Origin of the sequence: Bacillus sp. FSL R10-2201 (assembly GCF_038008665.1) — a bacterium.
GTDB classification, from domain to species: domain Bacteria; phylum Bacillota; class Bacilli; order Bacillales; family Bacillaceae_G; genus Bacillus_A; species Bacillus_A mycoides.
Map to the genome: position 1 here is coordinate 3,795,053 of NZ_JBBOZP010000001.1, position 461,373 is coordinate 4,256,425.

Genomic DNA, 461,373 nt, shown 5'->3' on the forward strand with positions numbered 1-461,373 from the left:
CATGCATATATACCTCTGTGTGAGGAGCATTCATACCACTTTCAAATGGAGCATAGTATTTTCGTACATCTTCCCAATAATGAGATAGTTTTTCTAATGAGTCTATATTAACATCTGGTTGTCTTTCGTTTCCACCTAACGCATAGTATAATGTATTCGCACTCGGCTGTGACGTTTGACCAGCCATAGAACTCACCGCTACATCGACAATATCAACACCTGCTTCAATCGCCTTCGTATACGTTAAAATACCATTTCCGCTCGTATCGTGTGTATGCAGGTGAATTGGAATCGACACCGTCTCTTTTAGTGCTGAAACTAAATCATATGCTGCGTTTGGCTTTAGTAAGCCCGCCATATCTTTAATTCCTAAAATGTGAGCTCCTGATGCTTCCAACTCTTTTGCTAAATTTTTATAATAATTTAAATCATATTTACTGCGTAACGGATCATGAATGTCTCCTGTGTAACACATTGTTGCTTCTGCAATCTTACCAGTATCTCGTACAGCATCAATTGCAACTCTCATGCCTTCTACCCAGTTTAAGCTATCAAAAATACGGAACACATCAATTCCGGCTTGCGCGGAACATTCTACAAATTTTTGAATTAAATTATCTGGATAGTTTTTGTATCCAACTGCGTTTGAAGAACGAAGTAACATTTGGAATAAAACGTTTGGCATTTTTTCACGAAGATCTAGTAATCGTTCCCATGGATCTTCTTTCAAGAAACGATATGCAACATCAAACGTTGCACCGCCCCACATTTCTGCTGAGAATAAGTTTGGTAACATTCTCGCTGTCGGCTCTGCAATGTGATGTAAATCTTTTGTACGAACACGAGTTGCAAGTAATGACTGATGTGCATCACGGAATGTTGTATCAGTTAAAAGTACACGCTTTTGATCTTGTACCCACTTTACTAATCCATCCGCTCCACGCTCATCCAAAATTTGTTTCGTTCCATTTTGCATTGGCTCTGAGTGTATCACATTTGGTATACGAGCATCTGGGAAAATTGGTTTCTCTTTTTTCCCTACTCCCGGGAAGCCATTTACTGTTACTGTACCAATATAATTTAACATTTTTGTTCCGCGGTCTTTACGTTTCGGGAACAAGAATAGTTCAGGTGACGCGTCAATAAATGAAGTGTCATATTCTCCTGATAAGAAGTTTTTATGTTTTACTACATTCTCTAGGAATGGAATATTTGTTTTAATACCACGAATACGGAATTCTTTTAAGTTACGTTCCATTTTTGCAGCGGCTTGTTCAAAAGTAAGTGCCCAAGTAGTAACTTTTACAAGTAAAGAATCGTAGTACGGTGTAATAACTGCACCTTGGAAACTATTACCTGTATCAAGACGAACACCAAAACCACCACCTGATCGGTACGCCATAATCTTTCCTGTATCAGGCATAAAGTTATTAAGTGGGTCTTCTGTTGTTACACGAGATTGGATTGCAAATCCATGCACAACCACTTCCTCTTGCTTAGGAACACCTACCATTTCGCTATGTAATGCATGTCCATCAGCTATTAAAATTTGCGATTGAACGATATCCACTCCTGTAATCATCTCTGTAATCGTATGTTCAACTTGAACACGTGGGTTTACTTCAATGAAGTAAAACTCATCACCTTTTACAAGGAATTCTACCGTTCCAGCATTTAAATAATTTACATTTTTCGTTAACTTTACTGCAGCATCACAAATACGCTGACGCAAATCATCTGAAAGCGACACGCTCGGTGCAATTTCAACTACTTTTTGATGGCGTCGTTGTACAGAGCAATCACGCTCATACAAATGAACAACATTACCTTCTTCATCTGCTAAAATTTGTACTTCTATATGTTTAGGTTTTTCAACGAATTTTTCAACGTACACTTCATCATTACCAAAGGCTGCTTTTGCTTCTGATTTCGCGCGATTATACGATTCTCTTAATTCTTCACTAGCACGTACAATACGCATACCGCGACCGCCGCCACCAAGGGATGCTTTAATAATAATCGGGTAATCATACTTTTCAGCAAATTCTTCAACTTCTTCTATTGAATTTACTGGACCATCACTACCAGGAATAATTGGAATTTGTGCTAGCTGCGCTTGTGTTCTTGCTTTAACTTTATCTCCAAACATGTCTAAATGCTTACTTTTTGGACCGATAAAGATAATCCCTTCTTCTTCACAACGTTTTGCAAATTGAATATTTTCTGACAAGAAACCATATCCAGGGTGGATTGCATCTACATGATTACTTTTCGCAATCTCAATAATGCCTTCAATATCTAGATAAGCATCAATTGGCTTTTTCCCTTCCCCAACTAAATAGGACTCATCGGCTTTATAGCGATGATAAGAACCGCTATCCTCTTTAGAATAGATCGCAACTGTGTTTAATCCAAGTTCTGAACATGCTCGGAACACACGAATTGCTATCTCTCCACGGTTAGCTACCAATACTTTTTGAATACGTTGCAGCTTTGTCATGATTTTCCCCCTCTATTTTCCTACCACTCTAGAGATAAAATACATACACACTCTAAAGAGCGTGAAGTTCTTCACTTTCTACATTATATTATACTTAGAAAGCTTCACTTTATTTTTATCCATCATACCTTATTTTTCAACAAATGATAAGTTTTCTGATCAATTTGTTTCACAAAAATAGTATAGCATACCTCTTCCTTTTCTAACAACAATATTGTATATCACATTAACTTAAATGTAATATACTTTTCATTTTAAAACAATCAATATTGTATCACATTTAAAATCTAACAAAATAAAAAACACATTGAACTCTAGAGCTCAATGTGTTTTTTATTTTACAACAACAAGATGCGGTCCACCTTGTTCTATTTCGTTAGTCAATTTGTTTTGTTGTTTCTCTTGTCGTTTTACATAACTAGCAATATTTAACAGTATACCCATTGCAAGCAGATTAGCTAACAAAGAACTCCCACCATAACTAACAAATGGTAATGGCACCCCTGTAAGCGGTATTAACCCAGACATACCACCGACATTAACAAAAGTTTGAACTCCAAACAAACTTGCAATTCCAATTGCTATTAAACTTCCAAATGGATCTTTACACTTTTGTGCAATTCTAAATGCCCGAATAATAATAAGTAATAAACAAATTAAAATGACAGCTACACCTATAAAACCAAGCTCTTCAGATATAATTGCCATAATAAAATCTGTTTGCGGTTCCGGTAAGTATCCATATTTTTGCACACTGTTCCCTAATCCTCGACCATTTAGCCCTCCTGAAGCAATTCCAATAAAAGAATTTATTAATTGGAATCCATCATTCTGAGGATCATTAAATGGATCAAGAAAAACGGAAAAACGTGCCTTTTGATACTTGCTTAATGCATAATTCCCGAGAAAATATAGTGCCGGAATCCACACTATGGCAGTTAAAACGATTCGTTTTATCCATAAATTAATCCGTACCCCCGAGCAAAGAAACATAATTCCAACCGTTCCCGCAATTAATAAATCGGTACCTAAGTCATTTTGCTTTAAAATTAAAAACATTGCCAATCCAACAAAACCAAGCGTAAGTCCCGATCCTTTAAAAACAGGAGTATCTGTCTCTTGTCTTCTCGCAAAAAAACGAGCTAATATAATAATAATCGATATTTTAACAAATTCAGCGGGCTGTATACCTAATATCCACCCTTTTGCACCGTTTACTTCCTTACCGAAAAACAAGGCTGCTGCTAATAAACCAACACTACCTATTCCCATTGCTATTAAAACTATTCGCTTCCTCCAAAGTTTATAAGGAATAGCAATGATAATCGCTAACATTATCGCTCCAACAGCTAGAATTAATACTTGCCTATTAAAAAAGAAATCCGCTGGTTTCCCATGCTTCGAAATCGCAACAATGGAACTAGAACTATATACCATTATTACTCCCAGCACACATAAGATAACAAGAGGAAGTAATAAGGAATAATCCATCGATTTCCATACTTTTTTCATTTCATTTCCTCTTTCTGTTTCAATTTAATTATTGTTGTATTCCATATGTATATAGGTTCTTCCTTCTTTATTATACAAATAAAAAGCCCAAACTATTTCAGTTTGAGCCCCCTTATTTGAACCCGTTATTGTTGTTTGTTTGTAAATGCTTCATGAAGTGCAGACAACTCACGTTCGAGCTCTCCTAACATTGCTTTCCCTTGTTCTTCTGCAATAAGACCAAGGCGAACCGCAAAATCGACCTCGCGGGATAGTCCAAACATTTGTGTGTCTAAAACTTCTTCATATAATGGACATTGCGGCATTGTAAGATTGTCCATTTGTACCTTAATAAGTCTTAAAATCTTCTCTGCATCCGCTTGTAGAAGGGCTAGTGCCTTTTCCTGATGATTTGATACTGTCTCAGACGCCAAATTGATTCCCTCCGTTTCCGTCCTACTCTCTCATATCTATTAATATTAGCGATAGTTTTAATAAATTGCAATAGAAACATTTTTTGTGACAACAGTGTCTAATACTATTATACTGAAAAGTGGGAGTATAACACAAATGGGGGAACAACAATGAGCGAAATTTTATTTATTAATGGAAAAGTTCGTTTTCCAATCACTATCGATCCAACTGTATGGATTTTCGATGATCGAAAAATAGATTTGACAACCTACTTTGATGAAACTAGAGAAGAATCATCCGAATTAGAAACATACTTAAAACATACTTCAGAGCATTGGGATCGCGAAATCCGTGATGGTGCTGCCTTCCCGCCAATACAACAAAGTGTAAAGAAATATAAAAAAGAACAGCTTATTAACGGGACCTTTGGCATACCACTTCATCCATTTCTAAAAAATGCTGAAATTTTAGAAGATGCTACTCATGTCGAAATTGAAACCACAGACAATACAATTACACTTCCGTTAGAAACAGCTCATAAAGCTATTCTCGGTTTTTCAAAAGAAGGTAAACCATTACGAGAAGACGGGCCTGTTCATCTATATTTCCATGATGGATCTAATAGACAAAATCCGATTCGTAACATCCGTAAATTTACAATCATTTAAATTGTATAATTAAAAGGCAAAAAAGGAGTGAGCTTAAGCTCACTCCTTTTTATAATAAATCCGCTGCTAGTTGTGCTAAATTAGAACGCTCTCCTTTAACAAACTTTACATGACCACTAATACGTTGTTCTTTAAACTTCTCTACAACATATGTTAAACCGTTATTATATTCATCTAAATACGGGTGATCAATTTGCTGAGGATCCCCCATTAATACAATCTTACTTTTTTCGCCTACCCTTGTTAGTATCGTCTTTACTTCATGCTTCGTTAAATTTTGTGCCTCGTCAATTATAATGAACTGGTCTGGAATACTTCTCCCGCGTATATAGGTAAGCGCTTCTACTTCAATCGAACCCATTCCAGCTAAAATAGCATCTAGCTCCCCAGGCTTTTTCGTATTGAATAAATACTCTAGATTATCAAAAATCGGCTGCATCCACGGTCTTAATTTTTCCTCTTTCTCTCCTGGTAAATAGCCTATATCTTTCCCTACCGGTACAATTGGTCTCGCGACAAGTAGTTTTTTATATAACCCTAAATCTTCCGTTTGCATTAGTCCCGAAGCTAATGCAAGTAACGTTTTTCCTGTACCGGCTTTCCCTGTTAACGTTACAAGTGGAATATCTTCCCGAAGTAGCAATTCTAATCCCATAATTTGCTGCACGTTTCGTGGGCGTATCCCCCACACTTGTTCATTGTGAAAAATAAGTTTTTTTACCTTCTTACCTAAATGATCCACAATCCCAAGTGCAGAACTAGAACCCCCTAGTGCATCTTTCATTACAACAAACTGATTTGGATAAAAAGGATGATTTGCGATTTCAGATAAAGGTAGTTCACCTTTTTCATAAAAATAATCTAACTGTTCTTTTGATATATACCCTTCTAAAAATCCTGAATATATATTTTCCACTTCGATTACTCGGTCACTTAAATAATCTTCGGCCTGCAATCCGATTGCATCAGCTTTTACCCTTACGAGTACATCTTTACTTACTAAAATAACTGATTTCCCGTCCTCTTTTTCTTGTTCTTCTAAAGAGAGGTTTTTCGCTACCGCTAAAATTCGATTATCATTTGTTTTTTCTACAAAAATATCTTGCAGTTGAACAAATGAGCGATGATTTAATTCAATACGAAATGTACCGCCGTTTTCTAACGGAATACTTTCATGCAGCTTTCCTATTTCGCGAAATTTGTCGATTAACTTAGATACATAGCGAGCATTTCGTCCTACTTCATCCATATAACGTTTTTTCGAATCAACCTCTTCTAATACAACTGCTGGAATCACTACTTCATTTGTTGCAAATGAAAAAATAGATAAAGGATCCTGCAAAAGTACATTCGTATCTAACACATAAATTTTATCCAACCTGTTACCCCCTGACTCCACTTTTAAATTTGTAGAACAAGGGTTTCATCCATAAAATATGGACGAACCATTGTTATAATTATATGTACCGTAAAAACGAGGTAGAATCGAAATTCATAGAAATTAAACCTTTTCTTTATTTTTTATTCATTTCTATTCAATATATTACTTTTTATTATAATTTTTCACATTAAATCACAATACTCACTTGTAAAAGTTTATGAACGATGTTCCTATTCATCTTCTTTATAATTCTTTCATTCCTACTAATACTTGGTTATCAAGCTTTTTAGCTGCTCGAAGATCATATGTTTTTTCATATGTTGGTTCAGTAGCAAGTTTCGCACCATAAAACATAACATCACGAACTTCTTGTACATTCACTTCTACTACCGTTAATTTTAGAGGAATCCCTTCCATTCTATCTGTTAAAATTTCACTTTCACCACTTATGGAAAATACGGATTCATTCGCCATTATAGTCAATACAACCCCTGCACTATGCCGTATATTCCCCACAATACGTGAGCGTTGATCTACCGCAAATCGAATACTAGTTTCACTCACTGCATATACCCAAGAAATAGCACTTACGTTAGGAATTTGTTTTTCGAAATCTGTTGTTGCTATCATAACGATACACTCTTTACGCAAAGATTGTACTAAATCACCTGTCAATGTAGGCTCAACTACATTCGCCATATTTCCACCTCCAAATATTATTTATATATCCTTATCATAACCTATTTTTCGAATTGCGAAAATATTATTTTTTCCCGCTATTATTCAAAAACATTATGCTTCCATGATATACTTATACTGATAGAATTCGTATTGAGGTGACGAAATGAGAGTCAGATGTATGATTTGTGATAAAAAAGATATGTTAGATGACGAAAATCCTATGGCAAAAAAACTGCGTAATCGCCCTATTCATACATATATGTGCATGGAATGTACGGAACGAATTGCAGAGCGTACTATGGAACGCCATGCGAGTGGTAATTTCCGATTATATCGTGATAAAAAAGTAGAAGACGATTGGTAAACCGGAAATAAGTCCTTAATCATATAGATAAGGACTTATTTGTATTTTTCTGGTTCACGATTCATCTGATCCAAAAAACAATCAATGGCTTCTACCGGAAATCTTGCACACCTTATTTCTCCATCAATTTCATATGTAATCAAATACATTTCCTCGTTCTTTTCAACTTCTACATTTCGTAATTTATGCTCTTCATATATCATATTTTGAAATAATACATACGTTTCTTGTGCAGCTCTATCATCTGGACGTGCTTCCGCAACCGTTTTAATTGTTAACCAATTATATAATGCATCTTGTACTGAGCGCATGAAAGCCCCTCCTTTTTTCACCCTGTTTTTTGTTGTTTAGCTTGACGTAAACGCAGTCTATAAATTCCAAGTACAATTGCCGCTACAACGAGCCCCTCTCCAACGGGTAAAAAAACTGCAAAAAAAGTTAATACCGTGCATCCAATTGCTAAAGAAATATATATCACTATATTTTTTAGTACCGATAGCTTCCTTGCAAATCCTAAATTATATACAAGTGCACTTAATAAAATTATTGTTCCATAAAGTAACCACATCCCTAACTCTGGATTTTCATCAACTTTACAAAGTTTCGCGAAAAATGACATTCTTTCTAACACTATCTTTCACCCCTTCTCATGAAACAAATTCTCTTTATGTACTTAATACAAGAGTAACTCGCAAAAAAAATACTGTCTACAAAAAAGAGTAAATATTCTAAAAAAATAAACATAAAACAAAAAAACAGCTACCTTTATAAAAGGTAGCTGTTCTATTATTTTATGCTTCAACAGATTTCTTTTTCTTAGCAGCTCTTTCGCGCTCACTCTTATCAAGAATCTTTTTACGTAGACGAATTGATTCTGGAGTTACTTCACAGAACTCGTCATCGTTTAAGTACTCTAATGACTCTTCTAAAGTCATTAAGCGTGGTTTTTTCATTGTTGAAGTTTGATCTTTCGTCGCAGAACGAATGTTAGTTTGTTGTTTCATTTTTACAACGTTAACTGTTAAATCATTCTCACGTGTATGTTCTCCAACGATCATACCAGCATATACTTCTGTACCTGGTTCAACGAAGATTACACCACGGTCTTCAACTTGCATAATACCGTATTGTGATGCTTTTCCTGCTTCAAGTGAAACTAGAACACCTTGACGACGTCCACCCACTTGTCCAGCATGTACTGGTTGGTAGCAATCAAATGTGTGGTTTAAAATACCATAACCACGAGTTAATGTTAGGAATTCTGTTGTGTAACCAATTAACCCACGTGCTGGAACCATGAAAGTAAGGCGAACTTGACCGTTTCCGTTATTCACCATATCTAACATTTCACCTTTACGTGCGCCCATTGATTCCATAATAGAACCAGTGTATTCTTCAGGAACATCGATTTGTACGCGCTCTACAGGCTCACTTCTTACGCCATCGACATCTTTAATAATTACTTCAGGCTTAGATACTTGTAGTTCATAACCTTCACGACGCATGTTTTCAATTAAGATTGATAAATGTAACTCTCCGCGTCCAGATACGATCCATGCATCAGGAGAATCTGTATTATCTACACGTAAACTTACATCTGTCTCTAATTGTGAACGAAGACGCTCTTCAATTTTACGAGAAGTAATGAATTTACCTTCACGACCTGCAAATGGGCTGTTATTTACAAGGAATGTCATTTGTAATGTTGGCTCATCAATACGTAATAATGGTAAAGCCTCTTCATGCTCAACCGGACATACCGTTTCACCTACGTTAATGTCTTCCATACCTGAAACAGCTACTAAATCTCCAGCTTTTGCTTCTTCAATTTCTTGACGTTTTAATCCAATGTAACCAAATAATTTAGTTACACGGAATTGTTTTACACTTCCGTCAACTTTCATTAATGCAACTTGTTGTCCTACTTTCATTGTACCGCGGAATACGCGTCCAACCCCAATACGACCAACATAGTCATTGTAATCAAGAAGTGCTACTTGGAATTGAAGTGGCTCTTCGCTGTTATCAATTGGTGCTGGAATATGTTCAATGATTGTGTCAAACAATGATTTCATATTCTCTTCTTGATTTGCTGGATTTGAATCTAAGCTTGCTGTTCCGTTCATTGCTGATGCAAATACAACTGGGAACTCTAATTGATCTTCGTTTGCACCAAGTTCGATGAATAAGTCAACTACTTCATCAACTACTTCATCAGGGCGAGCGAAGTCACGGTCAATTTTGTTTACAACAACGATTGGAGTTAAGTTTTGCTCAAGAGCTTTCTTTAAAACAAATCGTGTTTGTGGCATACAACCTTCATATGCATCAACTACAAGTAGAACACCATCAACCATTTTCATGATACGTTCTACTTCTCCACCGAAGTCAGCGTGACCAGGTGTATCTAAAATGTTAATTCTTTTATCTTCATAGTGAATCGCAGTATTCTTCGCTAAAATTGTAATACCACGTTCTCTTTCTAGATCATTTGAGTCCATTGCGCGTTCTTCAATATGTTCATTCGCACGGAACGTCCCCGCTTGACGTAATAACTGGTCAACAAGTGTTGTTTTACCATGGTCAACGTGGGCAATAATTGCTATATTTCGTAAATCTTGTCGTTTTTTCAACATGTCCAACTCCTAATGTCTTTTTAATCCTTCTCTATTATAAGAGCGAAGGGGATACAATGGCAATCAAAATAAAATCAAGAATGAAAATATAGTTGTATTCTTACTTTTGTGAAAGTAAAATAAGATTGGAGGGTGAAGAAATGGAACACATTCAATATCGCTTTTTATTAACAGCAATTATCGGTGTTATCTTCTTAATTGGTATCGGAATTATGATTGCTGAAAATAGTCCCATCGGCATTATTATTTGCATTATCGGCACATTTGTTACAGTTGGATACGGTTTTGTAACAAAAAGAAAAATGCGTAAATCGCAATAACATTAAAAAGTAAGAAGCTTCTTTATGCCTCTTACTTTTTTCATTATTGCGATACAAATGGTAATAATTCTTCGTATACTCCTGGTTTTGCAACTAACACACTGCTTTTCTCTACAATAGAAAGAGGCGTTCCCAAGAACGTTGTCACTTTACCGCCAACTTCCTCTACAATAATCTGTCCCCCGCCAAAGTCCCATGGCGATAAGCGCGGTGTTACATATGCGTCTAATCTTCCCGTGGCAACATATACCATTTCTAACGCTGCACAACCATATGACCTCGTACCTCTCGCCTTCTTAACGAGCATCATCATTTTTTCCATATTAAGCAATGGATTATCAGTAAGCCATATCGCATTCAAAGCTATAACTCCATGCTCTACCGTTCCTTTTTCCAACATGGGAATAGCTAAATCATTGCAAAAAGCCCCTTCTCCCTTTACCGCATGATATAGTTCGTCATGAACTGGATCATAAATAAGACCAATCTTTCCGATACCGTTCTCATAAATCCCGATTGAGATTGCGAAATTTCTTTTTTGATGAACAAAGTTCATCGTGCCATCAATTGGATCAATTAACCAAACAACCCCATTAGAAGAGGTAATCTCATCTCCATAGCCTTCTTCTCCTAAAATGTTATGAGCCGGGAATGTTTCTTTAATTTTCCCAATTAAAAACTGCTCCGTTTCTCGGTCCATATTTGTTACTAGATCAGCTGCATTTGACTTTGTTTCTATAATAAGTGTTTTTTTCAGTGACGCCATTAATTGTTCTCCGGCTTCTCGAATCCACTGTTTCGCGTGTGTATCGATGTCTTTCCATACTTCTTGCATGTTTAAACACTCCGATCTATACTGTTCACAGAAAAAACGAACCCTTTATAAGGTTCGCACCAACTAATTATTTATACATATACTATTATTACGCTTCTAAACGGATCATTTCAAGTCTTAACACTTCTAATTTTTGTACGCACTCTTCTTTTTTCTGTTTGTCGTTATCCATCATCGCATCATATAAAGTTGCTAATTCATAATCTAGCTCCAAACGTAGCACCGGAATTCTCTTTTCAGCATCTGTTCTCTTTAACGCATTAATCACCTGTCTCATTTTTTTGCCTCCTCCCAATATTCGTCTGCCCTCGGACTAGAATTGATTCAATTTTCTGATTTTTTGTTTTATACTATACTATGTTGGATAAATCATCTATGCAACAAAATTATATTTTTTTATTTAAATTTTTTTGTGCTGTTTTTTTTATGAATAGTACAAGCTATGCTAAAATTAAAACAAAATAGGAGTTGGAGGAACAATCATGACACTACAAACATTCACATCAACTGATTTTGAAGTCTTTACTGTTGATGGTCTTGAAGAACGAATGAGCGCAATTAAAACGAATATTCATCCTAAGCTAGACGCTTTAGGGGAACAGTTTGCAGCATATTTATCACAACAAACTGACGAAAACTTTTTCTACCATGTAGCAAAACATGCACGCCGCAAAGTCAATCCACCAAACGATACTTGGGTTGCTTTTTCAACAAATAAACGTGGATATAAAATGTTACCACACTTCCAAATTGGTTTATGGGGTACTCATGCCTTCATATACTTTGGTTTAATCTATGAGTGTCCACAAAAAGTGGAGACGGCTCACGCCTTCTTAGAACATTTAAATGATTTAAAAACAAATATTCCAAATGACTTCGTTTGGTCCATTGACCATACTAAACCAGGTGTAAAATTACATGAAACGCTTGAAACGGAAGACTTACAAAAGATGATTGAACGTTTAGCTACTGTGAAAAAAGCAGAATTATTAGTCGGTATTCATATATCACCAGAGGAGTTTTCAGCAATGACCAACGAACAATTCCTTGCTAAGATTGAATCTACGATGCAACCACTCCTTCCTTTATATGCACTTTGTAATCGATAGTAGAAAACGGACAATTTATATTGTCCGTTTTTAGTTGTTATCACATTATAGCACTTTGTATTTTAATTTTCAAAATCTTTTTACATTTTTACAATCTTTTTTTCTGCTACTTCTTTTGCTCTTTGAATCGTACGATATATAGAATATCCACTTACTTCTTGAAATTCTTTATCAATTTTTTTCTCCGCTGCCTTCGATGGCACAATCTCTTTAAAACGACGATATAATTCCATCAAATCTTCTCTCAAAACTCCTTTTTCATATACCTTTTCAATCGCTTCATAAAACTTTACAACTGCTACCATTTCTTCATTTGACCAATTGTAATCAAGTGGATATTGATATTCCATTTTTGCACCTCATTCAGTATTCTTTCTTTTTCCATTATGCTACCTTTAAGACAAACTTTTATTCTTCACTATAGCCACTCTGCATTATACACCATTTATCCATTTCAATGGAATTGTCTTCCTCTTTGCAGCATTTAAAATATAACTATTAAACATACTCACCTTGAAAATGAGATTTTTCTATACATCTATAATTATTGGTGATATAATGCTTTTGTTTTATAGAGAATAAAGTGAGACTACCATCCCCAAAAAGGCTTTTGCGAATGGCAGAAAAACAAGTCAAGTTCTAAAAGTTTGTCATCTTAATTTCCTTTTAGAATGAGATGAAATCATATAAAACAAACTCTAATAAATATTACGAAGAAGAAGGGGTGTATAGATTGTCCCAATACGAAACACCATTGTTTACCGCTTTAGTTGAGCACAGTAAGCGAAATCCAGTTCAATTCCATATTCCTGGTCATAAAAAAGGACAGGGCATGGATCCTACATTTCGCGAATTTATTGGGCATAATGCATTAGCAATTGATTTAATTAATATTGCGCCGCTCGATGATTTACATCATCCAAAAGGTATGATTAAAGAAGCACAGGATTTAGCAGCCGCTGCTTTCGGTGCAGATCATACGTTCTTTTCTATTCAAGGTACAAGTGGTGCAATTATGACAATGGTGATGAGCGTGTGCGGTCCTGGGGATAAAATCCTCGTGCCACGGAATGTGCATAAATCAGTAATGTCAGCTATTATTTTCTCAGGTGCAAAACCAATTTTCATGCATCCTGAGATTGATCCGAAGCTCGGTATTTCACATGGGATCACAATTCAATCTGTCAAAAAGGCTCTTGAAGAGCACTCAGATGCGAAAGGCTTACTTGTTATAAATCCAACATATTTTGGGTTTGCTGCAGATTTAGAGCAGATTGTAGAATTAGCTCATTCTTACGATATTCCTGTACTTGTTGATGAGGCTCACGGTGTTCATATCCATTTTCATGATGAACTACCAATATCAGCTATGCAAGCAGGTGCAGATATGGCAGCAACAAGTGTTCACAAATTAGGTGGGTCTTTAACCCAAAGCTCTATTCTTAATGTAAAAGAAGGTCTTGTGAACGTAAAGCATGTCCAATCCATTATTAGCATGCTTACGACTACATCAACTTCTTACATTTTGTTAGCATCCCTTGATGTTGCTAGAAAACGTCTTGCTACAGAAGGAACAGCTCTCATAGAACAAACAATACAATTAGCTGAGCATGTTCGTGATGCTATTAATGCTATTGAGCATCTTTATTGTCCCGGAAAAGAAATGCTAGGAACAGATGCTACTTTTAACTATGATCCTACAAAGATAATTGTATCTGTAAAAGATTTAGGTATTACAGGCCATCAGGCTGAAGTATGGCTTAGAGAACATTACAACATTGAAGTAGAACTCTCTGATTTATATAACATACTTTGTCTTATCACATTTGGAGATACAGAAAGTGAAACAGATACACTTATTACAGCATTACAAGATTTAGCAGCAACATATAGAAATAGAGCAGACAAAGGTGTTCAAGTACAAGTAGAAATACCAGAAATACCTGTGCTAGCACTTTCTCCTAGAGATGCTTTTTATTCAGAAACAGAAGTCATTCCATTTGAAAACGCAGCAGGTCGTATTATAGCTGATTTTGTTATGGTTTATCCGCCAGGGATTCCAATCTTTACTCCGGGGGAAATTATTACACAAGATAACTTAGAGTATATTCTTAAAAATTTAGAAGCTGGGTTACCTGTACAAGGTCCTGAAGATATGACATTACAAACATTACGTGTTATTAAAGAGTACAAGCCTATCAGTTGATAGGCTTTTCTTTCACCTTTTTTCTCTTTTTTTCATACGATACTAAAGAATTTGACATTCCCACCCTAATGGGGCAAGCTGACTAACATCAGTGGGATTCTTGCTACCTAAGGCGAAGTCCATTTCTGGTATCGCTGACGTGCAAGATTGCGGTGTGCCATCACCACTCTCACAACAAATCGTATAGGTTCGTGAGCTACGGTACTTATACCATACCGTACAGATTCGTGTTCAGGTGTTTTAGCGTCTTGTTCTTGACGACACATATCATTTTACCGATAGCTTGAATTCGGCTATCGAACTCCCTATGCTATCTTTTTTCAAAGAACACATTGGCGTTTTAAAGACTTGTACTTGTCTGTAGTTAAAGTCTACCAAAATATAAAGTGAAACTTTAATCAGTGGGGTTTTGTTCATCCCCACTGATTATTAGCCTTCACCAATCGGGCGTTTACGGGCAGCAGGGCTCCAGCCGAATTTTGAGGTGGAATTCTTACTGCCCGCAAATAGCGGGATAAATGTTTTTCTATGAAAAAGCGATACTTTCATCCTATGTCTAAAGTCCAATATAGGCTTTCCCGTATCGCGAAATCTGTAACGTATAGGTGGGGATACCATTATGATTGTGATAGGCCGTTCTATTGTACACCCTTATATCACAAATGAATATGAGCCATTTGCAGCTGAAAAACAACAGATTTTATCCATAATGGCGGGAAATCAAGAAGTTTATTCCTTCCGAACAGCCGATGAACTCAGCTTTGATCTTAATTTACGAGTTAATATTATTACTTCCGCGCTAGAACTTTTTCAAAGTGGATTTCAGTTTCGTACGTTTCAACAATCTTTTTGCAATCCTCAGTTTTGGGAAAGAACATCACTTGGCGGATTTCAACTACTTCCAAACATAGCCCCTTCCATTGCCATCCAAGATATTTTTAAAAACGGAAAACTATATGGAACTGAATGTGCCACCGCAATGATTATCATTTTTTACAAAGCATTACTATCATTATATGAGGAAAAAACTTTCAACCGTCTATTCGCAAACCTCTTACTTTATACATGGGACTACGATCGCGACTTAAAGCTCATAACAAAAACGAGTGGCGATATCGTTCCAGGTGACCTCGTTTACTTTAAAAACCCACAAGTTAATCCAGCTACGATTGAGTGGCAAGGAGAAAATACAATCTATCTAGGAAACTTCTTTTTTTACGGACATGGCGTAGGCGTAAAAACGAAAGAGGAAATTATTTATTCATTAAATGAACGAAGGATCCCTTATGCTTTTATTTCAGCTTATTTAACCGATTTTATTACTCGTATTGATAGCCGTATGATGAGTCAATATGCCCCTCCTAACACGCCACAAACATCAATTGGATTTATTCCTATTAGAGATGATGCAATTGTTGCAACAGTCGGACATACAACTACAATCTATTAAAAAAACGCCTACATGTGTAGGCGTTTTTTCTTAATTATTAAGCTTTTGTATGTTCTTTATGGTCACATTCGCAATGAGATCCACATTTCCCATAAAGTACTGTTGATTTTTCATCTTCAAAATGTGCGATTGTTCCTTCACAAACTTGGCATACGATTGTTCCCATCTTCATTTCCCCCTGATTTTTAAGAATAATCTACTTATATATGATTAAGCTTTCGCATTGTCTCTACTAGCACAGTCACAATTGGAACCACATTTCCCATAAAGTACTGTCGTTTTCTCATCCTCAAAATGTCCGATTGTTCCTTCGCAAACTTGACATACGATTGTTCCCATTTTTCATTTCCCCCTAAGTTTATGGTCCTAAAAACTTTTAGCTGTCAATTTCCTATCAATTATTGGGCTTTTGTATGTTCTGTGTGATCACATCCGCAAGATCCACATTTCCCGTAAAGTACCGTTACTTTCTCATCCTCGAAGTGTGCAATTGTACCTTCACAATCTTGACATACGATTGTTCCCATTTTTCATTTCCCCCTAAGTTTATAATCCCAAAAACTTTTGTAACCGCTTAACTTTCTGTCTTTATTTTAATATGTTATACTTTTTACGTCAATAGGTTTTTAGTATAACACATTAAATATTTTAAAATTAAATTAGTATGCGATATTAACACAAAAAAACAGCCATATCTCATACGTACGACTGTTTCTTGTTAATTATTCTTCATACTCCGCATGCAAAGAAGTAGACGGAACAAGAAATTTAAAAAATTGAGCTAACTCCTCCGCCTCCTCTTCCGATCCTAACTTAAAAGTTTCCTGTATATATGGAACATTTTCTACATCATCTCTCCCAAGCAAAGTAGATCTCCCTGTTTGCATACAAACAATAAGTGGCTTTCCAAAAAACATATTTGTATAAATAACTCCAAAATCATAACGTGTATCATGCGTCATAAATCCTAAAAATCGTACCTTCACACTTTCATGCTCATCATACAATTTTTCAAACATGAGTTTCCACCTTTCTAAATAACACTTCCTACTCATTAATATATTAAACAAAAAAAGTAATACTCCTTTTAATTGTCAAAAAATTCAGTAGGATGTAGAATGATATTATTCTACTAAGCTAAGGGGGAATTTGTATGCAACACGCCTTTATCACACTTGTACCTAAATCCAATCAACAATCTGTTTCAATAGAAGATGTTAAACACCTTTTTCATAACTATAAAACCGTTACTTCCAAGACTGGTAATCAAATTAATTATGCTTATACAAATACAGCTTTTCCTTATGAAATATTAGATACATCAGCAACAACATTAAAACTCCAATCGAGTCACGATCGATATGATTCTATTTATGTTGGGATTGGAATAGAAAAGGAACAATCTTTTATTCAGGTTTCTTTGCCTACTACAGCAACATTTGGTGATAAAGGAAAAGCAAATGAATTTAGCCGTTTTCTAGCGAAGAAATTAGAAGGAGAGTTACAACTATTTAATGGAAGAACAATGTATTTCTATAAACGTTAATTTAAAAAATAGAGAATATGATTAAAAAAAGTATGCAATTTGAACACGTAAGGAATAATGCCTGCTTTCTTACGTGTAATACAAAACATGCAATCACATATGCCAAATAAAGAAATACGAAAAAGAGAATTACTTTATAATGAAACTTATCACCATTCGATAATGTTAATACAATGGAAAAACCACTCCATAATAGAAAATGATAAAATATAACATGTAATATTCTCATGGAACCTTCTCCTTTGACATGCTCTATTTTATTAATATATGGGATTAAGTTTGAATCAATTACATATTATATAACGGCATATATGCTAACGGTTCATTTAAAGTATTATATATTCATTCGACAAGTACATATAAAGACCTTGCAAGTCATTTTATGAAAATAAAAATACCCCATCTCTTTAAATAAGAGATGGGGTATTTACATTACTTAAATTATTTTACAATGTGAATTGGCATTCCAAGAGCAACTTCAGCTGCTTCCATTGTGATTTCACCTAATGTTGGGTGAGCATGGATTGTTTGAGCGATATCTTCAGCTGTCATTCCAGCTTCGATAGCTAAACCAATCTCAGAGATAATATCAGAAGCACCTGCACCTGCAACTTGCGCGCCTACAAGAAGACCATCTTCTTTACGCGTTACAAGTTGTAAGAAACCGTCAGTGCTGTTTAATGATAACGCACGACCGTTTGCAGCGAATGGGAACTTAGATACAGCTACTGTCATTCCTGCTTCTTCAGCTTGTTTCTTAGTGTAACCAACAGATGCTAATTCTGGATCAGTGAAGCATACTGCAGGAATTCCGATGTAATCGATTGCTGATGCATGGCCACTAATTACTTCAACAGCTACTTTACCTTCGTAAGAAGCTTTGTGAGCTAATGGTGGTCCAGGAACGATATCACCGATTGCATAGATGTTTGAAATATTTGTACGGCATTGCTCATCAATTTCGATAATGCCACGGTCAGTCATTTTAATTCCAACTTGCTCAAGACCGATTTCTTGAGTGTTTGGACGACGACCTACAGTTACTAATACGTAATCTGCTTCTACAGTTTGGATTTCACCGTTAACTTCAAAGCTAACTTTTACGCCAGTTTCTGTTTCTTCAACGCCTTTAGCCATAGCTTTTGTATGGATATTTACGTTACCTTTTTTCTGTAGAGCACGTTTAACAACAGAGCTCATAGCTTTTTCGAAACCAGCTAAGATTTCGTCGCCAGCTTCTACTACAGTAACTTCTGTACCGAAGTTAGCATATGCAGTACCTAATTCCATACCGATGTAACCGCCGCCGATTACAACAAGTTTTTTAGGAATTTCAGGTAAGCTTAAAGCGCCTGTAGAGTTGATAACACGTTTAGAGTATTTGAATCCTGGAATTTCGATTGGTGTAGAACCAGTTGCAAGAACAGCATTTTTAAACGTATAAGTTTGTGCTGCATCTTCAGTCATTACGCGTAATGTGTTAGCATCTACGAAGTAAGCTTCACCGCGAATGATTTCAACTTTGTTACCTTTAAGAAGGCCTTCAACACCGCCAGTTAATTTCTTAACTACGCCGTTTTTCCATTCTTGAACTTTTGTAAAGTCAACTTTTACGTTCTCTGCAGTGATACCCATGTCATCAGAATGCATTGCATTCTCATAACGATGACCTGCATTGATTAACGCTTTTGAAGGAATACATCCAACGTTTAAGCATACGCCACCAAGGTTAGATTTTTCAATAATCGCTACCTTTTGACCTAATTGTGCTGCACGAATTGCCGCAACGTATCCACCAGGACCTGCACCAACAACGACTGTATCTAATTCAATTGGGAAATCTCCTACTACCATTGTTATTACGCCTCCATTACTAATAATTGTGGGTCATTCAATAGACGTTTAATTTGGTTTAATGCTTTTTGAGCAGTTGCGCCGTCAATTAAACGATGGTCAAAGCTTAGAGATAATGCTAATACTGGAGCTGCAACGATTTCACCGTTTTTCACAACTGGTTTCTCAGCGATACGGCCGATACCAAGGATTGCTACTTCTGGGTGATTGATAACTGGAGTGAACCATTGTCCACCTGCAGAACCAATGTTTGTAATTGTGCAAGAAGCACCTTTCATTTCAGTTGGAGCTAAACGACCATCACGTGCTTTACCAGCAAGTTCATTGATCTCGTTAGAAATAGTAAAGATAGATTTACGATCTGTATCTTTAACAACTGGTACTAATAGACCTTTGTCTGTATCAGCTGCGATACCGATGTTGAAGTAATGTTTATGAACGATTTCTTGAGAAGCATCGTCTAAAGCAGTATTCAACATTGGGAATTCACGTAATGCAGATGTTAAAGCTTTTACAACGTATGGAAGGTAAGTTAATTTAATACCTTTGTCAGCTGCAACAGCTTTGAACTTCTTACGGTGAGCAACAAGTTCTGTTACATCTACTTCATCCATTAATGTTACGTGAGGAGCTGTATGCTTAGAGTTAACCATTGCTTTCGCAATCGCTTTACGGATACCACTCATTTTCTCACGAGTTTCTGGATATTCACCAGCTGGGATTGGTTGTGCTTTTGGTGCTTCTTCTTTCGCTGCTGCTGCTGGAGTAGCTTCTACTGCTGCTGGAGCCTCAGTTGCTGCTACAGTTTGTCCACCATTTGCAAATGCATCGATGTCAGTTTTCACAACACGGCCGTTCTTACCAGAACCAGCTACTTTATGAATATCTACACCTTTTTCACGAGCATATTTACGAACAGATGGCATAGCGATTACACGCTCATTTACTACTTCTGCAGTTGCTGCTGGAGTAGTTTCCGCTGCTGGCGCTTCTACTGCTGCTTCTTCAGCTTTTGGAGCTTCATCATGATCGTCACCTTTAAATTTAAGGTTTTCGTATCCAGGAGCATCAAATTTAATTAATGTATCTCCTACAATTGCAACTGTTCCTTCTTCTACAAGTACTTCAAGTACTTTACCTTTAACAGGAGAAGGGATTTCTACTACTGCTTTATCATTTTGTACTTCAAGAAGTACATCATCTTCATTTACTTCATCGCCTGGTTTAATAAACCATTTTACGATTTCACCTTCGTGGATACCTTCACCGATATCTGGTAGTTTAAATTCAAATGCCACGGAATTCAGCCCCCTGATTCATTTCATTATTATGGAATATGTACAAAAGAAACCAGCATGTGCTGATTTCTTTTGCACATGAAAAACTAAAAATTAGAAGTTCATTACTTTGTTAACAGCTTCAACAATATCTTTATGGTTTGGTAACCATACGCTCTCAGCTTGAGAGAATGGGAATACTGTATCAGCAGCTGCAACACGTACAACTGGAGCTTCTAAGTTTAAGATTGCACGGTCGTTAATTTCCGCTACAACGTTAGCTGCAATACCAGCTTGTTTTTGAGCTTCTTGAACTACAACTACGCGGCCTGTTTTTTCAACAGAAGCGATGATTGTTTCGATATCTAATGGTTGAACTGTACGTAAGTCAACAACCTCTAAAGAGATACCTTCTTTTTCAAGTTCTTCAGCAGCTTTTAATGCAGCATGAACCATAGCACCATAAGCGATAACAGATACATCTGTACCTTCACGTTTGATGTCAGCTTTGCCTAAATCAATTGTGTAATCACCTTCTGGTACATCTTGACGGAATGAACGGTACAATTTCATATGCTCTAAGTAGATAACTGGATCGTTGTCACGAATCGCAGAGATTAAAAGACCTTTTGCATCGTATGGAGTAGATGGAATAACAACTTTTAGACCAGGTTGTTGTGCCACTAATCCTTCTAAGCTATCAGCATGTAGTTCAGGAGTATGAACACCACCACCGAATGGAGAACGAATTGTTACTGGAGCAGTCCAACGTCCACCAGAACGGTAACGCATACGAGCTAATTGACCAGAAACTGAATCCATTACTTCATAAATGAAACCGAAGAATTGGATTTCTGGAACTGGACGGAAGCCTTCAAGTGCAAGTCCAACTGCAAGTCCACCAATACCAGACTCTGCAAGTGGAGTATCCATTACACGATCTTCACCGAATTCAGCTTGTAAACCTTCAGTAGCACGGAATACTCCGCCGTTTACACCAACGTCTTCACCAAACACAAGTACGTTAGGATCATTTTTCATTTCAACGCGTAAAGCATCAGTGATTGCTTGAATCATTGTCATTTGAGCCATGGCTTACTTCGACTCCTTTTCTTTGTAAATTTCATATTGTTCAGCTAAGTTGTAAGGCATTTTTTCGTACATGATTTCCATTAAATCAGTAACTTTTTGTTTTGGAGCTTGGTCAGCCTTAGCAATTGCTTGTTTGATATCTTCTTTTGCTTCTTCGATAACTTTCTCTTCAACTTCTTGAGACCATAGGCCTTTGTTTTCTAAGAATGCACGGAAGCGTACGATTGGATCTTTTTGTTCCCATTCGTTTTCGATATCTTTTGTACGGTAACGAGTTGGGTCATCACCAGCCATTGTATGTGGACCATAACGGAATGTTAAAGTCTCGATTAAAGTAGGACCTTCGCCATTTACTGCGCGCTCACGAGCGAAAGCAGTTGCTGCGTATACAGCTAATGGATCCATACCGTCTACTTGAATTCCGTAAATACCTGCTGCTACTGCTTTTTGTGCTACAGTTTTAGCTGCAGATTGCTTTTCTACTGGAGTAGAGATTGCATAACGGTTGTTTTGTACAACGAAGATTGCTGGAGCTTTGAATGCACCCGCAAAGTTCATACCTTCGTAGAAGTCACCTTGTGAAGCACCACCGTCACCAGTGTAAGTAATTGCAACAGATTTTTTACCACGTAATTTCATACCTAACGCAACACCAGCAGTTTGGATGATTTGCGCACCGATAATGATTTGTGGAGCAAGTGCATTTACATTCTCAGGCATTTGGTTACCCATGAAATGTCCACGAGAGAATAAGAATGCTTGGTATAATGGTAGACCGTGCCACACTAATTGTGGAACGTCACGATATCCTGGTAAGATGAAATCTTCTGCTTCAAGTGCGAAATGACTTGCTAATTGAGAAGCCTCTTGTCCAGCAGTTGGTGCGTAGAAACCTAAACGTCCTTGACGGTTTAAAGAAATAGAACGTTGATCTAGTACGCGAGTATACACCATACGGCGCATTAATTCTTTTAATTGATCATCAGATAATTCAGGCATAGCTGCTTCATTCACAACTTCGCCTTTTTCATTTAAAATTTGTAATGTTTCAAATTGAGCTGCGATAGCTTTCATTTGCTCATCAACATTAAATAGGGTCTTTTTTGTTTTAGTACCCATTCCGTTCACCTCTTCCTCTCTTGAACCATATTCTGAAACGCTTTCACTATCTATTAGCTAGACTGAAAGCGCAACAATGTAAACCAACAAATTTGTTTGTCGGTTGAGAATAATTTTGTGTACCTAACAATCTGTACTAATGTTTTTTCAAAAACATATTAATACAATCTTGATCACGTTTTTTAGTTTACAACTATTCTAATTACGATGTCAATTACTTTGAATACGTTTTTTTATAAATAATATGCCGGTTTCCTCTACACAAACGTGTTTTTATTTTTCACATCTGTATTAGTAAGCAATAACCTGCTGTTATATTATTCCCTTTTTAACTTATTTTTTCTCTTAGAATAATATGTAAACGATTTAATTCTCCTTAGTTTTTCTCTCTTCTCAAGAAAATTATACAAACACTTCTTCCTTTTATAGGTAAATACCTATACATTTCTGATCATTCCTCCATACATTATAGTAACCGCAGTATTAGCGGGAAATGATAAAGGAGGTCATCTCATGTACGGATACTCATATTGCTATCCAACAACTTGTTCATATCCTTCCTACGGTTATGGCGGTTCTTGTGGCGGATCTGGAAGCGGCTTCGCCTTAATCGTTGTGTTGTTTATCCTTTTAATTATCGTTGGTGCTGCTTGCATTCGCTAATTAATGTAAAATGAAACAACTATGGAAAGAAACAGACGGCTTTGCCGTCTTTTCTTTTTATTACATAACTTATCTGTAGAAGATTTGTTTCCAAGTAGCTCTTCCTTACTTGCCGATGACTTTTTTTATCTCTTTTGGTAGACTAAAGGAGAAAGGAGAGATTACATATGCTTACAATGAATGAGGTAATTCGTGAAGGAAATCCTATTTTGCGCGACGTCGCAGAAGAGGTCTCCTTACCTGCTAGCGAGGAAGATACAAATACTCTTAAAGAAATGATTGAATTTGTAATAAATAGCCAGGACCCTGAAATGGCTGAAAAATATAATTTACGCCCCGGAATCGGATTAGCGGCTCCGCAAATCGGTATTTCAAAGAAAATGATTGCGGTTCATGTAACTGATACGAATGATACGTTATATAGCTACGCATTATTTAACCCAAAAATCATTAGTCATTCTGTTGAACGTACATATTTACAAAATGGTGAAGGCTGTCTATCTGTAGACCGTGAAGTACCTGGTTATGTCCCTCGTTACACGAGAATTACAGTAAAGGCAACAACGATTAACGGTGAAGACGTAAAACTGCGATTAAAAGGTTTACCAGCAATTGTATTCCAACATGAAATCGACCATTTAAACGGTGTTATGTTCTATGACCATATTAATAAAGACAATCCATTTGTGGCTCCCGATGATTCAAAACCTCTCGAGCGATAATAGTAAAAAGGCGGAAGTTAATCTTCCGCCTTTTTATTATGTGAAATGGGTTCCACACTTACTTATAACAAGCCAGCCCACTTTAATCCGTGATAAATACCGTCTTCATTAACATCTTTTGTCACATAATTAGCAAGTTTTTTCAAATCCTCATGACCATTCCCCATCACAATGCCCGTTCCTACTGCTTCAATCATTTCTAAATCATTTAATCCGTCCCCAAATGCATATACTTGTTCACGATTAAATCCTATTTTCTCAATAAACTTCTCAATCCCTTTTGCCTTAGAACCACCATTAGGGATAATATCCATTGAATATGCATGCCAGCGTATAAAATGAAAATCTGGATAATGATGAATAAACTTTTCTTCTTCGTTTACTTCACAAAAAAGAAGCGTTTGATAAATATCGCGTTTCTCATAAAAATCAGGTTCATATGCCGGATGCTCGAATTGTAAGCTTCCAAAACCTTCTTTTACATAATCATGATATTCCACTGACGCTCTCATTTCTTGATGGTCAAGATATACAAGTGGATATCCTTCTTGTTTTGCAAACTGAGTAAACTTATGTAGAGCATCAGGATGTAATGGATTATTAAATAATACCTCATCCTCAAATACAACATACTGCCCGTTAAAACTAACATAATTATGTATATTGAGTTCCTCACGAATATCTTCAAACATAAATGGCGCACGCCCTGTTGCAATCGCTACATGCACACCTTTTTCTTGTAAATCTCTTACTGCATCTCTTGTAGATTGCGGAATTTTCTTATCATGATCTAATAATGTTCCATCAATATCAAAAAAGACAATTTTATCATTCATTTGTCAAAATCCTTTCTGGCACTCTATATTCCTATTTTGATTATCACTTTTCAAATTTCAAAAAAAAGTATAACATATTAAACATCTGTGAAGAAAGCGTTCACTTTCTGACCTTATTTATGAAATGTGCATATACTATTAGTGAAAAAATGTGGATACTTGTTCGGATGAATTTTCTTTTCTATTCTTCCTCATACTATATCTATAACTAACGGCTACTAATCGTTACTACAAGATAACTTACACTATACTAAAAAGAACAAGATTCACTATTCACTTCTAATCTTCTTTCTTGTATGGGAGACAGAGTTATCATTAGTAATATGCATGTTTTAAATAAGGAAAGGAAGGAGTAATCATGCTGAAGAAGCTGAAGAAAAAGCTCAAGCGTTATTTAAACGATTTAGTCCGTAAGAAGACAATCGCTTAAATTGTGCCCATTTCGGGCTTTTTCTTCATTCTCATTCGAAAAAACATGAAAATCGTGACTGTTTGCTTTATAATAAGTAACAGATAATGCAAAACATAGACAAGGAGAGGTTTTCCCAATGATTTTTAAAGTATTTTATCAAGAAAAATTAACTGAGGTCCCAGTACGTGAAAATACAAAAGTTTTATATTTAGAGGCTACGTCTCAAAAGGATGTTCGTAAAAAATTAAATAAGTTCGCATATAATATCGAGTTCGTTCAGTCTGTTACTGGTGCTCATCTTGAATATGAAAAACAAAACGCTGATTTAATATTAGCGGAGATCGTATAGTCATATGAAATTCCTAAAAAATGATCAAGCTGCCGTTTTTGCACTCGGTGGTCTTGGTGAAATCGGTAAAAATACATATGCTGTTCAATTTCAAGATGAAATTATTATAATTGATGCTGGAATTAAATTTCCAGAAGACGAACTCCTCGGGATCGATTATGTAATACCAGATTACACTTATTTTGTGCGAAACGAAGATAAAATTAAAGGGTTATTCATTACACATGGTCACGAAGATCATATCGGTGGAATTCCTTATCTATTACGTCAAGTAAACATTCCAATTTACGGTGGAAAATTAGCAATTGCCCTAATAAAAAACAAATTAGAAGAGCACGGATTACTTCGTAAAGCAAAACTTTATGAAATTCAAGAAGATGATGTTATTAAATTTAAAAAGACATCTGTTTCCTTCTTCCGTACAACTCACAGTATTCCGGATTCATACGGAGTTGTTGTGAAAACACCTCAAGGACAAGTCGTTCATACAGGTGATTTCAAATTTGATTTCACACCAGTAGGTGAGCCAGCAGATTTAACAAAAATGGCCGAAATCGGAAAAGACGGTGTACTTTGTCTCTTATCTGATAGTACAAACAGTGAAGTGCCAAACTTTACGATGTCTGAGCGCCGCGTTGGTGATAGTATTCAAGATATATTCCGCAAAGTAGACGGTCGTATTATATTCGCAACCTTTGCATCGAATATCCATCGCTTACAACAAGTTGTTGAGGCTGCTGTTGAAAACAATCGTAAAGTAGCTGTATTCGGTCGAAGTATGGAAGCGGCTATTGAAATCGGACAAAACCTTGGTTATATCCGGTGTCCAAAGGATACATTCATAGACACAGCTCAGCTAAACCGCCTACCAGCTAATAAAGTTGTTATGTTATGTACAGGTAGTCAAGGGGAACCGATGGCAGCACTTTCACGTATTGCCAATGGTACACATCGTCAAATTCAAATTATCCCTGGCGATACAGTTGTTTTCTCTTCTTCACCAATCCCAGGCAATACAATTAGTGTAAGTCGTACAATTAACATGTTGTACCGCGCTGGTGCTGATGTAATCCATGGTAAACTCTCAAATATTCATACGAGTGGACACGGTGGACAAGAAGAACAAAAGTTAATGCTACGTCTTATTAAGCCGAAATATTTCATGCCAATTCATGGTGAATACCGTATGCAACGTATGCATATGAAATTAGCGAATGATTGTGGTATTCCAGAAGAAAATTGTTTCATTATGGATAATGGAGATGTTCTTGCTTTACGTTCTGATGAAGCAAGCGTAGCTGGGAAAATCCCATCTGGCTCTGTCTATATCGATGGAAATGGTATTGGAGATATCGGTAATATCGTATTACGTGATCGTCGCATTCTTTCTGAAGAAGGACTTGTTATTGTAGTTGTAAGCATTGATATGAAAGAATTTAAAGTTGCAGCAGGACCTGATATCATCTCGCGTGGTTTCGTTTATATGCGTGAAAGCAGCGATTTAATCAACGATGCTCAAACATTAATTACAACACATTTAGAAAAAGTAATGGAGCGAAAAACAACACAATGGTCTGAAATTAAAAATGAGATTACAGACACATTAGCACCATTCCTATACGAAAAAACGAAACGTCGTCCAATGATTTTACCAATCATTATGGAAATATAAGAAAAAGGACAATGCCTCCTCGGCATTGTCCTTTTCTCTTATCTTAAAAAATGCTTAAAACGATCTACTTCATCGTCATGACCAATTACAATTAATATATCTCCCGCCTGAACATTTTCTGTAGCTCGAGGAGATACGATAACTTCTTTTCCACGTTTAATTGCTACAATGTTCAAACCAAACTTCGCACGAATATCTAATTCAATTAAAGAGTGCCCATCAATTTTTTTATTTGCGATAATCTCTACAATACTATGCTCATCTGAAAGCTCTAGATAATCTAACACATTACTTGATGCGATATTATTAGCAATCCTTTTTCCCATATCTCGTTCTGGATGCACAATATGATCTGCCCCTATTTTACTTAACACTTTTTCATGATAGTCATTTTGAGCTTTTACAGTAATATTTTTCACACCTAATTCTTTCAAAATTAACGTTGTTAAAATACTTGAATTCAAATTATCTCCAATAGCAACGACTACATGATCAAAATTACGAATACCAAGACTTTTTAATACCATCTCATCTGTTGAATCTGCAATTACAGCATGCGAAGCTATATTTGCAAACTCATTAATTTTATCCTCATCTGAGTCAATTGCCATTACTTCCATACCTAATTGAGCTAATTCACGGCAAATACTTCCACCAAAACGGCCAAGCCCAATAACAGCAAATTCTTTCTCTTTTTCGCCCACATGAATTCCTCCAATAACATCAAATACTATGTACTTTTATTGTAACATACTTTAAATTCGCTACAAAAACCTGTATATACTTCTTATTTTTGTTTTTGCATATAAAAATACTGTTGTAAATAAAACGCGATACCGAAAATTAACATACCAAATACAAATATATTTCCAAATGAACTAAATGTTTCAAAAACGAACAATAGCGTTTCTTGTCCGAAAAAAGCAAATAAAAGTTGTGTAAATGCGAATAACAGTGCCAATATGTAATGATGTTGATGGAATAAATAATGTGTTGCGCCTAAAAAAGCTACAAGCGAAACAATGAAGATCCACCAAGTTTCTAAAAACAATTGCCAATTAGTAAATTGATATCCATTTACTAATATCGCAATAATTCCTATAACTGCCATCGTCGGCACACTCCATAATAATGCACGCCCTCTAAAGAAGTGCGCACCTTTTGCATCTCCTTTTTCATTTGCGATGTATGTTAGCACGACAGTACTTATATACAAAACAGAGAGGATTGTTAAAACAATGATAAGCCAAAAATGTAATTGATAATATTCATGTTCTATATTCGTCACAATTGCAGCTAACATACATGGAATAAACATCCCTGTCCAACCATCTATTTTCCTTTCGTTCCAAAACACCGTATTACCAATCCGAATTCCTAATAGCATAAAAATAATGATACCTAGTACAAATAACGTAGTCTTATTCCCTACTAAACTCGTTGAGAAAGCAATTAATCCAATAAATAAAAAAAGAACAAATCCATTCATAATTTCTAGTACAGGTGACAAATATCTTTTCACCCATTTGTATGTTTCTTCATATTCACTATTATTTGCTAAACGATAGGCGTAAAAACTTATCCCAAAATAAACCGCCGCAATAATAACATATGCATATAAGACGAAACATAAAATCGCACTGCTAATTTGCACGTAATTCCCCACCCTTTTTTCTATGTATCACATTGATTTTACACACTTTTCATACTAAAAGTAAACATATATAGGGTAGTTAAATAATTATCTTCCCTATTAGCAATAATTAATAATGAGCAGTGGCTAAAAACCCCCTGCTCATTATTAAGACGTCAAATTTAACTTTACTCATTTGTATGAAGATGTCTAACACTAACGAATACGAAAGATGTTTTCGTCTCTGAACTAAGAAGTCCCCACTCTAAACTATTGCACAATTAGCGAGTAAGTTCACTTTCTATTTCCCTTCCACTTCACATATTGATTTAAAAATACAATTGCTTTCTCAATAACCTCTTCGTCTGGTTTTAATTTCGCATGATGTAAACCATATTCTGAATTTACTCCAAGCCAAAACATAAATCCAGGTATCTCTCGAAGCATATAACCAAAGTCTTCACCTGTCATTGCCTCCGTACACGTAATTACGTCCATAGTCGTTTGTTCACGTGTAAATTGCATAAACTCTCTCGTTAGCTCCTCATGGTTATACACTTGATGATACATCGCTCCGTAGTCAATAACAGCTTCACATTGAAAAGAAGCTTCTATTCCCGCAACAATTGCCTCAATTCGGCTTTTAACACGTTTCATTGATTCCACTGATAGCGTTCGAATTGTTCCTTCTAAACGAGACTTTTCTGCGATAATGTTTTGAACTGTACCACCTGTAATTTTCCCAATTGTAATTACCGCACTGTCAAGAGGGTTCACATTACGACTAATAACTGATTGAAGTTGTGTAACGAGATGACTCGCTGCAACAATCATATCATTTGCTGTATGCGGATATGCAGCATGTCCACCTTTTCCTTTTAAATCAACGTATAGCTCTGATGTATTCGCAAATAATAAACCTTCTTTTGTCGCGATTGTTCCCACAGAGTATTCAGGCGCAATATGAAGTCCAAGAATCATATTAGGCTTCCATTCTTTTAACTCATCGCTTTCTAACATAGGAAGTGCACCACCTGGACCTTCTTCAGCTGGTTGGAATATAAACACAAGATCATCATCTATTCTTTCGCTTACAGCCGCTGTTAGAAGTCCTAAACCGATTGTTGCATGCAAATCATGTCCACATGCATGCATCATTCCTTCATGGACAGAAGAGAATTCATATCCAGTTTCCTCTGTAATTGGTAGACCGTCTATATCTGCACGATAACCTATTATTTTTTCTGGATTTTTTCCATTTACTTTAACAATTACACCTGTTTTCCATGTTTTCACTTCCAAATATTCATTAGGAAGCGTTCCTATATAATCTAAAATATACTGTTGTGTTTTCCACTCTTTAAATCCAATCTCCGGAATTTTATGTAAATCTCTACGAACTTGGACAAATTTGCTTACTGTCATTTTTGCACCTCTATCTATAAAAAGCGTAAGAGCACATTCATGCTCTTACGCTTTTTATTTTTTATTTCTCTGGGTTTAATTGACGAAGCTCTTGTTTAATTTCAGTTTTTGCTTTTGTCTTCTCATCAATTTCTTTAATTACACGTGCCGGAGTTCCCGCAACAACTGTATATGGAGGCACATCTTCTGTTACAACAGCTCCTGCTGCTACAACTGCACCTTTACCTACTGTAACGCCTTCTAGAACAACTACATTTGCACCAATTACAACATCATCTTCAACAATAACTGGTTTTGCAGAAGGTGGCTCAATAACACCGGCAAGTACAGCACCTGCACCTACGTGACAGTTCTTACCAACTGTTGCACGTCCACCAAGCACTGCGTTCATGTCGATCATAGTACCTTCACCAATTACAGCACCGATGTTAATTGTTGCATTCATCATGATAACAGCGTTGTCACCAATTTCTACATGGTCACGAATAATCGCGCCTGGCTCAATACGAGCTTTAATACCTTTTAAATCAAGCATTGGAATTGCAGAATTACGACGGTCATTCTCAACTACATAGTCAACAATGTGCTTGCTATTTTCATCAAGAATTGTCTTAATTTCAGACCATTCTCCGAATAATACACCAGATTTTTTATTTACAAATGCTTGTACTGTTTCAGGGAATGTTACCTCTTTTAAATCCCCTTTTATGTATACCTTTACAGGAGTTTTCTTTTCACTGTTTTGAATAAACGAAATAATTTCGTTAGCGTCCATCATTTTCATTCTTGTTGCCTCCTAAATCCATTTATAATGTTACTCTACCAAACGATAGAGCGAGTAGCAAGACAATAATCTTATTTTCCCATTTGAATTTCTTCTATAATTTCTAAAAATGCTTGTACTTGCTTCAACTGCCTTGCCGAGTCACTCGTCAATAACCATGTTTCTCTCGTTAATTGAACAGGTGTTTTATACATATTTTCCTGCACTTCTTTTAAAACAGTCGAAGGTAAAAGAGCATAACCTATTCCATTTAAAACAAGCTGTTTGCACGTTTCAATTTGGTCAACTACAATCGTTCGCTTAGGTGGATTTGAAAATAATCCATACCACCAATTTTGTATTTGTCCATAGTAGGTCGAATCACTTTTAAATTGAATAAATGGTCTATTTGTCTCTTTTAACATCGAAATATCTTTTATTTCTTTATCAACTAAATATAATTCATCTTCAAATAATTGTTGTTTCTGCCCTTTGTATTCTTGTGATCCTCTCAGTATAGCAACATGAACGTCTCCTTCATAAAATTGCTTTTGCACTTCACTACTCCAGCCAGTAAACAGAGATATCTTCACAGAAGGATACTTATGCACAAATTTTTTCAAAACAGGTGGAAGCCAATATTGCCCAATGACTGATGCAACAGCTATTTTTAACGTACCGTATGTTTCGGTTCTAAAAAGAGCCAGTTCACTTTTAATACCCTCTTCCCGTTGTAACATTTCTTTTGCATAATTTGCAACTTTTTCCCCTTCAGGTGTAATTGTTAATCCTTTTTGTGAACGAATAAAAAATTTCATTCCCCATTGTTTCTCCATAGATTGTAATCGTTGACTAAGCGCAGGTTGGGAAACAAATAAACGTTCCGCCGCTTTTCTCATATTTGATTCCTGAGCTAACACAACCATCATTTGAAAATCATCAATTTGCAACTTTCTCCCTCTTTCCTTAGCTTCCATACACCTAATTTTAATAAGTATTTCATCCTTAATTTAATTGCATACTTTTATACATTAGAACGGTTTGTTAGTTCAAACTTTTCTTATGCTTTATGTCTTTTTAAATATAATACATACACAACTGATATGCACGAAAAAAAGTGACTTCGCCTTTTCTGTGAAGTCACTTTCCCTACGTTATCGATTATGCTGTCTCACTTTTTTATTCAACAATTTTAAAATAGCCCGCCGTGTTAAAATACCCTCGAAGTAACCTTCTTCATTGACAGCGCAAATAAAAGGATGATCAATTGTCATTTCTAAAGCTTTTGCAAAAGAATCTTCTAACATAAGAACTGGAATCTCTTCCTTCATCACTTGTTCCACTTTCATATTCTCAAGTCTTTCAAACTCAATGCGCTCTAATCCTAAAATACCATCTAAAATCATAGCAGTACTAATTAACCCATGTAATTTATACATAGGGTCTAAAACAGGAATCGCCGAATATCCAGATTTCACAAGAACGAGTAAAGCATGTTCTAGACCATTCCCTATTTGTACATGTGCTACTTTATCTGATGAAATCATTAAATCCTTCACAAGAATTTGTTGAAACTCGTCTTTCGGAATACTAATCATGTTACATCCCCCATTTTCCCTTTTTCCTGCTAATATTCTCCGGTCCTATTCACATTTTATGATAGCGTTTTCATATTATTATTTTGTCCTGACATTCTTCTAATAAAAATACATAACTATTTTAGCATATAACATAAAAAAAAGACTACCATTCCGGTAGTGCTTAATACCCTTTATTTTTTAATCGGTAAAACAATCTTGTGATTTTTTTATATTGCGTCACATCTATCTGTTTTAAACCATTCTCAATGTCTGTAAGCTCCACCGCTAAAATTTCGCTCGCGTAATTTTGCTGAAACAGAATATCCAACAATAAATTTTCTTCTTCTCTTGTTAAAACAAATTCCTTTTCCATATGCTCCTCTCCTTGCACTCGCATCATCACTCTCATTATATAAATTTTTCAGTCTATTTAACAGATGTAATATTCAGTTTTTGTTAGAAATACTTAACGACTGCGAATATATAGACATCATTTCACATTATTTTGTATATCTGTTTGCGTAACTAAATGCCGCATAAGCATCTGGTTTAATTTTTGCTGTTAATCCCATTGCTTGAATTTTCATCGTCATATCTAAAATAAATTCTTTTGTTAAACCATCATTCCCGATATCTAAATGAATCTCCATTATGAATCCTGCTCCATCTTGAGCGTATGGGTGCAATAAATCCCATATCGCTTGTATATGATTGGGAGTAAATAGATAGGCGATTTCTTGACTAAACTGTGTTTCTAAATATATTTTCTCTCGCAACGTTGCTGGCTTATTTTTCACTGATTTATGATGCAAACATCCCCATGCTCCTTTTCCAACACGATGAATATGTATCGCTGTAATAAACCTCGTATCCTTTTGATGCGCTTGTGAGTCTGTCCCAATAGATAATCGATATAAATTTCGCGGATCCTTTTCAATGAAACTACAAATACGGTTAAATACCATATCAAAATTCAAATGTCTCTCTGAAACATTATAAAATGTATGCTCACCGTCCACATAGTCACGTCCTTTCAATTAGACAGACTTTTCGTATTCTCATTGTATGGGACAAAAACAAAAATTATAACTTACTACCCTTTATTCGTTTCAATATTTCGAATTACATAATTACAAAACCTACATGTATATATTACATTTTGATTAGATTGGGCGGTTAATACGTGATTAATTTCAGCATGACTGTGACAATTAGGACAAATAACAATCGGTAAGCGTTCCATCCTTTGCACCTCCTATTAATATTTACTATCATTGTAGGAAAAATGAAAAATTCCTATACATATACATTTATAAAAACTCTTTTATTTAATCGCGACTTAAATTGAAACTTCTACTACCTATATAGCCCATTAATTAATATAACTAAAAAAGGTACCGCCATTTGGCAGTACCTTTTTTATATGTATCAAGAAATGATATCGTAAATCTCAATTGCAACCATATCGATGTTATCGAATTGATACACTTGAGGTTTTTCACCTTGTTGATACACTTCTAACTCATACATTTCACTTTTATCGAAAAATTTCACGCTACATTTGCGCTCACCGTTCACTTCAAAATAGCGTTGTGCTACTTCACCGCTTTCAGCTTGTTCTTGTAGACTAACAAGTCGAGTTAAAATTCCTTGGAGTAGAGACATGAAATCTCTCCTTTCTCTGATCTTCCTACCAATAGGTTTTACAGCTATACTCATTCTATCCGTCATAACAGAAAAAACGTTCCACAATCTAGGATAAAGGTTCTTGGCAAGAAACTCAACTAAAATTTGTCGAAATAAGAAGTAAAAAGATGAAAGAGCATCTTTTTACTTCTTTATTGCGCTTTTTATACTGGCAGAATATAATAAACAACAGAAAAAGGGAGGAATTACAATGAAAAAAATTGAGGTTTATACACAACCTGATTGTCCGCCTTGTACCATTGTAAAAGAATTTTTAAAACATAATAACGTTGTATATGAAGAATTTGACATAAAAAAAGACGCTGCTGCACGCAATCGTCTTTTATATGACTATGAATCCTATTCAACTCCAACAGTTGTAATTGATGAAGAAGTTGTGGCAGGTTTTCAAATTGAAAAATTACAACAGCTACTCGGTATAGAATAGGAATAGGCGACACCTATTCCTATTCTCATAATTGTTGTAACCTTTTTATTTCAGTCAACAGTTCCTGACTTTCATGATACCCTGCTAATTTCCATTTTCCATTATCCTTTTGCAATGTCACAATTTGATATTGTCCACTCTTTGTCCGCTCATAGACATATAAATTTTTATGTTCTTCATCATAAGACATTTTTGTTTCTGAATTAAAAGAAAATGGAGCTTCTTTTGCTGGAAGTAAATATTCACCACTTTGTTTTTCATTTCTACTGTTTTCATCTGTAAAAACTTGAAGGAAATTATTTGTAAAATATGGTGATAACGTCTCTATCATCTTATTCGTAGGCATTTGCTTCCCGCGGATTGAAAATTGCGTCTCATAACCTTTTTGTATCGTTGTAAACACTTCTTTCCGATCCACTTTCACTTCTTCTTTTCCTAAAACAGTTGTGACACTATAGCCAACTAGAAAGGCAACACATATAAATAGAACAAACCATATTCCATATTTCTTCATTTTTTCACCTTCCTTTTAAAAGAGCTTGTCTTTGTAGTATTCATTGTAACAATGATTATGCAAAGAAAGGGATGATTTCGTTCGTAAAATCTTTACAACGATAGACAGCATTTTCATCATCATTTTCACTATTACCAATTTATGATAAAAACAAACAAAAAAATACACGAATTTCTTCGTGCATTAAAATAAAACATCTTCTTCATATAAATATTCGTACGATAAATCTATAAATAAAAAGTTTTCATCATCAATCGGGAATGAAAATGTTCGTACCATTTCACCAGTTTCGATATCAGCATATAAATCTGAAAGTCTTGCCTTATTCTCAAAACGCATTTTCATTATATTTTCTAGAAAATACGGGCGCCAGCTCCAGTTCTTCATATAATACTCTGGCATAATGATCCATCCACCATCTTTTTTCATAATATTACCCGATTGTTGAAAACCATCTTCATTACAAATAAATATCCGAAAACTATATTGTGATATGCTTTGGCTAAATTGTAATAACCAATCATTTATATCTTCATTCTTTTTTTGTTTTGACAGAACATCACCAATTCGATCACGTAACATCTCTGTTAAATTATAAATTTTTTGCAACTTCTTCTTCTCATGCAGAATAAATTGATGACATTCATTACCAAGTCGCTCTTTTAAAACATTCGTTTCAATAAAATCAGGTAAACATTCTTTCAAATAATTACCTTGATAATATCTACCACCGTTTTTCCAAGCATATTGTAGTTGATAAAAAGCATCAATTTCTTCATATAACAATGTCGCACCAATTCTTCTAGCAAGTAAAGATAAGGAATATAAAATATCTTGATAAGATTGTAAAAGTGCAGTTTGCCTTAAATTTGTTAAATCTACTTTTAAAATATCCGGTGCTAACACGCTAATACGCTCTAAATTACTTGTACCCGTTCCGACTTTATTAATCGAAATTTGAATACCATATGTACGATAATACATGAGTAAATGATTAAATTGTTCTATATCTTCTTTACATTCATGTTCTGTTATTTCCAGAACAATGCGTTGTAAGTTCAAACCTTGTTCTTCATACATCAGCAAAAGTTGAAGTAAACTTTCATCTTCATCATTCATTAATACATTAGCATTCCGATGTATAAATAATAATAATTTTTGATCCGTTTCTAAATACCTATTTAACGCTTTTTCTACGATGATGTTATCCGCTTCAAGTTGGAACTCACTCGGAATAGAATCATCATGGAAGAAAGATGCTAAACTTTGTATGCCCTCTTCTGTTTGAATACGTCCTACAACTTCATATCCAATTACTGTATGCTCATCAGCACTAAAAATAGCTTGATAATAAGGAAGGACTTTATCCAAGTTACTCATTACATCTAATGCATCTATCAACGTGCTTCCCTCCCTTTACTTTTCAAAAATTATAACACGATATTTACGGAAAAATAATAAAAAATCCCTTCAGTTTTCCTGAAGGGATTAGAGGGGTAAAATGCTAAGGGGAATTAGCAATTCTACTATGAAGAAAAAAGAGGTCTTAAATATAACCTATATATTCCCCTTTGTAAACACATTTCTCTCACGTGTCACAACTTCGTCACATTTCACCAAAGAAAAATTAATGAATCATTCATTTTTCTTTCCTTTTAAAATGGATATTGATGCAAATGCTGGCCACCATCCATTGTCATACAAGTTCCATTTATGTATGCAGCTTCATCTGAACATAAATAATAAGCTAGACCCGCAATTTCTTCTGGTGTACCCATTCTACCAAGTGGAACACTTTGCAATGTACGCTTAGCCATTTCTTCTGAAATCCATAATTTATCGGCACCACCTGTACGCTCAATTGGTCCTGGTGCGATAGCGTTAACTCGTATTCCATATTTACGTCCCCACTCAACAGCAAGAGTTTTTGTCATCGCTAGTACACCAGCTTTAGCTGCTGCCGAATGGATAACCCCTGGGCCTGCATCCCATGCATATGTTGCCACCATGTTAATAATATTTCCTTTTATACCTTTTTCAATCCAATATTTCCCAATAGCCTGACTGCAATAAAATGTACCATTTAATACAATATTAATTACCGAATTCCAGCCATTCACAGATAAGTCCTCTGCTGGACAAATAAAGTTTCCAGCTGCATTATTTATTAAAATATCAATTCGTCCAAACTTCTCATCAATATGTTCAATCATTTTTTGAATATCATCAGTATTTCGTACATCCATTTGTACAGATAATACTTGCCCTGGAAACTGTTCAATTTCTAACTTTGCTTCTTCTAGCTTTTCTTTTGTACGCCCTGTAATAACAACACGTGCCCCTTCTTTCGCAAAACGTATCGCCATCCCTTTTCCCATTCCACTTGATCCACCTGTTATAATAACTACCTTCTCTTTCACATACATCCCCTCCAAAAAATGAATACATATTCATTTTATCACTTTATTTGATAGAAATCTTTATATTTTTCAATTTTTCTGATATTTTAACGTAAAGAGGTTTCTTTTCGTTCATTTTTTTCGTAATCTATACTACTTTTTTAGTATTTAAAATATATTTTTAAAAAACTGAAGGGAGGTTCGAGTAACCTGTATATGAAGAAAATTACAAGAAGAAATTTTTTAAAATCTGGAATACGCACTTGTCTATATTCATTTATAACCGCAAGCATCGGCTATTATTATGCTAAATATATAGAGCCCTATTTGCTTTCTTTTACGCAACACACACTTAAATCACCGCTCATACCAAAAGGTTTTCATGGTATGAAGATCCTTCAATTTAGCGATTTACATCTAGGATACTATTTCTCTCTCCAACATTTATCTCAAATCGTTTCCAAGATTAATGCTGAAAAGCCAGATATTGTCCTTTTTACTGGTGACCTCATTGATGATTACCAAACATATACCGAGGCTTCTTTTGTTGCATCCATTTTAAAGAATATACAGGCACCCTTCGGTAAATTTTCTATTTATGGTAACCACGACCATGGCGGATATGGAACTGAATACTATGATCACATCATGCGCGAATCTGGATTTGAACTTTTGCAAAATAGCGAAAAGCGAATTCGTTTACTGGATAATAGTGAAATTTCTATTTTCGGACTCGATGATATGCTACTGGGTAAACCAAAAATAGCGGAAACTTTACAACATGCAAAACAAAATATTTATACAATTGTTCTCGTTCACGAACCAGATATCGCGCCACAAATCGCTACATATCCAATCAATCTTCAACTTTCTGGTCATAGCCATGGGGGACAAGTACAAATTCCTTTTTTAGGTGCTATTATTACCCCGTCGCTTGCAAAAGAATATATTGAAGGTTTCTATAACATTCAAGGTTTGACTCTCTATGTCAATCGAGGTATTGGAAGAACACGTGTCCCATTCCGCTTTATGTCAAAACCTGAAATTACACTCTTCATCCTACAACATTCGTAACAATTCGCCTATTTCCTTACATATCCTTCCTTGTACGCGCTCATCCACGCTTGGTCCACCATATGATAAAAATGAGTCCAGTAAAGGAGGTTTGTTCATGTATCCATATTATCAACCAATCCCAGTTCGTTCAGCACCTTTTGGCCCAGCAGGCGACTCACGCTTCTTTCCATTTTTCGGTGTTCCATTTCTAGCTGGAATTGCTGGAGGATTGCTCGGTGGAGCATTAGCTTTCGGGCCTAGACCGTTTTATCCGCCTTATCCACCGCCTTTCCCACCACCAGCACCTTTTCCTTGTTACGGAGGGCCTTGTCAACAACCATACTATTATTAATTTAAACCAACCATTCTTCTAATGTTTTTCTCTCAACGAACCGACTCATCACACGCCTATAATAAAAACTATTCTCTCTACTCATCCTTCCATTTTGAGAATATATGAGTAGAGAAAAAAAGTAAAAACCTCTTAAATTCAATAAGAGGTTTTTACTTTTTTCACACTATTCAGCGTCTGTATTTTGATACGCCATCTTAAATAAATTCACTTGGCTATCAATTTCTTCTATACTACTATTAATTATATAATAATAGTCACCATCTTTATTTTGTTCACGTGTTTTCACATTATCAGCTAAAACCAGCTGTAAAATTGCCTTTATTCTCGCTTTCATTTCAATATCTAAAATTGGGAAGGATATTTCTACTCGTTTTTCCATATTCCGCGTCATCAAATCAGCTGAAGATAAATATATTTTTTCATCTCCATTATGATGGAAATAATAAATACGACTATGTTCTAAATATCTTCCAACAACACTAACTACACGAATATTTTCACTTACATTCGGAATCCCAGGTCTTAAACAACATGTCCCTCTAACGATGAGCTCTACCCTTACCCCAGCTTGTGATGCTTCATACATTTTTTTTATTAACGGTTTATCTGTTAACGAATTCATTTTAGCGATAATATATCCATTTCCATATTGTCTATGATAACGGATTTCCTCATCTATTAACTCCATAAACTGCTCTCTTATATCAAACGGGGCAACAGATAAATGATGAAAATGCGGTTTTTTTGTATAACCACTCAAATAATTAAAGAAATTTGTTGCATCTACACCAAAGTCTTTTCGCGATGTAATATATCCAAAATCGGTATACAACTTCGCTGTTGCATCATTATAATTTCCGGTTCCAAGATGTACAAACCTTTCAATTTTTCCGTTTCTTCTTCTTACAACTAACGTAATTTTACTATGCGTTTTCAAGTGACTTACTCCGTAAATAACGTGACATCCGGCCTGTTCCAATTCTTTAGCCCAATGAACATTATTCTCTTCATCAAACCTTGCCTTTAACTCAACCAATACCGTCACTTGTTTTCCTTTTTCAGCTGCTACCTTCAGCGCCTGAATTATTGGAGAATCTCCACTTACACGATATAATGTTTGTTTGATCGCAAGTACATTCGAGTCATCTGCCGCATCACGGACAAAATCAACGACTGGCTGAAACGACTCAAAGGGATGGTGTAATAAAATATCATGTTCTATCGCTTTTTCAAATACATCTTCCTCATCACCTAAATCTTGAGGAGGTTGAGGAATAAGAGCCGGATATACTAGATGTTCATATAAAGGCGCTAATTTTTTATATAAGGAGAATAAACATGTTAAATCTAACGGTCCATCCATCATGTACACATCTTCATCTTTTACTTCTAACACATCATACAATAACGCTAACACTCTTTCATCAATGTGTTCTTTACCAACTTCTAAACGAACGGCAGCTCCCCACTTACGCTTTTTCAATTCTTTTTCAATTACTTTTAATAAATCGCGTGCACCTTCTTCATGGATCGTTAAATCCGCATTACGTGTAATACGGAAACGAGTAACAGGTGATACGTTATATCCTGTGAATAGTTTATGAGTAAAACCACTAATTACATCTTCTAATAAAATAAATTTATGTTTTTGCCCTTCACTCGGTAAAAATATGAAACGCTCCAGTAATGAAGGCACTTGTACAATTCCTAACTTCGTACGATTTTCTTCCTCAGCCTGTTGCTCATCATATAAAATAGTAGCTAAATTCAAACTTTTATTTAATAACATTGGAAATGGACGATACGCATCAATAGATACAGGGGTTAAAACCGGAAATATTTGTTCATCAAAATACTCCTCGATAAATTCCCTTTGCTCTTTCGTCAAATCATGAAATGTTAAACGCTCAATCCCCTCTAGTTCAAGCGCTGGCAATACATAATTTTTAAACGTTTCATACTGCACAGTCATTAACTCATGCGATTTTATCGCAATCTTATTTAACTGTTTCTTTGGTGTTAAACCTGCTTTATTTTCTGGCTGATTAAATCCCGCACTTACTTGATCTTTCAAACCTGCTACGCGCACCATAAAAAATTCATCTAAATTCGAACTAAAAATACTAATAAACTTTAGTCTTTCTAATAGTGGATTATTTTCATCTTGCGCTTCTTGTAATACACGTTCATTAAATGCTAGCCAGCTTAATTCACGATTATTATAATACGCTGTATCATTTAAATTTACTAAATTCCCCTTTAGCAATTCCATTCTCTTCACACTTCCCTTTGAAACTTTTTCACTATAATTTAGTTACTTTCATTTTATCAAATTACAATATTCCAAAGTGTTAATTTTCTGTAAAGACATCCGTACAACTTAACGTTTTGATTCGAATGATAAGTGAATATTTGTTTTCAATACTCTTTCTAGCTGCTTTTTTTGTTTTTCAGCTTGTACTTTTTCTGCTAATGCCGATTGCTCACATAAAATTCTAAACGTTAATCCTTCTTTATTTTCTGTTATGGATATCGTATCAACAAGCGATCTTTGTCTTACATTTAAAGCAGCTGAAAATTGTAAAACAGCGCCTAATAGGCGGATTTTTTTTTGTTCGCTTTTATCAAACCAACCTTCAAATGGAGATAAATGTTGTTTAAATAGCATTTTTGATTTATAAGATGCAATAAGCGCTAACCTCACTCGATCTTTATGCATCATGCCGTCAATTGTTTTATTTGCCAATAAATAAAACGTGTGTAAACGACTCGCTTCTTCGTCTATATATTTTCCAATATTAAATACTTTCGCTGCTTGATGGAATGCTTCCCAGTCTTTTATTGAAACAGAAATCAGTCCCATTTCTTCGAGTTGTTTACAAATCAATCTTCCATGTTTAATAAGTTGAATGACAAATTCCATATCCATTTCATATTCGTGTGATAACAAATGTAAGCTTTCTTCAACTACATTCGGATAATATGAAATCCCTAAATCTTTCGTCAACTCTTCATAGAAAACACCTTCTCTTAATCCTTTTTTGCTTAATACAAATGCCGTTGCTTCTGTAATATTTACAAGTTTATGAAATACTTCAACCGCTGGAATAATTGTATCAGCTCGATCTTTTGCCAATCCTTCCATTTTCTGAAGTTCGATAAACGATTGTTTCTCCAATGCACCTTTTACATTTTCAATATCTTCTTCTTTCATTTTGTATAAATGTACTCCCGCTATAGGATAGTTTGTTAAATTTTGGTGGATTTTCGCTAAGTTTCTCGCACTACCACCAATTGCAATAAGAGGCAATTTCTTATCAATTAACCATGGTAACGTTCGAAATTGACACTCTAAATACTCTCGAATTTCCTCTAATTCATCTTTAGTAGGAATATCACCTTTAATAAATAGATGTTTTAAAGAAAGCGCACCAAAAGGAAAACTATGGTACTCTAAAATCTCTCTATTTTTAATATATGTAACTTCCGTACTTCCGCCACCAATATCTACTGTTATTCCTTCCAAAAACGAAGTAGAATTCATAACTGCTAAATAGCCGTAACGTGCTTCCTCATATTCTGATAATACTCTAAGAGTAAAGTCTGTTTGTCCTTCAACAAGTTTTTTAATCTCCTCTTGATTCTCAGCCTGTCTAATTGTTGCCGTTGCAACACAAAGTACATGATGCAACTGATGGAATTTTGTACTTTCTTGAAATTGAAATAATGTTTGTAACAATACTTCTTTACCTTCTTCATTCAAAACACCATCGATTAAATAATTTCTTAACCGAGCAACCACTTTCGTATTTTCAATTTCTTTATAAAAACCTCCATTTTGCTTTTCATAAATAACTAAACGCATTGTATTAGATCCAATATCTATAATGGCATATTGTAATTTTAATATTTCTTTCAAACTTCTCACTCTTTCATTATCAAATTTCTGAAACATATTCTATCACTATTATACAAAATAGTTGTTTTTTGTAACAATATTGCTTTAATATTGAAAATATATACAATTACTTTTTGCATATAATAAAAACCCATTTTATTTATGCTATAATAAGGAAAAATTGAAAGGAGAGTCAATATGAAACCTTCACAACCACAATCTCCATTGCATAATCAACATTCTATTAATAGACTAGCTCAATCTATTTTCGTTGTGAATCGTCATGCTAAAGCTGCAACTAACCCTAAGTACTTATATTGGTTAAAAAAGACTGCTTTAGAACGCTTAATTACTGAAAAAAAGGCTATCAAAGAAGGATTACATTTTTCTAGAAATCCACGTTTTAGTCAACAACAATCCGATGTTCTTATACGTTTAGGTGATTATTTTTTCCATATCCCTCCTACGAAAGATGATTTTCGCACCCTACCGCATCTTGGTCACCTTGAATCCTCCTATCGAAATCCGAAAACAACCTTATCTTTAACAATAGCAAAAAAAACACTTCAAGATTATATTGGTCCTGAAGCATTAAAACAGGAAAAAAAATTAAGCGAACCAGTTCCATGGTATAGCCGTACCTATACAAAAAAATAAAACAGTTTGGCCTAATATTAGGCCAAACTGTTTTATTTTTTATCTTCCTTAATTTTAATATTAGCTTGTTTATAGAATGCAACTTTTTCTGTATTATATGATTTCGTATATTCATTAAACTTATCTTTTTCTGTCTCAATATCTTTATATGCTTGGTTTACTACCTTTACTTTCTCGCTAATATCTTTTAATTTTGTACCTTTATCTTGTAGCATTGTATATAATTCTTTTTCTTGCTTTAAAGATTTATTATAGCTATCGTACATCTTTTGGAATGAATCATGTCGTTTCTCATAAGTACTCTTTACTTTATCAGCCTGTTCTTTTAATTTATTATCTTCAATTTTCTTCACATGCTTATCAGCTGACTTCACTTCTTCTTGCGCTTTATTTAACGCCTCTTTTTCTTTAATAAGAACTTTTTCTCGTTCAGCTGTATTTTTCACCGCTTGATCAAGCTTATCCTTAACAGCCTGATTATTATCTTTTCCTTCTTGGACAATTTGATTATATAATACTTGACCCTCTTTCTCTAATGACTCTAATTTTTTCGCATCTTCAAACATTGTTTTTTCTTGCTTGGCAGCATTTTCAAATGCAACATATAGCTCCTCTTCTGGTTTTGGGCCAAAACAACCAGCTAGTAAAGTCATTGATAATGCAGTTACAATTGCTAATTTATTATATTTCAACATCTTTTCCCCCTATTAATAAACGACCATCGTGCCAAAAATCCCATGAAAAACATGTAACTTCGTTAGCTATTTCACGCTCGCATCTTTTTACGAAGATCATCAATAATTATTTATACTGCTTGTACAATTTTCGTACTTAAAATTATGTAATGTCTTAAAACATAAAGGTATTTTCCTTAATCTTACCTACTGCAAGAAACACTATAATGTTTCACCTGATAAAAGATGATCGTTGACCTCTCACGTCTATCATTCCCTTTCTCACTTTCTATCAAATAACCTCTTTGTCCATTTTACATAGTGCAAAGGGGACCTCGCAACTCTTACAAAGATTCTTTTAATTTCTTAAAAAGGAAAAGTGTAGAGCATGTTTTCCTCTACACTTTTAAACTGAAAACATTGTGCAAAATGCATTGACACATCCACACACAATTATATGCTGATTTCATATATTTTTAAAGACTTTTGTTACAAAAAAAAGTTTTCTTGTAACAAAAGATAAAAAAATGTTACAAAAAATCTTTATATCATACTTCTTTAAATCAAAGTTTCATTCATGACTTTGCAAGTTTCTATAATTATACAATTGATTTTGTGCCTTTCTAAACAAATCTTCAAAAGTTTTCCCTTCTATAGGATAACTTGCAGCCCCAAATAATAGTGTGACACTTAATAAATCATTCGCTATTTCATTTTGAATATTTTTGATTAATCTACTTGTTATTGTTGACTTTTCATAGCCATTATCAACAGCTACGATAACATATTTATTTTCATCCCACCTCGTAACTACATCGCCTTTTCGAACTGTCTTTACAATTGTACGTTCTACTCTTTGGACTAGCTCATCTAACTTTTTTTCTTGCACTGTGTCTTTTAATACATCCCATTCTTTTACGGAAAGAATATACACTGTAATATTACGAGAATCTCTTTCTGATAAAGCAGCTACTTTTCCAAAAAAATCAACGACAAAATCGTTATTCGTCATTCCTCCTACTTCAATATTTACACGCGTATTCGTTCTTTTATCGTACCAATGTCCAAAATAATAGCTTAGTATCATTTGCAATATATAAATAATAAAGACGGTTAAAAATGATCTCGAATCTAGCTCAGCAATTACATCCTGAAGTGCAATCCATTCTGTAACCGCAACTGTGTTCCCAAGTAATAACCCACTAATTTTCCCTTTATGTTTCATACTCTCCCCCTTTTATACCAATATATGTTTCTATAACAATAATGTTTTTCTATAAAATAAAAAATGTACATATTTAATGTACATTTCTACTTAAGCTTGTATACCTTTTCTATTTTATTTCATATATATACTATATATCGTTTTTAGGAAGGAGTGACCTATATGCCTCAAAAAGAAAATCTATTAGATATTATGCGCTTACTAGCTGGCTTTTTGTTATCATTAAAATTACTATTTAACTCTTTCGGAATAAACTTCATTACAAACGATCAAATTGACGCTATAGTAAATGTTATTTCATTTCTATTCATTCTATATTTTGGATACAAAAATAACTATATTGGAAAAAAGGGAGTGGAACAAAAGAAATTACTCAAGAAGCACAATCTTCATTAAAGAAGGAACCTTTCGCACAGGTTCCTTCTTATCATTTTCTGACAACCACTTCATTTGTTTGTAGCGGTCCATATGATACACCTTTATATTGAAATGTATATGTAGCCTGAAATAATGAATTGGGAGGAGCTTTATCTTTATTTGCTTTTATTTGACAAATTAATTCTACCTTTTCATTCGGTGATAAATTATCGATTCGCCACCTTACAAGCTGAAATAAAAACTCACTTATTCCCTTATCTGCTTTTAAAGAGTTTGGGATATACGCGAAATAATCACGAATCATATGACTTACAACTACTCGCGAAATCATTTCAACGCCTTTATTTTCAACTTCAAGTCGAATAATTAGTATGTCATTAACATCATAGATCATCTCATACGAAAATTTTTCTTTATACATACTACGGATTTGCAATGTGACTGCTACATCGGATGCTTCCGTGTCCTTTTTAGAACCATCAATCCACAAAACCGGCTGTAACGGTATAGAATACCTTCCTTGATCCGAAATTCGTTTCCATATTTTCATAATATATTCACCTCATTCCAGATATATCATCTATACAACTGTATTCTGCCTCTCGATGCAATGAACTACACTTAGAAAAAATATTTAGCTTGTTACAAATCATATTAAATTTTTCTTTTCCTTTTATCCTATTCGACAATATAAAGAAAAAACCATTTTTAATAGGTTGACACAGGTTATACTTTATTAAATATTTTTTTACAATTTCCTTCCTTGACTACATAACAAAATAAATTCTTACTCTCTTTTGGTCAATATAATAAAGTGAAACTTTAATCAGTGGGGGTTTTGTCCATCCCCCACTGATTATTAGCTTTTACCAATCGGGCTTTAACGGGCAGTTAAAGCGGGATAAAATAATTTGGCGGTAGAAAACATTTGCCTTTTAGTCAAATTTGACTATAATATAATTTATGATTTCCATCCTTTATATCATGTCAGTGCAATTTTTTATAAAATGAAGAGGAACTATACAAACTGTACATAAAGTTTTTTTATGCATTGCACTAAAAAACTTAAGTTAGTTTAATTTTTATTAAAGGAGGGCTACTTTTGGAAGCACAACTATCAAAAAACGATTCAAGTAAAACAAAATTTGTTGTTGCTGGTTTACTACTTGGTATTCTAATGGCAGCAATGGATAACACAATCGTCGCAACTGCGATGGCAACGATTGTCGGAGACTTAGGAGGGTTCGACAAATTCGTTTGGGTCACATCCGCCTACATGGTAGCAACAATGGCCGGAATGCCTATTTTCGGTAAGCTGTCTGATATGTACGGACGGAAACGCTTTTTTATTGGCGGATTAATTCTCTTCTTATTTGGTTCTGCACTTTGCGGGACAGCATCAAGTATTGAACAACTAAGTATTTATAGAGCCATTCAAGGAATTGGTGGCGGCGCTCTTATGCCTATCGCATTTACAATTATGTATGATATATTCCCGCCTGAAAAACGAGGAAAAATGACCGGACTATTTGGTGCTGTTTTCGGAACATCTAGTGTTTTCGGACCTTTATTAGGTGCTTACATTACAGATTATATAAGTTGGCACTGGGTCTTCTATATTAATATTCCGTTAGGACTTATTTCCTTCTTCTTCATTACTAAATACTATAGCGAGTCTCTAGAATATCGAAAACAAAAAATTGACTGGGCTGGTGCTATTACGCTTGTCATTAGTATCGTTTGCTTAATGTTTGCTTTAGAACTTGGTGGTAAAGAATATGCATGGGACTCTAATGTGATTATTGGTTTATTTTCAACTGTTGTTATTCTGCTTATTATTTTCTTCTTCGTAGAAAGAAACGCAACCGAGCCTATTATTTCTTTCCATTTATTTAAAAAACCTTTATTTGCAGCTAGCCAAGGTGTTGCCTTTTTCTATGGCGCAGCTTTTATCATCTGTACAGTTTATATTCCAATCTTCGTTCAAGGTGTTCTCGGTGGTTCAGCCTCAAATGCTGGGTTAATTTTGACACCTATGATGGTAGGATCTGTAATCGGAAGTCAAACTGGTGGACAATTAGCTTCACGAACAAGTTATCGTAACATCATGACAGTATCTGGAGTTTTCTTCGTTCTTGGTATTTATTTACTAAGTACTTTAACTATGGAAACACCTCGTACACTCGTAACAATGTTTATGGTGCTTGCTGGACTTGGAGTTGGATTCTCCTTCTCAGTTTTAAGTATGGCATCTATCCACAAATTAGAAATGAGAGATCGCGGTTCTGCTACATCCACGAACTCATTCTTCCGTTCACTTGGAATGACCCTTGGCGTCACGATTTTCGGTACGATTCAAAATCATGTTTTCACTGATAAATTAAAAGCAGTCTTCCCTCCTGAACTAGAAAAAATGGCTCCTAAAGGTGGAGACACAAGCTTTTTATTATCACCAAATGCTACTGAAAAGCTACCTCCTGAAGTACTGAGCGGAATTAAAGAGGCTCTTGCAACATCTATTGCTAATACATTTTTCTGGGCACTTATCCCAGCTACGCTAAGTATAATTTGTATTTTACTTATGGGAAATGAACGTCTTTTAACAGGACCAAAAACAAAGCAAAAACAAAAACAAGTAAGCTAATATAGAAAAACGAAACGGTATATCCCTTTATGAAAGAGGATATACCGTTTATAATATATATAAAGTTTCTATATACAGGAGTTGAGACAGCATGAGCATGAAGTTAGTCATTCTCGGCTTGTTACTCGAAGGAGATAAACATCCCTATGAAGTGCAGCACATAATGAAAGAAAGACAAATGGATTGTTATATTAAATATGCCAAGGGATCGCTATACTACGCCTTCGAGCAATTAGAAAAACAAGGTGCGATTAGCATTACCAATATTGTTAGAGATACGAATAGACCAGATAAAACAATCTTCCATATAACAGAGGAAGGAAAAGCCCTTTTCCACACCTTATTATTAAAACAATTTGAAGCGAAAAACCAAATATATAAACCTATTTATTCAGCGCTCTCTTTCGCTCACTTTAGCGACGAACAAGCTCTAGTTCCTATTTTGAAAAAAAAGAGAGATGATACAATGCTCTATTTACATACAATGCAAACGATATACGATCATAATAAACAACTAGTTCCTCGTGCTCAACTATATATTCTACAAAGCGTCATTGAGCATATTAATGTTGAATTACGTTGGCTAAACACGCTCTTACAAGATGCAACTGCAGGTCGTCTTTCAGAAATAGGTGTAGATAATGATTAAGTTTTTCTAAAAGAGGTGCCTCCTCTTCTAGAAAAACTTAACACTATAATTATTCCTCGCAACTCAAAACACCCTCATTTTAATAATAAATAAACATTAAAAAACTTAATTTTCCGAATAAAAAGAAATGAAAAACTTTAGAATTTTCTTATTTTAAAACAGTGGACAAAATTCCGAAAATTGTGTTAGAATTTGTTTCAATATCATATCGCTTGTTAAATTCCTTTCAAAAGGAAAATAGGTACACGAATATTTCACTTCGTGTTTAAAAGGGAAGTTTGGTGAAACTCCAACACGGTCCCGCCACTGTAAATGCTGAGATTTCTTTTTTGTGCCACTGTGAAAACGGGAAGGTGAAAGAAATTATATGAAGCATAAGTCAGGATACCTGCCTATTTTAACAACACTGATAGACTCACGGATGATGATGAGGTGTTAAGAACAAAAAGGAAGGCTTATTTTTCTATGCCTTTATGCTTTTTGTTATAGGTATTTCCGAGTAAACGGAAATGCTTACTTTCAATTAGGGAGGAATTTAAAATGGCAATTCAAACAAGTAACTTAGGTTATCCACGTATCGGACTACAACGAGAGTGGAAAAAAACATTGGAAGCTTTTTGGTCCAATAAAATTGATGAAGAACAATTTTTAACGACAATGAAAGAAATTCGCCTTCAACACGTCAAAGTACAGCAAGAAAAGGGAATTGAATTAATTCCAGTTGGCGATTTTACATATTATGACCACGTTCTGGATACGGCCTACATGTTAGGATTCATCCCGTCACGTTTTTCAGAGTTTACCTCTTACCTTGATGTATATTTTGCAATGGCACGCGGCTCTAAAGATCACGTTGCTTCTGAAATGACAAAATGGTTTAACACAAACTATCATTACATTGTTCCTGAATATGAAGAAGGATTACAAATCTCTTTAAAAGACAATCGTCCTCTTCGTTTATATGAAGAAGCGAAAAAAGAGTTAGGCGTTGATGGAAAACCAGTTATTTTAGGCCCTTATACATTCCTAAAACTAGCAAAAGGTTATAACGAAGAGCAATTTGCCACTATTTTAAAAGAGCTAGTTGCACCTTATGTACAATTATTCTCTGAATTACACGCAGCTGGAGCACAAATTATTCAAGTTGACGAACCAATCTTCGCCTCTTTAACAAAAGATGAAATTAATCAAGCGAAAGAGCTTTACGAAGCTATTCATAAAGAGGTTCCAAATGCTAATCTTCTTCTACAAACATATTTTGACAGTGTAGAAGAGAACTATGAAGAAATTATTGCATTCCCTGTTTCTGGTATTGGATTAGACTTTGTTCATGGCAAAGAAGGTAATGTAAATGCTATTTCAAAATACGGATTCCCAGCTGATAAAATTTTAGCTATCGGTTGTATAGATGGCCGTAACATTTGGAGAGCTGATCTTGATGATGTACTTTCTTTATTTACAACATTACAAAATCAAATCACAGCAAAAGGTTTAATTGTTCAACCTTCTTGTAGCTTATTGCATACTCCAATTGATAAAACGGAAGAAACGCACTTAACAAGTGAATTATTTGATGCACTTGCATTTGCTAATCAAAAATTAGAAGAACTAGTCCTTATCCATTCTGCTCTTACTAAAGGTGTAGAAAGCATCAGTAGCGATTTAACAACATATCGTAATGCACATCATGCAATCCGCTCATCAGCTGCACGTAATCGTGAAGATGTAAAAGTGGCACGTACATCACTTAAAGAAGATGATTTCTCACGTCCTCTTCCATTTGAAAAACGATATGAACTACAGCAAGTAGCTTTACAATTACCGTTGTTACCAACAACAACTATTGGTAGCTTCCCGCAAACATCTGAAGTTCGTCAAACACGTAAACAGTGGCGTAACGGCGATATTACAAATGAACAATATAATCAATTCATTGAAAAAGAAACTGCAAAGTGGATTCGTTACCAAGAAGATATTGGTCTTGATGTACTAGTACATGGTGAATTCGAAAGAACTGACATGGTGGAATATTTTGGAGAAAGACTTGCTGGTTTCTCCTTTACTAAAAACGGATGGGTACAATCATACGGTTCTCGTTGCGTAAAACCACCTGTTATTTATGGTGATGTTGCCTTTATAAGTGGAATGACTATTAAAGAAACTGTATATGCACAAAGCTTAACAGAGAAAGTAGTAAAAGGTATGCTAACTGGACCTGTCACTATTTTAAATTGGTCATTCGTTCGAAATGATATTTCAAGAAAAGAAGTTTCATATCAAATTGCATTAGCACTTCGTCATGAAATTGAGTTACTTGAATCTTCCGGAATTAGAGTAATCCAAGTCGATGAACCTGCACTTCGTGAAGGTATGCCGTTAAAAGAAAAAGATTGGGATGCATACATTACATGGGCAGTTCAATCATTCCTTTTAGCAACATCTTCTGTAGAAAATGAAACACAAATTCATACTCATATGTGTTATAGTAACTTCGAAGATATTGTAGATGCAATTCGAGCGTTAGACGCAGATGTTATTTCTATCGAAACATCAAGAAGTCATGGAGAATTTATTAATACATTAAAGCATACAACATATGAAAAAGGAATTGGTCTAGGGGTATATGATATTCATAGCCCACGTGTCCCAAGTAAAGATGAAATGTTCACAATCGTAGAACAATCTTTACAAGTATGTGACCCTAAATATTTCTGGATTAATCCAGACTGTGGTTTAAAAACACGAAGAACTGAGGAAGTTATACCTGCTTTAGAGCACATGGTTCAGGCAGCAAAAGACGCTCGTTCTCTCCTAAAAACAAACGCATAATAAAAAAACGTGTTATCCTTCAAAAAGGATAACACGTTTTTTTATTCTACACTCTCAAAATAGAAGTCGTATTGTACTTTATACAATTCATCGTCTGATGGCTCTTCAAGAGGAGTTGCCTGCAAGACTATCATATATTCCCCGTTCGGAATAGGAATATGATATTTATTAGAAAGAATACTTGTTATATATACTTCTTCATTCTTCACTGTGAAAGGAACTGATATCGTTCTAACCACTTCTTCTTTCTCAATATGATTTCCACAAGTAACTTCCACTTCACAAGTATAGTCAGAGATTGCTTCAAAAATAATAGCTCCATCCACCTCAGCATAGCCTCTTTCAAAATCTTCAGGAGTCCAATCTACATAAGGCTGCTGACCATCATAGTTCATTATCATTAATTGCGAATATGAAATTGTTAATTCCATAACTATCCCTCTCTCCACTATGAAATGTATGCCAATTACTATTTCACTTCAAATTTCACACGCGTACCATCTGGATATTTGTCTAGCTTATTCCCTACCCAAGAACCTGCACCGCGGTTATCTGCTGGACTTATATATTCAATATGAGCTCCTTTTCCGCCTTCCTTACACATCGCCATCGGCCATTCATCACGATCATAACCTTTCTTCGTCGGATATGGCGCTAACGATACTTTCCTTCTATCCGCTGCACCATTACGATCAATTGTACACATTTCCGAATGTCCTTCTTTTATAGCATCCGTTATATGTTTCCCGGTCTCTGGATATCGTTCTTTCGGGAACTCTAGAATTTGATCATACGTAGTTGTTTTTTTAGTACTTGTCTCCTCTGGCACAAGTACTTCATATACCGCTACCAAAAGAGAAAGAATTGCAATAATTGAAATGATAATACCTTTAAATTGCTTCATGTGTACCTCCGTGTTCCTACCAATTTCTTTTCCTCAGTTATTATAACAAACTTCTTCTATGTATGTTTTCAGACATTATTTTAGCTCTTCCTCTCCATTCCGCCAAAAACATTCATTTTTCTTCATCTTTTCACTAATGCTGTAGAAAACTAATAACCTTCCGACATTCTTTTTCAAAGGAAGTCCACATAAAAGGTTGAAATGATATATACGATACTTTTTGGGGAGGAACTATCATGGAAGCTATTTATAAAACGAAAGATGTTACAAATAAAACAGGTATCCCAAAACATATAGTCCGAAAATATAGCCAACTCTTAGAGGAACACGGTTATATCATTTCAAAAACAGCTGATGCTCGTATTTATAAATTGGATGATTTAAAACTATTGAAATCTATACATGAAAGAGCTGCTACATTACAAGAGGACATTTCAGAAACAATACCTATTATTTTAAAAGAAAAAGAGGCCCCACCTGTACCTGTTATTCAAGATAAGCAAGAAGTGCAACCAAAAGAAGATGGGCGTAACTTTGAGGAGTTCATGCTAAAACTTGAAATGCTTGCTCAATTAAATGAAGCAATTATTCATCAAAACTCTACTCTCATTACACAAAATCGTTTAAAAGACGAGAAATTAGATGAACTAATGCAACAAGTTTATGTAAAAGAAGGCTCACAAGAAAAAATGTTACAAGATCTAGTTGTTCACGCCGCTCAAACAGATGCACTCCAAAAAGAAAAGATGGACTTATTAATGAATCATATGTATAAGCGAGAATCCAAACAAGAAGAAAAAATGAATAAACTTGTCAATCAAATTTACAATAAAGATAGCAACCGTGATACACAACTTATGCAAGTTATTCGCGAAATTCAAGAAACAAAAAGATTAGTCGCCGCCTCAAAAGAGCAAAGCTTCTTTCAATCATTTAAAAGTTTATTCGTTCGAACAAAACAAGAAAAAATAAATGAATGAAATTTTGTATCTTTTTCTAATGCACGATAAAATAAAAAGTTACCTTCTATCGGTAACTTTTATTCCTTATATCGTACAGCTGGCAATATAATAATAGCTTCAGTTCCTTTTCCGCTTTCACTTTTATATTCCAATGTGCCATTATGCGCTTGTAAAATACTAAATGTTACCATAAGGCCTAATCCTGTTCCTTTTTCTTTTAAAGAATAATACGGTTGTCCAAGCCTTACTAACTGTTCTTTTGTCATTCCAACACCACTATCTTTAACTCTTATTATTATCAATTCATCTTTTTGAATAGCTGTTACTTTTAAATACCCTTTGTTTCCTTGAATTGCTTCAATACCGTTTTTAACAACATTCATAATAGCTTGCTTCAATTTCGTCTTATCGCCGATAGTATAAAGGCTCTCAGAAATCTCAACTTGCAAATAAACGCCCTGCATCGCTGCAAATGATGACATAAGAGTTGTCATTTCAATTAATTGTGCTGATAAACAAATATGTTCTTTTTTTTCAATTTGAGGCCTTGCTAAATTTAAATAATCTGAAATAATCTGTTCAGCACGATCCAGTTCAGCTAATACGAGACGCATATAATCTTTGTTTTTTACGTCTTCCGTACTCTCTAGCAATTGAATAAACCCTCGTACAACAGTGAGAGGGTTTCGAACTTCATGTGCAACACTTGCAGCTAACTCACTTACAATATTAAGTTTTTCTGATTTTTGCATTTCTGTACGCAATAATGCATTTTCGTTTAAATACTCAGTCAAATACACTTGAAATACCATTGTCATAACCATAATAAGTGATGCAAATATATACCCACTATATAGATTAGATATGTACGGTGTAAAACCTGTTTCTAAAAGGACATTCAACATCCCGACTACTAATGAAACAAGAACATAAAATGATGCAATCATAAAAGCTAATATTAGCTTCTTATCTCTTGAAAAAAGAGACCATTTCTTTGACAAAAATAATGGAATTATCGAAAGAAATATAACTTCTACCATAGGCAACCAACTAAGCCCCTTAAAAATCCATTCATATGCAACATAAATAATGGCAGGGATGAGCCCAACAATCCCACCATATAAAAAACCACTAACAATTGGGACTGGATGAAAATTGTATCCGCAAACGGTACCAAAACAAATAGAGTATGTCATGGAGAGAACGAGTGTAACGCTAGATAAAAACATAATAAAGTAGCGATTAGGCTTCGGAAGCATTCCTTGATAACGATTTAAACGAATCGCTTCATATAAAAATAGTGGTAAAATAATGATGGCAATTTGGATCATTAAATCACGAATCAGCTCCATAGCCTCTCATCCCCTATATGTATTTTGATATGATTATATCATTTTATAAGTCTATTTGTTTCAAAATTTTGATTTTTCTTAACATCTTTGTTAATTATTTGTTAACAACTAATAATAAATGTTACAAATTTCCGAAATGATTGTAAACCCTGTACCAAATTTCCTTCGTGCAGTATACAATGAATACGGATTACAAAGAAAATAAAAAACACTTCACTAGACGGACAACTATCGCAAAATACAGCATATAATCCATACTATCTATGTTTACAAATAAGTGATCATTACTTTAGTAGGAGGAAGATAAATATGGCGGGTACTACGCTTGTTTTAAAAGAAGAAAATTTGGTTGTGCTAGAAAACGTTGAAAAATCAGTATACGAAGAATTGCAACATAAAGCAGGGGACGAAGACTGTACATGTGCTGTAAATGAATCCGTTGTCCATCTTGGCAAAGTATCTTCCGTACTTTGGAACGAAGATGAAATAGATTGGGAATACGGTTATTAAAAAGTCGCTTGCAGCGGCTTTTTTTGTGTTTATGCTTAAGTGAAACTTTAATTAACTCACACAGCTTATACTCTTATAGATATTTGAACCCTCACATAATTTCTTACTTCCACTGAATTTTAAGATACGATTCTTATCTTTCACAAATAGCGGGGGAAATTTTATAAACAAAGCGTAATAGTTGAAAATATGATAAAATGAACTTAATTTTCAAACGGAAGAAAGGGAGATACAATGGAACAATTCATTAATCCTAGAGTGAAGGACATCCAAATTTCTGGAATCCGTCAGTTCTCTAATATGATTCAAAACTATGATAATCTTATCTCTTTAACAATTGGGCAACCCGATTTCCCTACACCTTCTCTAGTAAAAGAAGCAGCTAAACGGGCCATTACAGAAAATTATACAAGCTATACACATAACGCTGGTTTACTAGAATTACGCAAGGCAGCTTGTAACTTTGTAAAGGACAACTACAATTTACATTATTCACCTGAAAACGAAACCATTGTTACAATCGGTGCTAGTGAAGCGATCGATGTTGCATTCCGAACTATTTTAGAACCAGGAACGGAAGTAATTTTACCTGCTCCTATTTACCCTGGTTACGAGCCGATTATTCGACTATGTGGTGCAACTCCTATTTTTATAGATGTTCGCGAAACTGGATTTCGTTTAACAGCTGAAGCATTGCAACATGCAATTACAGAACGAACAAGATGCGTCGTTTTACCGTATCCTTCTAATCCAACTGGTGTTACCTTATCAAAAGAAGAATTAGAAGATATTGTATCTGTCTTAAAAGATAAAAATATTTTCGTTCTTTCTGATGAAATTTATAGTGAACTTGTATATGAAGAAAAACACACATCTATCGCTCATTTCCCAGAAATGCGTGATAAGACGATTGTCATTAACGGCTTATCAAAATCACATTCTATGACCGGCTGGCGTATCGGACTTTTATTTGCTCCAGAATATTTAGCAAAACACATATTAAAAGTTCATCAATACAATGTTACATGCGCTACTTCAATCGCTCAGTATGCTGCAATCGAAGCTTTAACAGCTGCTAAAGATGCCCCGAAGATGATGCGCTATCAATACAAAAAACGCTGTGATTACGTATATAATAGACTCATTCAAATGGGTTTAACGGTTGAGAAGCCAACAGGTGCATTTTATTTATTCCCATATGTTGGACATTTAACATCTTCATCATTTGATTTTGCACTTGATCTTGTAAAAGAGGCTGGGCTAGCCGTTGTTCCTGGAACCGCATTTTCCGAATACGGTGAAGGCTACCTTCGCCTTTCCTATGCTTACAGTATTGAAACTTTAAAAGAAGGCTGTGACCGTTTAGAAGCCTTTCTAAAGAAAAAAGCTAAGAGTTAAACTCTTAGCTTTTTGTTGCATAATGATCACAAGTTTGACGCTTCAATAATTTATGCGGAATAATAATGCATTTTGAAGTAGATTCAGAATGCTCCACCTTATCAACTAAAGCTTTTGCCGCTTCATACCCTAATTGATAAATATTCACATCAACTGTCGAAAGTGGTGGACTAGCAATTTCTGATAATAAAGCATTGTTAAAGCTTACAATCGAAACATCTTTCGGTACAACAAATCCTTTTTTAGAAAGCGCACTTAACACGCCAAGTCCAATTAAATCATCCGTTGCCATAATTGCCGTCGGTGGTTGCTTTAGTCCCATTAATTCCTCAACAGCCTGTTGACCACTCTCTCTTGAAAAATCAAAGTGTAAAATATACTCTTTCGGCAATAGAATATCTGCTAGTTTCAAAGCATCACTCATCCCCGCCAAACGATCTCTCGTTACAAGTAAATCTGATCCACCGCCGATGAATGCGATTTGTTTATGGCCTAATGAAATCAAATATTCCGCTACTTCTCTTGCAGCTGTATAATTGTCATTATCTACATATGTAATTTCATCTTTTCGATCATATGGTTTTCCAATTAAAACAAACGGGAAGTTTTGGTCATGCAAGTATTGAATAATCCGATCGTTCTCTCTTGAATATAAAAGAATAATACCACCGATTTGACGCCCTTGTACCATTTTTACAACACCATTAAAAATTTCATCTTCCGTTTCACCAGTCGACATATAAAGCGCATACCCTTCCACATGTGCAAATGAACTAATTCCTCTTATAACTTCTGGGAAAAATGGATTTTGAAAAGCTTTACTTGCAGAACTCGGCATAACAAGACCAAGTGTCTTCGTCGTTTGGTTCGCAAGGTTTCTTGCATTTAAATTTGGATGATACCCTAATTCACTCATTACTTTTCGAACACGGCGCTTTGTCTTTTCACTTATACTTGGATTATCAGCAATTACACGAGAAACAGTTGATGGTGCTACGTTCGCCTTCTTCGCCACATCTTTAATTGTAACTGTCATAAAAATCCCCTCCTTTCACTTCTCTGCCATTTTCATATATTTTATCTTGCACCCGTTGCAAGTCATAGGAGAAGTCATAAACTGTCATTTATTTATTCTATCTTGCAAAACTTATCATATTCTCCCTCTCCATGTATTGTAAGGGATATAGCTCTTTTTTCCTATACTATAATATACTATTTATTTCACTTCTTTTCATATGCGATGTCAAATCTCTTTTCATCTCTCTATAATTTTTTTATAGAGAGATGAAAAGAAAAATGGGACATAATGTCCCATTTCTCATCCTTTCGTACCTCCAGCTGTTAAACCAGAAATAAAGTATTTTTGTAATGATAAGAATAAAATCGAAATCGGGATTGCAATTAATACGGAACCAGCCGCAAACGTCGTAAATTCATTACCAAATTTCTTCGCTACCATTTCATAGAGTCCAACTGCTAAAGTGTAATTTTCCGGCGTGCGTAAAATAATACTTGCTAAAATGAAATCTGTAAATGGACCGATGAAAGTGAATAATGCTACAACCGCTACGATTGGCTTTGCAAGCGGCATAATGATTTGCCAAAAAATACGGAAGTGTCCTGCTCCATCCATGCGGGCTGACTCATCCAACTCTTTCGGAATCGTATCAAAATACCCTTTCATAAGCCAAGTATTCATTGGAATTGCTCCACCTACATAAATTAAAATTAATGCAAGATGTGTATCAATTAATCCTGTTAACTGCGCTAATACATATAGTGCGATTAACGCTGCAAAGTTCGGAATCATTTGTAGAATTAAAAATGTTAATAAACCATTTTTTCTTCCGACAAAACGATATCTCGAAAATGCATAAGCAGTAAAGCTAATTGCTAACACCGAAAAAATCATCGTCATAACACTAACTTTTAACGTATTTTTATACCAAAGTAAGTAATTACTTGAATCAAGATCAAGTAGCTTACGATAATGATCTAACGTAGCATTTTTTGGAATAATGCTAGAACCAGACAAACTATCTCCTGGATTAAACGATGAACCAATAATCCATAGTAATGGATAGAAAATAATCGCACACATTATGAAGATAACCAAATAACTTAATGAAAGACGTAACATCTTTTGTCGTTTAATATTCATTTACATCATATCCTCTTCTTGGAATGATTTTGTTCTCTTAAATTGCCATAACGCAACTGTAATAACGATTAACGATAAAATCATTGTAAGAGCTGCTGCTTTTCCGTACTGCGCTGAAGTCATCGTTAACTTATAAATCCATGAAATTAAAATATCCGTTCCACCTGCATCTTGCCCCGCTACAGCAGGACCTCCGCCGTTAAATAGATAAATGATACTAAAGTTATTAAAGTTAAACGTATATTGTGTAATTAAAATTGGTGCTGTTGCGTATAAAACAAGTGGCAATGTAATTTTGCGGAACTGTTGCCAAGCAGTTGCTCCATCTACTGTAGCCGCTTCATATAATTCTCCTGGAATCGATTGCAATATACCTGTTGTCATTGCAAATACGAATGGGAAACCGAGCCACGTTTGGATCATAATTAAAGCAATCTTCGCCCAAAACGGATCTGTCATCCAAGCAATCTTTTCAATCCCGAATAAAGCTAATACTTGATTATTAATTGCTCCAAATGTTTCATTAAACATACCCGAGAAGACAAGAATAGATACGAATGCTGGAACAGCCCACGGTAAAATGAAGATTGTTCGAATAATTGCCTTACCTTTAATACCAGGCTGATTTACGATAATCGCTAAGAAAATACCAAGTGCAACTTGTAATGTTGTTGCAACAAATGTCCAAATGACAGTCCAAGAAAATACACTTAAAAATGTCTCTCTCCACATTGGTAATGTGAAAATATCAATAAAGTTTTTAAAGCCCACCCAATCTACTAATTTAGCTGGAGGAGAGTGATATAAGTCATAGTTCGTAAATCCAATTAAGATTACAAAAATGATTGGAAATACAACTACAAAGATTAGTAATAGAAATCCTGGTGAAACCATTAAATATGGAAAACCTTGATCTAATAAGTTACGGTATTGCTCTTTTACTGAGTTTAATGGTGTTCCTATATCACGTTTCTTCCCATTTTGGTATGCATCATATAAGTTAAATCCATATATTCCGAGTCCAAACACTATGACAATAAGTGCCAAAATCCCTTCTACTAATAGAAAGACAGAATGGTCACGTGGAACTTCTGTACCGAGCGTTACAATTCCCCATAATCCCATATTTAACAAATCAGCAAATGCTACAATAAATGAACCTGTTAATACTAGAAAAATAAGACCTTTTACAAATTGTTTATTATATATTTGGCCCATGCCTGGAATAATAGATAACATGGTCGCCATTTTCCTATGTTTCGAACCATTCATATCTTTCATTGGTTCCATAGATGTTTGCATGTTCCTTCCCCCTTTTTTCTTCCTACTTGGAAGGGAGAGAATTCGTGCCTCTCCTATTAGAGGCACGAATTTCACCTTATTTTTTCTTACTATGATTTGCCTCAATATTTCCTTTAATTTGTTTCACTGCACTATCAAGCGCGGATTTTGGTGCCTCTTTTTCTGTAACAACTAACTGAAGAGCGTCTCCAGCTGGTTTCCATACTTCTTGCATTTCTGGAATATTCGGCATTGGAATTCCATTTTCTGATTGAGTTGCAACTGCTTTTGCAGCTTCATTATCTTTAATAATTGGATCTTCCATTACTGATTTTACTGGAGGAATCTCTTTTGTCTTCTCAAATCGAATTTTTGCATTTTCTTCATTTGTTACCCACTCAGTGAACTTTGTAGCTAAATCATTTTGTTTAGAGAAGCTTGTTACATGCCATCCTTTTACCCCAACAAATGTTTTCATCGGTTGACCATTTGGTAATTTCGGCATTGGAGCAACACCATAATCAATTCCGTTCTTTTCCATCGCTTGGAACGCCCACGGTCCATTCATAATAGATGCTGCTTTTCCTTCATTGAATAATCCGTCAGCAGCAGGTCCACCAGATTCACCGATAATACCTTTCGGGAATAACTTTTCTTTGTACCATTTTTGAAGATATTCAGCACCTTGTACTGCTCCGCTATTATTTAATCCAACATCACTTGCATTTGGCTTTCCGTCTTTCTCACCAAATACATATCCGCCCATACCTGCCATAAACGCGTTAGCAAAGTAGAAGTTATCTCCTAATGTTAAAAATCCGTACTTGCCATCCTTCGTAAAGTCTTTTGAGAAGTTAAATAGCTCGTCCATCGTTTCTGGAGCTTTTTGCATTAATTTTTTATTGTAAATAAAAATTGGTGTTTCAATTGCTTTTGGTAAACCATATAATTTCCCGTTGTATGTTTGTGCCTTTATTGATAAGTCAGTAAATTTACTCTTCACAGCATCATCTGCTTTTACTTCAGAAATTAAGCCTTCTGTTACTGCATTTCCGATTTGATCGTGTGGCAATGTTACAACATCTGGTCCCGTCCCCGCTGGTCCATCAAGACGTAACTTTTTCACTTGATCTGTCATTTGCATTTCAACAACTTTTACTTTTACTTTATATTTTTCCTCAAAGCTTTTCACTGCTGGTTCTAAACCAACACCTTTTTTATCATCTTCCCAAACGAGAAGATCATAGTCTTTCTTCGCTTTACTTTCCTCTTTTTTTCCTGAATCTTTCGGTCCACATGCAGATAACATGCCAATTGACAATGCTGAAATCGTTAATAGTGATAATGCTTTCTTCATCCCAAAAACCTCCCTAAATTGTCTATGTACCTCTTTAATTGAAAACGTTTGCATTTGATTGTTTAATAGAAGCGCAAACAATATCTAAATCTATGAAAACGTTTGCGCTATTTGTCTATCATTATACATCCTTTTATTCATTTTGCAAATATTAATTTTCAAAATAATCTTATCATACTCTTTATTCATTGACTTTACATAAAATGAATACTACTCTTATAAGCAATATTAAAGTTATGTGGAAGGCAATCGTTTGCAACATAATCTTTATTATTTCGTTTAAGGGAACTATATGTATAGAGATATTAAAGGGGGATTTTCTATATGCTTAAAGAAGCGATCTATCATAGGCCAAAAGATAATTATGCATACGCTTACGACGAAAAAACAATTCACATCCGAATACACACAAAAAGAGATGATGTTCACAACGCCGCTCTCATCTACGGTGACCCGTACGAATGGCAGGACGGGAAATGGATTACAGCGAGTACACCGATGAAAAAAACTGGATCTACTGAGTTATTTGATTATTGGTCCGTTTCAATCAAACCAAAATTTAAACGCTTACGTTATGGATTCGAATTAAAAAACGACGTAGAAACTTTTATTTATACAGAACGAGGCTTTTTTTCTAATATCCCAAATGACGATGTCGGTAACTTTTTCTGCTTTCCATTTGTTCATGCAAAAGACGTTTTCAGGGCACCATCCTGGATTAAAGACACAGTATGGTATCAAATTTTCCCGGAACGATTCGCTAACGGGGATAACACATTAAATCCAGCAAACACCCTCCCTTGGGGAAGTACCGAACCAACTCCAACTAATTTTTTCGGCGGAGATTTTGCTGGTATTATTCAAAACCTTGATTACCTTGTGAAGCTTGGAATTTCCGGAATATATTTCACTCCTATTTTCAAAGCTCATTCGAATCATAAATATGACACAATTGATTACATGGAAATCGATCCACAATTTGGGACGAAAGAAACTTTCAAAGAACTCGTTCAGGAGTGTCATAAACATGGTATAAAAGTAATGCTCGACGCTGTTTTTAATCATAGCGGGTACTTCTTTGATAAATTTCAAGACGTGCTGGAACAAGGTGAAAATTCCGCCTATAAAGATTGGTTCCATATTCATGAATTTCCAATTATAACCGAGCCACTTCCCAATTATGATACTTTCGCATTTACACCGTATATGCCTAAATTAAATACAGCACACCCAGATGTAAAAGAATATTTACTTGAAGTAGGGCGTTATTGGGTAAGAGAATTCAATATAGACGGTTGGCGCCTTGATGTAGCAAATGAAGTCGATCACAGTTTTTGGAGAGAATTCCGAAGTGAAATAAAAGCATTAAATCCTGAAGTATATATTTTAGGTGAAATTTGGCACGATGCACTCCCATGGCTACAAGGTGACCAATTTGATGCTGTAATGAGCTATCCTGTTACAAACGCTCTACTTTCTTACTTTGCTAACGAATCCATTCATGCAAGTGAATTTATGAAACAAATTACCGATTCTCTACATTCCTACTCTATGAATGTAAATGAAGCGGCATTTCATTTATTAGACAGTCATGACACACCTAGAATTTTAGCAACATGTAACGGGGATAAAAATAAGTTAAAGTTACTCTATGTATTTCACCTTTCTTTCATCGGTTCTCCTTGTATTTATTACGGCGATGAAATCGGTATGGATGGTGGAATGGATCCTGACTGCCGCAAATGTATGATATGGGATGAAAAAGAACAAGATACTCTTTTATTTACACATATACAAACATTAATTTCATTACGGAAACAACATAAAGCATTTGGAGGAAATGGTACTTTTCAATTCATTGAGGCAAATGATGAACATAATTATATTTCTTATACAAAAACATATGAAGATGAAACTATCTTTTTCGTTTTAAATCCTACTAACAGTGAAGTTACAACTTCACTCCCTCTTCATATTACCAGGAAGAAAATAATTAACATTTATACAAACGAAGAATTTTCAGCGGAAGCAAGTGTATTACAAGTTACACTTCCACCGTATGGATTCTCTATTTTAAAATGGTAATAGTAAAAGCCTTATGCCAGGGTGGCATAAGGCTTTTCTTATTTCAATTTAAATACCATTGCTTCATACGGTCGTAATGTAATGTTTTCTATCAATACATTTTCTACATCATAATTGTGTATTAATAACTCTGCTTCACTATAAATAATGTCCTCAGGCAATTCAAATACACATTCATCTGCAGTAAAGTTTGCAATCACCAGAAGCTTTTCTTCTCCATATGTTCTTACATAAGCAAAAATAGAAGGGTTATTTTCTAATATTAAATCATATGTTCCATACACAACTATTTCATTGTTTTTACGTAATTCAATCAATTTTTTATAGTAATAAAAAATTGATTCTTCATCTTGGATTGCCTGTTTCACATTAATCTCTTTGTAGTTAGGATTTACCGCAATCCAAGGCTCACCCGTTGTGAATCCAGCATGTTCTCTATCATCCCACTGCATCGGAGTTCTAGCATTATCTCGGCCCTTTATATATATAGACTGCATCACTTTATCTATATCTTCGCCGCGCTCTATAACTTTTTCTTTATACATATTTAGTGTTTCAATATCTCGGTATTCATCAATTGATTCAAATCGAACATTGGTCATTCCGATTTCTTCTCCTTGATAAATATATGGTGTCCCTTTCATCATATGAAGTACTGTCGCTAACATTTTTGCTGATTCAGTATGATAAGCTCCATCATTACCAAAACGAGATACAACGCGAGGCTGGTCATGGTTATTCCAATAAAGGCTATTCCATCCTGTTTGTTCTAATGCTTTTTGCCACTTTGTTAAATTTTGTTTCAAAGTAAGAAGTGAGCATGGTTTTACATCCCATTTCCCGCCTTCTCCGGAATCTAAATCCATATGTTCAAATTGGAATACCATTTGCAGTTCTTTTCTAGCTTCCCCTGTATACAATTTAGCCTCTTCTGTCGTTACACCAGGCATTTCCCCAACCGTCATAATGTCATACTGAGACAATACGTCTTCATTCATTTCATGCAAATACTTATGAATATTCGGACCGTTCATAAAATGTTTATGCCCTGAAACATATCCTTCTTCATCCGTTTCAACAGATGGTAAGCCATCTTCTTTAGAAATAAAATTAATAACATCCATACGGAACCCATCAATTCCTTTTTCTAACCAAAACTTCATCATGTCATAAACATCTTGTCTTACCTTTTCATTATCCCAGTTTAAATCTGGCTGTTTTTTAGAAAACAGATGCAAATAATATTCATCTGTCATTTCATCATATTGCCATGCAGATCCACTAAATGCTGCTCCCCAGTTATTCGGCTCTTTCCCTTCTTTTCCAGGGCGCCATATATAATAGTCTCTATATTTATTATCTTTCGATTTACATGATTCAATAAACCAATTATGTTCATCTGAAGTATGATTAACAACTAAGTCCATCATAAGTTTCATATTACGTTTATGCATTTCATGTAATAGTTCATCCCAATCTTCCATTGTTCCGAACTCGTTCATAATTTTACAATAATCACTTATATCGTAACCATTATCATCGTTTGGAGATTCATAGACTGGTGATAACCAAATTACATCAATACCTAATTCTTTTAAGTAGTCTAGCTTCGCAAGAATACCACGAAGATCACCTATACCATCACCATTACTATCCATAAAACTACGAGGATAAATTTGATATACTACACTTTCTTTCCACCATTGTTTTCCCATTATGCTACCCCATTTCATCTATACTATTGATTCTTTTTTCTTTTTTTCAAGGCGCAAACGTTTTCATTACTGAATGATAACAGATTCTATCCAAATTTAAAATAGCGCTTACAATATTTATTTTCTTTTTCTAATAAAACATGTGGAACTTATTATATATTCATAGGGATAATGAAAACGTTTTATTTTTTTATAGTGTTTTTATTTCTTTTTTGAATCTATTCGTTTATAATAAATTCAAAGAAAACGTTTGCATAAACTTTCTAGGGGGAAATATCATGGCAGAACTTAAATTAGAAAATATTTATAAAATATATGATAATAACGTAACAGCCGTAACAGATTTTAACTTACACATTCAAGATAAAGAATTTATCGTATTCGTTGGTCCTTCTGGATGCGGAAAATCTACAACACTACGAATGGTAGCTGGACTTGAAGATATTTCAAAAGGAGAATTTTCAATTGATGGTAAGCTAATGAACGATGTTCCTCCAAAAGATCGAGATATCGCAATGGTCTTCCAAAACTACGCTCTTTATCCACATATGAGTGTGTATGATAATATGGCATTTGGATTAAAACTTCGAAAAATACCGAAAGATGAAATCGACCGTCGAGTGAAACATGCAGCTCAAATTTTAGGGCTTGAACAATATTTAGATAGAAAACCGAAAGCTTTATCAGGTGGACAACGTCAACGTGTTGCATTAGGTAGAGCAATTGTTCGAGACGCAAAAGTCTTCTTAATGGATGAACCATTATCAAACTTAGACGCTAAACTACGTGTTGCAATGCGATCAGAAATTTCTAAATTACACCACCGCCTTGGCACAACGACAATTTATGTAACACATGATCAAACTGAGGCAATGACAATGGCTTCACGCCTTGTTGTTATGAAAGACGGCAAAATCCAACAAATTGGAACTCCAAAAGAAGTATATGAAACACCTGAAAATATTTTCGTTGGTGGTTTTATCGGTTCACCCGCAATGAATTTCTTCCGTGGAAAATTAACTGAAACCGATTTCGTTATAGACAGTTCACTAAAGTTTAAAGTATCTGAAGGAAAAATGAAGTTATTACGCGAACAAGGCTATGTAAATAAAGAAATTGTTTTAGGTATTCGTCCAGAAGATATTCATGATGAACTATTATTTTTAGAAGCTTCACAATCTACTACTTTCACAACAAAAATTGAAGTTGCAGAGTTGTTAGGGGCTGAATCCATTTTATATATGAAACTTGGAAATCAAGATTTTGCAGCACGTGTTGATGCAAGACATACTTTTTCACCTGGTGACCAAATTAAACTTGCTTTTGATATGAATAAAGCACATTTCTTTGATAGCCAAACCGAACAACGTATTCGTTAAAAAATAAAGTTCTATAATAGAACATACAAAAAAACCGTCCACATATATACTGGGGGCGGTTTTCCATTATTATACTAGGGCTTCTATTGTATGAAATGATTGTCCTCTCGTGCTAATAATACCAAAAACAGGTAAATCACTAAGCACCACTTCTTCTTGCTGTTTCATAAAAGATGACGTTAATTGTTTTATCTCTATCCAAACGTCATTAATACAAAGTACATTGGAATCGTTCTCTTGTTGGCGAGAAAAAATAGAATCTATTTTATATAGACCAGCATTTTGAAAAAGCATATCAATACGACTGTATGCCTCCATAGCAAAACTAATAACACGTTGCCAATCTCCTTGTTTCCCCATATCGTAGGATACAAAAAGTGCTTCTCCGCCTAAATCCGTAATTTCCTCAGCTGTTGCTTGTCCACTTTCTTGATCAATGTCCGTCACAATTACTTTTGCGCCTTGCTTAGCCAACAAAAGAGCTGTACTACGTCCAATACCGATGCCACCACCAGTTACAATGGCAACCTTTCCTGCAAGCTTCATTTTCATTACCCCTTCTATAAGTCTTACCGTCATTCAGTATACTCCTTTATTAGATTAGTCTGCAAGCAGGAAAAGTTCACTCTACAGCTTGTAAGCGATTACTTTTTTGTTTCTTTTTTTTTCTTACTATTATATTGATCGAAGGTTAAACCAATAAAAATAAGAATTCCCCAAAATATTAAGCTACCTCCAGTCATTCCAAATCCCCCTTTGTTATATAACGATATTATTTATACCCATTATAACATTCTCTTAATTTTCAATCTATTTAAAACGAAAATAGGATGTTTGAATTAGCTACCGCTTCTTTAAACATCCATCAATAATATGGAGGGTATTATATAGGAAATATCCGCCCTATATCAATTCCATTTATGGAATTTTTCATGAAATTAAAAATAAGACTTTTTATATACAAACAATAAAAAGTCTTATTTCATTAGTAGCACGTATACTCTAAATATTAATTATACAAGACTCATCACTTTTGTCTTTGCAATTAAATCATGGAAGCCACAATTATCTTTGCGGAATAACATCATATATACATTGCATATTAATGGAACTCCAAGTAATAATATGCTTGGTAATAATACTACCAAAAATCGTATTATTAATGTTTGTAACGTTAGTTTTTCACTTGTTAACGAGATTATTTTTGTTCTTGTTACCTTTTTACCAAGTGTAGAACCGTTCCAAAGAAAAGGTAACAGAATAAAATTTATAGCCATTAATACGAAAACAAGTGTAAGGTCATATCTATAGTCACCTAAACTTATATTAAAACGATTAAAAATAGCACTATAGTTTCCTGTAATAATAGCTACTACTGCACCGTACGTAACCGAGATTAAAAACATGTCAATAAGGGAAGCACCTATGCGATTCATTACAAGCGCTGGACGATGCATCTTTAACTTCATTTTGTGTCGACTCCTTCATATCCTTCTTTACCCGTTTCATCGTACCACTTCTAAAAAACATTGTAAACTGGCGTTTCGCTTACTTTTCTTGTACAATGTGTTACAACAGCATTATAAAGGAGGTTCCCATATTGAAAAGATGGATAATCCTATTTGCCGCACTCTTATTAACAGGTTGCACAGGCAATACAAACCATTTAACCTATACAATTAACGATGAATATGAACTCATACATACTTCTGGAGATGCATTTGAACTTTTCCCATCGCAGGATGCTGTATATGCTACACAATACATCCCTGCAAAAATTACAGAAATTGCTTGGGACGATAAATACATTATCACAAAGCAAATTGAGGAAAAATCAGATCCAAACAATCCTGACGCAGCAATTACAAATAAAAAAATTGAACATTATTGGATTATCGATGTAAAGCATAATAAACGATTTGGTCCTTATAATGAAAAACAATTTAACGAGCAAAAAGATGCTTTTAAAATTACAGTGCCTTTTCAAAGTGTAGATTCATATGTGAAAGAGCTAAAAAAACAGTCAGCATAACTTTTTATGCTGACTGTTTTTGCTTAAATTATTATAAAGACACTTTATTTAGAGAGTGAAATATTAAAAGTTTGCGGTTCTTTAACAGCTTCATTTGTGTCTCCTGCTGCTAAATCATCTGTCGTAAACTTAATATCCTTTACTTTTTCTTTTCCATCATCAAGTATTAAACCGATAATTCCTTCTCGTGTCTCACCAGGCCTATAATCTTCCCTTGAAACACTCTTTGTACCAACGAGCGTATCTTCATCATATAAAAAGTTTTGAGTCGCTACATTAAAATGTTGTTTGTCATTTATAGCAACACCATTCATAGAGAAAAATTGCATGTTCTTATCTCCACTATTCTCTACCTTATATGTAATTTCAACATACCGAATCGTATCGCTAATCTCTGTTCCACTTAACGATGCATATAATTCAGCATCTTCTTGACTCACTTTATCTCCCAATCTACGCTTTACTTCTTCAGGAGTTAATGCAGTATACACTTTCAATGTATTTTTTGCCTCTTTGCTCATTTGTGATAATGAGATAACTTTAACATCTTGTACGTGAATTTTCATTGGGGCTACTTCAAATGTCTGATTCACAGAATGAATCTGTTCTAATTCAAATGTCCCCCACCCTTTTTCTTTCACTTTTTGTCCTACTTTTTTAAGCTCACGCCCACCATACTCTTTTGTTTCTGGAATAGATTCTTTCTTTTTAGGTTCTGCCTTCTTTTCTTCTTGCTGGAAGCAACCACTTAACATAAGAAGAAAACTGCATAAAACAAAAATACTTTTCCATGCTTTCATCATTTAATTTCTCCTAACACTATCATTCATTAATATAAATTAGTCCCTTGATTTGTAAACTATAGAAACAATAAGAAGTCCACAAAACGAACTTGTCAGTCCAGATACTATTATACCTCCTATTTGGAAAATATGAAAATAGGGGTCTAATAACGCGTGAACGATAAATATAATGGCCGCCACAACGATAGATGAAGCCCAATATTTCTTTTTTTCCGCAGTTAAACTAGTATCTTGATCAGTTTCCCTCCTATATTTCCATAGTACATATATTAGTAATAGTAGACCAAAACATGTACTCCCATGCTGTAAAAATTTATAAATTGGAATACTATATACTTCTTGCTGTAACAGCGGCATTTCCATAACAAAATAGCCTGTCTTATGAGTAAAAGCATCCCAAACGACATGCGTCACCATACCGAATAAAGCAGAATAGCAAAATACAAAAAAATTCTTCCAAGTATACAGCCCCCACTTCGCATCTACTACATATTTATAGTAACTAGCAAAAGGCTTAGGTAAATGTGTTATAAACGGTCCTTTTAAAATACGATGATATGCATATGCTAATAAAAAAACGAGTGGTAAATTCAAATAGAAGAAACCAACCCATGTATGGCCAATAATACCGTATGGCCTAAAATATAAAAAATATTCAAAATCAGGTGCCATACTACCCAATATAAGAGCCGTCACCGAAATATAACTAGAATGTTTCTTAGCAAAAGGGAGAACAGCTGCTGGATGTGCGAATGTAAACGGCATATTAATACTCCTCTTCATATTTCCAATAGAATACATACTATCATAACGACATGAATAATCTCTATGCAATATTTATTTTCACATTGGAATATGATAGTTTAAATGTTATAATTCACATAAAATATTCAGAAAATAAGGGGGATCACGTGTCGTTAACACTTGTATTTTTTCTTGTTCTGTCTACCTTGTTTTTAAGTACATACATTGGCTTCTTTCTATGGAAGCACTTGAAAATCATAAAATATATGCCTGCTCTCTTTGGCTTTATGAGCGTTCTTTTCATTTTCATATGGAAGAGAATGCCTTTCGGCTGGGAAGGGCTCGGTTTTGGCGCACTTCAATATACAATATTACTAGCAAGTTGTATTACACTTGTATTCGCTGCTTTTTTAGAAACAAAATCCCTTATGAATTGAGGTTTATATATTGATTGAAACACCCTTTTTAAAAAGCGTCTCATTACAAAAAGAAAATATCCCTAGCTTTTCCGCATATCCATACTGCTTACCGGCTATACGAACATTACAATCACTCCTTTTCCATCCGAATGTAACATTCATTATTGGAGAAAACGGAACGGGTAAATCAACACTACTCGAAGCGATTGCAGTTGCTTTAGGTTTTAATGCAGAAGGTGGAACGAAGAACTTCCGTTTTAACACGTACGATTCACATTCATCTTTACATGAATACATTCGAATTTCAAAAAGTTTCAATACACCAAAAGACGGTTTCTTTCTTCGCGCTGAATCATTTTATAACGTTGCTTCTTATATCGATGAAATAGATGCTGTAAAATCTTATGGCGGCGTTTCACTTCACGAACAATCACACGGCGAATCCTTCTTCTCATTATTTATGAATCGTTTTTCAGGACAAGGTTTATACATTTTAGATGAGCCTGAGGCAGCTTTATCCCCAATGAGACAACTTTCAATGCTCATTCGCATGCACGAACTAGCTGAACAAGGTTCACAATTTGTTATCGCAACGCATTCTCCCATTTTAATGGCTTATCCTGAATCTACTATATACTCTTTAACTCAAGAAGGGATTCACGAATCGACATTAGAAGAAACGGAGCATTACCAAACGACGAAACTTTTCTTTGAAAATCGCGATCGATTATTTCATCACTTATTTGAGTCATAAAAAAAGAGGCAGCAATCGCTGCCTCTTTTTTATAATGCTTCTATAAATAAAGCTACTCCAATACCGCCTCCAACGCATAGAGAGGCAATACCTTTCTCTAATCCACGTCTTTTTAATTCGTGAATTAAACTTACCGTAATACGAGCTCCTGTACAACCAATTGGATGTCCAAGTCCTACACCACTACCGTTTACATTCACTTTCTCACGGTCTAACCCTAACTCTTTCTCTACAGCTAAATATTGTGCAGCGAAAGCTTCATTAATTTCAAGTAAATCTGCATCTTCTAATGACCAATCTACTTTTTCTAATCCTTTACGAATTGCTGGTGCTGGTCCAATACCCATAATTTTCGGATCTACACCCGCTACTGAGTATCCAACAATTCGAGCTAACGGTTGTAAGCCTTTTTCTTTTGCTTTTTCTTCGCTCATTAATACTAGAACTGCACTTCCGTCATTAAGACCAGATGAATTCCCTGCAGTTACTGATCCGTCTTTACGGAAAGCTGGTTTTAATCCTGCTAATTTTTCAGCTGTAATATCTGCACGTGGATGTTCATCCTTCGCAAATACAACTTCTTTTCTACGTTCTTTTATTGTAATAGGAACAATTTGATCGTCAAAGTATCCAGACTCCATCGCTTGCAACGCTAATGTATGACTACGAAGCGCAACTTCATCTTGTTCCTCTCTTGTAATTTCATATTGTTCAACTAAATTTTCCGCTGTTTCACCCATCATAATATGGTGAATCGGATCTTCTAAAACTTCCCACACCGTATCACGAATTTCTCCGTGCTGTAGACGTTGTCCCCAGCGGTGTTGTTTTAATGCATAAGGGCTCGAGCTCATTGCTTCTACTCCACCTGCAACAACAATATCACTTACACCTAATTGGATTTGCATTGCAGCAGACATAATTGCTTGCATACCTGAAGAACATTGACGTTGAATTGTATAACCAGTAACTGTGTCAGGAAATCCTGCCGCTAATGCAGCTGTTCTTGCCGTATTTGCTTCATCAGTTCTTTGAATACAATGACCTAAAATTACTTCATCAACTTCATGTGGCTCTACTCCGCCTCTTTTTACAGCTTCCTGAAGTACAGGAACAGCTAATTCTACTGGTGTTATATTTTTTAGTGCTCCTCCGAAAGTTCCAATTGGTGAACGAACTGCAGCTGTAATGACAACATTATGCATTTTGTACTTGCCCCTCTCTTATGTACCCTAGTAAGTTTGTAGGTGAAATTCCATAAGTTGTATGTCTAAAATTATCATACTATAAACATACCAAAAAATCAAAATATTTAATATAATAAAAATAGAAGGAATTAACCTTCTATTCTGTCAATGCGTATAAGAATTTTTGTAATATCTTCTCTGTCGTTTCATTCAATTTTGGTAACTTATCTACTGGAAAATATTGAAGTTCTAACCCTTCATGATCGAGCTTTAATTCTCCGCTTACATGATGTGCCTGATACAGATGAATCACATTAAAAATTTCATCTCCATTTGGATAACGGAAATAAACTTCCTTTCCTGAAAGAACGCCAAGAAATTGCATAATTTTCGCGTTTAGTCCCGTCTCCTCGAATAATTCTCTACGAGCAGTTTCTTCTGTCGTTTCTCCCAGTTCCATTGCCCCACCAGGTACGCCCCAATCATATGTATCTGAACGATATTGAAGCAATACTTCTTGATTATCATTTAATATAATAATTGCTGATCCTACTAAAATAAGTGGTCTCGTACCAACTACTTTGCGTAACTCTTCAATATACCCCAATATGTAAACTCCCCTTTCCTCACCCTTCCTTATCATAACAAAATTCTCTTTCTTTTGTTGCTGTAATTTTCAATAAAAAAGGAAGCTTCCACTTCCTTTTTTTACCGTTATCCTGCTATTTGCGGGCGGTAAGACCCCTACCTCAAAATTCAGCGAAAGTAAAGAAGTTAGGTGGGGATCGGGCTGCCCATAAAAGCCCTATTGGTGAGGGCTGATAATCAGTGGGCGATGAACAAAGCCCCCACTGATTAAAGTTTCACTTTATTTCTTAAAGCTTTCGTATTTTACAACTTCAAAAGCTTCTTCAATTTCCTCATTATGATAATGGACATATGTAAAACGCCCTAATTCTACTAACCTAGCTATTTCTTGCAATGCTTTATGCTGATCATATGTTTCTTCAATTGTAATATGTACATAAAACTTCATTAATGGATGTTCATATAAAGGTTCTCCCACCTCCACATATACATCTTCAACCCCTTGCACAACTCTTACATAGCTCGCAAATTGATACAGAGCTTCTCTGTCTGAAACGATTTTTAATGTATACATATATTCTCCCCCTTTTCTTTACTATATCAAAAAGCAGACCATACTACGTTATAGAACTATGAAATTTTTTCGACTTATAGTCTATATATTCGTGTAATAAACAAGGCGTTTATCCATACATAGGACCTTTCCCCCACATATATTATAGAAAGAATTTTTTCATTTGAGGTGTTCCTTATGAATTCATACGTTAATATATGTGTTTGCATTACTCCAGGCGCCGATATTTCTGACGACCGTATTGCAAAAGATTTAGCAGTTGCAGAATCAATTTGGCATCCCATTACATTTAAAATTAAAGAAGTAATTGTACTAAACGACCTTTTCCGTTTTTCTAATCGGGAAATTAGTTATAAAAACTCCATTCAAAGTCAGGAAAAATTATCATCTTTTTTTCAAACTTGTGTTAACGAAGCTCCTGAATGCGACCTTTATATTTGTTATATTGGTAGTGATTATTTCAAAGAAACCGCAGTAATCGCTTGCGCTTACTCTCTAGCGAAACAACAACAACTTACTGGTTACATCGTTTTAACAAACTCAGCTGCTCCAATGAAAAATATATACACCCTCGCTCACGAAATTGGTCATATTTTATTTACAAGACGAATTCATGGAAAACTTACGCACGCAGATCCCCACTCTCCAACCGGTTCTGAACATCACCATTCACCATCGAACCTTATGTACCCTATAGTCCCTAGCCCTAATAACGTTCACATCAATTCATTATTAACAAATGAACAAAAAGCGCTCTCTTTACAAAGTCCTTTATTACAAAGAAAAAAACAGTAACGATATTGTTACTGTTTAAAACAATATATTCAAATCAACAAACCAGATTTCGGCTGCAAAGGATACACTATACACCTAAGCATAATCCTTCTAAAAATCAAAATATAGTATTTCTTTGGAAATAATTTTTTGTATATCCAGAGCAGCCACTTTCCTATTAAACTGAAGAATAAAATATATCGTGATGTTTAAAATATTCATTATGCTCTTTTGGTGAAGGCAGTATAAATTCCTAAAGTCATTAATCCTAGAAACATAATAGTTAATATACATATAAGTATGATTTACATATATGCTCATCCTCTTCTTTTATTTCTAGAGCTTCTCATTAGAAAAACACTCTTACTAGTTGTTCAACCATCACTATCATAAAAATTGGAATTCCTAACACAAACAAACCACTCCAACCAAGAGACCGAACATTCACAATCGTTGTTATCACTAGCATAACCCCTCCAATTAAATATCTTCCTAATTGAGGGACTTCATAGGAAGGAAAACTATACCAATCTTTTAAAAACATTATTAATACTGGTAAATAAGTAAGTATTACTGCTCCAAATAGCAGTAAACCCTTTTTCAACATACTCCTTTGAAAACTAGCACCTCTTAAAAATAAAATTCCTCCCACAATCATTAACACTAAGATAATCGGATATCCAATCAACCCTATTAAAGAAATGGTATAAGGCTCATTTAAATTTCGAAATAAAAGATCTGGAACAGCCCAATAGCATAATATGCTCATAATAGCTGTAGCTAGCCATCCTAAATTCCGTTTATAATCAACTTGCATTTCTTTTACAAGTTGATTTGCATATTCCTTTGGTGAATCACCAAATATATCCTCTACACTCTTGCCCCTTTTTTCACCTTCAGTTAAATGCAATTCTGCATCTTCTAAAAAGGATTCAATATCTTTTTCACTTATCCCTTTTGCTGTTAAATAAGTACTTGTATTTGCCAGAAAATCTCGTGACTCTTGAGAAAGCATCCCATTCCCCCCTCCCTTATTTAACCGTTTCTTTTCTATTCGCCTTCATCATAATTTCAAGGAAGATTAAAATAAACAAACTTCCGTATAAACATATAATTTGAAATAACATTGGCACGAGATCTTCCGATGTGAACGTTTTAAAAACTAACATAATAGAAAGCGGAATAATTAAATATAAATTTTTAAACCATCCTTCAAAATATATATTTATAGCTACCGTGAGGATAAAGATCCCTCCAGCTAATATATAACTTTGGACTAGAGTCAACGTAAACATCGTTGTAGGATATATCATATCTAATATCGGAACTGCTCCTAATAAAAACATTGGCGCAATCATGACTAAAAACCACATGGAAAACCACGTTTTTGTAAAACTTGTTACAAATGTCATTTTACGAAGCAGAAAATTTGGACCCATTACAGCTACGATCAATGTAAAGCTATAGCCAATGCACTGAATAAGTGAAATCTGTAGAATTCCGTTATTCACTATTAAGATAGAAGTAATAAACCAAAACGATACGATATTCATTACCGTAAAACCAATTTGCTTCCAATTTTCCTTTCTATCCCTTTCCATCACTTTTACAAGTTCATTCGCATATTCTTTCGGTGAACTTCCGAAAATATCTTCTACACTTTTCCCTTCACCCTCACCTTCTATTAAATGCAACTCTGCATCTTCTAAAAAGCTTTCAATATCGCTTTCTTTCACACTCTTTGCAGTTAAAAATAATCTCATATCTAATAAAAAATTTCGCGCTTCATTTGATAACATTATTTTTTTCTCCCCTTCCCTTCAAGTAGACGCTCTACACTACTTTGCATCGCTTCCCAGCGATCCATAAATTCATCCAGTGCTTCCTCGCCTTTTTCTGTTAATGTATAATATTTTCGCTTTGGGCCAGATGGAGATTCCTTCATTACACTTGTTATTAACCCTTCCTTTTGCATTCGTATTAATAACGGATAAATACTTCCCTCACTCGCCATTGTAAAACCATACTTCGCTAATCTTTCACTCATTTCATAACCGTATATTTCACCTTCAGAAATAATAGCAAGTAAGCATCCTTCTAAAATCCCTTTCAGCATTTGACTTGTCGACATAATTGAAATCCTCCTGCTATCTTGTTTTACAAGATAGATAAGCGTAAGTACCTTGCTTTACAAAATAGTATAGCAGAGACTATTTTGCAAAACAAGATAGCTAAAGATATTTTTCCAAATGTTTGCAGGGATTTTATTATCACCTCTCTAAATAGAGCAATAAGAGAACTTTTATTATGAAGGAGTGTTTTTCATCATGGTTACAAATCGAGTTGTCTTTTTAACAGGTGCTGCGAGCGGTATTGGTTATGAAATGGGAAGTGCTTTCGCAAAAGAAGGTGCGAAAGTTGTCATTAGTGATCGCCTTGAAGATCGTGCAAAAGAAGCTGCTGAACAATTGCAAAAAGAAGGCTATCAAGCCATTGGTTTAAAATGTGACGTTACATCTGAAGAAGAAATTACAGCAGCACTTTCTCAAACAGTTCGTCATTTCGGTTCATTAGATGTATTAATTAACAACGCAGGAATGCAACATGTTTCACCGATTGAAGATTTTCCAACTGATAAATTCGAGCTTCTTATTAAAATTATGCAAATCGCTCCATTTATCGCCATCAAACATGCCTTTCCGATTATGAAAAAGCAAAAATATGGTCGTATTATTAATGTTGCTTCGATTAACGGACTTGTTGGATTCGCTGGAAAAGCTGCCTATAATAGTGCGAAACATGGTGTAATTGGATTAACAAAAGTTGCTGCTTTAGAGGGAGCAACTCATGGAATTACTGTAAATGCTCTTTGTCCCGGATATGTTGATACCCCTCTTGTACGAAATCAACTACAAGACTTAGCAACTACGCGAAATGTACCACTTGAAAATGTTTTAGAAGATGTCATTTATCCTCTTGTACCACAGAAGCGTTTGCTACAAGTACAAGAAATTGCTGATTATGCTATGTTTTTAGCGAGTGAAAAAGCAAAAGGTATAACTGGTCAAGCTGTCGTTATCGATGGTGGTTATACTGCTCAATAAAGTGAAACTTTAATCAGTGGGGGTTTTGTTCATCCCCACTAATTATTAGCCTTCACCAATCGGGCTTTTACTGCCCGTTAATGCGGGATAAAAAATAAAGTTTGCTCTTCGCGAGCAAACTTTATTTTACTTTCTATCGCGAGGATCTTCCTACTTTAGTAATTGTTTAGGGAGCTTCTCAATTGCTACAATCACTCCGTCTAATTTACTTTCAATGCGATGTAGTAAATATAGCGTTACAACAATTGGAAAGCCCACATTACCTATCATCCCGATCCACTCTTCCATCTTTCTCTCCTCCCTTCATTACATAAATAAGAGGAAACGAAGACTTAAGGCATAAAAAACAAGCTATTTTTTATTAGCTTGTTTTTTAACTACTCAGCCATACATTTCATTTTTCAGCATATAGATTGCTACCATGAAGATACAAATGGTCCTACACCTTGCTACCTTTCTTTGTTTTAAAACGTTGCGCGTGGTAGGAACAGGCACTTACCGCTCCTATACATAGCCAGTCCCTCTCGACCATTTAAAAACATGCTTTTCTACCGTTTTTTTATATAGCGACTGAGCAGTTAGCTTATTTTTTCAAATAATGATGTAATTTTTTGCTTATAATCTCCACGTAAAATACCTTTCTCAGTAATAATCCCCGTAATTAATTCATGCGGTGTTACATCAAATGCAGGGTTAAATACAGGCGTTCCAAGTGGCGCCACTTGTTTCCCAAAAATTTTCGTAACTTCTGTTTCATCTCTTTCTTCAATGACAATTTCAGCACCTGTTTGTTTCGTAGTATCAAATGTAGATAACGGTGCTGCAACGTAAAATGGGATACCGAAATACTTTGCTAATATAGCTAAATTTAATGTTCCTATTTTATTAGCAGTATCACCGTTTTCAACGATTCGATCTGCCCCTACGATAATCGCATTAATTTCTTTCGTTCGAATTGCATGTGCTGCAGTATTATCCGTAATAAGCGTTACATCAATGTCTGCTTGTTTCAATTCCCATGTCGTTAAACGGCCACCTTGTAAAACCGGCCTCGTTTCACACGTATACGCATGTAAACGCACACCCTTCTCTTTCCCAATATAAAATGGGGCTAATGCTGTTCCATATCTAGCAGTTGCAATACTTCCAGCGTTACAAATTGTTAAAATTTTATCACCGTCTTTAAAACATGTTAAAGCATGTTCTCCAATACTTCGGCACACTATTTCATCCTCTTGCTGAATATGAAGCGCTTCTTCTTCTAATATTTTTTGAGCTTCTTTTATTGTAGTAATCTCTCGAATAGATTCTCTCATACGATCGATTGCCCAAAATAAATTGACTGCTGTCGGGCGTGATGTTCCTAAATAGTTACAATCTCTATTAAACTTCTTCTGAAACTCATAGATATTTATAGCATCGTATTTCTTTGCCGCAAGCGCCAAACCAAACGCAGCTACAATTCCAATTGCAGGCGCTCCTCGTACTTCTAACATAATGATACTTTTCCATACATCTTCAATATTCGTTAATGTTTTGTATTCAGTGACATGCGGCAACTTTGTTTGATTTAATACTGCAATTGCATCGCCTTTCCAACTTACAGATCTCGGAATAGTAATAATTGTACTCATGCTTTTACGCCTCCAACTGTCTGTTGAAATAATGTTCGAAACAGTTGAATATCAGCACCCTTGGCTTCATATTTTATTAGTTCTCTACCTAAGGATAACGCTTGTTTTTTAGCTTGAATTCTATTTTCTTTATTTGCTATCCCATCTAAATCCGCTACATGAGCTAAGCCAATTGTTCTACGAATCAGTTCACATCCGGCAAATCCGACGGCATCAGTAAAGATATTTTGCAAAATAATTGGTAACCATTGTTTTTCTTTCGTATATGCTTCTACACCTTCTCCAATCCATAACTTCGTAAAGTTTTCTACAAAATAACTCCATGTCTTTTCTATATGGAAAAATAGTACACTTCTCTTTTCTTCTTCTCTAGATAAAGCATTTAATAATAGATTTGCAATAAATTGACCGATATCAAACCCAAATGGACCGTACGTTGCAAATTCTGGATCGATCACTTTCGTTTCAGAAGGTGATGAAAAAATACTACCAGTATGTAAATCACCATGAATAAGCGCTTCTTTTCTCGTTAAAAACTTATATTTATATTGTGCTACTTTTAGTTTTAAAGTTTTGTCACTCCAAAGTTCATCAATCACTGACTGTAAATCTGACTCATAATCATTCGTATCATAATGTCCAAATGGATCCGTAAAAACTAAATCTTCTGTAATTTTACTAAGGTCTGGATTTACAAATGTACCTTCTAGTACCCTTTTCTCTTCTGACTGTAAACCGAAATCTGAAGTATAAAACAAAACATGTGCTAGAAAACGACCGATATGCTGGGATAAAAGTGGATATCCTTCTCCATCTATTAATCCTTTTCTTGTAATTGTTAGTCTTGATAAGTCTTCTATTACTGTAACTGCTAACTCTTCATCATGACTGTACACTACCGGAACATAATCTGGCACATACTTCGCAAAAATTTGTAATGCTTTACTTTCAATCGTCGCTCTTTTTATAGACAGTGGCCAGCTCTCACCAACTACTTTCGCATATGGCAGTGCTTGTTTTATTATAATAGACTTCTCTCCATCATCTAATTTGAACACGTAATTTAAATTTCCATCTCCAATTTCATGACAAACTACATTTGCTTTCTTTTCAAAATAACCGTGTTCTTTCGCATATTGTATAGCTGTTGTTTCAGTTAATGAATAATATCCCATCGTCTTCTCCTCCTTTTCATTCAGAGGTTTTTCTAAAATAGAAAAACCCCTTTCCACAAAGAAAGAGGTTTGAAGTTTATCTTCTCCCCTCTTATCTGCCAGAAAGTTTACTTTCTGCTGGAATTAGCACCGTGCCTTTTGGCGTCATAAACGCCCCATTTCACAATGGTATTACGGTCGGTTGCTGGGCTTCATCGGGCCAAATCCCTCCACCTGCTCTTGATAAGAGTTTTATAATTTTTAGAATTTTTAACTTTATGATGAAGACTATACCAAGAATAAAAATCACTTGTCAACATTTTATTTGTATAATTCTGGACGACGATCTGCAAAAACTGGAATTCCTTTACGTACCTCTTTAATTTTCTCGAATTTAAGTTCTCCAAATAAAATTGATTCCTCTTCATTTGCCTCTACCACAACTTCACCCCAAGGATCCACAATTAGAGAATGACCTGCAAACTCATTATTCGGATCCTTTCCTGCTCTATTGCACGCAACAACATAACACTGATTTTCAACTGCTCTCGCCTGTAAAAGCAAACGCCAATGTGCTAAACGTACTAATGGCCATTCTGCTACAACAAATAAAACTTTTGCACCTTTAGCAGTATGAACGCGCATCCACTCTGGAAAACGAATATCATAACAAATTGTACCAGCACACTCTACATCATCTAACTTAAATTCACCTGTCTCATTACCAGCAACTAAATATTTATGTTCATCCATCAGCTGAAATAAATGTACTTTACTATATTCATTGACTAGATTCCCTTCATTGTTTACAACATACATTGTATTTGTAACCCCTTGCTCTGTTTGCTTTGCTATGGAACCACCAACAATATGTACACCATATTGCTTCGACCATTCTTTCAACTTTTCTTTCGTTTCTAATCCATCCGTATCTGCAATTTCAGAAAGTCTCGTTAAATCATATCCTGTTGTCCATAGTTCTGGTAAGACGATAACATCTGGTCTTTCTTTCATCGCTTCACTTATTTTTTTTTTAGCGTTCTCAATATTTTTTTCTACATCTCCAAAGACAATATCCATTTGAATACATGCGACTTTCATTTTTTCAGCCCCATTCTCATTTTTTTCTTTACAAAATACTGGAAAGATTATATCATTTGTCACTAGAATTGTAACAACTTTCAAAAGAGGTGGAAAGTATGAAATTATTTCAACCTTCTGAGATAGTAACATCATTGCCAACACAATTTTTCGCTTCACTTGTTGCAAAAGTTAACAAAGTCGTTGCAGCTGGTCACGATGTTATTAATCTAGGTCAAGGTAATCCAGATCAACCAACACCGCAGCATATCGTTAAAGCTTTACAAGATGCTGCTGAAAAGACCATTCATCATAAATATCCGCCATTTCGCGGACACGAAAGCTTAAAAGAAGCCGTGGCAACATTCTATCAACGTGAATATGATGTAGTAGTAAATCCAAAAACTGAAGTTGCTATTTTGTTTGGCGGAAAGGCTGGATTAGTAGAATTACCAGTTTGTTTTACAAACCCTGGTGATACTATTCTCGTTCCAGATCCAGGCTATCCAGATTATTTATCAGGAGTTGCTTTAGCAAAAGCACAATTTGAAACAATGCCGCTTATTGCAGAAAATAATTTTTTACCGGATTATACAAAAATTGATGACTCTGTTGCGGAGCGAGCAAAGTTAATGTTTTTAAACTATCCAAATAACCCTACCGGCGCTACTGCATCAAAAGATTTTTTTGATGCAACCATTCATTTTGCTAATAAACATAATATATTAGTTGTTCACGATTTTGCTTACGGTGCTATCGGATTCGATGGTCAAAAGCCTGTTAGTTTCTTGCAAGCAGACGGCGCTAAAGATACAGGTATTGAGATTTACACTTTATCGAAAACTTTCAATATGGCTGGATGGCGTATTGCTTTTGCAGTAGGAAATGAAAGTGTCATCGAAACTATTAACCTATTGCAAGATCATATGTATGTTAGTATTTTTGGTGCAGTTCAAGATGCTGCCCGCGAAGCACTATTAGGCTCGCAGTCTTGTGTGGTAGATCTTGTTAATAGTTATGAATCTCGGAGAAATGCTCTTATTTCAGCTTGTCACTCAATTGGTTGGAAAGTAAACATTCCAACAGGATCATTCTTTGCATGGCTTCCTGTTCCAAAAGGATATACATCTGAGCAATTTTCTGACATTTTACTAGAAAAAGCACACGTTGCAGTTGCTCCTGGTGTTGGATTTGGTGAGCACGGCGAAGGGTATGTCCGTGTTGGTCTCTTGCATACAGAAGATAGATTACGAGAAGCAATTAATCGAATTGATAAATTAAATTTTTTCAAAAAGTCATTGACAACATAAAAAATATCTGACAAAATTCAGTTATCTTAAAAATTTAAACATTTCTAAATACTTCTTATCAAGAGCAGGTGGAGGGACGAGCCCGACGAAACCCGGCAACCGATCTACAATTGTAGACACGGTGCTAATTCTCGCAGCGTTACGCTGACAGATAAGGAGCTGGTTGTAAAAAAACCTCTCCTTAGCTGAGAGGTTTTTTTATTTAACTAGGAGGGTATAACAATGAGCGGAATTATAGCGACATATTTAATCCACGATGATTCTCACAACTTAGAAAAGAAAGCAGAACAAATTGCAATCGGTTTAACAATTGGTTCATGGACTCATTTACCACACTTATTACAAGAACAATTAAAACAACATAAAGGCAATGTCATTCATATTGAAGCGTTAGACGAACAAGAACATATTAACTCTTACCTTGGCAAAAAAGTATCACGTGGACTCATTAAAATTCATTATCCATCGCTGAACTTTAGCCCTGACTTACCAGCCATTTTGACAACAACATTTGGAAAACTTTCGTTAGATGGAGAAATTAAACTAATTGATTTAACATTCTCAGACGAATTAAAGAAACAGTTCCCTGGACCAAAATTTGGAATTGAAGGCATCCGAAACCTTTTACAAGTTCAAGATCGACCTCTTCTAATGAGTATTTTCAAAGGGATGATAGGACGGAATATTGGATATTTAAAAACTCAACTACGCGATCAGGCAATTGGAGGCGTAGATATTGTAAAAGATGATGAAATTTTATTCGAAAACTCATTAACACCACTTATAAAAAGAATTGAATCTGGGAAAGAAGTTTTACAATCTGTATACGAAACTTACGGGCATAAAACTTTATACGCAGTAAATTTAACAGGTCGAACTTATGATTTAAAAGAAAACGCGAAACGTGCGGTGGTAGCTGGAGCAGACATTCTTTTATTTAATGTATTTTCTTATGGATTAGATGTACTGCAAGCACTTGTAGAAGACGATGAAATTCCAATTCCTATTATGGCACACCCTGCTGTAAGTGGCGCATATTCATCATCGAAACTATACGGTTTCTCTTCTCCATTACTACTTGGAAAATTACTACGTTACGCTGGTGCTGATTTCTCTTTATTCCCATCACCATACGGCAACGTTGCATTAGAAAAAGAGGAAGCTCTTCTCATTACAGAAGCATTAACTGAGGAAGACCACTATTTCAAGAAAAGTTTTTCTGTTCCATCTGCTGGAATTCATCCTGGTTTCGTTCCCTTTATTTTACGAGATTTTGGTAAGGATGTTGTTATTAATGCCGGCGGCGGGATTCATGGGCATCCAAATGGAGCTCAAGGTGGTGGCAAAGCTTTCCGTGCTGCAATTGAGGCTACTTTACAAGGTAAACCACTCCATGAAGTGGATGAAATAAATTTGCATAGCGCACTACAAATATGGGGAAATCCTTCTCATGAGGTGAAATTATGAGTATTCAAGTATTTTGTGATTTCGATGGTACGATTACAAATAACGATAATATCATGTCCATTATGGAAAAATTCGCACCACCAGAAGCAGAGGAAATAAAGCAAAAAATTTTATCGCAAGAACTTTCTATTCAAGAAGGTGTTTCTCAATTATTTCGATTAATACCTATTAATCTACACGATGATATTATTCAGTTTTTACAAGAAACTGCTGAAATCCGTACAGGTTTTCATGAATTCATACAATTCATTAATGAAAATAACATTTCCTTTTACGTTATATCAGGTGGAATGGATTTCTTCGTCTATCCACTCTTACAAGAAATAATCCCTAAAGAACAAATTTATTGTAATGCAACTGACTTTTCAGGAGAATTTGTTGAAGTGAAATGGCCGCACCCTTGTGACGAGCAATGTCAGCATAGTTGTGGTCTCTGTAAATCATCATTAATTCGTAAACTAAGCTCTAAAGATGATTTTCATATTGTGATTGGAGATTCTATTACTGATTTACAAGCAACAAAACAAGCAGATAAAGTATTCGCCCGTGACTTCCTTATTACAAAGTGTGAAGAAAATCGTATTGCTTATACACCGTTTGAAACATTTCACGATGTTCTAGCTGAACTAAAACATTTGTTGGAGGTGAAATTATGAAACAACTTTTTCGTCAATGGTATGACTTAAGTGAAATTAAAAAAGAATTAACAACTCGGAATTGGTTTCCAGCAACGAGTGGAAATATTTCTATAAAAGTCAGTCATGATCCCCTTACTTTTCTTATTACAGCAAGTGGCAAAGATAAAACCAAAACCACTCCAGATGATTTTTTATTAGTAAATCATCAAGGAGTTCCCGTTTTAGAAACTGAGTTACGCCCTTCGGCAGAAACAATATTGCATACACATATTTATAACAATACGAACGCCGGGTGCGTACTTCATGTTCATACAACTGATAACAATGTCATCACAAATTTGTATAGTGATGCAGTCACCCTTCAAAATCAAGAGATTATTAAAGCTCTTGATATTTGGGAAGAAGGTGCAACGATTAACATTCCTATTATCGAAAATGATGCTCATATCCCGACGCTTGGAGAGAAATTCCGAAAGCATATACAAGGAGATTCAGGAGCAGTATTAATTCGAAACCATGGCATTACCGTATGGGGCCGTGATAGCTTTGATGCAAAAAAAAGATTAGAAGCTTATGAGTTTTTATTCCAATTTCATATAAAATTATTATCAATTCAAGGAGGCGTTTCTAATGGCGCAAATTCGTATTCATGAGGAAAATACTCGTATTGAAAATGAAGTAGCAGTATCAAACTTTCTACAAGGAGAAGATGTTTTATATGAGAAATGGAATATTTCTAAACTTCCTACTCATTTAAAAGAAAATTACTCCTTAACAGATGAAAACAAAGCTGAAATATTAACGTTGTTTTCAAAAGAAATTGCTGATGTTTCAGAGCGCAGAGGTTATAAAGCATATGATGTGATTTCACTTTCAAATAGCACACCTAACCTTGACGAGTTATTAATTAATTTCCAAAAAGAACACCATCATACTGACGATGAAGTTCGCTTTATTGTCAGCGGTCATGGCATCTTCGCTATTGAAGGAAAAGATGGTCGATTCTTTGACGTTGAACTCGAGCCTGGTGATCTTATATCTGTGCCTGAAAATGCAAGACACTATTTCACCTTACAAGATGATCGCCAAGTTGTAGCTATTCGTATTTTTGTTACAACAGAAGGTTGGGTTCCAATTTATTAAGGTAGCTAGTTGAATAAAAGAACTTGGAACCCCTTTTCCAACCTTTTATTCACTCTACATATATACATCCTCCTATGGACCAGGCTTATTTCATAACATTGAAGTAAGCCTGATTTTTTATTTACTAAAATGATTTTTCCCTTTCGTTTGTTTAAATCAAATATCTCGAATCACAATTCCACTTTATCAAGTATATTTCGGAATTTTTTTTGAACATTTATTGAACTTTTTTTGAAATTTTTCTGAAAATTCTGTTTTACGTATGATATACTACAACTAATAAGAAGGAAAAGAATATTGCAAACAGAGGGGGATAATCATGAGTTTACTTATCGCACTTATACTAGGAGTTACATGCGGAGCTATTCCTGTCATTTTAGGAGCTATTATGGAAGAATTAGAAGTTGGTGTTTTAGGTTTTGTTGCATCATGTGTAAGCGCTTTATTTTTCGGTTTATATGGTGCTATTCCTGTTTCTATTCTGTGCGCATTTTATATACTACGCCATGCTCGCGCGAAACAGCTCGGCCCTAATCACATTGCCCAAGTTATTCCATTCCCAATTGAACGATGCCGCCGCGCTTCCAGCCTATAAAGTGAAACTTTAATCAGTGGGAGTTTTACTGCCCACAAATAGCGGGATAAATTATCCAACTTAAATATTATGCCTGCCTAAATAAATAAAAAGTCCTCAAATGAGGACTTTTTATTTATTTTCTTCTAGAAATTGAAACAATTCTTGCAAATGAAGTGCATCTTCACTGTAGCTAACGGATACATGACATGTCCCTTCAATCTCAGCATGCATATAAAGGACAATTCCATCTCGATCATATTTCAATGCCAAATAAAACTCCATTTCCTCTAACATCTTTTTCGAGCTTCGGATAACATAATGCCCTTTCTCATCTCTTCCATATTCAAAATCTGGTCCAAAATCGTATTTTTGTTTAAAAGCTTCTTTTTGCTTATCATTAATCTGTACACAAGTTGCTCGCTGCACAGCATCAATCATCTCGTCAAACTTTTGGAGATCCATTCCATTTACCCCCTTATATACTTTTTGTATAATACTTGTGTTCCGCTATTCTCTTTTCCATCTGCGATTAGCTCTTCATACAATTCCTTCGCTAGGGTTAAACCCGGTACTGGTAATTGTAATTTTTCAGCTTCATCTAAAGCAATCTTCATATCTTTCATAAAATGCTTTACATAAAAGCCAGGTTCAAAATCTCCTTTTAACATTCGAGGAGCTAAATTACTTAATGACCAGCTACCTGCTGCTCCTGTCGAAATACTCTCTAATACTTTATCTGCATTAAGTCCAGCCTTTTTCGCATATGCTACCGCTTCACATACTCCTATCATGTTAGAAGCAATTGCTATTTGATTGCACATTTTTGTATGTTGTCCACTCCCAGCGGGGCCTTGCAACTGAATATTTGTTCCTAGTTTTTCAAATAGAGGTAAGCAAATATCATATATTCTGTTCTCTCCACCGACCATAATTGCTAGTCTTGCTTCTTTAGCCCCAATGTCCCCGCCAGATACTGGTGCATCTAATGTATATATATTCTTGCTTTTCGCAACTTCATTAATACGTTTTGCCAATGTTGGTGTAGATGTTGTAAAGTCAATTGCTATCGTACCTTCATTTGCATGTTCTAAAATTCCATCAATCCCAAAGTACACTTCTTCTACATCATGAGGATAACCAACCATCGTCATAACAACATCAACTTGCTTTACTAACGCTTTCGGTGTATCACACCAAGTCGCACCCTCTTGCACTAAAGAAGCTGCCTTCGCTTTCGTTCTATTATATACATATACTTTATGACCGCCTTGCATTAAATGATGTACCATACTTTTTCCCATTACACCAATACCAATGAAACCTATTGATAAATTTTTATTTTCCATCTTCTCATCCCCTTTGTTCTAATAAATCATTTACCATCTTTCGGAACTCTTTATTAAAATCATCATCCATACTATTTTTCACATTTGAAAATAAAATAACAAAAGTTCCTTTTTCTTTATTAAAATTATTGAAAGTGTTCCAACCAGATAGTACACCATGGTTATGGAAATAATCTGGATATATGTAAAAGCTAAATGCATATTTTCTTTCTTGTGAAGGTGTAAACATCGCTTGTATACTTTGTTCAGAAAGAAGCTTTCCATTTATAATCGCTTCATCTAATTTTTTCATATCCCCTACTGTCGTATACATCTCACCCGATCCATATAACCAGTCCATCCCTAATTTTTGTGCTAGTACAAGCTCTTGATCTTTCTTCACATACCCCTTCGTGAAGTTTTTATCTCCAGGCACCATATTTCCCATACCTGATTCATGCATCTCGGCCTTTGTAAATATATTTTCTTTTACATAGTCTCCTAAAGGCTTTTTCGTTATATTTTCTATAATATAAGCGAGCACCATATAATTATAATCCGTATACTTCCAACCTGTTCCTGGTGGAAACTCTAATTTTTGACTTCCAATCCAAGTTACTAAATTTATACGTGAAGCTACATTAACCTTCCCTTCCCCATTTTCCGGTAAACCAGATGTATGCGTTAATAAGTGATATAACGTGATGTGTTTATCTGCTGGAAATGAAGGAATGTATTTATTTACATTATCTTGGATATTTAACTTCCCTTGTTCTTGTAACTGTAGAATGGATGTAGCAACAACTGTTTTCGTAATAGAACCGATACGATATTTTGTTTGAGGCGTATTTTCTATTTTATTTTGAACATCAGCATATCCATATCCTTTATTCAATATAACATGCTCTTTATCTGTCACCAAAACTGTCCCATTAAATTGCTTTCCTACTAAATACTGATCTAACTTTTGAGATATACTAGCATAATCAATTTTTTGTACTTCTTCTATATTATCCTGTACCTCTGACTCAATAGCAGGAGTTACCTTTGTTGTTAATACTGCTTGTTCCTTTGGATCGGGACTATAGAGAAAATAGTATACTCCGCCGCAAACTACAGCAGACAGTGAAGCCATAACCGTTATTTTTTTTATCATATTGTTCCTCCGTAATTACTTCATGTGAACTACCCACCACTTAGTCTCTCTTGCGAGCTTACTTGAAGTGGGAGCTTCTCGGTTAAAATGGTCCCCCATATTCTATTATCAAGTAATAAAAAAAAATCGCAACAATTTGTTGCGAAAAATCACATTTTTTCTTTTCTATATATACATACTTGATTTTTCCCATTTTTTTTCGCTTCATATAACGCAATATCCGCTCTTTGCATTAACTCTTCTCTTGTAATCCCTTGCTCATATAACGCAACTCCAAAACTCGCTGTTAATTTCGAAATTCCAGAGAAATGCTTTGTTTCAATGAAAAATCGCAATGATTCCGCAACTTGAAACGCTTCTTTTTCTACCGTATTTGTCACTAATATTATAAATTCCTCTCCTCCCCATCTTGCAAATACATGTTGATCTTCAACTTTAGATTTCATAAGATCTGCAAGTTGTACTAATGCTAAATCGCCAAAATCATGACCATATGTGTCATTTACTGATTTAAAATTATCTATATCAAACAAAATAAGTGCAACTTTTTCATCATTACGTAATACATTCTCCCACTCTGTCTCCAATATTTGTTGGAATTTCAAGCGATTATATATTTCTGTCAATGAATCTATCATAGCCAATCTTTCTTGCTCTTGATAGATTTCATCTAATTCTGTAATCTCTGTGCATTTTACTATAAATCGCGATAAGTCTTCTGGTAATGGTGTCGCACGTAATAGAAAAGTAAATGCTTCTCCTTCATAATTGTACATTTTAATTCTTCTTCCATTTGATAAAGTATCATCCAGCCATGTTATATCGTGAGTCGTCGAATAATATCCGTTCTCTCTAATAAGATGTTCTGCAAACACTAAATGTTGTTCACGATACGTAAATAAATTATCATGTCCGAAGAATTGTAAAAAATTCGTATTACAATCAACAATCTCATCATCTTCTACTATAAATAATAAATCATTTTGAAAATCAAACATCGTTTGAAGCAATTCTTGTTGTAAACCTACTTGCCGCACTAAAGAAAGTTGATATAAACTCTTATTCACTTCCTCTAGTACCACTTGTGGAGTTACTGGTGCTATAACAATATTACGTATTCCTAACAGTAGTAAATCTGCAAACTGATTATCTATCTGTTGATCCCAAATGATAATGAATGTGCTCTGTGAATTATATATATTCTTTATATATTTTATTTGAGCAAAATCTGTTACGTACATAATTACAATATGTGGTCTAGTTCTATGAAACAATATTTCTCCTTCTTCAAAACTATTTGCTATAAACATACATTTTGGATGGACGTTTTCTATCGTTTGTTGATGTGTACATCCATCTTCTATATAAAGGACATTCAACTGAAGATCTTGTAATACATTTTGGAAAACAGTATTCTCTAATAAAAAATGTAGTATGTTCATCACTAGTCTTCACTCACTTCATATATCTTGTTTTACTGAATTCCTCACAATCATTTTATAAAGAATTGTGAGGAACTCATATTAACAAGCTAATTGAGAATGTTATCTTCGCTTATCTGCTCTGGAAATTCCTTTTTTAGTGTATGATTATATGAATTGTATCGTTTGTATGAATGCCCTGCCTTACTATTTAAAACTTGACAATTAAAATAAAGGTATTATATTCTTAAATTCAATAACTTACAAAATGTAAGTAGAGTATATTACATTTATTTTATATTAAGTTGATATGTAATTTGGAGGATATATAATGACAAACAATGACTTTTTTAACGTTTTATATGAACGCACATCTACACGTGCATTCAACCCTGAAAAAGAAATTTCATCTACAGAGTTACATGAAATTTTAAAAGCAGCTGCGCAAGCACCTTCTGCTTGGAACTTGCAACACTGGAAATTCCTTGTTTTCCAAGGCGAAGATGTACAAAAACGATTACACCCAATTGCTTATAACCAACAACAAATTCTTGATGCTTCTGCCGTAGTCGCTATTTTAGGTGATTTAGAGGCATATAAAAATGTTGAACCTGTTTACGGTCCAATTGTAGAACAAGGATTTATGAAAGCAGACGCAAAAGAGCGCTTAGCTAAAAATATTGAATCTGCATATACTCGTGAGCAATACCCACGAGATGCTGCCTTTTCAAATGCTGCTTTAGCAGCAATGCAACTTATGCTTGCTGCTAAAGCAACTGGCTGGGATACTTGCGCAATTGGTGGTTTCAACCCACAAGCACTAATGGAAGAATTTAATGTTTCATCTCGTTACGTACCAATTATGCTTATTACAATTGGTGAATCCACTTTAAAAGGTCACCCTGCACCGCGCATGAGCGTAGAACAAGTAAGTGAATGGGCGAAATAATAAAAACGAAGGTAATTTCATTACCTTCGTTTTTTTATATTCTGTCACACATCCGTAATATTACAATGTATTATTCGACATCTACACATAGAGAAATTGTAATTTTTACGCTATCACTATAAACAAATATGGCGTTTTGTGTCGAAATTTGTTAAAGCATTGAAATATAACCGTGTATTTTTGTTACAATTGTGATACAATGATAACAAATAGATAACAAGAGAGGGATTTTCATTGAGTTCATACGGAAGCTTTATCGCACTTTTAAGTTACATAGTAACTGTACTACTGCTATATTTTATTGGCGATGCTGCAAACATATCAGTGTTACAATTCCCAAAAGAAGAAGCGTTACAATTAGAAGCAGAAAAACACACTGCACGATCCATTGCACCACTACTCCTAGCTCTTCCTGTATATATCATCGTTTTATATAAAAGCAAAAAAGTGTAAAGGCTACCTAATTTATTTCATTGAGGTGGTCTTTACATTTTTTTGTGATATTTCCCCTATTTTAAACATCATTCCATACTAAATACCCATCTAGTCATTTAAAATGAGAAAATCCCCTAGAAAAATTTTCATTATCTGTCCAGTCACCGACTACCGAACTTACATAGATTATAAGTGTGAAGGGGGTGATGAGGATTATGTTTGGATCATTTGGATGCTGTGATAACTTTAGAGACTGTCATCATCGTGAAAGAGAGTGTGACCATCGCGAACATCGCGAGAAAGAGAGAGAAGAAGTTAGACCACAACGAGCTGCTGTATGTAACGTACTTGCACATCTTTCTATAGGCACTGAGATTTCGCTTCTTAAACTAAAAGGAAATGGAACATTCCGCAATTTAGTTTTTGAGGGGTTCTGTAACGGTATTGCTCTATTCTCTGCATTAAGAAGAGATGACGACAAAGACAACAACAAAGATGATAAGAATGGAAACAATCGTAATGACGATAGATTTGAAGGGATTTTACGTGTTTGCCCAGAAGATGTTATCGCAATTGCTCTTTAAGATAAGTTTAAACAATAAAATCACCTAAGGTATATGTAGCAAAAAAACCTGAGACCGATTTCAAATCGACTCAGGTTTTTTTACTATTATATGCTTTTAACTAATTCAACAACTTCTTCAGCAGTTGACATTGTTAATGCTTTTTCTGCTAATGTTTCCATTTCTGCTTTTGACAACTTGCTTAGTTGTGTTCTTGCAGGAAGGATAGATGTTGCACTCATACTGAACTCATCTAAGCCTAATCCTAATAATAATGGGATAGCAAGTGAATCTCCCGCCATCTCACCACACATACCAGCCCATTTGCCCTCTTTATGAGCAGCATCGATAACCATTTTTACAAGACGTAAAATAGATGGGTTATATGGTTGGTATAAGTAAGCTACTTGTTCGTTCATACGGTCTGCAGCCATTGTGTATTGGATTAAGTCATTTGTTCCAATAGAGAAGAAATCAACTTCTTTTGCGAACTGATCAGCTAATACTGCTGAAGCTGGAATTTCAACCATCATACCAACTTCAATAGAATCAGAAACAGTTGTACCCGCTTTAACAAGTCTTTCTTTCTCTTCTAATAAGATTGCTTTCGCTTGACGGAACTCATCAAGAGTTGCAATCATTGGGAACATAATTTTCAAGTTACCGTATACGCTAGCACGAAGTAATGCACGAAGTTGTGTACGGAACACATCTTGCTCATCAAGACATAAGCGAATTGCACGGTATCCTAAGAATGGGTTCATTTCTTTTGGTAAATGTAAGTATGGAAGTTCTTTATCTCCACCGATGTCAAGTGTACGAACAACGACTGGTTGATCTTCTTTTACACCTTCAAGAACTGCTTTATACGCTTCGAACTGCTCTTCTTCTGTTGGAAGATTGTCACGGCCCATGTATAAGAATTCTGTGCGGTATAAACCAACGCCTTCTCCGCCATTATCGATAATACCTTGTACATCATTTGGTGTTCCGATATTAGCAACAAGCTCAACGTGATGTCCATCACTTGTTACAGTTGCTTGGTCTTTTAATTTTGCCCATACAACTTTTTGCTCTTCAAATTTCGCTTTCTTTTCTTCAAAAGAACGAAGAGTTTCTTCAGATGGGTTTACAATTACTTCTCCATCTAAACCGTCAATGATTACGATATCGCCGTTTTGGATTTTCTCCATAACAACTTTCGTACCAACAACAGCTGGAATTTCCATAGAACGAGCCATAATTGCAGAGTGAGATGTACGTCCACCGATATCAGTTGTGAAACCTTTTGCATACTTACGATTTAACTGAGCTGTATCAGATGGTGTTAAATCTTCAGCAATGATGATTACTTCTTCAGAAATTGTACCAGGGTTTGAGAAGTTAATTCCTAGTAAATGTGCAAGAACACGTTTTGTTACGTCGCGAATATCCGCAGCACGTTCTTTCATGTATTCGTTATCCATGTTTTCAAACATAGAAATAAACATTGATGCAACTTCATCCATTGCAAATTCAGCATTTACTTTTTCGCCATTTACTTTATCTTTTACTGGATTTACTAATTCCGGATCATTTAATACTAATAAATGTGCTTCAAAGATAGCAGCTTTATCAGCACCTAGCTCAGCAAAAGCATGGTCCTTAATAGCTTCTAGTTCAGATTTTGCTTTCTCAAGCGCAGCGTCTAAGCGTGCAATTTCAGCAGCTTCGTCTGTAATTGATTTCTTTTCAATGTTAAATTCAGGATTCTCAAGTCTGAAAGCCTTTGCAATAGCAATCCCACTTGATGCAGCGATCCCTTGAATGTTAAGAGTCATTATTCTCCTAATCCTTCGTTTTTCATAGTTTCTTCGATAGCTGCTAGTGCTTGAGCTGCATCATCACCATTTGCAGTGACCTTAATTTCCGCGCCTTGTTGAATTCCTAAAGACATAACACCCATGATTGATTTTAAGTTAACGTTTTTTCCGTTATACTCTAAGTTGATGTCAGAACCAAATTTGCTTGCAGTGTTTACAAGTAGAGTTGCTGGACGAGCATGAATTCCTGAGTCGCTAGTTACTTTAAAGATTTTTTCCATGATAATTTATCTCCTTCAAATACAGTATTTTTTTAGTTGTATAGACGTGAGTACTACATCATCTATTGTATATAATAGGCGATGTTCGGTCAACCACATCGCCTATTATAATTATAAACATTTTGCGTCAAATTCCTACTGAATGTCAATAATAGCGTTTTCGCCCTTCTTAACATTTCCATCTTTTTTCAATTCGACTTGTTGCCCTTGTTGTAAATTCGTAAAGACGATTGGTGTAATAATAGATGGTGCATTTTCTTTTACAAATGCAAGATCTACTTTTAATAATGGTTGTCCTTGCTTCACTTTATCACCTTGTGCTACAAGCGCTTCAAAGCCTTCACCATTTAATTTTACAGTATCAATACCGAAGTGGATTAAAATTTCTTTTCCGCCTTCAGACTGAATACCAATCGCATGTTTTGTAGGGAATACATTTACAATCTCACCATTAACCGGAGAAACTACTGTTCCTTCTGTTGGCTCAATCGCAAATCCATCTCCCATCATTTTCCCTGAGAATACTTGGTCAGGTACTTCTGTAATCGGTAAGATTTTCCCTTCAATTGGTGAAACGATTGTTTCATTTTCATCAACCTGTTGAGGAGCTTCTTCCACTTTTACAGGCGCTTCTTTTTCCACATGAGGTGTACGACCCGACATAATATCATGAATTTGTGATTTTAACGTGTCAGATTTCGGTCCGAAAATAGCTTGAATGTTATTTCCAACTTCAAGTACACCGGCTGCTCCAAGCTCTTTTAAACGGTCTTTATTTACATTTTTTTGTTCGTTAACTTGAACGCGTAAACGAGTAATACAAGCATCTAACGAAGCAATGTTTTCTTTACCACCAAGTGCTACTAATACTTCACGTGGAAGTTCTCCTGCTTCTGTTTTCCCTGCGCCTTCATTAGCATTCGCTACTTCACGACCAGGTGTTTTTAAGTTCCATTTACGGATTGCGAAACGGAATCCGAAGTAGTAAATAACTGCTAGTACAAGACCAACAATAATTACCCACCACCATGCCGTACGACCTGGTAGTACACCGAATAATATGAAGTCAATTAAACCACCAGAGAATGTCATACCAATTTTAACACCTAAAATTTGCATTGTCATAAATGATAGACCAGCGAATACTGCATGAATTCCGAATAATACTGGTGCTACGAATAAGAATGAAAATTCAAGCGGTTCTGTAATACCTGTTAAGAAAGATGTTAATGCAGCAGATCCTAAAATACCAGCTGCTAATTTTTTATTTTCCGGACGTGCTTCATGGTACATTGCTAAAGCTGCTGCTGGAAGACCGAACATCATGAACGGATACTTACCAGTTGTAAATGTACCTGCTGTTAATTCTACGCCGTCTTTTAACTGTGCCATAAAGATTTTTTGGTCACCACGGATTAATTCGCCAGCTGCATTTGTATACTGACCGAATTCGAACCAGAACGGTGAATAGAAAATATGATGTAATCCAAATGGAATTAATGAACGTTCGATTAAACCGAATATAAATGCTGCTATCGTTCTATTTGCATCAATCATTTGATGTGAGAACGTATTTAAGCCACCCTGAATGTATGGCCAAATGAAGCACATGATAATACCTACCACTAAAGAGAATGTTGCAGTTGCGATTGGTACGAAACGCTTACCTGCAAAGAAACCTAAGTATGATGGTAATTCAATGTTGAAGTATTTATTATAACAATATGCCGCTACTATCCCGACGATAATACCACCAAACACTCCTGTTTGCAGCGTTGGAATTCCTAATACGTTTGCATATGCTGGATCTGAAAATCCAATTTTTACTGGATCTGTTCCAGTGCTTGTTACTTTCACTAGTTTATCTACTTCTAAGAATACACTCATCGTTTTGTTCATAATTAAGTATCCGACGAACGCTGCTAAACCAGCTACTCCGTCTCCACCAGCTAAACCGATCGCTACCCCAACTGCGAATAATAGCGCAAGGTTAGCGAAAATAATATCGCCAGATTGTTCCATAATTTTTGCAACCATTACGAACCAATCTGCTTTTAAAGCAGGGATAACATTTGTTAGTTGTGGATTTTGAAATGCATTACCAAATCCAAGTAAAATACCTGCTGCCGGTAAAATCGCTACTGGAAGCATAAGCGCTTTTCCGACTTTTTGAAGAACACCAAAGATCTTCTTAAACATGGAAACCCTTCCTCTCTTATCTATATTGATACTTTTCGACAAACGCCAAAAAGGCATGAGGAAAAAAAAGATAGAACGATAGCTATACAAAGGGTAGTATGTCCCTTTCTTTAGCTTACATTCCCAACTTTTCTCCACTCATGCCTGATCGAATCAGTAACACGTGTCAAAAATAGGATTACGTATAAGTTCACTATAATTAAAGCAAACGTTTTCGTTATTTACCTTAATGTGTTTGTCGAATTTTGTATAACTTTGCAATAGTTATTATACATAACTATTGTAAGCGATTCAATCATTTTTTTTAACGTTTTCATTTTAGACAAAAATATATGTCTTTTTACACATGTTCTGCTTTCACTAATCGTTGTAAATGCATCGTTAAATAAATACTCTCCGCTTCATAAACAGGAAGTTGTAATTCGTTCTGCATTACTTTGACTAGCTTCCACGCCAAATTGTAACAAACTGGATATTCTAATTTTAATAAATCAGCAAAACTTTGTGCTTCTTCTACTTTTTCTCCTTTTTTCACCCGTTCAATAGCATATTGTAAATGGCGAATAAGGCGTAAATAATGAATGCTTTCTTGGTCTAATGTAATTTGTAGGTTTGTCTCAATTAAAGACACAAGTTGTGCAATAAGACGAGAATTTTGATTAACAGAAGATAAATCAGAGTTTGTAAGCGAGCTATAAATATGGAGTGCGATAAAGCCAACTTCTCCTTCTGGTAATGTAATTTGCAAACGAGAATTTAAAAGTTTCACAACTCCTTCAGCAATTTCATATTCCTCTGGATATAGCATTTTCGTTTCAACTAAAAAAGGATTATCTATTGTAAGTCCTTGTTTCAGCCTTTTAATTGCAAAAGAAATATGATCTGTTAAAGCGATATGAATATGTTCATTTAATGGAGACTCCGCTTTTTCTTGAATGTATAACATAATATCATTCATCAATTCAATTAGCTTTTCACTCACATGCGGCACTAAAAGTTTGTATTGTTCTCGATCACGTTCATTTTTTAAAACAAACATTTTCTCAATTTGTTCTTGCTCCAACACATCTTCAGCCTTTTTTCCAAATCCAATTCCTTTACCGATCACTACTACTTCCTCGTGTTCAGGATGGCTAGCAATGATGACATTATTATTTAAAACTTTTTTAATTTCTAGATAATTACTCATATAACACCACCCTCGTACTTAAATAGCCTACTTTTATGTTACAGAACATTCTTCTTTGTCGTCAATGTAAAACATCTACCATTTGATAAAAATTCATTTTTTAGACATGTTTGTATATGATGCGTATAATGTAAGAGCAACTGTACATAGAAAGGAGATAGCAACATGATTAAAATGTTTGTAAGTGATATTGACGGTACAATGATGCAGCATGGAGGTCTGATTGATGAACAGGATGTTGCGGCACTTCGCAGTCTTGCTGAGCAAAATGTTATTCTTTGCTTCGCTTCTGGACGACTTGATAATGAAATCGCAGACTTAATGAAAGCTGTAAATACAAATTTCCATCGTATTAGTGTAAATGGTGTGTTTGTATACACTAATGAAAATAAGCAACTATTATCCGCAAATTTTGATTCCAGCATTCTTCCTGATTTACTAGCTATGACAAATCAAGACCCTTATTTCCGTTATGTAAGTGATGAGCATAATTACTATATTGAAGAAAAGACACCTTTTATTCATGAACTCGAAAAACAAGTAGCAATGACTTCTGTTGAAGAACCAAATTTATTACAGAAAATCGATGATACAATTTTTCCAAATAAAATTTCTATCGGTGGAACAAAAGAAAACTTACAACTCCTTCAAAAAAAGATCGATGAAAAATTCCATGGAAAAGTTAGTACTTTCATTTCAGCTGAACAATGTTTAGATGTAATGCCACCAAATATTAGTAAAGGTTCTGCTATTTCTGTTTTATTACAAGAGTTTCAAATACAACCAGAGGAGGTTGCATGCATAGGGGATTCTTACAATGATATTCCAATGTTTTCCTTAACTCCTCATAGTTTTGCTATGTCTCAAGCTGATGATGCGGTAAAAGAGCACGCTCACTATGTAGTAGATGCTGTCAAAGATGCCGTTAACCAAGTACTTGTTTATAATGAAGAAGCAAATAAAAATACGACTCGATCCTTATAAGGATGAGTCGTATTTTTATTTCTTTACATGTTGAAAACATCAAAGTTCACTGTACTTCACAAACTGAAATATATTACTTGTTACGTGCGATGTTCGTAATAAACTTGTAACGATCCCCACGATAAATACATTTCACATACTCTAACGGTAACTCACCTTCTGAATATGACCATTGACGCATTACAAGTACAGGCGCCTTTTTAGGAATATGCAGATGTTCAGCTTCATTATCCGTTGCAATTGAAGCTTCAATTGATTGAGTAGCGCGAACAAGCTTAAAGCCCAGTTTTTTCTCTAAATGTTCATATAAAGATTGTTGTAATATTTCTTCGTTAATATCTTTCACAAGAGTTGGCGACAAATATGTCGTCTCAAATGCAATCGGTTCGTCATCAGCTAAGCGCGTACGCCTCACTTCATAAACCGATTCTCCCTCTTGTATTCTCAGCCGGTCTGCTATTTTAGCAGTAGCTGGAACTAGGCGGAAACTTAATAACTGGCTGCTCGGTTTCATACCACGAGATATCATATCTTCTGTGAATCCCGTCATTCCTTGCAACTTTTGCTCCACTTTCGGAAGTTGGACGAACGTTCCAATCCCACGTTTCCGGTATAAATAACCTTGTTCCACTAAGTTATTAATCGCCTGTCTGATTGTCATACGACTCACTTCGAACTTATCACAAAGTTCATTCTCAGACGGAATTTTATCTCCCGGCTTCCATTCGCCTTCCTCAATTAGCTGTTTCACCCACTCTTGAATCTGATAATAAATCGGAAATGGTGAATACTTGTCGATGTTCATCAGCAATCGCCTCACTGCATAAAGATAGAGCTTCTGGATCTGCGATTACGGTTACATTCGGATGACGTTGTAAAACTGTAGCAGGACACGCCTCACTATATTCACCTTGCAATAATTCTTTAATAGCTTCTGCCTTTTTAGATCCCATAGCAACAAGTAGAATTTGTTTCGCTTTCATAATACTTCCAATTCCCATTGTAATCGCATGAGTCGGCACATCTTCTTCATTTTCAAAGAAGCGAAGGTTTGCTTGGCGTGTAGATTCTGTTAATTCTACAATGTTAGTTGGAGAATTAAATGGTGTTCCTGGCTCATTAAATCCGATGTGACCGTTTTCACCGATTCCAAGAATCTGTAAGTCAACTGGGTTAGCTACTAGAATGCCTTCATAACGCTTGCACTCTTCCTCTAAATCACTTGCCATCCCATTCGGTACATAAGTTTGTTTAAATGGAAGATGATCAAACAACTGTTCTTGCATGAAATAGTGATAGCTGTTTTTATCTTCGTGTGGTAAATTTACGTACTCATCTAAGTTTACAGTGGTTGCATGACTTGTATCAAGTTTATTTTTTCGCATTTCTGCATAAATACCTAATGGAGAGCTTCCTGTAGCCATTCCTAAAGTTGGATTTTCTTTTGATTTTACAATCTCTTTAATTAACTTATAACCTGCTCCTGCTAATTCTTCTGGAGTTTTTACAACTAGAATATTCATCTAATTACTTCCCTTCCTTCATATGAATTCCTAAACGAACCGTATCATATACATGTAATTCTTCAGTCATAACAACAAAGTCTGCATCTTTACCTACCGCTAACGCGCCTTTATTATTTAATCCAAATTCTTCTGCTTGGTTAACTGATGTCATTAACACTGCCTCCTCGATTGAACATCCTGTAAATTCAATTACATTTCGGAAAGCTTGATCCATTTTTAAAATACTACCAGCTAACGTTCCATCTTCTAATCGGGCACTGCCATCTTTTACATGTACTGGCTGTCCGCCAAGCTCATATAATCCTTCTTCAAGACCTTTTGCACGCATTGCATCTGTAATGACACTTACTTTTTTCGGTCCTTTTAATTTATATGCTAATTTCACCATATCAGGGTGAATGTGAATACCATCTGTAATTACTTCAACCATTACATCTGGATTTAATAACACATGACCAACAACTCCTGGTTCACGATGATGTAATCCACGCATTTGATTGTATAAATGTGTTGCATGTGTAATTTTTCTATTTTTCAGTTGTGCATCAATTGCATCTGTATGCCCCATTGTGCCAACAACACCTGTTTCAGCAAGATACTGTTCAAACTCTAACGCACCTTCTTCTTCCGGTGCATATGTTACTAATTTAATTAAATTACCGCTTGCTTCCTGCCATTGTTTAAATTGCTCGATACTCGCAGGAACAATATGTTCAAGTGGTTGTGCACCCGCACGTTTTTTTGAAACATATGGTCCTTCTAAGTGAATATATTCGAAATGTGCTCCTTTGTCTTTCGCTTCCTTCGCAGCACTTAGCGCCGCTTCAATCGCTTCTGGAGCTTGTGTCATTGTTGTTGGGAAGTAAGTTGTAACTCCTTCTTTTAACATTTCTTTACCAAGAGTTACTAATCCATCGCTATTTGCATCCATCGCATCAATATCGTATCCACCATGAATATGAACATCAATCATACCTGGAATCACAATCTTTCCTGCCACATCTAACACAGTTTCATTTTCTTGTGATACATATTGAGCCATCAAACCAATTTCTTTAACTGTTTCTGTGTAACGAATAAATCCGTTTTCCACTACTTCTTTACCTGTATAAATTTCGGCATTGATGACAACTTGCGTTTTCATTTTCATCGACCCTTTCCCATGAAATACCTACTTATTATTATTACCTTATTCGCCTAATTCCATCTTAATATACACACAAGTAGTTGTCTATACATTCTAATGAAATTTCCTCTTCGTTCAGCGAAAAAAGGAAATTGATTTCTTTTTCATTCTAATATATATTATCCATTTTTACCAAAATGGATAATAACCTCTTATATAATTAGTTACTTAAGTAATGGCATAAGACCGCTTGCCCCCATAGTAATATGTTCACCATCTGTTTCTATTTCCACAGTTCGCTTGTTTGTTCCATATATCATTATACCACGCTGTTTTAATCGTCTTACTACACTCTGATGAGGATGCCCATATGGATTTCTACTCCCGTACGAAAGAATAGCGAATTGTGGATCTACTTTTTTTAAGAATGTTTCACTCGTTGAAGTATACGAGCCATGATGCCCAACTTTTAATACATCTGCATGTACATCAAATTGCTTTAATATTTCATTTTCCGTCCGTATATCAGCATCACCCATTAATAAAAAGTCCGCTTTACCATATCGAATCTTTAACACAATTGAGGACTCGTTATTCTCGTCTTTCGATTTACCATTGTTTAATACTTGTATAGAAACATGTGGATCTAGCGGTATGTATTGTCCTTCCTTCACTGAAATGAAAGGAATGCCCCTTTTTTTAATGTTATTTCGATACGTATGATAAGTAAATGAACTATATGTTTTCCCGCTATCTAATACGAGGGAAACTGGCATTTGCTCTACAATTGGAATAAGTCCTCCTATATGGTCCATATCAGGATGAGTACTTACAATCACATCTAAATGATTAATTCTTTTTTCAATTAGTTTTTGAATAATGACCTCTCCCGCTTCATAAGGACCCCCATCTATTAACATCGTTTGACCATTTGGCAATGTAATAAGTGTCGCATCACCTTGTCCAACTTTTAAAAAACTCACTTTCATTTTACCGAAATGTTGCCGCTGCATATGTATAGAAGACGCAGTATGAATAGACATCATATATCTTTTAGCCGATGCGCTGTTTAACGAAAAACATAATAAAACAGAAACCAACAATAGAATACTCCGTACACCTTTCATAACTCGTCTCCTTTTTTCATTTAGTATGGCACGCTCTGTAATTGATATACAAAAAAAGCTTAGCAAAATGCTAAGCTTTTATTTTGATAATTCCTGTAAAGAACCAAAGAATAAATCTGCTTCATTCATTTGTTCATTTTCTTCCGAAAGAGGTGGTAAATCATCTAATGTTTTCAATCCAAACGTATCTAGAAATTCTTTCGTCGTTCCGTATAAAATAGGGCGCCCTGGTCCTTCCGCTCTTCCCGTTTCTTTTATAAGTAAGTGTGAAACTAACGTTTGTAATGCCTTATCCGTTTTCACACCTCTAATCTCTTCCATTTCTGTCCTTGTAATCGGTTGACGGTACGCAACGATTGCCAACGTTTCAAGAGCTGCTTGAGAAAGTGAAGCCGCGGTTGGAGTATCTATTAATTTTTGATAGTACGAAGCATGTTCTTTCTTTGTTGCAAAACGATACACTTTTGCATATTGTACAATTTGCAAACCGCGATTCGATCCTTCGCATTCTTTTTGCATTTCCTCTATACTGTTTATTACTTCTTCCACTTCAACTTCCAGAACTTTAGCTATCTGTTCCGGATAAATCCCTTCGTCACCTGCAACAAATAAAAGCCCTTCAATAATCGATTTTTGTTCTTTTCTATCCATTTTACGAACTCCTTTCTCCTATTTCCCATAAAAAACACACATAAAAAAACCGAATCACAGTAAATGCGTTCGGTTCAATATTTCTTCTCTCGTTCCAAACGATACATTAAAACCTAACATGAGATAAAATATTTCTATCCCATCTTCACATCAACTCTATACGGATTTATTAGAGCTTGATACGAAAATTTCATCAAAATTATGTTCCTGCTCAATTATGATTTGTTGATTTTTCATTAGCTCAAGAACCGCTAAAAATGTTACAACCATTATTTCACGTTCTTCATCAACAAACAAATCATAAAAGCTTTGACGACCGCCTCTTACTTCTAACTGTTGTAGAATATCAGTCATTCGCTGTGCAATTGGTATTTCTTGGCGAGTAATTCGCGTTGTTACGGGGGTTTTTGCTTTTTTACGACGCATTAGCTTTTGAAATGCCGCTAACATATCATATAACGTAACATCAAGAGGTAAGCTTGTCTCCTCTTCTTGTTGAAATGATGTAAAATCAATTGGCGGACGTGTATATAGCTGTGCTCTTTCTTGTTCTCTTTCTTTTAACTCAGTAGCAACTTGCTTATATTTCTTATATTCAATTAACCTCTCCATCAATTCTTGACGAGGATCATCTATAAAGTCTTCACCGTTATCAGGTACATCTTCTTCTTGTTTCGGTAACAACATTTTACTTTTAATTTGTAATAACGTTGCAGCCATTACTAAATACTCACTGGCAACATCTAATTGTAATTCTTTCATCGTATGGACATAAGATAGATATTGCTCTGTAATTTTCGCTACAGGAATATTATATATATCAATTTCGTAACGATTTATTAAGTGTAACAATAGATCTAAAGGCCCTTCAAAAGCCTCTACTTTAAAATTATACTGCACAAAGCATCCCACCACATTTTTTCTATAACACCATAAGTATAGAGCATACTCATGTTCTATCCAACCTTTTTAAGAAATTTAATTAAAAATAGACCTATGCCCATGTCATAATGCCCACCGCTTCATATGATAACAATGTAGTAAGAACAATGTAGGAGGTCAAAAAACTATGGGTCACGTTGATTGCGGTTTTAGCGGTGGGTTCGCATTACTTGTTGTACTGTTCATTTTACTAATCATTGTAGGAGCAGCTTGCTTCTGCTAATAGGACGCAATAAAGCGACTAGGGATATTTCCCTAGTCGCTTATTGTTAATATTTCTATGATAAACTGTACATATAACCGTTAGACAGGAGCGAATAAAATGTATCCTACCGAGTACATACAATTTTTAATTCATTTTCACGGAGACTATGATTATTTTGAATGTCATGAAATATTAGAAGAGTATTGGAAATTAAAACCTAGAGGAGAACGCGACAATTACTTAGTCGGTCTCATTCAAATTGCTGTTTCCTTATACCATCACAGACGATCCAACTGGAATGGTGCAGAGAAGATGATAAAAAGCGCAATAGCACTTTTAGAAAAGAACAGTACATCTTTACATCAATTAGGAATAGATCATAAACAACTTATGTTCTTATTAAATGAAAGATTACACTATATCCACAAAAAGGAAATTTTTGCGCCGTTATTTTTACCCTTATTAGACGTATCGTTAGAAAAACAATGCATACAGTTATGTAAGAAACAAAACCTCTCTTGGAAAGATGTGAACGTCATTCCTGGTGAATACATCATAAGTAAGCACACATTGCGTGATCGAACAGAAGTCATTTCTGAGCGACACGAGCAACTACAAAAAAGAAAGCAGAGATAATAAACTACTTATCCCTGCTTTCATGAATGTATATTTTGTTCAAGCTCTTTACACTTTTTGCAAAAACTTGCTGTTTGCTCATTTCCGCAAATTGTAAACTCAAGAAATTTACTCTTAAGCTCTTGAACCATCTTCGTCCCAATCCCCATATGACGGTGAGACGGATTCACGCTCAAATGCTGAATTTCCAATACCTGATCTTCTTTTTTTATAATCCCCATTATCCCAACAAAATCTTCATTTTGTTTCCACAAATACAATTGCCAATCCTCTTTCGCTTCATATTCTTTCATTGTCAATTGTAATGTTTTTACATCTTTTTCAGTTGGCATAAATGAAAGAAGCCCCATTGCAATTTTTTCATAACTTTTTTTAAAACGAATTAACATAACCCTTATCCCTTCTTACAAAAGTTACAAACTATTTATCCCCTCAATCACTCTTTTCATATCACATTCATTCTACAATATTTTTACCAGAGTGAGAAGGGGCTGAAACAACTTGATAATCATACAAAGCGTTAAGAAGAAAGTCAAATATATGTTTCCACGCTATTTCTTTCTATTACACCGCTCAAAAAAGAGACAATACTATATAGGAACTAAAAGGAAAATCCCTTTCTCATCACATTTCACTTATTAACCACTTTTGAACAAAGTAGTTCTACCAAAAGCAATATGTTAAGAGAAATACATTTATTGAAGCATATAATTCGTACTCCATCCTATGTATTTTGTTAAAAGTTTGTTCTCATGAACAATATAATTTAACGTTAGTAGCCGCCCTATTTGTGTCATATACTTTAAAATATATACCAATCCCTGTTTATAGGAAATAAAAAAAGAGAGCAAAATCGCTCTCCTTTTCTCGTAACTTATTCTTCCCAAACTTTAACTTCTTTCATTACATCGCCTTGACGCATGTTTAATACTGTTTCAATACCGCTTGTTGCTTTACCGAATACAGTATGTACGCCATCTAAATGCGGTTGTGGCTCATGAACAACAAAGAATTGGCTACCACCTGTATTACGGCCAGCATGTGCCATAGAAAGTGAGCCAACAAGATGTCTATGAGGATTTCCATCAGTTTCACATGGGATAGAGTAACCTGGGCCACCTGCTCCTGTGCCTGTTGGGTCTCCACCTTGGCTTACGAAGCCAGGAATAACGCGGTGGAATGTCACACCATCATAAAATCCTTGCTCTGCTAATTTTTTAAAGTTTTCTACTGTTTTTGGTGCCTCTTCTGGGAAAAATTCTAAATCGATTTTTTCGCCATTTTCCATTAATATGTATCCTAAAGTTTTCATATGTATATGTCTCCTTTCAACTATCTCAGCACTATATTACCATATTCATGACGAGAAACAAAAAGAATCCGACAATCTGCATACTTCTTTTTTGAAATGTGGAAGAAGCTAGGTGACAAATAAGAAAAATATACTATAATAACTGTGTTGCCCGAAAATTTAAGAAAGAGAAAGGGAGCGATTTTTCGTGAAAACGAAATTACTAGCTCTGCTATTAGCTGTAGCCGTATTTATTATGCCAACAGCTTCATTTGCAGACATCATTGAGGGAGAATCAATTGTTACACTAGGAGAAAACTTATCTGAACAACAGAAACAAGATCTTTTGAAAGAAATGAAAGCACCAAAAGATGCACAAATTATTACTGTATCTAATGCGGAAGAACATAAATTTCTAGAGGGCATCGTTCCAAAAGCGCAAATTGGTACGAGAGCTATTTCCTCTTCTATGATTACATACACAAAACCAGGGTCAGGTCTCATTGTACGCTCAAAAAACATTAATTCGATAACAGATGCAATGTACACAAATGCACTTATTACAGCAGGTGTGAAAGATGCAGAGATTCAAATTACTGCACCATTTAAAGTTTCAGGAACTGCTGCTTTAACAGGTTTAATGAAGGCCTATGAAACAACATCAAACAAAGCCATTCCTGAAGAAGTAAAAAAAGTAGCCAATGAAGAAATGGTACAAACAGCCCAGCTTGGTGATAAAATCGGCGAAGAAAAAGCAGTTCAACTTGTTGCAAAAATTAAAGAAGAAATTGCAAAAGAACAGCCAAAAACAACTGAAGATTTACGTACATTAATTAAAAAAATTGCTGATCAACTCGGTATTACATTAACAGATGAACAGTTGGATAGCCTAGTAGCGTTATTTGATAAAATGAAAAATCTTAATATCGATTGGAACCAAGTTGGTAGCCAATTAGAGAAAGCAAAAGACCATGTGTCTGCCTTCTTAGGATCTGAAGAAGGGCAAAGTTTCCTAGATAAAGTAAAAGATTTCTTCTCTAGTATCATTGATTTCGTTAAATCTTTATTCAAGTAAAAAAGAAGCTCGCCAGTGACGAGCTTCTTTTTTATACAAGTAACGGTAATTTCATAATAGCTTCTTCAACCGAACGGACAACATAATTTGCTTTCTCCTTCACATACGGATGAGCATGATGGAGGGTGAAGGAGTGCGGGGTTACTTCAAACATAGAAATATCATTGAAAGAATCTCCAATACATGCAACTTCATTTGCTTCAATTTGTAAATGTTCCATTAATCGCTTCAGAGCGCTTCCTTTACTTACACCTCTTGGCATAATGTCAACATATCGCTTACCCGATATAAAGACTTCCGCTTCGCTATGAAATGTATCTCTCAACTCTTGATCTAATGCTACAATTTTTTCTTCTTCGCCAAAAACAAATAATTTCGCAGGATGTACAGTCTTCCCAAATTCCTCTTCTAACTCTTCGATTTCAGCAATATGCACTCCCATATACTCTTCAAAAGTATGGTGATGTTCATTCTTCCTTTTTGTATATCGCTGCTCATTTGCACAAACAATATCTGCTAGTCCCTTTTTATGTATATATCGATATATTTCCTGGGCAACCCCATCTTCAAAACTCGATTCATGAAATACTTTTCCATCCGGTAGTATCATTGTCGCTCCATTTAAACTAGTTGTGTAATACGGGAACGAAAACCTTTTTACCGCCTCATCAATTCGGTGAGTAAAACGGCCAGAGGCAAAACAAATATTTGTCCCGTTTTCAGCTAGCCAACAAAGCGCTCGTTCATCTTCTTTTTGCATATCATTCATATTGTAAACGAGTGTATCATCTAAATCACTTACAAATAGTTTAATCATGTCCTCTTCCCCTTCCATACACAATATCTACTCTAATTGTACAAAAAAAATGTTTGATTTTTGTTAAAAAAACAATAAATTTTCAATAAAAATAAGCGGAGCATAATCCCGCTTATTTTTGTCTTCGCACATTTTGAGGTCTTACAATACTTGGACGAACCTTTAAACTAGACATAGTTGGACGAAGTAAAATTTTCGTTAACGCGCCCCAATCAAACGGTAAAAACGGCCATAAATACGGTGTTTGCAAGCTTTTTATAGATGTTAAAAATAGAATCAATATCGTCATTCCAATGACAAATCCCATTTCATGAAATATGCCTGTTAAAATAATGACAAACAATTTTCCAATCTTATTCCCAAGCCCTAACTCATAACTTGGCGTAGCGTATGCTCCAATCATAGAAACTGCTACGTACAAAATAACTTCTGGTACAAACAAGCCTACATCAATTGCAATTTGACCAATTAATATGGCAGAAATTAATCCTGCTGCCGACGACAATGATGTCGGTGTATGAATGGCGGCCATTCTTAAAAATTCGAGTCCGACTTCCGCCATCAAAATTTGTAATAAAATCGGTAAATGCGTCATCTTATTTGGTCCAATGAAAGCAAGACTTTCCGGTAAAAGAGTCGGATCAAAAACAAAAACTAGCCAAAATGGCAGTAAGAATAGCGAAAATATAACACCTAAAAAACGTACCCAACGTAAAAATGTACCTACAGCTGGATTTTGTCTAAACTCTTCTGCATGCTGTAAATGGTGAAAATATGTTGTTGGAGTGATCATAGCACTTGGTGATGTATCAACGAGTACTAACACATGTCCTTCTAACAGATGATTTGCTGCTACATCTGGTCTCTCTGTGTATCGGATAAGCGGGAATGGATTATAACCTTGTTTCACTACAAATTCTTCTACCGTTTTATCCGCCATCGTAATCCCATCTACTTCAATATTATTTAATTCTTGTTTTATAATCTTCACTAAATCCGGATTTGCAACATCTTGAACGTATGTAATACAAATATCCGTTTGCGATCTATCCCCTACTCGAATCATTTCATTTCGAAGACGTGGATCGCGTATTCTTCTACGAATTAACGCTGTATTTACAACGATATTTTCAACAAAGCCATCCCTTGCACCACGCACTACCTTTTCTGTATCTGGTTCTGTCGGTGTCCGGCCCGGATAACTACGAACATCTATTGCGAACGCTTCAGTTTCACCTTCCACAAATATAACAATGAGTCCTGATAATACTTGGAGCATTACATCATCCATCGTTTTTACTTTACTTACTTGTTGATGAATTAAACGATTCTCTAAAAGCTTTACTGTATCTTCTTCTACATCCCTTATTTCATTTGTATCCACCGCTTCTTCTAAAATAGGGATAATATAATTCGTATCACAAAGTCCATTTACAAATAACACACCAATTTCTTTATTTAAAATTTGAAATTTACGAATACCAACATCGTATGTAACACCAAGTCCAACTGTTTGCTTTAAATAATTTTCATTATCACTTAAAAAAGATGAAATCGGGATATTCACTTTTTTAGGCTTCGTCATAAAACCCACTCCTTTCCAAAATTAATTGAATCGCTTTTCTAGTAATAGGTGATCCTCTCTCCCATTCATCATTTCCGCACATCTTGCCAATATCACCGACCCCCACTATGACAGGAACATTCAGACCATCTAAACAATAAATCGTATCCCCACTAATCCTGCCAATTTCACCATCTGGGAGTCCAAATTTATCAACGCCATATTCTGTCAAATTCCCATTCCGATCTACACTTACATCTACACGCGCCCATTCCCAATGATGTGTATTAGATGCTACTGCTAAAATACCGAGTACATCAACTTGTTTATGTGTTGCGACATACTTTAACGCCTTTTCACCAGATCCTTCTCCTATAAATCCGCTGTCATCAAACATGACAAATACAGGGTCATATGGCGTTTGCATAATAAGCTCAACAACTTTCTTCCCTGTCAATTTGGTCGGATTACTTTGCGATGCTGAAATACACCTCCCCCCAAATTCCTTTGTTAACAGCTCAATTGTCCGCTTTGCATATTCATCTCCATCTGTGACCAAAACAACCCTTCGTCTCATTTGATTTATCCTTTCGGTTTACATATAAGTGCAACAAAAAATGAAAATAATATCGCTGCTGAAATCCCCGCAGACGTTAAGCTAAACATACCGATTCCAATTCCTAAATATCCATGTTTTTCTGCCGCATGCATTGCCCCGTGCAATAGTGAGTGTCCAAAACTTGTAATAGGGACTGTTGCCCCAGCACCTGCAAATTTTATAAGCTTATCGTACAATCCGAATCCGTCTAAAATAGCTCCGGCGACTACAAAAGTTGCCATTAAATGTGCCGGTGTTAACTTTGCGAAATCTAGCAACACTTGTCCAATTACACAAATAGCTCCTCCTACAAGAAATGCATATATAAAATCCACAATTCACTCTCCTTTAACGCTTTCAAACACAACACCATGCGCAATCGTTGGAATCGTTTCCTTCTGTTGTATCATCATGGGGCTTAATAGAGCTCCAGTTGCAACAACAAAAATTCTTTGTAAATTCCCTTTTTGCATTTCACTCAATAAATGGCCGTATGTTACAACAGCTGAACAAGCACAACCACTGCCCCCTGCAAACACTTCTTCTTGATTTGAATTGTAAATCATTAATCCACAATCATTGTATACATTCCCCAAATCATACCCTTCCTCAAGTAAAAGTTGTTTCGCAATTGGTGTCCCAACAGCCGATAAATCACCAGTAACAATAAGATCATAATCAGCTGCACTTCTTCTCAAATCTTCAAAATGTTGTTGAATTGTATGAGCAGCAGCTGGTGCCATCGCTGATCCCATATCTAAAGGATTAGCAATTCCTAAATCTTGCACTTTACCAATTGTTGCTGCTGTTATTTTAATTGCACTCTCCTCATTGCTAATTAATATTGACCCTGCTCCGGTAACAGTTGAGTTTGCTGTCCCTGGCTTTTGTCCTCCGTATTCTGTTGGGGAACGAAATTGTCTTTCAGCCGTCGCATTATGACTACTTACTGTAGCTAAAATACGATTCGCAAATCCACCATCTATAAAAGCTGATCCAATCGCCAAAGTTTCCATTGACGTCGCACAAGCGCTGAACATCCCTAAAAAAGGAATACCATACTCACGAGCAACATAATTTGCTGTCACTGTTTGGTTTAATAAATCTCCCGCTAAAAAGAAATCAATTTGCGATTTTTTTATATTCCCTTTTTGCATCGCTTGTTGAATTGAGTCTGACATTAACCTTCGTTCAGCAAGTTCCCAGTTTTCCTCTCCGCAATGTAAGTCAGAATATGAAATATCAAAATCCTTTCCAAGAGGGCCTTCAGCTTCTTTCGGACCGACAGCAGTACCAGTTGCATTCACGAAGATATCATTTTGAAATACCCACGTTTGTTTTCCTGTCAATCTCATACCCACCCCTCCTTTAAGACATTAAAATTTGAAATGTATATCTTATTAACCCGATAATGTATGCACCGACGACTCCAAATACAATGACACTTCCTGCAAGCTTAAACATGTTAGTAGCGATTCCTAGAACAATCCCTTCACTCCTATGCTCTAGTGCGGCACTCGCCATAGAATTCGCAAATCCAGTAACTGGTACTGCTGATCCCGCTCCAGAAAACTGCCCGATTTTATCATATACACCACACCCTGTTAAAATCGCTGATAGTAAAACAAGAGTTGCAACTGTAGGGTTTCCTGCCTCTTTCTCACTAAAGTGAAAGTAATGTATATAAAATTTCATCAACACTTCTCCAACCGTACAAATGAGTCCACCAACAAGAAATGCCTTCACACAATTTATGAAATAGTTCGGTTTTGGATGGTACTCCTTCACTTTATTTATGTAATCGTCCTTCAATTTTCGCCCTGCCATATATATTGCCTCCTACTTTACGAAATAAATCCAGTGAAACAACGAGCCTATTACTTTCCCAAGTACAAGAGCAACGAGTAAAACAATAATTTTCTCCTCTACCCTTACTCGTTTCGCTAAAATAGGTAAAACGTTTAACACTTCCGTTAACGCCGCAGCGAGCATTCCAATGAATGTGCCACAAAATATCCCTAATATAACAAGCCAATATTGTGACGTTTGAAATGTAATATTTTTCAAACTACACCAAGCCCCTGTTAAAGTACCTGCAATGACCGCCCACTCAAAGTATTGAATATGCTTTCCACTTCTCGTTAATTGAGCTAAACGAGGGATTATACCAAGTACAGCTAAAAACGCGACATATCCGCTACCTACTGCAATCCCTCCAGCTAAGCCAATTAATACAACAAATGCACACTCAATCATCAGCAATCTGTTTCATATTATCCTTGTTTTCATGAACAATTACATATTGATCAAGCGACTGCTGATATTGAAACATCTCAACTTCTAACGGGCTCGGCTCTTCATTAATTCTCTTTTGAAATACATGATTAAAAAATAAGACCATACCTAATCCAAGACCTAATGAATAAGGAATTTGAAATAAAAGTGGTTGCGCCTTAAATTCTCCAGTAATCATGTAATATAACCGTTGGTGTACTTGTTGCATACTTACATCCTCATGGAAATAAATTATTGCAAGGGCCGCTCCAATGAAAAGTAACAACCATACAAGTCCGAAGAAAACCGGATGCACTTTCTTTTTTTCGTATATAATTTCAACAAGAGTTTGTCCAGAACCAAGTAAATTAATTTGTATGTGAGCCGCTTTTTGTTGAATAATCTCAATCACTTTCATAACATCAATTACAACATGTGTTTTATCATGCGCTGTTATTTTGTAGACTATTTCATTTTGTAACAACTCAACTACAAAAGAATCTCCGGCAAGTTGAGCAACATCGCTCAGCTTTACTTCATACGTAGGAGACACTTTTAAGCGATTGCGCATTTTAATATAAATCGTTTGTTCCAATTTTCATTCACCCCTTCACTCTTCCTCGTAGTTGTAGTATGGTTATTGGAATTTTTTCTAATACAATTTTTTCATAAAAAAACATCTGTACCATTTCGGGACAGATGTTTTTAGCTTATGCCTTTTTCTTAAATAAATTTGCAATACTTAATGCAAGTCCTCCCCAAATGACTACCATACCTATAACCATCATCATAATCGCTGATCCACTCATCATGAAACACCTCGGTCCTTCCATTCTTTTTCAAGCTGGACAGAGTCTGAATGTATTTGTGCATTCCATTTTTTCAGACCAATAACTAACGCGACTAGAAGGAATGCTGCCGCTATCGACCAACCATACGTTACAACAAAAAAATCGAATAGATAGCTATTCATCTATTCGATCTTTCATCTGTTTTAATATTTTCTTTTCAAGTCTTGAAACTTGTACTTGCGAAATGCCTATTCGCTCCGCTACTTCTGATTGGGTTTGGTCTTTATAATAGCGCAAATACACAATTAGCCTTTCTCGTTCATCCAATTCTCTAATTGCTTCTTTTAAAGCAATTTTATCAAACCATTTCGTTTCCGATTGATCTGCAATTTGATCTAAAATAGTAATTGGATCTCCGTCGTTTTCATACACAGTTTCATGTATCGACGAAGGAGCACGACTCGCTTCTTGCGCCAGAACAACTTCTTCCGGCGTTAGTTCAAGAGCCTGTGCTACCTCATTAATCGTTGGAGCCCTTCCAAATTCTTTCGAAAGCTCGTCTCTCATCTTTCGGACTTTGTTTCCTGTTTCTTTTAAAGATCTACTTACTTTCACTGATCCATCGTCACGTAAAAATCGTTGTATTTCACCGATAATCATTGGAACTGCATATGTTGAAAATTTCACGTCGAAAGATAAATCAAATTTATCTACCGATTTTAAGAGTCCAATACATCCAATTTGAAATAAATCGTCTGGTTCGTATCCTCGATTAAGAAATCGCTGTACAACCGACCATACGAGACGCATATTACTTTGAACGATTGTATCTCTCGCTTGTTGATCTCCATCTTGACTTTTTTGAATTAACGCTTTTAGCTCGTGGTCCTTTAACTGAGGTTTCTTCTTCTCATTTCTGACCTCTATGTCCATTGGCTATTCTCCTTAATTGCATAGAGCGTTACTATTTGATAAGTATTTTGTCAAATGGATTGTTGTCCCGAAAGATTCGTTTGAAATAACTTCTACTTCATCCATAAAATTTTCCATGATAGTAAATCCCATTCCGGAACGCTCTAATTCAGGTTTAGTTGTAAAAAGGGGTTGTCTTGCTTCATCTAAGTTAAAGATACCAATCCCTTCATCTCGAATCGTGAGTTTCACCATCGCTTCTTCCAAAATCACTGAAATATAAACAACACCTTCTGCATTTCCTTCATACCCATGAATAATTGCATTTGTAACCGCTTCTGACACAACTGTTTTAATCTCTGTTAGTTCTTCCATCGTCGGGTCTAATTGCGCAATAAAAGCAGCTACCGTAACACGAGCGAATGATTCATTCTGACTTAACGCTGAAAATTGAAGGTTCATTTCATTTCTCATCTACGCCACCCCCAACGTCGCGAGCGCATGCGCTTCACTTTCTTCTAAACGAACAATTTTGAATAGACCTGACATTTCAAATAAACGTTTAACGGGCGGTGAAATTGCACAGACAACCATCTCTCCACCTAATCCCTTTACATGTTTATATCGGCCTAATATAACGCCTAAACCAGAACTATCCATAAATGTTAAGTTCTCTAGGCTCAAAATAATATGATGAACACCATGTGTCTCAATCATATCTGTGACTTTCGTTCGCAACTCTTCAGCAGTATGATGATCTAACTCGCCCTCTAGCCTCACACATAAGACGTCACGTTTTACTTCTAAATGCATGGAAAGACTCACACGATTTCCTCCTTATGCTCAAACTTTACTCATTAACATAAGATTTTCGTGATATAAAATCAGAATCCTTCCTACTGACAAAAGAAGAACTATTTCGTCATAAAGTGAAACCTTTCAGCAATTATTTCAGTAAATACGAACAGAAAAACATCAAAATTCCCGCCGCTATTTTGATGTTGAAAACATCCCAAAACTTCTTTTAAATAACTCCCACCAGCTCGCTGCCTCAACATCTTCTTTCGCTACAATTGTTTGTTTTAATAAAACATCTTTATCTCTTTTAATAACAAGTGTGCCAAGTGCATCACCTTTTTTAATCGGTGCCTTCACTTTCTTTTCAGCAATCACTTCTTGTTTAACTTTGTCCATATTTTCGCCCTTCTTCATAAGAAGAGACACATTGTCTGACGCAACTAAATCTACTTTTTCTTCCTTACCTTTTCCTACTTGTACAGTCTTAATTTTCTCACCACGTGTATATAATTTCTTTGTCATGTATTGTCCAAATGCATAATCAAGAAGCTTCGTTACTTGATTGTTCCGCTCTTTTGATGTAGGTGCTCCCATTACAACTGAAATAACACGCATACCATTTTTCTCAGCCGATGCCGTTAAACAATATTTCGCTTCTGTCGTAAAGCCTGTTTTCACTCCATCTACTCCAGGATAAAAACGTACTAGCTTATTCGTATTAACAAGCCAAAACTTCTTATCCGTATTTTCACGTAAATAGTCTTCATATTTACCTGTGTATTTTCGAATAAGTGGATACTTCATCAACTCTTTCGCCATAATAGCCATATCATTCGCTGTAGAATAATGATCTTTCGCTGGAAGACCTGTCGGATTTTGAAAATGTGTATTTTTCAATCCTAGATCTTTCGCTTTTTTGTTCATCATATTTACGAAACCTTCTTCTGAACCAGCGATATGCTCAGCTACTGCAACCGATGCATCATTTCCAGATGCAATTGCAATGCCCTTTAACATTTCATTTACAGTCATCTCTTCCCCAGGTTCTAGAAAAATTTGTGATCCGCCCATTGAAGCTGCGTGTTCACTCGCTCTAACTTTATCGTTTAGTTTTAGTTTTCCTTTTTCAACTTGTTCCATAATTAATAGCATTGTCATAATCTTTGTCATACTAGCAGGTGGTAACTTTTCATTCGGATTTTTATCAAACAAAACTTTACCTGTATCTTGCTCAATTACGATCGCTGACGACGCTTGTTCCGCTAACTTCGGCGTGGTTTCTTCTGTTTTTTCCTGCTTCGTTTTCTCAGATTGTGCGAAACTAACTGAAGTACCAGAAAGCAATAACATGAAACAAACAAGTATTCCAAAAACTCGCTTCATGACTAACCCTCCATTCTATATCAAACTTATTTTTTCCAATTTATACATTTTTAATACCATATTTTTCTATTATTTTCAGTTGACAAATAAATTCCTTGCCTATATTGTATTAAGTGTATTACACGTAGTAGTACACTTAATACTCATCAGGAAGGAGACATTGCTCTTGCATATTCAACTTGATCCAAGAAGCAACACTCCGATATGGGAACAAATTGTTCAAAATATAAAAGAGCTCGTACTAAAAAATATGTTAGCTCCAAGTGATAAACTTCCTTCTGTACGCGAGCTTGCTTCTTTGCTCGTTATAAATCCAAATACAGTAAGTAAAGCTTATCAAGAATTAGAGCGACAAGGGATTATTGAAACATTACGAGGAAAAGGAACATTTGTAGCCCAATCGATTACCCCAACATTAGACGAAAGGAAAATCGCTATGGTTGAAAAGCAATTTCATCAATTATTACTAGAAGCCTCTTATCTTGGGATTACGAAAGATAAAATTCACGATTGGATAGATTCATACTATAAAGAGATTGGAGGAAATACAGATGTTGAAAGTGACAAACTTGAAGAAAACAATTGATAACCAAACGATTTTAGACGATGTTTCTTTCACATTACAAAAAGGTAGTATCGTCGGATTGCTCGGAAGAAACGGTGCGGGGAAAACAACTTTATTACGAACGATGGTCGGCATTTTAGACCCCGATGAAGGAACTGTTACATATGAGAATACAGATGTTCATATGCATCCTGAAATTAAACAAAAAGTTGTATACGTTCCAGACTCTACTAACATACTGAACGGATATACAGTAAAAGAAATCGTAAAGTTTTATAAAGCGGTTTATACAGCATTTGATGAACAATATTTTTATGAAATATTAGAACGTTTTAATTTACCAAACAAACGTATTCGTAGTTACTCAAAAGGAATGAAAGCACTGCTTGCGATCATTTTAGCTTTCGCTGCAAAAGCAGAATATGTCATTTTAGATGAACCGACAAACGGACTTGATCCTATCGTCAAAAGACAGATTCTACAATTTCTCGTTGAAGAAGTGGCAGAAAAAGAAATTACAATTTTCATCTCCACTCACCATTTAGATGAAGTTGAAAAAATTGCCGATACAATCATTATTTTAAAAGGACATACAGTAGATTCTATTACATCACTAGATGATGCAAAATCACGATTTGCCAAAATACAAGTTGCTTATGAACGTTCATTACCTCAAAAACTAGAAAACTTAAGCAATATTAAAATATTAAACCAAACAGGAAAAGTATATACAATCTTAATTGAGGAAAATGTGGCTACAACACTGGAGAAGTTTTATAAAGAGCAACCAATACTCATTGAAGAATTATCAATGTCACTTGAAGATGTCTTCGTTACGACACTTGAGGAGGATGGGTATGTTTCATAAGGCGTTGTGGATGTGGAATTGGAAACGCGGGAAATATACTGTACTACTGTTCTTCTTTTATACTCTTTATCTTCTATCTTTCGGATACTATAAAGCAGCTCAGCAACAACTTGCTAATTATTATAAATTACATGAAAAGGGAACGTTCTATTATGATTATGTTTTTTCGTCAAATACAGGTAATAGTTTTTCGATAACTATTCTTATTATTTCTATTGCTTGTCTATTAATAGGATGGGAACGTAGCAACCAGTCTAATGCACTACTTATGACAATGCCATTTAAAAGAAAAGATGTTTTCTTATCTAAATGGGCTTTCGGTTCATTCTGGATTGTGGGGTCTCTTCTTGTAAACTGGATTGTTATGTACTTTATTTATAGAACAACAATTCATTTGGATTATCAATCATTCGAACCATTTCATCGATACTTTCTTTATGCAATTGTTTCATATGTTGCAGTATATACAGCTGCATTATGTATTGGTGCCTTTACTGGAAGCGTTGTTTCACAAATCGTTTTTTGTATTCCTTGGTTACTAATGGGTCTTACATTTATTTCATTACTATACAATTTTACAATAAATCATTTAGATGCTCAGAATAATAGAAATTCTTCCTTATATGAAAGTCTTTCTGAAATAAATAATAAAACAAATATAGTTGCACCAATATATAATTTTTCTATTTATTACGATTATGATCCAAAATCACGTGAAAAAGAAAACGATTCAACCACTTTAAGAGATCCAGCATCTTATAGGTACTATTCGGCTAAATCCATGTTAGTCCCTATTTTCTATACAATATTTTACTTAATACTTGGCACATATTTATACAAACGTTCTCCAAATGAAAATAGTCAAAAGATATTTATTTTCCAAAAACATTTACGAATATGGATATGGGGGACAACCATTTATTTTGCATTACTAGGTGGCTATAAAATAAATCAATTTAATTTCTTACTTAACTATTACATCAGTTTGCTTCTCGCTGGAATCATTACTTATGTTGTACTATCACGTCTAACAAATTATAAAGTTTTTTAAAGGAGGGGGCCTATGTTTCAAAAAGCACTATGGCTAAGAACATATCAACAAAGTAAATATGTTGTGTGGTTGTTTTGGTTCGTTAGCTTCTATACTTTATCATATAAATACTATATGGCTTCTATTCAACAGCTATACTTTCTAAAAGAAAATAAACAGTGGAACTATGTATATCATTACCACTTTGATTTAACACTTATAGACCCTGTCATATTATTAGGTAGTGTACTTATCGTTCTAGCCTGCACATTAATCGGATGGGAAAGACAAAATAACTCTAGTGACTTGTTGTGGTCTATGCCCTTTAAACGTTCACACCTCTATATAACAAAGTGGTTGTTTGGAATCTGCAACATTGCAGCAATCATCGTATTAAACTGGGGACTATTCGCCATTATGAAAAAAACAACTTTTCATAATAAGTATCAAGTATTTTCCCCATTTCATTCTTATTTTATATACATGTTAATTGTATTAATTGCTATTTATACACTTGCTTTATGTATAGGAACAATTACTGGGAATATTCTCTCGCAGGGACTTCTCACTGCAGCTATATTCATGTTTCCATTGTTATTTCCATCCCTTATCTCAGCAGTCATCGCTGTTCACTCGAATACTGACTTTCATGAGGACAATGGCAATATGCATCGTGTTATGGAAAACATACGCATTTCAGGTCCAGCAGAAGATTTTCATATTAGATTTGATTATAATCCGCAAAATGCCTATACCGATCCTGATGGAGTGCGTCATAATGAACCAAACTTTACAAAAATTCCTTCAGTAAAAACATTGATTGGACCTATTGTAAATATAATTATTTTATTACCACTCGGTATATATTTATATGTTCGTTCAGTCAATGAGCGGAATGGTAGTTTCTTACTATATCCAAAGCTTCAAAAAACATTTATGGTCTGCGCTATTTTCTGTATTGGAATTAGCGGTGGTTTAATAATTGGTGGGACCCATTCGTTGCTTAATTTTTACATTGGTTTGTTCGGAACAAGCATAATTAGCTATTTTCTTCTATCTAAAATATTGAGATTGAAGGTCTCTTGGAATTTCAAATAAAATAACCTCCTCACTAAGAGGAGGTTATTTTACATTCTCTCTCCTATCCCCATACACCATCTCTTCTTTCATCCCAAACCCATCACCGTTTTGCACAATTTGCTCTGTCGGCGCGACTACACTTTCAGCAATTTTCCATTCGCCGCGCTCTTTCACAAATACTTGCAGAAAATAGTTCATGCCATTTAATTGATACGCATTTTCTTTTTTCACATTATAGTGCACCGCAATGTAGTGCACTTGAATATTTTCTTTCCCTGCTTTTGATACGTATTGCGATAATCTTGGAATGTACATTGATGCTTTCTTAAATGGTAATTGCTTCGCTTTAACGAGCGATGAACTTGTTACATTACGCAAAGTGTCCTGATTACGAACATTATCGCTATGATGAAATAATACTGCGTTTTGCATAGAACGAACCCATAATTTCGAATACAAGACGGTATTCTCATTCTCAATGTACTTCACTTCTTTTTGCACCACTTGGATAGGGGTATCGGCGTACATGAATGTATGAAAGCAGAAGAAACTTCCAAGTAAAATGGTAAGTGCAGCAATATATTTCATAATCTTTCCTCCGATCTGTTTAATTAAAGTATCGGAGTTTCAAAATATTTTTATTCAAAAGAAAAAGGATAGGAAAGCTCTCGCTTCCTATCCTCATTTATTATAATACGCGGCCAAATAGTTCTAAAACCATTTCTATCTCTTGGTCGCTCCAACCTTTAAATTTCTCTTTATAATATTCTTTACGCACAGCTTCAAGCTTTTCAGTTACTTCTCGTCCGTTTTCAGTAATTTCTAAGTATACGATACGACGGTCCGAATTTGAACGTTTTCTTTCAACAAACCCTTTTCGCACGAGACGATCTGTTACAGCTGTAATATGACTGGAGGTTACGTTTACTTCACTCGCAATTTGCGAAGCCATCTGTGGACTTTTTAAAAATAACGCACGTAATACAGAGAATTCATTATATGGCATATGCTCTGAAAAACGTGTATTAATATCATTTTGTAATAAACGTATCATCTTTCGAAATGATGCAGATAGATCTAAAATCAGTGTTTCTCTATTTTCGTTCACTAGCCTCGTCCCTTTTTTATCATATTTACACATATTATAATCTATAAATACCTATATTGTATATGCTTTCTTCCCTCAACATTCTCATTTATGTAACTTTTTTCATAAGATTTTCTTTTTTGTTCACACATATACATATAAAAAAGGATGGTGAGCATAAATGCAAAGTGGAATGAATCCGTATTTACATAATATCCGTACGACGAATACTGGTAAAGAAGCTACTATTACTGTACAAGGAGAAGGCATTATAAAGGCAAAACCAAATGTTGTCATATTAACACTGGGCATTCGAACAGATAGTAAAAATGTAAAACAGGCGCAAGAAGAAAATGCAGTGCAATCGAAACAATTGCTTGATGCACTCAAACAGCTAGGTATTGCCGATAAAGATATAGAAACCATTTCTTATACAATTACTCCTCAATACGAATATGTAAATGATAAAGCATTACTACAAGGCTACCGTGTGGAGCATTTGTATGAAATTACCGTTTTAAATGTGCAAAAAGCAGGGGAAGTATATGATATAGCCGTTACAAATGGTGCAAACGTAGCAAAAGGATTACGTTTTCGAATATCTCATCCAAATAAATATTATGAGCAAGCTCTCATTCAAGCTCTGCAACAAGCAGTAGACAAAGCTCGTACAATTGCGAGTACCTACAATTTAAATATTAATCCTGTTCCCCTCTCACTCGTTGAAGAATCTGCCCAATTACCACGGGAGATCTCATCATATGCTACTTTGCATGCGCAAGCAGCTCCGCCCATTCAATCAGGAGAACTAGAAATCATTTCATCTATCCGGGCAATTTTTACGTATTTATAAATAAACTCATTTATAAGTAACCGTTATCATTTTCGTTGTTGTAAAAACATGATGTTCTGATATAATAAAGGACGGTGAGCTCTTACATAAGAGATATCACGGGTGGGAGAGGGATATGAAAAAGAAGGTTTAACATGAAAGGAATACTTGAAAGAACATTTAAATTAGACTTACACCAAACATCACCAAAACAAGAAGTTTTAGCTGGAGTCACGTCATTTTTCACAATTGTTTATATTATGATTGTAAATGCGTCAATCTTATCAGATGCCGGCATTCCTCTTGAGGCAGGAATTTTGGCAACTGTTTTTAGTTCATTTGTCGGATGTCTACTCATGGCATTTTGGGCAAATGCACCTGCTATTCTTGTCCCTGGTATGGGTGTAAATGCATTCTTCACGTACACTGCTGTGCATACGCTCGGTTTAACTTGGCAAGAAGCATTGGCAGCTGTTTTTATCGCCGGTATTATTTTTGCAATTGCTGCTTTTACACCGATTGCTCGCGTGCTTTCGGTATCGATTCCAAAGTCATTAAAGGAAGCGATCACTGTCGGTATCGGGTTGTTTTTAGCTTTCATCGGCTTGCAAAAAGGTGGTTTAGTCGTTTCGCATCCTAATACTGCTGTTGCAATGGGAAAATTAAGTAGTCCTGTCGTTCTTGCCACACTACTTACTCTTATTGTCGCACTTGTACTATTTGCGCGTAACGTACGTGGAAGCTTTTTATGGACGATTGCAATTGGAACTGGTATTGCATGGCTGTTTGGTCTTGTTGATACGAGTCAAATGGGAAATAGTTCGTTTTCATTCGCTAATTATGGCGATGTGTTTGGAGCTATGTCATTTGGGAAACTTTCTTCCTTGCCATTTTGGATTGCAACATTCTCCTTAAGCATGGTGCTTATTTTTGAGAACATGGGACTTTTACATGGTTTATTAGAAGATGATCGTAAATTCCCACGTGCTTACCAAGCAAATGCAATTTCAGCAATGACATGTGGTCTATTTGGCACAAGCCCTACCGTTTCAACAGTAGAGAGTGCCGCAGGTATTACTGCAGGCGGAAAGACAGGTCTGACGTCTATCGTTACAGGGTTGTTATTCTTCGCATCACTGTTTGCGCTTCCGTTTGTCAAAATAATTCCTGACAGTGCCATTGCACCAATCTTAATTATTATTGGCGGGCTGATGATTACAAGCATTCAACAAATTCCTCTGAACGACTTTTCAGAAGGATTTCCAGCGTTTTTAATTATCGTTATGATCCCGCTCACATATAGTATCGCTGATGGCATTGCGTTCGGATTTATTGCTTATCCTATCTTGAAAGTTGCACTTGGAAAGCGTAAAGAAGTCGCACCGTCCATGTATATTATTACATGCTTATTCTTAGCCATGTTCGTATTACACGCTATTGGCTAAGAAAAAAACACCGAGGAAATCCTCGGTGTTTTTTTACTTAAACCAACCTTTTTTATAAAACCAAGCCATCATTCCGCCACCAATTAATGCCATTAAAATTAAGCAAATAAAATAACTATACTTCCCGCCAAGCTCTGGCATATGTGCGAAGTTCATGCCGTATACCCCTGCAATAAATGTTAACGGCATGAAAATAGTTGAGAAAACAGTTAATGTTTTCATAATATTGTTCATATGGTGGGAATTCAACGAAAAGTAACTATCTCGAATATCTGCTGTTAATTCACGGCTCGCTTCAATCATCTCTGTCAGTTTAAGCAAATGATCATGTATATCTTTAAAATAAATTTCATGATCGCTTATACCGTAAAAACGTGTTGAATTTAATATACGATACAATAAATCACGCATCGGAATAATCGTACGCCTTAGCTTAGATAAATCTGCACGAATATCAAATACTTCTTCTAGCACACTTCCTGCTGTCTCACCCGTTAAATTATCATCAATTGCATTTAAATGGTCTTCGATGTAATAAACAGGTGCGAAATAATCATCTACAATTTGGTCAATAATTGTATGTGCTACATGCAAAGGACTCTTCTTAATACGTTTCTTTTCACCGAGCGTTTTCCATACTCTTTCAATCGCATTATTATGAGAGAAATGGAAAGAGACTATATATCGATCACTAATAAATAAATCGATTTCATGCGGTTCTAATCCGTCTTCTCCGAATGCATGAAGAACTAAAAAGTTATATCCATCATAAAAATCTACCTTTGGTCTCTGTACATACTCTACACAATCTTCAATTGCAAGGGGATGGAACTTGAAGTGATCTTGTAAAATATATGTATACTCCTCTTTCGTTGGCTTATATAAATCAAGCCAATACCATATGATGTTCTCTTTTTTCGTTTCTTCTAGCGAAACATCATATAAAACTTCATTTTTTTTCGTTATTGCACAAATTCTAATCATAATTTCACCCATTACTATTATAAACAAAAAATAGTAAAAAAAGCCAAGGAGAAATCTCCTCAGCTTTTTTTATCCCGCTATTTGCGGGCAGTAAGACCCCTACCTCAAAATTCAGCGAAAGCAAAGAAGTTAGGTCTGGGTCGAGCTGCCCGTAAATGCCCGATTGGTGAAGGCTAATAATCAGTGGGGATAAAGCCCCCACTGATTAAAGTTTCACTTTATTACTTCGTTACAATACCGTGTACTAAAGTTGGTGCATCTACGTGATCTTTAGCGATTTTCATGTTCTCATAAATTTTCGCTTTTACGTCTTCAACATTTTCGCGGTTTGCGTAAATTGTAACAAGAGAGTCACCTTTTTTCACGCTATCGCCTACTTTTTTGCGAAGCATTAGACCAACTGCTAAATCAATTTCAGACTCTTTCGTTGCACGCCCTGCTCCTAAAAGCATTGCTGCTGTTCCGATTTCATCTGCAACGATTTCCGATACGTAACCGTCTTCTTTCGCTTCCACTTCAATTTTAAATTGTGCTTGTGGCAATTTAGAAGGATCATCAACAACAGATGCATCGCCGCCTTGCGCGGATAAGAACGTTTTAAATGATTCTAGCGCTTTACCATTGTTCATTACTTCAATTAACTTTTCACGTGCATCTTCTAAAGATGAAGCTTGTCCAGCAAGGTACACCATCTGACTTCCAAGTGTTAAACATAACTCTTCTAAATCTTTCGGTCCCTTACCTTGTAATGTATCAATTGCTTCTTGTACTTCTAATGCATTACCAATTGCTTCACCAAGCGGCTGACTCATATCAGAAATAACCGCCATCGTATTACGACCAACGTTATTACCGATGCGTACCATTGCTTCTGCTAAACGCTTTGCATCTTCATCCGTTTTCATAAACGCGCCTGCTCCAGTTTTTACATCAAGAACAATTGCATCTGCACCAGCAGCAATTTTCTTACTCATAATTGAGCTAGCGATAAGAGGAATTGAATTTACTGTTGCAGTTACATCACGAAGCGCATATAACTTTTTATCAGCAGGTGTTAAGTTTCCACTTTGACCAATAACAGCGATTTTATTTTCATTTACAAGACGCATGAATTCATCATTTTCAATTTCCACATGGAATCCTGGTACTGCTTCTAATTTATCAATTGTACCACCCGTATGTCCTAGACCTCGTCCAGACATTTTCGCAACTGGTACACCTAAAGCAGCTACTAATGGACCTAATACAAGTGTCGTTGTATCACCAACTCCACCCGTTGAATGCTTATCTACTTTTACCCCTTCAATGGCTGATAAGTCAATTGTATCACCGCTATTTACCATTGCCATCGTTAAATCTGCACGTTCTTGATCATTCATATCTTGGAAGAAAATTGCCATTGCAAGTGAACTCATTTGATAATCTGGAATACTACCATTTGTATATCCTTCAACGATAAAGTTAATTTCTTCTGTCGTTAATGCATGTCCATCACGTTTTTTTGCAATTAGGTCCACCATTCTCATTGTGAAGTCACCCCTTCATTTGTTTTACAATTGCTTTTACTAATGCTAAGAAATTAGCTTTAACACGTTCTGTCGTTTCAATTACTTCATCGTGATGAAGTGGTTGATCTAAAATACCAGCTGCCATATTTGAAATACAAGAAATACCTAGTACTTTCATACCTGCATGACGAGCTACAATTACTTCCGGTACTGTTGACATACCAACTGCATCTCCGCCAAGTGTACGAAGCATACGAATTTCAGCAGGTGTTTCATATACAGGACCTGTCATTCCAACATATACACCTTCTTGTACTTTAATATTTAAATCTGCTGCAACTTGTTTCGCCATTTCGCGAAGTTCTGGCGTATATGATGTAGACATATCAGGGAAACGTGCACCCATTTCAGAATCATTTGGTCCGATTAATGGGTTCGTACCCATGAAGTTAATATGATCTGAAATTAACATAAGATCGCCTGGTTCAAATGATGTATTTACACCACCAGCTGCGTTCGTTACAACAACTGTTTCTACACCTAGTTCTTTCATAACACGAACTGGGAATGTTACTTTTTGCATATCGTATCCTTCATAGAAATGGAAACGTCCTTGCATTGCTACTACTGTTACACCTTGAAGTGTACCGAACACAAGTTGACCTGCATGTCCTTCTACAGTTGAAACTGGGAATTCAGGGATTTCACTGTATGGTACTGTTACTGCGTTCTCGATTTCATCTGCTAATACACCTAGTCCAGATCCAAGGATTAGTCCTACTTGTGGTGTCTCTTGAAATTTCTCTTTTAAGTATGAAGCTGATTTTGTAATTAGTTCACGATTCATCTGTTTATCCCCCTATTTCTTTAGCTCGTTTAAGAAGCTTGTTCCATGTTCTGGCATTTTAACATTAAAGTTTTCTGCTACAGTTGCACCAATATCAGCAAATGTTTGACGAAGTGATAACTCTTGTCCGCCTTCTTTCATGCTTGGGCTATATGCTAATAACGGTACATATTCACGTGTATGATCAGTACCAGGATGTACTGGATCATTACCATGGTCTGCTGTAATTAATAATAGATCATCTTCTTTTAGTTTTTCGAATACTTCTGGAAGACGTGCGTCATATTCTTGCAATGCTTCTCCGTACCCTTGTGGGTCACGACGATGACCAAATAAGGCATCAAAGTCAACTAAGTTTAAGAAGCTAATACCTGTAAAGTCCATATTTAATGTATCTACAAGCTTGTCCATTCCATCCATATTTGATTTCGTACGAAGTGATTCAGTTACACCTTCTCCATCATAAATGTCAGCAATTTTACCAATAGCAATTACATCATAATCGCTATCTTTAAGTTCATTCATTACTGTGCGACCAAATGGTTTTAACGCATAGTCATGACGATTTGGTGTACGTGTGAAGTTTCCTGGCTCTCCAACGAACGGACGAGCAATAACACGCCCTACCATGTACTTCTCATCTAATGTTAATTCACGTGCGATTTTACAAATTTTATATAGCTCTTCAAGTGGTACTACTTCTTCATGAGCTGCGATCTGTAATACACTATCAGCAGAAGTGTAAACAATTAAAGAACCTGTTTCCATTTGTTCTTGACCAAGCTCAACAAGTACCTCTGTTCCAGAGGCTGGTTTATTACCGATAATTTTACGACCTGTCTTTTCTTCTAATTCATCAAGTAATTCTTTCGGGAATCCTTCAGGAAACACTTGGAATGGTGTATCAATGTAAAGGCCCATGATTTCCCAGTGACCTGTCATTGTATCTTTACCTGTAGATTTCTCTTGCATTTTTGTATAATATCCAAGCGGTTTCTCTACTTTAGAGATTCCTTTCATTTCACGAATATTACCAAGGCCTAATTTCACCATGTTTGGCATGTGTAATCCATTCATATGTTCAGCGATATGACCAATTGTATCAGAACCTAAATCACCAAACTGCTCAGCATCTGGTGCTTCACCGATTCCCACAGAGTCCATTACGACTAGGAAAATACGTTTATATTTATTCATAACTGCAACCTCCTATATGTTCAGTTCTACTTCTTGTAGTATGTTCAAAACGCTATAAAGTGAAACTGTTATCAATGGGAATTATCTTTCGTCCTCATTATCAAACAGTACTGCTTTAAACCAGTCTCTAACTTTTTCGTTTTACTTTCAAACGAATCAAAAAAATTTCTAGTTTTTTCTAAGTCAGATGTCAGACATCTGATATTGATATCATACCATGTTTACGCTTTCTTTTTAATACATTTTCGTAGAATTTCTCATTTTCTTTACCCTTCTATTGTAATCCATTCTGCAAAGAAGTGCTAATCATTTTATAACATATTTCCTAATATAAAAATAAAAAGCAGCTCTAAAGAGCTACTTTTTATTTTACTTCTACTGTTTCTTCTTTATGTTCATGTAGTTCACCTTTTCTTACATGAACTTTCACTTTATAAGCACCATTCTCTTTGAAAGTATGTTTACTTTCATACTCCCCTTTATTCCCTTCTTTCGCCGGAATAAATTCGTGTTTTTCAACGCCGTCTTTCCAAATCTCAAGTTGTACTTCAGCACCAGTTAACGCTTCTTCTTTTTGTTTTAAATGGACTTTCATTGTTGATTCAGCATTTGCTTTTATGTCACCGGCCATAAGATGAATCATTGTGTCACTTTTATGATCACCGTGTCCTGCATTATGATCACCACTTTCTTTTTTCGCATCTTCTACTTTCGCATTCCCTACAGCAACTTTGTGTTCTGGCATAACGTGTATATCACGTGCATTTGTATGAGGAATAATATGATATACTCCATCCGTTTCAAATGTTTTCTCTACTGCATAAACACCTTTTCCTTTATGCTTACCATCTAACATCTCGTGTTTCTCGTCGCCATCTTTCCAAATCTCAAACTTTACGTCATCAGCATCCGTTACTCTTTCTTTTCCTTGTGTAACAAGTGCTTGTACTTCTGTTTTTTCACCAGGTTTAATTTCTTTCGGATTCGTTTGAACCGCTACGTCTATACCTTCAAGTTTCTGTCCTTTTTTCGGTTCTTCTTTGTTTGTATTACAGCCAGCCAATGCTAGCATCGCGATAAATAATGTAATAATAAGTTTTTTCATCTTCATTTCCTCCTTCATACTTTCCTTAGTATAGAGGAAATACATTGTAATATTCTAGTCTTCTGCTGAAAACAATGTACGAAATGTTTGTGAAGTTTCTGTGAAATGGTTCACTCTTCTTAATCTATGAAAAAAGAGCATAGTGACTATGCTCTCGGGTGAAACTGTTTATATACATCTTTTAATCTAGTTTTTGAAACGTGCGTATAGATTTGCGTCGTTGAAATATCTGCATGTCCAAGCATTTCTTGTACAGCACGCAAATCTGCCCCGTTTTCTAATAGATGCGTAGCAAAAGAATGGCGTAACGTATGCGGTGTAAGCTCTTTTGCAATATTCGCTTCTTTCGCTAGCCGTTTTAAAATTTTCCAAAATCCCTGTCTCGATAATCGATTACCATGATGGTTTAAAAAGAGCGCATCTACTGCTTTTTTACCCATCAATTCTCTTCTTCCTTTTTCAATATACTTTTGAATCGCTTCTGTCGCTAAGCTTCCTAGTGGAATAATTCTTTCTTTGTTCCCTTTCCCGATACAGCGAACAAATCCCATCGTTAAGTGCACATCTTCTAAATTTAATGCAATTAATTCTGAAACACGAAGTCCTGTTGCATACAACAACTCTAACATTGCCTTATCACGAATCCCAAAAGCACTTGCCGTTTTCGGTGTTTGAAGTAATGCTTCCACTTCGTCGATTGATAATACTTTTGGTAATTTCCGTTCCCCTTGTGGCGTTTCAATATGTACCGATGGGTCATGCTCCACTGCTCGTTCACGAAGTAAAAATTGATGAAACGAACGAATCGATGCAATATGACGCGCCAATGTTTTTGAAGATTTCCCGTTTTCTTTTAAATGCTGCAAAAAGTTAACAATATGCAAGCGTGTCACTTCATGAAACGTCTTCGTTTGTTCTACATTTTGCAAATACTTCACATAGCTTTTTAAATCGCGTTCATAAGATACAACTGTATTTTTCGCTAAACCTTTTTCAACAATCATATAATGAATAAAATCTTTTAATTGATCTTCCAATCTACACTACTCCCCATTTTCATAGAAAAACATCATTCTATTTACGAAAGCATCCTTTTCCGGCTCCTCATTCCCTGATACTTTTTCTACAGTCTCTTCTTTTGGCTTTTCATAACGATGGTAACTTTCATATTCTTCATTTATCCATAGTATAGCGAAATAAAACAAAATCGTACAACTTGTAAATAATAAAAATACTTTCATCCCATCAAAAGTTAATTTTAAAGCTCGGCGCATTGTAAATTCCTCCAAAATATAAGTTATTACAACATATGCCAAGCTTTCACCAATTTATACCTTATTCAAATAAAAAACCTCTTCCTAGTTAAATAGGAAAAGGTTATTTTTCATCCGTTTCATTTTCTTGACAATTTTTACAAATCCCATGGAATGTTAAACGATGATCTTTCACCTTAAAGCTCCAGTCTCGTTCCACTTTATTCTCCACTTCACCAAGTAAATCTTCTTGTATTTCTTGTACAGCACCGCATTGTGTACAGATTAAATGATGATGGAAACGCTGTGCACCTTCTTGGCGTAAGTCATAACGCGAAACACCGTCTCCAAAGTTAATTTTATCGACAACTTTCAACTCAGACAATAACTCTAAAGTTCGATAAACGGTTGCTAATCCGATCTCTGGCGACTTTTCTTTTACAAGGAGGTATACATCTTCTGCGCTTAAATGATCTTCTTCATTTTCTAGCAGCACACGAACTGTTGCTTCACGTTGTGGTGTCAATTTATAGCTCGCTGCATGTAATTGCTTCTTAATTCGTTCAATTCTTTCTTCCATTCGGTACTACTCCCTCCTCGCCACTCTTACACCATTATATCAGAAGAAGGGCTCCTGTCAAAAGAAAAACAATAAAAACAAATTGATAATTATTCTCAAAAAGTATTTATTGTTTGTTAATAGCCTCCACAACTTCTTTCATTAAAACTGGTGATGCATACACTTCGACACTGGAAGCAATAGCTAATACCGCTCCAATCACGAGAAAAAAGCATGTATAGCGAATTAATAACGGTAATAGTGGCTCAGTTATTTTCCGAATAAATTGATGCCTAATCATGCGTAAGGAAAAGCTTGCAGCAATTGTTGTCATTACGAGAAATACAGGAATTATAATTAAATTTTGTGGCAATACAGATACAAATGCTAATAATAGTCCATTCCATCCGTGCTGACTTACTAAAAAACCTACTGTAAATCCAACAACTACCCCTTTTAAAAATAGTAAGATAAAAATGAGCGGCAACCCAATAATTGAAATCCCCAAAATCCAAATAAAGCCGATATATTTTAATTGCGAAAAGTAACTTTCTCGAAACATTTCGCCTGCGACAGCAAATTCTCCTTTAGAAACTTGTCCAAAAAAACGCTGTAAATAAAATGATAAATCTTGCTTTTGGTTTATTTGTAAACTATTCACAAGAATCGCTCCAAATATTACTCCCATCAGTAATAAAACCGCATTAAATATATATAGTGAAGAATTTTCCTGTATGTGAGACATTACACGGTCTTGCCACGTTTTTCGCCACATTTTCCTTCCCTCCGTTCACACTCTTACTAAAAATGTATGAAAGAAAGAAAAAAGTATGACGAATTAGCATTGAAATTCCGCTCTACTTTGCTAAACTAAAAAGTAGAGAATAGGAGGGATTTCTCTTGAAACCATTATTATTAGATTTTCCAACATTATTTCAAACTGAGCGCTTGCAAGTACGTAAGCCGTTTCCAGGTGATGGCACAGAAGTATATGAAGCAATCCAAGCTTCGCTAGAAGACTTATTACCATGGATGCCAATTACAGCTGAAACAGAAGAACGTGCTGAAGAAATTGTTCGCGAAGCTCACGGACAGTTTTTACTTCGTGAAACACTTGATTTCCACTTATACGATAAAGTATCTGGTACATTCATCGGAGCTATTACGCTCAAGCCTGAAAACTGGGATATTCCAAAGTTTTCACTTCACTTTTGGCTACATAGCGCTTATACAAAGCATGGCTATATGACAGAAGCCATTAAAGGTGCGATTCAATTTGCATTTGATAAACTAGGAGCTAGAAGAATTGAAATTCGTACTGATGCAACAAATATAAACGCATGTAACTTAGCAGAACGTCTAGAATTTATTTTAGAAGGTACAATGGAAAATGATTTCCTAGCACCCGATGGCAGCTTACGCGATGCACGTGTATATGCAAAAATCAACTAAAAACACTCGCCTTAGGCGAGTGTTTATTTTTGTAATTGTAAATATTGTACTGCAAACATCGTCTTAGCATCATGTATGCGAAGGTCTTTCATAAGATCAATCGCTTCTTCTAATGACACTTCCATTAATTCCACAAATTCATCTTCATCTAAAGCTGCTTTATTTTCTTTTTGTTTTAATCCTGTCGCTTTATATACATATAAAATCTCATCTGCAAAACCAGGTGATGTATAGAAAGATGTAATAAGCTCCATATTTTCACATACATATCCTGTTTCTTCTTCTAATTCACGAACTGCTGTTACCTCTGGCTTTTCCCCAGGTTCTAACTTCCCAGCAGGAATTTCCACAATTGCCTTTTCGAGAGCTTTACGATACTGCTCAACGAGTACAATTTTCCCCTCATCAGTAATAGCAATAATAGCAACTGCCCCAGGGTGATTTACGATTTCACGTTTACTCATTTCTCCATTTGGTAATACTACATCATCAACACGAACTTTTATAACTCTACCATCAAAAATCGGTTCAGTTTTTACTGTTCTTTCTGCAAGATTACTCATACTACTTCATCTCCCTGTTCTATTTCCTAATCGTTCTTCATACATTTTACCACATTGAAAGGAGCGTGATAGAAATGAAAGTTTACATTTTACCAAATCGCGTCACTTTAGTCGGCAAAGCATGGCAAATTCGTCATAAGCTAAAACAATATGGAAAAGAGTATACAACTGTACAAGAGTGGATTACAGCAAATAAAGTGAAACTTTAATCAGAGGGGGGCATCCCCTCTGATTATTAGTTGAACCAATCGGGCTTTTACGGGCAGTTAATGCGGGGCAAAAAGTAAACGTTTGTCAACCTCCTCCCCCTTTCGTACAATAAAGGTAAGGAGGTTGACCTATGAAAAAACGTCAATTAGGAAACTCAGATTTATATGTTACAGAAATTGGATTTGGCTGTATGTCTCTCGGTGCATCTGAGGCTGAAGCTATGCGTATTATCGATGAGGCAATCGATTTAGGAATTAATTTTTTTGATACAGCGGACTTATACGATTATGGATTAAATGAAGAATTTGTTGGAAAAGCTCTGAAAGGAAAACGTGACCAAATTGTTCTTACAACAAAGGTTGGAAATCGATGGACAGAAGAAAAAAACGGTTGGTCTTGGGATCCTTCTAAAGCTTATATAAAGGCCGAAGTAAAAGAGAGTTTACGTAGACTTCAAACAGATTATATTGATTTATATCAACTTCATGGCGGGACGATTGAAGATCCTATAGATGAAACAGTTGAAGCCTTTGAAGAATTAAAAAAAGAAGGGATTATTCGTCATTATGGTATCTCTTCTATACGTCCAAATGTCATTCGTGAGTATGCAAAACGATCAAATATCGTTAGCATATTAATGGAATACAGCCTTTTAAATCGTCGCCCTGAAGAATGGTTCCCGCTTCTTAATGAACAGCAAATTAGCGTTATTGCTCGCGGACCACTTGCAAAAGGGATTTTAACTAACAATAATGCAAGAAAGATAGAAAGAGTAAAAGAAAAAGATTACCTCTCTTATTCTTACGATGAGTTATATTCGACACTCGCGAGTGTAAAAGAAATAATCGGAGAAAGTTCTTTAACAGGAACGGCTATTCAATATTGCTTACATAACGAAACTGTTGCAGCTGTTATACCTGGTGCAAGCTCTATTCAACAATTGCAAGAAAATATACAAGCTAGCCAACAGTTATCTTTAACAAAAGAAGAATATGTACAACTTCAAAAGATTGTTAAGTATGATTCATATGCTTTACATCGCTAAAATATTGATACCGATAAAAGCAAAAGACTGCCCCCCAACACTAGGCGGCAGTCTTTTTTTATAACGTATCATATTTATCAGGATTCGTTCCTACATGTAAATTACGATTTAACGTATTAATTTGATCCATCTCTTCTTCAGTTAATAAGAAATCAAAAATAGTAAAGTTCTCTTTAATACGAGATGGCGTAACAGATTTAGGAATAGTCACAATCCCACTTTGAATATCCCACCTTAATATAACTTGTGCAGGTGACTTTTCATATTTTTTAGAAATAGCCTGAATAATTGGATGCTGGAATACTTCGCCGCCTCTCATTAAAGGACTCCACGCTTCCATTTGAATTTGCTCACCTTGACAGAAATCACGCAATTCAAATTGCGCTAACATCGGATGAAGTTCCACTTGGTTGACCATCGGCTTCACTTTACAATTTGGTAATAACAGTTCTAAATGATGTTTATGAAAATTAGAAACACCAATCGCGCGCACTTTACCTTCTTCATATAGCTTTTCTAAAGCACGGTACGTATCAACATACTTCCCTCTTATCGGCCAATGGATTAAATATAAATCTACATACTCCATTTGTAATTTCTTTAAACTTTTTTCAAACGCCTCGAGCGTCTCCTCGTACCCTTGATCGTCGTTCCAAACTTTTGTTGTAATAAACAAGTCTTCTCGCGGGATTCCAGATTCACGAACCGCTTCTCCGACACCGCTTTCATTTTCATATACAGTTGCTGTATCAATCGAACGGTATCCAACTTCTAACGCTGTTTTTACTGCTTGTTTAACTTCGTCGCCTTCTTTCGCTTTATAAACGCCTAGACCAATCATCGGCATTTTCACGCCATTATGAAGTGTAGTTGTTGGAATATGCACACTCGCTCTCCCTTTCAATGTTACATTTTTTATAAACCACCACTTTATTTCAACAAGATTCATCCAAAAAGTCAAAGCATACGTACAGTTTACATAATACTTTTATACACATTTAAAAAAATAAAGTGAACTCAGTCATTCACTTTATTTCCTTTCCATTCTTTCGCTTTTTCATCAACATTACGTACAAACTCATTTTTTCCTTCCGTATACATCGTGCCATCATATGTATATTTTTCCGCTAGTTCTTTCTTTAAATTTGCATATGCCTCTGCTTCTTCGCAATGAGCCATCATGTAATCACGAAACGATAAATGCCTTGTAATCTCAATATTCCCTTTTTCAAATACGTGCAAATGATACGAGCGTTTCTCCTCAGTTCCATGAATAAAAAAACGACGACCTGAAATACCATTTTCCCCTTTCACGATGTAACCAAGCTCTTTAAAACGTTCATTCCAATGATCTACTCTGTCGATACTTTCTACTTCCATGATCATATCAATAATAGGTTTAGCTGCTAGTCCTGGCACTGACGTACTTCCAATATGATGGATTTTTACCGTTTCTGGCATCGCCGATTTTAATCTTTCGGCCTCCATTTGAAATTTCTCACTCCAATGATTTTCATACGGAACGACTACAATTTTCCTCATTCTAACTCCCCTTTTCTTACAAACTCGTCAAAAAGATGATCAGTGGCATTTCACTGATCATCTTTTTATTATTTAAAGTCTTTCCAAGTAAGGCTACTTTCACTTAACAGTTCTTCAAATGATTTATTCTTTTCACGTTCTTTTTGTTCTTTACGCTTTCTTTCTTGTTCTGCTGCCTCTTTTTTCTCTTCTCTCACTTGCAACTCTTTTTTCTTATTCTTTAATTGTTGCATTAACGAATCGTTCAATTGATCACCTAGTGTAAGTGATTCTTTCTCTGGTTGATTCATTTGAGAGTGTCTTTGTGTTTGTCTTTGCTTCTTTTTCTTCATACTATTCACCTTTTACTTTTTTCTCCATTATAGAGGATACACGGCGAAATCGACAATAAAAAAGGTTCCCTACTCTATTATTTATCTTTTGTAAATATGTTAATTTTTCGAAAAAACTAAATTTTTATATAGATATAATCCTAGTAATCTATTAAAATTATGTCGTATGATGTCAGATTATAAAAAAAGGAGAAATTAATTATGTGGAAAAAAATTATTCCTGCTGTTGCTGTTTTAAGCACTATTACTTTTTCAAGCGTATTCGCCGCTCCTCCATCTCAGGCTCCTGCCGAACAAAACCGATACATAGACGTACAAATGCTTGGTATTAATGATTTCCATGGACAACTAGATACTGTAAAAAAAATTAACAATAAAGAAGCTGGTGGTGCTGATTACTTAGCTACTTATTTAAAAGAACGCAAAAAACAAAACCCTAATACACTTCTTGTACATGCTGGAGATATCGTCGGAGCTAGCCCACCAGTTTCTGCTTTATTACAGGACGAACCAACTATTGAATTTTTAAATGACTTAAAGTTTGATGTTGGTACAATTGGAAATCATGAATTTGATGAAGGCATTGATGAAATGCGACGCCTCATTTATGGTGGATATCATGAAAAAACAGGGAATTTCAAAGGAGCAAACTTCCCTTATGTCGCTGCAAACTTCTATAATAAATCAACTGGCCGCTTATTTTTACCACCATTCACTGTAAAAATGGTTGACGGAGTTCCTGTAGGGTTCATTGGAGTTGTTACAACGGATACACCGAATGTCGTTATGCCTACTATGCTTAAAAATGTAGAAATCACTGATGAAGTAGAGGCTATTAATAAATCCACACAACAATTAAAGCGTCTCGGCGTTAAATCTATCGTAGTCCTTGCACACGTTGGAGGTACAACTGATGACACTGGTGTAACAAACGGTGACCTTACTCGCATTGCAAATGAAACAGATCCCGAAGTTGATGTTATTTTCGGCGGACATAGTCATACGTACGTAAATGGTACTGTAAATAATAAACTTATCGTGCAAGCGAACTCTTACGGGATGGCTTTCTCTGATGTAGATGTAACGATTGATAGAAAAACAAAAGATATTGTGAAGAAAAAAGCTGAAGTTATTACAACGTACCATGAAGGTGTAGAGCCTGATAAACAAGTAAAACAAAAGTTAGATCAATATAAAGAAAAAATCGCACCTCTTGTAAATGAAGTAGTCGGAAAATCTACAGCACCTATCGACCGTAAACAAAACGATGCTGGTGAATCTACACTTGGAAATTTAGTTGCGGATGCCCAGCGCCAAACTATGCAAACACAAATCGCTCTTATGAATCCTGGTGGAATTCGTAATGATCTAGACGCTGGAGATATTACATGGGGCGAATTATACGGCATTCAGCCTTTCGGAAACCAATTAATTAAAGTAGATCTAACAGGTCAAGATATTCGTGATATATTAAATCAACAATGGCAAAAAGGAGCAACGAGAATGCTTCAAATTTCAGGTATTCAATACACTTGGGATGCAAACAAACCAAATAACGAAAAGGTTACGAATATCCGTTTAACAAATGGTGAAGAATTAGTTCCCTCTAAAACGTATAGCGTAGTTGCAAATGCTTTCCTAGCTTCTGGCGGTGATGGATTCGTATCCTTTAAAAATGGAAAAAATGCTGAAACTGGTCCAAACGATTTTGAAGCATTAGTCGATTATGTAAAACAAGTGAAAGAACCAATTCAGCCGATTATTGATGGACGTATTCAAAAAAACAATTAAATACTATTCAAACTAGTGCGTGACACTCGAAAGAAGAAGCTCCTTTTATATGCAAGGAGCTTCTTCTTTTAGAGTCATACGTATTGTCATTTTTCTAGTGCAGTAAAGGATACGCACATAGCCCCTTGTTTCTTCGTAGTATATAGAAAACTATAATGGGGAAATTTGTATGTATTTCTATCAAACAATGACGATACATTGTATCGACAAACACATTCGTAGTATTGAGAAAGCAATTAATGGAGAATATAGCGCCATTCATTTTTATGCTAGATTAGCTACTTTAGCTCCAGACATAAATGAACGAACTCAAATCCTTGAAATTCGGCAAGATGAGCAACGAACAGTTGATTTTTACTTAGAAATTGCTGACGAAACGACAAATCAACAAGTGAAAGAAACATTTCGGCGCGCAGCAGCTGATGAACAAAATCATGCCGTTTGGTTCCTATATTACTTTTCGAAACAAAACAAAAAATGAAATAAAAGAAAGGATACACGCTCTTATATGGAACATAGTATCCTTTCTTTTATTTCTCTGGATACGTTTCATGATTAACATCATACCGTTGCAAAAATTCCTGTAGTGCTTCTTCTACAATTTTAGACTTTTGAATCCCTTTTGATTCCGATATAACATCTAGTCTTGCTAATACTTCTATATTAATCGAAAAGGTTCGTTTCTTTTTCTCTGTGCTCTTACTTATAATTTGAACACTTACTTCTTCTCTTTTTCTTAGCAATTCATAAATGCTTTGTAATTGTTCATAAATTAGTAATTGATAGTCTGTTTTTGCATATTGAAGGGCAGTAGCTTCTTGGATTTGCAAATGACGTGGCTCTTCGCCATCACCTATAAAGATACGTTTTTTCTGCTCTCCATCATATTCATATCCAATCACCCTTAATTTCTTTGATAATGTATATGGGCTCATTTCAAGCCGTTTCGCTATAATAGCGATTGATTCGCGTCTATTTAAAGAATCAATAATTTCTCCAATCGTCACATTCTCCCTCCTCTCTTAATCGCCTAAACTTGAAATCAAACCAGTATGTTATGATACAATGATTTTCTAGTAGTATATGCAAAAGAAAGAGCCTGTGCGATTCATACCATTTAAGAAAAGGAGGTTTACATATGCTTTTTCGTAGCCATACCCCTCAGTTTTACAACGAAAAAAAGCAACTAATCCCTAACAGTATCGCTACGATAGAAAGCGTTATGATTAATGACCGGAAACAATCTCTCCTTATACGCGGTCAAAACGTGGAACAGCCTATTTTATTATGCTGTCACGGCGGCCCTGGTATGGCACAAATCGGCTTTATTCGCCATTTTCAAAAAGAGTTAGAAAAGCACTTTATCGTTATTAATTGGGATCAGCGAGGGGCAGGTAAATCCTTTTTATGGCGGGACATCCAAACAAATCTTACGATTGATCAATTTTTTTCAGATGCAAAAAAGGTTATTCAATATCTTCTCAAACGCTTTAATAAGCAAAAACTATTTCTCGCAGGTCATTCTTGGGGAAGTATTATCGGACTACAAATCGCTAATCAATGTCCCGAATATATAGAAGCATACATCGGCATCGGTCAAATCGTACATATGAAGCAAAATGAAGAATTACTATATCAACATTTAATTAGCTCTGCCAAAAAACATGACCATAAAAAGGCATTAGCTTCTCTTTTAAAATTAGGGAAACCACCCTTTTTAGATACGAGACGCCTCATTATTCAAAGAAAGTGGCTTGGTACATTCGGAGGAGCAATCCAAAATGGATCTTCCTTTTCTTTCATACGAAAAGGCTTCTTTTCTCCTGAATATACGCTATTAGATTGGTTCAAATTTCTCGCAGGAAATTTAAAATCCGGATTTTTATGGGAAGAGATGCTGACAATCGATTTCTTTTCATCTATTTCAAGTTTATCTATTCCTGTTTATTTTTGTTCTGGTCGCTATGATTATCAAACTCCTTATGCACTCGTTCAACAATATTGCGATATCATTCAAGCTCCTATTAAAAAGATGATTTGGTTTCCAAACTCGGCACATTCTCCAGATTTAGAAGAGCCTGAGTTATTCGCTAAATCTTTACAATCAATTAAACAAGAACTATCTTTTCAACATTAATAACAAAAGGCGCTTTTACATTTCATAGAAAACATTTTATAATGATATGTCGCAAGTATATGTCACTACAAACACTTGCTTGCCTTAACAGAATAAAAATTAGGGAGATTACATTTATTATGAACGCTGTACTCATCGCAGTAGCAGTCATGCTACTGCTTAGTTTGTTACGTGTCCAAGTCATTGTCGCCATTATCGTTGGAGCTTTAACAGGCGGACTTATCGGCGGACTCGGTATTTCAGAAACAATTAGTACTTTTACAGCCGGTCTTGGGAACAGTGCTCCTATCGCATTAAGCTACGCAATGCTCGGTGGATTTGCTATTTCCCTTTCAAAAACAGGACTTCCTGATGCAATGATCCAATCAGCTTTAAAATGGATCGGCAACGAACAAGACACGAAAAAACAAGTCTATTCTAAAATACTTATATTATTTATCATTTTAACAATGGCTTGTTTCTCACAAAATATTATCCCTGTTCATATCGCCTTCATCCCAATCTTAATTCCAGCACTTTTAAAAGTATTAAATGAGCTGAGGGTGGATCGTAGGCTTGTAACATGTCTTATTACATTTGGGTTAATTACCCCTTACATGTGGGTTCCAGCAGGGTTCGGAAAAATTTATCATGACGTATTGCAAACAAATGCTGCGCAAAGCGGTCTTACATTTGATGTCGCACTTATTCCAAAAGCGATGACTATTCCAGCAATCGGTATGATTATCGGATTATGTGTAGCGGTTTTCATTACATACCGAAAACCACGTACATATGAAACAGAACAAATTCATTCTGCACAGAATGAAATCGTTCCCTATACGAAAAGAAGCATTACTTTGGGTTTATTATCAATACTCGCTACATTAACTGTGCAATTAGCAACAGAATCAATGATTTTTGGTGCTTTAGCAGGTATTATCGTCTTATCAGTTAGCGGTAGCCTCCCTCTTAAAGAAGCCGATGCTATTTTAACGAGTGGAATGCGTATGATGTCCTTTATCGGATTTGTTATGATTTCTGCCGCTGGATTTGGCGCTGTTCTTCGAAAAACTGGACATGTTGAATCTCTTGTGCAAACGAGTGCACATATAATCGGAAATAATAAACCGCTTGCTGCATTTCTTATGCTCATTATTGGACTTCTCGTTACGATGGGAATTGGCTCTTCCTTTTCAACCATCCCAATCTTAACAACAATTTTCGTACCATTATGCGTACAGCTCGGATTTAGTCCCATGGCTACAATCGCAATTATCGGTACAGCTGGTGCACTTGGTGATGCAGGTTCTCCAGCATCTGATAGTACACTTGGACCAACGTCCGGTTTAAATGCTGATGGTCAGCACCATCATATATGGGATACATGTGTCCCAACATTTCTTCACTATAATATACCGTTACTTATATTCGGCTTTATTGCCGCAATTACACTATAAAAGGTGCGTTTTAAAAACGCACCTTTTATAGTGTTGTTTCTCTCTCAATGCACCTAAATTCTGTTTCCACTTCTTCTTGTCGCACTTGTTTCTTCTTTATTTTTCCTATTAACTGTTGAAAAGCTATTTCCCCATTTTCTTCGATATAACTTCCAATCGTCGTTAATGATGGACTTATCCATTCACCCTCTACACTCCCGTTAAATCCAATGATTTGTAACTTACCTGGTATATGAATATTAAGAGTTTTCGCCGCCCTGATTAGCTCAATAGCGACCTTATCACTTGAAGCTACAACCCCATCTATGTATGGATGCTTTTGTAACAATTCAAGAAACTGTTGATTCGTATACCCTTGTACAATTTCCTCTCGATAAGAAAGTCCTTCTTTCCAAGCAGTATCTAGAAATCCTGCCACATGCTCTTCCATTTCTTCACTCTCTACTCCCTCACCGATATAAGCAAGAAACTGGCAGCCTTTCTCTTTTAATAAAGAAACAGCTTTCTGTCCACTTTCATAATAGCTCATAAGAGATTGTCGTTCTTCAAGCACAGCGAAAGGAAGTGAGATTTCTCCTATACTTCGAAAAACAGATTTCGTCATTATAACGCCTGCAATGTTATTTTGCTCCAACATATCTATGTATCTATTCTTATTTTCTATATTACAAACTATTACTTGATACCCTTCTTTGTATGCTATTTCCTCAACGAAACGGAGCAAAGTGATGTATGATGGATTATGCAAATTATCTACAAGTAATGCAATCACCGTTGAAGGTTGTTTAAATAAAGGCTTTGCTGTAGCATTCGGTCTATAATGTAATTCTTCAATTGCTTTTTTTACTTGTTTCACCGTATCTTCATGGACATATCCTTTTTCGTTAATGACTCTTGAAACGGTTGCAACTGAAACACCGGCCAATTTTGCAACATCACGTATAGTTGCCACATCGTCACCCCTTAATATGGTAATAGATTACAATTTTAAATTAAACCAAAATATAACATTCGTCAAGGTTATTGTTTTATATTTCTGAAAATTGTTACACAATTTCCACTCTACTCAGAAAATATACTCCAGCTGAATTTCATGTGAAATCGCGATATTATCATAACCAATAAACGGAATTTCTTTCTTTATTTTTCGTGCTTCCTTTACCGCATCAATATACAAGTTCGTCATCATGAAGTTACGTTTTTGATAAAAACGAAGTGCGTTCATATTATCATTCGTCGTAATAAGCCACACTTTTTTACATTCGTTCTCTTTTGCCACTCGCAATACACAATCCACCAGTTTTGTACCAATCCCCTTCCCTTCCTCAAAACTATTTAACGATACAATTTCACACATGTTTTCTATCACTTTACATGTTATAATTCCCACTATTCTGTTATTTCTAAGTGCAATAAAACCAGGTAATTCTTCTAATTGATGTACTCTGCCTCGCGAGACCATCATTGAGCTTCCCCAGTTTTCACACATAAAATCCTGAATTGCTTCTTTCATTTCTGGTGTGATTTTTTGTATATGAACCATACACGATTTCTCCCCTTTTCACATCATTGTGATACAATGTTAGTGTATCACATGTAGAGGTATTTGGAGGATGAGGTAAAGTATGAAACGTTTTTTTACAGCATTGTTTACTATACTAGGTGCACTAACTGCGATTGGGATTTTCTTTACAAATAAAGTTATGTACTTGAAGAAAAAAACAGAGGAAGAAGTTTTAGAACGCGAAACGAAAAAGCATTTTCATTTGGACGATTTTAAGGCTATTCAAAAAGAAGAGGTTCACATCCCTTCTCAATTCGGATACGAACTTCACGGATATTACATGCCAGCTGGTCATTCCAATAAATTTATGATTTTTTGCCACGGTGTGACTGTAAATAAAATGAATTCCGTTAAATATGCAAACTTATTTTTAAATAGAGGATATAACGTATTTATTTATGATCATCGCCGTCATGGTAAAACCGGTGGTAAAACAACAAGTTATGGCTATTATGAAAAACATGATTTAAAGTCAGTAGTTGACTGGCTAAAAGATCGTTTCGGAACGAATATTACACTCGGAATTCATGGTGAGTCTATGGGTGCTGCAACTCTTCTTCAATATGCAGGACTTGTAGAAGATGGTGCTGATTTTTATATTGCTGATTGTCCTTTCTCTGATTTTTATGGACAGTTACAACATCGTTTGAAAGTTGAGTTTCATTTGCCAAAATGGCCTTTATTACCTTTAGCAAATGCCTTTTTAAAAGTTCGTGATGGCTATACAATTCGTGAAGTTTCACCAATTGATTGTATAAAAAATATTAACAATCCGGTTCTCTTTATTCATAGTAAAGATGATGACTATATTTTATCTGATATGACGAAATCACTTTATGAAGCGAAAGAAAATAATAAACAGCTTTATATTGCAGAACATGGTGCACACGCTTGCTCTTATAATGAAAATAAAGAAGAGTACGAAGATGCCATCGATCAATTTTTAAACACATATGTAAAAGAAACAAAAAACAGGCTTGCATAAGCCTGTTTTTTTACTGCGCTAAAACGTCTGTAACTTGTTCCATATTTTCAGAAATCCACTTTACTGCCTCGTCTAGCGTTGGGAATTCCGTCGTTTGAAAAGTTACCTCATCTTGAAGTAACCAAACATCTTTCGGTTCTTGTCCTACACCTGCGATTGACCAATGAAGTAAACTATATGGATGATTATCATTCAAAAATGATGCCCATGTGCGCTCATTTGCAATATTTTGTAGTGTGTGTAATTTTTTATCCATCTTTCGTCACCTTACTCTAGTCAGTTATAAAAACTATTATAACACTCTCTTCTCTCTCAAACAAAGTGCTCTTTTTATATTGTCAAGTACTCTCCCTAATTATATGATGAGAGTAAGCGTTTGGAAAGGAGGGATAACGTTGGCAAAAGTACAAATTAAAGTGAATGATAATGGCTCTTTTCGCGTTACAGGGGACGTGGAATTAGTTGACTCACAAGGGAATGTATTCCCAGCAAAACCAGCATTTTCTTTATGTCGTTGTGGTTTATCAAAAAACATGCCTTATTGCGATGCTTCGCATAAAGGCAAATTCGAGTCTGTTGTTAGAGCACCAGAGGCAGAATAAATATTTAAAGAGCATGCACATTTATTTGTGTATGTTTTTTCTTTTGATCAAAGCCTATACAGCCCTTCCCCTTTCAACATTTCTATTACTTTCGTCCCCATTCAAATCGGCATATATTTTCAAACAATTCTTCACATTCGAACATTTTTTACTATGCTTTTTTCTTTTTTGTGCTATAATGTGAGCAAACAACATCCTTCGGGGTCGGGTGAAATTCCCAACCGGCGGTGATGAAGCGATAGCTTCTAAGTCCGTGACCCGTTTTCAACGCGAAAACGGTGGATCTAGTGAAACTCTAGGGCCGACAGTATAGTCTGGATGGGAGAAGGATATGTTTTCTAGTAATTTTATATAGCGAATACACTTTTATTTCAGTATGCATATTTTTAAAGTTTCATTTTGAATCTTTATATATGTTTTATTTTGTATAGTTATGTTTCTATACTGAAATAAAAAGATACGACTAGCGTTGAAAGAATTTGATATTTTGCTAGGTTTTTTCCTTATGCCAAAATATCAGTCATCGTTAGGTTTCTTTCCTATACTTTCGTATTCGAACTATATTTCTAGAAATCACGTCTCCCAAACCCCAAGGATATAAAATCCTTGGGGTTTTTTGATTTTTTCAGGAGAGGTGAAAAGAATGACAGATCAAGAATATATGAGGATTGCCTTGCAGTTAGCACAAGGAACATCGGGACAAACAAGCCCAAATCCTATGGTTGGTGCCGTTGTTGTTAAAGATGGGAAAATCGTTGGAATGGGTGCCCACATGCGTGCTGGTGAAGAACATGCTGAAGTTCATGCTCTTCACATGGCTGGTGAAAGAGCAAAAGACGCTACCGTTTATGTAACACTTGAACCGTGTAGCCATTTTGGAAAAACACCCCCTTGCTGTGAATTACTCATTGAAAAAGGAGTTCAGCGTGTTGTAATTGCTACTCTTGATTGCAATCCACTCGTTTCCGGCAATGGAAAAAGAATATTGGAAGAAGCTGGAATCAAGGTAACTACTGGTGTTCTTGGGGCGGAAGCCACTTTATTAAATCGATACTTTTTTCACTATATGAAAACGAAACGTCCCTTTGTAACAATAAAAACAGCAATGAGCTTAGATGGAAAAACAGCAACTGTAACCGGTGAAAGTAAGTGGATTACAGGCGAAGAAGCACGCGCTGACGTTCACCAATATCGTCATATACATGATGCTATCCTAGTCGGTGTGAATACAGTTCTAACTGACAATCCACACTTAACAACACGAATTCCAAACGGAGGTAAACATCCTATACGCGTTATTTTAGATACCCACTTACGAACGCCGCCATCTTCTCATGTCATAACAGATGGCTTAACTCCGACATGGATTATTGTCGGTAAGGATGTAAGCAAAGAGAAAATAGCGTCTTATGAATCTAACAATATAGCTGTATTCCAAATGAAAACACAGCAAATTGAAATACAAGATGTCCTATCCCTACTCGGTGAGAAAAAAATTCTTTCTCTGTTCGTTGAAGGTGGTCAAACGGTGCATGCAAACTTCTTAAAAACAAATAGTTTTAATGAAATCGTGACCTATATAAGCCCGAAATTAATTGGTGGAAAAGATGCCCCCACCTTATTTGGCGGAGCTGGTTTTTCGAAGTTACAAGATGCACTTTCCTTAACAATTCAAGAGATGAAACAAATCGGTAATGATATAAAAATTGTTGCAACCTTAAAAAGCGAGGTGACGGAATGTTTACAGGAATCGTAGAAGAGTTAGGAACGATATCAAGCATGACTCAAAGTGGTGAAGCAATGAAGCTAACTATTAGCGCAAAGCAAATTTTATCGGATGTCAAATTGGGTGATAGTATCGCAGTTAACGGCATTTGCTTAACAGTAACTACTTTTACGACTACTTCATTCACTGTCGACGCAATGCCTGAAACAATGAAAGCAACATCACTTCGTATGCTAAAGCCAAGTGCCAAAGTGAATTTAGAACGGGCGATGGCTGCAAACGGACGATTCGGTGGACATTTCGTCACCGGACATATCGATGGCATCGGTACGATTTTAACTAAAAAACAACATTACAATGCCATCTATTACAAAATAGCAATTTCTGATGAATTACTACGCTATTGTTTGCATAAAGGATCCGTTGCTGTTGATGGCACTAGCTTAACAATATTTGATATAGACGAATCTTCAATTACAATTTCACTCATCCCCCACACAGTAAGCGAGTCTATAATCGGAGAAAAACAAGCCGGGGACATCGTAAACATTGAGTGTGACATGATTGGAAAATATATTGAACGCTTTATCTCAAAGCCCGCAAAAAGAACTGGTTCAATGACCGAAAGCTTTTTACAAGAAAACGGATTTCTATAAGGAGGAAGCACAATGTTTCATCGTATTGAAGAAGCTCTAGAAGATTTAAAACAAGGAAAAGTTGTTATCGTATGTGATGATGAAAACCGAGAAAATGAAGGCGATTTTATTGCTTTAGCAGAGTACATTACACCAGAAACGATTAATTTTATGATTACACACGGTCGTGGTCTCGTTTGTGTACCCATTACGGAGGAGTACGCAGAACGTCTACAGTTAGAACCAATGGTATCTCATAATACAGATTCACATCACACTGCGTTTACAGTGAGCATTGATCATGTTTCTACAACAACAGGGATTAGCGCTCATGAACGTGCAACTACGATACAAGAATTGTTAAACCCTGCATCAAAAGGCGCTGATTTCAATCGCCCTGGACATATCTTTCCATTAATTGCGAAAGAAGGCGGTGTACTGCGCCGTGCTGGTCATACAGAAGCCGCTGTCGATTTAGCCAAACTTTGCGGAGCAGAACCAGCTGGAGTCATTTGCGAAATTATAAATGAGGACGGTACGATGGCACGTGTACCTGATTTACTAGAGTGCGCAAAACAATTTGATATAAAAATGATTACAATAGAAGATTTAATTGCTTATCGCCGCCATCACGAAACACTTGTGACGAGAGAAGTGGAAATTACATTACCTACAGATTTCGGTACTTTCCATGCAATTGGCTATTCTAACTCATTAGATATGAAAGAACATATCGCGCTCGTAAAAGGTGATATTTCAACAGGCGAACCTGTACTTGTACGCGTTCATTCAGAATGCTTAACAGGAGATGTATTTGGTTCGTGCCGCTGTGATTGCGGACCACAGCTACATGCTGCACTTGCTCAAATTGAGCGTGAAGGAAAAGGTGTTCTTCTCTATATGAGACAAGAAGGACGAGGAATTGGCCTTCTGAATAAGCTTCGCGCTTATAAGTTACAAGAAGAAGGGTTAGATACTGTAGAAGCAAATGAAAAACTTGGGTTCCCAGCTGATCTTCGTGATTACGGTATTGGCGCTCAAATTTTAAAAGATTTAGGCTTACAAAGTTTACGATTATTAACGAATAATCCACGAAAAATTGCTGGCTTACAAGGTTACGATTTAGAAGTAACCGAGCGTGTACCGTTGCAAATGCCAACAAAAGAAGAAAATAAAACGTATTTACAAACGAAAGCAAGCAAATTAGGACATTTACTAAACTTATAATTAAGGGAGAGATACATTATGGTATTCGAAGGTCATTTAGTTGGTACAGGATTAAAAGTTGGGGTTGTTGTTGGACGTTTTAATGAGTTTATTACAAGTAAGTTACTTGGTGGAGCTTTAGATGGATTAAAGCGTCACGGTGTAGAAGAGAATGATATTGATGTTGCATGGGTTCCTGGTGCATTTGAAATTCCTTTAATCGCTAAAAAGATGGCCAATAGCGGAAAATATGATACTGTTATTACATTAGGTACAGTAATTCGCGGTGCTACAACACATTACGATTACGTTTGTAATGAAGTAGCAAAAGGTGTTGCGTCTTTATCACTACAAACGGACATTCCAGTTATTTTCGGTGTATTAACGACAGAAACAATTGAACAAGCGATTGAACGTGCAGGTACAAAAGCTGGTAATAAAGGATATGAATCGGCAGTTGCTGCGATCGAAATGGCTCATTTATCAAAACAATGGGCTTAAAAAAGAGGCTACGGCCTCTTTTTTTATTTTCTCACCTTTTTTCGTACATCTTCTATTAATTCATCCATCGTTTTTCCTTCTGTTTTTATACGAAGAGCTTGTGCTGTTCTCCACACATTTTCTCTCTTTTCCGCTTCTTCTATAATAGAAATTTCCTTCCTCACTTCTTTTAAATCTTTTCCTTCTGTTTCAAGCCCAAAATGTTCAGCTTTCGTTCGAAAATGCTGTTCAATTCTTTGTTGCATTTCTTTTTGTTCAGGATTTTCAGCCGCCTTAACTGGATCAGCACTTATCGCTTTTATTAAAATCAGACAGGTCATAATAGTTAATATGTATTTGTACATGTAAAATCCTCCAACCCGATATAAATTACATTTTTACTATGTACAATTAGGGCTTGGAAAATTCGTCCACAAAATTATTTTTCTCGTCCAAAAGTGACTACTATCAAGCGTTAATGGACTTTTATTACATTTTATTTACAAAAAAAAGCAAACCCTTTAAAGAGTTTGCTTTTCATCTATCTTATAGCGCACATTCTTCAATCTCAAACCCTAAATCTTCAATCATACCCCAGTCCGCAGTCGGCTCTTGTCCAGCTGTTGTTAAATAGTCCCCGACAAAGATAGAGTTTGCTGCAAATAAACCAAGTGGCTGTACAGAACGTAAATTAAGTTCTCGACCACCTGAAATACGAATTTCTTTTGTTGGATTTACAAAACGCATCATCGCCAGCACTTTTAAACATTCTACAGGTGTTAATTCTTTTTGTCCTTCAAGCGGAGTACCCTTTACAGCAACAAGGAAATTACATGGAATAGAATCCGCATCTAAACGTTGTAATTCAAATGCAATTTCAGCGCGCTGTTCAATCGTTTCTCCCATTCCGAAAATTGCTCCAGAGCATGGAGAAATACCGGCTTGCTTCGCTTTTTGGACTGTATCAACACGATCGTCATACGTATGCGTTGAACAAATGCTATCATAATTGTTGGCATGCGTATTTAAATTGTGATTATAACGATGCACACCAGCTTCTGCTAACTGACCTGCTTGATCTTCATTTAAAAATCCTAAACAACAGCAAATTTTTAAATCTGTCGTTTCACGAATTTCCTTAACTGCTCCAATAACGTGATTTACTTCTTTATTCGTCGGACGACGACCAGATGCAACAATACAATATGTACCTGCTTTACGACGAATTGCTTCGTGCGCTCCTTCAACAATTTTCTCTTGTGTTAACCATGCATACTTATCAATCGGTGCTTCTGAAATAATAGACTGTGAACAATACCCGCAATCTTCAGGACATAATCCAGATTTCGTATTTATAATCATGTTCAACTTTACTTTCTTACCAAAATGATGATGGCGAATGATGTAAGCTGCATTCATAATTTCTAAAACCTCTGTATCATCAGCTTCTAATATTGCAATTGCATCTTCTTTCGTAATCATTTTCTCTTCTACTACGTCGTATGCAAGTTTTTTCCAATCCCTTTTTGTTTGTACTTGTTTCATTTCATCTCTTCCCCTCTTTTGTTATATACGTAAATAAAGCATGATATGTTGCCATTATCCCTTCTTTTCCCGTGAAGTCTCTTTCGTATATACGAAGCATCGTACGAAAGAGTGAAGGGCTTTGACAGTAAGACTCTTCATTACTATTGGTTGCCCCTACTTTTCGAATAGAATGTAGAAACTCCCTAACTTCTGTAAAGCTTTCTATGTAACACGTTTCAGAAACATGTACATTTCCTAATGGATTTTTGCATATATTCACTAACTGTTCTTTCGAAACGAATCGTTGTCCTATTGAAGTACAATTGTGTATCCCCTTTTCTTTCTTAGCACGCTGAAAAGACGTATGCAATTCTTGAAAAGTCGTATTACCAAACGTGGAAAATAATAATATTCCTTCTTCAGACAAATAGTTAAATAAATTTTTCACTGTCTCTTTTAAATCATTAAGCCATTGAAATGTAGCATTTGAAATGATGACATCATATGGATTTTCTAATTTTAATTGTTCAATATCTTCACATCGAAACATCACATTTTCCAAACTTTTTCTAGTTTTCGCGACTGCAATCATCTCATCAGCAAAATCCACAGCTGTAATATGAGCTTTCGGAAATAAATTTGATAATTGCTCTGTTACATATCCTGTCCCGCATCCAAGTTCTAAAATACGTATCGATGATGTTTCACTATATCGTTCCTTCAATGTAGAAAGTAACGAATGCGCCATCTTTTTTTGTACATTTGCATATTGATCGTAGGATATAGCCGCCCCGTTAAACCGTTTTTGCAGTAACGTTTTGTTGATCATGTCGTATCCCCTCTACAAATTGAATAATTTCATTTGCGCAATATTCAAAATTCGTTACACATAATGCATGCCCAGCACCACTTACTACTTTTAGATTGGCATTCGTATTATTCGCCATACTATGGGCTGCAGACAATGGACATATTACATCCTGCTCTCCATGAAGGAGTAACAGCGGGGCTTTCATATCTATTACTTCATTTCTCATATCTGTTTCTATTAAATAATCTAAGCCTAATTGTAAAGACTGAATCGAGTCTCCTTTAAACTTCTGCGCAATCTCTTCAAAACTCGTATTCTCCCTCAGCTCACTTTTTGTAAACATATTTTCATAGAAACGCTTCAAAGTATCTTCTTTTTTTCTCGTTAAATTCTTTTTCATACGTTCTATATGCAAGGAATTCCATCCACTTGTATAGTCACTTGTATTGGTAAATTTAGCGGTACCACCAATTAGTACCATACCTTGGGCCTTAATCTTTTTATAAGCTTGTACTGCCGCTAACGCTCCTAGTGACCATCCAACTAAAATTACATTTTCATCCTGCGCTACATCTATTATTCGCCCCGCAAATTCACTTTGTTCTTTCACGTTACGCCAATCTATACATTGAACAGAATATCCTTTAAAATACGGCAGAACCAAAGTCCAAACATCTTCTTCCATTCCCCATCCTGGAATAAAAATAAGCTTTAGCTCTTTCATACTAAAAACCCCTCTTCTTTACCAATGCGTATAATATGCTGAATAGCCCATTTTAAATCGGCTATTGTATGCTGTGACGTAACTGCAAAACGGACTCGAGAACTACCAACCAGAACAGTCGGCGGACGAATTGCAATGGCTGCGATACCTACCTCTTGTAACCTTTCACTAAACCGTAAAGTATTTTCATTTGACCCAACTACAATCGGTACAATATGAGTTGAGCTATTCCCAATATCAAAACCAGCTTCTTGTAAATGCGTCCTGAAATATGCACCATTCTCTATAAGTCGCTCTCTTCTTTCGTTATCTTCTTTCACAATTTCAATTGCTTTTCGGATCGCCCCTAATGTTCCTGGTGGTAAAGCTGTAGTAAAAATCAAGCTTCTCATCATATTTTGTAAATACTCTATATAAATGGAATCGCCCGTTAAATACGCACCATAACACCCTAAAGCCTTACTAAACGTCCCCATATGTATATCAATTTTTTGAGCAATATCTTTTTCTACATGAGATAATCCGGCTCCACTGATTCCATATATTCCACTTGCATGTGCTTCATCAACTATAATGATTGCCCCGTATTTCTCTTTCAGCTGAACTAAGCCTCTCAAATATGCAATATCTCCATCCATACTAAAAATCGTATCTGTTACGATTAATTTTCTCTTTTCTGGTGACGCTATTTGCAACATCTTTTCTAAATGATCCAAATCATTATGACGATATCTTTTATGCTCTGCTCCGCTTAATATAATTCCATCAACAATACTTGCGTGATTTAATTTATCACTAAAAACCATATCGTGACGACAAGCTAAAGCAGATATAGCACCTACATTTGCTGTATACCCACTATTTACAATTAATGCTCTTTCAGTACCTTTCCAGTTGCATATAATTTTCTCAACCTCTTCATACAATGGATAATTTCCTACAACGAGACGAGATGCTGTCGCTCCAGTTCCATATTTTCTCGTGCAGGCAATAGCAGCTTCTTTCAACCTTTCATCTCCAGCTAATCCTAAATAATTATTCGATGCTAAATTTAGCATCTTTTTCTTATTTCGAATAAGCCATGTCTCTTCCGCTTTCTCTGTTACATGTAAATTACGATACTGCCCTTGCTCCTTTAATTGTTCTACTTTAGATTGAAGATGCGTGCGCCACATTTGATTCATTTTGGATGAGCTCCTCTAATTTTGAAATCATAATATGCTCTTTTGCCGCCCCTAATAATTCTTCCTTTGTAAACTCTCCTTCAAGGAATGGTAATAACCCTAAAACCGGCACGCCACTTAACTCCTCAATCATTATTTTATTTTCTTGCACTCTTTCTTTTTCATATCCTTTACATCCAGATAAAATTACACCTGCTACTTTTAATCCATGTGCTTTTGCATAAGAAATTGTTAAAATAGTATGATTAACTGTCCCAAGCGTAGGACGCGCTACTACAATAAGAGGAAGCTGTAATTCTTTTGCAAAATCAATCACTAAAGCATCTTCTGTATATGGAACTGCAAGCCCACCAGCCCCTTCTACAAATAGGCTATTAAACTTTTTTAGTAGTTCATTATAGTGAGCAGTAATTTCTTTTAACGTTACTGTCCTTCCAGCTCTTTTCATGGCAAGTCTCGGAGCAAGTGGTTCTTCAATGGAATAAGGACAAATTTCATCTTCTTCTGTCGGTACACCCGATAATGCTTTTAACCTTGCTGCATCACCCTCAGGATTTGATGCAACATGTCCACTTTGCAACGGTTTATATACACCAACATTATGTCCACGCTCTCGAAATATACCTGCCAATGCTCCTGTCACTACCGTTTTTCCAACTTCTGTATCCGTTGCTGTTATAAAGAAACCACTCATTACTCTCCCTCCGTAACATCCGAGATTGCTTTATATAAAATGCGTAACATCTCATCAATCTCAGCCACCGTAGATGCAAGAGGAGGCATAAATACAATCGTATTACCGAGTGGTCGCAAAATCATGCCCAGCTCTCTTGAACGTTTACATACTTGAACGCCGACTCTTTCTGTCCATTCAAACGATTCTTTCATTTCCTTATTCTTCACAAGTTCAATACCAACCATTAGCCCACACTGACGAATATCTCCTACGTGCTTATATTCATTAAGAGCTTCTAATTGTGCCGCTACATATTCTGCTTTATACGCAACATCTTCTATTAAATTAGTTTTTTCATATAGTTCTAAATTTGCAATTGCTACAGCACACCCTAACGGATTCCCTGTATAACTATGACCATGGAAAAACGTTTTTTGTTCTTCATAGCCTCCTAAAAAGGCATTATAAATTTCATCTGTCGTTACCGTAATTGCCACTGGTAAATAACCACCTGTTAAACCTTTTCCGGCTGTTAAAATGTCTGGCGTTACATCCTCGTGTTCACATGCAAACATTTTCCCGGTACGCCCAAATCCAGTCGCTACCTCATCTGTAATAAATAATACATTGTATTTTGTACATAAATCGCGAAGCCCTTTTAAGTATCCTTTTGGCATTGTAATCATCCCACCAGCACCTTGCATTAATGGCTCCACAATAATAGCTGCTACTTCTTCATGTTTTTCTTGTAGCATTTCTTCCATTTCTTCTAAATGTTTCTTTACAATTTGTTCCTTATTATCTCCATAAGGAGAACGATATGTATATGGATACGGCATTTTAATTGCCTCAAATAATAGTGAACTATACACTTGGTGAAACAAGTCTATTGCTCCTACTGAAACAGCACCTATCGTATCACCGTGATATGCTTCTTTTAATGTAACAAATCTTTGTTTTTTCGGTTTTCCTTTATGCTGCCAATATTGAAAGGCCATCTTAATTGCAATTTCAACGGCGCTAGAACCAGAGTCTGAATAGAATACTTTCTTCAAACCTTCTGGTACAACTTCAATTATTTTTTCTGCTAATAAAATAGATGGAACGTTAGCAAGTCCTAGCATAGTAGAATGAGCAATTTTATTTAATTGCTCGCGAATTGCCTCATCTAGTTCTGGTACTTGATGCCCATGAACATTTAACCAAATAGATGAAACACCGTCCCAATATTCATTTCCATTTACATCGTATAGCTTTCTTCCCTCTCCACGTTCAATAATGACAGGATCTTCTTCTAAATAATCTTTCATTTGTGTAAATGGGTGCCATACGTAATCTTTATTCTTCTTCGATAATTCTTCATATGTATAAGACGATTTTTCACTCGTGTTACTATTAATAGCCACAATTGTCACCCCTAATGTTAACTCATTTATAAATATAGTTAACATTAAAAACAAATGACTGTCAATTATTTTTAAATAAAATAGTTCTCAAAAAAGAACAACTTATCATACGATAAGTTGTTCTACTTTCCATGTTGTATCTTTCCAATTTCTAAAATAATCTCTTCATCTTTTTTTCCTTCTGTATCAATTCCAAGTTGCTTAGCATGCTCAATTAACAAATCATGGCGCTGCTCAAATCTAGCGGTATCTACTTCTTTTGTAACCTCTTCTTTTGTTTTCCCCTCAGTAGAAACTCCTAGTTTAGTAGCTGCTTTTTCCATCGATTTCTTCTCTTCAGTTTCTTTCACTTTCTTCACTTCTGACTGCTGTATTTGCTTTTGTTTCGACTGCTCTGATTCAGCTGCAAAAGCTGTGTAAATTCCAGCACTTCCGCCAACGACTAGTAAGGTGGTAAAAAGAATTATTTTTTTCTTCACTCTTTCCTCCCCTTTCAAATTCATTATAACGCACATTTTTACAGTATGAAAAACATTTCTCCTTTATTTCCCTAAAAAAATATCGAATGTTTTTATTGACATGTATGATGAATATATGATAAAAATTTAACTAACATCATATGAATCGGCGTTGATAGGATTTAGTAGTATTTCGTTTTCTGATTTCAGAGAGCTGGTGGTCGGTGCGAACCAGTACAGAGCGATTTATGAATTACCCCCTGGAGCTTCTTTTACGAAACGTGAGGAGTAGTGAAAGACGGTTTAGACCGTTATGTCTAAAGAGTGGTGAAATGAAACTGTTTCACAATTTAGGGTGGTACCGCGAATTTTTCGTCCCTGCATATATTGCAGGGGCGTTTTTATTTTATGAGCGCATATCATATGACCCTTTATTTTGTGATACATTCCTTTCACAAGCTAGGGTGGTACCGCGATTTCTTCGTCCCTGCATAATTATATGCAGGGGCGTTTTTTTATCCAATCATTTCCGTATCATATTGAGATGTTGACAATTACCGGTAATTTGTCACAAAATTCTAAATTTTAGAAGGAAATATACAATATTGGCTAATTTTATATAAAAAAGAGCTATTTTAGATTACTTAGGAGGGAAAAACAATGGTTTCAAAAATTGAATCTGTTCTTTTAACATTATTTATCTTTTTCTGTATTGGCTTTAGTGTTATCCAATTAGAAGTTTCACCACACATCCCAATTTTATTTGGTATCGTTCTTTTATTAGCATTTGGATTTATGAAAAAAATCTCTTGGTCTACTATGGAAAAAGGGATGATCAGTAGTATTTCAGCTGGTATTCCATCTATTTTTATTTTCTTACTTGTAGGCGTATTAATTAGTGTTTGGATCGCTGCTGGAACAATTCCAACTTTAATGGTATACGGCTTCCAGATTGTATCTCCTAAAATTTTCGTTCCAACTGTTTTTGTAGTTTGTGCAATTGTTGGAACAAGTATCGGTAGTGCCTTTACAACTGCCGCAACTGTAGGACTTGCCTTTATGGGTATGGGTAGTGCTCTCGGATACGATCCAGCTCTAATCGCTGGTGCAATTATTTCTGGCGCATTCTTTGGAGATAAAATGTCTCCTTTATCTGATACAACAAACTTAGCTCCTGCTGTAACGGGTGTAGATTTATTTGAGCATATTCGCAACATGCTTTGGACAACAGTTCCTGCTTTCATTATTGCTTTTATCGCATTTTTCATTTTAGGAAGCGGTATTAGTGGAGACGTTGACTTCACAAACTTTATTAGCACGTTAGAAAAAAACACAACGATTTCTATCGTTACACTTATTCCAATTTTATTACTGTTCCTATTCGCATTTAAAAAGGTTCCAGCAGTTCCAACATTGCTTGCAGGAATTGTTGTAGGAATTATTATTCTCTTTATTTTTAAACCTAGCACTTCTTTAGCTGATTTAATGAAAATTATGCAAGACGGCTACGTTTCTAAAACTGGTATTAAAGACATTGATAGCTTACTATCTCGCGGTGGTCTACAAAGTATGATGATGTCGATTGCTCTTATTTTCCTAGCTCTTTGTATGGGAGGATTATTACAAGGAATGGGTATTATAGCGCAGCTGATGAATATTATCTCTAGCTTTGTAAAAAATAGCACACGCTTAATTATTTCTACTGCTTCAACTGCAATTGGTGTAAACTTCTTACTTGGCGAACAATACTTATCAATCGTTTTAACAGGACAAGCATTCGCTAACAAATACGATGAAGTCGGTTTAGAACGTCGTAATTTATCACGCGTATTAGAAGATGCAGGTACAGTTATTAACCCGCTCGTACCATGGGGTGTAAGTGGCGTATTCTTAACAAACGTCCTTGGCGTTCCGACATTTGATTACGTTCCATTCGCAATCTTCTGTTTAGCTTGCCCGGTCTTAACAATTATTGTTGGTTTCACTGGATTTGGTCTTTCATGGAAGAAAGAAAAAACAGTACCAGTTTCATAATATATACGAAAAAAAGGATTACCGATTACGGTAATCCTTTTTACAATACTGTACTATCTATTCGCTTTCTTTCTTCTAAATAACAGAAGTAATCCCGCTCCAACAAACGCCAAACCTGCTCCAATTGTAGAAACAACACTTGTACCTGTTTTCGGTAAATCACGTTCTTCTTTATTTTCACTTACAGTTGTTGTTTCTTTTGAGTTTTGATTATCCGTTGTAGTTTGTCCAGATCCTGTATTATTTCCATCTTGTTTTGGTTCATTTCCATTATTGCCTTCACCTGTTGGTGGTGTCGTTGGATTTTCTCCGTTATTGCCTTCACCTGTTGGCGGTGTTGTTGGATTCTCTCCGTTATTGCCTTCACCTGTTGGTGGTGTCGTTGGATTCTCTCCGTTATTGCCTTCACCTGTTGGTGGTGTCGTTGGATTCTCTCCGTTATTGCCTTCACCTGTTGGCGGTATCGTTGGATTCTCTCCACCAGTTTCCTTATCATCATTCTTCTTCGTTATATCAATTGCATATTTAGCAAATTCATTTTCAGATGGTCCAACATATGATATCTTTCCATCTTTCTTTATATGGTTTTGTGCATTTGGTGAAGAATCAAATGTTGTATTTAATTTATCTGCAACAATCGGCTTAAATGTCCAGTTTTGATCTGCTGCTGGATCAATAATTGGTGTTTCTTGCATATATTTCACAATGATTTGACGTGTTTCATCTTGTGATTGGTATACAACTTCCCCTTTACTTACACCAGGGAACGTTTGGCTACTTCCACGATAGTTATTTGTAGCTACGATGAACTCTTGATTGTCAGCTACAGGCTTACCTTCATACGTCATATTTACAATACGATTCGTATTTCCATTTACAACTTTACCATCTTTATCGTATTTCGCTGGTTGCGTCACGTCAATTTCGTATTTTAGACCATCTAAAATATCAAAATTATATGTAGGATAACCTATATTTACTAGTGGCTGCTCTTCTGTTTTCGCTGGATCAATTTTATTAAACTGACCAGCAGACATTTCAAGCCATTCTTTTACTTGTGCCCCGTTTACTTTTACAGCATATAACGTATTTGGATATACATATAAATCCGCTACGTTTTTAATTGCTAACGTCCCTGCTGGAATATCCGTATAATATGTAGCACCGTTTCGGCCACCCGCTTTAAATGGTGCTCCTGCAGATAATACTGGAATTCCTTTATATTTACTATATTGTCCGTTTTCAGCGAATAGCTTTTCTACATACCATTTTTGTGCATTTGTCACAAGTTGTACAGAAGGATCATCTTGTACTAATGAGAAATAACTATTAATTGGCGCTGTCGTTTTTCCTACAGCTGTATTCACATAATCAATTGTCGCTTGATGATCATCCTTAATTTCATTAACTAATCTTTGATCAGATTGTACTAATGGGTTCCCTTTACTATCAGCAATCGGACGAAGTTGCGGCTTCGATTGCTCTTTTTGTACTTCCCATTTTCCGTTTACCTTTTTCAATTGCATATCAATAATACCTAAGTTACTTCCAAAAACACCAGGCATTACAACAGGAACACCATTAAATACATCCTTCACTTCAGTATGTGAATGTCCCATTAATACTGCATCTACACCAGGAACCTCTGTTAAATAATATGAAGCATTTTCCATTTTGGGGCTACGGCCGCTCTTATCGACACCTGAATGGGCTAATGCAACAATAACGTCCGCACCTTGCGCCTTCATTTCTGGAACTAACTTTTCCGCTGTATCAACAATATCTTTCGCTTTCACTTTTCCTTCTAAATTCGCTTTATCCCAGTTCATAACTTGAGGTGGAACAAATCCCATTACGCCAATTTTCACTTTTTGTTTTTGACCTGATTCATCTTCTACTTCTTTTTCAAAAACATGATATGGTTTAAAGTAGTTTTGGTCGTTCTCTTCATTATTATCTTTATCATCCTTATAGACGTTCGAGTTAATAACCGGGAACTCTGTTTTACTAATTACTTTGTTTAAATAGTCTAAACCGTAGTTAAATTCATGATTCCCAAGAGAGATGACGTCATACTTCATTAAATTCATTACACGATATAATGGATGTGTATAACTAGGATCCACAGGCTTCTTCGGATCATTTATTTTATTCGCTACATAATCTCCAAGCGGTGTCCCTTGTAATGCATCCCCATCATCAAATAAGACAGAGTTCTTCGCTTCTTCACGTGCTTTATTCACAAGTGTTGCAGTTTGCACGAGACCTACTTTATTATCTGTTTTCGTTTGATAATAATCGTAATTCATTAAGTTAACGTGAATATCTGATGTTTCTAAAATTCGTAAGTTAACTGTACTCTCCCCAGCTTTTTCCTCTGCATGAGCTGTTGTCGGCAACACTTGCGGTGCTATAACGCCAATAGCAAGTGTTGCTCCAGCTAGCATTTTTTTTGACTTTTTCACAAAAGATCCCCCTTATACAATTACCCCAAAATAATGAAATGAATCTCTATCAGTCCCTAATCACATACCTTTTTCTTCTATTAGAGCGATGATTTTCACCTTATCTGACATTATCATATCTAAAGTTCTTTCATACCGTCAATATTTTTTGACATACTTCTACAAATTTTCTGTAAAGTTATTGTGAATTTTTCATAAATATATAATATGCCCTTACATTGCTTATACTGCTGAATATGATACAATTACCAATTACAAGGAGGATGAATTTATGAAAAAAATCATCTTAACAATTGTTTGTCTCCTCCTTCTAATCATTTCTTGTTCTAATTTTGAAAAGAACGATGAGATAGAACAAAAAGAAACTGAAGGAAAAGCAGAAAAAACATCTGCTCCCAGTTGGATTTATAAGCAAACGAATGACTCTTTTTATCACCTCGTATTAGGTGATTCACTTGCAAAAGGATATGGATCTACACAAGGGGGATTTGCCGAATTAGCTTCTAGACAAATAGAAACACAAATTCACAAACCAATTACAGTAGAAAACCTTGGGATAAACGGTCTTACTACAGATCGTCTCGCAAAAAAAGTTCAATCAGAAGATGTTCAACAAAAAATTAGGGAAGCAAATATCATTACTATTAGTATTGGAGGAAATAATTTATTCCGCTTAAATCGTGATGTAGGTGTTATAGATGGTATTAAAATGTTAAATAAAGAAAAAGCCCGTTTTGAAACGGATGTAAAAAATATTGTAAAGACCGTTCGAGATCAAAATCCGAATGCTTTACTCATTCTCTCTGAACTCTATAACCCTTTACAACTAGAGGACTCCATCGCAAGTTATGCAGATATGTTTTTAGACGGTTGGAATGATTCTATTTATTCTATTTCAAAAGCACATCAACCGTCGATCGTTTTACCAATTCGCAAATTAATATCGAATGATAAAAAAGAGTTACTATTTGACCAAGTACACCCAAATGATAACGGTTATGCGATTATTGCCAATACATTTACAAAGCAAGTGTTATCCTACAAATATTAAGGCTACCATGAAACAATTCTATTTTTATACCTTGTCTTTTTTGTTACAATGATAGTGGAAGGGGGCCGTTATATGGAATCACGCGAGTGGGAACGTATTGTTGATCATCTTCTTTCGCTAGTGCCTCTTTTTTATCGCAAATTTATGCTTCCTGGAGAGTTTTCTTCTCAAAGACATATGCCGCCATCGCATACGCAAGTGTTACTGCTTTTGCATGAAAATGGTACATTAGCAGTTTCAGAAATTGGCAAGCGGCTAGCGATTTCACGGCCTAACATGACCCCTCTATTAAACAAACTTATTCAAGAAGAGCTAATAGAGCGTCATTATAGCGAAAAAGATCGAAGGGTCATTTTAATTTCCCTAACAACTGAAGGGAAAGTGTTAGTAAGTCAGTATCAGCAATTCATTTTAGGCAAACTAAAAGAAAATTTTCAAACATTATCTGAGGAAGAGCGTGAAAAGCTCATTTATTCTCTTAAAACCATTCAAAATTTAATTTTGAAAACAAACGCATAAAGCTGCTTCTAAATAGAAGCAGCTTTATGATTCGTAATAATTACCATAGTATACATTTGAATACGGCCATGTCGTTAAATATGGTTTTTGTTCTTGCGTAGGCTGTTGTTGTGGTATTTGTGGTATTTGCTGTAATTGTTGTTGTCGATATAACTCGTATTGTCTACTCATATCATAAACCGGATAATAATTTACATATGGGTATACTTGCGGTACGTAATAATAATACATTCATTCTCTCCCCCTTTTTCTTAAACATATTCAAAGGAGAAAATGAATGTGACATTCTTTATATTTGAACAAGTGGTTCTCTCACTTGTTTCTTTCTTTTCTTCAAACGTAACTTACGATTCTTTTCATATAAATAATGCACAACGAAATATGAAATTACCCCACACACAATTCCTATTATCGTCATACCAATTAATACATATACTTCACTCTGTAATAAGCTCTTTAACATCGTAAAAATATGGCTCGAAAACAAATCTGATATCGTAAATGGTTCATGATGTATTTTCTGTACATGAAATGGGTAAATCATTTTTCCTAGCGCATAAGCAAACGGAAATAAAAATACTGGGAGAAACGATATTTTCCCAATAATATTACCAATGACTGCGGCTGGAAAAGATCCCTTTGCTAACCTTACAATTGGATAAAATATTAAATATACGAGCGATGCCGTATAAATCACCAACATTTCTAAACCAAATCCAATAGCAAAACCTAGCGACACTTTCTTTGCTCCTTCTGGCGATCGAAGCAACTTAAAATATTGAAACTTTAATATTCTCCACATCCGCTGAAAAAACGAATATGTTTTCTTAGTTGTTTTCAAATTCATCATCTCTTTAACTATATTTTTTTATCTAGTATGTCCTTACATGATATGAAAAACAAATTTAGTTTGCTCTTTTTATTATAAATGATATAGAGATAATTAACTAAATATACATCCGACATTTCCATATAAAAAAACCTCCCTTTTAGGAAGGCTCTTCTATATTTTTAAATAAACTCACTAATAAAGCTTTTTGCGCGTGCAACCTGTTACCAGCTTGCTCAAAAACGATAGACTGTGGCCCATCTATAATCTCTCCAGTTACTTCTTCTTCACGATGAGCGGGCAGGCAGTGCAGGAAACGATATGTTTGCTTTGCATGTATAACAAGCTCTTTATTTACTTGGAAAGGCTGGAATAAAGTATATTTTTCTGCTTCTCCTTCTTGGCCCATACTCATCCAAACGTCAGTATAAATAAAATCTGCTCCACTTACCGCTAATTCAGGATTATGCAAAATTTCAATTTCAGCCCCTGTTTCATCAGCAATCGCTAATGCTTTTTTAACAATTTCTTCATTCGGCTCATACCCTACAGGAGTTGCAACAGTCATATTCATTCCGACTTTTGCACTCGCTAGCAATAGTGAATGACATACATTATTCCCATCACCTACATAAGCTAATTTAACTCCTTTAAACGTATGAACTTCTTCATATATCGTCATTAAATCTGCCAATGCTTGGCAAGGATGATGATCATCAGTTAAACCGTTAATAACTGGGATACTGGACTCTTTTGCAAGCTCCTCTACATCCGCATGCGAAAATGTGCGTATCATAATTCCATCAATATAATGAGATAGTACTTTCGCAGTATCTGACACCGTTTCTCCTCTGCCAATTTGCATCTCTTTTCCACTTAAAAACATTCCATGTCCTCCGAGCTGTACCATTCCTGCTTCAAAAGAAACGCGAGTACGGGTTGAATGTTTATCAAAAATGAGACCTAATATTTTCCCTTGTAATAAAGGCTCCTGCTTGTTCTTTTTTAAATATATAGCGAACTCAATTAAAGAAATGATTTCTTCTTGCGTCAATTCTTCTAACGTTAAAAGATCTTTCGTATTTAATTTCGGTACTTGTACAGTTGACATGAAATTTCCCCCTTATATTATTGATGCATTTTTTGTACAAACCACTCTTTTTATCATATATATTGCCTGTTCTAGCTCTTCATTCGTTACAATAAGTGGTGGTAGTAGTCTTATAACATTAGGCCCTGCTTGTAATACGAGAAGTCCTGCTTTTTCTAGTTGTTCTATGACATTTGCAACCTCATGCTTGCATTCGATTCCAATCATAAGTCCCTTACCACGAATATTTTGAACACATTCAACGTGTCGTAATTCTTCTTGCAATTTCTTTAATACGTACTCGCCCTTTTCCTGTACCTCTTTAAAAAACGATTGCTCCTTAATGAATTGCAATACTTCTTTCGCTGCAGTCATAGCAATATAATTCCCACCGAAAGTTGAACCGTGTGACCCGGCAGTAAAAGAAGAACCTAGTTCTTTTCGGCCAATCATCGCTCCAACTGGAATACCATTCCCAAGCGCCTTTGCGATGGTAACGATATCAGGAACTATTCCCATTTGCTCATAAGCGAATAGTGTTCCTGTTCTGCCTATTCCAGTTTGTACTTCATCTATAATAAAAAGAGCATTGTACTGATTACATAGTTTTTCAATTTCCTTCAAAAAGGATGGATCAGCTAATATTACTCCTCCTTCTCCTTGAATAACTTCTACCATTACCGCCGCAACTTCTTCATTCATTACTTCCTCTAATGCTCGTATGTCGTTAAATGGTATATGTAAAAAAGACGGAAGTAATGGACCGAATCCTTCTTTCACTTTATCTTGCCCTGTTGCACTCATCGTTCCAAATGTTCTCCCGTGGAAAGATTGCTCACATGTTACTACGAGAGATTTTCCAGTATGCTTACGTGCTAGCTTTAAAGCCGCTTCATTTGCCTCCGCCCCGCTATTACAAAAAAACACATGATCTAATGCTGTATCTTCTGTTAATAATGATGCGACCTCTTCTTGTAAGGAGTTCGTAAATAAGTTAGATATATGCCATATATTTCTAAGTTGCTTTTCTACTGCCTTTACAACCGTAGGATGACAATGTCCTAAGTTACATACTCCAATACCAGAAGTGAAATCTAAATATTGCTCACCACTTTTATCAATAACTTTAGCCCCATTGCCCTTTAGAAATTCAATTTCTCTTCTTCCATATGTTTGAAAAAGATGGTTTGTCATACGATACTCACTCCTTTTGTTACCGTAGTTCCAACACACTCTCCTGTAACCTCAGTAAAATCCTTTGTACCATTTACGATACTAGCCTTTTCCACTCCCATTTTTAACGATGTAAGTGCCGCCTGTACTTTCGGAATCATTCCACCTGTAATGACGCCTTGTTCTATAAAAGTAAGAATTTCATATTCATCCGTTTTCTTTACCAATCTTCCTTCGTGTAATACTCCATCTACGTCCGTTATAAAAATGAGTTCTTTTGCGGATAGTGCGGCTGCAATTCCAGCTGCAGCGGTATCTGCATTTATGTTATAAACCTCATTACCATTTATCCCAATAGGGGCAATGACAGGAATATAATTCATATCTATCAACCCTTTCAATAGGGCTGTTTCTACATAACTTACTTCTCCTACATATCCTATCGCTTCGCCAACAGGTTGAACTTGAAGTAAATTACCGTCACATCCTGAAAGCCCCACCGCAAGTAAATCATGTTTTTGTAAATTCATTACGAATTTTTTATTCGTACTTCCGCATAGCACCATTTGAACAACATCCATAACCTCTTTTGGTGTTACTCTTAATCCATCTTTCTTTTCTATCTCGATATTAGAGTCTTCTAACTTGGCATCAATTTCTGGGCCACCGCCATGGACAATAACAACCTTATACTTATTTTGCAATTTCTTTATACAATCAAAAAAGACACTATTTAATCGATTCAACATGCTACCGCCACATTTAACTACAATATAATCACTCATCTTCTCTCTCCTTATGTACGATAACAAGCATTTATTTTCACATATTCATAACTTAAGTCGCAGCCCCAAGCTGATCCCGTTTCATCTCCTAAATGTAAACACACATCAATTTTTATTTCATGTTCTTGTAATTTCTTTGTCATTTCCTCTTCAGAAAACATTTGAGGCTCACTATTTTTTAATACGGCGATAGATTGAAGAGTGATATCAATTGTATTTGGGTTAATAATTACTTCACTCTGTCCAGTACTACTAATAATTCGTCCCCAATTTGGGTCCTCACCGTATATCGCTGTTTTCACAAGACTGGAACCGACTATTTGTTTTGCAATTTTCTTTGCTTCTTCATTTGTTCTAGCCCCTAACACGTTTACTTCTATTAACTTCGTAGCACCTTCACCATCTTGTGCAATTTTTTTCGCTAAATCTTCACATACCTTTTGTAAAGCAACTACGAAAGTTTCCCAGTCTTCATGTTCCATATTCATCGTTTTCGTTTCTGATAATCCACTTGCCATAGCGATGACCATATCATTTGTAGAAGTATCTCCGTCCACCGTAATTTGATTAAACGTATGATTCGTAATTTGTGATAATGCTGTTTGCAATACTTCATGCTCTATATTGGCGTCTGTTGTAATAAAACTAAGCATCGTTGCCATATTCGGTTTGATCATCCCTGATCCTTTTGCGACCCCAGCAATGATCACTGCTTTCCCATCAATTATCATCTCATAGCAAGTTTCTTTCGTTATAAGATCTGTCGTTAAAATTGCTTCACAAAAAGAATAAGCTTCACTTACTTCCTTTGTTGGCACAAGAGATTCAATTCCCTTTCGAATGATATCCATCGGTAAAGGTACTCCAATTACACCTGTTGAAGCGACTGCGACGTACTTTTCTTTTATTCCAAAGTGTTCCGCTCCTAATGTTCGCATCTCATAAGCATCTTGCAATCCTTTCATCCCCGTACAAGCATTTGCATTGCCGCTATTTACAACAATTGCTTGTAATTTCCCTTCTGCTGCTATGCTATCCTTCGTTACTTGCAACGGCGCTGCTTGTATTTGATTTGTTGTATACACAGCGGCACATGATGCTGGCACCTCACAAACGATTGCACCCATATCCTTTTTCACCTTTTTCAGACCATTTGCAGTACCGATTGCCAAAAAGCCTTTTGGTGTAACAATTGAACCATTTGCTAATTTTTTAATAGACGATGCTTTAATCATAATTTCCCCCTTATGGATAAAGCGGCATATGCTGTAAACCCGTTGTCTCTTCTAGCCCCGCTAATAAATTTGCATTTTGAACTGCTTGCCCTGCCGCACCTTTCATCATATTGTCTATAACAGAAACGACCGTAACTCTTTCTGTTCTTTCATCGTAAGCTATCCCAATATCACAATAATTTGAGCCCCTTACTTCTTTCGGACTTGGAAATTCTCCTTGCGAGCGAACTCGAACGAAAGCTGAGTATTCATACGTTTCTTCATACAATTTTTGAAGTTGCTCTATTTTCATTTCCTCTTTCACTTTCGCATAAAGTGTAATCATAATCCCTCGTGATATCGGTATTAAATGTGTACTAAACGTGATTGGCTTCGTTTCATGATTCCACTCTGCAAGCATTTGCTCAATCTCAGGAACGTGCTGATGTTGATTAACTTTATAAATGTGTAAGTTATCGTATAACTCAGGAAAGTGAGTCATTGTTGTTGGCGTTTTGCCCGCTCCAGATACTCCTGATTTCGCATCAATAATAATCGAAGCTTCTTCAATTATGCCGCTACGTACTAACGGCGCTACCGCTAATAATGCAGCTGTAGCAAAACATCCTGGGTTTGCAATTAAATTTGCATTTTGGATCTCAGGCCTTTTCCATTCACTTAATCCATATACTGCTTTCCTAAGAAATTCTTCCTGTGCAGCTGGCCTTTTATACCACAATTCATATGACGAGGGATCTATCATACGAAAGTCTCCAGATAGGTCAATTACTTTTAAACCTACTGCCAATAATTTTGGTGTTAACTCTGCCGATACTCCCGCTGGAGTTGCTAAAAATACAATTTCAGCTTCCTTCTCTATTTTCTCCGCATCAATTTCTTGTAACGTATGGACAAGAACATTTCGAAAATGCGGGTATACATTTGTTATAAATTCACCAACTTGTGAAAAAGAATGGAGAGATGCTATCGAAAAATATGGATGTTGCTCTAATAACCGAATTAACTCAATACCTCCATATCCAGTTGCTCCAATAATTGCGACTTTCATAAGCTCCTCCTCATATCTATTCTTTAAATTAAGTTTGATTATAATATTGCATAATTATAAAGTCAATTAAATATTTATAATTTTAAAAAACTTCAAAATATTATTCTCGCTATAAAAACAATATACACAAGTGGATTTTTATGCAAAAATATTGCATAGTAGTATTTTCATTTCACTTCAAGTACAATAAAACAATACATGTATACATACAGGCGGGGAAAAACATGAATAAAAAATTAATTGAGAAAATGATTATAAAAAGTTTTCGGCAATATCAATGTAATCCTGTTTCAAAAGAGGATCAGGAAATGCTAATTAAACATATTCAAATGATAATTCATTCAAATACTGAAATTGATGTATACGAGGCTGTTGAGGATATCGTTTACGATTATGTGACTGGAAAATAAAAAATAGGAGATTTCCATATGGAAATCTCCTATTTTTTACTTAATGATTTGCCTGCAACGCGTTCAAATAAACCTGGGAATAATGCGTAGAGCTTTGGCCCCATTCCCATCCACTTCGGCAAGTTTACTTCACGTTTTTTCGTTTGCATCGCCTTTACGATTTGTTCTGCTACATATGTTGGTTTTAACATGTAACGTCCCATATTTTTCACATATGTACCTGATTGATCGGCTATTTCAAAAAAGTTCGTTTCTATCGGTCCTGGGTTAATTGCTGTTACATACACATTTGTGTTAGATAACTCCATACGTAAACTATTCGTAAATCCTAATACAGCGTGTTTTGTTGCTGCATAAGCACTCGACTTCGGAGTTGCAATTTTTCCAGCCAATGAAGCAATATTAATAATTTGTCCTTCGTTCCTTTTTACCATATTAGGTAATACCGCTTTCGTACAAGCTACTAATCCAAATACATTTACTTGAAACATATCCTTTACTTCATCCATTGAAGCATCTTCAAACGTTTTAAAAATACCAAACCCAGCATTATTTACCAATATATCAATACGGCCTACTTCTTGTAATACCTTTGAAAAAACAGATTGTACTTTCGTTTCTTCACTTACATCTAATACATAGTAATAGCAAGGCGTATTATAAGTTACTTTAATTTTGTCTGCTAATGCTTGTAGCTTCTCTTCTGTTCGAGCCATTAATACCGGCGTCGCCCCTTGCTCTGCAACCTGCATTGCAACTTGCTCTCCAATTCCACTAGAAGCACCTGTAATGACGATTACTTTTTCTTGTAAACGTCCCGTCATTGCTGTCACCTACTTTGCATAATAAATCAATTGTTGTGAAGATTCATCAATCATCACCTGTTGATTATATGCTAAAAAGTCTAATTGTCCAACAGTTTCTGAGATAGTAAGTGGTAATTGCTCTTTATATAATACCGGAAATAGTTTTACACACACCTCAAATGCTGTCATTGGCTTTTCCTTTAATAGTTCAAGCACTTTAAAAGCACGTGTCTCTTGCTTTTGTAATCTTGTTTCAATAAGTTGTTTCACATTCAGAACATCTTCCCCATGCCCTGATAAAATCCGTGAAATATTCATTTCACTTAAACGTTTTAACGTTTGATTGTACTGCAATAAGGGATGCGCTCTTTCTGTTTGCCCTTCATATGGTGGTTCTAATATTGGATTTGAAGAAATATGACTAATGAGAGCATCCCCACCAATTAATATTCCATCAGATTCTCTATATAATGAAATATGAGTGGAAGCATGACCCGGGGTTTCAATCACTGTAAATCCAGGTAACGAATCTATACGATCTCCCTCTCTCACGGTATGTGTTAACGATCTATTACAAGAATATTTAAGTGTCTTCGTCGTCAATAACGCCTCACCATTCAGAAATACTGCTGGAACGCCGAACTGCAAGGCTGTCTCTTTAAAAAATTCATGATACCTCTTTAAAAATTCAGCATTCTGTGTAATCCACGGTTCATTCCAAGGATGTCCGATAATCTTTACTTTTTCAGAAAATGTATTTAAAAGTCCGCAATGATCCGCATGGTGATGCGTAATCACTACCGTTTCAATATCTTCTATCTTATATCCTAATGCACCTAATTGACTTTCTAGTGCTTTCTTTGCTTCTTCTGTATTTGTCCCTGTATCAATTAACGTTAATGTTTCTCCCTCAACTAAAAACACATTCACTGTCTCAACTGCAAATGGAACAGGAATCTCCATTCGATGAATCGCCGTCATGCTTAGCCCCCCTGTCTTTTTCCGGTTCAAAAATGAATACCTCTTCAGTTTACAACTTCCCTATAAATTTGTCATTATTTTCAGATAAAAAGAGGTCTTTTCCATAAAAAAACGAATGTATGTACATTTATAAGTATTTCTAACCAAATTTAAAGGAGGCACATCATGTCTATGCAAAACATTTCCTTTCTCGGTGCAGGCTCTATTGCCGAAGCGATTATTGGTGGCTTATTAAACGCAAATGTTGTTAAGGGAGAACACGTCACTGTAAGTAATCGTTCTAACGAGACAAGATTACAGGAGTTACATAAAAAATACGGTGTCAAAGGTACACATAATAAAAAGGAATTACTTGCTGATGCAAATATTCTTTTTCTAGCTATGAAGCCAAAAGATGTCGCAGAAGCGGTTATTCCTCTTAAAGAATACATAAATAATGACTTGCTTATTATTTCGTTATTAGCAGGTGTTTCTACTCATTCAATTAGAAACCTACTTCAAAAAGACGTTCCGATTATTCGTGCAATGCCAAATACATCTGCAGCCATTTTAAAATCCGCTACCGCTATCTCACCTTCAGAACACACAACGGAGGAACATATTCGTACTGCAACATCTTTATTTGAAACGATTGGTCTCGTCTCTGTTGTAGAAGAAGAAGATATGCATGCTATCACTGCATTATCTGGAAGTGGACCAGCTTATATTTATTACGTGGTAGAGGCACTGGAAGAGGCAGCAAAAAAAATTGGTTTAAAAGAAGATGTTGCAAAATCTCTTATTCTTCAGACGATGATTGGTTCTGCTGAAATGCTAAAAGCAAGCGAAAAACACCCTTCTATTTTGCGAAAAGAAATTACTTCTCCTGGCGGAACAACTGAAGCAGGTATTGAAGTATTAAAGGAGCATAATTTTCAACAAGCATTAATCTCATGTATTACACAAGCAACGAAACGATCACACGATCTTGGAAAAACATTAGAAGAAATAGCAAAAGAAAAATAAAAAACGGAGCTCAACTTTATTTGAGCTCCGTTTTTACTTTAATCATATGATATGCTTTTAGTTATTACTCTTACCAAAAATCTCTTCTTGCAAACGACGACCTGTCGGTGTTGCTGCAAGGCCACCTTCTGCTGTTTCACGAAGTGCTACTGGCATCGTTTGTCCAATTCTAAACATCGCCTCAATGACTTCATCACATGGAATTGTACTAGTTACACCAGCTAATGATAAATCAGCTGAAATCATGGCATTCGCAGCTCCTGCTGCATTACGTTTTACACAAGGTACTTCTACAAGCCCTGCAACAGGATCACATACTAAACCAAGCATATTCTTTAATGAAATCGCCATCGCTGTAGCTGCTTGATCTTGTGTTCCACCAGCCATCTCAACTGCTGCTGCAGCTGCCATTCCACTTGCTGAACCTACTTCAGCTTGGCAACCTCCTGCCGCGCCAGAAATACAAGCATTATTCGCAACAACCATACCGAAAGCTCCTGCTGTAAATAAAAATTCAATCATTTCTTCGCGTGTCGGCTGTAATTTTTCTTGCAGTGCAAACAGTACACCTGGCACTGTTCCAGCAGATCCTGCTGTTGGTGTTGCACAAATAATTCCCATCGCCGCATTTACTTCATTTGTCGCAACAGCTTTACTCACTGCGTCCAAAATCGTATCTCCAGATAAACCTTTTCCACTCTGCATATACGCTTGGACTTTCACAGCATCCCCGCCAGTTAAACCAGTCGGTGATTTTACACCACGAATACCGCGTTCTACTGCTTGTTCCATCACGACTAAGTTCTTTTCCATTCCAGCAATTACTTCTTCACGTGAGATATTTCTTGTTTGCATTTCACATTGAATCATAATTTCTGCGATTTTTACATTTTGCTCTTTAGCTTGCGCCACTAGTTCCGCTGCGTTCCGAAACATGGTGTGTCCCCCCTGCAATTAATCCATAATAGTTACTTGACAAATATTTTGTTGCCCATTTATTTCCGCAATTACTTCATCTGCTAATAATTCATCTGTTTCAATGACCATAAGCGCTCTTCTTCCTTTTTCTTTACGAGAAACACTCATTGTACTTATGTTAATCTCATGCTTAGCAAGGATTGAAGCTACAGCTGCGATAGCACCAAAGCGATCGTTATTTACAATAAGTAGTGCTGGACTCGTGCCTGTTAATTGAAGATCGAATCCGTTTAATTCTACAACTTCAATTTTACCGCCACCAATTGAGCAAGCAACAACTTCAATTTCCTCTTCACCTTTATACAGACGAATTTTCGCTGTATTTGGATGCGGAGCATTTGCATCTTCTTCAATGAATTCCACTTCAATCCCGCGTTCTTTTGCAATATCTAACGCACTTGGAATACGTAAATCATCTGTTTCAAATCCTAGTATTCCACCGATTAGCGCTACATCCGTACCGTGACCACGGTATGTTTTTGCAAATGAACCATATAATGAAATGCTAACTCTCTCTGGTTCATGACGAAACAGCTGACGAGCAACTTGCCCCATTCTTGCCGCGCCTGCTGTATGTGAACTTGATGGACCAATCATAACCGGACCAATAATATCAAACACTGAGCGATACTTCATCATAACTCCCCCTAAACCTCTATGAAAAAATTATTTACTATTCTATTAAGCTACCGAATCGGTTGCTGTTCCAGTCGTACCACGAATTTGTTCCGCTGTAAGAATTGGATAGTTTTTGAATAACAGTGAAGCAATATATCCTGAAATAATACCAGTTATAATAATAAATAAGAAACTTAGCATTACCTGCATTTAAAAATAATATAAGATAGTCCACTATAAAGTCTGGTAGCAATCCAAAGTTTAACACAGAACCCCTTACAAGCATAGCATAAACAAGTGAAACTCCCATTGCTTTCATACCTTTTGATATTTTAAAGCTAAAAAGGAAAAAAAGACTTAGTACAAATAATAGTAATATCCTTCCTATTATAATTTCCATGTTGCTCTCTCACGATTTAGTCAACTTCACTTGTTATGACAAATGGCTAAAACGCATGTAGCCTACAATAAATTATAATCTGCCCTCATTATAGCTTGTTTTTAATAAAACGCTTACTTTTAATGAATTTTAAAAGTTCTGAATAAAAATCCATTTTCGCTACTTGTACCACTCGTATGTCGTCTGACTTATATAACAGTTTTTCTAAATAATCGGCATTATGTATTTTTATCCTATATCTTCACATCATTAAAACTTTCTGTGTCATCCTATATAAAAATAAAATGATAACAGTTTTATTTTTAATTTTTTTTAGAAATAAAAAAAATGGCAACCTATCGTCACCATTTTTTCACAACATTATTATCTTTCTACTGGAAATGATTTTAAATCCGTAGCTATTTCTGTATTAGAAAATAGCTCTCTTGCCTCTTTCAATAATTCCTTATATGTATCTCCTTGATAACGAGAACTAATATGAGTCAATATTAAGCGTTTTGCATTTGCCTGAAGTGCAATACTCGCAGCTTGCTTAGATGTGGAATGAAAATAATCATACGCTTGTTGTTCATCTTCTGCCGCAAAAGTCGCTTCATGAACAAGTACGTCAGCATCTTGCGCAAGCTCTCTACTCGATTCGCAATATCGTGTATCGCCTAAAATTGTAATAACTCTTCCTTTTTGAGGCGGGCCAATAAAATCTTTTCCATCTAACACTGTGCCATTCTCTAATTCAACTACTTCACCATCTTTTAAGCGTTTAAAAACTGGACCAGGTTTCACACCCATTCCCAGTAACTTATCCACTAAAAGAGCTCCCTGTATATCTTTCTCTACAATTCGATATCCGAAGCATTCAATTCCATGTGATAACCTTTTTGTTTCTACACAAAATTCATTATCCTCAAACACAATACCTTCTTCCGTAATCTCAACGATTTCAAGTGGATATTTAACATGTGTCGTACTTACTAATAATGCCACTTCAATAAATTGTTTAATTCCTTTTGGTCCGTACACTGTTAATTTTGTTGTTCCACCTTGAAACGAACGGCTACCCAATAAACCCGGCAATCCAAAAATATGATCGCCATGTAAATGCGTAATAAATATTTTTTCAATGCGGCGTGGACGTACAGACGTATGTAGTATTTGATGTTGCGTCGCCTCGCCACAGTCAAATAACCAAGTCTGTCCTCGTTCTTCTAACAACTGCAAAGCAATTGCTGAAACATTCCTTCCTTTTGAAGGAACACCTGCACCAGTCCCTAAAAATACAAATTCCACTTTCTTTCCTCCAGCTCTTTATATAATCTATCTTTCATCTTACGGAATGTTATTTCAAATGGCAAATTGAATTTGTATAACCAATCATCTAGACAACTATATAACACGAACATTATACTTAAAAAATTTAGCTATCGTTCGTATTTTGTGGTAAAATGATTGTACTACATTTTAAGGGAGCGTTTTATTATGAAAGAAGTATTTCGTTTACAAACTGATTTTTCATCTTCATTTGATCGCTGGGTAAGTTCTTTCGTTTCTGATCACCCAGCACAATTAGAATGGACGACTTTAAAAGAATTAATCCATGAATATACAACATCACATACAAATGAGACGTTACCAACATATATTTCTTCAGCTTTAACATATTACGCACAACGCGTTTCAACAACAAGTAACTCAGAAATTGTTATTTTTGAAAATCCTACAATCTCATAATCTATAATAAAAAGCACTGTAATCAGTGCTTTTTATTTATGTTCATTAAAGTATTTATTTTCCCGCCTTATTTCAAAAAACTCCGCTTATTTCCTACTATATAGCCATCATAAATCTATTTGATTTTTCAAAAAAAACAGATTAAAAAGATATTGACACTACGATTTTACAGTGCTAATATTCAACGTGTAATTGAATATGGTCTCTGTTAGGTGAGGCTCCTGTATAGAGAAACGCTGCTGCCCAAAAATGTCGAGAGACGCCAATGGGTCAACAGGAAAGGTCGGAATGAAGGCCTTTCTTAACGTAGCTGGTTTCAGTACCTATGCTATACAGTGCTAAAACTCAACGAGGGAGAGGTGCGTATGTTTTGTCATACACAAAAACTGTTTTTATCTATGTTTACTAACAGTCTTTGTTGTTGACTCTTTTTGACTATGAATTCAGACCTTTACTCGTTTTGAGTAAAGGTCTTTTTTATATCTTTATGCACCCTACTATGAAACAAACATAGCATATTCAGAAACTATTAAATTGTATGGAGGTGAGGAACAGTGTCAAGTGATGATTCGGCCCAGATACCCATATGTTTTACATTTATATTTCATCATGTAGGTAGGAAAGAAGCTGTTCCTCCCTGTTTAAAATAGTCGAGTAACAGATTGTTTCCTCCTTCATGAAAAGGAGGAACTACCAATGTTAAATTTACAAAAACAAGAAACGAAGCATGCTTACGATCAAGATGGCATGAAAGCAAATAACGAATTATTAGTGGAAGTTGCAACACAGGATGTAAACTCTGCGTTAAAACTCTTAGAAACAACACAAGATGGACTCTCTAAACAAGAAGCGTCTCGTAGACTTTCTTTATATGGTCCGAACGAAATCGCTCATAATAAAACATTGCCGTGGTACATTCAATTTCTGCTGGCATTTAAAAATCCATTTATTTTTGTTTTGTTAGCTCTTGGAGCACTCTCTTTTTTCACAGATGATATACAAGGAACAATTGTCGTATCTGTAATGGTACTGCTAAGTGCAACGATTCGCTTTTTACAAGAATTCCGCTCTCAGAAAGCGGCGGATAAGTTAAAGGCTATGGTTCGAACAACTGCGAGTGTCTTTAGAATAGATGGATTTGTACACGAAACAAAAAACGTAACAAATTTAAATCGAAATTACACAACAGAAATTCCAATTGAAGAACTTGTACCTGGCGATATTATTTCACTTTCAGCTGGTGATATCGTGCCAGCTGATGTGCGTATTTTATCCGCAAAAGATTTATTTGTTAATCAGTCTTCTTTAACCGGGGAAGCACTTCCTGTAGAAAAATACGAAAACTGCTACCATACGGAAAATAAACATATATTACCGAAAAACATGAAAAAAAATTACAATCCGCTCGATATGGAAAACCTTTGCTTTATGGGTACAAATATTGTTAGCGGTAGCGCAAAAGCTGTTGTTGTTTCAACTAGTACGGATACGTATTTCGGCTCTTTAGCAAAAAAGGTTATCGGAAAACGTGCAGAAACAAACTTTGATAAAGGCGTAAACAAAGTAAGTTGGCTCTTAATCACATTCATGCTTATTATGGCACCCATTGTCCTTCTCATTAATGGATTCACAAAAGGAGATTGGCAAGAAGCTTTCTTCTTTGCTATTGCTGTTGCAGTTGGCCTTACACCTGAAATGCTGCCAATGATTGTAACTGCTAATTTAGCTAAAGGCGCCGTGAACATGTCTAAACAAAAAGTAATTGTAAAACAGCTCAACTCAATTCAAAACTTAGGTGCTATGAACATTCTTTGCACAGATAAAACTGGAACTTTAACAGAAGATAAAGTTGTCCTAGTTCGTCATTTAGATCCTAACGGAAATGAATGCGATCGTGTATTACACTTTGCCTATTTAAATAGCTTCTATCAAACTGGATTGAAAAATTTAATAGATAAAGCTGTTATTGAACATACAGAGGAGAACCATAAATTTGATCCATCAGCTTTTCAAAAGCTAGATGAAATTCCATTCGATTTTGCTCGGCGTCGCATGTCTGTCATCGTGAAAAATATTTTAGGTGAACATACAATGGTTTGTAAAGGTGCCGTAGAAGAAATTTTATCAATTTGTAACTACACTGAAGTTGATGGACAAATTGTCCCTCTCACTGAAGAAATGAGAGTAAATGTAAAACATCTCAGCGAAACTTTAAATAGTGAAGGAATGCGTGTCATCGCTGTAGCATACAAGAACGATAACAAACCTTATCATAAAGCTTATGCAGTACAAGATGAATCCACTATGATCCTTACTGGATATATCGGCTTTTTAGATCCACCTAAACCATCTGCTGCTTCTGCAATTCAAGCATTGCAAAAACATGGCGTACAAGTGAAAATCTTAACAGGCGATAACGAAATTGTTACAAAAAAAGTTTGTAAAGAAGTGGGATTAAATATAGGTGAGCCTGTCCTCGGTTACGAAATTGATTCTTTACCAGATAAAACATTAGCAACACTGGCAGAAGAAACAACAGTGTTCGCAAAACTAAATCCAATGCAAAAGTCCCGCATCATTCGCGTATTGCAAGGTAATGGTCATACTGTAGGTTATATGGGGGATGGTATTAACGATGCCGTTGCACTACGTGATGCTGATGTTGGAATATCTGTTGATACTGCTACTGACATTGCAAAAGAATCTTCCGATATTATTTTACTTGAAAAAAGTTTAACTATATTAGAAGCAGGTATTTTAGAAGGACGCACTACTTTCGGCAATATTTTAAAATATATAAAAATGACAGCTAGCTCTAACTTTGGAAATGTATTTAGTGTATTAGTGGCAAGTGCTTTCATTCCATTTTTACCGATGCTTGCAATTCATCTCTTAATTCAAAACTTACTTTATGATATTTCACAGCTTTCAATTCCATGGGATAAAATGGATAAGGAATTTCTAGAGAAGCCTAGAAAATGGGATACTGCAAACTTGCGTAACTTCATTATTGGCATCGGTCCAATTAGCTCTATATTCGATATTATCACATTCGTTGTCATGTGGAATGTGTTCGGTGCAAATACACCTGGAGAACAATCGCTATTCCAATCTGGTTGGTTTGTCGTTGGGTTGCTAACTCAAACATTAATTGTCCATATGATTAGAACACAGAAAATTCCGTTCATTCAAAGTACAGCATCAATACCAGTTCTTATATTAACCGCTTGTATTATGGCAATCGGAATTTACATTCCATTCTCACCACTTGGTGCAGCAATTGGTTTACAAGCATTACCACTAAGCTACTTCCCGTGGCTCATAGGAATATTATTAGGCTATGCTTTCTTAACACAATTCCTGAAAAAGCTTTATATTAAAAAATTCCACAGCTGGTTGTAAAAATGAGAATGAGTGGGTATTTCTCACTCATTCTCAAAAAATATAACATGTACTTATATGTATGGAGGTAACCATGATGATATGGTATGACATCGTATTAAGGTTATTTATAGCAATTATTGTAGGAGCTTGCATCGGAATGGAAAGACAATGGAGACATCGAATGGCTGGACCCTCTCTTCCATCTAAAAAAGAAGGGTTTAAATCTCTAAAACCTTCTACATAAACTTATTTTCTAATTTTTGCTGAAACGACTTTTCTTGCTTACGCAATAATTGACTACCTCTCTGTAAAAGAGGTGTTCCATACTTTTCATTAATTTGATCAATAACAGCAAGTAACGGCTCTTCTTTCGCATCTTCTTCGAATGAAAACAAATCTAACTGTTTCACTGATTCTGTCTTCCACTCTAATTCAGTAGCTGTAACACCTAACAGGCGAACAGAATCACCATCCCAGTGTTGCTTCCATAAACGTGATGCTGCTTGGAAAATAACCCGTTCTTCCCATATTGCATTTTTCAATTGTTTACTCCGTGTTACCGTGCGACGATCATGGTATTTAATCATAATTTGAATGTTATAACTAACGAGAGTTCGTTTTTGTAGCCTTTTGCTTACTGATTTCGATAATCTTTCTAACATATCAAGTAATTCTTTTTCTTCGTCCATATCCTTTGAGAAAGTCATCGAATTTCCAACGCTTTTATGTTGTCCCATTTGATTCGGATCAACTTCCCTGTCATCCATACCTTTTGCACGTTTTTGTAAATCAACACCGTGCTTTCCAATTTTAGCGCGAATGATATGCTCGTCTCCTTTTGCTAACTGTTCAATTGTATGTATATGAATGTCTTTTAGTTTTTCAGCTGTTTTCTCTCCGATTCCATGCATCTCTGCAACTGATCGTGGCCAAATAATTTCTGGGATATCACGTTTTCGAAGTACTGTAATTCCAAGAGGTTTTTTCATATCTGAAGCAGTCTTTGCTAGGAAAAGGTTTGGGGCAATCCCAATGCTACATGGAAGCTGTAACTCTGTTAGTAACGCTTGTTGAATCATCTTCGCTATTTCAAGAGGCGAACCGAGCACATAGCAATCTGTAATATCTAAATACCCTTCATCTATAGAAAACGGTTGTATTTTTTCTGTAAAACGGGAAAGAATTTGAAACATTTGAAATGAAGCTTCTCGATATAATGTAAAATTAGGGTGCCTCACAACTAATTGCGGGCATAATCGCTTCGCTTCCCATAGAGGCATCGTCGTACGTATTCCATATTCTCTCGCCTCATAACTACATGTTATGATAATCCCTTTTCTCTCTTTTTCATTCCCCGCAATCGCTAATGGCTTTCCTTGTAATGATGGGTCATGAGCAATTTCGACAGATGCGAAAAAACAATTCATATCTACATGTAAAATAACACGTCCATTTTTCGGATACATTTCTCGCATACTACTCACCCCTTAAAGAACATTTGTTCCTTCATTATATCAAATTTCTTTACACGTTATAATAATTATTGGCTTTTCTCTATCTATTTTTTGCTATACTGCACGTAACAAATGGATATTATTGTAAAGGAGGTGAATCGTTATGAAACAACATAATAAACTCAATTATGTATTTATTATTATTATAGTAATCCTTGCGATTAATTATTTGTTACTTCCCCTTTTTAACATTAACATTTACGCTTTAGGAATCTTCTCTCATTTCATACGTTTTGCAACAACTTATGTACTTCCGTGGGTCTTCTTATATTGGCTTATCCGCCTTGTGAAAGCAATTGAATCAAAATAAAAAAAGACGTGTAAACCATAATTGGTTCACACGTCTTTTTGACTTTATTACTTACTTCGATACTTCTTCGATAATAGCTACAACTAATTCTGCTGTTTTCGCTAATTCTTCAACAGGAATTTTTTCATTTGTTGTATGAATTTCTTCATAACCAACTGCTAAGTTAACTGTTGGGATACCATGTCCTGCGATTACGTTCGCATCACTTCCGCCACCACTTTGGTGAAGAGAAGGCGTACGACCAATGTTTTCAGCTGCACGTTTCGCAACTTCTACAACGTGATCGCCAGCAGCAAACTTAAATCCTGGATACATAACGTTTACTTCAACGTCTGCATGACCACCCATTTCTTTTGCAGTTGTTTCAAATGCTTCTTTCATTTTTGCAACTTGTACTTCCATTTTCTCATTTATTAAAGAACGAGCTTCTGCAAAGATTTGAACATGATCGCAAACGATATTTGTTTGTGTACCACCTTCAAAACGTCCAATATTTGCAGTTGTTTCAGAATCGATACGACCAAGTGGCATCTTTGCGATTGCTTTTGCTGCGATAGTAATTGCAGATACACCTTTTTCTGGTGCTACGCCAGCATGAGCTGTTTTCCCGCGAATAATCGCATTCACTTTCGCTTGTGTTGGCGCTGCAACTACAATTTCACCAACTTTTCCATCACTATCTAATGCATAACCATATTTTGCTGTAATGCGCTCGCGATCTAACGCTTTTGCGCCAATAAGACCAGATTCTTCTCCAACTGTAATAATAAATTCAATTTTACCATGAGGAATGTTTTTCTCTTTTAAGACACGAATTGCTTCAAACATAGATGCTAATCCAGCTTTGTCATCGGCTCCTAAAATTGTAGTACCATCTGATACGATATATCCATCTTTAATAGAAGGCTTAATTCCATTACCAGGAACTACTGTATCCATATGAGAAGTGAAATAAATTGTATCAACACCGTCTTTTGTTGCTGGTAAAGTACAAATTAAGTTACCTGCACCATGACCAGTCACACCCATCGTGTCATCCTCAAATACTTCTACACCTAAAGCAGTAAATTTCTCTGTTAACACTTTGCAAATTTCTGCTTCAAATTTTGTTTCAGAATCTACTTGTACTAACTCCATAAATTCATTTACTAAACGTTCTTGATTAATCATAAGACTGCGCCTCCTGCACTACCATTATGTATGTAACAACATTAATTATAACAGAATTTCGCAAAAGTTTCGAAATACAAGACAAAAAACAGATGGTTAACACATCTAGATACCCATCTGCCTTCTATTACTCGTTTAACAATACCCAGCGCATATGATCTTCCCAGATGCCATTTACCATTAGCATTTTTCGAGATACACCTTCATATTGAAATCCTATCTTCGTCACTACTTGTATAGATGCTAAATTTCGTGGCATAATTGGTGCTTCTATACGATGTAAATGAAATTCTTCAAAGGTAACTTGAATTGCTTTTCTAAGCGCTTCTGTTGTGTAACCTTTATTCAATTCTTCCTTATCTAATTTATAACCGAGTACACAAGATTGATAAATTCCGCGAACAATTAGATTAAATGAAATACATCCAATAATTTTTGTATCATCACCCTTTTTAAAAATCCAAAGCCTGATAATCTTGCCTTCCGCGAACTCTTTTCTATCCTTTTGTAACTTTTTCTTTTGATAATCTAACGTGAAAAACCCCTCCGGTCTATACTCTTCCCACGCTTTTAAAAATTCACGATTTTTGTCGTAATATTGAAGAACTTTTTCCGCATACGACTCATCAATTTCTCTTAAATGTAAACGATCTGTCTCGTATATTTTCATCATTGTATCTCCATTCTTCAGCTTGCATAAAAAAAAATTAATAATCTATCTTTTAACATATTCTCTACGTATGCTCAAATTTCCTGTAATATTTTGCACCCCCTTCCCGAATTTTGTCCTTTCTCTCCCCTTGTCCACAATTTCATTTCTCGTTACAATGAAATTGTACTGATTTGCAAGGAGGTTTAACGATGCATAAAAAAGCTCAAAAAATTATGGTTTATATAATGCTAATTTCTATGCTTGTAACAACATTACTTACTGGCGCAAGTATGTTTTGGTAAAAAGGACGATTCACTCGTCCTTTTTTTACTGCTTACACATACAAAATAGACCATCTCGAAATCGAGATAGTCTATCTTGTAATGAACATTTTATTTTATATATATTACAATTGCTACAATGCTAAAGGAAAAGGCCATTACAAGTGCTATTACAAAACTTGTATATTGTTTCTGCTGAAATGCCCCAATAACAAAAGTAAGATTGAGTAATGCCATAAATACAATCGCTACAACGTAAGAACATATATTAAAAGTTGCCAATATGAATGTAATAACAAATAGAAAACCAACACAAAACTGCATGTAAGAAATTTTTGGATTTAAATACATATGAGCAACCCCTTTACTCAATTATCTTTATATATTCTCATTAACGCATGGTTATGTACACATGTCAAGACAACTTATAATAAAAGAAAAAGCCAACCGTTTCGTTGACTTTTCCAAATACTATGGCCCCTTTTTCCTTCGCCAATTGCTGAAATGTTTTTTTCGATTTCACAATCGATACTTTCGTTCCAATTGGAATACGATCAAACAAATATTCCACATCATGTTTCTTCATTCTTATACATCCTTGCGAAATATATTTTCCAATTGAACTAGGCTGGTTTGTCCCGTGTATCCCATACTTACTTCCATCCGTTCCTCTTGCATTAAATCCCATCCACCTCGATCCAAGTGGATTTTTTGGAGAGCCCCCAGGAATATCCTTCGCAATATAATAGGGATCCTTCGCCTTCAATACAATGTCAAAAGTTCCTTCTGGGGTTAATTCATTTGTTTTCCCTGTCGCTACTGGAAAAACCTTTTGGATCTTCCCATCATCGATGTAAGCTAGTTTATTCGTTGCTTTATTTACAATTATAAAAGGATCTCCAGCACGTGGGTTATCACCAAGAGGCCAGATCGGTGATAGAGAAAGACATAATAATAAAGAAAGAAGATACGGCATATATAGTTCCTACCTTCTAAATAAGTTCTTTTATATTATCCTTTCCCTTAAAACGACTTTTAATGAGTAAATATTGCTCCATCTCATAAACAAGTTGAACAAGTTTTGCACGTATTTCAAATTCTTCTCGCGAGACTGGTAAAGGCATTTCTCTAAATACTTCTCGCATTTCTTGAAGTTGTCTTAACGAAATGACCCCTGTACTTTCAGGTCGAATAGAATTCCCTATATTTTCAATTACGTCTGCAATCATATCAGCTTGTTCATACGTCCAAGATAGTGATGCAGCTAATGGTATCATGCGCTCCAAAATTTCAAATTGTTGCATACGCATATCAAAATACCGATAATAATAGTCATCTTCACGCATAAATTCATTCTCAAGTTTTTTAAATGATAAATCTTTCGCTTCTTTCAGCATCATTTCTGTTTCAATTAATTCGGCCCCACTCCAATTACTATCTCGATTCCGTAAATAAACGACCATTTCAAACAAAATCGTTCTGAAATGCTCTTCTATTTTTCCTTGATACTCTTTCAGTTTATTCTCACTGCTTGGCATGTACATGTTTACTAATAAAGCGACACTAATTCCAATCGTTAATATAGCAATTTCATTACCAACTATAGACCATGTAATTTGCTTTAATGAATACAGATGCATAACGATAACCGAACTCGTGACAATCCCTTCTTGAATTTTGCACATAACTGCAGTTGGAATAAAGGTAAGCAGTAATACGCTAATCGCTAGTGGTGTATAACCAATCGTTTCAAAAATACAAAACGCAAATACCATCGATAATACACAAGCTAAAAAACGGTGCAACGATACTTGAACGGATTTTCGTTTCGTATTTTGCACACATAAAATGACTAAAATACCAGCTGAACTATAAAATTCTAATCCTAATAACTGAGCAATAAAAACTGCCGCTCCCGTTCCAAGCGCTGTTTTCACTGTTCTATATCCAATTTTAAACATATCATTACTCCTATATGTATAAATGTATTTAAAAATAGTATAAAAAAAGGATGACGCAATGTCATCCTTTTCTACCTATTATTCACGTACCCTTCACATATTACAATATCTTTTGCAAAAATTCTTTTGCACGGTCACTTTTTGGTGCTGTAAAAAACTCTTCCGGATTACTATCTTCTACGAGCTTTCCACCATCTAAAAAGAGAACACGGTCTGCTACTTCTTTTGCAAATCCCATTTCATGTGTAACGATTGCCATCGTCATTCCTGTCGTAACTAATGATTTCATAACTTCTAACACTTCTTTCACCATTTCTGGATCTAGCGCAGAGGTAGGTTCATCAAATAACATAACTTCCGGTTCCATCGCTAACGCTCTTGCAATTGCTACACGTTGCTTTTGTCCTCCTGAAAGACGATTTGGATATGCATCTTTCTTATCTAATAACCCCACTTTTTCTAGAAGTTTCTCAGCTTTTTTTTCAGCTTCTTGCTTCGTTACTTCTTTTACATTGATAGGAGCATACGTAATATTTTCTAATACAGTCATATGAGGGAATAAGTGAAAATGTTGAAATACCATTCCGACATTTTCACGAACGTGCATAATATTTGTTTTCGGATTCGTTACTTCTTCCGTTCCAATCCAAATGTGACCATCTGTCGGCGCTTCTAATACATTCATACAGCGTAAAAACGTTGACTTTCCAGATCCAGACGGTCCAATAATTGCAACAACCTCTCCTTTCTCAATCGTTGTTGTAATTCCTTTTAATACTTCATTTTTCCCAAATGATTTATGAAGGTTGTCAATTTTAATCACTTTTCTTCATTCTCCCTTCAATGGCTTTCCCGACTAATGTAAGAATAATTACTAATATATAATAAATAAGTCCAACAAAAAGTAATGGCTCAAGATATTTAAATGTTTCACCACCTACAATATAAGCACGGCGCATTAAATCAGTCGCTCCTATTACGGTTACTACAGCCGACTCTTTCGTAAGTGTCGCAAACTCATTCACAAGTGCTGGTAATATATTTTTTAAAGCTTGAGGAAAAATAATATTTCTCATCATTTTACTGTACGGAATACCTAAAGCCATTGCTGCTTCTGTTTGTCCTTTATCGACTGCTTGAATGCCGGCACGAATTACTTCTGACATATATGCACCTGAATTTAAGCTAAATGCAAGTACAGCTGCTAAAAAGGCCGGTATCTCATAACCCATCATTTGCGGAACACCGAAATAAATAATCATTAATTGTAATACTAGCGGTGTGCCACGAAATATTGACGTATAAATATCTGCTGCAATATTTAATACTCGTATTCTAGCAATTTTGCAAAGTGCTAATAACGTTCCTAAAATAAATCCTACCACAGCTGATGCAGCTACAATTTTCAATGTAACTTCTAATCCCTTTAATATATATGGTATTGAAGGCGTAATTGCCGAAAAATCTAGATTCATCCTTTTCATTCCCCTCACAGAAAAGTGAAAGGCAGCTTATTTTCCGCTGCCAAACCATTTCTTCACTAATTTATCCATTTCTCCATTTTCTTGCATTTTCTTAATTACTTTATTAAATTCTTCTGTTTTATCACTATTTTTCGGAAGAGCAATTGCTGCACCTACTTCTTCTGGTGCTTCTTGAATTTCAATTCCTTGTAGCTCTTTCATTTTTTCTAAATAATTTTTTGCAACTGTGTCTTCTATAATTGCAGCGTCAAAACGACCAGCTTTAATTTCTTGTACGATTTCTGGTATACGGTCACGTCCCTCAGCTTTGAAATCGACTTGTTTCTGAAATTCTTTTGCCTTTTCTTCTTGAATTGATCCTGTTTGTACTCCTACTTTTTTCCCTTTTAAATCTTCTAACGATTTAATATTAGAGCCCTTTTTTGAAACGATCATATTTTTTGCAACAAAATATATATCTGTGAAATCAGCATTATTTTTACGCTCTGCAGTTGGCGTCATACCCGCCATAACGAAATCAACTTTTCCTGAATTAAGAGATGCTAATAATCCGCCGAAATCCATGTCTTTCACTTTCACTTCGTATCCAAGTTCTTTTCCGATATATTTGGCAATATCAACATCAAAGCCGATAATTTCATCACTTTTTGAAGCTTCTACGTATTCATACGGTTTATAGTCTGCTGACGTCCCCATAACGAGTACTTTTTTATTTTTTCCAGTAGCCTTTTCTTCCCCATTACTACAAGCACTGAATATACTTACAATTAAAATAAGTGCAAACGATATTGATAACAACTTCTTCATCTTTCTTCCCCCTAATAATGTATATTTAAAAGTTTAATAGAATATTTATTCGATGTTTGTATTGTATCAGCACTTTCATTTTTATGCAATATTTAAAATAAAAATAAATAAAAAAACAGCATTAAAGCTGTTGTTAATGCATGAAAACATGCATAAAACAACAACTTCCTGCATGTTTAATTATTTTAAAAACTAAATAAAAAAGGCGGTACATCCACTTCATTGTGGACGTACCGCCTTTTCGCTTATATTTATAGTTCTTCACAATTCTCTTCGAAATAAGATTGTAGTTTTGCAATAACTTGCATTGGTTCATGACCTTCAATTTCATGACGTTCTACCATCGTTACAATTTTTCCATCTTTTAATAAAGCGAATGATGGAGAAGAAGGTGGATATCCTTCGAAATATTCACGAGCTGTTGCTGTTGCTTCTTTATCTTGACCTGCAAACACCGTTACAAGATGGTTAGGACGTTTATCATAATGTACGGAATGCGCAGCAGCAGGACGAGCAATACCACCTGCACAACCACATACAGAGTTTACCATTACAAGTGTTGTTCCATTTCTTTTAAACGCTTCTTCTACTGCTTCCGGCGTCGTCAATTCTGTATATCCAGCAGAGACAATCTCTTCACGCGCTTGGCGGACAACATCATTCATAAAAAAGTTAAAATTAATCAATCTTTTCCCTCCTCTAAAACTATCTATTTGTATCTTACCAGTTAATGTTTATGAAATACAAGTAAGTTTACTTGTATTTAGGCATAGAAAAGGTGTTAGAGCCCTTGCTCTAACACCTTTTTTTTAATGGCCACGATGCTTTTGCTTTGCTTTTTGTACTTTAATTAAACGTCTTCTTTGTTTTTCAGCTTCTCGCTTCTCTTTAGACTGCACTTTCTTTTCTTGTTTATACAATTCATAAGATAAACTAATCGCTTCTTGTGCCTTAGTAAAACGCTTTACATTTACTTCTTTTGCCGCTTGTCGTATGATACGTTTTATATTTTTGGGACGCTGTTTTTCTTCCACTTCCACACCACATTTTGCAACATGCTGGAAATATGCTAACATTGGACCATTCACAAATATAAGTACTTCTTCGTCTGAAGGTTCCGTTCCAAAAATATACCTTGCTCCATACAACTTCCCTTTTTCTTTACATGTAATAATTCCTACAAAAAATTGACCATCGTGATATACTGTCAAATCCATTGACAGCCCCTCCTTTAAAAAAATTAGAAATACTGGACATCCCGGAGGGGAAGGTTACTGACATAAAATCATGCGTCTGGACTACCAACCAGAGCTGTGTTTTTGTATTTCTTTCACCATTATTATATCTCTTTTTCCATAATTTTCATATATTCACCAATCATTTTTTTATGCGATCCTACAATATAATCAGGTAGCTCTGTTACCGGGAAGAATTTAAGCTGAACCGCTTCTTCTTTATTCATAACAAAATTCCCTTCGTATTCATCGGTATAATAGGCTGTCGTTACGGATTGAAACTCATCACCGTTTGTTAATTTTGAAAAATAGTTCGCTCCAGAAAATACATTGATTAATCGGAGGTTCTTTACTTCTATTCCTGTCTCTTCATATACTTCACGGTAAGCTGTTTCTTCTGGTGATTCACCAAGCTCCATTAGCCCGCCAGGCAACCCCCATTTTCCGTACGGCTCTGTTCTTTGCTGTAATAATACATATCCACTTTCATTTATAACGAGTACAACAGCACCAACTAAAATTAAAGGGCGATGACCAACTATTTTTCGTAATTCTTCTACATATCCCATCGTATCGCCTCCTTTTTCGTTGTCCACACTATTGTATCATATGTATGAAACGACAAAATGCGTATATTTTTCATTTTTTTAACAAAATATTTATTTTATGTGCTTCATCTACTGTAGCTAACATAATGGATTCAATTTCTGCATTCTTCTCTAAAAACTCTTTCGCCCACTCTTCTGTTTTTCCTACTAAAGCGAGAACGTCCTGCTGAATTCTTCCATCCTTCACTAAAATAAAAGCAACTGGAGATTTTTTCCCCGCCACTTTAAGATCAAGCCGAGAAACTGCTTCATATTCTGGATACTGAAATATAGAAACAACACCACTTGCTTCCCATAATGCTAATTTAATCGTTTGAATATCGCTCACATTTCGCATGCGAAGTTCCGAAAATAAATATTCCGCCGTAATTCTCGCCTTTTTCAAATTGCTAAAATCAATGGCACCATTGTGTATAAGAATAATAGGTGCAGGCTCTAAAAAGCGTCTCCATCTATCCCATTTCAACATTAAAACAGAGCTTATAATATGAAGTACAACTAGTATAAAAGTTGTAATCATTGAACCGAGTAATCCGACCTTTTCATCAGATAGCGCATTAGAAATATTACCACCAAGTAATAACACTAATACAACATCTAAAAAGCGAAGTTGTGCGATGGATCTTTGTCCCATCGATTTCGCAACTAATATTAAAAATGTGTACGCTATAATAGCTCGAACAACCCATTCACCATTAGAAAGATGCCGTGCTCCTTCAAAAATATGCATATGCATCACTTTGCACTCCTTACATCCCAAACTGCTAGTCTGTTTTAGTTTGCAACGTTTAGGAGCATATATGTAAAAAAGCTGGTTCGTTTAAAAACGAACCAGCTTTTTTACTTAACTGAAAACATATATTTTTTATACGTTTTCCGTACCGATAATATGAGCCCCATCATAATCATATTCGAGAATAAGGAACTTCCCCCATACGATAAGAAAGGTAATGCAATCCCTTTTACAGGCATTAATCCAACGATCATACCAATATTTTGGAATATTTGAACCGTTAGTATTCCTATTGATCCAGCACATAATAATGTACCAAATAAATTATCAGCAGAATAACCGATAATAATTGTTCGATATAGTAGTAACAGGAACAAGAACACAACTAACGCCGCTACTATAAATCCACCTTCTTCGGCAATTGTAGCGAAAATAAAGTCAGTGTGTTTCTCTGGAATATAGACGTTCCCTTCACCAAATCCTTTCCCTTCCATACCTCCACTACCTACAGCTAAAATCGATTGCTGTGTTTGATAGCCTTCATTTGCATTCTCAAATGGATTTAGCCAACCTATAATACGTGATTGTTGGTGAGGTTTTAACAAAGTAACTAATTTATTAAAGAAGAAATCTGGATATTTTACAAATATAAATATTAATGTAGACAATATGGTCACCGGAATGACTGTACATAACGCAATTAATTTCTTTTGAATTCCTGACATAAATAAAATACATGCGATAGCTGCTGCATATAAGAACACCATCCCTGTATCCGGTTGGCTATATACAACGGCCATAGGCGGGAGGGATACTAGCATAATTTTACCTACTAATTGTAAATCCGTTTGGAATGTCCTTGCCATATACTGTGCATTATGTTTCACTGCTATACTTGCTACTACGAGAAGCAATGCGATTTTGAAAAACTCGGATGGCTGAATTTGTCCAAGTACTGGAAAAACGAACCACCTTTTTGCCCCTAACTTTTCAGGTGTGAAACCTGATGGTGGTAATACTTTCAAAAGAATAAGTGAAGCAAACCCAGCAATATAAAGCGGCCAAGACAATTTTTGCAACTGATCTAAGTCGATGCTAGCAACAAGAAGTAACAATACAACCCCAATTATGTAGTTAACTCCCTGCTTCATAGCAAAGTTTGCATCTCCATACTGTCCGGTTTGCTGACTGCTATATATAGCAGTTATACTTATAACACAAAATGCACACAAAATTAAAATTAATTTTACATCTAAACTTTTTAGAAACTCGGTACTTCTTTTCATGACATCCTCCTGAAACATTGTTACAGCAAAATAAAAAACCAGGAGTCAACATTCTTCATGTTTTGACGACTGATTACACATTATCTATAAAACACTTATATAGAATAACTCTCTTTTTCATACAATACAATATATTATACTACAGTTTCGTCAGTAAGATTTGCCAAAAAAATTATTCTTTTCTTATTTTATATCTATATACCATATATCAGCAATGTATTTTCGTAAATTTCTAATACATACTCGTTCATTGTAAGATTGCTGGGAAAAGTGTTGTACATATAGTAGGATGCAAATGAAGAAATAAGATGATAAAAAGCTCGCATAAGCGAGCTTTTTATTAATATACAGATGTATTATTTTCTGACGTATTTTCTAAAATTTCTTTTACACGTCCTAAGAACTTACCACAAATTAGGCCATCTAGTACACGGTGGTCAAGTGATAAACATAAGTTAACCATGTCGCGAGCACCGAACATACCGTTATCCATAATTACTGGGCGTTTTACAATTGATTCAACTTGTAAAATAGCCGCTTGTGGGTAATTAATAATACCCATAGATTGAACAGAACCGAATGATCCTGTGTTATTAATTGTAAATGTTCCGCCTTGCATTTCGTCCGCTTTTAACGATTTCGTACGTACTTTTCCTGCAAGCTCTGTAATTTCACGAGCGATACCTTTAATCGTCTTCTCATCCGCGTGTTTAATTACTGGTACAAATAGTTCGTCCTCTGTTGCAACAGCGATAGAAAGGTTAATATCTTTCTTCTGAACGATCTTATCGCCAGCCCACATTGAATTGATTTGAGGATACTCTTTTAACGCTTGCGCTACTGCTTTTACGAAGAAAGCAAAGAACGTTAAATTAAAGCCTTCGCGCTTTTTGAAATCACCTTTAATTGAATTACGGTATGACACAAGGTTTGTCACATCTACTTCAATCATCATCCAAGCATGTGGCGCTTCGTGTTTACTACGTAACATGTTCGCTGCAATTGCTTTACGCACACCTGTTACTGGAATTTCGATATCGCCAGGCATTGTTGGTACAGAAACTGGTTTTACAGCTTCTACTTTTTGTGCTACTGGCGCTGCTTTTGGTGCTTCTGGACGCGCTTCTACTACTGCTGCTACCGCTTCCTCTTTCTTCGCACCTGCTTGCGGAATATTTCCAGATTCCACCAGCTTTAAAATATCTTTACGAGTGATACGGCCATTTGCTCCCGTACCTTCTACTAAATCTAAATCAACATTATGCTCACCTGCAAGTTTTAAAACAGCTGGTGAAAAACGTGGTTTTCCATCAGTTGGTTGTTTTGCTTTCGGTGCTTTTTCAGGCGTAGCTACTTCTGCCTTTGGTTCTTCTTTTGTTTTTTCCTCAACAGCTGTCGCTGCTACTTCATCTGCGCCTTCTACTTGAATAACACAAACTACTTCACCTACAGCTAACGTCTCACCTTCACCAGCGATTAATTCTTTCACAATACCAGTGAAAGAAGATGGCACTTCAGCATTTACTTTATCAGTCATTACTTCTGCAAGCGGATCATACTTGTTTACGTGATCGCCAACATTAACGAGCCATTTACTAATTGTACCCTCTGTAACGCTCTCCCCGAGCTGAGGCATTGTGATATTTTCTACAGCCATGTATAGTCCCCCCGATTAAAATTCCGCAAGTTCACGCATTGCTTTTTCAACTTTATCTGGATTTACCATAAAGAATTTTTCCATTGTTGGTGCATATGGCATTGCTGGAACATCTGGACCTGCAAGACGTGCGATTGGCGCATCTAAATCAAACAGACAGTTTTCAGCGATAATAGCTGCCACTTCACTTATAATACTTCCTTCTTTATTGTCTTCTGTTACAAGAAGAACTTTACCTGTTTTAGAAGCCGCTTCAATAATTGCTTCTTTATCTAACGGATATACCGTTCTTAAATCAAGAATGTGTGCAGAGATTCCATCTTGTGCTAACTTTTCAGCTGCTTGAAGAGCAAAGTGAACACATAATCCGTAAGTGATAACAGTAATATCATCACCTTCGCGTTTTACATCTGCTTTTCCGATTGGTAATACATAGTCATCTTCTGGCACTTCACCTTTAATTAAGCGATATGCACGCTTATGCTCAAAGAATAATACTGGATCTTCATCACGAATTGCAGCTTTTAATAAGCCTTTTGCATCATATGGTGTAGAAGGGATAACAATTTTTAAACCTGGTTGGTTTGCAAACATCGCTTCTACAGATTGTGAATGATACAATGCACCGTGAACACCGCCGCCAAATGGCGCACGAATTGTAACTGGACAAGTCCAATCGTTATTAGAACGATAACGAATTTTTGCTGCCTCAGAAACAATTTGGTTTACTGCTGGCATGATGAAATCAGCAAACTGCATTTCAGCGATTGGACGCATACCATACATTGCCGCACCAATTGCTACCCCAGCAATTGCAGATTCTGCAAGCGGTGCATCAAGCGCACGATCTTCACCAAATTGATCATACAAACCGTGTGTCGCTTTAAACACGCCACCTTTTTTACCAACATCTTCTCCTAAAACGAATACTTTCTCATCGCGTTCCATTTCTTCGCGCATTGCTAATGTAATAGCATCAATATAAGACATTACAGCCATGAAACGTTCCCCCCTATTCTGCGTATACGTGCTTCAATGCATCTTCAGGTGCTGCATACGGAGCATTTTCTGCATATTCTGTTGCTTCATTTACGATATGCATAATTTCGTCTAACATTTGTTTTTCAAATTCCTCAGTTAACACGCCAGCTTCTTTTAAATAAGCTGCAAATGTTATAATTGAATCTTTTTTCTTTGCTTCTTCTACTTCTTCTTTATCACGATAAACACGATCATCGTCGTCACTAGAATGTGCTGTTAAACGATATGATACTGTTTCAATTAAAGTTGGGCCTTCACCACGACGGCCGCGGTTTGCTGCCTCTTTTACAGCTTTATATACTGCAAGCGGATCGTTTCCGTCTATTGTATATCCAGGCATACCGTAACCAATTGCACGGTCTGATACGTTTTTACATGCTAATTGTTTTTCAACTGGAATAGAGATTGCGTATTTATTATTTTCACACATGAAAATAACAGGCAGTTTGTGTACACCAGCAAAGTTTGCTCCTTCATGGAAGTCACCTTGGTTTGAAGAGCCTTCTCCGAATGTAACGAACGTTACTAAATCTTTCTTCTCCATTTTTCCAGCTAGTGCAATACCAACTGCATGTGGTACTTGCGTTGTTACTGGTGATGAGCCTGTAACAATACGATTTTTCTTTTGACCGAAGTGACCAGGCATTTGACGACCACCAGAGTTTGGATCTCCAGCTTTTGCGAAAGCAGACAACATAAGCTCTTTAGCTGTCATACCAAACGCTAGTACAACACCCATATCACGGTAGTATGGTAATGCATAATCTTTCTCTCTATCAAGAGCGAACGCCGCTCCAACTTGTGCAGCCTCTTGTCCTTGACAAGAAATTACGAATGGAATTTTACCTGCACGATTTAATAACCACATACGTTCGTCAATTTTACGTGCAAGTAACATCGTACGGAACATTTCTAATACTTGCTCATCACTTAAGCCAAGCTCTTCATGGCGCTTTTCTTTTACTTCTGCCATTTTTCATAACCTCCTAAATCCACATTTTTATGCGTGTAACGCTCTTCCATCTACAGCAAGTGCAGCTTCACCAATCGCCTCAGATAATGATGGATGCGGATGAATTGTATGTGCTACTTCCCAAGGTGTTGCATCAAGTACTCTTGCAAGACCAGCTTCAGAAATCATATCTGTTACATGTGGTCCGATCATATGAACACCGAGAATGTCATTTGTTTCTTCATCAACTACAAGTTTTACAAAACCGTCTGATTCTCCGTATACAAGTGCCTTTCCGATTGCACGGAATGAGAACTTACCTACTTTTAACTTATAGCCTTTTTCTTTTGCTTCTTGTTCTGTTAAGCCGACAGAAGCAACTTCTGGACTACTATATACGCATTTTGATACCATAGAATAATCAATTGGTGCAACTTCTTTACCAGCGATATGTTCTACTGCAACAATTCCTTCATGAGAAGCAACGTGAGCAAGTTGCAAGCCACCGATTACATCTCCAATTGCGTAAATATGAGATTCCTTCGTTTGATAAAACTCATTTGTTTGAATGTATCCTTTTTCCACAACAATATCTGTGTTCTCTAAGCCCATATTTTGCGTATTCGCTTGTCTTCCTACAGATACAAGCATTTTTTCTGCTTTAAATGCTTTGTTCTCACCGTTATGTTCAGCTTGAATTGTTACTCCATTATCTTTTACCAATGTTTCTGGTAATACTTTTGCACCAGTTACCACTTTAATACCTTTTTTCTTGAATAGACGTTGCATTTCTTTTGAAACGTCATTATCTTCTAGTGGTAATATGTTTTTCGCATATTCTAATACAGTAACTTCTACACCGAAGTCAGCAAGCATAGATGCCCACTCAATACCAATTACACCGCCACCAACGATAATGATTGAGCTAGGAAGCGTTTCCATTTTTAGGGCATGATCCGAAGACATTACATGCTCTCCGTCTAACTCTAATCCTGGTAATGAATTTGGACGAGAACCTGTTGCAACAAGTACATTTTTTGGAATTAACATTTCATTCTCTTCTCCACTTGCAAGTTCAACTGAAATTGTACCTGGCATTGGAGAGAAAATAGATGGGCCAAGAATACGGCCAATACCTTCAAACACATCAATTTTACCTTGTTTCATTAAATGCTGAACGCCTTTGTGAAGCTGCGTTACAATCTTCTCTTTACGCTCTTGTACTTTAGCAAAGTTTAGTTCTACATTACTTGCAATAACTCCGAACTCTTCTCCTTTTTTAGCAGTTGCGTATACTTCCGCACTACGTAAAAGAGCTTTACTAGGAATACATCCTTTGTGTAAACAAGTACCACCAAGATTTTCTTTTTCAACAAGTGCAGTTTTTAACCCTAGTTGTGATGCACGAATAGCAGCAACATATCCACCAGTACCGCCGCCAACGATGACTAAATCATATTCTCTTGCCATTATCTCAACCCCTAGCTACTGTTTGTTTTTCTCGTACAATATATTCTTTTGGAGCTTCTTCTTCACGTAATACACGAAGTGCTCCTTCTGCTAACGCTTGTAATTCATCTTCTCCTGGATGTACGATAACATCTGCAATCCAGTGAACACGTTCTTTTATTTCATCGACAAGAATTTTACTGTACGCAAGTCCACCAGTTAATACGATTGCATCGATTTTCCCGTGAAGTACAGCACTAGCTCCGCCAATCTCTTTTGCAACTTGATACGCCATTGCTTTATAAATAAGAGTTGCTTCAGGATCACCTTTTTCAACCATTTGTTCTACTTTAATTGCATCGTTTGTACCGATAAGACTTACAAGTCCACCTTGTCCGACAAGTTTTTTAACCATTTCGTCTCGGTAATACTCACCAGAAAAACACATTTCAACTAATTGTCCTACTGGTACTGTACCAGCACGCTCTGGACTAAATGGTCCTTCTCCGTTTAAGCCATTATTAACATCGATAACTTTTCCTTTTTTATGAGCACCAACTGTAATACCACCGCCCATATGTGTAACTAATAAATTTAAATCCTCATATTTGTGATTTAATTCATCTGCCACTTTACGAGCAACCGCTTTTTGGTTTAATGCATGGAAAATACTTTTACGTTCCATACCAGCAATACCGCTAATACGAGCAATCGGTTCCATTTCATCTACAACGACAGGATCCACAATGAATGCAGGAATGTTTAATCCAGAAGCGATTTCATATGCTAAAATGCCTCCAAGGTTTGAAGCGTGATGACCGCTAAACCCATTTTTTAAATCTTCTAACATCGCATCGTTTACTGTATACGTACCGCCTTCGATTGGACGAAGTAATCCACCACGCCCACAAACAGCGTTTAATTTTGAAATGTTAATACCATGAGAATGTAGAACTTCTAAAATCGTTTCTTTACGAAACTCATATTGGTCGATAATTCGCTTATATTTTCCAATCTGTTCTACGTCATGACGAATAGTTTCTTCTAGAACGGGTCTTTCATTATCAAAAACACCAATCTTTGTGGATGTACTACCTGGGTTAATAACAAGAATTCGATTTACAGACAATGTTGCTACCTCCACTAATAAATTTAAAAGGAAGTGGAAACCTCATAAGAGGTAACCACACCTTTTGTAAAAGTTATATATGAATGATTAGCGACGGCTAATAATGTCGTGACCGTTGCGTAAGTATGTGCTACGAGAGTTTTTCAAGCTTGCAATGCGCTCTTCAGCTAGACGATCTGCTGCAACATAAGTTGCTATACCATCGCGTTTTGAAATTTCGATTACTTTTGCAATTGTGTCATAAATAGACTCAACACGTTTTAATGCACGTTCTCTATTGTATCCATATAATTCGTCTGCTACGTTAATTACGCCACCTGCATTAATAACATAGTCTGGTGCGTATACAATACCCATTTCATGAATAAGGTCGCCGTGACGATCTTCTTTTAATTGGTTATTTGCAGAACCAGCGATTACTTTTGCTTTAAGTTGTGGAATAGTTTCATCATTAACTGTTGCGCCTAATGCACATGGTGCGTAAATATCACATTCAACACCGTAAATTTCATTTGGCTCAACTGCTGTTGCACCGAATTCTTCTACTGCACGTTGTACAGCTTCTTTATTAATATCTGTAACGATTAATTTTGCTCCTTCAGCGTGTAAATGTTTGCATAGGTGATACGCTACGTTACCAACACCTTGAATAGAAATTACTCTTCCTTCTAGGTTATCTGTACCAAATGCTTCTTTTGCAGCTGCTTTCATACCACGGTAAACACCGTATGCAGTTACTGGAGATGGGTTACCAGAAGAACCGAATGATGGTGAAATCCCTGTTACAAAATCAGTTTCCTCATGGATAATATCCATATCATCTACTGTTGTACCAACATCTTCAGCTGTAATGTAACGTCCGTTTAGTCCTTGAATGTAGCGTCCTAATGCACGGAACATCGCTTCGCTTTTATCTTTACGTGGATCACCGATAATTACTGTTTTTGCACCACCTAAGTTTAAACCAGCTGCTGCATTTTTGTATGTCATCCCTTTTGCAAGACGCAATGCATCTTCAATCGCCGCTTCTTCAGAATCATATGTCCACATTCTTGTTCCACCAAGAGCTGGTCCAAGTGTTGTATCATGGATTGCAATGATTGCTTTTAAACCAGATTCTTTATCTTGACAAAATACCACTTGCTCATAATCATATTTTTCTAAGTATTCGAAGATTTCTAATGTCATTGTCGTTTCCCCCTAATTGTTTTACCCTATTTGGTTTATTTTGAAGCAGTCGCAACTGCCAATGCTAATGAATATACTTTTGTTTCTGCTGAATCAGCACGTGATGTTAAAACAATCGGTGCTTTAGCGCCAGCAATCATCGCTCCTACCTTTGCATTTGCAAAATAGACGAGTGATTTATATAGCACATTTCCAGCTTCAATCGTTGGGACGAGTAAAATGTCTGCCTTACCTGCTACATCACTTACTATGCCTTTATGTTCTGCTGCAATTTGTGATACTGCATTATCTAAAGCAAGTGGTCCATCAACGACACAATTTTTAATTTGTCCGCGGCGATTCATTTGAGTTAACATCGCTGCATCAATTGTCGCTTGCATCGCAGGATTAACAACCTCTACCGCTGCAATTGGCGCTACCTTTGGCAAATCAATTCCTATTGCCTGGGCAACTTCTACAGTATTTTGTATAATAGCAGCTTTTTGTGTTACATCAGGTGCAATGTTCATCGCTGCGTCTGTAACAAAAATAAGACGATCGTAATTTGGAACTTCAAACGCTGCAACATGTGAAAGCACGCTACCCTTACGAAGTCCCCACTCTTTATTTAATACAGCTTTCAAAATATTTGCTGTTGGGATGTTCCCCTTCATTAGCACATCTGCTTCGCCATTGCTTACAGATTTAACAGAAAGTTCTGCAGCCTCAGCACTTGACGCTGCTGCAATCACTTCAATATGTTCTGAAGTTTGTAACCCATGCTCTTGTAGCATCCCTATTATTTTCTCTTGATTTCCATATAGACGAAATTGAGCTAGCTGTAACTTGATTGCTTTCGCTACAGCTTCAATTACTTCATGATCTTCAGCTACTGCTACAGCCACAGTTTTTTTAGGCTGTCCTGCTGCTTGATCAATTAAGTGTTCTAACTTCATATTTTGTAATCAACCCTTTCCGTCGTCCCTCGTCTATTCATTAAGCAAATACCGTGCCAACTTTCAAAAGTGGTCTTACCAATAATGAAAACGCATTCAAAATGCAGTAAAATCAATACTTTGAAAAACAACGAAATATTCTGTCTCGTTTTGTCGCTTTTTGTATACCACGCAATAAATTGCACGGTATGCAATTTATTGCATGCTATTTTTTGCACAGTCATACTTTTCTAGCTTGTAATATAAGTTTCGAACTGAAATTCCTAACGCTTTTGCAGTCTTCGTTTTGTTCCCATCAAATTTCTCTAAATATTCACGGATAATATTCCCCTCAAATTCTGTCACTAGGTGTTCAAGGGCCTTCTCTTCTAATTCAGGTAATAAATTATTTTGTTTCGTCTCTACTTGTTCTTCTTTATGTAAAGGCGGTAAATGATGTACATCAATATATATTTCGTTATAATTCATAAAGATAATAGCTCGTCCTAAAATATTTTCAAGTTCTCTAACATTCCCTGGCCATTCATATGATTGCAAATACGAAACGGCTGAATCGGTGAGTCCTTCTACATTACGACCATAATCTTGATTAATTTTTTGAATTAACCTTTCTGCAATCGCTGGTATATCTCCTTTACGCTGACGAAGGGAAGGAATTTGAATCGGGATTTTATTTAAACGATAATATAAGTCCTCTCTGAACTCTCCTTCTAGAATGCCCTTTTCTAAATTCACATGTGTTGCTGCAATTACCCGGACATTAATAGGTATCGCTTTCGTTCCCCCTACTTTCACAATTTCTTTTTCTTGTAGCACACGAAGGAGCTTCGCTTGCGTATTTGCAGATAACTCTCCGATTTCATCTAAAAAAACACTTCCATTATTCGCTTCTTCAAAGAATCCTCGTTTCCCGCCTCTTTTCGCTCCAGAAAACGCGCCTTCCTCATAACCGAATAATTCACTTTCTAATAAGGTCTCAGAAATAGCAGCACAGTTTACTCGTACAAACTTATTGTATTTTCGATTACTACTGTTATGAATAGCGTGTGCAAATAACTCTTTCCCCGTACCAGATTCCCCTCTAAGCAATACTGTTGCCGGTGTATTCGCTCCAAGTTTTGCTTGTTCAATAGCTGCCGTCGTTTCATCTGAATCACCAACAATATCATCAAATGAATATTTTGCTTCTAACGTTCGAATAATTTGTCTTGCCCTATTCAATTCATTTGTTAACTTTTGAATTTCTGATACATCGCGAATTACCCCGACGCTCCCTTTCAATATTCCATCGACAATAACCGGTGCTACGTTTACAATTACATCTCGCTTTTTTTGCCCAATCTTCATATGTATTCCTCGTACCGCTCGGCGCGTCCGAAGTACTTTCATATGCATACTTTCACCTTCCACAATATCAGTTGTAGCCGGCTTCCCAATAATTTCTTCTTCAGTCAAACCCGTTAACTTCGTATAAGCAGGGTTTATAACTAGTCCTCTTCCTTTCTCATCAACAACCGAAATTGCTTCCTCAGATGAGTTAATAATCGCCTCAAGTAGCGTTTGAATTTCTTTTAAGTCTGTAACTTCTTCCGCTAAATCTACAACTTCTGTAATGTCTTTAAAAATCGCAAATGCCCCTTGAACCTCTCCACCTTCTTTTAATATCGGAATACGCGTTGTAATAATCTTTTTTTCATTCTCTAACGTCAGTTCATGATTCACTTCTATTTTTTTCGTGCGTATAATACGAAGCAACTTACTCGTTGGAATAACTTCTAAAATATATTTCCCTATTGCTTCCTCTTTTTTATATCCAGTAATACGCTCTGCGCTTTTATTAAACAGACGAACTTGTCCCTCTTGGTCTATAACAATCATACCGTCATGCGTTGAATTTAAAATTAAATTCCCTTGTTGCGTCTGTTCTTCTAGCTTTCCAATTAAGCTTTCCTTCTCATGCGCTAGTCTCGTAACAATTTTTGCAATATCCCCTGGTATAAGAAGGGTGTCTTTATGCTTGCTTCCCAATAAAACTTTATGTAAATCATAATCACCTGTCATATCAAACATTACATCAATATGCATAGAAAGAAACGGAGTTACACTATCACCAATCGGAACCCCATATTCCTTTGCGATTTGTAATCCTTTCGCAATTGGATTACTATCAATAACTCCTATAATTTGAAATATATTCGAATTTTGCAACAGACTCAGCAGTGTACTCCCACCTTCACCTGCTCCAACAATTAACACATTTTGTTTCATACATTACACTTCCTCTCGAAGTATCTCTGCAAAATTTTTCACATTCTTATCTTACTCGTTCAGCAACCTCTTGACAAACCCCCATTCCATATAACATCATTAAAATACACAAAATAATCTGAAAAGGAGCGTTATGTATGCAGCGTTACCTCGCTCTATTATTAGCACTCATCCCCATTTCATTAGCCGTGCTTGGTATTAAACTAATGAGAGATACTGTATTTGGGATTTTGTTCTCCCCAATCCCTATATTATGGTTACAATTTTTAATCGGCGCTCTTTGCTTCGCACTCGGGTTTTATATCTTCGGCGGCTTCGTCTTACACAGAGATCGTAAGAGAAATAAAGTACAAGCACGCTTCAGAAGATAAAACAAAGTTTTCACATATCATAAATAAAAAATGAGACCATTATATTAGGTCTCATTTTTTTATCGGTAATAAAGTTCTTGCTGTTTCAGGATAATCAGTAATAATCGCTGATATATTCATATCAAAATATTTACGCATAAGCGTTTCTTCATTTATCGTGTAAGGACGAACCTCCACACCACTTCCCATCGTTAATTCAGCGATAGCATCTTGAAGATAACGATAATTCGGATGTACTGCAGTAGCACCCATCTTTTTTGCATATGCCCACGGGCTATGCAAACCTTCACGATACAAAATAGCTGTTTGAATATCAGGAGCCATCATATGACATCGCTTCATACTGTAGTGATTAAAAGAAGAAAACACAATCCGATCCTCTAGACTAAACTTACGTACAAGTGTTATAACCTCTTCTTCTAAACCTCTGTATGGGATTTTATTATTTTTCAGTTCAATATTGAGTAGCAATTTCGTTTTTGCGAGCCATTCTAACACCTCTTCTAGAAGAGGTATTTTGCAAAAACCTACTTTGTCACCGAATTTATAACTCGCATCCAACTTACATAAATCCTCATATAAATAATTTCGAACCGCACCTTTTCCATTTGTTGTCCGATCCACCGTTTCATCATGAATAACGACAACTTTTCCATCTTTCGTGAATTGAACATCGAGTTCAATTCCATCTGCCCCGAAAGCCTCTGCTGCTTCAAATGAAATCATTGTATTTTCCGGATACGTTCCCGCCGCACCACGATGCGCAAATATAAGAGTCATCCTCACTCCCCCAATCTTATGCTATACTATACGAAAAAGGAGGTACTTCTATGAGACCATTACAAATTTCTCCAGACACTGCAGTCCGCCTATCAAAAGCGTTAGGTGTTCCACTTGAACAACTTATGCATATGCCACAGCATATTTTAATCCAAAAGTTAGTTGAATTAGAAAAACAAAATAAAGACGAAGAATAATATAGTCCTGTTTTGCAGGGCTTTTTATTATCATCTATTATATCATGGATGACTTCCCCGCTAAAATCCTTTAACAGATGTACTACGATGCGATTTAGCCTTTACTTCATCATTTAATAATGAATTATATATCTTCTTTTTTGTTACAAGTCATAAAGAAAGCAGAATATTTATTCACAAGTCACCATTGCCCCCTTAAAGCAAGGTAATAAAAAAACTAGAAGCCCTTCATATTATTTTTTATTGAATGTGCGGAGTATCCCCTGATTCGTATAGTTCTTTCGCTTTTTCCTCCCCGAATGTAGTTAAAATATAATGTTGCTCTTCTACCGCATCCATCGCTCTAGTGGCTTTACAAACATTACCCTCTTGAGCATCCGAGAAAAAATTGTGATCTTCTACAATTTTACTAAAATCTTTTTTCGCCCATCTATCAGCAATTGCTACAAGCTCATTTTTCTTCGCAAAACTACTCTTATTTATGATTTTTTTTAATTTTTCAGCGTTATTTTGAATCATTGGGATGGATCCCGATTTTCGTTCTGCCACTACTTTTTGATGAGTCATGTGATACATCGCTGTAATGACTTCGCTTTCAGTAGAATGTTCAGTAACATACACATCAACAAAGACTCCATCTACCTCTCTACCTACTATCGTTGGGTCTTCTTTTTTATCTATTTGAGCACTCACTTCTTTATCTACTGGATTATCGGCAAGCTCTAACATTCCAAATGTAACTGCAACAGCAAGAACTCCCATAGCTGCTACTATTCCTAGCCAAGTTAATATTTTGTTTTTCATTTTCCTTCTCCCTCTGTATACCTATTTAATTACCTTAAAAAACTCACTTATATGTAATATTACTAAAAACAGGTTTTATTTTCCATAATATCAAACAACCCTTTTTATCTACCCAAATAATTTTGATAAAATCGATATCACTTCTCCCTCTTTTTCTCAACAAAATAAAAAGACCAACGAATTCTAAAATTCATTGGTCATTAAATAAAAGTTTATTGGTTTTAAAATTGATATCGAGTATAAATTTCAAGAATTATTAAGCTCTACTAAAACTTAAATCCCTTACTACTTTTCCTCTCAGCTAGCCTTATGTTCAAGTCTTAGCTTATCCGCAACCATTGCGATGAACTCAGAATTCGTAGGTTTTGCTTTTGACATGGATACAGTATAACCAAAAGCTTTAAACGTTGATATGTAGACGTTTCTAACATTTTCTTTTCGTCCAATAAATACGCTAAATTTCACGCCCTTTATTGGTTTAGTTTTTCCTAATTCATTGGTAACATTACGTTACTAATGTGTATAAGAATATGATACATAACCACAGGGGCAAACGTCAATAAAATTAAATGACATTCGTGTACTATTATTCATTTCATCAACTATCTGATACGACTTTATCTCAAAATATAAATCAATGTATAGATGATTGACGATTCTTAATCATTTCTAATGGAACTTGAACACTCCCATAAGATACGCCACAAGTGAAAATATGTCCTATCATACTCATTATAGCTTCATGTTTTTCTTTTTCAGTTTTGGACTTATTATTCAGTATCGTATCTATCATTTCTTCGCATTGTTTAGATTTCACCATTGCTTCAGCTTGAATCTGTTCAAAAATTTCTTTTTCATTTCCCTCATAATTGTTTAACATTCTTAGAATTTCTGAAACCTTTGCATCCATGTTACTAACTCCTGTCAGTTATTTTAGAATTTAACTAATCTCAGTTTATAACGCCATTCCAAACATCGACATCTTTATCATCTAAAATTGCCTTGATTTTATCTTTCTCAAAAACTACCAGATATTCATAAGGTAAGGCTAAAACTTGAATAATTGAAGGTCTAATTTTTAATAGCTGATATGCGTAAAATGCTTCTAATTCATCTTCTGTTTCTTCGACAGGACCGATATACCAACCAGAATCACCTTTTTCACAATCACTAGCCCTTTGTAAATAAACCTCATCTAGTTGCAACACGTTCTTTGCAGTCACTATTTTATCGCTAAACTTTATCATTTCACCCTCAATATTTAACTGACGTAAACAATGTACTTGTTCTAATTGCACCCATAAAGCAATTGTTAAATCTTCTGTAGTATCCTTAAAAGGATTTTTTGTATAATCTGGGACAATAATACGATACCCATCTTCACATTTGGATAGAATAAAAAGAGACCAGCCAACTTGTATAGAAAATCCATCAACTAATTTGTTATCTTCTACTTTAGTTAGCAAATATAATAATTTTTCTATTTGAGGGCTTAAATGTTCTTCTGCTGTAGCTATTATATTTTTACCACCTATATTTTTAACTATTGTTTTCAATTGACTGCAACCTCTTTTTTATTGATTTTCTCAAAGCTTTTCTAGCCGTTACTTCACGTTCTAACATTTCAAATATTTCTTTCTCGTTTCCCTCATAATTGTCTAACATTCTTAGAATTTCTGAAACCTTTGTGTCCATGTTACTAACTTCTATCAGTTATTTTAGAACTTTCTTTTACATATTTGCCTCTGAATCCCATACCTCTACAAATTCAAAACCTTCTAAATCACTCTCTAAAACTACATTTCTAAATTCGTCAGACACTAAAACAGTAGAGGAGTGTAATCTTTGATTTAAATAGGTTTTAAATATTATCTGCCCCTCAACTATATTAGGTAAAAATGCGTATTTTTCGAAACCTATTATTAATCCTGTACTTAGTTTTTCAAAAACTGCTTTATTGTAGTCAATTGCATCAATTGTATTTAAAACGTTTATTAGGTAATAAACTTCACCTGTAACATCATGGGTTAGCGGAAGGAACTCAACATTATTACAAATTAGAGGTTCTAATACCTCTTTTGCTTTTCTACTAACCATTGGCGTGCCAAGTTCCCCCCAGAACATAGGACAATCACTATGGTTATCTCCTTCTACACATTCAACAAGAATTTCTCCCCATGAATCAGATAGCTTTATTGCCAAATCAATTTTTTCATCAAAATATTTTTTACGGTCTTCTTTCAAATTTAATAGTTGAAAAGATTTATAGTTATCAAATAAACTTTTTAATTGCCAAATTTTCATACCTTTTACTCCTTTATAATTCAATTAGTAAAACAATTAAGATTATTTAGGTTGATTTAGTTTTAAACTACCGTCCAATTACTAGAAGTATAATTAAATTCATATAGATGTTCTAATTTTTCTTGCAGTTTTTTCCTCATGACAGTAAAAAGATTCGCCATAGCGTCCATACCTGGGATTGGCATAGCTTGACTGATGGCTTCCATACTTGCTTTCATTCGGTCAATTTCTCGAATTTGTTCTAATATTTCTTGTTCGATTACATCTGTGGAAGCGACTTGTGATTGAAATTGACTTGGAAAAGCATCATTCTGACGAATTAACTCTTCACACAGATAAATGATTCCTTGTGCTAAAGGACGAAAGGTTTGTACAAAAAATGATTTTGCACTGCTATACGTTTGCCCTTGTAACACAGTATCAATTGCAAAAGCGTCAATCGACTGAATGGCTTGTTCCATACCTTGAATAGTAGCAGTACATACAGCGTTCATGCTTTGAGTTTGGTTTTGTACTTCTCCCAAATACATATTTAAACTCATGCGTTATCCTCCCTTGCTAGTTGTTGCTGTGGATAGGAAAAATCATTTTTCACTCGAACCATAATACCCCTTCTTTTCCTAGTATTTCATAAGGAAATTATACCATGCTTAATTATTGCACCTTTCTAAACACTTGGCTTTTTTTAATAAAAATTTAATATGCCTCCTTTCAAAATATACCCTTCCTTAACTTCTCCTTGGCAGACTCAAGGATTCGCCTCACTTTCTCAGGGTGATTTATACCGTATAAACATCCTAAATCTCTATATGATAAATGTGGGCTTTCTAAATACGTTGTTATTAAATTTGCTTCAGTATTATCACAATACTGTTCTATAATATTGCGAAGATAATTAGCAATCGTTGTTTCACTAATGGTCTTTCCATAATCAGTTCTACGTGTTGGATAATTAATTTGTTCACTAGCTGTATTAGATGTAAATGTGTATTTACCACGTTCCCTTAAATATTTAATATACGTCCGAATATGAAGAGGTTTTACCTTATCAACATCCGTAACTTTTAATTCTCTTTCTAAATATGAAGCAAAAAGTTTTCAACATTCATCTGAAAGTTATTCATACAACAAAAAAACCGCCTAGCTATTGGGATTAAAATTTCAATCCAATAAATAGAAGGTTTTTAAATTAACCGCCAATTACCTATGTACTTTGTTGCCTACATACGTAATTCGTTGGTTATTAAATTTTGTTATGAAATACGCTTAACACCTTGATATTACAGCATTTACGAAGCCTTATGTTCAAGTCTTAGCTTATCCGCAACCATTGCGATGAACTCAGAATTCGTAGGTTTTGCTTTTGACATGGATACAGTATAACCAAATAAGGACGAAATAGAATCAATATTCCCACGGCTCCAAGCTACTTCAATTGCGTGACGGATTGCGCGCTCGACACGGCTTGCTGTTGTATTATATTTCTTTGCAATATCTGGATATAATACTTTCGTAATAGATCCTAGTAATTCGATATCATTGTACACCATAGAGATTGCTTCTCGTAAGTACATGTACCCTTTAATATGAGCGGGTACACCAATTTCATGAATGATACTTGTAATACTCGCATCTAAGTTTTTCGGTTTTCCATCGATTGTTGTTGCTGATCGGAAAGATGGTAATGGACGTTTAATAGTAGCACTTTCCTTACCACTAACTTGACGAATATGACTTGTTAAATTCTCCATATCAAATGGTTTTAATATGAAATATGATGCCCCTAAATCAACCGCTTTTTTCGTCACATCTTCTTGTCCGAATGCTGTCAACATAATAACGCTAGGTTGTCTTAACCTTTCAATATGTCGCATTTTCTCTAGCACAGCTAGACCATCTAAATGTGGCATAATAATGTCTAAAACGAGTATATCAGGCTGCTTTTCTTTCAATAAGTTTAAACATTCTTGACCATTGTAAGCAATTCCGATAACTTCCATATCATCTTGGGCAGCAACATAACTCTCTAGCATCGATACCAATTCTTTATTATCATCCACAAGACATACTTTAATTTTCTCCACAGTTTTTCCTCCCTTACCGAATCGATTCTTCCGACATGTGTAAGCTTCTAGGCTACATGAATTGTTCGACAATTGTGTGAAAATTCCCTTTAAAGTTTCTTACTTTCCGATAAAATCACAAAAAAATATGTTTATCGTTCATTTTTTTACTTTCGCAACACATTCCATCATAGAATTACAGCGAAACGTTCAACCCTTTGCTTATATCTTACAACAAAAAACAGCTCTTGCGGAGCTTTTACAAAATTTCAACGAATTTTTCAAAAGAAAAGCGAGCTAATATGTATTAGCTCGCTTTTTTCTCTTGATCATAAATATTAATTCCAGCCTCATGTAACATCCATTCAATATGAACACCGTATCCTGACGTTGGATCATTTACAAATACATGTGTAACCGCACCAATTACTTTCCCATTTTGTACAATCGGACTTCCACTCATTCCTTGTACAATACCACCCGTTTTTGCTAGTAAACGTTTATCTGTCACTTTTATAACCATACCTTTTGTAGCCGGGAACTTTTGTGGTACCGTACTAACAACTTCAATATCAAACGCTTCCACCTTATCTTGATCAATAACTGTTAATATTTTCGCTGGCCCTTCTTTTACTTGATGGGATAATGCTATAGGCATTGCTTTATCCATTATGCCGTTTGTCATATCTGTGTTTAATTTCCCAAAAATACCATACGGGCTATTTATTGTAATATTACCAATCACTTCACGATCCGGTGAAAATCTTGCTAATTTTTCTCCCGGGTTCCCGTGACTTCCTCTTTCAATAGACGTTACTGTCGAACGCATAATTTGTCCATCTTCTACTTGAATTGGCTTTTTTGTATCATTATCGGAAATCACATGACCAAGCGCTCCATATTTCATGGAATCTGGATGTACAAATGTCATCGTTCCGATACCAGCTGCTGAATCACGAATATACAGTCCAATTCGGTAAGAGGATTCACCATTGTCTTTTTGTGGTGTTAGCTTAGCACGAATATATTTTCCATCTCTTAATAAAACAAGATTAAGCGGTTCACCTGTTTCTCCACTATTATGAATAAATGGTGCTACATCACTCATTCTTTCAATTGTTTTACCATTGATTTCAGTAATCATATCTCCAATCTGTACACCAGCTGTTTCACCAGGAGATACTTTACCCTTTTCAGTTTGAATTAAATGATGGCCTACAACAAGTACACCTTTTGTGTTCAATTTTACACCAATCGATTGTCCACCTGGAATAACTTTAAAATCTTTTAATACTTTCACATTTACTTTTTTCACTGGAAAACCAGCAAGTTGAAACACCATATCAGCTTCACCATTTTGGTGAGAATTTACCATAAGTTCTTGTTCATTTGAACTTACAGTAAATACATTACGATTTGTAGATGCAGCCTTAAAAACTGGTAATGATGCTATTTCTGATTGTTGTCCTTCAAAAACAACAAGTTGCTTCGGAGATGAAATAAACGTTCGAAGCGGTTTAAAACATCCAATAAAAACTAGAGAAACAAGGAGACAAAGACCTATTATTTTTCGAAATCTTTCTAATTTCAATTTGTTCACTCTCCTCGCTCCTACCCCACATTCAGCCTCTTGGCTTCACTTTTTAATCTCTCCTTGCAGCGCTTTATTTATAACCGGAAGAATTAAGAAATCGTCATTTGAGAAAAAAAAGCTATCCATTACTGGATAGCCTCTGCTGTCTGTTTGAAATGATGCGCTTGCGTAAGTAACTCTTTCGCATGCTCTGTCGTTAAATCTGTAATTTCAACACCAGAAATCATTCGAGCAATTTCTGTTACTTTTTCATCCGTACTTAACACAGTAACCGATGTAATCGTACGATCATTCGCCACTTGTTTTCTAATAAATAAATGAGAGTCCGCCATTGAAGCTACTTGAGGTAAGTGCGTAATACAAAGTACTTGCGAGTTTACTGATACACGATAAATTTTTTCCGCAATAGCCTGTGCAACCCGACCACTCACACCCGTATCCACTTCATCAAAAATAACAGATGCAACACCTTGATGCTTAGAAAAAATGCTTTTTAAAGCTAAAATAATACGAGATAACTCTCCGCCAGAAGCGACCTTTGAAAGTGGCTTTAACGGTTCACCCGGATTCGTTGAAATATAAAATTCCACATGATCGTAGCCATCCGCCGTAAGTTTTACCGGTGTTCCTTCCACGAGAGGTTCTTCTACATTTCCTACCCTCTTCATAATTCTCACTTCAAATTTCGTTTTTTCCATATATAGTTCTTTTAATTCTTGATGAATAGCGCTTGTAAGATGATCTGCAAGCTCATGACGCATAGTACTTAACAACGTTGCTTCTTTTACAATAACACCTTCTAATTTCGTTAACTGCTTTCTCGTCGTTTCAATATGTACGTCTTTATTTTCAATCGTAAAAATTTCTTGTTCAATTTTATCAGCATACGCTAAAATCTCTTCTACAGTATTTCCATACTTTCTCTTTAACATACGGATTTCATTCAAACGTGTTTCAATTTCATCTAGACGTTTCGGATCATATTCCATCATATCTAATTTTTCTCTAAGCTGGTATGCAACTTCTTCTAATAAGTAATAACTATTTGCAATAGAATCATGATTTTCTTGATACGCTTCATCTAAGTGCGTAATACTCTCCATTTGTCCCATTGCATTTCTTACGTGATCCAATCCCTGTCCGTCTCCACTTAACGAACGATACGCATCTCCTAATGCTTTATAAATCTTTTCAAAATTGGAGATTTTTAATCGTTCCTCAGTCAATTCATATTCTTCATCCATTTTTAAATCCGCCTTACGAATTTCTTCATGTTGGAATTGAATTAAATCTAGACGATGGGCCATTTGTTGTTCATTTTCACTTAAAGATTTCAGCTGTTTTTTTAACTTCTCGTAGTCTGTATATACATTTTGATATATGCCCAATTGTTTAACAATGCGATTTCCATCAAAATGATCAAGCATAAACATATGACGCTCTTCATTCATTAAATCTTGTGTTTCATGCTGTCCATGAATATCAACTAGCGTTTTTCCAATCTCTTTTAATATGCTGAGTGTAACAAGTTTCCCATTTACACGACAGACACTTTTTCCGTTCGCAGCGATGTCACGCTTCAAAATAATCATGCCATCTTCTATTTCTATATCTAACTCTTCTGCCTTTGCGATACATGGATGTTTGTCATCTTCTACATAGAATAAGCCTTCTATCTCAGCCTTTTCTGTTCCATATCGAACAAATTCTGCTGAACCACGGCCACCAACAAGCAAACTAATTGCATCAATAATAATGGATTTTCCAGCTCCTGTTTCACCACTTAAAACGGTTAAACCTTTTTGAAAAGAAATATTTAATGCCTCAATAATAGCAAAGTTTCTGATCGATAATTCCGATAACAATGCCCCATTCACCTCGTTATAAACTAATCCCCTATTAAGGGCTTTTCTCAGTATTCTTCATTCAAATAGTTATACTATATGTTTGTATGTATAAATTACTCTTCTAACCCGCTCCATTGTACCAAACATTCGTTTTACGGGTCAATCCACCTATTTTCTAACTTCATTCAAAAAAAATAATGTATTGTATTTGAAAATCCGTATTTTTCGCCAATAAAAATATCTTGTTTACTTTCCACTTTACAGAGGAAAGTAAACAAGATTTTTCTGTTAAAGCATATTTAAGAAACGATCAGAGACAACACCTGTATCTTCAGGTGTACGGCAAATAATTAAGCAAGTATCATCACCACAAATGGTTCCGACAATCTCATCCCACTCTAAATGATCAATGAGTGCCCCAAGTGAATGAGCGTTACCAGGCAATGTTTTTAGCACAAGCATATGTCCTGCCGTGTCTAATTTTACAAATGAATCCACTAGATTTCGTTTTAATTTTTGCAACGGATTAAATCGTTGATCTGCTGGCAAGCTATATTTATAGCGGCCATCATGTAATGGCACCTTCACTAAGTGCAGTTCTTTAATATCGCGCGATACTGTTGCTTGCGTTACATTAAACCCCACATTACGTAAAATATCAACTAGTTCATCTTGTGTTTCAATTTCTTTGTTAGCAATAATTTCCCTGATTTTAATATGGCGCTGACCTTTATTCATACATTTGCACCTCACACTATCTCTTACCATAGTTTAAACATTGGTATACTTCATTTATTTATGTTACCGTATAATCCATTACTTGTACACAATTGTTTTTACAATCATTATACGATTACAACAAAAAGAGGAACAACATATGTTATTCCCCTTTCCCTTTTTGTTTTAGAACATCATGTGCTTCTGTAACAACTTGCTCAATAGAAACCGGAGAATGATTTTCGCCATTCTCACGCTCACCGTGCCACTTTAGATGAATTAAAAATTCAATATTTCCATCCCCGCCTGTAATTGGTGAGAATGTTAAACCTTCGATATTATAGCCTTCCTTAAGAGCAAAATCAACAATCATTTCCACGACAGCTTCATGTACTTTTCTATCACGAACAATGCCTTTTTTCCCGACTTGTTCTCGTCCAGCTTCAAACTGAGGTTTAATCAATGCAGCTACATCACCATTTGGCATAAGCATTGTTTTTAAAACCGGCAATATAAGCCTTAATGATATAAATGAAACATCAATACTTGCAAACTGCGGTAAACCACGCTCTAAATCTGCCGGTGTCACGTAACGGAAGTTCGTTCGTTCCATCACAACAACACGCTCATCTTGACGCAATTTCCACGCAAGTTGATTATATCCTACATCTAATGCGTAGGATAACTTCGCCCCATTTTGAAGCGCACAGTCTGTAAAACCACCAGTTGATGAACCAATATCTATCATAACCTTATCTTGTAAATCAAGTTGAAATGTTTCTAATGCCTTTTCAAGCTTATAACCACCACGGCTTACATACGGCATGACTTGCCCTTTCACCGTAATCTCCGTATCTTGTGAGATTTTCTCCCCTGGCTTATCGAGTCTCATTTCATTCGCATATACAAGACCTGCCATAACAGCACGTTTAGCCTTCTCACGCGTTTCTATAAGCCCTCGCTCTACTAATAGTACATCTACTCTTTCTTTTTTTACGCTCATTTGTTACGCCCTTTTTTGTTTTGATGGAATCATTGTATGAATACGGTCTACAACAGCATCTGTTGTTAAACCAATTTCTTCTAACAGTTTTGTTACACTACCATGCTCTATGAAGCGATCAGGAATACCCATTCGTTCAATTAAAGCACTATGGTATCCGTTCTCAGAAGCAAATTCAACTACTCCCGTTCCAAAGCCACCGATTAAACAAGCCTCTTCAATCGTTAAAATCGGTATATTTTTCCCTAAAAGCTCATGTAAATATGCTTCGTCCATCGGCTTAATAAAGCGAGCATTCACTACTTTCACTGATATTCCAGCTTGTTCAAGACGCTCAGCTGCTTCCATTGCCATCGGGATTGTCGTACCAAACGTTAAAATTGCTGCTTGTGTGCCTTCTTTTAACGTTTCCCATGTACCGATTGGAATCGCCTTTAATTCTTCATCCATTTGAACGCCAAGTCCATTTCCGCGTGCATAACGTAAAGCAATCGGCCCATCTTCGTATTGCATCGCTGTATATACTAAATGTTGACCTTCATTTTCATCTTTCGGCATCATAAGCACCATATTCGGCAAGTGACGTAAAAACGCGATGTCAAATACACCTTGATGCGTTTCACCGTCTGCTCCTACTAATCCAGAGCGATCTATTCCAATAAAAACGTTTAAATTCTGGCGACAAATATCATGAACAACTTGGTCATATGCTCTTTGTAAAAATGTTGAATAAATTGCTAAGAACGGCTTCATCCCTTGTGTTGCCATACCAGCTGCCATTGTTGTAGCATGCTGCTCTGCAATACCTACATCAATCATGCGATCCGGAAATTCTTTTTGGAATTTCTCAAGTTTCGATCCAACAGGCATTGCAGGCGTAATTGCAACGATACGTTCATCCGTTCTCGCTAGCTTAAGCACTGTTTCACTAACAACAGCACTCCATGCTGGTGCAACTTCTTTCGGTTTAACGAAGTCACCTGACTCAATTTTATACGATCCTGTTCCATGCCAAGTTCCAATAACGTCACTTTCAGCTGGTTTATAACCTTTTCCTTTTTTCGTAATAACATGAACAAGTACTGGGCCTTTTGTTTTCTTTGCATATTGCAACGTTTCGAATAACTTTTCATAATCATGCCCATCGACCGGACCTAAATATGTAAAGCCTAATTCTTCAAAAAAGACGCCTGATACTAGTAAATATTTTAGACTATCTTTTATTTTCTCTGCTGTCGCAGCAACTTTCCCGCCGACTGCTGGGATTTTCTTCAATATATACTCTAGTTCATCTTTTACCCAATGGTACTTCCCTGCGGTACGTAAACGACCAAGTACATTATGAAGTGCACCGACGTTTGGTGCAATTGACATTTCATTGTCATTCAAAATAACAATCATGTCCGTTTTTTCATGCCCAATGTGGTTCAATGCCTCTAAAGCCATTCCGCCTGTTAATGCACCATCGCCAATGATTGGTATAACGTATTCTTCCGTTTTCTTTAAATCACGTGCTAGAGCCATTCCCATTGCAGCAGATAACGACGTTGAACTATGACCAGTTTCCCAAACATCATGCTCACTCTCACAGCGTTTTGGAAAACCACATAGACCTTGGTATTGCCTTAATGTGCCGAATTCTTTCGCACGCCCTGTTAAAATTTTATGTACATAGGATTGATGTCCTACGTCCCATAAAAACTTATCTTTCGGACTATCAAATAATTTATGCAGAGCAATTGTGAGTTCTACTACACCTAAATTAGGTGCAATATGTCCACCTGTTTGAGAGAGCTCTTCAATTAAAAACTTACGAATATCCTCACTCAACCCCTCTAGTTCACTGATAGACATATCTTTCAAAAAACTAGGGTTTTGAATTTGCGTTAGATCCACATGGATCACTCACTTTCATTTCATAATCTGTCAACATGTCAAATATTATAAGAAACATTTACACAACACAAGAAATTATCTTTTCTATTCTTTTTATCTTGTCCTGCTTTCAGAAAACACTTCCATTTTTTCACTTATCATATTATACATCATATTTCTTTACGTGATGAAAAAAATAGCCGCTAACACGAAGTGATAACGGCAATGTAATCTACATATATTTTTGCCAATAACAAGAAAAGAAAAACCTTTTCCTACATTTATATCATAAAATGATGAATGACTCAACAAATGGAAACGCTGTTATATTAGTTATTACGTTTTGCGATTAAATCACAAATAGATAGTAAATATTCATCTTGTAATTGTAAGGAGCTAATAGAAGCTTTTGCTTTTGCAATTTTCTCCTCTAAAATAGATTTTGCTCTATCTACAGTAAATAACGTCGTATATGTGCTCTTCTCGTTGGAAGCATCACTACCAATCGGTTTTCCAATCTCTTCTTCTGTTCCTTCTACATCCAAAATATCATCTCTAATTTGGAAAGCTAGACCGATATATTTCGCAAATGCAAGTAACTTCTCTTCTTGCTCTTCTGTAGCATCAGAAAGTATCGCGCCTGCAAGTACAGCAAACTCAAGCAGTTTACCTGTCTTATGATTATGAATGTACTCTAATTCATTAATTGTAAGTCGTTTTCCTTCAGCTTCCATATCTGCCACTTGTCCAGCAACCATTCCTTCAGGTCCTGCTGCTTTCGCAAGCTCAAGTACAAGTCTTACTTTTTTTTCAGCAGAGATTTCTTTTTGCTCATATGCCATAATAACTTGAAAAGCATATGTCAACAAACCATCTCCCGCTAAAACTGCCATTGCTTCACCAAATACTTTATGATTTGTAGGCTTTCCTCGTCTTAGATCATCATCATCCATACAAGGTAAATCATCATGAATTAACGAATATGTATGAATCATTTCAAGGGCACAAGCTGCACCCACTCCAAGATTTCTTTCTTTCCCAAACGCTTGTAACGTTGCAAATAAAAGTAACGGGCGGAGACGTTTCCCACCCGCTTCCAAAGAATATGCCATCGCTTCACGAAGCACATTTGGACATTGTAATTCATTTGCATAGCTTACAAGCTTTTCTTCTACGAAAGTTTTACTCTCTTTCAAAAAAGCATCAAAAGCTATATGTGTCACTATGCTTCATCTCCTAAAGCAGTAAACGGTTTAAGCTCTCCATCTTCCCCAAGGATAACTGCCATTTGTTCTTGTACATCTTTCAATTTCTCATCACAAAGCTTAGATAATTCCATGCCTTCCTTAAAATAAGAAATTGCTTCCTCTAAAGGTACATCACCTTGTTCAAGCTTAGAAACGAGATGCTCAAGCTGCGAAATTGCTTCTTCAAAGCTTAACTTATTTTCCATTATTCAATTCACGCTCCTCTATGCTTGATACACTACAATCTAGTATTCCATCTTGTAATTGAACCGAAACAGCATCTCCAAGGCTAACATCTTTCACGCTTTTTAATACTTGTTTCTCTTCATCGTATACAAGCCCATACCCTCTCATCATTACTTTAAGCGGGCTTAATACCTCAAGCTTTTGAGCCGCTCTCACAAATACGAACTCCTTCGTTTGAAGTAATGTTTGCATTTCACGTTGCAACTGCTTTTGCAACGTTTCAATTGCCGTTTTCGTTTGTATAATTTTTTGAGATGGGTGGTGCTTTTCTAAATAAAATGAAAGTTGCTTTAATTGATTTACTTTTTTATCTATATAACGCTCTTTCGCTAAAACAAGTTGTTCAAGAGCCCTGTCTAACTGCTCTTCTTTTTGCTCGTACACTTGCCTTGGATAACGGAACGCATAAGATTTTTGTAACACTTGCAGTTTTTCTTCTTTTTTATGTACTCTCTCTCTCATTGCTCTTTGCAATCTCAGAGTTCTTTGTAATACCTTTTCTTGTAACTCTATAGTATTAGGTACCGCCAACTCAGCTGCTGCAGTCGGTGTTGGTGCACGTAAATCCGCGACAAAATCTGCGATTGTAAAATCTGTTTCATGGCCTACAGCCGAAATAATCGGAATCTCACTTGTGAAAATTTCTCTTGCAACTACTTCCTCATTAAAGGCCCATAATTCTTCAATAGAGCCTCCACCACGCCCAACAATTAAAACATCAATATCTCCCATTTCATTCGCTGTACGAATTGCTTGTACAATCGAGGGAGCTGCTGACTCCCCTTGTACAAGTACAGGAAACACAATAACATTTCCAATTGGATAACGACGTTTAATTGTTGTTATAATATCGCGAATTGCTGCTCCTGTTGGCGACGTGATTACACCTATTGTTTTAGCATACGGAGGAATTATTTTTTTATAAACTTGAGAAAACAAGCCCTCTTCCTCTAAACGAACTTTTAATTGCTCATAAGCTAAATGCAAGTTTCCAATTCCGTCAGGCTGCATGTCTTGAATATAAATTTGATAAGAACCACTCGCCTCATAAACAGAAATCTTTCCTTTTACAAGTACTTTCATTCCATTTTCCGGTCTGAATTTAATGTTACGATTATGACCCGCAAACATAACCGCTGCAATTCTTGCATTTTCATCTTTCAATGTAAAATACATATGACCACGACTATGATATTTAAAGTTGGAAATTTCTCCTTTTAACCAAACAGACTGTAAATGCGGATCATACTCTATTTTTGTTTTAATATAGCGTGTTAATGCTGTAACGGTTAAATATTGTTTCTCCATTTCTCTCTCCTCATAGCCGATTCAAATTATTGACAAACAACACCTGCACGCTTTGCAGACTCCACAGTGTTGTGAAGAAGCATTGTAATAGTCATTGGGCCGACTCCTTTTGGCACAGGCGTAATGTAACCTGCAACGTCTAATACATTGTCAAAATCAACATCACCACAAAGTTTGCCTGTTTCTAAACGGTTAACACCAACATCAATTACAACCGCACCCTCTTTAATATAGTCAGCTGTTACCATTTTCGGTCGTCCAACGGCTACGATTAAAATATCAGCTAACTTCGATAATTCTTTTATATTTTGCGTCTTAGAATGACAATATGTGACAGTTGCATTTTCATTTAAAAACAGTTGCCCCACTGGTTTACCAACAATATTACTTCTTCCAATTACAACAACATGCTTTCCAGAAATATCAAGATTCGTTTCTTTTACTAATTCTAAAATGCCATGCGGTGTACATGGAAGGAATGTGTCTTGTCCCGTCATCATACGTCCTACGCTGATTGGGTGAAATCCATCTACATCCTTTTCCGGTGAAATTCTTTCAATGATAGCTTTTTCTTCAATATGTTTTGGTAAAGGTAATTGTACCAATATGCCATTAATGCGGTCGTCTCCATTTAAGCGATCGATTTCAGCAAGCAAACGCTCCTCAGTAATCGTTTCAGGAAGTTCTATTAGCTCTGAATAGATTCCTACTTGCTCACAGCCTTTTTCTTTTCCTTTTACATAAGAACGAGATGCTGGATCTTCTCCAACTAAAATAACTGCTAATCCTGGTACAATCCCTTGCTCTTTTAACTTCACAACTTTTTCTTTTAATTGTGCTCGTTTTTTCTCCGCAACTTCATTTCCTTTGATGATTACTGCTACCATTTTAAGTTTCCCCCTTAAAGAAATTACAGTGTATCTTTTATATTAGATAAAACGCCGTTAATAAAACGACGAGATTCCTCATCCCCAAATGTTTTTGCGATTTCAATTGCTTCGTTAATTGTTACATTGTGCGGAATTTCTTCCATGTATTTCATCTCACACACAGCTACACGTAAAATACTGCGATCAACAATACTAATACGCTCAAGCTTCCACTTTTTTAAATTTTGACGAATTGCTGCGTCAATCTCTTCTTTGTTGTCTACAAATCCTACAACAAGTGATTCTAGAAACTCATTTGTTTCTTCGCCTTCATCTAGCGTATTTTCCACCGCTACTTTCGGTTCTAATTCACCTGTAATATCCATTTGGTATAATGCTTGCATTGCTCTTTCTCTAGCCGTCCTACGTTTCATTGTAACTCTCCTTTATACTTCAAGTCTTTCCTTATGTTTTGTTATATTATTATAATTTATAAGCCGTCAATTCACTTACTCTTGCAGTTTTCATTGATTTTCCAACCTTATAATACAATGATAATAACACAATTTATCGTTTCACACACGGGGTACAAGGCTGAAAAATAATAAAAAGATTAACTTCAAGTTCCATATCTTATCACAATGTACGTTTTTTGGAAAAATGAAACATACCGTTTTATTTTTCTTTTTTTTTGAAATAGTATAATAATTAGAGAGTTTTAATTTGTGAAGAAATGAAACGATAAAAAAGATGCCTATTTTACTAGGCACCTTTTTCCACTCTTACACTGGTTCGATTTCTGTTTTTTGTGTTTCGAATGTTACGCCAACGATGTGAACGTTCACTTCTTTTGGCTCAAGTCCTGTCATTGTAAAGAGTGCTTGGCGAATATTGTCTTGAATTTTTTGTGCAACAACCGGAATCGCTACACCAAAATACATCACAACATAAAGGTCAACAATAATATCTTCGTTTGCTAATTCAACCTTTACACCTTTACCATGATTTTTCTTACCTAACTTCTCAACAACATCTGTAGCAAAATTACCACGCATTGCCGCTACACCTTCTACTTCAGCAGCTGCAATACCTGCAATTACTTCGATTACTTCTGGTGCAATTTCTACTTTTCCAAGAGTTGTATCTTGACCCATATCTAACATATGTTCAGCCATGAAAAAAACCTCCTTTAATGTATCACTGCGTCACAAGTTCATGCTCTTCCAAAAATTTCGTGTTAAACTCACCTTTTACAAAATCAGGATGCTCTAGCAATTGCAAATGGAACGGGATTGTTGTATGTACGCCTTCAATGACAAACTCACTGAGCGCTCGCTTCATTTTTGCAATTGCCTCTTCACGTGTTTTTCCGTGAACAATTAATTTAGCAACCATCGAATCATAGAAAGGTGGTATTGAATATCCCGGATATACAGCTGAATCGACGCGAATACCAAATCCGCCTGGTGGTAAGTACATTTCTACTTTACCTGGAGATGGCATAAATTTTTTGGCAGGGTTTTCCGCATTAATTCGACATTCCATTGCCCAACCATTAAATTGTACTTCTTCTTGCTGTAACGATAACTTTTCTCCAGAAGCAACAAGAATTTGTTCTTTAATTAAATCCATCCCTGTTACCATTTCAGTAACTGGATGTTCAACTTGGATTCTCGTATTCATCTCCATGAAATAAAAGCTTTTCGTTTTATATTCATAAATAAACTCAACCGTACCAGCACCTGTATAATCAACCGCTACCGCCGCTTTAACTGCTGCCTCACCCATTTGCTTGCGAATATTCTCATCAAGTGCAGGTGATGGACTTTCTTCTAATAGTTTTTGCAGACGGCGCTGAATTGTACAATCACGCTCTCCTAAATGAATGGCATTTCCATGTGTATCTGCCATTATTTGAATCTCAACATGGCGGAAATCTTCAACGTACTTCTCCAAGTATACACCAGGGTTCCCAAAAGCGGTACTGGCTTCTTGCTGTGTAATTTGAATTCCTTTTACAAGCTCTTCTTCATGGCGCGCAACACGAATACCTTTTCCGCCGCCACCTGCAGTCGCTTTAATGATAACTGGATATCCAAGTTGATTAGCAAGCTCGATCGCTTCTTCGGTATTTTTAATAATCCCTTGTGAACCTGGTACAATCGGAACCCCTGCTTCTTTCATTGTATCACGTGCAACGTCTTTTGTGCCCATCTTTGAAATGGCTTCTGGGCTTGGACCGATAAAAATCAAGTTACACTCACGGCATAATTCTGCAAAATCTGCATTCTCTGCTAAAAATCCATATCCCGGATGAATTGCATCACAACCTGTTAATTTCGCAACACTAATAATGTTCGTCAAATTTAAATAGCTTTCTTTTGAAATCGTTGGTCCAACACAATACGCTTCATCTGCAATTTGCACATGAAGTGACTCTTTGTCTGCTTCTGAATAAATTGCAACTGTTTCAATATCCATTTCTTTACAAGCACGAATAATTCGTACAGCAATTTCCCCACGATTGGCTATTAATACTTTTTTTATCATCACAAAGACTCCCTTATTACGCTTTTACAAGAAATAGCGGTTGTCCATACTCAACAAGCTGTCCATTATTAACAAGAATTTCAACAATTTCGCCCTCTACATCTGCGTCAATTTCGTTAAATAATTTCATAGCCTCAACAATACATACGATAGAATCTTTCGATACTCTGTCCCCAACACTTACATATTGAGGTGTATCAGGCGAAGAAGAGGAATAAAATGTCCCTACCATCGGTGATGTGATTTTATGTAGGTTTTCATTTTGAACAGCTGTCTTCTCTTCTTGTTTTGGCGCTTCTACTTGCGCTGCCGCTACTGCTGTTTCTACTTCGACAGATGCTGCTGGCTGTACTACCTGTTTCGTTACCGGTGCTTGCACAGTAACTACTTCATTACCACGTTTTTTCATTTTGATTGTTGTACCGTCTTTTTTGTATTCAAATTCATCAATATTAGAGCTATCAATTAATTTAATTAATTCACGAACTTCTTGAATTTTAAACATGTAAAATCCACTCCCATACTCTTGTTTGTCCCGTTTTTACAGATTGGCATCAAACTGATTTACTGTAAAAATACGATGCATTCTATTAGAAGATTTATTCCTATGACATTTACTAATAGAAATATTTACTATTCCCATCTTACGCTAAATTTTTTAAACATTCCAATTTATATTTCTTTATTATAAATCGAAATTCCTGTAAAAATATTATTCCACTAAAAAATTATTACCTAGTAATAATACCAAGTTTCACACGAAATTGGCAAGACCACTTCCTAAAAAACATTCTTTACTTTTTCAAAACTGCAAAGTGTAAAAACGTAATTCCCTCAGCATTCTTCATTTTATCTACGGTAAAAAAACATATTTTTACCAAATATTATTTTTTTGTTTACGCGCCGTTCATTCTTCCTTCATAAAAGAATAGTATGTTCAAAGTGTAGCAAATTTATTGTAGTGAGGTGCGGACATATGATATGGCTCATCCTGTTCTTGCCTGCCGTAGTGATTTGGACATTGGTCCTCTTCATTCACGTCAAATCTGGAAAAACTAATCACCATCATCACGAACCATTAATCTTTTACTCACAGCGTATTTCCCCGTTTCCAATTGAAAATACTAAATACAACTGCAAAGATGAAATAGAAAAAAGCTATCGAAAACGATAGCTTTTTTCTATTATTCTTTTATCTAATTTGAAGCAGCAACACCTATTATAATTTCAATTTATTTTACTGATGGATCAAATTTCACACCTACATCTTTTGAACCACCTTCACTTCTTACGAGCTGAATAATTTTATTTGCTTCTTTTTGTGAATGCTTTGCCGATTTAACAGTTACTTTAATGTCCGTTCCATCAGCTCTTACAAGAGCATCCTTATATCCGCCTTGAGATTTAATCACTGTCTCAAGTAATTGTTGCTTCGTTTCCATCGTAGTGATTGCATCAAGATTATCTTTCGCTTTACTCTTTTCTTCTGCTGAAGATTTTGATGACTTCATTACATTTTGTAACTTTTCTTTCTCTACACTACGCTGATCTTCCATTTGCATACGTAGCGCTGTAAAATTCTCATCGCTTGATTGAACTGTTACGCTAGCCTCTTTTTTACTTGTTTCTTTTTTGTCATTCTCTTTTTTGTCTGTTTCTTTATTTGTAGTTTCCTTGCTTGTATTTTCTTTTGTTGTCTCTTTATTTGTAGTTTCTTTCGTTGTTTCTTTTGTAACTGCTTTATCAACACCTTGCTTTTCTTGTCCCATCTTTTCACCCGTTGCCGGTGCTGCTGTATTCATTTTATCAGGAGTTGTTACGTAATAAACAGATAGTACAACCACTAAACTTAACATCGTTAATAGCCAAACCGTTTGTTTTTTTAACACTTTATTTCCTCCCTATCAATTTTTCGGTGATACTGAAACGCGATGAGCTGGTACATCTAATAATCGCGTCACAGCTTCTTTTACCATTGCTTTTATTTGTATATTATCCACTCCCTTTGCTACGACCAGAACACCTCGTACTTTCGGTTTCTCTGTTCGCAAAACAATTGGAGTTTCTTTATCACCTTCACGTATAATGACTGTCTTTTCATCAAGAGACTCGTCTTCTACTTCCCTTTTCCCGCCTGCTTTATCAGTTTCACCTGTCGTTTGTGAACGTTTTACTGTATTTTTCTCGAGTATTTTTTCTTCAGATGAATCTAAGTTCACTTTAATAGTTACATCTTTTACTCCGGCTATCTCTTCTAAAGAAGCTTTCAATTCTTGTTCATACGCTTTTTCGTATTTTTCTACATTTGACATATTATCATTGTTTTTTTGACCGAAAGTTGGTACATCTTTATCTTGGCTTTGACTTGTCTTTTCTTTAAACACAGGCACTTCTTCTTTTTTAGGTGATAAGAAATTACTAGAAAACATAAGCGCAATCCCAAGTATGAGTAGGACAAGCAAAAACTTAGGTGTTACCTTTTTCCCCTTCTCATTACTTTCTTTTCCATCCCCATTTAATAAGTTTCGAAAAAATGAGAACCTCGAATTTTTATCTTTATTGTCCATTTACGCTACCTGTCCTCCCTTCCATCTGAACTTGGATTTGTTTATCCTCTAGTTGCCACCTGCTTGAAAAGAAATCTTTCATTTCTACATTCGTTTCTTCTATTTTTTTTGGAGGTTCTTTCATATTAATTTCAATTGGCTTTACTGTTTCGATTGCATCATTTTTACTACGTTCTTTTTCTTTCAACGTCACAACAACAGATTGAATATCTTTCGCTGACTTTACTTCTTCTGCATGTTCCACTGCGACTATTTGTATTTCAGAGACTGTCATACCATACTTTTTCTCAAACTCTTTTCCTACGTCTTTTTTCATTTTGGTAGCCATCTCTTCTAAACTATATGCACGTGTTAGAGCTTGTATTTCTTTTTTCTTCGAATCTATCGAATTTTTTACAGATCCATCTGCTACGTACTTTTCCTCATTGAAATTTGCGATAACTTCATTTACATCTGTTTGTAACAACTTAAATAGAGGAGTTAAAATTAATACGACTAACAATAGACTTACAACGAATTTAACGTACTTTTGCAAATTTGAATTTGGAAGAATAAGATGAAGCATTGTCGCTAAGAGTAAAAAAACGATAATATTTCTAATCCACTCTGTAACAAATTGCATACTCTTCACCTCCTACCGCATCATGAGAGTAATGTTCCCGGCAGCAATAATAATTGTGATACTTAAAAAGAACATAAATGATACGATAGCTAAGCAAGCAAATACGTAAATGATACTTCGTCCAATGATATCTAAACATTGAATAATTGCTCCTCCGCCTACCGGTTGCAATACTGCTGCTGCGAATTTATAAATAAACGCGATACAAAAAATTTGAATCGCTGGGAAAGCGACAATTAAGCATAAAATAACGAGCCCGATAATTCCGACTGTGTTTTTTAATAATCCAGATGCACTAATAACAGTATCCGCCGCCTCAGTAAACATCCTTCCTACTACAGGAATGAAGTTTCCTGTTACAAATTTAGCCGTTTTCACAGCTATACCATCAGCAACGGCTGACGCTGTTCCCTGTACAGATAATACGCCTAAAAAAACCGTCAAAAAGATACCAATAATCCCAACACTAACGTTTTGCAAAAGCTTGGACAATTTCGTAACTTTATATTGATCACTCATCGTGCTTACAATACTTAATATAGTTGCAAGTAATAAAAGTGGTAGAACGATATAGTTCATAAGAAGCCCACTCGTATTCATTAAGAAAATGATAATCGGATGAAAAAACGATACAGAAACAACACCGCCGCCTGTTGCTATGAGTGCGAGTAAAATTGGTAATAACGCTAGTATGAAATCTACCATTGTTTGTATCGTCTCTCTTGCATATGTCATGACGACATAAAAACTATTTAAAGCGAAAATAATAAGTACCATGTATACGACTGCATCAGCGATTTTACTCACGCTACTCTTTGAAAAAGCAGATTGCAACGATTGCAACAATGCACTGAAAATCGTGAGCATAATGAGCGTTCCAAGTAACTTTCCATTTGCAACAAGCTCATGAAATAAATATTTTAGTAGACCTATCATCCACTCTTTTATGGAGAACTCTTTTTCTCCCTTTACAAACTCCATAAAGCTTCCTTTTTGACTCTCTGGTAAATAGCCTCCATACTTTGTAACAAGCCCGTCCCAAAATTGCTTCACATCTTCAATTCCGAGCTTATCCAATTGTTGATCAACGACGTTTGTTTCTATAGGAGAAGCTTGTACAACAATCGGTAAAGAAAAGAAAAGGAAGCAAGCAAATAATAGCTTAGCTCCAAACTTCCTCAACATTCACTCCCCCTTATCCCGTAGGTAAAAAACCGAGAATTGTTTCAATTACAACCGTCAAAATAGGAATTGCCATGACGAGAATTAAGATTTTCCCAGCTAATTCAATTTTCGAAGCGATTGCACCTTGACCAGCATCCTTTGTAATTTGCGCACCAAACTCAGCGATATAAGCAATCCCTATAATTTTCAATAACGTTTCTACATATACGTTGCTAACCTTCGCTTCACTCGCCACTCTCTCAATCATTTGTAAAATAGAATGAATTTGATCGATTAAGAGAAGAAACATCATGCTACCAATGAACACAATAAATAACGATGTAATACTAGACTTATGCTGATTTAAAACAGCAGCTAAAAATGTAGCAACGAGGCCTAATCCGACAATTTGTATAATTTCGATTCGAACCGCCTCCTTTACTGGAAGAGAAAGACACTTTTAATCTTGTCGAATAGAGTATTAATTAAAAATGCAACATGAAACAAAATAACGACAAAACCGACAAGGATAACCCAATTTGCAATATCCTCTCGCTTTAATTCTTTTAGTACAGTATGAATGAAAGCTAAAACAATGCCGATTCCGGCGATTTGAAATATTAATCCAACATCAATGGACATCGCCTTTCTCCCCCCTATAGCAGTAAAATTACGATAAGTAGCCCTGCTAGTACCCCTAAACTCTTTATCATTTTTTCATATTGTAGTTGTAATGCTTTCGCTTCTCCTTCTTCTCTCTCCAAATGTGTAATACATAAGCGAATATGTTTTTGCTGTGATTCACGATCATGTTGTCCAAGTGTTTCACCAAATTGTTGTAAGATTTCATACTCGGTTTGTTTAAACGCCGTTAACGTCCAGTTCTCCTTCAAACTATCAATCCAAGCTTCTCTAACTGTTTGCTCCCCGTCCTCTAGCCGTTTCGAAAAGCTTTGAAATATCCAATTTAACGGCTTCGGCATTTGTTTGACTAAACGCTCTGCAGCCTCAGATAACGGCGTGTGTCCATACATAATTTCAGCTTCTAATGATTGCAATGCTGCCTTCAATAACCTAAGTTGCCGCGGTCTCTCACTGTACCTTTTAGCGTATGAAAATCCGAAAAAAGTGCTAACAGCAACTATTAATACCGCACCAAATATTTTCACCATACGCCTTGAACCTTTCTATGGGATAATACTGGTTTTCCATCTCTATCTTTCACTTGCATAACTGTTCCTGGCCCTCTCGCTTTTGATAATTCCACAAACCTATCAAATACACCAAGTTCCAGCACCGCCTGTAACGATGGACGTTTCACAACGTCATCATAAGAAAATCCATGTGCACTTATAAAAAGCTGAACACCTGCATGTACCGCCTCCATAATCGCTTCACTATCTTCTTTACGTCCAATTTCATCTACGATTAATATGTCTGGGCTCATAGAACGAATCATCATCATCATTCCTTCAGCTTTTGGACAAGCGTCTAATACATCTACTCGCACGCCAAAGTCATATTGCGGGATTCCTTTCACACAACCCGCAATTTCTGATCGTTCATCAACAATCCCCACTTTACATGAAGGAATTTTCGAAGCACTTACACCTTGACTCATACAGCGTGCTACATCTCTTAAAAGTGTTGTTTTCCCCGTTTGCGGTGGGCCAATTACCATCGTGTTTAACCATCGCGATTCATAAAGATATGGCAGAAGCGGCTCAGCAATCCCTATTTTTTGACGGGCAATACGAATATTAAAAGAAGAGACATCCCGAATCATTTTCACTGCACTTTTTTCTGTAATGACTTTTCCAGCTAGGCCAATTCTATGTCCTCCTCGTAGTGTCACATATCCACGTTTCAATTCCTCTTCCATCGTATAAATTGAGAATTGGCTTAATTTATTCAATAAATGGATCGCATCTTCCGCTGTAGCGATATAGTCATAGAAAAACACTTCTCCATGTGCGATACACTCTAGTGGCCTTCCAATTCGAACGCGAATTTCCTCTAGAGTATCGTATTGTTTACAGCCTTCAACTAACTGTTTCATCGTTTTCGGTAAAACTTCTAATACTTCTTTCATAAGCTTCTCCCCACTATACTCGACTTACTATTTCAACAACGCGATAAAAATGCAGCCAATTCCAAGTGCTAGAAAAAAGAGTTTCAAGAAAGAAATCTCACTTGCTACACTCGCTATGCCAATTGTCATTGTTAAAATTAATACGGTCGGTCCAACAAACGCCAACATACCATTTATAAACAATGCTTTCTTCGCATCATTCACGTAAAGCATAAGCAGAGCGGCGAATATTTCCGCGCTTCCTGAAAACAACCGAAGTAACCCCATAACAAGCACGGATGTTTCCATTGCCGCTAGCCACTGTTTCATTCTCCCACCTTCTCCCATAACAGTTACTACTTCCTTATTCTGAAAAAGAATATATTTGTACAACCATATGCAGAGGTTGTCTATTTCAGAAGTAAAAACATAATTTTTCTCTATCGACTTTATAGAAAACTGAATATTCTCATTAATATATGGTATATTTAATAGAAAAGGAGCATAGATGATGAAGCAAGTTACTTTACTACCACTCGATTTACGATATGCAAATGTGCTTTTTGAGCTATCAAGCAATCCACATGTAAAAAATGCATTAGGGATAAAAGTAGAATCAGTGGAAGATACAAAGGCGTTCATTCTTTTTGCAATTGGAGAGGAACGAAAAAAACACTCCTTATCAAGAGTGATTGTAAGTGAGGAAAATGAAATAATTGGCCTCACGACACTTAAACATATTAATTACGAACAAAAGCACTCACATATTGGAAGTTGGCTCGGCTATCAATATTGGGGAAGAGGATATAACGAATCTGCGAAAAAAGAGATCTTTAAAATCGCTTTTTTAGACTTGCAACTTACATACGTATTTGCCGGTGCTAAAACGAATAACATTCGCTCTTTAAAAGCACAAGAGAAACTATCTTACATTTCATTACATGTGGAAAAACAATTTCCAGACGTACACGCTGCTTTGGAGAAAGAAGTAAAATCACCTTGCGTACTGCATGTTGTATCATGCGAAAAATTTTCAAATTGGTTGGAAGTACAAAATGAGGGGGGAAAATATGAAAGGATTGAAAATTAGTTTAACAATTGTAGTAGAATTAGCTATTATTTATCTTTTTTCAAAAATGGTCGGCTGGTCATTTATGGAGAGCTTTTTCCTTGGCAGTCTAGCAATATTTGCAATTACGTGGTTAATTATTATGAGTACCTTTAGAAATAACAATATGGATCATGCAACGAATAAAACTTTTACCGGTATTGAAACTGGTGAAATACGCCCGTTTCAAATTGTTTTGACTCCATATATTATGGGTACCCTTTCACTCGTCACAGTTAGTTTTGCTATAACTGCAATTTACTATCTGCCCTATTTCCTATAAAAAAAGCACTCGTGATAATCACGAGTGCTTTTCTACTATGCACGAGAAACGTATTTACCTTCACCAGTGTTGATGATAAGCATTTCGCCTTCGTTAATGAAGATTGGTACTTGTACAACAAGACCAGTTTCTAATTTAGCTGGTTTTGTTACGTTAGAAGCTGTGTCACCTTTAATACCAGGCTCTGTTTCTGCAACTTTTAATTCAACTGTGTTCGGAAGTTCAACACCAAGTATTTCATCTTGGTATGTCATAATAGATACTCCCATGTTTTCTTTTAAGAATTTTAATTCACGCTCGATTTGGTTTTCACCAAGTTCGATTTGCTCATAAGTTTCGTTATCCATAAATACGTGAGACTCACCGCTCGCGTATAAGTATTGCATACGACGGTTTTCGATGTGTGCTTTTTCTACTTTTTCACCTGCACGGAATGTTTTCTCTTGAACAGATCCTGTGCGAAGGTTACGTAGTTTAGAGCGAACGAATGCAGCACCTTTACCTGGCTTTACGTGTTGGAAATCCATTACTTGCCAAAGGGCATTGTCCACTGAAATTGTTAAACCTGTACGAAAATCGTTTACTGAAATCATGTAAAAAAATCCTCCTGTGTATTACAAAATAATAAGTTCTTTTGGTGATTTCGTTATTACTTCATTACCTTCACTTGTTACAATGATATCATCTTCAATACGTACCCCGCCAACACCTGGAATATAAATACCTGGTTCTACTGTTACAGCCATACCTGGTTCAAGTACTGTATCAGAACGGAACGCTAAACCTGGTGCTTCATGGATTTCAAGACCGATTCCATGACCAGTAGAGTGTCCGAAGTATTCACCATATCCTTTTTCCGTTATGTAATCACGCGTTAATGCATCAGCCTCACGACCCGTTAAACCAGCTTTAATACCGTTCACACCACGTAGTTGTGCTTCTAAAACAATATTATAAATTTCTTTTAATTTATCAGATGGTTCACCGACTGCAATCGTACGAGTAATATCCGAGCAATATCCTTTGTAATAAGCGCCGAAGTCTAATGTAACGAAATCTCCTTTTTCTATCACTTTTTCAGATGCCACGCCGTGCGGTAATGCCGAACGAAGACCTGAAGCAACGATAATATCAAACGAAGAAGATGTTGCTCCTTGTTTTCTCATGAAAAATTCAAGTTCATTTGACACTTCAATTTCAGATACTCCCGGGCGAATGAATGATAGAATATGCTCAAAGGCAGCATCTGCAATCTGTGCAGCTTCCTTTAATATCTTAATCTCTGAATCAGTCTTTATCAAGCGTAACTTTTCTACAAGCCCAGAAGTTGGGATGAATTCAGCTTCGATCGCTTCATTATGCGTTACGTAAGAGCTATATGTAAGAGTATCTTGCTCAAATCCTAGCTTTTGAATTCCAAGTTCTTTAACTTGTTTCGCAACTTCATCAAGAATTAATCCTGCATGCTGCACTATTTCGTATCCAACCGCTTGCTTACTAGCTTGCTCTACATAACGGAAATCTGTAATAAATAGAGCACGCTCTTTTGAAATTAGTACAACACCAGCTGTTCCTGTGAAATTCGCCATATATCTACGGCTATGTTCATTCGTTAATACGATACCGTCAATACCAGCCTCATCAAACGCACTTCTTAATCTCTCGATCTTTTCCATTACTTTATGCCTCCCTCAATTTCTCCATTAATGCAAATAACGCTAACTTATAGCCATAAAAACCAAATCCAACAATTTGTCCCGCACAAACAGCCGCCGTCACAGATTCGTGACGGAACGATTCACGCTGGTGAATGTTAGAAATATGTACTTCAATAACAGGAATCGAAATGCTCGCAATTGCATCTCGAATCGCATAGCTATAATGCGTAAATGCTCCAGGATTTAAAATGATCCCTTCATATATATCTTCAGCCTCATGAAGACGATCGATAATAGCACCTTCATGATTCGATTGGAAACATTCTAACTCCACTCCCATTTTCTCTGCTTCGTGTTTCATATCTGTTTCAAGCGTCGCTAACGTTCCTTTTCCGTATACATTTACTTCCCTAACGCCAAGGCGATTTAGGTTAGGACCATTTACGAGGAGTAACTTTTTCATTTTCTTAAAACTCCTTAATATTAAAAAATGTCTATACGACATTTTAACATAGGAATCACTTATTTGAATAGTTTGTCTTCTCGACCCCTTCTCCTCTATTTGTATTATTCGATTCGAATGCTACAGAATACGAAATAAAAACACCATATAATATAAAGATACATATTGTCGTTACAATTGTTTCTTTCGGTAAATGGAGTGCACTTTTAATAACAGGTGCCATTAGCCCCATCCCCAAAAATAATAATGCCCACCAAAACAAACCGTATAGTACGCCAGGGAATACTCCTTCAAACTTTTTAAAAAGGGCTTTATAGAGAAATGCCACTAAAATTGAAAGAAGTCCCATACAAACGATACCTAGTACATTTCCCCAAACCCCTTCTTTCCAATCTCCAAATGCAAACGGTAAAAGTAAATAGTTAGGTCCAGCTTCTGTAAATGAGAATATATGAAGGAAATACCATATACCTCCCCAAAATAAGCCACCAAATAAACCAATTTGTACAAAGTTTCTTATTGTTGATTGTTCTTGATTCACATTGACACCTCCGCTCACTAGTATGCCCGAAACTATTTTGAGGCATGTTTAAATCCTGCAAAATTTGTCTATAAAAAGAATAAGAAATGTCCGACTCTCGTAACATTTTCCCTTGTCATCTGCCTGTATTTGTCGATAAAATAAAGGAAACTCGGTGATTGTCTTATTTCAAGATGACAAAACCAAGTATGACAATTGCCTCTTTTTCTACATAAGAGAGAAACAAATACAGGTTGGTGTTAACATGGCAGAAGAGTCAAAACAAATATATGGCGGGCAGGCAGTCATAGAAGGAGTTATGTTTGGCGGTAGAGAATATACTGTTACAGCGGTTCGTCGTAAAGATAAATCGATTGAATTTTATCGTTTACCACGCGTTCGTAATAAAGCATTATCTCTACTAAAGAAAATTCCATTTTTACGAGGTATTGCCGCTATTGTGGATGCAAGTGCGAATGGAGCGAAACATTTAAACTTTGCTTCAGAACGATTTGATGTCCACCCAGAAGAAGATGAACAACTTGCAAATAAAAAAGAAGAACAATCAAAATTAACGATGGTATTAGGAGTTGCAGCAGTTGGCGTTTTATCGTTCATATTCGGTAAAGTAATTTTCACAGCAGTTCCTGCACTTTTAGCTGAATTAACGAGACCGATTTTCCCATCTCATACAGGGCAAATCATTGTCGAAAGTGTCATTAAGCTCATGCTATTATTGAGCTATATATACTTCATTTCTTTAACCCCACTTATTAAGCGGGTATTTCAGTACCACGGTGCGGAACATAAAGTAATCAATGCTTACGAGAATAACCTTCCACTGACTGTAGAAAATGTTCAAAAGCAAACTCGCCTCCATTATCGCTGTGGCAGTAGCTTTATAATATTTACAGTCATTATTGGAATGTTTGTTTATTTCCTAGTTCCTACAGATCCACTTTGGGCAAGGGTAGTAAACAGAATTTTATTAATTCCAGTTGTTCTCGGCATTTCTTTTGAAGTATTACAATTTACCAATCGATTACGAGATGTCCCTGTTTTGCGAGTACTTGGATATCCAGGATTATGGCTGCAACTATTAACAACGAAAGAACCAACAGATGATCAAGCGGAAGTTGCAATCGCATCGTTTGAAGAATTATTACGTTTAGAAAACAAACAATAATTATTTAAAAATGGTGTTCAACTCCTTTCCTCATCGTTAATATACTAATTTTAATATATGTTTTTAGGAGGTGTCCCTTATGAACGGTCGTTCGTTTACATTCGCTATATTTGTGCTTATTATCGGATTAGCAATATTCGGCCTTGTTTCATCTGTTATTACAGATCCAATGGGAGTATTGAAAAACATTGGTATCATGTTAGCTGTCGTCGGTATCTTTTACTTACTCTACAAAATGTTTACAAACTCTAGTGGTTCTGCAAATTCGCAAAGCTCATATAAGCGTGCAGCGAAACAATCGAACCGCAAACACGGGAAACAAAATGTAGCACCCCTAAGTAATTCTTTCTTGAAACGAAATGCTTCTGATGACAAGGGGAAAAAGGGTAATTCTCCATCGTTGAAAAGAAAAAGAAAACAATCTCATTTAACTGTCATTGAAGGTAAAAAAAACAAAAAGAAAGACCGTGCTTCCTTTTAGGAAATACGGTCTTTTTTATCTCAATTAGTATGGGCAAATAATCAGTGGGGATGAGAAAAGCCCCGACTGATTAAAGTTTCACTTTATATGTTGAAGTACTTCTTTCAAACTTTTATCTTTCATACTTTCGATACGAAGGTGATGGTTTTCAAATTGTAAATTTCTTGTCACATCATTAGGTACGACGACACATTTTAATCCTGCTGCAATTGCTGCTTTCAATCCATTTAATGAATCTTCAAATACAACAGCTTCCGATGGTTCAACTCCTAATTCTTCTATCGCAACTTTATAAAGAGCTGGATCTGGTTTTACTTTCTCGACATCTTCTCTCGTTTTAATCACTTCAAAATACTCTCTAATCTGTAACTCTTCTAAAAAAAGAACGACCCACTCTCTAGATGAGCTAGAGGCTAATGCGATTTTTAATCCAAGTTCTTTCGCTTCTTCTAAATATTCTTTTACACCGTCACGTGCTTTCGGTATTTTCATTTTTTCTTTATGTAAAGTTGTTACTTTTTCCTTTAATGTATGCTCATTAAACTTTTCTTTTAATTGCTCTTTTAAATATGCATAAAGCACTTCATCTGTCGTTCCAATACATTTCGCAAATTCCTCTAAAGGTAACTCGCTGCCGTATTCACGAACAGCATCTCTGAAAGAGTGAAACCATATTGTTTCTGTGTCCACAATTAATCCATCAAAATCAAAAATAATCGCTTTCATGATTCTCCCGTCCTTTTCGATTGAAATAAAAAAGGAAACGCCACACGTTCCCCTTAATTACTTTTCTCTTCATTTGCTTTTTGAACACCACGAAGTGTTTCTACTCGAACTTCATCTTGTTCAAAGTATTGTACTAAATCACCGATACGGTCAATTGATTCCCAACTTAAATGATGTTCAATTCCTTCTACATCATTATAAATTTTGCTTTCATCCACACCGATAATGCGCATAAACTGTTCTAACAATTCATGACGATATACGAGACGTTCTCCGATTTTTTTACCTTTTGATGTTAATACAAGCCCTCTATATTTTTCATAAATTAGATATTCGTCTTTGTCTAATTTTTGTACCATTTTTGTTACAGAGGATGGATGTACACTAAGCGCTTCAGCAATATCAGATACACGGGCATAACCCTTTTCATCAATCAACAAATAAATTTGTTCAATATAATCTTCCATACTAGGGGTAGGCATCGGTTTCCTCCATCCAATTTCATTTTGCTTATTCCGTACGAAGCAATCAATAAAATGATACACCAGAAAGAATAACGTGACAAGGTGGAAACGAGCCTAAATATATAAAACAAAAAAAGAATCCAGATTCCCCTTATGTAAAATATTGAATTTCTGCATCGGGAAAATACTCATATATATAACCTCGTATTGTTTCTTCCAATACTTCTGCATCATCCTTTTGATATACATATTTCCCAATACCGTATCGTCCCCATTTATATTTCCGCTTCTCTTCATCCATTTCAAGTTTCGTATTCGGATAACGTTCTTGAATGACTTTTTTGGCTGGTTTCGTAAAACGATGTTGAATTAATTCGAACGTTAAATTTGGTATCGTCATGTCTTTTAACTCATTGTACAATCGTTCAAACAATTCACGGTACCCTTCTTCCCACCCTTCATGCATATAAATTGGCGCAACAATAAAGCCAAGAGGATAATTAGCCCCCGCTACTTTACGAGCGGCCTCAATTCGCTCTTCAAATGGCGATGTCCCTGGTTCAAAATTTTTAATCACATAACGTGAATTAATACTAAATCGAAAACGCGTTTTCCCATTATGCTTTGCATCTAATAAATGATCAACATGCGAATATTTCGTAACGAAACGTAAACGTCCATGTTCACTTTCTCCGATAAACTCTATCGCCCGCTTTAATGCATGTGTCAAATGATCAATTCCAACGATGTCTGATGTACACGCAGCTTCAAATCTTGTTATTTCAGGGGCCCTTTCATCCATATATTGCTTTGCCTTCTCAAAGATTTCATCTAGATTCACATACACCCTTACGTAAGGTTTACTCCCAAGTGTCGTTTGCAAATAACAATAATGACAATGTCCCATACACCCTGTTGCAAGCGGAATTGCATATTCAGCTGAAGGTTTTGATGTATCGAACTTTAACGTCTTCCTCACCCCAACGACAAGTGTTGCTTTTGCATTACGATACTTTTGCAATTCATTTTCCCCTGGAAAATTTCTAATTTGATTGTGTGATGTCGTTTCACGAATTTCTAATCCCATCTTCGTAAACTTCTCATAAAGCTCTTTTCCAAGCGGATATTCGAGTGCCCTCGGTTCAAAGTAAACGAGTTTTGGCATAAATGGTTTCATGTGCTTCCCTCCTCTCGTTAGTATGGGAAGCACATGAAAATTAACACAGATTAAAGTTTTCCACTTCAGTAACTTGCGTTGCAAGTTACTGACTGTTATAATTTAGATAACAGCTACCTTGCAACGCAAGTTACCTGGATAAAAGGTGGTGAAATCATGCACAGCCAAATGTTAAAAGGTGTACTAGAAGGTTGCATTCTATATATCATTTCACAAGAAGAAGTGTACGGATATGAACTAAGTACAAAATTAAATAAACACGGCTTTACATTCGTAAGTGAAGGAAGCATCTATCCTTTATTGTTACGCATGCAAAAAGAGAAACTTATTGAAGGAACATTAAAAGCTTCCTCACTCGGTCCAAAACGAAAATATTATCACGTAACCGATAAAGGATTAGAACAGCTTGAAGAATTTAAAAAAAGTTGGGGAATGGTTTCAACGACGGTAAATAACTTATTACAAGGGGAGTGATAGGGATGAAGGCGCAAGACATGGTTGAATTGAACAATAAAAAACGCGAATTTCTAACACCTGAAAACGAAGCTGCTTACGGTGATATGTTAGTATATCTTCGGTTATCTAATGTACCCGAACATCAAGTAGAAGAACTTTTATTAGAAATATTAGATCATCTCATCGAAGCACAAGCAGAAAATAAAAATGCTTATGATATTTTCGGAAATGATTTACGATCTTACTGTGATGAACTTATATCAGCTTTACCAACCCAAACAAAGCTAGAAAAAACTTCTTTAATCGGTTTTATTATTAGCTTACTTCTTGCTATACAGTTTGGAATAGATGCACTTGTTTCGACTTTCATTTTAATCTTCGGGAAGAATATCGAACAATTAAGCCCAGCTTTTAGCATCCCTGGAACCACTTTGTTCGTTTCACTTATTATACTAGGCATACTTTTCATTTTATATTTATTAAAGCGCTATTCCTTTGATCAAAAGATGAATTGGAAAAGAAGGATTCTATTTGGATTTGCATTTGCTACTCCATTTTGTTCAGCTGTATTTTTAAATGTCTATTTCAAAAAACAACCTTATCTCATTTATCATCTAACCTTTTGGCAAAACGCTTTAATCGCTATTCTATTTTATATTTTATATAAATTACTATACAAAAAATCAAATTTTTAACAGCCCTTCAAACGGCTGTTTTTCTTCTGTATAATTTTACAAATTGAAAAATTTCATAAAGAAAATAAGAAAAATGCAAAATAATTAAAGTTAATTGTTGACGTGATGCTTTTATTATCGGTATCATAAATCTTCGTGAGCAATTATTTTTCGTTATACGATTTTTTTATTATTACTGAATTTTTGAGAGGAGAAATTTGATGTCAGTTAAGAAGAAAACGCAAGTACGCACCGGCAAAATGGTACGTGAACTAATGTTAGCAGACGAAGATGTAAATGCTTCGCTAATTATGGTATATAGTGAAAACGGTGTAAACGCAGAAATTAAAATCGAGGGCTTAACGCCAAAATGTAACGAAGAATTATTTTTGAGCGGAAACGTGGATTGGAACAAGAGTGTTATTTATAAAATTGTTGATTTCACTGGGAACGCTGAGGTTGGTAAAGTTACATTAACAGCGATGAACAAAAACAATGTTTCTCTAGAAGTTGAACGCGTTATGTGGAGCAAAGAAAATAAAGAAGCTGCTGAGCAAGAAGAAACAGTTGTAGAAGCTACTCCGAAAAAAGAAGTAGTTGTAGAAGCTCCAAAAGCAGTTACACCTGCTCCAAAGCCTATTACGCGAGTAGAAACACCTGCTGCACCTAAACCTACTCCGGTACCAACGCCGAAGTCAGTAAGTGTTGAAGCAGCTACAGAACTATCTACTCCAGCACCTGTGAAAAAAGCAGTACCTACTCCAGTTACAAAGCAAGAGACAGCACCGGTTACTCCTGTAAAACCGAAGCAACCTGCTTTGACTGAAACAAATACAAAACTACAAGAAAATTATGTTAAACTTGTGAAAAAGACAATTGAAGTTTGTCAAGATTACGAGCTTGGCATCGACATAGATGATTCTATTGAAGGATTAAAAAAAGAGCTACAAAGCCAAGGTATTAGCGTTACATTCGACAAAGAAATTATGGACGTTGTAAATCGCCTTCGTTCTTTACAAGATAAAGGAATCAAAGTAGAAAAAGTACTTAATTTACTATAAAAATAAGGAGATGGCGGTCGCCATCTCCTTATTTTTTATAATTCCATTCATTACTTTCATACTTCTCTTTTGCTAAAGTTTGAACTTCATGAAGCTGTTCTTCTGTTAGTTCATACGGCACAAGCTCTATATCTAAACCTTTTTCAAATCCAGTTTCAAACGCTTTAATTAACTGTTCAATCGTAAATGTGCGGTCTGTTAATTCATTAATCGCTACCGCTTTAGAAGAAAACATGTTTTTCATACGCTCTTTTACTCGCTCATTTGGGAATAAAAATAGGTCGTATAACTCATCTAAATCTATTTCTAACGGAATAGAACCGTGTTGTAAGATAACACCTTTTTGACGTGTTTGGGCACTACCCGCGATTTTTCTTCCTTCAACTACAATCTCATACCAAGATGGTGCATCAAAACATACTCCTGAACGCGGATTTTTTAAATTCTCACGATCCGCTTCTGTTTTCGGAACTGCATAATACGCTTCTAATCCTAATGCCTTAAAACCGTCCAATAAGCCTTGCGAAATAATTCGGTATGCTTCTGTAACTGTTTTTGGCATATTCGGATGATCTTCAGACACAATAACACTGTACGTTAATTCTTTGTCATGTAGTACACCCCTGCCGCCTGTTTGACGACGAACGAATCCATATTTCTTTTCGTTAACTACATCCATATTTATATCTTTTTCAACACGCTGGAAATACCCGACTGTTAATGTTGGTACTTCCCATTCATAAAAACGAATTGTTGGTGACATTTTCTTTGCACTTTGCCAATTTAATAAACATTCATCTAACGCCATATTAAATGCTGGTGAACATTGACCAGAGTTAATATAACACCATTTTTCTTTTCCCATCCTGCACCTCATATAACCAATTATTTTTCACATTCTCTAGTCTACCAAATTCGACAAAATTTGTGAAAGAATACGAAATTTCTTCTTATATACAAATGAATCTGTTGCATAAATACATATGGGCATTATAATATTGAAAGTAGGATAAGAAAAAAGGGAGCGATAGAATCGTGTCAACAAACTTGATTATTATACTAGCCGCAATTGCAGCATTCATCGGCTACACTGTATGGATGTATTTCTATCAGAAAAAATTAATTAAAACACTTTCAGAAGATGAATTTCGCGCTGGCTACCGTAAAGCACAGCTTATCGATATTCGCGAAGCGGATGAATTTAACGCGGGACATATTTTAGGTGCGCGTAACATTCCATTATCACAAATTCGCCTTCGCCACAAAGAACTTCGCCAAGATCAACCGGTTTATTTATATTGCCAAAGCGGATTCCGTACAGGTCGTGCAGCTCAATACTTAAAAAAACAAGGCTACACAGATTTCTACCAATTAAAAGGTGGATTTAAATCTTGGTCAGGAAAAATTAAAAAGAAATAATATACAAAAAACTAGCTGCACGATACAGCTAGTTTTTTCATTCCATATTGTTCGCAATGTACAGCAGATTTTGTTTAATCACATCTTCAGCTTTCTCATCTACATTACGATATAATAGCTGATATTCAATCCCCTTCTCTTTCCATATAAGCGTAGCAAATTCGTCCCCTCGCTCGTAATCATCCTTATTTTTAAAATAAGCAGGTGCTCCATTATTCAATTTCATTTGTTCTTGAAATCGATTCTCTTCTACGAGGTATGGAAAACTGTAAGAAAAGTTGGCCACTGTTAATTCTATATAATCGTGCCTTCCTTTCTCTTGTTGCTTATATTTAATCGTTAAGACAGCATTCTTCTTTCCCATCGTTCTCACCTCTCCCTGCACATCACTCGTAATGTCATAAGGTAAAAACGTTGGAACTTTAAACTTCGCCGGAAAATATTTTGGAAGTTCCTTTAGCGGAATCGGATCAGTAACACGGTCCTTAGCCCCTCCTGTTGTTCCTACAAATGTTTTTTCTTCTTGCATCGTTTGCTGAAATGAACATGAGCTAAGTATTACACTAGAAAACACGAAACAAATGATTCCTTTTTTCAATTTGTTTCCGCCCTTTCATACCGCTCTCTTAACGAGTGAAGCGTTTATACTCTCTACTATTCGCTGCGTTATCAAACGCCTCCTCCGAAAACTTTCCACGTTATTCTCACACATTCTGACAAAAATTCTTTGCAGACATACAAAAAAGACCCCACTATTCTTACGCCCAAATAAAAAGGTTACGCGAACAACAGAAGTCATGCTTATAACATAGAGTGTGAAAAGCTTTTCAGGTCAAGATTTTTTTCATTCTTATTATTTTCCCCTTATAATTAAGGAAAGAGGTGATACATATGGCCAATATAAAACAAATTGCAAAAACTGCTGGTGTATCTATATCAACTGTTTCTCGTGTCCTTAATAATCATCCTTACGTAAAAGAGGAAAAACGTAAGCGTGTTTTAGATGCAGTTGAAGAATTGAACTATGCAAAAAATATAAATGCTATCCATTTAATAAAGGGTAAAACATATACAATTGGCGTTATGCTACCTTTTATTAATCTTCCGTACTTTAGCACGATCATTGAAGGAATCGGAAACGAAGCGTTAGCAGCTGGATATCATATTAATTTATGCCAAACGAATTACGATAGTATTGAAGAAATTCGCGTTCTTGAAATGATGAAAATGAAGCAATTTGACGGGATGATTATTTGCTCTCGCACGAGTTCATGGGAACAAATTGAACCGTTCGCAAAATTTGCCCCTATTATTTCATGTGAAAAAATGAAACATCCCCTCATTTCATCTGTCTATGTAGATCATTACGAAGGATTCCGCCTTGGTACTTCCTATTTACTCAGTAAAGGTCATGAAAAAATCGGCATTTGTTTAGCAAGAAAAACAAGTGCTAATTCAATCGAGCGTGAAAAAGCTTTCGCCGATACTCTTCGTCAAGAAGGAAAAACAGTGCACCCTGATTGGGTTTTTCATCAATGTTATACGATGCAGGACGGGGCACAAGTACTCCATCGCATTTTAAGTATGAAAAATCGCCCAACCGCTATTGTTACAGCGAACGATCAAGTTGCCGCTGGTTTATTAACAGAGGCAAAAAAACATGGCATTCGCATACCTGAAGACCTCGCTATCCTGGGATTTGATAACCATGAAATTTCAAAAGCATTAGAAATTACAACTATTGAACATCCCGGTCTCACAATGGGCTCACATGCTTTTTCTTTATTCTATAAACAAATTCAAAGCGAGCAAATTATCGGCAGTACAGAAGAACTTTCATTCCATTTAATTGAGCGAAAAACAGTCTAAAAAAGAGCGTTAACTATAGCGCTCTTTTTTATCCCTTCACCTATTGACTTTATATTTTTCATCTCATATAATTAACCTAACGAACGGTAGGTAGGGGATGAAAATGACAGCAAACCGCATTAAAGCTGTAGCACTTTCTCATTTCGCACGCTACGGCTATGAAGGAACTTCATTAGCAAATATTGCTCAAGAAGTTGGGATTAAAAAACCATCGATTTACGCACACTTTAAAGGAAAAGAAGAGCTATATTTTACATGCTTGGAATCCGCTCTTCAAAAAGATTTGCAAAGCTTCACAGGCGATATCGAAAATTTTTCAAAATCGTCTACTGAAGAATTGCTAGTAAATCTGTTAAAAGGTTATGCAAAACGATTTGGTGAAAGTGAAGAATCAATGTTTTGGTTACGAACTTCTTATTTTCCGCCGGATGCATTTCGCGAACAAATTATTGATAAAGCGAATGTACACATTGAAAATGTCGGAAAACTTTTATTCCCTGTGTTTAAAAGAGCAAGCGAACAAGATGAACTGCATAACATTGAAGTAAAAGATGCTTTGGAGGCTTTTTTATGCTTACTTGACGGCCTTATGGTTGAACTACTATACGCAGGTTTAAATCGTTTTGAGACACGTTTAGAAGCTTCTTGGAAAGTATTTTGGCGCGGCCTTTCAAACTGACGGATTGCTCCTTTGCAATGCGTCGTTTTTAAGCCCTTTACCTAACGACTGGTAGGAAGGAGAAATGACATATGGCATGGATTTATGTAATCATAGCTGGTATTATTGAAATCTTTTGGGTTATTGGACTTAAAAAAGCGGAGGCACCACTTGAGTGGGCTGGTGTTGCTCTATTAATTACAATTAGTTTCGTCTTATTATTTAGAGCATATAAAGATTTACCTGTCGGCACTGTATACGCAGTCTTTACAGGAATTGGAGCTGGTGGAATCGTTCTTACAGAGATTTTCATCTTCGGAGAACCTTTCTCTATCGTAAAAGTATTATTAATCGGTTTAATCTTCTTCGGAGTAATTGGTTTAAAACGAGTAACAGAAGAAAAAGAAGCGAAGGAGGCCGCATAAAATGGCTTGGGTATTTTTAATTCTAGCTGGTATTTGTGAAATTGTTGGTGTACTCTTTATGAAAGTAGCCACTGAAAAGAAAGGCTGGGCACCAAAAGTTATTTTAATCGCTAACTTTGGCGTAAGCTTCTTCTTCTTATCTCTTGCAATGAACACATTACCGATGGGAACTGCTTACGCAATTTGGACTGGAATCGGAACTGCCGGAAGTGCACTTCTCGGGATTCTTATTTTCCGCGAGTCAGCGGATTGGCGTCGCCTTGCCTTCTTAAGCTGCATTCTATGCGGCGCTGTTGGCTTAAAATTATTAGGCTAACGTGAGGTGAATGTCATGTGGAAAGAAAAAGGAAAACAAATCTTAACATGGATCACACTCGGGATTATCATTCTATTACAAATAAGTTTTCATATAATAGAATGGCTGTTTCATAAAGTATTATCCATTCTTACATTCCTTCCTAACATGGCACTTGAAATTGCATCTATCGCTTGGTCAATTATTGCCTCCATTACAATCGTGATTATATGGAGTATCGCCAAGCTTTGGAACAAGTTATTTAAAAAGGACAGTTCTTCTGAAAAGAAGTAACTGTCCTTTTTTATGTCTATTTAGATTTTCTATAGAAATTTGATGCGATAAGACAAAGCAGACTAACTATGACAACACTCATACCAATCCCTTTATGCAAACTAGGAAGTAGCGGTGGTATATCTGAGTAAAAATTTGCTAATATGAGACCTATTGAAAATAAAAGTACTCCTATTCTATATAACCATTTTCTTTTGTTCATCATTCTCCCTCCTAAAATTTTTCATATCCTTCTTTCTTTTGGACATACTACCTAAAAAAGGAGTGGGTTATATGCAAAATTCTATACATAAGCAGATCCTATTTTTATTTTTCCTCTTTCTCATTTTCGTTATCGTTTTCAGCTTTATATTACATACTCCGAAAGATGTGCCTAATAGCCTTTCTGTTTATAAACTTTTGCTCTCGTATTGCCGTTATTGAAGAAGGTGCCTTTTACGAGGCACCTTTTAAAATTCTCTCTTCTCATACAATTTCACTGAAACGAAGATAGATACTATGAACATGCAAATTGAACTAACGAATAACAAGCTGTTGTATAGTTGAATTTGTTCCAGGTTGATTTGAAACAAAGTTTCTAAAATAACAATCGGCGCCATGAATATTACTATCGTAATAAAAATAGTTTTTTTATACCCTAGCCAAAACGATATCGGTAAAACAAAGCTTAAATACACTAAAATAAAGCTAATACTAGCAACCATTGTCGTTTCAATAAATTCAAATAGGTTAACCCCATTCTTCATTCCCATCGTGAAACAACCGACCGTTACGCTTATAAAAAGAATAATAATTGCTACTATATATTTCGCATACACAATTTGTTTCCTGAATATTGGCAAACTACTTACTATAACTTCACTCTCATTTTTACTATCTGCTTCAAATGTTTTTACTGTTGCCCCAATTGTAATAATTACTGACATAATTATGAACAGATTTTCCGTATCTGTTAAAGCCATATAAAAGAAAACAGGATACAATATGTACCAAATTAAAAATTTCCATTGAATGATGAAATCTTTTAAAATTAGTTGTTTCAACACTATTCTCCTCTCTCTTACAAATCACGCTCACTATACAAATTAATTGAGAATAACATAGACATGATATATAAAAGAAGCAGCCCAGCTATAAAACAAACATTTACGACTAGACTCGTGCTCCAGGCATTCTCTATATCTAACCACACTTTACTTACAATCAGTCCACTTAAATACCCCAACGCAAGTCCGGCGAACGGAGCAATTTGTTTTGCACTGCTATATCCTACTGAAAATTCAATAGGAAGTACGATCATGCTATAAACAAAACCACCTGTTATTCCTCCGAGAATCGCTCCCCATAGCATAAATACAGTTATATGCTCATTTTGTAACTGGATTAAACCAACTACAAGTGAGAAAATGCCACCTAAAGCAACTAAAATACTTGAAAATATGTATTTTGCTATGACAATTTCTTTGCGCTCAAACGGTAAACTATTTACTATCATTTCACTTTTATTTTTCCCCTCATAACTCATCGACAGTACCATACCAAGAAAAGGTATAGCTATGCTAAGCGTCATAAGAAAGCTGTCACTACGAAAATCAACAATAGCAAGGAAAAACAAACATATAAGATAAACAAACCCTAACTTTCTTTGCAACACTATATCTTTTAAGACCAGTTGCTTGATCATGTTTTACCCCTCCTAATATGAAAATGTCCCTTCTATAACTCTGCCTCCTGAAACATTTTCATTGAGAGAAACATTGATATGACTATACTTACTAATACTCCGATACCAAGAACAATCATTGCTAGTGTAGCCTCTTGAGATTGAAGTACTTTTAACATAATTATTTTATCACCAAAAACATTGCACATAAGGCCAATCATACCCGTTAAAGGCAAAACCATAATAACATTCAAAACAGAAGTAGCTTTATATCCTCCAACGTAATTAGCAGGTATCGTTACAACACAATAGATCAAAGTTGCTACTATTGCTGAAAATATTGCATATCCAGGAATAGCTATGTCTCTGTTCAATAAAATATTTCCTAATATTACGACTATAAAAGTTGTACTCAAACCAGTCATAATAAATAATGAGCTTGAAATATATTTAGCTATAACTATCTCTTTTCTCGTTATAGGCAAACTCACTAATACTTTTTCTGCTTTACTTTTCTCTTCATGATAAAAAGAAATATATATAATCGTACTACATGTTATAAATAATCCTATTGCAATCCCCATTGGTTGGACGGGATTCCTAAAAACAGAGAAAATAGGTATTAAAAAATAGAAAGGAAACATCTTCTTATGTAAGAAAAACTCCTTTAAAATCAACTGTTGCATATGAATTCTCCTCTCTATAAATCACGCGATCCATAAATTTTAATTGTTAGAAACATAGAAGCGATATATACACTAGCTAATATAATTCCTCCAACTATAAATAAGCTAAGATGTGATGGATTCATAATCCACTCAATGAATGAAGGTGCTGTTGCGTTCAGTCCATCCCCTATAAATATCCATGCAATTCCAGCTACTGCCATCGATGCTCCTGACAAGATACTTCTTGCTACCTTTGATTTGGTTCCGTAATAACTAGGAAAAAAAGCCGCAACAAAAACCAAAGCGTAAACAGCCCCATTTACTACTCCATACCACGGAATTTCAATATACAAATTAGGATGGTATACACCGATATCATCAATAACAGCGACACCTCTTATAAGAAAAACAACTAACATAGTTGAGACTATCCCACCTACAATAAATATCGCACAGGAAATATATCTAGCAATTATGATATCCTTTCGACTTAACGGTAAACTATTTATAACAATGTCACTTTTATTCCTTTCATCCATATAGATTAACGTCATAACCGAGGAAAGGGTTATAAATAGACAACTCATCGGAAATAACAATTCACCACTTGGCTCTAACATAAATAACAAAAGAGGCATAACAAAATTCACTAACCACGTTACCCGAAAAAAGAACAAATCTTTATATATGAGCTGACGCATAGGCACCTCTCCCTTTCGCAGTGTAAACGATAATATCATCTAATGTAGGATTTTCTAATACAACCTCATTTCCAAACCAATCGATAATTGCTTGTTTATCCTCTGCTAAACCTTCGAAACCAAATTTATTTTTTCGTAATCCAACAAATAGTTCTTTTCCTTCTCGATCTAATAAGTCATTACTGCCCTTTACGATTACGTAGTTCTCCATTAATTCGTCTTTCTCACCAGTAAATATAATTTCTCCATCATTGATGAACGTAATATAATCTGCAATACGTTCTAAGTCTGTCGTAATGTGCGTTGAGAATAATACAGATACTTCATCTTCCATTACTATTTCTTGCAATATATCAAGCAATTCACTTCGAACAACTGGGTCCAATCCTGCTGTTGGTTCATCCATAATAATAAATTCCGCATGGTGTGAAAGTGCGATTGCAATCGCAAATTTCATTTTCATCCCTTTGGATAACTCTTTAATCTTTTTATACTTTGGAACTTGTAATCTCTGCATATACGATTGATACTGCATTTCGTCCCACTTTTTATATAACGGTGCAATAATCCGTTTCATTTGCTCACACGTTAAATCTTCGTAATAATGATTTTCATCATATACAAAACCAATATTTTGTTTTATTTCCTTTTCGGCTTTCTTATTGTCCTTACCAAAAATTTTTATATCACCGCTCTCTTTTCTGATTAAATTCATAATCATTTTGATCGTCGTACTTTTTCCAGCTCCATTCGGTCCGATAAATCCCATAATATATCCACGTGGCAATGTAAAACTTACATTTTTCACTGAGAAATCTTGATAAGTTTTACAAACGTTTTTTAGCTCTAACATCTCTTATTCCCCCTCATATAAACACGCAATCATCTGCTGTAAATCTTCAAGTGAAAGCTGCAACGCTTTACTTTCATTCACAATCCCTTCCGCTTTACTTTCCAATAGACGTAGCCGCTGTTCTTTTAGTAGTTCATTATTTTTACGTGAAACATAAGTCCCCTTCCCAGCAACAGTTTCTATATATCCTTCTTTTTCAAGCTCCTCGTACGCACGCTTCGTTGTAATTACACTAACTTGTAATTCCTTCGCTAAGCTACGAATAGACGGTAATTGGTCTCCACCCTTTAAACCACCATTTAAAATAAGCTGGCTTAATTGTTTTCTTATTTGCACATAAATAGGGTCTTGGGAAGAATTCGAAATAATAATATTCATGTTTTCCTCCAGTGTGTGTATATACTGTGTATACCTTATATATACAGTATATACACACCATCCTATTTTTGGCAAGAAAAAAAGACCAACATTTTCCTGTTGGTCTTTCGTATATGTATCACTTTTCAAAGCGATCTAACATTTCGTCTCTCATTCCGAAACTAACAACCGCAATTCCTACATACATAAAAAGAAGGAATGCTGGATGAACTGTATTGTACCAGCTGCTATCAACAATTAAATAAATCGTTAACGCCACAACAAGAACAAACGCTAAAATAAACATATAAAAGTGTCGTGTATTACCCATGATAAACTCCTCTCTTCTCTCTTCACCATTCAACAGTATATTGTATCGAATAATTCGATATGACTCAAGGTTAACTTTCTGTTATGTAATCAAGTTCTACCTTTACAATGTCCTCACACGCTATTGAAATGATTGTTCCTTGTTTATCAATCGCTGTCACTTCTCTATTATCCATTACACGGTGTGCTACTCTTTCTAACACTTTCCCTTGGTCTCGGTAACAAAATTCTTTTACATCTTTAATTGTTTCTCCATTTTCTAAATGGTATACCATTCTATAACATCGATATCCCACGCTTCCACCCCCGTCTTGCTCGTTTTTTCACATATACATAAAAATGAGTAATTTCTACCTCATCACATCTTCTTAATTTCAATAAAATTCTAACAAAAATAAATACTTTTATCAAACCGACTTTTTCAACAAAATCACCTATAAAACCGCATCTTTACAGCAATATGAAACAAAAAATATAAATTTTTAACATTTTTTTCATTCTAGCTGCACCAATGTTGCAAAAAAAAGAACCCGCATGTAGCGAGTTCTTTTTTTTGCAATCACACTTGTACAGGTGCTAGCTTTTCATAACGTAAAACTGGTTTACGAGCAGCCAATGTTTCATCTAAACGTTTTATTACTGTTGTATGTGGTGCTTCTTGTACAACTTCTGGATTTTCTTCTACCTCTTTAGCAATTTGAATCATCTTATCAATGAAACCATCTAATGTTTCTTTTGATTCTGTTTCTGTTGGCTCAATCATAATACATTCTTCCACATTTAATGGGAAGTAAATTGTTGGTGGATGGTAACCGAAATCAAGCAGACGTTTTGCAATATCTAATGTACGTACACCAAGTTTCTTTTGACGACGACCTGATAATACAAATTCATGCTTGCAATGTCTATCGAACGGAAGATCATAGAATGGTGCTAATCTTCTCATCATATAGTTCGCATTTAATACAGCATACTCAGTTACTGCACGCAAGCCATCTGGGCCCATAGAACGAATATATGTGTATGCACGAACGTTAATTCCGAAGTTACCATAGAATGGTTTCACACGCCCAATTGCTTCTGGACGATCATAGTTGAAGTGATAGCCATTTTCTGTTTTCTCTAAAATCGGTTTTGGTAAGTACGGAATTAAATCAGCTTTCACACCTACTGGACCAGAACCTGGGCCACCGCCGCCATGCGGACCTGTAAATGTTTTATGAAGATTTAAATGCACAACGTCAAATCCCATATCTCCTGGGCGTGCTTGGCTTAATACCGCATTTAAGTTTGCACCATCATAGTATAATTTACCGCCTGCGTTATGGACGATTTCTGCCATTTCTAAAATATTTTCTTCGAATAGGCCTAATGTATTTGGATTTGTTAACATAAGTGCTGCTGTTTCTTCGTTTACAACACGTTTTAAATCATCTAAGTCAACAAGACCATGTTCATTTGATTTCACCGTAATTGTTTCAAAACCAGCTACTGTTGCAGACGCCGGGTTTGTTCCGTGAGCAGAGTCAGGAACAATTACTTTCGTACGGTTAAAGTCACCGTTCGCTTCATGATATGCACGAATCAACATTAATCCTGTCCATTCTCCGTGTGCACCAGCTGCTGGTTGTAACGTAACAGTATCCATACCTGTAATTTCAATTAAATGTTCTTGTAAGTCATACATTAATTCCATTGCACCTTGCACTGTTTTTTCATCTTGAAGTGGATGAATATTTGCAAAGCCTGCGAAACGAGCTACGTTTTCATTAATTTTCGGATTATATTTCATCGTACAAGACCCAAGTGGATAGAATCCAGAATCCACACCGTGGTTACGGTTTGAAAGCGCTGTGTAATGGCGCATAATATCAAGTTCAGATACTTCTGGAAGCTCTGCATCTTCTACTCGAATATAATCACTCTCAAACACATCTTCTAATTTTACTTCTTCTACATCTAATTTGGGTAAGCTATATCCTACGCGTCCTTCTTTAGTCACTTCAAAAATAAGTGCTTGGTCTTGGTTCTTCATTGGATAGCCCCCATTTCGTTTACAAGTGTGTCAATTTCCTCTTTTGTACGAAGCTCTGTTACCGCTACAAGCATATGGTTTTCATGCTCTTTATAATCACGGCCTAGGTCGTAACCACCGATAATATTCTTTTGTATTAATACATCATTTATTTCTTTAACTGGACGTTTACAATCTACAACAAATTCATTAAAGAATGGTCCAGCGAACGTTACTGTGAAACCTTTCGCTTCAAATTGACGTTTTGCATATTGTGCTTTAGAAATGTTTTGACGTGCCATTTCTTTTACACCTTGTTTGCCAAGTGCCGTCATTGCAACAGAAGCTGCTAATGCATTTAACGCTTGGTTTGAACAAATGTTAGACGTCGCTTTATCACGACGAATATGCTGTTCACGTGCTTGTAACGTTAATACAAATCCACGTTTACCATCTGAATCTACAGTTTGTCCGACAAGACGTCCTGGAATTTTACGCATAAATGCTTTCGTTGTTGCAAAGTAACCACAGTGCGGTCCACCAAACTGCGTTGGGATACCGAATGGTTGTGCATCACCGATTACAACATCAGCACCGAATTTTCCTGGCGGTGTTAATGCGCCTAATGATAATGGATTTGAAGAAACGATAAATAATGATTTTTGTTGATGAACGATTTTTTCGATATCAGCTAACTTTTCCACTTGTCCGAAGAAGTTTGGATATTGAACGATTACACAAGCAACTGTATCATCTACTTCACTTTGTAATACTTCTAAATCTGTTACACCGTTTTTATAATCAATTTCAACAACTTCAAGATTTTGACCTTTTGCATATGTTTCAAGTACCGCTCTTGATTCTGGATGAACTGCCGCTGAAACAAGAATTTTCTTTTTGCGAGTATGACCAGCTGCTAGCATTGCCGCTTCAGCTAAAGCTGTACCTCCGTCATACATAGAAGAGTTTGCTACATCCATTCCTGTTAATTCACAAATCATTGTTTGGAATTCAAAAATTGCTTGTAATTCCCCTTGTGAAATTTCTGGTTGGTATGGTGTGTAAGCTGTATAAAACTCTGAACGAGAAATAACATGATCAACAATTACTGGAGCGTAATGATCGTATACACCTGCTCCTAAGAAAGAAGCATATTCTTTTAAATTAGCATTTTTACTAGCCATTTGAGATAACTCTTTTAAAAGCTCTGGCTCTGATTTTGCTTCTTTAATTTTTAAATCCCCTTTAAAACGAACACTCTCTGGAATATCAGAGAATAATTCGTCGATCGTTTGAACGCCGATCGTTTGTAACATTTCTTTTTTGTCTTCTTCTGTCATTGGAAGATAACGATGCAACATGAAATCTACCCCTCTCCCCGTTACTTTGAACGTTTATAAAATGGTGTTGGAACAACTACTGCTTTGACGCGTTTATTACGAATTTCAATTTCTACTTCTGTATCAACTGCTGCGTATTTTACATCAATTAGTGCTAAACCAATGCTTTTCTTTAACGTTGGAGATTGTGTACCACTCGTTACTTCCCCGATTTTTTCTTCTCCTATAAATACAGGGTAATGCGTACGAGGAATACCGCGTTCGATTACTTCGATGCCGACTAATTTACGAGATGCACCGTTTTCTTTTTGCTCTTTTAACGTTTCTTTTCCAAAGAAATCTGCTTCTTTATTTGGTTTTACCGCAAAGCCAATTCCCGCTTCAATCGGTGTAATATCTTTTGATAACTCTTGTCCGTATAACGGAAGTGTTGCTTCGAAGCGAAGTGTATCACGAGCACCTAAGCCACATGGTTTTAAGCCCTCTTCTGCTCCCACTTCAAGAAGTTTCTCCCAAAGTTTTGCTGCATCTTCACTCTTACAGTAAATTTCGAATCCATCTTCACCTGTGTAACCTGTACGAGATACAAGTGCAGGAATTCCATCTACAAGAATATTATTTTTAAATTTAAAGAACTTAATTTCTTTCAAATCTTCTGACACAACTTTTTGTAAAATGCCTTCTGCTTTTGGTCCTTGAATTGCAAGCTGCGCAACTTCACTAGAAACATTGACTACTTTCGCATCGCCAATTACATGGCTAGCTAACCATTCGTAATCTTTCTCGATATTTGATGCATTGATTACTAATAAATAGTCTTCTTCACCACGTTTGTAGATTAATAAGTCATCTACTGTGCCACCATTTTCATAGCACATAGCTGTATATTGTGCGCCCCCTACCTTTAAGGTAGATACGTCATTTGTAACAACACGTTGTAAAAATGCTAAACTATCTACACCTTTTACCTCTACTTCTCCCATATGAGATACATCGAACAAACCTGCTCCTGTACGTACAGCTTCATGTTCCTCTTTAATGCTTGAAAATTGAACTGGTAATTCCCAACCACCGAAGTCGACTGTTTTCCCACCATACTTCGCGTATACATCAAATAACGGTGTACGTTGTAATGTAATCATGCTCTTTCCCCCTTATGCTCTGACAAATCAATAAAAGTTGCTTCCCATATCTAAACATTTTCATTCTGAAAAGATAAGGTTATACGGAATCTCAGTATATTTTTTTATGAAAGCGTAAATAAAAAGTTACTTTCTTGGATAAAATACGAAAGATTCCACACATTTCACACCATTATCCTAACATTATTCGCTATATTTCATCAATATTCTAGCATAAAAAATAATTTAGAATTTTTCATTCTTAATCTTATTAAATACAAATTTTGAAATTTAGCCCTTTATCATTGCCTATTCTTTAACTTTTAGTAATTGTGATAGCGCCTTATTACGAGGCTTATAATAAAGATTTTTTAAATAATCACTTTAGTTTATAAAAGGTGGGAGAGTCTTAATGAATGTCGATATTTCCGTAGATCGAACGTGGCAAAACAATTTTTTAAAAAGAATTGATGAAGATGGTCCTTGGACAAATTGGGATTTATATCATTTAGCTTATAAAACAGAGAAATCGTTACTCGTCCCTACTTTTGATGGATTGCAAGCACCGAAACATTTATCACATTTCACGCCGCTTCCACATCAATTAGAGGTCGCTCAAAATGTCATTGAACAAATGAATGGTAAAGCGATTCTAGCAGACGAAGTCGGACTTGGAAAAACGATTGAAGCTGGACTTATTTTAAAAGAATATATGGTTCGAGGACTTGTAAAAAAGGTACTCATTCTCGTTCCAGCTTCTCTCGTATCTCAGTGGGCGTATGAACTAAACACAAAATTTTTTATTCCTGCGGTCGCTCAAAAGAAAAGTTATTCTTGGGAACAAGCTGATGTCATCGTTTCATCAATCGATACTGCGAAACGTTCACCGCATCGCGATATCGTTTTAAACCTAGAGTATGACCTTATTATTATCGATGAAGCACATAAACTAAAAAATAATAAAACAAAAAACTATGAATTTGCACAGCGATTAAAAAAGAAGTTTTGTTTATTACTAACTGCAACTCCTGTTCAAAATAAAATCGATGAAATCTTCAACCTCGTTTCTTTATTAAAACCAGGTCATTTAGGCAATCAATCTAATTTTGAAGAATATTACGCTTCCAAAAATCGTTCCACTGAATCCGATGAAGATTTAAAAGCTCTTATCAATAAAGTAATGGTTCGAAATAGACGCAATAACACTGGCATTGATTGGCCGAAGAGGCATGTACGAACAATCTTCGTTGAATTCAATGAAGAAGAACAAGCTTTGTATAATGAAATTGAAAATTGGCGTGGACAAGATGCCGTCACATCTGCTTTCTCATCCTTAACTTTAAAACGGGAAGCATGTAGTAGTCGTGAAGCTGTTTACTATTCACTAAAAAAACATGTAGAAAAAAGACAGAAAGAAAATGAGCACTACATAAAGGACCCACATATTGATGTGCTGATGGACAAAATTAATCATATTCCGTTCAACTCCAAAGCAAATAAAGCACTAGAGCTTATAAAAGAAGTTGACGATAAAGTCATTATCTTCACTGAATATAGAGCTTCACAAATGTATTTACAATGGTTCTTACAACAACATGGCATTTCCTCTGTTCCATTTCGCGGTGGATTTAAGCGCGGGAAGAAAGATTGGATGAAGGAGCTTTTCCAAAATCATGCCCAAGTATTAATTGCGACCGAAGCTGGTGGTGAAGGAATTAACTTACAATTTTGTAGCCATATGATTAATTACGACTTACCGTGGAATCCAATGCGACTCGAGCAAAGGATTGGACGTATTCACCGTCTTGGACAAAAAAATGATGTTCATATTTATAACTTAGCAACAAAGCACACTGTTGAAGAGCACATTTTAAAACTACTATATGAAAAAATTAATTTATTTGAACGTGTAATCGGTGAACTCGATGAAATTTTAACGAGAATCAACATGAAAAATATTGATGCGCATATTCAAGAAATTTTCGCGCATTCAAAAAGCGAAGGTGAAATTCGAATCAAGATGGAAAATTTAACATCTATTATCGATTTTGCGAAGCGCAATGAAGCAGAGGTGCAAGACTATGCAGCAAAATGAAATTCATAATTACTTATATAACTTTTTTGAGGCGAATAACTGCGAAATTTTAGAACGTTCCCCTCACCTATTAGACGTGCAGTTAACAATTGAAATGGATAAATTATTAATGAACCGCCCTTTCTATTGGCACTATCTTGAAAAAACAGGAGGCGTTCCGAACCCGATGCGCCTTACTCTTATTACAAATCCAGAAAACGAAGAAAACGACGGTGAACTTATTCATTACGGTTCACCCCGTTTGCATCAAATATTTGAAACAACAAAAGAACTAGGTTCATACATACGTTTATATGAGGAAGTGAAACATAGCGGGGCAACTCATACCCCCCTTCATCCTTGGCTTGGTGTAAATATAAAAGTATCTTATCAATGCGACCGAAAAAAAGACATACTTCATTCCATCGGTATTCATCTTATTTCCGGGACAATGATTGCAAACTTTCATGACACTTTAGCAGAGATCAAACTCACACCGAAAATACCTGACTTTTGTTTTACCCTCTCACCTATCATTAAGCCACAAAGTGGCTTACAACGTATAGAGGATGCTTTAAAAAGTATAATCGCTGAAGATGACCACACGTGGGCAAAAGAAGCGAGAGTGCGTTGGAATCACGATTTAGACCTTTTAAATCGATTTTACGAAGATAGCGATGAACTTCCAGAAAGCTATGAAATTGAAAAGCAAGCATTACAAGAACAATACGAACCACGCATTACAATACAAATTATAAACGGTGGTCTCTTTTATGTTACCGCAAATCATTTTCTATCTTAAAGAAAGCTCCTTCAGATTGAAGGAGCTTCTTTTAAGATATGTTCCCAGCCTATTCTCTATCTTCATTACGCCCTTGCTGTTTTTTCTCTGTCATACGTTTCTGATATGCACGATCCTTTGCACTTACATGGTTTGCATCAGTTGGAAGATTCTCTTTTGAACGACCAATTCCATTACTCATCTTTTTCGCCTCCTTTTTGCATGTTTCAAAATGCATCTTTATTTTCAGCTAGAGGCACAATCCTTATACAAAAAAATAAGAGCAGCCAGTAGCTGCTCTTACTCATTCACGTATTTTTGAAACATATCATGGATGCCTTGATTTACGAGGTTCGAGATCTGTTCGTCAGATTTATTCGGATAACGATCACGTAATCTGATAGATGCCTTCACCATTAAATTTTCTAATACAGAACGGCCACCTTCTCCATAAATAATTTCAGCATACTTAACCAGTCTTCCATCCTCTAATGTTGCTGGATTATGATTGAAGAAAAATTTACTCATTGTCTCCACCTCTCTTTTGATAACGTTTACATTTATATAGATTATTTATGTTATTTATTTCACAATATTGTATGCATGTATATTTAATTAGTTTCATTATAAAGTAACATATCAATAGTAAATATGTGATTTTCCATCCATTTTGTGAACAAATCAAAAAATGAAAGCGTTTCCTTTATTATATACCAAAAAAACTTACTACGCTAGGGACAATTTTTTTAATCTACTAATCATCTACTTTTCTTTTTTTTATTAAACCTTATACAATTTTCAGAAATTATATTATAAAATATATGTATGACTTAAGGAGGATTTGTATGAATCAAAATAAAAAAGCTATATTAGATCTTGTCTTTTATCTCGTATTCCCATTCCTCATTTGGAAATTTGCAAAACCTTATATCGATCCTTATTACGCAATGTTAATTTCCTCTGTTCCGGGGATTATTTATACACTGTATACCTTTAAAAAAGAAAAACAGTTTAACGTTACAGGGTTCTTTATTTTAATTACACTCATTTCTAATACAACCGTAGACTTAATATCTGGATCAGCGGAACGAATGCTATGGAATGATGCATATTATCATATCGTACTTGGCTGCATCGTTATATGTACAATCTTTATAAAAAAACCACTTATGTTATATTTCGCAGCGGATATTTCAGCACTGCAAGGTCATGATCGTGATAAAAGTCGTGAGCTTTATCGTGATAGTCGTATATATCCAGCACTGCAATATTTAACACTATTTTTCGGCCTTCAATTTATATTAAAAAGCTTCTTGAAAATCTATTTCATCTCTGTTTTCGGTGTAGATGGATATGGTGAAATGAGAGCTATTATGACCGCTGTTGGCTGGGGTATTTCTATTTGCATCGGAATAGGGTTTGTATGGGTAAATAATAAGATACATGCGGTTACTGAAGAAAAAGAATCTGTGCAACAATAAATAAAGATCCCCTAGCAGCTTGTTGCACTAGGGGATCTTTATTTTGCCAGACATATTACGAAAAAGTTAGCTTGATTTTTTTCTTTTATTTTTTACATTTCGATAAAACAAAGCAGCGCTCAGTGGCATAACACCAAACCATTTATTTAAGAATGGCTCTTTCTCCGCACGACGTTGTTGTTTCTGTTGTTTTCGATCCTCTTTTGGAGCATCCATATATGACACAAATTGCTGTGTCACAAAGCGTACATAATCATTAGTAGACATATTATCATCACCTCTACTTGATTAGTATGTCCACTTTTTTATTCATTAATCTTTTGCTTTAATTCATTCATAATTTGCTTTACCGACTTATTTGTCGTATCGATATGAATATCAGCCTCTTCATAATAAGCTCGGCGCGATTCAAATTTCGTTATAAATGCATCTATATCTTTCTTCTGAAATAGTGGACGTGTCGTATCTTCACGAAGCCTTTCTGCAATTACATGTGGATCGCAATATAAATACACAACAGTTCCATTTTCCTTCATCCACTTTCGATTTTCCTCTCGTTCAATAATCCCTCCACCAGTTGTCATAATTACATTCTGAACCGGTAATGAACGTAACATTTCACTTTCATATTCACGAAAAGCCATTTCGCCTTCTTCTGCAAAAATATACCGAATCTCTTTCTCTTTCTGCTCTTCGATTTTTTGATCTGTATCTACAACTTCCATATGGAGTTCTTTACTTAACGCTTTTCCAATTGTTGTTTTCCCGACTCCCATATAGCCGGTTATGTATATAGATTTCATTTTCGTTCCTCTCAATCATCCGTTATTATTTGTTATTATAACGAAAGATGTTACTTTATTTAATAAAAAAACGTTTTGTTCTTCTTATACTATGAAGAACAAAACGTAACATACTCACTATTTTCTCGTAATCAAACAAGCTGGCTCACTTTTACTTATAAGTACCTCTTCTCACCCACTGCGTTGCAATCCATTTCTCGCCCTTCGTAACAGGTGCCCCTCCATGTAACGTAAGCTCATTTAGTGATTGATCTTGATAAAAGTACTCAAAGTATACTGCCATTCCCTTTCTAGGGTGTACAGAAAGATTTAATTTCGGAAAGAATGTTTCTCCGCCTTCTTCTACATCATTTAAGTACATCACAAGAGTACTTATACGATTATTAGCAGCTGATCTACTATGTTCCGCAAAATAATCATAGTGCGCTTTATATTCTTGATCTACTTCATAATTTAAAATGTGCAATCCTTCTCCATGCGCTACAGGAACATTCGTGATAGATGAAATTCGTTTTTCAATCTTCGAAGTTAGTTCATTCTCTTCCAAAAATGCACCACTACTTGTTCGAATATCATTTACATCACGTGATGAACCAACTTTAGAACGTTTCATCTTACTTTTAGACAATTCAATTAATTCATCGCACTCTTCATCACTTAATACATTTGCTAATACGACAATAAGAGGTTCTTCGAATTTTGAAATAATTTGTATTTCCCTATCCTCTGTCATAATCGTATTTCCTTTATGATCAAAAATAGTTTGTTCCTTATTTTCACCTATTTGATTGTTATTTGTCATTTCCTTATCTCCCTAGAAAAAAATGATTGGATAGCATGAATATATCATATTCTTTCTACCTTTCTCTTTTTTGAGAAAATTTAAACTTTTGACCATTATTCTTATCCCTTTCCTCAAAGAAATTGACTCCCTCCACAATAGAAACTCATGGTTCTTCTCCATATATTTTACATATTATCCTTCTACCCAATCAAATATTTTATTATCCTTTTCCCTATACCGAAAGCTCACTGTATAGAAAACTCTCTGTTTTGTAACACATTGCAACGAAATGATAATAACATCATTTTCAAAGACGTACTTTCCACTCACTTCTCCTCTTTCATACTGAAATAAAAAAACATCCTCTTTTTCTTTTTGCTGTAACTCTCTTTTTATATCTGAAATAGCGCGATCAACAAGTTCCTCCATGAAAAAACTTTGTTCTATTTCAGAATAAAATTTTTTATCCGAAAGTAACATATTCGTTTCGTACATCAAAAAAGAAATGAATAAAATAAGAAAAATAATTGTTCCTGGCATTGCAAATCCATCTTGTTTTCTCATGTTTCTATCTCAATTTCACTATAGCGCACAGCCACGCCTTCATATATTTCACCACTTATATCTTTCACATATATATATAACAAATGAGGTGTTAATTTATACGAAATCGCTTCAATCCTTTGTAATATAAATTCCCTTCCGCGCATATTTACTTTTCTTATTAAATTACTATTCAACTTTTCATACGTCACCTGATCACCATTACGAAGTTGGAAGCGTAAAATATTCCCACCGTTTTCTAGCTCTATCTTCCTCCCACTTAATACTTCACGAAACTCTAATTGCATTTGTCCTAAAAACACATCCCACTCCCAGTCATTTAATCCTTTTGAATGTGTATTTTCTATCCCCATAATATGAAGACGCGGTAAAAGTAAAAAGAACATTGATAAAAGCAACAAACATGCAATCATTTCTATTAATGTAAATCCCGCTTCTTTTTTATTTTTCCTTTGCATAAAGGCATTGCTCCATCGCTTTTCCTCTCATATCTTTCCACATCGTACAAACTTCATCTCCTCTCCAATATGTGTAATATACAATTCCTTTTATGACTTGCTCTTTTACTCGCTTTTCCTCATTCTCATACTTAAATAAGGCCGCTTCTTTTTTTAATAATATTAATGCTTTATAGCTCATTTTTATATTTTTTCTTTCTTGCATAATTAATAATGTTTGCGGGAGCAATAACGATGCTGCCATCATTATTAAACTTAACGCTACAACCATTTCAACCATTACTGATCCTTTTTGACACTTCACGATACGTAAATCTCCCTCTTCCAAGCTGAAATACAATCTCATATTTATACCCTCGATAGGAAAGTAAAATCGTACCACCCCTATTAATATTCCCGCTCGGATTATATGTCATTGGATTTGGAAAGGTATGCAAATCCATTTGGACATCTTTATCATATTCTCTCTTAACAATTAAAAGGTCTGTCTCCGATTCCGAAATATAATACATCTGTTTCCCTTTAAACCAGCGTAACGTATAATGTTGTTGACGCTTAATCGCCAACTGCTGCATATACAAAATATCATTTGAAAACTGTTTCAAAAACTGCTCAACTTTTTGTTTTTCATGTAATGAAGTAACGTTAAAATGCGTAACAACACTCAGTACAGAAATAGCAAATAAGACAAGTAGCATTTCTAAAAGAGTAAAACCTTTTTGCTTCACGATTTCCCAGCTGATACCGTACCATCATCGGAAATATGGATTGGTTCACCTTTCGGGCAAGTTTTTGAAGTAATATACTTTCCTGTTTCAAGTTCCTCTATTGATGGAATCTTATTATGTTGCAAGTGATATGCTTGTATTTGTGCTTCTATAGATTTCACATAGGCTGCACATCCTTTTCCTTGGACGGATGAGCGCTGTGTAACTACATTTGGAATAATTAATAGTAATAATACAGTTATGACAACCATAACTAATAACATTTCTAAAAGAGTAAAGCCCTCCTCATTCTGCATGTAAATGCCCCCTATATAGAATTCATCATTTGAAACATCGGCATAATCATCGCTAAGTACATCAAAATGACTATAACCCCAAGACATGTAAATAAAATGGGTTGAATCACAAATAACATACGTTTAATTTTTTGTTCTACCTTTTCAATAATGAGCTCACTGTAATCACCAAGCTCATTTGCTAAATTACCGTTTGCTTGTCCATGCGTAATGATATAAGAAAGTTCTTTCTCGTAATAACCGCTTTTATCAATAATAGATTGTAACGGTTCTCCTGCAATTAATTGCCGCTCAATTCGGTCTGCTTCATACTGAAAGAACGGATGATACTTTTGCTTCATCATTATTGTTAATGCTTCGTGTACCGACAATCCACCGTGTAATAAACCACTTAATTGAGTGGAAAAATAATGCGAATGATTTAAAATAAGAAATGTTTTCATAAGGGGAATACGGATCATAATCTTTACCTTTTGAGTAGGCGGAAGTTTTCGGAAATAAAATATATATATACTAAATCCCGTTATAACGATAAGAACAATCATATAAATGAAGTAGGGTAATAATTTAATTGCAACTAAAATTTGCTCCGTAAGTGGTGGTGCTGTAGAACGTAAAGAACTATACATCATTTCAAACTGAGGCAATAAAATGAGGTTAAAAACAGAAAGCATAATCATTAAAAAAAATGATAAAAACATAGGATATCGCATTACTTTCATCATATCTTTCCTATATTTATCTTTCTTGTAAAGAAGTACGCTCCCTTGTTGCAAAGCAAAAGAAATGTCACCATGTCGCTCTGCATAAAACAAATAACTTAACATCTCAGAGTGAAACATTAATTGGTGAAAAGAAGCGTGCAAACTTTGTCCATTTTTCAATCCCTCGATCATACGCTGTAACTGTAATTTCTTCCCTAATGGTAGTTGCAACTGCAAAAATTCCAACGCCTGCAAAAGTGAGTAACCTTTCTCTAATAAATCACTTAATCTTTTACATAATAATGCTTGATCACTTAAACTCCATTTTCTCTTAAACATATACATCTTCTTCTAAAAAGCCTAAAGCATACCCTTTTCGAACCGACGCTTCCAACGTTTTATAGTGATACGTAACATGTTCTCCACTTGCTTCTTTAATCGCTTGTTTTAATTCATATCCATATAACAGTTCATAAATGCTTGCCTGTCTCACTTTCCTCATTGATTTACACAAAGTTGCACACTTCCCTCTGCAAAATGGACATTTTAATTCGACGAGCCGCTGAGCAGCTACTGCTAATAATGATTGTTCAATTTCTTGCCTTGTAATACCATAATCCATAAATCGCAGTATCGCTCCTTTCGCATCATTTGTATGCAAGGTTGTCATTACTAAATGTCCCGTCAAACTGGCCCTTACAGCTACTTTTGCTGTTTCTTCATCACGAATTTCGCCAACTAAAATAATATCTGGATCATGACGCAAAATAGCCTTTAATCCCGTTTTATATGTGATACCAGCTTTTTCATTTATTTGAATTTGTAATAAACCGTCTTTTCTTTGCTCAACTGGATCTTCCAGTGTAATAATGCGACGTGTTTGCCATTTTCTAGCTACTTCTAATAACGCATACATTGTTGTTGTTTTTCCAGAACCAGTTGGCCCAGTAAATACGAGTAACCCATGAGAATGCTTTAAAAAAGAGAGTAATTTTTCCGCTGAACTTGGAAATAACGAAAGATGAGACAGTGGCTGTACAGATGCTTGTAAATGGAGGCGAATAACGAGACTTTCTTGATATACTGTTGGAAGTGTTGAAAGGCGTAAATACACTTCTTGTCCATCAATTTGTAAGTACAACGAACCATTTTGAGGTTTTCTCCTCTCTCCTATATCCATTGATGCTAAAAATTTAAAGTGTGAAACAAGCTTTTCTCCAAATTCTTTCTCAATACACCGTTTCGTAATTAAATCTTTTCCAATACGTAATTGAATCGCCACATCCTTCTGCCTGGGCACAATATGTAAGTCCGATGCTCGCACCCTACAAGCTTCTTTCATAATCATATTTGCAAAAAGCTCGACACTATTCATCAAGTTTCCCTCCTCACTATGTATATATCATAAAAAAATGCACAAGAAAAATTAGAGATTTTGTATTTTCACTAAGAGAAAAAGGAAAAATATGTTTGTGAAATTATGAACAATTTCCGAATTATTGTCTGAAATTACCTATATAGAAGTTTATCTGTATTATAATGTTAATATCTTGGATAAAGTGATAAAGGTGGAGATCCTCATGGAACAAGCTTTAAAAATTACAGGTGTATTATCTGACCCTACTCGTTATTATATTTATAAATATATTTCGCAAAAACATAATTACGTAACTGTACAAGAAATTGCAGATGAGTTTAACATTCATCCAAACGTAGCGCGTTTACATTTATCTAAATTAGAAGATGTTAATATGCTCAAATCAGAAACAAAAAAAACTGGGAAAGGCGGCAGACCAAGCAGGCTATACGTCTTGTCTCAAGATGTCATCCAGTTACAATTCCCATTTCGCGATTATCAATTATTAGCGCAGATAGCATTTAATTCACTGCTAAGCTTAGGTAGTGCTGGTGAAAAAGCGCTATATGAAACAGGGAAACAATTCGGCAAAGAATTAATGCAACAACATATGCATCGCTTAAATGTAAGTGCAGAAGCATTGACGATAGAACAAAAAATGCTAATCGCAAAAGAAGCATTCTCAACAGCTGGCTTATCTCCTGCTTTTGAATTAAGTACAGATGGCACAAAAATTTTCTATGATGTACACAATTGTCCATTTAAAGAAGTTGCTGCGCATCATCCGACTGAAATTTGTAATATGCATGGAGATATGATGAAGGGGATTTTTGAAATCCTATTCCCGAACGTGGAATTAACACGAAACGATAGTCTACTAGATGGATGCAAATCTTGTAACTATAAAGTGAAACTTTAATCAGTGGGGGGTGTTCTTCCCCCACTGATTATTAGCCCGCACCAATCGGGCTTTTACGGGCAGTTATCTCCCACCTAACTTCCTCGCATTTTGCCGAATTTTGAGGTGGGAGTTTTACTGCCCGTTAATGCGGGATAAAGTTCAAATTTAGTTTTTCAACTAAGAAGAAGTCAATATTATAATTGGCTTCTTTTTTATATGAATGAATATTTACAATAGTTAGAAAAATAAACTATAATGAAAAGAGGTTTTACTTTTTTTAGAAAAGGAGGGAGATGGCATGGAGCGCATGTTTCGCGTTCTCGGCTTTTGGACTGGAATTTTCTCGGTTATGTTTTACGTAGGGGATATGCATTCGACCGCACTACTATTTTTAGGACAAACAGGATTCTTCGTACTTTTAAGTTATTTAAAATTAACAGAGCGTATGTATATATACGTATTCGGGGCATATTTAACCGTTTTCTTCATCGGATTTACATGGTACACAACATTTTTACTTGTCCCTGGAGCTGGGCATTAAGAGATGGCAAATTGCCATCTTTTTTTTAATTCCGCAATTCCCTAGTTGACTTATAGGTTTTATTACCTTATATTCTATATAACACATTGGAATTAGGGGGAATCAACATGAATACACTGCTTGTCGGGATTAACATCACAGTCATGCTCATTTTAGTTGGCGTATTGTATTATATGCAACGTAAGCATGTATCTTTTAATAAACGTGTATTTACTGCTTTAGGAGTCGGAATTATCTTTGGTCTTATATTACAATTTATTTATGAACCTACTTCTAAAGTAATTATCGAATCAAATACCTGGTTTAGTTTAATTGGTAACGGTTATGTGAAATTACTTCAAATGATCGTTATGCCACTTATTTTAGTATCTATTATTTCAGCATTTACAAAATTACAATTAACGAAAAACCTTGGTAAAATCAGTGGTCTTATTATCGGAATTTTAATTCTTACTACAGGAATTGCCGCAGCTGTCGGTATAGCTGCAAGCGCAGGATTTGATGTATCAGCAACAGGATTACAACAAGGTGATGCAGAATCTGCTCGTCTGAAATTAGTAGAAGAAAGATTTACTTCTATTGAAAAGACAACAATTCCAGACAAATTGTTAGAACTGTTGCCTACGAATCCTTTTCTTGATTTAACAGGTGCTCGTCCAACATCAACAATTTCTGTTGTAATATTTGCAGCCTTTATCGGGATTGCCTTTATAGGTGTAAAACGAAAATATCCAGAACAAGCAGAGCTATTTAAGAAAATGCTTGATGCTGTATATGCAATCGTAATGCGTATGGTAACATTAATTTTACGTCTTACTCCATACGGCGTATTAGCTCTTATGGCAAAGACAGTTGCTGGTAGCGATATTAACGCTATTTTAAAACTTGGTAACTTCGTGTTAGCATCTTACGTAGCTCTTATCGTAATGTTTATCATTCACTTATTATTAATCGCATTATCTGGTTTAAATCCAATTCAATATTTGAAAAAAGTGTTCCCTGTATTAACATTTGCATTTACATCTCGCTCTAGTGCTGGTGCAATGCCATTAAATATTGAAGCTCAAAAAGAAAAGCTTGGTATTTCTGAAGGAATCGCTAACTTCGCTGCATCCTTTGGGGTATCTATCGGTCAAAACGGTTGCGCAGGTATTTATCCAGCAATGCTTGCTATGATGGTCGCTCCAACTGTAGGAATTGATCCATTACAACCACAATTCATTTTAACTTTAATCGCTGTCGTTGCTATTAGCTCATTCGGTGTTGCCGGTGTTGGTGGCGGTGCAACATTCGCAGCGTTAATCGTACTATCTACAATGAACTTACCAATCGGCATTGTCGCTCTTGTTATCTCAGTTGAACCATTAATCGATATGGGTCGTACAGCTCTTAACGTAAGTGGTTCTATGACAGCTGGTCTTATTTCTAGTAAATGGCTTGGTGAATTAGATCAGGATACGTACAATCAAGATGATGTAAAAACTGGTGAGATTGCTTCATAATAAAAAAGGACGCTAACAATTTATACTGTTAGCGTCTTTTTTATTATGTTCCATCTCTATACATCTTCTCTTGAAAGTTATCACTCCAAGTATTCTTCTAGTTGCTCTTTTAACTCTTCCTCAATCTCATAACAAGATTCATCAACAAGTTCCCCTACTTTCTTACTCCCCCAAACTCTCGACTGAGTTGGCATCCCTAAAAAAGTATTTTCGCATCTCCAAATTGGAATAATGTAAAATTCAATCATCTCTCCTTCTTCATCTAATATCGCTATAGAAACTGATGAATAATATCCTATTTCAAAGGGATTCTCTTTTTCTCTTTCAAATCCCATATCTAATTTCATATTTTTCCCTATGTATAAATGCGAATACGCTTTAAAAAACCCAAGTGATATTCGCTCGATTTCCTTTTCCATACATTTAATGTTCTCTTTCAACTCCTATGTAAACTCTTGTTCTTTATACTTCATTTCCGTATCCCCACACATAGAAAAAGAGAATATAATAACATATTCTCTTTTCTCAAATATATTTCATTATCTCACAGCCCGTCCCTTTCACAAATAACCATTTTGCTCGCACCATTTATGAAATTGTCCTACATCTACTCCAACTAACACGATATCCTTTAGCTCTACATCAATACTTTGTTCTCCAATTACAATAGCAAAATGGGATTCTAATTGTTTTTCATTTTTCTTTACAGTTCCAATTCGGTTCCGATGCGGCCCATCTTTTATATATGCTTTTTGTCCTACAATATCAAAGTTCAAGATTCTCACCTCTTTTACTGCGCTCAAATTGGAAATACAATCTCCACCTCGGAAAATTTCCTTTCATTGCACTATTTCTCTATATATATGACGAAACAATAAAAGAGTCCTTCCTTCTTTACAATTATTTTTTCTTTGTTTCATTTTTATGATTGAAACGTAAAGTTTATAATAAAATACACTTGGAAGCGCTTTCTACGTAATTTTTTATGTTATAATATAAAAGTAGAACTTCGTAAAGAGGGTTAAAAAATGAATACAAACATGATTAACAAAGTAATTGAAGCATTAAAAGTATATGGCTTTCAGGATGTATCATTCTGTGAAGAAACGAAGCAATTTTTATTTCATAACGAAACCGATATTATGAGCGGCTATGCAGAAATAACATATAGTAGTCAATTCGAAAAATTTAACGTACAAATTCATCCAATTGAAACGCATCACCAAGCAGAGTTACAAGAGGTTGAAAGACATATACAAGCTTGCATACGAAAAGTAGAGTATTTAAATGCACTTCTTACTGGACAAACAAAGCTAGATGATAAAATTATTATTATGTAAAAAAAAAAGAACGTGAAGCTATCACGTTCTTTTTCATTATACGTTCATTTTCCCCTTCAGCTGTAATCCTGTAACAGATTCTAATACATCCATCGCTTCTTCAAACGTCATATCAAAAATTGTCTTCTCTTCTATATAGGGAAACTGTCTAAAGCGCTTTTCTAACATTTTCACTGCATCCGATGTGAAGTTTGCGCTATCAATGCCAAATTCTGTTTCAAGAAGCACAATCCAATCTAACACATGAAAACCTAATCCATTTACGAATGAAATAAGTTTTTCTTCTGGCTGTGGAGATAAGAATACGTTTCGCTCCAGCTCACTGAAAAGTTCTTCTCCTAAAATTCCTGCTAACTCATCATCATGTTCGCGTTCAATAATCTCTTCATAACCGTAATCATCAACAAGCTCTTCTACTTCTTCACTATCCGCAAAAAGCAATTGACTAAGAATTGCATCTTTCTTAAATTCACTGTTTTGTACAACCTCTAAAAAACTTGTTTCCCATCCATTTTCTAATTTCATATTTATAACTCCTTTATATGCTTTACTTATAATAACTGTGCCCAAAATAGCCTAATGGTAACCTTCACTCTTTTTTTGCAAGAAATATTTCTCGCTGCATTCCCACGTCTAACATTCCACTTTATTTAATATATATGAGACAAGCCCCTCAATTTCTCCTTCGAAAATATCAACTTCTCGTAAATGGTAGAATGTCGTTTGCAACTCATTGCCCTTGTGATATATATAAATTTTCTTTTCTAAAGCAATTGCCATCCCTAATTCTGTATGACTTCCATTCCCACCCTCTAGTATGAGTAAGAAAACATCAGCTTCTCGTATCGCTTCTTGTTCTTCTTCACCAATCTTTTGCAATTGTTCTCTATTGGTTGCTCTTTCATTTTTCGTCCAATCATATGTATGCTGCCATCCCACTTCTTTCAACTGGCTTGATACGAAACGAACAAGATGTTTATTTTGAAATCCTGAAGCAATATAAAATTTCATTTATATTCACTCCTTAAATATGTATGGGGAAACTCCTTTTTTAGCGTTAATGGGATTTTTTCAAAAAAAATCCCCATCCTTAGAACTTATTTGCGTTTCAATGATGGGGTGCCTCATGATCTTCTTTTATTTTTTGTTTTTTATAACTTTCATCAGCTAACATTTCTAGTTCAGCTGTTATTTCTGATTTTTCAAGCTCTCGTTCTTGTGAAAATTTCCGTGAAATATAAACAATAACACTACCAACGTACAACACAAAGCATATAATAAGTGCAGTATTTTCATAGAGACTTAGCTCCAACACAGTCACTCCTAATCCATTCGTATTTTCACGCTTAATCAATTGGAATTTCCCTATTAACCATTTGTTACCCCGCTATTTGAGGGCAGTAAGACCCCCACCTCAAAATTCAGCGAAAACAAAGAAGTTAGGTGTGGGATTAACTGCCCGTAAAAGCCCGATTGGTTCAACTAATAATCAGTGGGGATGAACCCCCCACTGATTAAAGTTTCACTTTATTGTAACATAAAAATATCAATTCTTGGAATCTTTCATCCTACTAAAAAAGACATGATTGTTTAATCATGCCTCTGAAATATGTTGAATGATAGTTTTAATCGCTTCTTTTCCATTATATTTTTTTAATGCTGTTTTATACGTCTCATTATTATGAGATAGCTCTTCTATATGCTTTATAAGTGAGTTCACCGTTACATCCTCTTCATATAATACCGATGCATACCCTTGTCTTTTAAAGGATTCAGCATTTAAAATTTGATCTCCACGGCTTGCAAATTTCGATAACGGAATTAAAACCATCGGCTTTTGCATTGTTAAAAATTCAAAAATCGCGTTGGATCCCGCACGTGAAATAACAAAATCTGTTGCTGCTAATATATCCGGCAACTCTTCATGTACATATTCAAATTGTCTATATCCTTCTTTATTTTGTAAGGATTCATCAAGATTTCCTTTTCCGCAAAGATGCACAATTTGATAATTTTTCAGAAGATCTGGAAGTGCCGATCGAACCGTTTCATTAATTTTCTTTGCGCCTAAACTTCCTCCCATAACAGTAATAACTGATTTCTTCCGGGAAAACCCTAGAAACTTTAAACCTTTTTCAAGATTTCCTCTTAGTACGTCTTCACGTACAGGCGATCCTGTATATATTACTTTTTCTTTCGGTAAATGTTTCGCTGCTTCTTCAAATGTAACAAATATTTTCGAGGCAAAACGGAGCGCAATTTTATTTGCTAGTCCAGGTGTCATATCAGATTCATGTAATAAAACTGGCACCCTATTTAGCCACCCTCCTATTACGACTGGTACGGATACGAAACCACCTTTTGAAAAAATAACATCCGGTTTTAGTTTACGAATTGTTACGTACGCATCCATAACACCCTTCATCACGAGAAAAGGATCTTTTATATTTTTCAAATCAAAATAACGACGTAGCTTCCCGCTTGCAATACTATGGTATGGGATTCCTTCTTTTTCTATAATCGTTTTCTCAATCCCTTGATGAGAACCAATATAAGAGATATCCCAGTTCTGCTTTTGTAAATGTGGAATAATTGCTAAATTAGGTGTTACATGCCCGGCCGAACCGCCACCTGTAAAGACTATTTTTTTCATACGTCTCCCCCTTCTACACTATAGTACACTAAAATACCTTGCCTCAGGGTGAGAAAATACCATAGCCGTTACAGACGCTTCTGGCTCCATCATAAATCCTTCTGTTAATGAAATACCTATTTCTTCTGGATGAATTAAGCGAAATAATTTTTCTTGATCAGCAAGTTCTGGGCATGCTGGATAACCAAATGATACGCGTATTCCTCTATATTTTGTACGGAATCTCTCTTCCATCGTCAGTTCAGGCGAATCTGGAATTCCCCAACGATCACGAATGAGCATATGTGTTTTTTCAGCAAGTCCTTCTGCTAATTCAAGTGCTAACGACTGAATCGCATGACTGCGTAAATAATCTCCCTTCGCCTTCCATTCCTCTGCAATATCTCGAACCCCTTCTCCAACGGTAACAGATAAGAAAGCGACATAATCCATCTCATCTCCAATCGGGCATATATAATCTCCTAAAGTACGGTATGGTGCTTTCCCTTGTCTCGGAAATTCAAATCGCTCTATAATACGTGTGTGATCTTCCGGATCGTATATAATTATATTTTGTCCATCACTTTGCGCCGGGAAAAATTGATACACCGCTTTTGGGCGTAACCAAGATTGTCCTTCTTGTAATAATTCATCAATTAAATCATTTAGCTCATGTGCTCTTTTATCCCCTTCTTGCAAGAGTTTTTTTACGTTTCCTTTTAACCCAAGATGGTGTCCAATTAACATTTGTCTATTTAAAAACGGTGCAAGATGAAGGGCAGGAATATCCCGTAATACAACTCGTTTCGTCGAATCTGGCACTATAACAGTTGCTTTTGGCAACGGCTCAATAACTGCGGGAATTTCTATTTTTTTCTCCTCTTGTTTCACAATATGAAGATGGCGTTCCTTTTTATCTCGCTTCATCTTTTCACGTTCTTCTTCTTTTTGTAATTTGTTAATAATATCAAGACCTGTCATTGCATCACTTGCATAACATACGAGCCCTTTATAAGATGGAGAAATACGATTATCTGTAAATTTCCTCGTTAGTGCTGCACCACCTACAACAATTGGAATATCAATATTCGCTGCTTTTAAATCTTCAGCAGTCGTTACCATTTGTTGCGCTGATTTTACTAACAAACCAGAAAGGCCAATAATATCAGGTTTCTTTTCTTGTACTTCTTGAACAATTCGATCCGAACGAACATTAATTCCTAAATTAATAATTTCATATCCGTTATTTGATAAAATAATTTCAACAAGGTTTTTCCCAATATCATGTACGTCTCCTTTAACAGTCGCTAATAATACTTTCCCTTTTTTTGCACTCTCACTAGATTCCATATGTGGCTCTAAATAACTTACGGCAGCTTTCATACTTTCAGCACTTTGCAATACTTCAGCAACGATAAGCTCATTACCATTAAATAATCGCCCCACCTCATCCATTCCTGTCATAAGCGGCCCGTTAATAATATCCAGAGGTTTTCGTCCTTCTGTAAGCGCGAGACTTAGATCTTCTTGTAGTCCTTGCTTCGTACCTTCTACAATATAATTTGCCAGTCGTTCATCAAGTGTTAGCGTTTCTTGTATAACGACATCTTTCTTTTTGGCAACACGATAAAAGTTTGTAAATTTTTCTAACGTCTCTTTCGTCGTTTCAAATAATAATGCATCCGCAAGACGTTTTTCTTCCTCTGGAATTAACGCATAGCGTTCTAATTTTTCCGTATTAACAATCGCATAATCTAATCCTGCTTTCGTTGCATGATATAGAAAGATAGAGTTTAATACTTCACGTCCAGCTGGTGGTAAACCAAAAGATATATTACTCACACCTAGAATCGTTAAACATTCTGGTAACGCTTCTTTAATAAGACGAATTCCTTCTATAGTCGCTGCCGCTGAACCTATATATTCTTCATCACCTGTTCCTACAGGAAACACAAGCGCATCAAAAATAATATCAGATGGGCGTATACCATACTTTTTCGTTAGTAATTCATAGCTTCTTTTAGCAATCTCTATCTTTCTTTCTGCACTAACTGCCATACCATCTTCATCAATTGTCCCTACAACTATCGCAGCACCGTATTTCCGAAGAAGGGGTGTCACTTTTTCAAAACGTTCTTCTCCATCCTCTAAATTAATAGAATTGATAACACCTTTTCCTTGAATATAAGTAAGAGCTTTCGCCATAACATTTTCATCTGTTGAATCAATCATAATCGGTACTTTTAACACTTTCGTAACTTCTGCCAAGAATCTTTCCATATCTTCTATTTCATCACGATCAGGGTCTGCCATACAAATATCAATAATATGAGCATTTTTCTTCACTTGCGCTCTTGCCACTTCAGCAGCCTCTTCAAATTTCCCTTCTGCTACTAATCTTTTAAACTTACGCGATCCAATTACATTCGTTCTTTCTCCAACAAATAAAGGCCTCATAGAATCATCGTATTGCAACGCTTCTAGTCCACTAATTCCATGTCCAACCCTTTCATGATGCTCACGAGGATTAATCGAGGCAAGCGCCGATTTCATTACACGTATATGTTCTGGTGTTGTGCCACAACAACCACCAATAATATTAATCCATCCTTCTTCAGCAAAACGTTTTACTTTTTCAGCAAGTGACGCTGGAGATTCGTGATAATGCCCATCTTCATCAGGAAGACCAGCGTTTGGATAACACGAAATATAACACTCCGATAAATCAGATAGGGAACGTATATGTTCCCTCATAAATTCTGGACCAGTAGCACAGTTTAATCCAACCGATAATGGCTTCATATGCTCTACCGATAAATAAAAGGCTTCGATCGTTTGACCCGCTAAAGTCGTTCCCATCGGTTCAATTGTTCCAGAAATCATAATAGGTACTATTTTGTTTAGTTCTTCAAACGCCGATTGAATTCCAATGTACGCAGCTTTCACATTACGCATATCTTGACTCGTTTCAACGAGTAATACATCAACTTCTCCTCTTAATAGTCCTCTCGCTTGCCTTGTATAGGCTTCAATTAACTCTTCAAAAGTCACACCACCTGTAACACTAATCGCTTTCGTCGTTGGTCCCATCGCTCCCGCAACATACACTTCTTTCCCACTTTCTTTAACCGCTTGCTTCGCCACAAGCGCTGCCCTTTCGTTTAACTCTTCATCTAAATGAGACAATGCATAATCACTTAATACAATATTTGTTGCACCAAACGTATTCGTTTCAATAATATCTGCTCCAGCTTCAATGTAGACTTTATGAATATTTAAAATAACATCCGGTCTTGTTTTTACTAAATATTCATTACAACCTTCGTATTCTTCTCCTCCAAAATCTTCCGCTGTTAAGTCTTCTTGCTGGATCATCGTTCCCATTGCACCATCTAATATTAAAATTTCATGTTGTAATCTCTCTTCTATTCGTTTCATCAATTAATACCTTCTTTCACTTCTTGCTTTTCTCTCACATATTTCACGAGATGTTCTGTAATTTCATATTTTAAAAACGGTGTAATAAGATAAATACCGTTAAAGTATTTCATCGCCGCATCGATCAACTCTTGTGAAATACGAATCCCTTCTTCTATGGCTGCCTCTTTCGTTTCATGTCCATCCATTCTTTGTCTTATCTCTTCAGGGAGAGTAATACCCGGCACTTCAAAATGAAGAAAATCTGCATTCCGCTTACTTACTAACGGCATAATTCCAATAAAGATAGGTTGTTCCAAATGCTTTGTCGCTTCATATACTTCTTCTATTAAAGCAACATCATATATCGGCTGCGTTAAGAAATATTCAGCACCAGCATCAATTTTTCGTTCCATTCGCTTGACCGCTGCTTTTAAATGCCTTACATGAGGATTGAATGCACCTCCGACAGAAAATCTTGTTGCCGGACCAATTGATTTCCCTAAAATAGAGCGACCGTCGTTCATCTCTTTAATCATTTTAATGAGCTCTATCGATGACAAATCATATACAGAAGTTGCACCTGGGAAATCACCAACGCGCGCTGGATCACCAGTTAAAGCTAGCACTTCCTCCATACCTAATGCTGATAATCCAAGTAAGTGAGACTGTAGTCCAATGACGTTATGGTCTCTACACGTTAAATGCGTCAATACTGGAATATCATGCTTCGTTAATAATGCACCCATAGCCATATTCGAAACACGAGGAGATGCTAATGAATTATCTGCTAGAGTAATAGCATCCGCTCCAGCCCTTTTCAGTGCTCTTGCCCCTTCAAAAAAACGCTGCGTGTCTAACGTTTTCGGTGGATCTAATTCCACTACAACTGTCGTTTGTTTCTTTGCCTTTTCTGCTAGAGTAACATGAGCTCTCGAACGCTTCTCATGTGTATGGACCACTTTAGGCCTTTGAATCGTCTCCTTTACTATTACAGGTGCAACATTTGCAATAGCACGTTTCATTCCTTCAATATGTTCCGGGGTAGTACCACAACAACCACCTAATAAACGAATACCTTGTTCAATAAATTTCGGTGTCATCTCTTCAAAATACGCTGGACTTCCCTCATATACGTAACGCCCTTCCACATAATTCGGGAGACCTGCATTCGGATATGCTGATAAATAGCCATTTTGAGGAATCGATATCATTTTGAAAGCTTCCGTCATATGAAGTGGCCCTAATTGACAGTTCAATCCAACAACATTGGCACCGTAATCCAAAAGCTGTTTTAATATTTCATTGACATCATTCCCATTTTGAGTCGTACCTGCCTCATGTAACGCTAACTGAGCAACAATCGGAATACTCGTTTGTTTACGCAATACTTTAACGGCATGCAATAATTCAAATTCATCATAAAAAGTTTCTAATAGTAATCCATCAACCTGTTCTTCTAGTAAAGCACCTGCCTGCTCAAGTAACATAAATTCTCGCTCTATATCAGTCGTTGTAACAGCACCAATATGTTTCATACCTCCAATTGTCCCTAAAATTGCATTCCGATCTGTTACTGATGCTTTCGCAATATTCACTGCCGCTTTATTAATTTGGACAACTTGATTCTCTAGACCATACATGCGGAGTTTCGCTTCATTCGCACCATACGTATTCGTTTGAATAACATCCGCTCCAGCAGCTACATATTGTTTATGGATCGATATAATTAAGTCCGGATCAGACAAATTCAATTCTTCAAAACTACTTTGTAAACCATGCGAATGTAATAACGTTCCAACCGCACCATCACCTATTACAATTCCTTTTGATAATAAATCTAGTAATTTCACGAATCTCCCTCATTTCTATCAATATAAAAACCCCCTCTTCACTTTGAAGAGGGGGACATAATTGTTCCTCCTCTTATTATGCAAAACACACGTTTTGCAGGTTTTAGCACCGTTTCAAACATTTAGTTTGAAGGTTGCCGGGTTTCACAGGGCCTTTCCCTCCACCGCTCTCAATAAGAGTTTGTCTTTATTATTTTATTTATGTAGCTAAAAGGAAATACGTTCCCCTTTTAACAATGTTTGTTAATTTTTTATAAATTTAGCACGCACTAAAATAAAAGTCAATGACACTTGCGGAAAAATAAAAATTATTTAAAATAAAGTTGCAATTCAATTATCTTTTGTTGTAAAGTTAAAACCATAATAAAATTTCATACGAACATTCTTATCTAGAGAGGTAGAGGGACTGGCCCTTTGACGCCTCAGCAACCATTAACATTCATTCGTTAATAAGGTGCTAATTCCAGCAAATTGTGAAAGATTTGACAGATGAGAAGAAGACTCTATTCAATCCGAAAGCCTTCTTCTTAGAAGGCTTTTTTTATTTTCACTTAGTCGTTCACTTTAAAAAGGGGGAATTTTCACATGTCAACAATCGAAACAAAACTAGCACAAATCGGGAACCGTAGCGAAACTACAACAGGAACTGTTAATCCACCTGTTTATTTCTCAACTGCTTATCGTCACGAAGGAATTGGTAAATCTACTGGCTTTGACTATTCAAGAACTGGAAATCCGACTCGCGGTCTTTTAGAACAGGCAATTGCAGACTTAGAAAGCGGTGAGCAAGGGTATGCCTGTAGTTCAGGAATGGCGGCTGTTCTCCTTGTCCTTTCACTATTCCGTTCCGGAGATGAGCTTATCGTATCTGAAGACTTATACGGGGGAACATATCGTCTATTTTCCGAACATGAAGACAAGTGGAATATTCGATGTAGATACGTAGATACACAATCTATTAAACAAATTGAGCAAGCAATCACATCTCAAACGAAGGCTATTTTCATAGAAACACCGACTAATCCATTAATGCAAGTAACTGATATCGTAAGTGTAGCAAGTGTAGCGAAAAGGCACGGACTACTTCTTATTGTAGATAACACGTTCTATACACCTTATATACAGCAACCATTAACAGAAGGTGCAAACATCGTCCTTCATAGCGCAACTAAATATTTAGGCGGTCATAACGATGTACTAAGCGGACTTGTCGTTGCGAAAGGAAAATCTCTTTGCGAGGAGCTTGCTCATTATCATAATGCCTCTGGTGCTGTCTTAAGCCCGTTTGATTCATGGCTATTAATTCGAGGCATGAAGACTTTAGCACTTCGCATGAAACAGCATGAAGAAAACGCTCATGCAATTGTTGCTTATTTAAATGATGAAGATGGTGTGACAGATGTATTTTATCCAGGAAGAGGTGGTATGATTTCATTTCGCCTTCAAGATGAAACTTGGATTAATCCTTTCTTACAATCTTTATCCTTAATTACATTTGCTGAAAGTCTTGGCGGTGTCGAAAGTTTAATGACTTATCCAGCAACGCAAACTCATGCCGACATTCCAGAAGATGTTCGAACAGCACGTGGTGTTTGTAATCGTCTTCTCCGTTTTTCAATCGGCATCGAAAATAGCAACGACTTAATTCAAGACTTAAAGCAAGCAATTAAACTTGTAAAAGAAGGTGTAAGAATATGAGTTATTCCATAGATACGCTTTTACTGCATAATCAATACAAGCATGACTCACACACAGGAGCTGTTAACGTTCCCATCTATAACACATCAACATTCCATCAGTTTGATGTAGATGCTTTTGGAAAGTATGACTATAGTAGATCTGGAAATCCAACACGTGAAGCTCTTGAAGATATCATTGCTTTATTAGAAGGCGGGACAAAAGGATTTGCCTTTGCATCAGGCATTGCAGCCATTTCTACTGCATTTCTCCTTCTTTCACAAGGTGACCATGTTCTTATTTCAGAAGATGTATATGGAGGCACTTACCGAATTATAACTGAAGTTCTCTCTCGTTACGGTGTTTCACATACATTTGTTGATATGACCAATTTAGAGGCAATAAAACAAAATATCAAACCGAATACGAAGCTCTTTTATGTAGAAACACCATCTAACCCACTTTTAAAAGTGACAGATATTCGCGAGGTTTCTAAACTCGCAAAATCTATTGGTGCTCTTACATTTGTTGATAATACATTTTTGACACCACTATTCCAGAAGCCACTTGACCTTGGCGCCGATGTCGTTCTTCATAGTGCCACAAAATTCATTGCCGGTCATAGTGATGTTACTGCCGGATTAGCAGTTGTAAAAGATGCCGAACTCGCTCAAAAACTTGGATTTTTACAAAATGCATTCGGCGCTATTTTAGGACCGCAAGATTGTTCTCTCGTGCTTCGCGGCATTAAAACATTGCATGTACGTCTCGAACATTCAGCTGCAGGTGCCAACAAAATCGCACATTATTTACAAGAGCACTCTAAAGTTCAAAATGTCTATTACCCTGGATTACAATCACATCTTGGCTATAGTATTCAACAAACTCAAGCAACATCAGCTGGGGCTGTTTTATCTTTCACCTTACAATCCGAAGATGCACTGCGCCAATTTTTATCAAAAGTTAAACTACCCGTTTTTGCCGTTAGTCTAGGAGCTGTTGAATCTATTCTTTCATATCCAGCAAAAATGTCACATGCAGCTTTATCACAGGAAGCACGTGATGAAAGAGGGATTTCCAATTCATTACTTCGTTTATCGGTTGGTCTTGAAAATGTTAACGATTTAATATCCGATTTCGAAAATGCTCTTTCTTATGTCGAAGAACCTGTAAATGCATAAAGGGAAGAAACGAAGCTGTGTACGAATAATAAAACTCTTCAAGAAATAAAATAGTTGTTTAAAAAGATGAACTCTAGAATAAATGACTAATGACTTGATTATTCTAAGATTTATCAGTTACATCCAAACATTTCATTATCATCATAAAGAAGCTGATCATAATCAGCTTCTTTTCTTTTAACCTGTTATATATTCTATATATAACATTATAATTCCTTTGTCATATTATTTTAAAAATTTTGTATATTCATTTGAAAGAATAAGAAAATCATGATAAAATTGTGTTACGAATATATCTATATCTTTCAATTTTTGAAACGCATCAAAATTTTCACTCAAAAATGTCATTTTACAAAACTGTGCAAATTTATCTATTTTATTTACATCAGGGTCTCTTTTCTTACAATTTCTTTACTTTAGGACTTTTTTTCTGCAACAACTGTTTTCTTTTCTTTGATTTTTTGGTATGTATAGTATGGTATAACAGCTCACACGGAGGTGGAAAAGAACATGTTAGAAACCTTTCAAAAAGAAATAGAACTATATGAAAGCAATGCAGAATTATTGAAAGTGCTTGCTCATCCTGTTCGCTTATGTATTGTAAAGGGATTAATTGAACGTGGCCCAAGCAACGTTTCTACAATGTACACAGGCTTAAACATGCCACAATCTACAATTTCACAGCATTTAGCAAAGTTAAAAAGTGCTAAAATCGTTTCTAGTGAAAGAAAAGGATTGGAAATTTACTACAAAGTAGAAAACGAAACAATCATTCAACTCGTTCGCGTATTATTAGGTTAGGGACCTATAGACAGAGAAAAAGAGTGTATTCTATATTTTTCATCTCATATCTTTAATATAAATATATATCATGAGAGAAAATATATAATGCTACATAATTAAAAGTCGTATTAAAAAACAAGACACAGAAAATACTGTGTCTTGTTTTTTTTCATATTGTTAAATATTGATTCAAAAGTAAATTCTTCATATCTTTTGTGTGTATAACAACATCGAAAGCATTACCTAATCCTCCGTTCAAAATCATAGAGCGAATAGCTCTATTTAGTTTTTGAGTTTCAGAAAAAGGGTTGGTATCTTGATGGCTAGCAAGCTGATCTAATATTCCTGCTGCTAACAAAAACTCTGATTGCTTCCTATGCCATATCGTATTAATTCCTTGTAGCTCAAAATTCATCTTCAACTCATCCCAATGAACATGCGTAGTAAGGTCCATTTCTCCTGGATATGCAAGAGGATTACGAATTAGCTTGTGCTTATAATATCCTCTTAAACTTCCTTCACGATGTGCAGGATGCATCCATTCTTCTTTTGTATATCCATAATCAACTGTAATACATATACCTTTCTGAAACCATTTCGCAATCTCTTCTATATACTCTTCCATTGCAATAGGCACTTCAAATCGCTGTCCCTCGGCAATATGAATGTTATATTTCAATAAGTAACGACCGACTCTTTTCTCTATCGGTCTAAATACTTCTGTAAGGTTTCCTTCATCTGTATACGTGATACGTACTTCATACAAAATTCCATTTCTTTTCTCAACTATCTCAACAGGAAACGCATCAAATAATTCATTCGAAAAAATAATTCCTTCGAAAGACTCTCCCATTTCAATATAAGATGTATAATACGACACATTATCAAATAAGCAAAGCCTCTCCTGTTGTAGCCTTCTATGAAAAGGGCTCACTTCAATAATTGAATAGTTTAAATTGATAAAGGTTTCCGGAGATAATTGTTTCCATTCTTGTAAAACATCATAGGCAAACTTTCCTGTTCCCCCACCAATCTCACAAATATTTGGAGAAACTTCTCCCTTTTCAACAAGCCGAATAAAAAACTTAGCAAAAGTCTTCGCAAATACAGAAGATACATTGCTACTCGTAAAAAAATCTCCCTGTCTTCCAATTTTTTCACGTTCTCTCATATAATACCCATGTTCCTCTGCATATAATACGAGGTTCATATACGTACTATATGAAATCGAATGATCCTTTTCTTTTCCCATCCATTCTCTTAAATTGAGCTCCATCCCCATAATGACTCCTTATTGTAAAAATGGATTATTTTCTTTTTCAAAACCAATGCTTGTTTCTGGACCGTGTCCACATAGCACCGCTGTTTCATCTGGTAATACAAATAATTTCTCTTCAATACTTCCAATTAATTCAGCAAAACTTCCACCAGGTAAATCCGTTCTTCCAATACTCATTTGGAACAATACATCTCCAGAAAATACAGCATTCGCTTCTTTACTATAATAAGAAATACTTCCTGGAGAATGTCCTGGTGTCTCAAAAATTTCAAAACTAAAAGAACCGATCGTTAATGTACCCTCTTCGTCAATAATATGATCTGCTGGTTTTGCTGTAATACTGCGGTTCATCATAAAAATTTGCGAGCCATTCACAGTTGCATCGCCTAACCAATCCGCTTCTTCTTTATGTACGTATACAGGAATATGAAAAGCGTCTCTCACCGCATCAACAGCACCGATATGATCGAAATGAGCATGTGTTAATAAAACCGCAAGTGGCTTTAACTGCGCTTCCTGTAAATATGTAACAAGTTTCTCTCCTTCATGACCAGGATCAAAAATAATACACTCATTTTGATCATTCGTTAAAATATAAGCATTTGTTTGTAATGGGCCTAAAGGCATTTGTATCCATTTCATATGAAAATCTCCTCCAGTTATTTAATTTACTTTTAATGATACAACATTTCTTTCTCTTAGGAAAAGAAGGCGTGTTATCTCGACAATCATTTTTAAAACATGTACAATATAAAAGAGTAAATATTCTAAAAACTCATTCTAAGGAATGAGTAGACAGAGGAGGATATTGTATGGGCCTTGTTATTATTTTTACGCTAGTCACTCTGTTAGCTGTATTTGCTACGCTTAGAACACTTCGCGAAAAAAACTTATTCGCGGGCGGCTTCGCTATTGCAACCGTACTTGTTTTCGGATGGTTTACAATCATGACTGTTCTATATAATGGGTACCCACCAACAGCTTAATCCATTTACATTTTTATTCTCCAACAAGATCTTGCATAAAAAGAGGAAGGGGGCCCCTTCCTCTTTTCATTATTCACAACTTATATCATCTTCGCCTCGTATTTGTGCTTTTTTACAAGCCACGCTCCTCCAATTACACCTGCATCATTACCAAGTATTGCAATTGCTAACTTTGTGCTCTTTACAGCACGAGAGAAAGCATATTGCTCGAAATAACGTTGAATTGGCTCTAATAGTGCGTCTCCAGCTTTAGATACGCCACCACCAATTACGATTTTCTCTGGGTTCAACGTACTAGCAAGGTTCGCTACAGCTAATCCTAAATAAGAAGCTACTTTTTCCACTACTTCACCTGCTAGTTCGTCACCTTGTCCAAGCGCTTCAAACACATCTTTTGATGTAATAAGCCCTTCTTCTGCTAACATAGAACGTAAAACACTTTCTTTAGCTGTCTCTTGTATTTGTTGCATAGCAACACGCACAATACCTGTTGCAGAGGCTACCGTTTCTAAACAACCCGACTTCCCGCAATTACATGGAAAAGCGTTCTCTGTAACAACTGTAATATGTCCAATCTCACCAGCAGCACCGCTTATACCATGTACAATCTCACCATTGGCGATAACACCACCACCAACACCAGTGCCAAGTGTCATACAAATTAAATCTTTTGCTCCTTCACCGGCACCTTTCCACATTTCACCAAGCGCCGCTAAGTTTGCATCATTATCAATAACAACAGGTAATCCCGTTTCTACTTCTAGTAAATCTTTTAACGGATAGTTTTTCCATCCTAAATTAACCGCTTCATAAATCATTCCAGATGCCACATGTACAGGACCAGGAGCTCCCATACCAATACCAATTAGCTTACTTTTTAATTCACCTAATTCTTCTAACTTTTTATCAATAGCTTTCGCTACATCAAGTGTAATATGTTTTCCTTGTTCATTTGTATTCGTAGGGATTTCCCACTTATGTAAAATTTCACCGTACACATTAATAAATGCTAATTTAATCGTTGTACCACCAAGGTCAACACCAACTAACCATTTCTCTTCCATGTTACGTACCTACCTTTATCTATTTCTTATTTATCTCTTTTTGAATTTCTTGCTTCAACAAAAATAAAGCTGTTTGATAGTCTTGTGGATCGATTAGCTGTGATTGATTTAATTCACGCAATTCATCTTGCATTAATTGTAAATCAGCGATTCGATCACCCGTATAAATAATCGTGCCAAATTTCTTTAGCAATTGCTGAATATCATAAATGGATATCATTTCATCACCCTTTATGCTCACTTACTATAAAAAAATTATAATAAGAAAACGTTCACATATTTTATTATAATCAAGAAGAAAAAGTCTCGTCAATTTTTATTTGTCTATACAAGCCCATTTATAACCATTGTTCCTTTTTCTGTAATAATTTTTTCTACATTTTTATCAAATGGCTCTACCGGAATATGTTTTACAATTTGAAAATCATAAGCTAATGATAGCGTTTTCCCTTTATAGTGCACGAGATAACGATCATAGTAGCCACCGCCATATCCAATCCGTTCTCCTCGGCGTGTATAAGCTACTCCTGGCACGATAAGAAGATCAATTTCACACGCATTCACTTCTTCCGTAAGTGCTGGAATCGGTTCACGTAAATTCATATATACTGTTTCTAATTGATTTAAATTACTAATTTGTCGAAAAGACATCGTTCTTGTCCCTTTATTACACTTCGGAACAACAATTTTCTTTCCTTCTTCCCAAGCTTTTTCGATAATCGGATATGTATTCACTTCATGCTCCATCGAGAGAGTGATTCCAATTGTTTTAGCTTCAACCCACTCTTTTTGTCCATACACCGAAACTGCAATTTGTTCCGATAAAGTTGTATACTGTTCTTCAGATAAAGAATTCATGTGTTCTATTATTTGTTTGCGTAAACGTATTTTCTCTTCTTTCACACACTTTTCCCCCTTGCAGTGACACTTTACTCTACGAAGATAGTGTATCACTTTTACGTAGGAATCGCATAAAAAAAAGAAACAGTAGGAAAATATTCCTACTGCTTACTTTGTTTCACGGTGTAACGTAGACTTCTTGTCACGCTTGCAATACTTTTTAAGCTCGATACGCTCAGCGTTGTTACGTTTATTTTTCTTTGAGATATAGTTACGATCTCCGCATTCTGTACATGCTAGAGTAATATTCACACGCATTCTTATTTCCCTCCAGTCACTAATAACTTAAATCAGACTATACTATAATACCACTTTTAAAATAAAAATTCTACACCTTTTGATATTGTCTAATTTTTTCTATAAGATTTTTCATATTTTCCCTTGCTATTACTGGGTTTCTAGCATGTGAATACACCAAAATTTTTGGTTGTTTTGTATCAGAAACGATATAAGACCACTCTTTTTCGGTATATTTGAACTGTACCCCTTCAAATATACCTTCTTCTTTTCTTTCCATATCGGCCAATAATTTCCTCATTACTTTCCCTTTTTCCTTCCATGAACATACAACTTCATCATAAAGTAGATACAGTGGCGGTGATTGCTCTGCTATGCTAAGTAATGTTTTTCCTTGCAACGCTATTAATTCGAATAATTTTCCAATTCGATATAAAATATCTCGTTTCCATCTTAATTGAAAAGAGTTTTTTTCGTTATGCATATAAAAGAGGAGATAACATTCCCCTAATTTCAAAGACATTGGATAAACATTATCTGCTGATTCGAGTAATAAATCTGGAATATCTACTTCTTCAAAATCAGTTCCTTGGTAAATATTACTGTGAGTGTCATATAATTCGAAGCGATTTCCGTGTTCAGAAAACATAAGCGCCATATTTGCTTTACTCGATTTCATCAGAGCTTTCACATGATCTTTTTGTTCACTCGCGTAAATCCATGTAACTGTGCATCCAAGCCTTTGTAGAAAGATCATAAGTAAATGTTGTAACATATCATTTCTCTTATTAATAAGAAGATGAAACTTCTGTTTTTGTATCGTTTTAATATCAATACGCTCTAACACAGCTTCTACATAATTATTTACAGAAACGTGAACTAGCTTATTTCGCCCCATTTCTTTCTCAGAAGCGTAATAAAACGACTCAGACATATATACTTGTTCTATCGCTTTTTGCTGCTTATACGTTAAAAACGAGCCCTCCTTGCCATACAGTTGTATAACAATTCCTCTTTCGCTTTCCACTTGAACGAAAACTCCACCTGCACATTGCAAATTATGAATGGCATACTGAAAAAGCGATTCATTCATTTCTTTACATTCCATCGTATGAATCCCGCTGCCATGAATGGCATGGAGGAATAAATTTTTAAAGGAAGTTGTTTCTATATTTTCCTGACTTCCAATCAATATACTCTCTCCTTTAGCAAAAAGAGATCCATAAGCCATTGCAGCTTTCACAATAAATTGAGGAGTAATTTCAACATTACCCCTTCCTACAATCCGGCTTTTTTGTAACCATCCTGCACTCTTTTCACTCTCTTTAACACCGGCAGAACCTACTATCGAATGACTATCTATCTCCTTATATGGCCATATTTTTCCTTTTTGCTTAATTACTGTACTTTTCCCTATATGACAATGATCCGCTACAATACTTTTTTGAAAAAGTGTAACATCATCTTCGACCATTGTATGATCTCCTATTGTTGTTTCTAACAACTCACAATTTTTCCCTATATGAGAGTTTGCAAAAATGATGCTTTTTTGAAGATGAGAATAACTTGAAACGATACTATTTTTCCCGATAATAGAGTACGGTTCAATTACAACCCCTGCACCAATCATTGCTCCTTCCCCAATAAAAGAAGGACCATGAATTTTCGTCCCTTTTCCTATCGTTACACCTTCTCCCATCCACACCATTGGTAATACTTCTGTATATGGAATAGGCACCTTCAATTTTTTCGTCAACAAATCGAATTGAGCTTGCCGATATTGATCAAATGTACCAATATCTAGCCAATAGTCTTCTGATAAATATGCAAATAAAGCATTTTTATTTGCCAATAACGGAAACACATCATGACTGAAATCCGAAAATTCCATGGATGGTATGTAAGAAAAGATTTCTGGCTCCATTATATAAATACCTGTATTCACAATATTAGAAACTACCTCATTCCAGCTCGGCTTTTCTATATATCGTATAATTTCTTGTTCTTTATTCATTACAACTAACCCAAATGAAAGTGGGTTTTCTACTTCTTTCACAAACATCGTTACCATTCTCTTCTTCTGTTCATGAAATGCAATTCCTTCTGATAATTGAAAGTCAGTTAGTGCATCCCCACTAATAACAACAAATGTTTCATCTAAAAAACTTTCCGCTTGCTTAATACTCCCTGCTGTTCCAAGCGGAGGAGAATCTTCAAAATAATACAAGTTAACTCCCCACTTACTACCATCACCAAAGTATTGCTTAATGGCAGTACTCATATATTGAACTGTAATTGCAATTTCACGAATACCATGCTGACGTAATAATTCAATATTATATTCAAGAACTGGTTTTTCTAACAATGGTAACATCGGTTTTGGAGTATTACATGTTAATGGTCTAAGGCGTCTCCCTTTTCCTCCAGCTAAAATAACCCCCTTCATATACTTCAGCCTCCACTTATATAATGTTCAAGAACTCCGTATATCATTTACCCCACATTAACTGCAGTAAAAGTCCGGTTTGATATGATCTAACAATCAGCGAGAGACAGCCCCACTAATTAAAGCCTCACTTTATAAATAAATGTACCTTTTAACTCCCGTCAAAAAGAAAGCGCTTACCATTAACTTGGTAAAATAATTAATAAGACGTAACTAACATATATGTACTTATTTTCCCATTAATTATGATACATCTTATCATCATAGACTAAAGGAAACAACGAGCTTTTTTTGTCATGTTTTGACTAAAAAAAGCAGGTGATTTCTCATCACCTACTTTTCCCCCTACTCATTCAATAAATAATGCTTTCCTTTTACTACATAAAATACATTCTCGGCAATATTTGTAACATGGTCTGCTACACGCTCAATATATCTTGCAACAAAGGATAGTTGTGTAATTTGTGTAATCGCTTCTGGTTGTCCAGGGATAGATGAAATAAATTCACGAATCGCCTTCCCATAAATTTCATCAACTGAATCATCCATTTCAGCAATTTGTTTAGCAAAAGTTAAATTTTCTTGCTCATATGCTTCTAATGCTAAATTTAACATCTTATGAGCAATCTCAAACATTTCCTCAAGATTATGCAAACTAACAACCACTTCTTTTTCACCAAGACGAATTGTTGATTTCGCAATATTAACAGCATGGTCTGCAATACGTTCTAAATCTGTCGCTGTTTTAATTGAAATGAAAATTCTTCTTAAATCACTTGCTACAGGCTGCTGCTTTGTAATAAGCATAAGCGCAAGGTCATTTATTTCCTCTTCTAAATTATCCATGCGATAATCCCCATCAATGACTTCTAACGCTTTCTCTACATCCCTGTTGTGAAGACCTTCCATAGCAATCAATAAAGCTCCACTTGCTAACTCACCAAGCTCGATCACCTTTTGCTGTAACGTTTTTAAATCACATTGAAACTGTTCTCTTACCATTGTTTCTTCCCCCTCAATATTATGTGCCCTTTTATATAAATCCCCTACCCAGCCTCTTGTATGTTTATTAAGCCTTGAGAAAAGAGAAATATTACTCCCCTATTTAAAATGAGGTGAAAATGAGAAATGCCCTCTGTTAAGAGGGCATTTACTCTTAGCCTTGCTAGCGATATCAACCAAATCTTCCTGTAATGTAGTCTTCTGTACGCTTATCTGCAGGTGTTGTAAATAATTTGTTCGTATCTGTATATTCCACAACTTCTCCACTTAAGAAGAAAGCAGTTTTATCTGAAATTCGTGCTGCTTGTTGCATGTTGTGCGTTACGATAACAATACTAAAATCTTTCTTTAACTCCTGAATTAATTCTTCTACTTTTGATGTTGAAATTGGATCTAGCGCCGATGTTGGCTCATCCATTAAAATTACGTCTGGCTCAATCGCTAAGCAGCGTGCAATGCATAGACGTTGTTGCTGACCACCAGATAAACCGTATGCATTATCATGCAAACGATCTTTTAACTCATCCCAAATAGCTGCGCCGCGCAAGCTATTTTCAACAATTTCATCAAGTGTTTTTTTGTCACGAACACCATGGATTTTCGGACCATATGCTACATTTTCATAAATAGATTTTGGGAATGGATTTGGCTTTTGGAACACCATACCCACATGCGTACGTAATTCTTCAACCGGATATGATTTATCAAATATGTTTCGTTCTCTATATTCGATAACGCCCGTAGTTCGAACGATAGGCACTAACTCTACCATACGATTTAGCGTTTTTAAGTATGTTGATTTCCCACAACCACTCGGACCGATAATCGCTGTTACTTCATTCTCATGAATACTTAAGTTGATATCTTTTAAAGCATGGTCTTCTCCGTACCATAAATTTAAATTTTTCGTATCAAATACTATTTTTTTTGGTGCTGTCTCAATCTTTTTCTCATTTTTCACCTGTACATTTACTACTGTTGCTACCATTTGAATTCCCCTTTCATCCACTTCCAACTTATTTTCGATTTCGTAACCATAAGACAAATATATTTATAAAGAGCAACAATCCTAGCAAAACAATCATCCCAGCTGCTGCTACATACTGAAATTCTTCTTGTGGTCTACTCATCCAATTAAAAATTTGAATTGGTAAAACCGTAAATCTATCAAACATACTGAACGGAACATAATTTGCAAAGGCAAGGGCCCCAATAACTAATAATGGTGCTGCCTCACCAATTGCTCTCGATACCGCTAACGTACATCCCGTTACAATCCCTGGCAAAGCGACTGGCAATACAATTCGATACATCGTTTGCCATTTCGTAGCACCTAATCCGTAAGAAGCCTCTAGTAATGAGCTCGGCACAGTTCTAATCGCTTCTTGACTAGCTACAACAACAGTTGGTAAGACGAGTAAACTCATCGTCAGTGCCGCTGCCATTATGCTCTCTCCCAAATGGAGAGCGTATACGAAAATAGTTAACCCGAGTAAACCAAACACAACGGAAGGTACCCCTGCTAATGTTTGATTATTTAATTCAATTAACTTTTTAAAAACGGACTCCTTCGCATAATGCTCTAAATAAAGAGCTGTTCCGACTCCAAATATAAAAGAGACTGGTATAACAATGCTCATAAATAGTATTGTCCCTGACAAAGCAGCGACAATCCCAGCTTCTCTCGGATTACGTGAGGCGAAGTTTGTAAAGAAATCTATTGAAAGATAACTTATACCTTTTTCAAAAATTTGAAAAAGCAATATAAAAAGTATTACTACTGAAAACAAAATTGCTATATAAAACAAACACTTGTAAATCCGATCCTTTAAAAAACGAGATGCCATATTTTCTTGTATGTTCTTATGGTTTAACATTCGCATATTATGTCACCCTCCTAAAACGGCGCATAATATATTGCGAAATGATATTCATAATAAAAGTAAACATAAATAACGTTGCACCTACAGCATACATGCTGTAATAAGTAATCGTTCCGTGCGGAGCATCACCTAAACTCACTTGTACAATATAGGCTGTTAATGTTTGAATAGAATGAGTCGGATCTATCGATACATTAGGTGTTGATCCAGCTGCAATAACAACAATCATCGTTTCACCAATTGCCCTGGAAGCTGCTAATATAATCGCTGCCATTATGCCCGTAAAAGCCGATGGAAACACCACTTGTTTTACCATCTCAAAACGAGTTGCTCCTAGCGCTAATGAGGCTTCTTTAATTCCTTTCGCTACAGCTCTCATCGCATCTTCAGAGAGAGACGCAATCGTCGGTATCATCATAAACCCTATAACAATACCTGGACTAATAGCATTAAAAAACTGCAAATCTGGTATAACCCGTTGTAAAAGTGGTGTGACAACTGTTAACGCGAAAAAACCATATACAATTGTCGGGATGCCTGCTAGTAGCTCTAACAACGGTTTTAATATTTTCCGAGCGCCATTCGAAGCATATTCGCTTAAAAACACGGCACAACCTAAACCAATAGGAATTGCTACGAACATGGCAATTGCTGTTACAAGGATTGTTCCACATATAAGTGGTAATATACCGAATTTTGGATCTTCAAAAAAAGGTAACCATTCCTTCTCTGTCAAAAAAGAATACAATGATATCTTTTGAAAAAACATGATTGTTTCATTTGCCAACGTAATAATAATTCCAAGTGTCGTTACAATGGACACGCTAGCAATGGCTTTTAGTATTAACGGAACAATTCGATTGATTCGCTGCGTTTTTTTTCTTCTATTTGTATTTCTCTCAATCAAATGTTGTACAGAAAATGCAATTTGACTTTTGTCATTATGAGCCAAAGATGAAAACCCCTTTCCACCCTGACATTACCTTTTTATTTCTGTTAACATTCGCAGCTGTTCATTATATTTTTCTTTTGGTAATTTTACATATCCGACCTCTTCAGCAAGGCTTCCAACATGCTTAATCATAAACTCCACATAATTTGCTACATTAATTTTATTTCTGATAGATGCATGATTCACATACGTAAATAGTGGCCTAGATAATGGCTTATACGTACCCGACTGAATGGTCTCTTTCGTTGGAAATACACCATCCACCTGTATTGCTTTTACCTTATCTCGATTGGCCATATAATAAGCATATCCTACAAAAGCAATGGCATTTTTATCATTCATAACCCCTTGCATAATAACTTGATCGTCTTCAGACAAAGAAACCGTTTTTACAAGGCGATTATTTTGTAAGACAACATTTTGGAAATAATCATAAGTACCAGAGTCTACGCCTGGCGCATAAAATTTAACTTGTTCACGAGGCCATGATGAATGAATTTGTGACCATCGTTTCAATCTTCCATTTTCACTCCATAATAGACGTAACTCGTCTATCGTCATATTGTTTACCCACGTATTTTGACGATTCACAACAATCGTTAGACCGTCATAAGCAACCTCAAATGGTGTAAATTGAATGAATTTTTTCTGCATTGCATTTTCTTCTACCGGTTTCATCAATCTCGAAGCATTGTTTATATCTACTTCTCCTTTACTGAAACGATTAAATCCTCCCCCTGTCCCAGAAATACTAATAGAAATTTTCACGTTTGGATGGGCCTTTGTATATTCCTCTGCTACTGCCTCTATAATGGGGAAAACCGTTGAGGATCCATCAACTCTCACTTCTCCCATTTCATTTGTAGCGAATGCAGTAGACATATTAAAACAAAGGAAACATGTCGATAATGTCAAAACTTTAATCGATGCGCTCATCCATTTCACGTGTTCTTCCTCCTAGAAGTAACCGGAAATAACAGGATTACAGATATAAGAATACTGCTAAACTATTAATTCGGTTTTAATTATTTGTAAAAGTTTTGTAAAGTCCCACAAAAACAACTGTATACACAAACTTTATTTTCACTTTTGTACTTTAGATGCAGGAAATTTTCTAATCATCCATAAAGCGAAACTTTAATCAGTGGGGGTTTTGTTCATCCCCCCACTGATTATTAGCCCTCACCAATCGGGCGTTTACGGGCAGCAGGGCTCCCACCTAACTTCTTTGCTCCAGCTGAATTTTGAGGTGGGAGTTTTACCGCCCTCAAACGCGGGATAAAACTGCTATCGCCTATCACACACAACAAACTTAGAGCGTATGCACTAATCTTGTTGTGTTCATCGTTTTTGAAACTACATGTTTTTTCAATATTTTATGCTTGTCCACATTTACTAAACCATATGCGTAAGGCATAAAAAAAAGCACACTATCTTTTCAGATAGTGTGCTTTTTTTACAACTTTTTTATTCATCATCTTGATTTTTATTTTTTTTCGCTTTTTCATCTTGCGGAGCTTCACCAGTTAATGCTTGTTTTTTCAAATCAAAGTAAGCGTCCATTATTTCACGACTGATATATCCATTAATCCCTGTTTTATCATCATGTACCCATGGCACAACAACAGAAAATGCTACTTCTGGATCTTCAAGTGGCGCATAACCTACTAATGTTAAGTTATATGTTTCAACACGCTCACCCTTTGCATTTCTACCAATCTCTTTATCTCCGCCATATACAGTTTGGGCTGTACCTGTTTTCCCAGCGGCTTTATACGGTGCACCTGCAAAGTATTTTGTAGCTGTACCACCTGTATCGTTAAACACTTGTCTAAATCCTTCTTGAACACGTTTAATTTGCGATTCAGGCATATCAATGCGATTTAATACTTTCGGTTCCATGGATTGAACAACTTTTCCAACTTCCTCTGGCTTCGCCGATGGCTGACGTATTTCCTTTACAACTTGCGGTTGCATACGATATCCACCATTCGCAATCGTCGAAATATATTGTGCTAATTGAAGTGGTGTATACGTATCATACTGCCCGATTGATAAATCTAATAAGAAACCTGGTTGATTTCCTTTACCTATTTGACCAGCAGTTTCATTTGGCAAATCAATTCCTGTTTTCACACCAAGTCCAAACTGACCAAAATAGTAACGCATAGTATCGAACGCACTTTTCGGAATATCTAACGTACCGCCTCGTACATATGGAACCCCAGCGATATTCATCGCTGTTTTAAACATATAAACGTTTGAAGACTGTTTTAACGCTGTAAGGTCATTAATATACCCCATCTGTTTCCAAGATGACTTCGTAGGTGTCCCTTTTAATTTAATTGGTTCATCTAACTGTACAGATCCAGGCTGAATCGCATCAGTTTGATACCCCGTAAGTACTGTCGCACCTTTTACAGTTGAACCCATCGGATAAGAACTTGTCATCGTTCCTAATGCAAAATCTTCTACTTTCGTTTCGCCGTCTTTATCCACTAATTGTTTCCCCGCCATAGATAAAACTTCACCATTTTTCGGATTCATCATTACAACGAATGCACGGTCTAAAAGAGGCTCGCTCCCTTTAAATCTCATTAAGTTTTTTGTAAGAATTTCTTCTACGCGCTTTTGTAATTTCATATCGATCGTTAAATTTAGATCGTTACCTCGTTGTCCTTGTGACACATTAATAGTTTCTAAAATATTACCCTCTTTATCTGTAACATTTCTTACTTCAGCTTTTGTGCCGTGTAAACTATCTTCGTACTGTTGCTCAAGGTAACTTTTTCCTACGCGATCATTACGATTATAATCACGAACAAGATAGTAATCTAGCCTTTCTCTCGGTAACCCTTCATCAGAAGAAGTTACACCACCAAGTACACTTCGGAACATATCGTCATACTTATATTTTCGCTCCCAGTCAACATTTGTATCTACGCCTGGTAATTTCGCTAAATTTTCACTAATAATCGCGTATTCTTCTTCTGTTGCACCTTTTTTAACGATTTGCGGCGTCATTGCATATCCGCTTTCCATCTTGCTTTTGATCGCCAATATTTCTAAATCTTTTGCTGACAATTGATTAATCTCTTCTTCTGTTACACGATTTCGTTGACGTTCATCTAGTTCTTTATCTTCAATTTTATTCGCTTTAAAATCTTCACGATCTTTTTTTGTGATTTTTGCTTCTGCTTCTTCTTTATGTAAAGCAAGCCAATAATCTTTCTTATCGCGATCTGTTAACTTATCTGTTGGGACTTCAATTAAATCTGCTAACTTTTTCGCCGTTTCTAAGCGATCTGCTGCAGTTGATCCCTTCATTTTTGTAAATGTAATTGTACGAATAGGCTCATTATCTACGACCGCTTCTCCATTACGATCAAATATTTTCCCGCGTGGTACAGGATTGCTTATCGTTGAATTTTCTTTTTTCTCAACTTCATTTTTATATTCCTCACCACGAACAATTTGTACGTATCCAAGCCTTACAATAACCGCGGAGAACATTAAAAACACGCAAAAAAACAACACGTTTAACCGAAAGGGAACGTGGGTTTTTTTCTTTGTCTGGTTCTTTTTCTGCTTCTTGCTCATACAAACCCCCTCTACCAACAGCTATGTAATGTGAAAGGGACACCTTCATACAGGTGCCCTCACTGCTGTCTTACATCTTTTTCTATTCTAGCATAAAACACGCGATAAGTTAACCTTCTGGTTCAGTTTGATTCTGTGTGCTCCCTTGCGCTACAACACTGGTTTTGTTCACATTCCCCTCATCATATTTGACATTTTTAACTGCAAAATAAATAAGGAAATGTCCAGCTCCTAAAATACATAGTAAGAAAGGTAAACTTTTTTCAGGCGGAAAAAATATGACAGCACATAAAAAACTTAAAATGGAACAAATTCTTCCAGCATTTAACCATAATTCCCTGACCACTATATATTCTACACGCCATTCTCTCGCCTGTTTTGCTCTACCAATTACATCGTATGTCATGGAGCCGTACGGAACGAGTAAAATAGGATATGCAACCGCAATACATGCTGCATAAATAAGTAATTTCGTATATGTAACATTAAAAATAACTAAAAATACAACCGCGTATAAAATAATACCGCCAAGTAAAATTGCTTTTTTTCGCCATTCTTTCTTTAACATACGAGCAACTAAATAATAGCATACAAATGATACTGCAGAATTCACTAAACTATATTTCCCTAGTGCTAACTCGCTACCAGATGCTAAATAGACATATACCGAAATAACGAAAATAAACGTTCCCTCTCTCAAACCTTGGAAGAAATGAGCGCGCGTAATTCTTCCCCAGTTTTCATCAACTTGCCGCTCTTTCAATACTTGCACAATTTCATAGCGTCCTTCACATTCCCTCTTCGATAAAAAAAAGCTTAGAACGACTGCAACCGCAAATAGCATTAACGAGAGGAAGAAAACGACAGTATAACCACTCCATTTTTCCATACGTGAAATTGTATATCCTGCTGCTATCGGTCCAATCATTCCAGAGAACGATGTAAGAAGTCCTAGAAAACCGTTAAAAAAATCTCTTGTTTCTGGTTCTGTAATCTCAAATGTTAACAAGTTAAAAGCGAGCCAATAAAAACCATAACCAACTCCTAAAAGGGCTCCCATTAATAAAATATAGTGAGATGCACTTTTTCCCGCTACTAAAACGACGATAAAAAAAACAGCTAACGTGCCTACACCGATTCTCAATAAAATCGAGCGATCAATACGTTTCGCTAATTTCCCGCCCACAAGAAATGTTAGAGGCTGCAATACAACGCTGGCCAAATTATACAAGCCCAGATTCACATAATTTTGTGTTTGCTTCCATAAATAAATGTTTACAAACGTATTCGATAAAGAAATTGCGAGCGTGTATAAACCTCCTATAACGAGCAATAATACTAAATCCCGATTCACTTCAACATCACCGATTACATGTTTCCACTTCATACACAACTCTCCTTTACTTCATGTTCTAGTCTTCCAAAAACAAGCTCAATTATGTAAAAGGAGAACATAGAAAAAAGCTAGGAGAAAACCCCCTAGCTTTTTTCTAGCTGTATTAACTTTAATTATTTTGCTTCTTGGTAAAGTTTTTCAGCAACGTTCCAATCTACAACGTTCCAGAATGCACCGATGTAGTCAGGACGACGGTTTTGGTAATTTAAGTAGTAAGCATGCTCCCAAACATCTAAACCGATAACTGGAGTTTTACCTTCAGTTAGAGGAGAATCTTGGTTTGGAGTGCTTGTTACTTCTAACTCACCATTGTTTACTACTAACCAAGCCCAACCAGAACCGAAGCGAGTTGCGCCAGCTTTTGCGAATTCTGCTTTGAATGCATCGAAGCTACCGAATTTCGCTTCAATCGCAGTTGCAAGTTCGCCTACTGGTTGTCCCCCGCCGTTTGGAGATAGGATTGTCCAGAAGAATGTATGGTTAGCATGTCCGCCACCATTGTTACGTACTGCTGTACGGATTGCTTCAGGTACTTCGTTTAAGTTTGCAACTAATTCTTCAACGCTTTTGTCAGCTAATTCTGCATGACCTTCTAAAGCAGCGTTTAAGTTTGTAATATACGTGTTGTGATGTTTTGTATGATGGATGTTCATTGTTTCTTTATCAAAGTGAGGTTCTAAAGCATCATACGCATAAGGTAAATTTGGTAATTCGTGTTTTGCCATTGTTATATTCCTCCCGGTTTATGTATTGTCACTACATATGTGACCTACAACTTCATTCTACCCTAATTGCCATAGGGTGCAAACAAATAAATCGCTTTGTCTTGCTATCATTAAAGTAGCAAAATTCCCACTTCTTTTCAATTAAAATGCTCATATATTCCGAAAAAAAGCTTCCTTCTACAAGGAAGCTTCCTGCTGACATAATAAACATATGAAATGGATATGGACCCTGTAGGACTCGAACCTACGACCGGACGGTTATGAGCCGTCTGCTCTAACCAACTGAGCTAAGGGTCCACGATTATGTATGTACCATTAAAAACAACTAAATTCCAATCGGATATATCGTTTGAAAAATGTAAGATAAATTTACCATATACGAAAGAAAAGTGTCAATTGTATTTTTCTCTACTAAAAGAAGTAAATTAATAAGAAGGAATTTAGTCCTCTCTACTATATGTAAATATAATATATCTTGAGCTTCTCTAGATTCGTACGTTACAATGATTTTATACATACATAAAGGAAGTGAATCTATGTCCATTTTTACACAGCTAGCAAAAAGCGTATATTCGCCTAAAGATATGGCGCTTTTCCGTTTTCAAAAAATCGGTAAAACCATTTTGTATATTATGCTTCTTTGCCTAATCACTACTATTCCAAGAACTTTCTTGTACGGTAGCGTTATTCAAGATGGTGTTAACATGGTAAATAAAGTAATCGAAAAAGATTTACCTGATTTTAAAATTGAAAATGGCGAGCTAACAGCTGATATTGATCAACCTATCGAAAAAGAAGATGGAAATGCCCTTTTCGTATTTGATCCAAATTCAACAGACTTAGAAAAATATCAAAATAAAACAGGTTTATTTGTTTTAAAAGATAAAGTAGTCTCCATGGGGAATGGTCAAACACAAACATACTCCTATAATGACTTATTAGGCGCATCTCTTGAGAAAAAAGATTTACAAGATTTCATTTCGTTATTTGACAGTATTTATCCAATCTTATTATTCGTTATTGGGTTCTTACTGTACTTGTTCCAATTATTTATTACCTTTGTAGGAGTTACATTGCTTGCCTTCATCGGTTCTGCGATGAGCGGTCAACGCAAATTATCTTATAAACAAGTTTGGACATTAACTGCTTACAGCTACACAATTCCAACAATCTTCTTTATGATTATGGATTTATGCAAAATAAACGTACCTGGCGCAACATTCATTTACATTGCAGTTGTTTTAATCGTTCTATACTTAACAATTAAAGAAGTTCCAAAGCCGAAAGAAAAACAAGAACTATAAAAAAATGCCTAAATAGGCATTTTTTTTTTGGACAAGCATATATTCCTAGCAAAGGAGTGAAGGATATGAAGAGATTAGGTGTACTCTTATTCGTGCTTGTCCTCGGTTATATATTTTATTACGACATAAAAATCGGTACTTTACCGATGTTAAGTTCATACAAAAAAACATCTGCTGCCCAAACGATAAAAAAAGAAAATACAGATACAAAACAAAATAAAGAGAAAGAAACAGAAAAAGAAACGGATACAGCTTATAAAGCAATCGAAGTAAAAACTGGCGATACAGTTCTTTCTATTACAGAAGCGATTAATAAGAAAAAAATTCCTTCTATTGAAAAAGTAATTGATGATTTTAAGCAATTAAATAAAAATACATCTGCTACAAAAATCCAAGTTGGAAAGTCTTATAAATTCCCCTTATATCAATAAGCAATCACTTAATCCTTGTCAATTACATAAAGGCGCTGATACAATAGTAAAAGTGAAACCGAGTACTTTGGTTTCTATAGCCCTTTCTCACACATACTATCATTGATGTAAGGGACTAAAATAAGAAACTTCTTTTATAAGGAGAGCGATCAATTCGTGAATGAAATGACTCAACGCACAAAAACACGTCCAGTTAAAGTCGGTAATTTAACAATTGGCGGTAACAATGAATTAATTATACAAAGTATGACGACAACAAAAACGCATGATGTTGAGGCTACAGTTGCTGAAATTAAACGTTTAGAAGAAGCTGGCTGTCAAGTTGTTCGTGTTGCTGTTCCAGACGAACGCGCAGCAAATGCTATTGCTGATATTAAAAAACAAATCAACATTCCACTTGTTGCTGATATTCATTTTGATTACCGCCTTGCTTTAAAAGCAATCGAAGGCGGCATTGATAAAGTACGTATCAATCCAGGTAACATTGGACGTCGCCATAAAGTAGAAGCTGTTGTAAATGCAGCGAAAGAGCGTGGCATTCCAATCCGTATCGGTGTAAATGCCGGCTCATTAGAACGTCATATTTTAGAAAAGTATGGATATCCAACTGCTGATGGTATGGTCGAGAGCGCACTGCACCATATTAAAATTTTAGAGGACTTAGATTTCCACGATATTATCGTATCAATGAAAGCCTCTGATGTTAACTTAGCAATTGAAGCATACGAAAAAGCTGCTCGCGCTTTTGATTATCCATTACATTTAGGTATTACAGAATCAGGAACATTGTTTGCTGGGACTGTAAAAAGCGCCGCCGGTCTTGGAGCAATTTTAAGTAAAGGCATCGGAAATACACTTCGTATCTCTTTAAGCGCTGATCCAGTTGAAGAAGTAAAAGTTGCACGTGAACTATTAAAATCATTCGGTCTTGCATCTAATGCCGCAACACTTATTTCTTGTCCAACTTGTGGTCGTATTGAAATCGACCTAATTAGCATTGCTAATGAAGTCGAAGAATACATCTCCACACTTAAAGTTCCAATTAAGGTTGCAGTACTCGGCTGTGCCGTAAACGGTCCTGGTGAAGCTCGTGAAGCTGACATCGGTATTGCCGGTGCACGCGGAGAAGGTTTATTATTCCGTAAAGGGCAAGTCGTTCGTAAAGTACCAGAAGAAACAATGGTAGAAGAACTGAAAAAAGAAATTGATGTAATCGCTGCTGAAATGGCTGCCGAACGAGAAAAAGAAAAAGAAAAACAAGAACAATAAAAAGAAGGTTGCCACAATTTTTGTGAGCAACCTTTTTTTACATTCAAATTAAAAACTCGTCAGTTATATAACTGACGAGCCCTCTCATTTTGCACATTTTGGGCAACGACCATATATTTCAAACTTATGCCCCGTTACCTCATAACCTTTAAAATCTTTATTCATAAAATCCATCGGGCAGGAATTAATCTCTTTTGTACCACCACAATCTAAACAAATGAAATGATGATGATGTTCCATAATGGAGCATGTAAAACGGAAATGCTTTTCACCATTTAATTCCGTTTGCTCTAAAACACCGACTTCAGCAAAAACCGTTAAGTTACGATAAATCGTATCAAAACTAAGTCCTGGATAATCACCCTTCATATGCTCTAAAACATCTTTCGCAGTTAAATAACGATTATGAGCTGCGAATAATCTCAGCATTTCTTCCCTTTTCCCTGTATGTTTGTATCCCTTTTCCTTCATTAGGCGTAAAGCTTCTGTTAGATTCATACCTATCCCTACTTTATGCAGTTTTTTTCTTTTTCCATAAAATTGCACCAATTAAAATAAGAACCGCTATCATAACAATTGTACCACCTGGAGCTAAATCAAGTTGATACGAAGCAAACATTCCACCAATTACTGCAATTTCACCAAATAAAATGGAAAAGAAAATTGTTTGTTTAAATCCTTTTGCAATACGAATACTTGCTGCAACTGGTAACGTCATTAAAGATGATACGAGAAGAACACCTACAACACGCATTGATACCGCAATTACAAGAGCAACTAATATAATGAAGATAAAGTGAATCCACTTTGCACTTAAACCGGTTGATACAGCGTATTCCTCATCAAATGATAGTAAAAACAACTCTTTGTATAATAAAACAATCGTCGCAATAACAACAATTGCTACTATACCAATAATAATTAAATCCGCACTTGTTACAGCACTTACACTACCAAATAAATAACTAAATAAATCCGTATTGAATCCATTAGCAAGTGAGATGAAGATAACTCCAATCCCCATCCCTGCTGAAAGTATAATCGGGATTGCTAACTCTTGATAATGTTTATACACAGTACGTAATTTTTCAATTAGCAATGCTCCACCGATTGAAAAAAACATCCCCATATATAAAGGGTTTAAAAACCCACCGGTAAAGATTGTCTTTTCAAGTAATAAACTCGCTGCAATTCCTGATAACGTCACATGACTTAATGCATCCGCAATAAGCGACATGCGGCGAATTACAACGAACACGCCGATAAGTGGTGCGACAAGCCCTATTAAAATACCAGCGTATAAGGAATTACGTAAAAAATCATATTGTAAAAAATCCTGTATCATTATATCCTCCCGTGATGCCCATGTTCATGTTCTAAGCGATGAACATGATGTCCATATAAAATCGACATTTCTGCATCTTCTAACTCTCGGAATTTCTCTACATTCCCATGGAAATGTAAATGCTGATTCAAACATGCAACATGCGTCACCTTCTCTGTTACAGCACCCATATCGTGCGTAACAAGAATTAACGTAATTCCCAATCTTTTGTTTAAATCCTCTAGTATCTCATAAAAACTTGCCACATTTTTCACATCAATCCCAACAGTAGGCTCGTCCAAAATAAGCAATTCCGGATCACTTACAAGTGCACGAGCAATAAATACACGCTGTTGTTGTCCACCAGAAAGTTCTCCAATGTTGCGACCTCGAAACTCGCTCATACCTACATCAGCAATCGCTTTTTCTACTTTCGCATTATCGTCTTTCGTAAAAAAGCGAAAAAGCCCTTTTTTCGAAACGAGCCCCATTGAAACAACCTCGAAAACAGTTGCCGGGAAACCTGAGTTAAAGCTACTTGCCTTTTGGGATACATAACCAACTTTATTCCACTCTTTAAATTTCTTACTATCAATGCCAAACAATCTAATACTTCCTTGCTTTGGTTTTAAAACACCCAATAAGCATTTAAGTAAAGTCGATTTCCCTGAACCATTCGGTCCAACTAAACCTAAAAAAGCTCCCTTCGGAACTTGCAAATTAATATCTTCTAACACGTTGCGATCTTCATACCGAAACGTTAATCCTTCTATTTCCAATATATTATTCATAGCATCTCACCTATTTTAATTCAGAATGATTCCGATTTATCTCTATTTGAATTATAGTACAGCTTATTATAGTTGTAAACCAATCTGCCTAAAATATATTCTTTATTTCAAGAAACCTTATTATTATAACAAAAAGCAGAGAATAATTCTCTGCTTTCAAAAGATATTACAATTAACTTTTTAGTGAATTGCTGATTTAAACTTACCACCATTTGTCTCTTGTGTATTCATAATCGTAACAAATGCGTTTTCATCAATTTCATGCACAATTGATTTTAACTTCGTCACTTCCAGACGTGTTACAACTGCATAAATAACTTCTTTTTCTTTATCTGTATAGCCACCTTTAGCAACAAGTTTTGTTGTTCCACGACCAAGGCGGTGTAAAATCGCATTTGATACTTCCTCATATTGATCCGATACTATTAAAACTGCTTTCGTTTCGTCTAATCCTTGAATTACCGTATCAATTGTTTTGAATGCGATATAGTACGTCATAACAGAATACATCGCTTGTTCAACACCAAAAACAAATGCTGCCCATGCAAAAATGAATAAGTTTACAAACATTACGAATTCACCAACAGAAAACGGTAATTTCTTCGTTAATAGAATTCCCATAATCTCGGTCCCGTCTAACGATCCACCATGACGAATAACAAGTCCTACACCAATCCCTAAAATAAGACCGCCGAAAACTGTTGCTAAAATCGGCTCTGTTGTAAATGGCGGGATAGCATGCAACGTTGATTCAATAAATGCTAAAGCTACAATTCCAAATGCTGAAGATAACATGAATGTTTTTCCAATTTGCTTATACCCGGAGTACATAAAAGGAATGTTGAGGATAACAACTAAAGTAGAAAAGCTTAACCACCAAATATTAGGAGTAAGATAATCTAATATAAGAGAAATACCAATAATTCCACCATCAATAATTTTATTTGGCATTAAAAACAGTTCAATCGCTACCGCCGCACACGCTGCCCCAAAGACAATCATAACTAAACGATATACAAGATGAATAACACTTTCTTTTCGATGTTGCTTTTTTTCCATAAGTCCTCCTTATACTCTTTATCTATAGTTTTGTTCTTATATTATAACATAAGCTTCTTTTCCCCATTGAAAAAATGCACCTTGATACGAATATGTACAAGCTATGCTTACATATATTTCGATAGAAGAACGTGTGAAGGAGGACAACACGATGAACCTCATTAAACAAATTGTGAACAAAAAATTAAATCATATTTCTACAAAAGAACTATTGAAATATAGTAAAGAATACGAAGTTCCAATCACAACTGCACAAGCTGATAAAATCGTTTTACTTATGAAAGGGAAAAACATTAACATTTACGATAATACCGAGCGACTAGATTTGTTAAAACAAATCGCTAAAGTAACTACTCCTGCCACTGCCCAACAAGTAAATATTTTATTTCAGCAGCTATTAAAATAAGGAGGGGAAAATCCCCTCCTTATTGCTCTTTAATTTTTTCAAGAATTCCTTCATCAAAAGTACCATTTTTCAGCATTTCGATTTCTAATTTATATGGTGGCTTCTTATCTTTTTTATCTTCACCTACATACGGCGTTTCAAGAATTTTTGGTACGTGCGTAAGTTGTGGGTGATGCACAATTTGATGCAATGCCTTATAGCCAATATGACCAAAACCAATATTTTCATGACGGTCTTTTCCAGCTCCGCGTACATTTTTGCTATCGTTAATATGAAGTACTTGTAAACGATTTATCCCAACAATTTTATCAAATTCGTTTAACACACCGTCAAAATCATTTACAAGGTCATAACCTGCATCATGCGTATGACACGTATCAAAACATACAGATAGTTTTTCATTATATTTCACACCATCAATAATTTTCGCAATTTCTTCAAAGCTACGACCGCATTCCGTTCCCTTTCCTGCCATCGTTTCTAACGCAATGTTAACCGTCTGCTCTGGCGTTAATACTTCATTAAGCCCTTTAATAATTTGTTGAATACCAGCATCTGCTCCTGCACCAACGTGCGCACCTGGGTGAAGAACGATTTGTTTCGCTACACCTAATGCCGATGTTCTTTCAATTTCCATGCGAAGGAAGTCTACACCTAATTGGAATGTTTCTGGCTTCGTCGTATTCCCAAGATTAATAATGTATGGCGCATGTACGATAATTTCTTCAATACCGTTTAGTTCCATATGTTTTCTTCCTGCTTCTATGTTCAATTCTTCAATTGGTTTTCTTCGTGTATTTTGCGGTGCACCTGTATAAATCATAAACGTCGTTGCACCGTATGAAACAGCCTCTTCACTTGCTGCTAATAACATTTTCTTACCACTCATAGAAACATGAGATCCAATCTTTAACATACAATCACCTCTTCAATATACAATAGATATAATGATAGCATAATTTGTAGAAATATGTAGCGAATTGTTTGTTCACACAAAAGGCACTACATAAATTAAACGGACTATTCAAACAATCTGAACTCTATACTTAAATTAACCCAATAAAGCGAAACTTTAGTCAACGTTTTTTCTACCCCTCACTAATTATTAGTCTACATTAATCGACTTTCTCTCAAGCAGTGAGATAAAAAAAAATAAGGGAAATCCCTTATCTTTTTTTATTGCTATATTTTTTCTTCACTTTGTCACGTTCTGTTGCAAGTTTTCGTTTATAGTTTGGTTTTACTTTTTTCGGCTTCTTAACAACTTTTGTTGCCATAACATCTAGTCCATCACTTGGTTTTTTACGGCTCTTACGACGACGACGGTCACCTAAATCCGCCCATTCATCTCCGCGTAAATCTACATGTTTAAACTCGATATGACGTTGTTTTTCCAAACTATCTAACGCTTCTTCATTTGCTGGATCATAAATCGTCACTGCAATACCTGAATGACCCGCACGTGCAGTTCTTCCAACACGGTGAACGAAGAAATCTAAATCTGGTGGAAGTTCATAGTTAATAACATGGCTAATTCCTTCAATATCAATACCGCGTGCCGCCAAATCTGTTGCGACAATGTATTGGAACTCTAAATCACGAACTTGTTTCATCATTTTTCTACGATCACGTGGTGATAAATCACCGTGTATACGCCCTACTTTTAATCCACGTTCTGCTAATCCATCGGCTACTTCGTCAGCCTTCTTCTTTGTGTTTGTAAAGACAATTGCTAAATATGGTTTAAATTGAAGTAGCATATTTTTCACTAATTCAGTTTTATTACGGTGTCTTGAAGGCACAAGGTAATGATCAATATTTCCTGCTGCAACTTGCTTCGGATTAATATGAATATGTTCTGGATTCTCCATATATTTCTTCAAAAATGGTTTTAATTTTTGAGGAATTGTTGCAGAGAAAACTAACATTTGCAGATTTTTAGGCATACGTGCCGCAATTTTATCTACATCTTGAATGAATCCCATATCAAGCATTAAGTCCGCTTCATCGACAATAATAGTATCCGCTTTATAAACAAATAGCGCCTTTTCTTCTACTAAATCTTTAATACGTCCTGGCGTTCCAACTACAATATGAGGTTGTTTTTTCAACTTTTCAATTGATCGTTGTTTATCAGTTCCACCAATTAAACAGCGTGCTGTAATCATTTGATCTTCTGCACAGAACTTTGTTAGTTTCACAATTTCTTCGTAAATTTGTTGTGCTAACTCACGAGTAGGCGCTGTAATAACAAGTTGTACCTCTTCACGACTTGCATCAATTCTGTTTAATGTAGGAAGTAAGTATGCATGTGTTTTCCCAGAACCAGTTTGGGATTGTCCAATTATACTCACACCTTTTTTCACGACCGGGAAAATTTTCTTTTGAATTCCTGTTGGCTCTGTAAAGCGTAGTTCACGAACTGCATCTATTAAAAATGGTTTAAAATCATACTGTGTAAAAGTTTGTAGTGTCATAAGTTACACCTTCTTTCTAAAATTTCTACTGCGCACAAATCAGTCAAGTCTACATTATATCGAAATCTACAAGTAAAATCCATCTTTAGTTTAGGTTTTTATCTCAAAAACTAACCTTCTTTCCTTCCATTGCATATTGTATGTGTATATACCTAACTGAAGAAAGGAGGATTTCCCACATGTTTCCGAAATCCCCTATAAGACAAATGTATCCGAATCGAGGACAACAATCTTACACACCATATCCGATTCCACAACTACCACCGATGGCTCAAAAAAAGAAAGGTTTCCTTGCTAAACTCTTTAAAAAACACGATCCAACCGAACCTTTCATGCAAATGGTCCCTCCTTATCGACAAATGGAAGGGCCACCGATGATGCACCAACAACCGCCGCCCCAATATCAACAGCAACAGCCATACCAACAACAATATACACAACAATATACACAACAATATCAGCCATACATGCAGCAATATCCAGAGCAGATGATACCACCTCAAATGTATGAATCAAATGATACACGTGGTGCTGCGTCAGCTACAACTGCAGCGGCATCTAGCAGCGGCATCGGTAGTTTTTTTTCAAATTTAATTTCGAACCCAACTAATATGATAAATAATATCGAAAAAGTATCTCAAGTCGTGCAATCTGTCGGTCCTGTTGTCGAACAGTACGGTCCCATTATGCGTAGTCTACCAAGCATTGTTAAAATCCTCACCTCTGGAAAAAGTACGGAAGAAAATCAAACTGAAGATGCAACAGAACAGGTTGAGGTAGCAACTCCACCTCCTCCACCTCCAAAAAGGAAACGAAAAAAAATAGTGCTTGAACCGGTAATAGAAAAAGAGGTTCCGAAAGAACCCGTTCAACAATCAGCAACAAAACCAAAACTATATGTGTAACAATCCTTTGTTTTCTATCCACTCCTCCTTTATAATGTAATGGACTATGCACAAAAGTATCCCTTGTTTAGAAGGAGAGGATTACTCACATGAAGATTGTTAAAATTTCCCCTCGTGGTTATTGCTACGGTGTTGTTGACGCAATGGTTATTGCACGTAACGCCGCATTAGATAAATCATTACCGAGACCCATTTATATTTTAGGTATGATTGTTCACAATAAGCATGTCACAGATGCTTTCGAAGAGGATGGCATCATTACATTAGACGGTCCAAGTCGATTAGAAATTTTAGATAAAATCGATTCTGGTACTGTTATTTTCACTGCACACGGTGTTTCTCCAGAAGTTAAACAACGTGCAAAAGAAAAAGGTTTAACGACAATTGATGCAACTTGTCCAGATGTTACAAAAACACATGACCTTATCGAAGCAAAGAAAGCTGAAGGATACCATGTCATTTATATCGGCAAAAAAAATCATCCAGAACCAGAAGGCGCAGTTGGTATCGCACCTGATATCGTTCATCTTATCGAAAAAGCTGATGATTTAAAAACACTAGAAATTCCAACGGATAAAATTTTAGTTACGAATCAAACAACAATGAGTCAATGGGATGTTCAACATTTAATGGAGGACATTCAGAAAAAATTCCCAACAGCAGAATTCCACAAGGAAATTTGTTTAGCAACTCAAGTTCGCCAAGAAGCTGTCGCTAAACAAGCTGATGTTGCAGATTTAACAATTGTTGTCGGTGATCCGAAAAGTAACAACTCAAACCGTTTAGCACAAGTATCACAAGAAATCGCTGGTACGACAGCATACCGCGTTGCAGACGTAAGTGAAATCCAATTAGAATGGCTACAAGGTGTAGAAAACGTAGCTGTTACAGCAGGTGCTTCTACTCCAACGCCAATTACAAAAGAAGTTATTGCTTTCTTAGATCAATATGACCCAATGAATCCAGCTACATGGGAAAGAATTCGAAAAGTACCACTTCAAAAGATACTACCTCGTGTAAAAGTGAAAAAAGAACAATAATAAAAACCGTTGCCTACATGAGCAACGGTTTTTATTTTTCTTATACAAATGTGAATGGATCTGTATGTAACTGCGAAGCGTGAATGTGTACATTGAATTTCTTCACATCTACTTTTTCTTGCAATTGTTTTTGTACACCTTGCTTCATTACTTTTTCAACGTTATGTCCTGGATCGACTATATTTAAACCAATCATCATCGCATCGTGAGCAACATGATAATACATATCACCTGTTACATATACATCTGCTCCTTTAAATTTCGCTTGGTTTATATATTTATTACCGTCACCACCAAGTACAGCTACTTTACGCACCTTATCATCTAACTTTCCAACAACTCTTGCACCCTTTACATGTAATGATTGTTTCACATGTAAAGCAAACTGCTCAAGCGTCATTTCTTCTTGTAAATACCCTATTTTACCAAGACCTAATGTTTCACCTTTATTATCAAGCGGATATACATCATATGCCACTTCTTCATATGGATGGGCTGCCAACATCGCTTTAATAACTTTTCTTTGTAATGAAGCTGGAATAATCGTTTCGACACGTATCTCTTCCACACGTTCTAACTGCCCAGTTTCTCCGATATAAGGATTTGTACCTTCTTGAGGGATAAACGTACCTACCCCTTCGCTACCGAACGTACAGTGGCTATAATTACCGATATGACCTGCATCCGCATCTCCAAGAGCTTTGCGCACTTCTTCTGCATGGGTTACTGGAACAAATACAACAATTTTTTTCATTTCTTCTGCATATGTAGGAGCTAATACTTCTGTATTTTGTAACCCTAACGCATCAGCAAGTAAATCATTTACCCCGCCCTTAGCAATATCTACATTTGTATGTGCGGCATAAACCGCAATATCATTTTTAATACACGTTTCAATAATTCTTCCGTACGCCTTATCTGTATGAATCGCTTTTAATGGATTAAAGATTAAAGGATGGTGCGCTATAATGATATTCGCTCCTAATTGGATCGCCTCGTCCACAACTTCCTCAGTTACATCTAACGCGATTAATACGTGCTGGACAGGTTTATTAAGCGCTCCAATCTGTAAGCCAATCTTATCCCCTTCCATCGCTAAATGCTTCGGATACATACCTTCAAACAAAGAAATAATTTCATGACCATTCGGAATTTTACTCATGATAAAACCTCTCCTATCATTTTCATTTTCGCTTCTACTTCTGCACGCTTCGCTTTTGTCTCTTCAGACTCTGCTGCACGTTCTAACTGTTTTAAAATATTTTGGAAGTTTTTCAATTCCCCTTCCCACTTTTCAACAAAAGCTTCACTTTTTTCTTTTATTAAAAATGGACCCATAAACAATTCAGCTTGTTTATTTTCAGAGTAAGGTACTGCTGTATCTCCTCGCTCTCCGACTAAAATCTCGTAAATCTTTCCGTCTTCTATTACAATTTTCTCACGGATAAGCTCCCATCCATTTTCAATAAACCATTCACGGATATGGTGTGCTGCAATATTCGGCTGTAAGATTAAACGTGTTACACCTTCTAATTTTTCTTTACCACTTTCTAAAATGTCACGAATTAACGCTCCACCCATACCAGCAATCGTAATAACATCTACTTCTCCTGGCACTATAACAGCTAATCCATTCCCTTTACGAACGTCTACTTTATCTTGTAAGCCACTTTCAGCTACAGTTGCTTGTGCAGAGCGAAATGGTCCATCTACAACCTCTCCTGCAACTGCTTTTGTAGCAATATTATTTATAATTGTATAACACGGTAAATACGCATGATCCGATCCAATATCAGCTACTGTAGAGCCTACCGGAATCTCCCTCACAACTTCTTCTAATCGTTTCGAAAGCTTTACTTCATTCATGTATTTCCATTACTCCTTCTCTTCTCAGTCTGTCTCCATGATAATGAATTTATAGTAGTTGTTGCAAGTCCATAACAATACTTCAATTCTCTATTACTAATCGTATTTTAGATAGTATAGAAAAACAAGCCTTTTGCAAAAAGCAAAAGGCTTGTTTTTCTATACTTTATTTTTTCTTCGATAACCAATCAGCTACTTTTGCCGCTTGATCAGCTGGAACTATATTTGGCGGCATATTTCCTTTTCCTTTTGAAATAACTTCTTTAATTTCATCTTTTGAAAGTTTCCCACCAATTTTTTGTAAATTAGGGCCTACCGCTCCTTGTAACTGATCACCATGACAGCTCGTACAGCTTTGCTTTACAATATCCTCTGGCTTTGATGCTGTTTGTGCTGGTTTCCCACCATTTTTTGCATCAGCTAACTCTTTAGATTTATTTAGCCCCTGAAATGAAAATACAAACATAACGATAATACCTAATGCTGCAATAAGAGCGAACGGAATCAACGGATTACGTTTCATATCTCTTCTCCCCCCTCTATACCGCTAAATAGTTAGATGATTCAGTCATTTATATTGTACTTGAAAACGCCCTATCAGAAAAGAGCAAACTACTACTTGTTAAAAATATTCCGTAAATTCATTTTATTGATTTTCACTATTATATCGCATATTATTTCGATAATTACTAACGTTTCTCATCATATTTTTTACTTTTCTACATATTATTTTGTATATAATAAACAAAATAAATCGAAAAATCGAAAAATGAGCATTTGCAAATCAAAAGACAATTCTGTAAAATAAATTACAAGAAATTGTAATCGTTGCCGATAGCTAAATTTTAACAAAAATTAACAAAACAAAAAAGTTTACTTCACAAAAGTGAAGTAAACTTAAAGGTAGCCTATTCTAAGAAATCCTTAAGACGCTTACTACGGCTTGGATGTCTTAATTTGCGAAGTGCTTTCGCTTCAATTTGACGAATACGTTCTCTCGTTACGCCGAATACTTTCCCAACTTCTTCAAGCGTACGAGTTCGTCCATCATCTAAACCAAAACGAAGACGCAGAACATTTTCTTCACGATCTGTTAGTGTATCTAACACATCTTCTAATTGTTCTTTTAGCAATTCATACGCTGCATGGTCCGCAGGCGATGTTGCTTCTTGGTCTTCGATAAAGTCACCTAAATGGGAGTCGTCTTCTTCACCAATTGGTGTTTCAAGAGAAACTGGCTCCTGTGCAATCTTTAAGATTTCGCGTACTTTTTCTGGAGCAAGATCCATTTCTTCACCAATCTCTTCAGGAGATGGTTCGCGTCCTAGATCTTGTAATAATTGACGTTGTACACGGATTAACTTATTAATTGTTTCAACCATATGAACTGGAATACGAATTGTTCGCGCTTGGTCTGCAATCGCACGTGTAATAGCTTGGCGAATCCACCAAGTTGCATACGTACTAAATTTAAAACCTTTACGGTAGTCGAACTTTTCAACTGCCTTAATTAGACCCATATTTCCTTCTTGGATTAAGTCTAAGAAAAGCATACCGCGGCCCACGTAGCGCTTTGCAATACTTACTACAAGACGTAAGTTTGCTTCTGCAAGACGGCGTTTTGCTTCTTCATCGCCTTCTTCAATACGTGTCGCAAGTCGAATTTCTTCTTCAGCAGATAGTAAGTCTACACGACCAATTTCTTTTAAGTACATACGAACAGGGTCATTGATTTTCACACCTGGCGGCACACTTAAATCATTAAGGTCAAATTCTTCTTCCGTTTTTGTAATTTGACGATTATTAGGACCTTCGTCGTTGTCATTGTCACCAACTAAGTCAATCCCTTGTTCACCTAAATATTCATAGTATTCATCCATTTGATCGGATTCAATTTCAAATCCATTCATGCGTTCTGCAATCTCTTCATATGTAAGAACGCCACGTTTTTTTCCGAGCTCAGTGAGTTGTTCTTTCACTTGCTCAAGGGTCATTTCAGTTTCAATTTGTTTAGAACGAGCTGGTTTATCAGCCATCTGTTCCCCTCCTTACGCGAGATACAAACATTCATTATACTAAAACTTTATCGAAAAAGCTATTTTCTTGCTTTTTGACTTTGTAAATATGCCACATAATATTTAGCAGCCTCTACAGGATCTGTTTTTTCCATTTGTTTTACTTTAAAGATAATTTCCATCTTTTCAAGTTTTTCTTTATGGCGTCTTAGCGCCTCCAAATGACCTTGTAACGCTTCTTCTGTGTACTCTGGATTAATAAATTCATCCGTCGAAATATCAGTAATAATATTTTTCAACTTTTCATCAGAGAGCCAACTTAAAAATGTTCCGACTGAAGGTTCATTTCCCTTTTCATAATATGCGTATAGTTCATATAAAATCCCTTTATGTTCTTCTGTATAAAAATCTTCTATATGAGGTTCCATACGCACTGTCACTTCTGCACTTTGCAACATATGGTAAATAATTTCTCTTTCTGCCCTTTCAAAACCTGTTAATTTCGGTTTCGTTTGAACAATTTGAGATGGCTTAGAAACCTGCTTTATTTGTTTTTGCTGTACCTTTTGTTCTTTGCGATATTGGTGCAATTGATTCAAAAGTGTTTCCATTGAATACGAAAATTCTTGCGATAATGATTTTAAATATGATTCCGCCTGCATCGCATCCTGTAGCAATGATAACTCTTTTAAAACACTTTTTACATATTCTTCTTTGCCAGACTCATCTTGCAAATTTTTCCCTAAACGCAAATAATTTATTTTGAAACCAACAAAACTTATACTTGATTTCACAAGATTTTCAAAAGCGGTTGTCCCATATTGTTGCACATATTCATCAGGATCAAGCTTATCTGGCAAGGATGTAACTTTCACTTGGCAACCAACTTGCAATAGTAATTGCCCTGCTTTCATCGTCGCTTCTCGCCCTGCTTTATCACCATCATAGCAAAGAACAACAGTTTCAACGTTACGTCGCAGAAGTTTCGCTTGTTCTTCAGTTAAAGCTGTTCCCATTGTCGCAACAGCTTCTTCCACACCACTTTTCACCGCGGCTAGTACATCGGCATAACCTTCAAAAAGGACAACCTGCCCACGTTTTCTAATAAACGGCCTTGCTTGGTGGAAATTATACAACAGCTTACTTTTGTAAAAAATCGGTGTTTCAGGACTATTCAAATATTTCGGAGTGTCATCGCCTAATGCCCTTCCACTAAACGCTATCACCTTACCTTGTAAAGTATAAATCGGAAACATAACTCTTCCGCGGAAGCGGTCATAATGACTGCCATCCTTCTCACTTCTTACAAGAAGGCCAGCCTGTTCCATACTAGATAGCGACAAACCTCTTTTTTGTAAAATTTTCGTTGCTGCATCCCAAGCTTGTGATGCATAACCAATTTCAAATTTCTCAATCATCTCTTTTGTAATACCACGTTTTAATAAATATGAAAGTGCTTCATTTCCTTCTTCTGTATTTACTAATAAATGATGATAATACTTTTTCAAAAGTTCATGAGCCTGTTGCATGATGACAGTGTCATCAGATATGTCTTCTTGTTGTTGTTGTCCTTGCCCTGATTTATATTCTGCAACTGCAATTCCATTTCTTTCGCCAAGCTTTTGAACAGCCTCTGTGAAAGCAAGTCCTTCCATTTTCATAAGAAAAGAAAATACATTTCCACCTTCTCCACATCCGAAACAATGAAAAATTTGCTTATCAGATGAAACAGAGAATGAAGGAGAATTCTCACCATGAAATGGACAAAGGCCGAAATAGTTACGCCCCTGCTTTCTAAGTTGAACATACTCACCAATCACTTCTACAATATCGGATGATGTCCGAATCTGTTCAACAACTTCTTCAGGAATTCTGTTCCCCATAACTCCATCTCCGTGTCGTATTTTGTATTCGATATAAATTAAAAGATTCCTTTATAATTCGACAATATTTTTCTAAATTTGTTAGAAAGTACTGTCGATCACATTGTGTAAACGATTTTGGACCTTTCGTATAAGTCCCCAGTCTGCGTAAATTCGCAGATACATACTACTATATAAAATTGTATACATTTGCTCATCTGTTACAAATGTATCTCCTGGAGACAATACATATACTCCTTTTTCACAAGAAGACTAGCAAGAAGCACTATAGCCTGTATGATCATGAGATCTGTAGCTTTTGCATGTTAATAAATATAACAGTCAACTTCATCTTGCTCAGAATCTACATAGACCCAATTACCTTGCTGTTTTCTTGAACGATGAGCATAGGATACGACAAACAAAATTTCGACATAAAATTTTGTTCCAACTTGCACAATTGCATTCTTCACGGGATACGCATCTGCATCAAATAATATCTTATCTGATGTTTTGCATATTTCTGTATTCTACATCCCTTCTGTGAATCCTTCCATAATGTGCGTTTTCTTGTCTAGATTTTGTCGATTTAACGTAAATACATGTCTTTTTCGAAAATCCTATCCCTAGTTTATTCTGAAAAATTAAAGTCTAAACGTAAAATATAGGTTTTTATCACAATTTTTTATTATAATATATTTTCTTCAACTACGCTACATATCCCTTTAATTTTCATCTTACACTTAAAGATAACGAAATCGTTCCTTTAGCATAATTAAAAAACAGAAGAATATAAGTATAACCATTCCGCTATATTCTATTACTAAGCCAAAAGTTCATGCTCTACTTCGCATCTTCCTCTAACGCCTTCTCACGAGCGAAAAAAGCACATTCACCTTTGGTAAATGTGCTAAAACATTTTTTGGTTTTGCACTGCATTCACAATAATATTTGCTGTTTCTTCAATTGCCTTATTTGATACATCAATCACTTGACAATTTATTTTACTAATTACTTCCTCAAAATGATCAATTTCTTCTTGAATACGATTAATATTTGCATATGTTGCTCCATCACTTAATCCAAGTGATTTCAATCGTTCTTTTCGAATATGATTTAACTTATCTGGTATAATTTTCAAACCGAAACATTTCTCTTTTGCCACTTGATATAATTCCTCAGGCGGATCCACTTCCGGTACAAGTGGTACATTAGCAACTTTCAAACGTTTGTTATGCGCTAAATATTGTGAAAGTGGTGTTTTTGATGTACGTGAAATTCCAATCAACACGATATCAGCTTTTAAAATACCACGTGCATCCCTACCATCATCATACTTAACTGCAAATTCAATCGCTTCAATTTTTTTAAAGTACTCTTCATCTAATCTTCGAACGACACCTGGCTCATACCTTGGTACTTGCCCTGTAATTTCTTCAATTTGATCGATAAGAGGTCCGATAATATCGTATGCCTCTACTCCTTCTTTTGCCGCTTCTGCCAATAAATATTGACGCATATCAGGCTTTACTAACGTAAAACAAATAAGCGCTTGATTGCTCTTGGCAATCGAGATTACTTCTTTTAATGTCCCTGTATCTTCTACATACGGTACACGCCTAATATCAGGAGCGAATGGGAACTGTCCCATTGCCGCTCTAACAACCAAATCAGCCGTTTCTCCTACAGAGTCAGATACGACATATACGATTTTATTATCCATTACATTACCTCACTTTAAACAAATTACACTTATTCGTTATTTACTAAATTTACAAACGCACGTGTAATATTTGTTTTTGTAATTCGTCCAATCACTTCTAAACCTTGTTTCGTATCCTTCACAACCGGCATCGCATCAATCTGTCTTTCTATTAATTCCATCGCAATATCATATAAAGAATCCTCCCTGCGACACATCGCAATGTTTGGCATCCTTGTCATGATAATATTAACCGGAAGAGAGGTTAAATCCTGCTTTCCTAAGCTAGCTCGTAATAAATCTTTACGAGATACAACGCCAACTAATAAAGTAGCTTGATCTACAACAAATAATGTACCAACGTCCTCTAGAAACATAGTACAGATTGCATCGTATACTGATACATTTTTATCAATTACAGCCGGTCTAGATTGATAATCTTGCACTTTAATTTTCTTAACAGCTTCAGATAATAGCTGTCCCCCGGTTTTACCCGTATAAAAATAACCTACACGTGGACGCGCTTCTAAATAACCAGCCATCGTTAAAATTGCTAAGTCTGGTCTTAGCGTTGCACGTGTTAAACCCAATTGCCCAGCAATTGACTCCCCTGTAATAGGACCGTGATCTTTTACAATCTGAATGATATGCTCTTGCCGTTTATTCAGCTCTATGATAATCACCACCTTTAATGCACAACGAAAAAAGTTATACTATCTCTTAAATATTATATACTAAATATGCTATTCGAAAAAGAAAGTATGTAAAAAGGACCGTATACGGCCCTTTTTATATTTGAAACTTATCAAGTTGTTCCAAGAAACGCCTTGTTTTCAAATAAATCCCACAATATTCGTCATAATATGTATTCAATACTGTGCGCATTTGTTTTTTTGTACTATCCTTCACCGATACATTACCGAGCCGGTGTAAATCAAAGTGAAAAAAGAGACGTAATAATTTATGAACAGCCTCTCCCACCGGAATACGATACGGATCTTGCTCCGCATGACGCGAGCACAGAAAACCGCCTTCCCGGACAGAGAAGGCGACAAAATCTGTTTCTTGATGACAAATAGCACATGTATCAAAGTACGGGCGCATCCCTAATACCGGAAGCATTTTCGTTTGATAAATTAATGATAATACTTCTGGATCAACACCCTCACACATATAATGCAACGTTTGATATAACATTTCAAATAAATACGGATTATGCTTCTTATCTTCTGTTGCTTTATCGGTTAATTCAATAATAAATGATGCATAAGCAGTTAAAAATATATCCTCGCGAATTTCTTTCATAGATGAAATAATCTCGCCTTGTTGCAAAGTTCCAAGTCCAGATCCCATTTGAATAAGAAAATGACCATGTGTCATAAGTTGCGAAATAGCTGCTAACCGACTCTTCGGCTTTTTCGCCCCTCTTGCCATTGCACTTACCTTACCAAATTCCCGCGAGTATATTGTAACAATCTTATTTGTTTCTCCGTAATCTGTCGTACGGATAACAATGCCCTCAACTTTTTGAAACATGTTCGTCACCATCCAAGGTTTGAACAAAACGGGTCAAGAAATTGGAGAGTCTAGATGCGCTAACTCCTCTTCATGTTGATCCATCTCATCGTTTACGTCTTTTTCCATTTCTTTCAAAAGCAAATACGTTTCAATGCTTCCTGTTTTGGAGAAAAACTTCCAGGTAAAATCTAGCATAAGAATCCACCTTTCTCAATAAGCGTAGCCTATAAACCAATTTCTTTTGTTGTTATTAAGTTGACCCATTTTGTTCATTTTCATGTGAGAAAAATTTTTCCTAATTTATCAAGGTTCATAAAAACCAATAATCAGCGGATGAACAAAACATCCACTGATCACAACTTTACTTCATATTAATACTCGTCTTCACGGAAACCAAGGTCACGAAGCTGTGACATCTTATTACGCCAATCTTTTTGCACTTTCACCCATACTTCTAAAAATACTTTAGAACCAAGAAGTGCTTCAATGTCAAAACGAGCTCTCTTACCGACTTCTTTTAACATCTTCCCTTGCTTACCTATAATAATTCCTTTTTGTGATGCACGTTCAACAACAATCGTTGCGTTTATATAAACCGCTCCGCCCTCACGCTTTTGAATTGCATCAATAACAACCGCTACAGAATGCGGTACTTCTTCACGTGTTAAATGTAATACTTTTTCACGAATAAGCTCTGAAATAATAAATCGCTCTGGATGATCCGTTACTTGATTATCCGGGTAATATTGCGGTCCTTCTGGTAAATACTTTTTAATTGCTCCGATTAACGCTTCAACGTTATTACCGTCCAATGCAGAAATTGGCACAATCTCCGCGAACTCATATAATTTACGATATTGATCAATCAACTCCAGCAATTGCTCTGGATGAAGTTGGTCAATTTTATTAATTACCAAAAATACCGGTTGTTTCGTTTCTTGTAATTTCTCAATAATAAATTCCTCACCACGACCATATCCTTCAGTTGCATTGACCATAAACAAAACAATATCAACTTCTTTTAATGTCGTTTGAGCCATCTTCACCATGAAATCGCCTAGTTTATGTTTAGGTTTATGTATTCCTGGTGTATCAATGAAAACTACTTGTGAATCATTTTCTGTATATACACCTTGAATTTTATTACGAGTTGTTTGTGGCTTATCGCTCATAATGGCAATTTTTTGGCCAATAATACGATTTAAAAATGTAGATTTCCCAACATTCGGTCTGCCAATAATAGAGACAAAACCTGATTTATAACCTTTTCTATTCATGTAAATCCTCCGCTAAAAATGCTCCTGGTAACAATTCTCCGACTGTTGTCTCTTGAACATCACCATGTAAGTTTGATAGGTATACTTTCGTATCCTGTTTACATAATTCTATCATAACTTGTCGACATGCTCCACAAGGAGGTACTGGACGCTTTGTATCCGCTACGACTGCAATAGCTACAAACTCGTTATCCCCTTCAGAAATTGCCTTAAATAAAGCTGTTCGTTCTGCACAGTTACATAAACCATATGATGCATTTTCAACATTACATCCACGATATATTTTTCCATCCTGAGTTAGTAAAGCTGCACCTACTTGAAATTTAGAATATGGTACGTACGCTCGTTTACGCGCTTCGGTTGCTTCTTGAATTAATTGTTTGCTATTCATATTCCCGCATCCTTTCCGTTCATAGATGTGAATAGATACACTCTTTCATTAAAGGCCTTCACGGCGCTCCCAAAGCTTAATAAAAGCTTCGGAATGCAACTATACCATATACGGTAAAAAGATAATAGCACCAATTACAGCAGCTATAATTGCAAATAATAAAACTGCCCCTGCTGCAACATCCTTTGCAATTTTTGCAACCGGATGAATATCGGTGGTTGCTAAGTCTACTGTTTTTTCAATAGCCGTATTCACCATCTCTAAACTCATTACAATCCCTATCACAATAAGTACGACAATCCATTCCATTGTTGTAATATGGAAATAAAAGCCGCAGCATATAACGATGACTGCGGCTAAATAATGAATTTTCATATTTCGTTCATGACGAAGACAAAAGTATATACCAGCTATAGCATATCCAAAACTATCTAAAAGTTTTCCTGTTTTCATCGTCCTAATCCAAAGGCCTCTAAAATTTCTTTTTGTCTTCCAAACATTTCTTTCTCATCTTCTTCTGTCATATGATCATAACCAAGCAAATGCAAAAAGCCATGTAGTGCTAAAAACCCAAGTTCTCGATCAAAAGAATGTCCATATTCTTCAGCTTGTTCTTTTGCTCTTGGAATAGAAATAATAAGATCTCCTAACATACGCGGCATCTCTGCACCGACAATTTCCATTTCGCCTTCTCCCATTTCTTCCATAGCAAAAGAAATAACGTCCGTAGGCTGATCCTTATCTCGGTAATCACGGTTTATTTCACGAATACGTTCATTATCTACAAATGTAACCGATAATTCTGCACCTTCTTCTATGTTCTCCATTTGGGCTGCTTTCTCTACTAAACCTCGAATCAAACTTATATATTCGTCTTTCACTTCTTCTGTTTCATCAATAAAATCAATTAATAAACTCATTCTTTCTCCTTTTCTTCCGGCGGTTCCGGATATGTAATACGGGAATGGAAAATACCATTTAACGTTTCACATAACGTTTTTCCAACGATTTGTAGTTCCTTAAATGTCAAATCACATTCACTAAATTGACCATCTTGCAGGCGATCTTTAATAATACTTTGCACTAAATTATTAATCTGATCTGGTGTTGGATGGTTCATCGAACGTACCGCCGCTTCCACACTATCAGCAATACCAACGATCGCCGACTCTTTAGAAGTTGCTTTTGATCCTGGATAGCGGAACATTTCCTCCGTATATTTCTCTTTATCTTCTTTAATCGCATTATAATAAAAATATTTAAGTAACGTTGTACCATGATGCTGACCAGCAATATCGATAATTTCTTGAGGTATATGGTGTTCTTCTAACATTCTCACCCCATCGGTTACATGAGCAATTATAATATCTTTGCTCGTTACAGGGTCTAATCTATCATGCGGGTTTTCAATACCCATTTGGTTTTCAATAAAAAACTGTGGTTGTACCGTTTTCCCTACATCATGATAATACGCCCCTACACGCGCTAATACTCCATTTGCTCCAACTGCTTCACAAGCAGCTTCTGAGAGATTAGCTACCATTACACTATGGTGATATGTACCTGGTGCTTCTAATAAAATTTTACGCAAAAGCGGGTGATTCGGACTTGAAAGTTCCATCAATTTCATACTCGATACAATCCCAAGACCACTTTCTAAATACGGTAAAATCCCCATAGCTAGAACAGAAGAGATAATACCCGAAACAGCAGCCATTAATAATTGCACCCCAATTTCAAGAGGCGAAAAATTCCCGTTACGTAATAATAGCAAAGCCGCTAATACGACTACATTTAATACAGAAACGAGTATACCAGCTTGTAAAATCATCGTACGACGATTTTTTTCTCTCAAGAAAATACTAACTGATAATGAACTTAATAAAACATAAATCCCCACACTATAATTCAGTGTACTCGTTACACCTTCATTAAACATAATACTTCCGCATACAGAAAAGATCATACTCGTTAAAAATACAAATCGATCACCAATCATTAATTTTACAAGTATTGTTCCCATTGCAACTGGAACAACATACGCGATTCCTGCATACTCAAGCTTTTGAAACAAACTAATGATTTTCATTAAAACAATCGTGATAGACAAAATTGTAATATACGCTAAGACATACGGCCTATCTTCTCTTTTCCGCTGTAAAAACACTTCAAACTGCTTATGCATAAAGTACAATAGCACACCAATGAGTACCGCTAACCCAACATAGGGTTGAAAACTGTTCCCTTTTTCTAACAGGCCAACTAATTTCAACTGATTGTACATATCACTTGAAATCGTTTCACCTTCTCTAACAAGGACTTGCCCTTGAAGAATATAAACAGGTGGAACTAAATCTTCTTCCGCTTTTCTCTTCTCTTTTGTTAAGGTCGGATCATAAAAATAGTTTGCAGAAATCGCATATTTCCCTAACGCCTTAATAGATTCCTTTAAACCATTATCAACATTAACACTATTCATCTCACTTACATATCGTTCCTTCGCATCCTTCAATTCATCCATTTTAACATGCTCAGTCATGATACTATTAATAGCTGTAACTGTTGCATCTTTCGCTAATACTAATTGGTTCGAATCCGCATTAATTAAGTTTAGTAAGTTTGAATCAGATAATTCTTTCGTTAAATCAGTAGGCAATTTTTTTTTCAACTTGTCCACTTTTTCAGCATCAGTAATCTTTTTTTGCTCATCCGGTCCAACCGCTTTAATCTCTTGTATCACTTCATCTACTTTAGCAAAGACGTCATTCACAATATCCACTTTATTTTGTTTATACTCACTTTTATATGTATATTGATCTTCAACTTTTGTAGCGGCTTCTTTTTTCTTTTTGTCCGTTGTAACTTTATCTTCAATTTTAATAGGAGAATGGATTGTTTTTTTCGCAATAGAATATGTTGTAACATCTAATTGCTCTGGTTTTACATTATTCATAAGTGCAAAAAACAGCACTGCCCCTAATAAAACGTAAGAAATCCAACTTAGTTTTTTCGAATGTTGTAAATTACGAAACCACTTAGAAATTTCTTGAGATCTTGACATGATTTCAATACCTTCTCCTCTCCAGAAATAAAGTGAAACTATTTATAGCTTTCATTTCTTCTAGGTAACGATACTTTTTGGACAACATTTTTATCCACTATCACCTATAGTTTATTTCCCTCGTCTTTAATGATAGTAAAAAATATGTCATTCGCCAACCTTATCATACAAAAAGAAATGATCCTGACAAATAGGATCATTCCATTTTATCATATGCCTCAATAATACGTTGCACTAATGGGTGTCTCACAACGTCTGTTTGTTCCAGTGTTATGAACGAAAGACCTGATACACCAGATAAAATATTAGCAGCAATAGAAAGACCTGACTTTACCCCTTTTGGCAAGTCTACCTGTGAGGGATCCCCCGTAATAACCATTTTAGAACTAAAACCTAATCGTGTTAAAAACATTTTTATTTGAACACCAGTTGTATTTTGCGCCTCATCTAATATAACAAATGAATCATCAAGAGTACGCCCTCTCATATAAGCAAGAGGTGCAATTTCAATTACACCACGTTCCATCATACGTTGTGTATATTCTTGTCCAAGAATATCATGTAACGCATCATATAGTGGACGTAAATACGGATCTACTTTTTCTTTCAAATCACCTGGTAAAAACCCTAAGCTCTCTCCAGCTTCTACAGCAGGTCTTGTTAAAATAATTTTCTTTACATACCCTTGCTTTAAAGCTCTCACAGCCATTACTACGGCTAAGTATGTTTTTCCTGTCCCAGCAGGTCCTATCCCAAATACAATATCATTCTTTTTCATTGCATGAATATATCGTCTTTGCCCCATCGTTTTTACACGAATGGATTTACCTTTTGCCGTTTTAAAAATTTCCTCTTCATATAATTCTTCGAATTGAGCAATTTTCCCTTGTTGCCCAAGCTGAATCGCATACGCAACATCTCTTTCCGAAATTGATACACCTTTACGGATAACAACAAGTAACTGTTGTAAGATTTTTTCTACGAGCACCACAGTTTCATCTGCCCCAGATACACGAACAGATTCTCCTCTAGTCACAATCGATACACTAAGTTCTCGTTCAATTACTTTTAAATGAGCATCATTTACCCCAAAAAGAGCGATTGCTTCGTTGGGATTTTCCAATTGTTGGTTCATTTCTACTAATTGTTCTGCCATTACTCAGTCTCCTTGAATATCGGATTCAGATATTGGTTGTGGCTCTGCAATATTTTCAATCACTGTATAATGTAATGTGACCTTTAGGTGATCCGCCTCAACCTCTTTACTCAAAATGTTATCACTTACAATCATAGCATGTTCATCCAATTTTTTCTTCAGTTCTTTTTCTGCCATCTCTTTCGCTACTTTCATTGCTTGTTTTTCGGTATATTCTCGGTTCGCTTCTTCCTCTTCTCGTACAATATCTTTCTCGTATGCAATTGGTAATGTAAATCCAAATAATTTCACATCATGTTTTACACTTTCAGTACGAGAGCGCTTATACTTATCCTTTAGAAATCCCCATATTTTTATTTTAGTACTCCCAAATTTAAGGAAATGTTCATTGTATGAATTACCAGTATACACTTGAAATTGTGTCTTTAACGGAACATCCACCTCAGATTTATACCACGTTTCTCCATATACAATCCCTTTAGCCGAAACAACTGTCGGATTCTCCTCATTACCATACATCCCGGATACGAGAAGTTGCCCCTTTTCTACATGGTCATTTTTCATGACAACCGGCTTCCCAACTTCCACAAATGTTTTTGTAATAATCCCTTCTTTTTTTGCTACTAAGTTTTGTGGCTGTTGTTCACTTTCTTTTTTCGGTTCATTTTTTTCAACAATCTTAAAATGATATGTTGTCCCTCTTATTTCTAATCCCGCCCAAGTAATCGCATTAATATTGTCTGTCAAATGACGTTGAACATCTTCTACACTCGGCATTTGGAATTGTAATTTACCTTTTTTTATACCCATTTTGTCCAATTCTTTCATCAATATATATTCCGTTTCAGGTTTTGCTCCTGTAATTTCAATTTTCCACACCATATTTGACAATGCGATCATTCCGAAAAAAAATATTAAAAACCCAATTAAAAATCCACTATTTTTAATTACACGCTTATTCCAAAAAGGAAAACCGTAACGTCCAATAAAATATAATTTACATTCATTTTTTCTATAAATTGGTTTTATCTTTTTCACATCTCGTAATAACATACAAAAAACTAACGTTTCATCAGCTATCTTCTTTACATCCCAAACGAGTAATTTCTTCCGCACACACTCGTTAACAAAGCGTTCCGCTCCTCTACCTTCAATTCGCACCTTTACATACCCAAGCCATTTTATAAACCATTTATTTTTCATCGACTATCTCCACTACCTTTCTAAAAGTAGATACACTACTTTTCAATTCGATTATCAAACTAGCTCGTACTAAAATTTTAATTAGCAGATTCCTTGATCCTCACTAATTATTAACCTTCACGAGCCAATTTTTTACGTGGAACTCAATTCCCACCTATCCTCTTTGTACGAACCGAATATTGAGGCCAGAACGTTACCGCCTGTTAATACAAGGTAACGAAGAAAAACTCCACAAACGGAAGTTTCTCCTCACTCCTCTTTCTTTTCATTTTCTAAAAACGTCACTTGTTCAATAATCCCTTCAAGCAACAGTTCTTCTGGAAGGATTGTTTTAATAACAAAGGATTGACCTTTAATTAATAATTGACCATGTTTCAATAGCAATCTTACCTCTTTATCTGAAAACACTAATAATCCTCGATGATTTTCTATATAGATATGTACTTGCCCAACAAGCGTGATCCGAGGTAGATCCATTAACACATCCACTGGCAGGTCTATTTGCTTCGTTAACCAATTCTTCATTTGTTCTATTTTTTTCATCTCAAAAGACCCCCTCTCATCCCATATGTATGAAAAAAGAGCTTGTAATATCACGTCCAAACTGAAAAAAGCATAAAAAAACGTCTCATACGAAATGAGACGCTTTTTTATGCTAATAGCTGGATAACCAGCTTATTCACAAGTGATCCGTCTGTTTTACCTTTTACTTTCGGCATAACAGCAGTCATCACTTTACCCATATCTGCTTTAGATGTAGCACCAACTTCAGAAATAACTTGCTTAATTATATCCGCTAGTTCTTCTTCCGTTAATTGCTCCGGCAAATATGCGCTTAAAATCTGAATTTCACTTTGCAGTTTATCAACAAGGTCTTCACGACCAGCTTTTTTAAATTCAAGGAGGGAGTCCTTATACTGTTTTACTTCACGAGCTAAAACTGTTAATTCCTCTTCTTCAGTAAGAGTATGTTGCAGTTTAATACCTTCATTTTGTAAAGCAGCCTTAACCATACGAATAACGGTTAATTTTTCTTTTTGTTTATTCTTCATCGCTTGTTTCATATCATCGTTTAAACGACCGAGAAGACTCATAACTTACACCCTCTCTTAGAACTTACGCTTTCTTGCCGCTTCAGATTTCTTCTTACGTTTTACACTTGGCTTTTCATAAAACTCGCGCTTTCTTGCTTCAGCAAGTGTACCAGTTTTAGAAACCGATCTTTTAAAACGGCGAAGTGCATCCTCCAAAGACTCGTTTTTACGAACGACTGTTTTTGACATTCTCTTTCCCTCCCTCCGAAACATCACACTTACATACTAATTTCAGCATGCAAAAAGAAACCCTTCTTCAGCATGTCTTTTACGATTATAATACATTTTATCACTTCAGGTCAACTATTTGGCAGAATAAAAGAAGAATAGATGCCCTTACCTGTTCAAAAGCTATGTAGATAGCTATTATCCTTTTCCCCTGAAGACAACTATATTTTTTATCATTACACCTTTTTTAATACAAGAAAGCATTAAATAACTACTCATTCAACGTACCTGCCTTTTCAGTACTTAACTTCTCCCCAAAAAAAAAGAAAGCATGCAAATTATTTCCGTTTGCATGCTTTTTATCCCGCTATTTGCCAGGACAGTAAGACCCCCACCTCAAAATTCAGCGAAAGCAAAGAACTTAGGTGGGGTCAGGCTGATAATCAGCGTGAATGAACAAAATCCCCCACTGATTAAAGTTTCATTTTATGCGCTTGCTGATTCTTTTTTTACATCATCTTCAAGAACACGAACAAACTGCGCTTCGTTATATGGATAACCAGCTTTTGTAATTTTCACTTTTACTAGCTTACCAATCAATTCTTCAGATCCTTCAAACACAATTTTTAAGTAGTTATCTGTATAACCTACATATAAACCTTCACGGTCACCATCTTTAAATGTCTCTTCCGGAATGATTTCAAGTACTTCACCTTCAAATCTAGAAGCATACTCTTTCGCTAATTGATTTGATAGCTCAATTAGACGGTGAACACGATCGTTCTTCACGTCTTCAGGAACTTGATCTTCCATACGTGCTGCTGGAGTACCTGTACGTTTCGAATAAGGGAAAACGTGTAATTCAGAGAAACGATTCTCTTTAATGAAATTGTACGTTTCCATGAATTCCTCTTCTGTTTCGCCTGGGAATCCAACAATTACGTCTGATGTAATCGCAAGACCTGGTAACGCTTCTTTCAAACGATCTAAACGCTCTTGGAAAAATTCCATCGTATACTTACGGCGCATACGTTTCAATACAGTATTAGATCCTGACTGTAATGGAATATGCAAATGACGTACAACTACTTCTGATTTATCTAACACTTCAATTACTTCATCAGAAATTTGACTCGCCTCAATAGAAGAAATACGAAGGCGTTTCAATCCGCCTACTTCCGCTTCCATATCGCGCAGTAATCCAGCTAAGTTATACTCTTTTATATCTTCACCGTACCCACCTGTATGAATACCTGTTAATACGATTTCTTTATAGCCCGCATCTACTAATTGCTGCGCTTGTTTAATAACTTCTTTTCCATCACGAGAACGCATTAAACCACGCGCCCAAGGAATGATGCAAAATGTACAGAAGTTATTACAACCTTCTTGTATTTTTAAAGATGCACGTGTACGGTCCGTGAAATATGGTACATCGAGCTCTTCATATACACGTGTTTTCATAATATTGCGGACAGCATTAATTGGTTGACGCTCTTTACGGAATTCTTCAATGTATCCTAACATCTTCTCACGATCTTGCGTACCAACAACAATATCTACACCTGGAATCGCCATAATTTCTGCTGGAGATGTTTGTGCATAACATCCAGTTACACAAATTACCGCATCTGGATTTTGACGTACAGCACGTCTAATTACTTGACGGCTTTTTTTATCTCCAGTATTCGTTACTGTACATGTGTTAATAACGTATACATCAGATTTTTTTTCATATTCAGTTCTTTCATAACCACCTTGTTTAAACAATTGCCAAATCGCTTCTGTTTCATAGTGGTTTACTTTACAACCTAACGTGTGGAACGCAACAGTTGCCATTGATTATCACCCCATCAATTCAAAATGATAAGAAGCGGCACTTAACGCATAAAGCGGAGCCGTTTCTGTTCTTAAAATTCTTGGTCCTAAACTACATGGTACAAATTTATGTTCACGAAGTGCGGTTATCTCTTCCTCCGCTAAACCGCCTTCTGGTCCAAATACAATCAGCAGCTTTTGGCCTGGTTTAATTGTCGCTAAAGCTTTCGCAAAATTAGATTTCTCACCTTGTTTCGCTTCTTCCTCATACGCAACAAGACAAACATCATACTCGCTACTCATCGACAGCAGTTGTTTAAATGATGAGGGAACGTGTACTTCTGGAATTTCACTTCTATGCGATTGTTCCGCAGCTTCTTTTACAATTTTTTTCAAACGCTCAACTTTTTTATCTGCTTTTTTCGCATCCCACTTTACAATAGATCGAGATGCTTGAAATGGTAAAAATGCAGCTGCCCCAAGCTCAGTTCCTTTTTGAAAAATTAACTCTAGCTTGTCTCCTTTCGGCAGTCCACTTGCAATCGTCACGAACACAGGAAGTTCGCTTGACGCCTCTACCCATTCTACAATAGTGGTATCCACAAATTCACTGGTAATTTCAGCAATTGAACACTCTGCTGTTTTACCATTTACACAGCAATAAATGTGGTCACCAGCTGACATACGCATCACTCTTGCGATATGATGGACATCATCACCCATTATGCGAATACTTGTCTCATTTACATATTTCTCTTCTACAAAATAACGTTGCATATAATCACCTTAGTAGAGTTTCGTTCCTTTCGTAAGTCAACACTTACGAAAAGAACGAAACGTTATCATTTTCATATAACAAACGGTAAGTCCCTCACCTTATACGGTGAGAGACTCCCCTGTTCTTTATAGACTAAAATCTATATTACGCATTTCGTGCAATAATTGCTACCCAATCTTCCATTCGAAGTACTTCTTCAATTGAAAATCCAGCTGTTTCTAACGCTTCAGAAATTACTTTTTCTTTCGCCCCAATAATACCAGATGTAATAAATAATCCACCTGGCTTCACAACTCTCGCTGCATCTTCAGGGAATAGAAGAATGATTTCCGCTAGTAAATTTGCTACGATTAAATCAACCGGACCTTCAATACCTTCTAATAGACTATTCTGTCCAACATTGACAATGTCATCTGTTTTATTTAAGCGCACATTCATTTCTGCACTTTCAACTGCAACTGGGTCTAAATCATACGCTTGAACAGAAGCCGCACCTAATTTTGCCGCAGCAATACTAAGTACCCCCGAACCTGTCCCCACATCAATCACAGTATCACCTGGGTGAACCGTTTTTTCTAACGCACGAATACACATCGTCGTTGTTGGATGTGTCCCTGTACCAAACGCCATACCTGGATCTAATTCAATAATTTTTTCATCTGGAGAAGACGGTGTATACTCTTCCCACGTCGGCACAATTGTGAATGTATCAGAAATTTGAACTGGATGATAATACTTCTTCCAAGCAGTAGCCCAATCTTCCTCATCGACTTCATTAATTGTAATAGTTCCTTTACCAATTTCGATGTCGAAAGATGGTAGTGCATCAATAGATGATTTTACACCTGCAACCGTTTCGTTTAAAGAATCCGTTTGTGGGAAATATGCTTTTACCAAAACACCCTCACTTGGATATTCATCTGGGTTAAGTGCATAAATCTCACCGTATTGTTGCTTGCGCTCTTTCGTCAACTCCGCTGGGTCCTCAATCGCAACCCCGCTAGCGCCTGCTTCATGCAAAATATGAGAGACAGCTTCTACTGCTTCTTCTGTTGTATGAATACTAATTTCTGACCATTTCACAATTTACCAACTCCATTTTTTATTTCCATTATTCCCCTTTGAAAGCACGTTTAAGCTTTCTGAATAAGCTATCATCCTGCTCTTCTTGCCCTGCAAATTCACGCAATAAATCTTTTTGATGTGAAGTTAATTTCGTCGGCACAACAACACGAACGACTACATATTGATCTCCTTGACCATATCCACGTACGTTCGGAGCACCTTTTCCTTTTAAGCGGAATTCTGTTCCTGTTTGTGTTCCAGCTGGAATTTTCAGCTTCACTTTGCCATGAACGGTAGGAACTTCTACTTCCGCACCAAGTGCCATTTGCGCAAATGTTATTGGCATTTCGCAAATAATGTGATCCCCTTCGCGTTCAAAGAATTCATGATTTCTCACATGAACAACAACATATAAGTCACCTGCCGGTCCGCCATTTACGCCTGCTTCACCTTTTCCAGATACACGAATTTGTTGACCATTATCGATACCCGCTGGAATTTTAACATTGATTTTTTTACGTTTACGAACTTTACCAGAACCATGGCATGTCGTACATTTCTCTTTAATCATTTGACCTGTTCCTGAACAATGTCCACAAGCTTGACGGTTTACAATACGCCCAAATGGTGTATTTTGTTCTACACTTACTTGCCCTGATCCTGAACAATGTTTACATGTTTCTTTTGAAGTCCCTGGTTTTGCTCCACTACCCTTACAAGTATCACATGGATCCTCCACTGGAATCTCAACGTTTAATTCTTTACCAAAAATAGCTTCTTCAAACTCTAAAGTAACTTGATATTGTAAATCAGCACCTTGACGTGGAGCATTTGGATCACGACGTCTGCCGCCACCGCCAAAGAATGAACTAAAGATATCTTCGAAACCGAAGCCACCGCCGAAGTCTCCTCCGCCACCGAAACCTTGATTCGGACCAGCGTGACCAAATTGATCATACTGCGCACGCTTTTGATCATCGCTCAATACTTCGTATGCCTCTTGTACTTCTTTAAACTTTTCAATTGCATTTTCTTCTTTACTTACGTCTGGATGATATTTTTTAGCCAAACGACGATACGCTTTTTTAATTTCATCTTTTGAAGCGCCCTGGCTAAGTCCAAGGACCTCATAATAGTCTCGTTTATTCATAAATTTGCAACCCCCGAATCTTTCACATAAACGTAATTTTAACACCGAAAGAAAGTGCTTTGCAACAAAGTTTCCTCACTTACAGTATGCAAAATAAAAAACTTAAGATCCTCACACATTTCTTCTTATTCGTGAAAAAAGCCAAAGCCAAGGCACGCTTGACTTTGACTTTTTGTCATCTTACTTATTTTATTTCACTGTATTACTTGTCTTCTTTTACTTCTTCAAACTCAGCGTCTACTACATTATCTTTTTTCGCGCCAGCGTCTTGTGCTCCTTGTGCACCTTCTGCTTGCCCTGCAGCCGCTTGAGCTTGCTCGTATAATTTAACAGTTAATTGTTGTACGATTTCTTGAAGAGCATCTTTTTTCACACGGATTTCTTCAAGTTCGTTTTTCTCGATTGCCGCTTGTAATGCTTCTTTCGCTTCCGTTGCTTTCGCTACTTCAGCTGCATCTACTTTACCTTCTAAATCTTTTACAACTTTGTCTGTTTGGAATACAAGTTGGTCAGCTTCGTTACGAAGTTCAACTTCTTCCTTACGTTTTTGGTCAGCATCAGCATTTGATTCAGCTTCTTGTACCATACGATCTACTTCTTCATCAGAAAGACCTGAAGAAGATTGGATTGTAATAGTTTGCTCTTTGCTTGTTCCTAAGTCTTTTGCACGTACGTTAACGATACCGTTCGCATCAATATCGAATGTTACTTCGATTTGTGGAATTCCACGTGGTGCTGGCGGAAGGTCTGTTAATTGGAAACGACCTAACGTTTTGTTGTCAGCTGACATTGGACGCTCACCTTGTAGTACGTGAATGTCTACCGCTGGTTGGTTATCAGCAGCTGTTGAGAATACTTGTGACTTACTTGTCGGAATTGTAGTGTTACGCTCGATTAGTTTCGTGAACACACCGCCCATAGTTTCGATACCTAAAGAAAGTGGAGTTACGTCTAATAATAGAACGCCCTCTACATCACCAGTAAGTACGCCACCTTGAACTGCAGCACCTAATGCTACAACTTCATCTGGGTTTACACCTTTGTATGGCTCTTTACCAGTTTCACGTTTAATTGCTTCTTGTACAGCTGGGATACGAGTAGATCCACCAACAAGGATAACTTTATCTAATTCGCTTGGAGCAAAACCAGCGTCTTTTAATGCACGACGAGTTGGCTCTAATGTTCTTTCAACAAGACCAGCTGAAATTTCTTCGAATTTAGCTCTTGTTAACGTTAATTCTAAGTGTAATGGGCCAGCAGCTCCAGCACTAATGAATGGTAATGAAATTTGTGTTTGTGTTACACCAGAAAGATCTTTCTTCGCTTTTTCAGCTGCATCTTTCAGACGTTGAAGTGCCATTTTATCTTGGCTTAAATCAATGCTATTTTCTTTTTTGAATTCAGCTACTAAATGATCGATGATAACTTGGTCAAAGTCATCTCCACCAAGACGGTTGTCACCAGCAGTTGAAATAACTTCGAATGTGCCGTCTGCTAACTCAAGGATAGATACATCAAATGTACCGCCACCTAAGTCATATACTAAGATTTTTTGCTCTTCATCTTGTTTTTCTAAACCGTAAGCAAGTGCTGCGGCTGTTGGTTCGTTAATGATACGCTCAACTTCTAAACCAGCGATACGACCAGCATCTTTCGTTGCTTGACGCTCTGCATCGTTGAAGTATGCAGGTACTGTAATAACAGCTTTCGTTACTGTTTCACCTAAGTATGCTTCAGCAGAAGCTTTTAAGTTTTGTAAAATGATTGCAGAAATTTCTTGAGGTGTAAAATCTTTACCTTCAACTTCTACTTTGTAGTCTGTACCCATATGACGTTTAACAGACATGATTGTATTTGGGTTTGTAATTGCTTGACGCTTCGCAACTTCCCCAACTTGACGCTCTTCATTTTTGAAAGCTACAACAGAAGGTGTTGTACGGTTTCCTTCTGGATTTGGGATAACCTTTGGTTCTCCACCTTCCATAACAGCTACACAAGAGTTTGTTGTACCTAAGTCAATACCGATAATTTTACTCATGGCGAATCCTCCTACTTTTATGTAAATTATTGATTTACTTTTACCATTGATGGGCGAATCACACGGTCTTTTAGTTTATAACCTTTTTGGAATTCTTCAACTACCGCGTTTGATTCAAATTCACTGTCTTCCACTTGCATAATAGCTTGGTGTTCATTCGGATCAAACTGTTTACCAACAGCTTCAATCGCTTCAACACCTTCTTTAGTCAACGCTTCTAGCAATTGACGATGCACCATTTCCATACCTTGTAACAAGGATTTCGTTTGCTCGTCAGTCGCTTCCACTTGCATCGCTCTTTCAAAATTATCAAGAGCTGGCAAAATATCTGAAACTAGACTTTGTGCTCTATATTTATCAGCAGCCTGTTTATCCATTTGGACACGGCGCTTATAATTTTCAAAATCAGCTTGTAGACGTAATGTGCGACCTTCCGTTTCCGTTAGTTTCGCTTGTAACTCATCTACTTTTTCTTGTAAAAGAGCAGCCTCACTTTTTTCTTCTACAGTTTTTTCACTGTTTTCTGGCGTGACAGCTTCTTCAACTTGCGCTTCTTTCACTTCTTCTACCACTTGTTCGTTACGCTCTTCCACAATTTTCACCTCCTTAAAAGGTATTAGGTATCATGCTTAGCATGATTACCTAAGCATTATATATTACACACAGCAATGAAAATTTCATCACTTGAGCGAATGTATTACTCTCATTTACTTTTTAAGTCCGTCTGTAAATTGTCTTGTAAATAACTGCAGTAAACTAATTACACGAGAGTATTGCATTCTCGTCGGACCTAAAATTGCAATTGTTCCAAGTTGCTCTTCTCCAATCGAATACGTTGCAGAAATCAAACTGCAATCCTCCATTGCCGTAGAAGAATTTTCTCTACCAATTTTCACTTGAATTCCGACTTGTTTATGACGCAAAATGTCATAAAACGCAGCCTCATTATCAATCATCGTCAGCAAAGATCTTACTTTGTGAATGTCATGGAACTCTGGTTGCGAAAGCATATTTGCTTTTCCTCCAAAGTATATCTTTTCCGATAAAGGGACTTGAAATGTACCATCTAACATTTTTATTGCACTATCGTAATTATGAACATACCCACGCAAGACTGTAACAATCTCTTTAAAGATTTTATTATGAAGTTCTGCCATAGGTATACCAGATAGCTTTTCATTTAAAATATTAACCATTTTTTCTAAATCTGATAAATCAACAGATTCCGGAACGGTAATCGTTTTACTTTGCACATGCCCTGTATCTGTTACAATAATAGCGACTGCTGTTTGACGATCAAGCGGTACAATTTGTACATTTTTAAGTTTATTTGTGCTCAATTTGGGACCAAGAACAATGGCCGTATAATTCGTAAGCTCTGATAAAATTTGAGCTGATTGTTGCGCAATTTTTTCTGCTTCAAAAATTCTTTCAGCAAATAAATCTTTAATTTGTACAATTTCATCGGTCGGTAAGTTTTGCGGCGCTAAAAGATGGTCTACATAAAATCGGTATCCTTTTTCAGAAGGAACACGCCCAGAAGAACTATGCGTTTTTTCAATAAATCCTAATTCTTCTAAATCAGCCATTTCATTTCGAATAGTAGCTGAACTAAACGTAATTTCATCTTTCTTAGCCAACGTCCTCGAACCAACTGGTTGCGCTGATCCAATAAAGTCATCAACAATTGTTTGTAAAATTAAGAGCTGACGTTCCGTAAGCATCTCATCATCACCTCTGTTAGCACTCTTTGTCTTCGAGTGCTAAATCTATTAATAACTTACCAAAATTGACATTCAATTGTCAACGGAAACGTCACGAAATAACAAAAATTTTTCACGCTTATGGCACATTTAATTAATCAATCAAAAATGACTGGAATACTTCATTCCCTAATAGTTTCCCTTTCCTCGTTAAACAAACATGTCCATCTCTGTTTTCAAGTAATCCTTGTTCTTGATTACTTTGTAACTGCTTTGCAAAAACATGGTCCATCTCCACATTAAATTTCTTTTGGAATTCTAACTTAGAAACACCTTTTGTTTTTCGAAGTCCTAAGAACAACTCTTCTTCCATTTTTTCTTTCTCTGTCACTGGATGAACATCTAAATATGGAAATCCTGTCTCATCAATTTTAGTGAAATATTGCTTGAGCGGACCTACATTTTGAATTCGTTCCCCGTTCACATAGCTATGCGCTCCAGCTCCAAATCCATAATACTCTTCATTATTCCAGTATGTGAGATTATGTCTACTTTCATTATTACCTTTTGAGAAGTTACTAATCTCATACTGGTTATAACCATGTTTCTCCATTTCATCCATTACCATTTCGTACATTTTCGCTTCATGGTCTTCACCTGGAAGTCTTAATTTCCCTTTATTCATTAAGTTATAAAATACGGTTTTCGGTTCCACAATTAAGGAATATGCCGAGAAATGTTGTACACCAAGCGTAAAGGCAATGTCTAATGTTTCCTTTACATCTTCTATCGTCTGTCCTGGCAGAGCATAAATTAAATCTACATTAATATTTGTAAAACCAACTTCCTGCGCTTCTCGAATTGCTACGAATGCATCTTCTCTCGTATGCCTGCGTCCAATCTTCTCAAGTAGCTCATCACGAAACGTTTGCACACCAAAACTAATTCGGTTTACTCCACCTTCTAGCAATACGTTCAACTTCTCTTTCGGTAAATCACCTGGATTCGCTTCAAATGTTAATTCACAATTCGGCGCAAATGGACGCAAACGACGGTTAATGATGTCGAGTAGTTTTTTTGTTTGCTCCATATTTAAAGCTGTCGGAGTTCCTCCGCCAACAAAAATCGTTTTCATACTTTCAAACGGTACTTTTTGAACCGTATTTATTATTTCTTTCTCTAAATATTGTAAGTATTGATCAACCGGTTGGCGTTCAATAAATACTTTATTAAAATCACAATAGTGACAAATATGCTGACAAAATGGAATATGAATATATGCAGCTTGTACCAAATATAACTCCTACCTTTCTAAAAAGAAAACCTCCGCACTCCGGAGGATTCTTTACTTCTCTACTGTATTACGGATTTGTTCCATTCGCATTTTTCCCCAATCATACATCATTTCAACGATCGGTAAAAGCGACATACCTAATTCCGTCATATAGTACTCAACACGCGGAGGAATTTCCGGGTATACCGTTCGATCAACAATCCCGTCCTCCATTAACTCTTTCAATTGATTTGACAACACTTTATGAGAAATGCTCGGGAACAGACGTTGCAATTCACTAAAACGATGCGGACCTTCCACACCTAAGTGCCACAATATCACAACTTTCCACTTCCCACTAATTATAGAAAGCGTCAGTTCCTTTTCGCAATTAAAATTACCTTTTTGTATTTTCTCTCGAATATCTTTTCGAATATTTTCGGACATTAATAGTCTCCTAACTCTATATCAATCACTAAAAAGCTCTCTCACTATTGTAAATGAGAGATGCTAAGATGTCTAAAAAGTAGCATATAAAAAAGAAGCCGAACGAACGGCTTCTACTTTTATCACGATTGGTGCGGGCTAATAATTAGCGAAGAATAGAAAAATCCCCACTAATTATAGTTCACTCCATTAGTTATCATCCATTTTCAGTACAGCCATGAATGCTTCTTGCGGCACTTCTACAGAACCAACAGACTTCATACGTTTTTTACCTTCTTTTTGCTTATCAAGAAGTTTACGCTTACGAGAAATGTCACCACCGTAACATTTTGCAAGTACGTTTTTACGCATCGCCTTAATTGTAGAACGAGATACAACTTTATTTCCGATAGTCGCCTGAATTGGCACTTCAAACTGTTGTCTTGGAATTAATTTCTTTAATTTCTCTACAATTACTTTACCACGGTCATACGCTGAATCACGATGTACAATAAATGATAAAGCATCCACTTGTTCATTATTTAAAAGAATATCCATTTTCACAAGTTTAGATGGTTTATAACCAATTAACTCGTAGTCAAATGATGCATATCCTTTCGTATTTGATTTCAATTGATCGAAGAAATCATATACGATTTCTGATAACGGGATTTCATATGTCAATGTAACACGTGTTTCATCTAAATATTGCATATCAATAAACGTTCCACGTTTCCCTTGGCAAATTTCCATTACAGCTCCAACATAGTCATTCGGAACCATAATTGCAGCCTTCACAAACGGCTCTTCTACACGATCGATAGTCTGTGGATCTGGCATATTAGATGGATTATCAACAATAAAATCTTCACCGTTTGTTAAATACACTTTATAAATAACACTTGGCGCTGTTGTAATTAAGTCAATCTTGAATTCACGTTCAATACGTTCTTGAATAATCTCCATGTGAAGAAGCCCTAAGAAACCACAACGGAAACCAAAACCTAAAGCTTGAGATGTTTCAGGCTCAAATTCAAGAGCAGAATCATTCAATTCTAGTTTTTCTAACGCATCACGTAAGTCGTTATAACGTGCAGAATCGATTGGATATAAACCACAGAATACCATTGGGTTTAATTTTCGATACCCTTTTAACGGCTCTGCAGCCGGACGTTTCGCATGTGTGATCGTATCACCTACGCGTGTATCACCTACATTTTTAATAGATGCTGCCAAGAAACCTACATCACCTACTGTTAACTCGTCACGTTGCGTCGTTTTCGGTGTAAACACACCTACTTCTGTTACTTCAAATTCTTTTCCAGTTGCCATCATACGTACTTTATCGCCAACTTTTACCGTTCCATTTACAACACGGATATATGCAATTACACCACGGTACGGATCATATAAAGAATCGAAAATCATACATTGTAACGGCTCTTCTGAATCACCTGTTGGAGCTGGTACCTTTTCAACGATTTGTTCTAAAATTTCTTCAATACCAATGCCAGCTTTCGCTGAAGCAAGTACAGCTTCCGATGCATCTAAACCAATTACATCTTCTACCTCTTGACGTACGCGTTCTGGGTCTGCACTTGGTAAGTCGATTTTATTAATAACTGGTAAAATTTCTAAATTATTATCAAGCGCTAAATATACGTTCGCTAATGTTTGCGCCTCAATTCCTTGCGCTGCATCCACTACAAGAATTGCACCTTCACAAGCCGCTAAACTACGAGATACTTCGTACGTAAAGTCGACGTGTCCTGGAGTATCGATTAAGTGAAGAATATACTCTTCACCGTCTTTCGCTTTATACGTTAGTTGTACTGCATTTAATTTAATTGTAATACCACGCTCACGCTCCAACTCCATAGAGTCAAGCAATTGCGCCTTCATTTCGCGCTGTGCCAACGCGTTTGTTTTCTCCAAAATACGGTCTGCCAACGTTGATTTCCCGTGGTCAATGTGAGCAATGATGGAGAAGTTACGAATTTTGGACTGTCTTTTTGCTCTTTCTTCTTTATTCATCTATGTTCTCAACTCCTAATAGTCTCGCCAATATACACTAGCACTGATTATATCAATAGAGCAGCAAAGATTCAATGAAAACTCGTGCTGCTTACAATACAAATCACTCTATCTATATCTTATGCGAACAAACCATAAGAGACAAACCTTTTTCAAATTAAAAGACAGCTCTCTTACAAACATAAGACAACCATCCTTCCCGCTACCCTTAACTAAAAATTCCTTTTATTGCCCCAACAACTATATCCGTTCCAAACTTTGTCATATCACGAGCAACACTTGCTATCGCCATACCGATACCTTCTACAACATTAAAACTTCTTAAGCTTTCTAACTGTTTTTGTTTTTCAATAGCCGAAAACGTCTCTCCCGAAATTTCCGATTCAGCCCCAGTGCCTTCTGTTCCTGTCATATGAGCAATTTGTTCATATGACAGCTGACGATATCCCTTCATACTTTTTAGACCATGATTAGCGAGTCCCACTCCAGCTATCATCATAAGCAAACATAAGACTGTACCGCATATACATAACAGCGTAAATTGACTCAAGCTATTTCTGCCTCTTTCCATCAATGTGTATATGCCCCTGTATTATCCTGATCAATCTGATGATGCAGCGCTGCATTTAAACCACTGGCTATTACATTTGCCATATCCTCAATAAACGCATCTACTTCTTTTGGAGTTACCATTAAATTATGACCAAGAGGAGATAACACTTCATAAATTAACTTTCTCTTTTCTTCTTCTTCTAACGTACCAATAGCTCCTAAAAACATATTTCGACTCTTTTCATCTGGCATATCTTCTTCTGTTAATTTTTTCTTTTCTCCAAATGTAAAACCTGCTGGCAATAAAGAGCGTGACGGTTTGTTCCCTTCTTTCAGTTCCCGGCCAAAATGTTTCAAAATAAAATCAATTGTATCACTCGTAATCGAAACAGCATCTACCACAGTTGGCACACCAATTGCGATAACAGGAATACCTAATGTTTCTTTACTTAGTTCCTTACGCTTATTCCCAACACCAGATCCTGGATGAATTCCTGTATCAGAAATTTGTATCGTACTATTTACTCGTTCAATAGAACGCGCAGCTAATGCATCAATTGCGATGACAAAGTCTGGTTTTGTCTTCTCAATAATTCCGTAAATGACATCGCTCGTTTCAATCCCTGTAATTCCCATTACCCCTGGACGAATGGCACTAACAGGTCTAAACCCCTCTTCCACACTTTCAGGCTGCAATTTAAACAAATGTCTCGTCACCAATACGTTCTCTATAACTATCGGTCCGAGTGCATCCGGCGTTACATTCCAATTCCCAAGACCTACGATTAAACAACTCGCTTCTTTTGAAACTCCAACCTCTTCTAAGAAATAAGAAAATTCTTTTGCAAAAATACGCTCTACCTTTTGCTGAAGTTCCGTATCTTGTTGTCGTATACCTTGCACCTCAAGAGTTAAATAACTTCCAGGTTTTTTCCCCATCGACTCAGATGCAATTTCATCAATAGTTACTTTTGTAATTGTAACTCCCTCTTCTTCCCTCTCTTTTACAATAACTCCCTGTATCCCTTTTTGTTCTTCTTGGCGCTCTTGTAGCATTTGGTGCGCCTCTACAGCAAGGTCAGTTCTAACACTATATTTACTTAAATCTAATGGTTCTTTCATCGTATCTCCTCCGTAATTCATAGTAAATATCGTTAGATTTCCCCAAGTTATATTAGGTCATTCTTTCCTTTACGTGAAATTTCATTGATATACTATTGCAATTCTCTTCACCGTTTGATAAAATATCACTTGTTCTATGTAAGAATCGAGTCATTCGATTGCACCAGGGAGGTGAAAAGTATGGCAAACATCAAATCTGCTATCAAACGCGCTAAACTTAGCGAAGAGCGTCGTTCACATAACGCTTCTATCAAGTCTGACATGCGTACTGCTGTTAAAACTGTAGAAACTTTAGTTACTAATAACGATCTTGAAAATGCTAAAGAAGCTTTCAAAACTGCTTCTAAAAAACTTGACAAAGCAGCTCGTAAAGGTCTTATCCACCAAAACGCTGCAGCTCGTCAAAAATCTCGCTTAGCGAAACAAGTAAACGCGTAAGGCGTTTAAAAAACGATCCATTCGGATCGTTTTTTATATACACAAAAAAGTTCACGTACTAAGTACGTGAACTTTTTTGTGTCACTACATATGATTTAACCGCATTAAGAAAAACTCAAGCACAAGTTTCTTATCCATCTTTCCAGTCTTCATACTATAATCAGCTTCCGCCAATTCTATAATAACTTTTTTTAATTCTTCAAAAGAGAAAAACTTCGTTTGATTCATCGCCAACTTTACCCGGTACGGATGTACACCAATATGGGACGCGATTTGATTTTGTCCGTAACCACGCTGTTGCAACTCTTTCACTTGATGCAGCAAGCGGAACTGACTTACTAATAAAGCGAGCAGTTTAATCGGTTCTTCCTGCTGTGTAAATAATCCGTCTAAAATTTGCATCGCACCAGCGATATCTTTTTTCACCACTTTTTCTGTTAAAGCAAACACGTTTTGCTCAACAGATTTCGGCACAAGTTCCGTGACAAGTTTTGGCATAATTTCTCCGCCCATACCGACGTATAACGTTAACTTGTCCATTTCCTTCGCTAACATTGTTACATTACTTCCCACAAGCTCTAACAATAAACTAACAGCTGCATTATCAATATGCACATGCACCTCATCCGCACGAGAAACAATCCACTTCTGAACATCCTGCACTTGCATCGCATTTGCTTCTATTACATCCGCTGTTTTCTTTAATAGTTTTGTAATTTTTTTTCGTTCGTCTAATTTTTCATAAGGCGCAACAAAAACAAGAATAGAAAAAGGAGATGGCTCCCCAATATATTCTTCTAAAATTTTTATATTTTGTTCTAATTTTTCTTTTTGTGCCGTTAAAAATAGTGGTGATTTTATTAATATAACTTTACGCTCTCCAAAAAAAGGAAGCGTATGCGCATCCTCAACTACATCTTCTAAATACGCTTCTTCCAAATCGTATGTCACAACATTAAACTCTCGATCTTCCTCTTCAAGCGCTTCCGTTGTAATAAGCTTTATCGTTTCATTTATAAAATAAGCTTCCGTTCCATACAGTACATACAACGGAGCGAACTGTTTCTTTTTAATCTTCTTATGTATATCACTCATATTTTTTCCTACTCCCTAACTTAGCAATATATATTTATACTAATGCCCTAGCTTTTGTTTTACAAGTACAAAGGGACGGTCTTTATAACCCGCCCCTTTATTTATATAAAACGCCACGCAATAAGCCCCGGATTTCTTATTGGTGTGCGGTAATCACCTTCCCTTTATTATTTACAATAATAATCTTAGTATAAGTGCCAACTGTTAACATGATTGGAAATGAAAAATTCACGCTACTTAACTAACTAGAAAAAGTATACAAATACTCTATTTCACTTCATATGGAAATTGTAGATTTTTTTCTGACAATATTTTATACTAAAATGGAATGTTGGGGAGGGATTCTAAATGAATGATTTTGAACAAAACGTTCAAAGTAAACGCAATGACGCTATTGATTCAGGGGTAGGATTTATCGTCTCATTTGGTTTTTTCGCAACACTTTTCATTATTGCAACTGTTATTAAATTCATCGGTTCTTAAAGGCTGCCGCTTAACGGCAGTCTTCTTTTTTTCATCTTCTATGTGTTTCATCATATGTGATTTTACTTTGAAAGGTTCCTTTTTCTCCATTAAAAACATAGGAAATAGCACCTTGCTTATCCGTACGCCATATATCAATACCCATCTTCTTAAAACGCTCTATAACTTCCTTATGCGGGTGCCCATACCTATTACGCTCCCCCACAGAAATAATCGCTACAGCAGGCTGTACAAGGCTTAAAAATGGATCTGTAGACGATGTTTTACTCCCATGGTGGGCAACTTTTAAAATATTAGCCCGCAAATCAGGATATGTTGATACTATAAACTTTTCTCCTTCTTCTTCTAGATCACCCGTAAATAGCCATGTTAGTCCCCCTAGTCTGGCCCATAGTACAATCGAAGAGTCATTTTCTCCCTTTTCTTTCCCCTTTGGAGCTAATACGAAAAATTCCGCTTCATTTACCCTCCAACCTTCCCCTTCTCCTACTACACTTATCTTCATGCTCTTTTCTAACGCCTTTTTCTTCACCACTTTTTCCAATACAGCATCTTGTTCCTTTCTCCCAAATACAACTTCTTTTACAATAATAGATGACAGCAAATCCAGCGCAGCACCTATATGATCCGCATCTCCGTGCGTTACAATTAATTTATCAATCGTTTTTATACCTTCTTTTTGTAAAAAAGGAACAAGAATATCATGCCCAACAGAAAATTCATGCTTTTTCTGTTGCCACGCTTCCTTCTTGACAGGAAGGGCTCCTCCTGTATCAATAAGATAAACCTCTTTATCGTATGGAAGACGAATTAATATCGCATCTCCCTGTCCAACATCAAGAAATGTAACACTCCCACTTTCGCGAAAATATGGATATACATAATGACAAGTACTAATAAAAAGAAACACACCCACAACTATGCACAAATTTTTTTTCGTTATTACCCTTTCCCAAATCACAAATATACTAACGATACTAAAACAATATATAGCCACAAGAAATAAAGGAGTTTGACCAAAAGTAAGTCGGATGAAAGGGAAACTTTCACAGTAACTTAGAAAATCATTAGAAATGGTTAAACATAGTGAAAGTACATATGCAATTCCTTTTGCGAAAAATGGAATAACCGGCATACATATAAGAATAATGATGCTACACGGCAATACAATAATGGATAGAAAAGGAACATATATAAGATTGAGGAAAATGCTATAAGGAGAAAAATAACCAAAATGATATAACAAGATGGGGGTACTAGCGAGCTGTGAAATTATAGAAATGTAAATAGAATTTCGAACTATCCCATTACTACGCCCTAATAATATCGGCGCAGATAGTAGTAAAGAAAAACTACCTACAAATGAGAATTGAAATCCAATGTTGAAAATAAGATACGGATCGTATATAAGCATACATATAGCTGTTATACTTAAGGCGTCTAGACTAGATAAGCGAACAGAGCACATGAAAGCTACCAATAATAAAACTCCTGTTATAGAAGCCCTCACAACAGATGGCGACGCCCCAGCTATGATCATATACAGAGGAATGCAAACTATAAGGCATACTGTTGCTGTCTCTTTCGTCACACCACTTCTTAGCAAAACAAAATACATTATAACCATTAATAGTACGATATGCGATCCTGAAATTGCTAACAAATGTATAAGACCAAATTGTTGATATTGCTCTTCTACTTCAAACGTCATTTGTTGTCGATCTCCAAATAATAATGCGTTCATAAATGCACCTGATTGTTCCGGGAACATTTCTGTAACTTTCGAGATTGTTTGTTGCCTGAGAAGGAAAATCCATTGCACGAGTGACAACGATGTTTTGTGACATTCAGAAATGTATGTCACATCAAATATAAAATGTATTTTTTGCTGATATAAATAATTACGATAATCAAAAACATGAAAATTCCGGGCAGTTTGTGGTTCTTTCACCTCCCCTTTAAATGTACACGATATACCTACATGTAATTGTTGCAACTGCTTCTTTTCCGAAGCAGATTGTATTTTATAATTTAACTGCACTAAGTTTTTATTCTGATCTTCAATTTGAAAAGAGAGACGATCCCCATTAATTAGAGGTGTATTTTGCACGACCCCTCGTGTAACTTCATAGGACTCCCCTAGCGGCTTATTTAGACTCTGAACATACGTGGTGTACATAACGCCACTAAAACACGCTATTATACAAAATATGAAGGTTTTACGCGAAGTACGATATAAACAAAATAAAACATAACAAACGAAACAACAAGCAGCCAACAAATGCGATGCGGAAAAGGTAATTGCAATCCCAATTATAAACGAGATTGCAACATAGCCCCATTGCCCATTCAACTCATACTCACTCCTTATAGCATCATTTTCGCTTTAGTGAATACACGCTGTAATTCTTCCATTGATAAATTATCTTTTTCTAAAGCTGCGAATAATTCCTTTAGCTGTAAATGACGCTCTTGTTCCTCTAGCGATGTAATATCGTATTCTAGCGGAACGTGCTTTACTGTTACACTCGCTTGTTCAAATAACTCTACGGCATACGGATGATTTTTATAGTCCTGTGCATAATAAACCGCTGTAACACCACTTTGAATAATCGCCTTACAGCACTGCAAACAAGGAAAATGTGTGACATAAATTTCCGCTTCCTCTGTTTTTGCACCAAATTTCGCACATTGCAATAAAGCATTCATTTCAGCATGAATTGTACGAACGCAATGATTATCAATGACATAGCAACCATCGTCTATACAATGCACACCACCTTTAATTGAACCGTTATATCCACCAGCAATAATTCGTTTATCACGAACGATTGTCGCTCCTACCGCAAGCCTTGTACATGTACTACGTAAAGATAGTAGATGGCTTTGCGTCATAAAATATTGATCCCATGAAATTCGTTCCATATTTTTCACCTTCTTTTTTGTCTACTTGTAGTGTAGCGAAAAAAGAAAAACTTCGTCAATCTTTTATGGAATAATAATTTGATCTTTTATTTTCTCTAAAGACTTCGCACCAATCCCATCAATTTCTAATAAATCTTCTATTTTCTGAAACAGACCATGTTCTTCTCGATATTTCAAAATACTTTCCGCTTTCCGAGAACCAATGCCTGTTATTTTTTCAAGTTGCTCTTTAGAAGCTGTATTTATTTGCACTTTACCCTCGCTTTTTGAAAAAGTAGCCCCTTCTTGCACTGGCTCATTCTTGTTAGGAACATAAAGAAGCATTTGGTCTTGGACCATTTGCGCCAAATTCACTTTCTTCACATCTGCATCCGGCAACAAACCACCAGCTTTTTCAACCGCCTCCTTCACCCGGTCCCCTTCCTTCATTTCATACACACCCTCTTTAAAAACCGCCCCTTTCACATCAATTATAATTATTTTTTTCTGCTCCTTTGCATCCAATACTTTCGGTTTACTTTTTTTCTCCACATCTTTCACTTGAACTTCCGTTGTAACGAGCGATCGCTCTGTTTGCTGATTCGTTTTCCAGAAAAAAAGAAAAATCAAAGTGCCAATAATAACCACTAATCCCAACCATTTTTTCGGAAAATCCCACATCATTTTACACCTCTAATCATAAATTTATAACATCATTCATATTGTTTAGGAGAAAGCTGTTACGAAGGAGGGATGAAACATTGAACATAGGAATTATAGGGACAGGGAACATGGGGAGTATACTAATCGATGCATTTTTAGAAACCCGTGCTGTCAAACCTTCGTGCCTTACTATTATTAATCGGACGCCTGCCAAAGCATATCATATAAAAGAAAAATACCCTTCTGTTCATATAGCCAAAACAATCCAAGAGGTAATCGAACAATCCCAGCTTATTTTCATTTGCGTAAAACCGATAGATATATACCCTATTCTACAAAAATACGCTGACCATTTTTCAGACGAAGATTGCTTAGTTTCTATCACAAGCCCCATATCTCCATCACAATTAGAAACACTTATACCTTGCCACGTCGCTCGTATCATTCCAAGCATCACAAACCGCGCCTTATCCGGCGCATCACTATTTACATTTGGAAATAACTGCTCTGAAGAATGGCAACAAAAACTACTTCGTCTATTCAAAAACATTTCTACTCCCCTTGTTATAGAAGAAGATATAACGCGCGTTTCATCTGATATAGCAAGCTGCGGCCCTGCTTTTTTTAGTTATTTATTACAATGTTTCATTAACGCTGCTGTAGATAAAACAAATATTACACATGAAGAAGCCACTACTTTAGTAAGTGAAATGGTCATTGGAATGGGGAAATTACTTGAAAAAGAAATTTTTACATTACCTACTTTACAAGAAAAGGTATGCGTTAAAGGCGGTGTTACAGGAGAAGGTATTCGTATTTTAGAAGAGCACGTTGGGGATATGTTTCATAAATTAATCGAACGGACACATGAGAAATTTGATGAAGATTTAAAATGCGTTGAGCAGCAATTCAATAAACACACATAATAAATACGCCATCGTAATCCCAAACCCTTTTTATTAATACTTATCTTTTTCATACTACATTTTCACTAAAACTAGCATTTTTACACTTTACACATATCATCTTTTTATTTTTCTAGAACTAAAACTACATCTTTTCTATAAAAGAAAAGCAACCTTATCGGTTGCTTTTCTTTTATCCATTCTTCTTCGCCATAAAAAAGATGCGCTCTGTTTGTTCTGTCACTTCAATTCGTTCAAAGTCACCTGTGACGCGAAGCACTGTAAACCCAGCTTCTTCAAGCCATTTTGTTAACACTTCAACTGAATACGCACGTTGCACGTGACATTCGTCAAAACGATGATACACATCTTCTTCTGAATCTTGTACAAAGAATGTCAAATCATGTTCCACACTATCTGATTCTTCTCCAGGGAAGCAGTTCCAAATAAGTGATATTTCTTCGCCGTTCACTGTATATGTTTCATTTTGAAATACGTGATGTATTTTATATAAAGAGTGTACATCGAATAAAAACAAGCCATCCTGACGTAAATGGTGGAAAACTCTTCTAAATGTTTCTTGCACTCCATCTTCTTGCAATACATAATTTAATGAGTCACAAAAGATTGTCACACAATCAAATTCACCAGGAACATCGAGTTCTCTCATGTCTTGTTGGTAAAAAGGAATAAAATAGCCTTCTCCCCCCAATTTTTGCTGCGCGACAGTTAACATTTCTTCCGAAAGATCTACACCAATTAAGTCATAACCTTTTCGCACAAGCGGAAGTGTTACGTTACCAGTTCCACATGCTACGTCAAGGATTCTTGCCTCTTTCATAGATGCCTGTTGTAAACTTTCCTCTGTGAATTCCACCCATTTATCATAAGGGACATCATTCATCAGTTCGTCATACAGCAAAGCAAATTGTTCGTATTTCATTGATCTAGCTCATCTGCAATATCTTCACGCGGCACATCGCCCCATAGACGCTCTAAATTATAGTGATTACGCTCATCTTTATGGAATACATGAGCAACCACATCACCAAGGTCTACTAAAACCCAACGCGCTTCATCAAAGCCTTCCATACGTTGTACGTTAATTTCGAACTCATGTGCCTTCGCTTTAATTTCACGTGCAATTGCTTGTACTTGCTTGTCTGAATTTCCGTGACAAATAATAAAATAGTCTGCAATCGGTGAAATACCTTGCATATTTAGTACAACCATATCTTCTGCTCTCTTATCATCAGCTGCTTTTGCCGCTAATACTAATAACTCTTTATCTTTCATTTATTAATTTCCTCCTTGATAACTTCATTGTATGTTTGGAATGTTAATGGATAAATCGTTTGATCTTTTTCCATTAAAAATTGAATTGTTCGCTTTAAAGCAAACAGTAAAGCTTGATTTATATCTTTATATGCGAGTTTCCTCGCTTCTTCCACACCAGGAAACTTACGTCCTGGTTCAATGTAATCTGCTACATAAATAACTTTATCTAACATTGTCATTTTTTCATGACCACTTGTATGATATGTAATAGCTTGTAGAATTTCAGGATCAGTAATGCCTACTTCTTTTTCTACTAAGTATGCCCCAACAGGTGCATGCCATAACTCTTTGTTATAGTGCAGTAGATCCTTTGGCAAAGCTTCTCCCTTAATAATCTCTTCCATTTCTGGAATCGCTCTACATTTTGCATAATCGTGAAATATAGCAGCCGTCTCTGCCTTTTTCTCATCTACACCATATAATCGGGCAAGTTCAATCGCTGTTTCCATTACACCAACCGTGTGTATATAACGTTTTTCATGCATTTGTTGTTTGACAATACTAAGTGCTTCCTCACGATTCATACAACCCATTCCTCTCGATATATACCTGTACTTTTTCGGGGAGTAAATATTTGCACGTTTTCTTCGTCATATATCTCTCACGTAACAGAGAAGAAGAAACTGCAAACTCCGGAATTTCCACTTTTACGATATCATAAGGCGTATGTAATGTATAACCTGGTCTTGCAACTCCAACGAAAGTCACAAGCTTAAGTAACTTTTCAATGTTATACCACTTCGGCAAATACTCAACCATGTCTCCGCCAATAATAAAGTGAAACTGCACATCCGGATACTTCTCCGTTAATTGTACCATAGTATCGTACGTATAAGATGGGCCTTCTCTGTCTAGCTCTTCTAAACAAATTGAAAAGTATGCTTCTTCCTCAATCGCTATTTGCAGCATATTTAATCGACTTTTCACACTCGTAATGTTACGTCCTTGCTTGTGCGGTGGAACTTGATTCGGCAAAAACCATACCTCTTCCAACCCTAAAGCATGATACACTTCATTTGCAATTAACAAATGCCCATTATGAGGTGGATCAAACGTGCCACCAATAATGCCAATTTTTCTCAAAAGAAACGCTCCTTCCTTTTACATACAGCAACTCTCCCCATACAAATTCGAAGAGAGCCCACTGTTAATAAAAGTTCAATTGGTTTCGCTTTCTACATATCAAGCGTCCATTACGAAATAACTCACGTATATCTTTTATCGAGGAAGCTTAATCTGCTTATTTTCTCTTGATTCTTTGTATAAAACAATTGTGCTTCCGATTACTTGAACGATTTCAGCTCGTGCACCTTGTGCAAGCTCTTCTGCAACTTCACTACGATCAAATTCACAGTTTTGTAATACGCTCACTTTAAATAGTTCACGAACTTCTAATGCTTCTCCAATTTGTTTCACCATATTTTCATTCACGCCACCTTTTCCAACTTGAAAAATCGGTGTTAAATGATGTGCCTTTGCACGTAAAAATCTTTTTTGTTTTCCTGTTAACATATAATTAGCCTCCAAGCTCTCTCATTACTAATTGTTTCATTCTATCAATATTCGGCACACACCCTGTCCACATTTCAAACGCAAGTGCACCTTGATAAACGAACATATCGATTCCATTTTGAATTATTGCACCTTGTTCTTTCGCATCGCCTAAAATTTTCGTCTCAAATGGATTATAAATAATATCAGAAACAATCGTTCCTTGTTTCAATGAACGAATTTCCAGCGGCGTATACTCAACATGTGGATGCATACCTATCGTTGTTGTTTGGATGATAATATCATATTCCCCTTGATTTTCTGCTGCACATTCTAACGATAGAGCATGCGAATTAACATTTGCCATGCACCCAGAGATAAGGTTTTTCGCCTTATCTCTCGTACGATTAGCAATATCAATTTCTTTCACACCTACATCGGCAAGCGAGAAGTAAATAGCTCGGCTAGCACCACCTGCACCGATTAATAAAATACGTTTCTCTTGAAGTGGATCTTCACTAATTGACTGCAGGGCACGAACAAAACCAATTCCATCTGTATTATACCCAATCAATTTTCCATCTCGATGAACTACTGTATTTACCGCACCGATTTGCCTTGCTAACGGGGCAATCTCATCCAAGTACTCCATAATTGCAACTTTGTGCGGAGTCGTTACATTAAATCCTGAAATACCTAATGCTTTCAAACCTTTTACTGCTTCCCCTAGCGCTTCTTCTACAAGAAACGCATGGTAATGGGCATCCATATTCAAGTGTTCAAATGCATCGTTATGCATAACGGGTGATAATGAATGTCCAATTGGATTTCCGATTACACCATATAATTGTTTCATAAATCCCTCTCCATATTAAATTAAAGATTTACGTAATGAAACACTTACTCCTTTTGGTACATGAGCAACAATTTTCGCTCCTGATTCATTTACAGTAACCCAGCCCAATCCAGAGAATACAACATCCGTTTTCGGCTCACGAATATTAAATTCATATTTCACAAACTTAGGCATATTTTCTAATTCTTCTGGTGTCGGTGGATTCAATAATTCTCCAGCGTGTTTTTCGTGCAATTCATCAGCCTTTTCAAGCTTTGTACGATGGATTGTTAAACGGTTTGAGAAATGACAAGTGAATGCACGACGGCCCCCACTTACATAATCAAATCGTGCTAATCCACCAAAGAATAATGTTTGTTCTTCATTTAATTGGAATACCATCGGCTTAACTTCTGTAGTCGGTGTAATAAGCTTTAAGCTTTGTTTCCCAACATAATGCGCCATTTGATGATGATTAATAATACCTGGTGTATCGTATAAAGATGACGTTTCGTCTAATGGGATATCAATTAAATCAAGCGTTGTTCCTGGGAAATGTGATGTTGTAATTACATTCTCAGTCTCATCACTAAACTCTTTAATCATACGATTAATAAATGTTGATTTACCAACATTCGTACATCCAACAACATAAACATCTTTACCCTCGCGGTAATGCTCAATTGCATCAGCAAGTTCAGCGATTCCTTGTCCTTTAGCTGCACTAATTAAAAAGACATCTTCTGGTTTTAAACCAAGTTGCTTTGCACTATAGCGCATCCAATGTTTTACTTTATCATGCTTAACTGACTTTGGAATTAAGTCAGCCTTATTCCCTACAAGTAATACTTTATTGTTCCCTACAAAACGATGTAAGCCCGGTAACCAGCTACCATTGAAATCGAAAATATCTACGATTTTAACCACTAGTGCGTCTGATTGTCCAATTCCGTTCAAAATACGAAGGAAATCATCATCTGTTAAAGATACATCTTGAATTTCGTTATAATGTTTCAAACGAAAACAACGTTGGCAAATTACTTGTTCTTTTTCTAAAGATGATACAGGAGCGTATCCTACTTCATTTTTATTTTCTGTTTGAATTTCTACACCGCAACCAATACATTTAATTGTTTCAGTCAAACTTTATTCCTCCCAGTTAATTAAGCCTTTTTTCTTCATGTTTCTCATAATTCTTCGTTCAATTTTCCGATTAAATCGTGTCACCAATCCGTCCGTTTGCGCTACCGGTACAACTAAAATTGTATGAAGTCCCACACGATTTCCGCCGAGCACATCCGTTAGTAACTGATCTCCAATTACTACAACTTCATCTGGCTGCAGGTGCATCTCATGTATCGCACGCTTAAATGCGCGAACAAACGGTTTGCGCGCACTATGAATAAACGGAATACCTAATGGGTCAGCGAAGTCTTTAACGCGTTGCTCGTTGTTATTTGAAACGACCGTTACTTGAATATCATTTTCTTTCATTTTCAAAAACCACTCTTCAAGCTGTGGCGTTGCGTTTGGACGATCCCATTCAATTAAAGTGTTATCTAAATCAGTAATAACTCCTTTAATTCCACGTTTTTTCAAATCTTCTGGTTGAATATGATATATATTTTTCACATATTCATTTGGTAAAAATAACTTCAATTTCTTTCACCTCTTTGAGGATTTTTCATAAAATTTTTCGACAACATTTTTCGATAGATAACCTGTGGATAAACTTGTACACACTTTCCACGTTAATTTTTCAGTCAATTTGGAATTTACTAACAATCCATCCACATTTTATCCACTGAGTTATGTGGATAACCTCTTGTTTGTGACTGTCATATTTTTTTGGTACATTAAATGCAACAACGAATCAATCCTTATATTATTAGGAGGTGACTCACCTTGAAAACAAAACATATGGAACAGTTATCTACTGATTTACTCACTGAGTCTTATTATAAAGCAAAAGAACTAAAATTAAATCCCGACTTCATTTTACTTATAAAACAAGAAATTATTAGACGCTCGTTAGAGGACAAGCTCGTCAAATCTTCTTGAGTACATATAGATTGCTGATTGACCTGTAAAAAGAGCCATCCTGCGATGGCTCTCGAATAAACAAGTACTCCCATCTAGGGGATTTCTTCATTAAGCATCTTTGTCCACATTTCTTAATTAGAGCTTCATAAGTATATTATAAAACCTTTTCTTTACTTATGAGATACTCGGGTTGCAATTTTTTCACCAAGACGCAGCTCTTGCCCACTTGTCAATTCCTGCACTGCTTTAATCATATCTTTTTCAAATAATAAAACAACTGTTGAGCCAAATGTAAAGTATGCCATCTCTTCACCTTTTTGAACAGTACTTCTTTCATGAAGGAGCTCGATACTATTAACAAACATAGCACCTACTTTTACAAGTGCCATATGTTCGCCGTCACTATTTACTTCTGTAACAGAGCGATAATTTTTTGACAATGGTTCTTTCCCATACTCCATACCCACTGCATTTACCGGATATGATTTTCTACCGAGTACAAATCTTTCAGTCACAGAGCCAGAAAGCGGGCTATGAATGCGATGATAATGACTTGGACTCAAATAAATCACCATATATGTACCGCCTGCATATCGCTTTGCACGCTCTTCATTACCTAGCATATCCACAATTGAATAACGCTTTCCTTTTATATCGAATGTTTTTGTATCCTCAATAGGACCTTGATCAGCAAAAACACCATCAACAGGACTAACGATACTCGATGCATCAGTATCAATACTACGCTTTCCTTCTTTTAGCCTACGTGTAAATAAATCATGCAATGTTCCATATTCCTTCAAACCCTTTTCCATCTCATCTTGATTAATTTGAAAAACTTTCACATACGATGGAATAATGATAGAGCTCAAACGAGATTGTGCAAATTTACGTAATATATAAGAAGTAAAACGACCATTTGTAAGTTCGATCATAAGTCGATATAATGTCCGTCGCAAATTACGAAACCTCCTAATCAGCCTATAACTTTAGTTTCCCCTTCTTTTCTCTCTATATCATATGTAACATTGGTTCTTATTCCCACATATAGAATGGAGCCGTCTCGTTATACACGAAGAAAAACTAAGTATAATTTTTATTCTTAAATTGTTTAGCACCTTCTAATATTACAGATAGAACCCGCCATTTTCAACAGTGAACATGTATTTCTTCTTAGAACAGCTCGTTTTCTTTCCGTTTTCCCGAAAGAAAAGCAGCCACTTTTAAAGTGTAGCTGCTTACAATACACATTATTCTTTTGCTTTTTTCTCTTTCTCAGCCCGCACAAATTCATGGAACATTTTCATTAAAGCACGCTTTTCAATTCGCGATACGTAGCTTCTTGAAATACCGAGTGCCTTCGCAATCTCCCTCTGTGTTTTCTCTTTATCAAGCCCAAGTCCAAAACGCTTCACAATTACTTCTTTCTCTCGTTCGTCCAAAATATCGATATACTCTTTAATTTTTTCTAACTCCATACTAAGCTGAATCATATCAATTACATCTTCAGATTCTGATTTTAATATATCAATAAGTGATATTTCATTACCCTCTTTATCTTGCCCAATCGGATCATGAAGTGAAACGTCTTTTTTCGTTTTCTTTAGCACACGTAAATGCATCAAAATTTCATTTTCGATACAGCGTGCTGCATATGTTGCAAGCTTAGTTCCTTTCCCTGCTGAATAGCTTTCAATCGCTTTAATAAGCCCAATGGTACCAATTGAAATTAAATCTTCTGCATCTTCACCAGTGTTTTCGAATTTCTTAACAATATGAGCTACAAGCCGTAAATTATGTTCAATTAAAAGATTTCTCGCTTGAGCATCACCTTGCTCCATTAACTCTAAGTACTTTCTCTCATCATCTGATGATAACGGCTGCGGGAACGCATTGTTCTTCACATAAGAAACAAATACAAACACTTCTCGAACCATATATCCAATTGCGGCGAATAGACTCAAACCTTTCACCTCCGCCAAAATAGTGGTCTTTACTATGTGTATGTGGGCATGAGGTTGTTTGTGTCTGTACGATGTAAATATGGAACTCTTAACTTAATGGCATTCTTAAATCACTCAACGCTAATCATTAAATTTTTCTATAAACATAGTAAAAGCCAATCGAAACGTATCGATTGGCTTTTACTAATATTCACTCCAAATTTTCTCTCCAGTCTGCGCATCTATGTAACGAATTTCCCGACTACAATCGACGGATTCTTTATGATTTTCACTCCTCGTTTGTTTATACAGCAGTTTATATTTCATTTCCTCTGCATCATGATCTATACACCATTCTAATTTTACTCGAATGACCTCTTTATATATTTCTAACGCTTTTTCTTTTGTTACTTTTGGTGCTGTTTCATGTGCAAGTAACTCTTCTATTATATTGCTAGGTTTTCCCGAGTAGTGCATCACAGCACCATTTTCTGTATTAATGTTGACCATGAATTCCCTATACTCTACCGGAATTTCATTCACATATACTGAAAAGACAAATCTTTCAATCCCTTCATCTTCGTCACGTTCATCCCAAAGGCGAAGATATTGTGTAACATCTGGAATAACATGTTCTAAAAATTGAAGTGCTTTTTGTAAACATTCCTCTCTAGACAGTATTTGTTTTACTTCTTTATCGTCTGCCAGTTTTATAAAACCAATTAATTCATTGGTTGATTTATCAATCGTAATGCCAACTAAATTATTATATTTTAACATCGGTAAATGCTTTTTAAAGAATTCATTCATTAAATATGGATTCTTTTCTTCTTTCTGTTTTTGTAATTCCTCTTTCGAAACAAATTTCATCCTTATTCCATCTTCATTTTCTGTCTCAGCCACTTTTGTAAAACTTTCTTTATCCCAGTCAAATAAATCGAATATATCATCTTGTTGACTACCTTTTTTCGGTTTTTCAACAGCTACAGTTGGAGGCAATTTATAATGATCTGGGTCAAACAAATCTTTACCTGTACTTGCATCAATAAACGCATGACTAGGTTCTGGTTCATATACAAGATGATAGCCTTTTACTTCCTCACCATTTTCATATTTACATGAAGAATGTGTTAAATCCACAAATACAAGTCTCATATCTTGTCTAGCTCTCAAAGTTTCTAAAACGACGTTCTCCTCAACAATTTCAATTGGCCATAACGGTTTTTTCTCTATAGCTTTTTGTCCATTGTAATGAAAATGCACAACATTACCTGAAGGATGAATTCGCACAACACATCCTGTATTCGGCAATGGATATCCATTCACTTCCTGCATATAATTTATTTCTTTCCAACCACGCCAGTCATCCTTAACTGACACATACGTATAAAATTCTAATCCTTCTTCCACATGTTTTTTTATAAATACATTTGCAATCTCTCTTGCCTTATTCTCCTCTATCGCTTCTTTATCACTCGAAAAATAATTTTCATCATCTATCCTGAATTCAAATAAATTACCAGTATGCCTATTTAATGAAATTTGTATCTGTTTCTCCTCATCCTCTTTATGCCCCCACCATAATAAATGATGAGGATCATCCACTCCTTCTTGATCATCTACAACAAGCCTATATTCATCTGGAATTTCAATAATATGAGCCACTTTCTCTTTTCTTTCTTTATCTTTTGGATTCATCATACCCTCTCCTTTATTACAATTTAAGGTAATTATAACAAACAAAACCAAAAACCATTAGCAAAAAGACAAAAAGCTGAAACAATTAGTTCATACGAATTTCACATGAATCTATTACTATAGGAATTGTACATAGTGAAATTACTAACAATGACGTTTATTCATATATAATTTCATTTGAAAGGGGTTGAAAAGATGAAAACTAAATATCGCTTTATGATCTCATCATTTGCTGCTTGCGCCTACATGATTTGGTGTTTAGTATAATAACAACTTCACTTGTAAATAAGAAAAGGTGTGTATATAAATGGAATATAACCAATCAACAGTTAACTACTGGAAAGCTTTTGTATTACCTTATACATTCGCTTTAGAAGAGTTAAAAACTAAATTTGAAATTATGAACCGGGAAGCTCAATTTTTAGAAGACTACAACCCGTTTGAACATATAAAAACAAGACTTAAACAACCCGAAAGTATCATTAGGAAGCTTGAGCGTAAAAACTTATCACCAACAGTTGAAAATGCTCAAACACAATTACAAGATATTATTGGCATCCGTATTACATGTTGCTTTGTAGAAGATATTTATCATTTAAAAGAAGTTATTGAAAATCGTGGAGATATGGAAATTGTAGAAGTAAAAGATTATATTGCTAATCCAAAAGGAAATGGCTATAAAAGTTTGCATATGATTATTAAATATCCATTGTCACTAAATTCTGGTACGAAAGATGTCTTTGCAGAAATTCAATTACGTACACTTGCCATGGACTTTTGGGCAAGTTTAGAACATAAGCTTTACTACAAATATGAAGGAAATATACCTGACTATTTGAAAGATGAACTACATGACGCTGCTATGAAAGCTGAAGACCTCGATAATAAGATGGCAACAATCCGTCAAGATATTGATGACATTGAAGCATGTTCAAATCAAATTTTATTACCACTTTAAAAGGTTCTCTCCTATGAGAACCTTTTTATCCCGCTATTTGCGGGCAGTAAGACTCCCACTGATTAAAGTTTCACTTTATTTCTTCTCTATCGTACGAACCTCTTCAATCTTCCACCCTTCTTCTTCTTTTCCAAGTGCGTACTGCATTTTCTTCTGAAGAGTAACCCCTCCATCTACTTCTTTTTCCTCCGTTTCAACAATAACAAGCCCACCTTTAAGAGCTTTCATATTCATATGTTCTAACTCTATTTTCTTATTTCCCTTTTGAAATGCCGCTTCCTTTTGTGTTTTTAAGTCTTCAGCACTAGGCATCTTCTTTGAAAATAACTCCATATGTTCAGCAAGATTTTTTTCATTCGTTGTCCGTACAAATGCCTCAATAACATCTTGAATGGATTTCTCTTCTTCTTTCGTTATATGTACCTTTTCCTCAGTTTTCCCAGCAGATTTTTGTTCTATATTATTCTCTTGAGATTGACATCCAACTAGCAATAATACGAATACTAGAAGGAATCTTAATTTCCCTAAAAAAACGCTCATCTTTCCATCTCCTAAAAAGAAAAGTGAGGCATTTCGCCTCACTTTCATTTATAATTAGCGTCTTCCTTTATTCGGATCGCCGCCGCCAACGATGTCAAAGACACGTTTAGCTATATTTGTATTCTCTTGAACGCCAGAGAATAAGTATTTACCTGGTCCGAATGCATATACGTTCACATCTTCACCTGTATGTCCACCCGTTGTCCAACCTGTAACCGAACGCTTATTGAAGATATCTTCAATTGCATTATCAATCTTTGTTACATCTTTTGATGGAGCTATATCATTTACAGCTTTAATTTCTTCTGGTGTTAATTGTAGATCAATATACTTTTTCAATGTTTCTTCTACATTTGCACCTTTTACAATCTCATTTGCCATAAAGTCTGGCGTACGTTTCGCAGCTTTAATCGGATCTACTTTAAAGTTATACTCACCATTCGCACCTAAAGATAATCCGCCAGTAGCATGGTCTGCAGTTGCAACAACTAATGTGTTCTTATCTTTTTTCGCAAACTCAATTGCTGCTTTAAACGCTTTTTCGAAGTCTTCCATTTCACTCATTGCACCGACAATATCATTATCATGTCCAGCCCAATCAATTTGACTACCTTCGACCATTAAGAAGAAACCGTCTTTATTTTTGTTCAAGCGCTCAATCGCTGCATTTGTCATCTCTTCTAATGAAGGTGTTTTGTCAGTACGGTCAATCATTTTGTCTAAACCACCTGGTGCAAATAAGCCAAGAACTTGATCGCTTTTATCATTTAATAATTGATTACGATCTGTTACATAACTATAACCAGACTTCTTAAATTCTTCTGTAAGATTGCGGTCTTTTCTAACAAAGTTCTTTACGCCCCCGCCAAGCATAACATCTATTTTATGCTTACCTTTAATTTTTTCATCAAAGTAATCATTTGCAATTGCGTCCATATTTTTACGACTAATATCATGTGCACCGAATGCAGCTGGTGTTGCATGCGTAATTTCAGAAGTTGCAACGAGTCCCGTTGACTTCCCTTTTTCTTTCGCTTGCTCCAATACTGTTTTCACTTCAGCTTTATCATTATCTACTGCAATAGCTGCGTTATATGTTTTTATACCTGCTGACATCGCAGTAGCTGCCGATGCAGAGTCTGTAATATTTTCATGTTCATCTTCTGGATATGTTTTTTGTGTTCCTACAAGATGCTTATCAAATTCTGTAGATTCCATCTCAAATGTTTTTGGATTATCTTTCATATAACGATGAGCTGTCATATATGAAGGCCCCATACCGTCCCCAATTAATACAATGACATTTTTAATTTTTGCATTGTTTCCGTTCTCATCTGCATTAACCTCACTAGAACGCGTAAAATTCCATGTTGCTACCGAAGTAACTGCTAACGACGCCACAACTGCAAATGGCCATGCTTTTTTTACAAACTTTTTCACTGTCTTGTCCCCCTAATTAGGTTATTCATTTCCCACTATCAAATTTAATAGAAGACTGTTAAGAGAAAATGAGTTATATGTAAATTTTTTGTTAACTTATGTAAATTTAAGTTATAATTTGTATAAGTTTGTCTTTTCATATCAAGCATACTCCCCTTTACAAAGATAAATATAAACATGTTGGATTTCTTTTAATACGAACCTATTATTTTACATTTCTTAATATTATTCTTATTTTTTCTAATTTAAATAGAAATATGGTGAACTTTATGAAAACAGTAAAACTAGACGAATCTTCCATTCCAGCCTTACTCTCTCTTTGCGAATCAGTTGGGTGGTTACAGCATGCGAGTTTTATGAAAGAGCAATTCCATATGTACCTTTCCATTGGCACAATTTTTGGCTATGTACATGAGAATAAACTTATTGCAGCGGGCGGGGTCTTTTCGTTTGCCCCTGGATTTTCTTCTATCGGTATGTTAATCGTGCATCCTGATTTTCAAAGAAAAGGAATTGGCCGTATTTTGTTAAACAATAGCTTAAAAGTAACTTATCCATCGCTCCCTATTACACTCATTGCAACAAAAGCTGGTGAATCCTTATATGTATCTTATGGATTTCAATCAATAACAACAATTCATCGTTTCGAAAAACAAGCGGCTCATATAAGTACAAATTCTTTTCCCATAAAACAAATTCAGCAAGCCGATCTTCAATCTCTCATTTTTCTTGATCAAACTGCGACTGGTGCAGATCGTTCTAAGCTTTATTTATCACTACTATCGAGAGCAACTTACTCCTTTAAAATAGAGCGGGATAATCAAATAGATGCTTTTGCTTTATGCATACAAAAAGGAGATGTACTATGTATCACTCCACTTATTTCAAAAAAAGAAAAAGACGCTATTCAGTTATTAGAAATAATTTGCAACTCGTGGAATGGGACAATACGCATTGATGTTCCGCACTCACAATTCATTTTCCGTCAATTTCTTCAAACAGAAAATTTCCAGGAAACGCTCCTTTCACCTCTTATGATAAAGAATGGTAATCAACTTCCTGGAAATCGTAATATACTATTTGCTATGATAGATGCAGCGTTATGTTAGAAAGGGGACACCTAATTGAAGCGATTTAGCTATTTTATGGTAGGTTGTCTTACTCTTACACTATTAGTAGGATGTAGTGCAGCAGAAAAGCCAGTAGAACAAGTAAAACAAGTTAAAAATACAATTACAGCGAAACTAGCTACCGAGGAAAAAATGGTAGAGATAGATGGTCAAACGATTTACTTTAAAAAGATTGGTGATGAAAAACCACCTTTACTTATGATCCATGGATTTGGAGGATCATCCAATGGTTTTCAAAAGGTTTACTCAGATTTAGCAAAAGATCATACGATTATTTCTGTTGATGCTTTAGGATTCGGACGTTCCTCTAAACCGATGGATTTTTATTATTCTTTCCCAACTCATGCAAATTTGTATTATAAGTTAATGAAAAAATTAGGGTATGACTCATTCGCAATACTGGGACATTCTATGGGCGGAGAAATTTCTCTTAATTTAACATATTTATACCCCGAAGCGGTTACCCACCTTATTTTAACTGATGCTACAGGCGGCCCTCATACGTTCGTTAATAAACAAGGTTCACCAAAACCAAAGTTGTCGACTGATTTAAGTGCCGTTTCTTCTATTGCAGATTATGATGAGAGCAAAGTTAAATTCAAGCGTAATGATGAAGAGCATTATAATAAAATGAAATTATGGCCTAGGCGTCTTCAAATCAATGCAACTGAAATCAAGCAACCAACTTTAATTATATGGGGAAGAAATGATAGTAGCGTTTCTTGGAAAGAAGGAGAAACTTATCATCAATTCTTAAAAAATAGCACTTTCCATATTATTGAAAAAGGTTATCATGCTCCATTTCGTCAAGAGCCACAAGAGTTTGTAGGGTATGTAAAAGATTTCTTCGAGAAAAATCCTATAAGTGCTGAAAAATAAACGGGTATCTCCTTTTGAGATACCCGTTTTCATATATTAAGCAGCTTGCTTTTGGCGTTTTTGAATTTTTGATCCTAGTACTTTTGGAATAACTAAGCCATCAATTCCAAGTTTTCCAGCATTCATACCAGAAACAAGAACGAACATGGATAAGATAACCATTTCAGGGTTCACACCAATTGACCCACTAAACATATAGGAAAAGTTCATTACAAGACCGAAAAAGACCGCTGTTTTTGTTAAACAGCCTACAATTAAACCAATTCCGACTAAAATTTCTCCCCACGTCACAAGTGTATTAAATAAATCAACGTTTGGAATTGCAAAATCTTGTAAAAATGATGCCCACCAAGATTGAACAGCTGGTTGTGCTCCTTTAGATTTTTCAATTGCACCTTGTAAATAACCAGTTGCATCGAAGCCTTTCCCTTGTAGTTTACCGATTCCAGCCATTACCCATGTGTAACCAAGATACACTCGAATTATCGCTAATACAAAAGAAACTGCTTTGTTTTCTCTTAAAAATTGAATAATCATATCTTCCTCCTAAAGTTGTAATTAATTCAGTTACAGATAATATAATAACATTAGTTACTTACTTTTAAAACGTTAATCGTGAATAATTTGTGACATACATAAAAAACATTACATACTAACGTTTATATAGTAACTTTTATTACCTGTAAAAACTTGAACATATCATACCACATGTGATAATCATTTTCATTGAAGAAAATGTAAAAAAACTGTGAGTTAAATGTGAAACGCATTCATTCGAATATAGAATAAATCCGTTTCATATTGTTTATATACTCCAAATGTACATGTCTCCTCATCGGTTAATCTCGCTTCTCGAACAACTTATTCTAACGTTTTGTCATGGTTAATAAACCCGTAAAATAGGCGTATTGTAAACATAAGTGCTACATTTCCATCTACATAATCTATCAATCCAACATATGATTTTACACCACTATATAAAAAGGATTCTACTAGTTTCACCCCCCAAAACTTATACCAACCATTTACAATATGTGTAATATGCAATTTTGCATATTACTTAATTTCCGCTACGCTAAAGTATACTCTCGGCTCATTTAAGTCGTACACATCTTCTCCTAACTCTTCCATTACAAATTTCCTCTCCTATAAGTCCATTTCATATATACCCGTTTCTTTCAAAAAATCAGCTCTAGTTAAAGCGACTTTCTGTAAATATTGCCTATACGCTGTAATTGTTCCATCGTGTGCAACGATACAAATTTTTTCTGCTTTTAACTGATAGCACCAGTGCAGAAATTCATCTACTATTTGCTGAAATTCCATCTCCAAGATGATATTGACTCCCTCATTCCATAACAATTCATTTCTACTTTCTTCTAATGAAAAATGTGGAAATAAGTTTTGTATTATCTTTCGATCTAACAATTGATCGCACGGTAATGTTTTGGCGGATTCCCGATAAGGAAAAATTCGCGGGGATATATATGGGTGAACAATTTTTTGACAAGCAACTTCCGCACTCCATATTGTCGCAGTTTGTAAAGTTCGAAGTGTAGGACTAGCGATTAATATATCCTTTTCTTGTAATGGTACATCGCACTGAAGCAATTCAGCCTGCTTCTTTCCCACGCCCGTCAATGGCGGATTCACTGCTTGTAAACTTAATGGTAAATCTTTCGTATGTTCACCTTCACCATGCCGAACAAAAATAAGTTTCATTCTCCTCTTCCTCTCACTAGAAAATGGTCTCACATATTTCTTCCCTATTTTTTTCTTTACTCCTGCTATTTTAAAAAGTAGAATGTAAAAAGTGTTTGACATCAACGTTTGGAAAATATTACAATTATATATGTAAAATATTTTTTACAAGAAGAGGAGGATTACAAATATGAAATGGATTATCGTCTTTATGGGAATGATCATATGGGGATACATAAATGGCTTTTTTAATAGTGATAAAACTGCTAATCCTTGGATTACAGATGATGAGCGTGAAACAAAAAGCAATTATCGCAAGCTGGTCCGGTGTTTTCATATTTTGTATCATTAACCTCTTAAACAAATGGTTAGGTTTAGGAACGAGCGATACATCACCTTACTTACCATCTTCTGTCGCAACTATTTTAAAAGAAAATGTAGAGTTACAAGTTTTACTTATGTTATTCATTACGTATGGACTATTTTACTTATACTACCGAAGAAAACTAAGCGCTTAACTTTTATCTCATGATTATCCTCCTAAATGGTTATAGTAACTAGGACGCAATGAAAAAAGGAGAGATATAAAAATGAGTAACACAAATGACTTTTTAGATACATTACATGAAAAACAAGCAAAAGATGAACAAAATAGAAAGCGCCAAGGGAACGGAAACCCTGCGAAAAAAAAGCCAAATAAAACACATAAATAACATTGAAAAACCTACCTGGAAATTATATTTCAGGCAGGTTTTTTTACTCGTCTTTAACCGAAACGACATCTTCCCAATTCCATTTCTCATAATACCACTCTGGTACATCTATATTTTCAATCCATTTCTTTTCATGTTTTCCATCGTTATGAGCAAGCCATACATCAGCTTTCTTACGATTTGAACGGAGCCACATTAATTGGTTGCTTTTCTTACTAAAAATAGGGTTATAATCGCCTTGGCTATTGGATGGCTTTGTAATTTGATGTTGTTCATCTGTTGTACTATTTATTTCATATAAAGATGGTAGTGGCCTTTTTTCTAGAGGGACCGATAGCTCTGCTTCCTTTGCCCTTGAAACGATAATTACATTCTCGTTCTTCCATGTGAAATCCCAATCAACATAGCCTTTTGGAGTAAATGTATTTTGCTGGAGAGCCGGCAATTCTTTTATTTTTAAATGCTTATTCTCTAAAGCAACTCTCCCGCTTCCTTCAATATAGGCTAATATATTTTTTGATGGCGCCCATTTGAACCATTGTGTGTTTAATAACATTTCATCTACTGTTTCAAAACGACTGCCGTCTGATCGAATTAAGCAAAGGGTATTACTATCAGCTGACAAAGAAGCTGTTGGTACTGCCAAAAACGAAATCCATTTTTGATCTGGCGACCAATTAAATCCACTTCCAACTAATGCTAAAAAGTCATCATGCTCATTCGGTAGTGCAGATAAATGCTTCATCTTATGAGGATTCATATTTGCATCCTTTTGTATTTCATATAACTGAGCACCTGTCCATCCTGTTGGAAGCAAGTACGCTTCTGATGATACAAGAAACTTCTTACCATCAGGATACCATGCATAGTCACCTACACCATTAGCTATGTTTTCAAAATCTGCTTTCTTTTTTTCAGCATCAAATGTATTTAATGTGCGTGCAAATACAAATGCAATTATATTCTCTGTTGGTGACCATTGATAATTCGATACTTCTGATTGAGATGGTCTAACTTTCTTTCCATCTTTTAGCCGATACAGTTCAAAGTGATTTCGCTTCTTTCCTTTTGCATATGCAAGCCATTCTCCATTATGTGACCATTTCGGTCCTGTTATGTACTCTCCTTTTGTAATTTGTTTTTCTTTTTCACCGACTTTAATCCATAGATTATGATTACGAATAAAGGCAACTTTTACTCCATTGTTTTCTGCGCTAGTAATAGAACTTGAATAGAAAAAAAGGAACAAAACCACGATTCCACTTACTATAAACCTTTTCATATAGCACCCCCATTTCCCCCTCTAGCATTCCTCATATTCCGCTTACTATATGCAAATATTATCCATTCGACATAATTCCAAAAAATTTCCCAAGAAATTTTTAATTCAAAGAGGATTGGTATGAATTATGTCGAATGTATAGTTCAGCCAACATCCGTTCCTATAATTAACGATAAAAATGTAATATTTATTTTCAGAAAATTGGCACTTTTTATTAGGGGGAGTTTCAATGAAGAAAACTACATCAACACTATTAAGTATGGCGCTCGTCTTTTCGAGCTTTGGAGCATTAAGCGCCCATGCTGAATCACTGCAAAAAGAGAAGCAATTTAGTCCACAGTTAAAAGCAAATATTGAACAATGGGGAGAAAACAAAATCGCGCAAAATGTTGAAACAAAAACATCAAAAGAAATTTCAGTTATTGTAGAATTGCAGCAGGCTCCACTCGCTTCACAAAGTAACATTCAACATGCTCCGGACCTACAAAATAGCAATGTGCAATCATACCATGCACAACTAAAAAAAGCACAAGAGGATACAACAAAGAAAATAAAAGAAAAAGCACCAAAAGCAACCATAAAAGAAACGTATAGTACGTTATTTTCTGGATTTTCTATTTCTATCCCAGGGGATCAAATTGCCGCTCTAGCTTCTTTACCTGAAGTAAAAGCAATTTATCCGAACTTAACATATAAATTACATGAAACGTCAAAAAGCCTAGCAGATCAAGAAACACCAAACGTTGGAGGCCCTACAGTTGGTGCACCTGAAGCTTGGAATTTAAAAGATCCGACTGGCAAACCCCTTGATGGAAAAGGGATGAAAGTCGCTATTATCGATTCAGGTGTCGACTATACCCATCCTGATTTACAAGCAAATTATATCGGTGGCTATGATACAGTCGATGAAGATAATGATCCGATGGATGGAAATGTCCACGGTACCCATGTTGCTGGAATTATTGCGGGTAACGGAAAAATAAAGGGGATTGCTCCGAATGCTTCTATACTCGCTTACCGTGTCATGAATGATGGTGGTACCGGTACGACCGATGATATTATTCAAGGTATTGAGCGAGCTATTCAAGATGGTGCCGATGTTTTAAATCTATCTCTTGGTCAAGATTTGAATGTACCTGATCAACCTGTAACAATGACGTTAGAACGCGCAGCAAAACTTGGTGTTACTGCAGTCGTCTCAAATGGAAATGATGGACCAAAACCTTGGTCTGTTGACGCTCCTGGTAACGCAAGTAGTGTCATCTCTGTTGGTGCATCTACTGTTTCTATTCCATTTCCAACATTCCAAGTAGCTGGTTCCAATAAATCTTACCAAGGATTACCGTTATCAAAATCAGATTTCCAAGTAGGCAACGATGCTCAGCTTGTATATGTTGGCTACGGTAATTCAAGTGATTACGCTAAACAAGATGTGAAAGGTAAGTTCGCCCTTGTTTTACAAGGAACTTCAAGCACGTTAGTAAAAGCAAAACAAGCGAAACAAGCTGGCGCTCTTGGCGTGCTACTAATTTCTAACGAAAAAGAAATTAATCTTATGCCCGAATATTTTGTACGTGAAGATGTAGCTCTTCCAGTTATGCAACTATCAAATACAAATGGCGAAGAGTTAAAAACTTTAATTACAAAACGAAAGAAAAATATAAAAATTGGACAACCAAAGCAAACAGAACTTATTGGTAACTTTAGTTCAAGAGGACCATCACAAGGTAGTTGGCTAATAAAGCCTGATATTGTTGCACCTGGAGTACAAATTACTAGTACAGTGCCGAGAGGTGGCTATGAATCTCACAACGGAACAAGTATGGCTGCGCCACAAGTGGCGGGAGCCGTTGCCCTGCTGCGTCAAATGCATCCTGATTGGACGACAGAACAATTGAAAGCAGCTCTTGCCAACACTGCAAAAACATTAAAGGATGTCAATGAAAATACATATCCTGTCATGGCACAAGGATCTGGTTTAATTAACATTCCAAAAGCAGCCCAAACAGATGCATTAGTGAAACCTAACAATGTAAGTTTCGGTCTTATTAAACCTAATAGCGGCAAAGTGAAGTTAACACAAAATATTACATTACAAAATCTTTCTAACAAAAAGAAAAACTTTTCAACTCGCATTGAATTACTAGATACAAAAACAAAAGTCCAGACTTCTTTCTCTTCTTCTATTAGTGTGAAACCTAATAGTAACATCGAAAAGCCTTTTACTATTAATGTAGATAGCTCCTTACCACAAGGTGTATATACGGGAAATCTATATGTGAAAGAGCAAGGTAAGACTGAAGAAATGCGTATTCCATTTACGTTTAGCATTGATCCGAAAGAATACAAACGTATTGATGGTCTTGAAATCGTTAATTCTACTTTTAGTCCAAATAATGATGGAATACTAGATGACAACCTGATCAATTACTATTTAGTTACACCAGTGGAGGATGTAACATTTCACGCTAATTTAATTACGAAAGACCGTGTAACATATCAAGGCATGATACATCAAGGTAAAAACGAAACACCTGGTTATAAATCTTTCAAATGGAATGGTACGAAAACCGACGGATCTCCTCTACCTGATGGCTTATACCAAATCGAAGCTGTTGCTTCTAACTCTGGTGGAGAAACGAAACAGACAGGAGCTGTGTTTGTCGATCGTACTGCACCGAAATTATCGTCTGAAGTAGATCAAGAAAACCTCGTAATTAGAGGTAAAGTAGATGATATACTTTTGGATTGGATGGCAGAATCCGGATGGGTTGCTCCAGGACATCCCGTAACGATACAGTATGAAATTAACGGAAATGGAGCATGGGAAAGTGCATACCTAAATCCTTGGGAGAAAAACTATGAAATTTATTTCGATCGTAGTCAATTACAACAAGGAAAGAATACAATTCATATTGTAGCAACCGATGCAGCTGGAAATAAGTCTAATTTAAACGTCGATTTAGAAGTGAGATAATAAAATTATTGTTGACAAGCTTTTAAATATAGTTTTATAATACAAAACATAGTTTAGTTGAACGAATTATATATCGGCTTTGAAGGAATACTAGTAGCGACTTATATCCCTGTCTCAGAGAACTGATGGTTGGTGCGAATCAGTACATATACAAGCGTGAATTACAATTCTGGAGCTTCTTTCCCGTAATGCTTTTTATGCATGAAGAGAAAGACGGATCTTTCCGTTATCTTAAAGTAAGTGGTAAACAATTAATTGTTTACAAATAGGGTGGTACCGCGATTTTTATCGTCCCTATCGGATTTTCCGATAGGGGATTTTTTGCGTCCTTCCCTTTTAAATAACTTCATATATACGCGTTGAAAGAATCGCAGTAGTATCTTGTATCCCTGTTTCAGAGAGCTAATGGTCGGTGGGAATTAGCACATATATAAGTACGAATTACAATTCTGGAGCTTCTTTTTCGTAGTGCTTTTATGCATGAAGGAAAAGACGGGATTTTTCCGTTATCATTAGTTGAGATGTAAGTATATTTTCACTTACAAATAGGGTGGTACCGCGATTTTTTCGCCCCTATCGGATTTTCCGATAGGGGATTTTTCTATTTCTCACGCAAACAGTTGTTAAAGAATTTCGAATGTTATGATAAAATTTTATAAGCGCTTACAATTCTGAAAGGAGGTGGTACAAGCTATACAAAACTGGTATTCATTTTTATAGAGAAAAAGGAGGACGTCTAAATGACAAAGAAAAAAGAAATTCCATCACATTTAAAACCATTCGTATCCACACAGCATTATGATCAATACACACCGGTGAATCACGCTGTTTGGCGTTACATTATGAGACAAAACCATAGCTTCTTAAAAGATGTTGCTCATCCATCCTATGTTAACGGACTACAATCATCTGGTATTAATATAGATGCAATTCCAAAAGTAGAAGAAATGAATGACTGTTTAGCACCAAGCGGCTGGGGTGCCGTAACGATTGACGGACTTATTCCCGGCGTCGCATTCTTCGATTTTCAGGGGCATGGATTACTACCAATCGCAACAGATATTCGTAAAGTAGAAAATATCGAGTATACACCCGCTCCTGATATCGTTCATGAAGCTGCAGGCCACGCACCGATTTTGCTTGATTCTACATATGCAAAATATGTGAAACGCTTTGGACAAATTGGAGCGAAAGCTTTCTCCACAAAAGAAGAACATGATGCTTTTGAAGCCGTTCGTACATTAACGATCGTAAAAGAAAGCCCTACTTCTACACCTGAAGAAGTTGCAGTTGCTGAAAATGCTGTAATCGAAAAACAAAACTTAGTTTCTGGTTTATCAGAAGCAGAACAAATTTCACGTTTATTCTGGTGGACAGTGGAATACGGCTTAATCGGCAATATAAATGATCCGAAAATTTACGGTGCTGGTCTCCTTTCCTCTGTCGGTGAAAGTAAGCATTGCTTAACAAACGCTGTAAAGAAAGTCCCATTCTCAATTGAAGCTTGCACCGGGACAACTTATGATGTAACAAAAATGCAACCACAGCTATTTGTTTGTGAATCATTTGAAGAATTGACTGAGGCCCTTGAGCAGTTCTCTACAACGATGGCATTTAAAACAGGTGGAACAGAAGGATTAGAAAAAGCAATCCGCTCCGAAAATCATGCTACAACTGAGCTAAGTAGTGGATTACAAATTACGGGTACATTTACAGAGACAATTAAAAATGATACTGGTGAAGTTATTTACACACGAACAAGCTCACCAACTGCATTAGCAATTCATAATAAACAACTAGCAAATCATTCTACATCTGTGCACAGCGATGGATTCGGGACACCAATCGGATTACTAGATGGAGATATTGCATTAGAAAATTGTACAGAAGAACAATTACAATCATTAGGCATTACAATTGGAAGCAGTGCAGAGTTTACTTTTGCAAGTGGCATTCATGTAAAAGGAACAGTAACAGACATTGTAAAAAATGATAAAAAAATTGCTCTTATCTCCTTTATAAATTGTGCAGTTACTCATAAAGATCGCTTATTATTTGATCCTTCATGGGGAGCATTTGATATGGCTGTCGGCTCACAAATCACTTCTGTATTCCCAGGAGCGGCAGATGCGGCTGCATTTTTCCCGATGAATGAAGAAGTACAAGAAACGCCTAATCCACTTGTACTGAATAAGCTTGAACGTATGTATCAAACAGTTCGAGATATACGTAACGATAGTATTTTACACGATACTCATACTGATCAATTAATAGCTATTCAAGAAGTATTAAATAAATTTCATCCGAAAGAATGGTTGCTTCGTCTTGAAATTTTAGAATTGCTTTTAGAACATAACAAAGGACACGAAGCATCAGCAGCATTATTACAACAACTTTCTACTTTCACAACTGAAGAATCTGTAACACGTCTTATTAACAATGGTCTTGCGTTACTGCAGGTAAAGGATGTGAAAAATGATGCTACGATTAACTAATGAAGAAGTACAAGAGGAATTAACAAAGCTGGATAAATGGACAGTGAAAGATGAAAAATGGATTGAAAGAAAATATATGTTTTCCGACTACTTAAAAGGAGTCGAATTTGTCTCTGAAGCCGCCAAACTATCAGAAGAACATAATCACCACCCATTTATCCTTATCCAGTATAAAGCAGTCATTATTACTTTGTCATCATGGAATGCAAATGGTTTAACGAAACTAGATTTTGACCTTGCAAAGCAATTTGATGAACTATTTTTACAAAATGAAAAAGCTATTATAAGAAAGTGAAAAAAGAGAAGCCTTTTTAGGCTTCTCCTTTCACTTTAAAATGTATACAATGTCCAAACGGATCCTTGGCCTGTAATATTCCATCTTTATACGTAGCAACTACGCCAATATATTTTAAACTTTCACACACTTGCTCTTTTTGTTTTTCATCTGCTAGTACAATTGTGAAATATTTCAAACCAACGGAATTTGGCATTTGTGGTGGTATACCTTCACCCTGCCATGTATTTAAACCGATATGGTGATGATAACCACCTGCTGATACGAACAACGCTCCATTACGAGCTGGAATCGTTACATCAAAACCAAGGCCATCAACATAGAAATGTTTCGCTTCTTCTAAGTCAGCTACATGTAAATGAATGTGCCCCATCACAGTACCAGCCGGGAACCCATTCCATGTACTTCCTTGCTGTAATAATCCTTCGCCGTCTAACGGGTTACTAACAAATGGTAGCTCTCCATTTTCATCATGCCAAACTTCTTTTTGGCGATCATGATAAATTTCAATCCCGTTTCCATCTGGATCAGCTAAATAAAGAGCTTCACTAAAGTAATGGTCAGCCCCACCATGTAATGGGTGTACTCTCTCAACAAAATGACGAAGAATATTTGCTAAGTCTTGTCTGTTTGGTAATAAAATTGCATAGTGATATAAACCAGTTCGACCTCTTTGCTTCGGAAGAGCGTCTTCCTTTTCTTCTATTATGAGAAGTGGCTCATTGTCCTCATTACCAAACGTAACGATTGTACTTTTTTCTTCCAGTACCTTCATACGCAATACTTCTGTATAAAACTCTAGCGATTTCTTTAAATTTGATACATATAAATGAACAACCCCAAGTGTTGTTTCGGGATGAAGTGGAAAGCCCATTTTGTTATACCCCCATTTTAATTAATCCTTCTTTAACATTTTCTCTTTTAAGAAATTATCTACAAAACCATTAGCTTTCGCAACAAATAAGTAAGCACCCATCGCTAATAATGCAAGTTCTAACTCAAATCCAGGATTTTTCCCGTCTCCTAACAAACCAGCTGACCATTTTACTTTCACAATCGCTCCAACCATAACAAGTGCAAATAATAAGCCAATATACCTTACGCCTAAACCTAGAATTAACAATAGGCCTCCAACTAATTCAACTGTTGCTACACCGTATGCAAGTCCTCCTGGTAAACCAATGCTTGTAAACCACCCTGCAATATTGTCAATTCCTGATTGGAATTTTGTTAAACCGTGCATAAAGAACGTTACCCCTAACACGATACGAATAATTAAGTTACCAATATGTTGATTCATTTCTTTCTCTCCTTTATAGTTTTGTTATACAAAACTTTTATTTACATTACAAAACATACACTAATTATTTTTATTCGTCAATTCATTTTTCATGAGAAAAAATATTTTTTTTTTGCTATGATACAAATAGTTGTTTACAAAAAGGAGCATGATTTTATGAATATCGGTTCTGCGATTCGTGAAATTCGTCAACGTAGAGGAATTACGATTGCCCAAATTTGTGAAGGAACAGGTCTTTCTAAAGGCTTTATGAGTCAGGTTGAAAACAATAAAACATCACCATCTATCTCAACTTTAGAAATGATCGCTAATTTTTTAAATGTCCCCCTTCCATATTTATTGTTAGAACAAAAAGATCGTTTGAAAATTGTAAAAAAAGAAGAGCGTAAATACAGTGTGTATGGAAAAGATGAACAAAGAATTGAGCATGTTGCGGAGCAAGGTGGTCTCCGCCTATCTCTAGTAGAAATTTCTGCCGGATTCCCGAAAGAAAACTCACCAAATGCTCATGAAGGTGAAGAGTGTCATCTTGTATTACGCGGAAAACTAGAAGTTCAACATGGAGAAGATATTGCGATTGTAGAAGAAGGTGATTCTTTCTCTTGGAATGCATGCGTTCCTCATATTGTTCGCAATATAGGTGAAGAATCTGCATTATTACTTATCTCTAGTCATGCGGAAAATCGAAAACGTGTTTACTAAACGATAAAAAGAAGCCTGTTTCGTAACAGGCTTCTTTTTTATCCCCTTATAATTCCATAACTCGTCCCAACTAGTACGGTCTTTTCATGTTGATTGCGATAAACTGACTCAATTGAAACTTTTTTATATCCTTCCATTTGCTCAATATTTGTTAAAGTTAATTCACAAGTAACCGTATCCCCTGTAAAAACTGGTCTAATAAACTCACTTACTAATTCCCTCGCTATGTAATGTAACTCTTCGCCTACTTTCGTCCCAATGCTAGCAGTCAATAAACCATGGACCATTAATCGTCCATTCTCATCATATTCCATATGATGTCTACCTTTATCGCCTGTAATATTTGCAAATTCAAAAACTTCTTCCTCGGTAAATCTTCTTTCGTATTTAAATATATCCCCAACTTTTACATTCATTTTTATCCCCCATTTAATAAACTGAATTTTCTTTTATTTTATCACAAAATGAGTCTCAGTTCAGTTTATATTATTAAAATAGCAATCCTTTTTCTTTATTACCTTATAAGTTATCGATGCCCTTCCTCTTTGGCCACTTGATACCCATAGTACGCACATGTTCCATTTCTTGATAACTCTCTTACTTCAAAATCACAACTTCTATAAAAATCAAAATTGTTAGCGGACGTATGCGCAAACCAATCGCCATGCGGAAGCTTTTGTAAACAAAGAGCTACAAGTTTCTTACCTAACCCTTTCCCCCTATACTCACACTTCACAACTAAATTTACTATGTTAGCAACCATGATTTGATCAGAAATCACTCTAACCATCGCGACCATTTCTTCTTCATCCCAAATTGTGAAAGCCCATGTTGAATTTTCAAATGCAATCGTAAACTTTTCAATTTGCCAAGAAGGGATATTATCATTACTCCAGCCAGCATCTTCAAATAATGTCTTAATCGCATATGCTGGCACTCCATTCGTTCCTTCACGAATAATTAATCCATTATGATAAATATACATGTAATCCCTCCCTTTATTTTTTATATACCATTCTCCAAAAAATGCAATTCACCTTTTTTCATCCAACCCGCTTAATGGAATAAACGAGAACTTCCATCTCATGAAATGAAGTTGTTTTCTCATAACTAAGCCCTGTTTTTCTAGCAACAAATATTGAAGCTGGGTGGTTCGGATTAATAAGTGAAATTAATTTATTCATTTGTAATGCTTGAAAACCATAGTCTCGAAAAGCCGCCGCAGCCTCTTTCGCATACCCTTTCCCCCAATATTTAGGAAGTAGCCAATAGCCAATCTCAATTTCCTCTTTTCCATCTACCTTCTGCTTGACAAGTCCTGCATGACCAATTCTTATCCCTGTTTCCTTTTCAATCATTACAAATAAACCGAGACCATTTTTATAATTTGGAAGTACCCTCTCCTCCAAACTTTTTTTACATTGCATAAATGTTTTTAACGTTCCATTTCCAATATAGCGCATTACCTTCTCATCCCCCCATAAAGAAGCATAAAATGGTAAATCATCCATTGTATATTTGCGAAATTGTAAGCGATCTGTATGGAACACTCTTTTATTCACTCCCATCATTTTGAACCTCATTACATAACAACATATTTCAAACTACGTAAGTGTTGAATAATTCATATCAAGAAAGTTACCAAAAAGAAAGAAAATTCAATCTTATAAAAGTGTATTATATCAAAAAAAAGCAGTAGACAAAAGAGTGTCTACTGCATCCATATCATAACTAGTATAAAGAAAACTACAATTGAGGGGGTGTAGGATTTTCAAATATACTAGATACTTATCCCGTTCTAACGGGCGGTAAACCTTCCAATCCTTTGAGTGGAAAGTTTACCGCACATAAGAACTTTGCGGTCATTAAGAAAGTACTGTTAAGTACTCAAATACACGCTGAGCTTTTTCTCCACCCATTCGTGCATGTTGAATAAGAGAGATGCCATGTGGGCCAGATGCACGTAATGCTTCTGGTTGTGCTACTAAAATGGCTTGTACGACTTCAAGTTCACCCAGCATAGCTGCTGCAAAAATATCCATCCGAGCTCCCTTTTCCAGTAAATAAAGAGCAATATCTTTACGGCCTACATGGGCCGCTGCTCCTAAGGCACTTTCCCAATCTGAGCCACCCCAATTATAAGAGGCATGAAGTAAGCTCGGTGATTCGGCCAAAAGCTCCTGTACTCTTTCTAGATCTCCGTGAGCTGCCATAACAAATTCCCTTACTAACTCAGTGGTAATACGCTCGTCTGTTTGCATCTCTCTTCTCCCTTTTCACAAATTCGTTTCGGTGTAAAAAATGGCTTGTTACTCCCTTGGAATATATCAACTTTAATTCCAAATACACGCTGAAACATTTGATGACATAGTACTTCTTCTGGTACGCCATCATACTGAATCTTCCCTTGTTTTAATACGAGTAAACGATCGCTATATTGAGCCGCTTGATTAATATCATGTAAAACCATTACAATCGTCATACCAAACTCTTCGTTTAATCGTTTAACAAGTTCCATTACTTCTAACTGATGGACGATATCTAAAAAGGTTGTTGGTTCATCTAATAGTAAGACATTTGTGCGTTGTGCAAGCGTCATTGCAATCCAAGCACGTTGCCTTTCTCCTCCTGATAAGGATTGTAAAAGACGATATTCATACCCTTCAAGCTTTGTAACAGACAATGCCCAATCAACAATTTCTTCATCTTCTTTATTTAAGCGACTACTCCATGATTTATGAGGACCTCTTCCGAACTCTATTAGTTCTTTCACTGTTAAATCTAATTGATGATCGTGCATTTGTGGTAACATCGCTAATTGCTTCGCTACATCTGCACTCTTCATCGTATAAATATTTTCCCCATCTAAAATGATGTCTCCTTCGCTTTGTTTAAGTAGCCGTGCTATTAAACGAAGCAAAGTAGATTTCCCCGATCCATTCGGGCCGATTAAACTAACGATTTCTCCAGCTTTAATATGTACATTCATATTTTGCATTTGAAATCTTTCAGAATGTGCGTAAAACACCTTGTTAACGGAAATCACGTTGTTTTCCTCCTCTATGGATTAAATATAAGAAGAACGGACCACCTAAGAAGGACAATAAAATACCAACAGGCAATTCGATTGGATCGAACCAACTTCGAGCTATCGCATCCGCAAAAACAAGTAATATCCCACCGCCAAGGCATGATAATGGCAGTAAATATTTATAGTCATTTCCAACTAATAAACGTAACATATGCGGTACAACAAGACCGACAAATCCAATAAGACCAGAAACACTAACTGCTATTCCAGCTAACATTGTACTTACTACTATTAAATAAAACCGACTTCTTTCCACGTTATACCCTAATAATTTTGCCATTTCATCCCCAAGCATTAATACTCGAATATGTTTAATACCGAAGAAAGCTAATATAATAGCGAATATCGCATAGTAAATAATCATATTTAAATGTGCCCAACTAACACCACCAATACCACCAGCTAACCACGGTAAAACTGATTGTACTTTGTCGCTATGTAATAACATTAGCGCTGAAGTCGCTGCACCAATTAAGGCGTTTATTGAAACACCTACTAATACAATTCGTGAAGGTGGCGCCCCCTTTTGCCATGATAGTGCGTAAATGACCATTGCTGTAATAAAAGCTCCTAAAAACGCTCCTAGTGGTAAGAATGCCATATGTTGAGGAAATAAAATCATGATTATAATTGCTACAAGACCTGCTCCTGATGAAACTCCGATAATTCCAGGATCTGCAAGAGGATTTCTCATAACCCCTTGCAATAATGCTCCTGATGCAGCTAAACACGTTCCTACTATAAAACCAACGAGCACTCTCGGTATACGAAGATCCCATACAATTCGATGAACTGTCGAACCTTCATCTTGTATACCTTCTATAATGTCTCGTAAAGAAAAAGATAAGCTCCCTGCAAAAAGGCCATAAAAAAGACCTAGAACAGTTAATACGACTAAAGTAACTGTTATTATCCACCTTTTTCTCGCAAAAGGATGTTCCTTTTCTCTTACTATTTCACTACTCTCCATACTTATCATTTCCTTACATCTTGTATACTTTTATACATAAAGTCCATCGCTTCTGTAACTTTTGTCCCAGGATTTGATCCAAATAAATCTGGTGGTAAAATAACTACACGATTTTGTTTTACTGCATCTAAATTTTTCCATGCTTCATTTTTCATCATTTCGCCTTCAAATGCTTTTTTCACACTATTGGGATCTCCATGTGTAATTAAATAAATCACATCTGGATTTGCTTCAATAATACGTTCTACACTTAGCTGTGCATATTGCGGATACTCTTTCATTTCTGGAAAACTAGCTGCGATATTTTTCCCGCCTGTTTTTTCTAAAATATCCCCTGATAGAGATGTTGGTAATGCTGCTAAATAAGTGCCTGGTGCTCCATAAACTAGCAACGCTTTAACGTCACTCTTTTTCTCATATTTCTTCATTTGATCATTAATTTTTTGGTTAAGCTCTTTTGCTTTATCTTCTTTCTTCATTACTGTTCCATACATTTCAATACCCTTTTGAATATCTTTTACAGAGTTTGCTGAAGAAATGATTACTTTTGTTCCTTGTCCTTCGACCGTTGGAATGTTCTTTTGGAATCCATTGTTAGCAACAAGTACATCCGGTTTTAAACTAGCAATTTGCTCAAAATTCGGTTGATGTGCATTCCCGATTACTTGTGCTTTCTTTAATTCCTCTGGGAGAGTTAATTTTGTATCCGGACGACCTACTATTTTTCCACCTAAAGCATGAATAATATCCATGTCTCCCATACTCAACGTAGCAAAACTTTCAGGAACTTTATTGAATGTTATCTTTCTGTCTGAGAGATCGGTAATTTCGATTTTGTCTGTTCCTTTGTCTGTTTTTGTTGCGGATGCTTTTTCGTTTTCTTTTGCACTGCAACCTATTAATAAGAAAAAAATAGATAAGATCGCTGTGAACAGCGTAATAGATTTGTTCATTCTTTCACCTCTAATTGATAATAATAATCATTAACTACTATTCTACTTTAATTGATAAGGATTATCATTGTCAATATGAAACGCATACATTTTCTACAAAAATGAAAAAACGCTACAAAAAGATTTCTTCTTTTCGTAGCGCCCTATTTAACAATTTTCTTCATATTCGCTCTCCTCTAATTGATCACGCATCGTTCTAACACGCTTAAAGAAGAAAAAAGCAAGAACTAAAAATACAATAATACTCCCCATCATAACAAAAGACTGTACCATACTTTTTATTCCACTTGGAATTAATAAACCGATCATTAAAAATGTACTTATAGCTAAAAGTACTTGTGCAAACCGGGTATAATCTGCTATTTTTTCTTGTAATTCTTTCATCTGCTTATCACTCCCATCCTCACTTTATCACATTCTATCAAGCTTAAAGACAAGTAAATAGAACCAATCTGGGAGATGTTTTCCAAAGTAAAAAAGAGCCGCTTACTCGCGGCTCTTTTTTATCTATTATACGCCTTTATATGCTTCCATATAGATTTCTTTCAGCTCTGAAATGAGCGGTAATTTTGGATTAGCTGTTGTACATTGATCTTCAAAAGCTCTTTCTGCTAATAATCCAACAACCCCTTCAAATTGGTCTTTAGCAACTCCTTGTCCTGCAATACTCATATTTATATTTAAGCTTTTTCCAAGCTCAATAATTGCTTGGACAAGTGATTCCACACCTTCCGCTGTTGAGCTTGCTGGAAGCCCGAGCATTCTCGCAATATGTGCATAGCGTTCATCAGCCACAAAGTGCTCATATTTTGGGAACAATGCGTGTTTTCTTGGCTTAATAGCATTATAGCGAACTACGTGCGGCATAAGAATTGCATTCGCACGTCCATGCGGAATATGGAATTCCGGTCCAATTTTATGTGCTAAACTATGATTAATACCTAGGAAAGCATTTGCAAATGCCATCCCTGCGATTGCGGAAGCATTATGCATTTTTTCTCGTGCTTCTTCATCATTTCCATCTTTATATGCTCTCGGTAAATATTTAAATACGAGATCAATTGCTTTTAATGCTAAACCATCAGTATAGTCATTTGCCAGAACAGACACATACGCTTCAATTGCATGTGTTAATACGTCCATACCAGTATCTGCCGTCACATGAGGTGGTACTGTCATTACAAATTGCGGATCAACAATCGCTACATCTGGTGTTAATTCATAATCCGCAAGCGGGTATTTAATATTATTTTTCTTATCTGTAATAACCGCAAATGGCGTCACTTCTGATCCCGTCCCTGATGTTGTTGGAATGGCAACAAATTGTGCTTTATTTCCCAAGTTCGGATACTTACATGTACGTTTTCTTATATCTAAAAACTTCTGTTTTATTCCATAGAATGTCGTTTCTGGGTGCTCATAGAATAGCCACATCCCTTTTGCTGCATCCATAGCTGAACCGCCACCAAGCGCGATAATTACATCTGGTTTAAAGCTTTTCATCATGTCCGCACCTTTAAATACAGTTTCATCTGATGGATCTGGCTCAACTTCAAAGAAAACTTCAACTTTCACATCATTTGTATGCTTACGTAAATAGTGCGTAACTGTATCTACATAACCGTGCTCAACCATCCCTGGATCCGTTACAATAAATGCGCGGGAAATGTTAGGCATGTTTGCTAAATATGCTGTCGCATGTTTTTCAAAATAAATTTTGGGTGGTAATTTGAACCACTGCATATTCTTTTTTCTATTTGCCAACCTTTTTATATTTAATAAATGAGTCGCCGTTACGTTTTGGGAAACTGAGTTTTTCCCGTAGGAGCCACAACCAAGCGTAAGTGATGGAATAAATCCATTATATATATCACCAATTCCACCTTGTGATGAAGGTGCATTTACAATGAGACGGCAGGCTTTCATACGTAACCCAAATTGTTTTTGTACTTCTTTATTTGTAGAATGGATAACCGCTGAATGCCCTAGGCCACCAAGCTCTAACATTTCTTCGCAATATGTAAATCCTTCTTCTAATGAATTTGCTTTTACACAAGCTAACACTGGGCTCAGTTTCTCACGAGATAGTGGATACGCTGCTCCGATGCCTTTAATTTCAGCTACAAGCATTTTTGTATGTTCAGGTACAGTAATTCCTACTAATTCAGCAATATACTGTGCTGATTTCCCAACAATATCACTATTTACTGCACATGTATTTTCATTAATAACAAGCTTTTCTAATTTCTTTCTCTCTTCCTCTGTTACAAAATAACAATTATTTGCAATCATTTCTGCTTTAACATCATTATAGATTTCCTTATCTACAATGATGGCTTGTTCTGACGCACAAATCATACCGTTATCAAATGTTTTCGATAAAATCAAATCATTAACAGCACGTTTTACATGTGCCGATTTCTCTATATAACATGGTACATTACCTGGCCCTACACCTAGCGCGGGTTTACCAGTAGAATAAGCCGATTTCACCATACCAGCCCCTCCAGTTGCTAGAACGAGTGCGACACCATCATGGTTCATTAATTGTTTCGTTGCTTCCACAGAAGGTCTTTCAATCCATTGAATACAATGCTTTGGTGCACCAGCTTTCACTGCTGCATCATATACTGTTTTTGCCGCTGCAACGGAACAGTTTTGTGCAGAAGGATGAAATGCGAAAATAATTGGATTTCTCGTTTTTATCGCGATTAATGCTTTAAACATTGTTGTCGATGTTGGGTTCGTTACTGGCGTTACCCCAGCTACTACACCGACAGGTTCTGCGATTTCTATTATTTCTTCATGAGGATCTTCATGAATAATCCCTACCGTTTTATCTTTCTTTATACTATGCCAAATATATTCAGTGGCAAAAATATTTTTAATGCATTTATCTTCATATACGCCACGGCCCGTTTCTTCAACAGCCAACTTCGCAAGCGGCATATGTTGATCGACACCCGCAAGCGCCATTTCATGAACAATGTTGTCAATTTGCTCTTGTGTAAAACTTTCTAATGCTTGTAAAGCTTCTTGACCGTTATTTACTAACGTATCAATCATCTCTTTTACCTCTTGCATTTCATTTACAACTTTCTCTTTGACTACCATGTAAATTTCCTCCTATTCTGTTATCACGGTCTTTATAAGTCCCTATAGGTCATAACAAGTCCCGATTAGCGAAAAAAAATAGAGTTACCGTCCTACATGAATCTCATTGTTTGTGAAATATTTCACAAGTTTATTCGTGAATAACATTTCATGAATTCAATATACATGAAATCATTTCATTTGTGTATGTCTAATTTGTGAAACGTTTCACAAATTAATATAATAAAAATGCACTGCTCTACATTAGCAGTGCATTTTTATTATGCTAGCGCTTGTGCTAAATCTTCAATTAAATCTTCACCATCTTCAATTCCGACAGAGATACGAATTAATGTATCTGTAATTCCTAATTCTTTACGGCGATCTGCTGGGATTGATGCATGTGTCATTTGAGATGGGATAGAAATTAAACTTTCTACTGCTCCTAAGCTTTCAGCAAGTGTAAAGTATTGCAGTTTCTCAAGTACTTTATTCAACGTTTCCGCACTATCTACATCAAATGAGATGATAGCACCAAATCCATTTGCTTGTTCTGTTGCTAGTTCATGGTTTTGATGGGATTCAAGACCTGGATAATATACTTTATTTACTTTTGGATGGTTATTTAAAAACTCGGCAATCGCACGTGAATTCGTTTCATGTTCTTCCATACGAATTCCTAATGTTTTTAAACCACGAAGTAGTAAGAAGCTATCTTGTGGGCCAAGAATACCTCCTGTTGAGTTTTGTACAAAGTGAAGGTCTTCTGCTAATTGCGGGCTATTTACAACTACTAGGCCTGCAACTACATCACTATGTCCTCCTAAATATTTCGTTGCACTATGAAGCACAATGTCTGCTCCTAAAGAAATTGGCGACTGCCAATATGGCGTCATGAATGTGTTATCAATAATTGTTAATAAATCTTTCTCTTTAGCAAGAGCAGATATTTTCTTAATATCAGTAATTTTTAGTAATGGGTTCGTTGGTGTTTCTACATAAATCGCTTTCGTATTTGGACGAATCGCTTCTACAACTTCCTCTAGGTTTGTTGTATCTACAAATGTATGCTCAATGCCGAAGCGGTTTAATACTTTTGTAATAACACGGTACGTTCCGCCATAAACATCATCTGTTAAAATGACGTGATCTCCTTTTGAGAATAGCATAATAGTTGCTGTAATAGCTGCCATCCCTGAACCAAATGCAAATCCAGCATGACCATTTTCTAAGACTGCAATCATTTCTTCTAAAGCTGCACGTGTTGGGTTGCCTGTACGTGAATATTCATATCCTTGATGCTTACCAACTGCTTCTTGTTTATACGTACTTGTTTGATAAATCGGTACGTTTACAGATCCAGTTAAAGGTTCTCCTATGCGAATACCATGAATTAATTTTGTCTTTGCTCTCATTTTTTATTCCCATCCTTTGTATATGTCTTTACTTAAATAGCGCTCACTACTATCAGGAAAAATCGTTACAATATTCGTACCTGGTGCTGCTTTCTCTGCCTCAAGTAAGCTTGCATGAAATGCCGCTCCTGAAGAGCTCCCAACGAGAAGGCCTTCTTTTTGCGCTAACTCTTTCACTCGTAAAAATGCATGTCGATCAGAAATTGTATGAATTTCATCAAAATAAGATGTTTTTAAAAATGGCGGGATGAATTCAAGACCAATCCCTTCTGTTTCATGTGAACCAGCTTTACCACCATTTAAAATAGATCCTTCTGGTTCTACAATAACCGTCTTAATATCAATGTTTTTCTCTTTTAAATAAGACGCAGTTCCCATAAACGTACCGCCAGTTCCTGCCCCTGCAACAAATATGTTAATTTCTCCATTCAATGCATCCCAAAGTTCAGGACCTAATGTTTTGAAATAAGCACGAGGGTTTGCTTCATTCGCAAACTGACTTGGAGAGTATGAATTCGGTATTTCATTTACTAATTCTTTTGCCTTTGCAATTGCGCCGGTCATTCCTTGCTCAGTCGGTGTATGCACGACCTTTGCACCTAGCGCTTTCATTATTTCTTGTTTTTCAATACTAAATTTCTCTGGTACACAAACAATAACGCGTAAATCATGTTCTAACGCTGCAAGTGCCAGTCCAATGCCGGTATTTCCAGCCGTCGGTTCAATAATTGTTCCGCCCTCTGCAACAAGCCCTTTTTCTAGCGCATCTTCAATTAATTCTCTTCCTAAACGATCCTTAACGCTTCCGCCTGGGTTGTAAAATTCAAGCTTTGCAAATAAACGGACTCCTTTCGGAAGTGAAAAACGAGTAATTTCTACGATTGGTGTATGGCCAATCAACTCATGAACTCCACGATATACATTCATCGTGTTCTCCCCCTTATTTGCCAATAAAGAAAAGGCAACTGTATGTATTTTCTTTATATGAGACAGTTGCCTTTTTGTTACATTACTTTAACTCTTCTAGTACTTTTACGATAAAGTTTGTAGAATGAAGAGCTGCTTGATCTAAAAATTGATCAAATGAAACATTTGATTCTTTACCAGCAATATCAGAAAGTGCACGAATAATAACAAACGGAACTTCATATTGGTGGCATACTTGCGCAACAGCTGCTGCTTCCATTTCTACTGCATAAAGGTCTTCAAATTTATCACGAATTGCTGCAACGCGGTTCGGATCACTCATAAATGAATCACCTGTTGCAATCATACCTTTTACAACTTGAATATTTTCTTCTGCCTGCATACATTTCTCAGCTAATGCAACTAATGCCTCATCAGCTTTAAATCCAGGTGGCATTCCTGGCACTTGACCATATTCGTAGTTAAATGCTGTTACATCTACGTCATGGTGACGAACTTCTGTTGAAATAACTACATCACCAACATTTAGAGAGTGATGGAATCCACCAGCTGAACCAGTATTAATTACTTTTTCAGGCTTATATTTTTCTAATAAAATTGTCGTTGACATCGCTGCATTTACTTTACCAATACCAGACTTTAGCAAGATTACTTCATGTCCTGCCAATAGCCCTTTCGTAAATTCACAACCTGCAACAGTTTCTGTTTCTGCTTGTTCTAGTTTGTCACGTAAAATACGTACTTCTTCTTCCATTGCTCCAATTACAGCAATTCTCAATCTAATCCCTCTTTCTATTGCTTAGTTGCCTCCATTACCCAAACGAAATGATTTAATCTCGTAAACGTTACGTGGAAGCCATTGTTTTCAAAAATAGATTGCATGATCGGAATACGTGTATAGTATTCTGTTTGCAAATCGTTTGCTAACTGATGAAAACCTCTTTGTTTTGCTACTTCGACAGTTTTATCATATGCATCTTGATCTGCAAATATCGTATCAGCAAACACTATTTTACCACCTTTGTTTAGCAATTGACTATACTTCGCAATTGCTACGTCTTTTTCTTCATCTATTAAATGATGAAATGCGTAAGTGCTCACAATAGTATCGATTGAATTTGGGACTTCAAATGAAAGAAAATCACCCTCTGTAATTGAAAATTCTTTTGGTAATTTCTCTTTTGCAATAGTACGCATTTCGCGTGACGGTTCTATACCGTAAACTGTGCGACCAGCAAGTAATAATTTATTTGTTAAATTGCCAGTACCAACACCAAATTCTAATACGTTGCCAAATGACTTGTTAACTACATCCTCTAAAATGTCCTCATAATGGGCGAAAACTTCTTTATATTGTATATCTTCGCCTTGTACAAATGAGTCGTACGTATGAGCCCATTCATCAAATAAACCATTAAATTCTGTTCCCATAAAAATTCCCCTTTTTCTTATCGGTTTTATCAGTATGATATTCTCTCTTTCTAAAAATGTCAATTGAAATGTACGTAGTATTTCCTTCTTTTCTTTGTTACACTATAGGTGATTATCATAGGAGAGGGGGCATCTTCGTGTCATTTACCTTTGAAATGTTAGAAGATAAAGTAGAATTTTTCGAGGCTGCAAACTTAGTTTCTCTAGAAAAAAAAATTAACGAACAAATTGATAATAATAAAGCACTTATGCTCGAAGTTCATCATATTTCTCACCAAATGATTATGGATCCTGAAAGCAAAAGACCTTATTATAGTGCGGTTGTTCATTTTAAATTAAAGAAATTACGCTAACTAAAAAAAGAGAGGCTCTTAAGAGCCTCTCTTTTTTTAGTTTAGAGTTTGAACGAGTACTGGTTTCCAGCCCTCATTGTCTACCCAATCAATATTCACATAATATTTTTTACCTGATTGTTTATCTTGTACGTTACCGTAAGCTTTATTCTTACCGTTATTTCCAATTCTATGGATAACTAATTGATTTACTGGAACGTCAATTGCAGCTGAAATCGCTTGATTCATCTCATTCCAATCTGCTGTACCTTTTTTAAACGTCATCGCAGGTGTTGCACCTTGCTCTGTACCTACTGGCTTCCAAGAAGATTTCGTATAAGCATCTGTTGCCTGTGACTGTGTTTTTTCAGCTGGTGCTTTCTCGTTAGCTTTCGCTTCTTCTTCAGCTTTTTTCTTTTCTTCCTCAGCCTTTTGCTTCTCTTCTTCTTCCTTCTTCTTAGCCTCTGTCTTATCTTGCTCATTCTTCTTCGGCTCTTCTTTACCTTTCTCAGCTTTATTCTCTTTTGTTGTTTGCTGAGCTACCTTTTTATCATTAGAAGACGCTTGCTCTTTTGTGTCAGGAACAAACAATTGATATGCTACAATAGCTACTGCTACTAATACAATAGCGATTGCAATATTTAAAACACCGTTTTGACGACGTTTTTGTTGTTTCTGTTGGAATCTAGATCCTCCTGCCATTCTTCAAACCTCCATGCAGTTTTTCATACTTGCTATTGTAACATTAAATCTAGAAAGGTTGAACATTTACAATAATATTTTCACGAAATGAAAACATTTCATAAATAATTGCAAGATTACTTTTCAATTTCTAATTGATGAATTGCCTCTACCATTTCTGCAAAAACTGGTGTGACTACATTTTCATTACTATCTGTTTCTATATCAACTACAACTAAAGCATATCTTGGGTTTTCATATGGAAAATAACCTGCAAACCAGCGATTCACCCTCTCTCCTTTTCCTGTTTGTGCCGTCCCAGATTTTCCAGCGACAGTTAGTGGCAACGAACGGAATGCGGTTCCCGTTCCTTTCTCCATCGTTACAACGGCTCTTAACAACTGTTGTAATTTTTTCATCGTTTCATAAGAAAGCTGTTTCCCATTTAATTTATGATTTTCAAATGTAAAAAAGTCGGTTCCATTTTTATACACTATTTTTTTCACAGCTTTCACTTCCATCTTCTCTCCACCTCTAGCAATTGTCGCCATCATATTCGCTATAGCTAGAGGTGACACACGTACATCTTTTTGTCCGACCATCGTTTGAGCAATCGCTTTTCTACTATCTTTATTTTCTTCGCTTCCCCAAATAATAGCACTCTTTTCTTCTGGCAATTGCTCAAATTCTGGTGTATGAAATACCGAACCTTTCCAACCTACCTTCTCACGTGCTCCTAAGGCCTCTAAATACGTTTCTAACACTTCCCTATCCTTTTGCATTAGTTCACCACCTAATACGGCAAACGTTCGATTACAGCTTCTAGCAAAGCTTTCCTTAAAGTTTAATGACCCCATCATAACTTGTGGAAGATTTTCACCGTATAAATCCGTATTACAGTTAAATGTACGATTAAACCGCACCAAATTCTCATCAATTCCTGCTGCTGCAACTACTGTTTTAAAAACAGACCCCGGAAAATGAGGAATTAACATTTGATTTTCAAGTGTAGCTTTATATATCCTCCTATCATTCATCTGTAAAGAAGGCCTACTTACCATTGCTACAACTTCACTATTCTTTATGTCTAGTAATACTAACCCACCTTTTTTTATTCCGTTTTCATCTATAATCTTCTCTGCTCGTCGTTGCAACGTTTTATGTATTGTTGTTTGAATAGTAACTGGATAAAATGGATTTCCTGGTGAAGTGTATTTCGCCTGCTTCCCAAAAATCGGTTCTCCTTGTCGATCCACTTGATATAGTACTTTCGCTTCTCCATCAGTCAGTAAAAATTCATCAAATGATTGTTGTAATCCAGAAATACCAATTGGCGTTTGTTTCGAAGTTTTTTTCATTTCTCCATAACGCTTTTGAAATTCCTGTTCATTCTCTCCCACATCACCAATTAAATGATCTGCCTCTCCCATTTGCTTCAGTCGAACTTCTGCTGCTACAATACCTAAAATATCTAATTCATTTACCTTCTTCATCTGCTCGAGCGTTAATTGAAATGGGGTATTCTCCCTTCGTAATATAAATGCTTGATTCTTATTTTTCATTTGCAGTCTTATCTCTTGTCTCGACACACCAATGATATGCGCAATTTTCTCTAACATGTCATTTTTTATTTGTAAAAATGGAAAAACAATTAAGACTGGATATTTCTCTTCACCAATTTCCTTACCATTTCGATCTGTAAAATGCCCTCTTCCATTATCTACTGTAAGTGATTGTGTTCGTTGCGTAACACTTTTTTCAATCAGATTGATATTTCGGTCAGTAAATGATTCCGTATCTATAATCTGTATTTGGATTAAACGACAAAGTAATAAAAAAATCACACCCATAAAACAAATTAAAACAATTATAATTCTCCGTTTCATTTTCATAAAAAACACCTCGTCTATTGTAGTTTAGACGAGGTGTTTCACCTTTTATACAAATAAAAAATCACTCGTTTTTACACGAGTGATTTTTTACGTTATTTTACAGAGATAATCTCTACTTGCATTTCTCCACCTGGTGTTTGGATTGCTACCTTCTCACCAATTTGCTTACCTAATAAGCTTTTTGCGATTGGAGAATCGTTAGAAATTCTCCCTTCAAATGGATCGGCTTCTGCGCTACCTACGATTATGTACGCTTCTTCGTCTCCACCTGGTAACTCTTTAAATATTACTGTTTTACCTAATGTTACAACTGTAGACTCTTCACCATTGTCTTCAATGATAACCGCATTACGAATCATGTTTTCAAGTTGTGTAATACGTCCTTCTACGAATGCTTGCTCATCTTTCGCTGCATCGTACTCAGAGTTCTCAGAAAGATCTCCGAAGCTACGTGCGATCTTAATACGCTCTACAACTTCTTTACGTCTTACTGTTTTTAATTGTTCAACTTCGTTCTCTAGTTTTTGCTTACCCTCTTGCGTCATAGGGTATGTTTTTTCTGTTGCCATGTTTTCCACTCCTTTTATATACCAATCCCCCGAAAAAAAGAGGAGTTCCATATGAAAACTCCTCCGCTTATATAGCGGAGGTTTCTAGCACACGTAGCACTAGTGGAGTTGTCACATACAACCCCTTATTCTCCAATTCTTCCTTATATAAAGAAGGTATGTATGGAAAGTTGATATAAATATGCCCTCACCTATTGGTAGGTGAGGTTTCATGTTTCATTGTATTCGATAAGAAGGGAAAAAATCCCTTCCTATCGTATATCTTTTACTATGCTATTACAAATTTACTTTTTGTTCAAGAATTGTTGCAATTTTTGTAACCATAATATCAATTGCAACATGGTTTTGTCCACCTTCAGGGATAATAATATCCGCGAATTTCTTAGAAGGCTCAATAAATTGATTATGCATTGGACGTACAACGTTTACGTATTGGTCGATAACTGAATCCATTGTACGACCGCGCTCTTCAATATCGCGCTGCATGCGGCGTAAAATACGAAGGTCTGCATCTGTATCAACGAACACCTTAATATCCATTAACTCACAAAGACGTGGGTCTTCTAAAATAAGAATTCCTTCTAAAATGATTACATCTTTCGGCTCAACTGGAATAATTTTTTCTGAACGCGTATGCAATGTATAGTCATATATAGGCTTTTCCACTTGCTCATATGCAAGCAACTGCTGCAAATGGTCAATTAACAAATCATTATCAAACGCTAACGGATGATCGTAATTTGTTTTTAAACGTTCTTCCATTGGTAAATGGCTTTGATCTTTGTAATAATAATCTTGCTCCAAGATTAAAATGGAATGACCTTTAAAATGGTCAAAAATCGCTTTCGTTACACTTGTTTTTCCTGATCCTGAACCACCAGCGATTCCAATTACAACAGGCTTATTCGTCCCCATTCGACTACCACTCTTTCTTATTGAAGTATGTTTTTGCGCATCATATTATTCACATACACTGGTTGATCCACTTTGAATTTCACGATTTGCAACGGATGTCTCGCTGCATCTAATTCGTTTCCATCCTCATCCCAAATTTTCTCCACCGTCTGCGTAAAGTTTTCTATTTCTGGCCCAAAGAACTCCACTTCATGTCCTGGTTTGAAGTGATTACGTTGCTCAAGCGTTACGATGCCCGTTTCTTCATTATAATCTAACACTAAACCAGCAAAATCATACGTTGTTTTCTTACTATGATTTCCAAACATTTGCTCTTGATGTCCTGGAACCCCTTCAAAGAATGCAGGAGCTGTATCACGATTTGCACATTTATCAAGTTCATCTAACCATTCTTGTTTAAACTCAAAGTTATCCGGATCCGCACAATACGCATCAATTACTTTACGATATACAGTTGCTACAGTCGCTACGTAATGGATAGATTTCATACGTCCTTCAACTTTTAAGCTATCAATTCCAATTTCAATCATTTTCGGAATTGATAAGATTAAATTTAAATCTTTTGGGCTCATCGCAAAGTGAGCATCTTCTTCTTGGAATAGAGGAAGCTCTTTTGCATCTTTATGTTGTGATACCGTTTGAACTAAATCATAATCCCAGCGGCAAGATTGACAACAACCACCACGGTTAGAGTCACGCGCTGTCATATGGTTACTTAATGTACATCTCCCTGAATACGCGATACACATTGCACCATGGACGAATGCTTCAATTTCAACATCAACTTTTTCTTTAATTTCTTTCATTTCTTCATAGCTTGCTTCACGAGCTAATACAAGACGATGTAAACCTTCTTCTTTCCAATACTGTGCTGCTTTCCAGTTGGATAGTGATTGTTGTGTACTTAAATGCACCTCAACAGAAGGCGCCACACGTTTACATGTCTCAATAATAAGCGGATCGGCAACGATAATTCCCGTTACGCCAGCTTTTTCAATCCCTTTTAAATATTCCTCTAGCCCATCCATATTTTCATTATGTGCAAAAATATTTGTTGTTACGTATATTTTTGCTCCATATTTCTTTGCAAATTCAACGCCTTCTGCCATGTCTTCCAGCGTAAAGTTACCTGCATTAGAACGAAGACCAAATTCTTGTCCACCTAAATATACAGCATCTGCCCCATAATGGATAGCTACTTTTAATTTTTCTAAGTTACCCGCAGGGATTAACAGTTCAGGTTTTTTCACAATAACGCGTTTGCCATCGATCACTCGTGAAATTTCTTGTACAGTCATTTCCTACACCCTCCTCGTTTAGTAAACCGTTTCTTTAAAGAAGAATCCTGTATCTAACGGACGATTTACCGGTTGTATTTCTTCTATCTCTTTAAATAAATCATCTTTCACGTCATAATACACATCACGATCTTCTACACATAAATCAATCGCCTTACGATATTTCTTCGTTACCTCAATAATGTACTCAGAACTTTTTAGGACACCATCAATTTTTAAGCTATCGACTTCAGCATCGATTAGTTCCTCTAACTCATCGATGAAACAAATATCATTCGGACTCATAATGTGAGTACCATTTTCATCTTCATAAATTGGATATTTGTTATTACGTTCCGGGTCGTATAAGAACATATTCTCTTCATACTTTTTCTTTTCGATGTCGAGATTACGCCCTTGATACTCAAAGTAGTTTCCTACTAGTGAACGCTTCGATTGGAACATGCAAGTCATACCGTGAATTTGTACTTCAAGTTCCACTTCAGCATTTTCTTTTAATTCAGCAATTTCATCTAAGCTAAGCTCACGAGCTAATACAGCGCGTTTCGCTCCTCTTTGCCCCCAATAGTTACAAGTAAACCAGTTTGTTGCTGTCGTTTCTGTATTCCAGTGAAGTTGCATATTTGGTGCAACTTCACGAACAGCCATTAATACCGCTGGATCTCCGAAAACAATCGCATCTACATTTACCTCATTTAAAAAGGCAACATAGTCCGTTAATTCTTCTACTTTATCATTGTGGAACATCGCATTCATTGCAACGTATACTTTCACACCATTTTCATGCGCAATGTTTACAGCTTGTTTCACATCTTCACGTGAAAACTCTCCTGCCAAACGTAAACCAAACTTTTGTTCACCAACCATTACTGCATCTGCCCCTGCTTTCGCAAGAGGTTCAATATCCGCCACCGCTCTAGGCGTTACTAACAATTCAGGTTTCTTCATACTTTTGTCACCCTCTCTTTTTACTTACAGCCACTCCATCGCCAATTGGGAAAATCGTTGTATCATATCCTTCATGATTCATAAGCCATTCATTGTACGTCTTAATACGACGAATCAAACCACGGGTACGTCTATTTTCAATTTTCTCTTTTGTCGTCACAAGACCATGGTACATAACGTTATCTGAAATAATAACGCCACCAGGATTTAATAACGGTTCGTATAAGTCAAAAAAGCGACGATACTGCCCTTTCGCTGCATCAATAAAAATAACATCAAATGTTCCATGTTCTTTCACTTGTTCGCCCGTTTCTAAAGCATCACCGTAAATAACAGAAATACGGTCTGTTACCGAGGAACATTCTATATATTCAAGTGCCTTTTCATATCGTTCACGATTGCGCTCTACTGTCACAATGCGAGAGTTCGGAATAGCTTGCATCATACGAATACTAGAATAACCGATTGCTGTTCCAAGTTCTAAAATACTTTCCGGTCCAATTAAACGTAAAAATTGCAGCATAAATTCCATTCCAAGTCGATCCATAATCGGCACATGGTTTTCAGTTGCATACTCTTCCATTTCAAGAATTAATTTATCTTTTGGATCAATAAATGATAATAGGTACTCGTTAACTGTATCCTCCATAATTGGTCCTCCTTATTTACATGGAGAAGTGCCTCTATGACGCGTCAACCTTTGTCTTTTCACACATAGAATGCAATAAAAATACAAGCCAGTTTCACCCTTAGCTTGTACGTCCCGTTTTGATATTAAAAACGATTCTTCTGCCAGTTTTTAACCCGATATATTTTACCACAAAAAAGAGGGATATGCGACCCTTTTCGCTATCCCTCCCCATTTCACTGTTTTTTCGTAATGTATTTTTGCTTTAATGCATTATGTTCTTCTAATGTTTTCGCATAATACACTTCACCACTTGGTGCAGCTAAGAAATAATAATAATCTGTTTGCGCAGGATCTAACGCTGCTTCCACTGAATGTTTACCAGAGTTTGCAATCGGTCCAACCGGCAACCCTTTCACAACATACGTATTGTACGGTGAGTTTACTTTCAAGTCTTCGTATAATACACGTTGTTTATGCTTTCCAAGTGCGTATAATACCGTCGGATCCGTTTGAAGCGGCATACCTTTCGCTAAACGATTATAGAAAACACTAGAGATTTTTTGGCGATCAGTAAAGCCAGTAGCCTCTTCTTCAATAAGTGAAGACAACGTGAGAAGTTGATGAACATCCCAGTTCTTCGCTTTCATTTTCGCCTCATTTTGAACAATAATTGCATTTGTTTTCTCAAGCATCGGGATTACAATTTCTTCTAATTTTGTATCCTTTTTATAGAAAGAATACGTTGCTGGATATAAGTATCCTTCTAGTGGATATTTAATGTTACTATCAAAAATTTTATCCGTTAATAGCTTCGGATACTTTTGCTGCATTTTTTGGATAAATGCTTTATCGTTTAATTGACGCACAACCTCATCTTTATTCCACTTTAATTCTGCCGCAATCACTTCAGCAATTTCAGTTACTTGCGCCCCTTCTTTAATCGTCACTTTATAAAGAGCCGGACGATGTACGTTGCCAGATGACATTTGTTCAATGACATCGTTGGCGCTCATCGAAGGATTTAATAAATATGTACCTGCTTGTAAGCTTTTCGACTTAAATTTCGTATAAAAACTAAAAACTGTACTGCTTTTCACAGCACCTTTTTCTTCTAAAATCTCACCGATTTTACTTGTAGATGACCCCTTTGGAATCTCTACCTCAATCTCTTTTTTATTTCCACTATCAACTGGCCCTAATGCAGATGAAATATACGCATAGACTGATCCACAAACTAAAAGCAGTGCGATAATCGAAATTAAAAAAATGCGTCTACGCTTCTTCTTCACTTGATTCTCTACCAAAATTCTTCCTCCTTATTCAATTGTAGACCGTATACACTTCCTCTATACAATGCCCTACAAACATAAAGCAAAACCAATCATTTCTAAATAATCGGTGACAGCTACTTATTTAAAGCCTTTTTTCATACAACCCGTCTTATTATACTATAAACAATTAAGTAGTTTCGACAAAAAATCTGTCATTTTGCATATGAATACAAAAAAGGCGAACTGTGTACACAGTTCGCCTTTTTATCCATTACTATTCTTCTTCTTGCTCATCAGCAAGAGTGTTAAACATTTCTTGTACCATTTCCCACTCTTCTTCAGATTCAATTGAAAGTAATGTTCCACCCTCTTCTTCACTTTGCTCATATGCCATTGCATCGAAGATTTGGTCTCCATCTTCGTCTACTTCACCGATTGGAGAGAAGACTACGTAAGATTTTTTGCCGAATTTTTCAGCATCAAAAGTGAAAATAATTTCACATAAATGTTCGTTTCCTTTTTCGTCTACAATTGTAATTTGATTTTCTTCCATTTTGGTCACCTCTTATTTACTATCTAAAAATCCTTGTAAGATCACGACTGCAGCCATCTTATCGATTACCTGTTTTCGCTTCTTACGGCTCACATCAGCTGAAATGAGCAGACGTTCCGCTGCCATCGTCGACAAACGCTCGTCCCACATTACAACTTCTAATTGTAACAGATTTCGCAGGTTTTCTGCAAATTGCTGGCACGCTTCACCACGAGGGCCGATTGTACCATTCATATTTTTAGGTAAACCTACTACTATTTTGTCCACATTGTACTGTTTTACCAACTCAGAAATACGGTCAAAACCAAAGTGGCCTCGTTCTTCGTTAATCCTGATTGTTTCCAGCCCTTGTGCTGTCCAGCCCATTTCATCGCTCATTGCAACACCGACTGTTTTAGTACCAACATCTAAACCTAATATCCGCATAAACTACTCCTCACGATGATGTTTCAAGTAAGACTTCACAAGCTCTTCAATTATCTCATCACGTTCAAGCTTGCGAACGATGCTTCGTGCATCTTTATGGCGAGGTATGTATGCTGGATCTCCACTTAATAAATAACCGACGATTTGGTTAATCGGATTATAACCTTTTTCTTGAAGTGCATCATACACAGTTAAAAGTACATCATTTACATGGACACTCTGTTTTTCATCTTGAATGCTAAACTTCATTGTCTTATCAAAACCGTCCATTTCAAGCACCTCACTTGTAAGTAGTAAGTATAGGGAGAAGAACTTCTCCTCTCCCTACCATTGTACACTACTATCTCTTTATTTTGAAACAGATTTAACGTACTCTTGTACAAACGCTAAAGCTTCCTCTACTTGCGCTGGGTTTTTACCGCCTGCTTGTGCCATATCAGGACGGCCACCACCGCCGCCTCCACAACGAGAAGCTACTTCTTTCACAAGTTTACCCGCATGGTAACCTTGACTAATTAAATCTTTCGTTACGCCAGCTAAAATGTTTACCTTATCGTCATTTACAGACGCTAATACAACAACTGCAGACTCTAATTTATTTTTAAGGTCATCCATCATTGTACGTAAGTTGTTCATATCTGCAACATTTACTTTCGCCGCTAATACGTTCACGCCATCAACTGTCATTACTGAATCAGTTAAGTTTCCAGCTTCGATATTGCTTAATTTCGCAGCAAGAGATTCGTTTTCTTTTTGAAGTTGTTTTACTTCAGTAAATAAACCATCAACTCTTGTTAAAATATCTTTTGGATTTGTTTTCATTTTTCCTGCTGCTTCTTTTAATAAACCTACTTGATCGTTCATTAATTCGTATGCAGACTTACCAGTTACCGCCTCAATACGACGAGTTCCTGCACCGATACCAGACTCAGCAACGATTTTGAAAATACCGATAGAAGCTGTGTTATCAACGTGACAACCACCGCAAAGCTCTAAGCTGTAATCGCCTACTTGCACAACGCGTACAACATCACCGTATTTTTCACCGAATAATGCCATTGCGCCCATTTCTTTCGCTTCTTCGATTGCTTTTTGAGAAATCGCAACATCAATACTTTCCCAAATTTTTTCGTTTACGATACGCTCAATTTTTTCTAATTCATCAGCTTGTACTTGACCGAAGTGAGAGAAGTCAAAACGTAAACGTTCAGATGTTACAAGAGAACCAGCTTGGTTAACATGCGTTCCAAGTATATCTTTTAATGCTTGGTGCAGTAAGTGAGTTGCTGTATGGTTTTTCACAACGCTACTACGGTTTTTCGTATCGATAAGAGCTTTTACAGCCGCTTCTTTCGTTAATGTACCTTCTTCCACAACTACTTTGTGTAAGTTTTGACCATTTGGTGCTTTTTGTACGTCTTTTACAACAACTTTCACACCGTCAGCAAGAAGGTAACCACGGTCTGCAATTTGCCCACCGCTCTCAGCGTAGAATGGCGTTACATCAAGCATTAATTGTCCTTCTTCACCTGCTTGTAAGCTATCTGTATACTCACCATTTTTCACAAGGGCAACAACGTTACTTTCTGTTGCAACTGTACCGTAACCAACGAATTCGCTCGCTACTTTAACTTCACCAAGTACACCGCCTTGAACTTGCATAGAATCAACGTCTTGACGAGCAGCACGTGCACGCTCACGTTGTTTCTCCATTTCATTTTCAAAGCCCGCTTGATCAACTGTCATACCAGCTTCTTCTGCATATTCTTCTGTTAATTCAATTGGGAAACCGTACGTGTCGTATAGGCGGAACGCATCTACGCCAGAAATAACAGTTGTTTTTTCTTCTTTCGCTTTTGCAATTACTTCAGCTAAAATTGATTCACCATCATGAAGTGTTTCATGGAAACGCTCTTCTTCATTCTTCACAACTTTTGCGATGAAATCTTTCTTTTCAAGTACTTCTGGATAGAAGTCTTTCATTACTTCTCCAACAACCGGTACTAATTCAAACATGAACGGACGGTTGATGTTTAATTTCTTAGAATAACGAACAGCACGGCGTAATAAACGACGTAATACATAACCACGGCCTTCGTTAGATGGAAGAGCACCGTCACCAACAGCGAATGTTACTGTACGGATATGGTCAGCAATTACTTTAAACGCCATATCTTTTTCTAAATCGCCATTACGATATTTCTCACCAGAAATTGATTCTGTTGCACCAATCATCGGCATGAATAGGTCTGTATCAAAGTTCGTAGGTACATCTTGAACGATAGATGTCATACGCTCTAGCCCCATTCCTGTATCGATGTTTTTCTTAGGAAGTGGCGTATATGAACCGTCTGGATTATGGTTAAATTGAGAGAATACAAGGTTCCATACTTCTAAGTAACGCTCGTTTTCTCCGCCCGGATATAATTCTGGGTCACTAAAGTCATTACCGTAAGATTCACCGCGGTCATAGAAAATTTCTGTATTCGGTCCACTTGGTCCTTCACCGATATCCCAGAAGTTTTCTTCTAAACGGATGATGCGTTCTTTTGGAACACCCATTTTCTCATTCCAAATTGTGAATGCTTCTTCATCTTCCGGATGAATTGTAACAGATAGTAATTCTTTATCGAATCCGATCCATTTGTCGCTCGTTAGAAATTCCCAAGCCCAAGTAATTGCTTCTTCTTTGAAGTAATCACCGATTGAGAAGTTCCCTAACATTTCAAAGAATGTATGGTGACGAGCCGTTTTCCCAACGTTTTCAATATCGTTTGTACGAATTGATTTTTGTGCATTTGTAATACGTGGATTTTGTGGGATTACACGACCATCAAAATATTTCTTTAATGTCGCTACACCACTATTAATCCATAACAGAGATGGATCTTCATGAGGAACTAGTGATGCACTTGGTTCTACTGCATGTCCTTTTTCTTGGAAAAAGTCTAAAAACATTTGACGAATTTGTGCGCCTGTTAGTTGTTTCATTGTATTTTCCTCCTTAAATATAAAAAACTCCCGCCCCTAATAAAAGGGACGAGAGTTAACTCGCGATACCACCCTAATTATGAATTGATTATTATAACAATCAATTCATCACCTCATGGTGCCGTAACGTGGCAAGACGGCAGTGATTAGCTGCTCTCAGGATTAGCTTTCTGTTACCCTTCATTTAAAGCTCCTTTCAGCCAGTGGAAGCTTCTCTCTACAAATGGACTGTAACGTACTTGTTCCGTCATTGATTTAATGTATTATATGACTAAATATAATAGAATTCTCTTAAGTTTGTCAATGTAGATAATCATTTATATTGTATCAATTGCTTATTAATCATAGTTATTCTACTATTCATTCTTAACAGCCTTTAAATATATTATGCATTTATTACCAAATAGGAATCTCCTCTCAAAAAATACTTTATGCAAATTTCTAAATATTACATTATTTGTTATAATTAAATTATTAACAATAAAGGAGCGATTACAATGACAACCTTATTGAATCAAGCTAAAGAAATGTTAACAACTGATGAAAAAATCCTTTTTTATGCAGCATGCTCATTAAATATATTTATATATCGTTCCGTCGCAAGACCAGGACTGTTAATTTTAACGAACAAACGGCTCTTCTTTTATGGACCAGATGTAAGTAAGAACCCAATATTTGAAGAGTACTCTTTTGCAAACATTTCTAATCTAAAAGAGCAAAAGCGTCTTTTCAGCAATCAAATTATATTTATGTACGATAATGAATGGAAAAAAATAAAACATATTCAAACAAATGATATAAGCTCTCTCGTTCAACAAATACACGAGCAACTCTCTAAATAATGATAGCCCTCTACTTTTATAAGTAGAGGGCTATCATATTACACATCTTCTTTTTTCCAAAGAGGCCTCACATGAACGACCACTGTCCGAATGACCGCTAAAATAGGAACCGATATTAGTAATCCTACAATCCCCGCAACTTCTCCCCCTACTAGTAATGCAAACATAATAATCACAGGATGCATACGAAGCGACTTACCAACGATGTAAGGCGATAAAATGTTACTTTCCAAAAATTGCAAAATAGCAATCGTAATTCCCGCCTTAATGAGTAAACTCGTTGATACCGTTGCTGCAATCATCAACGTCGGAATCGCCCCTAAAATAGGACCAAAGTACGGGATTATATCCGTTACCCCAATAATAATACCGAGTAATAACGGATATTTCATACCGATAAACCAAAAAGAAAGAACAGATACTCCTCCTAATACTAAGCAAACAAATAACTGTCCTCGAATATAACTTCCGAGTGACTTATCAATTTCTTTCGCAAGCATTTGACCCGTACTACGCCACTTACTCGGAACTAGTTTCCAAAAAATATGATAAAACTCACCGTAATCTTTTAATATGTAAAATACAATGAACGGAATTAAGAAAATAATGAGCAATGAATCCAGTACACCACGAGCTGTGCTCATGACTTTATTTAAAAGCGCTTGAATCTTCGTTTCTACACCACCAAAAATTTGTTTCACCTTTTCATGAATAAATGATGGGAAATTCGCTGTTTGTTCTGTAACTCCATCCATCCAAGAATCGTACATTTTTGTAAACTGCGGAAATTGTTCATTAATTTCTTGTAACTGTTTAATAACAACTGGCGTTCCTTTATAAATTCCATAGCCAATTCCGCCAAAGAAAAGAATATAAATGAGCAAAATAGCAAGTGTGCGTGGCATTCCTTCCTTATGGATTTTTTCAATTAAAGGGTGTAATAAATAAGCAATAAAACAAGCAATAAAGAACGGTGTGATCGCCACTTTAAATACAAAAATAATCGGTGCCCATAGTGGCTTGATTTTTAAAAAGACGAGCAAACAAAGAAAAACGAGTAACAATAATCCTAAACGATATATCCAAATGATTTTAAGATTCTTCACACGAAAAACCTCCTCCACCTTTATTTTGAAAATAAATAGGTTAGGTTATGTGCAAAAGTTTTAAAATCTTTTTATACAGACCATACTGTTTTTTAAAGACGTACATATATTTAACATAATAAGGACAACCACCCCTGAAAATACAAAATGTCAAAATATAATCAGGAGGGCTCATAATGATCTTATTTATGCTTGCATTATCCGCACTTTTTATGCTTCTTGAATGGATTTGTATCGGGTTTGGTATTTGGAAAGGCTTCTTTATTCGTTCCTCGCGAAAGGAAAGAGCTAAGCACTTATGGCATTATGGAATGCTTGGCGTTGGATGCTACGGTTTATCTTATCTCTTCTCTGAAATCGGACTTTTATATTTGCATACAAGCGCATAAAAAAACTCCCTTATCATGAAGGGAGTTTTTTACGCCTTATAAATAAGACTTAATCATCTTACGTGCTTTTTTCACATTGCGTTTTGAGAATACATCTTGTTTGCGAGCATATTGATATGCTGCAGCTCCAACACCTAATGCGATTAATGAATTGCGTAGATTCAAAGTAAATCCCCCTTTTCGTTATCCGATCGTTCTTTCATTATCATCAAATAAATCATCAAGAGAGCTTAATGAACCATCTTCCTCTACTTGATGTGTATGGATTTTCCCCTTTGAAACCGATAATTCGATATAACAATTCCAGCAATAAAATTGGTTGACACCTATTTTTCCGATGTCTTTCCCTTTGCAATTTGGACAACTGAACATATGGCTTTCATCTCCTTACAGTCTCCCAGATTCTATTCGCCATTATGTCCAAACTGCATTCATTTATACATTGCTAGAGCCTTTCAACGTTATACGTTTGAAAGTTTCACTATATAATTTCACCTTGTTACATGAAATCATACGGTGAAATGTTTTCCACGTCCATTTCTTCACCATTAACCGTCACCATCTGCACTTCTCCTTGTGATTCTTGCAATCGGCCAGCTAAAGTCGTTTGACGCATTGCATCATCAAGGCGATTTACACCGGATTGAAACGCTGCTTCCTCTCCGCAAATAATAAGGAATTTCTTACTCCTTGTAATACCCGTGTAAATTAAATTACGCCGTAACATACGGTAGTAGCTCTTTACAATCGGCATAATAACTATTGGGAATTCACTACCTTGCGATTTATGAATCGAGCAGCAATAGGCATGCGTAATTTGATTTAAATCCGGCTTTGTATATGTTACTTCAATTCCATCAAAGGAAACGATAATCATATCTTGTTGCTCGACATTTTCTTTCGCATAAAATACTGAAACAATTTCTCCAATATCACCATTAAACACTTGGCTTTCCGGCTGATTGACTAATTGAAGTACTTTATCACCTCTGCGGTATACAACGTCACCGTAGGCAATTTCTTTACTCTTTTCTTTTTTCGGATTAAACACTTCTTGAAGAGCTTCATTTAACACATTAATACCTGCTGGTCCGCGATACATTGGTGCCAATACTTGTACATCTCTTGCACTAAAGCCTTTTGTCTTAGCATTTTCACAAACCTTTTTAACAACCTCAACAATTTGAGCACCTGCACAGCTGATAAATGAACGATCTTTTTTATTTTGTGCTAAATCTGGCGGGAGCTTCCCGTCTTTTATCGCATGGGCAAGCTGAATAACAGACGAACCTTCTGCCTGACGATAAATTTCTGTGAGTTTTACCGTTGGAATGGCACCTGCATTTAATAAATCTTTCAACACTTGTCCAGGTCCTACCGATGGTAATTGGTCTTCATCACCTACAACGATTACTTGGATGTTCGTCGGCAAGGATTTAAACAATTGATTTGCCAGCCAAATATCTACCATCGAAAACTCATCAATAATAAGGAGCTTCCCTTGAACAGGGTCTGTTTCATTGCGCTGGAAAGACCCTTCTGGCGTCCATCCAAGCAGGCGATGAATTGTGCACGCCGGAAGCCCCGTCGATTCACTCATTCGCTTCGCTGCTCTTCCTGTTGGAGCCGTTAATAGTATTGGAAATGGATTGTCATCACTATATTCATTTAGATTTAGTGATAGCCCGTGAAGCGACGCATACATTTCAACAATTCCTTTAATAACTGTAGTTTTCCCCGTTCCTGGTCCACCTGTTAATAACATCATCGGCTTATGAAGTGCAGTTTGAACTGCTTCTTGCTGAAGCGGTGCATACTGTACCTTTAGCTGTTCTTCAATTTCACCTAATGTCTTTAACACTTCTGCTTCAGGAAATGCAGGGGTTTCCTCTTGATTCATAAGCCTGCGAATGGACTTTACAACGCCTTTTTCAGAGTAAAATAACGAAGCTAAATACACACGCTCTTCTTCTATGATGACTTTCCCTTCACTTTGCATCATTTCAACGCAGCCTACAATATCTTCCTCAGTCACTCCGCCTTCTTGATTATTTAAAAGTGACATCGTTTCTCTTACAAGCTGACCTTTTTCCATATACACGTGACCGAGTTGTAATGAAATATTCTCTAACGTATAAAAACACCCTGCACGTACACGGTCGTCGTGATTGCCCGTTATTCCGATTGCACGCCCTATATCATCTGCTCTTCCAAATCCAATTCCGTCCACTTCTTCAATAAGTTTATACGGATTATTACGAATCACTTCTAATGTCATCTCTTTATATTGCTGATAAATTTTAATAGAAAGTTTTGTTCCAAAACCGTAACCATTTAAAAAACTCATCACTTTCTCGAGCCCTTGATGCTCAATAATCGTCTCATATATTTCCTGCGCTTTTTGCTTGTTTACAACACCACTTAACGCATCCGGATCATCCATAATTTTAGAAATCGCATGCTCACCAAGATGGTCCACGATTTTTTCGGCTGTACGCTTTCCAATCCCTTTAAATAAATCGCTCGCTAAATATTGCACCATACCTGCTTTTGTTTGTGGCAATTCTTTTTTAAACGTTTCAACTAAATATTGTTTTCCATACTTTGGGTGGTCTTTAAAATGACCTGTTAATGTAAACACTTCATCTTCATGCATACGGGGAAAATGACCGTTTATCATTACTTTTTTTTCGTCGTATGTTTCATTCGTTTCAATGACTTTCATACTGACAACGGAATAGAGGTTTTCTTCGTTGTGGAAAATGGTATGAAGAACTTGCGCTTTTATAAATTTTTTTTCTTCCTCAAACAAATCCATTGCATGTTGATTTCCCATATTTCCTCTCCTTTCCGAGTTCTTTTCACTTTAATGAGCAGTACATCCCCCACCTCTTTCACAATCTTTAGATGAGGGGTAACTGCGCATTAAACTATAATTTCACTTTATTCAGCTTCTTGCTCTAATAAACGAATACCATTACCAGCTAAAAAGTGGTCTGCTTGAATTTCAGTCGCTTTCTTAAATAAAGTAAGAGCTTTCTCGTTATTCTCCTCGAATACGTACGCAACACCTAAATTATAATACGCATCTGCATGCTCTTCATCCATTTCTAACACCTTTTCAAAATAAGGTTTTGCCTCTTGAATATGTTCTAGTCGTGCGAAGCAAAGTCCGCATTGGAAAACAGCTTCTACATCGCCTTCATCTAATTCCGTCGCTCTTTGTAAAAATGGAAGTGCAAGACGATCATTTCCAAGTTGCACATGTGTGATACCTAACATAAATGTTACGTCAGCTGATTGTAATCCCACTTGCATCGCTTGTTCAAATACAGCCTTCGCCTCTGCAAATTGCTCTTGACCGTAATATACGTTTCCTAAGCCATAATAAGCAGCCGCAGATTTACCATCTAATTCTAATGCACGTTTATAAAATAAAATTGCTCGCTCACTATCACCTAATACATCTAATAAATTCGCAAAGTTAATGTATCCAAGCGCATCTTTCGGGTTTTCTTCGATTGCTTCTGTGAAATTTTCAGCTGCTTCTTCCCAGTTTCCTTCTTGCATATATTTAATACCTGTTTCAAGTTTGTTTGACATATCCTTCACCTCTACAACAAATTATAACAAAGAATGTATTTTCCAAGCGAACAAAAATTCGCTTTATGTAAAAGAAACCTCTAACCGCTAATCGGCAGAGGCTTCTCGTGTTATCCTAAATAATCTAATTTCTTACCACTATGATATACTTCATCAATTGTAGCGCCGCCTAAGCACTCATCTCCATCATAGAAAACAACTGCTTGGCCTGGCGTAATCGCACGAATTGGCTCATCACAAAGAATACGAACTGTATTTTCATCAACGATTTGAACCGTTACTTTATTGTCTGCTTGACGATAACGGAATTTCGCTGTACACGTAAATTCTTTTTCCTTCGCTTTATTACTTACCCAGCCTACATTCGTAGCAATAACTTCATCACCATATAGAAGTTCGTTATGGAATCCTTGATCAACATATAAAATGTTTTCTTTCAAGTTTTTCCCCACAGCAAACCACGGATCACCATTACCACCAATACCAAGGCCATGACGTTGTCCAATTGTATAATACATTAAACCATCATGTTTCCCTTTCACTTCACCAGATAATGTTTGCATCACACCTGGTTGCGCCGGTAAATAGTTACTTAAGAAATCTTTAAAGTTACGCTCACCGATGAAGCAAATACCAGTACTATCTTTCTTCGCCGCTGTCGCTAAACCAGCTTCTGTCGCCATTTCGCGAATTTGTGGTTTCTTTAATTCACCTAATGGGAACATTGTTTTTGATAGTTGCTCTTGGCTTAATTGATTTAAGAAATATGTTTGATCTTTATTGTCATCAACGCCGCGAAGCATTTTATATTCGCCGTCCATATAAGCAACGCGTGCATAATGACCTGTTGCTACATAATCAGCACCAAGTGCAATTGCATGCTCTAAAAATGCTTTAAATTTAATTTCTTTGTTACACATTACATCTGGGTTTGGTGTACGACCAGCTCGGTACTCATCTAAAAAGTACGTGAATACTTTATCCCAGTATTGTTTTTCAAAGTTTACTGCATAATACGGAATGCCGATTTGGTTACATACTTCAATTACATCATTGTAATCTTCTGTTGCTGTGCAGACACCATTTGCATCTGTATCATCCCAGTTTTTCATAAAAATTCCGATTACATCATAACCCTGCTCTTTTAATAAAAGAGCTGCTACAGATGAATCGACGCCACCGGACATCCCGATGACAACGCGTGTTTCTTGAGGTAGTTTGTTCATCATGTCACCTCCCATGCTAATTTTGTGTTAATCGCTTCACGATTTTCACTGTTTCGTACGCCGCTTTTTCAATTTGCTCTTTCGTATTTCCAAGTCCGAAACTAAAGCGTACGGATGAACGTATTTGATCGGAGTCTTTTCCGAACATCGCCACTAATACATGTGATGGATCAATCGAACCAGCTGTACAAGCAGAACCACTTGATACTGCAATACCAGCTAAGTCTAGGTTTACAAGAAACGGTTCAATATTCATTCCTGTAAAACTTATATTAAACACATGTGGTAAGCGATATTCCAAGTCTCCGTTTACCTCGAAATGAATGTCCTCATTTTTGAAGACAGATACCATTATATCTTTAAACTCTTCATATTGGGCATTTTTTTGCTCACGAGTTTTTTCAGCTAGCGAAACTGCATGTTGAAGTCCAACAATACTAGGTACATTTTCAGTACCAGCACGACGTTTTCTTTCTTGCTCTCCGCCTATTAATAACGGTTCAAATTTCACATTTGCACCAGCATATAGGAACCCTACACCTTTTGGGCCGTTAATTTTGTGAGCGGAAATCGATAATAAATCAATACCAAACTCTTTCACATCTATTTCTATTAAACCGTAAGCTTGTACAGCATCTGTGTGGAAATAAGCTTGATGCTCTTTTAACAGCTTACCTATTTCCACAATTGGTTGTATTGTCCCTACTTCATTATTCCCGAACATAATAGATACAAGAATCGTCTCTTCCGTTAGTGCCTTTTGTATGTCAGAAACTTGAACACGCCCTGTTTCATCAACAGGTAAATACGTCACTTCAAATCCTTCACGCTCTAACAATTCACACGTATGCAAAATCGCATGATGTTCAATTTGCGTTGTAATAACGTGGTTACCTTTATGACGATTCGCACGCGCTACACCTATAAGTGCTAAATTATCAGCTTCTGTACCACCGCTCGTGAATATAATTTCATTTGGACTCGCGTGAATGCTACGTGCACACACACGTCTCGCCTCATCTACCGCATGGCGCGTTTGACGCCCATAAAAGTGAATACTAGACGGGTTTCCAAATGTTTCTGTCATATATGGAATCATCTTTTCGACCACTTCTGGGTGAGTCGGAGATGTCGCAGCATGATCTAAGTAAATGCGTTCCATTAAATCTCCTTCTTTCCAAATCGTTTCACAAGGAATTAAATGTAAAACATATAGCCCCCGTGATTTTCTTCCTCATAACGTACTAAATCTTCTAAAGTTGTACTATCTAATACTTCTTGCACTGCATCACGAACACGCATCCATAATTGGCGTTGTGCTGGTTCTTCTTCTTCTATCATTTCTACAACACTAATTGGACCCTCTAGTACACGGATTACATCTCCAGCTGTAATGTTGACTGGCTGATCAGATAATACATATCCGCCATATGCACCACGCGTACTCTTTACAAGACGAGCGTTACGAAGTGGTGAAATTAATTGCTCTAAGTAATGCTCAGATAGGTCATGTGCCTGTGCAATTGATTTTAATGAAATTGGGCCTTCACCAAACTTTTTTGCAAGGTCGATCATAATTGTTAAGCCGTAGCGGCCTTTCGTTGAAATCTTCATCTATTTGCACCTCATTTCAAATTTTCACTTCTATTGGTTATATCTTATTTATCCCGCTATTTGCGGGCAGTAAAACTCCCACCTCAAAATTCGGCTGGAGCAAAGAAGTTAGGTGGGGGATGAACAAAACCCCCACTAATTAAAGTTTCACTTTATAAAAGAACACAATTTAAAATCCTATGAAATTATAGCATAATATAGTATTATAAGAAATTTCAACTTGTGTATCAAAATGATAACATAAAATCACATTGAAAAACTCGGAAATTATTACAATTGAAAGAAAAATAGGAATATTCATATTCATCCCCCCCACAAAACAGCATCCTATTTCAAATTTCATCAAAAAAAATGGTACGATAGAATGAGATTATACATTAAGGGAGAGGGTCAAATGAAACAACCACTCGCACATCGAATGCGCCCTACAAATATTCAAGAAATTATCGGACAACAGCATTTAGTTGGTGAAGGCAAGATTTTATGGCGTATGGTCCAAGCAAATCATTTTCAATCAATGATTTTATACGGTCCTCCAGGCACAGGAAAAACATCAATCGCTAGCGCAATTGCAGGAAGTACTGGAACCCTGTTTCGCCTCTTAAACGCTGTTACTCATAATAAAAAAGATATGGAAGTTGTCGTACAGGAAGCGAAGATGCATCGGCACCTCGTTTTAATTTTGGATGAAGTTCATAGGCTAGATAAAGCGAAGCAAGACTTTCTATTACCCCATTTAGAAAGCGGACTTCTTACTTTAATTGGTGCAACGACAAGCAATCCGTTCCATGCTATTAATTCTGCTATTCGAAGTCGTTGTCAAATCTTCGAATTACACGCATTAACAGAAGATGATATTTTAATTGGCTTAAAACGAGCGCTTGAAGATAAAGAAAAAGGGCTTGGGGAATATGATGTAACTGTTACGGATGAAGCATTACATCACTTTGCAAATGCGTCAGGCGGAGATATGCGCTCAGCTTATAATGCACTTGAACTAGCTGTTTTATCTAGCTTTACAACTGACGACAAAGCCGCGGAAATTACACTTGAAATCGCAGAAGAATGCTTACAGAAAAAGAGTTTCGTTCACGACAAAGGTGGCGATGCTCACTATGACGTTTTATCTGCTTTTCAAAAATCAGTACGCGGAAGTGATGTGAACGCCGCACTTCATTATTTAGCACGTCTTATTGAAGCTGGTGACTTACAAAGCATCGGTAGACGTCTGCTTATTATGGCATATGAAGATATCGGACTTGCTAGCCCACAAGCTGGACAACGTACACTTGCAGCGATTGAATCAGCTGAACGGGTCGGCTTCCCAGAGGCACGCATACCACTTGCAAATGCTGTTATTGAACTTTGTCTATCACCGAAATCAAACTCGGCCTATAAAGCACTCGATGCCGCACTACACGATTTACGTAATGGCCAAACAGGCGATATTCCAAGTCATTTAAAAGATAGTCATTATAAAGGAGCCGAATCGTTAGGAAGAGGCATCGGATACTTATATCCACACGATCACCCAAACGGTTGGGTACAACAACAATACTTACCTGATAAAATTAAAAACAAGCAATATTATAAACCGAAAACGACAGGAAAATTTGAACAAGTACTTTCTACTGTTTATGAAAGATTACAAAGTTCACATAAAACGAAGAATAAAGGGTAATATAAGCGAAAACGTCACCATTACGGAGGGTTCGCTTATGAAAACACGTCAAGATGCATGGACAAAAGAAGACGATCTCCTTTTAGCAGAAACTGTTTTACGACATATTCGCAGCGGAAGTACACAAATAAAAGCATTCGATGAAGTTGGTGATACATTAAACCGAACTTCAGCAGCTTGTGGCTTTAGATGGAATGCTGAAGTAAGACCATATTATGAAGATGCGGTGCAAATCGCAAAAAAACAACGTAAAGAATTAAAGCGTTCGGAAGCTAAAATAGAAAAAGAGCAGTTCACACAAACTCGGCAGCTCGTAATCGATGCCGAGTTTTCAGAAGATATTGTCCCAAATAAACAAGATCTTACAATGCAAAATGTCATCTCATTTTTGCAAAACTTGGAGCACAATAACCCTTCACTCGCAAAGTTACAAACTGAAAATGACGTATTACAAGATCAGCTCACTTCCCTGCAAAAAATGAATAATGAACTTGAAGCAAAATTAGCTGTTCTCACAAAAAAACAACAAGCAATCGAAGAAGATTATGCAATGCTTGTTAGAATTATGGATCGTGCTCGAAAACTTGTTTCGGTCGAAGAACAAGAAGAGCAAATTGCTCCGATTTTCAAAACCGATCAAAATGGAAATTTAGATATTATATATTCTGCAGAAAACTAAAAACAGGGATGCCACTTTTTCAACTAAGTGACATCCCTGTTTATTTTCCCTTAGTGAAAAAGCACCACAGTAAATGAAATTATATTAACGATTCGACATCGACATTTCTTTAAAACATACAAAAAGCATATATCCTAAACGATATATGCTTCCTTTTTATTCTTGCCCTACACGCTTCACTTCTACGTTTTTAATACGCTCACGTACAACGTGACTTGCCATAATTAAACCAGCCACAGATGGTACGAACGCATTTGAAGAAGGTGGTAATTTCGCTTTACGAATTTTTGCATTTTCGTCTGGTACGATTTCTTTACGTACTTCTTCACGAATTACGATTGGGTTTTCGTCAGAGAAGACAACTTTTACACCTTTTTTAATACCATCTTTACGAAGCTTCGTACGAATTACTTTCGCAATTGGATCTGTATGTGTTTTAGAAATGTCCGCAATACGGAAACGAGTTGGGTCCATTTTATTTGCCGCACCCATACATGAGATAATTTTGATTTTACGACGTAAACATTGTTTAATTAAATGAATTTTGAACGTAATCGTATCAGATGCATCTACTACGAAATCTAAACCGTGTTTAAAGAACTCTTCATATGTTTCATCTGTATAAAACATCTCTAGTCCAATTACTTCACACTCTGGATTAATATCTGCAATACGCTCTTTCATTAATTCTACTTTTGAACGTCCTACAGTAGATACTAACGCGTGAATTTGACGGTTTACGTTTGTAATATCTACAACATCTTTGTCAACTAATACAAGACGTCCTACGCCAGAACGTGCTAACGCTTCTGCCGAAAATGATCCTACGCCGCCAATACCTAAAATACCGACTGTACTATTTTTTAATATTTCAAGGCCTTCTTTTCCAAAGGCTAATTCATTACGTGAAAATTGATGTAACATTCAGCTCTACACTCCTATTACAAAAATGGTCTACCATGTATTCTAGCCTTTTTCCGACTATTTGTATAGAAAAAGTTATAGAATTCCTAAAAATACATATTTCAAACAAGGAAAACATAATGTAAACCGGACTTTTTAAACAACCTCTATAAAAAAAGCCTAGATGGGGTTAGTATAACCATCTAGACTCTATTCTTACTTCTCTTCTTTCAAGCTCAATTTTAAGCTTAGCTCTTCAAGCTGAGCTTCTGCAACTGGGCTTGGCGCTTCTGTTAATAAGCAGCTTGCGCTTGCTGTTTTCGGGAATGCAATTGTATCACGAAGGTTCGTACGACCTGCAAGTAACATAACAAGACGGTCTAAACCTAATGCGATTCCGCCGTGTGGTGGTGTACCGTATTCGAATGCTTCTAATAAGAATCCGAATTGTTCTTGTGCTTCTTCTTGTGAGAATCCAAGTGCTTTGAACATTTTTTCTTGTACGTCACGCTCGTAAATACGAAGTGATCCACCACCAAGCTCATAACCGTTTAATACAAGGTCATATGCTTGTGCACGTGCTTTTTCTGGTGCTGTTTCTAATAACTCAACGTCTTCACGGAATGGCATTGTGAATGGGTGGTGAGCTGCGAAGTAACGATCTGCATCTTCATCGTACTCAAGAAGTGGCCAATCAGTTACCCATAGGAAGTTAAATTTACTTTCGTCAATTAACTCAAGTTCTTTACCTAGACGTAAACGAAGTGCACCTAAGCTATCTGCAACAACACTTTTCTTATCTGCTACGAATAGTAATAAATCACCAGCATCCGCTTCTAATGTACTCATTAACACGTTTGCCTCTTCTTCACCGAAGAATTTCGCAATCGGTCCTTTTAAGCCGTCTTCTTCAACTTTAAGCCAAGCTAGACCTTTTGCACCGTATACTTTGGCGAATTCAGTTAATGCATCGATGTCTTTACGAGAGTATTTGCTCGCTGCACCTTTTGCGTTAATCGCTTTTACTTGTCCGCCGTTTTCTACAGCACTTGTAAATACTTTAAATCCACAACCTACTGCAAATTCAGATAGGTCTTTTAGTTCCATTTCAAAGCGTGTATCCGGCTTATCAGAACCAAAGCGAGCCATTGCATCAGCATATTTCATACGAGGGAATGGTGCACTAACTTCTACACCTTTTGCATCCTTCATGACTTTCGTCATCATACGCTCCATCATTTCTAAAATTTCATCTTGTGTTAAGAATGATGCCTCGATATCAATTTGCGTGAATTCCGGTTGACGGTCCGCGCGTAAATCTTCGTCACGGAAACAACGTGCTACTTGATAGTAACGCTCAAATCCACCGACCATAAGAAGCTGTTTAAATAGCTGCGGAGATTGAGGTAATGCATAAAATTCACCATCATGCACACGGCTTGGTACTAAATAGTCGCGAGCTCCTTCTGGCGTGCTCTTCGTTAAAATTGGTGTTTCAACTTCTAAGAACTCTTCTGTATCTAAGAAGTTACGAATTGTTTTCGTTACGTCATGACGCATTTTGAATGTGTTGAACATTGCAGGACGACGTAAGTCTAAGTAACGATATTTTAAACGCACATCTTCTGATGCATCTGTATCATCAGCAATAATGATTGGCGTTGTTTTCGCTGCGTTTAATACATTTACTTTCGATGCTTGTACTTCAATACGACCAGTTGCCATATTATCATTAATTGCGCCTTCACCACGTTCAACAACTGTACCTTCTACGTGCAATACGTATTCGCTACGAATCGTTTCTGCTACTTCTAACGCTTCTTTTGATGTTTCTGGATTAAATACAACTTGTACGATACCTGTACGGTCACGTAAGTCGATAAAGATTAATCCACCTAAATCACGGCGTTTTTGTACCCAACCTTTTAATTGAACTGTTTGTCCAACCGCTTCTACTGTTACTTTTCCGCATGCATGTGTTCTTTCAGCCACTTTAAGTTCCCCCTATATTAATTTCTCTGCTACATATGAAGCAAATACATCTAACGCTACTTCTTCTTGTCCGCCTGTTGCCATATCTTTTAAGTTAATGATGCCTTTATCTAGCTCATCTTCCCCTAATACAGCTACGTATTTCGCATTTAAACGATCTGCAGATTTAAATTGTGCTTTCATTTTGCGATCTAAATAATCTTTTTCAACTGATAATCCAGCTTTACGAAGATCGAACGCAACTTTTGCAGCACGGTCTTTCGCTTTTTCACCAAGTGCTACAACGTAACAATCAATACTATGTTCAATTGGTAACTCAATATTTTCAGCCTTCAGCGCCATAATTAAACGCTCAATACTCATCGCAAAACCGATACCTGGCATTTCCGGTCCACCGATTTCTTGTACAAGTCCGTTATAACGGCCACCGCCACTTAATGTTGTGATAGCACCGAAACCTTCTGCCTCACTCATAATTTCAAAAACAGTGTGTTGGTAGTAGTCTAAACCACGTACTAAATTCGGATCTTTCTCAAATGGAACATCCATCATCGTTAGTAGTTCTTGTACTTTGTCGTAGTATACTGCTGAATCTTCGTTTAAGTATTCTGTAATAGATGGTGCCGTGCTCATTAATTCATGATTACGGTCCTTCTTACAGTCTAAAATACGAAGAGGGTTTTTTTCTAAGCGAGATTGGCAGTCAGAACAGAACTCACCGATACGTGGCTCAAAGTGAGCAATTAACGCATCACGGTGCGCTTGACGACTCGCTGCATCACCTAAGCTATTTAATACAACTTTAATATTTTTCAAGCCCATACCGCGGTAAAACTCTACAGCAAGTGCAATTACTTCTGCATCAATTGCTGGATCGTTACTACCAATTGCTTCAATACCGAATTGTACGAATTGACGATAGCGACCTGCTTGTGGTCTTTCATAACGGAACATTTGGCCGATATAGTATAATTTTGTTGGTTGTGTTGCATCACCGAACATTTTGTTTTCAACGTAAGAACGTACAACAGGTGCAGTACCTTCTGGACGTAATGTTAAACTACGCTCTCCACGGTCTTGGAATGAATACATTTCTTTTTGTACGATATCTGTCGTATCACCAACACCACGTAAAAATAGCTCTGTGTGCTCAAAAATTGGTGTACGAATTTCTTTATAATTGTAACGACGGCAAATGTCGCGCGCTTGCCCTTCGATATACTGCCATAACTCAACACTACCTGGAAGAATATCTTGCGTTCCGCGTGGGATTTGAATAGACATATTCAGTTCCTCCTCAAATTGTTTTAATCTTAATAAAAATAAAAAAACTCCCGCCTCTACTGTTTGAACAGTAGGGACGAGAGTATTATACCCGTGGTGCCACCCTAATTGAAGCACGTATGCTTCCACTTTTTTAATAACGCTTAAATTTGCGTTCATCTCTACTAAGCATATATGCCGTTCAAGTTGAAACCTCTAGAGTGTCATTCAATCAGTCATCATGCAGAAATGTTTTCAGCCTAAGACATTTCTTCTCTTTCCATGTGTGTCTCATTTACTCTTCTCTATCAACGGTTATATTCATATGTAAATATAAAATTACTATACGTTTGTTGAGTAGGATTGTCAAGTACTCTAAGAGCGCTCAATCTGCTTCTTTAGACGCTTTACATCTTGAAGAGAAATCCCAAACTCAGAAGCGAGCTCCATTGAAGTATTGTTTTGCTCTTTTGAAATAAAATCATGAAAATTTACGTTAAACAGTTGATTTGCACCATTTGTAACAGAATGCCCTTTTTCATTCATACGCATACGTATATCCCTCACATTCAATATAGATGTTTTACTTTTTATTGTTCCATATTGATGAAAGAGTTATACATAACCGAAACAGCTATTGATTCCAAATAAAGTGAAACTTTAATGAATAGGGGTTTTGTCCATCGCCACTCATTATTAGCCCTCACTAATCAGGCTTTTACGAGCAGTGGATCTCCCACAAATAGCGGGATAAATGAACAAAACATACAACAATGTATGAAAAAAGAGAGGACCTATAATCCTCTCTTCCCCGGCAACACTATTTACTTTCTACAATTAAGGTCACCGGACCATCATTGATTAAAGAAACGTCCATCATTGCTCCGAACTGTCCTGTCTCCACATGCAGTCCTTGTTTACGAACTTCTTCATTAAAGAAATCATATAAATGTTCTGCATAATCAGGTTTCGCAGCATCCATAAAGTTTGGACGTCTTCCTTTACGGCAATCTCCGTATAATGTAAATTGCGAAATAGATAGAACTTGTCCCTTCATATCAAGTACAGAGTGGTTCATCTTTCCGCTCTCATCTTCAAAAATACGTAGGTTTGCAATTTTTTCTGCGATATAAGTTGCATCTTTTTCTGTATCTTCATGCGTAATGCCAACTAGTAATGTTAAACCGAATGGAATTTGTCCTACAATCTCGCCATCTACTGTGACAGACGCTTCCTTTGATCGTTGTAAAACAACTCTCATCTTTTCTACACTCCCTATTAATGCATCATGCGTCGTACGGCATAAATTTCTGGAACGCGTTTAATGCGCTCTACTACTTTTTTCAAGTGTTGTAAGTTTCGAATAGAAATCGACATGTTAATCGTTGCCATCTTATTACGATCACTTCTACCAGAAACAGCTGAGATATACGTCTTCGTTTCTGTAACAGCTTGTAATACTTCATTCAATAAACCACGACGATCATAGCCTGAAATTTCAATATCAACATTGTACTCAATTTCTTTTTCAGGACTACCTTCCCAATCTACTTCTAATAAACGCTCCACCGCTTCTTCTGTATGCACATTGACGCAATCGCAACGGTGAATTGATACGCCTCGACCTTTCGTAATATACCCAACGATATCATCGCCTGGAACTGGGTTACAGCATTTTGATAAACGAATTAACAAATTATCTGCACCACTTACCTTTACACCAGAATCCCATTTTCGAATTTTCATCGGTTTACGAACTTCTTTAACTTCAACGATGTCTTCTTCTTCACGTTGTTTACGGAACTTGTCCGTTAGTCGCGTAACAATTTGCGCTGCTGTAATTCCGTTATATCCAACTGCTGCAAACATATCTTCTTCATTTGCAAAGTTAAACTTCTCAGCGACACGTTTTAAATTATCAAGCGCTAATACTTCTTTCATCTCATACTCTAAGCCACGCACTTCTTTTTCAACAAGTTCACGGCCTTTTTCAATATTTTCATCTCTACGTTGTTTCTTAAAGAATTGACGTATTTTATTTTTCGCATGAGATGTTTGAGCAAGCTTTACCCAATCTTGACTTGGACCATACGAATGTTTCGATGTTAAAATTTCAATGATGTCACCAGTTTTCAACTTATAATCAAGCGTCACCATTTTCCCATTTACTTTTGCACCAATTGTCTTGTTTCCAATTTCCGAATGGACACGATACGAAAAATCAATTGGAACAGAGCCAAGTGGTAATTCCATTACATCGCCTTTTGGTGTAAAGACGAATACCATGTCAGAGAATAAATCAATTTTTAATGACTCCATAAATTCTTCTGCATTAGAAGCTTCATTTTGCCATTCTAATATTTGACGGAACCAAGTTAGTTTCTTCTCTAATGTACCCGTTGTTTCTGCTGCTTTACCTTCTTTATACGCCCAATGTGCCGCGATTCCGAATTCTGCAATCTCATGCATTTCTTTCGTACGAATTTGCACTTCTAGCGGATCACCTTTTGGTCCAATTACAGTCGTATGAAGAGATTGATATAAATTTGCTTTCGGCATTGCAATATAATCTTTAAAACGACCTGGCATTGGTTTCCAGCACGTATGAATAATTCCAAGCACCGCATAGCAATCTTTAATACTATTCACAACGACACGTACAGCTAGTAAATCGTAAATTTCATTGAATTGTTTATTTTGCAATGCCATTTTACGATAAATACTGTAAATATGTTTTGGTCTTCCAGAAATCTCAGGTTGAATTGAAACCTCTTTTAATTTCTCGCGAATGCCAGTCATTACTTCATCTAAATATTCTTCACGCTCTGCACGTTTACGCTTCATTAAATTCACAATACGATAATATTGCTGCGGGTTTAAATAGCGAAGTGACGTATCCTCTAACTCCCATTTAATAGTACTAATTCCGAGTCTATGTGCTAAAGGTGCAAAGATTTCTAACGTTTCATTTGCAATGCGACGCTGCTTCTCTTGAGGCAAATGTTTCAATGTACGCATGTTATGAAGACGATCAGCTAGTTTAATTAAAATAACTCGAATATCTTGAGCCATTGCAATAAACATTTTGCGATGGTTTTCTGCTTGTTGCTGCTCATGGGATTTGTATTTAATCTTTCCAAGCTTTGTAACACCATCGACAAGCATAGCGATTTCTTTATTAAATTCCCGTTCAATGTCTTCTAATGTAATTTCTGTATCTTCCACTACATCATGTAAGAAACCTGCCGATACTGTAGCCGGATCCATGTGTAAATCAACTAAAATACCTGCAACTTGAATTGGGTGAATAATATATGGTTCACCCGATTTTCTATATTGTTCGCTATGTGCATCACGCGCATATTCATAGGCACGTGCCACTAGCTCAATATCTTCATCCGCTAAATATTGACTTGCTTTCTCGAGTACCTGTTCAGCTGTTAGTACTTGCTCATTTGCCATCGAATCACCTTTTATTGAAAATTGACTTTATCTTTATTGAATAGAATAAATTATATTCTATCATTATAACCCAATGATTGTGAATTGTGAAAAGGAAAAGATTTTACTGACATTTCACCATGTTTTTTTGTGCAATTATACAAAAGTACCCGCTCCTCTCCAAGAGATTCACGGGTACTTTTTTATCACCGTAGTTTCACCTATATAATGATTAGTATTTTTCTAATACTAATACATCGTAACCATCTAACATTTTACGACCATCTAAGTAAGTAAGCTCTACTAAAAATGCAATTCCTGCTACAACTCCACCAAGTTCTTCAACTAGTTTAATTGTCGCTTCGATTGTTCCACCTGTAGCTAATAAGTCATCTGTAATTAATACACGTTGGCCGGGCTTAATTGCATCTTTATGGATTGTTAAAACATCCGTTCCATATTCTTTACCGTAGTCAACTGTAATTACTTCACGTGGTAATTTTCCTAATTTACGAACTGGTGCGAAACCTACTTCTAATGCATAAGAAACTGGGCAACCAATAATAAAACCACGCGCTTCTGGTCCTACTACAACATCAATGTCTCTTTTATTTGCATACTCAACGATTGCATCTGTTGCTGCTTTATATGCTTTTCCGTCGTTCATTAAAGGTGTAATGTCTTTAAACACAATACCTTCTTTCGGATAATCTGGTACAATTGCGATATGTTGCTTGAAATCCATATTTCTGAATCCTCCTCAGATATAAAAGGTTTGTAAATACAAATCCTTTACCCTAACTGTTCTACTTATTTATGATCACGAATCGTTTCAAACCATGTATATAGTTGCTGATATGTGCTATAAACCAATTCTTTCTCTAATTGTAAGTGGTTCATTTTCTCACGATATGTGTTCGATTCAATTAAATCACGCTTTTGTTTTTTGTCTGCCATAAAAATGACACCGTCTTTTATTGTAACAAATTCTAACTCAAAAAACACCTGTGTCATGAAATTTACTGTATCTTTTGACCAACCTTTATGACGACACAGTTGTTCCCCATATTGCCTTAAAGAAAATGGTGTTTTTTGGCTTAAGAAAGAATAGTACCATTTAAAATGTTCCCTCGTTGGGACCGTACTAAATAAATGATTATTCTCTTGATAAAATAGCGTGTAAATTCGAGCTGGGAATCCAGCCTTAAATACATCACCTAATTCATCTGTTCCTTTCGGCAAATCAAGTAGCACAATGTATTGATCATCAAAATGAGCTACCTCTGATGCATGCACGAGCTGTTCTTTATAGCCTTCTAAAGAAAATTTATTCAATACCTCTTCAGAAAAATACACCAATGTTATTTTTTCTTTCGGAAGTTCTGCTAAATTTGCTTCTACATTACGCATACTACGCCAGTCAAATAATTGCCATGCCTCTACAGCAATATCTTGCACCATTAATTGCGGCTTTTTAAAGTTATTCCATTCATTAATGGACACTTCTCCTACTACAGAAACCTTCGCAACTGGAGAGATTTCTTTCGCATAAGTACCAAATCCAAATCCAATCGTGTCCAGTGTTGCTTGTCCATCACGAAGAGCCATTTTTAAATGCGAACCATCAGATCCAATTGCACGGATACTTTCTAATTCGGCATCTTTCACCGCAATACGCGGTTTCGGATTTCCTACGCCAAATGGCGCTAACTTTTGCATATCCTCAATCGCGGCAAGCGTTACATCCTCTACTTTACAAAATGCATCCACTGCTGTAATCGGAATAAAATCTTCTGCTGTTAAAATTACATCTGCTTGCTCATTTAACCTGCGTCTTAATTCATCCACATCATTCATATTAAGCGTCATTCCCGCTGCCATCGGATGACCTCCGAAATGCGGTAACAATTCACGGCAATCTGAAAGGTTTGCAAACAAATCAAATCCTGCAATACTACGAGCCGATCCCTTTGCTGTTTCTTTATGAGGATCAATGCTTAATACAATCGTTGGACGATAAAAACGTTCAACTAACTTAGAAGCGACAATTCCAATTACCCCTGGATTCCAACCTTCTTTTGCAAGGACTAATACTTTATTTTCTTCTGGCGGGAAATTATTTTCGACTTCAGCGATAGCTTCTTCAGTAATTTGCTTTACAATATCTTTTCGAAGTTTGTTCAGCTCATCAATTTCTTCAGCTAGCTCTTTCGCTTCCTCTGGATCTTCTGATAATAAAAGGTGTACAGCAGGTGTTGCATCTTCCAAACGACCAACTGCATTAATACGAGGTGCGAGTGCGAACCCGATGCTTTCTTCTGTAATTTCGCTTTGCGAAACGTTAGCAACTTTAAATAACGCCTTTAAACCGATATTCCGAGTCATTCGCATATGCTTCAGTCCACGCTGTACTAACAATCTATTTTCACCATGAAGCGATACTAAATCGGCTACCGTACCGATTACTGCAATTTCCAACAAATGCTCTGGCACACGGCCCAAAAGTGCATGTGCAACTTTAAATGCAACACCAACACCCGCTAAATAATGAAACGGATAAACACCGCCTTCTAATTTCGGGTGAATAATCGCAAGTGCCTCTGGTAATTCTGGTGGTGGCTCATGATGATCTGTAATAATAAGATCTATTCCAAGTTCCTTCGCTACCTTCGCTTCATGTACCGCTGCGATACCAGTATCGACAGTAATAATTAGTGAGAACCCTGCACTGTGCGCCCAACGAAACGCTTCTTCATTTGGCCCATAGCCTTCAGTAAAACGATTTGGAATATAAAACTCTACTTCTGCACCTAATTCTTTGAGAGCAAGATATAACACAGTCGTACTACTTACTCCGTCCGCATCGTAATCGCCAAATATTAATATTTGTTCTCCATTTTCAATAGCTTTTTTCACACGTTCTACAGTCCGATCCATTCCTTCAAGTAAAAATGGATCATGAAATTCTTGATCTGCTGTATTTAAAAAGTCTACAATCTTATCTTCTGTATTTAAGCCTCTGCCAAGAAATAATGAAGTCACAAGAGGTGATAGTTGCAATTTATTTGCTAATTCACTCACTAGTTCCTCATTATATTCTTTTTCTTTCCAACGCGTCTTCGGTTGTAACACGAAATCACCCCTTAACCTATCCATTATACAAGACAGATTAAGGGGTGACAATATAATGCAAACTACGATTCGATATCTATATAATTAAATATCTGTTATGTTTAATTTGGAGAATACGGATTAATATGTACAAAAACGTTTTGTACGTTATCTTGTTTCATAAGTTTTTCTTTTACATGTTTTCCGATGCGGTGCCCTTCTTCTACAGTGATATATGGATCTACAGATACTTTAATATCGACAATAACATAGTGGCCATGTTCTCTTGCATATAAAGAGCCGATTTTTTTCACACCTTCCACTTGAAAAACTGCCTCCCTAAGCGGAACAACATCTTCTTCATGCAGAACATGATCGAGCGTTGCATGAATAGCTTCTGCTCCAATACTCCATGCCATCTTAGCAACGAGAATTGAAACAAATAATCCCGCAATTGGATCGGCATATACAAGCCAATCTATACCTAACTTACCGCCGATAATAGCTGCACAAATGCCGATTAAAGCTGCAATTGAAGAAAACACATCCGAACGATGTTCATATGCATTTGCAATAATTGCAGCACTATTTATCCTCTTCCCTAATCGATATTTATACTGAAACATCCCTTCTTTCACTACAATCGAAAGAATAACTGCAAAAATCGTAATTCCTTTTGGTGGTTCCAAATCTTGTGAAAAAGCTTTTATAGACGAAATCGCTATCTCTATTCCAACAATAAATAATAATACCGCAACAATAATCGCTGAAATCGATTCCGCTTTACCATGACCATACGGATGATCTTCATCAGGCGGTTGCTTTGCCGCTCGTAATCCAAAAAGTACAGCTAACGAGCCAATTACATCTGATCCAGAATGCACTGCATCCGCTAAAAGTGCCTTACTGTTTCCAATATAACCAATTACCGCTTTTACAATCGCTAATATAATATTACCAACGATTCCGACAATAGCACCAAACTCGGCCTGTTTAAAACGTTCATCTTTTTCCATAATTGAAATCCCTTCTTTTCTTAACCTATCTTTTTATCCCGCTATTTGCGGGCAGTAAGTCCCCCACCTCAAAATCCGGCAAATACAAGGAAGTTAGGTGGGAGATCAACTGCCCGTAAAAGCCCGATTGGTGAGGGCTAATAATAAGTAGGGATGAACAAAACCCCCACTTATTAAAGTTTCACTTTATTTTAACAAAATCAGCGATAACATCACCACTTTATTCCATTTCATTCTTTCAAAAGTTGCTATCTTATTGTATCCACAAACGAAAAAAGAGATGCCTCATAATGAGACATCATCTTTTTTATACTTGCGGTTCAGGTTCTTCTTTCTCAACCTTCTTCTTGTTTTTGCCCTTTTTCAAACGACGGTTTTCAAGCATTAACCAAATTTGAGAAGCAACGAAAATAGAAGAGTACGTACCTACAACTAATCCAATTAATAATGCAAGTGAGAAGTTACGCAGTGATTCACTACCGAAAATAAGTAGTGTGATTACTGGGAATAACACTGTTAACACTGTATTAATTGAACGACCAATTGTTTGACGAATACTTGAGTTTACGATTTCTTCTAAATCTTTTATGTCGCGAACTCGTTTTTTCTGTTTGTATAACTCACGGTTTCTATCAAACGTAACAATCGAGTCATTGATAGAGTAACCAATAATCGTTAATACCGCAGCGATAAACGTTAAGTCTACCTCTATCTGGAAAAGACTAAATACAACAATCATAACGAATGCATCATGTAATAATGCGATTACTGCAGATACTGCGTACGTAAGACGGAAACGAATACTTACGTATAAAACGATTACTGCAGAAGCAATTAGTACTGCGATAAATGCATTTCGTGCAATCTCTTTACCGATTGTCGGCGAAACTGTACTTACATTCGGATCTGTACCGTATTTATCGTGGAAGAATGTTTTTGTTTTCGCAATTTCATCTTTCGATAGAACACCTACTGTACGAACTGCGAAACCTTTATTGTCATCTCCGGTCGGTACAATATCTTCTTCCTTCACATCGATGTTCAATTCTTTCAAATCTTTATGAACATTAGAAACAGTAGTTGCTTGTTTTGATTGCAAGTCGATACGTGTACCACTTGCAAAGTCAATACCAAGATTCATTTTGAAAATCGGTAATATAATTGCCCCAGCAATTACAACTACAATTGAGAATAAGAAAAATTTATGACCGATATTTACGAAGTTAATACGATCAAATCTCGTCGGTGGATGTACTACACCTTTTGTTAATGGAATAATATCCTTTTCCTTAACACCAAAGTAAGATAGTTTCTTATCAAAGTAACGGCTCTTTACAAGTAAACCTAGTAAGAAACGAGTACCGAATACGTTCGTAATGAAACCAACTAAAATACTTACGATTAAACTTGTTGCGAATCCTTTTACAGAGCTATTACCGTAAGCGAATAATACACCAGCTGCTGCAATTGTTGTAATGTTCGCATCTAAAATTGTCGCTAATGAACGATGGTTACCAGCACGGAATGCTGACATCATCGACTTACCAATTTTAAGCTCTTCCTTCAATCTCTCGTACGTAATGATATTCGCATCAACTGCGATACCAACCCCGAGCACTAATGCCGCAATACCCGGTAACGTAAGAACTGCATGCATCCAGTTAAAGACAAGTAATGTAACGAAAATGTATAAACCTAACATAATAACCGCTACAAGTCCTGGTAAACGGTAGAATACAAGCATGAATAAGAAGATAATAGCAATACCGATCGCACTAGCGAAAATCGTTTGCTCTAATGCTTGTTGACCAAATTTCGCTCCAACAGATGTTGAATACATTTCTTTTAAATCAACAGGAAGTGCACCTGCATTTAATAAAGATGAAAGTTCTTTCGCGCTTTCAACTGTAAAGTTTCCACCTACGATAGATACTTCAGCTTGGTTAAATACTTGGCTTACTGTTGCTGCTGATAAAAACTTCGGATTCGGTTTTGCAGATTCTGCTTTATATGAATCTTTTCCTTCTTCAAAATCAAGCCAAATTACCATTAAATTCGTTGGTGGTGGCATTTTTGAAATCTTTTCAGTTACTTCACGGAATTTTTCAGCGCTTTTTAGTGTAAGACCTACGCTCGCACGGCCTTGCTCATCAAATGTTTGCTTCGCTCCGCCGCCTTTTAAATCCGTTCCGTCCATAAGAAGGTTATCATCCACATCACGGAATGTTAGTTTCGCTTGTGTTGATAACATTTCACGTGCTTTTTGCTGATCTTGTACACCAGCAAGCTGTACACGAATTCGATCTTCCCCTTCGATTTGAATGTTCGGCTCACTTACACCAAGAACATTGACACGATTTTCAAGAGCACCTACTGTACTTACAAGTGCATCACGATCGATTTTATCACCTTTTTTGGCTGGTTTTACTTCATACAGAATTTCAAAACCACCGCGAAGGTCTAGTCCTAGACTAATTCCTTTTGCTATGTCTTTTCCTGCCGCACCAATTACTCCACCAATTAATAAAACGATGAGGAAAAAGGCGGCAATTCTTGTACCACGCTTTGCCATATGTACCCTCTTTCTGCTACTAACACTTTCAATAAATCTCTTACGATTCATTTTCGCACGTGTGCATACGCCTAGTTAGTAGACTTACTTTCTATAAAATACATGTATTTCCGCTAGTTCATCACTAGCTGTGTCGGTAAGCTTTTCACAATACCTACACTATTCATTATTTATTTTTCCTCTTCACTACCTCCTTTATATATAATCTTAGACATAATTAATTCCTCTTTATCAATACCTATCATTATACTGCAAAAGGAAGAACAAACCAATTACAGTCGGTTATTTATTTTCATATTCATCAAACGACCAAAGTGGTGCTTGATATGCTTCAACAGTTAAATAATTCATATATTCATTAGTACTTACTCTTAATACATCATTTACTAATTCATATAACCTAACATCACTATCTATCTTTTTCCACTTTTTCGCCTTGAGAAACTTCCAAATATCATTATCTGTCACTCGGTCGTAACCGAACATTTGAAACTCTTCTACTTTACTTTCTAAAACGACTTGTAACTGTCCGCGGTATGATTCTACCAAAGCCTCTTTATCCAACATATATAACATCTCCTTCTTATTTCAGCACGAAAAGTCGCTTTTAATCCCGCTCTAATGGACAGTAATAACTTCTTTCAAGAGTACCATTCATACTTCACTCTCTTAAATGCTTGTCATTCTTGTCTCATACGTGCATATAAATTATTGTAAATCATTCCATTGATTTTGAGAAGGTAGGAGAAGAGTATGACGAGACAAAGCTTTTTAAAAGGCGCATTTATTTTAATGATAGCCGGTTTTATTACAAAAATCCTTGGATTTATTAACCGCATTGTAATGGCACGTATTTTAGGCGAAGAAGGCGTCGGCCTTTATATGATGGCTGTCCCCACCTTCATTTTAGCAATTACATTAACACAAATTGGCCTTCCTGTTGCAATCGCAAAATTTGTAGCAGAAGCAGAAGCAGTGAACGATAAGCAAAGAGTTAAAAAAATATTAACTGTCTCACTAGCCGTTACATCCATTATTAGTATCATTTTAACAATTGGGATTATGCTACTCACACCTATTTTAGCAAAAACATTATTAACAGATGAAAGAACTTACTATCCATTAATGGCTATTTTACCTGTCGTCCCCGTTATTGCAGTTTCTTCCGTTTTACGTGGTTATTTCCAAGGGAAACAAAACATGAAGCCGAGCGCTTACGCTCAAGTCATAGAACAAGTTGTCCGCATTACAATTATCGCTGTATGCATTCGGTTATTTTTACCTTACGGCGTAGAATATGCTGCAGCCGGTGCCATGCTATCAGCTGTTCTAGGTGAAGTTGCATCTTTATTATTTTTACTTACTTTATTCCAACGCGAAAAACATTTATCTATACGCTCTGGATTTTTCACTACTGTAAAGGAGAGCAAAAATACATTTTATTCCCTTATGGACATTGCTTTACCAACTACAGGAAGCCGTTTAATTGGTTCCGTTTCTTATTTCTTTGAACCTATCGTCGTTATGCAAAGCTTAGCGATCGCCGGCGTTGCTGCTTCTGTCGCAACTCAGCAATACGGTATATTAAACGGATATGCGTTCCCACTTCTATCACTGCCAGCCTTTATTACATATGCTCTTTCTACAGCACTCGTCCCATCAATTAGCGAGGCAATGGCAAAGAGACAACACAAATTAGTAGAACACCGATTACAACAAGCACTTCGAATTTCCTTAATAACCGGCGGATGGTCAGTCGTTATATTATATGTATTTGCTTCTCCAGTTTTAACTCTCATGTACGGATCAGACAACGCGGCCGCTTTCATCCAGCTTCTTGCACCTTGCTTTTTATTTCATTATTTTCAAAGCCCCCTTACATCTGTGTTGCAAGCTTTAAACTTAGCACGCGCTGCTATGATGAACACATTTATTGGCGCTATCGTAAAATTAATCGTTATCTTTGTACTCGCTTCACGCCCAGAGTTCCAAATGATGGGGGTTGCCCTCGCCATCGCAGCAAATATAGTAACCGTAACATTCCTTCACTACGCCACTGTTTTAAAGAAAATTGCATTTACCATTTATGCAAAAGACTATATTTTCGGCGGAATTGCTATCGGGATTGCTGGTACCTTCGGTTTTTATCTTCATAAGTATATCGTTTTTTCTCATTCACTTGGCATACAAACATTATGGGAAATCACTTTAACAACAATCGTTTATATCGTTCTCCTCTTCGTTTTCAAACTCATTCGAAAAGAAGAATTAAGTCGTCTCCCTATCATTCGGAAACTTTCATTTTTGAAGTAAGCAGGCTTGCCATTCAAAATGGTAAGCCTCTAATTTTCTTTCAAATCAACGAAAAACTGTCCATTTTGAAAACTACAATATAAAATCCGTTTCACATCTTTATAACCTAAGTTATTCAGTTTCTCAACGAGCCACCCATCTGTATGTTCGATCATTTGCAAATGATTGTATTGAATTTCTCCATCAATAATTAGTGGGAGTGTAAAAATTGGTGTATCATTTTTACTCTTTTTACTTTTTTGTTTTTGAAAGACAGATAACTTTCCAGATGGTTCTAAAATAGCGTATTCTACATCACGCACATCTCCGATTCCTTGCTCACGTAGTTGCATCAATAAATCATCTATGTTATATCGCTGCTTCCGCATCTTTTTTTCATCAATTTTACCTGCATTCACAAGAATCGCAGGCTCCCCTTCTATTAAATGCCGAAAACGCTGAAACTTTAAAGAAATGACCGACAAAATGATTTGTATACACATAAGAAAAGTCATTGGAACTAATTGATGCCAAAGTGATTTATCTGTATTTTCGATTGCCACTACAGCCATTTCACCGAGCATAATGAATACAACTAAATCTAATACACTTAATTCTCCAATTTCACGTTTACCCATAAGACGAAAAATAATTAAAATGATTATATACAAAAGCATTGTTCGTCCGATTATTGATACCCATTCCATTTCTACATCCCCTTTTTTTACTTATAGGCTCCCCTACAAAAAAGAAACTAGTCTAACTTAAACAAAATGAAAATATGCTTGTATTAAAAAGGGGGAATGCATAATGGATGGAACGAAAAAATTATCGAGCGCAATCGGCTTCGGTATTATTACCCTATTAATCCTCGCATCTATTACAAGTATGATCATGGCTCTTTTATTAAAATTTACGAATATTAATGAAGGGACATTAGTAATTATTATTTTTATAATAGCCCTTCTATCTATGCTTATGTCTGGATTTATTGCTGGTAAAAAGGCACAAGGAAAAGGATGGCTAGTAGGTTTCACAACAGGCCTTACATTCGCTATTCTCGTCTTTCTCGTTAACTATTTAGGCTTCTCTCAAACTTTATCGAACTCACAGTTACTCTACCAATTAGCATTGATGGGTGCGAGTACACTCGGAGGTATTTTCGGTGTAAATATGTCAAAACAAAATAGTTAAAAAAAGGCCCTGCACATTTCATGCAGGGCCTTCATCATTAGTTTTTCACAACTTCACGAATCGCATTGCGATCGAAAGTTAAGTGTGCACCACCAGATTTAACAACAATTTTTGTTTCATCCACTGATTCGATTGTAGCGTGTAAACCACCGATTGTTACGATAGCATCACCTTTTTTGATTTCATTTTGCATTTGTGCAACTGCTTTTTGACGCTTTTGTTGCGGGCGAATTAATAAGAAATAGAAAATCGCAAACATCGCAACAATCATAACGATATTCATCATACCTGCATTCATCTTGTGTTCCTCCTTTTAAATTATGTATTAGAAGTTTTTAGCATTCGGTTTATTAAAGCCATACTGTTCAAAGAACTCTTCGCGGAAATCGCCAAGACGGTCTTCACGAATAGCTTGTCTCACCTGCTCCATTAAGTTTAACAGAAAATGAAGGTTGTGATAAGACGTTAAACGAATTCCGAACGTTTCATCACATTTCATTAAGTGACGAATGTACGCACGAGAATAGTTTTTACATGTGTAGCAATCACAGTTCGGATCAAGCGGCCCGAAGTCTCTAGCGAATTTCGCATTTTTCACAACTAAGCGGCCTTCACTTGTCATACATGTACCATTTCGAGCGATACGAGTTGGAAGTACACAGTCAAACATATCAACACCGCGAATCGCACCATCAATTAACGAGTCAGGAGAACCTACACCCATTAAGTAACGTGGTTTATCATCAGGAAGAAGTGGTGTTGTAAACTCAAGAACACGATTCATAATATCCTTCGGTTCACCAACAGATAGACCGCCGATAGCATAGCCAGGGAAGTCCATTGAAACAAGATCTTTCGCACTTTGACGACGAAGTTCTTCAAACTCCCCGCCCTGTACAATACCGAATAAACCTTGATCTTGTGGACGTTCATGCGCCTTTAGGCAACGCTCTGCCCAGCGGCTTGTACGCTCTACCGACTTTTTCATGTATTCAAAAGTAGCTGGGAACGGTGGACACTCATCAAATGCCATCATGATATCTGAACCTAATGCATTTTGGATTTCCATCGCTTTTTCTGGAGATAAGAATAATTTATCGCCATTTAAGTGATTGCGGAAATGAACACCTTCCTCTTCAATACGTCGGAAATCACTTAAGCTAAATACTTGGAATCCACCTGAATCCGTTAAGATTGCACGATCCCAGTTCATAAACTTATGCAAGCCACCTGCTTCACGAATAATTTCGTGGCCTGGACGTAGCCATAAATGATACGTATTGCTTAAAATAATGCCAGAATCCATTGCTTTTAATTCTTCTGGTGACATTGTTTTAACTGTTGCAAGTGTACCAACTGGCATAAATGTCGGTGTATCAAATGAGCCGTGTGGCGTGTGCACTCGACCTAAACGCGCACCCGTTTGTTTACAAGTTTTAATAAATTCATAACGAATTGCTGTCATAATTTACTCCTTTTATTTGTTTCTCATTTTAGCGTGAGATGCAACGAACATCGCATCACCGAAACTAAAGAAACGATATTTTTCTTTTACTGCTTCATTATAAGCATGAAGTACATTATCTCTATTTGAAAATGCACTTACAAGCATAATTAATGTTGATTTCGGCAAATGGAAGTTTGTAATTAAACCATCAATTGCTTTAAACTCATATCCTGGGTACATAAAAATATCTGTCCAGCCAGAAGCTGCGCAAAGCTTACCACTATTATCTGTCGCAATCGTTTCTAACGTACGAGTTGATGTCGTACCTACAGTAATAATACGGCCGCCATTCTCTTTCACGCGGTTTAATAACGCCGCAGTCTCTTCAGACATATGGTAATACTCTGCGTGCATATGATGCTCTTCAATAGTATCTGCAGAAACTGGTCTAAAAGTTCCAAGTCCTACATGGAGTGTAATGAATGCTAACCCGACGCCTTTTTGCTTCAATTTCTCAAGTAACTCTTCTGTAAAGTGAAGGCCAGCCGTCGGTGCTGCTGCTGAACCGATTTCCTTCGCATATACCGTTTGATAACGATCGCGATCTTCTAGCGTCTCTTTAATATATGGAGGAAGTGGCATTTCTCCAAGCTCGTCTAAAATTTCATAAAAGATGCCGTCATATGAAAACTCAAGTTGACGCCCACCTTGATCTGCTGTTCCAATGCAAGTTGCTTTTAACTTTCCTTCACCAAAAGAGATGACAGTTCCTTCTTTTACACGCTTCGCTGGCTTTATAAGCGTTTCCCACTTATCGCCTTCCTCTTGTTTCAAAAGAAGCACTTCAATGTGTGCACCTGTATCTTCTTTCACACCGTGCAAGCGAGCTGGCATCACTTTCGTTTCATTTAAAACTAAGCAATCCCCCTCTTGTAAGTAAGAAAGAATGTCTGTAAAATGTTTATGCTCAATATCTCCTGTTTCACGGTCTAACACCATCAATCTTGATGTTTCACGCTCTTCAAGCGGAATTTGTGCAATGAGTTCTTCTGGTAAATAAAAATCAAACAGATTAATATCCATAACTGTATCCACCTATTTCTTATTTGAATCGATTTATTATATACATAATGAAAGATAATGCAATACTTAACACAATACATGTAATGATAGGAAAATAAAAGGTAACGTTACCTTTTTTCACAAAAATATCGCCTGGAAGCCTTCCTATGAACTTCCAAGCTAATCCAACAACAATGAGCAAAATACCAGCTGTAATAAGCAGCTTTGGCATCTCCGTCATACTTTGGGCATCTCCATTCCGAAATGCTCATATGCGAGCGGTGTTACGATCCGGCCTCTTGGCGTTCTTTGTAAAAAGCCAATTTGTAATAAATACGGCTCATACACATCTTCAATCGTATGAGATTCTTCCCCAATCGTTGCTGAAACAGTTTCTAATCCAACTGGACCACCGCGGAACTTTTCAATAATACCAAGCAGTAATTTATGGTCGATATGATCAAGTCCTAATTTATCTACTTGTAATAGTTCTAACGCCATTTGTGTAATTTCCATCGCAATCGTTCCGTCACTGCGAACTTGTGCGAAGTCACGTACACGTCGTAATAGACGATTCGCAATACGAGGTGTACCACGGGCACGTCTTGCAATTTCTAATGCAGCTAACGAATCTATTTCAACTTCAAACACTTCTGCTGTGCGTTCTACAATCGCAGAAAGCTGATCTACTGTATAGTACTCTAATCGTGAAAGTACACCGAAACGGTCACGAAGTGGTGCTGATAATGCACCTGCACGCGTCGTTGCCCCAACTAGCGTAAATGGAGGTAAATCTAGGCGTACAGAGCGAGCTGATGGTCCTTTCCCAATAACGATATCAAGGCAAAAGTCTTCCATCGCTGGGTATAGCACTTCTTCAATAGATCTATGCAAACGATGAATTTCATCAATAAATAATACATCTCCTGGCTGAAGCGCTGTTAATACAGCTGCTAAATCTCCTGGTCTTTCAATTGCGGGACCTGACGTCGTTCGAATGTTAACACCCATTTCATTGGCAATAATATTCGCAAGCGTCGTTTTACCAAGTCCAGGTGGGCCATATAAAAGTACGTGATCTAACGTTTCTTCACGCATTTTCGCCGCTTCAATAAACACTTCTAAATTATGTTTCGCTTTATCTTGGCCAATGTACTGACGGAGCGTCTGTGGCCGTAATGAATACTCTAAATCCGCATCTTCGTATCCAGATTCCCCTGAAAGGAGACGTTCGTCCATTATACTCACCTCTTACCATTTAGTAAAAGACTAAGTGCCTTTTTAATATATTGATCCGTCGTTAGTGATTCTTTTAATAACTCTGGTACAACGCGAGAGACTTCTCGTTCTGCATAGCCAAGTGCACGCAGTGCTTCCAGTGCTTCATCAAGTTCAACTGATGAACCTTTCTTCGTATCAAAACTTTCAGTATCTGAGAACAAATCAACAAACGCATCTGGTACAACATCTGCTAGTTTTCCTTTTAAATCTAAAATCATTTGGCGCGCTGTTTTCTTTCCGACGCCTGGGAACTTCACTAAGAACTTCTCATCTTCATGTTCAATCGCTTGAACGACCTGTCCGGTTTGACCAGAAGCTAAAATTGCAAGAGCACCTTTTGGTCCAATCCCCGATACACCTAACAATTTTGTAAATAATAAACGCTCTTCACGTGTTTTAAAACCGTAAAGTGCCATAATATCTTCTCTCACATAATGATATGTATAGACACGGATTTCTTGCTTACTTCTTTGAAATACATACGGATTTGGTGTGAAAATTTGATAACCAATTCCATTATGGTCAATTACGACATATTCCGGTCCTACATACTCCACGTAACCTGTAACATATTCAAACAAAATACGATCTCTCCCTCTCAAATCATGTATTCCATTTTAACATATTTAACAATAGAAAAGCGAGACTGCCCCAACAAATGTTCCCCGTTTACAATTTCCGTTTTTTTCTATTGACATAAATACAAAAAGAACATTACTATACAGGAGTCAATAATGATTATCAATATTAATTAAAGGGGTTACATCAGGATGAAACAAAAGCTATTTATTTTATTTACTATCATGCTAGTTGTTCTTTCTATCGTTGGCTGTTCTTCTCAAAAAGAAGAAGAAAAAACAAAAGAACAACCGAAAACAAAAGTTGTAAAACATGCTAAAGGGGAAGCAACAATTCCAGCTAATCCAAAGAGAATTGTTGATTTATCTGGATCAACAGAGGAATTATTAATCCTTGGACATAAACCTGTTGGCACAGCAAACACATATAAAGATAAAATCCAAAATCATTTAACTGAAAAGTTAGACGGAGTAAAAGCAGTTGGCTGGTATTGGGCACCTAAAGTTGATTTAGAGGCTGTTACTGCTTTAAAACCAGACTTAATTATTTTAAACAATCGTCAATTGAAAATTTATGATCAACTAGAAAAAGTGGCACCGACAGTTGTTCTGGAAACAAATCTAGAAGACTGGCGCGGTAAGTTTAAAGAAGTAGGTAAACTATTTGACGAAGAAAAGAAAGCAGACAAATGGATTGCAGATTACGATAAAAAAGCAGACTCTTTATCTAAAAAAATTAAAGAGAAAACAAAAGATGAGAACTTTATGTTCGTTGCAGTTACACCACAAAACTTCCGTGTATACGGTAGCTTCGGATACGGTGACATCATCTTTAACGACTTAAAGCTTCCAGCAACAAAAGGTACAGATTTAAAACAAACGATGGCACAAGTATCACTAGAAGGTCTTGTTGCATTCCAGCCTGATCAAATGTTTATTGTAAACTTCGGCGGAGAAGCTGATAAAGTGTACGAAGACTATAAAAACAGTGCGGTTTGGAAAGATAATAAAGCAGTAAAAAACAATCACGTATATGAAGTATCGAATGAAGCCTTCAATACGAAAGCATTCAATCCAATCGGAAAAGATATGCTAATTGATGAAATCGCAAAAGAGATTTTAGCTAAGAATAAATAAAAAAAACAGCTCACCCTGAGCTGCTTTTTTTATTATTTTGCACTGCGTATTGCTTCATTTTTTCGATTGTCTTCACGAATCCTTCTTTTGACTTAATACGAATACCACGCTTTAGTTTTGCTCGCTCATAACTCTCAAGCTTTTTCATATCAATTTGAAAGAAGGAATGGATCGCGTTATCACTTTTCGGTACCCCTTTAAAAATTTGCAATATCCCTTCCTCTGAAACACCAAAATAACCGCTCGTTTTCAGTAAAGGAGAAATATCATCAACTTTCCTTTGTAATACGATTTGCACATCATCACGATCAACAAGTTGCCATTCTTTATATTGCTGCAAAAACTTTTCTAAATCCGCTACTTTTTCTGTCAGTATTTCCTCGCTTACTTCTCCATCAACATACATACGCTCTAATAAAATTGTAACTTCAGGTACTTTTTCTGTTATTTCTGCCCTCACATCGGATCCATAAGCTAAGCAAAACATCACAACGAAAGCTTGCACTGCAATTAGCATCCATTTCATTTCCGTTCACCTCTTCTAGGCAAAATCATACTTTCATTTGTAGCTTTTCCGGAAATGGGGGTTTTATCCATATAAACAATAGCATTAAATTTCTAAGGAAAATAAAAAATGCAGATAAGGGTTAATCCTCATCTGCATGTATCATTTACTTTTATATAAAATGAAAGACGCCTGCAAAGCAGGCGTCTGATGCGTTTACGGCGAAAGACCAGGCGACCACATTCGCGTGTTTAGCACTTAAGCATATCTCTCGACTTACGTAAATTAGCTCATCGCTTTGCTAATATAACATTAACAAGGTAGAAGCGCAATATATTTCTAAATATATTTTTCTTCCTCTTTCAACCAATTGAAATTTATGTAAATTATAAATTGATTAATGTAATATATATGTTACAATTAATACTATAAATATAAACAGGGGATGAATGCCTTGAAAAAAATTAAAGATGAACGCCTCATACTTCAAATGTTAAAAAACATACGTATTGCCTTTCTTTTTCAATCAATTGGTATAATCGGAATTTTAGGCTATATCGGATTCACAGAAGGAATGGATCAAATTACGAAATCTCCATTGTGGTTATTATTTATTCTTACAAGTATTGTACTTAGTTATTTACAGTTAAGCGTTTCTATCGATGTAGAAGAAAGCGAAAAGGAAATAAAGTTAACTCCTTATTACAAAATTATTTTACGCTCTCTTATTGTAGGAATTATCATGGCTATTATTTATATCATTTTCAGTCCAGAAAGACCTCTATTTGAAGCTATTTTAACAGGTGGTATTCTCTTCATATGCTTTTTAGCGTCTTACTCCGTTAGTTATTTTATAAAAAAACGCCGTTTACAAGACGACGATGAATAAAGAGGAAGGGCTAGCCCTTCCTCTTTAATTTGTTATCGCATAGTACCAGTCAGACCGTAACGAATGTCTCGGAACATATTTGTTATGTCACGATTAAAATCGTTTGTAGCTGTGCCGTTACGTAAACGCGTACTCATTGCATCGACACGAGTAAACATGTCATTTCTTACAGAAACATATACGTTTCTATTTCCAACTTCATTCGCAACAGCTTGACGAATTTCGTTCGCCATCGCTGTTTCATTCGTCGCTGTATTACGTGGTTTTACCGCAATCGCTACATCGTTTCCATATACAACTGTAGAAACTCGGTCTACGTTATTCATACGTTTCACACGATTCGTAATTTTCTCCGCAGTTTTACCATCATTGTTAATGTATGAATTGTTCATTGTAATATTACGAGTTGGATGTGGATTAGCAATTTGCCCATTATAATTTACATCACGGTAATAATTATTATATCCTGTATCGTTACGACCGTTTCTATATGTTACATAATCTGTAGAACGATCGTTACGCGCTACATTATCACGATACTGGTGTGTATCATTATAAGATGTACGCTCGTAATTATAGTTACGTCCATCCATCGCATTATTATCTTTTGGTGTACCACATGCAGCTAATGCACTGGTAACTAACAAAGAAGCAGCAATAACTTTTACTTTCGTATTCAATACAAAAACCCCCTCTGTTAGAATGAACTTCTCTTTCGAAAGGCTCCCCCTTATGATGAGTAACAGAGAGGGTTTTTACACTGTTAATATTTCACTAGGAATTTTCTAGCACTTAATGTAAATTCACCATATTCCTGACTATCACGAATACAAAAAAGGTGGGAATAACCCCACCTTTTTTTAAACTTCCTCTTCGTCCTCTTCTTCTGAAACTGGTTCTCCAAATACGTTTGGTGGGTCCGGCTGATAATACATCGTTCCTGGCTGTGGTGCATATGCCGGCTGAGTTGGTTGATAATATAAAGGATTAGCATATTGTGGTCCACCCGGTTGCGGACTATATAACCTACTCTCTCCTCCGCATCCACAATCTTCTTCCCCTTGTACGAGTGGTGGCATATTATTATCCATTGGCATCATATTTGGATTTGGCATAGAAGTATATTGCGGTGCCATTTGTTGATACGGCATTTGATTGTATGGATTTTGTTGCTGATACTGCGGATATGGCGGCATCATTTGCTGTTGATATGGCATCATGTTCGGCATTTGATTGTTATCCATTATCGGCATCATGTTTGGCATTTGATTGTTATCCATTATTGGCATCATGTTCGGCATTTGATTGTTATCCATTATCGGCATCATGTTCGGCATTTGATTGTTATCCATTATTGGCATCATGTTTGGCATTTGGTTGTTATCCATTATCGGCATCATATTTGGCATTTGGTTGTTATCCATTATCGGCATCATATTTGGCATTTGGTTGTTATCCATTATCGGCATCATATTTGGCATTTGGTTGTTATCCATTATCGGCATCATATTTGGCATTTGGTTGTTATCCATTATCGGCATCATATTTGGCATTTGGTTGTTATCCATTATCGGCATCATATTTGGTGGTTGATTGTTATCCATTATTGGCATTATATTTGGTGGTTGATTGTTATCCATTATTGGCATTATATTTGGTGGTTGATTGTTATCCATTATTGGCATTATATTTGGTGGTTGATTGTTATCCATTATTGGCATTATATTTGGTGGTTGATTGTTATCCATTATTGGCATTATATTCGGTGGTTGATTGTTATCCATTATTGGCATTATATTTGGTGGTTGATTGTTATCCATTATTGGCATTATATTTGGTGGTTGATTGTTATCCATTATTGGCATTATATTTGGTGGTTGATTGTTATCCATTATTGGCATTATATTCGGCACTTGAATATTAGGCGGTATTACTTGCGGGATAGTAACACTTTCTTTTGATACGTTTGGTGAGACTATGCTTCCTACATTTTCTTTTTTCACTTGCGGCGACACTATATTCCCTACATTCTCTTTCTTCACTTGCGGCGACACTATATTCCCTACATTCTCTTTCTTCACTTGCGGCGACACTATATTCCCTATATTGTCTTTTTTCACTTGCGGTGACACTATGTTTCCTATATTGTCTTTTTTCGTTTGCGGAGAAATGACATTGTTAGGTTTCATTTTATTAATTTGAGGAGCAATTAACTCGCTTCCCTTTTTTATTACGTCTGAAATTTTATATTCTTTTTTCGCTTTAATTGGTGGTTGCGGCGGCTGCGGTAATACATTGATAGAAAATTTAGTATTTTCTTTCGTAGTAGGTTTTAGTTTTTCTACTTTCTCTACAACAGGTGGTTTTTGAATGACAGGCGGCTTTTCAACTGGCTTCTCTTTTTGAATCGGAATTTCTTTTTGCACTTCTTTTTGTGGCTTCACTTGCACTTCCTTTTGCGGCTTCACCTGTATTTCTTTTTGCGGTTTTATCTGCATTTCTTTTTGCGTTTGTTGCATAGCTGGTTGTTGTGTAATAGGTGTTGATTGATACGTGATCTCATCTTCATCTTCTATTGCAAGTGGCGTTGGTGTTGATGCAAACTCTTTTTGCTGCACCTCTTTTACATATTGTTTCGGGGGCGCTGAACCCGATCCAGTTTGTTGTTTCACATGAACGCTATGCGATGGCACTTTAATTTTCATCCCTGGCATAATTAGGTCTGGATTGCTAAGCTGTGTATTTGTTTTTTTTAGCGTTTCAAAATCCACTCCGTACTTTTTTGCAATTTTCCAAAGGGTCTCCCCTTTTTGCACGATATGAATTTTCAAATTTTCCCCCTCCTGTATAACTTATCTATAAGTAAAAACACTTTGAAGTAACACTTTCTAAACAACATTAACTTCTTTTACTTTTATCACTTCTTCTATTTTCAATATGATTCGAAGTGGAATAAGCATAGAAAAACCGCAATGATTTCCTCAACACAATGTATGCCTATTTCATCCTTGTTATGATTATATGTACGAAAAAAAGCAACGGAAATCCCGCTGCTTTAAACGCGCTCTAACATACGATTTAATGCAAGAACTGCCTCTTCTGTTACTTGTTTCTCTACACGAATAACGTTAATTTGTTCTCCTCTTTCTATGTTCTCAAGTACCCATAACAGGTGAGGTAAGTCAATTCGGTTCATCGTTAAGCAAGGACACATAAACGGATTTAGCGAAATAATTTCTTTATCTGGATGTTGCTGAATAATTCGGTTCACTAAATTCATCTCTGTACCAATCGCCCACTTACTTCCCGCCGGAGCTGCTTCAATCATATCAATAATATATTTCGTTGATCCTGCATAATCAGAAGCAGCAACCACTTCATAACAACATTCAGGGTGAACAATAATATTCATATCCGGATGATTTTTTCGCACATTTTCAATATTTTTCACAGTGAAGTTTTGATGAACAGAACAATGGCCTTTCCATAAAATCACTTGAATTTCTTCTATATCTCCATCGTACTCTAATGAATCTGTATGCGGGTTCCACACTGCCATTTTTTCTAACGGAATACCTAAATCATACGCTGTATTTCTTCCTAAATGTTGGTCTGGTAAAAAGACGAGACGCTCTTTTTGTGTAAACGCCCAAGACACCATTTGTTTTGCATTAGAAGAGGTTACTGTTGCCCCTCCATTACGACCACAAAACGCTTTGATCGCAGCTGTTGAATTTACATACGTTAATGGAATCATCGTATCCCCAAATAATTTCGCGAGCTCTTTCCACGCTCTTTCTGTTTGTTCAATATCTGCCATATCTGCCATAGAACAGCCGGCACGCATATCTGGTAAGATGACAATTTGATCATCTGTCGTTAACATATCTGCCGTTTCTGCCATAAAGTGCACACCACAAAACACAATATATTTTGCCTCTTTATTATTCGCTGCAACTTGCGCGAGTTGAAGTGAGTCCCCTGCTGCATCTGAAAATTGCACCACTTCATCTTTTTGATAATGATGTCCTGGAATAAATAGTAATGCCCCCATTTTTTCTTTAATTTCACGGACACGCTCTTCCATCTCTAATATAGACATCGTTTGATAACGCTCTGGTAACATTACTTCGATTGGCTGAACTTTCTCTAAAATACCCATTTATGATTCTCCCCCTCTAAACCACTCTCATTAGGCCTCAATATTAAAACTAATATCAAGTGCTTTCACTGAATGTGTTAACGCTCCAAGTGAAATATAATCTACCCCTGTTTTTCCGTATTTTGATAAATCTTCAATTGTAATACCACCTGAAGCCTCCGTGACGATGGCACTTGGTACAATTTTTGAAAACTCACGAATCTCTTCTGGCGTACGATTATCGAACATAATAACATCTGCGCCGGCCTCTACTGCTTCTCTTACTTGCGCCTCTGTCTCTGTTTCGACTTCTACTTTCACCATATGTCCCAATCTTTCTTTCACCGATGTAACAGCTTTTGTAATCGAGCCAGCAAAAGCAATATGATTGTCTTTAATCATGACACCATCATATAAACCGAATCTGTGGTTAAATCCGCCCCCGCATACTACAGCATATTTATCAAACATACGTAGTCCTGGCATCGTTTTTCTCGTATCACAAATGCGTGTATGACTGCTATCTAAAGCAAAAACCGCCTTACGTGTCATCGTCGCTATCCCGCTCATACGCTGAATAACGTTTAATATAACGCGCTCTGCCGTTAATAATGATGCGATTGGGCCTTGCACGGTTGCAATTATTTCTCCTTTTTCTACAAGATCCCCATCTTTTTTATGAAGTTCAACTCCAATTCTCTGATCAATTAATTTAAATCCTTCTTCAATTACTAAGCACCCTGCAAATACCCCTGTATCCTTTACAAGAAACGTTCCTTTCGCAAGTGCATTATCGGGAAAGATAAGCTGAGATGTTACATCTCTTTCTCCTATATCTTCTAGAAAAAATCGATTTAATGCTTCCTTAACTTTTAACGTATTCATAAAACCCCTCTTCCCCTTATTAAACAAGTTGTAGTTTTCTTCTCACTCGGATAATCTCTTTTTTCACGCTATTTCTTTCTGGATAATCAATGCGATAATGACCACCAATACTGTCTTCTCTTTGCAAAGCTGATACTGTTATAAGCTCACAAACTGTTAACATATTAATAAGCGTTATCTCTTCATTTGTAAGTGCATCATATTGTAAGATCATATTTCGCACACCGTACCTACTAAACCATCTCTGAGCATATGATAAATTTTTCTCAGTTCGCACAATCCCAACATATTTCATCATGCATTCTTGTATTTCTTCTTTCAACGGTAAATCATTAAGAGCTATAAAACTTTTCCCTCTCTCTTCCGGCACATTTTTTCTTTCCTCTGCTGGCTTAGCTAAAATGTGTTTTCCTATTCGTCTTCCAAACACAAGACCTTCTAATAATGAATTACTCGCCAATCTATTCGCACCATGAACTCCATTACAAGCCACTTCACCGACCGCATATAAGTTTGAAATGGACGTCTCTCCGTCACAATTCGTCTTCACGCCGCCCATATGAAAATGAGCGCCCGGTACGACCGGAATAGAATTTTCTTTTAAATCAATACCATTCTTTTTACATAATGATGAGACGGTCGGAAAACGTTGTTCAAAGTTTTGAATGGTTTCGATGTTTAAGTACACTTTTTCACCTGCAAGAAGTTGTTCATGAATAGCCCTTGCCACTACATCACGCGGTGCGAGATCTTTCCCGGGATGTATATCCATCATAAAACGCTGTCCTTTTCCATTTATAAGGACAGCTCCTTCACCACGGACTGCTTCAGAAACGAGACCACAACATCGCCCGTCCACGTATAACATCGTCGGATGAAATTGTACAAATTCTAAATCAACAAGTTCTCCCCCAGCTCGATATATCATCGCAAGTCCATCGCCTGTAATTGTCTCATCATTCGATGTAAAGGCGTACAAACCACCTATTCCTCCTGATGCTAACACCGTATTATCAGCATAGTAACGCTTCAGCTTCCCTTCACTATTTCGCGTTAAAGCTCCTATGCATTTATTATTTTCTATAATAAAATCGAGCACCATTTCATGCTCAACGACAGTAACGTTCGGAACTACTTCTTGTATTAAATGCTCTAATAGATTTTTACCAGTTGCATCTCCTCCGGCATGTAAAATGCGCCGTTTTCGATGCGCCCCTTCTTTACCAAGGTGGATCCCTTTTTCATCCCCATCAAATTTCATTCCATTCGTAATAAGCTTACTTATTTCTTTCGGTCCCTCTTCAACTAAATAACGAACTGCTTCTTCGTTGTTATAATGGCAACCTGCCACTAATGTATCTTCAAAATGCCCACTCGGATCGTCATATGTAGCAACAGCTGCTGCAATTCCTCCTTGAGCTAAATGTGTATTGTTATTACATCCTGTTTTTTTTGTGATGATTATCACATTCTTTTCGTGACAAAGCTCTTTCGCAACACGAAGCGCTGCAACGCCGCTTCCGATAATCAAGACATCTGCACTTGGCATAATTGTTGCCTCCTACTTTACACTTTTCAACTGTCTTGACACCTATATTTACATAGTTTTAAAATAATGACAAGAGTTTTTTTACAATTCTTATTTTCACTACCATTCTAAAAACGAAAACAAATGTCACTCTTACTGAAGAGAGGAAATTACATGATGATATATCTAGATTATGCAGCGACAACACCTATGAGCGAAGAAGCTTTAGAAACATATGTAGAAGCAGCAAAGAAATATTTCGGAAATGAACAAAGTTTACACGATATCGGCGGAAGCGCATCATCTTTATTGCAAGTTTGTAGAGAAACATTTGCAGAAATGATTGGGGGTAAGGAACAAGGTGTATTCTTTACAAGCGGCGGTTCAGAATCTAACTACCTTGCGATTCAATCCCTTCTAAATGCTAGAAATGGAAAGCACATTATTACGACACCTATGGAACACGCATCGATTCGAAGTTATTTTCAATCCTTACAATCGCAAGGTTATACTATTACTGAGATTCCTGTTGATAAAAGTGGGATAATTCATTTAGTAGATTTAGAAGCAGCTATTACAGAAGATACTGCTCTAGCAAGTATACAGCACGGAAACTCTGAAATCGGGACCGTTCAAAACATTGCAGAGATCGGAGCACTTTTAAAAAAATATAATGTTTTATTTCATTCGGATTGTGTTCAAACGTTTGGTAAACTTCCAATAGACGTTAAAGCGATGGAGATTGATAGTCTTTCTGTTTCAGCCCATAAAATATACGGACCAAAAGGAGTTGGAGCTTGCTATATAAATCCGCAAGTTCGCTGGGAACAAGTATTTCCGGGAACTTCTCATGAAAAAGGCTTTCGCCCTGGTACAGTGAACGTTCCTGGAATCGCTGCTTTTTTAACAGCCGCAGAGCATATATTAAAGAATCAAAAGGAAGAGAGCTTTCGTTTTAAACAATTACGATCTTATTTTTTAGAGCAATTACAAACACTTCCTCTAGAAATTGAAGTGAAAGGACATTCTACTTCTTGTTTACCACATATTATTGGGGTTACAATAAAAGGAATAGAAGGTCAGTATACAATGTTAGAATGTAACCGTCATGGTATAGCCATTTCAACTGGAAGTGCTTGCCAAGTCGGTAAACAAGACCCTTCAAAAACAATGCTTGCAATTGGAAAAACGTATGAAGAGGCAAAACAATATGTCCGCTTTTCTTTCGGACATCACACAACGAAAGAACAAATTGATACAACTATTCATGCACTACACACAATTGGAAATCAATTTTATAGAGGTGTTAAATCATAATGAAACAAAATGATCAAAAAAAGATTTTAGGCGAAGAAAGACGACAACTCATCCTTGAGTGGCTTCTTGCTGCAAATGAACCGTTATCAGGGAATGAACTATCTAAAAAGACAAACGTAAGTAGGCAAGTTATCGTTCAAGACATTTCCTTACTAAAAGCACGAAATGAACCAATTATTGCGACTGCACAAGGGTATTTATATTTAAAGCAACAAACAAGACAACAAGCTTTTGAACGCGTAATCGTATGCCAACATAAACCGGCAGAAGTACGTCAAGAACTTACTATGTTAGTTGACCACGGCGTTACAATTAAAGACGTAAAAGTTGAGCATCCTGTATACGGCGACTTAACAGCATCGATTATGGTAAGTAATCGCTTCGATGTAGAGCAATATTTACAAAAAATCGAAAACACAAACGCTTCCTATCTTTCGCAACTGACAGATGGTATTCACTTACATACAATCGAAGCAGATTCTAAAGAGAAATTAGATGCTGCCTGTGAGGCACTAGACCGCGCTGGATTTCTCGTTTATTAATGTAAAGCACAGAGTTTTTTATCATTCTCTGTGCTTTTATTTTGTAAATGATATAATATTGTAATCAATTGTAAAGGAGGTCAAATATGGGAATTGAATTCGTTCACTTTAGCACCGGTAAACCGAAACAAATGAAATATGGCGAAGATAAAGAAATGATAACAGGTATATGTAAAGATCCTACAGAAGAGGCCTTCCTCTCAAAAGACGGATTCCGTGGTGATGATGTAGCGGATTTAAAACACCACGGGGGACCTGATCGCGCAGTTTGTGTGTACCCACACGAGCATTACGCACTATGGGAAGAGGAATTTCAAACTACACTTCCAGCTTCCACATTTGGCGAAAACATTACCGTAACAAATATGTTAGAGCGTGATGTTTGCATCGGAGATACATATCAACTAGGCGAAGCAATCATTCAAGTAACACAAGCTCGCGTACCTTGTAGCACAATTTCAAAACGTGTCGGTATTCCTGGCATTTTACCACGCATTGTAGCAACTGGATATACTGGCTACTTATGCCGCGTTCTTCAAGAAGGTACTGTGCGTAAAGATTCTAAAATTACATTACTAGAGCGTCCATCAAACAATGTATCTGTTTTGTTCTCTAACGAAATTTATTTTCATAATAGGAAAGATAAAGATGGCATTGAGAAGGTTCTTGCTGTACAAGAACTAGCCGAGATTTGGCGTGGTCAGTTAGAGGATCGTCTTTCGAAGTTAAAATAATAAATCCCACCTTTTATAGGTGGGACTCTATTTATCTATCATACGGTATACTAGCGACCGAAATTATATCGACTTAACTACAAAATACGACAAACACTCCCCTTACAACCAATAAGAAGAATAACTCCCCAGCACAGTAACAGAAAACCCGAGTGCTTCAAGTTCCATTGTTACGCCTGGCAATAATACATCATCGTATGCTTTGTCGACGTCGATTAAGAAAAAGTAATTTCCAAGGCCTGTTTTCATCGGGCGCGATTCAATTTTGGATAAGTTTAATTTTCTCCATGCGAAAGCTGATAACACTTGATATAGTGCCCCTGCGTAATCAGCAGGTAACGTTATCATAAGCGTCGTTTTCTCTCCTCGGTTTTCTCCGTTATTTGGGAGTACTGCTTTCTTTTTCTTATGGAGAACAAGGAAACGTGTATGATTGTTTTTATGCGTATGAATATCACGCCTTACAATTGTTAATCCGTATTTTTCTGCCGCTGCTTCATTTGCAATAGCTGCAATTTTTTCTTCAGGATGTTCTTTCACATATTGTGCAGCAGCGCTTGTTGATGTCATATCGCGAACGGTTACCCCTTTTAATTCCTCATTTAAAAATTTATGGCACTGTGCAATGGCATGCGGATGAGAATGTACAGCGTATACTTCTTTCCACACTCCTTCGTACTGCGGGTGTACGAGTAAATGTTGCTGAATTGGCACTGTAATTTCTCCTACAATGGAAAGTGGCTGCTCATGTACGAGATAATCAACCGTTATATTAACTGAACCTTCTATGGCGTTCTCTAACGGTACAACCGCATAATCTACATTTTCATTTGCAGCTGCATCAATACAATCTGGAATCGTTCGATACGGTACATGCTCTGCTTCCGGAAAAAAACGACTCACCGCCATATTTGTAAATGTTGCCTCTGGTCCTAAATATCCTACTCGAATCATCGTCTTTTCCCTCTCTTTTTCGTTTTCTTACTGTTATACCACAATTTTAAATATTCTTCTATGTAAATTTCGAATATTTAAAAAAGACTAGCATTCGCTAGTCTAAATGTTTCCTATATTCTCTTTGAGCGAAGAAGAAATACATAATGCATGCAGCAATGTAAAATAAAATAAACAAGCCTACTTTTCTTAATGAACCGTCCATAAAGATCGTATTATGAAACGTATATAACGCAACTGCACTATGCATACTCCCTACTATAATAGGCGCAAAAAATAGCATACATAATTGCCAACGAGAAATCTTCCACACCTCTTCCTTTGTCATCCCAAGTTTAGAGAGTGCACCATACTGTTTACGATCCGATGCAATATTATGAAACCATTTAAAATATACGATACTGCATGAAGTAAGGAAGAATAATATACTAATGAATGAGCCTACAAATAGAGTAATATTACCGAACTCTTTCATATTCACATATAACTCCATATTACTTCGAAATGCATCATTTGTATCTTGTTTCATATGTTTCCGTAAATCTGCATTCAAATCTTTCGTATTTTCGATATTTGGTAATGTGTAACCTCTATATATCATTTTTTCAGAATCCGTAATTGTATTTGATATAATCTCAAAATCTTCATCATTCATGACGAAAAACAGACCATTAATGTGCGAAGGGTGATAGTTAAATTGTACCCCTTCTTTCTGACCGTTAAATGCAAATTGATATGTTTGATTTATTACTTGTAATTGAATCTCTTTTTGATTATATACATTCGGATGATTGCGTTTATTATAATAAACAAGTGTAACTGTTCCTTTTTTAGGATGATACGTTTTCTGTTTTTGTTTTCTCGCCTCTTGATTGTATTCACTTTCCTTTATAAGCGGCGCTACCTCTGTTTCTCCCTTATTGGACTGAAAAGATGCATACACTCCAACAAAACTCATATATTGAAAATCATCATATCCATATTGATGTAATAAGTTTTCAACCTTGTCTTTCTCGAAAACTTCATGAGCAGAAGTGCCTTTTTCTATGTATGAAAATGAGTGTACTCCTCCGCCACGCCACATATCTTGCATGCTAGAAAAATATAAGAACACCGTACCTGTCGCCGTAACGACAAATGTTGTTGCCATAGACAACAGAAAGAAAAAGCGACTATTTTCCTTCATTCGATGTGACAATTGATTCACTATAAATAAATACGGATATGTATACATAATCCTTTTATTTCTTTTTATCACTTCTAATATTTGTGTAGCGCCATGTGTAAATGAAAAATACGTCCCAAAAGAAATGAGTATAACAACCGGAAAAAAGTATAATGCTATCGTTGTCATCGTCACTTGTAGCGCTAACGCATATCCCGTCCCTAAACAAGCAAAACCGAATAAACAAAGCCACTTTGATGTTTTCCTCTCTCGTTTATCTGTTCGAAATTCTTTTAATAACCGTATGATTTTTATATTCCATATACGTAAAGCACTTATAAAAGATAACAGAACAAAGACAAGCATATATGTAACAAACGTTACACCAATCGCTCTCATGTCAAATATGACAGGGAGTTCTTTCGGAAGATGAAGTAACATACTAAATACCATAAAAAAGAGTTTTAAAGAAATCATGCCAAGCCCAATACCGAAAATATTAGCGAAAATTCCGATCAATATTTGCTCGGTCATAATCACTCCTATTACGTTAGATTTCGTTGCTCCCATTAACATATATAACCCTAATTCTTTCTTACGTGCTTCTATGAAAATAGAAGTAGAATACAAAATAAATATGACGAAAAAAGAAATAATTATAACGTTACATATGATAAGCCCCCAGCGTACATTTTGATACCACATCGTCTCTTGCATATACGGATGTACAATGACAGACATGTATGCATAAGAAGCTAATATGGCAAAACAACTACTTAAGAAAAACACTTTATAATTACGCCAATTTCCCTTTATATTTTGCAGCGCTAGTTGCCGAATGTTCATCTATCGTCCTCCTGTAACTTACTACACACGTAAAAAGCTAGAGGTTCCCCTAGCTTTTTACGTGTTTTAAATATCCTCTTTGCGCAATCATAAAGTAAATTGTAGAAGCTAAAATATATGCTCCAATTACTATCGCACCTGATTTCCACAAATCAATATAAAGCATTTTTCCTAACGTATGAAGAGCAAATCCACTATGAATTGTACCGATTAAAATTGGGATAAAGAAGATAACACCCATCTGACGAATTGCAATTTTACGAATTTCTTTATCTGTCATACCAATTCTTTTTAATGACTTAAATTGAATACGATCTTGTTCTTTATCATTAAACCATTTAAAGTATGTCATGCTACAAGCAAAGAAGAAGAACAGTACTGCTACGAAGAAGCCGATGAACATTGTAATTGCTCCACCTTCTCTTATATCTTTATAAGCGAACACTGCGTTTCTCAATTCCCCTTGCTTTTCTGGTGCAATTTCCTTTTTCAAATCTAGCACAAGGTCTTCCGTACTTTTCCAGTCTTCAATATAATAACCATAATATTTCGTCTTTTCTTCATCTGGTACGAGCTTTTCGTATTTCTCAAAATCTTGATCATTCACAATGAGATATTCGCTATCATTAAAAACAGAATATGACGTTGGCTCATTTAATTGAGCAGACTGCTTTTGTCCGTTGATTGTAAATTCATACGGTTTCGTACGATCTATCTTCATAAGTTCATTTGCTGCATCAACCATAACCATCGTCGCACTACCTGGTGCATTATGAACCTCTGTAATTTGCTCTTTCTTTTGTTCACGTACTTCCGCGTTATATTCTTTTTCTGAAATAATCGTCATTGGTACTTCACGTTCACTGTTAAACAACATTATTTTCTGTGTTGCAGGTAGTTTTACGTAAATTACTTTTCGTGCATCTTCAAACCCATGTTTTTTTACAATCTCTTGTTCTTTTTCTTCATTAATCAGGCTATGCGTATTTAGTCCCTTTTCCTCATATGAAATAGCATGCGGTGTAAGCTCTATCGTTTTTGCACTCATATTTTCAAAATATACATAAAGCGTACCAACCGCTGAAGAAACAACCGCCGTAATAATAGAAATAACAAATAGAAAACGAGCATTATCTTTCATTTTATAAATAAGATTGCTAAGTACAAACATATTGGGATACGTATAAAAAGATTGTTTTCGTTTTTGCAATGCCTTTAATACGACTGTACTTCCTTGCGTAAATAGTAAATACGTTCCGCCAATCGTCAGTCCGACAATTGGTAAGAAATACATAATGAAATTCATAATTGTTACTTGGAAACAAAGTATATACGCAGCAATAATACAGCCTATACCAACTACCCCTAACCATGTAAATGCAAAAGGTTCTACTTTTTGTTTTCTTGCCTCTCTTAATAAATCAATAATTTGCAAGCGGCCTACTGTCCAAACACTAAACAATGATAGTATTAAAAAGAGGACAAAGTATATGCCAACTGTAATAAGAACTGCTTTTCCATTCCACACAAGCGGCAGTGTTTTATCAATTTTTAGTAAGACACTGAGTGCTTGGAAGAAAAGTTTTGAACAAAGCATTCCAATCCCAATACCTACTACAATGGCAATACTCCCTAACATCAGTTGCTCTAATATAATCATTCGGCCGAGCTGAGACTTTGTTCCACCTATTAACGTTAATAAGCCAAATTCTTTTTTTCTTGCTCGTAAAAACGTTGAATTCGCATATAAAATAAAGAGTGCTGAGAAGATGACTACAATATAATTCATCGATTCTAACCCTTTTGTAATCATCGTCTTCATACTAATATTACCGCTTACGACATCTGGATGATAAATGAAGGAAGCATACATGAAAAATACGACAATCGATAAACAACTACTAATAAGAAACGCTTTATAATTACGCCAATTTCCTTTTACGTTATTAAGCGCGAGCTGGCGAAAGTTCATGATATTCTCCTCCTAGCATCGCAAGTACGTCTAAAATTTCTTGGAAAAAGGCTTGCTTCGTTCTTCCTTTATGTATTTCTGAAAAAATCTCTCCATCACGTATGAAAAGGATACGTTCGCAATAACTAGCGGCTACTGGATCATGTGTTACCATTGCAATCGTTACTTTCTTTTGCTCATGCAAATCTTGAAGTGCTCCCATTAATGATTTCGCTGACTTAGAATCTAGGTTTCCTGTTGGCTCATCCGCTAAAATTAATGTTGGTTCATGAATAATCGCCCTTGCAGCTGCTGCACGTTGTTGTTGTCCACCTGATACTTCGTATACTTTTTTATTTAAAATTTCTTCAATGTTTAAAAACCTCGCAATTTCAAGTACTTTCGCATCAATTTCTTTTACAGATTTCTTCGCCATTACAAGCGGCAAAATAATATTTTCTTTAATCGATAATGTATCAAGTAAGTTGAAATCTTGGAAAATGAATCCTAGATGTGTACGGCGAAATTCCGCCAATTTTGCAGCACGCATTTGATTAATTTCTTCACCATTTACAAGCACATGACCTGAAGTTTGCTTATCAATTGTTGCTAATAAATTTAAAAGCGTTGTTTTTCCGCTTCCTGAAGGCCCCATAATCCCTACAAACTCGCCTTCTTCAATTTTAAAATTTATATCATTTAAAGCAGTCGTCGCTACTGAACCTTTTGATTGGTACACCTTTGTTAATCCTTTTACTTCAAGAACACTCATTTCTAATCCCCCTACGTGTTTTCTTCTTACATTTACTATAAGAAAAATAAGAAAAAGAAACGAGTGATTTCCCTTACAAAACGTTTTGTTATCTTACAGTTTTGTCATTTTTCTCATTAATGTATGATATTCTTCATCTTTTGCAAATTGGAACGTAACTGTTGTTCCTTCCCCTTCAGTTGATTGTACATACACTCCATGATGTAAATTACCGCAGATTTCCTTCGTAATATATAAACCCATACCTGTCGCTTCCCTTGTTTTACGGCCGTTTATTCCCGTAAAGAACGGATCAAATATACGCTTTACATCTTGCTCAGGAATACCAATTCCATTGTCCTTAATATGTAATAACACCTTTTGATCTTTCTCTTCAATTTGAAATTGAATTTCTTTTTTCTCTGCTTCTGAAATTTTTGTATACTTAATTGCATTCACAACAATTTGGCTCATCGCGATACTAAGCCACTTTCTATCAGACGCAATCATACAAGTCTCTTCTTCAAACATCATTTTCGGAAATACAGAAGATTGAATGAACGACTTCCGATTTTCATTAATAATATCTCGAATGACCTCTATAACATTTACTACTTCTACTTTATAGTCTTTCGAAAATTGATCTAACCTTGCCATATGTAACGCTAAATCTAACCCATTTAAAATACGGTTATTTTCTTCACGAATACTTTCAATCGTTCCCCTTGCTTCACGGTGCTCCTTACCATATTTCTGTAACAATAATTCAATAACGGATACTGGTGTTTTCATTTGATGGATCCACTGGTTCATAAAAATCATTTGCTGTTGCTCTTTTGCATGCTGCTTATGAACTTCATTCATATATTGCTGCCTTAATAGCGTAAACGCTTCAACAACCATTTCTTGCTCTGACGTATAAGAAGTATCGATAAGTAAAGAGTCATGTAATGTATGTCCACCGGCAATATACTGTTCTATCCTCTTTAAAAACACACTTCGTTTTCGGTAATCGTAAATAAGGTATAAACTAAACACAACTGTCCCTAATAAAAGTCCGTATAACCATGTACTCCAGTCCAGCGCACGCTTTTCTAAAAGGCTTTGCAACTGCAATACGAGTCCAAATAAACAAAGGCTTATAATGTAAGAAAGGATTAAGGAAAAACGTTCTATGAGGTAATTTTTAACCTTCATGCCCTTCGCCCCACTCAGTAAGAAGAGCATAACCGTACCCACGCTTTGTGACAATTGCATTTTTAATGCCTAACTCCTCAAGTTTCTTCCTTACACGCTTTACATTCACGGTTAATGTATTATCATCAACAAAAGCTACTTCATCCCATAAAGCCTCTAACAGCTCTTCACGTGTCACGTATTGATTTGCTTGTTTCATTAAACATTCTAATAAATAAAACTCATTTTTTGTAAGTTCCGTTTGTTGACCTTTCCACTCTACTGTGTGCTGTGATGGGAATAATAACAATCCATTAACACCTAAGCAGTCACTTTCCGCGGCCAAAGCATACTCACCATACCCGCGGCGGAGTGCACTTTTCACCTTTGCCATTACGATATCTAAATGGAATGGCTTTGTAATGTAATCATCTCCGCCATTTTCAATCGCCATTACTTGATCCATTTCCCCTGTTCTTGCAGAAACAAAAATAATCGGCGCATTCGATACAGTGCGGATTTGGCGGCACCAGTAGAAGCCATCAAAGTATGGTAAATTAATATCAAGTAACACAAGATGAGGACTTACTTTTACAAACTCATCTTTTATATGCCGTAAATCGCTCACTCTGAAAGATTGATATCCATACCTTTCTAAATGCTCCTCTAATATCTCTGCAATTTTTTCATCATCTTCTACAATTAATATTTTATACATATTCCTTTTCTCCCCATAAAATATTCTTCTAAAATCACTCCTTTTTCTATTATAAATTGAAACTTTAATCAATGGGGATTTTTTCCTATATCGACTTATGGTTCACCTATATGAATTGGGTTTTTACTGGACTCAAATAACGAAAAAAAAAGACCGCCATATTTCGGCAGTCTTAATCGATAAATTCAAATTGATATTCAAGAATTTTCACAATATCTCCGTCTGTTGCACCACGTGCACGAAGGGCTTCATCAATACCCATTCCACGCATTTGACGAGCAAATCGGCGTACAGATTCATCACGTGAGAAGTCTGTCATCTTGAATGTTTTCTCAATGTCATAACCAGAAATAACAAATGTGCCATCACTTTCGCGTGTAATTTCAAAATTAGATTCAGATTCAAATTTGTACATTACACTTGCTTCAGATTCTTCTACATCATCGTACATTGGGAATTCTGGTGTTGTTTCTAATAAGTTCGCTACTTCAAATAGTAAGTCACGAACACCTTGTTTCGTTACAGCTGAGATTGGGAAAATTTTCACTTCGTCTCCCAATTTCTCTTTAAATGCTTGTAAGTTTTCTTCTGCATCTGGCATATCCATTTTGTTTGCAACAACAACTTGTGGACGCTCAGTTAAACGCATATTGTATTCTTTTAGTTCATTATTGATTGTGACATAATCTTCATATGGCTCACGTCCTTCTAAACCAGACATATCGATAACGTGTACAATTACACGTGTACGTTCGATATGACGTAAGAATTGGTGTCCAAGTCCAACGCCGGAGTGTGCGCCTTCAATTAGTCCAGGAAGGTCAGCCATAACGAAGCTGCGGTTATCACCAGTTTCAACAACACCAAGATTCGGAACGATTGTTGTAAAGTGATATTCTGCAATTTTCGGACGTGCTGATGATACAACAGATAATAATGTAGATTTACCTACACTTGGGAATCCAACAAGTCCAACATCTGCTAGCACTTTAAGTTCTAGCGTGACATCACGTTCTTGACCTGGTTCCCCGTTCTCAGCGATTTCTGGCGCTGGGTTCGTCGCTGTTGCGAAACGTGAATTACCACGGCCACCACGGCCACCTCTTGCGATTACAGCTGTTTGTTCATGCGTTACTAAATCGGCAAGAATTTCACCTGTTTTTTCATCTTTCACTATTGTTCCTGGTGGAACCTTTACGATTAAATCTTCAGATTTACGACCGTGCTGACCTTTACTCATTCCGTGCTGACCGCGATCAGCTTTGAAATGACGTTGGTAGCGGAAGTCCATTAATGTACGTAAGCCTTCCTCAACAACAAAAACAACATCTGCACCTTTACCACCGTCGCCACCTGCTGGGCCACCTTTAGGTACATACTTCTCACGACGATACGCAACCATTCCGTTACCACCGTCGCCGCCTTTTACATATATCTTGACCTGATCTACAAACATTATTTCACCACACTTTTTTCGATTAGTTGTAATATAACTGAGACTTCTTCGTCTCGTACTGTATAAGAAATGGAATACCATTTATTGTTTTCGTTCGCAAGCCACGTTTGTAGTTCTTCTACATTCGTTAGCTTTCCACGAAAATCAAAAAAGAAACGAGCATTCTCCGCGTCACTTTCAATTGTGATACAAACATAATTTTCAACATATACGTCTAAACTATGCTGAAGCATTAAGAAAAACTGATTCGTCCATGTACATACAGTCTCATCTAGATGAGATAAGTTATGTAATTTCCCTAATACTTCGTACTCCAATAAGCACGGTTGCTGTTTCCAATTATATGTTAAAATCCACTCTGAAAATAAAGGCATTGATAGCCCCATCAGATTGGATTCTTGTCTCGCTTCTTGGACAAAACGATCGATGAGCCTATGAATCTCTTCCACTTTTCCAAGGGAAAGATTTCCTTTAACCATCTGCAAACGATTGAGCCAATCATGTCTCGAGTGGCTCAACGCATCTATAATTGTCCATTTTTCATTCATTTAGATACCCCTTAATATAGAAAAACTCTAACCTGCACTCAGGTTAGAGTTTTCCGTGAGTTCTTATGCTTCTTGAGCAACAGGATATACGCTCACTTGTTTGCGGTCACGACCAAGACGCTCAAAGCGTACTACGCCGTCAACTTTCGCGTATAAAGTGTCATCGCCACCACGACCAACGTTAACACCTGGATAAATTTTTGTACCGCGTTGACGGTAAAGAATTGAACCACCTGAAACCGTTTGACCATCTGCGCGTTTAGCACCAAGACGTTTTGACTGAGAGTCACGACCGTTCTTTGTACTACCTACACCTTTCTTAGATGCGAAAAACTGAAGATCTAATCTTAACATACGTTACACCTCCTGCACTTTTTCTATTAAACGGATATACTTTCCGTAATCAAGTTCAATCGTCTTAAGTGAAACAACCAATCCTTCTAAAAGTATTTGTGCTTTTTCTGCTGTATGAACGTCTAAATCATTAGGCAATTCATACGTCAAGAATCCGCCACCACTTCCGAGTTCAATAGTTGCCTGCACATTACAAAGTTCTTCCACTGCATTTATAGAACCAAACACAACCGCTGTAGTTCCAGCACAGACAAGATCTTGTCCATGTGGCGCATAATTGGCATGTCCAGTCATTTTAAATGATCGGATACTTCCTAGTTTCGTGCGACTTATCGTAATCTTAATCATCTTAACCAGAATTAAGCGTTGATAGCTTCAACTACTAGCTTAGTGTAAGGTTGACGATGACCTTGTTTCTTACGATTGTTCTTTTTCGCTTTGTATTTGAAAACGATGATTTTCTTAGCGCGACCTTGTTTTTCAACTTTCGCAGTAACTGTTGCACCCTCTACAACTGGGCTACCAACTTTCACGTTTTCGCCACCAACGAAAAGAACTTTGTCAAAAGTAACAGTTTCACCAGCTTCAACATCTAATTTTTCAATGTAGATTGCTTGACCAGCTTCAACTTTAATTTGTTTTCCACCTGTTTCGATAATTGCGTACATACTTGCACCTCCTCTTAATTACTAAGACTCGCCAAAAACGAGGTAGACATAAAATGTCTTTAGGGAACCTGTCTTGTGCGGTTGTAGCATATAGCAGTTTAGGTGCTATAAACTATAACATAAAAATATTACCATGACTCATTGACTATTGTCAATGAATGTTCTGCTAACTATTTTTTCCGTTCTACAATTTCTTTCTTACTTCCAAAGCGGATAATAGCGTACTTTTCGATAATATCATCTTTGAAATAAATTTCAAATGGAATATTTTTTTGTAATTCTTTTTGTGAAAAATGTTTTTGTACTTTTTTTGAAGCACCAATCAATACAGCTTCATCCTCTATATTACCATAAGTAATAAGCTCTCTCTCTAGCTCATACGCAATTGTTTCATTAGATATAACGTAACCTGTCGCTTTACAAGGCGCACACTCTTCTAATAATACGTCACGTAACGAATGTTTCTTGCGCTTACGCGTCATCTCTAAAATACCTAACTCTGTAAACCCAAGCACTCTTGTATATGTGCGATCATCTTGTAAAGCTATCATTAAACGCTCTCTTACCTTCTCTTTATCTTCCCGTCTTTTCATATTAATAAAATCAATTAATATCATCCCGCCAATATCACGAAGTCTTAATTGACGAGCAATCTCTTCAGCAGCCATTTCATTTGTGCGAAATACGGTATCTTGTAAATTTTGTTTTCCAGTAAATTTACCTGTATTCACATCAATTACAGTCATCGTCTCCATTTGTTCTACAATTAGATAGGCACCATTTGGTAGCCACACAATTTTTTGAAGTGCTTTCTCGATTTCACGATCTATTCCAAAGTGGTTAAACATCGAAGATTTTTCATTATAAAAGGATACTCTTTCTTTCCCTACTTTTTCTTCTAATTCTTTTACTATACTTCTCGTATCTACAACTATTTTTTCAATTGTTTCAATTGGGTTCTCCTGAAATACACGATCTAAAAACGTCGCTGGTTGATGAAGTAGTAAGGGCGCCTTCCCTTGATCTTCTTTTCTTTTTAACTCTTCATATAACTGCTGCAACCCTTGCATTTCAGCTTGTATTTCATCGATCGTTCCTTTTTCAGAAGCAGAACGGAAAATGTATCCACCTGTTCCTTCTACTTCAATTCCCAGTAACTGTTGTCTTCTTTTATTATTTTTTATTTTCCGAGAAACAGCGCGCATGTCATCATAGGGCATGTAAACGACATATTTTCCGGTAACTTCTATCTTCGCCGTTAATTTTGGCCCCTTCGTATCAATTGCCTCTTTCACAACTTGTACAAGTATCGCCTGTCCTTCATGTATACGATATGAAGATGGTACATCATCAAATGAAAGATATGCATGTTTTTCTAATCCGATATTTACAAAGGCTGCGTTCATTCCAGCAATTGTTCTTACGATACGTCCAACATAAATATGTCCGACAATCTCCTGCTCTTCATTCCGTTTCCATAAAAGCTCTACAATTTTTTGTTTCTCTTCTATCGCAACACGCTTTTCCGAACCAGTGTAGTTAATATATAACGTCTTCAAAATTCTTTCCTCACTTTTCATTTCTTTTCCTTACAATATAAAAGGTTAGTGTCGTCGTCAACACTAACCAATTAATTCTTCAACAGATGAGGTTGTTCGTTTTTCAGCAAAATACGCATACAACAATTCATTTTCGTCCAATGTGTAATGCTCTTTATATTTTCCATGGACGATAATAGAGTGTTTATATCCTCTGCGAAATTTTGTGAAAATCGTATATAAATGATCTTCCGTTTTCACCTCAATAGGTGCTATTTTTTCAATATCTCTTTTATTCCCATAATAACGCTCTAATAAAAAACGCATAAATGCGTACCGTCTTTGTTTCCATTCTTGATATAAAGAAATCGCTAGAAAAACGAGTAATACCCACATCATAATGTTATTACTATTCCAAAGTAACTGCCATCCTAATATTACACTAAAAAAAACACATGACAATTTCATCATCTTTTCATGTGCTTGTAAATAGGGAAAACGATATGATAATACATTAAATAATACTTTTCCACCATCAAGTGGCCAAATAGGCAATAAATTAAACCCTAAAATAATGACATTATTCCATACAAAGAAATGGTACAAATCGTCAGTTACCCAGCCCGCTTTATACAAAATGTAAGCGACCGCAATCATCCATATATGCTGAATTGGCCCCGCCATAACGACAATTAATTCTTCTTTTAAAGATTTATTCCCATGTTCTTCCATCTCAACTACGCCACCAAACGGCAAAAGCTGAATTTGTTTAATACGCCAATTATAATACGCTGCGGCAAAAGCATGCCCAAGTTCATGAACTAAAACGATACAAAATAGTAATAGTAACTCTTTAAAACGTGCTGTAAAAATACCAATGACAATAATAACCCAAAACAACGGATGCACAGAAATTTTCGTGAAAACATCCCTATATTTAATCAAATGAAATCACCTGAATTGGATCAATAAATTTTTCATTCTTTTTTATTGCAAAATAAAATTTGCCATTTTTATTATTTTCATCATTACTCACTATTCCAATTTTTTGTTTCTTTGAAACGTAATCATATAATTTTACTGACATATCATTTAAATTTGCATACCATGACTCCGTACCATCAGCGTGCTGAATTTGAACTGTATTTCCAAGTTCCTCTTTCTTGCCCGCAAAAACAACTATACCTTCATTTACTGACTCCACCGTTGCATTTGTAGCCGTTTGAACAAATACACCCTGGCCGTTTTTTTGAAATCCTTGCATCACCTTTCCAGAGGCAGGAATCGCATAATCCTTTTGCTGAATAGCCTCTTCTTTTTTCTCATTTGGAGAAAAGAACACGAGAGGTTTTCCAAACTGATTTTCATACCATTTCGATATAGTAGCAAATTGAAATTCTTCTTGCATAACTTTTTCTGTAACAGCTCTAGTACCATCAAAAGAAGAAGGTGCGTTCTTAAATAAAATAGCAACCGAAAGAACTAATATTGCTGATAGCAAAACTTTGAAGAGAAAAACTTCTTTTCGAAATAGAGGATGAATTTCCTTCTCCCCCTCTTCAATAAAGACCGTTTCGCTATCAAAATCTCCTCCCGCAAAATACTGCTCTTCTTCTAGCAATTCTTGCTCTGCTTTCCTTTTCGCAATCCGCTTTTTAATTTCTTCCACACGTCTATTCTTCATACTGTCTCCTTTCTTTCGTTAGCCTTATTCAAATAGAAACAGTTATATACAGTTTGTACATATGTATGAGTTATAGAAGGAAGATATTCATGCGAAGAAAAAAGAAAGCACTCCGCATTTATGCGAAGTGCTTTTAACGGATTCCAAAGAAATTTTTCATCTTTGTAAATACCGATACTTTTTCTTGTTCAAATGCTTGTAATGGTACATTCTCACCTAACAAGCGTCTTGCAATATTACGATAAGCTATTGCTGCTTTCCCGCTAGGTTGCAGCGCTACAGGTTCACCTGTATTCGTAGCACGAATAACTTCATCATCATCCTCGACAACGCCAAGAAGCTCGATTGACAGTGTACGTACAATTTCATCAACGTCTAACATATCCTGTTCATGAAGCATATGACTACGCACACGGTTAATTACAAGTTTCGGTGGTTCAATATCCTCTTTCTCTAAAAGCCCGATAATACGATCCGCATCACGCATTGAGGATACTTCTGGTGTTGTTACAACGATTGCTTTATCCGCACCTGCTACTGCATTTTTAAACCCCTGCTCAATCCCCGCAGGACAATCAATTAATATGTAATCATAATCTTGACGTAATACTTGTATTAATTCATCCATTTGTTCAGGTGTTACCGCCGATTTATCGCTCGTTTGTGCTGCAGGTAATAAATAAAGATCATCAAAACGCTTATCTTTAATAAGAGCCTGAGGTAAACGACAACGCCCTTCAACGACATCAACAAGATCAAATACAATACGATTTTCTAGCCCCATTACTACGTCTAAATTGCGTAAACCGATATCTGTATCAATTAAACACACTTTTTTTCCAGATAACGCAAGGGCTGTACCAATGTTCGCAGACGTTGTAGTTTTACCTACTCCGCCTTTTCCAGATGTAATTACTATTGCCTCTCCCACAGCTATACAATTCCCCTTTCTAACTTTGTTAAATTAGGTCTAAGATGAGTGAGAAGTTGCAGGCGATCGACAACAATGTGATTATTCTCATTAATGTACGCACATTCTGCCGCCTCTGCTCCGTCTTCTTTCTCTTCCGGAGCCCGCATTGTCACATCACTAATTCGGAGTTGCATAGGGTTCATAATAGATGCAGCAATAACAGCTTCTGAATCTCCATCATACCCCGCATGTGCAATTCCTCTTAATGATCCCAAGACAAAAATATTCCCCCCAGCGATAACCGTTCCGCCTGGATTAACATCTCCAATTAATAATAAATTGCCTTTTACATGTAACACTTGTCCAGAGCGAACAATTTTGGAAATAGGGACAATTTCTGTTTCTTCTTTCCAAGCTATTGCTTCTGCTTTTGTTATAACATCACTTTCGATTGATTCTACAACAAGGTTCTTCTTATTGCGAATTAACGTACGAATCTCTTCTTGTTGTACTTCTGTTAAATAGCGATTTCCTACTTTAACACGCACTTCAATTAAAGAACGTCCGTCACTCTCATAGTAATGTGTAGAAAGCTTTTCATCCAATTCTTTTAGTAGCTCAGAGAATGAACAGCAATCATCTAAATGAAGTGTTATTCCATCTTTTGTCCCTTTTATCGTTACATTTTGTTGCTTTTTTTCTTCCACTAAAGTTCACCCCACCGATTCAATTCGACATAAAATTAGAAAATCCTTTTTTCTTTTTCTTCTATCGCTTTTGAAAGACGCACTAAATATCGTCTCAGTGGGAAACAAACTATTAATAAGAAAATTCCATTTAGCAATAAAGTAGCAAGGAGACGATCTGTGAAAAAGACAGATGCTGACATGTGAGTACGTCCTAACAAAGTTAAAAACCCATACACATAATACTCTAATGCTGCAATGCCAGCCAGTACGATAGAAGCGACAATAAATAAATTCAATTGTAATACTTTCATCACACTATAAACTAAATAAGCTAAAATCGGATAAGCAAATATATATATACCGACAAGTTCCGTGTATACGGTATCAAATAAGAAACCAAATAATAGTCCGTAGTAAATCCCTTGAACCGGACTATAGTACACTGTAATAAAACATAACACAATTATAAAGAAATGCGGTGCTGCTATACTGCCTTTCCAAAAGACGTCTGTTGGAACAACAGTAGAGAACATATTTTCAAATAAAAAAACAAAAAGGAGCAAAAGAGGAAGAGCTGCTCTTTTTAAAATCGTCATCATCTCTTCTCTCCCTCCTATTCTAACGGCGCTGTAGGCATATCACGTTTTGCAACTATAATATGCTCTACATCATTCAAATCAGCGGATGGTTTTACATAAGCCGTTTTTGTTAAACCGTATGGATCTGGCTGAACATCAACAATTTTCCCAATCGCAAGACCTTTAGGGAAGATATCACCAAGTCCAGATGTTACAACTAGTTGATCTTTTTGTACCTCTGCATCAGAGCTAATCTTTGTGAAAAGAAGTAGTTGTTTTTCTTTATCGTAACCTTCAATTAATCCAAAGATATTTTCTTGTCCTTGTACAATAGCAGAAACACGGTTTGTTCGGCTCATCGAACTTAACAACTCTACTGACGATGTAAACTGAGATACACTTTTTACGCGTCCAACTAAACCTTTCGGAGTTACAACAGCCATATCTTTTTTGATCCCTTGCTGTGCTCCTTTATCAATTCCAACTAAATCGTACCATTTATCGGGATTACGAGAAACCACACTAGCTTGTACTTCCGTATAATCACCACGGGACTTTTCTTTACCAGTTAATTCTCGTAGTTTTTTATTCTCATCGTCTAAATTTTTCACTACGGCAGATAAATCTGCGGTAGAATCTAATTTTGCTTTCAGCTTTTTATTCTCTTCATACGTGCGCTTTACATCTTCTACATTCTCGAAGAATCCGGCAACATAATTCGCTGGCTTTTGGAATACACGTTCTACAACACCGACAGTATCTTTTATAAACTGCTCTGGCCATGATAAACTGTTCCGTTCTTTCAATGAGATTCCAATCAATGCCACGAGAAGAATAATACTAACTAACAAAACAATTAATCTTTTGTTTAAGAAAAACTGTGGCACGTTCACACCCTCTTAATTTCATTGATTTTTATTTTGCAATATTATCGAGCAGCAGTTTTGAAAAGGTCGATATTGTCTAATGCTTTACCCGTTCCAATTGCTACGCAATCTAATGGATCCTCTGCAACAAGAACTGGCATATTTGTTTCTTCACTAATAACTTTATCTAAGTTACGTAGTAATGCCCCGCCACCCGTTAATACGATACCGCGGTCCATAATATCCGCTGCTAATTCAGGTGGAGTTTTTTCTAACGTATTTTTAACTGATTCTACAATTGCATCTACTGTATCTTTTAATGCATCTGCAATTTCTTCTGGTTGAATTAGTACTGTTTTCGGTAAACCACTTACTAAATCACGACCGCGAATTTCCATAGGCTCAATACCTTCTGGCTCGCCTGCAGAACCGATTTCTAATTTTAGTGCTTCTGCTGTTCTTTCACCAATCATTAAGTTGTAGCTTTTCTTAATGTACTGAATGATTGAATCGTCCATATCATCACCAGCAACACGAACTGATTGACTTGTTACAATACCACCTAAAGAAATAATTGCAACTTCTGTTGTACCACCACCGATATCAACAACCATACTACCAGTCGGCTCCCAAACAGGTAAGTTTGCACCAATTGCTGCTGCAAATGGCTCTTCGATTGGATAAGCATCACGAGCACCAGCTTGACGAGTCGCATCGATTACTGCACGTCTTTCTACAGCTGTAATACCAGATGGTACACATACCATTACGTATGGTTTACGTGAGAAGAATCCATTTGATTTTTGAGCTTGTTGAATGTAGTATTTCATCATTATTGCTGTTGTTTCGTAATCAGCAATTACACCATCTTTCATAGGGCGAAGTGCCACTACGTTTCCTGGTGTACGACCAATCATTTGTTTTGCATCGCTACCTACCGCAACGATTTGTTTCGTATCAGTTTGTAATGCTACTACTGAAGGTTCACGTAAAACTACACCTTTCCCTTTCACATATACAAGCGTATTCGCTGTTCCTAAGTCTATTCCAAGATCGCGAGTAAATCCACCAAATCCAAACATATCATTTATCTTCCCTTCTTATTTTCACGGACTCATTTTTCTTACTTTATATTTATAAAAACAGTACGTTTTTTTATATCTGCATCCTTTTTGTAGATAATTTTCTACAAAAAACTCATAAATCACATTATAAAACAAAATAAGTAAAAAGAATAGTCTTAAATATGACCTTTTTCCTTTAAACTCACGAATTTATGGTCACCTATTATGATATGATCAAGTACTTCAATTCCGATAATTCGACCACATTCTACTAATCGTTTTGTAACTTCAATATCTTCACGGCTCGGCGCCGGATCTCCTGAGGGATGGTTATGAAGACATATAATAGAGGCTGCTGCCCGACGGAACGCTTCTTTAAAAACTTCCCTTGGGTGCACAATCGACGTATTTAAACTTCCAATAAAAATAGTTTGCCTATGTATAACTTGATTTTTCGTATTCAAATATAAACAAACAAAATGCTCCTGTTGCAAAAAACGCATCTCTTCCATCATATAACTCGCACAATCTTCTGGACTTCGAATACTATATCTATTTTGATATTCTAAACGTACCATTCTTCTACCTAATTCAAAAGCAGCCATAAGCTGCGACGCCTTTGCAATCCCAACACCATGAATGCTCATCATCTCTTCTAACGTTGCATCCTTTAACATTCGTAAGCCGTCAAAATGATGGAGAATATTATCTGATAACGTTAACACCGTTTCTTCTTTAGAACCCGTTCTGAGTAAAACTGCAAGAAGTTCTCGATTCGATAAACTTCCTGCTCCTTCTAACAATAAACGCTCCCGTGGCTGTTCTTCTCTCACAACATCACGAATACCGTTCATCTCTCCACCCCTTTTTTTTACGATTTCTCCTAAAGAAAACCCCATGCAATTTTACGCATGGGTTACATCGCTATCAAACTGTTTTAATTCACGGACAAGACGCGCAATTGGCAAGCCAACTACACTGTAGTAGTCCCCTTGAATATGTTGAACAAAAATAGACCCTTTACCTTGAATTCCATAGCTCCCTGCTTTATCAAGTGGTTCCTTCGATGCAACGTATACGTCTATTTCCTCTTCTGTTAATCCCCAAAATGTTACTTCTGTACGTTCATAAAAAGTTACCGTTTTTTCTTTCGATATAATTGCAACACCTGTGTATACTTCGTGTGTTTTCCCCGATAATAATCGTAACATTTCTTTCGCCTCAGCCTCATTAGACGGCTTTCCAAGAATACGCGAATCATATGTAACAATTGTATCTGCACCTAGTACAACGTGATTACTATGGTTTTCTGCCACAGCAGATGCTTTTTGCAAAGCAAGCGACATAACAATATCAGAAGGTGATGAATATGCACCAATCGTCTCTTCTACTTCACTAACAACGATTTCAAATGGCACATCTGCTAATTCAAGCAGTTCCTTCCTCCTAGGTGACCCTGAAGCTAAAATAATTTTCCTCATATTTTCTCCTTCCCTTCTCACATGAAGCAGAATAATTCAAATCAATCGTATCAAAGGAATAGTTTCCCCACAAATTCTAGAAATATCATTTTCTCTAAACAAAATAATAGTTCTTTTTAAATACGATTATATGCTGCCCATACAGAAAGCACTTTGTTCTAAATTCAAAAGAAAAGAAAGAAGTATATGTACTTCTTTCTTCGTCATTTCATTATCCTATTATTTCACTTTTTGTGAAACCATTTTTTCATACGAAAGTATACCATCAATAATAACTTGATTTAATTTAGCTACAGATTCCTTATCGCTCTTCCCTTCCTTAATCGTTTGCACCGCTATTGACGTATACGTATAAAGCTTCTTTGCATCTTCACGCTTCATACTCTTCCCTTCCTTTTCCATAGCTTTCCACTCTTTTTGAATCGCTTCTATATCTTTTGGATTACTTTTTCCACTAGTTTGTACGCTGGACACATATTTTGCTAAATGAGTATATAATGGCTGCACTTTCGCTAAAAACATTCCTACTTCTTTATCATTTTTGAGCAATGCTTTATCTGTAATATCCCAATTTTTTTTCAAAACTGAAACACCATCTTGCTTATACTGATCTATTAATTGATTAACAGCCTGTTCATCGCTCGTAATAGCAACAACTAACGCATACTTATCACCACTCGGTTTCAAAGTAGCCACGCCCCCATTACTTTTCCACTCTTCAATAGCAGCCTGTCCTTTTTCTTCAGAGGAATAAAGCCCTCCTTGAACGAAAAATAGTTTCATTGGTTCTAATGACGTTCCTACCTGTGCCTTTGGTTTTTCCTCTTTCGGTGTTGGTGTTTGTTCTGCCGTTCCACCCACCTTTTGTTCCTCATTACCTGTCTGCTTCGAAGCCGTTACCTTACCTTCTCCTGTCGTCCCTTGTCCAGTTAATAAATGAATCATACCCATCCCAAATGCAGTACCGATAATTATTGCAGTTGCAACGATTGCGATTATTGTATTGCTCCACTTCTTTCGATATTTTTCCATAGATACTGATTTCGCTTTTTGAAACGGAACTACATTTTTCGGTCTCTCACTTTCTGCTATCATCCAGTCAAACTCATCCTTCTTTTTTTCCTCATACTTCGCTTCTGTTCCATTTACTTTCACCGAGATCGTTCGTGATTGCTTGTCCATACACTCACACCTCACCTCTTGTCATTGTCCGCATCATATCATATTCATTCCACAAAAAAACGAGATATTTGTCAGAGGAATTCGTCAAATAACCCTATATTATTATCTTATATGTATGCATTTGACTTCATTTGTAGAACAAAAAACTAGATAGCAAAGACTATCTAGTTTTTCTCGCGAATATATTTTCTAACTTCGGAAATGAAATACAAAGAACCTGTTATGATAAAAACATCATGTTCTCCTATCCTGTCAACCTTTGTATCAATTGCCTCTTTCCAATCTTCAAAAACTAATTTTGACTCTTGTTGTGAATACGATGCAAGCTTGTCAGCAGAAATGGCACGATCAAAGGCAAACGTCGTAAATATTATTTCATCAGCAACTTTTTCTAATTGCCCTACCATGTTATGTAACTGTTTGTCACCAAGAGCAGTAAATAAAACTATTACATTCTTCTTTTTATAATGTGCCTCTACTGTTTTTACAAGACTTTCAATACCTTCTGGATTATGAGCACCATCTATTATAATATCTGGATTACTTTGTAACTTTTCAAATCGACCAATCCAGTATGCTTCTTGTAAGCCAACTTTCATCTCCTCTTCATTAATTAAAAATGATAAATATGTTTTTAAATACATTACTGCCATAAGCGCTAGTGCTGCATTGCCTACTTGGTGAATGCCTTTCATTGAAATCCGAACATTTTCAAACGAGGCAAATGGACAATCAAAATCAAAGTGTTCCCCATCTTTATTAGAATGTTTATGTAGTGTTGTAAACTGTTTTCCAAGTTCATATAAGCTTGCATGATTTTCCTTAGCAACCTTTTGAATTACTTGCAATGCTTCTTCATTTTTCACACCAGTAATAACTGGAACACCAGACTTAATAATCCCTGCCTTTTCATATGCAATTTCTCCTAGTGTATTGCCTAAAATATGCATATGATCGTGGCCGATATTCGTAATAATCGTGAGAACCGGATGAATAACATTTGTAGAATCAAATCTTCCCCCAAGCCCCGTTTCAAATAAAACAACATCACAGAAATTAACTTTACCGAAATAATAAATTGCCATTACTGTAATGATTTCAAACTCAGTCGCTTCTCCTAAGTCCGTCTCATCTAATTTTTCAACGACTGGCTTTACCATATTTACAAGTTCCGCAATCTCTTCATCTGCAATCGGTATTCCGTTTACACTAATACGTTCATTGAATGTTTCTATGTAAGGCGATGTAAACGTTCCTACTTTATATTTCGCGCCTTCTAACATGTAGCGCATATATGTTAAAGTTGAACCTTTTCCATTTGTGCCGGCAAGATGAACACATTTTATATGACGCTCTGGATTTCCGAGTTCTTCTAACATCCATTGCATTCTTTCTAGCCCTGGTTTTATCCCAAATTTCAATCGGCTATGAATCCAGTTTATCGCTTCTTCGTATGTATGTATCACGTTTGCTATTCCCCTTTCAAAAGACAAACTTCTTAATTCTATTATACGCAAAGAAAAGAGACTCACCAATATAGTGAGTCTCTGAAAAACATTTTTATTTCTCAAGATCCGCTAGACGTTGACGAACCGCTTCGCGTTTTTCTAGGTAATCTTGCTCTTTCGCACGCTCTCCGTCAATAACTTCTGCAGGAGCTTTCGCTACGAATCCTTGGTTTGAAAGTTTCTTCTGTACACGTTCTACTTCTTTATCGAACTTCTCAAGTTCTTTTTCAAGACGCGCTTTCTCTTCATCAAGATTGATAAGATCAGCTAACGGTAAGAATAACTCTGCACCTGATACGATTGCAGTCATCGCTTTTTCTGGCGCTTGTAAATCAATCTTAATTGTTAGTTCACTTGGGTTACAGAAACGCTCAATGTAAGAACTGTTTTTCGTAAGCTGAGCTAGTACTACCTCGTCTTTTGCTTTAATTTGCATTTGAACTTTTTTGCTCATTGGTGTATTTACTTCCGCACGGATGTTACGAACAGAGCGAATGATATCAACTAGAAGGTGCATTTCTGCTGCCGCTTCTTTATCTTGTAAATCTTCGCGAACTGTTGGCCATGCCGCTACTGTAATAGACTCGCCTTCATGCGGTAAATGCTGCCAAATTTTCTCTGTTACAAATGGCATGAATGGATGTAATAGACGCATTGTTTGGTCTAATACGTAAGCTAAAATCGAACGAGTTGTTTTCTTAGCTGCTTCATCTTCACCGTATAGTGGAAGTTTCGCCATCTCAATGTACCAGTCACAGAAATCATCCCAAATGAAGTTGTATAATGAACGACCAGCTTCACCGAACTCATATTTATCCATGTTACGTGTTACACTTTCGATTGTTTCGTTTAAGCGAGTTAAAATCCACTTATCTGCAACTGATTTTTCACCAGTTAAATCGATTTCTTCATACTTCATGTCATCCATGTTCATTAATACGAAACGTGATGCGTTCCAAATTTTATTAATGAAGTTCCAAGTAGATTCTACTTTTTCCATGCTGAAACGTAAATCTTGACCTGGTGCACTTCCTGTTGAT

At 36.1% G+C, this 461,373-nt stretch carries 510 protein-coding genes, 1 tRNA gene, 7 pseudogenes, 7 riboswitches and 6 other annotated features (2 of these 531 only partly in view); of the genes and pseudogenes, 130 read left to right on the top strand and 388 right to left on the bottom strand.

What is annotated here, in order from left to right; genetic code table 11:
* The 3 genes from pyc to NSQ69_RS19435 form a co-directional block, all read right to left on the bottom strand.
* Nucleotides 1-2,500, bottom strand: the 5' portion of a protein-coding gene (pyc, locus tag NSQ69_RS19425; protein ID WP_341099617.1) for a pyruvate carboxylase. 947 nt of this gene lie to the left of the window's left edge; only the first 2,500 of its 3,447 coding nucleotides appear in the window; it begins with the start codon at nucleotides 2,498-2,500; its stop codon lies beyond the left edge, outside the window.
* 333 nt (nucleotides 2,501-2,833) lie between these two features.
* Nucleotides 2,834-4,012: an FtsW/RodA/SpoVE family cell cycle protein gene (locus tag NSQ69_RS19430; RefSeq protein ID WP_002128874.1), complete on the bottom strand. Its 1,179-nt coding sequence runs from the start codon at nucleotides 4,010-4,012 to the stop codon at nucleotides 2,834-2,836.
* 125 nt (nucleotides 4,013-4,137) lie between these two features.
* On the bottom strand, nucleotides 4,138-4,425 hold the full coding sequence (locus tag NSQ69_RS19435; protein WP_000135698.1) for a YlaN family protein: 288 nt from the start codon (nucleotides 4,423-4,425) through the stop codon (nucleotides 4,138-4,140).
* Nucleotides 4,426-4,575: 150 nt separating this feature from the next.
* On the opposite strand from NSQ69_RS19435, the gene NSQ69_RS19440 reads away from it, so the two are divergent.
* The gene (locus NSQ69_RS19440; RefSeq protein ID WP_002014789.1) at nucleotides 4,576-5,073 is read left to right on the top strand and encodes a hypothetical protein; all 498 of its coding nucleotides are present in this window, start codon (nucleotides 4,576-4,578) and stop codon (nucleotides 5,071-5,073) included.
* 49 nt (nucleotides 5,074-5,122) lie between these two features.
* Here NSQ69_RS19440 and NSQ69_RS19445 read toward each other — a convergent pair whose 3' ends face one another.
* Together NSQ69_RS19445 and NSQ69_RS19450 are read right to left on the bottom strand one after the other, a co-directional pair.
* Entirely contained in the window at nucleotides 5,123-6,451 is a 1,329-nt protein-coding gene (locus NSQ69_RS19445) for a PhoH family protein (RefSeq protein WP_002088317.1), read from the bottom strand.
* A gap of 246 nt (nucleotides 6,452-6,697) precedes the next feature.
* A complete protein-coding gene (locus NSQ69_RS19450; protein WP_002014791.1) occupies nucleotides 6,698-7,153 on the bottom strand; it encodes a pyridoxamine 5'-phosphate oxidase family protein in 456 nt (151 codons plus the stop codon).
* Nucleotides 7,154-7,298: 145 nt separating this feature from the next.
* Between NSQ69_RS19450 and NSQ69_RS19455 the strand changes: the two genes are divergently transcribed.
* Nucleotides 7,299-7,499 (top strand): YlaI family protein, encoded by a 201-nt coding sequence (locus NSQ69_RS19455; protein ID WP_002094429.1) that lies wholly within the window; start codon nucleotides 7,299-7,301, stop codon nucleotides 7,497-7,499.
* A 35-nt stretch (nucleotides 7,500-7,534) separates the two neighbouring features.
* Here the strand turns inward: NSQ69_RS19455 and NSQ69_RS19460 are convergent, their stop codons facing one another.
* The 3 genes from NSQ69_RS19460 to typA all read right to left on the bottom strand — a co-directional run bounded on the left by NSQ69_RS19460 (nucleotide 7,535) and on the right by typA (nucleotide 10,135).
* Nucleotides 7,535-7,810, bottom strand: a complete 276-nt coding sequence (locus tag NSQ69_RS19460) for a hypothetical protein (RefSeq protein ID WP_002014793.1) — start codon at nucleotides 7,808-7,810, stop codon at nucleotides 7,535-7,537.
* A 17-nt stretch (nucleotides 7,811-7,827) separates the two neighbouring features.
* On the bottom strand, nucleotides 7,828-8,130 hold the full coding sequence (locus tag NSQ69_RS19465; protein WP_002014795.1) for a YlaH-like family protein: 303 nt from the start codon (nucleotides 8,128-8,130) through the stop codon (nucleotides 7,828-7,830).
* Nucleotides 8,131-8,290: 160 nt separating this feature from the next.
* Nucleotides 8,291-10,135: a translational GTPase TypA gene (typA, locus tag NSQ69_RS19470; RefSeq protein WP_002014867.1), complete on the bottom strand. Its 1,845-nt coding sequence runs from the start codon at nucleotides 10,133-10,135 to the stop codon at nucleotides 8,291-8,293.
* A 140-nt stretch (nucleotides 10,136-10,275) separates the two neighbouring features.
* Here typA and NSQ69_RS19475 point away from each other — a divergent pair, with 140 nt between their 5' ends.
* Nucleotides 10,276-10,455, top strand: coding sequence for a DUF5325 family protein (locus NSQ69_RS19475; RefSeq protein ID WP_000400127.1), 180 nt, complete (start codon nucleotides 10,276-10,278; stop codon nucleotides 10,453-10,455).
* 43 nt (nucleotides 10,456-10,498) lie between these two features.
* Here the strand turns inward: NSQ69_RS19475 and NSQ69_RS19480 are convergent, their stop codons facing one another.
* A complete protein-coding gene (locus NSQ69_RS19480) occupies nucleotides 10,499-11,290 on the bottom strand; it encodes an inositol monophosphatase family protein (RefSeq protein ID WP_002033721.1) in 792 nt (263 codons plus the stop codon).
* 88 nt (nucleotides 11,291-11,378) lie between these two features.
* Nucleotides 11,379-11,567: a hypothetical protein gene (locus tag NSQ69_RS19485; RefSeq protein ID WP_002121995.1), complete on the bottom strand. Its 189-nt coding sequence runs from the start codon at nucleotides 11,565-11,567 to the stop codon at nucleotides 11,379-11,381.
* Nucleotides 11,568-11,772: 205 nt separating this feature from the next.
* Here NSQ69_RS19485 and NSQ69_RS19490 point away from each other — a divergent pair, with 205 nt between their 5' ends.
* Nucleotides 11,773-12,399, top strand: coding sequence for a YktB family protein (locus tag NSQ69_RS19490; protein ID WP_002128876.1), 627 nt, complete (start codon nucleotides 11,773-11,775; stop codon nucleotides 12,397-12,399).
* 80 nt (nucleotides 12,400-12,479) lie between these two features.
* Here the strand turns inward: NSQ69_RS19490 and NSQ69_RS19495 are convergent, their stop codons facing one another.
* Nucleotides 12,480-12,749 carry a UPF0223 family protein gene (locus tag NSQ69_RS19495; protein WP_002014862.1) on the bottom strand — a complete coding sequence of 90 codons (270 nt, stop codon included), beginning with the start codon at nucleotides 12,747-12,749 and terminating at the stop codon, nucleotides 12,480-12,482.
* 383 nt (nucleotides 12,750-13,132) lie between these two features.
* Between NSQ69_RS19495 and speA the strand changes: the two genes are divergently transcribed.
* Nucleotides 13,133-14,605 (top strand): arginine decarboxylase, encoded by a 1,473-nt coding sequence (gene speA / locus NSQ69_RS19500; RefSeq protein ID WP_002128878.1) that lies wholly within the window; start codon nucleotides 13,133-13,135, stop codon nucleotides 14,603-14,605.
* Between the two features lie 619 nt (nucleotides 14,606-15,224).
* Nucleotides 15,225-16,055 carry a protein-glutamine gamma-glutamyltransferase gene (locus tag NSQ69_RS19505; RefSeq protein WP_002066931.1) on the top strand — a complete coding sequence of 277 codons (831 nt, stop codon included), beginning with the start codon at nucleotides 15,225-15,227 and terminating at the stop codon, nucleotides 16,053-16,055.
* Between the two features lie 37 nt (nucleotides 16,056-16,092).
* Here the strand turns inward: NSQ69_RS19505 and NSQ69_RS19510 are convergent, their stop codons facing one another.
* The 4 genes from NSQ69_RS19510 to NSQ69_RS19525 all read right to left on the bottom strand — a co-directional run bounded on the left by NSQ69_RS19510 (nucleotide 16,093) and on the right by NSQ69_RS19525 (nucleotide 17,074).
* Nucleotides 16,093-16,221: a GapA-binding peptide SR1P gene (locus NSQ69_RS19510; RefSeq protein WP_000536785.1), complete on the bottom strand. Its 129-nt coding sequence runs from the start codon at nucleotides 16,219-16,221 to the stop codon at nucleotides 16,093-16,095.
* 44 nt (nucleotides 16,222-16,265) lie between these two features.
* Nucleotides 16,266-16,394, bottom strand: a complete 129-nt coding sequence (locus tag NSQ69_RS19515; protein ID WP_002033839.1) for a GapA-binding peptide SR1P — start codon at nucleotides 16,392-16,394, stop codon at nucleotides 16,266-16,268.
* Nucleotides 16,395-16,453: 59 nt separating this feature from the next.
* On the bottom strand, nucleotides 16,454-16,582 hold the full coding sequence (locus NSQ69_RS19520; protein ID WP_000536778.1) for a GapA-binding peptide SR1P: 129 nt from the start codon (nucleotides 16,580-16,582) through the stop codon (nucleotides 16,454-16,456).
* A 195-nt stretch (nucleotides 16,583-16,777) separates the two neighbouring features.
* Complete coding sequence (locus NSQ69_RS19525; protein WP_000462037.1) at nucleotides 16,778-17,074, bottom strand: DUF3055 domain-containing protein; 297 nt, start codon at nucleotides 17,072-17,074, stop codon at nucleotides 16,778-16,780.
* Between the two features lie 134 nt (nucleotides 17,075-17,208).
* Here NSQ69_RS19525 and NSQ69_RS19530 point away from each other — a divergent pair, with 134 nt between their 5' ends.
* Complete coding sequence (locus NSQ69_RS19530) at nucleotides 17,209-17,601, top strand: DUF1885 family protein (protein ID WP_002128879.1); 393 nt, start codon at nucleotides 17,209-17,211, stop codon at nucleotides 17,599-17,601.
* Nucleotide 17,602: 1 nt separating this feature from the next.
* Here the strand turns inward: NSQ69_RS19530 and NSQ69_RS19535 are convergent, their stop codons facing one another.
* The 5 genes from NSQ69_RS19535 to pdhA all read right to left on the bottom strand — a co-directional run bounded on the left by NSQ69_RS19535 (nucleotide 17,603) and on the right by pdhA (nucleotide 22,943).
* On the bottom strand, nucleotides 17,603-17,830 hold the full coding sequence (locus NSQ69_RS19535) for a hypothetical protein (RefSeq protein WP_002088334.1): 228 nt from the start codon (nucleotides 17,828-17,830) through the stop codon (nucleotides 17,603-17,605).
* A 212-nt stretch (nucleotides 17,831-18,042) separates the two neighbouring features.
* Nucleotides 18,043-19,455 carry a dihydrolipoyl dehydrogenase gene (lpdA, locus tag NSQ69_RS19540; RefSeq protein ID WP_002014851.1) on the bottom strand — a complete coding sequence of 471 codons (1,413 nt, stop codon included), beginning with the start codon at nucleotides 19,453-19,455 and terminating at the stop codon, nucleotides 18,043-18,045.
* Between the two features lie 5 nt (nucleotides 19,456-19,460).
* Entirely contained in the window at nucleotides 19,461-20,753 is a 1,293-nt protein-coding gene (gene pdhC, locus NSQ69_RS19545; RefSeq protein ID WP_002033838.1) for a pyruvate dehydrogenase complex dihydrolipoyllysine-residue acetyltransferase, read from the bottom strand.
* A gap of 93 nt (nucleotides 20,754-20,846) precedes the next feature.
* On the bottom strand, nucleotides 20,847-21,824 hold the full coding sequence (pdhB, locus tag NSQ69_RS19550; protein WP_000068162.1) for a pyruvate dehydrogenase complex E1 component subunit beta: 978 nt from the start codon (nucleotides 21,822-21,824) through the stop codon (nucleotides 20,847-20,849).
* A gap of 3 nt (nucleotides 21,825-21,827) precedes the next feature.
* Entirely contained in the window at nucleotides 21,828-22,943 is a 1,116-nt protein-coding gene (gene pdhA / locus NSQ69_RS19555) for a pyruvate dehydrogenase E1 component subunit alpha (protein ID WP_000536893.1), read from the bottom strand.
* A 513-nt stretch (nucleotides 22,944-23,456) separates the two neighbouring features.
* On the opposite strand from pdhA, the gene NSQ69_RS19560 reads away from it, so the two are divergent.
* Both NSQ69_RS19560 and def read left to right on the top strand, forming a co-directional pair.
* Complete coding sequence (locus NSQ69_RS19560; protein ID WP_002014847.1) at nucleotides 23,457-23,606, top strand: YjcZ family sporulation protein; 150 nt, start codon at nucleotides 23,457-23,459, stop codon at nucleotides 23,604-23,606.
* 167 nt (nucleotides 23,607-23,773) lie between these two features.
* On the top strand, nucleotides 23,774-24,328 hold the full coding sequence (gene def / locus NSQ69_RS19565; protein ID WP_002014846.1) for a peptide deformylase: 555 nt from the start codon (nucleotides 23,774-23,776) through the stop codon (nucleotides 24,326-24,328).
* 62 nt (nucleotides 24,329-24,390) lie between these two features.
* Here the strand turns inward: def and NSQ69_RS19570 are convergent, their stop codons facing one another.
* Nucleotides 24,391-25,164 (bottom strand): Cof-type HAD-IIB family hydrolase, encoded by a 774-nt coding sequence (locus NSQ69_RS19570; RefSeq protein ID WP_002014845.1) that lies wholly within the window; start codon nucleotides 25,162-25,164, stop codon nucleotides 24,391-24,393.
* A 548-nt stretch (nucleotides 25,165-25,712) separates the two neighbouring features.
* Here NSQ69_RS19570 and NSQ69_RS19575 point away from each other — a divergent pair.
* Both NSQ69_RS19575 and rnjA read left to right on the top strand, forming a co-directional pair.
* Nucleotides 25,713-25,925 carry a DNA-dependent RNA polymerase subunit epsilon gene (locus NSQ69_RS19575; RefSeq protein ID WP_000576436.1) on the top strand — a complete coding sequence of 71 codons (213 nt, stop codon included), beginning with the start codon at nucleotides 25,713-25,715 and terminating at the stop codon, nucleotides 25,923-25,925.
* Nucleotides 25,926-25,929: 4 nt separating this feature from the next.
* Nucleotides 25,930-27,597 (top strand): ribonuclease J1, encoded by a 1,668-nt coding sequence (rnjA, locus tag NSQ69_RS19580; RefSeq protein WP_002033834.1) that lies wholly within the window; start codon nucleotides 25,930-25,932, stop codon nucleotides 27,595-27,597.
* Between the two features lie 38 nt (nucleotides 27,598-27,635).
* Here rnjA and NSQ69_RS19585 read toward each other — a convergent pair whose 3' ends face one another.
* From NSQ69_RS19585 to NSQ69_RS19630, 10 genes are all read right to left on the bottom strand, one after another.
* Entirely contained in the window at nucleotides 27,636-28,301 is a 666-nt protein-coding gene (locus NSQ69_RS19585; RefSeq protein ID WP_000504033.1) for a potassium channel family protein, read from the bottom strand.
* An 83-nt stretch (nucleotides 28,302-28,384) separates the two neighbouring features.
* Nucleotides 28,385-29,251: a hypothetical protein gene (locus NSQ69_RS19590; protein WP_002014843.1), complete on the bottom strand. Its 867-nt coding sequence runs from the start codon at nucleotides 29,249-29,251 to the stop codon at nucleotides 28,385-28,387.
* Nucleotides 29,252-29,524: 273 nt separating this feature from the next.
* Nucleotides 29,525-30,655, bottom strand: coding sequence for an N-acetyldiaminopimelate deacetylase (locus NSQ69_RS19595; protein WP_002033831.1), 1,131 nt, complete (start codon nucleotides 30,653-30,655; stop codon nucleotides 29,525-29,527).
* Nucleotides 30,656-30,716: 61 nt separating this feature from the next.
* Nucleotides 30,717-31,439 carry a 2,3,4,5-tetrahydropyridine-2,6-dicarboxylate N-acetyltransferase gene (dapD, locus tag NSQ69_RS19600; protein ID WP_002128886.1) on the bottom strand — a complete coding sequence of 241 codons (723 nt, stop codon included), beginning with the start codon at nucleotides 31,437-31,439 and terminating at the stop codon, nucleotides 30,717-30,719.
* 71 nt (nucleotides 31,440-31,510) lie between these two features.
* Nucleotides 31,511-32,395 carry a LysR family transcriptional regulator gene (locus NSQ69_RS19605; RefSeq protein ID WP_003191095.1) on the bottom strand — a complete coding sequence of 295 codons (885 nt, stop codon included), beginning with the start codon at nucleotides 32,393-32,395 and terminating at the stop codon, nucleotides 31,511-31,513.
* A gap of 177 nt (nucleotides 32,396-32,572) precedes the next feature.
* Nucleotides 32,573-33,016, bottom strand: a complete 444-nt coding sequence (gene cbpB / locus NSQ69_RS19610) for a cyclic-di-AMP-binding protein CbpB (protein ID WP_002066926.1) — start codon at nucleotides 33,014-33,016, stop codon at nucleotides 32,573-32,575.
* A 163-nt stretch (nucleotides 33,017-33,179) separates the two neighbouring features.
* Nucleotides 33,180-33,371 (bottom strand): antirepressor AbbA, encoded by a 192-nt coding sequence (gene abbA, locus NSQ69_RS19615; RefSeq protein WP_033708000.1) that lies wholly within the window; start codon nucleotides 33,369-33,371, stop codon nucleotides 33,180-33,182.
* A 127-nt stretch (nucleotides 33,372-33,498) separates the two neighbouring features.
* Nucleotides 33,499-34,017 (bottom strand): ribonuclease H-like YkuK family protein, encoded by a 519-nt coding sequence (locus NSQ69_RS19620; RefSeq protein ID WP_002033829.1) that lies wholly within the window; start codon nucleotides 34,015-34,017, stop codon nucleotides 33,499-33,501.
* 74 nt (nucleotides 34,018-34,091) lie between these two features.
* The gene (locus tag NSQ69_RS19625; protein ID WP_002033828.1) at nucleotides 34,092-34,241 is read right to left on the bottom strand and encodes a hypothetical protein; all 150 of its coding nucleotides are present in this window, start codon (nucleotides 34,239-34,241) and stop codon (nucleotides 34,092-34,094) included.
* A gap of 185 nt (nucleotides 34,242-34,426) precedes the next feature.
* Nucleotides 34,427-34,663, bottom strand: coding sequence for a YkuJ family protein (locus tag NSQ69_RS19630; RefSeq protein ID WP_000055151.1), 237 nt, complete (start codon nucleotides 34,661-34,663; stop codon nucleotides 34,427-34,429).
* A 232-nt stretch (nucleotides 34,664-34,895) separates the two neighbouring features.
* On the opposite strand from NSQ69_RS19630, the gene NSQ69_RS19635 reads away from it, so the two are divergent.
* Nucleotides 34,896-35,132: a glutaredoxin domain-containing protein gene (locus NSQ69_RS19635; protein ID WP_002014835.1), complete on the top strand. Its 237-nt coding sequence runs from the start codon at nucleotides 34,896-34,898 to the stop codon at nucleotides 35,130-35,132.
* Between the two features lie 25 nt (nucleotides 35,133-35,157).
* On the opposite strand, the gene NSQ69_RS19640 is transcribed toward NSQ69_RS19635, so the two are convergent.
* The 3 genes from NSQ69_RS19640 to fadH form a co-directional block, all read right to left on the bottom strand.
* Nucleotides 35,158-35,646 (bottom strand): DUF3993 domain-containing protein, encoded by a 489-nt coding sequence (locus NSQ69_RS19640; RefSeq protein WP_088291115.1) that lies wholly within the window; start codon nucleotides 35,644-35,646, stop codon nucleotides 35,158-35,160.
* Between the two features lie 183 nt (nucleotides 35,647-35,829).
* Nucleotides 35,830-37,047 (bottom strand): EAL domain-containing protein, encoded by a 1,218-nt coding sequence (locus tag NSQ69_RS19645; protein ID WP_002128891.1) that lies wholly within the window; start codon nucleotides 37,045-37,047, stop codon nucleotides 35,830-35,832.
* A gap of 254 nt (nucleotides 37,048-37,301) precedes the next feature.
* A complete protein-coding gene (gene fadH, locus NSQ69_RS19650) occupies nucleotides 37,302-38,066 on the bottom strand; it encodes a 2,4-dienoyl-CoA reductase (protein WP_002128892.1) in 765 nt (254 codons plus the stop codon).
* 195 nt (nucleotides 38,067-38,261) lie between these two features.
* Between fadH and NSQ69_RS19655 the strand changes: the two genes are divergently transcribed.
* Nucleotides 38,262-39,119 carry a metallophosphoesterase gene (locus NSQ69_RS19655; protein WP_002014831.1) on the top strand — a complete coding sequence of 286 codons (858 nt, stop codon included), beginning with the start codon at nucleotides 38,262-38,264 and terminating at the stop codon, nucleotides 39,117-39,119.
* 97 nt (nucleotides 39,120-39,216) lie between these two features.
* A complete protein-coding gene (locus NSQ69_RS19660; RefSeq protein ID WP_002014830.1) occupies nucleotides 39,217-39,453 on the top strand; it encodes a hypothetical protein in 237 nt (78 codons plus the stop codon).
* A 166-nt stretch (nucleotides 39,454-39,619) separates the two neighbouring features.
* Here the strand turns inward: NSQ69_RS19660 and NSQ69_RS19665 are convergent, their stop codons facing one another.
* The gene (locus tag NSQ69_RS19665; RefSeq protein WP_002014829.1) at nucleotides 39,620-41,728 is read right to left on the bottom strand and encodes a polyphosphate kinase; all 2,109 of its coding nucleotides are present in this window, start codon (nucleotides 41,726-41,728) and stop codon (nucleotides 39,620-39,622) included.
* A gap of 108 nt (nucleotides 41,729-41,836) precedes the next feature.
* Nucleotides 41,837-43,411: a Ppx/GppA family phosphatase gene (locus tag NSQ69_RS19670; RefSeq protein WP_078421720.1), complete on the bottom strand. Its 1,575-nt coding sequence runs from the start codon at nucleotides 43,409-43,411 to the stop codon at nucleotides 41,837-41,839.
* Nucleotides 43,412-43,552: 141 nt separating this feature from the next.
* On the opposite strand from NSQ69_RS19670, the gene NSQ69_RS19675 reads away from it, so the two are divergent.
* A complete protein-coding gene (locus tag NSQ69_RS19675) occupies nucleotides 43,553-44,011 on the top strand; it encodes a YkyB family protein (protein ID WP_002014827.1) in 459 nt (152 codons plus the stop codon).
* A gap of 32 nt (nucleotides 44,012-44,043) precedes the next feature.
* Here the strand turns inward: NSQ69_RS19675 and NSQ69_RS19680 are convergent, their stop codons facing one another.
* Nucleotides 44,044-44,706 (bottom strand): YkyA family protein, encoded by a 663-nt coding sequence (locus NSQ69_RS19680; protein WP_002014826.1) that lies wholly within the window; start codon nucleotides 44,704-44,706, stop codon nucleotides 44,044-44,046.
* 550 nt (nucleotides 44,707-45,256) lie between these two features.
* Entirely contained in the window at nucleotides 45,257-45,910 is a 654-nt protein-coding gene (locus tag NSQ69_RS19685; RefSeq protein WP_050000349.1) for a diguanylate cyclase domain-containing protein, read from the bottom strand.
* A gap of 162 nt (nucleotides 45,911-46,072) precedes the next feature.
* Between NSQ69_RS19685 and NSQ69_RS19690 the strand changes: the two genes are divergently transcribed.
* On the top strand, nucleotides 46,073-46,306 hold the full coding sequence (locus NSQ69_RS19690; RefSeq protein ID WP_002014824.1) for a phage holin: 234 nt from the start codon (nucleotides 46,073-46,075) through the stop codon (nucleotides 46,304-46,306).
* Nucleotides 46,307-46,337: 31 nt separating this feature from the next.
* Here the strand turns inward: NSQ69_RS19690 and NSQ69_RS19695 are convergent, their stop codons facing one another.
* Nucleotides 46,338-46,838, bottom strand: a complete 501-nt coding sequence (locus NSQ69_RS19695) for a hypothetical protein (RefSeq protein ID WP_002033821.1) — start codon at nucleotides 46,836-46,838, stop codon at nucleotides 46,338-46,340.
* Between the two features lie 552 nt (nucleotides 46,839-47,390).
* On the opposite strand from NSQ69_RS19695, the gene NSQ69_RS19700 reads away from it, so the two are divergent.
* The 3 genes from NSQ69_RS19700 (at nucleotide 47,391) to metE (ending at nucleotide 52,410) form a co-directional block, all read left to right on the top strand.
* Complete coding sequence (locus tag NSQ69_RS19700; RefSeq protein WP_002014821.1) at nucleotides 47,391-48,932, top strand: MDR family MFS transporter; 1,542 nt, start codon at nucleotides 47,391-47,393, stop codon at nucleotides 48,930-48,932.
* 91 nt (nucleotides 48,933-49,023) lie between these two features.
* Nucleotides 49,024-49,581: a PadR family transcriptional regulator gene (locus NSQ69_RS19705; RefSeq protein ID WP_002128898.1), complete on the top strand. Its 558-nt coding sequence runs from the start codon at nucleotides 49,024-49,026 to the stop codon at nucleotides 49,579-49,581.
* A gap of 222 nt (nucleotides 49,582-49,803) precedes the next feature.
* Nucleotides 49,804-49,991: riboswitch (cobalamin riboswitch) on the top strand.
* 130 nt (nucleotides 49,992-50,121) lie between these two features.
* Nucleotides 50,122-52,410, top strand: coding sequence for a 5-methyltetrahydropteroyltriglutamate--homocysteine S-methyltransferase (gene metE, locus NSQ69_RS19710; RefSeq protein ID WP_002014819.1), 2,289 nt, complete (start codon nucleotides 50,122-50,124; stop codon nucleotides 52,408-52,410).
* Nucleotides 52,411-52,451: 41 nt separating this feature from the next.
* Here metE and comJ read toward each other — a convergent pair whose 3' ends face one another.
* Both comJ and nucA read right to left on the bottom strand, forming a co-directional pair.
* The gene (gene comJ, locus NSQ69_RS19715; protein ID WP_002088359.1) at nucleotides 52,452-52,841 is read right to left on the bottom strand and encodes a competence protein ComJ; all 390 of its coding nucleotides are present in this window, start codon (nucleotides 52,839-52,841) and stop codon (nucleotides 52,452-52,454) included.
* A 38-nt stretch (nucleotides 52,842-52,879) separates the two neighbouring features.
* On the bottom strand, nucleotides 52,880-53,314 hold the full coding sequence (gene nucA / locus NSQ69_RS19720) for a DNA-entry nuclease (protein ID WP_341099618.1): 435 nt from the start codon (nucleotides 53,312-53,314) through the stop codon (nucleotides 52,880-52,882).
* A gap of 236 nt (nucleotides 53,315-53,550) precedes the next feature.
* Between nucA and NSQ69_RS19725 the strand changes: the two genes are divergently transcribed.
* A complete protein-coding gene (locus NSQ69_RS19725; protein WP_002014816.1) occupies nucleotides 53,551-54,294 on the top strand; it encodes a DUF3967 domain-containing protein in 744 nt (247 codons plus the stop codon).
* A gap of 59 nt (nucleotides 54,295-54,353) precedes the next feature.
* Here NSQ69_RS19725 and NSQ69_RS19730 read toward each other — a convergent pair whose 3' ends face one another.
* Nucleotides 54,354-55,628 (bottom strand): sensor histidine kinase, encoded by a 1,275-nt coding sequence (locus NSQ69_RS19730; protein WP_002014814.1) that lies wholly within the window; start codon nucleotides 55,626-55,628, stop codon nucleotides 54,354-54,356.
* A gap of 309 nt (nucleotides 55,629-55,937) precedes the next feature.
* On the opposite strand from NSQ69_RS19730, the gene NSQ69_RS19735 reads away from it, so the two are divergent.
* Both NSQ69_RS19735 and NSQ69_RS19740 read left to right on the top strand, forming a co-directional pair.
* A complete protein-coding gene (locus tag NSQ69_RS19735) occupies nucleotides 55,938-56,138 on the top strand; it encodes a hypothetical protein (RefSeq protein WP_000929276.1) in 201 nt (66 codons plus the stop codon).
* 234 nt (nucleotides 56,139-56,372) lie between these two features.
* Complete coding sequence (locus NSQ69_RS19740) at nucleotides 56,373-57,536, top strand: aminotransferase A (protein WP_002128899.1); 1,164 nt, start codon at nucleotides 56,373-56,375, stop codon at nucleotides 57,534-57,536.
* 4 nt (nucleotides 57,537-57,540) lie between these two features.
* Here the strand turns inward: NSQ69_RS19740 and malR are convergent, their stop codons facing one another.
* The 4 genes from malR to NSQ69_RS19760 form a co-directional block, all read right to left on the bottom strand.
* A complete protein-coding gene (gene malR / locus NSQ69_RS19745; RefSeq protein ID WP_002014809.1) occupies nucleotides 57,541-58,572 on the bottom strand; it encodes a maltose operon transcriptional repressor MalR in 1,032 nt (343 codons plus the stop codon).
* A gap of 282 nt (nucleotides 58,573-58,854) precedes the next feature.
* Nucleotides 58,855-59,697, bottom strand: a complete 843-nt coding sequence (malD, locus tag NSQ69_RS19750) for a maltosaccharide ABC transporter permease MalD (protein WP_002088365.1) — start codon at nucleotides 59,695-59,697, stop codon at nucleotides 58,855-58,857.
* The gene (gene malC, locus NSQ69_RS19755; RefSeq protein WP_002088367.1) at nucleotides 59,698-60,999 is read right to left on the bottom strand and encodes a maltosaccharide ABC transporter permease MalC; all 1,302 of its coding nucleotides are present in this window, start codon (nucleotides 60,997-60,999) and stop codon (nucleotides 59,698-59,700) included. It lies immediately after the preceding gene.
* 76 nt (nucleotides 61,000-61,075) lie between these two features.
* Nucleotides 61,076-62,335, bottom strand: coding sequence for an extracellular solute-binding protein (locus NSQ69_RS19760; RefSeq protein ID WP_002128900.1), 1,260 nt, complete (start codon nucleotides 62,333-62,335; stop codon nucleotides 61,076-61,078).
* 324 nt (nucleotides 62,336-62,659) lie between these two features.
* Here NSQ69_RS19760 and NSQ69_RS19765 point away from each other — a divergent pair, with 324 nt between their 5' ends.
* A complete protein-coding gene (locus tag NSQ69_RS19765; RefSeq protein ID WP_002128901.1) occupies nucleotides 62,660-64,420 on the top strand; it encodes an alpha-glycosidase in 1,761 nt (586 codons plus the stop codon).
* Nucleotides 64,421-64,458: 38 nt separating this feature from the next.
* Here NSQ69_RS19765 and malL read toward each other — a convergent pair whose 3' ends face one another.
* Nucleotides 64,459-66,135, bottom strand: coding sequence for an oligo-1,6-glucosidase (gene malL / locus NSQ69_RS19770; RefSeq protein ID WP_002128902.1), 1,677 nt, complete (start codon nucleotides 66,133-66,135; stop codon nucleotides 64,459-64,461).
* Between the two features lie 278 nt (nucleotides 66,136-66,413).
* On the opposite strand from malL, the gene NSQ69_RS19775 reads away from it, so the two are divergent.
* Nucleotides 66,414-67,514 (top strand): ABC transporter ATP-binding protein, encoded by a 1,101-nt coding sequence (locus NSQ69_RS19775; RefSeq protein ID WP_002128903.1) that lies wholly within the window; start codon nucleotides 66,414-66,416, stop codon nucleotides 67,512-67,514.
* 69 nt (nucleotides 67,515-67,583) lie between these two features.
* Here NSQ69_RS19775 and NSQ69_RS19780 read toward each other — a convergent pair whose 3' ends face one another.
* The 3 genes from NSQ69_RS19780 to NSQ69_RS19790 all read right to left on the bottom strand — a co-directional run bounded on the left by NSQ69_RS19780 (nucleotide 67,584) and on the right by NSQ69_RS19790 (nucleotide 68,983).
* On the bottom strand, nucleotides 67,584-68,093 hold the full coding sequence (locus tag NSQ69_RS19780; protein WP_002066937.1) for an SDR family NAD(P)-dependent oxidoreductase: 510 nt from the start codon (nucleotides 68,091-68,093) through the stop codon (nucleotides 67,584-67,586).
* Between the two features lie 65 nt (nucleotides 68,094-68,158).
* On the bottom strand, nucleotides 68,159-68,257 hold the full coding sequence (locus NSQ69_RS19785; protein ID WP_002128904.1) for a hypothetical protein: 99 nt from the start codon (nucleotides 68,255-68,257) through the stop codon (nucleotides 68,159-68,161).
* A 270-nt stretch (nucleotides 68,258-68,527) separates the two neighbouring features.
* Nucleotides 68,528-68,983 (bottom strand): RDD family protein, encoded by a 456-nt coding sequence (locus tag NSQ69_RS19790; protein ID WP_002128906.1) that lies wholly within the window; start codon nucleotides 68,981-68,983, stop codon nucleotides 68,528-68,530.
* Nucleotides 68,984-69,114: 131 nt separating this feature from the next.
* Here NSQ69_RS19790 and NSQ69_RS19795 point away from each other — a divergent pair, with 131 nt between their 5' ends.
* On the top strand, nucleotides 69,115-69,546 hold the full coding sequence (locus NSQ69_RS19795; RefSeq protein WP_002128907.1) for a DUF3997 domain-containing protein: 432 nt from the start codon (nucleotides 69,115-69,117) through the stop codon (nucleotides 69,544-69,546).
* A gap of 44 nt (nucleotides 69,547-69,590) precedes the next feature.
* On the opposite strand, the gene NSQ69_RS19800 is transcribed toward NSQ69_RS19795, so the two are convergent.
* Entirely contained in the window at nucleotides 69,591-70,349 is a 759-nt protein-coding gene (locus NSQ69_RS19800) for a hypothetical protein (RefSeq protein WP_002128908.1), read from the bottom strand.
* A gap of 36 nt (nucleotides 70,350-70,385) precedes the next feature.
* Nucleotides 70,386-71,114: a DUF4184 family protein gene (locus NSQ69_RS19805; RefSeq protein WP_131246395.1), complete on the bottom strand. Its 729-nt coding sequence runs from the start codon at nucleotides 71,112-71,114 to the stop codon at nucleotides 70,386-70,388.
* A gap of 146 nt (nucleotides 71,115-71,260) precedes the next feature.
* On the opposite strand from NSQ69_RS19805, the gene NSQ69_RS19810 reads away from it, so the two are divergent.
* Both NSQ69_RS19810 and NSQ69_RS19815 read left to right on the top strand, forming a co-directional pair.
* Nucleotides 71,261-71,530, top strand: a complete 270-nt coding sequence (locus NSQ69_RS19810; protein WP_328006969.1) for a hypothetical protein — start codon at nucleotides 71,261-71,263, stop codon at nucleotides 71,528-71,530.
* 10 nt (nucleotides 71,531-71,540) lie between these two features.
* On the top strand, nucleotides 71,541-72,266 hold the full coding sequence (locus NSQ69_RS19815; RefSeq protein ID WP_002128910.1) for an AAA family ATPase: 726 nt from the start codon (nucleotides 71,541-71,543) through the stop codon (nucleotides 72,264-72,266).
* Nucleotides 72,267-72,295: 29 nt separating this feature from the next.
* Here the strand turns inward: NSQ69_RS19815 and NSQ69_RS19820 are convergent, their stop codons facing one another.
* The 3 genes from NSQ69_RS19820 to NSQ69_RS19830 form a co-directional block, all read right to left on the bottom strand.
* Nucleotides 72,296-73,471, bottom strand: coding sequence for an acetyl-CoA C-acetyltransferase (locus NSQ69_RS19820; RefSeq protein WP_002128911.1), 1,176 nt, complete (start codon nucleotides 73,469-73,471; stop codon nucleotides 72,296-72,298).
* 139 nt (nucleotides 73,472-73,610) lie between these two features.
* Complete coding sequence (locus NSQ69_RS19825; RefSeq protein WP_012261633.1) at nucleotides 73,611-74,060, bottom strand: NUDIX hydrolase; 450 nt, start codon at nucleotides 74,058-74,060, stop codon at nucleotides 73,611-73,613.
* A 261-nt stretch (nucleotides 74,061-74,321) separates the two neighbouring features.
* Nucleotides 74,322-74,615 carry a DUF3928 family protein gene (locus NSQ69_RS19830; protein WP_002088390.1) on the bottom strand — a complete coding sequence of 98 codons (294 nt, stop codon included), beginning with the start codon at nucleotides 74,613-74,615 and terminating at the stop codon, nucleotides 74,322-74,324.
* 177 nt (nucleotides 74,616-74,792) lie between these two features.
* Between NSQ69_RS19830 and NSQ69_RS19835 the strand changes: the two genes are divergently transcribed.
* Nucleotides 74,793-75,410 carry an ImmA/IrrE family metallo-endopeptidase gene (locus tag NSQ69_RS19835; RefSeq protein WP_002128913.1) on the top strand — a complete coding sequence of 206 codons (618 nt, stop codon included), beginning with the start codon at nucleotides 74,793-74,795 and terminating at the stop codon, nucleotides 75,408-75,410.
* 15 nt (nucleotides 75,411-75,425) lie between these two features.
* Here NSQ69_RS19835 and NSQ69_RS19840 read toward each other — a convergent pair.
* The 4 genes and pseudogenes from NSQ69_RS19840 to NSQ69_RS19855 all read right to left on the bottom strand — a co-directional run bounded on the left by NSQ69_RS19840 (nucleotide 75,426) and on the right by NSQ69_RS19855 (nucleotide 77,520).
* Nucleotides 75,426-75,667, bottom strand: a pseudogene (locus NSQ69_RS19840) (DNA-binding protein).
* A gap of 71 nt (nucleotides 75,668-75,738) precedes the next feature.
* Nucleotides 75,739-76,404, bottom strand: a complete 666-nt coding sequence (locus NSQ69_RS19845) for a DUF1129 domain-containing protein (RefSeq protein WP_003191228.1) — start codon at nucleotides 76,402-76,404, stop codon at nucleotides 75,739-75,741.
* Nucleotides 76,405-76,420: 16 nt separating this feature from the next.
* Nucleotides 76,421-77,188: a DUF1129 domain-containing protein gene (locus NSQ69_RS19850; protein WP_341099620.1), complete on the bottom strand. Its 768-nt coding sequence runs from the start codon at nucleotides 77,186-77,188 to the stop codon at nucleotides 76,421-76,423.
* Complete coding sequence (locus NSQ69_RS19855; RefSeq protein WP_002014879.1) at nucleotides 77,188-77,520, bottom strand: PadR family transcriptional regulator; 333 nt, start codon at nucleotides 77,518-77,520, stop codon at nucleotides 77,188-77,190. Before NSQ69_RS19855 ends, NSQ69_RS19850 begins: the two co-directional genes overlap by 1 nt.
* Before the next feature lie 196 nt (nucleotides 77,521-77,716).
* Between NSQ69_RS19855 and NSQ69_RS19860 the strand changes: the two genes are divergently transcribed.
* Nucleotides 77,717-78,493 (top strand): 3-hydroxybutyrate dehydrogenase, encoded by a 777-nt coding sequence (locus tag NSQ69_RS19860; RefSeq protein ID WP_002128918.1) that lies wholly within the window; start codon nucleotides 77,717-77,719, stop codon nucleotides 78,491-78,493.
* Between the two features lie 150 nt (nucleotides 78,494-78,643).
* Here the strand turns inward: NSQ69_RS19860 and NSQ69_RS19865 are convergent, their stop codons facing one another.
* From NSQ69_RS19865 to NSQ69_RS19880, 4 genes are all read right to left on the bottom strand, one after another.
* Nucleotides 78,644-78,781, bottom strand: coding sequence for a YvrJ family protein (locus tag NSQ69_RS19865; RefSeq protein ID WP_002014881.1), 138 nt, complete (start codon nucleotides 78,779-78,781; stop codon nucleotides 78,644-78,646).
* 290 nt (nucleotides 78,782-79,071) lie between these two features.
* Nucleotides 79,072-80,127, bottom strand: a complete 1,056-nt coding sequence (mtnA, locus tag NSQ69_RS19870) for an S-methyl-5-thioribose-1-phosphate isomerase (RefSeq protein ID WP_341099622.1) — start codon at nucleotides 80,125-80,127, stop codon at nucleotides 79,072-79,074.
* Nucleotides 80,124-81,302, bottom strand: a complete 1,179-nt coding sequence (gene mtnK / locus NSQ69_RS19875; protein WP_002131201.1) for an S-methyl-5-thioribose kinase — start codon at nucleotides 81,300-81,302, stop codon at nucleotides 80,124-80,126. The genes mtnA and mtnK overlap by 4 nt, the downstream gene beginning before the upstream one ends.
* 88 nt (nucleotides 81,303-81,390) lie before the next feature.
* A riboswitch (SAM riboswitch) is annotated at nucleotides 81,391-81,531 on the bottom strand.
* Between the two features lie 71 nt (nucleotides 81,532-81,602).
* The gene (locus tag NSQ69_RS19880; RefSeq protein WP_002131202.1) at nucleotides 81,603-82,466 is read right to left on the bottom strand and encodes a carbon-nitrogen family hydrolase; all 864 of its coding nucleotides are present in this window, start codon (nucleotides 82,464-82,466) and stop codon (nucleotides 81,603-81,605) included.
* Between the two features lie 14 nt (nucleotides 82,467-82,480).
* On the opposite strand from NSQ69_RS19880, the gene NSQ69_RS19885 reads away from it, so the two are divergent.
* The 6 genes from NSQ69_RS19885 (at nucleotide 82,481) to NSQ69_RS19910 (ending at nucleotide 87,514) form a co-directional block, all read left to right on the top strand.
* Complete coding sequence (locus tag NSQ69_RS19885; RefSeq protein WP_002128923.1) at nucleotides 82,481-83,671, top strand: pyridoxal phosphate-dependent aminotransferase; 1,191 nt, start codon at nucleotides 82,481-82,483, stop codon at nucleotides 83,669-83,671.
* Between the two features lie 52 nt (nucleotides 83,672-83,723).
* Nucleotides 83,724-83,829: riboswitch (SAM riboswitch) on the top strand.
* Between the two features lie 64 nt (nucleotides 83,830-83,893).
* Entirely contained in the window at nucleotides 83,894-85,138 is a 1,245-nt protein-coding gene (gene mtnW / locus NSQ69_RS19890; protein WP_002167727.1) for a 2,3-diketo-5-methylthiopentyl-1-phosphate enolase, read from the top strand.
* Nucleotides 85,135-85,794: a 2-hydroxy-3-keto-5-methylthiopentenyl-1-phosphate phosphatase gene (locus NSQ69_RS19895; protein ID WP_002128925.1), complete on the top strand. Its 660-nt coding sequence runs from the start codon at nucleotides 85,135-85,137 to the stop codon at nucleotides 85,792-85,794. Before mtnW ends, NSQ69_RS19895 begins: the two co-directional genes overlap by 4 nt.
* Complete coding sequence (locus tag NSQ69_RS19900; protein ID WP_002128926.1) at nucleotides 85,791-86,429, top strand: methylthioribulose 1-phosphate dehydratase; 639 nt, start codon at nucleotides 85,791-85,793, stop codon at nucleotides 86,427-86,429. Before NSQ69_RS19895 ends, NSQ69_RS19900 begins: the two co-directional genes overlap by 4 nt.
* Nucleotides 86,407-86,919 carry a 1,2-dihydroxy-3-keto-5-methylthiopentene dioxygenase gene (locus NSQ69_RS19905; protein ID WP_002128927.1) on the top strand — a complete coding sequence of 171 codons (513 nt, stop codon included), beginning with the start codon at nucleotides 86,407-86,409 and terminating at the stop codon, nucleotides 86,917-86,919. Before NSQ69_RS19900 ends, NSQ69_RS19905 begins: the two co-directional genes overlap by 23 nt.
* Before the next feature lie 319 nt (nucleotides 86,920-87,238).
* On the top strand, nucleotides 87,239-87,514 hold the full coding sequence (locus NSQ69_RS19910) for a hypothetical protein (RefSeq protein ID WP_002014891.1): 276 nt from the start codon (nucleotides 87,239-87,241) through the stop codon (nucleotides 87,512-87,514).
* A gap of 111 nt (nucleotides 87,515-87,625) precedes the next feature.
* Here NSQ69_RS19910 and NSQ69_RS19915 read toward each other — a convergent pair whose 3' ends face one another.
* The 4 genes from NSQ69_RS19915 to NSQ69_RS19930 all read right to left on the bottom strand — a co-directional run bounded on the left by NSQ69_RS19915 (nucleotide 87,626) and on the right by NSQ69_RS19930 (nucleotide 91,419).
* On the bottom strand, nucleotides 87,626-87,958 hold the full coding sequence (locus tag NSQ69_RS19915) for a DUF3909 family protein (protein WP_002014892.1): 333 nt from the start codon (nucleotides 87,956-87,958) through the stop codon (nucleotides 87,626-87,628).
* Between the two features lie 5 nt (nucleotides 87,959-87,963).
* Entirely contained in the window at nucleotides 87,964-88,842 is an 879-nt protein-coding gene (locus NSQ69_RS19920) for an NAD(P)-dependent oxidoreductase (RefSeq protein WP_002128930.1), read from the bottom strand.
* A 4-nt stretch (nucleotides 88,843-88,846) separates the two neighbouring features.
* Nucleotides 88,847-89,977: a serine hydrolase domain-containing protein gene (locus NSQ69_RS19925; protein ID WP_002128933.1), complete on the bottom strand. Its 1,131-nt coding sequence runs from the start codon at nucleotides 89,975-89,977 to the stop codon at nucleotides 88,847-88,849.
* 149 nt (nucleotides 89,978-90,126) lie between these two features.
* The gene (locus NSQ69_RS19930) at nucleotides 90,127-91,419 is read right to left on the bottom strand and encodes a GGDEF domain-containing protein (protein ID WP_002128934.1); all 1,293 of its coding nucleotides are present in this window, start codon (nucleotides 91,417-91,419) and stop codon (nucleotides 90,127-90,129) included.
* Between the two features lie 310 nt (nucleotides 91,420-91,729).
* Between NSQ69_RS19930 and NSQ69_RS19935 the strand changes: the two genes are divergently transcribed.
* The 3 genes from NSQ69_RS19935 (at nucleotide 91,730) to NSQ69_RS19945 (ending at nucleotide 93,366) form a co-directional block, all read left to right on the top strand.
* Complete coding sequence (locus NSQ69_RS19935; RefSeq protein ID WP_002033918.1) at nucleotides 91,730-92,347, top strand: nitroreductase family protein; 618 nt, start codon at nucleotides 91,730-91,732, stop codon at nucleotides 92,345-92,347.
* Between the two features lie 234 nt (nucleotides 92,348-92,581).
* A complete protein-coding gene (locus tag NSQ69_RS19940) occupies nucleotides 92,582-92,800 on the top strand; it encodes a hypothetical protein (RefSeq protein ID WP_002088422.1) in 219 nt (72 codons plus the stop codon).
* A gap of 197 nt (nucleotides 92,801-92,997) precedes the next feature.
* Nucleotides 92,998-93,366, top strand: a complete 369-nt coding sequence (locus NSQ69_RS19945) for a DUF3915 family protein (RefSeq protein ID WP_050000339.1) — start codon at nucleotides 92,998-93,000, stop codon at nucleotides 93,364-93,366.
* An 86-nt stretch (nucleotides 93,367-93,452) separates the two neighbouring features.
* Here NSQ69_RS19945 and ptsP read toward each other — a convergent pair whose 3' ends face one another.
* The 4 genes from ptsP to glcT all read right to left on the bottom strand — a co-directional run bounded on the left by ptsP (nucleotide 93,453) and on the right by glcT (nucleotide 98,816).
* Nucleotides 93,453-95,165, bottom strand: coding sequence for a phosphoenolpyruvate--protein phosphotransferase (gene ptsP / locus NSQ69_RS19950; RefSeq protein WP_078213437.1), 1,713 nt, complete (start codon nucleotides 95,163-95,165; stop codon nucleotides 93,453-93,455).
* Nucleotides 95,165-95,428: a phosphocarrier protein HPr gene (gene ptsH, locus NSQ69_RS19955; RefSeq protein WP_002033915.1), complete on the bottom strand. Its 264-nt coding sequence runs from the start codon at nucleotides 95,426-95,428 to the stop codon at nucleotides 95,165-95,167. Before ptsH ends, ptsP begins: the two co-directional genes overlap by 1 nt.
* 135 nt (nucleotides 95,429-95,563) lie before the next feature.
* Nucleotides 95,564-97,627 carry a PTS glucose transporter subunit IIABC gene (gene ptsG, locus NSQ69_RS19960; RefSeq protein WP_002014901.1) on the bottom strand — a complete coding sequence of 688 codons (2,064 nt, stop codon included), beginning with the start codon at nucleotides 97,625-97,627 and terminating at the stop codon, nucleotides 95,564-95,566.
* A 340-nt stretch (nucleotides 97,628-97,967) separates the two neighbouring features.
* The gene (gene glcT, locus NSQ69_RS19965) at nucleotides 97,968-98,816 is read right to left on the bottom strand and encodes a glucose PTS transporter transcription antiterminator GlcT (RefSeq protein WP_002033914.1); all 849 of its coding nucleotides are present in this window, start codon (nucleotides 98,814-98,816) and stop codon (nucleotides 97,968-97,970) included.
* 165 nt (nucleotides 98,817-98,981) lie between these two features.
* Between glcT and NSQ69_RS19970 the strand changes: the two genes are divergently transcribed.
* Complete coding sequence (locus NSQ69_RS19970; protein ID WP_002014903.1) at nucleotides 98,982-99,800, top strand: Cof-type HAD-IIB family hydrolase; 819 nt, start codon at nucleotides 98,982-98,984, stop codon at nucleotides 99,798-99,800.
* Between the two features lie 73 nt (nucleotides 99,801-99,873).
* Here NSQ69_RS19970 and phnF read toward each other — a convergent pair whose 3' ends face one another.
* From phnF to NSQ69_RS20000, 6 genes are all read right to left on the bottom strand, one after another.
* Nucleotides 99,874-100,605, bottom strand: coding sequence for a phosphonate metabolism transcriptional regulator PhnF (gene phnF / locus NSQ69_RS19975; protein ID WP_078172874.1), 732 nt, complete (start codon nucleotides 100,603-100,605; stop codon nucleotides 99,874-99,876).
* The gene (nagB, locus tag NSQ69_RS19980) at nucleotides 100,535-101,323 is read right to left on the bottom strand and encodes a glucosamine-6-phosphate deaminase (protein WP_341099623.1); all 789 of its coding nucleotides are present in this window, start codon (nucleotides 101,321-101,323) and stop codon (nucleotides 100,535-100,537) included. Before nagB ends, phnF begins: the two co-directional genes overlap by 71 nt.
* A 4-nt stretch (nucleotides 101,324-101,327) precedes the next feature.
* A complete protein-coding gene (nagA, locus tag NSQ69_RS19985) occupies nucleotides 101,328-102,470 on the bottom strand; it encodes an N-acetylglucosamine-6-phosphate deacetylase (RefSeq protein WP_002088433.1) in 1,143 nt (380 codons plus the stop codon).
* A 206-nt stretch (nucleotides 102,471-102,676) separates the two neighbouring features.
* Nucleotides 102,677-103,579 carry a ComEC/Rec2 family competence protein gene (locus NSQ69_RS19990; RefSeq protein WP_002128943.1) on the bottom strand — a complete coding sequence of 301 codons (903 nt, stop codon included), beginning with the start codon at nucleotides 103,577-103,579 and terminating at the stop codon, nucleotides 102,677-102,679.
* 78 nt (nucleotides 103,580-103,657) lie between these two features.
* Nucleotides 103,658-104,230, bottom strand: a complete 573-nt coding sequence (scpB, locus tag NSQ69_RS19995; protein ID WP_002128944.1) for an SMC-Scp complex subunit ScpB — start codon at nucleotides 104,228-104,230, stop codon at nucleotides 103,658-103,660.
* Between the two features lie 156 nt (nucleotides 104,231-104,386).
* Nucleotides 104,387-105,130 (bottom strand): segregation/condensation protein A, encoded by a 744-nt coding sequence (locus NSQ69_RS20000; RefSeq protein ID WP_002128945.1) that lies wholly within the window; start codon nucleotides 105,128-105,130, stop codon nucleotides 104,387-104,389.
* Nucleotides 105,131-105,299: 169 nt separating this feature from the next.
* Between NSQ69_RS20000 and NSQ69_RS20005 the strand changes: the two genes are divergently transcribed.
* Together NSQ69_RS20005 and NSQ69_RS20010 are read left to right on the top strand one after the other, a co-directional pair.
* Nucleotides 105,300-105,395 carry a YjcZ family sporulation protein gene (locus tag NSQ69_RS20005; protein WP_000510194.1) on the top strand — a complete coding sequence of 32 codons (96 nt, stop codon included), beginning with the start codon at nucleotides 105,300-105,302 and terminating at the stop codon, nucleotides 105,393-105,395.
* A 99-nt stretch (nucleotides 105,396-105,494) separates the two neighbouring features.
* Entirely contained in the window at nucleotides 105,495-106,013 is a 519-nt protein-coding gene (locus NSQ69_RS20010; RefSeq protein ID WP_002128947.1) for a DUF309 domain-containing protein, read from the top strand.
* Nucleotides 106,014-106,033: 20 nt separating this feature from the next.
* Here NSQ69_RS20010 and ribT read toward each other — a convergent pair whose 3' ends face one another.
* A complete protein-coding gene (ribT, locus tag NSQ69_RS20015; protein WP_000908403.1) occupies nucleotides 106,034-106,402 on the bottom strand; it encodes a GNAT family N-acetyltransferase RibT in 369 nt (122 codons plus the stop codon).
* Nucleotides 106,403-106,887: 485 nt separating this feature from the next.
* Nucleotides 106,888-107,325 carry a peptidylprolyl isomerase gene (locus NSQ69_RS20020; protein WP_000853785.1) on the bottom strand — a complete coding sequence of 146 codons (438 nt, stop codon included), beginning with the start codon at nucleotides 107,323-107,325 and terminating at the stop codon, nucleotides 106,888-106,890.
* 187 nt (nucleotides 107,326-107,512) lie between these two features.
* Here NSQ69_RS20020 and NSQ69_RS20025 point away from each other — a divergent pair, with 187 nt between their 5' ends.
* Nucleotides 107,513-108,379: a DUF1002 domain-containing protein gene (locus NSQ69_RS20025; protein ID WP_002014912.1), complete on the top strand. Its 867-nt coding sequence runs from the start codon at nucleotides 107,513-107,515 to the stop codon at nucleotides 108,377-108,379.
* 31 nt (nucleotides 108,380-108,410) lie between these two features.
* Here the strand turns inward: NSQ69_RS20025 and NSQ69_RS20030 are convergent, their stop codons facing one another.
* The 14 genes from NSQ69_RS20030 to dacF all read right to left on the bottom strand — a co-directional run bounded on the left by NSQ69_RS20030 (nucleotide 108,411) and on the right by dacF (nucleotide 117,516).
* Entirely contained in the window at nucleotides 108,411-109,214 is an 804-nt protein-coding gene (locus tag NSQ69_RS20030; protein WP_002014913.1) for a Cof-type HAD-IIB family hydrolase, read from the bottom strand.
* Between the two features lie 94 nt (nucleotides 109,215-109,308).
* Complete coding sequence (spoVAF, locus tag NSQ69_RS20035; protein WP_002128950.1) at nucleotides 109,309-110,781, bottom strand: spore germination protein SpoVAF; 1,473 nt, start codon at nucleotides 110,779-110,781, stop codon at nucleotides 109,309-109,311.
* Nucleotides 110,768-111,337, bottom strand: a complete 570-nt coding sequence (locus NSQ69_RS20040) for a stage V sporulation protein AE (RefSeq protein WP_002088445.1) — start codon at nucleotides 111,335-111,337, stop codon at nucleotides 110,768-110,770. Before NSQ69_RS20040 ends, spoVAF begins: the two co-directional genes overlap by 14 nt.
* A gap of 5 nt (nucleotides 111,338-111,342) precedes the next feature.
* Entirely contained in the window at nucleotides 111,343-111,693 is a 351-nt protein-coding gene (gene spoVAE, locus NSQ69_RS20045) for a stage V sporulation protein AE (protein ID WP_002014916.1), read from the bottom strand.
* 3 nt (nucleotides 111,694-111,696) lie between these two features.
* Complete coding sequence (spoVAD, locus tag NSQ69_RS20050; protein WP_002128952.1) at nucleotides 111,697-112,713, bottom strand: stage V sporulation protein AD; 1,017 nt, start codon at nucleotides 112,711-112,713, stop codon at nucleotides 111,697-111,699.
* 13 nt (nucleotides 112,714-112,726) lie between these two features.
* Nucleotides 112,727-113,185, bottom strand: coding sequence for a stage V sporulation protein AC (gene spoVAC / locus NSQ69_RS20055; protein WP_002128953.1), 459 nt, complete (start codon nucleotides 113,183-113,185; stop codon nucleotides 112,727-112,729).
* 12 nt (nucleotides 113,186-113,197) lie between these two features.
* The gene (gene spoVAB / locus NSQ69_RS20060; RefSeq protein WP_016092269.1) at nucleotides 113,198-113,614 is read right to left on the bottom strand and encodes a stage V sporulation protein SpoVAB; all 417 of its coding nucleotides are present in this window, start codon (nucleotides 113,612-113,614) and stop codon (nucleotides 113,198-113,200) included.
* The gene (locus NSQ69_RS20065) at nucleotides 113,607-114,227 is read right to left on the bottom strand and encodes a stage V sporulation protein AA (RefSeq protein WP_002067040.1); all 621 of its coding nucleotides are present in this window, start codon (nucleotides 114,225-114,227) and stop codon (nucleotides 113,607-113,609) included. Before NSQ69_RS20065 ends, spoVAB begins: the two co-directional genes overlap by 8 nt.
* Nucleotides 114,228-114,342: 115 nt before the next feature.
* The gene (locus NSQ69_RS20070) at nucleotides 114,343-114,444 is read right to left on the bottom strand and encodes a methionine/alanine import family NSS transporter small subunit (RefSeq protein ID WP_002094424.1); all 102 of its coding nucleotides are present in this window, start codon (nucleotides 114,442-114,444) and stop codon (nucleotides 114,343-114,345) included.
* Nucleotides 114,441-114,605, bottom strand: a complete 165-nt coding sequence (locus NSQ69_RS20075) for a hypothetical protein (protein WP_165758152.1) — start codon at nucleotides 114,603-114,605, stop codon at nucleotides 114,441-114,443. Before NSQ69_RS20075 ends, NSQ69_RS20070 begins: the two co-directional genes overlap by 4 nt.
* Nucleotides 114,598-115,356, bottom strand: coding sequence for an RNA polymerase sporulation sigma factor SigF (sigF, locus tag NSQ69_RS20080; RefSeq protein ID WP_002014922.1), 759 nt, complete (start codon nucleotides 115,354-115,356; stop codon nucleotides 114,598-114,600). Before sigF ends, NSQ69_RS20075 begins: the two co-directional genes overlap by 8 nt.
* Before the next feature lie 12 nt (nucleotides 115,357-115,368).
* Complete coding sequence (gene spoIIAB, locus NSQ69_RS20085; RefSeq protein ID WP_001243400.1) at nucleotides 115,369-115,809, bottom strand: anti-sigma F factor; 441 nt, start codon at nucleotides 115,807-115,809, stop codon at nucleotides 115,369-115,371.
* Nucleotides 115,810-116,160 (bottom strand): anti-sigma F factor antagonist, encoded by a 351-nt coding sequence (spoIIAA, locus tag NSQ69_RS20090; protein WP_002128957.1) that lies wholly within the window; start codon nucleotides 116,158-116,160, stop codon nucleotides 115,810-115,812.
* Between the two features lie 165 nt (nucleotides 116,161-116,325).
* Nucleotides 116,326-117,516 (bottom strand): serine-type D-Ala-D-Ala carboxypeptidase DacF, encoded by a 1,191-nt coding sequence (gene dacF / locus NSQ69_RS20095; RefSeq protein WP_002088461.1) that lies wholly within the window; start codon nucleotides 117,514-117,516, stop codon nucleotides 116,326-116,328.
* A 166-nt stretch (nucleotides 117,517-117,682) separates the two neighbouring features.
* Between dacF and NSQ69_RS20100 the strand changes: the two genes are divergently transcribed.
* The 4 genes from NSQ69_RS20100 to NSQ69_RS20115 are packed head-to-tail and all read left to right on the top strand — an operon-like array spanning nucleotide 117,683 to nucleotide 121,077.
* Nucleotides 117,683-118,102, top strand: coding sequence for a GntR family transcriptional regulator (locus NSQ69_RS20100; protein ID WP_002033900.1), 420 nt, complete (start codon nucleotides 117,683-117,685; stop codon nucleotides 118,100-118,102).
* A complete protein-coding gene (locus NSQ69_RS20105; RefSeq protein ID WP_002128958.1) occupies nucleotides 118,068-118,949 on the top strand; it encodes an ABC transporter ATP-binding protein in 882 nt (293 codons plus the stop codon). Before NSQ69_RS20100 ends, NSQ69_RS20105 begins: the two co-directional genes overlap by 35 nt.
* Nucleotides 118,939-120,000, top strand: coding sequence for an ABC transporter permease subunit (locus tag NSQ69_RS20110; RefSeq protein WP_341099624.1), 1,062 nt, complete (start codon nucleotides 118,939-118,941; stop codon nucleotides 119,998-120,000). The genes NSQ69_RS20105 and NSQ69_RS20110 overlap by 11 nt, the downstream gene beginning before the upstream one ends.
* A 12-nt stretch (nucleotides 120,001-120,012) precedes the next feature.
* Nucleotides 120,013-121,077 carry an ABC transporter permease subunit gene (locus NSQ69_RS20115; RefSeq protein ID WP_002128960.1) on the top strand — a complete coding sequence of 355 codons (1,065 nt, stop codon included), beginning with the start codon at nucleotides 120,013-120,015 and terminating at the stop codon, nucleotides 121,075-121,077.
* A 24-nt stretch (nucleotides 121,078-121,101) separates the two neighbouring features.
* On the opposite strand, the gene NSQ69_RS20120 is transcribed toward NSQ69_RS20115, so the two are convergent.
* Nucleotides 121,102-121,647: a hypothetical protein gene (locus NSQ69_RS20120; protein ID WP_002167720.1), complete on the bottom strand. Its 546-nt coding sequence runs from the start codon at nucleotides 121,645-121,647 to the stop codon at nucleotides 121,102-121,104.
* 100 nt (nucleotides 121,648-121,747) lie between these two features.
* On the bottom strand, nucleotides 121,748-122,167 hold the full coding sequence (locus NSQ69_RS20125; RefSeq protein ID WP_002088468.1) for a MarR family winged helix-turn-helix transcriptional regulator: 420 nt from the start codon (nucleotides 122,165-122,167) through the stop codon (nucleotides 121,748-121,750).
* A gap of 160 nt (nucleotides 122,168-122,327) precedes the next feature.
* On the opposite strand from NSQ69_RS20125, the gene NSQ69_RS20130 reads away from it, so the two are divergent.
* A complete protein-coding gene (locus NSQ69_RS20130; RefSeq protein ID WP_002033894.1) occupies nucleotides 122,328-122,999 on the top strand; it encodes an SIMPL domain-containing protein in 672 nt (223 codons plus the stop codon).
* Nucleotides 123,000-123,133: 134 nt separating this feature from the next.
* Nucleotides 123,134-124,423 carry an NCS2 family permease gene (locus NSQ69_RS20135; protein ID WP_002033892.1) on the top strand — a complete coding sequence of 430 codons (1,290 nt, stop codon included), beginning with the start codon at nucleotides 123,134-123,136 and terminating at the stop codon, nucleotides 124,421-124,423.
* 33 nt (nucleotides 124,424-124,456) lie between these two features.
* Here NSQ69_RS20135 and corA read toward each other — a convergent pair whose 3' ends face one another.
* The 9 genes from corA to spoIIM all read right to left on the bottom strand — a co-directional run bounded on the left by corA (nucleotide 124,457) and on the right by spoIIM (nucleotide 132,621).
* Nucleotides 124,457-125,419: a magnesium/cobalt transporter CorA gene (gene corA / locus NSQ69_RS20140; RefSeq protein ID WP_002067031.1), complete on the bottom strand. Its 963-nt coding sequence runs from the start codon at nucleotides 125,417-125,419 to the stop codon at nucleotides 124,457-124,459.
* 209 nt (nucleotides 125,420-125,628) lie between these two features.
* On the bottom strand, nucleotides 125,629-126,933 hold the full coding sequence (locus NSQ69_RS20145; RefSeq protein WP_002067030.1) for a pyrimidine-nucleoside phosphorylase: 1,305 nt from the start codon (nucleotides 126,931-126,933) through the stop codon (nucleotides 125,629-125,631).
* Between the two features lie 7 nt (nucleotides 126,934-126,940).
* Nucleotides 126,941-127,762 carry a purine-nucleoside phosphorylase gene (locus tag NSQ69_RS20150; protein WP_078177774.1) on the bottom strand — a complete coding sequence of 274 codons (822 nt, stop codon included), beginning with the start codon at nucleotides 127,760-127,762 and terminating at the stop codon, nucleotides 126,941-126,943.
* 12 nt (nucleotides 127,763-127,774) lie between these two features.
* Nucleotides 127,775-128,959, bottom strand: coding sequence for a phosphopentomutase (deoB, locus tag NSQ69_RS20155; protein ID WP_002014935.1), 1,185 nt, complete (start codon nucleotides 128,957-128,959; stop codon nucleotides 127,775-127,777).
* A gap of 364 nt (nucleotides 128,960-129,323) precedes the next feature.
* Nucleotides 129,324-130,064, bottom strand: coding sequence for a FixH family protein (locus NSQ69_RS20160; protein ID WP_002167718.1), 741 nt, complete (start codon nucleotides 130,062-130,064; stop codon nucleotides 129,324-129,326).
* A gap of 146 nt (nucleotides 130,065-130,210) precedes the next feature.
* Nucleotides 130,211-131,101, bottom strand: a complete 891-nt coding sequence (xerD, locus tag NSQ69_RS20165; protein ID WP_002067028.1) for a site-specific tyrosine recombinase XerD — start codon at nucleotides 131,099-131,101, stop codon at nucleotides 130,211-130,213.
* A 6-nt stretch (nucleotides 131,102-131,107) separates the two neighbouring features.
* Nucleotides 131,108-131,338, bottom strand: coding sequence for a YqzK family protein (locus NSQ69_RS20170; RefSeq protein WP_002088473.1), 231 nt, complete (start codon nucleotides 131,336-131,338; stop codon nucleotides 131,108-131,110).
* Between the two features lie 103 nt (nucleotides 131,339-131,441).
* Nucleotides 131,442-131,897: a ferric iron uptake transcriptional regulator gene (gene fur / locus NSQ69_RS20175; RefSeq protein WP_000392654.1), complete on the bottom strand. Its 456-nt coding sequence runs from the start codon at nucleotides 131,895-131,897 to the stop codon at nucleotides 131,442-131,444.
* A 106-nt stretch (nucleotides 131,898-132,003) separates the two neighbouring features.
* On the bottom strand, nucleotides 132,004-132,621 hold the full coding sequence (spoIIM, locus tag NSQ69_RS20180) for a stage II sporulation protein M (protein WP_341099627.1): 618 nt from the start codon (nucleotides 132,619-132,621) through the stop codon (nucleotides 132,004-132,006).
* 155 nt (nucleotides 132,622-132,776) lie between these two features.
* Between spoIIM and NSQ69_RS20185 the strand changes: the two genes are divergently transcribed.
* A complete protein-coding gene (locus NSQ69_RS20185) occupies nucleotides 132,777-133,328 on the top strand; it encodes a GNAT family N-acetyltransferase (RefSeq protein ID WP_002033881.1) in 552 nt (183 codons plus the stop codon).
* A gap of 23 nt (nucleotides 133,329-133,351) precedes the next feature.
* Here the strand turns inward: NSQ69_RS20185 and NSQ69_RS20190 are convergent, their stop codons facing one another.
* On the bottom strand, nucleotides 133,352-133,891 hold the full coding sequence (locus tag NSQ69_RS20190) for an NUDIX domain-containing protein (protein ID WP_002014941.1): 540 nt from the start codon (nucleotides 133,889-133,891) through the stop codon (nucleotides 133,352-133,354).
* A 74-nt stretch (nucleotides 133,892-133,965) separates the two neighbouring features.
* Here NSQ69_RS20190 and mciZ point away from each other — a divergent pair, with 74 nt between their 5' ends.
* The gene (mciZ, locus tag NSQ69_RS20195; protein WP_000870297.1) at nucleotides 133,966-134,100 is read left to right on the top strand and encodes a Z-ring formation inhibitor MciZ; all 135 of its coding nucleotides are present in this window, start codon (nucleotides 133,966-133,968) and stop codon (nucleotides 134,098-134,100) included.
* A gap of 131 nt (nucleotides 134,101-134,231) precedes the next feature.
* Nucleotides 134,232-135,146 carry an aldo/keto reductase gene (locus NSQ69_RS20200; protein ID WP_002088476.1) on the top strand — a complete coding sequence of 305 codons (915 nt, stop codon included), beginning with the start codon at nucleotides 134,232-134,234 and terminating at the stop codon, nucleotides 135,144-135,146.
* 58 nt (nucleotides 135,147-135,204) lie between these two features.
* On the opposite strand, the gene NSQ69_RS20205 is transcribed toward NSQ69_RS20200, so the two are convergent.
* The 3 genes from NSQ69_RS20205 to NSQ69_RS20215 form a co-directional block, all read right to left on the bottom strand.
* The gene (locus tag NSQ69_RS20205; RefSeq protein ID WP_033731219.1) at nucleotides 135,205-136,032 is read right to left on the bottom strand and encodes an aldo/keto reductase; all 828 of its coding nucleotides are present in this window, start codon (nucleotides 136,030-136,032) and stop codon (nucleotides 135,205-135,207) included.
* A 131-nt stretch (nucleotides 136,033-136,163) separates the two neighbouring features.
* A complete protein-coding gene (locus tag NSQ69_RS20210) occupies nucleotides 136,164-136,688 on the bottom strand; it encodes a GrpB family protein (RefSeq protein WP_002185013.1) in 525 nt (174 codons plus the stop codon).
* A 68-nt stretch (nucleotides 136,689-136,756) separates the two neighbouring features.
* On the bottom strand, nucleotides 136,757-137,020 hold the full coding sequence (locus NSQ69_RS20215) for a YqkE family protein (protein ID WP_002014945.1): 264 nt from the start codon (nucleotides 137,018-137,020) through the stop codon (nucleotides 136,757-136,759).
* A gap of 201 nt (nucleotides 137,021-137,221) precedes the next feature.
* Between NSQ69_RS20215 and NSQ69_RS20220 the strand changes: the two genes are divergently transcribed.
* Nucleotides 137,222-138,811, top strand: a complete 1,590-nt coding sequence (locus NSQ69_RS20220; RefSeq protein WP_341099628.1) for a bifunctional metallophosphatase/5'-nucleotidase — start codon at nucleotides 137,222-137,224, stop codon at nucleotides 138,809-138,811.
* Between the two features lie 169 nt (nucleotides 138,812-138,980).
* Entirely contained in the window at nucleotides 138,981-139,292 is a 312-nt protein-coding gene (locus tag NSQ69_RS20225; protein ID WP_002014947.1) for a ferritin-like domain-containing protein, read from the top strand.
* Between the two features lie 49 nt (nucleotides 139,293-139,341).
* On the opposite strand, the gene NSQ69_RS20230 is transcribed toward NSQ69_RS20225, so the two are convergent.
* Entirely contained in the window at nucleotides 139,342-139,818 is a 477-nt protein-coding gene (locus NSQ69_RS20230) for a ribbon-helix-helix domain-containing protein (RefSeq protein WP_002014948.1), read from the bottom strand.
* Nucleotides 139,819-139,949: 131 nt separating this feature from the next.
* On the opposite strand from NSQ69_RS20230, the gene NSQ69_RS20235 reads away from it, so the two are divergent.
* Both NSQ69_RS20235 and NSQ69_RS20240 read left to right on the top strand, forming a co-directional pair.
* Nucleotides 139,950-140,948, top strand: coding sequence for an alpha/beta fold hydrolase (locus NSQ69_RS20235; RefSeq protein ID WP_341099629.1), 999 nt, complete (start codon nucleotides 139,950-139,952; stop codon nucleotides 140,946-140,948).
* 119 nt (nucleotides 140,949-141,067) lie between these two features.
* On the top strand, nucleotides 141,068-142,387 hold the full coding sequence (locus NSQ69_RS20240; RefSeq protein WP_002014950.1) for a Na+/H+ antiporter family protein: 1,320 nt from the start codon (nucleotides 141,068-141,070) through the stop codon (nucleotides 142,385-142,387).
* Between the two features lie 25 nt (nucleotides 142,388-142,412).
* Here NSQ69_RS20240 and NSQ69_RS20245 read toward each other — a convergent pair whose 3' ends face one another.
* On the bottom strand, nucleotides 142,413-143,339 hold the full coding sequence (locus tag NSQ69_RS20245; protein ID WP_201056892.1) for a LacI family DNA-binding transcriptional regulator: 927 nt from the start codon (nucleotides 143,337-143,339) through the stop codon (nucleotides 142,413-142,415).
* Between the two features lie 114 nt (nucleotides 143,340-143,453).
* Nucleotides 143,454-143,930 (bottom strand): GNAT family N-acetyltransferase, encoded by a 477-nt coding sequence (locus NSQ69_RS20250; protein WP_002128979.1) that lies wholly within the window; start codon nucleotides 143,928-143,930, stop codon nucleotides 143,454-143,456.
* An 82-nt stretch (nucleotides 143,931-144,012) separates the two neighbouring features.
* On the opposite strand from NSQ69_RS20250, the gene NSQ69_RS20255 reads away from it, so the two are divergent.
* On the top strand, nucleotides 144,013-144,936 hold the full coding sequence (locus NSQ69_RS20255; RefSeq protein ID WP_002014993.1) for an alpha/beta hydrolase: 924 nt from the start codon (nucleotides 144,013-144,015) through the stop codon (nucleotides 144,934-144,936).
* 10 nt (nucleotides 144,937-144,946) lie between these two features.
* Here the strand turns inward: NSQ69_RS20255 and NSQ69_RS20260 are convergent, their stop codons facing one another.
* Nucleotides 144,947-145,192 (bottom strand): DUF2552 family protein, encoded by a 246-nt coding sequence (locus NSQ69_RS20260; RefSeq protein ID WP_002014992.1) that lies wholly within the window; start codon nucleotides 145,190-145,192, stop codon nucleotides 144,947-144,949.
* A gap of 139 nt (nucleotides 145,193-145,331) precedes the next feature.
* On the opposite strand from NSQ69_RS20260, the gene NSQ69_RS20265 reads away from it, so the two are divergent.
* From NSQ69_RS20265 to ribH, 5 genes are all read left to right on the top strand, one after another.
* Nucleotides 145,332-145,538 carry a CDGSH iron-sulfur domain-containing protein gene (locus tag NSQ69_RS20265; protein ID WP_001151582.1) on the top strand — a complete coding sequence of 69 codons (207 nt, stop codon included), beginning with the start codon at nucleotides 145,332-145,334 and terminating at the stop codon, nucleotides 145,536-145,538.
* Nucleotides 145,539-145,728: 190 nt separating this feature from the next.
* Nucleotides 145,729-145,872: riboswitch (FMN riboswitch) on the top strand.
* A 309-nt stretch (nucleotides 145,873-146,181) separates the two neighbouring features.
* Nucleotides 146,182-147,294, top strand: coding sequence for a bifunctional diaminohydroxyphosphoribosylaminopyrimidine deaminase/5-amino-6-(5-phosphoribosylamino)uracil reductase RibD (ribD, locus tag NSQ69_RS20270; RefSeq protein WP_340953281.1), 1,113 nt, complete (start codon nucleotides 146,182-146,184; stop codon nucleotides 147,292-147,294).
* A complete protein-coding gene (ribE, locus tag NSQ69_RS20275) occupies nucleotides 147,276-147,920 on the top strand; it encodes a riboflavin synthase (RefSeq protein WP_078177768.1) in 645 nt (214 codons plus the stop codon). Before ribD ends, ribE begins: the two co-directional genes overlap by 19 nt.
* Before the next feature lie 12 nt (nucleotides 147,921-147,932).
* Complete coding sequence (ribBA, locus tag NSQ69_RS20280; RefSeq protein ID WP_002167711.1) at nucleotides 147,933-149,126, top strand: bifunctional 3,4-dihydroxy-2-butanone 4-phosphate synthase/GTP cyclohydrolase II; 1,194 nt, start codon at nucleotides 147,933-147,935, stop codon at nucleotides 149,124-149,126.
* A gap of 18 nt (nucleotides 149,127-149,144) precedes the next feature.
* Nucleotides 149,145-149,606: a 6,7-dimethyl-8-ribityllumazine synthase gene (gene ribH / locus NSQ69_RS20285; protein WP_098776606.1), complete on the top strand. Its 462-nt coding sequence runs from the start codon at nucleotides 149,145-149,147 to the stop codon at nucleotides 149,604-149,606.
* 23 nt (nucleotides 149,607-149,629) lie between these two features.
* On the opposite strand, the gene NSQ69_RS20290 is transcribed toward ribH, so the two are convergent.
* From NSQ69_RS20290 to NSQ69_RS20325, 8 genes are all read right to left on the bottom strand, one after another.
* Complete coding sequence (locus NSQ69_RS20290; protein WP_002088493.1) at nucleotides 149,630-149,950, bottom strand: hypothetical protein; 321 nt, start codon at nucleotides 149,948-149,950, stop codon at nucleotides 149,630-149,632.
* Between the two features lie 181 nt (nucleotides 149,951-150,131).
* The gene (gene bioB, locus NSQ69_RS20295; RefSeq protein ID WP_002014986.1) at nucleotides 150,132-151,130 is read right to left on the bottom strand and encodes a biotin synthase; all 999 of its coding nucleotides are present in this window, start codon (nucleotides 151,128-151,130) and stop codon (nucleotides 150,132-150,134) included.
* Nucleotide 151,131: 1 nt separating this feature from the next.
* A complete protein-coding gene (bioC, locus tag NSQ69_RS20300; RefSeq protein WP_002128987.1) occupies nucleotides 151,132-151,941 on the bottom strand; it encodes a malonyl-ACP O-methyltransferase BioC in 810 nt (269 codons plus the stop codon).
* Nucleotides 151,907-152,647, bottom strand: coding sequence for an alpha/beta fold hydrolase (locus NSQ69_RS20305; RefSeq protein WP_002128989.1), 741 nt, complete (start codon nucleotides 152,645-152,647; stop codon nucleotides 151,907-151,909). The genes bioC and NSQ69_RS20305 overlap by 35 nt, the downstream gene beginning before the upstream one ends.
* Nucleotides 152,644-153,831 carry an 8-amino-7-oxononanoate synthase gene (gene bioF, locus NSQ69_RS20310; protein ID WP_341099630.1) on the bottom strand — a complete coding sequence of 396 codons (1,188 nt, stop codon included), beginning with the start codon at nucleotides 153,829-153,831 and terminating at the stop codon, nucleotides 152,644-152,646. Before bioF ends, NSQ69_RS20305 begins: the two co-directional genes overlap by 4 nt.
* Nucleotides 153,797-154,525: a dethiobiotin synthase gene (gene bioD, locus NSQ69_RS20315; RefSeq protein WP_201031742.1), complete on the bottom strand. Its 729-nt coding sequence runs from the start codon at nucleotides 154,523-154,525 to the stop codon at nucleotides 153,797-153,799. The genes bioF and bioD overlap by 35 nt, the downstream gene beginning before the upstream one ends.
* Nucleotides 154,525-155,958 (bottom strand): adenosylmethionine--8-amino-7-oxononanoate transaminase, encoded by a 1,434-nt coding sequence (gene bioA, locus NSQ69_RS20320; RefSeq protein ID WP_078177764.1) that lies wholly within the window; start codon nucleotides 155,956-155,958, stop codon nucleotides 154,525-154,527. The genes bioD and bioA overlap by 1 nt, the downstream gene beginning before the upstream one ends.
* Before the next feature lie 77 nt (nucleotides 155,959-156,035).
* The gene (locus tag NSQ69_RS20325) at nucleotides 156,036-156,392 is read right to left on the bottom strand and encodes a hypothetical protein (protein WP_002128995.1); all 357 of its coding nucleotides are present in this window, start codon (nucleotides 156,390-156,392) and stop codon (nucleotides 156,036-156,038) included.
* A 142-nt stretch (nucleotides 156,393-156,534) separates the two neighbouring features.
* Nucleotides 156,535-156,754, top strand: a binding site (T-box leader).
* A gap of 277 nt (nucleotides 156,755-157,031) precedes the next feature.
* Here NSQ69_RS20325 and nhaC point away from each other — a divergent pair.
* Nucleotides 157,032-158,405 carry a Na+/H+ antiporter NhaC gene (gene nhaC / locus NSQ69_RS20330; RefSeq protein ID WP_078177762.1) on the top strand — a complete coding sequence of 458 codons (1,374 nt, stop codon included), beginning with the start codon at nucleotides 157,032-157,034 and terminating at the stop codon, nucleotides 158,403-158,405.
* 53 nt (nucleotides 158,406-158,458) lie between these two features.
* Here nhaC and cpdB read toward each other — a convergent pair whose 3' ends face one another.
* Nucleotides 158,459-160,870, bottom strand: a complete 2,412-nt coding sequence (gene cpdB / locus NSQ69_RS20335) for a bifunctional 2',3'-cyclic-nucleotide 2'-phosphodiesterase/3'-nucleotidase (protein WP_341099631.1) — start codon at nucleotides 160,868-160,870, stop codon at nucleotides 158,459-158,461.
* A gap of 271 nt (nucleotides 160,871-161,141) precedes the next feature.
* Between cpdB and NSQ69_RS20340 the strand changes: the two genes are divergently transcribed.
* A complete protein-coding gene (locus tag NSQ69_RS20340) occupies nucleotides 161,142-161,921 on the top strand; it encodes a GDSL-type esterase/lipase family protein (RefSeq protein WP_002129000.1) in 780 nt (259 codons plus the stop codon).
* 72 nt (nucleotides 161,922-161,993) lie between these two features.
* A complete protein-coding gene (locus NSQ69_RS20345) occupies nucleotides 161,994-162,440 on the top strand; it encodes a MarR family winged helix-turn-helix transcriptional regulator (protein WP_002129002.1) in 447 nt (148 codons plus the stop codon).
* 24 nt (nucleotides 162,441-162,464) lie between these two features.
* Here the strand turns inward: NSQ69_RS20345 and NSQ69_RS20350 are convergent, their stop codons facing one another.
* The 7 genes from NSQ69_RS20350 to argC form a co-directional block, all read right to left on the bottom strand.
* Nucleotides 162,465-162,671, bottom strand: coding sequence for a hypothetical protein (locus tag NSQ69_RS20350; protein WP_002167706.1), 207 nt, complete (start codon nucleotides 162,669-162,671; stop codon nucleotides 162,465-162,467).
* Between the two features lie 58 nt (nucleotides 162,672-162,729).
* Nucleotides 162,730-163,281 carry a DUF2062 domain-containing protein gene (locus tag NSQ69_RS20355; protein ID WP_002167705.1) on the bottom strand — a complete coding sequence of 184 codons (552 nt, stop codon included), beginning with the start codon at nucleotides 163,279-163,281 and terminating at the stop codon, nucleotides 162,730-162,732.
* Between the two features lie 148 nt (nucleotides 163,282-163,429).
* Nucleotides 163,430-164,380, bottom strand: coding sequence for an ornithine carbamoyltransferase (argF, locus tag NSQ69_RS20360; protein WP_002014968.1), 951 nt, complete (start codon nucleotides 164,378-164,380; stop codon nucleotides 163,430-163,432).
* 12 nt (nucleotides 164,381-164,392) lie between these two features.
* Entirely contained in the window at nucleotides 164,393-165,553 is a 1,161-nt protein-coding gene (locus NSQ69_RS20365) for an acetylornithine transaminase (RefSeq protein ID WP_002129009.1), read from the bottom strand.
* Nucleotides 165,550-166,317, bottom strand: coding sequence for an acetylglutamate kinase (gene argB, locus NSQ69_RS20370; protein WP_033731234.1), 768 nt, complete (start codon nucleotides 166,315-166,317; stop codon nucleotides 165,550-165,552). Before argB ends, NSQ69_RS20365 begins: the two co-directional genes overlap by 4 nt.
* Before the next feature lie 11 nt (nucleotides 166,318-166,328).
* Entirely contained in the window at nucleotides 166,329-167,552 is a 1,224-nt protein-coding gene (gene argJ / locus NSQ69_RS20375; protein ID WP_341099632.1) for a bifunctional glutamate N-acetyltransferase/amino-acid acetyltransferase ArgJ, read from the bottom strand.
* Between the two features lie 10 nt (nucleotides 167,553-167,562).
* The gene (gene argC, locus NSQ69_RS20380) at nucleotides 167,563-168,600 is read right to left on the bottom strand and encodes an N-acetyl-gamma-glutamyl-phosphate reductase (protein WP_002129012.1); all 1,038 of its coding nucleotides are present in this window, start codon (nucleotides 168,598-168,600) and stop codon (nucleotides 167,563-167,565) included.
* Nucleotides 168,601-168,824: 224 nt separating this feature from the next.
* Between argC and NSQ69_RS20385 the strand changes: the two genes are divergently transcribed.
* On the top strand, nucleotides 168,825-169,010 hold the full coding sequence (locus tag NSQ69_RS20385) for a YqzH family protein (RefSeq protein ID WP_002014960.1): 186 nt from the start codon (nucleotides 168,825-168,827) through the stop codon (nucleotides 169,008-169,010).
* Nucleotides 169,011-169,039: 29 nt separating this feature from the next.
* Here NSQ69_RS20385 and NSQ69_RS20390 read toward each other — a convergent pair whose 3' ends face one another.
* Together NSQ69_RS20390 and NSQ69_RS20395 are read right to left on the bottom strand one after the other, a co-directional pair.
* On the bottom strand, nucleotides 169,040-169,834 hold the full coding sequence (locus NSQ69_RS20390) for an SDR family oxidoreductase (RefSeq protein WP_002129013.1): 795 nt from the start codon (nucleotides 169,832-169,834) through the stop codon (nucleotides 169,040-169,042).
* 9 nt (nucleotides 169,835-169,843) lie between these two features.
* Nucleotides 169,844-170,797 carry an MBL fold metallo-hydrolase gene (locus NSQ69_RS20395; protein ID WP_002014957.1) on the bottom strand — a complete coding sequence of 318 codons (954 nt, stop codon included), beginning with the start codon at nucleotides 170,795-170,797 and terminating at the stop codon, nucleotides 169,844-169,846.
* Between the two features lie 165 nt (nucleotides 170,798-170,962).
* Between NSQ69_RS20395 and proI the strand changes: the two genes are divergently transcribed.
* Nucleotides 170,963-171,802, top strand: a complete 840-nt coding sequence (proI, locus tag NSQ69_RS20400) for a pyrroline-5-carboxylate reductase ProI (protein WP_002066991.1) — start codon at nucleotides 170,963-170,965, stop codon at nucleotides 171,800-171,802.
* Between the two features lie 57 nt (nucleotides 171,803-171,859).
* Here the strand turns inward: proI and sdaAA are convergent, their stop codons facing one another.
* The 4 genes from sdaAA to rnz form a co-directional block, all read right to left on the bottom strand.
* Complete coding sequence (gene sdaAA, locus NSQ69_RS20405; RefSeq protein ID WP_002033842.1) at nucleotides 171,860-172,738, bottom strand: L-serine ammonia-lyase, iron-sulfur-dependent, subunit alpha; 879 nt, start codon at nucleotides 172,736-172,738, stop codon at nucleotides 171,860-171,862.
* An 18-nt stretch (nucleotides 172,739-172,756) separates the two neighbouring features.
* The gene (sdaAB, locus tag NSQ69_RS20410) at nucleotides 172,757-173,416 is read right to left on the bottom strand and encodes an L-serine ammonia-lyase, iron-sulfur-dependent subunit beta (RefSeq protein WP_002088527.1); all 660 of its coding nucleotides are present in this window, start codon (nucleotides 173,414-173,416) and stop codon (nucleotides 172,757-172,759) included.
* Between the two features lie 45 nt (nucleotides 173,417-173,461).
* Nucleotides 173,462-173,608 carry a hypothetical protein gene (locus NSQ69_RS20415; RefSeq protein ID WP_158080567.1) on the bottom strand — a complete coding sequence of 49 codons (147 nt, stop codon included), beginning with the start codon at nucleotides 173,606-173,608 and terminating at the stop codon, nucleotides 173,462-173,464.
* A gap of 553 nt (nucleotides 173,609-174,161) precedes the next feature.
* On the bottom strand, nucleotides 174,162-175,085 hold the full coding sequence (rnz, locus tag NSQ69_RS20420; RefSeq protein ID WP_002184997.1) for a ribonuclease Z: 924 nt from the start codon (nucleotides 175,083-175,085) through the stop codon (nucleotides 174,162-174,164).
* Between the two features lie 189 nt (nucleotides 175,086-175,274).
* Between rnz and NSQ69_RS20425 the strand changes: the two genes are divergently transcribed.
* The 3 genes from NSQ69_RS20425 (at nucleotide 175,275) to NSQ69_RS20435 (ending at nucleotide 179,154) form a co-directional block, all read left to right on the top strand.
* Nucleotides 175,275-175,526 (top strand): DUF3932 family protein, encoded by a 252-nt coding sequence (locus tag NSQ69_RS20425; protein WP_000665712.1) that lies wholly within the window; start codon nucleotides 175,275-175,277, stop codon nucleotides 175,524-175,526.
* Between the two features lie 197 nt (nucleotides 175,527-175,723).
* Nucleotides 175,724-175,891, top strand: a riboswitch (M-box (ykoK) riboswitch).
* 331 nt (nucleotides 175,892-176,222) lie between these two features.
* Nucleotides 176,223-178,928 (top strand): magnesium-translocating P-type ATPase, encoded by a 2,706-nt coding sequence (gene mgtA / locus NSQ69_RS20430; RefSeq protein WP_341099633.1) that lies wholly within the window; start codon nucleotides 176,223-176,225, stop codon nucleotides 178,926-178,928.
* A 76-nt stretch (nucleotides 178,929-179,004) separates the two neighbouring features.
* The gene (locus NSQ69_RS20435; RefSeq protein ID WP_162208024.1) at nucleotides 179,005-179,154 is read left to right on the top strand and encodes a hypothetical protein; all 150 of its coding nucleotides are present in this window, start codon (nucleotides 179,005-179,007) and stop codon (nucleotides 179,152-179,154) included.
* Here NSQ69_RS20435 and NSQ69_RS20440 read toward each other — a convergent pair.
* Complete coding sequence (locus tag NSQ69_RS20440; protein WP_002129018.1) at nucleotides 179,147-180,385, bottom strand: DNA polymerase IV; 1,239 nt, start codon at nucleotides 180,383-180,385, stop codon at nucleotides 179,147-179,149. The genes NSQ69_RS20435 and NSQ69_RS20440 overlap by 8 nt on opposite strands.
* Nucleotides 180,386-180,527: 142 nt before the next feature.
* Here NSQ69_RS20440 and NSQ69_RS20445 point away from each other — a divergent pair, with 142 nt between their 5' ends.
* Nucleotides 180,528-180,734: a hypothetical protein gene (locus tag NSQ69_RS20445; RefSeq protein WP_002129020.1), complete on the top strand. Its 207-nt coding sequence runs from the start codon at nucleotides 180,528-180,530 to the stop codon at nucleotides 180,732-180,734.
* A 51-nt stretch (nucleotides 180,735-180,785) separates the two neighbouring features.
* Here the strand turns inward: NSQ69_RS20445 and NSQ69_RS20450 are convergent, their stop codons facing one another.
* On the bottom strand, nucleotides 180,786-181,904 hold the full coding sequence (locus tag NSQ69_RS20450; protein ID WP_341099634.1) for a tripeptidase T: 1,119 nt from the start codon (nucleotides 181,902-181,904) through the stop codon (nucleotides 180,786-180,788).
* 127 nt (nucleotides 181,905-182,031) lie between these two features.
* The gene (locus NSQ69_RS20455) at nucleotides 182,032-182,577 is read right to left on the bottom strand and encodes a GNAT family N-acetyltransferase (protein WP_002015105.1); all 546 of its coding nucleotides are present in this window, start codon (nucleotides 182,575-182,577) and stop codon (nucleotides 182,032-182,034) included.
* A gap of 188 nt (nucleotides 182,578-182,765) precedes the next feature.
* Between NSQ69_RS20455 and prli42 the strand changes: the two genes are divergently transcribed.
* Nucleotides 182,766-182,858, top strand: coding sequence for a stressosome-associated protein Prli42 (prli42, locus tag NSQ69_RS20460; protein ID WP_000549036.1), 93 nt, complete (start codon nucleotides 182,766-182,768; stop codon nucleotides 182,856-182,858).
* A 90-nt stretch (nucleotides 182,859-182,948) separates the two neighbouring features.
* Here the strand turns inward: prli42 and NSQ69_RS20465 are convergent, their stop codons facing one another.
* The 19 genes from NSQ69_RS20465 to NSQ69_RS20555 form a co-directional block, all read right to left on the bottom strand.
* Nucleotides 182,949-183,188 carry a DUF3894 domain-containing protein gene (locus NSQ69_RS20465; RefSeq protein WP_002088543.1) on the bottom strand — a complete coding sequence of 80 codons (240 nt, stop codon included), beginning with the start codon at nucleotides 183,186-183,188 and terminating at the stop codon, nucleotides 182,949-182,951.
* 64 nt (nucleotides 183,189-183,252) lie between these two features.
* Nucleotides 183,253-183,813 carry a L,D-transpeptidase gene (locus NSQ69_RS20470; protein ID WP_002015103.1) on the bottom strand — a complete coding sequence of 187 codons (561 nt, stop codon included), beginning with the start codon at nucleotides 183,811-183,813 and terminating at the stop codon, nucleotides 183,253-183,255.
* A gap of 16 nt (nucleotides 183,814-183,829) precedes the next feature.
* On the bottom strand, nucleotides 183,830-184,798 hold the full coding sequence (locus NSQ69_RS20475) for an aromatic acid exporter family protein (RefSeq protein WP_002033971.1): 969 nt from the start codon (nucleotides 184,796-184,798) through the stop codon (nucleotides 183,830-183,832).
* Nucleotides 184,799-184,898: 100 nt separating this feature from the next.
* Nucleotides 184,899-185,621: an amino acid ABC transporter ATP-binding protein gene (locus NSQ69_RS20480; RefSeq protein WP_002088545.1), complete on the bottom strand. Its 723-nt coding sequence runs from the start codon at nucleotides 185,619-185,621 to the stop codon at nucleotides 184,899-184,901.
* Nucleotides 185,614-186,273, bottom strand: coding sequence for an amino acid ABC transporter permease (locus NSQ69_RS20485; RefSeq protein ID WP_002067073.1), 660 nt, complete (start codon nucleotides 186,271-186,273; stop codon nucleotides 185,614-185,616). The genes NSQ69_RS20480 and NSQ69_RS20485 overlap by 8 nt, the downstream gene beginning before the upstream one ends.
* 36 nt (nucleotides 186,274-186,309) lie before the next feature.
* Entirely contained in the window at nucleotides 186,310-187,089 is a 780-nt protein-coding gene (locus NSQ69_RS20490; RefSeq protein ID WP_002129023.1) for a transporter substrate-binding domain-containing protein, read from the bottom strand.
* A gap of 251 nt (nucleotides 187,090-187,340) precedes the next feature.
* The gene (locus tag NSQ69_RS20495; RefSeq protein ID WP_002008492.1) at nucleotides 187,341-187,754 is read right to left on the bottom strand and encodes a BrxA/BrxB family bacilliredoxin; all 414 of its coding nucleotides are present in this window, start codon (nucleotides 187,752-187,754) and stop codon (nucleotides 187,341-187,343) included.
* Between the two features lie 144 nt (nucleotides 187,755-187,898).
* The gene (locus tag NSQ69_RS20500) at nucleotides 187,899-188,306 is read right to left on the bottom strand and encodes a YjdF family protein (RefSeq protein ID WP_002129024.1); all 408 of its coding nucleotides are present in this window, start codon (nucleotides 188,304-188,306) and stop codon (nucleotides 187,899-187,901) included.
* A gap of 122 nt (nucleotides 188,307-188,428) precedes the next feature.
* The gene (locus NSQ69_RS20505; protein ID WP_002129025.1) at nucleotides 188,429-188,893 is read right to left on the bottom strand and encodes an NUDIX hydrolase; all 465 of its coding nucleotides are present in this window, start codon (nucleotides 188,891-188,893) and stop codon (nucleotides 188,429-188,431) included.
* Between the two features lie 70 nt (nucleotides 188,894-188,963).
* Nucleotides 188,964-189,668 carry a DUF421 domain-containing protein gene (locus tag NSQ69_RS20510; RefSeq protein WP_002033965.1) on the bottom strand — a complete coding sequence of 235 codons (705 nt, stop codon included), beginning with the start codon at nucleotides 189,666-189,668 and terminating at the stop codon, nucleotides 188,964-188,966.
* 104 nt (nucleotides 189,669-189,772) lie between these two features.
* On the bottom strand, nucleotides 189,773-190,951 hold the full coding sequence (locus NSQ69_RS20515; RefSeq protein ID WP_002129028.1) for an FtsW/RodA/SpoVE family cell cycle protein: 1,179 nt from the start codon (nucleotides 190,949-190,951) through the stop codon (nucleotides 189,773-189,775).
* A 340-nt stretch (nucleotides 190,952-191,291) separates the two neighbouring features.
* Nucleotides 191,292-192,608 (bottom strand): dihydrolipoamide acetyltransferase family protein, encoded by a 1,317-nt coding sequence (locus NSQ69_RS20520; protein ID WP_002184993.1) that lies wholly within the window; start codon nucleotides 192,606-192,608, stop codon nucleotides 191,292-191,294.
* A gap of 15 nt (nucleotides 192,609-192,623) precedes the next feature.
* The gene (gene bfmBAB, locus NSQ69_RS20525; RefSeq protein ID WP_000290070.1) at nucleotides 192,624-193,607 is read right to left on the bottom strand and encodes a 3-methyl-2-oxobutanoate dehydrogenase subunit beta; all 984 of its coding nucleotides are present in this window, start codon (nucleotides 193,605-193,607) and stop codon (nucleotides 192,624-192,626) included.
* Nucleotides 193,608-193,620: 13 nt separating this feature from the next.
* Nucleotides 193,621-194,622: a 3-methyl-2-oxobutanoate dehydrogenase subunit alpha gene (gene bfmBAA / locus NSQ69_RS20530; protein ID WP_002167697.1), complete on the bottom strand. Its 1,002-nt coding sequence runs from the start codon at nucleotides 194,620-194,622 to the stop codon at nucleotides 193,621-193,623.
* 27 nt (nucleotides 194,623-194,649) lie between these two features.
* A complete protein-coding gene (gene lpdA, locus NSQ69_RS20535; protein WP_341099635.1) occupies nucleotides 194,650-196,071 on the bottom strand; it encodes a dihydrolipoyl dehydrogenase in 1,422 nt (473 codons plus the stop codon).
* A 4-nt stretch (nucleotides 196,072-196,075) separates the two neighbouring features.
* Nucleotides 196,076-197,179: a butyrate kinase gene (gene buk / locus NSQ69_RS20540; RefSeq protein WP_002088555.1), complete on the bottom strand. Its 1,104-nt coding sequence runs from the start codon at nucleotides 197,177-197,179 to the stop codon at nucleotides 196,076-196,078.
* 87 nt (nucleotides 197,180-197,266) lie between these two features.
* Nucleotides 197,267-198,367 carry a leucine dehydrogenase gene (locus NSQ69_RS20545; protein WP_002015088.1) on the bottom strand — a complete coding sequence of 367 codons (1,101 nt, stop codon included), beginning with the start codon at nucleotides 198,365-198,367 and terminating at the stop codon, nucleotides 197,267-197,269.
* 35 nt (nucleotides 198,368-198,402) lie between these two features.
* Nucleotides 198,403-199,302 carry a phosphate butyryltransferase gene (yqiS, locus tag NSQ69_RS20550; RefSeq protein ID WP_002033959.1) on the bottom strand — a complete coding sequence of 300 codons (900 nt, stop codon included), beginning with the start codon at nucleotides 199,300-199,302 and terminating at the stop codon, nucleotides 198,403-198,405.
* Nucleotides 199,303-199,497: 195 nt separating this feature from the next.
* Entirely contained in the window at nucleotides 199,498-201,570 is a 2,073-nt protein-coding gene (locus tag NSQ69_RS20555) for a sigma 54-interacting transcriptional regulator (RefSeq protein ID WP_002129032.1), read from the bottom strand.
* A 137-nt stretch (nucleotides 201,571-201,707) separates the two neighbouring features.
* Here NSQ69_RS20555 and NSQ69_RS20560 point away from each other — a divergent pair, with 137 nt between their 5' ends.
* Nucleotides 201,708-201,941: a DUF2627 domain-containing protein gene (locus tag NSQ69_RS20560; RefSeq protein WP_001190193.1), complete on the top strand. Its 234-nt coding sequence runs from the start codon at nucleotides 201,708-201,710 to the stop codon at nucleotides 201,939-201,941.
* 51 nt (nucleotides 201,942-201,992) lie between these two features.
* Here the strand turns inward: NSQ69_RS20560 and NSQ69_RS20565 are convergent, their stop codons facing one another.
* Nucleotides 201,993-202,721, bottom strand: coding sequence for a glycerophosphodiester phosphodiesterase (locus NSQ69_RS20565; RefSeq protein WP_002033957.1), 729 nt, complete (start codon nucleotides 202,719-202,721; stop codon nucleotides 201,993-201,995).
* A gap of 50 nt (nucleotides 202,722-202,771) precedes the next feature.
* Between NSQ69_RS20565 and NSQ69_RS20570 the strand changes: the two genes are divergently transcribed.
* Entirely contained in the window at nucleotides 202,772-202,918 is a 147-nt protein-coding gene (locus NSQ69_RS20570; RefSeq protein ID WP_001247671.1) for a YycC family protein, read from the top strand.
* Nucleotides 202,919-203,158: 240 nt separating this feature from the next.
* Here the strand turns inward: NSQ69_RS20570 and NSQ69_RS20575 are convergent, their stop codons facing one another.
* The 21 genes and pseudogenes from NSQ69_RS20575 to accB all read right to left on the bottom strand — a co-directional run bounded on the left by NSQ69_RS20575 (nucleotide 203,159) and on the right by accB (nucleotide 221,850).
* The gene (locus NSQ69_RS20575; RefSeq protein WP_341099636.1) at nucleotides 203,159-203,722 is read right to left on the bottom strand and encodes a PRK06770 family protein; all 564 of its coding nucleotides are present in this window, start codon (nucleotides 203,720-203,722) and stop codon (nucleotides 203,159-203,161) included.
* Between the two features lie 297 nt (nucleotides 203,723-204,019).
* A pseudogene (locus NSQ69_RS20580) lies at nucleotides 204,020-204,118 on the bottom strand (sporulation initiation factor Spo0A C-terminal domain-containing protein); the annotation flags it as partial.
* Between the two features lie 238 nt (nucleotides 204,119-204,356).
* The gene (locus NSQ69_RS20585; protein WP_002129035.1) at nucleotides 204,357-204,632 is read right to left on the bottom strand and encodes a hypothetical protein; all 276 of its coding nucleotides are present in this window, start codon (nucleotides 204,630-204,632) and stop codon (nucleotides 204,357-204,359) included.
* A gap of 40 nt (nucleotides 204,633-204,672) precedes the next feature.
* A complete protein-coding gene (locus tag NSQ69_RS20590) occupies nucleotides 204,673-205,278 on the bottom strand; it encodes an immunity protein Imm33 domain-containing protein (RefSeq protein WP_002167693.1) in 606 nt (201 codons plus the stop codon).
* Nucleotides 205,262-205,417, bottom strand: a complete 156-nt coding sequence (locus NSQ69_RS20595; protein WP_002129038.1) for a hypothetical protein — start codon at nucleotides 205,415-205,417, stop codon at nucleotides 205,262-205,264. The genes NSQ69_RS20590 and NSQ69_RS20595 overlap by 17 nt, the downstream gene beginning before the upstream one ends.
* Nucleotides 205,418-205,453: 36 nt before the next feature.
* On the bottom strand, nucleotides 205,454-206,026 hold the full coding sequence (locus NSQ69_RS20600) for an imm11 family protein (RefSeq protein ID WP_002138281.1): 573 nt from the start codon (nucleotides 206,024-206,026) through the stop codon (nucleotides 205,454-205,456).
* 77 nt (nucleotides 206,027-206,103) lie between these two features.
* Nucleotides 206,104-206,568, bottom strand: a pseudogene (locus tag NSQ69_RS20605) (ribonuclease); the annotation flags it as partial.
* Nucleotides 206,569-207,315: 747 nt separating this feature from the next.
* Nucleotides 207,316-208,110 carry a sporulation transcription factor Spo0A gene (gene spo0A / locus NSQ69_RS20610; protein ID WP_002015081.1) on the bottom strand — a complete coding sequence of 265 codons (795 nt, stop codon included), beginning with the start codon at nucleotides 208,108-208,110 and terminating at the stop codon, nucleotides 207,316-207,318.
* A 286-nt stretch (nucleotides 208,111-208,396) separates the two neighbouring features.
* Nucleotides 208,397-209,689 (bottom strand): SpoIVB peptidase, encoded by a 1,293-nt coding sequence (gene spoIVB, locus NSQ69_RS20615; protein ID WP_002015079.1) that lies wholly within the window; start codon nucleotides 209,687-209,689, stop codon nucleotides 208,397-208,399.
* Between the two features lie 119 nt (nucleotides 209,690-209,808).
* Nucleotides 209,809-211,548 carry a DNA repair protein RecN gene (gene recN, locus NSQ69_RS20620; RefSeq protein WP_002088564.1) on the bottom strand — a complete coding sequence of 580 codons (1,740 nt, stop codon included), beginning with the start codon at nucleotides 211,546-211,548 and terminating at the stop codon, nucleotides 209,809-209,811.
* A 270-nt stretch (nucleotides 211,549-211,818) separates the two neighbouring features.
* Entirely contained in the window at nucleotides 211,819-212,268 is a 450-nt protein-coding gene (gene argR, locus NSQ69_RS20625; RefSeq protein ID WP_002015076.1) for an arginine repressor ArgR, read from the bottom strand.
* Nucleotides 212,269-212,410: 142 nt separating this feature from the next.
* The gene (locus tag NSQ69_RS20630; protein ID WP_002015074.1) at nucleotides 212,411-213,250 is read right to left on the bottom strand and encodes a TlyA family RNA methyltransferase; all 840 of its coding nucleotides are present in this window, start codon (nucleotides 213,248-213,250) and stop codon (nucleotides 212,411-212,413) included.
* A gap of 3 nt (nucleotides 213,251-213,253) precedes the next feature.
* Complete coding sequence (gene dxs, locus NSQ69_RS20635; RefSeq protein ID WP_002129043.1) at nucleotides 213,254-215,146, bottom strand: 1-deoxy-D-xylulose-5-phosphate synthase; 1,893 nt, start codon at nucleotides 215,144-215,146, stop codon at nucleotides 213,254-213,256.
* Between the two features lie 308 nt (nucleotides 215,147-215,454).
* Nucleotides 215,455-216,348: a (2E,6E)-farnesyl diphosphate synthase gene (ispA, locus tag NSQ69_RS20640; protein WP_002129045.1), complete on the bottom strand. Its 894-nt coding sequence runs from the start codon at nucleotides 216,346-216,348 to the stop codon at nucleotides 215,455-215,457.
* Nucleotides 216,348-216,578: an exodeoxyribonuclease VII small subunit gene (xseB, locus tag NSQ69_RS20645; RefSeq protein ID WP_000428422.1), complete on the bottom strand. Its 231-nt coding sequence runs from the start codon at nucleotides 216,576-216,578 to the stop codon at nucleotides 216,348-216,350. The genes ispA and xseB overlap by 1 nt, the downstream gene beginning before the upstream one ends.
* Entirely contained in the window at nucleotides 216,568-217,926 is a 1,359-nt protein-coding gene (gene xseA, locus NSQ69_RS20650) for an exodeoxyribonuclease VII large subunit (RefSeq protein ID WP_002015068.1), read from the bottom strand. Before xseA ends, xseB begins: the two co-directional genes overlap by 11 nt.
* Nucleotides 217,927-217,952: 26 nt before the next feature.
* Nucleotides 217,953-218,813, bottom strand: coding sequence for a bifunctional methylenetetrahydrofolate dehydrogenase/methenyltetrahydrofolate cyclohydrolase FolD (gene folD, locus NSQ69_RS20655; protein WP_002067081.1), 861 nt, complete (start codon nucleotides 218,811-218,813; stop codon nucleotides 217,953-217,955).
* Between the two features lie 23 nt (nucleotides 218,814-218,836).
* Nucleotides 218,837-219,229 (bottom strand): N utilization substance protein NusB, encoded by a 393-nt coding sequence (gene nusB / locus NSQ69_RS20660; protein WP_002067080.1) that lies wholly within the window; start codon nucleotides 219,227-219,229, stop codon nucleotides 218,837-218,839.
* Nucleotides 219,230-219,577: 348 nt separating this feature from the next.
* Nucleotides 219,578-219,970: an Asp23/Gls24 family envelope stress response protein gene (locus tag NSQ69_RS20665; protein ID WP_000807630.1), complete on the bottom strand. Its 393-nt coding sequence runs from the start codon at nucleotides 219,968-219,970 to the stop codon at nucleotides 219,578-219,580.
* Between the two features lie 22 nt (nucleotides 219,971-219,992).
* Nucleotides 219,993-221,345, bottom strand: coding sequence for an acetyl-CoA carboxylase biotin carboxylase subunit (gene accC, locus NSQ69_RS20670; protein ID WP_002015065.1), 1,353 nt, complete (start codon nucleotides 221,343-221,345; stop codon nucleotides 219,993-219,995).
* Nucleotides 221,346-221,361: 16 nt separating this feature from the next.
* Nucleotides 221,362-221,850, bottom strand: a complete 489-nt coding sequence (gene accB / locus NSQ69_RS20675; protein WP_002129047.1) for an acetyl-CoA carboxylase biotin carboxyl carrier protein — start codon at nucleotides 221,848-221,850, stop codon at nucleotides 221,362-221,364.
* 471 nt (nucleotides 221,851-222,321) lie between these two features.
* Here accB and NSQ69_RS20680 point away from each other — a divergent pair, with 471 nt between their 5' ends.
* Nucleotides 222,322-222,519 (top strand): hypothetical protein, encoded by a 198-nt coding sequence (locus tag NSQ69_RS20680; protein WP_012261697.1) that lies wholly within the window; start codon nucleotides 222,322-222,324, stop codon nucleotides 222,517-222,519.
* A 58-nt stretch (nucleotides 222,520-222,577) separates the two neighbouring features.
* Here NSQ69_RS20680 and NSQ69_RS20685 read toward each other — a convergent pair whose 3' ends face one another.
* The 9 genes from NSQ69_RS20685 to NSQ69_RS20725 are packed head-to-tail and all read right to left on the bottom strand — an operon-like array spanning nucleotide 222,578 to nucleotide 228,099.
* Nucleotides 222,578-223,234: a SpoIIIAH-like family protein gene (locus NSQ69_RS20685; protein WP_002015062.1), complete on the bottom strand. Its 657-nt coding sequence runs from the start codon at nucleotides 223,232-223,234 to the stop codon at nucleotides 222,578-222,580.
* Between the two features lie 15 nt (nucleotides 223,235-223,249).
* Nucleotides 223,250-223,912 carry a stage III sporulation protein AG gene (spoIIIAG, locus tag NSQ69_RS20690; RefSeq protein ID WP_002088572.1) on the bottom strand — a complete coding sequence of 221 codons (663 nt, stop codon included), beginning with the start codon at nucleotides 223,910-223,912 and terminating at the stop codon, nucleotides 223,250-223,252.
* Complete coding sequence (gene spoIIIAF, locus NSQ69_RS20695; protein WP_002015059.1) at nucleotides 223,902-224,534, bottom strand: stage III sporulation protein AF; 633 nt, start codon at nucleotides 224,532-224,534, stop codon at nucleotides 223,902-223,904. The genes spoIIIAG and spoIIIAF overlap by 11 nt, the downstream gene beginning before the upstream one ends.
* A gap of 12 nt (nucleotides 224,535-224,546) precedes the next feature.
* Nucleotides 224,547-225,719 carry a stage III sporulation protein AE gene (spoIIIAE, locus tag NSQ69_RS20700; RefSeq protein ID WP_002033983.1) on the bottom strand — a complete coding sequence of 391 codons (1,173 nt, stop codon included), beginning with the start codon at nucleotides 225,717-225,719 and terminating at the stop codon, nucleotides 224,547-224,549.
* 10 nt (nucleotides 225,720-225,729) lie between these two features.
* On the bottom strand, nucleotides 225,730-226,113 hold the full coding sequence (gene spoIIIAD / locus NSQ69_RS20705) for a stage III sporulation protein AD (protein WP_078172833.1): 384 nt from the start codon (nucleotides 226,111-226,113) through the stop codon (nucleotides 225,730-225,732).
* Nucleotides 226,114-226,136: 23 nt separating this feature from the next.
* A complete protein-coding gene (spoIIIAC, locus tag NSQ69_RS20710; RefSeq protein ID WP_000020914.1) occupies nucleotides 226,137-226,340 on the bottom strand; it encodes a stage III sporulation protein AC in 204 nt (67 codons plus the stop codon).
* Between the two features lie 14 nt (nucleotides 226,341-226,354).
* Entirely contained in the window at nucleotides 226,355-226,870 is a 516-nt protein-coding gene (spoIIIAB, locus tag NSQ69_RS20715) for a stage III sporulation protein SpoIIIAB (RefSeq protein WP_002088574.1), read from the bottom strand.
* Nucleotides 226,864-227,790, bottom strand: coding sequence for a stage III sporulation protein AA (spoIIIAA, locus tag NSQ69_RS20720; protein WP_002088576.1), 927 nt, complete (start codon nucleotides 227,788-227,790; stop codon nucleotides 226,864-226,866). Before spoIIIAA ends, spoIIIAB begins: the two co-directional genes overlap by 7 nt.
* Before the next feature lie 27 nt (nucleotides 227,791-227,817).
* Nucleotides 227,818-228,099 (bottom strand): YqhV family protein, encoded by a 282-nt coding sequence (locus NSQ69_RS20725; RefSeq protein ID WP_000816054.1) that lies wholly within the window; start codon nucleotides 228,097-228,099, stop codon nucleotides 227,818-227,820.
* 178 nt (nucleotides 228,100-228,277) lie between these two features.
* Between NSQ69_RS20725 and NSQ69_RS20730 the strand changes: the two genes are divergently transcribed.
* Nucleotides 228,278-228,859: a GNAT family N-acetyltransferase gene (locus NSQ69_RS20730; protein WP_002129049.1), complete on the top strand. Its 582-nt coding sequence runs from the start codon at nucleotides 228,278-228,280 to the stop codon at nucleotides 228,857-228,859.
* Complete coding sequence (locus NSQ69_RS20735; protein ID WP_002129051.1) at nucleotides 228,840-229,160, top strand: hypothetical protein; 321 nt, start codon at nucleotides 228,840-228,842, stop codon at nucleotides 229,158-229,160. The genes NSQ69_RS20730 and NSQ69_RS20735 overlap by 20 nt, the downstream gene beginning before the upstream one ends.
* A gap of 35 nt (nucleotides 229,161-229,195) precedes the next feature.
* Here NSQ69_RS20735 and efp read toward each other — a convergent pair whose 3' ends face one another.
* The 4 genes from efp to NSQ69_RS20755 are packed head-to-tail and all read right to left on the bottom strand — an operon-like array spanning nucleotide 229,196 to nucleotide 231,822.
* A complete protein-coding gene (gene efp, locus NSQ69_RS20740) occupies nucleotides 229,196-229,753 on the bottom strand; it encodes an elongation factor P (RefSeq protein WP_002129052.1) in 558 nt (185 codons plus the stop codon).
* Between the two features lie 21 nt (nucleotides 229,754-229,774).
* Complete coding sequence (gene pepQ, locus NSQ69_RS20745) at nucleotides 229,775-230,836, bottom strand: Xaa-Pro dipeptidase (protein ID WP_002015050.1); 1,062 nt, start codon at nucleotides 230,834-230,836, stop codon at nucleotides 229,775-229,777.
* Nucleotides 230,837-230,840: 4 nt separating this feature from the next.
* Nucleotides 230,841-231,281 (bottom strand): type II 3-dehydroquinate dehydratase, encoded by a 441-nt coding sequence (aroQ, locus tag NSQ69_RS20750; RefSeq protein ID WP_002015049.1) that lies wholly within the window; start codon nucleotides 231,279-231,281, stop codon nucleotides 230,841-230,843.
* A 55-nt stretch (nucleotides 231,282-231,336) separates the two neighbouring features.
* Nucleotides 231,337-231,822 carry a YqhR family membrane protein gene (locus tag NSQ69_RS20755; RefSeq protein ID WP_002015048.1) on the bottom strand — a complete coding sequence of 162 codons (486 nt, stop codon included), beginning with the start codon at nucleotides 231,820-231,822 and terminating at the stop codon, nucleotides 231,337-231,339.
* A gap of 244 nt (nucleotides 231,823-232,066) precedes the next feature.
* On the opposite strand from NSQ69_RS20755, the gene NSQ69_RS20760 reads away from it, so the two are divergent.
* Together NSQ69_RS20760 and NSQ69_RS20765 are read left to right on the top strand one after the other, a co-directional pair.
* Entirely contained in the window at nucleotides 232,067-232,987 is a 921-nt protein-coding gene (locus tag NSQ69_RS20760) for a DUF1385 domain-containing protein (RefSeq protein ID WP_002015047.1), read from the top strand.
* Nucleotides 232,988-233,066: 79 nt separating this feature from the next.
* The gene (locus NSQ69_RS20765) at nucleotides 233,067-233,468 is read left to right on the top strand and encodes an SA1362 family protein (RefSeq protein WP_002129056.1); all 402 of its coding nucleotides are present in this window, start codon (nucleotides 233,067-233,069) and stop codon (nucleotides 233,466-233,468) included.
* 78 nt (nucleotides 233,469-233,546) lie between these two features.
* Here the strand turns inward: NSQ69_RS20765 and NSQ69_RS20770 are convergent, their stop codons facing one another.
* The 3 genes from NSQ69_RS20770 to splB all read right to left on the bottom strand — a co-directional run bounded on the left by NSQ69_RS20770 (nucleotide 233,547) and on the right by splB (nucleotide 235,835).
* Nucleotides 233,547-234,194 (bottom strand): HAD family hydrolase, encoded by a 648-nt coding sequence (locus tag NSQ69_RS20770; RefSeq protein ID WP_002129058.1) that lies wholly within the window; start codon nucleotides 234,192-234,194, stop codon nucleotides 233,547-233,549.
* Between the two features lie 53 nt (nucleotides 234,195-234,247).
* The gene (mntR, locus tag NSQ69_RS20775) at nucleotides 234,248-234,676 is read right to left on the bottom strand and encodes a transcriptional regulator MntR (protein ID WP_001143080.1); all 429 of its coding nucleotides are present in this window, start codon (nucleotides 234,674-234,676) and stop codon (nucleotides 234,248-234,250) included.
* A 133-nt stretch (nucleotides 234,677-234,809) separates the two neighbouring features.
* Nucleotides 234,810-235,835 carry a spore photoproduct lyase gene (gene splB / locus NSQ69_RS20780; RefSeq protein WP_002067092.1) on the bottom strand — a complete coding sequence of 342 codons (1,026 nt, stop codon included), beginning with the start codon at nucleotides 235,833-235,835 and terminating at the stop codon, nucleotides 234,810-234,812.
* A gap of 156 nt (nucleotides 235,836-235,991) precedes the next feature.
* On the opposite strand from splB, the gene NSQ69_RS20785 reads away from it, so the two are divergent.
* From NSQ69_RS20785 to NSQ69_RS20795, 3 genes are all read left to right on the top strand, one after another.
* On the top strand, nucleotides 235,992-236,309 hold the full coding sequence (locus NSQ69_RS20785; RefSeq protein WP_000556081.1) for a PadR family transcriptional regulator: 318 nt from the start codon (nucleotides 235,992-235,994) through the stop codon (nucleotides 236,307-236,309).
* 5 nt (nucleotides 236,310-236,314) lie between these two features.
* Nucleotides 236,315-236,986 (top strand): DUF1129 family protein, encoded by a 672-nt coding sequence (locus NSQ69_RS20790; protein ID WP_002138305.1) that lies wholly within the window; start codon nucleotides 236,315-236,317, stop codon nucleotides 236,984-236,986.
* A gap of 200 nt (nucleotides 236,987-237,186) precedes the next feature.
* Nucleotides 237,187-238,026, top strand: a complete 840-nt coding sequence (locus tag NSQ69_RS20795) for a hypothetical protein (protein ID WP_002129063.1) — start codon at nucleotides 237,187-237,189, stop codon at nucleotides 238,024-238,026.
* 28 nt (nucleotides 238,027-238,054) lie between these two features.
* On the opposite strand, the gene NSQ69_RS20800 is transcribed toward NSQ69_RS20795, so the two are convergent.
* Nucleotides 238,055-238,891: a lipoate--protein ligase family protein gene (locus NSQ69_RS20800; protein WP_002015039.1), complete on the bottom strand. Its 837-nt coding sequence runs from the start codon at nucleotides 238,889-238,891 to the stop codon at nucleotides 238,055-238,057.
* Nucleotides 238,892-239,061: 170 nt separating this feature from the next.
* Here NSQ69_RS20800 and NSQ69_RS20805 point away from each other — a divergent pair, with 170 nt between their 5' ends.
* Nucleotides 239,062-239,445: a rhodanese-like domain-containing protein gene (locus tag NSQ69_RS20805; RefSeq protein WP_002015038.1), complete on the top strand. Its 384-nt coding sequence runs from the start codon at nucleotides 239,062-239,064 to the stop codon at nucleotides 239,443-239,445.
* 37 nt (nucleotides 239,446-239,482) lie between these two features.
* Here NSQ69_RS20805 and NSQ69_RS20810 read toward each other — a convergent pair whose 3' ends face one another.
* Nucleotides 239,483-240,019, bottom strand: a complete 537-nt coding sequence (locus tag NSQ69_RS20810; protein ID WP_002165082.1) for a hypothetical protein — start codon at nucleotides 240,017-240,019, stop codon at nucleotides 239,483-239,485.
* Between the two features lie 317 nt (nucleotides 240,020-240,336).
* On the opposite strand from NSQ69_RS20810, the gene NSQ69_RS20815 reads away from it, so the two are divergent.
* The 5 genes from NSQ69_RS20815 to NSQ69_RS20835 all read left to right on the top strand — a co-directional run bounded on the left by NSQ69_RS20815 (nucleotide 240,337) and on the right by NSQ69_RS20835 (nucleotide 242,986).
* Entirely contained in the window at nucleotides 240,337-241,314 is a 978-nt protein-coding gene (locus tag NSQ69_RS20815) for a LacI family DNA-binding transcriptional regulator (protein WP_002184974.1), read from the top strand.
* 97 nt (nucleotides 241,315-241,411) lie between these two features.
* On the top strand, nucleotides 241,412-241,993 hold the full coding sequence (locus NSQ69_RS20820) for a TetR/AcrR family transcriptional regulator (protein WP_002184973.1): 582 nt from the start codon (nucleotides 241,412-241,414) through the stop codon (nucleotides 241,991-241,993).
* Between the two features lie 71 nt (nucleotides 241,994-242,064).
* Complete coding sequence (locus NSQ69_RS20825; RefSeq protein ID WP_000312339.1) at nucleotides 242,065-242,397, top strand: DMT family transporter; 333 nt, start codon at nucleotides 242,065-242,067, stop codon at nucleotides 242,395-242,397.
* 1 nt (nucleotide 242,398) lies between these two features.
* Nucleotides 242,399-242,713 (top strand): DMT family transporter, encoded by a 315-nt coding sequence (locus NSQ69_RS20830; protein ID WP_002015033.1) that lies wholly within the window; start codon nucleotides 242,399-242,401, stop codon nucleotides 242,711-242,713.
* A gap of 15 nt (nucleotides 242,714-242,728) precedes the next feature.
* Nucleotides 242,729-242,986 (top strand): DUF3975 family protein, encoded by a 258-nt coding sequence (locus NSQ69_RS20835; RefSeq protein ID WP_002129069.1) that lies wholly within the window; start codon nucleotides 242,729-242,731, stop codon nucleotides 242,984-242,986.
* Between the two features lie 16 nt (nucleotides 242,987-243,002).
* On the opposite strand, the gene NSQ69_RS20840 is transcribed toward NSQ69_RS20835, so the two are convergent.
* The 12 genes from NSQ69_RS20840 to gcvT all read right to left on the bottom strand — a co-directional run bounded on the left by NSQ69_RS20840 (nucleotide 243,003) and on the right by gcvT (nucleotide 252,054).
* Nucleotides 243,003-243,188, bottom strand: coding sequence for a hypothetical protein (locus tag NSQ69_RS20840; protein WP_341099637.1), 186 nt, complete (start codon nucleotides 243,186-243,188; stop codon nucleotides 243,003-243,005).
* Between the two features lie 247 nt (nucleotides 243,189-243,435).
* Nucleotides 243,436-244,032, bottom strand: a complete 597-nt coding sequence (locus NSQ69_RS20845) for an ABC-2 transporter permease (protein WP_341099638.1) — start codon at nucleotides 244,030-244,032, stop codon at nucleotides 243,436-243,438.
* Nucleotides 244,033-244,046: 14 nt separating this feature from the next.
* Complete coding sequence (locus tag NSQ69_RS20850) at nucleotides 244,047-244,670, bottom strand: ABC-2 transporter permease (protein ID WP_078421750.1); 624 nt, start codon at nucleotides 244,668-244,670, stop codon at nucleotides 244,047-244,049.
* Nucleotides 244,671-244,702: 32 nt separating this feature from the next.
* A complete protein-coding gene (locus NSQ69_RS20855) occupies nucleotides 244,703-245,335 on the bottom strand; it encodes an ABC-2 transporter permease (RefSeq protein ID WP_201052956.1) in 633 nt (210 codons plus the stop codon).
* A 14-nt stretch (nucleotides 245,336-245,349) separates the two neighbouring features.
* Nucleotides 245,350-246,018, bottom strand: a complete 669-nt coding sequence (locus tag NSQ69_RS20860) for an ABC-2 transporter permease (RefSeq protein WP_078213469.1) — start codon at nucleotides 246,016-246,018, stop codon at nucleotides 245,350-245,352.
* Nucleotides 245,999-246,871 (bottom strand): ABC transporter ATP-binding protein, encoded by an 873-nt coding sequence (locus NSQ69_RS20865; RefSeq protein ID WP_201052957.1) that lies wholly within the window; start codon nucleotides 246,869-246,871, stop codon nucleotides 245,999-246,001. Before NSQ69_RS20865 ends, NSQ69_RS20860 begins: the two co-directional genes overlap by 20 nt.
* Nucleotides 246,872-246,874: 3 nt before the next feature.
* The gene (locus NSQ69_RS20870; RefSeq protein WP_002184968.1) at nucleotides 246,875-247,249 is read right to left on the bottom strand and encodes a GntR family transcriptional regulator; all 375 of its coding nucleotides are present in this window, start codon (nucleotides 247,247-247,249) and stop codon (nucleotides 246,875-246,877) included.
* 118 nt (nucleotides 247,250-247,367) lie between these two features.
* Complete coding sequence (locus NSQ69_RS20875) at nucleotides 247,368-247,559, bottom strand: hypothetical protein (protein WP_002088608.1); 192 nt, start codon at nucleotides 247,557-247,559, stop codon at nucleotides 247,368-247,370.
* A 70-nt stretch (nucleotides 247,560-247,629) separates the two neighbouring features.
* Nucleotides 247,630-247,833 (bottom strand): DUF3929 family protein, encoded by a 204-nt coding sequence (locus NSQ69_RS20880; RefSeq protein WP_000262495.1) that lies wholly within the window; start codon nucleotides 247,831-247,833, stop codon nucleotides 247,630-247,632.
* Between the two features lie 284 nt (nucleotides 247,834-248,117).
* A complete protein-coding gene (gcvPB, locus tag NSQ69_RS20885; protein ID WP_002122485.1) occupies nucleotides 248,118-249,593 on the bottom strand; it encodes an aminomethyl-transferring glycine dehydrogenase subunit 2 in 1,476 nt (491 codons plus the stop codon).
* Entirely contained in the window at nucleotides 249,590-250,933 is a 1,344-nt protein-coding gene (gene gcvPA, locus NSQ69_RS20890; RefSeq protein ID WP_341099639.1) for an aminomethyl-transferring glycine dehydrogenase subunit 1, read from the bottom strand. Before gcvPA ends, gcvPB begins: the two co-directional genes overlap by 4 nt.
* A gap of 20 nt (nucleotides 250,934-250,953) precedes the next feature.
* Nucleotides 250,954-252,054, bottom strand: coding sequence for a glycine cleavage system aminomethyltransferase GcvT (gene gcvT, locus NSQ69_RS20895; protein WP_002034013.1), 1,101 nt, complete (start codon nucleotides 252,052-252,054; stop codon nucleotides 250,954-250,956).
* Between the two features lie 391 nt (nucleotides 252,055-252,445).
* Between gcvT and NSQ69_RS20900 the strand changes: the two genes are divergently transcribed.
* Nucleotides 252,446-254,128, top strand: a complete 1,683-nt coding sequence (locus tag NSQ69_RS20900; protein ID WP_016120803.1) for a DEAD/DEAH box helicase — start codon at nucleotides 252,446-252,448, stop codon at nucleotides 254,126-254,128.
* Nucleotides 254,115-254,909 (top strand): YqhG family protein, encoded by a 795-nt coding sequence (locus NSQ69_RS20905; RefSeq protein ID WP_002088611.1) that lies wholly within the window; start codon nucleotides 254,115-254,117, stop codon nucleotides 254,907-254,909. Before NSQ69_RS20900 ends, NSQ69_RS20905 begins: the two co-directional genes overlap by 14 nt.
* A gap of 49 nt (nucleotides 254,910-254,958) precedes the next feature.
* On the opposite strand, the gene NSQ69_RS20910 is transcribed toward NSQ69_RS20905, so the two are convergent.
* Together NSQ69_RS20910 and NSQ69_RS20915 are read right to left on the bottom strand one after the other, a co-directional pair.
* Nucleotides 254,959-255,090: a hypothetical protein gene (locus NSQ69_RS20910; protein ID WP_002129080.1), complete on the bottom strand. Its 132-nt coding sequence runs from the start codon at nucleotides 255,088-255,090 to the stop codon at nucleotides 254,959-254,961.
* A gap of 98 nt (nucleotides 255,091-255,188) precedes the next feature.
* Nucleotides 255,189-255,416 carry a hypothetical protein gene (locus NSQ69_RS20915; RefSeq protein WP_000032698.1) on the bottom strand — a complete coding sequence of 76 codons (228 nt, stop codon included), beginning with the start codon at nucleotides 255,414-255,416 and terminating at the stop codon, nucleotides 255,189-255,191.
* Nucleotides 255,417-255,487: 71 nt separating this feature from the next.
* Here NSQ69_RS20915 and NSQ69_RS20920 point away from each other — a divergent pair.
* Nucleotides 255,488-255,623: pseudogene (locus tag NSQ69_RS20920) on the top strand (GTP pyrophosphokinase).
* 110 nt (nucleotides 255,624-255,733) lie between these two features.
* Nucleotides 255,734-256,369, top strand: a complete 636-nt coding sequence (locus NSQ69_RS20925) for a VC0807 family protein (protein WP_002015010.1) — start codon at nucleotides 255,734-255,736, stop codon at nucleotides 256,367-256,369.
* 66 nt (nucleotides 256,370-256,435) lie between these two features.
* Here NSQ69_RS20925 and NSQ69_RS20930 read toward each other — a convergent pair whose 3' ends face one another.
* The 10 genes from NSQ69_RS20930 to comGA form a co-directional block, all read right to left on the bottom strand.
* Nucleotides 256,436-256,636: a YqzE family protein gene (locus tag NSQ69_RS20930; RefSeq protein ID WP_002015009.1), complete on the bottom strand. Its 201-nt coding sequence runs from the start codon at nucleotides 256,634-256,636 to the stop codon at nucleotides 256,436-256,438.
* 38 nt (nucleotides 256,637-256,674) lie between these two features.
* Nucleotides 256,675-257,172, bottom strand: a complete 498-nt coding sequence (locus NSQ69_RS20935) for a shikimate kinase (RefSeq protein WP_002167678.1) — start codon at nucleotides 257,170-257,172, stop codon at nucleotides 256,675-256,677.
* Nucleotides 257,173-257,323: 151 nt separating this feature from the next.
* Entirely contained in the window at nucleotides 257,324-257,974 is a 651-nt protein-coding gene (locus NSQ69_RS20940; protein ID WP_002167677.1) for a 2OG-Fe(II) oxygenase, read from the bottom strand.
* A 174-nt stretch (nucleotides 257,975-258,148) separates the two neighbouring features.
* On the bottom strand, nucleotides 258,149-258,520 hold the full coding sequence (comGG, locus tag NSQ69_RS20945) for a competence type IV pilus minor pilin ComGG (protein WP_002167676.1): 372 nt from the start codon (nucleotides 258,518-258,520) through the stop codon (nucleotides 258,149-258,151).
* Nucleotides 258,517-258,978, bottom strand: a complete 462-nt coding sequence (gene comGF, locus NSQ69_RS20950; RefSeq protein ID WP_002088620.1) for a competence type IV pilus minor pilin ComGF — start codon at nucleotides 258,976-258,978, stop codon at nucleotides 258,517-258,519. Before comGF ends, comGG begins: the two co-directional genes overlap by 4 nt.
* Complete coding sequence (locus NSQ69_RS20955) at nucleotides 258,962-259,258, bottom strand: hypothetical protein (RefSeq protein ID WP_002088621.1); 297 nt, start codon at nucleotides 259,256-259,258, stop codon at nucleotides 258,962-258,964. Before NSQ69_RS20955 ends, comGF begins: the two co-directional genes overlap by 17 nt.
* A complete protein-coding gene (gene comGD / locus NSQ69_RS20960) occupies nucleotides 259,251-259,706 on the bottom strand; it encodes a competence type IV pilus minor pilin ComGD (RefSeq protein WP_002129089.1) in 456 nt (151 codons plus the stop codon). The genes NSQ69_RS20955 and comGD overlap by 8 nt, the downstream gene beginning before the upstream one ends.
* Nucleotides 259,703-260,002 carry a competence type IV pilus major pilin ComGC gene (gene comGC / locus NSQ69_RS20965; protein ID WP_002088623.1) on the bottom strand — a complete coding sequence of 100 codons (300 nt, stop codon included), beginning with the start codon at nucleotides 260,000-260,002 and terminating at the stop codon, nucleotides 259,703-259,705. The genes comGD and comGC overlap by 4 nt, the downstream gene beginning before the upstream one ends.
* An 11-nt stretch (nucleotides 260,003-260,013) precedes the next feature.
* The gene (gene comGB, locus NSQ69_RS20970) at nucleotides 260,014-261,051 is read right to left on the bottom strand and encodes a competence type IV pilus assembly protein ComGB (RefSeq protein WP_002138336.1); all 1,038 of its coding nucleotides are present in this window, start codon (nucleotides 261,049-261,051) and stop codon (nucleotides 260,014-260,016) included.
* Entirely contained in the window at nucleotides 261,038-262,081 is a 1,044-nt protein-coding gene (gene comGA / locus NSQ69_RS20975; protein WP_012261710.1) for a competence type IV pilus ATPase ComGA, read from the bottom strand. The genes comGB and comGA overlap by 14 nt, the downstream gene beginning before the upstream one ends.
* Nucleotides 262,082-262,286: 205 nt before the next feature.
* Between comGA and NSQ69_RS20980 the strand changes: the two genes are divergently transcribed.
* From NSQ69_RS20980 to NSQ69_RS20990, 3 genes are all read left to right on the top strand, one after another.
* Nucleotides 262,287-262,982, top strand: a complete 696-nt coding sequence (locus tag NSQ69_RS20980) for a helix-turn-helix transcriptional regulator (protein ID WP_002014995.1) — start codon at nucleotides 262,287-262,289, stop codon at nucleotides 262,980-262,982.
* 280 nt (nucleotides 262,983-263,262) lie between these two features.
* A complete protein-coding gene (locus NSQ69_RS20985) occupies nucleotides 263,263-263,505 on the top strand; it encodes a DUF2626 domain-containing protein (RefSeq protein WP_002015110.1) in 243 nt (80 codons plus the stop codon).
* Nucleotides 263,506-263,612: 107 nt separating this feature from the next.
* Nucleotides 263,613-265,007, top strand: a complete 1,395-nt coding sequence (locus tag NSQ69_RS20990) for an L-cystine transporter (RefSeq protein WP_002138338.1) — start codon at nucleotides 263,613-263,615, stop codon at nucleotides 265,005-265,007.
* 80 nt (nucleotides 265,008-265,087) lie between these two features.
* On the opposite strand, the gene NSQ69_RS20995 is transcribed toward NSQ69_RS20990, so the two are convergent.
* Both NSQ69_RS20995 and NSQ69_RS21000 read right to left on the bottom strand, forming a co-directional pair.
* Nucleotides 265,088-265,426, bottom strand: coding sequence for a hypothetical protein (locus NSQ69_RS20995; RefSeq protein ID WP_341099640.1), 339 nt, complete (start codon nucleotides 265,424-265,426; stop codon nucleotides 265,088-265,090).
* A 141-nt stretch (nucleotides 265,427-265,567) separates the two neighbouring features.
* On the bottom strand, nucleotides 265,568-265,783 hold the full coding sequence (locus NSQ69_RS21000) for a DUF3912 family protein (RefSeq protein ID WP_002067106.1): 216 nt from the start codon (nucleotides 265,781-265,783) through the stop codon (nucleotides 265,568-265,570).
* A 252-nt stretch (nucleotides 265,784-266,035) separates the two neighbouring features.
* Here NSQ69_RS21000 and NSQ69_RS21005 point away from each other — a divergent pair, with 252 nt between their 5' ends.
* The gene (locus NSQ69_RS21005) at nucleotides 266,036-266,347 is read left to right on the top strand and encodes a hypothetical protein (RefSeq protein WP_002129099.1); all 312 of its coding nucleotides are present in this window, start codon (nucleotides 266,036-266,038) and stop codon (nucleotides 266,345-266,347) included.
* A 36-nt stretch (nucleotides 266,348-266,383) separates the two neighbouring features.
* Here NSQ69_RS21005 and NSQ69_RS21010 read toward each other — a convergent pair whose 3' ends face one another.
* The 6 genes from NSQ69_RS21010 to NSQ69_RS21035 form a co-directional block, all read right to left on the bottom strand.
* The gene (locus NSQ69_RS21010; RefSeq protein WP_002015119.1) at nucleotides 266,384-266,872 is read right to left on the bottom strand and encodes a hypothetical protein; all 489 of its coding nucleotides are present in this window, start codon (nucleotides 266,870-266,872) and stop codon (nucleotides 266,384-266,386) included.
* A 108-nt stretch (nucleotides 266,873-266,980) separates the two neighbouring features.
* The gene (locus NSQ69_RS21015; RefSeq protein WP_002034029.1) at nucleotides 266,981-267,358 is read right to left on the bottom strand and encodes a nucleoside 2-deoxyribosyltransferase; all 378 of its coding nucleotides are present in this window, start codon (nucleotides 267,356-267,358) and stop codon (nucleotides 266,981-266,983) included.
* Between the two features lie 97 nt (nucleotides 267,359-267,455).
* On the bottom strand, nucleotides 267,456-267,698 hold the full coding sequence (locus tag NSQ69_RS21020) for a DUF3966 domain-containing protein (protein ID WP_085960924.1): 243 nt from the start codon (nucleotides 267,696-267,698) through the stop codon (nucleotides 267,456-267,458).
* A 243-nt stretch (nucleotides 267,699-267,941) separates the two neighbouring features.
* Nucleotides 267,942-269,000 (bottom strand): undecaprenyldiphospho-muramoylpentapeptide beta-N-acetylglucosaminyltransferase, encoded by a 1,059-nt coding sequence (locus NSQ69_RS21025; protein ID WP_002067149.1) that lies wholly within the window; start codon nucleotides 268,998-269,000, stop codon nucleotides 267,942-267,944.
* A gap of 18 nt (nucleotides 269,001-269,018) precedes the next feature.
* Nucleotides 269,019-272,417: a methionine synthase gene (metH, locus tag NSQ69_RS21030; protein ID WP_341099641.1), complete on the bottom strand. Its 3,399-nt coding sequence runs from the start codon at nucleotides 272,415-272,417 to the stop codon at nucleotides 269,019-269,021.
* On the bottom strand, nucleotides 272,417-274,249 hold the full coding sequence (locus NSQ69_RS21035; RefSeq protein ID WP_341099643.1) for a bifunctional homocysteine S-methyltransferase/methylenetetrahydrofolate reductase: 1,833 nt from the start codon (nucleotides 274,247-274,249) through the stop codon (nucleotides 272,417-272,419). The genes metH and NSQ69_RS21035 overlap by 1 nt, the downstream gene beginning before the upstream one ends.
* A 70-nt stretch (nucleotides 274,250-274,319) precedes the next feature.
* A riboswitch (SAM riboswitch) is annotated at nucleotides 274,320-274,429 on the bottom strand.
* A gap of 202 nt (nucleotides 274,430-274,631) precedes the next feature.
* Nucleotides 274,632-274,745, top strand: a riboswitch (SAM riboswitch).
* Nucleotides 274,746-274,834: 89 nt separating this feature from the next.
* On the opposite strand from NSQ69_RS21035, the gene metI reads away from it, so the two are divergent.
* The 3 genes from metI (at nucleotide 274,835) to NSQ69_RS21050 (ending at nucleotide 277,908) form a co-directional block, all read left to right on the top strand.
* The gene (metI, locus tag NSQ69_RS21040; RefSeq protein WP_341099645.1) at nucleotides 274,835-275,947 is read left to right on the top strand and encodes a cystathionine gamma-synthase/O-acetylhomoserine thiolyase; all 1,113 of its coding nucleotides are present in this window, start codon (nucleotides 274,835-274,837) and stop codon (nucleotides 275,945-275,947) included.
* Nucleotides 275,944-277,107, top strand: coding sequence for a cystathionine beta-lyase (gene metC / locus NSQ69_RS21045; protein WP_341099646.1), 1,164 nt, complete (start codon nucleotides 275,944-275,946; stop codon nucleotides 277,105-277,107). The genes metI and metC overlap by 4 nt, the downstream gene beginning before the upstream one ends.
* 510 nt (nucleotides 277,108-277,617) lie before the next feature.
* Entirely contained in the window at nucleotides 277,618-277,908 is a 291-nt protein-coding gene (locus NSQ69_RS21050; protein WP_000894375.1) for an ArsR/SmtB family transcription factor, read from the top strand.
* Between the two features lie 151 nt (nucleotides 277,909-278,059).
* Here the strand turns inward: NSQ69_RS21050 and NSQ69_RS21055 are convergent, their stop codons facing one another.
* Complete coding sequence (locus NSQ69_RS21055) at nucleotides 278,060-279,172, bottom strand: class I SAM-dependent methyltransferase (protein WP_002088639.1); 1,113 nt, start codon at nucleotides 279,170-279,172, stop codon at nucleotides 278,060-278,062.
* A gap of 9 nt (nucleotides 279,173-279,181) precedes the next feature.
* On the bottom strand, nucleotides 279,182-279,811 hold the full coding sequence (locus tag NSQ69_RS21060; protein WP_002015137.1) for an MBL fold metallo-hydrolase: 630 nt from the start codon (nucleotides 279,809-279,811) through the stop codon (nucleotides 279,182-279,184).
* Nucleotides 279,812-279,981: 170 nt separating this feature from the next.
* Between NSQ69_RS21060 and NSQ69_RS21065 the strand changes: the two genes are divergently transcribed.
* The gene (locus tag NSQ69_RS21065; protein ID WP_002015138.1) at nucleotides 279,982-280,155 is read left to right on the top strand and encodes a DUF2759 domain-containing protein; all 174 of its coding nucleotides are present in this window, start codon (nucleotides 279,982-279,984) and stop codon (nucleotides 280,153-280,155) included.
* 80 nt (nucleotides 280,156-280,235) lie between these two features.
* Here NSQ69_RS21065 and glcK read toward each other — a convergent pair whose 3' ends face one another.
* The 15 genes from glcK to NSQ69_RS21140 all read right to left on the bottom strand — a co-directional run bounded on the left by glcK (nucleotide 280,236) and on the right by NSQ69_RS21140 (nucleotide 294,877).
* Nucleotides 280,236-281,219: a glucokinase gene (gene glcK / locus NSQ69_RS21070; RefSeq protein ID WP_002015139.1), complete on the bottom strand. Its 984-nt coding sequence runs from the start codon at nucleotides 281,217-281,219 to the stop codon at nucleotides 280,236-280,238.
* Nucleotides 281,220-281,238: 19 nt separating this feature from the next.
* Nucleotides 281,239-281,439 (bottom strand): YqgQ family protein, encoded by a 201-nt coding sequence (locus NSQ69_RS21075; protein ID WP_002015140.1) that lies wholly within the window; start codon nucleotides 281,437-281,439, stop codon nucleotides 281,239-281,241.
* A gap of 104 nt (nucleotides 281,440-281,543) precedes the next feature.
* Nucleotides 281,544-282,122, bottom strand: coding sequence for a 5-formyltetrahydrofolate cyclo-ligase (locus tag NSQ69_RS21080; RefSeq protein WP_002015142.1), 579 nt, complete (start codon nucleotides 282,120-282,122; stop codon nucleotides 281,544-281,546).
* A gap of 105 nt (nucleotides 282,123-282,227) precedes the next feature.
* Complete coding sequence (rpmG, locus tag NSQ69_RS21085; RefSeq protein WP_001265616.1) at nucleotides 282,228-282,377, bottom strand: 50S ribosomal protein L33; 150 nt, start codon at nucleotides 282,375-282,377, stop codon at nucleotides 282,228-282,230.
* Nucleotides 282,378-282,447: 70 nt separating this feature from the next.
* Nucleotides 282,448-284,802 (bottom strand): sugar phosphate nucleotidyltransferase, encoded by a 2,355-nt coding sequence (locus tag NSQ69_RS21090; RefSeq protein WP_341099647.1) that lies wholly within the window; start codon nucleotides 284,800-284,802, stop codon nucleotides 282,448-282,450.
* A 345-nt stretch (nucleotides 284,803-285,147) separates the two neighbouring features.
* A complete protein-coding gene (gene phoU / locus NSQ69_RS21095) occupies nucleotides 285,148-285,804 on the bottom strand; it encodes a phosphate signaling complex protein PhoU (RefSeq protein WP_002015145.1) in 657 nt (218 codons plus the stop codon).
* A gap of 172 nt (nucleotides 285,805-285,976) precedes the next feature.
* Nucleotides 285,977-286,792: a phosphate ABC transporter ATP-binding protein gene (gene pstB, locus NSQ69_RS21100; protein WP_002088644.1), complete on the bottom strand. Its 816-nt coding sequence runs from the start codon at nucleotides 286,790-286,792 to the stop codon at nucleotides 285,977-285,979.
* A 28-nt stretch (nucleotides 286,793-286,820) separates the two neighbouring features.
* Nucleotides 286,821-287,687 (bottom strand): phosphate ABC transporter permease PstA, encoded by an 867-nt coding sequence (pstA, locus tag NSQ69_RS21105; protein WP_002167665.1) that lies wholly within the window; start codon nucleotides 287,685-287,687, stop codon nucleotides 286,821-286,823.
* A gap of 1 nt (nucleotide 287,688) precedes the next feature.
* The gene (gene pstC, locus NSQ69_RS21110) at nucleotides 287,689-288,639 is read right to left on the bottom strand and encodes a phosphate ABC transporter permease subunit PstC (protein WP_016120812.1); all 951 of its coding nucleotides are present in this window, start codon (nucleotides 288,637-288,639) and stop codon (nucleotides 287,689-287,691) included.
* Between the two features lie 27 nt (nucleotides 288,640-288,666).
* On the bottom strand, nucleotides 288,667-289,584 hold the full coding sequence (locus NSQ69_RS21115) for a PstS family phosphate ABC transporter substrate-binding protein (RefSeq protein WP_002190684.1): 918 nt from the start codon (nucleotides 289,582-289,584) through the stop codon (nucleotides 288,667-288,669).
* A gap of 522 nt (nucleotides 289,585-290,106) precedes the next feature.
* A complete protein-coding gene (locus NSQ69_RS21120) occupies nucleotides 290,107-292,239 on the bottom strand; it encodes a peptidoglycan D,D-transpeptidase FtsI family protein (RefSeq protein WP_341099649.1) in 2,133 nt (710 codons plus the stop codon).
* Nucleotides 292,240-292,348: 109 nt separating this feature from the next.
* The gene (locus NSQ69_RS21125) at nucleotides 292,349-293,626 is read right to left on the bottom strand and encodes an MFS transporter (RefSeq protein WP_002015154.1); all 1,278 of its coding nucleotides are present in this window, start codon (nucleotides 293,624-293,626) and stop codon (nucleotides 292,349-292,351) included.
* Between the two features lie 122 nt (nucleotides 293,627-293,748).
* On the bottom strand, nucleotides 293,749-294,360 hold the full coding sequence (gene sodA, locus NSQ69_RS21130; protein ID WP_001052029.1) for a superoxide dismutase [Mn]: 612 nt from the start codon (nucleotides 294,358-294,360) through the stop codon (nucleotides 293,749-293,751).
* A gap of 223 nt (nucleotides 294,361-294,583) precedes the next feature.
* Nucleotides 294,584-294,657 (bottom strand) — tRNA-Ile (locus tag NSQ69_RS21135).
* A 28-nt stretch (nucleotides 294,658-294,685) separates the two neighbouring features.
* Nucleotides 294,686-294,877 carry a hypothetical protein gene (locus NSQ69_RS21140; protein ID WP_002034057.1) on the bottom strand — a complete coding sequence of 64 codons (192 nt, stop codon included), beginning with the start codon at nucleotides 294,875-294,877 and terminating at the stop codon, nucleotides 294,686-294,688.
* A 19-nt stretch (nucleotides 294,878-294,896) separates the two neighbouring features.
* On the opposite strand from NSQ69_RS21140, the gene yqgB reads away from it, so the two are divergent.
* The 3 genes from yqgB to ispG all read left to right on the top strand — a co-directional run bounded on the left by yqgB (nucleotide 294,897) and on the right by ispG (nucleotide 297,364).
* Nucleotides 294,897-295,664 carry a protein YqgB gene (gene yqgB / locus NSQ69_RS21145; protein ID WP_002184951.1) on the top strand — a complete coding sequence of 256 codons (768 nt, stop codon included), beginning with the start codon at nucleotides 294,897-294,899 and terminating at the stop codon, nucleotides 295,662-295,664.
* Between the two features lie 65 nt (nucleotides 295,665-295,729).
* Entirely contained in the window at nucleotides 295,730-296,095 is a 366-nt protein-coding gene (locus tag NSQ69_RS21150; RefSeq protein WP_002129120.1) for a hypothetical protein, read from the top strand.
* A 165-nt stretch (nucleotides 296,096-296,260) separates the two neighbouring features.
* Nucleotides 296,261-297,364: a flavodoxin-dependent (E)-4-hydroxy-3-methylbut-2-enyl-diphosphate synthase gene (gene ispG / locus NSQ69_RS21155; protein WP_161793976.1), complete on the top strand. Its 1,104-nt coding sequence runs from the start codon at nucleotides 296,261-296,263 to the stop codon at nucleotides 297,362-297,364.
* Nucleotides 297,365-297,448: 84 nt separating this feature from the next.
* Here ispG and NSQ69_RS21160 read toward each other — a convergent pair whose 3' ends face one another.
* From NSQ69_RS21160 to NSQ69_RS21175, 4 genes are all read right to left on the bottom strand, one after another.
* Nucleotides 297,449-297,862, bottom strand: a complete 414-nt coding sequence (locus tag NSQ69_RS21160; protein ID WP_002015164.1) for a Fur family transcriptional regulator — start codon at nucleotides 297,860-297,862, stop codon at nucleotides 297,449-297,451.
* 13 nt (nucleotides 297,863-297,875) lie between these two features.
* Entirely contained in the window at nucleotides 297,876-298,709 is an 834-nt protein-coding gene (locus tag NSQ69_RS21165; protein WP_002015165.1) for a metal ABC transporter permease, read from the bottom strand.
* Entirely contained in the window at nucleotides 298,709-299,479 is a 771-nt protein-coding gene (locus NSQ69_RS21170) for a metal ABC transporter ATP-binding protein (RefSeq protein ID WP_002015167.1), read from the bottom strand. Before NSQ69_RS21170 ends, NSQ69_RS21165 begins: the two co-directional genes overlap by 1 nt.
* A 180-nt stretch (nucleotides 299,480-299,659) precedes the next feature.
* A complete protein-coding gene (locus tag NSQ69_RS21175; protein ID WP_002015168.1) occupies nucleotides 299,660-300,538 on the bottom strand; it encodes a YitT family protein in 879 nt (292 codons plus the stop codon).
* 151 nt (nucleotides 300,539-300,689) lie between these two features.
* Here NSQ69_RS21175 and NSQ69_RS21180 point away from each other — a divergent pair, with 151 nt between their 5' ends.
* Nucleotides 300,690-300,944 (top strand): DUF2624 domain-containing protein, encoded by a 255-nt coding sequence (locus tag NSQ69_RS21180; protein WP_002088657.1) that lies wholly within the window; start codon nucleotides 300,690-300,692, stop codon nucleotides 300,942-300,944.
* 19 nt (nucleotides 300,945-300,963) lie between these two features.
* Here the strand turns inward: NSQ69_RS21180 and NSQ69_RS21185 are convergent, their stop codons facing one another.
* Nucleotides 300,964-301,860 carry a deoxyribonuclease IV gene (locus NSQ69_RS21185; protein ID WP_002129124.1) on the bottom strand — a complete coding sequence of 299 codons (897 nt, stop codon included), beginning with the start codon at nucleotides 301,858-301,860 and terminating at the stop codon, nucleotides 300,964-300,966.
* Nucleotides 301,861-302,110: 250 nt separating this feature from the next.
* Nucleotides 302,111-303,421: a DEAD/DEAH box helicase gene (locus tag NSQ69_RS21190; protein WP_002015172.1), complete on the bottom strand. Its 1,311-nt coding sequence runs from the start codon at nucleotides 303,419-303,421 to the stop codon at nucleotides 302,111-302,113.
* Nucleotides 303,422-303,600: 179 nt separating this feature from the next.
* On the opposite strand from NSQ69_RS21190, the gene vrrA reads away from it, so the two are divergent.
* Nucleotides 303,601-304,326 (top strand): VrrA/YqfQ family protein, encoded by a 726-nt coding sequence (vrrA, locus tag NSQ69_RS21195; protein WP_002184950.1) that lies wholly within the window; start codon nucleotides 303,601-303,603, stop codon nucleotides 304,324-304,326.
* A gap of 89 nt (nucleotides 304,327-304,415) precedes the next feature.
* Complete coding sequence (locus NSQ69_RS21200; RefSeq protein WP_002067184.1) at nucleotides 304,416-305,366, top strand: 4-hydroxy-3-methylbut-2-enyl diphosphate reductase; 951 nt, start codon at nucleotides 304,416-304,418, stop codon at nucleotides 305,364-305,366.
* A 40-nt stretch (nucleotides 305,367-305,406) separates the two neighbouring features.
* Here NSQ69_RS21200 and NSQ69_RS21205 read toward each other — a convergent pair whose 3' ends face one another.
* The 32 genes from NSQ69_RS21205 to gpr form a co-directional block, all read right to left on the bottom strand.
* The gene (locus tag NSQ69_RS21205) at nucleotides 305,407-306,528 is read right to left on the bottom strand and encodes a Nif3-like dinuclear metal center hexameric protein (RefSeq protein ID WP_002129128.1); all 1,122 of its coding nucleotides are present in this window, start codon (nucleotides 306,526-306,528) and stop codon (nucleotides 305,407-305,409) included.
* Nucleotides 306,525-307,232: a tRNA (adenine(22)-N(1))-methyltransferase gene (locus NSQ69_RS21210; RefSeq protein WP_002129129.1), complete on the bottom strand. Its 708-nt coding sequence runs from the start codon at nucleotides 307,230-307,232 to the stop codon at nucleotides 306,525-306,527. Before NSQ69_RS21210 ends, NSQ69_RS21205 begins: the two co-directional genes overlap by 4 nt.
* A gap of 166 nt (nucleotides 307,233-307,398) precedes the next feature.
* Nucleotides 307,399-307,755, bottom strand: coding sequence for a cytochrome c550 (cccA, locus tag NSQ69_RS21215; protein WP_002129130.1), 357 nt, complete (start codon nucleotides 307,753-307,755; stop codon nucleotides 307,399-307,401).
* Between the two features lie 385 nt (nucleotides 307,756-308,140).
* On the bottom strand, nucleotides 308,141-309,268 hold the full coding sequence (rpoD, locus tag NSQ69_RS21220) for an RNA polymerase sigma factor RpoD (protein ID WP_000764062.1): 1,128 nt from the start codon (nucleotides 309,266-309,268) through the stop codon (nucleotides 308,141-308,143).
* A gap of 59 nt (nucleotides 309,269-309,327) precedes the next feature.
* A complete protein-coding gene (dnaG, locus tag NSQ69_RS21225) occupies nucleotides 309,328-311,130 on the bottom strand; it encodes a DNA primase (protein ID WP_002167658.1) in 1,803 nt (600 codons plus the stop codon).
* An 81-nt stretch (nucleotides 311,131-311,211) separates the two neighbouring features.
* The gene (locus tag NSQ69_RS21230) at nucleotides 311,212-311,355 is read right to left on the bottom strand and encodes a hypothetical protein (RefSeq protein WP_162836445.1); all 144 of its coding nucleotides are present in this window, start codon (nucleotides 311,353-311,355) and stop codon (nucleotides 311,212-311,214) included.
* Between the two features lie 664 nt (nucleotides 311,356-312,019).
* Nucleotides 312,020-312,832: a pyruvate, water dikinase regulatory protein gene (locus NSQ69_RS21235; protein ID WP_002184948.1), complete on the bottom strand. Its 813-nt coding sequence runs from the start codon at nucleotides 312,830-312,832 to the stop codon at nucleotides 312,020-312,022.
* A gap of 29 nt (nucleotides 312,833-312,861) precedes the next feature.
* Nucleotides 312,862-313,494, bottom strand: a complete 633-nt coding sequence (locus NSQ69_RS21240; protein ID WP_002015181.1) for a helix-turn-helix transcriptional regulator — start codon at nucleotides 313,492-313,494, stop codon at nucleotides 312,862-312,864.
* Nucleotides 313,495-313,600: 106 nt separating this feature from the next.
* Nucleotides 313,601-314,347: a DNA repair protein RecO gene (gene recO, locus NSQ69_RS21245; RefSeq protein WP_002129136.1), complete on the bottom strand. Its 747-nt coding sequence runs from the start codon at nucleotides 314,345-314,347 to the stop codon at nucleotides 313,601-313,603.
* Nucleotides 314,348-314,380: 33 nt separating this feature from the next.
* Nucleotides 314,381-314,524: a YqzL family protein gene (locus NSQ69_RS21250; RefSeq protein WP_000883924.1), complete on the bottom strand. Its 144-nt coding sequence runs from the start codon at nucleotides 314,522-314,524 to the stop codon at nucleotides 314,381-314,383.
* Between the two features lie 176 nt (nucleotides 314,525-314,700).
* The gene (gene era, locus NSQ69_RS21255; RefSeq protein WP_002088672.1) at nucleotides 314,701-315,606 is read right to left on the bottom strand and encodes a GTPase Era; all 906 of its coding nucleotides are present in this window, start codon (nucleotides 315,604-315,606) and stop codon (nucleotides 314,701-314,703) included.
* Nucleotides 315,599-315,997 carry a cytidine deaminase gene (locus NSQ69_RS21260; RefSeq protein ID WP_002015184.1) on the bottom strand — a complete coding sequence of 133 codons (399 nt, stop codon included), beginning with the start codon at nucleotides 315,995-315,997 and terminating at the stop codon, nucleotides 315,599-315,601. Before NSQ69_RS21260 ends, era begins: the two co-directional genes overlap by 8 nt.
* Nucleotides 315,998-316,096: 99 nt before the next feature.
* Nucleotides 316,097-316,450, bottom strand: a complete 354-nt coding sequence (locus tag NSQ69_RS21265) for a diacylglycerol kinase family protein (protein ID WP_002129138.1) — start codon at nucleotides 316,448-316,450, stop codon at nucleotides 316,097-316,099.
* The gene (gene ybeY, locus NSQ69_RS21270; protein ID WP_002088675.1) at nucleotides 316,447-316,917 is read right to left on the bottom strand and encodes an rRNA maturation RNase YbeY; all 471 of its coding nucleotides are present in this window, start codon (nucleotides 316,915-316,917) and stop codon (nucleotides 316,447-316,449) included. Before ybeY ends, NSQ69_RS21265 begins: the two co-directional genes overlap by 4 nt.
* Nucleotides 316,914-319,058 carry an HD family phosphohydrolase gene (locus NSQ69_RS21275; protein ID WP_002015188.1) on the bottom strand — a complete coding sequence of 715 codons (2,145 nt, stop codon included), beginning with the start codon at nucleotides 319,056-319,058 and terminating at the stop codon, nucleotides 316,914-316,916. Before NSQ69_RS21275 ends, ybeY begins: the two co-directional genes overlap by 4 nt.
* Before the next feature lie 196 nt (nucleotides 319,059-319,254).
* Nucleotides 319,255-320,214 carry a PhoH family protein gene (locus NSQ69_RS21280; protein WP_002015189.1) on the bottom strand — a complete coding sequence of 320 codons (960 nt, stop codon included), beginning with the start codon at nucleotides 320,212-320,214 and terminating at the stop codon, nucleotides 319,255-319,257.
* 3 nt (nucleotides 320,215-320,217) lie between these two features.
* Nucleotides 320,218-321,417 (bottom strand): sporulation protein YqfD, encoded by a 1,200-nt coding sequence (gene yqfD / locus NSQ69_RS21285; protein ID WP_002184946.1) that lies wholly within the window; start codon nucleotides 321,415-321,417, stop codon nucleotides 320,218-320,220.
* 249 nt (nucleotides 321,418-321,666) lie between these two features.
* Complete coding sequence (gene yqfC, locus NSQ69_RS21290; RefSeq protein ID WP_002067170.1) at nucleotides 321,667-321,960, bottom strand: sporulation protein YqfC; 294 nt, start codon at nucleotides 321,958-321,960, stop codon at nucleotides 321,667-321,669.
* A gap of 107 nt (nucleotides 321,961-322,067) precedes the next feature.
* Complete coding sequence (locus NSQ69_RS21295) at nucleotides 322,068-322,511, bottom strand: GatB/YqeY domain-containing protein (RefSeq protein WP_000054578.1); 444 nt, start codon at nucleotides 322,509-322,511, stop codon at nucleotides 322,068-322,070.
* A 15-nt stretch (nucleotides 322,512-322,526) separates the two neighbouring features.
* Nucleotides 322,527-322,700, bottom strand: coding sequence for a 30S ribosomal protein S21 (gene rpsU / locus NSQ69_RS21300; RefSeq protein WP_000048061.1), 174 nt, complete (start codon nucleotides 322,698-322,700; stop codon nucleotides 322,527-322,529).
* Nucleotides 322,701-323,165: 465 nt separating this feature from the next.
* Nucleotides 323,166-324,518 (bottom strand): tRNA (N(6)-L-threonylcarbamoyladenosine(37)-C(2))-methylthiotransferase MtaB, encoded by a 1,353-nt coding sequence (gene mtaB / locus NSQ69_RS21305; RefSeq protein ID WP_002015193.1) that lies wholly within the window; start codon nucleotides 324,516-324,518, stop codon nucleotides 323,166-323,168.
* A 6-nt stretch (nucleotides 324,519-324,524) separates the two neighbouring features.
* Complete coding sequence (locus tag NSQ69_RS21310; RefSeq protein WP_002015195.1) at nucleotides 324,525-325,274, bottom strand: 16S rRNA (uracil(1498)-N(3))-methyltransferase; 750 nt, start codon at nucleotides 325,272-325,274, stop codon at nucleotides 324,525-324,527.
* A gap of 145 nt (nucleotides 325,275-325,419) precedes the next feature.
* On the bottom strand, nucleotides 325,420-326,358 hold the full coding sequence (gene prmA, locus NSQ69_RS21315; RefSeq protein ID WP_002129142.1) for a 50S ribosomal protein L11 methyltransferase: 939 nt from the start codon (nucleotides 326,356-326,358) through the stop codon (nucleotides 325,420-325,422).
* 28 nt (nucleotides 326,359-326,386) lie between these two features.
* Complete coding sequence (gene dnaJ, locus NSQ69_RS21320; RefSeq protein WP_002129144.1) at nucleotides 326,387-327,490, bottom strand: chaperone protein DnaJ; 1,104 nt, start codon at nucleotides 327,488-327,490, stop codon at nucleotides 326,387-326,389.
* A gap of 202 nt (nucleotides 327,491-327,692) precedes the next feature.
* Nucleotides 327,693-329,528 (bottom strand): chaperone protein DnaK, encoded by a 1,836-nt coding sequence (gene dnaK, locus NSQ69_RS21325; RefSeq protein ID WP_002015198.1) that lies wholly within the window; start codon nucleotides 329,526-329,528, stop codon nucleotides 327,693-327,695.
* 26 nt (nucleotides 329,529-329,554) lie between these two features.
* Complete coding sequence (gene grpE, locus NSQ69_RS21330; RefSeq protein WP_000392715.1) at nucleotides 329,555-330,121, bottom strand: nucleotide exchange factor GrpE; 567 nt, start codon at nucleotides 330,119-330,121, stop codon at nucleotides 329,555-329,557.
* A 114-nt stretch (nucleotides 330,122-330,235) separates the two neighbouring features.
* Nucleotides 330,236-331,252, bottom strand: a complete 1,017-nt coding sequence (gene hrcA, locus NSQ69_RS21335; protein ID WP_002015201.1) for a heat-inducible transcriptional repressor HrcA — start codon at nucleotides 331,250-331,252, stop codon at nucleotides 330,236-330,238.
* 133 nt (nucleotides 331,253-331,385) lie between these two features.
* Complete coding sequence (hemW, locus tag NSQ69_RS21340; protein ID WP_002015202.1) at nucleotides 331,386-332,525, bottom strand: radical SAM family heme chaperone HemW; 1,140 nt, start codon at nucleotides 332,523-332,525, stop codon at nucleotides 331,386-331,388.
* Nucleotides 332,526-332,576: 51 nt separating this feature from the next.
* On the bottom strand, nucleotides 332,577-332,951 hold the full coding sequence (locus tag NSQ69_RS21345) for a winged helix-turn-helix transcriptional regulator (RefSeq protein ID WP_002015203.1): 375 nt from the start codon (nucleotides 332,949-332,951) through the stop codon (nucleotides 332,577-332,579).
* A 189-nt stretch (nucleotides 332,952-333,140) separates the two neighbouring features.
* Nucleotides 333,141-334,964 carry an elongation factor 4 gene (lepA, locus tag NSQ69_RS21350; RefSeq protein ID WP_002015204.1) on the bottom strand — a complete coding sequence of 608 codons (1,824 nt, stop codon included), beginning with the start codon at nucleotides 334,962-334,964 and terminating at the stop codon, nucleotides 333,141-333,143.
* Nucleotides 334,965-335,172: 208 nt separating this feature from the next.
* Nucleotides 335,173-335,535 carry a YqxA family protein gene (locus NSQ69_RS21355; RefSeq protein WP_033707987.1) on the bottom strand — a complete coding sequence of 121 codons (363 nt, stop codon included), beginning with the start codon at nucleotides 335,533-335,535 and terminating at the stop codon, nucleotides 335,173-335,175.
* Nucleotides 335,535-336,638, bottom strand: a complete 1,104-nt coding sequence (gene gpr, locus NSQ69_RS21360) for a GPR endopeptidase (RefSeq protein ID WP_341099650.1) — start codon at nucleotides 336,636-336,638, stop codon at nucleotides 335,535-335,537. Before gpr ends, NSQ69_RS21355 begins: the two co-directional genes overlap by 1 nt.
* A 180-nt stretch (nucleotides 336,639-336,818) precedes the next feature.
* On the opposite strand from gpr, the gene rpsT reads away from it, so the two are divergent.
* Complete coding sequence (rpsT, locus tag NSQ69_RS21365; protein ID WP_002088694.1) at nucleotides 336,819-337,076, top strand: 30S ribosomal protein S20; 258 nt, start codon at nucleotides 336,819-336,821, stop codon at nucleotides 337,074-337,076.
* Between the two features lie 84 nt (nucleotides 337,077-337,160).
* Here the strand turns inward: rpsT and holA are convergent, their stop codons facing one another.
* Nucleotides 337,161-338,171, bottom strand: a complete 1,011-nt coding sequence (gene holA, locus NSQ69_RS21370) for a DNA polymerase III subunit delta (RefSeq protein WP_002167654.1) — start codon at nucleotides 338,169-338,171, stop codon at nucleotides 337,161-337,163.
* Between the two features lie 348 nt (nucleotides 338,172-338,519).
* On the opposite strand from holA, the gene NSQ69_RS21375 reads away from it, so the two are divergent.
* Nucleotides 338,520-338,654, top strand: a complete 135-nt coding sequence (locus tag NSQ69_RS21375; protein WP_000997609.1) for a YqzM family protein — start codon at nucleotides 338,520-338,522, stop codon at nucleotides 338,652-338,654.
* A gap of 31 nt (nucleotides 338,655-338,685) precedes the next feature.
* On the opposite strand, the gene NSQ69_RS21380 is transcribed toward NSQ69_RS21375, so the two are convergent.
* From NSQ69_RS21380 to NSQ69_RS21390, 3 genes are all read right to left on the bottom strand, one after another.
* Entirely contained in the window at nucleotides 338,686-341,007 is a 2,322-nt protein-coding gene (locus NSQ69_RS21380; RefSeq protein ID WP_063226531.1) for a DNA internalization-related competence protein ComEC/Rec2, read from the bottom strand.
* A 14-nt stretch (nucleotides 341,008-341,021) separates the two neighbouring features.
* Complete coding sequence (locus NSQ69_RS21385; RefSeq protein WP_002088698.1) at nucleotides 341,022-341,579, bottom strand: ComE operon protein 2; 558 nt, start codon at nucleotides 341,577-341,579, stop codon at nucleotides 341,022-341,024.
* 63 nt (nucleotides 341,580-341,642) lie between these two features.
* Nucleotides 341,643-342,242 (bottom strand): helix-hairpin-helix domain-containing protein, encoded by a 600-nt coding sequence (locus tag NSQ69_RS21390; protein ID WP_002015211.1) that lies wholly within the window; start codon nucleotides 342,240-342,242, stop codon nucleotides 341,643-341,645.
* A 77-nt stretch (nucleotides 342,243-342,319) separates the two neighbouring features.
* On the opposite strand from NSQ69_RS21390, the gene comER reads away from it, so the two are divergent.
* Nucleotides 342,320-343,147, top strand: a complete 828-nt coding sequence (gene comER, locus NSQ69_RS21395) for a late competence protein ComER (protein ID WP_002129160.1) — start codon at nucleotides 342,320-342,322, stop codon at nucleotides 343,145-343,147.
* 172 nt (nucleotides 343,148-343,319) lie between these two features.
* Here comER and NSQ69_RS21400 read toward each other — a convergent pair whose 3' ends face one another.
* The 8 genes from NSQ69_RS21400 to NSQ69_RS21435 all read right to left on the bottom strand — a co-directional run bounded on the left by NSQ69_RS21400 (nucleotide 343,320) and on the right by NSQ69_RS21435 (nucleotide 348,449).
* Entirely contained in the window at nucleotides 343,320-344,069 is a 750-nt protein-coding gene (locus NSQ69_RS21400; RefSeq protein WP_002088700.1) for a class I SAM-dependent DNA methyltransferase, read from the bottom strand.
* Entirely contained in the window at nucleotides 344,066-344,422 is a 357-nt protein-coding gene (gene rsfS, locus NSQ69_RS21405) for a ribosome silencing factor (protein ID WP_000653209.1), read from the bottom strand. The genes NSQ69_RS21400 and rsfS overlap by 4 nt, the downstream gene beginning before the upstream one ends.
* Nucleotides 344,419-344,988 (bottom strand): bis(5'-nucleosyl)-tetraphosphatase (symmetrical) YqeK, encoded by a 570-nt coding sequence (yqeK, locus tag NSQ69_RS21410; protein WP_002129163.1) that lies wholly within the window; start codon nucleotides 344,986-344,988, stop codon nucleotides 344,419-344,421. The genes rsfS and yqeK overlap by 4 nt, the downstream gene beginning before the upstream one ends.
* On the bottom strand, nucleotides 344,978-345,547 hold the full coding sequence (locus NSQ69_RS21415; protein WP_002015218.1) for a nicotinate-nucleotide adenylyltransferase: 570 nt from the start codon (nucleotides 345,545-345,547) through the stop codon (nucleotides 344,978-344,980). Before NSQ69_RS21415 ends, yqeK begins: the two co-directional genes overlap by 11 nt.
* A gap of 135 nt (nucleotides 345,548-345,682) precedes the next feature.
* Nucleotides 345,683-345,976, bottom strand: a complete 294-nt coding sequence (gene yhbY / locus NSQ69_RS21420; RefSeq protein ID WP_002015220.1) for a ribosome assembly RNA-binding protein YhbY — start codon at nucleotides 345,974-345,976, stop codon at nucleotides 345,683-345,685.
* 4 nt (nucleotides 345,977-345,980) lie between these two features.
* On the bottom strand, nucleotides 345,981-346,811 hold the full coding sequence (gene aroE, locus NSQ69_RS21425) for a shikimate dehydrogenase (protein WP_341099651.1): 831 nt from the start codon (nucleotides 346,809-346,811) through the stop codon (nucleotides 345,981-345,983).
* A 15-nt stretch (nucleotides 346,812-346,826) separates the two neighbouring features.
* Nucleotides 346,827-347,933 (bottom strand): ribosome biogenesis GTPase YqeH, encoded by a 1,107-nt coding sequence (yqeH, locus tag NSQ69_RS21430; RefSeq protein ID WP_002167651.1) that lies wholly within the window; start codon nucleotides 347,931-347,933, stop codon nucleotides 346,827-346,829.
* Nucleotides 347,934-347,936: 3 nt separating this feature from the next.
* Complete coding sequence (locus NSQ69_RS21435; RefSeq protein WP_002015225.1) at nucleotides 347,937-348,449, bottom strand: YqeG family HAD IIIA-type phosphatase; 513 nt, start codon at nucleotides 348,447-348,449, stop codon at nucleotides 347,937-347,939.
* A 246-nt stretch (nucleotides 348,450-348,695) separates the two neighbouring features.
* Here NSQ69_RS21435 and NSQ69_RS21440 point away from each other — a divergent pair, with 246 nt between their 5' ends.
* Nucleotides 348,696-348,851, top strand: coding sequence for a sporulation histidine kinase inhibitor Sda (locus tag NSQ69_RS21440; RefSeq protein ID WP_002015226.1), 156 nt, complete (start codon nucleotides 348,696-348,698; stop codon nucleotides 348,849-348,851).
* A gap of 152 nt (nucleotides 348,852-349,003) precedes the next feature.
* On the opposite strand, the gene NSQ69_RS21445 is transcribed toward NSQ69_RS21440, so the two are convergent.
* From NSQ69_RS21445 to NSQ69_RS21455, 3 genes are all read right to left on the bottom strand, one after another.
* Entirely contained in the window at nucleotides 349,004-349,792 is a 789-nt protein-coding gene (locus NSQ69_RS21445; protein ID WP_002167650.1) for a phosphatidylserine decarboxylase, read from the bottom strand.
* A gap of 291 nt (nucleotides 349,793-350,083) precedes the next feature.
* On the bottom strand, nucleotides 350,084-350,797 hold the full coding sequence (sigK, locus tag NSQ69_RS21450; protein WP_000051382.1) for an RNA polymerase sporulation sigma factor SigK: 714 nt from the start codon (nucleotides 350,795-350,797) through the stop codon (nucleotides 350,084-350,086).
* Between the two features lie 183 nt (nucleotides 350,798-350,980).
* Nucleotides 350,981-352,477 carry a YcdB/YcdC domain-containing protein gene (locus NSQ69_RS21455; RefSeq protein ID WP_063226534.1) on the bottom strand — a complete coding sequence of 499 codons (1,497 nt, stop codon included), beginning with the start codon at nucleotides 352,475-352,477 and terminating at the stop codon, nucleotides 350,981-350,983.
* A 304-nt stretch (nucleotides 352,478-352,781) separates the two neighbouring features.
* Here NSQ69_RS21455 and NSQ69_RS21460 point away from each other — a divergent pair, with 304 nt between their 5' ends.
* On the top strand, nucleotides 352,782-353,432 hold the full coding sequence (locus tag NSQ69_RS21460; protein WP_002015229.1) for a GTP pyrophosphokinase: 651 nt from the start codon (nucleotides 352,782-352,784) through the stop codon (nucleotides 353,430-353,432).
* Nucleotides 353,433-353,507: 75 nt separating this feature from the next.
* Here the strand turns inward: NSQ69_RS21460 and NSQ69_RS21465 are convergent, their stop codons facing one another.
* Nucleotides 353,508-353,972, bottom strand: a complete 465-nt coding sequence (locus NSQ69_RS21465) for a hypothetical protein (protein ID WP_002129170.1) — start codon at nucleotides 353,970-353,972, stop codon at nucleotides 353,508-353,510.
* A gap of 54 nt (nucleotides 353,973-354,026) precedes the next feature.
* Nucleotides 354,027-355,412 carry an alkaline phosphatase gene (locus tag NSQ69_RS21470; RefSeq protein ID WP_002129171.1) on the bottom strand — a complete coding sequence of 462 codons (1,386 nt, stop codon included), beginning with the start codon at nucleotides 355,410-355,412 and terminating at the stop codon, nucleotides 354,027-354,029.
* Between the two features lie 269 nt (nucleotides 355,413-355,681).
* Between NSQ69_RS21470 and NSQ69_RS21475 the strand changes: the two genes are divergently transcribed.
* Both NSQ69_RS21475 and NSQ69_RS21480 read left to right on the top strand, forming a co-directional pair.
* Nucleotides 355,682-356,521: a GNAT family N-acetyltransferase gene (locus NSQ69_RS21475; protein WP_002129172.1), complete on the top strand. Its 840-nt coding sequence runs from the start codon at nucleotides 355,682-355,684 to the stop codon at nucleotides 356,519-356,521.
* Between the two features lie 15 nt (nucleotides 356,522-356,536).
* A complete protein-coding gene (locus NSQ69_RS21480; protein WP_002129173.1) occupies nucleotides 356,537-357,421 on the top strand; it encodes an alpha/beta fold hydrolase in 885 nt (294 codons plus the stop codon).
* Between the two features lie 36 nt (nucleotides 357,422-357,457).
* On the opposite strand, the gene NSQ69_RS21485 is transcribed toward NSQ69_RS21480, so the two are convergent.
* From NSQ69_RS21485 to NSQ69_RS21495, 3 genes and pseudogenes are all read right to left on the bottom strand, one after another.
* Entirely contained in the window at nucleotides 357,458-357,958 is a 501-nt protein-coding gene (locus NSQ69_RS21485; protein WP_002015237.1) for a DoxX family protein, read from the bottom strand.
* 324 nt (nucleotides 357,959-358,282) lie between these two features.
* A pseudogene (locus tag NSQ69_RS21490) lies at nucleotides 358,283-358,567 on the bottom strand (delta-aminolevulinic acid dehydratase); the annotation flags it as partial.
* A complete protein-coding gene (locus NSQ69_RS21495) occupies nucleotides 358,568-359,143 on the bottom strand; it encodes a histidine phosphatase family protein (RefSeq protein ID WP_002129176.1) in 576 nt (191 codons plus the stop codon).
* A gap of 169 nt (nucleotides 359,144-359,312) precedes the next feature.
* Here NSQ69_RS21495 and NSQ69_RS21500 point away from each other — a divergent pair.
* A pseudogene (locus tag NSQ69_RS21500) lies at nucleotides 359,313-359,640 on the top strand (phosphoglycerate mutase).
* 72 nt (nucleotides 359,641-359,712) lie between these two features.
* Complete coding sequence (locus tag NSQ69_RS21505) at nucleotides 359,713-359,835, top strand: DUF4023 domain-containing protein (RefSeq protein ID WP_341099652.1); 123 nt, start codon at nucleotides 359,713-359,715, stop codon at nucleotides 359,833-359,835.
* Between the two features lie 43 nt (nucleotides 359,836-359,878).
* On the opposite strand, the gene NSQ69_RS21510 is transcribed toward NSQ69_RS21505, so the two are convergent.
* Nucleotides 359,879-361,117 carry a TolB family protein gene (locus NSQ69_RS21510; protein ID WP_341099653.1) on the bottom strand — a complete coding sequence of 413 codons (1,239 nt, stop codon included), beginning with the start codon at nucleotides 361,115-361,117 and terminating at the stop codon, nucleotides 359,879-359,881.
* 229 nt (nucleotides 361,118-361,346) lie between these two features.
* Between NSQ69_RS21510 and NSQ69_RS21515 the strand changes: the two genes are divergently transcribed.
* The 3 genes from NSQ69_RS21515 to NSQ69_RS21525 all read left to right on the top strand — a co-directional run bounded on the left by NSQ69_RS21515 (nucleotide 361,347) and on the right by NSQ69_RS21525 (nucleotide 366,884).
* Nucleotides 361,347-364,094: a S8 family peptidase gene (locus tag NSQ69_RS21515; RefSeq protein ID WP_341099655.1), complete on the top strand. Its 2,748-nt coding sequence runs from the start codon at nucleotides 361,347-361,349 to the stop codon at nucleotides 364,092-364,094.
* A gap of 70 nt (nucleotides 364,095-364,164) precedes the next feature.
* Nucleotides 364,165-364,393: a binding site (T-box leader), on the top strand.
* A 51-nt stretch (nucleotides 364,394-364,444) separates the two neighbouring features.
* Nucleotides 364,445-364,672: a binding site (T-box leader), on the top strand.
* 162 nt (nucleotides 364,673-364,834) lie between these two features.
* A complete protein-coding gene (locus tag NSQ69_RS21520) occupies nucleotides 364,835-366,589 on the top strand; it encodes an aromatic amino acid hydroxylase (protein WP_341099657.1) in 1,755 nt (584 codons plus the stop codon).
* The gene (locus tag NSQ69_RS21525; RefSeq protein ID WP_002129186.1) at nucleotides 366,570-366,884 is read left to right on the top strand and encodes a 4a-hydroxytetrahydrobiopterin dehydratase; all 315 of its coding nucleotides are present in this window, start codon (nucleotides 366,570-366,572) and stop codon (nucleotides 366,882-366,884) included. Before NSQ69_RS21520 ends, NSQ69_RS21525 begins: the two co-directional genes overlap by 20 nt.
* Before the next feature lie 16 nt (nucleotides 366,885-366,900).
* Here the strand turns inward: NSQ69_RS21525 and NSQ69_RS21530 are convergent, their stop codons facing one another.
* Entirely contained in the window at nucleotides 366,901-367,758 is an 858-nt protein-coding gene (locus NSQ69_RS21530) for a VOC family protein (protein ID WP_002129187.1), read from the bottom strand.
* A 21-nt stretch (nucleotides 367,759-367,779) separates the two neighbouring features.
* Complete coding sequence (locus tag NSQ69_RS21535) at nucleotides 367,780-368,184, bottom strand: DoxX family protein (protein ID WP_002129188.1); 405 nt, start codon at nucleotides 368,182-368,184, stop codon at nucleotides 367,780-367,782.
* Between the two features lie 156 nt (nucleotides 368,185-368,340).
* Here NSQ69_RS21535 and NSQ69_RS21540 point away from each other — a divergent pair, with 156 nt between their 5' ends.
* Nucleotides 368,341-368,886 (top strand): helix-turn-helix domain-containing protein, encoded by a 546-nt coding sequence (locus tag NSQ69_RS21540; protein ID WP_002015249.1) that lies wholly within the window; start codon nucleotides 368,341-368,343, stop codon nucleotides 368,884-368,886.
* A 38-nt stretch (nucleotides 368,887-368,924) separates the two neighbouring features.
* On the opposite strand, the gene NSQ69_RS21545 is transcribed toward NSQ69_RS21540, so the two are convergent.
* From NSQ69_RS21545 to NSQ69_RS21605, 13 genes are all read right to left on the bottom strand, one after another.
* Nucleotides 368,925-369,302 (bottom strand): MaoC/PaaZ C-terminal domain-containing protein, encoded by a 378-nt coding sequence (locus tag NSQ69_RS21545; RefSeq protein ID WP_002129189.1) that lies wholly within the window; start codon nucleotides 369,300-369,302, stop codon nucleotides 368,925-368,927.
* 110 nt (nucleotides 369,303-369,412) lie between these two features.
* A complete protein-coding gene (locus tag NSQ69_RS21550) occupies nucleotides 369,413-369,871 on the bottom strand; it encodes a GNAT family N-acetyltransferase (RefSeq protein WP_002129190.1) in 459 nt (152 codons plus the stop codon).
* 58 nt (nucleotides 369,872-369,929) lie between these two features.
* The gene (locus NSQ69_RS21555) at nucleotides 369,930-370,457 is read right to left on the bottom strand and encodes a GNAT family N-acetyltransferase (RefSeq protein WP_002129191.1); all 528 of its coding nucleotides are present in this window, start codon (nucleotides 370,455-370,457) and stop codon (nucleotides 369,930-369,932) included.
* A gap of 294 nt (nucleotides 370,458-370,751) precedes the next feature.
* A complete protein-coding gene (locus NSQ69_RS21560) occupies nucleotides 370,752-371,147 on the bottom strand; it encodes an ankyrin repeat domain-containing protein (protein WP_340975142.1) in 396 nt (131 codons plus the stop codon).
* A complete protein-coding gene (locus NSQ69_RS21565) occupies nucleotides 371,114-371,932 on the bottom strand; it encodes an ABC transporter ATP-binding protein (RefSeq protein ID WP_341099660.1) in 819 nt (272 codons plus the stop codon). The genes NSQ69_RS21560 and NSQ69_RS21565 overlap by 34 nt, the downstream gene beginning before the upstream one ends.
* Complete coding sequence (locus NSQ69_RS21570; protein WP_002015259.1) at nucleotides 371,919-372,947, bottom strand: FecCD family ABC transporter permease; 1,029 nt, start codon at nucleotides 372,945-372,947, stop codon at nucleotides 371,919-371,921. Before NSQ69_RS21570 ends, NSQ69_RS21565 begins: the two co-directional genes overlap by 14 nt.
* 5 nt (nucleotides 372,948-372,952) lie before the next feature.
* Nucleotides 372,953-373,900: an ABC transporter substrate-binding protein gene (locus NSQ69_RS21575; RefSeq protein ID WP_002015260.1), complete on the bottom strand. Its 948-nt coding sequence runs from the start codon at nucleotides 373,898-373,900 to the stop codon at nucleotides 372,953-372,955.
* A gap of 147 nt (nucleotides 373,901-374,047) precedes the next feature.
* On the bottom strand, nucleotides 374,048-374,284 hold the full coding sequence (locus NSQ69_RS21580; RefSeq protein ID WP_002034123.1) for a YrhC family protein: 237 nt from the start codon (nucleotides 374,282-374,284) through the stop codon (nucleotides 374,048-374,050).
* A gap of 126 nt (nucleotides 374,285-374,410) precedes the next feature.
* Nucleotides 374,411-377,014 carry a bifunctional acetaldehyde-CoA/alcohol dehydrogenase gene (adhE, locus tag NSQ69_RS21585; protein WP_078213488.1) on the bottom strand — a complete coding sequence of 868 codons (2,604 nt, stop codon included), beginning with the start codon at nucleotides 377,012-377,014 and terminating at the stop codon, nucleotides 374,411-374,413.
* A 260-nt stretch (nucleotides 377,015-377,274) separates the two neighbouring features.
* On the bottom strand, nucleotides 377,275-378,408 hold the full coding sequence (locus NSQ69_RS21590; RefSeq protein WP_341099662.1) for a bifunctional cystathionine gamma-lyase/homocysteine desulfhydrase: 1,134 nt from the start codon (nucleotides 378,406-378,408) through the stop codon (nucleotides 377,275-377,277).
* 3 nt (nucleotides 378,409-378,411) lie between these two features.
* Nucleotides 378,412-379,335 (bottom strand): O-acetylserine dependent cystathionine beta-synthase, encoded by a 924-nt coding sequence (locus NSQ69_RS21595; RefSeq protein WP_002129198.1) that lies wholly within the window; start codon nucleotides 379,333-379,335, stop codon nucleotides 378,412-378,414.
* An 82-nt stretch (nucleotides 379,336-379,417) separates the two neighbouring features.
* Complete coding sequence (gene mtnN, locus NSQ69_RS21600) at nucleotides 379,418-380,113, bottom strand: 5'-methylthioadenosine/S-adenosylhomocysteine nucleosidase (protein ID WP_002015266.1); 696 nt, start codon at nucleotides 380,111-380,113, stop codon at nucleotides 379,418-379,420.
* 14 nt (nucleotides 380,114-380,127) lie between these two features.
* Nucleotides 380,128-380,766 (bottom strand): class I SAM-dependent DNA methyltransferase, encoded by a 639-nt coding sequence (locus NSQ69_RS21605; RefSeq protein ID WP_002015267.1) that lies wholly within the window; start codon nucleotides 380,764-380,766, stop codon nucleotides 380,128-380,130.
* Nucleotides 380,767-380,903: 137 nt separating this feature from the next.
* Here NSQ69_RS21605 and NSQ69_RS21610 point away from each other — a divergent pair, with 137 nt between their 5' ends.
* The gene (locus tag NSQ69_RS21610; RefSeq protein ID WP_002015268.1) at nucleotides 380,904-381,119 is read left to right on the top strand and encodes a YrzA family protein; all 216 of its coding nucleotides are present in this window, start codon (nucleotides 380,904-380,906) and stop codon (nucleotides 381,117-381,119) included.
* A gap of 36 nt (nucleotides 381,120-381,155) precedes the next feature.
* Here NSQ69_RS21610 and NSQ69_RS21615 read toward each other — a convergent pair whose 3' ends face one another.
* The 12 genes from NSQ69_RS21615 to alaS all read right to left on the bottom strand — a co-directional run bounded on the left by NSQ69_RS21615 (nucleotide 381,156) and on the right by alaS (nucleotide 393,273).
* Entirely contained in the window at nucleotides 381,156-381,800 is a 645-nt protein-coding gene (locus tag NSQ69_RS21615; RefSeq protein ID WP_341099663.1) for a YrrS family protein, read from the bottom strand.
* Nucleotides 381,801-381,916: 116 nt separating this feature from the next.
* Nucleotides 381,917-383,671: a peptidoglycan D,D-transpeptidase FtsI family protein gene (locus NSQ69_RS21620; protein ID WP_002129205.1), complete on the bottom strand. Its 1,755-nt coding sequence runs from the start codon at nucleotides 383,669-383,671 to the stop codon at nucleotides 381,917-381,919.
* A gap of 92 nt (nucleotides 383,672-383,763) precedes the next feature.
* Nucleotides 383,764-384,240, bottom strand: coding sequence for a transcription elongation factor GreA (gene greA / locus NSQ69_RS21625; RefSeq protein ID WP_078213491.1), 477 nt, complete (start codon nucleotides 384,238-384,240; stop codon nucleotides 383,764-383,766).
* 276 nt (nucleotides 384,241-384,516) lie between these two features.
* Nucleotides 384,517-385,155, bottom strand: coding sequence for a uridine kinase (gene udk, locus NSQ69_RS21630; RefSeq protein WP_002015274.1), 639 nt, complete (start codon nucleotides 385,153-385,155; stop codon nucleotides 384,517-384,519).
* A gap of 17 nt (nucleotides 385,156-385,172) precedes the next feature.
* Entirely contained in the window at nucleotides 385,173-386,453 is a 1,281-nt protein-coding gene (locus tag NSQ69_RS21635) for a peptidase U32 family protein (RefSeq protein WP_002015275.1), read from the bottom strand.
* Between the two features lie 18 nt (nucleotides 386,454-386,471).
* Nucleotides 386,472-387,401, bottom strand: coding sequence for a peptidase U32 family protein (locus NSQ69_RS21640; RefSeq protein WP_002129209.1), 930 nt, complete (start codon nucleotides 387,399-387,401; stop codon nucleotides 386,472-386,474).
* 7 nt (nucleotides 387,402-387,408) lie between these two features.
* Entirely contained in the window at nucleotides 387,409-388,050 is a 642-nt protein-coding gene (locus tag NSQ69_RS21645) for an O-methyltransferase (protein WP_002129210.1), read from the bottom strand.
* 215 nt (nucleotides 388,051-388,265) lie between these two features.
* Nucleotides 388,266-389,336 carry an endolytic transglycosylase MltG gene (mltG, locus tag NSQ69_RS21650; protein ID WP_002129212.1) on the bottom strand — a complete coding sequence of 357 codons (1,071 nt, stop codon included), beginning with the start codon at nucleotides 389,334-389,336 and terminating at the stop codon, nucleotides 388,266-388,268.
* 241 nt (nucleotides 389,337-389,577) lie between these two features.
* Nucleotides 389,578-389,856 (bottom strand): DUF1292 domain-containing protein, encoded by a 279-nt coding sequence (locus tag NSQ69_RS21655; protein ID WP_002034112.1) that lies wholly within the window; start codon nucleotides 389,854-389,856, stop codon nucleotides 389,578-389,580.
* Nucleotides 389,857-389,868: 12 nt separating this feature from the next.
* Nucleotides 389,869-390,282: a Holliday junction resolvase RuvX gene (gene ruvX / locus NSQ69_RS21660; protein ID WP_001221204.1), complete on the bottom strand. Its 414-nt coding sequence runs from the start codon at nucleotides 390,280-390,282 to the stop codon at nucleotides 389,869-389,871.
* 3 nt (nucleotides 390,283-390,285) lie between these two features.
* Nucleotides 390,286-390,552 (bottom strand): IreB family regulatory phosphoprotein, encoded by a 267-nt coding sequence (locus NSQ69_RS21665; RefSeq protein WP_000348591.1) that lies wholly within the window; start codon nucleotides 390,550-390,552, stop codon nucleotides 390,286-390,288.
* A gap of 78 nt (nucleotides 390,553-390,630) precedes the next feature.
* The gene (gene alaS / locus NSQ69_RS21670) at nucleotides 390,631-393,273 is read right to left on the bottom strand and encodes an alanine--tRNA ligase (RefSeq protein ID WP_002015283.1); all 2,643 of its coding nucleotides are present in this window, start codon (nucleotides 393,271-393,273) and stop codon (nucleotides 390,631-390,633) included.
* Between the two features lie 41 nt (nucleotides 393,274-393,314).
* Nucleotides 393,315-393,533 (bottom strand) — a binding site (T-box leader).
* Nucleotides 393,534-393,770: 237 nt separating this feature from the next.
* Here alaS and NSQ69_RS21675 point away from each other — a divergent pair.
* A complete protein-coding gene (locus NSQ69_RS21675; RefSeq protein WP_002129215.1) occupies nucleotides 393,771-394,115 on the top strand; it encodes a PH domain-containing protein in 345 nt (114 codons plus the stop codon).
* Nucleotides 394,116-394,153: 38 nt separating this feature from the next.
* On the opposite strand, the gene NSQ69_RS21680 is transcribed toward NSQ69_RS21675, so the two are convergent.
* Nucleotides 394,154-395,221 carry an AI-2E family transporter gene (locus tag NSQ69_RS21680; protein WP_002129216.1) on the bottom strand — a complete coding sequence of 356 codons (1,068 nt, stop codon included), beginning with the start codon at nucleotides 395,219-395,221 and terminating at the stop codon, nucleotides 394,154-394,156.
* Nucleotides 395,222-395,397: 176 nt separating this feature from the next.
* On the opposite strand from NSQ69_RS21680, the gene NSQ69_RS21685 reads away from it, so the two are divergent.
* A complete protein-coding gene (locus tag NSQ69_RS21685; RefSeq protein ID WP_002015285.1) occupies nucleotides 395,398-395,610 on the top strand; it encodes a hypothetical protein in 213 nt (70 codons plus the stop codon).
* 36 nt (nucleotides 395,611-395,646) lie between these two features.
* Here NSQ69_RS21685 and NSQ69_RS21690 read toward each other — a convergent pair whose 3' ends face one another.
* The 7 genes from NSQ69_RS21690 to cymR form a co-directional block, all read right to left on the bottom strand.
* Complete coding sequence (locus NSQ69_RS21690; protein WP_002015286.1) at nucleotides 395,647-395,775, bottom strand: YrzQ family protein; 129 nt, start codon at nucleotides 395,773-395,775, stop codon at nucleotides 395,647-395,649.
* An 18-nt stretch (nucleotides 395,776-395,793) separates the two neighbouring features.
* Nucleotides 395,794-395,982, bottom strand: a complete 189-nt coding sequence (locus NSQ69_RS21695; RefSeq protein WP_002015288.1) for a hypothetical protein — start codon at nucleotides 395,980-395,982, stop codon at nucleotides 395,794-395,796.
* Between the two features lie 127 nt (nucleotides 395,983-396,109).
* Nucleotides 396,110-398,446, bottom strand: a complete 2,337-nt coding sequence (gene recD2 / locus NSQ69_RS21700; protein ID WP_341099664.1) for an SF1B family DNA helicase RecD2 — start codon at nucleotides 398,444-398,446, stop codon at nucleotides 396,110-396,112.
* 107 nt (nucleotides 398,447-398,553) lie between these two features.
* Nucleotides 398,554-399,213, bottom strand: a complete 660-nt coding sequence (locus tag NSQ69_RS21705) for a tetratricopeptide repeat protein (protein ID WP_002088750.1) — start codon at nucleotides 399,211-399,213, stop codon at nucleotides 398,554-398,556.
* 110 nt (nucleotides 399,214-399,323) lie between these two features.
* Nucleotides 399,324-400,439, bottom strand: coding sequence for a tRNA 2-thiouridine(34) synthase MnmA (mnmA, locus tag NSQ69_RS21710; protein WP_002088752.1), 1,116 nt, complete (start codon nucleotides 400,437-400,439; stop codon nucleotides 399,324-399,326).
* Nucleotides 400,440-400,455: 16 nt separating this feature from the next.
* The gene (locus NSQ69_RS21715; protein ID WP_002129219.1) at nucleotides 400,456-401,601 is read right to left on the bottom strand and encodes a cysteine desulfurase family protein; all 1,146 of its coding nucleotides are present in this window, start codon (nucleotides 401,599-401,601) and stop codon (nucleotides 400,456-400,458) included.
* A gap of 35 nt (nucleotides 401,602-401,636) precedes the next feature.
* A complete protein-coding gene (gene cymR, locus NSQ69_RS21720) occupies nucleotides 401,637-402,053 on the bottom strand; it encodes a cysteine metabolism transcriptional regulator CymR (protein WP_000704117.1) in 417 nt (138 codons plus the stop codon).
* A 394-nt stretch (nucleotides 402,054-402,447) separates the two neighbouring features.
* Here cymR and NSQ69_RS21725 point away from each other — a divergent pair, with 394 nt between their 5' ends.
* On the top strand, nucleotides 402,448-403,734 hold the full coding sequence (locus NSQ69_RS21725; protein ID WP_002167638.1) for a replication-associated recombination protein A: 1,287 nt from the start codon (nucleotides 402,448-402,450) through the stop codon (nucleotides 403,732-403,734).
* Between the two features lie 37 nt (nucleotides 403,735-403,771).
* On the top strand, nucleotides 403,772-404,413 hold the full coding sequence (locus NSQ69_RS21730; protein WP_002034101.1) for an RsfA family transcriptional regulator: 642 nt from the start codon (nucleotides 403,772-403,774) through the stop codon (nucleotides 404,411-404,413).
* Between the two features lie 156 nt (nucleotides 404,414-404,569).
* Here the strand turns inward: NSQ69_RS21730 and NSQ69_RS21735 are convergent, their stop codons facing one another.
* The 11 genes from NSQ69_RS21735 to NSQ69_RS21785 form a co-directional block, all read right to left on the bottom strand.
* Nucleotides 404,570-405,337, bottom strand: a complete 768-nt coding sequence (locus NSQ69_RS21735) for a tRNA threonylcarbamoyladenosine dehydratase (protein ID WP_000903181.1) — start codon at nucleotides 405,335-405,337, stop codon at nucleotides 404,570-404,572.
* Nucleotides 405,338-405,532: 195 nt separating this feature from the next.
* Entirely contained in the window at nucleotides 405,533-407,308 is a 1,776-nt protein-coding gene (gene aspS / locus NSQ69_RS21740) for an aspartate--tRNA ligase (RefSeq protein ID WP_002015297.1), read from the bottom strand.
* 12 nt (nucleotides 407,309-407,320) lie between these two features.
* Nucleotides 407,321-408,592, bottom strand: a complete 1,272-nt coding sequence (gene hisS / locus NSQ69_RS21745) for a histidine--tRNA ligase (protein ID WP_012261743.1) — start codon at nucleotides 408,590-408,592, stop codon at nucleotides 407,321-407,323.
* A 69-nt stretch (nucleotides 408,593-408,661) separates the two neighbouring features.
* Nucleotides 408,662-408,892, bottom strand: a binding site (T-box leader).
* A gap of 54 nt (nucleotides 408,893-408,946) precedes the next feature.
* A complete protein-coding gene (locus NSQ69_RS21750; protein WP_001242605.1) occupies nucleotides 408,947-409,123 on the bottom strand; it encodes a hypothetical protein in 177 nt (58 codons plus the stop codon).
* A gap of 268 nt (nucleotides 409,124-409,391) precedes the next feature.
* Nucleotides 409,392-409,832 carry a D-tyrosyl-tRNA(Tyr) deacylase gene (locus NSQ69_RS21755; RefSeq protein ID WP_002015302.1) on the bottom strand — a complete coding sequence of 147 codons (441 nt, stop codon included), beginning with the start codon at nucleotides 409,830-409,832 and terminating at the stop codon, nucleotides 409,392-409,394.
* A gap of 17 nt (nucleotides 409,833-409,849) precedes the next feature.
* Entirely contained in the window at nucleotides 409,850-412,033 is a 2,184-nt protein-coding gene (gene relA, locus NSQ69_RS21760; RefSeq protein WP_002167636.1) for a GTP diphosphokinase, read from the bottom strand.
* Nucleotides 412,034-412,244: 211 nt separating this feature from the next.
* On the bottom strand, nucleotides 412,245-412,757 hold the full coding sequence (locus NSQ69_RS21765; RefSeq protein ID WP_002015305.1) for an adenine phosphoribosyltransferase: 513 nt from the start codon (nucleotides 412,755-412,757) through the stop codon (nucleotides 412,245-412,247).
* A gap of 65 nt (nucleotides 412,758-412,822) precedes the next feature.
* The gene (gene recJ, locus NSQ69_RS21770) at nucleotides 412,823-415,144 is read right to left on the bottom strand and encodes a single-stranded-DNA-specific exonuclease RecJ (protein WP_050000290.1); all 2,322 of its coding nucleotides are present in this window, start codon (nucleotides 415,142-415,144) and stop codon (nucleotides 412,823-412,825) included.
* Nucleotides 415,145-415,245: 101 nt separating this feature from the next.
* Nucleotides 415,246-416,139 (bottom strand): cation diffusion facilitator family transporter, encoded by an 894-nt coding sequence (locus NSQ69_RS21775; protein WP_002034095.1) that lies wholly within the window; start codon nucleotides 416,137-416,139, stop codon nucleotides 415,246-415,248.
* Nucleotides 416,140-416,446: 307 nt separating this feature from the next.
* Nucleotides 416,447-418,711, bottom strand: coding sequence for a protein translocase subunit SecDF (gene secDF / locus NSQ69_RS21780; protein WP_003191552.1), 2,265 nt, complete (start codon nucleotides 418,709-418,711; stop codon nucleotides 416,447-416,449).
* 282 nt (nucleotides 418,712-418,993) lie between these two features.
* Nucleotides 418,994-419,278, bottom strand: a complete 285-nt coding sequence (locus NSQ69_RS21785; protein WP_002112000.1) for a post-transcriptional regulator — start codon at nucleotides 419,276-419,278, stop codon at nucleotides 418,994-418,996.
* A 186-nt stretch (nucleotides 419,279-419,464) separates the two neighbouring features.
* Here NSQ69_RS21785 and spoVB point away from each other — a divergent pair, with 186 nt between their 5' ends.
* A complete protein-coding gene (gene spoVB, locus NSQ69_RS21790) occupies nucleotides 419,465-421,024 on the top strand; it encodes a stage V sporulation protein B (RefSeq protein WP_002015313.1) in 1,560 nt (519 codons plus the stop codon).
* Between the two features lie 29 nt (nucleotides 421,025-421,053).
* Here the strand turns inward: spoVB and NSQ69_RS21795 are convergent, their stop codons facing one another.
* Nucleotides 421,054-421,710: a DUF421 domain-containing protein gene (locus tag NSQ69_RS21795; protein ID WP_002143230.1), complete on the bottom strand. Its 657-nt coding sequence runs from the start codon at nucleotides 421,708-421,710 to the stop codon at nucleotides 421,054-421,056.
* A gap of 103 nt (nucleotides 421,711-421,813) precedes the next feature.
* Here NSQ69_RS21795 and NSQ69_RS21800 point away from each other — a divergent pair, with 103 nt between their 5' ends.
* Nucleotides 421,814-422,197 carry a TIGR04086 family membrane protein gene (locus NSQ69_RS21800; protein WP_002015315.1) on the top strand — a complete coding sequence of 128 codons (384 nt, stop codon included), beginning with the start codon at nucleotides 421,814-421,816 and terminating at the stop codon, nucleotides 422,195-422,197.
* Nucleotides 422,198-422,234: 37 nt separating this feature from the next.
* Here the strand turns inward: NSQ69_RS21800 and yajC are convergent, their stop codons facing one another.
* From yajC to ruvA, 6 genes are read right to left on the bottom strand one after another with little or no spacing between them, the layout of a single operon-like run.
* The gene (gene yajC / locus NSQ69_RS21805) at nucleotides 422,235-422,495 is read right to left on the bottom strand and encodes a preprotein translocase subunit YajC (RefSeq protein ID WP_002015317.1); all 261 of its coding nucleotides are present in this window, start codon (nucleotides 422,493-422,495) and stop codon (nucleotides 422,235-422,237) included.
* Between the two features lie 27 nt (nucleotides 422,496-422,522).
* Complete coding sequence (gene tgt, locus NSQ69_RS21810) at nucleotides 422,523-423,662, bottom strand: tRNA guanosine(34) transglycosylase Tgt (RefSeq protein WP_002015319.1); 1,140 nt, start codon at nucleotides 423,660-423,662, stop codon at nucleotides 422,523-422,525.
* A 12-nt stretch (nucleotides 423,663-423,674) separates the two neighbouring features.
* Nucleotides 423,675-424,727 carry a tRNA preQ1(34) S-adenosylmethionine ribosyltransferase-isomerase QueA gene (gene queA / locus NSQ69_RS21815; protein WP_341099666.1) on the bottom strand — a complete coding sequence of 351 codons (1,053 nt, stop codon included), beginning with the start codon at nucleotides 424,725-424,727 and terminating at the stop codon, nucleotides 423,675-423,677.
* A gap of 19 nt (nucleotides 424,728-424,746) precedes the next feature.
* Nucleotides 424,747-424,947 (bottom strand): DUF2905 domain-containing protein, encoded by a 201-nt coding sequence (locus NSQ69_RS21820; protein WP_000138161.1) that lies wholly within the window; start codon nucleotides 424,945-424,947, stop codon nucleotides 424,747-424,749.
* Nucleotides 424,944-425,945, bottom strand: a complete 1,002-nt coding sequence (ruvB, locus tag NSQ69_RS21825; RefSeq protein WP_000344470.1) for a Holliday junction branch migration DNA helicase RuvB — start codon at nucleotides 425,943-425,945, stop codon at nucleotides 424,944-424,946. Before ruvB ends, NSQ69_RS21820 begins: the two co-directional genes overlap by 4 nt.
* A 5-nt stretch (nucleotides 425,946-425,950) precedes the next feature.
* Nucleotides 425,951-426,568 carry a Holliday junction DNA helicase RuvA gene (gene ruvA / locus NSQ69_RS21830; protein WP_002088786.1) on the bottom strand — a complete coding sequence of 206 codons (618 nt, stop codon included), beginning with the start codon at nucleotides 426,566-426,568 and terminating at the stop codon, nucleotides 425,951-425,953.
* Nucleotides 426,569-426,757: 189 nt separating this feature from the next.
* On the opposite strand from ruvA, the gene NSQ69_RS21835 reads away from it, so the two are divergent.
* Nucleotides 426,758-427,702 (top strand): iron-hydroxamate ABC transporter substrate-binding protein, encoded by a 945-nt coding sequence (locus tag NSQ69_RS21835; RefSeq protein ID WP_002167632.1) that lies wholly within the window; start codon nucleotides 426,758-426,760, stop codon nucleotides 427,700-427,702.
* A 10-nt stretch (nucleotides 427,703-427,712) separates the two neighbouring features.
* Here NSQ69_RS21835 and NSQ69_RS21840 read toward each other — a convergent pair whose 3' ends face one another.
* Nucleotides 427,713-428,228, bottom strand: coding sequence for a BofC C-terminal domain-containing protein (locus NSQ69_RS21840; RefSeq protein ID WP_002167631.1), 516 nt, complete (start codon nucleotides 428,226-428,228; stop codon nucleotides 427,713-427,715).
* Between the two features lie 433 nt (nucleotides 428,229-428,661).
* Between NSQ69_RS21840 and NSQ69_RS21845 the strand changes: the two genes are divergently transcribed.
* Nucleotides 428,662-429,096, top strand: coding sequence for a hypothetical protein (locus tag NSQ69_RS21845; RefSeq protein WP_002167630.1), 435 nt, complete (start codon nucleotides 428,662-428,664; stop codon nucleotides 429,094-429,096).
* Between the two features lie 32 nt (nucleotides 429,097-429,128).
* Here the strand turns inward: NSQ69_RS21845 and NSQ69_RS21850 are convergent, their stop codons facing one another.
* The 6 genes and pseudogenes from NSQ69_RS21850 to nadB all read right to left on the bottom strand — a co-directional run bounded on the left by NSQ69_RS21850 (nucleotide 429,129) and on the right by nadB (nucleotide 435,671).
* A complete protein-coding gene (locus NSQ69_RS21850; RefSeq protein WP_002015328.1) occupies nucleotides 429,129-429,776 on the bottom strand; it encodes a YhcN/YlaJ family sporulation lipoprotein in 648 nt (215 codons plus the stop codon).
* Between the two features lie 180 nt (nucleotides 429,777-429,956).
* Complete coding sequence (locus NSQ69_RS21855) at nucleotides 429,957-431,768, bottom strand: hypothetical protein (protein WP_445661570.1); 1,812 nt, start codon at nucleotides 431,766-431,768, stop codon at nucleotides 429,957-429,959.
* A gap of 2 nt (nucleotides 431,769-431,770) precedes the next feature.
* Nucleotides 431,771-431,927 (bottom strand): annotated as a pseudogene (gene safA / locus NSQ69_RS27805) (SafA/ExsA family spore coat assembly protein); the annotation flags it as partial.
* 224 nt (nucleotides 431,928-432,151) lie between these two features.
* Nucleotides 432,152-433,258 carry a quinolinate synthase NadA gene (gene nadA, locus NSQ69_RS21860; RefSeq protein WP_002034162.1) on the bottom strand — a complete coding sequence of 369 codons (1,107 nt, stop codon included), beginning with the start codon at nucleotides 433,256-433,258 and terminating at the stop codon, nucleotides 432,152-432,154.
* 30 nt (nucleotides 433,259-433,288) lie between these two features.
* Nucleotides 433,289-434,122, bottom strand: coding sequence for a carboxylating nicotinate-nucleotide diphosphorylase (nadC, locus tag NSQ69_RS21865; RefSeq protein WP_002034160.1), 834 nt, complete (start codon nucleotides 434,120-434,122; stop codon nucleotides 433,289-433,291).
* A gap of 19 nt (nucleotides 434,123-434,141) precedes the next feature.
* Nucleotides 434,142-435,671 (bottom strand): L-aspartate oxidase, encoded by a 1,530-nt coding sequence (nadB, locus tag NSQ69_RS21870; RefSeq protein ID WP_098632391.1) that lies wholly within the window; start codon nucleotides 435,669-435,671, stop codon nucleotides 434,142-434,144.
* A gap of 153 nt (nucleotides 435,672-435,824) precedes the next feature.
* Here nadB and NSQ69_RS21875 point away from each other — a divergent pair, with 153 nt between their 5' ends.
* The 3 genes from NSQ69_RS21875 (at nucleotide 435,825) to NSQ69_RS21885 (ending at nucleotide 438,243) form a co-directional block, all read left to right on the top strand.
* Nucleotides 435,825-436,967, top strand: a complete 1,143-nt coding sequence (locus NSQ69_RS21875; protein WP_002190770.1) for an IscS subfamily cysteine desulfurase — start codon at nucleotides 435,825-435,827, stop codon at nucleotides 436,965-436,967.
* Nucleotides 436,967-437,509, top strand: coding sequence for a transcription repressor NadR (locus NSQ69_RS21880; RefSeq protein ID WP_098632389.1), 543 nt, complete (start codon nucleotides 436,967-436,969; stop codon nucleotides 437,507-437,509). The genes NSQ69_RS21875 and NSQ69_RS21880 overlap by 1 nt, the downstream gene beginning before the upstream one ends.
* 86 nt (nucleotides 437,510-437,595) lie before the next feature.
* On the top strand, nucleotides 437,596-438,243 hold the full coding sequence (locus tag NSQ69_RS21885) for an MOSC domain-containing protein (protein WP_341099669.1): 648 nt from the start codon (nucleotides 437,596-437,598) through the stop codon (nucleotides 438,241-438,243).
* A 102-nt stretch (nucleotides 438,244-438,345) separates the two neighbouring features.
* Here NSQ69_RS21885 and pheA read toward each other — a convergent pair whose 3' ends face one another.
* From pheA to NSQ69_RS22005, 24 genes are all read right to left on the bottom strand, one after another.
* Nucleotides 438,346-439,197 carry a prephenate dehydratase gene (gene pheA, locus NSQ69_RS21890; protein WP_002167625.1) on the bottom strand — a complete coding sequence of 284 codons (852 nt, stop codon included), beginning with the start codon at nucleotides 439,195-439,197 and terminating at the stop codon, nucleotides 438,346-438,348.
* Nucleotides 439,198-439,294: 97 nt separating this feature from the next.
* Nucleotides 439,295-441,208 carry an ABC transporter permease gene (locus NSQ69_RS21895; protein ID WP_033731352.1) on the bottom strand — a complete coding sequence of 638 codons (1,914 nt, stop codon included), beginning with the start codon at nucleotides 441,206-441,208 and terminating at the stop codon, nucleotides 439,295-439,297.
* A gap of 49 nt (nucleotides 441,209-441,257) precedes the next feature.
* The gene (locus NSQ69_RS21900) at nucleotides 441,258-443,180 is read right to left on the bottom strand and encodes an ABC transporter permease (protein ID WP_033734272.1); all 1,923 of its coding nucleotides are present in this window, start codon (nucleotides 443,178-443,180) and stop codon (nucleotides 441,258-441,260) included.
* The gene (locus tag NSQ69_RS21905; RefSeq protein WP_002015381.1) at nucleotides 443,155-443,931 is read right to left on the bottom strand and encodes an ABC transporter ATP-binding protein; all 777 of its coding nucleotides are present in this window, start codon (nucleotides 443,929-443,931) and stop codon (nucleotides 443,155-443,157) included. Before NSQ69_RS21905 ends, NSQ69_RS21900 begins: the two co-directional genes overlap by 26 nt.
* Nucleotides 443,932-444,024: 93 nt before the next feature.
* Entirely contained in the window at nucleotides 444,025-445,107 is a 1,083-nt protein-coding gene (locus tag NSQ69_RS21910) for a HAMP domain-containing histidine kinase (RefSeq protein WP_341099670.1), read from the bottom strand.
* A complete protein-coding gene (locus NSQ69_RS21915; protein ID WP_002034150.1) occupies nucleotides 445,097-445,804 on the bottom strand; it encodes a response regulator transcription factor in 708 nt (235 codons plus the stop codon). The genes NSQ69_RS21910 and NSQ69_RS21915 overlap by 11 nt, the downstream gene beginning before the upstream one ends.
* A gap of 172 nt (nucleotides 445,805-445,976) precedes the next feature.
* Nucleotides 445,977-447,260, bottom strand: a complete 1,284-nt coding sequence (gene obgE / locus NSQ69_RS21920; protein ID WP_002015378.1) for a GTPase ObgE — start codon at nucleotides 447,258-447,260, stop codon at nucleotides 445,977-445,979.
* Nucleotides 447,260-447,808, bottom strand: coding sequence for a sporulation initiation phosphotransferase B (locus tag NSQ69_RS21925; protein ID WP_002015377.1), 549 nt, complete (start codon nucleotides 447,806-447,808; stop codon nucleotides 447,260-447,262). Before NSQ69_RS21925 ends, obgE begins: the two co-directional genes overlap by 1 nt.
* 63 nt (nucleotides 447,809-447,871) lie before the next feature.
* The gene (rpmA, locus tag NSQ69_RS21930; protein WP_000944957.1) at nucleotides 447,872-448,162 is read right to left on the bottom strand and encodes a 50S ribosomal protein L27; all 291 of its coding nucleotides are present in this window, start codon (nucleotides 448,160-448,162) and stop codon (nucleotides 447,872-447,874) included.
* Between the two features lie 3 nt (nucleotides 448,163-448,165).
* Nucleotides 448,166-448,510: a ribosomal-processing cysteine protease Prp gene (locus NSQ69_RS21935; RefSeq protein WP_002184913.1), complete on the bottom strand. Its 345-nt coding sequence runs from the start codon at nucleotides 448,508-448,510 to the stop codon at nucleotides 448,166-448,168.
* 11 nt (nucleotides 448,511-448,521) lie between these two features.
* On the bottom strand, nucleotides 448,522-448,830 hold the full coding sequence (gene rplU / locus NSQ69_RS21940; protein ID WP_000270907.1) for a 50S ribosomal protein L21: 309 nt from the start codon (nucleotides 448,828-448,830) through the stop codon (nucleotides 448,522-448,524).
* Between the two features lie 14 nt (nucleotides 448,831-448,844).
* Nucleotides 448,845-448,923 (bottom strand) — a sequence feature (ribosomal protein L21 leader region).
* A 77-nt stretch (nucleotides 448,924-449,000) separates the two neighbouring features.
* The gene (locus NSQ69_RS21945) at nucleotides 449,001-450,410 is read right to left on the bottom strand and encodes an Rne/Rng family ribonuclease (protein ID WP_002015376.1); all 1,410 of its coding nucleotides are present in this window, start codon (nucleotides 450,408-450,410) and stop codon (nucleotides 449,001-449,003) included.
* Between the two features lie 42 nt (nucleotides 450,411-450,452).
* The gene (locus NSQ69_RS21950; protein ID WP_002088816.1) at nucleotides 450,453-451,313 is read right to left on the bottom strand and encodes a M50 family metallopeptidase; all 861 of its coding nucleotides are present in this window, start codon (nucleotides 451,311-451,313) and stop codon (nucleotides 450,453-450,455) included.
* Nucleotides 451,306-452,052 carry a M23 family metallopeptidase gene (locus tag NSQ69_RS21955; protein ID WP_002034147.1) on the bottom strand — a complete coding sequence of 249 codons (747 nt, stop codon included), beginning with the start codon at nucleotides 452,050-452,052 and terminating at the stop codon, nucleotides 451,306-451,308. The genes NSQ69_RS21950 and NSQ69_RS21955 overlap by 8 nt, the downstream gene beginning before the upstream one ends.
* Nucleotides 452,053-452,185: 133 nt before the next feature.
* The gene (minD, locus tag NSQ69_RS21960) at nucleotides 452,186-452,983 is read right to left on the bottom strand and encodes a septum site-determining protein MinD (protein ID WP_000503308.1); all 798 of its coding nucleotides are present in this window, start codon (nucleotides 452,981-452,983) and stop codon (nucleotides 452,186-452,188) included.
* 2 nt (nucleotides 452,984-452,985) lie between these two features.
* The gene (gene minC, locus NSQ69_RS21965) at nucleotides 452,986-453,672 is read right to left on the bottom strand and encodes a septum site-determining protein MinC (protein WP_002015372.1); all 687 of its coding nucleotides are present in this window, start codon (nucleotides 453,670-453,672) and stop codon (nucleotides 452,986-452,988) included.
* Between the two features lie 35 nt (nucleotides 453,673-453,707).
* Nucleotides 453,708-454,253 (bottom strand): rod shape-determining protein MreD, encoded by a 546-nt coding sequence (mreD, locus tag NSQ69_RS21970; protein WP_002015371.1) that lies wholly within the window; start codon nucleotides 454,251-454,253, stop codon nucleotides 453,708-453,710.
* A gap of 14 nt (nucleotides 454,254-454,267) precedes the next feature.
* Nucleotides 454,268-455,119 carry a rod shape-determining protein MreC gene (gene mreC / locus NSQ69_RS21975; RefSeq protein WP_002129256.1) on the bottom strand — a complete coding sequence of 284 codons (852 nt, stop codon included), beginning with the start codon at nucleotides 455,117-455,119 and terminating at the stop codon, nucleotides 454,268-454,270.
* 41 nt (nucleotides 455,120-455,160) lie between these two features.
* Nucleotides 455,161-456,180: a cell shape-determining protein MreB gene (gene mreB / locus NSQ69_RS21980; protein ID WP_002015369.1), complete on the bottom strand. Its 1,020-nt coding sequence runs from the start codon at nucleotides 456,178-456,180 to the stop codon at nucleotides 455,161-455,163.
* A 158-nt stretch (nucleotides 456,181-456,338) separates the two neighbouring features.
* On the bottom strand, nucleotides 456,339-457,016 hold the full coding sequence (gene radC / locus NSQ69_RS21985) for a DNA repair protein RadC (RefSeq protein ID WP_002015368.1): 678 nt from the start codon (nucleotides 457,014-457,016) through the stop codon (nucleotides 456,339-456,341).
* A 51-nt stretch (nucleotides 457,017-457,067) separates the two neighbouring features.
* Nucleotides 457,068-457,643, bottom strand: a complete 576-nt coding sequence (locus NSQ69_RS21990) for a Maf family protein (protein ID WP_002129258.1) — start codon at nucleotides 457,641-457,643, stop codon at nucleotides 457,068-457,070.
* 219 nt (nucleotides 457,644-457,862) lie between these two features.
* Nucleotides 457,863-458,825: a hypothetical protein gene (locus NSQ69_RS21995; RefSeq protein WP_002129259.1), complete on the bottom strand. Its 963-nt coding sequence runs from the start codon at nucleotides 458,823-458,825 to the stop codon at nucleotides 457,863-457,865.
* Nucleotides 458,826-458,989: 164 nt separating this feature from the next.
* Nucleotides 458,990-460,291 (bottom strand): bifunctional folylpolyglutamate synthase/dihydrofolate synthase, encoded by a 1,302-nt coding sequence (locus tag NSQ69_RS22000; RefSeq protein WP_002129261.1) that lies wholly within the window; start codon nucleotides 460,289-460,291, stop codon nucleotides 458,990-458,992.
* A 94-nt stretch (nucleotides 460,292-460,385) separates the two neighbouring features.
* Nucleotides 460,386-461,373 carry the 3' end of a valine--tRNA ligase gene (locus NSQ69_RS22005; RefSeq protein WP_002129263.1) on the bottom strand. Its footprint extends 1,658 nt past the window's final position, so 988 of the gene's 2,646 nt are visible here — the last part of the coding sequence; its start codon lies beyond the right edge, outside the window; it ends in the stop codon at nucleotides 460,386-460,388.

Bases quoted from the DNA above. Each gene is read 5' to 3' on its own strand.
- NSQ69_RS19430 (WP_002128874.1), bottom strand. From the start codon at position 4,012: ATGAAAAAAGTATGGAAATCGATGGATTATTCCTTATTACTTCCTCTT.
- NSQ69_RS19440 (WP_002014789.1), top strand. From the start codon at position 4,576: ATGAGCGAAATTTTATTTATTAATGGAAAAGTTCGTTTTCCAATCACT.
- NSQ69_RS19450 (WP_002014791.1), bottom strand. From the start codon at position 7,153: ATGGCGAATGTAGTTGAGCCTACATTGACAGGTGATTTAGTACAATCT.
- NSQ69_RS19455 (WP_002094429.1), top strand. From the start codon at position 7,299: ATGAGAGTCAGATGTATGATTTGTGATAAAAAAGATATGTTAGATGAC.
- NSQ69_RS19460 (WP_002014793.1), bottom strand. From the start codon at position 7,810: ATGCGCTCAGTACAAGATGCATTATATAATTGGTTAACAATTAAAACG.
- typA (WP_002014867.1), bottom strand. From the start codon at position 10,135: ATGTTGAAAAAACGACAAGATTTACGAAATATAGCAATTATTGCCCAC.
- NSQ69_RS19475 (WP_000400127.1), top strand. From the start codon at position 10,276: ATGGAACACATTCAATATCGCTTTTTATTAACAGCAATTATCGGTGTT.
- NSQ69_RS19480 (WP_002033721.1), bottom strand. From the start codon at position 11,290: ATGCAAGAAGTATGGAAAGACATCGATACACACGCGAAACAGTGGATT.
- NSQ69_RS19485 (WP_002121995.1), bottom strand. From the start codon at position 11,567: ATGAGACAGGTGATTAATGCGTTAAAGAGAACAGATGCTGAAAAGAGA.
- NSQ69_RS19490 (WP_002128876.1), top strand. From the start codon at position 11,773: ATGACACTACAAACATTCACATCAACTGATTTTGAAGTCTTTACTGTT.
- NSQ69_RS19495 (WP_002014862.1), bottom strand. From the start codon at position 12,749: ATGGAATATCAATATCCACTTGATTACAATTGGTCAAATGAAGAAATG.
- NSQ69_RS19505 (WP_002066931.1), top strand. From the start codon at position 15,225: ATGATTGTGATAGGCCGTTCTATTGTACACCCTTATATCACAAATGAA.
- NSQ69_RS19510 (WP_000536785.1), bottom strand. From the start codon at position 16,221: ATGGGAACAATCGTATGCCAAGTTTGTGAAGGAACAATCGCACATTTT.
- NSQ69_RS19515 (WP_002033839.1), bottom strand. From the start codon at position 16,394: ATGGGAACAATCGTATGTCAAGTTTGCGAAGGAACAATCGGACATTTT.
- NSQ69_RS19520 (WP_000536778.1), bottom strand. From the start codon at position 16,582: ATGGGAACAATCGTATGTCAAGATTGTGAAGGTACAATTGCACACTTC.
- NSQ69_RS19525 (WP_000462037.1), bottom strand. From the start codon at position 17,074: ATGTTTGAAAAATTGTATGATGAGCATGAAAGTGTGAAGGTACGATTT.
- NSQ69_RS19530 (WP_002128879.1), top strand. From the start codon at position 17,209: ATGCAACACGCCTTTATCACACTTGTACCTAAATCCAATCAACAATCT.
- NSQ69_RS19535 (WP_002088334.1), bottom strand. From the start codon at position 17,830: ATGAGAATATTACATGTTATATTTTATCATTTTCTATTATGGAGTGGT.
- lpdA (WP_002014851.1), bottom strand. From the start codon at position 19,455: ATGGTAGTAGGAGATTTCCCAATTGAATTAGATACAGTCGTTGTTGGT.
- pdhB (WP_000068162.1), bottom strand. From the start codon at position 21,824: ATGGCTCAAATGACAATGATTCAAGCAATCACTGATGCTTTACGCGTT.
- pdhA (WP_000536893.1), bottom strand. From the start codon at position 22,943: ATGGGTACTAAAACAAAAAAGACCCTATTTAATGTTGATGAGCAAATG.
- NSQ69_RS19560 (WP_002014847.1), top strand. From the start codon at position 23,457: ATGTACGGATACTCATATTGCTATCCAACAACTTGTTCATATCCTTCC.
- def (WP_002014846.1), top strand. From the start codon at position 23,774: ATGCTTACAATGAATGAGGTAATTCGTGAAGGAAATCCTATTTTGCGC.
- NSQ69_RS19570 (WP_002014845.1), bottom strand. From the start codon at position 25,164: ATGAATGATAAAATTGTCTTTTTTGATATTGATGGAACATTATTAGAT.
- NSQ69_RS19575 (WP_000576436.1), top strand. From the start codon at position 25,713: ATGATTTTTAAAGTATTTTATCAAGAAAAATTAACTGAGGTCCCAGTA.
- rnjA (WP_002033834.1), top strand. From the start codon at position 25,930: ATGAAATTCCTAAAAAATGATCAAGCTGCCGTTTTTGCACTCGGTGGT.
- NSQ69_RS19595 (WP_002033831.1), bottom strand. From the start codon at position 30,655: ATGACAGTAAGCAAATTTGTCCAAGTTCGTAGAGATTTACATAAAATT.
- dapD (WP_002128886.1), bottom strand. From the start codon at position 31,439: ATGAAAATGATGGACGCTAACGAAATTATTTCGTTTATTCAAAACAGT.
- NSQ69_RS19605 (WP_003191095.1), bottom strand. From the start codon at position 32,395: ATGGAAGCTAAGGAAAGAGGGAGAAAGTTGCAAATTGATGATTTTCAA.
- cbpB (WP_002066926.1), bottom strand. From the start codon at position 33,016: ATGATTAGTATTCCGAAAGACGAGTTTCAACAAATTCTTGTGAAGGAT.
- abbA (WP_033708000.1), bottom strand. From the start codon at position 33,371: ATGGAAAAGGAATTTGTTTTAACAAGAGAAGAAGAAAATTTATTGTTG.
- NSQ69_RS19625 (WP_002033828.1), bottom strand. From the start codon at position 34,241: ATGGAACGCTTACCGATTGTTATTTGTCCTAATTGTCACAGTCATGCT.
- NSQ69_RS19630 (WP_000055151.1), bottom strand. From the start codon at position 34,663: ATGTCTCTACTCCAAGGAATTTTAACTCGACTTGTTAGTCTACAAGAA.
- NSQ69_RS19635 (WP_002014835.1), top strand. From the start codon at position 34,896: ATGAAAAAAATTGAGGTTTATACACAACCTGATTGTCCGCCTTGTACC.
- NSQ69_RS19640 (WP_088291115.1), bottom strand. From the start codon at position 35,646: ATGAAGAAATATGGAATATGGTTTGTTCTATTTATATGTGTTGCCTTT.
- NSQ69_RS19655 (WP_002014831.1), top strand. From the start codon at position 38,262: ATGAAGAAAATTACAAGAAGAAATTTTTTAAAATCTGGAATACGCACT.
- NSQ69_RS19660 (WP_002014830.1), top strand. From the start codon at position 39,217: ATGTATCCATATTATCAACCAATCCCAGTTCGTTCAGCACCTTTTGGC.
- NSQ69_RS19665 (WP_002014829.1), bottom strand. From the start codon at position 41,728: ATGGAATTGCTAAAGGGGAATTTAGTAAATTTAAATGATACAGCGTAT.
- NSQ69_RS19670 (WP_078421720.1), bottom strand. From the start codon at position 43,411: ATGTTTCAGAAATTTGATAATGAAAGAGTGAGAAGTTTGAAAGAAATA.
- NSQ69_RS19675 (WP_002014827.1), top strand. From the start codon at position 43,553: ATGAAACCTTCACAACCACAATCTCCATTGCATAATCAACATTCTATT.
- NSQ69_RS19680 (WP_002014826.1), bottom strand. From the start codon at position 44,706: ATGTTGAAATATAATAAATTAGCAATTGTAACTGCATTATCAATGACT.
- NSQ69_RS19685 (WP_050000349.1), bottom strand. From the start codon at position 45,910: ATGAAACATAAAGGGAAAATTAGTGGGTTATTACTTGGGAACACAGTT.
- NSQ69_RS19690 (WP_002014824.1), top strand. From the start codon at position 46,073: ATGCCTCAAAAAGAAAATCTATTAGATATTATGCGCTTACTAGCTGGC.
- NSQ69_RS19695 (WP_002033821.1), bottom strand. From the start codon at position 46,838: ATGAAAATATGGAAACGAATTTCGGATCAAGGAAGGTATTCTATACCG.
- NSQ69_RS19705 (WP_002128898.1), top strand. From the start codon at position 49,024: ATGAGCATGAAGTTAGTCATTCTCGGCTTGTTACTCGAAGGAGATAAA.
- metE (WP_002014819.1), top strand. From the start codon at position 50,122: ATGGCAATTCAAACAAGTAACTTAGGTTATCCACGTATCGGACTACAA.
- comJ (WP_002088359.1), bottom strand. From the start codon at position 52,841: ATGGAATTAACAATTTCATATTCGCAATTAATGATAATGAACTATGAT.
- nucA (WP_341099618.1), bottom strand. From the start codon at position 53,314: ATGAAGCAATTTAAAGGTATTATCATTTCAATTATTGCAATTCTTTCT.
- NSQ69_RS19725 (WP_002014816.1), top strand. From the start codon at position 53,551: ATGGAAGCTATTTATAAAACGAAAGATGTTACAAATAAAACAGGTATC.
- NSQ69_RS19730 (WP_002014814.1), bottom strand. From the start codon at position 55,628: ATGGAGCTGATTCGTGATTTAATGATCCAAATTGCCATCATTATTTTA.
- NSQ69_RS19735 (WP_000929276.1), top strand. From the start codon at position 55,938: ATGGCGGGTACTACGCTTGTTTTAAAAGAAGAAAATTTGGTTGTGCTA.
- NSQ69_RS19740 (WP_002128899.1), top strand. From the start codon at position 56,373: ATGGAACAATTCATTAATCCTAGAGTGAAGGACATCCAAATTTCTGGA.
- malR (WP_002014809.1), bottom strand. From the start codon at position 58,572: ATGACAGTTACAATTAAAGATGTGGCGAAGAAGGCGAACGTAGCACCA.
- malD (WP_002088365.1), bottom strand. From the start codon at position 59,697: ATGAATATTAAACGACAAAAGATGTTACGTCTTTCATTAAGTTATTTG.
- malC (WP_002088367.1), bottom strand. From the start codon at position 60,999: ATGCAAACATCTATGGAACCAATGAAAGATATGAATGGTTCGAAACAT.
- NSQ69_RS19760 (WP_002128900.1), bottom strand. From the start codon at position 62,335: ATGAAGAAAGCATTATCACTATTAACGATTTCAGCATTGTCAATTGGC.
- NSQ69_RS19765 (WP_002128901.1), top strand. From the start codon at position 62,660: ATGCTTAAAGAAGCGATCTATCATAGGCCAAAAGATAATTATGCATAC.
- malL (WP_002128902.1), bottom strand. From the start codon at position 66,135: ATGGGAAAACAATGGTGGAAAGAAAGTGTAGTATATCAAATTTATCCT.
- NSQ69_RS19775 (WP_002128903.1), top strand. From the start codon at position 66,414: ATGGCAGAACTTAAATTAGAAAATATTTATAAAATATATGATAATAAC.
- NSQ69_RS19780 (WP_002066937.1), bottom strand. From the start codon at position 68,093: ATGACGGTAAGACTTATAGAAGGGGTAATGAAAATGAAGCTTGCAGGA.
- NSQ69_RS19785 (WP_002128904.1), bottom strand. From the start codon at position 68,257: ATGACTGGAGGTAGCTTAATATTTTGGGGAATTCTTATTTTTATTGGT.
- NSQ69_RS19790 (WP_002128906.1), bottom strand. From the start codon at position 68,983: ATGAAGTTAAAGATGCATCGTCCAGCGCTTGTAATGAATCGCATAGGT.
- NSQ69_RS19800 (WP_002128908.1), bottom strand. From the start codon at position 70,349: ATGATGAAAGCATGGAAAAGTATTTTTGTTTTATGCAGTTTTCTTCTT.
- NSQ69_RS19805 (WP_131246395.1), bottom strand. From the start codon at position 71,114: ATGCCGTTTACATTCGCACATCCAGCAGCTGTTCTCCCTTTTGCTAAG.
- NSQ69_RS19820 (WP_002128911.1), bottom strand. From the start codon at position 73,471: ATGCATAATGTTGTCATTACAGCTGCAGTTCGTTCACCAATTGGAACT.
- NSQ69_RS19830 (WP_002088390.1), bottom strand. From the start codon at position 74,615: ATGTATACATTAAAAATCGTTTCAGACAGAGAAGCTCTGTATCAATTT.
- NSQ69_RS19835 (WP_002128913.1), top strand. From the start codon at position 74,793: ATGAATTCATACGTTAATATATGTGTTTGCATTACTCCAGGCGCCGAT.
- NSQ69_RS19845 (WP_003191228.1), bottom strand. From the start codon at position 76,404: ATGCTTTCTCAAGAGTCACGAGATTTTCTGGCAAATACAAGTACTTAT.
- NSQ69_RS19850 (WP_341099620.1), bottom strand. From the start codon at position 77,188: ATGTTATCAAATGAAGCGCGAAATTTTTTATTAGATATGAGATTATTT.
- NSQ69_RS19855 (WP_002014879.1), bottom strand. From the start codon at position 77,520: ATGTCGACAAGTCAAATGCTGAAAGGGATTTTAGAAGGATGCTTACTT.
- NSQ69_RS19860 (WP_002128918.1), top strand. From the start codon at position 77,717: ATGGTTACAAATCGAGTTGTCTTTTTAACAGGTGCTGCGAGCGGTATT.
- NSQ69_RS19865 (WP_002014881.1), bottom strand. From the start codon at position 78,781: ATGGAAGAGTGGATCGGGATGATAGGTAATGTGGGCTTTCCAATTGTT.
- mtnA (WP_341099622.1), bottom strand. From the start codon at position 80,127: ATGAGTACAATTATTACTATTCCGAGATCTGTAAGTTGGAAAGGCGAT.
- mtnK (WP_002131201.1), bottom strand. From the start codon at position 81,302: ATGGGATATTATTCATTAACTGAAACAACAGCTATACAATATGCGAAA.
- NSQ69_RS19885 (WP_002128923.1), top strand. From the start codon at position 82,481: ATGAAATTATTTCAACCTTCTGAGATAGTAACATCATTGCCAACACAA.
- mtnW (WP_002167727.1), top strand. From the start codon at position 83,894: ATGAGCGGAATTATAGCGACATATTTAATCCACGATGATTCTCACAAC.
- NSQ69_RS19895 (WP_002128925.1), top strand. From the start codon at position 85,135: ATGAGTATTCAAGTATTTTGTGATTTCGATGGTACGATTACAAATAAC.
- NSQ69_RS19900 (WP_002128926.1), top strand. From the start codon at position 85,791: ATGAAACAACTTTTTCGTCAATGGTATGACTTAAGTGAAATTAAAAAA.
- NSQ69_RS19905 (WP_002128927.1), top strand. From the start codon at position 86,407: ATGGCGCAAATTCGTATTCATGAGGAAAATACTCGTATTGAAAATGAA.
- NSQ69_RS19910 (WP_002014891.1), top strand. From the start codon at position 87,239: ATGAGTTTACTTATCGCACTTATACTAGGAGTTACATGCGGAGCTATT.
- NSQ69_RS19915 (WP_002014892.1), bottom strand. From the start codon at position 87,958: ATGGATCTCCAAAAGTTTGACGAGATGATTGATGCTGTGCAGCGAGCA.
- NSQ69_RS19920 (WP_002128930.1), bottom strand. From the start codon at position 88,842: ATGGAAAATAAAAATTTATCAATAGGTTTCATTGGTATTGGTGTAATG.
- NSQ69_RS19925 (WP_002128933.1), bottom strand. From the start codon at position 89,977: ATGATAAAAAAAATAACGGTTATGGCTTCACTGTCTGCTGTAGTTTGC.
- NSQ69_RS19930 (WP_002128934.1), bottom strand. From the start codon at position 91,419: ATGAACATACTACATTTTTTATTAGAGAATACTGTTTTCCAAAATGTA.
- NSQ69_RS19935 (WP_002033918.1), top strand. From the start codon at position 91,730: ATGACAAACAATGACTTTTTTAACGTTTTATATGAACGCACATCTACA.
- NSQ69_RS19945 (WP_050000339.1), top strand. From the start codon at position 92,998: ATGTTTGGATCATTTGGATGCTGTGATAACTTTAGAGACTGTCATCAT.
- ptsP (WP_078213437.1), bottom strand. From the start codon at position 95,165: ATGACTCTTAACATTCAAGGGATCGCTGCATCAAGTGGGATTGCTATT.
- ptsH (WP_002033915.1), bottom strand. From the start codon at position 95,428: ATGGAAAAAATCTTTAAAGTAACTAGCGACTCAGGAATTCATGCTCGT.
- ptsG (WP_002014901.1), bottom strand. From the start codon at position 97,627: ATGTTTAAGAAGATCTTTGGTGTTCTTCAAAAAGTCGGAAAAGCGCTT.
- glcT (WP_002033914.1), bottom strand. From the start codon at position 98,816: ATGAGTAATTATCTAGAAATTAAAAAAGTTTTAAATAATAATGTCATC.
- NSQ69_RS19970 (WP_002014903.1), top strand. From the start codon at position 98,982: ATGATTAAAATGTTTGTAAGTGATATTGACGGTACAATGATGCAGCAT.
- phnF (WP_078172874.1), bottom strand. From the start codon at position 100,605: ATGAACATCGACAAGTATTCACCATTTCCGATTTATTATCAGATTCAA.
- nagB (WP_341099623.1), bottom strand. From the start codon at position 101,323: ATGAATATTCTAGTTGTAAAAACTCCAGAAGAATTAGCAGGAGCAGGT.
- nagA (WP_002088433.1), bottom strand. From the start codon at position 102,470: ATGAAAACGCAAGTTGTCATCAATGCCGAAATTTATACAGGTAAAGAA.
- NSQ69_RS19990 (WP_002128943.1), bottom strand. From the start codon at position 103,579: ATGAAAGGTGTACGGAGTATTCTATTGTTGGTTTCTGTTTTATTATGT.
- scpB (WP_002128944.1), bottom strand. From the start codon at position 104,230: ATGGATAGAAAAGAACAAAAATCGATTATTGAAGGGCTTTTATTTGTT.
- NSQ69_RS20005 (WP_000510194.1), top strand. From the start codon at position 105,300: ATGGGTCACGTTGATTGCGGTTTTAGCGGTGGGTTCGCATTACTTGTT.
- NSQ69_RS20010 (WP_002128947.1), top strand. From the start codon at position 105,495: ATGTATCCTACCGAGTACATACAATTTTTAATTCATTTTCACGGAGAC.
- ribT (WP_000908403.1), bottom strand. From the start codon at position 106,402: ATGTTAATTCGTTTTAAAAAAAGTTATGAAAAAATTGCAATGGGGCTT.
- NSQ69_RS20020 (WP_000853785.1), bottom strand. From the start codon at position 107,325: ATGAAAACTTTAGGATACATATTAATGGAAAATGGCGAAAAAATCGAT.
- NSQ69_RS20030 (WP_002014913.1), bottom strand. From the start codon at position 109,214: ATGGAAGGGGAAGAGGACATGATTAAACTATTTGTAAGTGATTTAGAT.
- spoVAF (WP_002128950.1), bottom strand. From the start codon at position 110,781: ATGACGAAGCCTAAAAAAGTGAATATCCCGATTTCATCTTTTTTAAGT.
- NSQ69_RS20040 (WP_002088445.1), bottom strand. From the start codon at position 111,337: ATGAGACGAAGGGTTGTTTTGGTCACAGATGGAGATGAATATGCAAAG.
- spoVAD (WP_002128952.1), bottom strand. From the start codon at position 112,713: ATGAGATTGACAGGAAAACAAACGTGGGTATTTCAAAATGATATCTTC.
- spoVAC (WP_002128953.1), bottom strand. From the start codon at position 113,185: ATGGCAGGGCGAAAATTGAAGGACGATTACATAAATAAAGTGAAGGAG.
- spoVAB (WP_016092269.1), bottom strand. From the start codon at position 113,614: ATGATTGAGTGTGCATTTGTTGTATTAATTGGCTTAGCTGGAGGGATT.
- NSQ69_RS20070 (WP_002094424.1), bottom strand. From the start codon at position 114,444: ATGATGAGTGGATCAGCGATTATGATGATGGTTATAGGTATGGTAGTC.
- NSQ69_RS20075 (WP_165758152.1), bottom strand. From the start codon at position 114,605: ATGAATAGCTATCTATTCGATTTTTTTGTTGTAACGTATGGTTGGTCG.
- sigF (WP_002014922.1), bottom strand. From the start codon at position 115,356: ATGGACATAGAGGTCAGAAATGAGAAGAAGAAACCTCAGTTAAAGGAC.
- spoIIAB (WP_001243400.1), bottom strand. From the start codon at position 115,809: ATGAGAAATGAAATGAACCTTCAATTTTCAGCGTTAAGTCAGAATGAA.
- dacF (WP_002088461.1), bottom strand. From the start codon at position 117,516: ATGAAGCGAGTTTTTGGAATACTTGTTTGTTTCATGTTATTGCTTTCT.
- NSQ69_RS20105 (WP_002128958.1), top strand. From the start codon at position 118,068: ATGTTGAAAGTGACAAACTTGAAGAAAACAATTGATAACCAAACGATT.
- NSQ69_RS20110 (WP_341099624.1), top strand. From the start codon at position 118,939: ATGTTTCATAAGGCGTTGTGGATGTGGAATTGGAAACGCGGGAAATAT.
- NSQ69_RS20115 (WP_002128960.1), top strand. From the start codon at position 120,013: ATGTTTCAAAAAGCACTATGGCTAAGAACATATCAACAAAGTAAATAT.
- NSQ69_RS20120 (WP_002167720.1), bottom strand. From the start codon at position 121,647: ATGAAATATATTGCTGCACTTACCATTTTACTTGGAAGTTTCTTCTGC.
- NSQ69_RS20130 (WP_002033894.1), top strand. From the start codon at position 122,328: ATGCAAAGTGGAATGAATCCGTATTTACATAATATCCGTACGACGAAT.
- NSQ69_RS20135 (WP_002033892.1), top strand. From the start codon at position 123,134: ATGAAAGGAATACTTGAAAGAACATTTAAATTAGACTTACACCAAACA.
- corA (WP_002067031.1), bottom strand. From the start codon at position 125,419: ATGGGTGAAATTATGATTAGAATTTGTGCAATAACGAAAAAAAATGAA.
- NSQ69_RS20145 (WP_002067030.1), bottom strand. From the start codon at position 126,933: ATGAGAATGGTGGACCTAATTGCAAAAAAACGTGATGGACATGCATTA.
- NSQ69_RS20150 (WP_078177774.1), bottom strand. From the start codon at position 127,762: ATGAATCGTGAACTAATTACAAAATCAGCTTCATACTTAAAAGAGAAA.
- deoB (WP_002014935.1), bottom strand. From the start codon at position 128,959: ATGAATAAATATAAACGTATTTTCCTAGTCGTAATGGACTCTGTGGGA.
- NSQ69_RS20160 (WP_002167718.1), bottom strand. From the start codon at position 130,064: ATGAAAAAACTTATTATTACATTATTTATCGCGATGCTAGCATTGGCT.
- NSQ69_RS20170 (WP_002088473.1), bottom strand. From the start codon at position 131,338: ATGCGCCGAGCTTTAAAATTAACTTTTGATGGGATGAAAGTATTTTTA.
- fur (WP_000392654.1), bottom strand. From the start codon at position 131,897: ATGGAAGAAAGAATTGAACGAATTAAGAAGCAATTACATGCAGCGAGC.
- spoIIM (WP_341099627.1), bottom strand. From the start codon at position 132,621: ATGTCTCACATACAGGAAAATTCTTCACTATATATATTTAATGCGGTT.
- NSQ69_RS20190 (WP_002014941.1), bottom strand. From the start codon at position 133,891: ATGAGTAATCTTGCAGAAAGAACAGTAAAAACTGAACCGATTTTTGAT.
- mciZ (WP_000870297.1), top strand. From the start codon at position 133,966: ATGAAAGTTTACATTTTACCAAATCGCGTCACTTTAGTCGGCAAAGCA.
- NSQ69_RS20200 (WP_002088476.1), top strand. From the start codon at position 134,232: ATGAAAAAACGTCAATTAGGAAACTCAGATTTATATGTTACAGAAATT.
- NSQ69_RS20210 (WP_002185013.1), bottom strand. From the start codon at position 136,688: ATGAGGAAAATTGTAGTCGTTCCGTATGAAAATCATTGGAGTGAGAAA.
- NSQ69_RS20215 (WP_002014945.1), bottom strand. From the start codon at position 137,020: ATGAAGAAAAAGAAGCAAAGACAAACACAAAGACACTCTCAAATGAAT.
- NSQ69_RS20220 (WP_341099628.1), top strand. From the start codon at position 137,222: ATGTGGAAAAAAATTATTCCTGCTGTTGCTGTTTTAAGCACTATTACT.
- NSQ69_RS20225 (WP_002014947.1), top strand. From the start codon at position 138,981: ATGTATTTCTATCAAACAATGACGATACATTGTATCGACAAACACATT.
- NSQ69_RS20235 (WP_341099629.1), top strand. From the start codon at position 139,950: ATGCTTTTTCGTAGCCATACCCCTCAGTTTTACAACGAAAAAAAGCAA.
- NSQ69_RS20240 (WP_002014950.1), top strand. From the start codon at position 141,068: ATGAACGCTGTACTCATCGCAGTAGCAGTCATGCTACTGCTTAGTTTG.
- NSQ69_RS20250 (WP_002128979.1), bottom strand. From the start codon at position 143,930: ATGGTTCATATACAAAAAATCACACCAGAAATGAAAGAAGCAATTCAG.
- NSQ69_RS20255 (WP_002014993.1), top strand. From the start codon at position 144,013: ATGAAACGTTTTTTTACAGCATTGTTTACTATACTAGGTGCACTAACT.
- NSQ69_RS20260 (WP_002014992.1), bottom strand. From the start codon at position 145,192: ATGGATAAAAAATTACACACACTACAAAATATTGCAAATGAGCGCACA.
- ribD (WP_340953281.1), top strand. From the start codon at position 146,182: ATGACAGATCAAGAATATATGAGGATTGCCTTGCAGTTAGCACAAGGA.
- ribE (WP_078177768.1), top strand. From the start codon at position 147,276: ATGTTTACAGGAATCGTAGAAGAGTTAGGAACGATATCAAGCATGACT.
- ribBA (WP_002167711.1), top strand. From the start codon at position 147,933: ATGTTTCATCGTATTGAAGAAGCTCTAGAAGATTTAAAACAAGGAAAA.
- ribH (WP_098776606.1), top strand. From the start codon at position 149,145: ATGGTATTCGAAGGTCATTTAGTTGGTACAGGATTAAAAGTTGGGGTT.
- NSQ69_RS20290 (WP_002088493.1), bottom strand. From the start codon at position 149,950: ATGTACAAATACATATTAACTATTATGACCTGTCTGATTTTAATAAAA.
- bioB (WP_002014986.1), bottom strand. From the start codon at position 151,130: ATGAAACAAGTACAAACAAAAAGGGATTGGAAAAAACTTGCATACGAC.
- bioC (WP_002128987.1), bottom strand. From the start codon at position 151,941: ATGATCAACAAAACGTTACTGCAAAAACGGTTTAACGGGGCGGCTATA.
- NSQ69_RS20305 (WP_002128989.1), bottom strand. From the start codon at position 152,647: ATGAAAGAGCTAAAGCTTATTTTTATTCCAGGATGGGGAATGGAAGAA.
- bioF (WP_341099630.1), bottom strand. From the start codon at position 153,831: ATGAATCAAATGTGGCGCACGCATCTTCAATCTAAAGTAGAACAATTA.
- bioD (WP_201031742.1), bottom strand. From the start codon at position 154,525: ATGAGTGGTTTCTTTATAACAGCAACGGATACAGAAGTTGGAAAAACG.
- bioA (WP_078177764.1), bottom strand. From the start codon at position 155,958: ATGTTAACTATATTTATAAATGAGTTAACATTAGGGGTGACAATTGTG.
- nhaC (WP_078177762.1), top strand. From the start codon at position 157,032: ATGGTTTCAAAAATTGAATCTGTTCTTTTAACATTATTTATCTTTTTC.
- NSQ69_RS20340 (WP_002129000.1), top strand. From the start codon at position 161,142: ATGAAAAAAATCATCTTAACAATTGTTTGTCTCCTCCTTCTAATCATT.
- NSQ69_RS20345 (WP_002129002.1), top strand. From the start codon at position 161,994: ATGGAATCACGCGAGTGGGAACGTATTGTTGATCATCTTCTTTCGCTA.
- NSQ69_RS20350 (WP_002167706.1), bottom strand. From the start codon at position 162,671: ATGTATTATTATTACGTACCGCAAGTATACCCATATGTAAATTATTAT.
- argF (WP_002014968.1), bottom strand. From the start codon at position 164,380: ATGTCAACTGTACAAGTACCGAAATTAAATACGAAAGATCTTTTAACG.
- NSQ69_RS20365 (WP_002129009.1), bottom strand. From the start codon at position 165,553: ATGACAAACCATCTTTTTCAAACATATGGAAGAAGAGAAATTGAATTT.
- argB (WP_033731234.1), bottom strand. From the start codon at position 166,317: ATGAGTGATTATATTGTAGTTAAATGTGGCGGTAGCATGTTGAATCGA.
- argJ (WP_341099632.1), bottom strand. From the start codon at position 167,552: ATGATTAAAGCATCGTCTATTAAAAAATTAGCAAATGGTTCAATTGTT.
- argC (WP_002129012.1), bottom strand. From the start codon at position 168,600: ATGAAAGTCGCAATTATTGGAGCAACTGGATATGGAGGTATTGAGTTA.
- NSQ69_RS20385 (WP_002014960.1), top strand. From the start codon at position 168,825: ATGAATAAAAAATTAATTGAGAAAATGATTATAAAAAGTTTTCGGCAA.
- NSQ69_RS20390 (WP_002129013.1), bottom strand. From the start codon at position 169,834: ATGACGGGACGTTTACAAGAAAAAGTAATCGTCATTACAGGTGCTTCT.
- NSQ69_RS20395 (WP_002014957.1), bottom strand. From the start codon at position 170,797: ATGACGGCGATTCATCGAATGGAGATTCCTGTTCCATTTGCAGTTGAG.
- proI (WP_002066991.1), top strand. From the start codon at position 170,963: ATGTCTATGCAAAACATTTCCTTTCTCGGTGCAGGCTCTATTGCCGAA.
- sdaAA (WP_002033842.1), bottom strand. From the start codon at position 172,738: ATGTTTCGGAACGCAGCGGAACTAGTGGCGCAAGCTAAAGAGCAAAAT.
- sdaAB (WP_002088527.1), bottom strand. From the start codon at position 173,416: ATGAAGTATCGCTCAGTGTTTGATATTATTGGTCCGGTTATGATTGGT.
- NSQ69_RS20415 (WP_158080567.1), bottom strand. From the start codon at position 173,608: ATGCAGGTAATGCTAAGTTTCTTATTTATTATTATAACTGGTATTATT.
- NSQ69_RS20425 (WP_000665712.1), top strand. From the start codon at position 175,275: ATGAAAGAAGTATTTCGTTTACAAACTGATTTTTCATCTTCATTTGAT.
- mgtA (WP_341099633.1), top strand. From the start codon at position 176,223: ATGTTAAATTTACAAAAACAAGAAACGAAGCATGCTTACGATCAAGAT.
- NSQ69_RS20435 (WP_162208024.1), top strand. From the start codon at position 179,005: ATGATATGGTATGACATCGTATTAAGGTTATTTATAGCAATTATTGTA.
- NSQ69_RS20440 (WP_002129018.1), bottom strand. From the start codon at position 180,385: ATGCGAGAAATGTATCCGAAAAATGGACGTGTTATTTTACATGTAGAT.
- NSQ69_RS20445 (WP_002129020.1), top strand. From the start codon at position 180,528: ATGAAACAACATAATAAACTCAATTATGTATTTATTATTATTATAGTA.
- NSQ69_RS20450 (WP_341099634.1), bottom strand. From the start codon at position 181,904: ATGATTAATCAAGAACGTTTAGTAAATGAATTTATGGAGTTAGTACAA.
- NSQ69_RS20455 (WP_002015105.1), bottom strand. From the start codon at position 182,577: ATGATGAAAATATACGAGACAGATCGTTTACATTTAAGAGAAATTGAT.
- prli42 (WP_000549036.1), top strand. From the start codon at position 182,766: ATGCATAAAAAAGCTCAAAAAATTATGGTTTATATAATGCTAATTTCT.
- NSQ69_RS20465 (WP_002088543.1), bottom strand. From the start codon at position 183,188: ATGTATTTAAATCCAAAAATTTCTTACATGCAGTTTTGTGTTGGTTTT.
- NSQ69_RS20470 (WP_002015103.1), bottom strand. From the start codon at position 183,813: ATGCCGTATCTTCTTTCTTTATTATTATGTCTTTCTCTATCACCGATC.
- NSQ69_RS20475 (WP_002033971.1), bottom strand. From the start codon at position 184,798: ATGTTTAAAATTGGATATAGAACAGTGAAAACAGCGCTTGGAACGGGA.
- NSQ69_RS20485 (WP_002067073.1), bottom strand. From the start codon at position 186,273: ATGAATCTAGATTTTTCGGCAATTACGCCTTCAATACCATATATATTA.
- NSQ69_RS20490 (WP_002129023.1), bottom strand. From the start codon at position 187,089: ATGAAGAAGTTGTTATCAATATCGTTTGCACTTATTTTAATTGTAAGT.
- NSQ69_RS20495 (WP_002008492.1), bottom strand. From the start codon at position 187,754: ATGAATGATGTTGTCCGCCAAGCGCGTGAAGAGATTGTCTCTGCTGGA.
- NSQ69_RS20500 (WP_002129024.1), bottom strand. From the start codon at position 188,306: ATGGATTTGACAGTATATCACGATGGTCAATTTTTTGTAGGAATTATT.
- NSQ69_RS20505 (WP_002129025.1), bottom strand. From the start codon at position 188,893: ATGGGATATGTAGAAGAATTACGAAAAATAGTTGGTCATCGCCCTTTA.
- NSQ69_RS20510 (WP_002033965.1), bottom strand. From the start codon at position 189,668: ATGCATATGCATATTTTTGAAGGAGCACGGCATCTTTCTAATGGTGAA.
- NSQ69_RS20515 (WP_002129028.1), bottom strand. From the start codon at position 190,951: ATGAAAAGAAGTACCGAGTTTCTAAAAAGTTTAGATGTAAAATTAATT.
- NSQ69_RS20520 (WP_002184993.1), bottom strand. From the start codon at position 192,608: ATGGCTGTAGAAAATATCACAATGCCTCAGCTCGGGGAGAGCGTTACA.
- bfmBAB (WP_000290070.1), bottom strand. From the start codon at position 193,607: ATGGCTGTAATGTCTTATATTGATGCTATTACATTAGCAATGCGCGAA.
- bfmBAA (WP_002167697.1), bottom strand. From the start codon at position 194,622: ATGGCAGAAGTAAAAGAAAAGCGCCATGAAGAGCTTGGCTTAAGTGAT.
- lpdA (WP_341099635.1), bottom strand. From the start codon at position 196,071: ATGGCAAGAGAATATGATTTAGTCATCGTTGGCGGCGGTACTGGTGGA.
- NSQ69_RS20545 (WP_002015088.1), bottom strand. From the start codon at position 198,367: ATGACATTAGAAATCTTCGAATACTTAGAAAAATATGATTATGAGCAA.
- yqiS (WP_002033959.1), bottom strand. From the start codon at position 199,302: ATGAAGTTAGAACACTTAATTGATCAAGCAGCAGGACAGCCTAAAAAA.
- NSQ69_RS20555 (WP_002129032.1), bottom strand. From the start codon at position 201,570: ATGAAACAAAATGTGTTAATTGTTGGAGCAGGTGAAGGTGGGAGTACA.
- NSQ69_RS20560 (WP_001190193.1), top strand. From the start codon at position 201,708: ATGCAGCGTTACCTCGCTCTATTATTAGCACTCATCCCCATTTCATTA.
- NSQ69_RS20565 (WP_002033957.1), bottom strand. From the start codon at position 202,721: ATGACTCTTATATTTGCGCATCGTGGTGCGGCGGGAACGTATCCGGAA.
- NSQ69_RS20570 (WP_001247671.1), top strand. From the start codon at position 202,772: ATGAGACCATTACAAATTTCTCCAGACACTGCAGTCCGCCTATCAAAA.
- NSQ69_RS20575 (WP_341099636.1), bottom strand. From the start codon at position 203,722: ATGAAAAACAAAATATTAACTTGGCTAGGAATAGTAGCAGCTATGGGA.
- NSQ69_RS20585 (WP_002129035.1), bottom strand. From the start codon at position 204,632: ATGGATGCAAAGGTTTCAGAAATTCTAAGAATGTTAAACAATTATGAG.
- NSQ69_RS20595 (WP_002129038.1), bottom strand. From the start codon at position 205,417: ATGGACACAAAGGTTTCAGAAATTCTAAGAATGTTAGACAATTATGAG.
- NSQ69_RS20600 (WP_002138281.1), bottom strand. From the start codon at position 206,026: ATGAAAATTTGGCAATTAAAAAGTTTATTTGATAACTATAAATCTTTT.
- argR (WP_002015076.1), bottom strand. From the start codon at position 212,268: ATGAATAAAGGTCAGCGCCATATTAAAATCAGGGAAATTATTGCTAAC.
- NSQ69_RS20630 (WP_002015074.1), bottom strand. From the start codon at position 213,250: ATGAGCGTAAAAAAAGAAAGAGTAGATGTACTATTAGTAGAGCGAGGG.
- xseB (WP_000428422.1), bottom strand. From the start codon at position 216,578: ATGGAAAATAAGTTAAGCTTTGAAGAAGCAATTTCGCAGCTTGAGCAT.
- xseA (WP_002015068.1), bottom strand. From the start codon at position 217,926: ATGGAGAAACAATATTTAACCGTTACAGCATTAACACGCTATATTAAA.
- folD (WP_002067081.1), bottom strand. From the start codon at position 218,813: ATGGTAGCAGTAATCATCAAAGGAAATGAAGTTGCGGAGAAAAAACGA.
- nusB (WP_002067080.1), bottom strand. From the start codon at position 219,229: ATGAAACGTAGGACGGCTAGAGAAAGAGCAATGCAAGCATTATACCAA.
- NSQ69_RS20665 (WP_000807630.1), bottom strand. From the start codon at position 219,970: ATGGCTGAACATATGTTAGATATGGGTCAAGATACAACTCTTGGAAAA.
- accC (WP_002015065.1), bottom strand. From the start codon at position 221,345: ATGATAAAAAAAGTATTAATAGCCAATCGTGGGGAAATTGCTGTACGA.
- accB (WP_002129047.1), bottom strand. From the start codon at position 221,850: ATGTTTAAAATTCAAGAAGTTCGTGAATTAATTAAATTAATTGATAGC.
- NSQ69_RS20680 (WP_012261697.1), top strand. From the start codon at position 222,322: ATGATATGGCTCATCCTGTTCTTGCCTGCCGTAGTGATTTGGACATTG.
- spoIIIAG (WP_002088572.1), bottom strand. From the start codon at position 223,912: ATGGACAATAAAGATAAAAATTCGAGGTTCTCATTTTTTCGAAACTTA.
- spoIIIAF (WP_002015059.1), bottom strand. From the start codon at position 224,534: ATGCAATTTGTTACAGAGTGGATTAGAAATATTATCGTTTTTTTACTC.
- spoIIIAE (WP_002033983.1), bottom strand. From the start codon at position 225,719: ATGTTGAGGAAGTTTGGAGCTAAGCTATTATTTGCTTGCTTCCTTTTC.
- spoIIIAC (WP_000020914.1), bottom strand. From the start codon at position 226,340: ATGTCCATTGATGTTGGATTAATATTTCAAATCGCCGGAATCGGCATT.
- spoIIIAB (WP_002088574.1), bottom strand. From the start codon at position 226,870: ATGGTGAAAATATTTGGTGCGGTATTAATAGTTGCTGTTAGCACTTTT.
- spoIIIAA (WP_002088576.1), bottom strand. From the start codon at position 227,790: ATGAAAGAAGTATTAGAAGTTTTACCGAAAACGATGAAACAGTTAGTT.
- NSQ69_RS20725 (WP_000816054.1), bottom strand. From the start codon at position 228,099: ATGAAACAGTGGCTAGCGGCAATGGAAACATCCGTGCTTGTTATGGGG.
- NSQ69_RS20730 (WP_002129049.1), top strand. From the start codon at position 228,278: ATGATGAAGCAAGTTACTTTACTACCACTCGATTTACGATATGCAAAT.
- NSQ69_RS20735 (WP_002129051.1), top strand. From the start codon at position 228,840: ATGAAAGGATTGAAAATTAGTTTAACAATTGTAGTAGAATTAGCTATT.
- efp (WP_002129052.1), bottom strand. From the start codon at position 229,753: ATGATTTCAGTAAACGATTTTCGTACAGGTTTAACAATTTCAGTGGAC.
- pepQ (WP_002015050.1), bottom strand. From the start codon at position 230,836: ATGGAAAAGATCGAGAGATTAAGAAGTGCGTTTGATGAGGCTGGTATT.
- aroQ (WP_002015049.1), bottom strand. From the start codon at position 231,281: ATGAAAAAGTTACTCCTCGTAAATGGTCCTAACCTAAATCGCCTTGGC.
- NSQ69_RS20760 (WP_002015047.1), top strand. From the start codon at position 232,067: ATGGCAGAAGAGTCAAAACAAATATATGGCGGGCAGGCAGTCATAGAA.
- NSQ69_RS20765 (WP_002129056.1), top strand. From the start codon at position 233,067: ATGAACGGTCGTTCGTTTACATTCGCTATATTTGTGCTTATTATCGGA.
- NSQ69_RS20770 (WP_002129058.1), bottom strand. From the start codon at position 234,194: ATGAAAGCGATTATTTTTGATTTTGATGGATTAATTGTGGACACAGAA.
- mntR (WP_001143080.1), bottom strand. From the start codon at position 234,676: ATGCCTACCCCTAGTATGGAAGATTATATTGAACAAATTTATTTGTTG.
- splB (WP_002067092.1), bottom strand. From the start codon at position 235,835: ATGAAACCATTTATGCCAAAACTCGTTTACTTTGAACCGAGGGCACTC.
- NSQ69_RS20785 (WP_000556081.1), top strand. From the start codon at position 235,992: ATGCACAGCCAAATGTTAAAAGGTGTACTAGAAGGTTGCATTCTATAT.
- NSQ69_RS20790 (WP_002138305.1), top strand. From the start codon at position 236,315: ATGAAGGCGCAAGACATGGTTGAATTGAACAATAAAAAACGCGAATTT.
- NSQ69_RS20795 (WP_002129063.1), top strand. From the start codon at position 237,187: ATGTCAGTTAAGAAGAAAACGCAAGTACGCACCGGCAAAATGGTACGT.
- NSQ69_RS20800 (WP_002015039.1), bottom strand. From the start codon at position 238,891: ATGGGAAAAGAAAAATGGTGTTATATTAACTCTGGTCAATGTTCACCA.
- NSQ69_RS20815 (WP_002184974.1), top strand. From the start codon at position 240,337: ATGGCCAATATAAAACAAATTGCAAAAACTGCTGGTGTATCTATATCA.
- NSQ69_RS20820 (WP_002184973.1), top strand. From the start codon at position 241,412: ATGAAAATGACAGCAAACCGCATTAAAGCTGTAGCACTTTCTCATTTC.
- NSQ69_RS20825 (WP_000312339.1), top strand. From the start codon at position 242,065: ATGGCATGGATTTATGTAATCATAGCTGGTATTATTGAAATCTTTTGG.
- NSQ69_RS20830 (WP_002015033.1), top strand. From the start codon at position 242,399: ATGGCTTGGGTATTTTTAATTCTAGCTGGTATTTGTGAAATTGTTGGT.
- NSQ69_RS20835 (WP_002129069.1), top strand. From the start codon at position 242,729: ATGTGGAAAGAAAAAGGAAAACAAATCTTAACATGGATCACACTCGGG.
- NSQ69_RS20840 (WP_341099637.1), bottom strand. From the start codon at position 243,188: ATGAACAAAAGAAAATGGTTATATAGAATAGGAGTACTTTTATTTTCA.
- NSQ69_RS20850 (WP_078421750.1), bottom strand. From the start codon at position 244,670: ATGATCAAGCAACTGGTCTTAAAAGATATAGTGTTGCAAAGAAAGTTA.
- NSQ69_RS20855 (WP_201052956.1), bottom strand. From the start codon at position 245,335: ATGCAACAGTTGATTTTAAAGGAGTTTTTCTTACATAAGAAGATGTTT.
- NSQ69_RS20860 (WP_078213469.1), bottom strand. From the start codon at position 246,018: ATGCGTCAGCTCATATATAAAGATTTGTTCTTTTTTCGGGTAACGTGG.
- NSQ69_RS20865 (WP_201052957.1), bottom strand. From the start codon at position 246,871: ATGTTAGAGCTAAAAAACGTTTGTAAAACTTATCAAGATTTCTCAGTG.
- NSQ69_RS20870 (WP_002184968.1), bottom strand. From the start codon at position 247,249: ATGAATATTATTATTTCGAATTCTTCCCAAGACCCTATTTATGTGCAA.
- NSQ69_RS20875 (WP_002088608.1), bottom strand. From the start codon at position 247,559: ATGGGTAATACACGACACTTTTATATGTTTATTTTAGCGTTTGTTCTT.
- NSQ69_RS20880 (WP_000262495.1), bottom strand. From the start codon at position 247,833: ATGGTATACCATTTAGAAAATGGAGAAACAATTAAAGATGTAAAAGAA.
- gcvPB (WP_002122485.1), bottom strand. From the start codon at position 249,593: ATGAAGAACCAAGACCAAGCACTTATTTTTGAAGTGACTAAAGAAGGA.
- gcvPA (WP_341099639.1), bottom strand. From the start codon at position 250,933: ATGTTGCATCGTTATCTTCCAATGACAGAAGAAGACAAAAAAGAAATG.
- gcvT (WP_002034013.1), bottom strand. From the start codon at position 252,054: ATGATTACATTACAACGTACACCGTTATTTGATGTATACGCGAAGTAT.
- NSQ69_RS20900 (WP_016120803.1), top strand. From the start codon at position 252,446: ATGAATGTCGATATTTCCGTAGATCGAACGTGGCAAAACAATTTTTTA.
- NSQ69_RS20905 (WP_002088611.1), top strand. From the start codon at position 254,115: ATGCAGCAAAATGAAATTCATAATTACTTATATAACTTTTTTGAGGCG.
- NSQ69_RS20910 (WP_002129080.1), bottom strand. From the start codon at position 255,090: ATGAGTAATGGAATTGGTCGTTCAAAAGAGAATCTTCCAACTGATGCA.
- NSQ69_RS20915 (WP_000032698.1), bottom strand. From the start codon at position 255,416: ATGAGTAAATTTTTCTTCAATCATAATCCAGCAACATTAGAGGATGGA.
- NSQ69_RS20925 (WP_002015010.1), top strand. From the start codon at position 255,734: ATGAATCAAAATAAAAAAGCTATATTAGATCTTGTCTTTTATCTCGTA.
- NSQ69_RS20930 (WP_002015009.1), bottom strand. From the start codon at position 256,636: ATGTCTACTAATGATTATGTACGCTTTGTGACACAGCAATTTGTGTCA.
- NSQ69_RS20935 (WP_002167678.1), bottom strand. From the start codon at position 257,172: ATGAAATCTATATACATAACCGGCTATATGGGAGTCGGGAAAACAACA.
- NSQ69_RS20940 (WP_002167677.1), bottom strand. From the start codon at position 257,974: ATGACAAATAACAATCAAATAGGTGAAAATAAGGAACAAACTATTTTT.
- comGG (WP_002167676.1), bottom strand. From the start codon at position 258,520: ATGAGAAAACAAGATGGATTTGCAATGCCAGGAACAATTATTTTTCTT.
- comGF (WP_002088620.1), bottom strand. From the start codon at position 258,978: ATGCAAAGGAAAAATAAAAAAGAAGCGGGATTTACATTAATAGAAATG.
- NSQ69_RS20955 (WP_002088621.1), bottom strand. From the start codon at position 259,258: ATGGTTGAAATGGTTGTAGCGTTAAGTTTAATAATGATGGCAGCATCG.
- comGC (WP_002088623.1), bottom strand. From the start codon at position 260,002: ATGCAGAATGAGGAGGGCTTTACTCTTTTAGAAATGTTATTAGTTATG.
- comGB (WP_002138336.1), bottom strand. From the start codon at position 261,051: ATGTATATGTTTAAGAGAAAATGGAGTTTAAGTGATCAAGCATTATTA.
- comGA (WP_012261710.1), bottom strand. From the start codon at position 262,081: ATGAATAGTGTCGAGCTTTTTGCAAATATGATTATGAAAGAAGCTTGT.
- NSQ69_RS20980 (WP_002014995.1), top strand. From the start codon at position 262,287: ATGGAACAAGCTTTAAAAATTACAGGTGTATTATCTGACCCTACTCGT.
- NSQ69_RS20985 (WP_002015110.1), top strand. From the start codon at position 263,263: ATGGAGCGCATGTTTCGCGTTCTCGGCTTTTGGACTGGAATTTTCTCG.
- NSQ69_RS20990 (WP_002138338.1), top strand. From the start codon at position 263,613: ATGAATACACTGCTTGTCGGGATTAACATCACAGTCATGCTCATTTTA.
- NSQ69_RS20995 (WP_341099640.1), bottom strand. From the start codon at position 265,426: ATGGAAAAGGAAATCGAGCGAATATCACTTGGGTTTTTTAAAGCGTAT.
- NSQ69_RS21005 (WP_002129099.1), top strand. From the start codon at position 266,036: ATGAATACAAACATGATTAACAAAGTAATTGAAGCATTAAAAGTATAT.
- NSQ69_RS21010 (WP_002015119.1), bottom strand. From the start codon at position 266,872: ATGAAATTAGAAAATGGATGGGAAACAAGTTTTTTAGAGGTTGTACAA.
- NSQ69_RS21015 (WP_002034029.1), bottom strand. From the start codon at position 267,358: ATGAAATTTTATATTGCTTCAGGATTTCAAAATAAACATCTTGTTCGT.
- NSQ69_RS21025 (WP_002067149.1), bottom strand. From the start codon at position 269,000: ATGAAAAAAATAGTCTTTACAGGTGGCGGTTCGGCCGGGCATGTAACA.
- metH (WP_341099641.1), bottom strand. From the start codon at position 272,417: ATGAAACGAATAGAAGAGAGATTACAACATGAAATTTTAATATTAGAT.
- metI (WP_341099645.1), top strand. From the start codon at position 274,835: ATGTCAACAATCGAAACAAAACTAGCACAAATCGGGAACCGTAGCGAA.
- metC (WP_341099646.1), top strand. From the start codon at position 275,944: ATGAGTTATTCCATAGATACGCTTTTACTGCATAATCAATACAAGCAT.
- NSQ69_RS21050 (WP_000894375.1), top strand. From the start codon at position 277,618: ATGTTAGAAACCTTTCAAAAAGAAATAGAACTATATGAAAGCAATGCA.
- NSQ69_RS21055 (WP_002088639.1), bottom strand. From the start codon at position 279,172: ATGGGGATGGAGCTCAATTTAAGAGAATGGATGGGAAAAGAAAAGGAT.
- NSQ69_RS21060 (WP_002015137.1), bottom strand. From the start codon at position 279,811: ATGAAATGGATACAAATGCCTTTAGGCCCATTACAAACAAATGCTTAT.
- NSQ69_RS21065 (WP_002015138.1), top strand. From the start codon at position 279,982: ATGGGCCTTGTTATTATTTTTACGCTAGTCACTCTGTTAGCTGTATTT.
- glcK (WP_002015139.1), bottom strand. From the start codon at position 281,219: ATGGAAGAGAAATGGTTAGTTGGTGTTGACCTTGGTGGTACAACGATT.
- NSQ69_RS21075 (WP_002015140.1), bottom strand. From the start codon at position 281,439: ATGATATCCATTTATGATATTCAGCAATTGCTAAAGAAATTTGGCACG.
- rpmG (WP_001265616.1), bottom strand. From the start codon at position 282,377: ATGCGTGTGAATATTACTCTAGCATGTACAGAATGCGGAGATCGTAAC.
- NSQ69_RS21090 (WP_341099647.1), bottom strand. From the start codon at position 284,802: ATGAAGGGGGTTATTTTAGCTGGAGGAAAAGGGAGACGCCTTAGACCA.
- phoU (WP_002015145.1), bottom strand. From the start codon at position 285,804: ATGGTAAGAGAACAGTTTCAATGTGATTTAAAAACGTTACAGCAAAAG.
- pstB (WP_002088644.1), bottom strand. From the start codon at position 286,792: ATGGTAGCAACAGTAGTAAATGTACAGGTGAAAAATGAGAAAAAGATT.
- pstA (WP_002167665.1), bottom strand. From the start codon at position 287,687: ATGCGAATGTTAAACCATAAGAACATACAAGAAAATATGGCATCTCGT.
- NSQ69_RS21120 (WP_341099649.1), bottom strand. From the start codon at position 292,239: ATGAGCAAGAAGCAGAAAAAGAACCAGACAAAGAAAAAAACCCACGTT.
- NSQ69_RS21125 (WP_002015154.1), bottom strand. From the start codon at position 293,626: ATGAAGTGGAAACATGTAATCGGTGATGTTGAAGTGAATCGGGATTTA.
- sodA (WP_001052029.1), bottom strand. From the start codon at position 294,360: ATGGCAAAACACGAATTACCAAATTTACCTTATGCGTATGATGCTTTA.
- NSQ69_RS21140 (WP_002034057.1), bottom strand. From the start codon at position 294,877: ATGTATAAAATCATTGTAACGTACGAATCTAGAGAAGCTCAAGATATA.
- yqgB (WP_002184951.1), top strand. From the start codon at position 294,897: ATGTCCATTTTTACACAGCTAGCAAAAAGCGTATATTCGCCTAAAGAT.
- NSQ69_RS21150 (WP_002129120.1), top strand. From the start codon at position 295,730: ATGAAGAGATTAGGTGTACTCTTATTCGTGCTTGTCCTCGGTTATATA.
- ispG (WP_161793976.1), top strand. From the start codon at position 296,261: ATGACTCAACGCACAAAAACACGTCCAGTTAAAGTCGGTAATTTAACA.
- NSQ69_RS21160 (WP_002015164.1), bottom strand. From the start codon at position 297,862: ATGAATCTAACAGAAGCTTTACGCCTAATGAAGGAAAAGGGATACAAA.
- NSQ69_RS21165 (WP_002015165.1), bottom strand. From the start codon at position 298,709: ATGATACAGGATTTTTTACAATATGATTTTTTACGTAATTCCTTATAC.
- NSQ69_RS21170 (WP_002015167.1), bottom strand. From the start codon at position 299,479: ATGAATAATATATTGGAAATAGAAGGATTAACGTTTCGGTATGAAGAT.
- NSQ69_RS21175 (WP_002015168.1), bottom strand. From the start codon at position 300,538: ATGGAAAAAAAGCAACATCGAAAAGAAAGTGTTATTCATCTTGTATAT.
- NSQ69_RS21180 (WP_002088657.1), top strand. From the start codon at position 300,690: ATGAACCTCATTAAACAAATTGTGAACAAAAAATTAAATCATATTTCT.
- NSQ69_RS21185 (WP_002129124.1), bottom strand. From the start codon at position 301,860: ATGTTAAAGATTGGATCTCATGTTTCTATGAGTGGTAAGAAAATGTTA.
- NSQ69_RS21190 (WP_002015172.1), bottom strand. From the start codon at position 303,421: ATGACACTACAAACTTTTACACAGTATGATTTTAAACCATTTTTAATA.
- vrrA (WP_002184950.1), top strand. From the start codon at position 303,601: ATGTTTCCGAAATCCCCTATAAGACAAATGTATCCGAATCGAGGACAA.
- NSQ69_RS21200 (WP_002067184.1), top strand. From the start codon at position 304,416: ATGAAGATTGTTAAAATTTCCCCTCGTGGTTATTGCTACGGTGTTGTT.
- NSQ69_RS21205 (WP_002129128.1), bottom strand. From the start codon at position 306,528: ATGAGTAAAATTCCGAATGGTCATGAAATTATTTCTTTGTTTGAAGGT.
- NSQ69_RS21210 (WP_002129129.1), bottom strand. From the start codon at position 307,232: ATGAATGAAGTAAAGCTTTCGAAACGATTAGAAGAAGTTGTGAGGGAG.
- cccA (WP_002129130.1), bottom strand. From the start codon at position 307,755: ATGAAACGTAATCCGTTGATTCCGTTCGCTCTTATTGCAGCATTAGGT.
- rpoD (WP_000764062.1), bottom strand. From the start codon at position 309,268: ATGGCTGATAAACCAGCTCGTTCTAAACAAATTGAAACTGAAATGACC.
- dnaG (WP_002167658.1), bottom strand. From the start codon at position 311,130: ATGGGGAACAGAATTCCTGAAGAAGTTGTTGAACAGATTCGGACATCA.
- NSQ69_RS21235 (WP_002184948.1), bottom strand. From the start codon at position 312,832: ATGGATAATAAAATCGTATATGTCGTATCTGACTCTGTAGGAGAAACG.
- recO (WP_002129136.1), bottom strand. From the start codon at position 314,347: ATGTTTCAAAAAGTTGAGGGCATTGTTATCCGTACGACAGATTACGGA.
- NSQ69_RS21250 (WP_000883924.1), bottom strand. From the start codon at position 314,524: ATGCTAGATTTTACCTGGAAGTTTTTCTCCAAAACAGGAAGCATTGAA.
- era (WP_002088672.1), bottom strand. From the start codon at position 315,606: ATGAATAGAAAAGGTTATAAATCAGGTTTTGTCTCTATTATTGGCAGA.
- NSQ69_RS21260 (WP_002015184.1), bottom strand. From the start codon at position 315,997: ATGAATAGCAAACAATTAATTCAAGAAGCAACCGAAGCGCGTAAACGA.
- NSQ69_RS21265 (WP_002129138.1), bottom strand. From the start codon at position 316,450: ATGAAAACAGGAAAACTTTTAGATAGTTTTGGATATGCTATAGCTGGT.
- ybeY (WP_002088675.1), bottom strand. From the start codon at position 316,917: ATGAGTTTATTAATTGATTTTATTGATGAAACAGAAGAAGTGAAAGAC.
- NSQ69_RS21275 (WP_002015188.1), bottom strand. From the start codon at position 319,058: ATGTCAAGATCTCAAGAAATTTCTAAGTGGTTTCGTAATTTACAACAT.
- NSQ69_RS21280 (WP_002015189.1), bottom strand. From the start codon at position 320,214: ATGGCAGAACAATTAGTAGAAATGAACCAACAATTGGAAAATCCCAAC.
- yqfD (WP_002184946.1), bottom strand. From the start codon at position 321,417: ATGAAAAATAAATGGTTTATAAAATGGCTTGGGTATGTAAAGGTGCGA.
- yqfC (WP_002067170.1), bottom strand. From the start codon at position 321,960: ATGAAAAAAATAGAACAAATGAAGAATTGGTTAACGAAGCAAATAGAC.
- NSQ69_RS21295 (WP_000054578.1), bottom strand. From the start codon at position 322,511: ATGAGTCTTCTCGGTCGTTTAAACGATGATATGAAACAAGCGATGAAG.
- rpsU (WP_000048061.1), bottom strand. From the start codon at position 322,700: ATGTCAAAAACAGTCGTTCGTAAAAACGAGTCTTTGGAGGATGCACTT.
- mtaB (WP_002015193.1), bottom strand. From the start codon at position 324,518: ATGGCAACTGTTGCGTTCCACACGTTAGGTTGTAAAGTAAACCACTAT.
- NSQ69_RS21310 (WP_002015195.1), bottom strand. From the start codon at position 325,274: ATGCAACGTTATTTTGTAGAAGAGAAATATGTAAATGAGACAAGTATT.
- dnaJ (WP_002129144.1), bottom strand. From the start codon at position 327,490: ATGAATAAACGAGACTATTATGAGGTCCTTGGACTTAGCCAGGGCGCT.
- dnaK (WP_002015198.1), bottom strand. From the start codon at position 329,528: ATGAGTAAAATTATCGGTATTGACTTAGGTACAACAAACTCTTGTGTA.
- hrcA (WP_002015201.1), bottom strand. From the start codon at position 331,252: ATGCTTACGGAACGTCAGCTCTTAATTTTACAAACAATTGTTGATGAC.
- NSQ69_RS21345 (WP_002015203.1), bottom strand. From the start codon at position 332,951: ATGTCCGAAAATATTCGAAAAGATATTCGAGAGAAAATACAAAAAGGT.
- lepA (WP_002015204.1), bottom strand. From the start codon at position 334,964: ATGAATAAAGAAGAAAGAGCAAAAAGACAGTCCAAAATTCGTAACTTC.
- NSQ69_RS21355 (WP_033707987.1), bottom strand. From the start codon at position 335,535: ATGGAAAGAGGCAGAAATAGCTTGAGTCAATTTACGCTGTTATGTATA.
- gpr (WP_341099650.1), bottom strand. From the start codon at position 336,638: ATGAAAGAACCATTAGATTTAAGTAAATATAGTGTTAGAACTGACCTT.
- rpsT (WP_002088694.1), top strand. From the start codon at position 336,819: ATGGCAAACATCAAATCTGCTATCAAACGCGCTAAACTTAGCGAAGAG.
- holA (WP_002167654.1), bottom strand. From the start codon at position 338,171: ATGAGTGATATACATAAGAAGATTAAAAAGAAACAGTTCGCTCCGTTG.
- NSQ69_RS21375 (WP_000997609.1), top strand. From the start codon at position 338,520: ATGAATGATTTTGAACAAAACGTTCAAAGTAAACGCAATGACGCTATT.
- NSQ69_RS21385 (WP_002088698.1), bottom strand. From the start codon at position 341,579: ATGGAACGAATTTCATGGGATCAATATTTTATGACGCAAAGCCATCTA.
- NSQ69_RS21390 (WP_002015211.1), bottom strand. From the start codon at position 342,242: ATGATGTGGGATTTTCCGAAAAAATGGTTGGGATTAGTGGTTATTATT.
- NSQ69_RS21400 (WP_002088700.1), bottom strand. From the start codon at position 344,069: ATGAAATACGAACAATTTGCTTTGCTGTATGACGAACTGATGAATGAT.
- rsfS (WP_000653209.1), bottom strand. From the start codon at position 344,422: ATGAAAGATAAAGAGTTATTAGTATTAGCGGCAAAAGCAGCTGATGAT.
- yqeK (WP_002129163.1), bottom strand. From the start codon at position 344,988: ATGAATCGTGAGGAAGCACTTAGTATTGTCAAACAACAAATGCATGAA.
- yhbY (WP_002015220.1), bottom strand. From the start codon at position 345,976: ATGTTAACAGGAAAACAAAAAAGATTTTTACGTGCAAAGGCACATCAT.
- aroE (WP_341099651.1), bottom strand. From the start codon at position 346,811: ATGAAACAATTATATGGTGTAATCGGAAATCCAATTGGACATTCATTA.
- NSQ69_RS21455 (WP_063226534.1), bottom strand. From the start codon at position 352,477: ATGATGAATCCAAAAGATAAAGAAAGAAAAGAGAAAGTGGCTCATATT.
- NSQ69_RS21460 (WP_002015229.1), top strand. From the start codon at position 352,782: ATGGAATATAACCAATCAACAGTTAACTACTGGAAAGCTTTTGTATTA.
- NSQ69_RS21465 (WP_002129170.1), bottom strand. From the start codon at position 353,972: ATGAGCGTTTTTTTAGGGAAATTAAGATTCCTTCTAGTATTCGTATTA.
- NSQ69_RS21475 (WP_002129172.1), top strand. From the start codon at position 355,682: ATGAAAACAGTAAAACTAGACGAATCTTCCATTCCAGCCTTACTCTCT.
- NSQ69_RS21485 (WP_002015237.1), bottom strand. From the start codon at position 357,958: ATGATTATTCAATTTTTAAGAGAAAACAAAGCAGTTTCTTTTGTATTA.
- NSQ69_RS21495 (WP_002129176.1), bottom strand. From the start codon at position 359,143: ATGAAACTTATTTTTGTTCGGCATGGTGAAGGTGAACATACGAAAGAT.
- NSQ69_RS21505 (WP_341099652.1), top strand. From the start codon at position 359,713: ATGAGTAACACAAATGACTTTTTAGATACATTACATGAAAAACAAGCA.
- NSQ69_RS21510 (WP_341099653.1), bottom strand. From the start codon at position 361,117: ATGAAAAGGTTTATAGTAAGTGGAATCGTGGTTTTGTTCCTTTTTTTC.
- NSQ69_RS21515 (WP_341099655.1), top strand. From the start codon at position 361,347: ATGAAGAAAACTACATCAACACTATTAAGTATGGCGCTCGTCTTTTCG.
- NSQ69_RS21520 (WP_341099657.1), top strand. From the start codon at position 364,835: ATGACAAAGAAAAAAGAAATTCCATCACATTTAAAACCATTCGTATCC.
- NSQ69_RS21525 (WP_002129186.1), top strand. From the start codon at position 366,570: ATGATGCTACGATTAACTAATGAAGAAGTACAAGAGGAATTAACAAAG.
- NSQ69_RS21530 (WP_002129187.1), bottom strand. From the start codon at position 367,758: ATGGGCTTTCCACTTCATCCCGAAACAACACTTGGGGTTGTTCATTTA.
- NSQ69_RS21535 (WP_002129188.1), bottom strand. From the start codon at position 368,184: ATGAATCAACATATTGGTAACTTAATTATTCGTATCGTGTTAGGGGTA.
- NSQ69_RS21540 (WP_002015249.1), top strand. From the start codon at position 368,341: ATGAATATCGGTTCTGCGATTCGTGAAATTCGTCAACGTAGAGGAATT.
- NSQ69_RS21545 (WP_002129189.1), bottom strand. From the start codon at position 369,302: ATGAATGTAAAAGTTGGGGATATATTTAAATACGAAAGAAGATTTACC.
- NSQ69_RS21550 (WP_002129190.1), bottom strand. From the start codon at position 369,871: ATGTATATTTATCATAATGGATTAATTATTCGTGAAGGAACGAATGGA.
- NSQ69_RS21555 (WP_002129191.1), bottom strand. From the start codon at position 370,457: ATGATGGGAGTGAATAAAAGAGTGTTCCATACAGATCGCTTACAATTT.
- NSQ69_RS21560 (WP_340975142.1), bottom strand. From the start codon at position 371,147: ATGCAAACAGACGAGCGTATTACCACTGAGTTAGTAAGGGAATTTGTT.
- NSQ69_RS21570 (WP_002015259.1), bottom strand. From the start codon at position 372,947: ATGGAGAGTAGTGAAATAGTAAGAGAAAAGGAACATCCTTTTGCGAGA.
- NSQ69_RS21575 (WP_002015260.1), bottom strand. From the start codon at position 373,900: ATGAACAAATCTATTACGCTGTTCACAGCGATCTTATCTATTTTTTTC.
- NSQ69_RS21580 (WP_002034123.1), bottom strand. From the start codon at position 374,284: ATGAAAGAATTACAAGAAAAAATAGCAGATTATACCCGGTTTGCACAA.
- adhE (WP_078213488.1), bottom strand. From the start codon at position 377,014: ATGGTAGTCAAAGAGAAAGTTGTAAATGAAATGCAAGAGGTAAAAGAG.
- NSQ69_RS21590 (WP_341099662.1), bottom strand. From the start codon at position 378,408: ATGAGAGCAAAGACAAAATTAATTCATGGTATTCGCATAGGAGAACCT.
- NSQ69_RS21595 (WP_002129198.1), bottom strand. From the start codon at position 379,335: ATGAATGTATATCGTGGAGTTCATGAGTTGATTGGCCATACACCAATC.
- NSQ69_RS21605 (WP_002015267.1), bottom strand. From the start codon at position 380,766: ATGGGAACAGAATTTAATGGTTTATTTGATGAATGGGCTCATACGTAC.
- NSQ69_RS21615 (WP_341099663.1), bottom strand. From the start codon at position 381,800: ATGGCAGGAGGATCTAGATTCCAACAGAAACAACAAAAACGTCGTCAA.
- NSQ69_RS21620 (WP_002129205.1), bottom strand. From the start codon at position 383,671: ATGAAAATGAAACGGAGAATTATAATTGTTTTAATTTGTTTTATGGGT.
- greA (WP_078213491.1), bottom strand. From the start codon at position 384,240: ATGGCAACAGAAAAAACATACCCTATGACGCAAGAGGGTAAGCAAAAA.
- udk (WP_002015274.1), bottom strand. From the start codon at position 385,155: ATGGGGACGAATAAGCCTGTTGTAATTGGAATCGCTGGTGGTTCAGGA.
- NSQ69_RS21635 (WP_002015275.1), bottom strand. From the start codon at position 386,453: ATGACTGTACAAGAAATTTCACGAGTGATCGATGGCAAACGCGTTATT.
- NSQ69_RS21640 (WP_002129209.1), bottom strand. From the start codon at position 387,401: ATGAAGAAACCTGAATTGTTAGTAACGCCTAGAGCGGTGGCGGATATT.
- NSQ69_RS21645 (WP_002129210.1), bottom strand. From the start codon at position 388,050: ATGGAGGATACAGTTAACGAGTACCTATTATCATTTATTGATCCAAAA.
- NSQ69_RS21655 (WP_002034112.1), bottom strand. From the start codon at position 389,856: ATGGAAGAAAATCAAATTACAATTGTAGACGAAAAAGGAAACGAACAT.
- ruvX (WP_001221204.1), bottom strand. From the start codon at position 390,282: ATGCGGATATTAGGTTTAGATGTTGGTACTAAAACAGTCGGTGTTGCA.
- NSQ69_RS21665 (WP_000348591.1), bottom strand. From the start codon at position 390,552: ATGGACGGTTTTGATAAGACAATGAAGTTTAGCATTCAAGATGAAAAA.
- alaS (WP_002015283.1), bottom strand. From the start codon at position 393,273: ATGAAACAACTAACAGGCGCACAAATTCGTCAAATGTTTTTAGACTTT.
- NSQ69_RS21675 (WP_002129215.1), top strand. From the start codon at position 393,771: ATGACAACCTTATTGAATCAAGCTAAAGAAATGTTAACAACTGATGAA.
- NSQ69_RS21685 (WP_002015285.1), top strand. From the start codon at position 395,398: ATGATCTTATTTATGCTTGCATTATCCGCACTTTTTATGCTTCTTGAA.
- NSQ69_RS21695 (WP_002015288.1), bottom strand. From the start codon at position 395,982: ATGTTCAGTTGTCCAAATTGCAAAGGGAAAGACATCGGAAAAATAGGT.
- recD2 (WP_341099664.1), bottom strand. From the start codon at position 398,446: ATGGGAAATCAACATGCAATGGATTTGTTTGAGGAAGAAAAAAAATTT.
- NSQ69_RS21705 (WP_002088750.1), bottom strand. From the start codon at position 399,213: ATGTCAAACAAACTTGAAACAGGTATTAAATATATGCAAGAAGGAAAC.
- mnmA (WP_002088752.1), bottom strand. From the start codon at position 400,439: ATGAACAAACTACCTCAAGAAACACGCGTTGTCATCGGGATGTCCGGT.
- NSQ69_RS21715 (WP_002129219.1), bottom strand. From the start codon at position 401,601: ATGGAACGCATTTACTTAGATCATGCTGCGACATCTCCGACTCACCCA.
- cymR (WP_000704117.1), bottom strand. From the start codon at position 402,053: ATGAAGATTTCAACGAAAGGCCGCTACGGCTTAACAATTATGATCGAC.
- NSQ69_RS21725 (WP_002167638.1), top strand. From the start codon at position 402,448: ATGAAACAACCACTCGCACATCGAATGCGCCCTACAAATATTCAAGAA.
- NSQ69_RS21730 (WP_002034101.1), top strand. From the start codon at position 403,772: ATGAAAACACGTCAAGATGCATGGACAAAAGAAGACGATCTCCTTTTA.
- NSQ69_RS21735 (WP_000903181.1), bottom strand. From the start codon at position 405,337: ATGTTACATCAATTTTCACGTAATGAATTAGCCTTTGGAAAAGAAGGC.
- hisS (WP_012261743.1), bottom strand. From the start codon at position 408,592: ATGTCTATTCAAATCCCACGCGGAACGCAAGATATTCTTCCAGGTAGT.
- NSQ69_RS21750 (WP_001242605.1), bottom strand. From the start codon at position 409,123: ATGCGTATGAATGAAAAAGGGCATTCTGTTACAAATGGTGCAAATCAA.
- NSQ69_RS21755 (WP_002015302.1), bottom strand. From the start codon at position 409,832: ATGAGAGTTGTTTTACAACGATCAAAGGAAGCGTCTGTCACAGTAGAT.
- relA (WP_002167636.1), bottom strand. From the start codon at position 412,033: ATGGCAAATGAGCAAGTACTAACAGCTGAACAGGTACTCGAGAAAGCA.
- NSQ69_RS21765 (WP_002015305.1), bottom strand. From the start codon at position 412,757: ATGGATTTCAAGCAACATATCGCAATTGTACCAGATTATCCGAAAGAA.
- NSQ69_RS21775 (WP_002034095.1), bottom strand. From the start codon at position 416,139: ATGGAAAAAGATGAACGTTTTAAACAGGCCGAGTTTGGTGCTATTGTC.
- secDF (WP_003191552.1), bottom strand. From the start codon at position 418,711: ATGGCAAAGCGTGGTACAAGAATTGCCGCCTTTTTCCTCATCGTTTTA.
- NSQ69_RS21785 (WP_002112000.1), bottom strand. From the start codon at position 419,278: ATGTTGGATAAAGAGGCTTTGGTAGAATCATACCGCGGACAGTTACAA.
- spoVB (WP_002015313.1), top strand. From the start codon at position 419,465: ATGACGAGACAAAGCTTTTTAAAAGGCGCATTTATTTTAATGATAGCC.
- NSQ69_RS21795 (WP_002143230.1), bottom strand. From the start codon at position 421,710: ATGGAATGGGTATCAATAATCGGACGAACAATGCTTTTGTATATAATC.
- NSQ69_RS21800 (WP_002015315.1), top strand. From the start codon at position 421,814: ATGGATGGAACGAAAAAATTATCGAGCGCAATCGGCTTCGGTATTATT.
- yajC (WP_002015317.1), bottom strand. From the start codon at position 422,495: ATGAATGCAGGTATGATGAATATCGTTATGATTGTTGCGATGTTTGCG.
- tgt (WP_002015319.1), bottom strand. From the start codon at position 423,662: ATGACAGCAATTCGTTATGAATTTATTAAAACTTGTAAACAAACGGGT.
- queA (WP_341099666.1), bottom strand. From the start codon at position 424,727: ATGGATATTAATCTGTTTGATTTTTATTTACCAGAAGAACTCATTGCA.
- NSQ69_RS21820 (WP_000138161.1), bottom strand. From the start codon at position 424,947: ATGACGGAGATGCCAAAGCTGCTTATTACAGCTGGTATTTTGCTCATT.
- ruvB (WP_000344470.1), bottom strand. From the start codon at position 425,945: ATGGACGAACGTCTCCTTTCAGGGGAATCTGGATACGAAGATGCGGAT.
- NSQ69_RS21835 (WP_002167632.1), top strand. From the start codon at position 426,758: ATGAAACAAAAGCTATTTATTTTATTTACTATCATGCTAGTTGTTCTT.
- NSQ69_RS21840 (WP_002167631.1), bottom strand. From the start codon at position 428,228: ATGAAATGGATGCTAATTGCAGTGCAAGCTTTCGTTGTGATGTTTTGC.
- nadA (WP_002034162.1), bottom strand. From the start codon at position 433,258: ATGGGTATTTTAGAGAAAGTTCAGCCAATCGAAGTAATGTTACCAGAG.
- nadC (WP_002034160.1), bottom strand. From the start codon at position 434,122: ATGAATACGTTAAAAGTTAAGGAAGCATTAAATCGATTTTTTCTAGAA.
- nadB (WP_098632391.1), bottom strand. From the start codon at position 435,671: ATGCCAAGTGCAGATGTCTTGATTATCGGAAGCGGCGTTGCAGCGCTT.
- NSQ69_RS21875 (WP_002190770.1), top strand. From the start codon at position 435,825: ATGATGATATATCTAGATTATGCAGCGACAACACCTATGAGCGAAGAA.
- NSQ69_RS21880 (WP_098632389.1), top strand. From the start codon at position 436,967: ATGAAACAAAATGATCAAAAAAAGATTTTAGGCGAAGAAAGACGACAA.
- NSQ69_RS21885 (WP_341099669.1), top strand. From the start codon at position 437,596: ATGGGAATTGAATTCGTTCACTTTAGCACCGGTAAACCGAAACAAATG.
- pheA (WP_002167625.1), bottom strand. From the start codon at position 439,197: ATGATTCGAGTAGGATATTTAGGACCAGAGGCAACATTTACAAATATG.
- NSQ69_RS21895 (WP_033731352.1), bottom strand. From the start codon at position 441,208: ATGAACATTCGGCAACTAGCGCTGCAAAATATAAAGGGAAATTGGCGT.
- NSQ69_RS21900 (WP_033734272.1), bottom strand. From the start codon at position 443,180: ATGAACTTTCGCCAGCTCGCGCTTAATAACGTAAAAGGAAATTGGCGT.
- NSQ69_RS21905 (WP_002015381.1), bottom strand. From the start codon at position 443,931: ATGAGTGTTCTTGAAGTAAAAGGATTAACAAAGGTGTACCAATCAAAA.
- NSQ69_RS21910 (WP_341099670.1), bottom strand. From the start codon at position 445,107: ATGAAGGTTAAAAATTACCTCATAGAACGTTTTTCCTTAATCCTTTCT.
- NSQ69_RS21915 (WP_002034150.1), bottom strand. From the start codon at position 445,804: ATGTATAAAATATTAATTGTAGAAGATGATGAAAAAATTGCAGAGATA.
- obgE (WP_002015378.1), bottom strand. From the start codon at position 447,260: ATGTTTGTAGATCAGGTCAAGATATATGTAAAAGGCGGCGACGGTGGT.
- NSQ69_RS21925 (WP_002015377.1), bottom strand. From the start codon at position 447,808: ATGAATGAAAAATGGACAATTATAGATGCGTTGAGCCACTCGAGACAT.
- rpmA (WP_000944957.1), bottom strand. From the start codon at position 448,162: ATGTTAAGATTAGATCTTCAGTTTTTCGCATCTAAGAAAGGTGTAGGT.
- NSQ69_RS21935 (WP_002184913.1), bottom strand. From the start codon at position 448,510: ATGATTAAGATTACGATAAGTCGCACGAAACTAGGAAGTATCCGATCA.
- rplU (WP_000270907.1), bottom strand. From the start codon at position 448,830: ATGTACGCAATTATCGAAACAGGTGGAAAACAAATTAAAGTTGAAGCT.
- NSQ69_RS21945 (WP_002015376.1), bottom strand. From the start codon at position 450,410: ATGAAAAGTGAGGAAAGAATTTTGAAGACGTTATATATTAACTACACT.
- NSQ69_RS21955 (WP_002034147.1), bottom strand. From the start codon at position 452,052: ATGAAGAATAGACGTGTGGAAGAAATTAAAAAGCGGATTGCGAAAAGG.
- mreD (WP_002015371.1), bottom strand. From the start codon at position 454,253: ATGATGACGATTTTAAAAAGAGCAGCTCTTCCTCTTTTGCTCCTTTTT.
- mreB (WP_002015369.1), bottom strand. From the start codon at position 456,180: ATGTTTGGATTTGGTGGATTTACTCGCGATCTTGGAATAGACTTAGGA.
- radC (WP_002015368.1), bottom strand. From the start codon at position 457,016: ATGAACGGTATTCGTGATGTTGTGAGAGAAGAACAGCCACGGGAGCGT.
- NSQ69_RS21990 (WP_002129258.1), bottom strand. From the start codon at position 457,643: ATGAGGAAAATTATTTTAGCTTCAGGGTCACCTAGGAGGAAGGAACTG.
- NSQ69_RS21995 (WP_002129259.1), bottom strand. From the start codon at position 458,825: ATGGACAAGCAATCACGAACGATCTCGGTGAAAGTAAATGGAACAGAA.